Origin of the sequence: Zeaxanthinibacter sp. PT1 (assembly GCF_028464225.1) — a bacterium.
Taxonomy (GTDB): domain Bacteria; phylum Bacteroidota; class Bacteroidia; order Flavobacteriales; family Flavobacteriaceae; genus Zeaxanthinibacter.
On record NZ_JAQPCN010000001.1, the window covers coordinates 1,211,101 to 1,610,633 of the forward strand.

The 399,533-nt window shown below is 45.5% G+C and carries 345 protein-coding genes and 2 tRNA genes (1 of these 347 running past the window's edge); 177 read left to right on the plus strand and 170 right to left on the minus strand.

What is annotated here, in order from left to right; all coding sequences use genetic code 11:
- From PP178_RS05300 to PP178_RS05310, 3 genes are all read right to left on the minus strand, one after another.
- Nucleotides 1-967, minus strand: the 5' portion of a protein-coding gene (locus PP178_RS05300) for a class A beta-lactamase-related serine hydrolase (RefSeq protein ID WP_272593265.1). The gene continues 497 nt to the left of window position 1, outside the view; 967 of the gene's 1,464 nt are visible here — the first part of the coding sequence; the start codon lies at nucleotides 965-967; its stop codon lies beyond the left edge, outside the window.
- 90 nt (nucleotides 968-1,057) lie between these two features.
- Complete coding sequence (locus tag PP178_RS05305; RefSeq protein ID WP_272593266.1) at nucleotides 1,058-1,597, minus strand: helix-turn-helix domain-containing protein; 540 nt, start codon at nucleotides 1,595-1,597, stop codon at nucleotides 1,058-1,060.
- Between the two features lie 48 nt (nucleotides 1,598-1,645).
- Nucleotides 1,646-2,926 (minus strand): alkaline phosphatase family protein, encoded by a 1,281-nt coding sequence (locus tag PP178_RS05310; RefSeq protein WP_272593267.1) that lies wholly within the window; start codon nucleotides 2,924-2,926, stop codon nucleotides 1,646-1,648.
- A 249-nt stretch (nucleotides 2,927-3,175) separates the two neighbouring features.
- On the opposite strand from PP178_RS05310, the gene PP178_RS05315 reads away from it, so the two are divergent.
- Nucleotides 3,176-4,828: a tetratricopeptide repeat protein gene (locus tag PP178_RS05315; RefSeq protein ID WP_272593268.1), complete on the plus strand. Its 1,653-nt coding sequence runs from the start codon at nucleotides 3,176-3,178 to the stop codon at nucleotides 4,826-4,828.
- Nucleotides 4,829-4,863: 35 nt separating this feature from the next.
- Here PP178_RS05315 and PP178_RS05320 read toward each other — a convergent pair whose 3' ends face one another.
- The 3 genes from PP178_RS05320 to amrB form a co-directional block, all read right to left on the minus strand.
- Nucleotides 4,864-6,144 (minus strand): MFS transporter, encoded by a 1,281-nt coding sequence (locus PP178_RS05320; RefSeq protein ID WP_272593269.1) that lies wholly within the window; start codon nucleotides 6,142-6,144, stop codon nucleotides 4,864-4,866.
- Nucleotides 6,145-6,147: 3 nt separating this feature from the next.
- Nucleotides 6,148-9,294: a VPS10 domain-containing protein gene (locus PP178_RS05325; RefSeq protein WP_272593270.1), complete on the minus strand. Its 3,147-nt coding sequence runs from the start codon at nucleotides 9,292-9,294 to the stop codon at nucleotides 6,148-6,150.
- Nucleotides 9,295-9,556: 262 nt separating this feature from the next.
- Nucleotides 9,557-10,624, minus strand: coding sequence for an AmmeMemoRadiSam system protein B (gene amrB / locus PP178_RS05330; protein WP_272593271.1), 1,068 nt, complete (start codon nucleotides 10,622-10,624; stop codon nucleotides 9,557-9,559).
- Nucleotides 10,625-10,759: 135 nt separating this feature from the next.
- On the opposite strand from amrB, the gene PP178_RS05335 reads away from it, so the two are divergent.
- Together PP178_RS05335 and PP178_RS05340 are read left to right on the plus strand one after the other, a co-directional pair.
- Nucleotides 10,760-12,061, plus strand: coding sequence for a metal-dependent hydrolase family protein (locus PP178_RS05335; protein WP_272593272.1), 1,302 nt, complete (start codon nucleotides 10,760-10,762; stop codon nucleotides 12,059-12,061).
- A 160-nt stretch (nucleotides 12,062-12,221) separates the two neighbouring features.
- Complete coding sequence (locus PP178_RS05340) at nucleotides 12,222-12,740, plus strand: DUF4494 domain-containing protein (RefSeq protein WP_272593273.1); 519 nt, start codon at nucleotides 12,222-12,224, stop codon at nucleotides 12,738-12,740.
- 84 nt (nucleotides 12,741-12,824) lie between these two features.
- Here the strand turns inward: PP178_RS05340 and PP178_RS05345 are convergent, their stop codons facing one another.
- Together PP178_RS05345 and PP178_RS05350 are read right to left on the minus strand one after the other, a co-directional pair.
- Nucleotides 12,825-13,472: a DsbA family oxidoreductase gene (locus PP178_RS05345; RefSeq protein ID WP_272593274.1), complete on the minus strand. Its 648-nt coding sequence runs from the start codon at nucleotides 13,470-13,472 to the stop codon at nucleotides 12,825-12,827.
- Between the two features lie 111 nt (nucleotides 13,473-13,583).
- Nucleotides 13,584-15,584, minus strand: coding sequence for an amidohydrolase family protein (locus tag PP178_RS05350; protein ID WP_272593275.1), 2,001 nt, complete (start codon nucleotides 15,582-15,584; stop codon nucleotides 13,584-13,586).
- A 508-nt stretch (nucleotides 15,585-16,092) separates the two neighbouring features.
- On the opposite strand from PP178_RS05350, the gene PP178_RS05355 reads away from it, so the two are divergent.
- Together PP178_RS05355 and PP178_RS05360 are read left to right on the plus strand one after the other, a co-directional pair.
- Nucleotides 16,093-16,851, plus strand: coding sequence for an oxygenase MpaB family protein (locus PP178_RS05355; RefSeq protein ID WP_272593276.1), 759 nt, complete (start codon nucleotides 16,093-16,095; stop codon nucleotides 16,849-16,851).
- A 130-nt stretch (nucleotides 16,852-16,981) separates the two neighbouring features.
- A complete protein-coding gene (locus tag PP178_RS05360; protein WP_272593277.1) occupies nucleotides 16,982-17,518 on the plus strand; it encodes a hypothetical protein in 537 nt (178 codons plus the stop codon).
- On the opposite strand, the gene PP178_RS05365 is transcribed toward PP178_RS05360, so the two are convergent.
- A complete protein-coding gene (locus PP178_RS05365) occupies nucleotides 17,508-17,726 on the minus strand; it encodes a YgaP family membrane protein (RefSeq protein ID WP_272593278.1) in 219 nt (72 codons plus the stop codon). The genes PP178_RS05360 and PP178_RS05365 overlap by 11 nt on opposite strands.
- Nucleotides 17,727-17,850: 124 nt before the next feature.
- Between PP178_RS05365 and PP178_RS05370 the strand changes: the two genes are divergently transcribed.
- Together PP178_RS05370 and PP178_RS05375 are read left to right on the plus strand one after the other, a co-directional pair.
- Nucleotides 17,851-18,753 carry a histone deacetylase family protein gene (locus PP178_RS05370; protein WP_272593279.1) on the plus strand — a complete coding sequence of 301 codons (903 nt, stop codon included), beginning with the start codon at nucleotides 17,851-17,853 and terminating at the stop codon, nucleotides 18,751-18,753.
- A gap of 189 nt (nucleotides 18,754-18,942) precedes the next feature.
- On the plus strand, nucleotides 18,943-19,110 hold the full coding sequence (locus PP178_RS05375; RefSeq protein WP_272593280.1) for a lmo0937 family membrane protein: 168 nt from the start codon (nucleotides 18,943-18,945) through the stop codon (nucleotides 19,108-19,110).
- A gap of 219 nt (nucleotides 19,111-19,329) precedes the next feature.
- Here PP178_RS05375 and PP178_RS05380 read toward each other — a convergent pair whose 3' ends face one another.
- The 16 genes from PP178_RS05380 to PP178_RS05455 form a co-directional block, all read right to left on the minus strand.
- Complete coding sequence (locus PP178_RS05380; protein WP_272593281.1) at nucleotides 19,330-20,235, minus strand: TolB family protein; 906 nt, start codon at nucleotides 20,233-20,235, stop codon at nucleotides 19,330-19,332.
- A gap of 9 nt (nucleotides 20,236-20,244) precedes the next feature.
- On the minus strand, nucleotides 20,245-20,694 hold the full coding sequence (locus PP178_RS05385) for an SRPBCC family protein (protein ID WP_272593282.1): 450 nt from the start codon (nucleotides 20,692-20,694) through the stop codon (nucleotides 20,245-20,247).
- A 159-nt stretch (nucleotides 20,695-20,853) separates the two neighbouring features.
- A complete protein-coding gene (locus tag PP178_RS05390; protein ID WP_272593283.1) occupies nucleotides 20,854-21,825 on the minus strand; it encodes an ROK family protein in 972 nt (323 codons plus the stop codon).
- 151 nt (nucleotides 21,826-21,976) lie between these two features.
- The gene (locus PP178_RS05395) at nucleotides 21,977-22,225 is read right to left on the minus strand and encodes a hypothetical protein (protein ID WP_272593284.1); all 249 of its coding nucleotides are present in this window, start codon (nucleotides 22,223-22,225) and stop codon (nucleotides 21,977-21,979) included.
- 8 nt (nucleotides 22,226-22,233) lie between these two features.
- Nucleotides 22,234-22,620: a hypothetical protein gene (locus PP178_RS05400; protein ID WP_272593285.1), complete on the minus strand. Its 387-nt coding sequence runs from the start codon at nucleotides 22,618-22,620 to the stop codon at nucleotides 22,234-22,236.
- A gap of 177 nt (nucleotides 22,621-22,797) precedes the next feature.
- Complete coding sequence (locus tag PP178_RS05405) at nucleotides 22,798-23,361, minus strand: cupin domain-containing protein (RefSeq protein WP_272593286.1); 564 nt, start codon at nucleotides 23,359-23,361, stop codon at nucleotides 22,798-22,800.
- Nucleotides 23,362-23,426: 65 nt separating this feature from the next.
- Nucleotides 23,427-24,971 (minus strand): FAD-dependent oxidoreductase, encoded by a 1,545-nt coding sequence (locus PP178_RS05410; RefSeq protein WP_272593287.1) that lies wholly within the window; start codon nucleotides 24,969-24,971, stop codon nucleotides 23,427-23,429.
- Between the two features lie 2 nt (nucleotides 24,972-24,973).
- Complete coding sequence (locus PP178_RS05415; protein WP_272593288.1) at nucleotides 24,974-25,360, minus strand: hypothetical protein; 387 nt, start codon at nucleotides 25,358-25,360, stop codon at nucleotides 24,974-24,976.
- A 185-nt stretch (nucleotides 25,361-25,545) separates the two neighbouring features.
- Entirely contained in the window at nucleotides 25,546-26,844 is a 1,299-nt protein-coding gene (locus PP178_RS05420) for a hypothetical protein (RefSeq protein WP_272593289.1), read from the minus strand.
- Between the two features lie 24 nt (nucleotides 26,845-26,868).
- The gene (locus tag PP178_RS05425; RefSeq protein ID WP_272593290.1) at nucleotides 26,869-28,176 is read right to left on the minus strand and encodes a DUF2254 domain-containing protein; all 1,308 of its coding nucleotides are present in this window, start codon (nucleotides 28,174-28,176) and stop codon (nucleotides 26,869-26,871) included.
- A 98-nt stretch (nucleotides 28,177-28,274) separates the two neighbouring features.
- Nucleotides 28,275-29,060: a DUF3050 domain-containing protein gene (locus PP178_RS05430; RefSeq protein WP_272593291.1), complete on the minus strand. Its 786-nt coding sequence runs from the start codon at nucleotides 29,058-29,060 to the stop codon at nucleotides 28,275-28,277.
- 108 nt (nucleotides 29,061-29,168) lie between these two features.
- Nucleotides 29,169-30,011 carry a hypothetical protein gene (locus PP178_RS05435; protein ID WP_272593292.1) on the minus strand — a complete coding sequence of 281 codons (843 nt, stop codon included), beginning with the start codon at nucleotides 30,009-30,011 and terminating at the stop codon, nucleotides 29,169-29,171.
- 16 nt (nucleotides 30,012-30,027) lie between these two features.
- Nucleotides 30,028-30,810, minus strand: a complete 783-nt coding sequence (locus PP178_RS05440; protein ID WP_272593293.1) for a hypothetical protein — start codon at nucleotides 30,808-30,810, stop codon at nucleotides 30,028-30,030.
- Between the two features lie 124 nt (nucleotides 30,811-30,934).
- Complete coding sequence (locus PP178_RS05445) at nucleotides 30,935-31,420, minus strand: c-type cytochrome (protein ID WP_272593294.1); 486 nt, start codon at nucleotides 31,418-31,420, stop codon at nucleotides 30,935-30,937.
- A gap of 42 nt (nucleotides 31,421-31,462) precedes the next feature.
- Entirely contained in the window at nucleotides 31,463-32,425 is a 963-nt protein-coding gene (locus PP178_RS05450; protein ID WP_272593295.1) for a YheT family hydrolase, read from the minus strand.
- Between the two features lie 16 nt (nucleotides 32,426-32,441).
- The gene (locus PP178_RS05455) at nucleotides 32,442-33,419 is read right to left on the minus strand and encodes an NAD(P)H-dependent flavin oxidoreductase (protein ID WP_272593296.1); all 978 of its coding nucleotides are present in this window, start codon (nucleotides 33,417-33,419) and stop codon (nucleotides 32,442-32,444) included.
- 115 nt (nucleotides 33,420-33,534) lie between these two features.
- Between PP178_RS05455 and PP178_RS05460 the strand changes: the two genes are divergently transcribed.
- The gene (locus PP178_RS05460; RefSeq protein WP_272593297.1) at nucleotides 33,535-34,011 is read left to right on the plus strand and encodes an acyl-CoA thioesterase; all 477 of its coding nucleotides are present in this window, start codon (nucleotides 33,535-33,537) and stop codon (nucleotides 34,009-34,011) included.
- Here PP178_RS05460 and PP178_RS05465 read toward each other — a convergent pair.
- The 3 genes from PP178_RS05465 to PP178_RS05475 all read right to left on the minus strand — a co-directional run bounded on the left by PP178_RS05465 (nucleotide 33,995) and on the right by PP178_RS05475 (nucleotide 36,088).
- Nucleotides 33,995-34,888 carry a DMT family transporter gene (locus PP178_RS05465; RefSeq protein WP_272593298.1) on the minus strand — a complete coding sequence of 298 codons (894 nt, stop codon included), beginning with the start codon at nucleotides 34,886-34,888 and terminating at the stop codon, nucleotides 33,995-33,997. The two genes, PP178_RS05460 and PP178_RS05465, sit on opposite strands and share 17 nt — an antisense overlap.
- Nucleotides 34,885-35,238, minus strand: coding sequence for an arsenate reductase family protein (locus tag PP178_RS05470; RefSeq protein ID WP_272593299.1), 354 nt, complete (start codon nucleotides 35,236-35,238; stop codon nucleotides 34,885-34,887). Before PP178_RS05470 ends, PP178_RS05465 begins: the two co-directional genes overlap by 4 nt.
- Nucleotides 35,239-35,344: 106 nt before the next feature.
- Entirely contained in the window at nucleotides 35,345-36,088 is a 744-nt protein-coding gene (locus tag PP178_RS05475) for a DUF3298 and DUF4163 domain-containing protein (protein WP_272593300.1), read from the minus strand.
- Between the two features lie 94 nt (nucleotides 36,089-36,182).
- Between PP178_RS05475 and PP178_RS05480 the strand changes: the two genes are divergently transcribed.
- The 4 genes from PP178_RS05480 to PP178_RS05495 all read left to right on the plus strand — a co-directional run bounded on the left by PP178_RS05480 (nucleotide 36,183) and on the right by PP178_RS05495 (nucleotide 42,100).
- Nucleotides 36,183-37,337, plus strand: a complete 1,155-nt coding sequence (locus PP178_RS05480; protein WP_272593301.1) for a cystathionine gamma-synthase — start codon at nucleotides 36,183-36,185, stop codon at nucleotides 37,335-37,337.
- A 192-nt stretch (nucleotides 37,338-37,529) separates the two neighbouring features.
- Nucleotides 37,530-38,873, plus strand: a complete 1,344-nt coding sequence (gene gdhA / locus PP178_RS05485) for an NADP-specific glutamate dehydrogenase (RefSeq protein ID WP_272593302.1) — start codon at nucleotides 37,530-37,532, stop codon at nucleotides 38,871-38,873.
- Nucleotides 38,874-38,967: 94 nt separating this feature from the next.
- Entirely contained in the window at nucleotides 38,968-39,687 is a 720-nt protein-coding gene (gene recO, locus PP178_RS05490; protein WP_272593303.1) for a DNA repair protein RecO, read from the plus strand.
- On the plus strand, nucleotides 39,671-42,100 hold the full coding sequence (locus tag PP178_RS05495) for a TonB-dependent receptor plug domain-containing protein (protein WP_272593304.1): 2,430 nt from the start codon (nucleotides 39,671-39,673) through the stop codon (nucleotides 42,098-42,100). The genes recO and PP178_RS05495 overlap by 17 nt, the downstream gene beginning before the upstream one ends.
- A 12-nt stretch (nucleotides 42,101-42,112) precedes the next feature.
- On the opposite strand, the gene PP178_RS05500 is transcribed toward PP178_RS05495, so the two are convergent.
- Nucleotides 42,113-42,415, minus strand: coding sequence for a hypothetical protein (locus PP178_RS05500; RefSeq protein ID WP_272593305.1), 303 nt, complete (start codon nucleotides 42,413-42,415; stop codon nucleotides 42,113-42,115).
- Between the two features lie 228 nt (nucleotides 42,416-42,643).
- Between PP178_RS05500 and PP178_RS05505 the strand changes: the two genes are divergently transcribed.
- From PP178_RS05505 to PP178_RS05525, 5 genes are all read left to right on the plus strand, one after another.
- The gene (locus PP178_RS05505) at nucleotides 42,644-43,594 is read left to right on the plus strand and encodes a DUF4382 domain-containing protein (protein ID WP_272593306.1); all 951 of its coding nucleotides are present in this window, start codon (nucleotides 42,644-42,646) and stop codon (nucleotides 43,592-43,594) included.
- Between the two features lie 113 nt (nucleotides 43,595-43,707).
- Complete coding sequence (gene ileS / locus PP178_RS05510; RefSeq protein ID WP_272593307.1) at nucleotides 43,708-47,112, plus strand: isoleucine--tRNA ligase; 3,405 nt, start codon at nucleotides 43,708-43,710, stop codon at nucleotides 47,110-47,112.
- A gap of 3 nt (nucleotides 47,113-47,115) precedes the next feature.
- Nucleotides 47,116-47,499 carry a TraR/DksA family transcriptional regulator gene (locus PP178_RS05515; protein WP_272593308.1) on the plus strand — a complete coding sequence of 128 codons (384 nt, stop codon included), beginning with the start codon at nucleotides 47,116-47,118 and terminating at the stop codon, nucleotides 47,497-47,499.
- Between the two features lie 35 nt (nucleotides 47,500-47,534).
- The gene (locus PP178_RS05520; RefSeq protein ID WP_272593309.1) at nucleotides 47,535-48,155 is read left to right on the plus strand and encodes a DUF4097 family beta strand repeat-containing protein; all 621 of its coding nucleotides are present in this window, start codon (nucleotides 47,535-47,537) and stop codon (nucleotides 48,153-48,155) included.
- A gap of 32 nt (nucleotides 48,156-48,187) precedes the next feature.
- Nucleotides 48,188-48,823 (plus strand): lipoprotein signal peptidase, encoded by a 636-nt coding sequence (locus PP178_RS05525; protein WP_272593310.1) that lies wholly within the window; start codon nucleotides 48,188-48,190, stop codon nucleotides 48,821-48,823.
- Here PP178_RS05525 and PP178_RS05530 read toward each other — a convergent pair.
- A complete protein-coding gene (locus tag PP178_RS05530) occupies nucleotides 48,805-49,371 on the minus strand; it encodes a 5-formyltetrahydrofolate cyclo-ligase (protein WP_272593311.1) in 567 nt (188 codons plus the stop codon). The two genes, PP178_RS05525 and PP178_RS05530, sit on opposite strands and share 19 nt — an antisense overlap.
- A 418-nt stretch (nucleotides 49,372-49,789) precedes the next feature.
- Here PP178_RS05530 and uvrC point away from each other — a divergent pair, with 418 nt between their 5' ends.
- The 10 genes from uvrC to PP178_RS05580 all read left to right on the plus strand — a co-directional run bounded on the left by uvrC (nucleotide 49,790) and on the right by PP178_RS05580 (nucleotide 64,852).
- Nucleotides 49,790-51,577: an excinuclease ABC subunit UvrC gene (gene uvrC / locus PP178_RS05535; RefSeq protein ID WP_272593312.1), complete on the plus strand. Its 1,788-nt coding sequence runs from the start codon at nucleotides 49,790-49,792 to the stop codon at nucleotides 51,575-51,577.
- Nucleotides 51,578-51,586: 9 nt separating this feature from the next.
- Nucleotides 51,587-53,836, plus strand: coding sequence for a patatin-like phospholipase family protein (locus tag PP178_RS05540; protein WP_272593313.1), 2,250 nt, complete (start codon nucleotides 51,587-51,589; stop codon nucleotides 53,834-53,836).
- A gap of 230 nt (nucleotides 53,837-54,066) precedes the next feature.
- A complete protein-coding gene (hppD, locus tag PP178_RS05545; RefSeq protein ID WP_272593314.1) occupies nucleotides 54,067-55,209 on the plus strand; it encodes a 4-hydroxyphenylpyruvate dioxygenase in 1,143 nt (380 codons plus the stop codon).
- 354 nt (nucleotides 55,210-55,563) lie between these two features.
- On the plus strand, nucleotides 55,564-56,367 hold the full coding sequence (locus tag PP178_RS05550) for a DUF3108 domain-containing protein (protein ID WP_272593315.1): 804 nt from the start codon (nucleotides 55,564-55,566) through the stop codon (nucleotides 56,365-56,367).
- Between the two features lie 8 nt (nucleotides 56,368-56,375).
- Nucleotides 56,376-57,344, plus strand: coding sequence for a tryptophan 2,3-dioxygenase family protein (locus PP178_RS05555; RefSeq protein ID WP_272593316.1), 969 nt, complete (start codon nucleotides 56,376-56,378; stop codon nucleotides 57,342-57,344).
- 2 nt (nucleotides 57,345-57,346) lie between these two features.
- The gene (locus PP178_RS05560; protein WP_272593317.1) at nucleotides 57,347-58,624 is read left to right on the plus strand and encodes a peptidoglycan DD-metalloendopeptidase family protein; all 1,278 of its coding nucleotides are present in this window, start codon (nucleotides 57,347-57,349) and stop codon (nucleotides 58,622-58,624) included.
- A 4-nt stretch (nucleotides 58,625-58,628) separates the two neighbouring features.
- Nucleotides 58,629-60,266 (plus strand): glucose-6-phosphate isomerase, encoded by a 1,638-nt coding sequence (pgi, locus tag PP178_RS05565; RefSeq protein ID WP_272593318.1) that lies wholly within the window; start codon nucleotides 58,629-58,631, stop codon nucleotides 60,264-60,266.
- Between the two features lie 167 nt (nucleotides 60,267-60,433).
- The gene (locus tag PP178_RS05570; RefSeq protein WP_272593319.1) at nucleotides 60,434-63,679 is read left to right on the plus strand and encodes a TonB-dependent receptor; all 3,246 of its coding nucleotides are present in this window, start codon (nucleotides 60,434-60,436) and stop codon (nucleotides 63,677-63,679) included.
- Between the two features lie 90 nt (nucleotides 63,680-63,769).
- Nucleotides 63,770-64,207 carry a hypothetical protein gene (locus PP178_RS05575; RefSeq protein WP_272593320.1) on the plus strand — a complete coding sequence of 146 codons (438 nt, stop codon included), beginning with the start codon at nucleotides 63,770-63,772 and terminating at the stop codon, nucleotides 64,205-64,207.
- Between the two features lie 54 nt (nucleotides 64,208-64,261).
- Nucleotides 64,262-64,852: a 3-keto-disaccharide hydrolase gene (locus PP178_RS05580; protein ID WP_272593321.1), complete on the plus strand. Its 591-nt coding sequence runs from the start codon at nucleotides 64,262-64,264 to the stop codon at nucleotides 64,850-64,852.
- 2 nt (nucleotides 64,853-64,854) lie between these two features.
- Here PP178_RS05580 and PP178_RS05585 read toward each other — a convergent pair whose 3' ends face one another.
- Entirely contained in the window at nucleotides 64,855-65,901 is a 1,047-nt protein-coding gene (locus PP178_RS05585; protein ID WP_272593322.1) for an endonuclease/exonuclease/phosphatase family protein, read from the minus strand.
- Between the two features lie 140 nt (nucleotides 65,902-66,041).
- On the opposite strand from PP178_RS05585, the gene PP178_RS05590 reads away from it, so the two are divergent.
- Complete coding sequence (locus PP178_RS05590) at nucleotides 66,042-68,750, plus strand: TonB-dependent receptor (protein WP_272593323.1); 2,709 nt, start codon at nucleotides 66,042-66,044, stop codon at nucleotides 68,748-68,750.
- 36 nt (nucleotides 68,751-68,786) lie between these two features.
- Nucleotides 68,787-70,196: a DUF5689 domain-containing protein gene (locus PP178_RS05595; protein ID WP_272593324.1), complete on the plus strand. Its 1,410-nt coding sequence runs from the start codon at nucleotides 68,787-68,789 to the stop codon at nucleotides 70,194-70,196.
- Between the two features lie 2 nt (nucleotides 70,197-70,198).
- Here the strand turns inward: PP178_RS05595 and PP178_RS05600 are convergent, their stop codons facing one another.
- Nucleotides 70,199-70,606, minus strand: a complete 408-nt coding sequence (locus PP178_RS05600) for a response regulator (protein WP_272593325.1) — start codon at nucleotides 70,604-70,606, stop codon at nucleotides 70,199-70,201.
- 10 nt (nucleotides 70,607-70,616) lie between these two features.
- Nucleotides 70,617-72,818, minus strand: a complete 2,202-nt coding sequence (locus tag PP178_RS05605; protein ID WP_272593326.1) for a PAS domain-containing sensor histidine kinase — start codon at nucleotides 72,816-72,818, stop codon at nucleotides 70,617-70,619.
- Nucleotides 72,819-73,001: 183 nt separating this feature from the next.
- Between PP178_RS05605 and PP178_RS05610 the strand changes: the two genes are divergently transcribed.
- Nucleotides 73,002-73,541, plus strand: a complete 540-nt coding sequence (locus PP178_RS05610; protein ID WP_336298516.1) for an ankyrin repeat domain-containing protein — start codon at nucleotides 73,002-73,004, stop codon at nucleotides 73,539-73,541.
- 3 nt (nucleotides 73,542-73,544) lie between these two features.
- Nucleotides 73,545-74,321 carry an amidohydrolase gene (locus tag PP178_RS05615; RefSeq protein ID WP_272593327.1) on the plus strand — a complete coding sequence of 259 codons (777 nt, stop codon included), beginning with the start codon at nucleotides 73,545-73,547 and terminating at the stop codon, nucleotides 74,319-74,321.
- On the opposite strand, the gene PP178_RS05620 is transcribed toward PP178_RS05615, so the two are convergent.
- Together PP178_RS05620 and PP178_RS05625 are read right to left on the minus strand one after the other, a co-directional pair.
- Nucleotides 74,305-75,945 carry an Ig-like domain-containing protein gene (locus PP178_RS05620; RefSeq protein ID WP_336298517.1) on the minus strand — a complete coding sequence of 547 codons (1,641 nt, stop codon included), beginning with the start codon at nucleotides 75,943-75,945 and terminating at the stop codon, nucleotides 74,305-74,307. The genes PP178_RS05615 and PP178_RS05620 overlap by 17 nt on opposite strands.
- Nucleotides 75,946-75,974: 29 nt before the next feature.
- Nucleotides 75,975-76,523, minus strand: coding sequence for a ComF family protein (locus PP178_RS05625; RefSeq protein ID WP_272593328.1), 549 nt, complete (start codon nucleotides 76,521-76,523; stop codon nucleotides 75,975-75,977).
- 198 nt (nucleotides 76,524-76,721) lie between these two features.
- Here PP178_RS05625 and PP178_RS05630 point away from each other — a divergent pair, with 198 nt between their 5' ends.
- Nucleotides 76,722-77,618, plus strand: a complete 897-nt coding sequence (locus PP178_RS05630) for a hypothetical protein (RefSeq protein ID WP_272593329.1) — start codon at nucleotides 76,722-76,724, stop codon at nucleotides 77,616-77,618.
- A gap of 37 nt (nucleotides 77,619-77,655) precedes the next feature.
- Complete coding sequence (locus PP178_RS05635) at nucleotides 77,656-79,200, plus strand: glycine--tRNA ligase (protein ID WP_272593330.1); 1,545 nt, start codon at nucleotides 77,656-77,658, stop codon at nucleotides 79,198-79,200.
- A 1-nt stretch (nucleotide 79,201) separates the two neighbouring features.
- Here PP178_RS05635 and PP178_RS05640 read toward each other — a convergent pair whose 3' ends face one another.
- Together PP178_RS05640 and PP178_RS05645 are read right to left on the minus strand one after the other, a co-directional pair.
- Nucleotides 79,202-81,271 (minus strand): TonB-dependent receptor family protein, encoded by a 2,070-nt coding sequence (locus PP178_RS05640; RefSeq protein ID WP_272593331.1) that lies wholly within the window; start codon nucleotides 81,269-81,271, stop codon nucleotides 79,202-79,204.
- Nucleotides 81,271-81,789: a DUF3575 domain-containing protein gene (locus PP178_RS05645; protein ID WP_272593332.1), complete on the minus strand. Its 519-nt coding sequence runs from the start codon at nucleotides 81,787-81,789 to the stop codon at nucleotides 81,271-81,273. Before PP178_RS05645 ends, PP178_RS05640 begins: the two co-directional genes overlap by 1 nt.
- Nucleotides 81,790-81,944: 155 nt before the next feature.
- Between PP178_RS05645 and PP178_RS05650 the strand changes: the two genes are divergently transcribed.
- Nucleotides 81,945-82,709 (plus strand): exodeoxyribonuclease III, encoded by a 765-nt coding sequence (locus PP178_RS05650; protein ID WP_272593333.1) that lies wholly within the window; start codon nucleotides 81,945-81,947, stop codon nucleotides 82,707-82,709.
- 62 nt (nucleotides 82,710-82,771) lie between these two features.
- Nucleotides 82,772-83,812, plus strand: coding sequence for an NADP(H)-dependent aldo-keto reductase (locus tag PP178_RS05655; protein WP_272593334.1), 1,041 nt, complete (start codon nucleotides 82,772-82,774; stop codon nucleotides 83,810-83,812).
- Nucleotide 83,813: 1 nt separating this feature from the next.
- Here the strand turns inward: PP178_RS05655 and radA are convergent, their stop codons facing one another.
- From radA to panC, 5 genes are all read right to left on the minus strand, one after another.
- Nucleotides 83,814-85,172: a DNA repair protein RadA gene (gene radA / locus PP178_RS05660; RefSeq protein WP_272593335.1), complete on the minus strand. Its 1,359-nt coding sequence runs from the start codon at nucleotides 85,170-85,172 to the stop codon at nucleotides 83,814-83,816.
- A gap of 68 nt (nucleotides 85,173-85,240) precedes the next feature.
- Nucleotides 85,241-86,386 carry an alpha/beta hydrolase gene (locus PP178_RS05665; protein WP_272593336.1) on the minus strand — a complete coding sequence of 382 codons (1,146 nt, stop codon included), beginning with the start codon at nucleotides 86,384-86,386 and terminating at the stop codon, nucleotides 85,241-85,243.
- Nucleotides 86,387-86,399: 13 nt separating this feature from the next.
- A complete protein-coding gene (locus tag PP178_RS05670; RefSeq protein WP_272593337.1) occupies nucleotides 86,400-87,365 on the minus strand; it encodes a lysylphosphatidylglycerol synthase transmembrane domain-containing protein in 966 nt (321 codons plus the stop codon).
- A gap of 2 nt (nucleotides 87,366-87,367) precedes the next feature.
- Nucleotides 87,368-87,718 (minus strand): aspartate 1-decarboxylase, encoded by a 351-nt coding sequence (gene panD / locus PP178_RS05675; protein ID WP_272593338.1) that lies wholly within the window; start codon nucleotides 87,716-87,718, stop codon nucleotides 87,368-87,370.
- Between the two features lie 13 nt (nucleotides 87,719-87,731).
- A complete protein-coding gene (gene panC / locus PP178_RS05680) occupies nucleotides 87,732-88,580 on the minus strand; it encodes a pantoate--beta-alanine ligase (RefSeq protein ID WP_272593339.1) in 849 nt (282 codons plus the stop codon).
- A 103-nt stretch (nucleotides 88,581-88,683) separates the two neighbouring features.
- On the opposite strand from panC, the gene PP178_RS05685 reads away from it, so the two are divergent.
- From PP178_RS05685 to PP178_RS05770, 18 genes are all read left to right on the plus strand, one after another.
- Nucleotides 88,684-89,505 carry a glycogen/starch synthase gene (locus PP178_RS05685; RefSeq protein WP_272593340.1) on the plus strand — a complete coding sequence of 274 codons (822 nt, stop codon included), beginning with the start codon at nucleotides 88,684-88,686 and terminating at the stop codon, nucleotides 89,503-89,505.
- 116 nt (nucleotides 89,506-89,621) lie between these two features.
- Nucleotides 89,622-91,406 (plus strand): DUF4270 domain-containing protein, encoded by a 1,785-nt coding sequence (locus tag PP178_RS05690; protein ID WP_272593341.1) that lies wholly within the window; start codon nucleotides 89,622-89,624, stop codon nucleotides 91,404-91,406.
- A gap of 128 nt (nucleotides 91,407-91,534) precedes the next feature.
- Nucleotides 91,535-93,382: a glutamine--fructose-6-phosphate transaminase (isomerizing) gene (gene glmS / locus PP178_RS05695; protein ID WP_272593342.1), complete on the plus strand. Its 1,848-nt coding sequence runs from the start codon at nucleotides 91,535-91,537 to the stop codon at nucleotides 93,380-93,382.
- 266 nt (nucleotides 93,383-93,648) lie between these two features.
- Entirely contained in the window at nucleotides 93,649-96,408 is a 2,760-nt protein-coding gene (locus PP178_RS05700) for a TonB-dependent receptor (protein WP_272593343.1), read from the plus strand.
- Between the two features lie 175 nt (nucleotides 96,409-96,583).
- Nucleotides 96,584-98,092, plus strand: a complete 1,509-nt coding sequence (gene atpD, locus PP178_RS05705; RefSeq protein WP_272593344.1) for a F0F1 ATP synthase subunit beta — start codon at nucleotides 96,584-96,586, stop codon at nucleotides 98,090-98,092.
- A 105-nt stretch (nucleotides 98,093-98,197) separates the two neighbouring features.
- Nucleotides 98,198-98,476, plus strand: a complete 279-nt coding sequence (locus PP178_RS05710) for a F0F1 ATP synthase subunit epsilon (RefSeq protein ID WP_272593345.1) — start codon at nucleotides 98,198-98,200, stop codon at nucleotides 98,474-98,476.
- A 1,051-nt stretch (nucleotides 98,477-99,527) separates the two neighbouring features.
- Nucleotides 99,528-100,415 (plus strand): hypothetical protein, encoded by an 888-nt coding sequence (locus PP178_RS05715; protein WP_272593346.1) that lies wholly within the window; start codon nucleotides 99,528-99,530, stop codon nucleotides 100,413-100,415.
- Between the two features lie 323 nt (nucleotides 100,416-100,738).
- Nucleotides 100,739-101,110, plus strand: a complete 372-nt coding sequence (locus PP178_RS05720; RefSeq protein WP_272593347.1) for a DUF805 domain-containing protein — start codon at nucleotides 100,739-100,741, stop codon at nucleotides 101,108-101,110.
- A 155-nt stretch (nucleotides 101,111-101,265) separates the two neighbouring features.
- Nucleotides 101,266-101,997: a hypothetical protein gene (locus tag PP178_RS05725; protein WP_272593348.1), complete on the plus strand. Its 732-nt coding sequence runs from the start codon at nucleotides 101,266-101,268 to the stop codon at nucleotides 101,995-101,997.
- Nucleotides 101,998-102,103: 106 nt separating this feature from the next.
- Nucleotides 102,104-103,624, plus strand: coding sequence for a hypothetical protein (locus PP178_RS05730; protein WP_272593349.1), 1,521 nt, complete (start codon nucleotides 102,104-102,106; stop codon nucleotides 103,622-103,624).
- A gap of 90 nt (nucleotides 103,625-103,714) precedes the next feature.
- Complete coding sequence (locus PP178_RS05735; RefSeq protein WP_272593350.1) at nucleotides 103,715-104,878, plus strand: cyanophycinase; 1,164 nt, start codon at nucleotides 103,715-103,717, stop codon at nucleotides 104,876-104,878.
- An 88-nt stretch (nucleotides 104,879-104,966) separates the two neighbouring features.
- On the plus strand, nucleotides 104,967-105,542 hold the full coding sequence (locus tag PP178_RS05740) for a sugar O-acetyltransferase (protein WP_272593351.1): 576 nt from the start codon (nucleotides 104,967-104,969) through the stop codon (nucleotides 105,540-105,542).
- A gap of 47 nt (nucleotides 105,543-105,589) precedes the next feature.
- Nucleotides 105,590-106,369, plus strand: a complete 780-nt coding sequence (locus PP178_RS05745; protein ID WP_272593352.1) for a tetratricopeptide repeat protein — start codon at nucleotides 105,590-105,592, stop codon at nucleotides 106,367-106,369.
- Nucleotides 106,370-106,412: 43 nt separating this feature from the next.
- Nucleotides 106,413-107,234, plus strand: a complete 822-nt coding sequence (locus tag PP178_RS05750; protein ID WP_272593353.1) for a DUF5694 domain-containing protein — start codon at nucleotides 106,413-106,415, stop codon at nucleotides 107,232-107,234.
- Between the two features lie 601 nt (nucleotides 107,235-107,835).
- Nucleotides 107,836-108,717, plus strand: coding sequence for an alpha/beta fold hydrolase (locus PP178_RS05755; protein WP_272593354.1), 882 nt, complete (start codon nucleotides 107,836-107,838; stop codon nucleotides 108,715-108,717).
- A gap of 52 nt (nucleotides 108,718-108,769) precedes the next feature.
- On the plus strand, nucleotides 108,770-109,519 hold the full coding sequence (locus tag PP178_RS05760) for a hypothetical protein (protein WP_272593355.1): 750 nt from the start codon (nucleotides 108,770-108,772) through the stop codon (nucleotides 109,517-109,519).
- Between the two features lie 92 nt (nucleotides 109,520-109,611).
- Nucleotides 109,612-110,382, plus strand: a complete 771-nt coding sequence (locus PP178_RS05765) for a LytR/AlgR family response regulator transcription factor (protein WP_272593356.1) — start codon at nucleotides 109,612-109,614, stop codon at nucleotides 110,380-110,382.
- Nucleotides 110,383-110,466: 84 nt separating this feature from the next.
- The gene (locus PP178_RS05770) at nucleotides 110,467-111,093 is read left to right on the plus strand and encodes a dioxygenase family protein (RefSeq protein WP_272593357.1); all 627 of its coding nucleotides are present in this window, start codon (nucleotides 110,467-110,469) and stop codon (nucleotides 111,091-111,093) included.
- Nucleotides 111,094-112,128: 1,035 nt separating this feature from the next.
- Here the strand turns inward: PP178_RS05770 and PP178_RS05775 are convergent.
- Nucleotides 112,129-113,013 carry an EamA family transporter gene (locus PP178_RS05775; protein ID WP_272593358.1) on the minus strand — a complete coding sequence of 295 codons (885 nt, stop codon included), beginning with the start codon at nucleotides 113,011-113,013 and terminating at the stop codon, nucleotides 112,129-112,131.
- A 344-nt stretch (nucleotides 113,014-113,357) separates the two neighbouring features.
- Between PP178_RS05775 and PP178_RS05780 the strand changes: the two genes are divergently transcribed.
- The 3 genes from PP178_RS05780 to PP178_RS05790 all read left to right on the plus strand — a co-directional run bounded on the left by PP178_RS05780 (nucleotide 113,358) and on the right by PP178_RS05790 (nucleotide 115,278).
- Nucleotides 113,358-113,828: a GNAT family N-acetyltransferase gene (locus PP178_RS05780; RefSeq protein WP_272593359.1), complete on the plus strand. Its 471-nt coding sequence runs from the start codon at nucleotides 113,358-113,360 to the stop codon at nucleotides 113,826-113,828.
- 145 nt (nucleotides 113,829-113,973) lie between these two features.
- Entirely contained in the window at nucleotides 113,974-114,504 is a 531-nt protein-coding gene (locus PP178_RS05785) for a hypothetical protein (RefSeq protein ID WP_272593360.1), read from the plus strand.
- Nucleotides 114,505-114,699: 195 nt separating this feature from the next.
- Nucleotides 114,700-115,278 (plus strand): lipid-binding SYLF domain-containing protein, encoded by a 579-nt coding sequence (locus PP178_RS05790; RefSeq protein ID WP_272593361.1) that lies wholly within the window; start codon nucleotides 114,700-114,702, stop codon nucleotides 115,276-115,278.
- Between the two features lie 76 nt (nucleotides 115,279-115,354).
- Here PP178_RS05790 and PP178_RS05795 read toward each other — a convergent pair whose 3' ends face one another.
- The gene (locus PP178_RS05795) at nucleotides 115,355-115,876 is read right to left on the minus strand and encodes a 5' nucleotidase, NT5C type (RefSeq protein ID WP_272593362.1); all 522 of its coding nucleotides are present in this window, start codon (nucleotides 115,874-115,876) and stop codon (nucleotides 115,355-115,357) included.
- Between the two features lie 58 nt (nucleotides 115,877-115,934).
- Nucleotides 115,935-116,513: a GNAT family N-acetyltransferase gene (locus tag PP178_RS05800; RefSeq protein ID WP_272593363.1), complete on the minus strand. Its 579-nt coding sequence runs from the start codon at nucleotides 116,511-116,513 to the stop codon at nucleotides 115,935-115,937.
- Nucleotides 116,514-116,558: 45 nt separating this feature from the next.
- Here PP178_RS05800 and PP178_RS05805 point away from each other — a divergent pair, with 45 nt between their 5' ends.
- From PP178_RS05805 to bioD, 3 genes are read left to right on the plus strand one after another with little or no spacing between them, the layout of a single operon-like run.
- Nucleotides 116,559-117,749 carry an aminotransferase class I/II-fold pyridoxal phosphate-dependent enzyme gene (locus PP178_RS05805; protein WP_272593364.1) on the plus strand — a complete coding sequence of 397 codons (1,191 nt, stop codon included), beginning with the start codon at nucleotides 116,559-116,561 and terminating at the stop codon, nucleotides 117,747-117,749.
- Entirely contained in the window at nucleotides 117,742-118,128 is a 387-nt protein-coding gene (locus tag PP178_RS05810; protein ID WP_272593365.1) for a DUF2007 domain-containing protein, read from the plus strand. Before PP178_RS05805 ends, PP178_RS05810 begins: the two co-directional genes overlap by 8 nt.
- Nucleotides 118,128-118,745, plus strand: a complete 618-nt coding sequence (bioD, locus tag PP178_RS05815) for a dethiobiotin synthase (RefSeq protein ID WP_272593366.1) — start codon at nucleotides 118,128-118,130, stop codon at nucleotides 118,743-118,745. Before PP178_RS05810 ends, bioD begins: the two co-directional genes overlap by 1 nt.
- Nucleotide 118,746: 1 nt before the next feature.
- Here bioD and PP178_RS05820 read toward each other — a convergent pair whose 3' ends face one another.
- A complete protein-coding gene (locus PP178_RS05820) occupies nucleotides 118,747-120,231 on the minus strand; it encodes an ArnT family glycosyltransferase (protein ID WP_272593367.1) in 1,485 nt (494 codons plus the stop codon).
- A 68-nt stretch (nucleotides 120,232-120,299) separates the two neighbouring features.
- Here PP178_RS05820 and bioA point away from each other — a divergent pair, with 68 nt between their 5' ends.
- From bioA to PP178_RS05840, 4 genes are all read left to right on the plus strand, one after another.
- Entirely contained in the window at nucleotides 120,300-121,568 is a 1,269-nt protein-coding gene (gene bioA / locus PP178_RS05825) for an adenosylmethionine--8-amino-7-oxononanoate transaminase (protein ID WP_272593368.1), read from the plus strand.
- Complete coding sequence (locus PP178_RS05830) at nucleotides 121,568-122,740, plus strand: beta-ketoacyl synthase N-terminal-like domain-containing protein (protein ID WP_272593369.1); 1,173 nt, start codon at nucleotides 121,568-121,570, stop codon at nucleotides 122,738-122,740. The genes bioA and PP178_RS05830 overlap by 1 nt, the downstream gene beginning before the upstream one ends.
- A gap of 73 nt (nucleotides 122,741-122,813) precedes the next feature.
- A complete protein-coding gene (gene bioB, locus PP178_RS05835; protein ID WP_272593370.1) occupies nucleotides 122,814-123,905 on the plus strand; it encodes a biotin synthase BioB in 1,092 nt (363 codons plus the stop codon).
- A gap of 71 nt (nucleotides 123,906-123,976) precedes the next feature.
- Nucleotides 123,977-124,861: a cupin-like domain-containing protein gene (locus PP178_RS05840; RefSeq protein WP_272593371.1), complete on the plus strand. Its 885-nt coding sequence runs from the start codon at nucleotides 123,977-123,979 to the stop codon at nucleotides 124,859-124,861.
- On the opposite strand, the gene PP178_RS05845 is transcribed toward PP178_RS05840, so the two are convergent.
- The 4 genes from PP178_RS05845 to PP178_RS05860 all read right to left on the minus strand — a co-directional run bounded on the left by PP178_RS05845 (nucleotide 124,858) and on the right by PP178_RS05860 (nucleotide 129,917).
- Nucleotides 124,858-125,331, minus strand: coding sequence for a regulatory protein RecX (locus tag PP178_RS05845; protein WP_272593372.1), 474 nt, complete (start codon nucleotides 125,329-125,331; stop codon nucleotides 124,858-124,860). The two genes, PP178_RS05840 and PP178_RS05845, sit on opposite strands and share 4 nt — an antisense overlap.
- 24 nt (nucleotides 125,332-125,355) lie before the next feature.
- On the minus strand, nucleotides 125,356-127,740 hold the full coding sequence (locus tag PP178_RS05850; RefSeq protein ID WP_272593373.1) for an alpha-L-rhamnosidase-related protein: 2,385 nt from the start codon (nucleotides 127,738-127,740) through the stop codon (nucleotides 125,356-125,358).
- An 88-nt stretch (nucleotides 127,741-127,828) separates the two neighbouring features.
- Nucleotides 127,829-129,376: a ribonuclease E/G gene (locus PP178_RS05855; protein WP_272593374.1), complete on the minus strand. Its 1,548-nt coding sequence runs from the start codon at nucleotides 129,374-129,376 to the stop codon at nucleotides 127,829-127,831.
- A gap of 250 nt (nucleotides 129,377-129,626) precedes the next feature.
- Nucleotides 129,627-129,917, minus strand: a complete 291-nt coding sequence (locus PP178_RS05860) for an HU family DNA-binding protein (protein WP_133643168.1) — start codon at nucleotides 129,915-129,917, stop codon at nucleotides 129,627-129,629.
- A 124-nt stretch (nucleotides 129,918-130,041) separates the two neighbouring features.
- Here PP178_RS05860 and mutY point away from each other — a divergent pair, with 124 nt between their 5' ends.
- The 5 genes from mutY to PP178_RS05885 are packed head-to-tail and all read left to right on the plus strand — an operon-like array spanning nucleotide 130,042 to nucleotide 134,416.
- The gene (gene mutY, locus PP178_RS05865; RefSeq protein ID WP_272593375.1) at nucleotides 130,042-131,088 is read left to right on the plus strand and encodes an A/G-specific adenine glycosylase; all 1,047 of its coding nucleotides are present in this window, start codon (nucleotides 130,042-130,044) and stop codon (nucleotides 131,086-131,088) included.
- A 15-nt stretch (nucleotides 131,089-131,103) separates the two neighbouring features.
- Nucleotides 131,104-131,571, plus strand: a complete 468-nt coding sequence (locus tag PP178_RS05870) for a single-stranded DNA-binding protein (RefSeq protein WP_272593376.1) — start codon at nucleotides 131,104-131,106, stop codon at nucleotides 131,569-131,571.
- A gap of 24 nt (nucleotides 131,572-131,595) precedes the next feature.
- Nucleotides 131,596-132,927 carry a gliding motility-associated protein GldE gene (locus tag PP178_RS05875; RefSeq protein WP_272593377.1) on the plus strand — a complete coding sequence of 444 codons (1,332 nt, stop codon included), beginning with the start codon at nucleotides 131,596-131,598 and terminating at the stop codon, nucleotides 132,925-132,927.
- On the plus strand, nucleotides 132,914-133,474 hold the full coding sequence (gene gldD / locus PP178_RS05880; RefSeq protein ID WP_272593378.1) for a gliding motility lipoprotein GldD: 561 nt from the start codon (nucleotides 132,914-132,916) through the stop codon (nucleotides 133,472-133,474). The genes PP178_RS05875 and gldD overlap by 14 nt, the downstream gene beginning before the upstream one ends.
- Before the next feature lie 3 nt (nucleotides 133,475-133,477).
- Complete coding sequence (locus tag PP178_RS05885; RefSeq protein ID WP_272593379.1) at nucleotides 133,478-134,416, plus strand: pyridoxal-phosphate dependent enzyme; 939 nt, start codon at nucleotides 133,478-133,480, stop codon at nucleotides 134,414-134,416.
- A 1-nt stretch (nucleotide 134,417) separates the two neighbouring features.
- On the opposite strand, the gene PP178_RS05890 is transcribed toward PP178_RS05885, so the two are convergent.
- On the minus strand, nucleotides 134,418-134,852 hold the full coding sequence (locus PP178_RS05890) for a hypothetical protein (protein ID WP_272593380.1): 435 nt from the start codon (nucleotides 134,850-134,852) through the stop codon (nucleotides 134,418-134,420).
- 90 nt (nucleotides 134,853-134,942) lie between these two features.
- Between PP178_RS05890 and PP178_RS05895 the strand changes: the two genes are divergently transcribed.
- The 4 genes from PP178_RS05895 (at nucleotide 134,943) to rpmA (ending at nucleotide 137,401) form a co-directional block, all read left to right on the plus strand.
- On the plus strand, nucleotides 134,943-135,827 hold the full coding sequence (locus PP178_RS05895) for a DMT family transporter (protein ID WP_272593381.1): 885 nt from the start codon (nucleotides 134,943-134,945) through the stop codon (nucleotides 135,825-135,827).
- 165 nt (nucleotides 135,828-135,992) lie between these two features.
- On the plus strand, nucleotides 135,993-136,466 hold the full coding sequence (locus tag PP178_RS05900; RefSeq protein WP_272593382.1) for a DUF4199 domain-containing protein: 474 nt from the start codon (nucleotides 135,993-135,995) through the stop codon (nucleotides 136,464-136,466).
- Nucleotides 136,467-136,557: 91 nt separating this feature from the next.
- Entirely contained in the window at nucleotides 136,558-137,085 is a 528-nt protein-coding gene (gene rplU / locus PP178_RS05905; RefSeq protein WP_272593383.1) for a 50S ribosomal protein L21, read from the plus strand.
- A 55-nt stretch (nucleotides 137,086-137,140) separates the two neighbouring features.
- A complete protein-coding gene (gene rpmA / locus PP178_RS05910) occupies nucleotides 137,141-137,401 on the plus strand; it encodes a 50S ribosomal protein L27 (protein ID WP_272593384.1) in 261 nt (86 codons plus the stop codon).
- 253 nt (nucleotides 137,402-137,654) lie between these two features.
- On the opposite strand, the gene ahcY is transcribed toward rpmA, so the two are convergent.
- On the minus strand, nucleotides 137,655-138,971 hold the full coding sequence (gene ahcY, locus PP178_RS05915) for an adenosylhomocysteinase (protein ID WP_272593385.1): 1,317 nt from the start codon (nucleotides 138,969-138,971) through the stop codon (nucleotides 137,655-137,657).
- Nucleotides 138,972-139,056: 85 nt separating this feature from the next.
- Between ahcY and PP178_RS05920 the strand changes: the two genes are divergently transcribed.
- The 8 genes from PP178_RS05920 (at nucleotide 139,057) to PP178_RS05955 (ending at nucleotide 145,499) form a co-directional block, all read left to right on the plus strand.
- Nucleotides 139,057-139,692, plus strand: coding sequence for a 4'-phosphopantetheinyl transferase family protein (locus tag PP178_RS05920; RefSeq protein ID WP_272593386.1), 636 nt, complete (start codon nucleotides 139,057-139,059; stop codon nucleotides 139,690-139,692).
- A gap of 36 nt (nucleotides 139,693-139,728) precedes the next feature.
- Nucleotides 139,729-139,989, plus strand: a complete 261-nt coding sequence (locus PP178_RS05925) for a thiamine-binding protein (protein ID WP_272593387.1) — start codon at nucleotides 139,729-139,731, stop codon at nucleotides 139,987-139,989.
- Complete coding sequence (gene pnuC, locus PP178_RS05930) at nucleotides 139,973-140,611, plus strand: nicotinamide riboside transporter PnuC (protein WP_272593388.1); 639 nt, start codon at nucleotides 139,973-139,975, stop codon at nucleotides 140,609-140,611. Before PP178_RS05925 ends, pnuC begins: the two co-directional genes overlap by 17 nt.
- Nucleotides 140,566-141,129: an ATP-binding protein gene (locus PP178_RS05935; RefSeq protein ID WP_272593389.1), complete on the plus strand. Its 564-nt coding sequence runs from the start codon at nucleotides 140,566-140,568 to the stop codon at nucleotides 141,127-141,129. Before pnuC ends, PP178_RS05935 begins: the two co-directional genes overlap by 46 nt.
- Entirely contained in the window at nucleotides 141,126-142,667 is a 1,542-nt protein-coding gene (locus PP178_RS05940) for a DUF4301 family protein (RefSeq protein ID WP_272593390.1), read from the plus strand. Before PP178_RS05935 ends, PP178_RS05940 begins: the two co-directional genes overlap by 4 nt.
- A 225-nt stretch (nucleotides 142,668-142,892) precedes the next feature.
- Nucleotides 142,893-143,204, plus strand: a complete 312-nt coding sequence (locus tag PP178_RS05945; protein WP_272593391.1) for a hypothetical protein — start codon at nucleotides 142,893-142,895, stop codon at nucleotides 143,202-143,204.
- Between the two features lie 355 nt (nucleotides 143,205-143,559).
- Nucleotides 143,560-143,868 carry a hypothetical protein gene (locus PP178_RS05950; RefSeq protein ID WP_272593392.1) on the plus strand — a complete coding sequence of 103 codons (309 nt, stop codon included), beginning with the start codon at nucleotides 143,560-143,562 and terminating at the stop codon, nucleotides 143,866-143,868.
- Between the two features lie 281 nt (nucleotides 143,869-144,149).
- Nucleotides 144,150-145,499: a sigma-54-dependent transcriptional regulator gene (locus PP178_RS05955; RefSeq protein ID WP_272593393.1), complete on the plus strand. Its 1,350-nt coding sequence runs from the start codon at nucleotides 144,150-144,152 to the stop codon at nucleotides 145,497-145,499.
- On the opposite strand, the gene PP178_RS05960 is transcribed toward PP178_RS05955, so the two are convergent.
- Nucleotides 145,481-147,952 carry a hybrid sensor histidine kinase/response regulator gene (locus PP178_RS05960; RefSeq protein WP_272593394.1) on the minus strand — a complete coding sequence of 824 codons (2,472 nt, stop codon included), beginning with the start codon at nucleotides 147,950-147,952 and terminating at the stop codon, nucleotides 145,481-145,483. The genes PP178_RS05955 and PP178_RS05960 overlap by 19 nt on opposite strands.
- A 371-nt stretch (nucleotides 147,953-148,323) precedes the next feature.
- Between PP178_RS05960 and PP178_RS05965 the strand changes: the two genes are divergently transcribed.
- Complete coding sequence (locus PP178_RS05965; RefSeq protein WP_272593395.1) at nucleotides 148,324-150,495, plus strand: TonB-dependent receptor; 2,172 nt, start codon at nucleotides 148,324-148,326, stop codon at nucleotides 150,493-150,495.
- A gap of 81 nt (nucleotides 150,496-150,576) precedes the next feature.
- Entirely contained in the window at nucleotides 150,577-151,236 is a 660-nt protein-coding gene (locus PP178_RS05970; protein ID WP_272593396.1) for a hydrolase, read from the plus strand.
- 8 nt (nucleotides 151,237-151,244) lie between these two features.
- Here the strand turns inward: PP178_RS05970 and PP178_RS05975 are convergent, their stop codons facing one another.
- Entirely contained in the window at nucleotides 151,245-151,700 is a 456-nt protein-coding gene (locus tag PP178_RS05975) for a hypothetical protein (protein WP_272593397.1), read from the minus strand.
- Between the two features lie 249 nt (nucleotides 151,701-151,949).
- Here PP178_RS05975 and greA point away from each other — a divergent pair, with 249 nt between their 5' ends.
- Nucleotides 151,950-152,426, plus strand: coding sequence for a transcription elongation factor GreA (gene greA / locus PP178_RS05980; RefSeq protein WP_272593398.1), 477 nt, complete (start codon nucleotides 151,950-151,952; stop codon nucleotides 152,424-152,426).
- 108 nt (nucleotides 152,427-152,534) lie between these two features.
- A complete protein-coding gene (locus PP178_RS05985) occupies nucleotides 152,535-152,927 on the plus strand; it encodes an HIT family protein (protein ID WP_272593399.1) in 393 nt (130 codons plus the stop codon).
- Between the two features lie 4 nt (nucleotides 152,928-152,931).
- Here the strand turns inward: PP178_RS05985 and PP178_RS05990 are convergent, their stop codons facing one another.
- Together PP178_RS05990 and PP178_RS05995 are read right to left on the minus strand one after the other, a co-directional pair.
- Nucleotides 152,932-153,288: a hypothetical protein gene (locus PP178_RS05990; RefSeq protein WP_272593400.1), complete on the minus strand. Its 357-nt coding sequence runs from the start codon at nucleotides 153,286-153,288 to the stop codon at nucleotides 152,932-152,934.
- Nucleotides 153,285-154,439, minus strand: a complete 1,155-nt coding sequence (locus PP178_RS05995; protein WP_272593401.1) for a sensor histidine kinase — start codon at nucleotides 154,437-154,439, stop codon at nucleotides 153,285-153,287. The genes PP178_RS05990 and PP178_RS05995 overlap by 4 nt, the downstream gene beginning before the upstream one ends.
- 118 nt (nucleotides 154,440-154,557) lie before the next feature.
- Between PP178_RS05995 and PP178_RS06000 the strand changes: the two genes are divergently transcribed.
- From PP178_RS06000 to aat, 4 genes are all read left to right on the plus strand, one after another.
- Entirely contained in the window at nucleotides 154,558-155,433 is an 876-nt protein-coding gene (locus PP178_RS06000) for a flavin reductase family protein (RefSeq protein ID WP_272593624.1), read from the plus strand.
- A 3-nt stretch (nucleotides 155,434-155,436) separates the two neighbouring features.
- Nucleotides 155,437-155,814 carry a DUF3127 domain-containing protein gene (locus tag PP178_RS06005; protein WP_272593402.1) on the plus strand — a complete coding sequence of 126 codons (378 nt, stop codon included), beginning with the start codon at nucleotides 155,437-155,439 and terminating at the stop codon, nucleotides 155,812-155,814.
- Nucleotides 155,815-155,877: 63 nt separating this feature from the next.
- Nucleotides 155,878-157,254: a short-chain fatty acid transporter gene (locus tag PP178_RS06010; RefSeq protein WP_272593403.1), complete on the plus strand. Its 1,377-nt coding sequence runs from the start codon at nucleotides 155,878-155,880 to the stop codon at nucleotides 157,252-157,254.
- Nucleotides 157,255-157,280: 26 nt separating this feature from the next.
- Nucleotides 157,281-157,940 carry a leucyl/phenylalanyl-tRNA--protein transferase gene (aat, locus tag PP178_RS06015; RefSeq protein WP_336298519.1) on the plus strand — a complete coding sequence of 220 codons (660 nt, stop codon included), beginning with the start codon at nucleotides 157,281-157,283 and terminating at the stop codon, nucleotides 157,938-157,940.
- On the opposite strand, the gene PP178_RS06020 is transcribed toward aat, so the two are convergent.
- From PP178_RS06020 to PP178_RS06060, 9 genes are all read right to left on the minus strand, one after another.
- Entirely contained in the window at nucleotides 157,927-158,616 is a 690-nt protein-coding gene (locus tag PP178_RS06020) for a DUF2490 domain-containing protein (RefSeq protein WP_272593404.1), read from the minus strand. The two genes, aat and PP178_RS06020, sit on opposite strands and share 14 nt — an antisense overlap.
- Nucleotides 158,597-159,184, minus strand: a complete 588-nt coding sequence (locus PP178_RS06025; protein ID WP_272593405.1) for a hypothetical protein — start codon at nucleotides 159,182-159,184, stop codon at nucleotides 158,597-158,599. The genes PP178_RS06020 and PP178_RS06025 overlap by 20 nt, the downstream gene beginning before the upstream one ends.
- Nucleotides 159,171-159,734 (minus strand): DNA-3-methyladenine glycosylase I, encoded by a 564-nt coding sequence (locus tag PP178_RS06030; protein WP_272593406.1) that lies wholly within the window; start codon nucleotides 159,732-159,734, stop codon nucleotides 159,171-159,173. The genes PP178_RS06025 and PP178_RS06030 overlap by 14 nt, the downstream gene beginning before the upstream one ends.
- A 76-nt stretch (nucleotides 159,735-159,810) precedes the next feature.
- Nucleotides 159,811-160,161, minus strand: coding sequence for a hypothetical protein (locus tag PP178_RS06035; protein WP_272593407.1), 351 nt, complete (start codon nucleotides 160,159-160,161; stop codon nucleotides 159,811-159,813).
- Between the two features lie 101 nt (nucleotides 160,162-160,262).
- Complete coding sequence (locus PP178_RS06040) at nucleotides 160,263-160,991, minus strand: hypothetical protein (RefSeq protein WP_272593409.1); 729 nt, start codon at nucleotides 160,989-160,991, stop codon at nucleotides 160,263-160,265.
- 73 nt (nucleotides 160,992-161,064) lie between these two features.
- On the minus strand, nucleotides 161,065-161,778 hold the full coding sequence (gene truB, locus PP178_RS06045; protein WP_272593410.1) for a tRNA pseudouridine(55) synthase TruB: 714 nt from the start codon (nucleotides 161,776-161,778) through the stop codon (nucleotides 161,065-161,067).
- Nucleotides 161,779-161,791: 13 nt separating this feature from the next.
- The gene (locus PP178_RS06050) at nucleotides 161,792-162,586 is read right to left on the minus strand and encodes an undecaprenyl-diphosphate phosphatase (RefSeq protein WP_272593411.1); all 795 of its coding nucleotides are present in this window, start codon (nucleotides 162,584-162,586) and stop codon (nucleotides 161,792-161,794) included.
- Nucleotides 162,587-162,593: 7 nt separating this feature from the next.
- Complete coding sequence (locus PP178_RS06055) at nucleotides 162,594-162,857, minus strand: DUF3098 domain-containing protein (protein WP_272593412.1); 264 nt, start codon at nucleotides 162,855-162,857, stop codon at nucleotides 162,594-162,596.
- Between the two features lie 9 nt (nucleotides 162,858-162,866).
- Complete coding sequence (locus tag PP178_RS06060; RefSeq protein WP_272593413.1) at nucleotides 162,867-163,745, minus strand: cell division protein FtsX; 879 nt, start codon at nucleotides 163,743-163,745, stop codon at nucleotides 162,867-162,869.
- Between the two features lie 80 nt (nucleotides 163,746-163,825).
- Here PP178_RS06060 and PP178_RS06065 point away from each other — a divergent pair, with 80 nt between their 5' ends.
- From PP178_RS06065 to PP178_RS06075, 3 genes are all read left to right on the plus strand, one after another.
- Complete coding sequence (locus tag PP178_RS06065; RefSeq protein WP_272593626.1) at nucleotides 163,826-166,774, plus strand: leucine--tRNA ligase; 2,949 nt, start codon at nucleotides 163,826-163,828, stop codon at nucleotides 166,772-166,774.
- 264 nt (nucleotides 166,775-167,038) lie between these two features.
- On the plus strand, nucleotides 167,039-168,130 hold the full coding sequence (gene ald / locus PP178_RS06070; protein WP_272593414.1) for an alanine dehydrogenase: 1,092 nt from the start codon (nucleotides 167,039-167,041) through the stop codon (nucleotides 168,128-168,130).
- A gap of 145 nt (nucleotides 168,131-168,275) precedes the next feature.
- Nucleotides 168,276-168,971, plus strand: coding sequence for a zinc metallopeptidase (locus PP178_RS06075; RefSeq protein WP_272593415.1), 696 nt, complete (start codon nucleotides 168,276-168,278; stop codon nucleotides 168,969-168,971).
- A 42-nt stretch (nucleotides 168,972-169,013) separates the two neighbouring features.
- Here the strand turns inward: PP178_RS06075 and PP178_RS06080 are convergent, their stop codons facing one another.
- Together PP178_RS06080 and PP178_RS06085 are read right to left on the minus strand one after the other, a co-directional pair.
- Entirely contained in the window at nucleotides 169,014-169,484 is a 471-nt protein-coding gene (locus PP178_RS06080) for an Lrp/AsnC family transcriptional regulator (RefSeq protein ID WP_272593416.1), read from the minus strand.
- Nucleotides 169,485-169,532: 48 nt separating this feature from the next.
- Nucleotides 169,533-170,906, minus strand: coding sequence for a saccharopine dehydrogenase family protein (locus PP178_RS06085; RefSeq protein WP_272593417.1), 1,374 nt, complete (start codon nucleotides 170,904-170,906; stop codon nucleotides 169,533-169,535).
- A gap of 190 nt (nucleotides 170,907-171,096) precedes the next feature.
- On the opposite strand from PP178_RS06085, the gene PP178_RS06090 reads away from it, so the two are divergent.
- Nucleotides 171,097-171,483 (plus strand): DUF423 domain-containing protein, encoded by a 387-nt coding sequence (locus PP178_RS06090; protein ID WP_272593418.1) that lies wholly within the window; start codon nucleotides 171,097-171,099, stop codon nucleotides 171,481-171,483.
- A gap of 69 nt (nucleotides 171,484-171,552) precedes the next feature.
- Entirely contained in the window at nucleotides 171,553-173,169 is a 1,617-nt protein-coding gene (gene pckA, locus PP178_RS06095) for a phosphoenolpyruvate carboxykinase (ATP) (RefSeq protein ID WP_272593419.1), read from the plus strand.
- A 70-nt stretch (nucleotides 173,170-173,239) separates the two neighbouring features.
- Here the strand turns inward: pckA and PP178_RS06100 are convergent, their stop codons facing one another.
- From PP178_RS06100 to PP178_RS06110, 3 genes are read right to left on the minus strand one after another with little or no spacing between them, the layout of a single operon-like run.
- Nucleotides 173,240-173,986, minus strand: a complete 747-nt coding sequence (locus PP178_RS06100; RefSeq protein WP_272593420.1) for a uroporphyrinogen-III synthase — start codon at nucleotides 173,984-173,986, stop codon at nucleotides 173,240-173,242.
- A gap of 7 nt (nucleotides 173,987-173,993) precedes the next feature.
- Nucleotides 173,994-174,650 carry a DUF4271 domain-containing protein gene (locus PP178_RS06105; protein ID WP_272593421.1) on the minus strand — a complete coding sequence of 219 codons (657 nt, stop codon included), beginning with the start codon at nucleotides 174,648-174,650 and terminating at the stop codon, nucleotides 173,994-173,996.
- Nucleotides 174,638-176,311 (minus strand): ArnT family glycosyltransferase, encoded by a 1,674-nt coding sequence (locus PP178_RS06110; RefSeq protein WP_272593422.1) that lies wholly within the window; start codon nucleotides 176,309-176,311, stop codon nucleotides 174,638-174,640. The genes PP178_RS06105 and PP178_RS06110 overlap by 13 nt, the downstream gene beginning before the upstream one ends.
- Before the next feature lie 130 nt (nucleotides 176,312-176,441).
- Between PP178_RS06110 and PP178_RS06115 the strand changes: the two genes are divergently transcribed.
- From PP178_RS06115 to PP178_RS06125, 3 genes are read left to right on the plus strand one after another with little or no spacing between them, the layout of a single operon-like run.
- Complete coding sequence (locus tag PP178_RS06115) at nucleotides 176,442-177,170, plus strand: polyprenol monophosphomannose synthase (RefSeq protein WP_272593423.1); 729 nt, start codon at nucleotides 176,442-176,444, stop codon at nucleotides 177,168-177,170.
- 1 nt (nucleotide 177,171) lies between these two features.
- The gene (locus tag PP178_RS06120; RefSeq protein WP_272593424.1) at nucleotides 177,172-178,506 is read left to right on the plus strand and encodes a dihydroorotase; all 1,335 of its coding nucleotides are present in this window, start codon (nucleotides 177,172-177,174) and stop codon (nucleotides 178,504-178,506) included.
- Nucleotides 178,507-178,508: 2 nt separating this feature from the next.
- A complete protein-coding gene (locus PP178_RS06125) occupies nucleotides 178,509-178,919 on the plus strand; it encodes a DUF4296 domain-containing protein (protein ID WP_272593425.1) in 411 nt (136 codons plus the stop codon).
- Nucleotides 178,920-178,927: 8 nt separating this feature from the next.
- On the opposite strand, the gene PP178_RS06130 is transcribed toward PP178_RS06125, so the two are convergent.
- On the minus strand, nucleotides 178,928-179,929 hold the full coding sequence (locus PP178_RS06130; RefSeq protein ID WP_272593426.1) for an NAD-dependent epimerase/dehydratase family protein: 1,002 nt from the start codon (nucleotides 179,927-179,929) through the stop codon (nucleotides 178,928-178,930).
- A gap of 102 nt (nucleotides 179,930-180,031) precedes the next feature.
- Between PP178_RS06130 and tyrS the strand changes: the two genes are divergently transcribed.
- Nucleotides 180,032-181,327 carry a tyrosine--tRNA ligase gene (tyrS, locus tag PP178_RS06135; RefSeq protein WP_272593427.1) on the plus strand — a complete coding sequence of 432 codons (1,296 nt, stop codon included), beginning with the start codon at nucleotides 180,032-180,034 and terminating at the stop codon, nucleotides 181,325-181,327.
- Nucleotides 181,328-181,377: 50 nt separating this feature from the next.
- Nucleotides 181,378-182,040, plus strand: a complete 663-nt coding sequence (locus PP178_RS06140; RefSeq protein WP_272593428.1) for a hypothetical protein — start codon at nucleotides 181,378-181,380, stop codon at nucleotides 182,038-182,040.
- Here the strand turns inward: PP178_RS06140 and PP178_RS06145 are convergent.
- From PP178_RS06145 to PP178_RS06155, 3 genes are all read right to left on the minus strand, one after another.
- Nucleotides 182,035-183,012 (minus strand): acyl transferase, encoded by a 978-nt coding sequence (locus tag PP178_RS06145; RefSeq protein WP_272593429.1) that lies wholly within the window; start codon nucleotides 183,010-183,012, stop codon nucleotides 182,035-182,037. The genes PP178_RS06140 and PP178_RS06145 overlap by 6 nt on opposite strands.
- An 82-nt stretch (nucleotides 183,013-183,094) precedes the next feature.
- Nucleotides 183,095-183,418: a T9SS type A sorting domain-containing protein gene (locus PP178_RS06150; RefSeq protein ID WP_272593430.1), complete on the minus strand. Its 324-nt coding sequence runs from the start codon at nucleotides 183,416-183,418 to the stop codon at nucleotides 183,095-183,097.
- Nucleotides 183,419-183,603: 185 nt separating this feature from the next.
- Nucleotides 183,604-183,912: a T9SS type A sorting domain-containing protein gene (locus tag PP178_RS06155; protein WP_272593431.1), complete on the minus strand. Its 309-nt coding sequence runs from the start codon at nucleotides 183,910-183,912 to the stop codon at nucleotides 183,604-183,606.
- A gap of 314 nt (nucleotides 183,913-184,226) precedes the next feature.
- On the opposite strand from PP178_RS06155, the gene PP178_RS06160 reads away from it, so the two are divergent.
- The 10 genes from PP178_RS06160 (at nucleotide 184,227) to PP178_RS06205 (ending at nucleotide 192,959) form a co-directional block, all read left to right on the plus strand.
- The gene (locus PP178_RS06160; RefSeq protein WP_272593432.1) at nucleotides 184,227-184,913 is read left to right on the plus strand and encodes a response regulator transcription factor; all 687 of its coding nucleotides are present in this window, start codon (nucleotides 184,227-184,229) and stop codon (nucleotides 184,911-184,913) included.
- Nucleotides 184,913-186,001, plus strand: a complete 1,089-nt coding sequence (locus PP178_RS06165) for a sensor histidine kinase (protein WP_272593433.1) — start codon at nucleotides 184,913-184,915, stop codon at nucleotides 185,999-186,001. Before PP178_RS06160 ends, PP178_RS06165 begins: the two co-directional genes overlap by 1 nt.
- A 27-nt stretch (nucleotides 186,002-186,028) precedes the next feature.
- Nucleotides 186,029-186,700, plus strand: a complete 672-nt coding sequence (trmB, locus tag PP178_RS06170; protein ID WP_272593434.1) for a tRNA (guanosine(46)-N7)-methyltransferase TrmB — start codon at nucleotides 186,029-186,031, stop codon at nucleotides 186,698-186,700.
- Nucleotides 186,700-187,329: a LysE family transporter gene (locus PP178_RS06175; protein ID WP_272593435.1), complete on the plus strand. Its 630-nt coding sequence runs from the start codon at nucleotides 186,700-186,702 to the stop codon at nucleotides 187,327-187,329. The genes trmB and PP178_RS06175 overlap by 1 nt, the downstream gene beginning before the upstream one ends.
- A 7-nt stretch (nucleotides 187,330-187,336) precedes the next feature.
- The gene (locus PP178_RS06180; RefSeq protein WP_272593436.1) at nucleotides 187,337-187,690 is read left to right on the plus strand and encodes an MGMT family protein; all 354 of its coding nucleotides are present in this window, start codon (nucleotides 187,337-187,339) and stop codon (nucleotides 187,688-187,690) included.
- Between the two features lie 169 nt (nucleotides 187,691-187,859).
- The gene (locus PP178_RS06185; RefSeq protein WP_272593437.1) at nucleotides 187,860-188,999 is read left to right on the plus strand and encodes an Mrp/NBP35 family ATP-binding protein; all 1,140 of its coding nucleotides are present in this window, start codon (nucleotides 187,860-187,862) and stop codon (nucleotides 188,997-188,999) included.
- A gap of 2 nt (nucleotides 189,000-189,001) precedes the next feature.
- Complete coding sequence (locus PP178_RS06190; protein WP_272593438.1) at nucleotides 189,002-189,241, plus strand: NifU family protein; 240 nt, start codon at nucleotides 189,002-189,004, stop codon at nucleotides 189,239-189,241.
- A gap of 65 nt (nucleotides 189,242-189,306) precedes the next feature.
- Nucleotides 189,307-190,368, plus strand: a complete 1,062-nt coding sequence (locus PP178_RS06195; protein WP_272593439.1) for an NAD(P)/FAD-dependent oxidoreductase — start codon at nucleotides 189,307-189,309, stop codon at nucleotides 190,366-190,368.
- Nucleotides 190,369-190,395: 27 nt separating this feature from the next.
- The gene (locus PP178_RS06200; RefSeq protein WP_272593440.1) at nucleotides 190,396-190,725 is read left to right on the plus strand and encodes a 2Fe-2S iron-sulfur cluster-binding protein; all 330 of its coding nucleotides are present in this window, start codon (nucleotides 190,396-190,398) and stop codon (nucleotides 190,723-190,725) included.
- A 62-nt stretch (nucleotides 190,726-190,787) separates the two neighbouring features.
- Complete coding sequence (locus tag PP178_RS06205; protein WP_272593441.1) at nucleotides 190,788-192,959, plus strand: acylase; 2,172 nt, start codon at nucleotides 190,788-190,790, stop codon at nucleotides 192,957-192,959.
- On the opposite strand, the gene PP178_RS06210 is transcribed toward PP178_RS06205, so the two are convergent.
- The 3 genes from PP178_RS06210 to PP178_RS06220 all read right to left on the minus strand — a co-directional run bounded on the left by PP178_RS06210 (nucleotide 192,960) and on the right by PP178_RS06220 (nucleotide 196,078).
- Complete coding sequence (locus PP178_RS06210) at nucleotides 192,960-193,610, minus strand: hypothetical protein (protein WP_272593442.1); 651 nt, start codon at nucleotides 193,608-193,610, stop codon at nucleotides 192,960-192,962.
- 119 nt (nucleotides 193,611-193,729) lie between these two features.
- Nucleotides 193,730-194,872, minus strand: a complete 1,143-nt coding sequence (locus PP178_RS06215) for a D-TA family PLP-dependent enzyme (RefSeq protein ID WP_272593443.1) — start codon at nucleotides 194,870-194,872, stop codon at nucleotides 193,730-193,732.
- Nucleotides 194,873-194,977: 105 nt separating this feature from the next.
- Nucleotides 194,978-196,078, minus strand: coding sequence for an endonuclease/exonuclease/phosphatase family protein (locus PP178_RS06220; protein ID WP_272593444.1), 1,101 nt, complete (start codon nucleotides 196,076-196,078; stop codon nucleotides 194,978-194,980).
- A gap of 333 nt (nucleotides 196,079-196,411) precedes the next feature.
- Here PP178_RS06220 and PP178_RS06225 point away from each other — a divergent pair, with 333 nt between their 5' ends.
- Nucleotides 196,412-197,149 (plus strand): slipin family protein, encoded by a 738-nt coding sequence (locus PP178_RS06225; RefSeq protein ID WP_272593445.1) that lies wholly within the window; start codon nucleotides 196,412-196,414, stop codon nucleotides 197,147-197,149.
- Between the two features lie 69 nt (nucleotides 197,150-197,218).
- Here the strand turns inward: PP178_RS06225 and PP178_RS06230 are convergent, their stop codons facing one another.
- From PP178_RS06230 to PP178_RS06240, 3 genes are all read right to left on the minus strand, one after another.
- Nucleotides 197,219-201,025 (minus strand): metallophosphoesterase, encoded by a 3,807-nt coding sequence (locus PP178_RS06230; protein WP_272593446.1) that lies wholly within the window; start codon nucleotides 201,023-201,025, stop codon nucleotides 197,219-197,221.
- A gap of 77 nt (nucleotides 201,026-201,102) precedes the next feature.
- Nucleotides 201,103-201,282, minus strand: a complete 180-nt coding sequence (locus PP178_RS06235) for a hypothetical protein (RefSeq protein ID WP_272593447.1) — start codon at nucleotides 201,280-201,282, stop codon at nucleotides 201,103-201,105.
- Nucleotides 201,283-201,397: 115 nt separating this feature from the next.
- Nucleotides 201,398-202,063: a DUF2652 domain-containing protein gene (locus tag PP178_RS06240; protein ID WP_272593448.1), complete on the minus strand. Its 666-nt coding sequence runs from the start codon at nucleotides 202,061-202,063 to the stop codon at nucleotides 201,398-201,400.
- A 418-nt stretch (nucleotides 202,064-202,481) separates the two neighbouring features.
- Between PP178_RS06240 and PP178_RS06245 the strand changes: the two genes are divergently transcribed.
- The 7 genes from PP178_RS06245 (at nucleotide 202,482) to PP178_RS06275 (ending at nucleotide 206,551) form a co-directional block, all read left to right on the plus strand.
- Nucleotides 202,482-202,916, plus strand: a complete 435-nt coding sequence (locus PP178_RS06245) for a hemerythrin domain-containing protein (protein WP_272593449.1) — start codon at nucleotides 202,482-202,484, stop codon at nucleotides 202,914-202,916.
- A 188-nt stretch (nucleotides 202,917-203,104) separates the two neighbouring features.
- Complete coding sequence (locus PP178_RS06250; protein WP_272593450.1) at nucleotides 203,105-203,986, plus strand: mechanosensitive ion channel family protein; 882 nt, start codon at nucleotides 203,105-203,107, stop codon at nucleotides 203,984-203,986.
- A 242-nt stretch (nucleotides 203,987-204,228) separates the two neighbouring features.
- Nucleotides 204,229-204,528 (plus strand): hypothetical protein, encoded by a 300-nt coding sequence (locus PP178_RS06255; RefSeq protein WP_272593451.1) that lies wholly within the window; start codon nucleotides 204,229-204,231, stop codon nucleotides 204,526-204,528.
- Between the two features lie 68 nt (nucleotides 204,529-204,596).
- The gene (locus PP178_RS06260; protein ID WP_272593452.1) at nucleotides 204,597-205,046 is read left to right on the plus strand and encodes a ferritin-like domain-containing protein; all 450 of its coding nucleotides are present in this window, start codon (nucleotides 204,597-204,599) and stop codon (nucleotides 205,044-205,046) included.
- A gap of 161 nt (nucleotides 205,047-205,207) precedes the next feature.
- On the plus strand, nucleotides 205,208-205,912 hold the full coding sequence (locus tag PP178_RS06265) for an SOS response-associated peptidase (RefSeq protein ID WP_272593453.1): 705 nt from the start codon (nucleotides 205,208-205,210) through the stop codon (nucleotides 205,910-205,912).
- Between the two features lie 184 nt (nucleotides 205,913-206,096).
- Nucleotides 206,097-206,261, plus strand: a complete 165-nt coding sequence (locus tag PP178_RS06270) for a DUF1328 domain-containing protein (protein WP_272593454.1) — start codon at nucleotides 206,097-206,099, stop codon at nucleotides 206,259-206,261.
- A 47-nt stretch (nucleotides 206,262-206,308) separates the two neighbouring features.
- Nucleotides 206,309-206,551 (plus strand): hypothetical protein, encoded by a 243-nt coding sequence (locus tag PP178_RS06275; protein WP_272593455.1) that lies wholly within the window; start codon nucleotides 206,309-206,311, stop codon nucleotides 206,549-206,551.
- Between the two features lie 69 nt (nucleotides 206,552-206,620).
- On the opposite strand, the gene PP178_RS06280 is transcribed toward PP178_RS06275, so the two are convergent.
- Nucleotides 206,621-207,181 carry a hypothetical protein gene (locus PP178_RS06280; RefSeq protein WP_272593456.1) on the minus strand — a complete coding sequence of 187 codons (561 nt, stop codon included), beginning with the start codon at nucleotides 207,179-207,181 and terminating at the stop codon, nucleotides 206,621-206,623.
- Nucleotides 207,182-207,344: 163 nt separating this feature from the next.
- Nucleotides 207,345-208,238: a serine/threonine protein phosphatase gene (locus tag PP178_RS06285; RefSeq protein ID WP_272593627.1), complete on the minus strand. Its 894-nt coding sequence runs from the start codon at nucleotides 208,236-208,238 to the stop codon at nucleotides 207,345-207,347.
- Nucleotides 208,239-208,353: 115 nt separating this feature from the next.
- Here PP178_RS06285 and PP178_RS06290 point away from each other — a divergent pair, with 115 nt between their 5' ends.
- Nucleotides 208,354-210,726: a GAF domain-containing protein gene (locus tag PP178_RS06290; protein ID WP_272593457.1), complete on the plus strand. Its 2,373-nt coding sequence runs from the start codon at nucleotides 208,354-208,356 to the stop codon at nucleotides 210,724-210,726.
- Here the strand turns inward: PP178_RS06290 and PP178_RS06295 are convergent.
- The gene (locus tag PP178_RS06295) at nucleotides 210,716-211,927 is read right to left on the minus strand and encodes a Pycsar system effector family protein (RefSeq protein ID WP_272593458.1); all 1,212 of its coding nucleotides are present in this window, start codon (nucleotides 211,925-211,927) and stop codon (nucleotides 210,716-210,718) included. The two genes, PP178_RS06290 and PP178_RS06295, sit on opposite strands and share 11 nt — an antisense overlap.
- Before the next feature lie 57 nt (nucleotides 211,928-211,984).
- Between PP178_RS06295 and PP178_RS06300 the strand changes: the two genes are divergently transcribed.
- Nucleotides 211,985-215,701, plus strand: a complete 3,717-nt coding sequence (locus PP178_RS06300) for a metallophosphoesterase (RefSeq protein WP_272593459.1) — start codon at nucleotides 211,985-211,987, stop codon at nucleotides 215,699-215,701.
- Here PP178_RS06300 and PP178_RS06305 read toward each other — a convergent pair.
- From PP178_RS06305 to PP178_RS06330, 6 genes are read right to left on the minus strand one after another with little or no spacing between them, the layout of a single operon-like run.
- The gene (locus PP178_RS06305; RefSeq protein ID WP_272593460.1) at nucleotides 215,698-216,540 is read right to left on the minus strand and encodes a hypothetical protein; all 843 of its coding nucleotides are present in this window, start codon (nucleotides 216,538-216,540) and stop codon (nucleotides 215,698-215,700) included. The two genes, PP178_RS06300 and PP178_RS06305, sit on opposite strands and share 4 nt — an antisense overlap.
- Nucleotides 216,533-217,432: a GyrI-like domain-containing protein gene (locus PP178_RS06310; protein ID WP_272593461.1), complete on the minus strand. Its 900-nt coding sequence runs from the start codon at nucleotides 217,430-217,432 to the stop codon at nucleotides 216,533-216,535. Before PP178_RS06310 ends, PP178_RS06305 begins: the two co-directional genes overlap by 8 nt.
- Nucleotides 217,433-217,435: 3 nt before the next feature.
- Nucleotides 217,436-218,779 (minus strand): vanadium-dependent haloperoxidase, encoded by a 1,344-nt coding sequence (locus PP178_RS06315; protein WP_272593462.1) that lies wholly within the window; start codon nucleotides 218,777-218,779, stop codon nucleotides 217,436-217,438.
- On the minus strand, nucleotides 218,776-222,036 hold the full coding sequence (locus PP178_RS06320; RefSeq protein ID WP_272593463.1) for a VCBS repeat-containing protein: 3,261 nt from the start codon (nucleotides 222,034-222,036) through the stop codon (nucleotides 218,776-218,778). The genes PP178_RS06315 and PP178_RS06320 overlap by 4 nt, the downstream gene beginning before the upstream one ends.
- Nucleotides 222,029-225,391, minus strand: coding sequence for a VCBS repeat-containing protein (locus PP178_RS06325; RefSeq protein WP_272593464.1), 3,363 nt, complete (start codon nucleotides 225,389-225,391; stop codon nucleotides 222,029-222,031). Before PP178_RS06325 ends, PP178_RS06320 begins: the two co-directional genes overlap by 8 nt.
- A 6-nt stretch (nucleotides 225,392-225,397) precedes the next feature.
- Nucleotides 225,398-228,703, minus strand: a complete 3,306-nt coding sequence (locus PP178_RS06330) for a VCBS repeat-containing protein (protein WP_272593465.1) — start codon at nucleotides 228,701-228,703, stop codon at nucleotides 225,398-225,400.
- A gap of 185 nt (nucleotides 228,704-228,888) precedes the next feature.
- On the opposite strand from PP178_RS06330, the gene PP178_RS06335 reads away from it, so the two are divergent.
- On the plus strand, nucleotides 228,889-230,541 hold the full coding sequence (locus tag PP178_RS06335) for a solute:sodium symporter family transporter (RefSeq protein ID WP_272593466.1): 1,653 nt from the start codon (nucleotides 228,889-228,891) through the stop codon (nucleotides 230,539-230,541).
- A 59-nt stretch (nucleotides 230,542-230,600) separates the two neighbouring features.
- On the opposite strand, the gene xylA is transcribed toward PP178_RS06335, so the two are convergent.
- The 4 genes from xylA to PP178_RS06355 all read right to left on the minus strand — a co-directional run bounded on the left by xylA (nucleotide 230,601) and on the right by PP178_RS06355 (nucleotide 238,278).
- A complete protein-coding gene (gene xylA, locus PP178_RS06340) occupies nucleotides 230,601-231,926 on the minus strand; it encodes a xylose isomerase (protein ID WP_272593467.1) in 1,326 nt (441 codons plus the stop codon).
- Between the two features lie 6 nt (nucleotides 231,927-231,932).
- The gene (locus PP178_RS06345; RefSeq protein WP_272593468.1) at nucleotides 231,933-233,417 is read right to left on the minus strand and encodes a xylulokinase; all 1,485 of its coding nucleotides are present in this window, start codon (nucleotides 233,415-233,417) and stop codon (nucleotides 231,933-231,935) included.
- Nucleotides 233,418-233,541: 124 nt separating this feature from the next.
- Entirely contained in the window at nucleotides 233,542-235,164 is a 1,623-nt protein-coding gene (locus tag PP178_RS06350; protein WP_272593469.1) for a RagB/SusD family nutrient uptake outer membrane protein, read from the minus strand.
- A gap of 18 nt (nucleotides 235,165-235,182) precedes the next feature.
- Complete coding sequence (locus PP178_RS06355; protein ID WP_272593470.1) at nucleotides 235,183-238,278, minus strand: SusC/RagA family TonB-linked outer membrane protein; 3,096 nt, start codon at nucleotides 238,276-238,278, stop codon at nucleotides 235,183-235,185.
- 350 nt (nucleotides 238,279-238,628) lie between these two features.
- On the opposite strand from PP178_RS06355, the gene PP178_RS06360 reads away from it, so the two are divergent.
- Nucleotides 238,629-239,657 carry a LacI family DNA-binding transcriptional regulator gene (locus PP178_RS06360; protein WP_272593471.1) on the plus strand — a complete coding sequence of 343 codons (1,029 nt, stop codon included), beginning with the start codon at nucleotides 238,629-238,631 and terminating at the stop codon, nucleotides 239,655-239,657.
- 15 nt (nucleotides 239,658-239,672) lie between these two features.
- On the opposite strand, the gene PP178_RS06365 is transcribed toward PP178_RS06360, so the two are convergent.
- The 5 genes from PP178_RS06365 to PP178_RS06385 all read right to left on the minus strand — a co-directional run bounded on the left by PP178_RS06365 (nucleotide 239,673) and on the right by PP178_RS06385 (nucleotide 249,966).
- The gene (locus PP178_RS06365; protein ID WP_272593472.1) at nucleotides 239,673-240,365 is read right to left on the minus strand and encodes a hypothetical protein; all 693 of its coding nucleotides are present in this window, start codon (nucleotides 240,363-240,365) and stop codon (nucleotides 239,673-239,675) included.
- A complete protein-coding gene (locus PP178_RS06370; RefSeq protein WP_272593473.1) occupies nucleotides 240,362-243,703 on the minus strand; it encodes an alpha-amylase family glycosyl hydrolase in 3,342 nt (1,113 codons plus the stop codon). The genes PP178_RS06365 and PP178_RS06370 overlap by 4 nt, the downstream gene beginning before the upstream one ends.
- Before the next feature lie 92 nt (nucleotides 243,704-243,795).
- Nucleotides 243,796-245,373 (minus strand): SusE domain-containing protein, encoded by a 1,578-nt coding sequence (locus PP178_RS06375; RefSeq protein ID WP_272593474.1) that lies wholly within the window; start codon nucleotides 245,371-245,373, stop codon nucleotides 243,796-243,798.
- A 12-nt stretch (nucleotides 245,374-245,385) separates the two neighbouring features.
- Nucleotides 245,386-246,996 carry a RagB/SusD family nutrient uptake outer membrane protein gene (locus PP178_RS06380; RefSeq protein WP_272593475.1) on the minus strand — a complete coding sequence of 537 codons (1,611 nt, stop codon included), beginning with the start codon at nucleotides 246,994-246,996 and terminating at the stop codon, nucleotides 245,386-245,388.
- Between the two features lie 9 nt (nucleotides 246,997-247,005).
- Nucleotides 247,006-249,966: a SusC/RagA family TonB-linked outer membrane protein gene (locus PP178_RS06385; RefSeq protein WP_272593476.1), complete on the minus strand. Its 2,961-nt coding sequence runs from the start codon at nucleotides 249,964-249,966 to the stop codon at nucleotides 247,006-247,008.
- Between the two features lie 600 nt (nucleotides 249,967-250,566).
- On the opposite strand from PP178_RS06385, the gene pgmB reads away from it, so the two are divergent.
- The 4 genes from pgmB to PP178_RS06405 all read left to right on the plus strand — a co-directional run bounded on the left by pgmB (nucleotide 250,567) and on the right by PP178_RS06405 (nucleotide 257,329).
- A complete protein-coding gene (gene pgmB, locus PP178_RS06390; protein ID WP_272593477.1) occupies nucleotides 250,567-251,226 on the plus strand; it encodes a beta-phosphoglucomutase in 660 nt (219 codons plus the stop codon).
- Nucleotides 251,223-253,532, plus strand: coding sequence for a glycoside hydrolase family 65 protein (locus PP178_RS06395; protein WP_272593478.1), 2,310 nt, complete (start codon nucleotides 251,223-251,225; stop codon nucleotides 253,530-253,532). Before pgmB ends, PP178_RS06395 begins: the two co-directional genes overlap by 4 nt.
- Before the next feature lie 85 nt (nucleotides 253,533-253,617).
- Nucleotides 253,618-255,432 carry a glycoside hydrolase family 13 protein gene (locus PP178_RS06400; RefSeq protein WP_272593479.1) on the plus strand — a complete coding sequence of 605 codons (1,815 nt, stop codon included), beginning with the start codon at nucleotides 253,618-253,620 and terminating at the stop codon, nucleotides 255,430-255,432.
- 10 nt (nucleotides 255,433-255,442) lie between these two features.
- Nucleotides 255,443-257,329 (plus strand): alpha-amylase family protein, encoded by a 1,887-nt coding sequence (locus PP178_RS06405; protein WP_430974695.1) that lies wholly within the window; start codon nucleotides 255,443-255,445, stop codon nucleotides 257,327-257,329.
- A gap of 43 nt (nucleotides 257,330-257,372) precedes the next feature.
- Here PP178_RS06405 and PP178_RS06410 read toward each other — a convergent pair whose 3' ends face one another.
- On the minus strand, nucleotides 257,373-257,795 hold the full coding sequence (locus tag PP178_RS06410) for a hypothetical protein (RefSeq protein WP_272593480.1): 423 nt from the start codon (nucleotides 257,793-257,795) through the stop codon (nucleotides 257,373-257,375).
- Nucleotides 257,796-258,089: 294 nt separating this feature from the next.
- On the opposite strand from PP178_RS06410, the gene PP178_RS06415 reads away from it, so the two are divergent.
- Nucleotides 258,090-258,770: a glycerophosphodiester phosphodiesterase gene (locus PP178_RS06415; RefSeq protein WP_272593481.1), complete on the plus strand. Its 681-nt coding sequence runs from the start codon at nucleotides 258,090-258,092 to the stop codon at nucleotides 258,768-258,770.
- A complete protein-coding gene (locus tag PP178_RS06420) occupies nucleotides 258,770-260,020 on the plus strand; it encodes an NAD(P)/FAD-dependent oxidoreductase (protein WP_272593482.1) in 1,251 nt (416 codons plus the stop codon). Before PP178_RS06415 ends, PP178_RS06420 begins: the two co-directional genes overlap by 1 nt.
- A 4-nt stretch (nucleotides 260,021-260,024) precedes the next feature.
- Here the strand turns inward: PP178_RS06420 and PP178_RS06425 are convergent, their stop codons facing one another.
- On the minus strand, nucleotides 260,025-260,753 hold the full coding sequence (locus PP178_RS06425) for an MIP/aquaporin family protein (protein WP_272593483.1): 729 nt from the start codon (nucleotides 260,751-260,753) through the stop codon (nucleotides 260,025-260,027).
- On the opposite strand from PP178_RS06425, the gene PP178_RS06430 reads away from it, so the two are divergent.
- Nucleotides 260,744-261,427: a DUF1697 domain-containing protein gene (locus PP178_RS06430; RefSeq protein WP_272593484.1), complete on the plus strand. Its 684-nt coding sequence runs from the start codon at nucleotides 260,744-260,746 to the stop codon at nucleotides 261,425-261,427. The genes PP178_RS06425 and PP178_RS06430 overlap by 10 nt on opposite strands.
- A gap of 1 nt (nucleotide 261,428) precedes the next feature.
- On the opposite strand, the gene PP178_RS06435 is transcribed toward PP178_RS06430, so the two are convergent.
- Complete coding sequence (locus tag PP178_RS06435; protein ID WP_272593485.1) at nucleotides 261,429-261,902, minus strand: TspO/MBR family protein; 474 nt, start codon at nucleotides 261,900-261,902, stop codon at nucleotides 261,429-261,431.
- Between the two features lie 88 nt (nucleotides 261,903-261,990).
- Here PP178_RS06435 and PP178_RS06440 point away from each other — a divergent pair, with 88 nt between their 5' ends.
- Entirely contained in the window at nucleotides 261,991-263,073 is a 1,083-nt protein-coding gene (locus tag PP178_RS06440; protein WP_272593486.1) for a diphosphomevalonate/mevalonate 3,5-bisphosphate decarboxylase family protein, read from the plus strand.
- 17 nt (nucleotides 263,074-263,090) lie between these two features.
- Here PP178_RS06440 and PP178_RS06445 read toward each other — a convergent pair whose 3' ends face one another.
- Nucleotides 263,091-263,783 carry a hypothetical protein gene (locus tag PP178_RS06445; RefSeq protein WP_272593487.1) on the minus strand — a complete coding sequence of 231 codons (693 nt, stop codon included), beginning with the start codon at nucleotides 263,781-263,783 and terminating at the stop codon, nucleotides 263,091-263,093.
- A gap of 232 nt (nucleotides 263,784-264,015) precedes the next feature.
- On the opposite strand from PP178_RS06445, the gene PP178_RS06450 reads away from it, so the two are divergent.
- The 3 genes from PP178_RS06450 (at nucleotide 264,016) to PP178_RS06460 (ending at nucleotide 266,905) form a co-directional block, all read left to right on the plus strand.
- Nucleotides 264,016-264,954, plus strand: a complete 939-nt coding sequence (locus PP178_RS06450; RefSeq protein ID WP_272593488.1) for a mevalonate kinase family protein — start codon at nucleotides 264,016-264,018, stop codon at nucleotides 264,952-264,954.
- Between the two features lie 8 nt (nucleotides 264,955-264,962).
- Nucleotides 264,963-265,868, plus strand: a complete 906-nt coding sequence (locus PP178_RS06455; protein WP_272593489.1) for a geranylgeranylglycerol-phosphate geranylgeranyltransferase — start codon at nucleotides 264,963-264,965, stop codon at nucleotides 265,866-265,868.
- 92 nt (nucleotides 265,869-265,960) lie between these two features.
- Entirely contained in the window at nucleotides 265,961-266,905 is a 945-nt protein-coding gene (locus tag PP178_RS06460) for a pseudouridine synthase (protein WP_272593490.1), read from the plus strand.
- A 3-nt stretch (nucleotides 266,906-266,908) separates the two neighbouring features.
- Here the strand turns inward: PP178_RS06460 and PP178_RS06465 are convergent, their stop codons facing one another.
- The 15 genes from PP178_RS06465 to PP178_RS06535 form a co-directional block, all read right to left on the minus strand.
- Complete coding sequence (locus PP178_RS06465; protein ID WP_272593491.1) at nucleotides 266,909-267,340, minus strand: BLUF domain-containing protein; 432 nt, start codon at nucleotides 267,338-267,340, stop codon at nucleotides 266,909-266,911.
- Nucleotides 267,341-267,386: 46 nt separating this feature from the next.
- Nucleotides 267,387-268,664 carry an argininosuccinate lyase gene (gene argH / locus PP178_RS06470; protein ID WP_272593492.1) on the minus strand — a complete coding sequence of 426 codons (1,278 nt, stop codon included), beginning with the start codon at nucleotides 268,662-268,664 and terminating at the stop codon, nucleotides 267,387-267,389.
- Between the two features lie 24 nt (nucleotides 268,665-268,688).
- On the minus strand, nucleotides 268,689-269,765 hold the full coding sequence (locus PP178_RS06475) for a M20 family metallo-hydrolase (protein WP_272593493.1): 1,077 nt from the start codon (nucleotides 269,763-269,765) through the stop codon (nucleotides 268,689-268,691).
- The gene (argB, locus tag PP178_RS06480) at nucleotides 269,762-270,541 is read right to left on the minus strand and encodes an acetylglutamate kinase (protein WP_272593494.1); all 780 of its coding nucleotides are present in this window, start codon (nucleotides 270,539-270,541) and stop codon (nucleotides 269,762-269,764) included. Before argB ends, PP178_RS06475 begins: the two co-directional genes overlap by 4 nt.
- Nucleotides 270,538-271,479, minus strand: coding sequence for an acetylornithine carbamoyltransferase (locus PP178_RS06485; RefSeq protein WP_272593495.1), 942 nt, complete (start codon nucleotides 271,477-271,479; stop codon nucleotides 270,538-270,540). Before PP178_RS06485 ends, argB begins: the two co-directional genes overlap by 4 nt.
- 16 nt (nucleotides 271,480-271,495) lie before the next feature.
- Entirely contained in the window at nucleotides 271,496-272,653 is a 1,158-nt protein-coding gene (locus PP178_RS06490; protein WP_272593496.1) for an aspartate aminotransferase family protein, read from the minus strand.
- Between the two features lies 1 nt (nucleotide 272,654).
- Nucleotides 272,655-273,449, minus strand: coding sequence for a pyrroline-5-carboxylate reductase (gene proC / locus PP178_RS06495; protein WP_272593497.1), 795 nt, complete (start codon nucleotides 273,447-273,449; stop codon nucleotides 272,655-272,657).
- Nucleotides 273,450-273,475: 26 nt separating this feature from the next.
- On the minus strand, nucleotides 273,476-274,450 hold the full coding sequence (gene argC, locus PP178_RS06500) for an N-acetyl-gamma-glutamyl-phosphate reductase (RefSeq protein WP_272593498.1): 975 nt from the start codon (nucleotides 274,448-274,450) through the stop codon (nucleotides 273,476-273,478).
- Nucleotides 274,447-275,634: an argininosuccinate synthase gene (gene argG, locus PP178_RS06505; protein WP_272593499.1), complete on the minus strand. Its 1,188-nt coding sequence runs from the start codon at nucleotides 275,632-275,634 to the stop codon at nucleotides 274,447-274,449. Before argG ends, argC begins: the two co-directional genes overlap by 4 nt.
- On the minus strand, nucleotides 275,631-276,251 hold the full coding sequence (locus tag PP178_RS06510; protein WP_272593500.1) for a GNAT family N-acetyltransferase: 621 nt from the start codon (nucleotides 276,249-276,251) through the stop codon (nucleotides 275,631-275,633). The genes argG and PP178_RS06510 overlap by 4 nt, the downstream gene beginning before the upstream one ends.
- Before the next feature lie 236 nt (nucleotides 276,252-276,487).
- A complete protein-coding gene (gene mptB / locus PP178_RS06515) occupies nucleotides 276,488-277,825 on the minus strand; it encodes a polyprenol phosphomannose-dependent alpha 1,6 mannosyltransferase MptB (protein ID WP_272593501.1) in 1,338 nt (445 codons plus the stop codon).
- Between the two features lie 111 nt (nucleotides 277,826-277,936).
- Nucleotides 277,937-279,421, minus strand: a complete 1,485-nt coding sequence (locus PP178_RS06520; protein WP_272593502.1) for a cellulose synthase family protein — start codon at nucleotides 279,419-279,421, stop codon at nucleotides 277,937-277,939.
- A gap of 4 nt (nucleotides 279,422-279,425) precedes the next feature.
- Nucleotides 279,426-280,115: a glycosyltransferase family 2 protein gene (locus PP178_RS06525; RefSeq protein ID WP_272593503.1), complete on the minus strand. Its 690-nt coding sequence runs from the start codon at nucleotides 280,113-280,115 to the stop codon at nucleotides 279,426-279,428.
- Nucleotides 280,116-280,319: 204 nt separating this feature from the next.
- The gene (locus PP178_RS06530) at nucleotides 280,320-281,903 is read right to left on the minus strand and encodes a 4Fe-4S binding protein (RefSeq protein ID WP_272593504.1); all 1,584 of its coding nucleotides are present in this window, start codon (nucleotides 281,901-281,903) and stop codon (nucleotides 280,320-280,322) included.
- Between the two features lie 3 nt (nucleotides 281,904-281,906).
- Nucleotides 281,907-283,256: an NAD(P)/FAD-dependent oxidoreductase gene (locus PP178_RS06535; protein WP_272593505.1), complete on the minus strand. Its 1,350-nt coding sequence runs from the start codon at nucleotides 283,254-283,256 to the stop codon at nucleotides 281,907-281,909.
- Between the two features lie 110 nt (nucleotides 283,257-283,366).
- On the opposite strand from PP178_RS06535, the gene PP178_RS06540 reads away from it, so the two are divergent.
- Complete coding sequence (locus PP178_RS06540; protein WP_272593506.1) at nucleotides 283,367-284,368, plus strand: glycoside hydrolase family 113; 1,002 nt, start codon at nucleotides 283,367-283,369, stop codon at nucleotides 284,366-284,368.
- Nucleotides 284,369-284,443: 75 nt separating this feature from the next.
- Nucleotides 284,444-285,457 (plus strand): N-acetylmuramoyl-L-alanine amidase, encoded by a 1,014-nt coding sequence (locus tag PP178_RS06545; RefSeq protein ID WP_272593507.1) that lies wholly within the window; start codon nucleotides 284,444-284,446, stop codon nucleotides 285,455-285,457.
- 8 nt (nucleotides 285,458-285,465) lie between these two features.
- On the opposite strand, the gene PP178_RS06550 is transcribed toward PP178_RS06545, so the two are convergent.
- Genes PP178_RS06550 through PP178_RS06575 form a run of 6 tightly spaced genes read right to left on the minus strand, consistent with a single transcriptional unit; the run spans nucleotide 285,466 to nucleotide 289,824 of the window.
- Nucleotides 285,466-286,170 (minus strand): TIGR04283 family arsenosugar biosynthesis glycosyltransferase, encoded by a 705-nt coding sequence (locus tag PP178_RS06550; RefSeq protein ID WP_272593508.1) that lies wholly within the window; start codon nucleotides 286,168-286,170, stop codon nucleotides 285,466-285,468.
- Entirely contained in the window at nucleotides 286,157-286,903 is a 747-nt protein-coding gene (locus PP178_RS06555) for a DUF547 domain-containing protein (RefSeq protein WP_272593509.1), read from the minus strand. Before PP178_RS06555 ends, PP178_RS06550 begins: the two co-directional genes overlap by 14 nt.
- 20 nt (nucleotides 286,904-286,923) lie before the next feature.
- Nucleotides 286,924-287,889 carry an arsenosugar biosynthesis arsenite methyltransferase ArsM gene (gene arsM, locus PP178_RS06560; RefSeq protein ID WP_272593510.1) on the minus strand — a complete coding sequence of 322 codons (966 nt, stop codon included), beginning with the start codon at nucleotides 287,887-287,889 and terminating at the stop codon, nucleotides 286,924-286,926.
- Nucleotides 287,886-288,701 carry a purine-nucleoside phosphorylase gene (locus PP178_RS06565; RefSeq protein ID WP_272593511.1) on the minus strand — a complete coding sequence of 272 codons (816 nt, stop codon included), beginning with the start codon at nucleotides 288,699-288,701 and terminating at the stop codon, nucleotides 287,886-287,888. The genes arsM and PP178_RS06565 overlap by 4 nt, the downstream gene beginning before the upstream one ends.
- Entirely contained in the window at nucleotides 288,691-289,317 is a 627-nt protein-coding gene (locus PP178_RS06570; protein WP_272593512.1) for a TIGR04282 family arsenosugar biosynthesis glycosyltransferase, read from the minus strand. Before PP178_RS06570 ends, PP178_RS06565 begins: the two co-directional genes overlap by 11 nt.
- Nucleotides 289,318-289,332: 15 nt before the next feature.
- Nucleotides 289,333-289,824: a rhodanese-like domain-containing protein gene (locus tag PP178_RS06575; protein WP_272593513.1), complete on the minus strand. Its 492-nt coding sequence runs from the start codon at nucleotides 289,822-289,824 to the stop codon at nucleotides 289,333-289,335.
- A 121-nt stretch (nucleotides 289,825-289,945) separates the two neighbouring features.
- On the opposite strand from PP178_RS06575, the gene PP178_RS06580 reads away from it, so the two are divergent.
- Nucleotides 289,946-291,514: a glycoside hydrolase family 32 protein gene (locus tag PP178_RS06580; RefSeq protein WP_272593514.1), complete on the plus strand. Its 1,569-nt coding sequence runs from the start codon at nucleotides 289,946-289,948 to the stop codon at nucleotides 291,512-291,514.
- Between the two features lie 1,088 nt (nucleotides 291,515-292,602).
- Here the strand turns inward: PP178_RS06580 and PP178_RS06585 are convergent.
- Nucleotides 292,603-292,675, minus strand: a tRNA-Phe gene (locus PP178_RS06585).
- 136 nt (nucleotides 292,676-292,811) lie between these two features.
- On the opposite strand from PP178_RS06585, the gene PP178_RS06590 reads away from it, so the two are divergent.
- The 7 genes from PP178_RS06590 to PP178_RS06620 all read left to right on the plus strand — a co-directional run bounded on the left by PP178_RS06590 (nucleotide 292,812) and on the right by PP178_RS06620 (nucleotide 300,528).
- Nucleotides 292,812-293,540 carry a type III pantothenate kinase gene (locus PP178_RS06590; RefSeq protein WP_272593515.1) on the plus strand — a complete coding sequence of 243 codons (729 nt, stop codon included), beginning with the start codon at nucleotides 292,812-292,814 and terminating at the stop codon, nucleotides 293,538-293,540.
- On the plus strand, nucleotides 293,541-294,806 hold the full coding sequence (locus PP178_RS06595; protein WP_272593516.1) for a hypothetical protein: 1,266 nt from the start codon (nucleotides 293,541-293,543) through the stop codon (nucleotides 294,804-294,806). It abuts the gene before it with no gap.
- Nucleotides 294,807-294,846: 40 nt separating this feature from the next.
- Nucleotides 294,847-296,217, plus strand: a complete 1,371-nt coding sequence (locus PP178_RS06600; RefSeq protein WP_272593629.1) for a tetratricopeptide repeat protein — start codon at nucleotides 294,847-294,849, stop codon at nucleotides 296,215-296,217.
- A gap of 2 nt (nucleotides 296,218-296,219) precedes the next feature.
- Nucleotides 296,220-296,825, plus strand: a complete 606-nt coding sequence (lptC, locus tag PP178_RS06605; RefSeq protein WP_272593517.1) for an LPS export ABC transporter periplasmic protein LptC — start codon at nucleotides 296,220-296,222, stop codon at nucleotides 296,823-296,825.
- Nucleotides 296,822-297,022 carry a hypothetical protein gene (locus tag PP178_RS06610; protein WP_272593518.1) on the plus strand — a complete coding sequence of 67 codons (201 nt, stop codon included), beginning with the start codon at nucleotides 296,822-296,824 and terminating at the stop codon, nucleotides 297,020-297,022. The genes lptC and PP178_RS06610 overlap by 4 nt, the downstream gene beginning before the upstream one ends.
- A 5-nt stretch (nucleotides 297,023-297,027) precedes the next feature.
- Complete coding sequence (locus PP178_RS06615; RefSeq protein WP_272593519.1) at nucleotides 297,028-298,317, plus strand: hemolysin family protein; 1,290 nt, start codon at nucleotides 297,028-297,030, stop codon at nucleotides 298,315-298,317.
- 90 nt (nucleotides 298,318-298,407) lie between these two features.
- Nucleotides 298,408-300,528, plus strand: coding sequence for a peptidylprolyl isomerase (locus PP178_RS06620; RefSeq protein WP_272593520.1), 2,121 nt, complete (start codon nucleotides 298,408-298,410; stop codon nucleotides 300,526-300,528).
- A 49-nt stretch (nucleotides 300,529-300,577) separates the two neighbouring features.
- Here PP178_RS06620 and PP178_RS06625 read toward each other — a convergent pair whose 3' ends face one another.
- Nucleotides 300,578-301,495, minus strand: a complete 918-nt coding sequence (locus PP178_RS06625) for a GYDIA family GHMP kinase (protein ID WP_272593521.1) — start codon at nucleotides 301,493-301,495, stop codon at nucleotides 300,578-300,580.
- On the minus strand, nucleotides 301,495-302,808 hold the full coding sequence (locus PP178_RS06630; protein WP_272593522.1) for a hydroxymethylglutaryl-CoA reductase, degradative: 1,314 nt from the start codon (nucleotides 302,806-302,808) through the stop codon (nucleotides 301,495-301,497). The genes PP178_RS06625 and PP178_RS06630 overlap by 1 nt, the downstream gene beginning before the upstream one ends.
- Before the next feature lie 166 nt (nucleotides 302,809-302,974).
- Between PP178_RS06630 and PP178_RS06635 the strand changes: the two genes are divergently transcribed.
- The 3 genes from PP178_RS06635 to PP178_RS06645 all read left to right on the plus strand — a co-directional run bounded on the left by PP178_RS06635 (nucleotide 302,975) and on the right by PP178_RS06645 (nucleotide 308,596).
- Nucleotides 302,975-305,158, plus strand: a complete 2,184-nt coding sequence (locus PP178_RS06635) for a S9 family peptidase (RefSeq protein ID WP_272593523.1) — start codon at nucleotides 302,975-302,977, stop codon at nucleotides 305,156-305,158.
- A gap of 14 nt (nucleotides 305,159-305,172) precedes the next feature.
- Nucleotides 305,173-306,705 carry a peptide MFS transporter gene (locus PP178_RS06640; protein WP_272593524.1) on the plus strand — a complete coding sequence of 511 codons (1,533 nt, stop codon included), beginning with the start codon at nucleotides 305,173-305,175 and terminating at the stop codon, nucleotides 306,703-306,705.
- 127 nt (nucleotides 306,706-306,832) lie between these two features.
- On the plus strand, nucleotides 306,833-308,596 hold the full coding sequence (locus tag PP178_RS06645; protein ID WP_272593525.1) for a peptide MFS transporter: 1,764 nt from the start codon (nucleotides 306,833-306,835) through the stop codon (nucleotides 308,594-308,596).
- Between the two features lies 1 nt (nucleotide 308,597).
- Here the strand turns inward: PP178_RS06645 and PP178_RS06650 are convergent, their stop codons facing one another.
- From PP178_RS06650 to surE, 5 genes are all read right to left on the minus strand, one after another.
- Nucleotides 308,598-310,601 carry a ComEC/Rec2 family competence protein gene (locus tag PP178_RS06650; RefSeq protein ID WP_272593526.1) on the minus strand — a complete coding sequence of 668 codons (2,004 nt, stop codon included), beginning with the start codon at nucleotides 310,599-310,601 and terminating at the stop codon, nucleotides 308,598-308,600.
- The gene (locus PP178_RS06655) at nucleotides 310,601-311,164 is read right to left on the minus strand and encodes a C40 family peptidase (RefSeq protein WP_272593527.1); all 564 of its coding nucleotides are present in this window, start codon (nucleotides 311,162-311,164) and stop codon (nucleotides 310,601-310,603) included. The genes PP178_RS06650 and PP178_RS06655 overlap by 1 nt, the downstream gene beginning before the upstream one ends.
- Nucleotides 311,165-311,276: 112 nt before the next feature.
- Nucleotides 311,277-312,404 (minus strand): lipid-A-disaccharide synthase, encoded by a 1,128-nt coding sequence (gene lpxB, locus PP178_RS06660; protein WP_272593528.1) that lies wholly within the window; start codon nucleotides 312,402-312,404, stop codon nucleotides 311,277-311,279.
- A 1-nt stretch (nucleotide 312,405) separates the two neighbouring features.
- Nucleotides 312,406-312,690, minus strand: coding sequence for a hypothetical protein (locus PP178_RS06665; protein WP_272593529.1), 285 nt, complete (start codon nucleotides 312,688-312,690; stop codon nucleotides 312,406-312,408).
- Nucleotides 312,690-313,463: a 5'/3'-nucleotidase SurE gene (surE, locus tag PP178_RS06670; RefSeq protein WP_272593530.1), complete on the minus strand. Its 774-nt coding sequence runs from the start codon at nucleotides 313,461-313,463 to the stop codon at nucleotides 312,690-312,692. The genes PP178_RS06665 and surE overlap by 1 nt, the downstream gene beginning before the upstream one ends.
- Before the next feature lie 327 nt (nucleotides 313,464-313,790).
- Here surE and PP178_RS06675 point away from each other — a divergent pair, with 327 nt between their 5' ends.
- Nucleotides 313,791-315,905 (plus strand): carboxy terminal-processing peptidase, encoded by a 2,115-nt coding sequence (locus PP178_RS06675; RefSeq protein ID WP_272593531.1) that lies wholly within the window; start codon nucleotides 313,791-313,793, stop codon nucleotides 315,903-315,905.
- A 69-nt stretch (nucleotides 315,906-315,974) separates the two neighbouring features.
- On the opposite strand, the gene msrA is transcribed toward PP178_RS06675, so the two are convergent.
- Nucleotides 315,975-316,526, minus strand: coding sequence for a peptide-methionine (S)-S-oxide reductase MsrA (msrA, locus tag PP178_RS06680; RefSeq protein ID WP_272593532.1), 552 nt, complete (start codon nucleotides 316,524-316,526; stop codon nucleotides 315,975-315,977).
- On the minus strand, nucleotides 316,507-316,971 hold the full coding sequence (gene msrB, locus PP178_RS06685; RefSeq protein ID WP_272593533.1) for a peptide-methionine (R)-S-oxide reductase MsrB: 465 nt from the start codon (nucleotides 316,969-316,971) through the stop codon (nucleotides 316,507-316,509). Before msrB ends, msrA begins: the two co-directional genes overlap by 20 nt.
- A 146-nt stretch (nucleotides 316,972-317,117) precedes the next feature.
- On the opposite strand from msrB, the gene PP178_RS06690 reads away from it, so the two are divergent.
- Nucleotides 317,118-317,927 (plus strand): DNA/RNA non-specific endonuclease, encoded by an 810-nt coding sequence (locus PP178_RS06690; protein ID WP_272593534.1) that lies wholly within the window; start codon nucleotides 317,118-317,120, stop codon nucleotides 317,925-317,927.
- A gap of 1 nt (nucleotide 317,928) precedes the next feature.
- On the opposite strand, the gene rodA is transcribed toward PP178_RS06690, so the two are convergent.
- The 14 genes from rodA to miaB all read right to left on the minus strand — a co-directional run bounded on the left by rodA (nucleotide 317,929) and on the right by miaB (nucleotide 332,478).
- Nucleotides 317,929-319,212, minus strand: a complete 1,284-nt coding sequence (gene rodA / locus PP178_RS06695) for a rod shape-determining protein RodA (RefSeq protein WP_272593535.1) — start codon at nucleotides 319,210-319,212, stop codon at nucleotides 317,929-317,931.
- Complete coding sequence (gene mrdA / locus PP178_RS06700) at nucleotides 319,202-321,070, minus strand: penicillin-binding protein 2 (RefSeq protein WP_272593536.1); 1,869 nt, start codon at nucleotides 321,068-321,070, stop codon at nucleotides 319,202-319,204. Before mrdA ends, rodA begins: the two co-directional genes overlap by 11 nt.
- A 31-nt stretch (nucleotides 321,071-321,101) precedes the next feature.
- Nucleotides 321,102-321,590, minus strand: a complete 489-nt coding sequence (locus PP178_RS06705) for a rod shape-determining protein MreD (protein ID WP_430974696.1) — start codon at nucleotides 321,588-321,590, stop codon at nucleotides 321,102-321,104.
- Between the two features lie 10 nt (nucleotides 321,591-321,600).
- Nucleotides 321,601-322,419, minus strand: coding sequence for a rod shape-determining protein MreC (gene mreC / locus PP178_RS06710; protein ID WP_272593538.1), 819 nt, complete (start codon nucleotides 322,417-322,419; stop codon nucleotides 321,601-321,603).
- A 76-nt stretch (nucleotides 322,420-322,495) separates the two neighbouring features.
- Nucleotides 322,496-323,524: a rod shape-determining protein gene (locus PP178_RS06715; RefSeq protein WP_272593539.1), complete on the minus strand. Its 1,029-nt coding sequence runs from the start codon at nucleotides 323,522-323,524 to the stop codon at nucleotides 322,496-322,498.
- Between the two features lie 56 nt (nucleotides 323,525-323,580).
- Nucleotides 323,581-325,113 carry a bifunctional phosphoribosylaminoimidazolecarboxamide formyltransferase/IMP cyclohydrolase gene (gene purH, locus PP178_RS06720; RefSeq protein WP_272593540.1) on the minus strand — a complete coding sequence of 511 codons (1,533 nt, stop codon included), beginning with the start codon at nucleotides 325,111-325,113 and terminating at the stop codon, nucleotides 323,581-323,583.
- Nucleotides 325,114-325,205: 92 nt separating this feature from the next.
- Nucleotides 325,206-325,658, minus strand: a complete 453-nt coding sequence (locus PP178_RS06725; protein WP_272593541.1) for a GAF domain-containing protein — start codon at nucleotides 325,656-325,658, stop codon at nucleotides 325,206-325,208.
- Nucleotides 325,659-325,781: 123 nt separating this feature from the next.
- Nucleotides 325,782-327,410 carry a chaperonin GroEL gene (groL, locus tag PP178_RS06730; RefSeq protein WP_272593542.1) on the minus strand — a complete coding sequence of 543 codons (1,629 nt, stop codon included), beginning with the start codon at nucleotides 327,408-327,410 and terminating at the stop codon, nucleotides 325,782-325,784.
- Nucleotides 327,411-327,432: 22 nt separating this feature from the next.
- Entirely contained in the window at nucleotides 327,433-327,711 is a 279-nt protein-coding gene (locus PP178_RS06735) for a co-chaperone GroES (protein ID WP_133643331.1), read from the minus strand.
- Between the two features lie 147 nt (nucleotides 327,712-327,858).
- Nucleotides 327,859-328,215, minus strand: a complete 357-nt coding sequence (gene secG / locus PP178_RS06740; protein ID WP_272593543.1) for a preprotein translocase subunit SecG — start codon at nucleotides 328,213-328,215, stop codon at nucleotides 327,859-327,861.
- A 3-nt stretch (nucleotides 328,216-328,218) separates the two neighbouring features.
- Nucleotides 328,219-329,148, minus strand: coding sequence for a hypothetical protein (locus PP178_RS06745; RefSeq protein ID WP_272593544.1), 930 nt, complete (start codon nucleotides 329,146-329,148; stop codon nucleotides 328,219-328,221).
- Between the two features lie 8 nt (nucleotides 329,149-329,156).
- The gene (locus PP178_RS06750) at nucleotides 329,157-329,687 is read right to left on the minus strand and encodes an LptE family protein (RefSeq protein WP_272593545.1); all 531 of its coding nucleotides are present in this window, start codon (nucleotides 329,685-329,687) and stop codon (nucleotides 329,157-329,159) included.
- 27 nt (nucleotides 329,688-329,714) lie between these two features.
- Entirely contained in the window at nucleotides 329,715-330,977 is a 1,263-nt protein-coding gene (locus PP178_RS06755; RefSeq protein ID WP_272593546.1) for a sigma-54 interaction domain-containing protein, read from the minus strand.
- Between the two features lie 61 nt (nucleotides 330,978-331,038).
- Nucleotides 331,039-332,478, minus strand: coding sequence for a tRNA (N6-isopentenyl adenosine(37)-C2)-methylthiotransferase MiaB (gene miaB / locus PP178_RS06760; RefSeq protein WP_272593547.1), 1,440 nt, complete (start codon nucleotides 332,476-332,478; stop codon nucleotides 331,039-331,041).
- Between the two features lie 155 nt (nucleotides 332,479-332,633).
- On the opposite strand from miaB, the gene PP178_RS06765 reads away from it, so the two are divergent.
- The 8 genes from PP178_RS06765 (at nucleotide 332,634) to PP178_RS06800 (ending at nucleotide 343,591) form a co-directional block, all read left to right on the plus strand.
- Nucleotides 332,634-333,860 (plus strand): LVIVD repeat-containing protein, encoded by a 1,227-nt coding sequence (locus PP178_RS06765; RefSeq protein WP_272593548.1) that lies wholly within the window; start codon nucleotides 332,634-332,636, stop codon nucleotides 333,858-333,860.
- Nucleotides 333,861-333,981: 121 nt separating this feature from the next.
- Nucleotides 333,982-336,477 carry a type I DNA topoisomerase gene (topA, locus tag PP178_RS06770; RefSeq protein WP_272593549.1) on the plus strand — a complete coding sequence of 832 codons (2,496 nt, stop codon included), beginning with the start codon at nucleotides 333,982-333,984 and terminating at the stop codon, nucleotides 336,475-336,477.
- A 9-nt stretch (nucleotides 336,478-336,486) separates the two neighbouring features.
- Nucleotides 336,487-337,647 (plus strand): formimidoylglutamase, encoded by a 1,161-nt coding sequence (locus tag PP178_RS06775; protein WP_272593550.1) that lies wholly within the window; start codon nucleotides 336,487-336,489, stop codon nucleotides 337,645-337,647.
- 117 nt (nucleotides 337,648-337,764) lie between these two features.
- On the plus strand, nucleotides 337,765-339,120 hold the full coding sequence (porK, locus tag PP178_RS06780) for a type IX secretion system lipoprotein PorK/GldK (protein WP_272593551.1): 1,356 nt from the start codon (nucleotides 337,765-337,767) through the stop codon (nucleotides 339,118-339,120).
- A gap of 60 nt (nucleotides 339,121-339,180) precedes the next feature.
- Nucleotides 339,181-339,831: a type IX secretion system motor protein PorL/GldL gene (gene porL / locus PP178_RS06785; protein ID WP_272593552.1), complete on the plus strand. Its 651-nt coding sequence runs from the start codon at nucleotides 339,181-339,183 to the stop codon at nucleotides 339,829-339,831.
- Nucleotides 339,832-339,884: 53 nt separating this feature from the next.
- Nucleotides 339,885-341,453 carry a type IX secretion system motor protein PorM/GldM gene (porM, locus tag PP178_RS06790; RefSeq protein WP_272593553.1) on the plus strand — a complete coding sequence of 523 codons (1,569 nt, stop codon included), beginning with the start codon at nucleotides 339,885-339,887 and terminating at the stop codon, nucleotides 341,451-341,453.
- A gap of 20 nt (nucleotides 341,454-341,473) precedes the next feature.
- The gene (porN, locus tag PP178_RS06795; RefSeq protein ID WP_272593554.1) at nucleotides 341,474-342,376 is read left to right on the plus strand and encodes a type IX secretion system ring protein PorN/GldN; all 903 of its coding nucleotides are present in this window, start codon (nucleotides 341,474-341,476) and stop codon (nucleotides 342,374-342,376) included.
- 138 nt (nucleotides 342,377-342,514) lie between these two features.
- Complete coding sequence (locus tag PP178_RS06800) at nucleotides 342,515-343,591, plus strand: NAD(P)/FAD-dependent oxidoreductase (RefSeq protein WP_272593555.1); 1,077 nt, start codon at nucleotides 342,515-342,517, stop codon at nucleotides 343,589-343,591.
- Here the strand turns inward: PP178_RS06800 and PP178_RS06805 are convergent.
- The gene (locus PP178_RS06805; protein ID WP_272593556.1) at nucleotides 343,570-343,947 is read right to left on the minus strand and encodes a DUF983 domain-containing protein; all 378 of its coding nucleotides are present in this window, start codon (nucleotides 343,945-343,947) and stop codon (nucleotides 343,570-343,572) included. The genes PP178_RS06800 and PP178_RS06805 overlap by 22 nt on opposite strands.
- 64 nt (nucleotides 343,948-344,011) lie before the next feature.
- Between PP178_RS06805 and PP178_RS06810 the strand changes: the two genes are divergently transcribed.
- The 7 genes from PP178_RS06810 to PP178_RS06840 all read left to right on the plus strand — a co-directional run bounded on the left by PP178_RS06810 (nucleotide 344,012) and on the right by PP178_RS06840 (nucleotide 353,749).
- Entirely contained in the window at nucleotides 344,012-345,931 is a 1,920-nt protein-coding gene (locus PP178_RS06810; RefSeq protein WP_272593557.1) for an ABC-F family ATP-binding cassette domain-containing protein, read from the plus strand.
- A 173-nt stretch (nucleotides 345,932-346,104) separates the two neighbouring features.
- Nucleotides 346,105-346,989 carry a leucine-rich repeat domain-containing protein gene (locus PP178_RS06815; protein WP_272593558.1) on the plus strand — a complete coding sequence of 295 codons (885 nt, stop codon included), beginning with the start codon at nucleotides 346,105-346,107 and terminating at the stop codon, nucleotides 346,987-346,989.
- A gap of 153 nt (nucleotides 346,990-347,142) precedes the next feature.
- Nucleotides 347,143-348,267 carry an efflux RND transporter periplasmic adaptor subunit gene (locus PP178_RS06820; RefSeq protein WP_272593559.1) on the plus strand — a complete coding sequence of 375 codons (1,125 nt, stop codon included), beginning with the start codon at nucleotides 347,143-347,145 and terminating at the stop codon, nucleotides 348,265-348,267.
- Between the two features lie 16 nt (nucleotides 348,268-348,283).
- A complete protein-coding gene (locus tag PP178_RS06825) occupies nucleotides 348,284-351,559 on the plus strand; it encodes an efflux RND transporter permease subunit (RefSeq protein ID WP_272593560.1) in 3,276 nt (1,091 codons plus the stop codon).
- A gap of 13 nt (nucleotides 351,560-351,572) precedes the next feature.
- Nucleotides 351,573-352,922 carry a TolC family protein gene (locus PP178_RS06830; RefSeq protein ID WP_272593561.1) on the plus strand — a complete coding sequence of 450 codons (1,350 nt, stop codon included), beginning with the start codon at nucleotides 351,573-351,575 and terminating at the stop codon, nucleotides 352,920-352,922.
- A gap of 15 nt (nucleotides 352,923-352,937) precedes the next feature.
- The gene (locus PP178_RS06835; RefSeq protein ID WP_272593562.1) at nucleotides 352,938-353,117 is read left to right on the plus strand and encodes a CPXCG motif-containing cysteine-rich protein; all 180 of its coding nucleotides are present in this window, start codon (nucleotides 352,938-352,940) and stop codon (nucleotides 353,115-353,117) included.
- A 167-nt stretch (nucleotides 353,118-353,284) separates the two neighbouring features.
- Nucleotides 353,285-353,749, plus strand: coding sequence for a BLUF domain-containing protein (locus PP178_RS06840; protein WP_272593563.1), 465 nt, complete (start codon nucleotides 353,285-353,287; stop codon nucleotides 353,747-353,749).
- 55 nt (nucleotides 353,750-353,804) lie between these two features.
- On the opposite strand, the gene PP178_RS06845 is transcribed toward PP178_RS06840, so the two are convergent.
- The 6 genes from PP178_RS06845 to PP178_RS06870 all read right to left on the minus strand — a co-directional run bounded on the left by PP178_RS06845 (nucleotide 353,805) and on the right by PP178_RS06870 (nucleotide 362,311).
- Nucleotides 353,805-356,534: a M16 family metallopeptidase gene (locus PP178_RS06845; RefSeq protein ID WP_272593564.1), complete on the minus strand. Its 2,730-nt coding sequence runs from the start codon at nucleotides 356,532-356,534 to the stop codon at nucleotides 353,805-353,807.
- Nucleotides 356,535-356,855: 321 nt separating this feature from the next.
- Nucleotides 356,856-357,983, minus strand: coding sequence for a lactonase family protein (locus PP178_RS06850; RefSeq protein WP_272593565.1), 1,128 nt, complete (start codon nucleotides 357,981-357,983; stop codon nucleotides 356,856-356,858).
- Between the two features lie 113 nt (nucleotides 357,984-358,096).
- The gene (locus tag PP178_RS06855; RefSeq protein ID WP_272593566.1) at nucleotides 358,097-359,647 is read right to left on the minus strand and encodes an acyl-CoA carboxylase subunit beta; all 1,551 of its coding nucleotides are present in this window, start codon (nucleotides 359,645-359,647) and stop codon (nucleotides 358,097-358,099) included.
- Between the two features lie 21 nt (nucleotides 359,648-359,668).
- Complete coding sequence (gene accC / locus PP178_RS06860; protein WP_272593567.1) at nucleotides 359,669-361,141, minus strand: acetyl-CoA carboxylase biotin carboxylase subunit; 1,473 nt, start codon at nucleotides 361,139-361,141, stop codon at nucleotides 359,669-359,671.
- Between the two features lie 21 nt (nucleotides 361,142-361,162).
- Entirely contained in the window at nucleotides 361,163-361,642 is a 480-nt protein-coding gene (locus PP178_RS06865; RefSeq protein ID WP_272593568.1) for an acetyl-CoA carboxylase biotin carboxyl carrier protein subunit, read from the minus strand.
- Nucleotides 361,643-362,238: 596 nt separating this feature from the next.
- A tRNA-Met gene (locus PP178_RS06870) sits at nucleotides 362,239-362,311 on the minus strand.
- A gap of 127 nt (nucleotides 362,312-362,438) precedes the next feature.
- Here PP178_RS06870 and PP178_RS06875 point away from each other — a divergent pair.
- The 4 genes from PP178_RS06875 to der all read left to right on the plus strand — a co-directional run bounded on the left by PP178_RS06875 (nucleotide 362,439) and on the right by der (nucleotide 367,080).
- Nucleotides 362,439-363,821: an alanine/glycine:cation symporter family protein gene (locus PP178_RS06875; protein WP_272593630.1), complete on the plus strand. Its 1,383-nt coding sequence runs from the start codon at nucleotides 362,439-362,441 to the stop codon at nucleotides 363,819-363,821.
- Entirely contained in the window at nucleotides 363,793-364,680 is an 888-nt protein-coding gene (gene era / locus PP178_RS06880; protein ID WP_272593569.1) for a GTPase Era, read from the plus strand. Before PP178_RS06875 ends, era begins: the two co-directional genes overlap by 29 nt.
- A gap of 267 nt (nucleotides 364,681-364,947) precedes the next feature.
- Nucleotides 364,948-365,658 (plus strand): acetyltransferase, encoded by a 711-nt coding sequence (locus tag PP178_RS06885; protein WP_272593570.1) that lies wholly within the window; start codon nucleotides 364,948-364,950, stop codon nucleotides 365,656-365,658.
- Between the two features lie 120 nt (nucleotides 365,659-365,778).
- The gene (gene der / locus PP178_RS06890) at nucleotides 365,779-367,080 is read left to right on the plus strand and encodes a ribosome biogenesis GTPase Der (protein ID WP_272593571.1); all 1,302 of its coding nucleotides are present in this window, start codon (nucleotides 365,779-365,781) and stop codon (nucleotides 367,078-367,080) included.
- Between the two features lie 318 nt (nucleotides 367,081-367,398).
- Here the strand turns inward: der and PP178_RS06895 are convergent, their stop codons facing one another.
- The 5 genes from PP178_RS06895 to PP178_RS06915 are packed head-to-tail and all read right to left on the minus strand — an operon-like array spanning nucleotide 367,399 to nucleotide 370,537.
- A complete protein-coding gene (locus tag PP178_RS06895; RefSeq protein WP_272593572.1) occupies nucleotides 367,399-368,196 on the minus strand; it encodes a TPM domain-containing protein in 798 nt (265 codons plus the stop codon).
- A complete protein-coding gene (locus PP178_RS06900; RefSeq protein WP_272593573.1) occupies nucleotides 368,177-368,617 on the minus strand; it encodes a TPM domain-containing protein in 441 nt (146 codons plus the stop codon). Before PP178_RS06900 ends, PP178_RS06895 begins: the two co-directional genes overlap by 20 nt.
- 2 nt (nucleotides 368,618-368,619) lie before the next feature.
- Nucleotides 368,620-369,219: a LemA family protein gene (locus tag PP178_RS06905; protein WP_272593574.1), complete on the minus strand. Its 600-nt coding sequence runs from the start codon at nucleotides 369,217-369,219 to the stop codon at nucleotides 368,620-368,622.
- Between the two features lie 11 nt (nucleotides 369,220-369,230).
- Nucleotides 369,231-369,560 (minus strand): MerR family transcriptional regulator, encoded by a 330-nt coding sequence (locus PP178_RS06910; protein WP_272593575.1) that lies wholly within the window; start codon nucleotides 369,558-369,560, stop codon nucleotides 369,231-369,233.
- Complete coding sequence (locus tag PP178_RS06915) at nucleotides 369,560-370,537, minus strand: M23 family metallopeptidase (RefSeq protein ID WP_272593576.1); 978 nt, start codon at nucleotides 370,535-370,537, stop codon at nucleotides 369,560-369,562. Before PP178_RS06915 ends, PP178_RS06910 begins: the two co-directional genes overlap by 1 nt.
- A 103-nt stretch (nucleotides 370,538-370,640) precedes the next feature.
- On the opposite strand from PP178_RS06915, the gene alaS reads away from it, so the two are divergent.
- On the plus strand, nucleotides 370,641-373,256 hold the full coding sequence (gene alaS / locus PP178_RS06920) for an alanine--tRNA ligase (RefSeq protein WP_272593577.1): 2,616 nt from the start codon (nucleotides 370,641-370,643) through the stop codon (nucleotides 373,254-373,256).
- A 1-nt stretch (nucleotide 373,257) separates the two neighbouring features.
- Complete coding sequence (locus PP178_RS06925) at nucleotides 373,258-374,193, plus strand: GSCFA domain-containing protein (protein WP_272593578.1); 936 nt, start codon at nucleotides 373,258-373,260, stop codon at nucleotides 374,191-374,193.
- 4 nt (nucleotides 374,194-374,197) lie between these two features.
- Here PP178_RS06925 and PP178_RS06930 read toward each other — a convergent pair whose 3' ends face one another.
- The 3 genes from PP178_RS06930 to PP178_RS06940 all read right to left on the minus strand — a co-directional run bounded on the left by PP178_RS06930 (nucleotide 374,198) and on the right by PP178_RS06940 (nucleotide 376,813).
- Nucleotides 374,198-375,949, minus strand: a complete 1,752-nt coding sequence (locus PP178_RS06930) for an aromatic amino acid hydroxylase (RefSeq protein ID WP_272593579.1) — start codon at nucleotides 375,947-375,949, stop codon at nucleotides 374,198-374,200.
- 59 nt (nucleotides 375,950-376,008) lie between these two features.
- The gene (locus PP178_RS06935) at nucleotides 376,009-376,593 is read right to left on the minus strand and encodes a DUF4136 domain-containing protein (RefSeq protein ID WP_272593580.1); all 585 of its coding nucleotides are present in this window, start codon (nucleotides 376,591-376,593) and stop codon (nucleotides 376,009-376,011) included.
- 61 nt (nucleotides 376,594-376,654) lie between these two features.
- Complete coding sequence (locus PP178_RS06940; RefSeq protein ID WP_272593581.1) at nucleotides 376,655-376,813, minus strand: DUF5522 domain-containing protein; 159 nt, start codon at nucleotides 376,811-376,813, stop codon at nucleotides 376,655-376,657.
- A 179-nt stretch (nucleotides 376,814-376,992) separates the two neighbouring features.
- Between PP178_RS06940 and PP178_RS06945 the strand changes: the two genes are divergently transcribed.
- The 4 genes from PP178_RS06945 to hemL are packed head-to-tail and all read left to right on the plus strand — an operon-like array spanning nucleotide 376,993 to nucleotide 380,362.
- Nucleotides 376,993-377,316 carry a hypothetical protein gene (locus tag PP178_RS06945; protein ID WP_272593582.1) on the plus strand — a complete coding sequence of 108 codons (324 nt, stop codon included), beginning with the start codon at nucleotides 376,993-376,995 and terminating at the stop codon, nucleotides 377,314-377,316.
- A gap of 4 nt (nucleotides 377,317-377,320) precedes the next feature.
- A complete protein-coding gene (locus PP178_RS06950; protein ID WP_272593583.1) occupies nucleotides 377,321-378,244 on the plus strand; it encodes a 1-aminocyclopropane-1-carboxylate deaminase/D-cysteine desulfhydrase in 924 nt (307 codons plus the stop codon).
- Nucleotides 378,235-379,074 carry a glucosaminidase domain-containing protein gene (locus PP178_RS06955; protein WP_272593584.1) on the plus strand — a complete coding sequence of 280 codons (840 nt, stop codon included), beginning with the start codon at nucleotides 378,235-378,237 and terminating at the stop codon, nucleotides 379,072-379,074. Before PP178_RS06950 ends, PP178_RS06955 begins: the two co-directional genes overlap by 10 nt.
- A gap of 1 nt (nucleotide 379,075) precedes the next feature.
- Nucleotides 379,076-380,362, plus strand: coding sequence for a glutamate-1-semialdehyde 2,1-aminomutase (gene hemL, locus PP178_RS06960; RefSeq protein WP_272593585.1), 1,287 nt, complete (start codon nucleotides 379,076-379,078; stop codon nucleotides 380,360-380,362).
- Nucleotides 380,363-380,446: 84 nt separating this feature from the next.
- On the opposite strand, the gene PP178_RS06965 is transcribed toward hemL, so the two are convergent.
- Nucleotides 380,447-380,623 (minus strand): hypothetical protein, encoded by a 177-nt coding sequence (locus tag PP178_RS06965; protein WP_272593586.1) that lies wholly within the window; start codon nucleotides 380,621-380,623, stop codon nucleotides 380,447-380,449.
- Nucleotides 380,624-380,924: 301 nt separating this feature from the next.
- Between PP178_RS06965 and PP178_RS06970 the strand changes: the two genes are divergently transcribed.
- The gene (locus PP178_RS06970; RefSeq protein WP_272593587.1) at nucleotides 380,925-381,425 is read left to right on the plus strand and encodes a hypothetical protein; all 501 of its coding nucleotides are present in this window, start codon (nucleotides 380,925-380,927) and stop codon (nucleotides 381,423-381,425) included.
- Nucleotides 381,426-381,492: 67 nt separating this feature from the next.
- Here the strand turns inward: PP178_RS06970 and PP178_RS06975 are convergent, their stop codons facing one another.
- The 3 genes from PP178_RS06975 to lysS form a co-directional block, all read right to left on the minus strand.
- Entirely contained in the window at nucleotides 381,493-382,923 is a 1,431-nt protein-coding gene (locus PP178_RS06975; protein WP_272593588.1) for an SLC13 family permease, read from the minus strand.
- 58 nt (nucleotides 382,924-382,981) lie between these two features.
- Nucleotides 382,982-384,385: a PKD domain-containing protein gene (locus PP178_RS06980; RefSeq protein WP_272593589.1), complete on the minus strand. Its 1,404-nt coding sequence runs from the start codon at nucleotides 384,383-384,385 to the stop codon at nucleotides 382,982-382,984.
- A gap of 128 nt (nucleotides 384,386-384,513) precedes the next feature.
- Nucleotides 384,514-386,205 (minus strand): lysine--tRNA ligase, encoded by a 1,692-nt coding sequence (lysS, locus tag PP178_RS06985; RefSeq protein ID WP_272593590.1) that lies wholly within the window; start codon nucleotides 386,203-386,205, stop codon nucleotides 384,514-384,516.
- Nucleotides 386,206-386,378: 173 nt separating this feature from the next.
- Between lysS and PP178_RS06990 the strand changes: the two genes are divergently transcribed.
- The gene (locus tag PP178_RS06990; protein ID WP_133643408.1) at nucleotides 386,379-386,537 is read left to right on the plus strand and encodes a YqaE/Pmp3 family membrane protein; all 159 of its coding nucleotides are present in this window, start codon (nucleotides 386,379-386,381) and stop codon (nucleotides 386,535-386,537) included.
- A gap of 33 nt (nucleotides 386,538-386,570) precedes the next feature.
- On the plus strand, nucleotides 386,571-387,287 hold the full coding sequence (gene lipB, locus PP178_RS06995; protein ID WP_272593591.1) for a lipoyl(octanoyl) transferase LipB: 717 nt from the start codon (nucleotides 386,571-386,573) through the stop codon (nucleotides 387,285-387,287).
- Nucleotides 387,288-387,295: 8 nt separating this feature from the next.
- On the opposite strand, the gene PP178_RS07000 is transcribed toward lipB, so the two are convergent.
- The 4 genes from PP178_RS07000 to PP178_RS07015 all read right to left on the minus strand — a co-directional run bounded on the left by PP178_RS07000 (nucleotide 387,296) and on the right by PP178_RS07015 (nucleotide 392,485).
- Nucleotides 387,296-387,985: a TapB family protein gene (locus tag PP178_RS07000; RefSeq protein WP_272593592.1), complete on the minus strand. Its 690-nt coding sequence runs from the start codon at nucleotides 387,983-387,985 to the stop codon at nucleotides 387,296-387,298.
- A 12-nt stretch (nucleotides 387,986-387,997) separates the two neighbouring features.
- The gene (locus tag PP178_RS07005) at nucleotides 387,998-389,296 is read right to left on the minus strand and encodes an OmpA family protein (RefSeq protein WP_272593593.1); all 1,299 of its coding nucleotides are present in this window, start codon (nucleotides 389,294-389,296) and stop codon (nucleotides 387,998-388,000) included.
- 103 nt (nucleotides 389,297-389,399) lie between these two features.
- Nucleotides 389,400-391,856, minus strand: a complete 2,457-nt coding sequence (locus PP178_RS07010) for a hypothetical protein (RefSeq protein ID WP_272593594.1) — start codon at nucleotides 391,854-391,856, stop codon at nucleotides 389,400-389,402.
- A gap of 32 nt (nucleotides 391,857-391,888) precedes the next feature.
- Nucleotides 391,889-392,485: a ribonuclease HII gene (locus PP178_RS07015; protein WP_272593595.1), complete on the minus strand. Its 597-nt coding sequence runs from the start codon at nucleotides 392,483-392,485 to the stop codon at nucleotides 391,889-391,891.
- A gap of 181 nt (nucleotides 392,486-392,666) precedes the next feature.
- Between PP178_RS07015 and PP178_RS07020 the strand changes: the two genes are divergently transcribed.
- From PP178_RS07020 to PP178_RS07030, 3 genes are all read left to right on the plus strand, one after another.
- Entirely contained in the window at nucleotides 392,667-395,477 is a 2,811-nt protein-coding gene (locus PP178_RS07020) for a TonB-dependent receptor domain-containing protein (protein ID WP_272593596.1), read from the plus strand.
- Between the two features lie 13 nt (nucleotides 395,478-395,490).
- Entirely contained in the window at nucleotides 395,491-396,918 is a 1,428-nt protein-coding gene (locus PP178_RS07025) for a hypothetical protein (RefSeq protein WP_272593597.1), read from the plus strand.
- A gap of 104 nt (nucleotides 396,919-397,022) precedes the next feature.
- Nucleotides 397,023-399,011, plus strand: a complete 1,989-nt coding sequence (locus PP178_RS07030) for a putative porin (RefSeq protein WP_272593598.1) — start codon at nucleotides 397,023-397,025, stop codon at nucleotides 399,009-399,011.
- Nucleotides 399,012-399,533: the final 522 nt, after the last annotated feature.

A 399,533-nucleotide genomic window follows, 5' to 3' on the forward strand; every position in this document is an offset into this window, starting at 1 on the left:
GGTCTTCAATTGTTCGTCCCAATTTCTTCTCAATCGCTTTGCGCAGGTATTCGAACCCTTCACCGGAATACTGGTAGGCTGAACCCGGATCAAACTGGAAACCCAGTTTATTATTTTCCTGTAAGTATCGCCAATTGGGGAATCCCGTCTGGTGCGTTAATACTAATTTTGGAGTCAGCATTTTATATCGCTTATCTCCTTTTAAATCCGGATCAACCCAGTATTTATACAAAGGTTCATCCATTTCCAGAAGACCCAGTTCAATAAGTTTAAGGGCAGTCATTGCAACGACGGGCTTGGTTAGCGAAGCTACCTTGAAAATAGCATTTTGAGGTGCCGAACGCTCTCCATCCAGACTGCCGTATATTTCTGTACTGTGAAGCTTGCCATTCTTGATGATCGCCAGCCCCAGTGCCGGCACTTTATTTTCCCTTAATAGCCGATTGAAGTCTCTCGTTCTAATATCCTCGGGATCGGGTTCGCGGTGGTCATAACTGAGAACTTCTGCCAATTTCCATTTTTGGTTGTCAAACAGCCAGGTATGGGTAAATTTCGCAATACCGGTCCAACGGTCTTCCTTGCCTTGTTCCCGAATAAAAAAATTATGAATACCATGCTGAATGGCCCCATACAGCTGCCCCTTATCATATAGAGGGTAAACTTCCAGGCTTCCCGGGTCTACTTCTCGTATGGGCTTTACACCCTGGTTAGCACAAATATTGTTCTTAATATTCTCCAGGAATTGTTGACGGTCTTGCATACCGCCCTGGTCATGGTAAAAACGCAGGTCTTTGGTAATATTTTCCTCCAGGTAATCCAGATCGCATTGATTAAAACTTCGCTCAAAGTATATACTATCCTTGGCCTTAAGGGTAAGGTAGAGATTACTATGGGCATCTTCTTGTGCAATAATGGGGAATACTCCCAATAATAACGTTAAAACAAATAGCTTCAGTGGTTGAGACATAGAGTTCAATTTTGCCGCAAAGTTTTCAAATTTACCGATTCAGATCACCAGTTTATCCCCGCCAATAAGCCGTCAAAAACCTGACAATAGTTATAATAGACTGAAGTTTAGGCTGATATACAGTTTTCCATGCCTGTCCAGCTCTGCTGCATTTCTCAGTATAATAAATACGTTAGACAGGGCGAGAAACAGCATAACAGCTGGCATCCATACCCTGCCTAAGGAAAGCCATTTTCCAAGGAATGTTGAAGAGAGAAATAGGAATGCTGCTGCCAGTGCCCATAATATTTGTACGGTAATCAGCTGCCGGCTAAGCGCGTTGAAATCCTTTCTGATAAACAAGATCGAAAGTGGGAATAAAATGTTTAACGGGGGAAAAAATGCTACCGGCAGGGAAGACAGGTTTACAAGCTTCAAAAAGCCTATATTTAAAGAGGGTGCCCGGTCAGGTTTGGAAAGCAGGTAGGATGCTTCAATTTCTAACGCCTTCGCCAGTGCCTTAAGTGTGTGTCCCTTTGGCTGGGTGCCGGCTTCGACTCGTTGAATGGTGCGGACAGAAATCCCTGAGCTTTTACTCAGCTCTTCCTGGGTCATATTCCTGGCTTCACGGAATTTTAATAATTCAGACATGTCCGGTAAAAGAAGTATTGATTGATCCTTAAAAGTAAGATTTATCTTTTAGTTCAAAACCTTTTCTGTGGCGGATAAATCACCGTCAATATCTGCCGGGACTTCAATCCCGAGGATTTTACAGATGAGTGGGTAAATATGAATGTTCCTTATAGGGGGGATACTGTAACCACTTTTAAAAGCAGGGCCGTTCGCATAAAATATCCCGTGCATATCCTTCAGCTTGGGATCAAAGCCATGCAAACCGAAAACTTTTTGGGAAGATTGCTTGCGCTTTTCTATGGCCCGCTGGCTGCTGAAATAGAAGCCGGGATCCGGGATGACCTGCAGTGGTCCCCAATTTTCATTCCTCGGTACATATTCAAAATGAGGAGCCTGCTGGGTCCGGTATACCTTATAACCTGATTCCTGTGCTTTTAATTGCTCGTAAATTTCATCAACACTGTTTTTGCCTTTAGGATGTATGCTCACAATAGCTCCGTTACTAATGGCCCTGTATCGGCTGGTGTCCTGTACCATTTCTAATGGTAGCAGGTTATCCACCGTGGCAGTGAACATCCCATGATCTGAGACCAGGATTACATTTACGGGTAATCCCGAATTTTCTATTCCCCGGAATAGGTAACCCAGGTCTTCGTCAAGCTTTAATAAGGCGCGGGTTATGTTCTCTTCGTCTTCGGGGCCATATTCATGACCGGCATCATCCATGTCTGAGAAATACATGGTGATCAGGTGGGGTCTTTTCTTCTCGGGTAATTGCAACCATTTCAGCGCTTGCGATACGCGTTCTTCATTAGTGGTTTTACCGTCGTATTTAAAATAGTATGAAGGGTGCATCCCCTGGATATCGGCTTCTGTACCCACAAAAAAATAACTGGCAGTGACCATGCCTGCTTTGTCTGCCTGTACCCAGATCGGAATTCCCTTATAAAATGTCCCATCCTCTACCACCTCGCGATTGCCGACAGCGTAGACCTCTTCCTTATCATAATGGTAATAAAGGTTTCCCAGAAGTCCATGTTTGTCCGGGTACATTCCGGTGGCAATCGAATAATGATTAGGAAATGTTTTGGAAGGGAATGTCGGGATAAGTGACTCTGCCTTAACACCTTTCTCGATGAAGTTTACAAGCTGGGGAGGAGAGAATCTATCTACGTAATCCCAGCGGAAACCATCCAGGGAGATCAGGATTACATAGGGTTTATCTAAAACTGAATTATCATTCTTTTGAACAGCACCTCCCAGGGTTTTGCGACTACAGGAAGCCAGGGTGATAAGGCTGATTATAAGAAGCAGGACGAGAGCTTGATATTTTTTAAAAAGGTGCATGAGAAATAAATATTAAAGAAATCTGAGCCAAAGGTTTCAGATTATTAGCCGGAATTCTTTTTCGGGCGGGAAGTTAAACATTCTCCTAATTATGATGGCTGTTCCGAAGGATGAAAATTGACCGGGAACCAGTATTTGGAGTCAGTAATAATATGATATTCAGAACATTATTTTCATTCTCAACTGTAACATTTTGCCTGAAATAACATCTTATACCATGTAGACACTATACTTATAAACCATATCGTAATGAAACTTCTGACTTTCCTTTTCATTTTAGCTTTTTCATATCCAGTACAATCGCAGGTTACCCTGACAGCTCAACAATGGCAGGAAGATCTCAGCTTCCTGCAGGAAACAGTACACAAGGATTATGCATTTTTATTCAAGAAAACCACCGAGGAAGAATTTGACCGCTCGGTAGCCTCGCTCCATAAGGCAATCCCGGAAATGCAGGACCACGAAGTGGTGGTCGGATTGGCAAAGATTATAGCTATGTTCAAATACGGGCATACTGATATCAGCTTCCGGCAGGAACCCTACGATTTCCGGAACTTTCCTTTTAACCTTTACCAATTCCAGGATGGGATGTATATCCAAGGCACCCATAAGGAACATGCAGGAGCCCTGGGTGCCAAGGTCGTCGCTGTGGCAGGAATGCCGATAGATAAAGCCCTGGAAGCTATTTACCCAGTGGTGCCGGCAGAAAATGAACAATATTTTAAAGCCTTTGGTATTAACTACCTGCGTTTCCCGGAAGTTCTGCATGCGACGGGAATTACCCCGGAATTATCTGAAACCGTTACCCTGACCCTGGAGAAGAACGGCAAGACGTTTACTCATGAATTCAGGGCCATGCCAAAGGGAGAACGCCCGCCTGTAAATTACAGTTTGATACAACAGGATGGGGATTGGCTGGAAGCCCGTGATCAAACTGTTACCCCGCATTACCTGGGAGAGCTGGATAAGCATTATTATTATAAATATCTTCCCGATGAAAAAACGGTTTATGTTAGGCAGAGCTCAGTCTTTCATGATCCTGCAGAGGATATCCCTTCCTTTTATCAGCGGGTGTTCGACTTTATAGATAAAAACGAGGTTGATAAATTGGTGTTAGACGTACGCCTCAACGGGGGTGGAAATAATTTTAATAATAAGGAAGTGGTCACCGGGATCATCCGCTCTGAGAAGATCAACCAACCTGGGAAGTTTTTCGTGATCCTTGGCAGACGAACCTTCTCGGCCTGCCAGAACCTGGTGCTGGAACTGGACAATTATACCCATGCTATTTTCGTAGGCGAACCCACATCTGAGAATGTAAATTTCTACGGGGATAATAACAAAGTGACCCTTCCCAATAGAGGGATCCCGGTGTTCCTGTCCTGGGCATGGTGGCAGGATAAACCCCAATGGCAGAATGCACCCTGGCTTGCTCCCCATATCGCGGTAGAGATGAGTTTTAAGGAGTATAGTACAAACCAGGATCCTGTTCTGCAAACTGCTTTGAATTTTGATTCTGAGAACTTCATCATAGACCCGATGCAGTATATGACCGATTTATATAAAACCGGCCAGCAAGAGAGATTAATGACGGAAACCAAGCGGATGATGGCCGACTCCGCTTATAAATTTTTCGATTTTGAAGCCGAACTGAATAGTACAGGCTACAGGGTTTTGAATAGTGAAGATTACCAGGAGGCTATTGCCATCTTCGGATTTGTAACGCTTTTGTTCCCGGAATCTGCCAACGCCTGGGACAGCCTTGCGGAAGCGTACTGGAAATCCGGGGACAACGAGCAGGCGATTGCCCTGTATAATAAAGTACTGTCCATGGATCCGGATGGCCCTACCGGGAAGAATGCCCGCGAAAAATTAGCCGAGATCAGGCAGGGCACTCATTAAGCTGATGGCAGGGAAAACATGAGGCCATATTAAATTTATTTTTTATTGACGGCCTCTTCTTTTGTTGTTCGGTAAAGGCGAAAATAATACCAGGCAGCGATCCCGCCTATTAAGTAAAACAGTGCCATCATCAGGAATACGTCCTGGTGTCCCTCCAGCCCCGGCGAATTATCCAGTAAATAACCCATGGCCGGACCGGCAAAGATATCCGGGGTGTAGCCGATAAGGGAGATCATTCCCACGGCTGTACCTGTGAGTACCAGGGGAATCCGGCCTCTTTGCATGACGGCAAAATAGAGCGATCGGGCGGCATATACCCCCGCAGCAACAATAAGTATGGAAATAAAAAACAGGGCAGTGACTGAAGGTGTGATCAAACCCATCGCGAATAGAAGGGCTCCGATAAAAGCAACCACAAAACTCACAAGTAGCCAGTAAGTCGTCTGTGAACGATCTGCAAGGATCCCGATGATCACCCCGATCACGGGACGAACAAAAAGGAGGAAGGTTCCTACCTGGGCAGACTGTACCTGGTCATACAGCATCACGTCCTGGGCATATAGTGAGAAAACATCGGTGATCTTATAACCTACGTAGGCGCAGAGAATAATGACCATCAACAGCCAGACCGAGGGCAGGCGTAATACAGCACTTACCTGGGAGAGCTCGATCTTTTTAAGTACGATGGTCTCCTCAACCGTGGTATCCAGTTTCATAAAGATCCATACTAACAGGCCTACAATCACCACTATGCCAGAGCAAACCAGAATAACCTGCCTGAAAGCAGCCCTGCTTTCTGATATGCTTACTTCGGAAACTTCACCGCTAATGAAAAGGGAAAAGATGAGTACACCTAATGCCCCGAAGAGTGCACCCACCAGGCCACGACCGCCATCGAGAAAACCAAAGGCCTTCCCTTGTGAAGTTGTTCCTCCCCAGACCCGGGTGGCTTTGATCATAGGTGCCCAGAAAAGAAAAATTGTCGTGAATCCCCAATACCCATAAAGCAATTTCAGTACAGTGTAACTAGGGAAAGTAGCATACAGCAGGCCGCCCAGGGCTGTCATCCAGAGTGCCACCGCGATCAGTTTACGGGGGGGGTACTTGTCAGCTATCGGACCTCCGAAAAGATAGGAGACCAGTGCCACAATCCCGTATACAGAATAACACAGGCCGAGTTGCAGGTTATCTAATTCAAAGACCTGCAGTACCGTAGGTCTGAAGACCCGGGCCAGTACGAAGGGCAGAATAAAGACCGATTCCCCGGCGAGAATAAGTAATACAAGGTAATACCAAGGCGCTTTTCTATCGTCCATAGGCTAGTCTTCCAAAATAATGGCCGGTAATCCTAGTGAGTTGTAAAGTGCATTATAGGCTGCCATTTCGGTATTGACAATAACTTCTTTTTCCTTGTAAAATACCTTCCATTGAGCCAGCAGATCCTGCATCCTCTCTTTGGCTCCTGCGGTGACCTTCGGCTCGGCGGAATCCACGTATTCCCTTAAATTCATGAATTCAGCATTGAGGCGGTTATTAAAGTTAATCACATCCTGGAAGGTTTTCTGCTTGGGCTGTATGAGATTCTCTTCCCAGGTATTGATGCGCTCTACCAGCTCGTTTCCTTTGGCGATCAGGGAATCTGCTCCTTCCTTGTCTTTCAATAACTTCTCGTAGGACTGAAGCTGGGTCTTCACTGAACGCATCTGATTTACAGCCGTGTGCATTTCCTTAATGGTCTCCGCAATCCTGTCCAATAACTCCTGCTGTTCTTTATACTCCTCCGGACTTGCATCTATTTTAGGATTCGGCAACACCTTCACCTGGGTTTCGGCAGTTTCATCCCCCAGGGTCAGTCGTAATTCATAAGTTCCGGGCGCAACCCTGGAGCCGTCGTAATTGCCATAGACAAACACCTTATCCACTGCCGGTAGCGACGCTTTCCTGAAGTCCCAGCTAAAGCGATTGTAACCTTTCTTGACTGGCAGGATTTCCGGTTTAGAAGGTCCTCCCGGCCAGGATCTGAAATCCTCCTGTTTTTGGTTGCTGTAAGTCCTGATCACTTCCCCGTTTTGCAGTACTTCCAGTGTAAGTTCCAAGCTGTCGACCTTTTGATCCAGGTAATAATCTATAGTAACCCCCTGTTTGGGGTTCTGCCCGAGACCCGCTACCGGTTTATCCGTACTACCCCCAAAAAGTAGGTAGGTGTCTTTTGGTTGAATTACCTCAATTGACTTATTGGTAATTGGTGCGTTCTGAATAGCTCCGACATCGTCCAGTATCCAGAACGACCGCCCGGCCGTGGCCACAACCAGGTCGTTATCCTGGAAGGTCATGTCGTTGATAGGGACTACCGGGAGGTTCAGCTGGAAGGGCTGCCAATGGGCTCCGTCGTTAAAGGAGACATATAAACCGGTCTCTGTACCTGCGTAGAGAAGCCCCTGCTTCTTAGGATCTTCACGGACCACCCTGGCAAATCCATGTGGATTGTTTAGACCATTGACGATCTTGGTCCACGTCTGTCCATAGTCCATAGTCTTATAGATATAAGAGCCCAGGTCCATAAACTTGTAGCGCATTACTACTGCGTAAGCCGTGGCCGGATCATGGGGAGAAACTTCAATGCTATTAATAATGCCTTCCTGCAAACCCTGGGGTGTAGCATCCACCCAATTTTCACCTCCATCCCTGGTCAGGTGGATCAGTCCGTCATCTGAACCGGCCCAGAGCACACCTTTTTCATGGGGCGACTCTACCAGGTACATGATGGTGTTATAATTCTCTCCTCCCGCAGCTTCGTTGGTATAAGGTCCGCCACCGGGGCCTTGTTTGCTCTCTTCGTCCCGGGTCAGGTCCGGGCTCACCACGGTCCAGCTCTGCCCTTCGTCTGTGGATTTGAAGACCACGTTCCCGGCATGGTAGATAGTAGACCGATCATGGGGGGAAGTAATAATAGGCGCGTTCCAATTGTAACGGTATTTAAAATCGGCCGGTACATTACCTAAGGCCAATTCCGGGTATTCCTTGATAGATTTTCCTTCCCTCGAAGCTTTGACCCACTTCTCTATGATCCCCTGGTAGCATCCCCCGTAGATCACCTGGGGGTCGTCGGGGTCAAACGCCAGGTAGGCACTTTCACAACCGGCCACGGAATACCAGTCCTTCCAGTCGATCCCACCGTCATTGGTACGGCTTGCAATGGCTATGGCCGAATTATCCTGTTGTCCCCCATATACCATATAAGGCACCTGGTTGTCCGTGATCACCCTGTAGAACTGGGCAGTTGGCTGAATTTCCTGTGAGCTCCAGCTTTCTCCACCATTGTTTGAAACATTGGCTCCCCCGTCATTGGAGTTGATCATCTTTTGATTATTCTCAGGGTGTATCCAAAGGTCGTGGTTATCTCCATGGGGGGTAGATAACCCGGAAAAGGATTTGCCACCGTCTATGGATTTCATCACCGGTGCGTTTAATATATATACCCGGTTTTCGTCCTGTGGATCGGCAAAGATCTCCATGTAATACCAGGAACGGGCCACGTTCACCCGGTCTTTATTTACCTGCATCCATTTTTTACCGGCATCGTCAGAGCGGTAAACGCCGGCAGAATCCCCGGCCGCTTCAAGGACCGCATAAACCCGTTCCGGGTTGGCCCTGGAGACCGAGATCCCGGCTTTACCAAATTCTTTTGGCAACCCCTCCTTCATTTTCTCCCAGCTACTACCACCATCGGTTGATTTAAATAGTGCAGACATGGCTCCACCGGACTCCATGGTCCAGGGATAGCGTCGGTGCTGCCACATGGCAGCATAGAGTATTAGCGGGTTCTTCATATCCATAGACAAGGAGGAAGCCCCCGTGGTCTCGTCGATATACAATACCTTTTCCCAGCTTTTTCCCCCATCGGTAGAGCGGTAGATACCCCGATCCTTAGAAGGGCCGTACTGTGCTCCCTGCGCGGCGACAAATATAATGTCAGGGTTGTTCGGGTGGATGATCACATCCGAGATATGCCTGGTGTTATCCAAGCCCATATGTTTCCAGGTTTTACCTGCGTCGGTCGACTTATAGACCCCGTCGCCCATGGACGTCATTACTCCCCGGGCGGCGTGTTCCCCCATCCCGGCAATGACGATATTGGGATTGCTTTCAGATACGGCAATGTCTCCGACGGTTCCGGTTTTAAAGTATCCATCCGAAATATTTTTCCAGCTGATACCATCATCGGTCGTTTTCCAGATCCCACCGCCGGTTGTGCCCATATAATAGGTCATCGGCTGGCCGATCACCCCGCTACTGGCCACACTACGGCCGCCTCGGAAGGGTCCGATATTACGCCATTGCAAACCATGGAAGAGGCTGTCATGGACTATAGGTGGGGGTGGGGTATTGCGCGACTTTCGTCTTTGGGCCTGCAGAGAGCAGGGAATTATCATTAAAGCGATCAGCAGGAATTGGATGGTTCTCATAACAATAGTTCAGTGATAGGATGCCGTGAAGAGCAATTGGTCAGTTAATGAATAGGATCAGAAATATAGAAATTATTTACAGAATAATAGTACGAACCACGAGATCAGGCAGCAGGTATTATTTAAAGATCAGCGATGCAAGGAAATGCAGGAAGGAAACTTACCTTAAAACCGGGGAGGGGAGGGACTTGTCCCCAAACTTTCTCTGAATGCAAATATGCCCTGGTAACATTGAAATTTTATTGAGTGTGATTGTGCTTTTTCATTCATATTTGATAGCTGTATATGCGACCCAATGTCTGTTATTGGCTATGGCAGTAGTTTCCATTCCCAGGTCCTCAACTTCGATGAGCTCATGGTCAATACTGCTCTGGTATCCCAGGAAGTCGCCCTGAAGGCTTTCTCCGTACTGTAGCTCGTTAAGGCGATTGGCGAAAGCCAGCCCAAAAGGCACAGAATAGCGACCGCACCAAACCCACTTGTATTCCTTGTAATTCTCCGGCTGTACGGTGTATTCTGTAAATGTTTTAATTTTTTTATTACTCAGTTCTCCTGTCAGACATTTATCGATAATCTCCATATCTCTTTCCCTGGCTGAAGCCGTACCCAAAGAATCTGTTCCAAAAGGGGCCATGTTTTTGGAGTCTCCCCATTCCAGGTCTCCGTAATGCACAGCATCATTAGAAATCACGATAGCGACATCCTTCCCGAACTCCCATTGCTTATTTTCCATAACCTGGTTTACTGCTTCGGCCAGTTTACCGCTTATGCTGTCTATTCCCTCGTAATTGATATAGGGAACGAGGATAGGTATAATGTTAGCCCCAGGGTTTTTCCTGTGGATCCAAGGAACAATGGCCTCCAGGGAATGTTCTATCAGCTGCATACTATCGTGCACTATAAAATTGTCCTCGGACAGTTTTTTCATGATTTCCCGATTAGCCGGGGAGACCTGGATCTGCCCGTATGGAGTTTCCCAGTGCGTGTAGTTACCAAACACGATTTTATCCTGTAACCCAAAATTACGTGCCCTGTGTGCTACCCCGATCAGGATGATATTCGGGGCATTGATCCCGCGAAGCGCCTCGTAATAAAGCGGGCCTGCATAGCTGTAGTCGTCATGTGGGCTGATGGCTGCTTTCCATCGCAAATCATTTTCCAATTGGTTTACACCTATCCTTGTAAAGAGAGAATCCATCTGCCAGCTATGCCTGGCAAAGCCGTGGGCATTCTGACCCCTAACCAGGGCTGGGGTATCCTCGCTTGTGCTTTCTTGTTTACAACTAGTTCCGATAAGTAGAAAAAGTAATAGCAGCAGGGATATCCTCATGATCAAAAGGTTGTTGGTTATGAATCAAATGTACGAATCGGGGAGTTAACTATTTAAAATTTATGGAGAGGTCAGGTTCACGTCTTGTGCCTTATAATCTCTATCTTGCGTCGAATAAATTCGAAGAAGCCTTATATGAAGAAAAATATCTTTACGAGTCTCTACCTGTTTTTTTCTACTGTCTTATGCCTTTTTTCCCAAGAGAAGAATGTGTACTTAAAAGCAGGCTCTTTCTATGATAGTGAACAGAATAGTATTCTAAAGAATAAGGTAATACAGGTAAAAGGCAACAAGATTATCGGGATCGGGGGAGCAGGCCTTATCCCGGCAAATGCCGAAGTAATTGATCTTACTGAATACACCGTACTACCGGGCCTGATCGATGGGCACACCCATGTTCTTTTTGATCAAAGCCCCCAGGACGACTGGGCCAAGCATAGTATTGCAACTCTTACCCTTGAGAGTGAAGCTCTGAGAACATTGCGTGGGGCAAAGAGAGCAAGATCTTACCTGGATGTTGGTATTACCAGCATTAAGGATCTAGGGAATTCCGGGCTATTCCTGGATGTTGCTTTGCGGAATGCTATTAATGAGGGAACAGCCATAGGCCCAAGAGTATTTGCTGCCGGCCCCATTATGGCTGCCCAGGGCGGCCAGATTTATGGGGTTACCCACGGTCACCAGGATCTTGTAGATATTGAATACCGGGTCGTTAAAAGTCCTGGAGACGCTATAAATGCCGTACGGGAACATGTAAACCAAGGCACCGATCTGGTGAAGATCTGTGCGGACAACCTTCCTAATAGAACCAGAATGACACCCGAGGAGATAAAGGCTATCGTAAAAACAGCACATTCTTATGGACTGACAGTAACTGCACATTCTATCGGGAATGAATCTGCCTGGAATGCCGTACAGGCTGGCGTAGACGGGATAGAACATGGATTTAACCTGGCCGATTCTACACTTTCATTAATGGCAGAGAAAGAGGTTTTCCTGGTCCCGACAGAGAATAGCCGGCAGTATATGGATACATACTATGCATTGGAGGGAAGTAGTAAAGAAGAACTCAAGTGGCTGGATGGTTATATGGATAATATGAAAAACAGGTTAATGCGGGCCAGGAAGAAAGGGGTCATCATCGTAGCCGGTTCTGACAATTATACAGACATAGGCGTAACGCGCGGAACTTCTTCTAAAGACATGTTGCGCACTTACTTTGAAGCCGGGATGGAGCCCTTGGAGATATTACAAGCTGCTACTTATCACGCAGCTGCCAGTCTTGGTAAAGAAAAGATGATTGGTGTGCTTAAACCCGGAGCTATGGCCGATATCATTGCCGTAAAAGGAGATGTAAAACAGGATTTCGTCAATACTTTGAACAAGATTGTATTTGTAATGAAAGACGGGGAGGTATACCTAAGGACTACGGATTAATCGACATCTTTAGTGCCATTTATTGGTAGTAGGAAGAAGGTAGTTTTTCGGAGGTTCTGAAGATGAACAACATAGGAATTTGTGAATATCTCTTGCCCGGTTTAACAGTGCTCCTCTTTGCAAAAATCTATATTTGGCACCCCAAAAATAATATAGAGATATGAGCGTAACTTGGTATGAATGCAAGGTGAAATACAGGAAAACCCACGACACCGGAGAACAGAAAATGACAACAGAGACTTACCTGTTGGACGCTATCTCCTATACAGAGGCTGAGGCAAGGATCAACGAGGAAATGGCAGCCTATACCAGTGAGGAATTTTTAATAACGAATATTAAGGTGGCTAACTTCTCCGAAGTCCATCCCTACGAGAACTCGGATCGTTGGTTTAAGTCAAAGGTTTCACTGATCGCATACGACGAAGAAAGTGGAAAGGAGAAAAAATCAAATATCTACCTGCTGGTTCAGGCAAATGATGTAAAAGAAGCTTATGACAACACAATCACCGCGATGAAAGGCACCATGGGGGAATACAATGTTCCTTCTATTACGGAGTCGCCCATCATGGATGTGTTCCCTTATTTTACGGGTGAGGAAGAGCAGCTTGAGCGTTATAAGGTGATCGAGAAAACTGAATCTTCTGAGGAGGAAATCCCGGAAGAGAGTGAGGTCGCATAATATTTAAATGAAGAAAAAGCGATCCGGGATTGTTAACGGATCGCTTTTTTTATTCCCCGGCAATCGGGGTTAAGATTTTTGCCATTATTCCTGTTCCAGCAATTCGGTCAGAACTTGCTTGTAAACTTCTACAGGCTGTGCCCCGGTTAGAGCACTCTTGCGGTCAAACACCATAGTGGGTACCGAAGAAACCCCCAGGCTCTGCCAGTAGTTCTCCTGGGACGCAACCTTGTAACGCGCGTCATCATCATCTAGGCGTTTCATGGCCTCGTCTGCATTTAATCCTACTTCCTTTAAAGCCTTTTCAAGGACCTCCCGGTCAGAAACATCCTTTCGTTCGCTGAAATAGGATTCGATCAGACGCATGTTCAGTTCGGTCTGCTTACCTTGTTCGTTGGCATAATCCAGGAGCACATGCGCATCCCTGGTGTTCACAATTTTCATGTCCTCGAAATAATAAAAGTTGAATCCCAGTTCTTCCCCGAATTGCGAAAGGCGTTCCTGTGACTGTTTTTGATCTTCCGGGCTGGCGCCGTATTTTTTGGCGATATGCTCCCGGACATTTTCCCCTTCTTCCGGCATTAAAGGATTGAGCTCAAAAGGTTGCCATTCTAACTCGATTTTATCCTCTATGCCCAGTTCGGAGATGGCCTTTTCCAATCGTTTGTACCCGATGATACACCAGGGACATACAACGTCTGAAACCACATCTATTTTTATTTTATCTACCATTATGCTTATAGTTTAATTCCCATTAAGTTGCAGAGCAATTAAAGTATATTCAGCAGCTATCCTTGCCTAAAAGGAATATATTTCTGCCGCATTTAGCATTGACTTATGGAATTATTCTTGTTGTAACGAAGGAATTTCCAGCCCGGCTCCACGTGGCTTCATACCTAATTCCCTGTATATGTCATCGGGATTGTAGATAAGGCCATTTTTAATTACCATACTCACCTTCCTTATATCATCAAAGTTCTTTGTCGGGTCACCGTCTACCAGGAAGAGATCAGCTAGCTTTCCCTCTTCAATTGAACCTAATATTTGATCCATACCCATTGTACGGGCCGCATCTATAGTAGCAATTTTCAGTACATCATCAGGAGAAATTCCGGCCTCAACGTACAAAGATAGCTCCCCTATAAGGGCATCACCACCCCAGGCATCGCTTCCTGCCACCAACTGAACTCCTTGCCGGTGCAGGTGCTTAATGAGTACTAGTAGATTTTGTATGGCTTTATCTTTGGATAAGCGGGACAGGGGGTTCTGGGCCTCGTAAAAAAACAGCAGATCTGGCGGCAGACTATGGTGTAAATTTCTTGCGATGTTCGGCGGGTAATTGTCAATGACATCGGAGAGAAAAAAGGGCAGACCAGTTTCCATAATGAAGTAGGTGATAGAAGGATCTACAGCTATATCTTTTTCTTTTAAAATTGAGACCAGTTGATCTAATTTTTCTCTATCCTCAAAAATTTCAGAGAATACCTGGAACCAGACCTCATCTGTTTCGTAGTCTGGAATTTTATCCGATGTTGGATAAGCTAAAGACCAGGCCAGCCACCAGATATGCTGAATTTCTTTATACCCGGAATTAATAACTCCCGTAACTGTCATTTCATAGGGTAAATGGCCATTTATAAACATGTTGTTTTTCCTGGCCTCTTTCGTTACGGCCTCCACCAATTGCGGGGTCATATTATTATAGATTTTCACATGATGAATTCCTTTTCGTGCATACTCCCGGATGATCTCGGAGGCTTCTGACGGAGTGCTGACACGTACTCCTATTGTCCCAATACCCGTGCGATTAAAATTATCAATGTACAGGGAAGGAAGTATCCTGGGTCCTATAAATGTATTATTGTCAAAGTATCCCTTATTAAAGAACATTTCGTTCATATTACTGCCCATATCTCGTACCGTGGTAATCCCGCCGGCCAAATACAGTGGTGCGGAATTTCCATTACGGAACATTATCTGGGGGTCAAAAGGGTAGAACATATGCCCGTGCATCTCCCATAAGCCTGGAATAGCCATCTTCCCCCTGGCATCAATTTTCTGAACATTCTTTAATTCCGAAAAATCTGTATCAGGACCTACCTGGGTAATGGTATTACCCTGGATCACTATAGTTGACGATGGTAAAATCTCGCCGGATTTCGGATTAAATACCCGGGCGTTGGTAATAAGTATAGGCTGCTCGGGTACACGGGTTATTTTTTGAGACATCGTAGTTTTATACGATGCTTCTGCTTGTCGTAGTTTTTGCTTTAACTCTGGGAAAACTGTTTCCCAGCCCTTAAGGATGCTCCATTGGTCAGCAAATGTTTTGAGATCATTATCTAACCAAACGTATCCCGGCACTAGTTCATGCCCACAGATTCGAGATAGGGAAACGGTATTTTTTTGGTTTGATTTGGTAAGCTGGTGTTGCGATATCTTCTCAATTCTGGCTTTCCCCCTTGGAAGGAGAGGGATCACTGAATCGGGTTGTTTCAAAAGAGCCCGGGCCAATACACCGAGGTCATGAGCGGGGTAAATTGCAGAATAAAATGAAGGAGTATCTACGGAGAGATGATTTCGCTCCAGCAAAGTGATTACGAAAGCTGAATTATCTCCCTTCATTTCGAAACGTTCCAAATACTTAAAGTTATCCCGGATTTTGCCACGGATATCTAGAAAGATAGGAAGCTCATTCTCATTCAGTACAAGTTTCTCCGAACGTACAAAGGATCCTTTAAAATCTGCCTGGTAACCAATTGTATCTCCAGCTATATTCCAGGTTTTCCAAGTTCCCCACGGTACTTCGTCAAAGATCTGTGTATAATAAGTGGTGTCCGCCACAGATTGGGATGTAACGATGGCCGGGAATAAGAAAGAGACTAGGAGAGGGTATAGGGTAAAGGCTTTGGTTATTTTTTTCTGAGAAAAAAGATTACAACCAGAAACTAATTTAATAAGGGTTGATGAAAATATGTAGTCAGTAATCCGAATTTTGTCTAAAATGCAAGCCCCCATAGCAGTTTGATTATCAGGTTTGTACTTAGAGGGAGCTATGTCTAAAATAGAAAATATTTTTGATAAGGAGAATTAAATCCTAGGCGCAACCAGAATAGCAGTCCGGTGAAATAATAGGGTGATTATTCTAAAGATTCCGCTACGTCAACATATTTCTGCATGCTTTATGCAGTGTAAAGATTTATCTTGAACCTGGGGCGGGGTTTAGAGCCCCTGTGGTGAAAACCTATTTTATAACGAGACAGGTCTAATCATTCCTGGTACCCAAATGTCCCTTTGTAACTATGTACCTGTGTCCCTTTCTTCATGACACATTCAGTAACTTAGTAACACCATGCAGTACTTTGTCGAAAAAGATAGCATTGTCCGTGAGATCTGGGGCAAAAGCGACACCATCCTCTTCATTTTTGCCGGGGGTGCGGCCGAATTCGCCCTGAACAAGGCGGTGGACTGGCTCTACTATACCGGTAAACTACCTTCGGATCCCATTGGCAGGTTATTCTCTACCGTCAATTACGCGAAGCGCATCGTCTTTGCGCCTAGACAAGAGGCGGAAAAAGCCATTGCCACTATGGCCAAGATTCACGAGAACCTGGAATCCTCGCGAGGTTATAAAATTCCTTCCTGGGCATACCGGGATGTCTTATATATGCTGATCCATTACTCTATAGCATCCTACGAATTGCTGGAAAGGAAATTAAGTCTGGCGGAAAAGGAAGAAGTGTTCAACGTCTTTTACCGGGTGGGCAAAGGAATGGACCTTCAAGATCTTCCGGGTGGATACAGACAATGGCAGCCCGATCGTCAAACTCATCTACAGAATAACCTGGAAAGATCAGCTTTTACAAAGGATCTTTACCGGCAATATAAAAGGCAACTGGGACCATTCCGATATCGCTTGCTAATCGAAGCCCAGCTGTTGGTGGCTCCCGCGGAAGTAATAAAACTTTTGAAATTCAGGAAAACCTCCTTCCTCCTTCCGGCAGTACCACTGTATAAGTTATGCAGGAAATGTAAGTTAGACGGGCTGGTAAAAACGCTTCTCCTGCCGTCAGAATACAAAAAGCAGATAGCCGGGCTGGATATACAATAACACAGGGTTTATGCCATGCTTGTAAAACTTGGTCCGTTCGCACACCTTGTTTTTCTTAATGAAATGTTAAATACAATGAAAAAAATCCTATCTTGAGAAGTGAACACCTGTTCCTGTAAATTTATTGATAATGAAAAATTTATTTCTCTGTATTGTAATGTTATTCGGGCTGATCAGTATAAGTCAAAAAGCCCATGCACAAGTCACCTCTGTACAGGTGGTTGATAGCACCCAGGTAGAACCAAAATTGAAATTCGGATGTGGGTTTGGATTGAGTTTCATAGGAGGGACCAATATCAGCCTTTCTCCCAACCTCATCTACCTGCTGAGTGATAAAGTCAGTTTAGGAGCGGGTATACAAGGGAGTTACACCTCCATTAAAGATTTGCAGAAGACTACCACCATAGGGGGTAATGCGATTTTTCAGTACAATCCCGCTAAACGGTTTATGACATTATTAGAGTTGACACAACTGAATGTCTCCACTACAACCGAAGAGATCACCGGGGATATTAAGGACAGTTATTGGGATACAGCACTTTTCGTGGGAGCAGGACTGAATATCACACCTAAAATCTCCCTTGGTGCCAAGTATAACCTATTGTACAAAGAGGACGAAAGTGTTTATACGAGTCCGATAATTCCTTTTGTCAATATTACTTTTTAAAGACTGTTCTAAGTCTGAATGTGCTGATTCCCGTCGCTAAGTAAAACGGGCAGGATGCTGTCAGGCTGGTCCATGCGCATACCACTGCCAACGCCATGATCCAGATTCCTGTTAACCCGGAGATGACCTCTGTAAAGTAGAGGGAAGCTAAAATTCCCGTGATGATCATCCTGATGACCCGGTCTGTAGACGACATGTTTCTTCTCATTATTCCCATTTTTTCAAGACATATGTGATAAGGATAAATGTATGTTGACCCGAAGTGATATACAGTGACTTCAGTCATATTACATTCGAATTCTTCCACTGTAGAAGTCTTATCTTTGCAGGCGATGATCAGAATTTCCCACCACCCAATTTACGCACACCCACTTCCTGAAGGTCACCGCTTCCCTATGCTTAAATACGAGCTTTTACCGGAGCAGTTGTTGAGACAGGGAACCTGCAGCAAGGACCAGTTCTTTTCTCCGGAAATTATCGAGGAGGAACATGTGTTAAGGGCACATAAACCGGAGTACTACCGGGATCTCGCTACTCTGCAGCTAGACCCTAGGGCTGCGCGTAGGATAGGCTTTCCGTTGTCGGAAGCTCTGGTGAAACGGGAGCTGATGATTGCCCAGGGCACCTTACAGGGATGTCGCTATGCCATGGAATACGGTATCGCATTCAATATAGCAGGGGGTACGCACCATGCATTTTCTGACCGGGGCGAGGCATTCTGCCTGTTGAACGACCAGGCCATTGCAGCCCAATATCTTTTGCATTCAGGAAAAGCCAGCCAGATACTTATCGTAGATCTCGACGTGCACCAGGGAAACGGTACAGCTGAAATTTTCCGGGATAATCCTGCTGTATTTACCTTCTCTGTCCACGGCAAGTCTAACTACCCTTTTAAAAAAGAGGAGAGCGACCTTGATATTGCGTTACCAGATAATACCGATGATCGCACCTATCTTCAAATACTCAGAGAACACCTACCGCAATTATTTGACCGGATTAAGCCCGATTTTATATTCTATCTCTGCGGGGTAGATGTTCTGGCCGAAGATAAGTTGGGTAAGCTGGGACTGAGTTTAAAAGGAGCCCGGAAGCGCGATGAAATGGTTTTATCCCTTTGCCATTCGATGAAAGTCCCTGTACAATGCAGTATGGGAGGTGGTTACGCCCCGGATATCCGCACCATTGTTGATGCCCATGCGAATACATACCGGGTAGCAAGGGATATCTATGAATAGTACTCTGGCCACGATGGTATTGTTCAGAATTTAGGAGAATAGTGATCAGTCCTCCCCGGTCCCTGTCATAATCCAGGTTTCATAACCCATACCTTTGAAAAGACACCAATATTTTTTTGAGTTAAAAGTAATATTGATGCATTCGCTTTCTTTCGTACCTTTAGGTATCAACCTGTATATGAAACAATTATGAGAAACATTCTTTGGTTAGTCGCGGTGATCGCTATTGTAATTTGGCTTTTAGGATTTTTAGGGATAGTTCCGGGACTCGGGACAAGCAGCCTGATCCATATCCTGCTGGTCATTGCAGTGATCGCAATTTTGTATAATGTTATAAGTGGAAGAAAACCCTTATAGTGATTTTGTGGGTATCCAAGGTATTCACAGGAAACTCAAGTTGTACGCAACAATATAGAACTGGCCCCAGTTTTTTTGTTCCACATAATGCTGCTTAAAACCTTCTTACAAACCAGGTCTGTAATTCCTGTCTCCGCAATTCATTTACCATATAGTTCCGGTTAATGAAGCCATTAATACTACAAACCCAATATATAGTTACCCCACTTTTCCTTGTCTTCATTTCCAAACAGGACCGACATTCCTGCCCTGGGTATTCGTCAGTTGAATTCTTTCCCCATTTCCTGTATCAATCTTCCAGATATTATATATTCCATCTGCACCGGCCGTATACACGAGCCATTTGCCATCGGGGGACCAGTCTGGGGAATAACATTCAATGGTGTCATCCGTCAGGTTTTGAAGGTTACCGCCCTCTACATCCATGATATAAATATCCCACTGGTTGCCATTACTGCCGTAAAAGGCAATTTTTTTGCCATCCGGCGAGAATTTTGCACCGGAATCATACCCCTCTTTATGGGTCAGTCTTCGGGTGCTGCTACCATCCGCATTCATAATATGAATCTCCCCATTGCCTGCATGAGAAGTATCCGAACTGTCGCGAAGCTGCCGTGTAAAAAGGATATACTTACCGTCGGGGGACCAGGACGGACTTTCCTCGTAATACTCGTTTTTGGTCAGGGCTTTTACATTGGCGCCATCAGCATCCATAAGGTGTACATTCCTGCTGCCGGTTCCGCGGTCACTCATGAATACAATAGAGTTGCCATCCGGAGAAACAGCGGGGAGTACATCAGCTGCCGGGTGCTCCGTTAGCCGCTTTGGCGAGCTCCCATTTACAGGAACACTAAATATTTCAGGATTGCCTTCTCTTTTTGAATAGAAGTAGAGTGTTTTGCCATCCGCAGACCAGGAGGGACTGAAGTCGAGCGAATCATGCGGGGTCAGGTTAACTACGTTATTGCCATCGGCATCTATGAGGAAAATATCCGGGTTACCGTCCCTGTCCGATACAAAAGCGATTTCATGTTCTGACAGCTGGTTTTGTATGGTTTTCTTCTCTTGATCTTCTTTACAGGAAAGTAAGAGTAGAAATACAAGTGTGATCTTCAGTAACTCCATGCTTCTATTTCAGTTTGTCTTTTCGGAAGCAGATTCCGCATATTTCTTAAAATTATCAAGGATGGACTGCCAGCCGTTTCTTTGTATATCTTCCGGATGGGTGTTATCCATTTCGAAAGTCTCTTTTACCCTGGTCTCAGACCCCACGGACTGAAAATTAATGGTTACTTTGCGTCCGTCAGCAATCTGGTAAGAAATAATCTCCTTTGGTCTGATTTCGTCATAGGTCCCGGTATAATCAAAACCCATACTGCCATCCTTTGCTTCCATTCTCCAGTCCAGGGTCCCCCCGGGTCTTAAATCATTGACCGCGGAAGGACAATGCCACTCATCCGAGGCAAAATTCCAGCGGGTAATATGGTTTGGCTGGGTCCAGAATTGCCAGACCTTTGCAATCGGACACCTAATAGTGGTTGAGATGGTTATTTCTGTTCTGCCGGGAGTTGTATCAGCTTCCATATTTGAAATAGAAATCAATTGTTTACGTTCCTGAATTTAGGTGATTTACCGTTAATTATCAGATGTGTTGGAAAAAAATTGGAAGAGATAATAAGTAAGCAGTAGCGAAAATAGATTTACTTATTTCACTCGGTATACTCGCAGGCCATAGTTCCCGGTTCAGGAAAATTTCATGCTGTTAACTTCCAGCCAGGCCAGTGCGGCAGGACCTAATATGGCATCTGCCCGGGTAGCTTTGGAGAGCAGTATTTTGATCTTTCCCTTATAGGCATTAAACAGATGTCTTTCCATACTTTCAATCAGCGGATCTAACAGGATGTGCCCGGCCTTGCTCAGTCCACCCGAAATAATAAACGCCTCCGGATCCAGAAGGGCAACGGTATCGGCCATTTTACTTCCCAGTATTTCCCCGGTTCTTTTAAAAGCTGTCAGGGCAACCAGGTCTCCATCCAGTGCAGCGTCAGAAATATTTTCGCCGTTTAGTTCATCAAAGCTGAATGAACGCAATTCGGAATCGTAGTTCAATTCGGCCAAAAGTTCAAAAACAGTTCGCCTGATCCCGGTAACAGAGGCATAAGTTTCAAGGCAGCCCCGCAACCCGCAGTTGCACTGCCTGCCCCCGGGTTCAACATTTACATGCCCGATCTCCCCGGCCACACCGTGTTGACCAATGAGTAATTTTCCATCGATGATAATACCACTTCCAAGGCCGGTTCCCAAGGTAAGGGTGACAAAATTCTTCATCCCCACAGCAGATCCGAATAGCATTTCTCCAAGTGCTGCAGCATTGGCATCATTGGCGATAACTACCGGTAGCCGGAATGCCCGCTCAATTTCCGTAGCCAAAGGCGATACCTTTCCCCATCCCAGGTTAGGCGGATTTTCAATGTTCCCAGTCATGGGATTTGCATTTGGTGCTCCCGCCCCTACGAATACCAGTTGTTGTCCGGGGTGAAGTTTGTTCTGGAAGCCATTTACGACCTCTTTAAGACGGTCCATAAAATGGTCAAAAGGGAGTGAAGCCTCGGTAGGGTAGATCGTTCTATGCAGAATTTTACCATCCCGGGATACCACTCCTATTTTGGTCAGCGATCCGCCGATATCGATACCAAGAACAAGTTCTTTTGCCATACTACAAATCACGGGGATTCCCTTCAGAATTTCACTGATTGATGTCATATCATGGGAGCAGTAATGCGCGGCAGTATTTTCCGGGATGTACAGTTCTTAAGACCTGCCAGGTTATAAATTCTACAATAATCCAAGAGCGTATAGATGCGATCTAATCCAGGTATAATTCTTTGAAATACCGGAGATGGTTTCCCGGGATGATCATGATCCAGATCTCATGCCGGGATAGAATATTCTTAGCGACCAACCGTCTCCCGTCCAGGTAACTTTTATATGCGAGCAGATAAATAATGATTATGCCGGCAAGGAGGTCCGTGCTGATCTCGTAATAATTATATAACCAGTAGATCAGGGCCAGGGGCGCCAGTAAACATAAATAATATATAAAAACGTTTTTCATGATCCAGTTTAGCTGGGTTCCAGGTCGAGCTGCGCCAACACACATTCCAGTTCCTCCAGGGAATCTTTGTCTATGATCTGTGTATCTATGGTAAGCTGTGCCTTTTCTGTCATGAGGATATAGTCACCCGCAAATTTGCGGATACATTTAATATCAGATAGGAGGAGTTTCCGGGAGAAGAGCAGGTTCTTGTATAAATAGCCCTGCTTAATTGTGAGGTAGGCTTTTTTGCGGGAGTAATAATACTGTGAAAGCGAAATCAGGGCCAGCGATAGCCACAAATAGCCCAACAGCTGATCAAAACCATGCAGCATACGCCAACTGCCCAATAAAAGGAATAGAATCCCTAATAACAGGTAATTACGTAAATGCTTTTGTTTGTAACTGACTTTCATCACCAATAGATGCTTTTTCACAAAAAAATTGGTGGTAAGTTCTGGCCTGGAGAGAGGGGAGTGCTGTTAATATATAGATTATTTACGAAAAAATTATGCATTAAGACGATTTTTTTTCAACAACATCTTAACAGCACTGCTTTTGCCCTTGTTTAAACCTATTATGGGTATATACTTTTACCCTATCTCTAATGGAGGACCTACAACTTCCATTTCGTGATCCAGGAAAATCTTTGCGATCTCCTCTTTTCCTGGTTCGTGATCCAATCCAGAAAGGGTCAGAAAAAACTGTTCCATTTTTCCGGCCGGTTGAAAGATCACCGTCATCCTGCCTTTCCTGGATACCTGGGTCCAGGCGTGAGGAACATTCATCGGCAGAAAAATACTGTCTCCTTTCCCTAGGCGGAATTGCTTATCTCCGACACGAAAGGCGTAGTTTCCCTCCAGTATATAGAATACTTCATCCTGTTTATAATGCACATGCAAAGGGGTACCGAAACCGGGAGTGCGTGAGATCTGCTCAAAAATGCACATTCCTCCCAGGCTATCGCTGCCGGAGACTTTCATATCCATCAGGTTACGGTTGACTCCTTTTAAAGGGATGTGGCCATGACGACGTCCTTCCCCTGCTGCAACCGTAAATCCTTCACGGTCCTGTATAGAAGAACTGGAACTTGTAGTAAACAAGTAGGGTAAAAGCGGGATTGCCGCGCAGGATGCCAGGAATTGATCTCTAGTCATAGTTATAAGATTAAAGTGTAAATCGTATTTTAAGTGGTCGTATTCCAGGATGCTTACTATGGCAGCTAAACGGGCCTTTTCAGCAACGATTTCACCCGATCTGATAGGCGCAGGCTTAAAGCCGTTAAGGTGAGCGTAGGATTGGGGGCTCCTGAGGTCGGGAAGCATGCTGCTCCGGCAATATGCAGGTTAGGGATGCCGTGAACCTTACAATTTGCATCCACAACTCCTTTTTTAGGGTCGGTACTCATCCTGGTTGTACCCATATGATGCCATCCCCCATTAGTGGTGTCCGGAAAGGTACTGTCATTTTTATCTCTCAGGAATTCGCGTAGTTGAACCCTGCCGATCCCGCTAAGTCCTGCTTGTTGGCCGACCAACTCAGCAATACGTCTTACGCTGCTTTTGTCCAGCCCGGTCAGGGCCCAGTGAAGATTGGTCTTGGGAACCCCGAGAGCATCTTTTTCCCGGATCAGGCTTAACCTTGATACCGGGTTCGGGCTTTGTTCAATCCGGATATTCAGTTCAAACGCCCGTTCTATGGAACCTTTTTCTTTCTTCCCGGCCTGCAGGGCTTCATCCCAACTCCTGAACATATTGTCAATGCTTTTGCGTGGATCTTCATTCTGCCAAGTATCCATTCGTGCCTTGGTGTGTTTGCCAAACACCAATGGACGTAGCGATAAGGTGCCGTTTAGAATTCCTTCTTTTTCCTGTGTGGCTCCCGAAATGGCTAGCTCGGCGGCGGCTTTGGTTTCACCGTATTTCCAGGTATAAAGGTCTGTAGGGAAAGGGGCTGCCATCCAGAGATCGGCCACCGGTACTTCCAGATGCTCCATAAAGTAACGACCCACCATATCATGCTCGTTTCCCAGGCCCTGGGGGCGTTGGGTATCAGAGGCCAGTAAAAGCCTGGTGTTCTGAAGTGTTCCGCAAGCGAGAATATAATGCCTGGCCTTAACACGGTGTGTTTTACCGGCATGATTTTTTACCTGTATATGATCCACTTTGTCAGATCCTTCTCTTAAACGAATTGATGTGGCATTGGCATAAGTGAGCAATTCTATGTTCTTTGCATTTACCAGTTCATCCTTGTACAGCGGTCCGAACCTGGCCGTACTGAATTGCCACATTTTGTTCCAAACCACTTTATGGTCGAAGGGGAGGGGATTCAGGTTGGGTAATTCCTTCTTCCAGAATTCAAAGGCGTAATTATAGGGTCCCAGCTGCAGGGGTAGGTGAGCTTTTTCATAATAGGAGTCCAGGTCCTCCCTGCTGATCGGCCATCCACTGTGGGGAATCCAGCTACGTTCCATAAAATCTATGGGATCAAATGGGGAGCACATACCGGCCCAATGCCCCGTAGCTCCTCCAAAATAATGTAATCGCGTAGATCGCAACGGAAAATAGCGCTGTCCGCTTGTCGTCCCGGACATCAGGTCTTGCACCTGGTCGTCATACTCAAAGCCACCTCCTTCCAGGAGTATTACCTTATATGGACTGTCCTTCCAATCCAAGGCAATACTGATCCCTGCTGCGCCAGCGCCGACGATACAAATGTCACCTTGTACGAGGCTGTTGTTCTCCAGGAACCTGCTGTCGGTGTGCATCGCTATGGTATTGGATTATCTATGGAGAATAACGCACATTGACGTGCTTCGGTCACAGAGAGCATCCAGCCATCGATCAGTACGATCCTGTTCTCCCGGTAATCTTCCTGTACTTGCTGTTCCATGGCAAGAGCCAGTGCTTTCTCATCTTCCGGCTTATCACCGGTCAGTAATTTGAGAAGTTTTCTTTTGCGATCTTCATCCGGGTACAGCTCCCGGTAACACTTACCTATTTGCTGAATTTCCGGGCCATCCTCCCATATCCTGCACAATACAGTTGCCCTACCAAGAGAAGGGTCATAGGATGATCCTTTAAAATAGAACCAAGTTGGGACGGTCAGCGCCGCTACCCCCGCAGCACCTACCAGTAAAGCTTTTCTTCGATCCATAATGATGCTATTGCTGCCTTTCGGAACAAGACTGTTTAAGCTTGGATTACGGGGAGAACTTCTACTTGAGAAAATAAGAGGAAGGACTTTGCTAAAAATCCGCTATTACTTTCTTATAGGTTGATAATCACTATTAAAGATAATGAAATAAGTGTCTCCTTGCCTAAAAAAGATATGAGCAATACTCAGAAACAAGGGCTGGTATGATATGTTCTTTCTCCTTTAATGCTTTCTTGATCCATGGAGAATATTTGCTCTGCAGCTGTCGTTTGCAGTTGGTAATATGCGTGCCTCCAGTTATCCGTTGTGGCCAGGCGAAAAGTGCCGACGGGGTATCCATCATTAAAAATTTCATAGAAATGTTCCTCTAATGGCCGGTCTGCCTTTACTGTAATCTTCTCCTCTTTTTTTACCAAAATTTGTCTGGCAGTACTTCCTTTAAATTCCGCCCAGAGTGCGTTATCGTTTTCATCAAAGGCCAGCATCAGCACCTCTTCCGAGCTCTCACCTGCAATATAACAGAGGTAATAGGATGGTTTTGGTGACTGTTGCTCAAGGGATTCCATTTTGTGAAGACCAAAGTTATTATCCGGCCCCTGGTTGACATCGATAACTCTGAGGTAGATCATCAATTCCGAACCTTCTATTAACCCGTAGTAGATATAATTTTTGTTGTTATGCTTGCTGTCAATAGAAAAAACTGCCGCTTTTGGTATGCCCAGGTCTTTGTATTCTTCTTTTGGAATTAATTCCACGGCTGATCCTTCATTAATCCAGACCGGGTATTTCCAGGATTCCGAGATGAGAAAAATATCCTTCCTTGAATCTAAACTATCAGAATTTTCATTTGTGCTAACTATGAATGAGAAATCGTAATCGTTATCTACAGTGTCTTCCAGGGAGGCCAGTTCTACCCGCAGATCTTCCTGCAAGGCATCGGGGTCGGGGATGAGATCTGTTTCAAAATCAGTTTTCATCTGCCCGGGTTCGGGCTGTAATAAGGTGTCTGTCCGAACATAGGACTTCGGTGGTTGTTGAGATAAAACATATACCGTTTCTGTGGCGATATAAATTACACTTTCCCCTGATGGATCGTATTGAGGGTAATATTCAAAAATATGAACTTGCTCCAGGGCGTCTTTGTCCAGCAGGAAATATTGATTGTGTATTCCATACTCATGGCAGTTGGTAGAGTCGGTAACGATCCGGAGAGCATCTTTTCGGTATTCACGCAGCCTTGTAATGCAATCACCGGCCTCGGTACCCAGGGCCTGGGTAAGATCAAAAGAGGACAAGTCGTTTCCGAATGGGAACAGTGCTGGTAGTGGTTGCTTGGCAGGAGCAGCGTTGACTATTGGGATGGAATCAATCTTCTGGGTGCTTACTTCTTCTTCCGTGCCCGGGGTTTGCTTCTTGCAGTTGATACAGGTCAATATAAGGACCATGAGTAGTAAACCCGGGAGGTTTTTAGCTGAAGAAAACATATATATATCTGAAAGTTAGGTTCGCTATTTCTGCACTGCGAAATTGCTTCTTTCCATCAAATCCTGCAAGTCATTTTTTTCATCAAAATGTTTTTCTGCAGCTCGTATAACCATCCTGGCATGGTGTTTCACAGCCTTGCGCTGATCCTGGTCCTGGGCAAAATTGTGAATGGTTTGCAGGGCTTCCATTAGCCGGATCATTACCGAGGGACTACCGCCTGCAAACTGCCTAAGCTGGTTAAAGGCTGCGTTCAGCATCCCTTCAAAAGTCAGGGAGTCAGCCACCACTCGCAGCGCATTATCTTTGTCATAGCGATAAGGCGATGGAAACTGTACCCGGGTGAGGTAACAAAGGGTGCTGCAAAGATTATCAATACAGGCAATGGCGGTAAATGGGTCATTGATCCCCGGGGACAAGGCCCGGGCTGCGATCTCTACCATCTGGTGAATGGAGAATTCCGCATCTTGTTGGGTAGTGCGCGATTGCCCGTAAATAAAGGCATCATGAATTTTGACTAATTCCTCAGGCTTTCTAGTTGCCACCGCATAGGCCTCACCGATATTCTGATTTTCCACGATAAATGCACCCGGTCTTACTTTCAGAAATAAGAGGACGTCCAGTTCGCTAGCGGTTTCAGATACAAGATCCTCATCCACATATTGCAGGTAACCTCCTTTTTTTGCCAGTATTGCAGTCTTGTGCTGATACTTATATTTTAAAGCTTCGAGATCAGGGGAGGATTTCTCGTTGTCATCTCCGAGTTTATCAGGGAAGAGGGTTTTCATATTGCGCGACAGGGATGATGAAATATCGGCAATTACCTGGTCTGCCTGTATACTCATGGCGATATGATGGATGAAAACGATGAGTAAGATAATATTGGCTACAGTTGCCAGGATGGCTGCAAATACAGAGATGGTCGGGATAAAATCCAGGGTATCATTCTGGGATACGGAATTCAAAACCAGGAGACAGTACACATAGGTCGCTATATATGCCCCAAGGACAACCTGGTTAAGTCGATCATGCATGAAATTATTCAACAATCTTGGGCCAAATTGGGAGGAGGCAAGGGTCAATGCTACCAGCGTAATTGAAAATACAGTCCCCGCTACCCCAATCATGGCTCCGGAAATAGTAGACAGTACACTCCTGGCAGAATCTGCGCTGCCCGAGAAAACCAATTGCACCCACTCGCCGGGTTGATAGTTTAAAAGGTTATCCAGGTACAATAATCCAATGGCCATACCAATTGCCAATATGACGATAAGGATGGGAATGAACCAAAAGGTTGAAACCAGTTTTCCCCAAAGAAATTGCAGTTTATTCATAGCCGGCTAATTTTGGGACATTTTTTATTGAACTGGTCCCCAAGGACTACCTAAGGTATGCAATTCATCGGTTACCTCTTGTTGAATGAAGAGATATTTCAGGTGCTGACTATTGCCTTTTGCTGCTTTATGCGGTCTGCAATGGCATCCCATAGCCAAATTCTTTGCTGCAGTGCCTCCCGGGCAGTGCTGGCTGCTTCTACCCATTTTATTTCGTCATCTCCGCATAGTTCTGATACCATTTGAAGGGATAAAGGGCCGTGCTCGTCCCCGTCCAGCTCTATATGCCTGTCCAGGTAGTAACTCAGTTTGCTGTATCTCTCCGTCCCGCCATCTGCTCTTTTAAGGATCTCTACGAACATATCCGGGATCAGGTCTTCCCGTCCAAAGGTAAAGGCCGATGCGATAAGGTGAGCCTGATCGGTCTCAATAACACTGAAGGTGTAACGGACAAAATCGAGAACTTTAGGGTCTGTCTCTAAGCGATCTAAAGCATCATTTATTCCGTACCCTTTTTCGAGCAACTCTACCAGTAACTCAACCTGCGCAGTGTCAGCGCCAATTTGGTCCATGGCATCCAGGTACATTTCAAAATGACTTTTAGGTTCACCCAATTCGTTCATGTCACTTTCTTCTCCATGAACGATCTCGTTGATAAACCTGGCAAGGGCGGCATTTTTCTTCGGCAGCCAGGGCGTAGTTGTTGAGGTCAGCCTTATTTGAAGTGCTTTAAGCAGCGACATAAAATCCCATACCGCGTATACGTGCTGTTCCATAAATACACGAATATCCCCTACGTCTTCCAGTCGATCGTATAAAGGATGGGTTTTAAGGATTTCTCTGAGACCTTGCAGGTCTTGCTCTATTTTTTCAATGTAATGCATAGCAATGATTTTTTCCAGGAGAGCGGTTGAGCTTCCCGAGGAGATGCAAAAATACAACCCGTTGAAATTCTGAGGAACTGAATTTTGAAAATATGGAGTGCTTACTGCTTATTGAGCGCTGACCATAGCTCTAGCCGGTTCAGAGATGAGTTTCCTGGTGACGACGAAAACTCCCGGTTTTTGTAAATATGGAGTAGTGTAGTGAGATGCACACTCTGTATCGGGAAAACTTTGAAGATCCATGAGTACCAGGACTTTGCTGCTTACTCCCTGCCCATCTTTAACAGCGGGCAACCATCCACCTTGTAATCTGCCCAGGGCACTCAGGAACGCCGTCTTCATCCCTGCAAAAGGCACCTTGTCTGCTGTAATGGATTGTAATTGTCCATGTGGTCCTATCACCAGGCTGGCCTGGAATAGACCGCTGCAATTGGCTTCGCGAACCGATTTTTTTAAAGGGAATTCCTGCTGAAGTAATTGGGCGAAATCGGAAGGGTCACCCAGGTAAAGTGGCGGACTTTCTACTTCCTCTATCCGGTAGGTCTCCTCTTGTAAAACAGGTACACTCAAGGGAACACTGAGCAGGTTCACTGCTTTCATCAGGGTGCCGTCCTGGTAGTGAAAGGCCAGGATGATCTCTTTTTTCTGGTTGAAAAAGGACCAGCTTCTCTTGCTGTCGCTTGGATTGCTGCCCGAGCTACCTCCTCCCGGGAGAAATTCTGAGGGCGATACAGGGGTGCCTGCGAGGATGTTATTTTCTTCCAGGGGTAAAGATTCCCGGGAATCAGCGGATGCCTGCCCCAGTAAAGACTGGGTGACGAACATTGAAAAGGCAATAATTGCGATCCTGTACATAGGGGGAACTTTTATACGGGTATAATAATAACTCGTAAAATACGAAAGTTGTTGTGCTTTCGCATCAAATTGTGCCATAAAAGTGATTGCGCTCAAAATGCCTTGTATTGGGTCATAGGCCGGAACCAGTGCGCGTAGTCTTTACCGAATATTGCCTGGCCGAAGTGCCAAAATAAAAAACTCCGGCCTTATCCGGGATCTGTGGCGTTTCAGGTAGAGAACTATATTGACCGGTGCTCATGTAAAAGGTGTGTACCAGGAAAATTTTGGAGGTCACAGGTTTATTATCCAGTGTGGCAGGTATCCAATGCCCTTTCACCAATTTTAAGGCATTCACGAGTGCTTTGGCCACATGGACGGAGGCTGCCTGCTCTACTTTTACGACCCTGGAATTTCCCCGGGGATCTATGATCATAGAAAGTACAGTTAAGCCTTGTTGCCAATTCGAATTCATGAGGTTCTGCTCCTGTAAAATCCGGATCATCTCATCCTGTAGTTTCCCTTTATAACCTACGAAAACCGGGGCCCTGTCCACCTGTTGCAGGACAAATTCACTCTCATGCAGTATAGGAATGCTATCCCCTGGCGACCCTACCGGCCACGCGGGTTTGGAGGAGTTAGTATCATAATTAAAAGAGAGAAATTTCTTTCCATCTAAATCCATGAATTGCCATTCTCCCACGCGTCTTCCTTGGTCATGCTGGCCTATTACCAAAGTGTCTCCTGAAGAATCGTTTATTTTATAATACCAGCCATGTTGCTTTTTAGTTTCTTTATCCAACTGGTAGATGGTTTTGTGGAAGTTAGATCGTTCTTTCTTGGTTTTGAGTTTTTGAGCGTTTAGTGAAACAGCAGTAAACAAGCCCAGGGATAAGGTTAGGATAGAAAGCTTCATAAGGAATATTTTCTATAGCAATATAGGAATATTATTCTATCGTCTCTTCAACAAGGATTACGGTGACATAAAAAAGCCTGCAGTTATAGCTGCAGGCTTTAGTGAATTAAATCTTATATCTAAATCATAGGGTACGCAGGTATTCCGCGATAGCCCTGGTTTCATCACGAGTGAGATTCTGGTTAAGCATGATGGCGTTGTTGTACTCTTTCAGCAAGGCTTTGGCGATAGGATCTTCTTTCAGCATACCGTCAGGGTTCAGGATCATGTTCATCACCCACTCAGGGCTTCTTCTTTCGTATATGCCTGAAAGAGCAGGACCTATCATACGCTGATCGGCCATATGGCATGCGGTACAGATGGCGGTGTACTTGGCCTCACCCTGAGCGGCGAGCTCCATGTCTATCTCTTCGCCGAATTCGACCGATTCTACAGGACCAATCCCTTTATTGCTCATATCAACAGGGACCTCTACGGACTCGGTTGCTTTCTTTTCTGTTTTTTTGGTGCGGTTCATTTCAAAACCGTCCTTGGATTCCTCTTTTTTCTCCTTGTCTCCGCAGCTGATCATCACAGCTCCCAGGGCCAATACCATGGCTATTTTTTTCATTGTTCAATTATTTAGGTTCACTAAGATAATAAATACAGTTGTTCAGCTGAGATCTTCGAAGAAATTTATAGCCCTTTTTTCCGAATAGGTGATATTCTGTTCCCCGTAAAATCCTACATGCCCCCCATAGATTGGTGTTTCCAGGTATAAGCAGGAATTGAGGTCGGCAATTTCAAAAGGGTAACAGCTCTTGCCGAGGAAAGAATCGTCCCGGGCGTTGATGATCAGGCTGGGAATCTGGATTTGAGGTAAAAATTGCAATGCACTGCATTGATCATAGTAATCCAGTGCATCTTTAAACCCATGCGCCTTGCTGGTATACAGGTCGTCAAAATCTTTCAGAGTCCGAATCTTATTGAGAAGACCGTCAGGAAGTTTATCCGGAAAGTTCTTTTGTTTTTCCTTCAGCTTCTGAACCAGGTGTTTTCTGAACCTGCGCGCATAGAGGTAATTCTCTGTAGAGAGCAGTCGAGTCAGGGAATCGTGTAGATCGCAGGGAACAGAAACTCCGACAGCCCCTTTGACTTGGGGAGGAAGGCTGCGACCCTCACCCAGGTATTTCATGGCCATATTCCCTCCCAGGCTGAATCCTTTAAGATACAGCTCGCTGTATTTTTTATGCTCCAGGATATGCTGGACCACAGCGTGAAGGTCTTCGGTGGCACCGGAATGGTAAGAACGGAAAAGCCGGTTGGTCTCCCCGCTGCACCCTCTGAAATTCACTGCACAGGCGTCATAACCGGCCTCGTTAAAAGCTTTGGCGCTACCGGTGATATAGGGCCGCTGCCCGTTACCCTCCAGGCCGTGCAGTAATATCACAACCTTACCGGTGGGAGATTCGCTATAACTCCAATCAAGATCAATAAAATCACCGTCCCAGAGTTCTACCCTTTCACGCTGCTGTTCCAACCCATGTACTCGCCTGAAGAGGCCGTGGTAAATGGTGGAGAGATGACCGCTTTTAAAGTAGAAAGGGGGAGTGTATTTTGCGGGAAGAAGGGGCATCGGGATTGTCTTATTATTATTCTTTCGGGTAAGTGTTCAGTAAGGACGCCTGGTATTCAACCGCCTCCTTAAATTCACTTTTAAGTTGGTCTACAAGACTTTCTACTGGTAAGATATCGTCAATAGTGGCTACGCCCTGCCCGGCAGACCAGATGGTTTTCCAGGCCTTGGCTTCTGTATCCAATTCTTTACCAAAATCAATTTTACCGCCTTTTTTAAGGTCCTCTTCGGATAAGCCTGCTGCTTTAAGGCTGGGCGCTAGAAAATTTGCGTAAACCCCGGAAACTGCTGCGGTATATACCACATCGCTGGCCCCCGCATCTACGATCATTTCCCGGTATTCTTCTGGGGCATTGCTTTCGCTGGTATTGATAAAACGCGTACCCATATATGCGAGATCAGCTCCCATCTGCATGGCGGATGCTATATCACGGCCGGTACTGATACAGCCCGAAAGCAAAATGGTCTTTTTAAAGAACTGCCTGATCTCTGCCACCAGGGTCATCGGATTGATAGTACCCGCATGTCCTCCTGCACCTGCAGCGACCAGGATAAGACCGTCAACCCCGGCACCGGCAGCTTTTTCAGCATGCCGCTTTTTGATCACATCGTGGAATACGAGTCCGCCGTAACTGTGCACCGCATCTACCACCTGGGCAACCGCCCCCAGCGAAGTGATTACCAGGGGCACTTTGTGTTTAATACATAATTCAAGGTCTGCCTGTAAGCGGGGATTGCTCTGATGGACGATGAGGTTCACTCCGAAGGGGGCAGCTTTTTTCCCACTTTCCTTTTCATATTCGGCCAGAGCTGTTTTTATTTCGATCAACCACTCTTCAAAACCTTCACTGCTTCTTTGGTTCAGGGCGGGAAAAGTGCCGACAATTCCTTGTTTGCAGCAGGCGATGACCAATGCCGGGTTAGAGATCAAAAACATAGGGGCAGCCACTACCGGGAGGGATAGTTCTTGGAGAAAGTCGGGTTTGTCTTGCATGGGAATAGAGTTAAGGATAAAAATACGCTAATTTTTTAAGGCCAAAAACTGTGGCTCTCTCCAAAACTATGGTATTTTTGGAAATAGTATGCATGCATAATAAAAAACCTTTAATATGTACCTGAAAGAATTTGAAGTCCGCTGGAGCGATGTTGATGCCAACCGGCACCTGGCTAATTCGGCTTTCGTAAATTTTATGAGTCATACCCGTATGGGCTTTTTGATGGAAATGGGGTTTAATCATAAGACCATGGCAGAGCGGAGCCTGGGCCCCGTTGTGCTCTATGAACATATCTATTACTACAAAGAAGTGTTTCCGGGCAAACCCATCAGGGTATCCCTGGAAATAGCGGGGATGAGCGGAGATGGGATGTTCTTTGAGTTTCACCATAATTTTTATGATGAAAAGGGCAAACACCTGGCCCATGGTGAAATGATGGGTGCCTGGATCGACCTGAATAAAAGAAGCCTGACGGCTTTACCGGCAGACCTGTTGAAGACTTTCAACTCCCATGAAAAGTCCGGGCAATTCCGGACCCTTAGCAAGGAAGATACCCGGGCACATGGCAGGTATCCTAAAGATTTGGCTTAGGTCGTTTGCTCGCCAGGTAAACCCCTGTTAATACCAGGCCGGCCGCGAGGATTTTTAGGAGGCTAAGTTGGTCCTTGCCACTGGCTACAGCGTAAAGTATCCCGATAAGCGGCTGAACGTAAACAAAGGCGCTGACTGTACTGGCCTTGAGCTGGGTAAGCGCAAAAGCGTTGAACAGGTAGGTGCAGAAGGTAGTGCCAAGAACAACGAAGCCCAATCTCCAGGCCACCTCCCATGGGAGTGAGGTCCACTCTACAGCTGCGAATTGGTTCCATCCAAAAGGAAGGTTGATAAAGACAGCGATCAGGAATAACCATTTCATCAGGGTGAAAGGATGGTATTTCCCGATTAGTTTTTTTACAAGGATAAGGTAAAGGCCATAGAATGTTGCATTCAGTAAGAACAATAGGTTGCCAAGGGGAATATTGGGAGCATCCTGTCGTAGTTCGCCTCCGTACAGGACCAATATCAGGGCGCCTACCAGGCCTATCCCTATCCCCACTGCCCTTAGTTTATAAATCTTTTCCTGTATCAGGAATGCAGACAGGATCACTACGATGATTGGGGTGGTGGTCACCAGGACACTGCTGTTGATAGGGGTAGAGAGTTCCAGGCCTGAAAAGAAAGCGAGCATATTGATGACCATCCCGCAGATGGCACAGATCAGGACACGGCCCCAATCCCTTTTTTCGATACGTTCTTTCGGGGCCAGGAAGGATATTGCCCAGAAGAGCGCGGCGGCCCCGATCACCCTGAGGAGCACAAATCCCATAGGACGGATGTGTTCGGGCATAACTCCCTTAGCGATGGTATGGTTTACCCCATAGATGGCCGTTGCCCCGATCGCGGCCAGGATGGCCAGGGTACGGCGACTCAAGAGCCTAGAAATTCTTTGGCCTGGGCCACGGTTTTCTTACTGTTGCCTGCAAAAATTTGATCTTTGCCTACGATAACCGGTCTCTTCAAAAAAGTGTAATGCTCCAGTAATAATTTTTTATAATCCTCTTCCCCCAATTGCTGTTGATTAAGACCCCGTTCCTTATATAGCCTTGCACGTTTGTTGAACAGAGCTTCATAGCTCCCACTTAACGAATGCATAGTCTCCAGTTGTGCAGCGGAAACCGCTTCAGTCCTGATATCCTGCAAGGTAAACCCTGGAGTAGGTCCGATTTCACCGAGAATTCGTTTACAGGTATCGCAGCTGCTGAGATGGAAGATCGTCTTCATACGAGATTGATATTAATAAACTGCCTATTGGGCATAAAAGGCAAAACTAGGATATCTCCCGGAAAGAGGCTTTCGTAAAAAATACTTTTTTGAATATTGCCCCGGCTCAGGAACGGAATCTAGGTTTCAGAAAGTCGCGAACCTGGTCCATGGGCAGGGTAAGCGTAACACGGCCATCGGCATAAGAGGCCACCTCGTATTCGTTGTACAAGAGGGTGATTCCTTTTCCGGAAATCCCTATATTTTCCGGCAGGTAAAATGCGTCATCGGCAAACATAAAACCGGTGCTATTTATAGAGCTGCCCTCCGGAATCTTTTCCTGTTCACGGAAGCGCAGCTCGGCAAATTTTTTAAAGGCATCTTCATCCTGGAAAAGTTGTAGCGGCTCTAGCTCGACCCCGTTATCACGATCAAAATTCATCAATCGGGTCACCCTGTACCCGTGTGCACCCCCGGTAAACATATCTGCCTCTATACTTATACTGACCAGCTGGAGGTCCTGGTAGGTCACCTCGGCACTTATATCGGCCTTCCAGCCGGCCATTTCATCAGAGAATTTATCACGGATTTCCCTGTATTCAGTTTCAAAGACTTCAACGGCTTCATCCAAAGTTGCTGCCTGTCCTGATTCCCCGTTGGTCAGGATAGCGATGATCTCTTCGCGTAGTGCAGTGTTGATGGTTCCTGCGGTTTTCTCCTTTCCCATGGCCTCCGGAATAGCAATCATCACCTGGGGGCAATCCTTGCAGTTATCACCTTGATACTCTATAGGTTCAAAGAATAGAGGTTCTTCCTCTGAACAGGAAAGGAATAAGAAAAGCATACTGCTTATGAGAATAAAATACTTCATGGATCATGGGTTAAGATACCGGCGAAGCTACAAATTCATTTTGATTGGTTTCTAGGAAAGATAACGATACTTTTGTATTCCAAATTTAGGATATATGAGTGATAAAGACCTGAGATTTAACAGCAAGACTATACATGGAGGGCAATCTCCTGATAAGGCATATGGAGCAGTAATGCCACCCATCTACCAGACCTCTACATACGCACAGGACACCCCTGGCGGACACCAGGGATTTGAATATTCGCGCAGTGGCAACCCGACAAGAGCAGCCCTGGAAGCTTCCCTGGCAAGCATAGAAAATGGGAATTACGGTTTGGCTTTCGGGAGTGGCCTTGCAGCTATAGACGCCCTGATGAAGCTTATGAAACCGGGCGACGAGATCGTATCTACTAACGACCTGTACGGTGGAAGCTACCGATTGTTCAAGAAGATTTTTGAGGATTTTGGTTTGAAATTTCACTTCGTAGGCATGCAGGATATCGCTGCGGTGGAAGAGTGTATTAATAAAAATACACGCTTACTATGGGTAGAAACACCCACCAACCCTATGATGAATGTGATCGATATTGAAGCCATGGCCGCCCTGGCCAAAAGGCACGATCTGCTGCTGGCGGTTGATAATACTTTTGCCACACCTTATCTACAGCAACCGCTGGACCTGGGTGCTGATATCGTTATGCATTCGGCCACTAAATACCTGGGAGGGCATAGTGATGTGGTTGTCGGGGCCCTTGTCGTTAAGGATAAAGAACTTGCTGATAAACTTTACTTTATCCAGAATGCCAGCGGAGCAGTTTGCGGCCCTATGGATAGTTTCCTTACCCTCCGCGGAATCAAAACCCTGCACGTAAGGATGCAGCGTCACTGCGAGAACGGCAGGATCGTAGCCGAATATCTCAAGGCTCACCCGGCCATTGAAAAGGTATACTGGCCCGGCTTTGAAGATCACCCTAACCACGATGTTGCTGCCCGGCAGATGAAAGATTTTGGCGGGATGGTCTCTTTTGTACCCAAAGGAAGCTCCTATGATGCAGCCATAGCAATTGTAGAAAAATTAAAAGTATTTACCCTGGCCGAATCCCTGGGTGGAGTGGAAAGCCTTGCAGGTCACCCGGCCAGCATGACACATGCCAGTATCCCTAAGGAAGAGCGTGAAAAGAGCGGGGTTGTGGATTCCCTGATCCGCCTCAGTGTGGGAATTGAAGATGCTGCAGACCTTATCGCTGACCTGGAACAGGCCATCGTCTGATCCTCTACACTCTTGAAATTGTCATATTTTTAAAAAAATCAGCTGCAAAATATTTAAATAGCATAATTTAGCGCTGAAATTGCTATATATTGAATAATATTAAAAATATCCCTGTTTTTAGGAGGTTCTGTCCATAACAGAGCTGTGGTTTAAAACCGGGACAGAACCAATTACATTAATTAAGCATATAATATGGAAGCGAAAATCAAAGCTTTTATGGATGAGGTGACCAGCCGAAACGGGCATGAGCCGGAATTCATCCAGGCTGTACAGGAAGTAGCCGAGACGGTGATCCCTTACATTGCAGAACACGAAATTTACAACGGCAAGAACATCCTGCTCCGGATGGTAGAACCCGAGCGACTGATCTCTTTCAGGGTAGCATGGGTAGATGACAATGGAGAGATCCACGTGAACCGAGGTTACCGTATCCAGATGAACTCTGCTATCGGACCTTATAAAGGGGGATTGCGTTTTCATCCTTCGGTGAATGCGAGTATCCTGAAATTCCTTGCCTTTGAACAGGTATTCAAGAATAGCTTGACCACCCTGCCAATGGGTGGAGGAAAAGGGGGGTCAGATTTTGATCCCAAGGGAAAATCGGATGACGAGGTGATGCGTTTCTGTCATTCGTTCATGACCGAGCTCTGCCGCCATATTGGACCTAATACGGATGTTCCTGCAGGGGATATCGGTGTAGGTGCTCGGGAGATCGGTTTCCTTTTCGGAATGTATAAGAAAATAAGAAATGAATTTACCGGGGTGTTAACCGGGAAAGGACTTTCCTGGGGTGGATCCAAGATCCGCCCGGAAGCAACAGGATACGGTACCGTATACTTTGCTCAGAACATGCTGAAAACCCGTGGTGAAGATATCCAAGGAAAAGACGTCGTTATTTCCGGTTCCGGTAACGTTGCGCAGTTTGCGGCAGAGAAAGTGTTACAACTTGGGGGGAAAGTGCTTACCCTTTCCGATTCAGGGGGGTATATCCATGATGCAGATGGAATTGACGAGGATAAACTGGCGTATGTTATGGATCTCAAGAATAACAAACGCGGTAGGATCTCTGAATATGTGAATAAATACCCGAATGCGACCTTCCATAAAGGTGGTTCGCCCTGGGAGGTGAAATGCCATATTGCACTTCCATGTGCTACCCAGAACGAACTGGATGGGAATGATGCCAAGGCGTTGCTCGATAATGGCTGCGTTTGTGTAGCTGAAGGAGCTAATATGCCATCTACCCCGGAAGCCATCCATGCTTTCCACGAAGCCAGGATACTTTTTGCTCCTGGGAAGGCTTCTAACGCAGGGGGTGTAGCCACTTCCGGATTGGAAATGTCGCAGAATTCGCTTCGTATCAGCTGGACCCGTGAAGAAGTAGATGAGCGATTAAAAGGGATTATGAAAGACATCCATGATTCATGTACAGCTTACGGGAAAGAAGACGATGGATATTGTAACTACGTTAAGGGAGCAAACATTGCCGGTTTTGTTAAAGTAGCCGACGCCATGCTCGCTCAAGGAGTAATCTAATATAATTTTTGCTCAGAGAATGCTTAAGGCCGGGAATTCCCGGCCTTTTTTATGCATTGTGATTGTTTATATTTGCCATTCTCATACCCGGACTATGCAGGTTACCACCAGAGCTATTGTTCTATCTTCCCTGAAATACGGGGACAGCAGCTTGATCGTAAAGGCTTTTACGGAGTCTGACGGTTTAAAGACTTACCTGTTAAAAGGCGTATTGTCTTCCCGGAAGGCTAAGATCAAAGCAGCTTATTTTCAGCCCCTGATGCAGTTAGAGGTGGTAGCATACCATAAGAATAAGGGCACCCTTGAACACCTGAAAGAAGTGCATGTGGCCTACCCCTACGAGAGCCTGCACACCCGCATGGATAAAAGTGCGATCTGCCAGTTTCTAGCCGAGGTATTGGTGTATAGCCTGCAGGAGGAAGAAGAAAATACCGCACTATTTAATTATTTGCAGGCCTCCCTACAGTGGTTAGATACCCATGAACAAGCCGCAAATTTCCATTTATTGTTTATGGTCGAATTAAGTCGATACCTTGGGTTCTACCCGGATTCAGAAGGGGAAGACTACCCGTATTTTGATCTTGTAGAAGGACTCTTCCTGCCCGATGCGACTGGTAACCTCCTGTTGTCCGGGGATGATTTATTCCTATTTAAAGCCTTCTTAGGCATAAAATTTGATACTCTTTCAGAGATCAGACTAACAAAAACCCAACGAAAGGATCTGCTGCAAATCCTCTTACAGTATTTTGAGATACATTTGCACGGATTCCGAAAACCCAAGTCGCTTGCTATACTCAATGAAGTTTTCAGTTAAATCCCGTTATATACTCCTGTTAATTATTCTGCTGGTATGCTCTGGGGTCCGGTCCCAGGTGATCACTATCCTTGATGTGGATAGCAAGGAACCGGTGATGAACGTAGCTGTATTTAATGATGATCAATCCAAGACCGCTATTTCCGATATAGACGGCAGAGTCAACCTCCGAATTTTCTCAGGGCAGGAGCGAATTATTTTTAGACATATCGCTTACCAGACTAAAAAAAGCCTTAAATCGGTTATCCTGAGGCAAGGGAACCGGGTGTACCTGACTATGAATGCCGAACAACTGGATGAAGTGGTCATGTCTGTTTCTAAATGGGAGCAACAGAAAAGAGATGTCCCCCAAAGGATCGCTTCCGTAGATGCCCGTGCAATTGCCTTTTCGTCACCGCAGACCTCTGCAGACCTGCTGCAGCAAAGCGGGCAGGTGTTCGTTCAGAAAAGCCAGTTAGGAGGCGGAAGCCCTATGATCCGCGGATTTGCAACCAACCGCTTATTGCTGTCTGTTGACGGGGTTAGGATGAACAATGCTATATTCAGGGGAGGTAATATTCAGAACGTCATTTCCCTTGATCCCTTTACCATCAGTAATACTGAGGTGATCTTTGGCCCGGGCTCCGTGATCTACGGTAGTGATGCTATAGGCGGGGTTATGAATTTCTTTACTAAGAAACCACTTTTTGCCGTCGCTGACAGCCTGCAATTGCAAGGGGCGGCTCAATATCGTTTTTCATCGGCCAATAATGAGCAGACCGGTCACCTGGAACTCAATTTTGGCGGAAAAAAGTGGGCTGCACTCAGCAGTATCAGCTACAGCGATTTTGACGACCTGCGGATGGGCGCGCACGGACCGGATTCTTACCTCAGGGAAAAATACCAGGTCCGGGTAGATGGTCGTGATTACGTAGTGGCCAACCAGGATCCGCTTGTACAGGTGCCTTCGGGTTACGATCAATGGAGCCTGATGCAGAAATTTGCTTATAAACCTAATAATTACTGGCAGTACGATCTTGGGTTGCATTATTCGGAAACTTCGGATTACGCACGTTATGACCGGCTTGTTCGCCCATCGAGGGATGGGAAGGGTCTCAGGTCCGGGGATTGGTACTACGGTCCGCAGAAGTGGTTCATGGGAAATTTGCAGGCAACCCAGAAAGGACAGGGTGCTTTTTATGACGGGCTGAAAACAACCTTGGCATACCAGCGCTTTGAAGAAAGTCGCTTTGATCGCGATTTCCAGGATGCCATTCTCTACCGAAACTTGGAAAAGGTAGATGCACTCTCTGCGCAGTTAGATCTTGAAAATAAGAAAATCGGAGACCTCCGGCTGTATTACGGTGCAGAGTATGTCTATAATAAGGTAGGCTCAGCAGGAAGCCTTGAAAATATTGATAGTGGGGAGACTGAAAAAGGCCCCAGCCGATACCCGGATGGTTCAACCTGGCAGTCTGCAGCGGCTTACCTGAGTGGGGAATACCGTGCACGACCCAATCTTACGCTGATGTCAGGACTACGCTACAGCCACATCTGGTTGCACTCAGAATTTGACCGGAGCTTTTATGCATTCCCCTTCGAAGAGGCTAAACTGAGCAATGGCGCGGTAACCGGGAGCCTGGGACTGAGCTGGTTCCCGAAAGAGCACCTGCAATTAACTTTTAATACATCTACAGGATTCCGATCTCCTAATATTGATGACGTGGGGAAAGTATTTGATTCTGAGCCGGGCTCTGTAGTGGTACCCAACCCTGACCTTAAACCGGAATATGCTTATAACGTGGAAATGGGGGTCATGAAGAACTTTCACGATTTCCTGGTTCTTAAAGGAACGGTGTATTATACCTACCTGGATGATGCCCTGGTTCGCCGCGATTATTCTTTTGAAGGTCAGCGACAGATCGAATACAATGGCGAGCCCAGTAATGTACAGGCCATACAAAATGCGACAAATGCATATGTATATGGATTTGAGTTTGGTATGGAGGCATTCCTGACCGAGCAGTTCTCCCTGAAAAGTAACCTTACCATAACGGAGGGCACTGAAGAAGAGGAGGACGGCACGTCTTCTGCCTCAAGGCACGCTGCTCCTGCCTTCGGAGACCTGCACCTGCTCTACGAGGTACAGAAGATTAAAACAGACTTGTTTTTTAATTACAACGGGGAGATCGCATACGAAGACCTTTCAGTTTCGGAACGCGGGAAAGAATACCTGTATGCTTCCGATAGGGAAGGTAATCCATATTCACCCTCCTGGTATACACTTAACCTGCGTACCCAGTACCAGCTGAATGATGCGGTACGGGCCACCATGACCCTGGAAAATATTACCGACCAGCGTTACCGTTCTTATTCCTCGGGCATTGTTGCTCCGGGCAGGAATTTAATCCTATCACTGGGGTACTCCTTCTGACCTCAAACGAGATCAGTGATCGTCCTCGTGAATTTCCTCGTCAATTTCTTCTTCTATCTCTTCCTCGGCTTTTTTTGCAGCCTTTTTAGTTTTGTCCCAGGCTTTTTCCCCGGTTCTTTCCAGGTCTTCTCCGGCCTTTTCAGCCTCTCGTAAAGCCTTTTCCCCAGCTCTCTCCAGATCGTCACCGGCTTTTTCCATGTCTTTTCCTATTTCTTCGATGGCATCACCGGTTTCGCGTGCATTTTCTGAACAACTGTCACAGGATTGCAGGTAAATTAAAGGGAGTAACGAAAGGACAATTAATAATTTTTTCATGTTAGAGTTTTTAGTGATCCTTAGACGTCGTTAATCGACTGATATGCAACTGTATAGTTGCGTTTAAAGCGGTTAAAAACGCCGGAACGTCCGTAAATACGGTGTTAATGAGTTCTAAAAAAATAGTGCATTTCGTCGAAACTTTGGAGATTTTAACACTTTTTTAGAAGGGTAAAGTGGCAGATGGTTGTTGTATGGGTGAATGTCTAAAATTAAAAATTCACAACTATGAAGCATTATTTAAAACCTACAGCTTTGGTATTAGCATTAACATTTTTTGCGGTATCCTGTAGTAAAGACGAGAACGATGGTGGAGATGCAGGGGCGCAATCATACAACACCACTTATAAAATCACAGACGCTCCAATTGATAATGCCAACGTGGAGGCAGTATTTGTCACCATCACGGATGTAAAGGTAGACGGGCAATCCCTTGAGGGCTTTAGTGCTACTACTGTAGACCTGAAGGCCTTGGTAGACGGTCGTACGGAAACCTTGGGTAACCTTGACATGAAAGCAGGTACGTATTCCAATATTGAACTAGTACTGGACTATGAGCAGGATGTGAACGGGAATGCACCCGGATGTTATGTAGAAATGGCGGACGGAACCAAGGATGAACTGACAGCTGCTTCTAATTCTATCACGGTCAATGATGCTTACGAAGTTTTCGCCGGAGCGAAGAACGAGGTAGTATTGGATTTTGACCTTCGTAAGACGATCAAGGAAGAGCAGGGTACTATGAGTTCTGATTTTGAATTCGTTTCCATGTCAGAGATCAGCGCAGGAATCCGTACGGTGAATGCCGAAACAACCGGGATGATTAACGGTACGGTGAATGACAGCCAGAATACTTCGGACGAGATTATTGTCTACGCATATGAGAAGGGTACTTTTAATGCAGAAGCGGAAACTAAGGGAAGTGGTGAAAGTAAGGTTACCTTTGCTAATGCCGTTACCAGTAGTACCGTTAGCGGGCTTACCAACTCATACAGCCTGAATTTCCTTGAGGAAGGTGAGTATGAACTTGTATTTGTCTCGTACACAGAGAACCAGGGAAGTTTAGACTTTAATGCACTGCTGGAAGCTGAGTCTTCAACAGGACTTAACCTCGGTGGGATCAGCGTAACAGGAGCCCTGCAGGTCAGTGCTAACGTAACCATTACGGGAACCAAGTAGTCAATTATTTGAATTAGTTTATAATAAGCCCCGTTTATCGGGGCTTTTTTTGTATGCTATCTCCCGTGAATTGGGCAAATTTTCATTAATTTTGCAGACTTTAAATAGCGCTTATGACGAAATTTACGGAATATAAGAGTTTGGACCTACCCAAGGTAGCCGAGGACGTACAGTCTTTCTGGGAAGCGCAGCAGATATTTGAGAAAAGCATCAGCAGCAGGGAAGGAAAGGAGAGCTATGTCTTTTACGAAGGACCTCCTTCAGCAAATGGGAAACCAGGTATCCACCATGTAATGGCCAGGACTATCAAGGATATTTTTCCGCGCTATAAAACCATGAAGGGATTCCAGGTGAAGCGTAAGGCCGGGTGGGATACCCATGGTCTCCCCATAGAACTGGGAGTGGAAAAGGAGCTGGGTATTACCAAGGAGGATATTGGGACCAAAATTTCCGTAGAAGAGTACAATGACGCCTGCCGTAAGGCGGTGATGCGGTATACCGATGTGTGGAACGACCTCACTGAAAAGATCGGCTATTGGGTAGATATGGAAAATCCTTATGTGACCTACGAGCCCAAATACATGGAAACCGTTTGGTGGTTGCTGAAGCAGATCTATGACAAAGGACTTATTTACAAAGGTTATACTATACAGCCCTACTCTCCTAAAGCAGGTACAGGGCTTAGCTCTCACGAGCTGAACCAGCCGGGAACTTACCAGGAAGTCACGGATACAACCGTTATAGCGCAATTCAAGACGAAAAAAGAAAGCCTTCCCGCAGGTTTAAAGAAATATCAGGATGAAATTTATTTCCTGGCATGGACTACCACCCCATGGACCCTGCCATCAAACACCGCGTTGACCGTAGGTCCTAAGATAGAATACGCCTTGGTTCGTAGTTTTAACCAGTATACTTATGAGCCTATTCTGGTAATGGTAGCCAAGAACCTGGTGTCCCAGGTATTCTCAGGTAAATTTGAAGCTGTCACAGAAGAAGATACTTTTGATACTTTCACTTCGGACTCCAAGAAGGTCCCTTACCAAATTGTGGATTCATTCACGGGCTCAGAATTGGTAGGAATCCGGTACGAACAACTCTTACCTTACGCACTTCCTTACCAGGACGCGGAGAATGCATTCCGCGTGATCTCCGGTGATTTTGTTACCACCGAGGATGGTACCGGTATCGTACATACCTCGCCTACTTTCGGGGCAGACGATATGCTGGTAGCACAGAATGCCAATCCGCCTGTGCCGCCTTTACTGGTTAAGGACGAGAATGGTAATCCTGTTCCCCTTGTGGATCTGCAGGGTAAATTTCGCCCTGAACTACAAGAGCTCGCCGGGAAATACGTAAAGAACGAATATTACGATGAAGGCGAAGCCCCGGAACGCTCTGTAGACGTGGAGATAGCCATCAAACTCAAAGAAGAGAACAAAGCGTTTAAAGTAGAGAAATATGTGCATACCTACCCCAATTGCTGGCGTACGGATAAGCCAATTCTTTACTATCCGCTGGACTCCTGGTTTATCCAGGTTACTGAGGTTAAAGACCGCATGTGGCAGCTGAACCAAGAGATCAACTGGAAACCCAAAGCTACAGGTGAGGGCAGGTTTGGAAACTGGCTTGCCAATGCCAACGACTGGAACCTTTCGCGTTCGCGTTACTGGGGGATACCTCTGCCGATCTGGAGAACAGAAGACGGGAAGGAAGTAAAATGTATTGGCTCTGTAGCCGAATTAAAGGAGGAGATGGCCAAAGCCGTTTCAGCCGGGCTGATGGAAAAAGACATTTTTGAAGGGTTTGAACCCGGAAACATGGATGAAGCCAATTATGAAAAAATAGACCTGCATAAGAATATCGTAGACCAGGTTGTGCTCTTGTCCGATTCCGGAAAGCCTATGCGCCGTGAGAGTGACCTGATCGATGTTTGGTTTGACAGTGGTTCCATGCCCTACGCCCAGTGGCACTATCCTTTTGAAAATAGTGAACTTATTGATGAAGGCAAGACTTTCCCTGCAGATTTCATCGCGGAAGGTGTAGACCAGACCAGGGGTTGGTTTTATACGCTGCATGCAATTGCTACACTGGTATTCGACTCAGTCGCTTACAAGAACGTTGTCTCCAACGGCCTTGTGCTGGATAAGGAGGGTAAAAAGATGTCTAAACGACTGGGAAATGCAGTAGATCCTTTTGAGACCATGAAAGAGCATGGTCCTGACGCTACCCGCTGGTATATGATCTCTAACGCAAACCCATGGGATAACCTTAAGTTTGATGTAGATGGTATTGTTGAGGTGAAGCGTAAATTTTTCGGGACACTTTATAATACCTATGCTTTTTTTGCACTTTATGCCAACATAGATAGCTTTACTTATAAAGAGGCAGATATACCGCTGAACGAGAGACCGGAGATAGATCAATGGATCCTTTCCGAACTGCATACCCTGATCCGTGAGGTGGAAAATGCCTATGAATCGTACGAACCCACACGTGCTGCAAGGGCAATCTCGGATTACGTTCAGGAAAACCTGAGTAATTGGTATGTCAGGCTCAGCAGGAGACGATTCTGGAAAGGTGATTACCAGCAGGATAAAATTTCTGCCTACCAGACCTTATACACCTGTCTTAAGACCATAGCGCAATTAGGGGCACCGATAGCTCCCTTCTTTATGGACAGGCTCTATTCTGACCTGACAGCGGCTACGGTGAGCGACAGGGAAGAGAGTGTGCACCTGACCAATTTCCCGGTTTACCGGGAAGAGCTGGTGAACAAGTCGCTGGAAAGTAAAATGCAGAAGGCACAGCAGATCTCCTCGCTGGTACTGTCTATCAGGCAGAAAGAGAAGATTAAGGTGAGGCAGCCACTGCAGAAGATCATGATCCCTGTTTTGCACGAAACACAGCGACAGGAGATAGAGGCCGTGGCAGAACTGATAAAATCTGAGGTTAATGTAAAAGAAATCCAATTACTGGACGATGCTTCCGGGGTGTTGGTGAAAAGCATTAAGCCTAATTTTAAAGTGCTGGGCCCCAGGTTTGGTAAGGACATGAAAAAAATAGCCGCAGCCATTGCTGCTATGGGGCAGGAGGATATCCAGAAAATTGAGCAAATAGGCGAAATAAACCTAGGGATAGATAATAAAAGTGTTATCTTACAGTTAAATGAAGTTGAGATTACTTCCCAGGATATCGAGGGTTGGCTCGTAGCCAGCACCGGCTCAATTACCGTAGCTTTAGATATTACCATAGACGAAGACCTACGTAAGGAAGGGATCGCCCGGGAATTAGTCAATCGTATTCAGAACCTCCGAAAGGAGTCCGGCTACGAGGTGACAGATAAGATAGACGTGAAAATCCTGAAAGACGGATTCGTGGAAAAGGCAGTGGAGAGTAATATGCATTATATTAAATCTGAGACCCTGACCGCCGAATTGAACATGGAAGAAAAATTGGATCAAGGGACAGAGATTGCCTTTGATGAGGTTAACACAAAATTATATATCCAAAAACACTGAGTTATGGACAAGGATACAAAAGTGCGCTACAGTGATAAAGAACTCGAGGAGTTCAGAGTGCTAATAGAAGAAAAAATAGAAAAAGCAAAGAGTCACCTGGACCTGCTTCGCAGTTCCTACATGAACGATGGAAACAATGGTACAGACGATACCTCTCCTACCTTTAAGGCGTTTGAGGAGGGCTCGGAAACCATGAGCAAGGAAGCTAACACCCAATTGGCGATCAGGCAGGAAAAATTTATCAGGGACCTCAAGAACGCCTTGATGCGTATTGAGAACAAAACCTATGGTATCTGTAGGGTTACCGGAAAACTCATTAACCGGGAGCGCCTAAAATTGGTTCCGCACGCTACCTTGAGCATTGAAGCCAAGAACATGCAGAAATAAGTAAAGAACGTCCTTCGGGACGTTTTTTTTATGCTATGAATAGTCTGACCATCATCTTACTTAGCTTACTGTGCGGCCTTTTGCATGCACAGAAACAGGTGACAAAAACCTTGGAAGCTAAGGATATCTCTTACCTCCTGGTCGATGCACATCACAGTTACCGCGTAAAACTTACCACGGGCGATTCAGAATTGATCCGCGTTACCGCCCAAAGTGAAGGGGAATACCAGTCTGTCCTGGCCCTAAAGCTGGAAAGTGATGGGGCGACCGCTAAAGTGGCCGCCGGATTTCAGCCAAATTTCCGTTTTCCCAATGACAAACTCGGAGCCCATAAAGTAGTATCGGTTTCCCTGGAGATATCCCTGCCCCTGCGAAAAAATGTAAAGGTTTTTGGGAATAGCAGTAATGTCATTGCCAGTGGGCTATACCAAAACTTTGAAGTTGTACTGGCCGACGGCAGCTGTTCTTTAGAAGATATCCAGGGAACGATCCGCGTCCAGACCCAGCAAGGAGATATTGTACTTATCAATGCAACAGGAGAAGTGGATGCCGAAAGCAGTTATGGTAAAGTGGACCGGGAAATCATACCCCCTGGAGATAATCATTTTTTCCTGCGCACAATCTCGGGGCATATCAGCCTGTTTAAAAAAGAATAATCCCTATTTTAGCGGCAATTATACCACACTGAATGAACTTAAGGAAATCCCTGCTGCTTATAGCCATTGTGCTGCTGGTAGACCAGATCAGTAAAATTTATATCAAAACCAACTTCATCCTGGGTGAGTCTGTCACCGTTTTCAGCTGGTTCAAAATCCTGTTTATCGAGAACGAGGGGGCCGCATGGGGGACTAAACTCAGTGATATTTTACCCATTTCCGATAGTTCAGGGAAGTTGATCCTTACGGTATTCCGTCTCTTCGCGATCGTGGGTATCGGGTACTGGTTGTATGATATCATTCGGAAAGGTGCTTCGAGGACCTTGATCTTCGCAGTATCCCTGATCTTTGCCGGGGCCTTTGGAAATATAATCGATTCCTTATTCTACGGACTTATATTTAACGACAGCAGCAACCAGGTGGCCACGCTCTTCTCTTCTGAGCCTTATGGCGGACTTTTTTACGGCAAGGTTGTGGACATGCTTTATTTTCCCATCATCGATAGCCGCTGGCCGGAGTGGGTTCCGCTAGTCGGTGGACAGATCTTCAGGTTTTTTGAACCGGTCTTTAATATTGCAGATACAGCGATCAGTACCGGGGTTGGTATATTGATCGTATTCAATAAGAAGGCCTTCGGCACTTCTGAGGATCAGGAGGTAAAGTCATAGATCTTTTCAGGGGTAACACAGTAATCCAGGGGTATGTCCGTTTCTTCAATATCGGAAATGACAGGAATTGCCTCAAATAAGGAGAGCCCTATTTTTAAAGTGTCCGGTCTGCAAGCGGACAGGAAGATATCATAAAAGCCTTTTCCATACCCCACCCTGTGCCCTTTCTCATCAAAAGCCAATAGCGGGATAAATACCACGTCGATTTGCTCAACCGGAACCTGAAGTCCATTCAGGGGTTCAGGGATATTCCATTTGTTCTTAGCAATCCGCGTATTATCCGTAAGTAAGAGATGTTCTAATTGATTATTTGCTCCCATCCGTGGGATGACCACCTCTTTATCCCTGCCTTGTAACAAGGTGAGTATATATGAGGTGTCTATCTCTTTTTTCTCTGCGATCTGCAGGAAGAGATGGTAATATTCGTAGTCCCATATCGGGATTTTCAGCAATTGGTTAGCTAGCGAAAGACTGGCCTTATCCAGTACTTCGATATCCATGCTCATCCTGAGTTGGGTGTAATGATTCCTAAGCCCTTTTTTTAACATGAGAGGGAGGGAACGGGTGTAGAACGGGGAACTTATTTTAAGATGTTAATCTTTGGCCGCAACGGCAAAGTAAATTTTAAAGAACAGCATTAACATTAAATACATGCCCAGTGTTATTAAATAGTTATCCATAGATTAAGGTTTTTGACGATAGAAAAATAATGAAAAAATTCAATTCTACTCCATAAAGAGCACATTTTTATCGATAAACAACACATTTTTGGCTGACTTTTAACAGATGCAGCTCTTCAAAAGCTCCAAAAGGGTTGTAAATGCTGAGGCTGCAAACTTTGTCGCAGCGGTAACAGGAATGGATTTTTTTGTCCAAATCTGTCCATAATTTTGGGTTCTAAAACCGCTATTAAGGATATATAACTACATTCTTTGTAGTTATATTTGTAAGACACTACCGTATTGAATGCCCGAAATCCCGATTGATATCCAAGTGAGTACCCTGCCTAACGGTCCGGGGGTCTACCAATTCTATGACAAGGATGGTAAGATTCTCTATGTTGGTAAGGCAAAGAACCTTAAAAAACGGGTAGCATCATATTTTACCAAAACCCACGCCTACGGTAAGACCAAGGTAATGGTTCGGAAGATCGACACTATCAGGCATATTGTAGTGCCAACAGAATCCGATGCCCTCCTGCTTGAAAATAACCTGATCAAGAAATATCGTCCACGCTACAACGTATTGTTGAAGGACGATAAGTCGTACCCATGGATTTGCATTAAAAATGAAAGATTTCCAAGAGTCTTTCCAACCCGGAAGTTGATCCGGGACGGTTCCGAGTACTACGGGCCCTATACTAGTATGAAAACTGTAAAAACGCTGCTGGAACTTGTAAAAAGTGTATATCCACTGCGTACCTGTAATTATGATCTTTCGGAGGAAAAGATCCAGGCCGGGAAATACAAGGTCTGCCTCGAATACCACTTAGGGAATTGCCTGGGTCCTTGTGAGGGACTGCAGTCAGAGCAAGCCTACAACCAGCAGATAGAAGACATCCGCCAGATCCTGAAAGGAAATTTTAAGTTCGCCCTGCAATACCTTAAAAAAGAGATGAAGGCCAAGGCGGAGGCCATGGAGTTCGAGGCTGCCCAACGATTAAAAGACAAGATAGACGTGCTGGAGAATTACCAGGCAAAAAGTACTATCGTCAACCCCAGGATCACGAACGTGGATGTTTTTTCCATCGTTTCAGATGAAGCTTTTGCCTACGTCAATTTTCTGCAACTTGCCCATGGAGCTATCATCCGGTCACATACCATAGAGCTGAAGAAAAAATTGGATGAATCAGATGAAGAATTGCTGACCCTGGCCATTACGGAAATACGGCAGCGATTTGATTCAAACTCCCGCGAGATCTATGTGCCCTTTCCTGTAGAGGTAAGCCCGGACATAAAAGTAACAGTGCCTAAGCTGGGGGACAAGAAATTGATCCTGGATCTCTCCCAGCGAAATGCCCGGTATTTCAGGCAGGACCGCTTTAACCAGATTAAAATAATAGATCCGGACAGGCACACCAAGCGGATTATGGCGCAGATGAAGAAAGACCTGCGACTTTCCAAAGAGCCCAGGCACTTAGAATGCTTTGATAACTCAAATATACAGGGCACTAACCCGGTAGCTGCCTGCGTTGTGTTCCGGGATGGGAAGCCTTCTAAAAAAGAATACCGGCATTTTAAGATCAAGACCGTAACCGGGCCGGATGATTATGCCTCTATGGAGGAAGTGGTATTCAGAAGGTACAGGCGGATGCTGGACGAAGGAGAAGAGCTACCGCAACTTATTGTTATCGATGGGGGGAAGGGGCAACTTTCCGCTGCACTGAAAAGCCTGGAGATTTTAGGGCTCCGGGGCACCATCGCGATCATTGGTATCGCCAAACGACTGGAGGAGATCTATTTCCCGGATGACCCGGTTCCGCTTTACCTGGACAAGAAATCGGAAACCCTGAAGATCATACAGACAGCGAGAAACGAAGCCCACAGGTTTGGGATTAAGTTTCATCGTAACAAACGCAGTAAAACCGCAATTTCTTCCGAACTTGAGGCCATAGATGGGATAGGGGAAAAGACTGCCAGTGACCTGCTTAAAAATTTCAGGTCTGTAAAAAGGGTTAAAGAGGCTTCCTTTGAAGACCTGTCCAAGGCTATAGGAAAAGCTAAAGCCAGGATCGTTTATGATCGTTTTCATTAATTAATTTCTATGAGGTATTTTGTTCTTCTCGCGTTACTTTTTTTGACCACGGGTAGCATTGCACAGCAGGCTGTTAACCAAGCCCCGGTTAAGGTCGGTTTAGTGCTAAGCGGTGGCGGAGCCAAAGGGATTGCGCACATCGGGGCATTGAAGGTGATTGAAGAAGCGGGCGTGCATATAGATTATATTGGAGGGACAAGTATGGGAGCCATTGTCGGGGCGTTGTATGCCAGTGGATATTCTGCCTCTGAACTGGATTCTATTTTCAGGAGTACAGATTTTAATGACCTGATCCAGGACAACCTTCCCAGGAGCGCCAAAACCTTTTATGAGAAAGATGATGCAGAGCGCTACGCCCTGACCCTTCCGTTTACGAATTTCAGGATCAGCTTTCCCCCCGCGATCTCCAGCGGGCAGAGCATTTATAACGAATTGGTCCGCCTCTTATACCACGTAAAGGATGTGGACGATTTTAATCAACTTCCAATTCCGTTCTTTTGTATTGCGACCAACGTAGAGACCGGGGAGGAAGTATTGCTAGATAAAGGGTACCTGCCCGAGGCCATCATGGCCAGTGGAACTTTTCCCTCACTGTTTGAGCCTGCCGAAATTGACGGTCAGATCCTGATTGACGGTGGTGTGCTGAACAATTACCCTATAGACGAGGTAAAAGCCCTTGGAGCTAATTTTATTATCGGGGTAGATGTGCAGCATGGGCTCAGGGACAGGGAATCCCTGTTGTCTGCAACAGAGGTGTTATTGCAGATCAACAACTATCGCACCGTGGGTGCCATGACCCAGAAGTCTGCAGATACCGATATCTATATTAAGCCGGAAATCGATAAATTCTCGGTCATCGATTTTAACCTGAAAGAGACCATTGCTGAACGGGGGGAGGAAGCAACCCGGGTACATATGGACGCGCTAAAGGAGCTGGCTGCCCGACAGCAGGAGGCTCCTAAAGGATCAACACCGATACCTGCAGTGGATTCCCTGACTGTAAACCGCCTGATTATTACCGGGAATGATAATTATACCAGGGGATATGTAAAGGGGAAGCTTAGGTTCAGCCTGGGTGAACCCACCACCTTTGAAAAACTGCAACAAGGGATCAGCAACCTGGCAGCAACGACGAACTTCCAGACCATCAGGTATAAACTGATCTCTAATGGCCTGGCCCAGGACCTGATCATCAGCCTGAAGGAGGCACCCAATAAGACCTTTATAAGGATGTCTGCACATTACGATGACTTATATAAAAGTGCAGCACTGATCAACATCACCAGGAAAAGGTTTCTGTTCAATGATGATGTGGCCTCCCTGGACATTATCCTCGGGGATAACGTCCGCTATAATATGCAGTACTATATAGATAAGGGGTTTTACTGGAGTTTCGGCATCAATTCGCGTTTCAATGAATTTTCAAGGGAGATCAGTTCGGACCTGATCACTTCTAATTTCGAATTGCCGGGTGCAGAGTTGATCAACAACCTAAATATAGACGTTACCGATCTCACCAACCAGGCTTACATTCAGACCGTGTTGCAGGAAGAATTTGCTTTTAGCCTGGGAGTGGAACATAAATTCTTAAAATACTCTTCCCTGACCCTCAACCAACCCGCACAGGATTCGCTCCCGCCAACTTCGGCCAGGACAGTATTTGAGAAGAGTAATTATTTCAGCACATACGGTAAGCTTACCCTGGATACCTATAACGACTCCTACTTTCCCAGCCGGGGCTTATACTTTGACGGCGATTTTCACGTCTACCTGCTGTCTTCTGATTTCAATAATAATTTTAAAGAGTTCTCTATCGCCAAAGCACGGATGGGTATGGCCTTCCCAATTGTACCCAAACTTTCTGTCAATGTAGAGACCGAAGGTGGTTTTAAGCTGGGCACCTCTAATGTCACTGCGCTGGACTTTGTCCTGGGAGGTTACGGGGCGTCCTTCATTAACAATTTTGTGCCCTTTTTCGGCTATGACTACCTCAGTCTTCCGGGGAACAGCTATGTTAAGGCGTATATGCGACTGGATTACGAATTTGCCTCAAACAACCACTTGCTTTTCGCGGCCAATATGGCCAATGTGGAGGATGATATCTTCCGTACAGGGGAATGGTTCACCGCCCCCGATTACACCGGTTTTGCCATAGGCTACGGCTGGCAGTCTTTTATGGGCCCGGTGCAGGCATACTATGCCTGGTCGCCCGAACTGGGCGATGGGCGCGTATTGATCAGCGTGGGCTACTGGTTCTGAATTTCTGCAGCCGCGCCCCACCGGGCCGGCGCCTGTACTACAAGGTTTGAGAAGCAGCCCGGATACGCTGCTGTTTCATAGAATTTTACGATATTTGCAGCACAAGGAACGCCCTATGTTAGCTATGCGAACGGATATTTCTGCCCACCTCAGGGCAATGTGGTAATACGGATTGACTTCAATCCCGGTACAGTTCTTTATATTTTCTAATTACAATTCAGTAAATTATTATGGCAACACTAGATAAAACCTCTTTACAACTACCTAAAGAAAACCCGGAAGCAGAAGATTTCCTGCCACTCCTGGGAACGGACCACGTAGAATTATACGTGGGTAATGCAAAACAAGCTGCTCATTATTATATGTCGGCATGGGGATTTCAACCCTTGGCTTATTCAGGCCTGGAGACCGGTTCCAAGGACAGGGTCTCTTACGTCCTGCAGCAGGATAAGATCCGCTTAATCCTAACTTCTCCTATGCGACCTGGGGGAGAGATCAATAAGCATATCGACTCTCATGGGGATGGTGTAAAATCCATTGCATTATGGGTAGATGATGCTACGAAAAGCTACGAGGAAACCACCAAGCGCGGTGCCAAAAGTTACATGGAACCTAAAACCATTAAGGACGAACACGGAGAAGTCACCCTTTCCGGGATTCATACCTATGGTGAAACGGTCCACATTTTTGTAGAACGCTCCAAGTACGACGGGATCTTTATGCCCGGCTACAGGAAATGGGATCCGCATTACAAGCCTTCTGATGTAGGTCTTAAGTACATAGATCACATGGTGGGTAATGTCGGCTGGAACGAGATGAACAAATGGTGCGAATTCTATGCTAAGGTGATGGGCTTTGCACAACTGGTGTCCTTTGACGATAAAGATATCTCTACAGATTATACAGCCCTGATGAGTAAGGTGATGAGCAACGGGAACGGGCGTATAAAATTCCCGATCAATGAACCTGCTGAAGGGAAGAAGAAATCACAGATAGAGGAGTACATAGAATTCTATAACGGAGCCGGTGTGCAGCACATGGCTTTGGCAACAGATAACATCATACAAACGGTTGCTTCCCTGCGCGATCGCGGGGTGGAATTCCTGACCGTTCCTGCTACCTATTACGAGGATGTGCTGGACCGCGTTGGGGAGATCGATGAGAACCTGGAACCCCTCAGGGAATTAGGAATCCTTATCGACCGGGATGACGAAGGATACCTTCTGCAGATATTCACCAAACCCATCCTGGACAGGCCTACCATGTTTATCGAGATCATACAACGAAAAGGAGCCAAATCATTCGGGAAAGGAAACTTTAAGGCCCTGTTCGAGGCGATAGAGCGCGAGCAGGAATCAAGGGGCACATTATAAGAGCCGTTTTCCTGATAAAATGTGAATTTTGAAGCTGATACTATAAAGTATTGTTAACGGTGGAGTTAAAGTACGTTAAAAGGTTTTTCACTCCCTGATTACCGCCGTATTTTTGTGTCATGCAAGGGGTGGTTCCCTTGTTACTTTAAGTATTGGTTTTTCATAATTTAAAGTTTGGTTGGTTATTTAGGAAAAGCCCCGACGCTCGTCGGGGCTTTTTTTTGTCTCTTTTTACGCCCAGTCCGTGCGCGGTATCCCAGCAGCAGCACAATACTTTGGAACAAAATTTGTTTAAATAACCGAAAACGTATTCAAATGAGGCCCTATTTAGTACTTTTGAGGCAAATTAAGGCGATGAGAAAGTTTGCTTGGCTCTTACTGTTATTGCTCAGTGCATCAGCATATTCGCAATACCAGGAACCCTATGGTAAACCGGCACCGGAATCGGCCTTTAAGGTCGGTGAATGGCTGAAATTCCGTATTCATTACGGCTTCCTGAATGCCAGTTATGCTACGCTACACGTCAAAGAAGACAAGGTACAGGGTTCCCCTGTTTACCACGTGGTGGGTAAAGGCCGTACCACCGGATTCGCCAGTATATTCTTCAAGGTGGACGATACCTATGAAAGTTATTTTGACAAGAAAGATGGCAAGCCCTATAAGTTTGTCCGCAAAATAGACGAAGGTGGGTACACCAAGGATATTGAGATCAATTTTGACCACAGGGAAGATCAGGCGCTACTGAACGACAAGAAAAATAAGAAAAAGTTTAATTTTAACTTCCAGGAAAGCATCCACGACCTGATCTCGGCCTTCTACTACCTGCGTAACCATTATAATCCTGAAGACCTGGTGGTTGGCAAGTCTATAGAGCTGAACATGCTTTATGATGACGACGGTATTTTCAAATTCCGTTTGAAATACCTTGGAAAAGAAGTGCTGAAGACCAAATACGGTAAAGTAGAATGTCTTAAATTTCGGCCCTACGTACAGGCGGGAAGGGTGTTCAAAGAACAAGGAGATATCTCTCTTTGGGTATCCAATGATATGAACCGTATTCCTATCAGGATTAAAGCGGATATTGCTGTTGGTTCTATAAAGGCAGACCTGGACGGTTATAACGGTCTTAAGCACCAGTTTAAGATCATAATGGACTAAACCACTTTATGAAGGATAATGATAAGCTGCAATCGCAATTAGAAAAACTGGAAGAAAAGTTCAAGGATTCCGGCCAGGATATGAGTTCTTACCTGGACGGCCTGCTTTACCAAAGATATCTTACCTATTGGGATTACATCCACCTGGACACCCTGTTAAGCCTGCAGGTGCCCAGGACACATTTTCCAGATGAAGAGATCTTCATCATGTATCACCAGATCACCGAGCTTTATTTTAAATTGATACTGCACGAGCAGAAGCAGATCGTTGATGATAAGTCTCAGGACGTAGTTTTCTTTACGGAAAAGGTGAACCGCATCAACAGTTATTACAAGGCCCTTATCTCCTCTTTCAGTATAATGATCCGGGGAATGGAAAGGGAGCAGTTCCTGAAATACCGCATGGCCCTTTTACCGGCTAGTGGATTCCAGTCTGCCCAGTTCAGGATGATCGAGATTTACGCTACTCCATTAGAAAACCTGGTACATGCAGATACTCGTGAGCAGTATGGGCCGGAGAACAGTATTGAAGAGCTGTATGAGCAGATGTACTGGAAGCGTGGTGCAACTGACCTGTCAACCGGGGAAAAGACCCTGACCTTAAAACAATTTGAGTACCGCTACACCCCAAGATTCATCCGGATCGCCAATGAAGTAAAGGGTTGCACTATCTATGAAAAATATCAGCAGTTACCTGCTGATAGTAAGGATAATAAAGCGCTGAAAGAAGCGTTAAAGCTAATGGATGTGAATGCCAATGTGAACTGGAACCTGATGCATATAGGATCGGCCCATAGGTACCTGAGCAAAGGGGATGAGCAGATCGATGCGACGGGCGGAACCAACTGGAAGCAATACCTGCCTCCAAGCTTCCAGAAAATCGTTTTCTTTCCGGAGGTTCACACCAATGAAGAGTTAAATAATTGGGGAAAACAATGGGTAGACCATATCTTTAACCCCGAGAAAATAAAACACTAGGAATGCGAAAAATCTGGGGCACCTTCCTCTTACTGTCAATTCTCCTGGCTTCCTGTAAAGATCAGCAGGCCATCGATGAAACCGCCAGCGCGGATGTCGAGATCAAAAAAAACAAAGAACCAAAAATTGAAGAGCGGTTTGGGTTTAACCTGGCCGACTTTAACGTGGTTCGGGATACCATCCGTCGTGGTGATAGCTTCGGGGAACTGATGACGGCCAATAAGGTAGACTATCCTAAGATTTTCAAGATATCCACAGAATTTAAAGACACTATAGATGTAAGGCGTATCCGCGTTGGAAGGCCTTACCTGATCCTCAAATCCAAAGACAGCCTGGATGCCGCCCAGGTATTCATCTATCAGAATGATGTGATCAATTATACCGTGGTGGATTTCCGGGACAGCGTTTCTGCTTACAAGGGAAAACGAAAGGTGAAATACGTGCCCCGGGAAGCTTCCGGTATCATTACTTCGTCCCTTTCTGAAACCATCATGGAGCAGGGCATAGACTACAATGTCACTAATAACCTGGCCGACATTTATGCCTGGACGATCGACTTCTTCCATCTTCAGCGCGGCGATAAGTTCAAAGTGATCTATAAGGAAAAATACATCAACGATACTATTTATGCAGGAGCTACTCCCATTGAAGCGGCTTATTTTGAGCACAACGGGGAGCCTATCTACGCCTTTGCCTACGAATCCGATTCGCTTAAGAACGTAATAGATTATTATGACGACCAAGCGAATAACCTGAGAAGGACATTCCTTCGTGCACCTGTCAAGTTTAGCCGCATATCTTCTAAGTACAACCTGAAACGCCGGATTGCGTATTACGGCTATAAAGTTCGTCCTCATAAAGGAACCGACTTTGCAGCGGGGATCGGGACACCGATCATGGCTACGGCAGATGGGATCGTAACCGAATCTACCCGCAGGGGAGGCAATGGAAAATATGTAAAGATCCGCCACAACGGCACTTATAGCACACAGTACCTTCATATGAAGGCACAAAATGTAAAAAAGGGTGACTTTGTACGCCAGGGCGATGTGATTGGCTGGATCGGGATGACCGGGAATACCGGTGGACCCCATGTCTGTTATAGATTCTGGAAGAATGGAAGGCAGGTAGATCCACTACGTGAAAAACTCCCCGCGGCAGAGCCACTGCCCGAACCGTTGAGACCGGCGTATTATGAATTCATCAACCCTAAAAAGGTGCAGTTGGATTGCATGGAATACGACCAGTTCGCGACGGAAGATCTTTTAACAATGAAATGAGAACATGCCTTTAGAGAACATTAATCCTGAGACCACCAATGCCTGGAAAGGTCTGGAGAAACATTACCAGGACACGAAATCGCTGGAACTGAAGAACTTATTTAAAGATGATCCCAAGAGGGCTGAGAAATTCAGCATTCATTGGGGTTCTTTTTTGGTGGATATGTCTAAGCATCGCATCACCTCGGACACGCGCAAATTGTTATTGCAACTCGCCGATGAATGTGGTTTAAAAGAGGCAATCGATAAATATTATAAAGGTGACCCGATCAACCTAACCGAGGGAAGAGCTGTATTGCATACTGCACTGAGAGCAAAAAAATCAGAGCAGGTGATGGTAGATGGGCAGAACGTGGTACAGGAAGTTTACCAGGTTCGGGAGCAGATGAAAGCCTTCACCGAGGCTGTAATTTCCGGGGATAAAAAAGGTTATACCGGGAAAGCCATTACGGATATTGTGAACATCGGGATCGGTGGTTCAGACCTCGGCCCTGCCATGATCACCGAGGCGCTGCAGTTTTACAGCAATCACCTGAAGACACACTTCGTGAGTAACGTGGATGGCGACCATATCCACGAAACCCTTAAATTACTGAACCCGGAGACCACCTTATTTGTGATTGTTTCTAAAACCTTCACTACACAGGAGACCCTGAGCAATGCCACTACAGCTAAGAAATGGTTCCTGAAACATGCTAGCCAGGCAGATGTGGCCAGGCATTTCGCCGCTGTTTCTACCAATACCGAAAAGATAGATGAATTTGGAATTGCCGCGGAACATGTCTTCCCAATGTGGGATTGGGTAGGAGGACGATTCTCCCTGTGGAGTGCGGTAGGACTATCTGTTGCCCTGGCTGTAGGTTTTAAGAACTTTGAATACCTGCTGGAAGGAGCTCGCGAAATGGATGAACATTTCAGAACTGCGGATTTTGAAGAGAATATCCCGGTTATGCTGGCTATGATCAGTATCTGGTACAATAATTTTTATGGGGCCGAAACTGAAGCAATCATTCCGTACAGCCAATACCTGAACCGCTTGTCTGCATACCTGCAGCAAGGCATTATGGAAAGTAACGGGAAAAGTGTAGACCGCAATGGGAACAGGGTGAACTACGAAACCGGTACTATAATATGGGGGGAGCCGGGAACTAACTCCCAGCATGCCTTCTTCCAATTGATCCACCAGGGCACAAAACTGATTCCTGCAGATTTTATCGGCTTTAAGAAATCATTGCATGGAGACCAGGACCATCACCTGAAACTGATGGCAAATTTCTTTGCACAGACAGAAGCCCTGATGAATGGAAAAACTGCTGTGGAAGTTACCGCCGAACTGGAAAAACAAGGTATGTCTGCTGATGCACTTGCTTCACTGCGTCCTTTTAAAGTGTTTGAAGGGAATAAGCCTACGACTACTATCCTGATAGAGAAGCTTTCTCCGCGAAGCCTGGGATCCCTGGTTGCCATGTATGAGCATAAGATCTTTGTGCAAGGTGTGATCTGGAATATCTTCAGTTTTGATCAATGGGGGGTTGAGTTAGGAAAGCAGCTGGCCTCTACTATTCTCAGCGAATTAAAAGGCGAAGAATCTGGAAATCACGACAGTTCTACCAAGCAGCTCCTGGAGTTTTTTAAGAGATAATTAACAAATTTTCTATATCTTCGCCCTCGGAAAAAAGCTTCCCGGGAGCATATTTAGGGTTGATTCCGCGCGTTTTTTAACAACCGGATTTAACATTACCTTAATACTCGCCTCCTTAAAAAGGGAGATTTTTGCACCGCATATTTAAACACAAAAACACAATGCACATGAAACAATTGTACTTTGCAATCGCTGCTTTCCTTTGTATGGCAGTAGGTTTTGCACAGGGGGTTACAACTTCCTCTATCGGGGGAAAAGTAACAGACCAGACCGGGGAGCCTTTACTGGGTGCGACCATCGTTGCAGTTCACCAGCCATCTGGAACTACTTACGGTGCCGCCACCGATTTTGACGGCTTTTACCGGATCTCTAACATGAGAACCGGCGGACCCTACACTGTTACTATTTCTTATGTAGGTTTCAATGAGAATGTCAGCAGTGACGTTTACCTAAGCCTTGGTCAGACTGCCCGTATCAGCGCAGAGCTTTCCGAGTCTGCGACCGCACTGGATGAGGTTGTTTTGACAGGTGTTTCTAACTCGGTTTTCAGTTCAAATAAGACCGGTTCTGAGACCAACATCTCTCAGCGAGAGATTGCTACCATCCCTGCAGCTTCGCGTTCTATTGCGGATTTCGTTAGGTTAACTCCTCAGGCGCAGGTAACTGAAGGGAATGATGGATTCTCTGTCTCCCTTGCAGGTCAGAACAACCGTTACAACGCTATCTATATTGATGGAGCTGTTAACAATGATGTTTTCGGACTTGCCGGTTCTGGAACCAACGGAGGTCAGACAGGTGTTAACCCATTCTCTGTGGATGCAATCGAAACCTTCCAGGTGAACATCGCTCCTTTTGATGTACGCCAGTCAGGATTCTCCGGGGGATCGATCAACGCGATCACCAGGTCGGGATCTAACGAGTTTGAAGGATCTGCTTACTCTTTCTTCAGGAACGAGAGCTTGGTAGGTAAAACTCCACCTTCATTAGTAGGAGACGGGGAAGAGCGTAGCAAGGTTGCAGATTTTAAAGCCCTTACTTACGGGGTTCGTTTAGGTGGGCCGATCATCGAGGATAAATTATTCTTCTTCGTGAACTACGAGCGCCAGGATGACGAAACTCCACAGCCATTTAATTTCAGCAACTACGCTGGTCGTGCCAGCCGTGCTGAAGTAGATAACCTGGCTAACTTTTTGCAAACTACATACGGGTACAACCCGGGGATCTTTGATGCCAACACCAGGACACTTGTCAGTGATAAACTTACTGCCAAGATCGACTGGAACATCAACCAAGACCACAAATTATCTTTCCGTCATGGATACGTAAAGGGAGACAACCTTGAAGCACGTAGCTCTGGGAACAGGAATATTGGTTTTATCAATGGATCTGAGTCTTTCGTAACAACGACTAACTCTTCGGCCCTGGAGATCAGCTCTAGGTTTGGAAATAAATATGCGAACAACTTCGTAGCCAGTTATACTCGTGTAAGGGATGACCGTGATCCTCTTGGTCAGCCTTTCCCGACAGTAGACATTCAAGATGGTGGAGGAACTATATCTTTCGGATCCGAGCCTTTCTCAACAGCTAACTTGCTGAACCAGGATGTTTACACATTCACAAACAACTTTGATATTTATGCCGGTAGGCATACCGTCACCTTGGGTGCTAACATGGAATATGCGAAAATGCTGAACCTGTTCTTCGCATTCAACTATGGAGATTATACATTCGAAGACCAGTTTGACAATGATGGTAACCTGCTTTCTTCAGGGATCAACCAGTTCATTACAGGTCAGAACGCAGACGTTTACCAGCATGGTTACTCGCTTATCGGTAACGGTGTTACCGGGGACGAATCTGCCGGTTCTTCTCAGTTTGATACCTTCCAGGCCGGTTTCTATATCCAGGATGAGATCCAGGTAACAGATAACTTCAAGGCCACAATTGGTGCTCGTATTGATATTCCTTACTGGTCTGACGGACCTGTTAACGAAGATTTCAACAACAGGACTGTTGGCATCCTTGAGTCATTCGGGAAAGACCTGCAGGGCGCTCGTGTAGGACAGGGAATTGATCCGAACGTACACTTTGCACCAAGGTTAGGTTTCAACTGGAGCCTGAGAGGAGACCTTACTACGCAGATCCGTGGTGGTATCGGGGTATTTACTTCCCGTCTGCCATTGGTATGGCCAGGAGGTACTTACAACAATAACGGTAGTATTGGTGGTTTCATGTTCGAATTTAACCAGCCATTTGAGCCAAACGTAAACCAGCAGTTTGAAGATCCTGCTCCTGGAAGCGGAGGATTTGGTGGAAACATCGACCTGATCGCCAAGGATTTCAAATTACCACAGGTAGCGAAATTCAATATCGCCATCGACCAGGAACTTCCTATCTGGAACCTGATCGCTTCTGCTGACTTCCTGTACACTGATGTGATCCAGGATATCTACTACGAGAACCTGAACCTGAGAGGCCCAGCAGGGTTCTACGAAGGTGCCGATAACCGTCCATTCTACGATCGTAGGAATGAGATCGATGATACTTACCAGGGAATCTACCTGGCTTCTAACACAGGAGGAGGTAACTCTACTAACGTTTCCTTCACCCTTAGGAAGCCGTACCAGAACGGGTTCTCAGGACAGGCATCTTATACCTTCGGGGAGTCTAACAAGATCTTTGATGGTACTTCTTCACAGAACAGTTCTCAATGGAGGAACCAGATCACTGTAAATGGTAAAAACTCTAACCTTCCTGTAACCCGTTCAGACTTTGCTCTTGGAAACAGGATCACTGCTAACCTTAACTACGAGTTAACCTGGAATGAGAACGTAAGTACTACCATCGGTTTATTCTACGAAGGTGTACAGAGCGGACCATACAGCTTTACTTACCGTGAAGGACGTGATTTACTGAATGATGATTCCAGGGACAATGCACTGATCTACATCCCTGCAAGTGCAGACGAAATCACTTTCTCCGGAACTGCAGTTGAGCAAGCTGCTCAGTATGACAGGCTGGAGACTTTCATCAACAGCGTTGAGTACCTTCGTGAGAACAAAGGTGGTTATGCTGAAAGGAATGCATCTCGCGGACCATGGAGCCACGTTGTAGACCTTAAGGTTCTGCAGGACTTCACTGTAAACTGGGGAAATAAGGAGCACACGCTTCAGTTCTCTGCTGATATTTTCAACTTCACCAACCTGTTAAACAAGGATTGGGGTAAGCGTAAGTTCATCAGGAGCGAAGTATCACCTTTAACCACTGTTTCTACAGGAAGCACTCCAACATTTGCAATCAACGATGGTGTGATCAACGCAGACGGTACTCCGAACATGGAGGAACTGGACGACTTTGGTCTTCAGTCATCCAGGTGGCAGGCACAACTGGGTATCCGCTATATCTTTAACTAAGAGACCTTTAGTATATATAGAACCCCGGCAATCGCCGGGGTTTTTTTATGCTCAAAAATCATTACATTTAATTTTTCTAAACAACCGAACATGGAAATTATTCAGATAGTACACTCTTACCTGGCCTACGTGGTCCTGATCGTTTTATTCCTGGCCGTTGCCAATGCCATCACAGGGCTGGTCAGCAACCGAATGTTTACCCTGGAAAAGGATTATCGCATCAGCTTATTCGCTTTAATATTGTCTCACATCCAACTGCTGGTGGGGCTAATACTGTATTTTTTATCTCCGAATGGCCTGAGTGCTATACAGGAGTTTGGAATGGGAGGTTTAACTTCTGCGGCACGCCTGCTGGCAGTAGAGCATCCTTTTATCAATATCCTGGCGATTGTCCTGATCACTATCGGATGGTCCAGGCATAAGAAATTCCTTGATGGCAAGAAGAAATTCAAAAGCATCGGAATTTTCTACGGATTAGGATTGATCCTTATCCTTAGCCGGATTCCATGGAACCAATGGTTCAATTAATTGCAATCAACAAATTAAATACAATCAGCTTTTAAACTACAAAAACCTACTGCAATGAAATACTGCCTGAGTCTTATCGCGATATTTTGCTTCACCCTCTTAACAGCCCAAGAAGAACTTTTTAACGGTGAGGACCTGCAAGGCTGGACGGTCTACGGTACTGAGAAGTGGTATGTAGAAGATGGCTTATTGGTGTCTGAAAGCGGCCCGGATAAAGCCTATGGCTACCTTGCTACCGATAAACACTACAAGGATTTTGAACTTACGCTGGAATTCCTGCAGGAATCCAATGGGAACAGTGGGGTTTTTATCCGCTCTACGGTCGATGGAACTAAAGTCAGTGGCTGGCAGGTAGAGGTGGCCCCGAAAGGATTGCATACCGGTGGAGTCTACGAATCATACGGCCGTGGATGGCTTATCAAGCCCGATGCCGCTAAAGAAGAAGTGCTAAAGGAAGGAGAGTGGAATACACTCAGGATAAGGGTTATGGGAGACCAGCTTACTTCCTGGCTTAACGGCACGGAAATGGTATCGATAACGGACGAGAAGATCGGCCAGGGAAAAGGGAGTATCGCCCTGCAGATCCATGATGGTGGCGGCATTAAAGTAAAGTGGCGCAATATTAAAGTTGTGGTTCCGGAATAATTTCAATCTTCCTTGAACAATACCAGGTAGACGGGGAAATGATCACTGTATCCCCCGTTATACCTTCCCCCTGCATAGGTTCTGAAAGGATATCCCTTGTAGGGCCCTCGTGATAGACGCAGGTAATCAGGGCTGAAGATCCCCGCAGTCAGGTAGGTCCATTGGGTCCTCTGCCTTTCCAGGTAGGTGGTGCCTAGGTAGAACTGGTCAAAGAGGCTCCAGCGGTTCCTGTAGGCCAGGCTGCCCCCACCTTTCCTGAAGATCCGGATCATAGGGTTGAAAAGGGAGGTATTGCTTTTAGCCTCTCCTTTGGATTTCGCTTTTAATACCTTATACATGCTGTCATCATCCGGGTTGTCATTAAAGTCGCCCATACCGATGATCCCTGAATCCGGGTGTGATCTTCGGATCGAATCGATCATGCCGAGGTTGAGCCGTGCAGCTCTCAGCCGGTTTTCATTACTACGAGCCTTTCCCCCGCTGCGGGATGGCCAGTGGTTAACCAGGAAATGAACAGCCTCATCATCCAGCCAACCTCCTACGATCAATACATCCCTGGTGTAATCCCGCTCCCCGTCCAGGTTGTAGAGTAGTAAGCGCCTACTTTTAAAACTGACGGGGAAGAAAGAATCCTCCCGGTAAAGTAAGGCTACGTCTATACCGCGCTCGTCAGGACTGTTATAATGTATAATTCGGTATTGAATCTCTCTTAGTAAGGGGTGAGAAATAAGATCGTTAAGTACATCGTAGTTTTCCACTTCGCAAAGACCTATAATATCCGGTCCTTTTTTATCCAGTATGCTGCCTAGCCCGGAGATCACTTCAGCCAAGTGAGCTATCTTTAATTGGTAGCGCTCTAAGGTCCATTTGTCTTTTCCTGCCGGGGTCCGGTCCATATCCAGTATACTGGAATCGCGCCGGATGTCGAACAAATTTTCAACGTTGTAAAAGGCGATCAGCCTGTATTGTATTTCCCCTTCCCCGGTAAGTTCATCCTGGGGAATCCATGGTATCTGGCAGGCAAAAAGCAGGCTGATCAGAATTGACATACTACGCGATTAACACACTCCAATATATTTCCTCCCACTGCAAGTAAACTGCAGTGGGCCACATTAATTTGCCTGTTGTTAGGAACTACCAACGGCGTTGGTCATGGTTATGAAGAGTGATGATGGAGGTTTGCAGGCTTATGGCGATAATTGTTTTCTGGATCAATATCATAAGCAGCCAGGAATCTAGCGTGACCGGTGCGGTGTATGACCGGGAAAATGGACTTCCTTTAAATGAAGTCTATGTTACTGTTATTGGAGACAGCACAGGGGTTTATACGGGAGACTCGGGCCAATTTGAATTACATGTAGGGCGTCCCGGGTTCACCGAGATCAGTTTTAATAAAGAGGGATATGGCACCCATAAAACCCGGGTCTCGGTAGAAGGTAAACCGACACAAGTTGGAGATGTTTTTTTGTCTTATCTGGGATCACCCTGGGAAGTCTCCCTGCCGCTACAGGAGAATGAGTTGTATGATGAGGAAAGCGGTTGGGGAGACCGGGTGCTCCTGCAGGCCGGTAGGGATGTGTTTCTGAACCGGGCTGCATTTGATTTCGGGCAGGTGTATTTTAGGTTGCGAGGTTATGATTCTGCGGAGAATGAAGTCTTATTCAATGGATTCCCTGTGAATAGTCTGATGACCGGCCGGGCCGAGTGGAGCCTGTGGGGCGGTCTGAACGATGTAACCCGCAACCAGCATATATCTTATGGCTTACAGGCTTCCCCTGAAACCCCCGGGGGTATGCTGGGATCAAGTACTATCGTTACCGCTCCGTCTGATATGCGGATGGGTAGCAGGATCAGTAGCAGCCTGTCTAACCGGACCTATGCCGGAAGGCTTATGCTCACCCATGTAGGTGGAGATAGCGGGAAAGGACTCAGTTATGCATTATCAGCTTCCGGCCGCTGGGCCGGCAGGGGATATATTGCGGGCACTTCCTATGATGCCTACTCCATGTTTTCTTCCCTGGTCTATCAATGGACATACCACAGGTTGTTGCTCACCGCCTTGCTGGCCTATAACCAGAGAGGGAGATCAGCAGCTATAACTCCCGAGGTAATGAATTTAACCGGACGTGATTATAATCCCTATTGGGGCCTACAGGACGGTAAAATACGAAATGCCCGTATCCGCAAATTACGGGAGCCAATCTGCCAGATACAGCACGTTTATAAAAAGGGCCGATTTTATCTGCGATCAGGCCTGGCCTACCAGTGGGGAGAACGGTCTAACAGCCGCCTGGGATATTTTAACGCGCCCAACCCGGACCCTACCTATTACAGGAAGCTGCCATCTTTTTATTTAAACAGCCCGTCTGCACCGAACCTGATCAGTGCTTACCAGTCTGAAAGGGCATTTACTGCAGCACCACAATTCTCATGGGAATCACTTTATCTCGCTAATCAAAACCCTTTCTTACAAGGGAAGTCGGCATATCTGCTATCTGCTGATGTAGTCCGATCACAGCTATGGTCTGCCTATATCCGGGGAGAGTGGGATATCTCCGGTTTCAGACTTTCCTGGGGATGGCCCTGGCGGAAACTGCAGGCACGCCATGGTTCAGAATTGAGAGACCTTCTGGGGAGTGAATACCACCTGGATATGGATCCATTCTCCGCTACACTGAATGATATGGAGGGAAATGCTAGGAAGACTAAAGGAGACATTTTTGGCTATGATTACACCTTGCATATTCAGAAATCCCGGCCTTACCTGCAACTGCAATATCATAAGCCGGGTATATCTGCCTTTATTTCCGGTTCTTACGAATTGACGAGCTTGCAAAGAGAAGGTCATTTTCAGAATGAGAGGTACCCCGAAAATTCCGTTGGAAAAGGGGAAAGCATACGGTTTTCCGCAGTAGGGATCAAAGCAGGGGTGCGCTATGGAATAAATGGTAAACACTGGTTGGATGTCAATGCTGGCAGTTTTGAGAAAGCTCCATTGCCAATCAATACTTATATCAATCCAAGGGATCACCACCTTGCTGTTCCCGGACCGGTCGTGGAAAAGAACAGGGGTCTGGAAATCAACTACCACCTGCGAAGCCCCTCTTGGATAGGGCGGTTTACGGGCTATTACACTCGTTTCCGCAATCGCTCTGATGTCAATTTCTTCTACGCCGATACCGGCCTGGGATCTGATTTTATACAAGAGGTGGTCAGTGGGATAGACTATTTGCACAAAGGGCTGGAACTGGGGCTGGAACACGAGCTGGGTGCCGACCTTAGCATTTCTTTGGTGATGGCCCTGGGTGATTTTCGCTACAGCAGGGATCCGGAAGTCCGCCTCTATTTTGATAATAGCGGGGAGGAAGAAGAGCAGATCAATTCGGAAGGAACTGCCTACCTGGGATATGCCGACCTGGAACAATATTTCCGTTCTTCCGGCCCGCAGACAGCTGTCTCCCTTGGGTTTAATTACAGGCATCCCGATTATTGGTGGATCGCTGTCAATGCTGATTACCTCTCCGGGGCATATCCCTCTTTAAGCACCCTTGCCAGGACTCCTCAATTTTCCTTGGATCCCGAAACAGGAGTGCCCAACCCGGCGGCAGGAGATGCTGAGCTGAGGCGAATGCTTCGCCAGCAGTCTATCCCTTCGGTATACCTGCTCAATCTCACAGGGGGCCGCTCCTGGCGACTTAAGCAGTATTACCTGAGCTTTTTCCTCAGCCTTTCCAATTTGTTTGACAGTACGTATGCGACCGGGGGTTATGAACAGGGGCGAAATGCGAATTTCGGCCAGTGGCTGAAGGATCACAGGAGCGGCAGGCCATCGTTCGGAACTAAATTCTGGTATGGCCGTGGCCGGAGCTATTTCCTGAACCTGGCCATCAGTTTTTAAAGTAGATAAAATAGGAATAATCTAAATCGAAAAATCATGAAGAATATAATGTATTGCCTTGCGGGCATAGTAATATTGACTTTGACATCATCATGCATCAGGGATTTTTTATCGGACGAAATAGGCGGGGATTGTAAGGGACTTCCGGAAGTCAAACATAGTATTAAAGATGTATACGGCCTTTATGAAGGGAACACCCGGGAAATTACAGAAGACTGGACTATCGAGGGCTATGTGATCTCTTCCGACAAAGATGGTAACTTCTTCGGAAGCCTCCACTTCCAGGACCATCCTTCCAATCCCGCATACGGCTTGCAACTGGAAATCGATTTACCGGATTCTCACCTCTGGTATCCTCCCGGCTCCAAAATACTGGTTAAGCTTAAGGGATTATATCTTGGGAAACGTAAAGGAGTGCTGACCCTTGGTGGCGCTTTCCCAACCTTCGGAAACCTGTCTGTTGGCAGGCTCCCGGCAGCATTGGTGCCCGGGCATATTATAGCATCCTGTGATGACCTGGTGGATATTGTTCCTGTACCTACTGATGCTATTAACCTGCCCGGCAGATCCGCGAATACCCTGGTTTCCATTCCCGGGCTTCAATTGATTGAGCAGGAAGCCGGGCTGCCATTTGCAGAAAAAGATAAGGAGACGGAAAGGAATTTACAGGACTGTGATGATAACCGCCTGCTATTACAGAACAGCGGCTATGCCGATTTTGCCACAGCGATAATGCCCGGGGGGAGGGGATTGTTGACCGCGGTCTATGTGCCTGAAAACGGTAGGTCCATAGTCCGAGTTCGCGGTATGGATGATATGCTGTTTGAAGGAGAGCGTTGCCTTGACGGAAATATCCCCGACGATACAGAATCAGGAGACGATTCCAGCGAAGATAGTGAAGACCCTTCGCGAGACGGATCTGTATTGATCACGGAGCTGGCAGATCCCGATAATAACCCGGGCGCAAGATTCCTGGAATTATATAATGCAGGGGATCAGCCACTATCCCTGGATGGCTGGACCATCCGGAGGTATACCAATGCGAATACAGAAGCAGGTGCGATAACCGATCTCTCCGGAATGAGTATAGCTGCAGCTGGTTTCATACTGCTGTCACCGGACGCGGCAGAATTTCAGGCGATATACGGGATTACCCCAGACCTGGAGGTGGCCGCCAATAGTGCAGCAGATTCTAACGGGGATGATAATATAGAGCTGGTCAATGCAAATGGTTTGGTAGTCGATGTGTTTGGCAGGGTTGGAGAAGATGGTTCAGGTACTGATCACGAGTTTGAAGATGGCCGTGCGGTACGGATTCCTTCGGTTATAACAGCTAATCATGTTTACGACCCGGTGGAATGGGAAGTATACAATGATACCGGGGCCGCCGGCACTGTGCAGCAGCCCCAGCAGGCTCCGCAGGATTTTAACCCGGGAGTGCGGTAAGGTTAATAGTCGTGAAGCACCTCCATTACGGTCGACAAATCTTTTGGCGTTACCGGTTTCAGGATGTAGTTATGGACAATCTCGTAATCTTTGACACGTTCCAGGTCACGTGGATCAATTGAAGAACTGATGATATAGATGATGAGGTTATCCTTCTTGGGGTGATTGATGGTAATTAGCTGGTCCAGGAATTCCCAACCGTTCATAATCGGCATATTCAAATCGAGGAAGATCACCGAGGGGAAATTCTCATCAGATTCCACGATAGATGACAGCCCATCCAATGCCTGCTGCCCGTTCTGGTATACAAGAATTTCATCGCAGAAATTCACTTCCTTCATAATTCTTTTGGTGCCGTAGATGAAGATGGGATCATCATCGATTATACAACTTGTACGTATTTTTTTCACTTTAATTCTTTTAATAACCTTCGTTCAACGTAATAATAAAAGTGGTTCCTACGTCCACCTTGCTCTCTACCGAAATAGTACCGCTCATGGCCTCTATCTGGTTTTTGGTAATGAACAAGCCTATCCCTTTAGAGTCTTTGTGACTGTGGAAGGTCTTGTACATGCCAAAGATCTTGTTCCTGTGCCGGTCAAGGTCTATCCCCTGCCCGTTATCGCCAAAACGAATGATAATTCGTCCGTTGCGTTTAGCCGAGGTTATTGTGATCATTGGGGTGCGATCGGGGGAGCGGTACTTGATCGCGTTGGTAAAAAGATTTAGGATAATACTATCTAGGTATGCCGGAACTACGTTCACAAAGTGAGACCGGGCTATTTTGATGTGGCAGGAAGTATTGTTGGCTTTCAGCAAAGCATTTACATTCTTCTCCACGGCCAATACTGCACTCAGAAGGCTCACACTGGTCATTTTTTCCAGGGCACCTGTCTTCACCTGTACCACCTCGTTGAGGTGCTGAACGGTTTCATTCAGGCTTTCCGATGCATTTTTCATCATTTGAATGATGTTCTTCTGCTCAGAAGGGTCTGTTTCCCCGTCCAGGAAGGTAGTCAGCATAGACATATTTGTCGCATGAGATCTTAAGTTATGCGATACGATATGTGCAAAATTCAGGAGGCTGTCATTCTGGTCCTTGGTCACATTGACCAGGGTTTTGAGACGTTTTTCGGCGGCGATACGCGAGGAGATATCCATAATCTGGGAAATAAAATGGGTTAACTTCCCGTGGATGTCCTTTACTGCCGTAACCGTCAGTATCACATGGACTAAATGACCTTCTTTGTGGTAATAGCGCTTCTCTATCTGGTAGGAATCTCTTTTATCCTCAATTACTTCGTGTAAAAGGTCCAGGTCTTTGTTCAGGTCATCCGGGTGGGTGATATCCTGGAAGGTAAGTTTCATCAGTTCACTCCGGGAGTATCCTATACTTTTACAGAGACTGTCATTCACCTTTTTCCACCGTCCGTTGAGGCCAACCAGGGCCATCCCGACCGCTGATTGATCAAAGGTACCTGTAAAAGACTCTTCACTACGGGCAAGTTCTAGCTGAGCATTCTTTAATTCGGTGATGTCCCAGTTTGTGCCCACCATTTTTATTGCATTACCATGCTTATCACGCTGGGTTTCGGCCAGTGCCCGGATATAACGGATCTCCCCATTTGGCCAGACCACCCTGAATTCCGTATCAAAAGGTTTCTCACCAGAGATAGCCATTTCAATCTCTTGCCCCCCTCTTTCTTTATCTTCCGGGTGTACACCAGCCTGCCATGCTTCGTATACCCCGGTAAAATCTTCTTTTTTTATACCGTATAGCCGGTACATATTATCATCCCAGACAAGCTTGTTATTGACAATATCGTAATCCCAGATACCAACCTGGGCAGCTTGGGTGGCGATCTCCAGTCGATCAGAAATTATGGCGTGTTCTTCAGTAACCCTTTTCTGAGTATCGATATCCTGGAAAGTACCGTATATACGTACACACTTCCCATTGACCAATTCTGGCTGGCCTTTGGCCCGTACCCATTTCTCATTTCCTTTAGCAGTAATGATCCGGAGCTCTACATCCCAGGGCTTGCCGGTTTCTATGCCGCGGTTCACCAATTTGGTGATCTTCTCCCGGTCCTTACCTTCTTTGTAAAAGTTAATTCCGGTCTCAAGGTCGGGCTCAAAATCCTGTGGGACCTCGTGGATGTCCTTGGTAATCTTACTCCAGTGAATGCGATTGTTCACCAGGTCTACTTCCCAGCCACCGACATTGGCTACCTCTTGGGACATGCGAAGTAATTCTATCTCACGCTGGGCAGAGGTCAATGACTCCAGGACCAGCACCACACCCCCTACATCACCATCTGCATCTGACCAGGGGTTAATATTCCATTTTAACCAGTGACTACTGCCATCTTCCCTGATAAAGCGTTCTCCCTCGTTGACCTCGGACTTTTCTTCTTCCAGGCTTTTTTTCAAGGCATCGACAAGTTTCCCGGGGATATCCGGAATCAGCTCCTGTATGGATTTTCCTTCCGACTGCCCGTTGGTAATCCCATAATTTCGATTAAAAGAACCAGAATTTGCAAGGATCCGAAGATCCTTGTCCAGAGAAGCCATAGGGACAGGGGAATGCTTAATGAAGTTAAGCGTCTGAATATTTTCCAAAAGGGTCAGTGTTTGTGGTTATTAACTCCAACGCTAAGTTAATACATATAGTATAAGGTAGGGCTTTACCCACGGGATATTTGGTGGACTGTTAAATGTTTCTACACTCATTTCTCAACATAACACTGGAAAATTTTATACAGGATTAAAAATTTGCCTATAATTTCAGCAGACTGCAAAAGTGTGGAGAAAGAAGTTGGTGTAAGTAAACTTGTCAGGGAGGGTTCTTATATTTACAGGACGATAGCGATAGATATGGAACAATTTTTTAACGAGATTAGGCTGGGAAATAAAAATGCCGTGAGTACCATGTTGGCGAAGGAGCCGGGATTGGTGAATGCCAGGGATCAGCGTGGATCTACTCCACTCATCCTGGCGGCCTACTACAATCATTCCTCCATAGTTTCCGAACTGCTGGATTACAACGCCCCAATAGACGAAAAGGATGCAGCGGGGAATACAGCCCTGATGGGTGTCTGTTTTAAAGGCTTTGGGGATATTGCGAAGCAATTGATCGATGCCGGGGCCGATGTAAATGCGACCAATGCCATGGGAGGCAGTTGCCTCATCTTTGCCATTACCTTTAAGCATGTAGGTATTGCCAAATTACTTATAGAACACGGGGCAGATACCAAGGCAAAGGATGCCAGGGGGAATACAGCACTGGACCACGCCCGTATGCAGGAGGTGAAACCTTTGATAGAGCTTTTAGAAAACCACTGAAATATGCCATTGACCATGAAGATAGCCCTTGTTCAAACCCCTTTGACATGGGAAGATCCAACTGCCAACCGGAAAGCACTGGAAAGTATTATCCGCGGAGCTGCGGAGGATACAGACCTGTTGGTGCTGCCCGAAATGTTTACCACGGGGTTCACTATGACTCCCCAGCACATGGATAAGGAAGAAGGTCCTAAGACATTAGAGTGGATGCGAATATTGGCCAATGAGAAAGAGATGGCCATTTGCGGGAGTATTGTTTTCCAGGAAGGAGACCAGTATTACAATCGCCTTTGTTTTGTGAAGCCGGACGGATCTGTGGCGACCTACGATAAGAAGCACACCTTTACCCTGGCAGGTGAAGATAAGGTTTATACAGCGGGCACGGAACGACTGGTTTTAGAATATAAAGGCTTCAGGATATGCCCACTGGTCTGTTACGACCTGCGGTTTCCAGTTTGGAGCCGGAATACGGAAGACTATGACCTGCTTATTTACGTCGCCAACTGGCCTGCTCCCCGAACATCTGCCTGGGATATCCTCCTGAAGGCAAGGGCGGTGGAGAATATGGCATTTTGTGCCGGAGTGAACAGGATAGGAACAGATCATACCGGTCATGAATATTCCGGCCATACGGCTGTATATGACGCACTCGGATCTCCACTGGGCTATACTGAAAAAGAAACTGTGCTCTATGCTACATTAAAAAAAGAAGAGCTGGACGAGGTAAGAGGGAAATTAAAATTTCTGCAAGACCGGGATGCATTTACCCTCCTACCGTAAAAGTCTGTTCCAATTCCCAGTTGGCCCTGACCTCTATGACTTCGGGGTAGTAGATCACCCTTTCGGGCTGCCGTTTTTCAAGGTATCGGCCGGTATCCCATTCCCTGTTTTCATTAGTGTCAAAGATGAGTCGGACCAGGTATTTCCCGGGGTCAACATTATTAAATTCCAGTAGTTCCTGCTGCTGTATATAACGCTCTCGCATAACCTTGCCTTTCTCATCGGTCAGTTGTACGATCAACGGGAATGCCAGTGCCCCTTCCAGTCGCATCCTCAGGTTACCTAAATCAGCATACCCACCGGTGGAAAGCCTGTAAACCATACTGTCATTGGTCTGGCCAAAGAAATCCATCAGGCTGCGTTCCTCCAGGGTGATTTTATAGTCTGTATTAGCCTCCTTTTCAAAGGTGATATTCACCTTGTTTTCCACGGTATCCAGTACAGACTGGAAATCCAGCGGCAAAGAATCCTGGTAAACAACACTGATCTGCCTCCTGTCAACGGCGATAATAGGGGTATTGGCCCCTACAGAGAAGGTCTCTTCAAAGGGTAGCTTAGAACGGTGGCTGGGATTGAGCAACAAGGTGTCCGGACCCAGTTTCCTGGTCTTTACCGTAAAGGTGTCTATCTGCTCGGTATTCTGAAGCCGAACCCGGAACACCAGGGAATCTGCCTTAAAAGGGGTAAGCCAGAAATTGAGCGAATCCTTACCGGGTACTTTAGACACCATGGTCTTGACGCTATCGGGCAATTGGGTAAGAGGTTCTATAAAGACATCGGGATCCTGCCCCTGGTAGCCAAAAAGCACCCTGTTGGCCGCTGCAAGGCTAGGGGGGAGCATGCTGTAATCAGGAATCTCCCGGAACATATTCAGCAGGTACGTGGTGTCTGTGGGTAACTGTATGGTGTCTTCTACAAAGGCTATCTTATCGGTGTCCTGGTCAAAAGTATTATTCTTGGCCTCATCTTTAACACCCACGAGCACATATTTCCCTGCTTTCAGGTTCTTAAGGGTGAAGATGGTGGTACTGTCCAGCGTGTTGGTCATGTAATTCGGCGGGTCCTTATAGATAGTAGAATCCGTAAAAGAACTGTCCAGCTCGTAGAGCATCACGCTGACGAACTGGTCTGCCACATTATTAAAAGCATCCTTTACCACTCCTGAAAGGGCGAGAGAATCAATATAGTCGCCGGTAGAAAATACATAAGTGAGGAAAGGATTGGGATTGCCCTCGTTATTGTCTACTATACTTTGCCCAAAATTAATGGTGTAGGTGGTACTGTCGCGTAAGGTATCCTTCAGGATGATCTCGATAAACTTGCTGGCGCCTCCCTGTGGTTTTATCTCCGGTGTATATTTTAAGGGTGGGGATATGATCAGCTGGTTCTGCACATCCTGCAGTTTAATATACTCATCAAAGAAAAGCCTTATCCGGTTACCTTTAAAATTTACGCTCAGGTTCTCCGGTTCTGCCTTTATCATTACAGGGGCCTCTACATCTTTAGGCCCTCCTGTAGGGCTTCCACGTTTAGCACACTGAAGCAGGGCTGCGACGAGAAGCAGGGCAAAGGTGAGCATCAGGAATCTTCGGAGCAGGGCCATAAGTCTTTTCTGTGGAGGCAAAGAAACGATTAATTTACAGATTTATAAAATTAAGGAACTACTGCCATGGCGGCTATATAGACCTCTGTATCCCCTCCTTTTTTCAGGGCCTCGGAGCAGGCTTCAAGGGTTGCGCCGGTGGTGATTACATCATCTACAAGCAGTACTTTTTTACCGGCTAATTGCTCTCTGTCTACCACGGTATACAGATCTTGCTGACTCTGCCAGCGGAAGGAACGGTCTTTCCGGGTCTGGGTGCGGACATTAGCGGTTTTGACCAGGATTCCTGTACGGAATTCTGCTCCCAGTAGAGTGGCCATCGCCTCGCCAAACAGGTCTACCTGGTTGTATCCCCTTTTCCTTTGTTTCCGGGGGTGCAGGGGAACAGGAATAACGTAGTCCGGCCGGGCCGGCATACCGGCCTGCAGCAGCTCTGAACCGAACCATTCCCCCAGGAAGGTTCCTATTTGCTGTTGTTTCCGGTATTTCAGGTAATGGATAAGGTTTTTGACGATGCCTTCGTCGGAATAATAAAGAAAGGCGGCCGCTTTACTCACATCCGTTCGTCCGTAAAAAATGCGGTCTACAGGATTTTCCACGGCCAAATTGTACTCGGTAAGGGGTAATTGATTTCGACAAAGGGTGCACAAAAGGTGCTCTCCTCGATATAATCGAGCGTTACATCCAAAACACAAGGGGGGTAAAAGGACCTTGTTGATGTCATTTAGTATATTTGATAGCTTAAGAAAAATCAAATCTTAACGCAGATAACCAGCTGAAAACTTAGCCTCGATTGAATGGATTTTCAAGATACTAAATTCAATTACAAGATCATTATTGCCGCAATGGTCGCTGTGATCCTGGGCATCCTTATTGCCTTTTATTACAGCTACGCGCAATCCAAGGCCCAGATCAGCTACCTGGAGGATGAGCGGAACCTGCTGGTTAAGGATCTCACCATCATGAAATCTGAGGTAGATCGCTTGGCGGCGATGAACGAGGTGAACGAGATAGACCTGGAGGATTCCAGGTTCCGAGTAGAACAATTGCTCGATTCTGTAGGGCGACTCAATTTCACGGTGGGAAAGCTTAGGGAAGATCGCAGGCGTCTCAGGAAACTGGAAGCCATGTATGACAGCCTTAAACTCAAGAACAACTACCTGGAGTATAACAACAGCCTAATTACTGAAAAATACGAGGAGAGCCGGGAGATCCTGGAAGAATTGCGGAGCAAGAGCAGTGCCCTCTCTGCTGCCGAGACCTTATTAAGGCGCAAAAACAGGGAACTCAGCCGGGAGCTGAAGACCAAGAATTATCTGCAAATGCGATTTGCAGAAGGAAGTGGTTTCCGCCTGAGAAGTGAAAGACCCATCAAAACGACCAAAGCCTCTACCATTGAAAAACTTCGCGGTTGCGTAACCATTCTGGGGGAGCCCAATACGGAAAGCCAGCAACGCGTTGTTTACCTGCAATTCCTGGATCCACAGATGCAGGTGATCGAGGATAACGCCAGTACGGTTTCCGTCAGCGGGAATATCTACAGCAAAAGGGTAGAAGTGATGTACGAGGGTGATGAAATGATGATCTGTGACTTTATCACCGTCCCGGAATCTTCCTTGCAGGAAGGCACCTACACGCTCAACGTTTTCGAGGACGAAAAACTCCTTACTTCCTCCGAATTTCAATTGAAATAATTACCGCAGTTCTAGGCTAATATTCTATTTTTGCCGCATGGCAAAGCAAGAAGACAATTTCAAGAATGTTATATCCCACGCTAAGGAATACGGCTATGTATTTCAGTCCAGCGAGATCTATGACGGGCTTAGTGCCGTCTATGATTATGCGCAGAACGGCGTGGAACTGAAAAAGAATATCAGGGAATACTGGTGGAAGGCCATGGTGCAGATGAACGACAATATTGTCGGGCTGGATTCAGCCATCTTTATGCACCCGACCACCTGGAAAGCATCGGGGCACGTTGATGCCTTTAACGATCCCCTGATCGATAATAAAGATTCCAAGAAACGATACCGGGCCGATGTCCTCATCGAAGACCACGTCGCCAAGATCGAGGCTAAGATAGAAAAGGAAGTCAGTAAGGCAGCAAAACGCTTCGGGGACGACTTTGACCAGGAACAGTTTGAGGCGACTAACCCCAGGGTGCTGCGCTATAAGGAAGAGTCATCTGCCATTGTAAAGCGTATGGCCAGCTCACTCGAAAAAGAAGACCTGGCCGATGTGAAACAGCTGATTGAAGAGCTGGGCATTGCATGCCCGCTTTCCGGTTCTAAGAACTGGACAGATGTCAAGCAGTTTAACCTGATGTTCGGCACCAAGCTGGGTGCTTCTGCTGACAGCGCAATGGACCTTTACCTCCGGCCCGAGACCGCCCAGGGTATCTTTGTAAACTTCCTGAATGTTCAGAAGACAGGGAGGATGAAGATCCCATTCGGGATTGCACAAGTAGGAAAAGCATTCAGGAACGAGATCGTCGCTAGACAATTCATCTTCAGGATGCGCGAATTTGAGCAGATGGAAATGCAGTTCTTTATACAGCCGGGCACTCAGGCCGAATGGTACGAGACCTGGAAGGAGAAAAGGATGAAGTGGCATCTTTCACTGGGTATCGATGCAGAAAATTACAGGTTCCACGACCACGAGAAACTGGCCCATTACGCCGACGCTGCTGCGGATATAGAATTCAAATTTCCGTTCGGGATCAAAGAATTGGAAGGAATTCATTCACGGACCGATTTTGACCTGAGGCGCCACGAGGAATTCTCAGGAAAGAAGTTGCAGTATTTTGACCCGGAAACACAAGAGAATTACGTGCCTTACGTGATCGAAACCTCTATTGGCCTAGACCGGATGTTCCTGGCGGTTTTCTCTAATTCATTACAGGAAGAAACCCTGGAAAACGGGTCTACCCGTACGGTGCTGAAATTACCGGCGGTGCTCGCTCCTACCAAGGTAGCTGTGCTCCCTCTTGTGAAAAAAGATGGACTGCCCGAGCTGGCCAACCGGTTGCTGGAAGAGCTGCAGTGGGACTTTAACGTAACCTATGACGAGAAAGATGCAGTAGGTCGCCGATACCGCAGGCAGGATGCCGTGGGGACGCCTTTCTGTGTCACCGTGGATCACCAGTCCCTGGAAGACCAAACCGTAACCCTGCGTTACCGGGACAGCATGGAGCAGATTCGTATCCCGATGAGCGAAGTGGCTGCTAAGGTGGCTCAAGAAGTGGATATGAAGTATTGGCTTCAGAAAATGAAATAAGCTATAAGCGGTATTCCAGCCGCAGGCTGCTATAAAAGTTGAGGTTGTTCCCCGGGTAGAAATACCTGGGGGCATTACCTCCAAAGCCGACAGCGTTGATCAGTACCGATCGCGCATATCGGGTGTCTAATAGGTTGTCTATCCCGGCAGACAGGGCAAAACTCCATCGATCACCGATTTCCCTGCTATACCCCAATTTTGTATTGAGTAATTCAAAAGCTTCACTATCCAGCGTATTGGCGTCGGTCAGTGGAATAGCTCCTACATGTTCAATTCCCAGTGACCACCACAGCCCTGATTGGTGTTCCAGCCTCCAGCCGGCAGTATATCGGTGCCTGGGCACCCCGGTAAGGGGATTGCCGGAATAATCATTATCCCCATCCACGTAATCCACGAATTGGTGATCGCTGAAGGTATAGCTCAGGTAGGGAGTCCACCGTACCCCGGCCCATGGTTTCAGCAGCAGCTGCGCATCCAGTTCTATCCCCTGGTGCCTGGTTTCCCCGGCATTACGACCTATGAACTGGTCCTGTCCCACCCGTTGCGCCACCAGCAGGTTTTTAATATTCATCCGGTATACCGCCAGGTCTATCTTCAGCCCCGGGTTCCGGAAATACCAGCGGGTACCCAGTTCGTAATTCATCCCGGTCTCCTGGGAGATATCGGGGTTGATGACACCATCCGGGGTAAGGGTCTCCTCCAGGCTGGGATTGGAGTACCCCCTGCTGATGTTTGCATAGATATGCCGTGAGGGAGTAAAGCGATATTCCACGTCCAGGCTGGGAAGGAGCAACACATCAAAACTGCGTTGGGCACTGCGGTTCCCTGCGCCTTGCCTGAACTTATCCCTGAAATCGTAATAGGTTTTATTTACGGCTAGCCCGGCCCTTGCTTTAAAGCGATTTGTAAACGGCCATTCCAGGCTCCCGAAGGCATTGAATTGCCGGCGGAATTCCTGGTTGTCGCTCAGCCGGTCGCCCTGCAGGCTGCCCCGGCCATCGTTTTCTTCATAGCGGTTTTCAAAAGTGCCCCAACGATATTCATCCTTGTATAACTCGGCTCCAAGGGTATAAGGGGCAGTCTGGTCTCCCGTGGGAATTGTACCTTCAAAGATGCTGCGAAATCCATAGCCATGGGTATACTCGTCCAGGATATTAAAGGGCCTGGGTTCATAGTGGTCCAGGTAAGAGTAGAATACACTGGTGCTATTACTGAACCCTGGGGTGATCTGCTGGCGGAAATTCAGCCCGGCCAGGGTATAATTATTATCCTCGTACCCCCTGGCTTGTCTCCAGGTGAAAGCGGCTTCCCTGGGGCTTTCCCGGAAATCGGTCTCATTCAGTGAGCTGGGGATCTGGGCAAAATAATCGATATGATTGATCAGCAGCCCTAAGCTTGTACGCTCACTTAGAGTAAAGGTACTGTTCAGCAGCAGGGCATCCCTCTCAAAATCGTTATTATCCCGATATCCCTGAGTCTCCAGGTGACCGTAAGTGAGTTGAAGATCGAGATTCTCATCGGAAAGGGAAAGCCCCACATTGTTTTTAAAAAGGTTATAGGAACCCAGGGTAGTGGTGTTATATACCTTGTTTCCTTTAGCTCCTGTTTTTAAAAGGATAGCCCCTCCCAGGTTGGCACCATAAGCGCTTCCCTTTGGCCCTTTAACTACGGTGATATCGGCCAGGTTTTCCAGGTCGAATAATTCGATCGTAGAGAATCCTGTCCCGTTGGTCACCGGGATGTTGTTGAAATATAATCGCACTTTATCTGTCCCGAACGGGGTTCTTGCACCCACACCACGGATGGTGATCCTGTTGGTGTTCTGGGCGCCGGAAAGCAGGTATACCCCGGATACCCTGTTCATGGCAGAGGGCAGGTCTATCGGGCTCCTTGCCTCGAGGACTTCGGGCCCCAGCCTTTGTACATCTGTAATCCCAAGGGAAACAGGGCGGTCTATGGGATCGTAAAGGATCACTTCCTGCAAGTAGGTGACAGAATCCTGTTCTTTTTCCTGGGCGATTATCGGGGATAAGAATAGCGATATAAGTAAAAGGGGGAGTAATTTTATCATCAGAATCGTATTCCTATGGCCAGCCCGGCGCGGTACATAAAATCACTCTGGAATTCTTCCGGGTTCAGGTTTCGTCCAAAGCCCCCAAATACCTCCAGGGAAAATCGCTGGCTACGAGTGGTCCATTTATTGCCCATGCCCAGCCCCATGGCCAGGGTGCTGTAGTCGTTATTTCGGTTCCCCAGTTCCGTGGTCTCAATCTCGTCTTCCCCCGTAAAATACAGGCCGAAGGCTTCGGCGAAGAAGCCGGACCTGGGTTGGTAGCCAAAATAGGCCCTGAGGTTGGGGCCTATCCCAAAATTCCCGTTATAGTCGGTCGGGTCATCATCCAGGTAAATGGTCCCCCCCAGACTGACGTCATCACTCAGGTAATATTCATAAGAGGCCTCTACCGTCTTGGTGGCCAGGAACAAGCCGATATTGAACTTGACTTCGCTTTCCAGCTCCAGGTTGGGATACGCCTGCCCCTGTGCAAACCCAAAGAGCAACAGGAAAAATGGCAGCAACAATTTCTTCATACAGGATATTTCTAGGATCTGTGTAAAAATACGTATCTCAACCTTTACATGCCCAGCTTTATTTATAAGACCTCTCTATAGTGCATCAGAACTTAGAGGGGGATTTGTTGTACATGAGCGGCAAACATTGTTATTTTTGTGAAAAACACGAAGATTTGAAGATCGTTTCCTACAATGTAAACGGCATACGTGCCGCAATGAACAAAGGATTTATTGAATGGATGAAAACGGTGGATGCAGATGTGATCTGCTTGCAGGAGATCAAGGCCATGGAGGACCAGGTCACCACCCACCTGTTTGAAGAGGCGGGATACCCCTACCACTATTGGTACAGTGCCCAGAAGAAAGGCTACAGCGGGGTCGCCATTCTTTCCAAGGTGAAACCCGATCACGTGGAATACGGCACAGGGATCGACTACATGGATCACGAAGGACGCAACATCAGGGCTGATTTTGGCGATATCTCTGTAATGAGCCTTTACCTGCCATCGGGGACCAATATTGCCCGGCTGGATCACAAGCTGCAGTATATGGCCGACTTCCACGAATACGTAAACGAGCTCAGGAAAGATCGTCCCAACCTGGTCATCTGCGGGGATTACAATATTTGTCACCGGCCCATTGATATCCACGACCCGGTTCGGAACAAGAATGTTTCGGGATTCCTGCCTGTAGAACGCGAGTGGATTGGGAATTTTATCGACAGTGGATTCATAGACAGCTTCCGCTACTTTAATGATGAACCACACCAATATACCTGGTGGAGCTATCGCGCCAACGCCCGGGCGAACAATAAAGGCTGGCGACTGGATTACGGGATGGTAAGCGAACCCCTGGCAGACCGACTGAAACGATCGGTCATCCTCCCGGAGGCCAAGCATAGCGACCATTGCCCCATCTTACTGGAGATAGCGTCCTGAAAGTAGTGCATAGGGCACCTTTTTAAATCATTATAGCAGTAATTTCACCCATTTTTGAAGATATGATATACACTAAGCTCCCCCACACTGATATTGAGGTAAGTAAGATCTGCCTGGGCACCATGACCTGGGGAAAACAGAATACCGAGGCAGAGGCCTTTGAGCAGATGGACTATGCCCTGGACCAGGGGGTGAACTTTTTTGATACGGCAGAACTGTATCCCATCCCTGCTCATCCGGACCGCTATGCGCATACAGAAATCATTATCGGGAACTGGCTAAAGAAGACCGGGAACAGGGATAAAGTAGTGCTCGCTTCTAAGATCGCGGGGAGGTCTGCCCACACAAAATTTATCCGCGAAACCGGGTTTGACCGGGAATCGCTTACCGAAGCGGTAGAGGGGAGTCTTAAACGGCTACAGACGGACCACCTGGACCTTTACCAGCTGCACTGGCCGGAAAGATCTACCAATTATTTCGGGCAGCGGGGCTACGAACACGACCTGTCCGATCATTGGGAAGACAACATACACCAGGTTTTAGAAACCCTCAGGGACCTGATCGCGGAAGGAAAAATCGGGCAGGTAGGATTATCCAATGAAACCCCCTGGGGCGTTATGCGCTTCCTGGAAGAAGGGAAAGTGCATATCAATTTACCCCGGATGATCACCATACAAAATCCCTACAGCCTGCTGAACCGACTCTTTGAAGTGGGCTTATCCGAAATATCCATGCGGTCCAAGATAGGCCTGCTGGCCTATTCACCCCTGGGATTTGGAGTGCTCAGCGGTAAATATTTGGGAGGCAAACAGCCTGCCGATGCCCGCATCACCTTGTTCCCTAATTACAATCGCTATAGCGGGGATAACGCCGTGGAGGCGACCAGCCGCTACGCAGCGCTCGCAGCTGATCACGGTCTTAGCCCCACACAGATGGCCCTGGCCTTTGTGAACAGCCGGCCATTTGTAACCAGCAATATTATTGGCGCAACCAGTATGGTGCAATTAAAGGAAAATATCGGGAGTGCAGATGTGGAGCTGTCTGACGAAGTATTGAAAGGCATAGAAGAGATCCATAAGCAGATTCCTAACCCGGCACCTTAATTCAGAATAGTGCCTCTACGATCTGTTCTATCTTGGAGGCCAGCATGATCTTGATCTTGGTATTCTTCAGGGAGATGGTATTGTTCTTGGAGACATAAATGGTCGTAAACCCAAGCTTTTCGGCTTCCAGGATACGCTGCTCCACCCGTTGTACCGGCCTGATCTCCCCGGCCAGTCCTACCTCGGCAGCAAAGCAGATGCCCTTGTCTATGGCGGTATCATCATTGCTGGAAAGTATGGCTGCCACTACCGCAAGATCTATGGCAGGATCATCCACGGAAATACCCCCGGTAATATTCAGGAATACGTCTTTGGCGCCCAGCTTAAACCCGGCTCGCTTCTCCAGAACAGCCAGCAGCATATTTAATCGTTTAGCATTGTAACCGGTTGCCGAACGCTGGGGCGTACCGTAAACGGCCGTACTGACCAGGGCCTGTATCTCTATCATCAACGGCCGCATACCTTCTACCGTAGCTGCAACCGCGGTGCCGCTCAGGCCTTCGTCATTTTTAGATAGGAGGATCTCTGAGGGGTTGCTCACTTCCCTGAGGCCTTTACCCTGCATCTCGTAGATGCCCAGTTCTGCCGTGGACCCAAAGCGGTTTTTCAGGGCCCTTAAAATCCGGTATACATAATTGCGATCCCCTTCAAACTGCAGTACGGTATCTACCATATGCTCCAGGATCTTGGGGCCGGCCAGGGAGCCATCCTTAGTAATATGCCCGATCAGGATGACCGGGGTGTTGGTCTCCTTGGCAAACTTCATCAGTTCTGCCGTGCATTCCCGTATCTGGGAAATGCTGCCGGCGCCGGATTCGATATAATTGGAATGCAGGGTCTGAATGGAATCGATGACTACGATATCCGGGTCCAGTTTTTCCACGTGGCGGAAAATGTCCTGGGTACGGGTCTCGGTAAGGATGTAGCAACTGTCATTATCAGGCTGAATACGGTCTGCCCGCATCTTGATCTGTTTCTGGCTTTCTTCCCCGGAGACATAGAGGGTGGTGTAGGGTAGTTTCAGGGCGATCTGGAGTAATAGGGTACTTTTCCCGATGCCGGGTTCCCCGCCTAATAATACCAGCGAGCCCGGGACCAGTCCGCCTCCCAGTACGCGGTTGAACTCCTGGTCATAGGTGTTCATTCGCACTTCTCTCTCCGTGGAGATCTCTTTTACCTTCAGGGGTTTAACCCTGGCCCTGTCTTCACTGCCCGGTTGTTTCCAGTCGGCCTTCTCCGGGGCCTGGATCACCTCTTCCACTACGGTGTTCCATTCTTTACAGGCGCCGCACTGGCCGACCCATTTAGCGTATTGGGTGCCGCAATTCTGGCAGAAAAAGGCAGTTTTGGTCTTGGCCATCACAGGGTTTTAGGATGGCTAAAGATATTGTGGTTACTGCTAATAACAAAGTGCTGATGGAATATTGGTCAGAAGCCGAAATCGGCTTTCAGGGCGTCCATTTTTTCCAGGGCCATCTCCTTGGTCAGGAAATCGATCTCTTCCATCCCAAAAGCCTTTTCGTAGGTGCGCAGGGCTTTCTTAGGTTCCCCTTTCTGTTCGTAGTACTCCCCTTCCATATAAAAGCCCAGCATGGTTGTGGGGTAGGCCTTATGGCAGAGTTCGGCCAGATCTTTAAGCGACTCCAGGTCCTCTTTCTTCTTGCTCGCGGCGTAGATGGCCATAATGTCGTTCAGCTCTACCGGTTTGCGGAACCCGAACAGGTCTTCTATCATCTGGTATTTGTCATCCAGGTACTGGAAAACGGGAGCTTCAGAAGCCAGGATATTCTCCTTGTACTCTTTTCGCGAGATAGGCTTAAAGATGCTGAAGGTGCGGTCCCAGGCTTTCCCCAGCCCGTAACTGATCACGGAAAGTTCGTTGGCCTGCGGGTACTCGTCCAGGTAATAGGTGAAATTGTCTTTTTCTATGGCAGACAGGGCCCTGTCCAGTTGTAATATATTGTTCCGGGTTTCATCGCGGTTTCCGCCTACGATGAGGTGGTAAAAGATCTGCTGGTCAAGGGCGGCGACTCGTGTAGGAACCCGGTTTTCCATTTCCGGGGCTAGTAGGGGAGAAATGCTGATAAATGCATTAAAGAGGGAGCGGTCCTTGAATAGGTAATAGTTGCCAAAATTTGCGGTGATATCGTAACCGACAAAGATCTTAAAGGGTGCTACATTATAGGAGGTGGCCAGGTAGGGGATGATCTCCATCCCGAGGAATTCGAAAAAATTCTTGGATTTCTCGGTAGGTAGACCGCTATCCTCGTCAAAGGCACAATCTTCCCATCGCATTTCGTTCTTGGATTGATGGATACCCACCACTATAGATTGGGGCATTCCCTGGAACCTGCTGTAAAACTTAGAAATTGCTACGACCTGGTCAAAAAGGTATTCCGCATCGAGTACCACGACCAGGGGGTAGGTCTTTTCCGCGTCGTAATCTTCGGGGAAGTAATAACGAACATCCCTGCGTTCCTGCAGTTTAAAGGATTCAAAGATTTCCTGGGTGACTTGTGCAGAAAGGCCCAGGCTGCAGCTGAGGGCGATCAGCAGTAAAAAATATGATTTCATGATGTTGGGTTGGTTACCGGTTCCGGTTCAATAACGGTAATAGCAGAAAAGATATTGCACCAAAGACCACTACCATTAGGGTCTGTGCAATCCACATGATCCAGCCGAATGCGTCCCCCGAGACCGAGGAGATCCCGAAAATGGCAAGGGCCCCGCTTACCGCGATAGGATAGAGGCCAACACCCCCGTTCGTGGTGGTCATGGCAAAGGCTCCCGCAACAAAGGCCACCAGTAGCTCATCCAGTCCCAGGTTAATGGTTTCCGGAACAGTGTATTTGATCACCCAGAACATGGCGATATAGCAACCCCAGATAAAAAGGGTATGGGCAACGAAGAGGACTTTCTTTTCCATCCGGAAGATGCTCATCACCCCATCGAGCAGTCCTTTTACCAGGTTGCGGATTTTTAAGGCCAGTTTGGATTTGGACCTCCGCAAAAAAGCCAGGAATATAAACAGGCCCAGTACGCCGGCTCCGGCCAGTACCAGGGTGCCCACCAGGGTGAACCCGCGTCCTTCCAAATAACCCAGGATGATGTCTGTCTGCAGTACCAGGGCAATAACTATAATAAGGAGCAGCATCAGCAGGTCTATCACCCTTTCGGTGACAATAGTGCCGAATCCTTTCTGGAAGGGAACATTCTCATAGGTGGCCAGGGCGGTAGCCCGCAGTACTTCCCCGGACCTGGGGATACCCAGGTTGGCAAAGTAGGCCATCAGGATGATCAGGACGTTATTCGTAATACGTGGACTGTATCCAAGGGGTTGCAGCATATAGTTCCACCGGATGGCCCTGGAAATATGGCTCAGTATCCCGATGAGTATAGACATCCCTACCCAGAAGAGGTCGGCTTCCCTCACGTAATGTATGATCTGTTCGCGTTCTTCTGCCCCGGTCATCTGGTAAGAATACCACACCAAAAAAACTCCCAGGGCAATTGGGAGTATGGTCTTCAGGAGTTTTTTGAGCCTTGGGTTCAAAATCAGTCTAAACGATTGGTCTCTTCATTGGGAAAGACCAAGGAGGGATTGAATTTTTTTGCTTCTTCTATGTCCATCCGGGCATAGGTAATTAGGATGAGTACATCGCCCACGGCGACTTTACGGGCAGCTGCACCGTTCAGGGTAAGTTCTCCGGTACCGCGTGCACCGGGAATAGCGTAGGTTTCCAATCGCTCCCCGTTATTATTGTTCACGATCTGTACCTTCTCTCCCTGTATGATATTGGCGGCGTCCATCAGGTCTTCGTCAATCGTAATACTACCGATATAGTTGAGATCGGCCCCGGTAACTTTTACCCGGTGTATTTTAGATTTTACTACTTCTATTTGCATCGCACAAAGGTAATTAATTCAGCGCTATATTGTCTATCAACCGAACTCCGTCGGCATAGGCGGCAATAAAGGCCCTGTATTTAGTGTTCTCTTTTTTGTCTTTTGCAGGAGTCAGGGTATCCACGTCCGTGATCTGGATGTATTCCAGGTCTAAAAGGTTGTTACGGCGGAACTCCTCTTCTACCCATGCAGTTATATTAGGCGCACTTTCCGTGCCAAACTTACTTTTGGCAGCCTGCAGTATCTCGTAGATGAAAGAAGCCTCCTGCCTGCTGTGATCTGAGAGCCGGGTGTTCCTGCTGCTGAGCGCCAGGCCACTGGCTTCCCTGACAATTGGGCAGCCGATTACGCTTACCGGGATGTGCTCGTTCTGAGTGAGTTTCCTGATGATCTGCAGTTGTTGAAAGTCTTTTTCCCCAAAATAGGCCCTGTGGGGCTCTACGGTTCGGAACAGTGCTTCTACGATAGTGCCCACCCCGTTAAAGTGGCCGGGGCGAAAGGCGCCTTCCATTACTTTATCCAGGCCCTGGAAATCATATTTTTTGGATTCTAGCGCCTGCGGATAGATCTCGTCTATCTCCGGTGTAAAAACGAGCAGTTCTCCGGAGACCTCTTTGAGCAGGGAAAGATCTTTTTGCAGCGGCTTAGGATAATTGGCCAGGTCTTCGGCATTATTAAACTGGGTGGGATTCACAAAAATGCTCACCACTACGACCCCGTTTTCCTCCAAAGCCCTGGAAACCAATGCAAGATGTCCTTGGTGTAAGGCCCCCATAGTAGGTACCAAACCTATTGGTACGTTTTTTGTGCGGTATTGATCCAGATGATCACGTAGTTCAAATTTGGTTTTAAAAACCTGCATATTCCAAATTTAGAGCGTGCAAACTTACTATAATTAAAGCTATTCTACATAATTTTTGTAATTTTGCACCTACGTTTTCCTCCTTAAACAAAATACAGCTTTTATGAATGGTAAAAAGATATTGTTTGTATCTTCAGAATTAGTGCCCTATCTACCCGAGAACGAAGTTTCCTTAATGTCTTACGAAACGCCCAGGATGGTCAACAGCAACGGTGGCCAAATCCGTATTTTCATGCCTAGGTATGGGAATATCAACGAGCGCAGACATCAACTTCACGAGGTGATCCGGCTTTCCGGGATGAACCTGGTGATCAATGATATGGACATGCCTCTTATCATCAAGGTTGCTTCTATACCCAAGGAGCGGATTCAGGTATACTTTATTGATAACGAGGAATACTTTAAGAGGAAAGCGACATTTACCGATGAGAACGGAACCATGTTCCCGGATAACGACGAACGGGCGATCTTTTTTGCCAAAGGTGTCGTAGAAACGGTTAAGAAACTGAACTGGTCCCCTGATATCATCCATGTTCACGGATGGATGGCGTCATTGCTCCCGTTGTACCTGAAGAAATTATACGCGGACGAGCCACTGTTTGCAGACAGTAAGATCGTTACCTCGGTCTACGGTCGCAGCTTTGAAGGGGAACTGGATGAGAAGATGATGTCTAAAATTGCCTTTGACGGAATCCCGGAGGAAGCGATCTCTCTCCTTGAAAAACCCACCTATAATAATTTGTTAAAAGTCGCAGTAGATTCTTCTGATGCCGTTATTTTAGCCGCCGAAGAACTGCCCGAAGACTTGCAGCAGCACATTGATCAGCTCGATAAACCGGTGCTTCCCTATGTTTCCCTGCAGGAATTTGAAGAGGCTTATGCCGATTTCTACACCAATAAGGTGTTGAACGCGACCGTAAACTAGCGAATTGAAAAAATCATTCACATTATAATGTATCATGAAAAAGGACTGGCCTGTGGCCGGACCTTTTCATTTGAGCATACAGCAGAAAGCAATATCCAGTGAGTAGAACAGAACGAATGAACAGAATTATGCCGGGGAAGATTTTTGCAGCCTTAGCCATACTGACAGCGCTAACCTTCGTGGTGTCCTGTGATGAGGATCCTACCACCATCGGCGCCACGGTCACCGGCGGGCAACCATTTAATACAGATCGTGCTGTATACGACGTTTTTGCCTACAACAGGAATATCATCGCTGCCCAGACCAACAAGTTGCCCTTGTACCAGCTTGGCGTCTATAACGACCCGGTTTACGGGCAGACCCGTGCCAAGATTACCACCCAGGTTCAGCTTTCCAATGCAAACCCCATCTTTGGTTCGCAAAGCCAGGAAAACGAGTCTACCCCTGAAAATGAAACCGTAAAAGAGGTAATCCTTTATATGCCTTTCCTGCAGAATAATACAGGGGATGAGGACCGCGACGGTGTGCCGGATGTCTTTGATGCCGACCCTACTGATGCCAATAGTGACAGTGACGGGGATACGCTGACCGATATTGCTGAGACCAATAGTGGTACCGATCCACTGAACGAAGATACAGATGGTGATGGTATACGCGATGATGTGGATACCGAAACCATACGGAATAACTTTCCTAAAAGAGTAGACCTGGATTCCATTTACGGGAACCGGGACATTCCTTTTAACCTGAAAGTGACCCGCTCTACCTATTTCCTGAGAGACCTTGATCCCAATACCAATTTTCAGCAGGCCCAGCCTTATTACTCCAACCAGGACCTCACTTCTTTTGCAGGGGAAGTACTGTTTGACGGGCAGGTGACCATAACAGAAGAAGAGACAGTGATCTTTGAGGAAGATGATCCCGATACCGAGGAGGACGAATCTACCATCGTGGACGAACGTATTCAACCTGGGATCCGGGTTGCACTGGACCCAGCATTTTTCCAGCAGAACATCCTTGATAAGGAGGGAAGTTCCGAGTTGTTGAGCTCCAGTAATTTTAAAGAATTTTTCCGTGGCCTGCACTTTGAAGTAGAGCCCGGAACTGAAGAATTGTTGATGTTGTTAGATCTGACCAGTTCTAACATCACCATAGAATATGAATATGACAACGCATCGGATGAAGAAGATGATATGAACGAAAGCAGTTTCACCCTGAACTTCCTGACCGGTGGTGGTACAAGCCCTGTAAACGGGAATGCGTTGAATACCCTGATCAGCGATGCGTACCCCGCATCTATTTCTGATGACCTGGACAGCGGGAATAACGCCTCCCGGATCTACCTGAAAGGTGGGGCAGGGACCTATGCCAATATCAGGTTGTTTGATACGGACAACGGCGATGCGCTCATCAACCAGATCAAGGCCAACAACTGGATCATCAACGAGGCCAACCTGGTCTTTTATGTAGATCGTACCGCCATACCGGCCGGCGCCAACGAGCCGCCGCGACTTTATATTTTCAATGCGGAGACCAACGCTCCTTTATATGATGCCATCAACGATGTATCTACAGAAAATACCCCCCTGGGTGTACTGCAGACGCACGACGGTATCCTGGTAGAGGAAGATGACAAAGGCCTGAAATACACCATCAGGATCACCGAGCATATTAATAATATCGTAGTGCGCGATTCAGCGAATGCCATGCTTGGGTTAACCCTGACTTCGGACATCAGGCTGACTACCGTGAGAGATGTACTTTTACCGGGCGATACCATGGGAGAGATCCCGGAGATGTCTGTCATCAGTCCTTTGGGTACTGTGCTGTATGGCAGCGAAGTACCTGCTTCCGAAGAAAAGAAACTAAAACTCGAGATCTTCTACACAGAAACCAACTAGGTGAAATTGTGCTTTTTAAAGCATATCTGTGCGCGATTAACGTGATTTTAAGGTAGTAAGCACAATATCTGCTACCTTTGCGCGTATTAACTTCAAAGGAATACCACTAAAAGAAATAACAGAATCATATGTGTGGAATAGTAGGATATATAGGTCACAGGGATGCATATCCCATCATCATGAAAGGGCTTCAGCGCCTGGAGTATCGCGGCTATGACAGTGCCGGGATCGCACTGTACGACGGCACCGATATCAACCTTGCGAAAACTAAGGGAAAGGTCGAGGATCTGAAGAAAAAAGCTGAAAGTGACATTGCCTTAAAAGGCAGCCTGGGAATAGGTCATACACGTTGGGCGACCCATGGGGTTCCCAATGATGTGAACTCGCACCCACACTATTCCAATTCCGGGGACCTGGTGATCATCCATAACGGGATCATCGAGAACTACGAGTCTGTCAAGAAAGAATTAATAAAAAGGGGATACACCTTCAAGTCCGATACGGATACCGAAGTGTTGGTTAACCTTATAGAAGAAGTTAAGAAGAAAGAAGATGTCAAGCTTGGGAAAGCGGTGCAGATCGCGCTGAACCAGGTGGTAGGAGCCTATGCTATCGCCGTTTTTGACCGTAAGAAGCCGGATGAGATCGTCGTAGCTAAACTGGGTAGCCCATTGGCGATCGGGATAGGTGAGAACGAATTCTTTATCGCATCAGATGCTACGCCTTTTATCGAGTTCACGAACAAATCCGTTTACCTGGAAGACGAGGAGATGGCCATTGTTCGCCTTGGGAAAGAGATTAAGCTAAGGAAGATCAAGGATGATTCCATCGCTTACCCTATGGTACAGGAACTGCAGTTAAACCTCGAGGAAATAGAAAAAGGAGGTTACGACCACTTTATGCTGAAAGAGATCTACGAACAGCCCAGGGCGATCAAGGATACTTTTCGTGGTCGTTTGCGTACGGAGCAGGGCATCATTAAGATGGCCGGGGTAGACCAGAACATTGAGAAATTTTTGAATGCCAATCGCATCATCGTGGTGGCTTGCGGTACCTCCTGGCATGCCGGGCTGGTGGCCGAATATATTTTCGAGGACCTGGTAAGGATCCCGGTAGAGGTAGAGTACGCTTCGGAATTCCGTTACAGGAATCCTGTAATTACAGAGAAGGATGTGGTGATCGCCATTTCACAATCCGGGGAGACCGCAGATACTTTGGCTGCCATCAAGCTGGCCAAGGAAAAAGGCGCTTTCGTTTTCGGCGTATGTAACGTGGTAGGTTCATCCATTGCCCGTGAAACCCATGCCGGAGCTTATACCCATGCCGGTCCCGAGATCGGGGTGGCATCCACCAAAGCATTTACAACACAGATCACCGTACTGACCCTTCTGGCCCTGAAACTGGCCAAGCACAAGGGAATGTTCTCCGAGGACAAGTTCCACGAGTTCCTGACCGAGATGGAGAATATGCCTGCCAAGGTAGAAAAGGCCCTGCAGTCTAATGCCCTGGTTGAGATCATTGCGGATGTATATAAAGATTCAGAGAACTGCCTGTACCTGGGACGTGGATTCAACTTCCCCGTTGCCCTGGAAGGTGCTCTAAAATTAAAAGAGATCAGTTATATACACGCGGAAGGATACCCTGCTGCAGAGATGAAGCACGGACCTATCGCCCTGATCGATGAACATATGCCTGTAGTAGTTATTGCTATCAATAAAGGGCATTACGAGAAGGTAGTCAGTAACATACAGGAGATCAAATCCAGGAAAGGAAAGATCATCGCCGTGGTTACCGAAGGAGATGAGCAGGTGAGGGAACTGGCCGATCACGTGATCGAGGTGCCGGAGACCATGGAAAGCCTGAGCCCGCTGCTGACGACCATTCCACTGCAATTGCTTTCTTACCACATCGCGGTTATGCGCGGTTGTAATGTAGACCAGCCCCGTAACCTGGCCAAGTCGGTTACTGTGGAGTAGTAAGAAAGAAACATAGAATTTAAAGCCCCTGCATAGGGGCTTTTTTTATGCCGGGAAAAGACTTACTGTCCTGTTAAATGTGTTTTAGTAAGGTGCCCATCCTCATGAATCTGAAGGATTTGGCGGATTAAATATTAAATTCTCAGTGAAGCCCTTGTAGGAAAACGGAATTATTACTATGCGTGCATAATTTTTTTCAAATTCCTAAAGAGCGCTTAAAAAATTGTGTATCTTGGCATCGTTCGATCAATTAACAAACAATTAACATGACTCTGAAAAGACTTATTTTACTGGTTCCCTTGTTATTTCTTAGCCTTGGAGCCTTAGCGCAGACAGTAATTAAAGGTACTGTGACAGACGAAAGCGGGGAGCCGATCCCGGGAGCTAACGTGGTTATCGTAGGAAAAGCTATAGGAACAGTTACTGATTTTGACGGGAACTATGTCCTGGAAACCCAGGAAGAGCCACCATTTACTATTCGTGTAACGAGTATTGGGTACGCGGAATTTACCACACAGGTGACCTCGAGCAGTGAATCTATGGATATTACCCTTCCCGAGGCAAGCACCCAGCTGGATGAGATCGTGCTTTCAGCTTCGAGGAGCCCGGAAAGAGTATTTGAATCCCCGGTTTCTGTAGAGCGTTTTGGTTTAAAAGAGATCAAGACCACCTCTTCAGCATCCTTTTACGATGGGCTGGAGAATTTAAAAGGTGTAGACCTGAATAAGAACAGTTTAACCTTTACAAGTATTAACACCCGTGGTTTTGCCACTTTTGCCAACGTGCGATTCCTGCAGCTGGTAGACGGAATGGATAACACCGCTCCCGGGCTGAACTTTGTACTGGGTAACCTGGTGGGGATGTCAGAACTGGAAGTACAGAGCGTGGAGATCCTTCCCGGTGCATCTTCTGCACTTTATGGAGCAGGTGCATTTAACGGGATCCTCTTTATGAGGAGTAAGAATCCTTTTGATTACCAGGGTATCAGTGCTTATGGTAAAGCCGGACTTACTTCCCAGGATGCCGCAGGGGATAATACTTATTACGATATTGGAATCCGTGCTGCACATGCTTTCAGTGATAAACTTGCCGTTAAAGCCAACCTTTCTATCCTAAAAGGAGAAGACTGGTATGCCACGCGTACGGATGATGTAGGAAACCCCGGTTTCACTCGCGCTAACCCGGCATATAACGGTCTTAACGTATACGGTGATGAAGTAGGTACTACCCTGAACTTTGATCAATTGGCAGGACTACCTGATGGCACCCTTGGCGCGCAACGTGTCACCCGTACCGGCTACGAAGAACGAGACTTGGTAGACTATGGTGCGGAAAGTGTGAAGTCTGATTTCTCTGTCTACTACCGTCCTTTCGCCAATGATTTCGAGATCATCTACAACGGGCGCGTAGGTCGTGGTAATACTATTTACCAGGGGGCCAACCGTTTCGCTGTGCGAAATTTTAACCTGCAGCAGCATAAACTGGAGTTCCGTAATAACAACTTCTTCCTGAGGGGATATATTACTTCTGAAAATGCGGGAGATTCTTATGATACCCGTTTTGCAGCTATTAACCTGAACCGTCGATGGAAATCTGACCAACAATGGTTCCAGCAATATGCCCAGACGTATATCGGGGCGCGATTGGGTCTGGTACCCGGAGGGCCATATGACGAGAACACTGCCCACCAAATTGCACGTGGACAGGCAGATACCGGCCGATTGGTTCCGGGATCGGATGCCTTCCAAAACAACCTGAATTCAGTGATCGCTGATGGTGATCTTACACAGGGGGCTAAATTCATAGATAACACTAAGTTCCGTCACGTGGATGCGAATTACAACTTCTCGCACCTGATGGGAGAGATCGCCGAATTCCAGGTAGGTGGATCTTACCGTGAGTACGAACTGAACTCGCAGGGAACCATTTTTACGGATTTTGACGGACCGATCATCTACCATGAGCAGGGAGCTTATGCCCAGGTTCAGAAAAAATTGATGGACGAGCGTTTAAAATTCACAGGATCTGTACGATTTGATAAGAACGAATTCTTTGACGGCTTTTTCTCTCCGAGGTTATCCGTAGTCTATACCGCGGGGGACAACAGGAACCAGAATTTCAGATTCTCTGTACAGCAGGGTTTCCGTAACCCAACCACCCAGGACCTTTTTATCGGGCTGGATGCAGGGCAGGCGATCCTGGTAGGATCAGCTCCTGATAACCTGGACAGGGATGTGCGGACCTTCCCGCTTACCGCAGGTGGACAGGCGTTCACCGGGCAGGAAAGTGTACAGGTAGTAGGGCGTGCAGCTTACGAGAATGCATTCTCCGTAGCTTCAGTACAAGCAGGTGCTCCTGTGGCTATTGATACGGACCTTGTACAACCGGAAGAGGTAACCGCTTACGAAGTTGGATACCGTGCACAGTCGGGCAAATTTGCGCTGGACCTGAGTGCTTACTACAACCAGTATGACAACTTTATTTCTACCCAGTCTGTATTAGTACCTCTTTACGGGGAGGCAGGAGATAATACTGTTTCACTGCTGGCCTTGCAGAATGGAGATTTCAGGGCTTACCAGGTGTACACCAACTCCCTGGCAGACATCAAATCTTATGGTGGGTCTATAGGAGTAGATACCAAGATATTGGGCGACTTTGACCTGGGTGCAAGTTATACTTATGCCGATTTTGAATTTGACCAGTCTGCCAACCCGGACTTCAGGCCCGGCTTCAACACCGCTAAACACAAGTTCAAGGCATCCTTCGGGCATACCGAGCTGTTGCAGAACTTTGGTTTTAAAGTAAATTACCGCTGGACGGACTCTTACCTGTGGCAGTCGTCTTTCGCTGATGGCGTAATCGATGCCTACGGGGTCCTGGATGCACAGATCAATTATTCGGTTCCATCGATCAAGTCGATCTTTAAAGCGGGTGGTTCTAACATTACAGGGAATGAATATTTCTCAGCTACCGGTTCCGGGGCTATCGGATCCATCTATTACCTGAGCTGGACCATAAACCCTTAAGCATCAAAAATCAACACTATTTATAAGCACCCCGGCAGGGGTGCTTTTTTTATGCCCAAAAAAGGCGTTAAAACCATTCCTAATTAAAATGTAATCTACTATCTTTGCAGCCGGAAAAACAGCCCCATAGGCACTAAGCTTATGGTTTTTAAATACAATATTAAATACGTAAACAATGGCAAAAGTTACAGGTAAGGTTCTACAGATCATTGGGCCGGTGATAGACGTTGAGTTTCCATCCGGAGCCGACCTTCCAAAAATTTACGATTCGTTGGAGATCACTCGTGAGGACGGGAGCATCCTGGTACTGGAAGTGCAGTCGCACGTAGGTGAGAACACCGTTCGTACCATTTCTATGGATTCTACAGATGGTTTAAGCCGTGGTGTAGATGCTGTCGCTACCGGTAGCGCCATACAGATGCCCATCGGTGACGATGTATATGGTCGTCTGTTCAACGTGATTGGTGATCCTATCGATGGTCTTGGAGATCTGCCTAAGAGCGGGAAGGACGGACTACCGATCCACCGCGAGGCACCTAAGTTCGAGGACCTGACCACCTCTACCGAAGTATTGTTTACAGGGATCAAGGTTATTGACCTTATCGAGCCTTACGCCAAGGGGGGTAAGATCGGACTGTTCGGAGGAGCAGGGGTTGGTAAAACCGTATTGATCCAGGAATTGATCAACAACATCGCCAAAGGCCACGGTGGACTTTCAGTTTTCGCCGGGGTAGGAGAACGTACCCGTGAGGGGAACGACCTGCTGAGGGAGATGTTAGAATCCGGAATTATCAAGTACGGGGACGACTTTATGCACTCTATGGAGGCAGGAGGATGGGACCTGAGCAAGGTGGATAAGAAAGCCATGCGCGAGTCTAAGGCGACCTTCGTTTTCGGACAGATGAACGAACCACCGGGAGCCCGTGCAAGGGTAGCCCTTTCAGGACTGACCATCGCGGAATACTTCCGTGACGGGGCAGGAGAAGGACAAGGAAAAGACGTTCTTTTCTTCGTTGATAACATTTTCCGTTTCACCCAGGCAGGTTCCGAGGTATCGGCACTGCTAGGACGTATGCCTTCTGCGGTAGGTTACCAGCCAACCCTGGCCACAGAGATGGGGGCCATGCAGGAGCGTATTACTTCTACCAAGCGTGGATCCATTACTTCTGTACAGGCGGTTTACGTACCTGCGGATGACCTTACGGATCCGGCACCGGCAACTACCTTTGCCCACCTGGATGCCACTACAGTATTAAGTCGTAAGATCGCGGAGCTGGGTATCTACCCTGCGGTAGATCCACTGGATTCTACTTCACGTATTCTTACAGCTGAGATTCTAGGAAAAGAGCATTACGCTTGTGCGCAACGCGTAAAGGAGTTGCTGCAGCGTTATAAAGAATTACAGGACATCATCGCCATCCTTGGTATGGAAGAATTGTCTGAAGAGGATAAACTAGCCGTAGGACGCGCTCGTAGGGTACAGCGTTTCCTGTCACAGCCTTTCCACGTGGCAGAGCAGTTTACCGGTATCCCCGGAGTCCTTGTAGACATCAAGGAAACCATTAAAGGTTTCAACATGATCATGGACGGGGAACTGGATCACCTTCCGGAAGCAGCCTTCAACCTGAAAGGGACTATCGAGGAAGCTATAGAAGCCGGTGAGAAGATGTTGGCCGAAGTATAAAGAATGGTTTAAGGTTTGGGGTTTGAAGTTTGAAGAGAACTTAACCCCAAACTCCAGACCCTGCCCTGAGCGTAGTCGAAGGGCCTTAACTCCAAACTAAAAAGCATGCATTTAGAGATCGTATCACCGGAAGCGACCCTGTACAGCGGGGAAGTCACATCGGTTACCGTACCGGGCGTCGATGGAGAGTTCCAGATGCTGGACAACCACGCTGCCATCGTTTCTGTTTTGCAGGAAGGTGATGTTAAGATAGAAGGTAACATAATCCTGGCCGAGGGCGTCAAGAACCACTTTACTAAGAATGCAGACGGCAAGACCGTGTTGCACATTCAGAGTGGTACCGTTGAGATGAAGGACAACAAGGTCATCGTCCTCGCAGACTAAGCGATCACGGATTTATAATATTAGGAGACCGCGGCTGAGAAGCTGCGGTTTTTTTTTGGCCGCCTTGCAGGCGGGGTTACAGGGTTACAAAGGTACATAGGTACAGAGGTACAGTAAACTTGAGTAAGGGTATATCCTGGAGTAGCTCCTCCCTTTAGTTAAAGGGAGGTGGCGCCTGCGAAGCAGGTGACGGAGGGACATAGGTACAAAGGGACATGGTTACAGGGTTACAAGGTGACAAAAGTACATCGGGACATAGTACGGGGATATCTCAATTTGACCCATGTCGCGAACATCGAATTTACCTGCCATGGCAGGCTTAAAACTTCAAACTTCAAACGGCCCTTCAGGCCTCCCCTCACCCTACGTCTTCCTCTCGTTCACTACGTTCCCTCGTCGGAGACGGGAGGGAGAGGGGACGCCTTGCTACGGTCATCTCGAGCGGAGTCGAGAGGCTTTGTGAGTTGCTTTCGAATGGTTCTCGACTCCGCTCGAACTGACAGATCGTGTCTTAACTATGAAGAAAACGAAGGCCTCGAACTTCGAACATCGAACCTCGAACGGCCCTTCAGGGCCCTGCCCTCACCCTAACTCTTCGTCTTCCTCTCGCTCACTACGTTCCCTCGTCGGAGACGGGAGGGAGAGGGAGACGAATTACTTTCGTGATTACGCATGCAGCTCCTCCTTTTAGTTCAAGGGAGGTGGCGCCTGCGAAGCAGGTGACGGAGGGTTTGTTTGACCGCCTAATAGGCGGAGGGACATAGGTACAAAGTTACATAGGGACAGCGATAGCTAATTTGAGGCCTCGCCCCAAAACTCCGAACCCCAAACTTCAAACGGCCATAGGCCCACCCAAGTAAGAATTTTAACACACTGATTTCATCGTATTTTTATTCTGTTAACACAGGATTTGTAGAAATTTTCCTATATTCACCTTCGTTTCGTTAGGACTATGTCCATTTGCGACGACCAATGATTAAACAACCAGCCCGGTAGCCGGGCAATGCCCCCTGATGGCAAGGGCATCAACTGGCTACCTTTTTTGATAGTAATGAAACAGCACCTACTTTACTTCCTGTTGCTGCCGGGGGTTGCCCTCCTCGGTAGTTGCGGGTTGTCTAAGCACCCTGCATCCTATCAAAGAGACGGGGAAGAGGTACAACTACAACCGCTCTGCCAGGCGCAAGGACAAGAGCAAGAATTTTTTGACGGTGGTGCCCTGGCACTGGCCTTGGCCCCCAGGCTGGTCAACCTGGCCGCCTCCTCTCTCAAGACTTATTACGAAAAAGAAAGCGAGAAATACGTCGCCTCTTACGGGGCCACCTATGTGGGTGAGGATTTCTACGCGGACGATCTTAGTTTGAATGTTAGCTGTAAGGCACTGGAGCTCCGGCGTACTGTAAAGAACAGCGCCGGGGCCATTGTGCCTGCCGCAACCATCCGCTTACAATGGGTAAGCAACACAGAAGGAACTCTTTTGGCCCTGCTCCCGGAGTATCTCGAATTAGCTCAATCCAAAACCGCGCTCCGGGCCGGGGACCAGAATGCCGACCTGCAGATCAGCGTCAATCTCAACGGCTGGTGGCAGGATAAGAACGGGCTGGTAAAGAGCAAGACCCTGGGTGAAGCCGACTTGCAACTCCGGGATATCAGCCTTGGGGAAACCTACCGGCTTCATGGCAATCTGAACAACTCCTATTTAACCGATAGCAAAGGCAATAAAAGCAATTATAATATACAATCGGCCTGGATGGCCCCGGTCCCGGTATCCCGCGATCATAAGGGCGAACGCCTGCCCAATGCCCGCGGCAATTACAGCCTGGCCTTCACCGTCACCGAAACCGATGATTTTGGTAAACGACTGTCCCATAAGGGGCAGCAGCTCTATGATCATCGGGGGATACTGATGGAGGTGCTGGAGAGTGTGTTGGATGAATAATGATTACAGCCCGCCCGAACGTGCCAAAGGCATGGGCGGGGGTTACAAGGTTATAGGGTTACGGGCCGCCCGAACGGGCGGGGTACATAGGGACACAGTTACATAGGTACATTATAGAATTAATAAAACATTAGAATAATATACACCAACCAACATATTACAAATGATCAGCCACACCAAACCCTGCCCTGAAGCGCCCGCCCGTACCGGACGGCACGTTCGGGCGGGAAGTCGAAGGGCCCAAACCCCAAACCCCAAACACCAAACTCCAAACCCATGCCAACAAGTAACTGCCAACTGCGAACTGCAAACTGACCACGGATATGAACTGGTACCTTAAAGTCATCAGCCAATACACCGACTTCACCGGCCGTGCACGGCGGATGGAGTACTGGATGTTCGTTCTCTTTCATTTCATTTTTAGTGTTTTGGCGGTAGCTATAGACAACCTGCTGGGGATCACCTTCGGGGATATCCCCTATGGGTGGTTATTCCTGGCTTATGCCTTGTTCAGCCTGCTGCCCGGACTGGCGGTACAGGTGAGGCGACTGCACGACAGCGGCCGCAGTGGCTGGTGGATCCTTATCGGTTTTGTGCCCTTGGTGGGCGGGCTCGTATTGCTGGTGTTTTACCTGCTGGACAGCGAGGACGGGCCTAATGACTATGGCCCGAATCCCAAGGTCTTACGAATCTAGATTGAGTTAGTTAGTTGGCCCCCATAGCTCATTCAGTGGAGGTGTGGGGGTTTTTTGAAAGCACATTATGAAGGACAGCCGCGGGCAACCGGCGGATTAATTTTTAATATAAAACCATGTATATGTAGACAACTCAATTTTAAAACCCTGGGCTTATGGAAAAGTATAAAAGCCTTCACCTGTGGATGATCCTCCCCATGCTGCTGATGCAGCTGGGTATTTTTGAAGATTACTGGGGCGATTTTACGGACAACGCCTGGTCTGTACACGTCCATTACTGGACCGGCACTATTTGGTACCTCTATCTGATCCTGCAGCCCTATTACGCCACCCATGGCAGGCTGGCCTTACACCGCACCAATGGCATCATCGGTATGTTCCTGGCCGGGGGCGTCAGCATCACAGCCCTGAGCATGCTGAACCGGGATATCGTGAACACACAGCGTGCAGCGGCAGACCCGCTTGCCTTTGGCCCTTTTGAACCCTGGTTCTTTTACGGGGTAGCCGCCGTGGAGATTCCTATGATCCTGGCCTTTGGCTATGCCGTGATTTTGAGCATTATACAGCGCAAACGGCTGGAGGACCACGCCTGGTGGCTGATCTCCACCGTCTTTATCATCATGATGCCGGCCCTGGGCCGGGGCATACAGAACCTGTATGTTGGGTTGAATATAGCGGACTGGCCGGAGATTGATATAATGTGGCCCATATATATCACCCAGGCCATCATTATTGTGCTGGTCTTGCTGGCGGCCCGGAAGTACAAGAAGCTGAAACATCCCGCCACGGGCCTGGCGGTAGGAGTGAACATCTACACCTGCTTCCTGGAACCCCTGGGAAGATCGGAGGCGGTACAGGGGTTTTTGGTGATGATTTTGAGAGGGTGATAGCAGCCTAGGATACGTAAAGGAAGTATAAGGATTAGCCGGGATAGGGAAAGTATGAATATGATAACTATTAAGATTATAATGAGTTGGCAGTAATTCAAAATAGATGACGAATACAGATTTAAATAAAGTCTTAAAGTACATAGAGGAAAATATCAGAGTAACTGATCAAACATCTATAGAGTACTTAGATCCAAAAGGACATATTGAACGACTTGATAGCAAGCAAAATCAAATCATTTTTGGACGAAGAGGTTCTGGGAAATCTTTACTGTTAAAATCATTAAAGGAAAACAAACCTGAAATATTGTGCATTTCTATCAACCTTGAAGACTTTAAAGACATTAGTTTTCCCAATTCAATCATACAAGTTCTAAGAAGTATAATAAAACAACTAAAAGGTGAAATAAAGGGTAAGTACGGCTTTTTTAAGTCATTCAAAAAATGGAAGGAAACAAAGCGTATCATTAAAAAATATGACAGAATTCTATCCAAACTAGAAAAAAGATTGGTGCAACCCGATAATTTTGATGAATCCATTAGAGAAAAAACTGGTGCAAAAGTAACAGGAAAAGCTAAGTCTGGCTATGCCAGTACGTCTGCCTCATTAAGTGCAGAACAATCTGAGGAGAGGGAAACTTCAAAACAAATCAAAATTGATAAACTGAATATTCTAAAAAATGAACTACCTGATTTAAAGGAATTGGTGAATCAAACTTGTAATCTGATAGATAAAAATATTTTCCTAATACTTGATGACTTTTACTTTATACGAAAATCGGACCAGCCCTATTTTATTGACTTTTTTCATCGCCTCTGTAAGAATACAAATATGTTTTTGAAAGTTGCCACTATAAAACATAGGTCTTCTTTATATGTGCAAGGAGAATCTTATGTAGGAATGGAAATCGGCCACGATGCCCAGGCCTTAAACCTTGATTATAGTCTGGAGAGTTTTAATGCTCTAGTAAATTTTATGCGAGAATTACTTGAGCACGTTAATTCCAAAGTAGGTGTTAATATTGATTATAAAAATATACTGACTGATAACGCTTTTAGATTTTTATGCCTTGCTTCAGGAGGTGTCCCTCGAGACTTTTTCGCTTTATTCATTTCATTAGGTAATAAAATGATCAGTGGGGACAAATCAATAAGTAAGCCCAATGTAATTGATTGTAGTATTGAGAACTTGCCAAATAAGCTAGAAGCTTTCAAAACGGATACAGCTGATGAGAAGGAAGTTTTAGAACACTATTTACAGTTTATTCGTGATGAAATTATTTCAACCAAGAAGAACAACTCGTTCCTCGTGTCAAATTCTGAAATTCAGAAACACCCACAATTAAATCAAGCTATAAAAGAATTAGTGGATTTACGTCTCATCCACTTGGTGAATTCTAATACAAGTTCTGCACCAAGTGATGGACTGAGGTACTCGGCCTATATGGTTGATATTGGATTGTTCCCAAATGCAAATCCAAGAGATTTTAATCAGATCCTTCCCGATGAAAAAGATGAGAAAGGTAGAGATGATAAAATCAGGTCTGCTCCGAAGTTAGCCATTGTTAGATTCCAAGATTATATAGATAGCCTAAATATAAAATCAGAATTAGAATTAACTGAATAAACTACTGCCAACAATACCTATACGCAATGCCCTTCGGGACACTGCGTATAGCCAGACCGTTGCGCATTACTAACCAACAGCAATGAAATAATGAGAAAATTCCAAAAATTATTAACCTGTTTTGTTCTTACCATGTTAATGTTACCAGTAAACAATTTATTTGGACAAGATTCAAATAACTTGAAAGCTAACGAAACTATTGGCCCAGAAAAAGGTACATTAATTATTACTGGTGATGGTATTTATGGAATTTTCAAAGAAAAATTCTTAGAGCTAATTGGTGGAGCTGATGCACCAATAATTGTTATCCCGACAGCTGGTTCATCTGAAGGTCTAACTGCTGAATTTTTAGATAATTACAAACAAAGGTATATTAAATCTGGTTTTAATAATGTAACGGTAATACACACTAGAAATCCAGAAGAAGCAAATACAGAAGAATTTATTGAACCAATTAAAAATGCTAAAGGTGTAATATTCAGCGGAGGAAGACAATGGCGACATGCGGACTCTTATTTAAATACAAAGGCACATGATGAATTTATTAAGCTCTTAAATCGAGGTGGAGTTATCGCCGGAGGATCTGCTGGTGCCACGATTCAGGGTTCTTATCTCGCTAGAGGAGACTCAAAAGGAAATACAAAAATGATGGGAGACCATGAAGTTGGATTGAGTTTTATAAAAAATGTCGCGATTGACCAACACCTTTTAAAAAGAAACAGACAGTTTGATATGTTTGAAATTCTGGATAATAGACCTGAATTATTAGGAATAGGAATAGATGAAGGTACTGGAATAATTGTTCAAGGAGACAAATTTAAAGTTATAGGAAAAAGTTATGTAGTCATGTATGATGGCACACGTTGGTCAAAAGAAAGAGATACCATTTATGAATTACCAAAAGACAGTAGAGAATTTTACGTATTAAAAAATGGTGATGAATATAACTTAAAAACAAGATCTGTAATTACATATAGAAATAGAGAATATATTAATTTAACCGAAACTAACTTAAAAAATTACTGTGGTGAATATCAATTAACTGGAACAGAATTAAAATCTGAAATTTTGGTTAAGAATGGTTCTTTATTCAGTAAGGTGAATGATCAAACTTTCCCCCTACTTCCGGAGTCTGAAACTCGATTTTACATACCACATTCGGACTTTTACATAGACTTTATACTTGATTCCACAGGGAATATAATAAGAGCAATAGTTCCTGCTCAAAATGAAACTTGGGTGAAACTGAATTAAAAGCAGTCGGGCATCGGAACACCCGGACCATGGGGCGAACTATACCAAAGAAATCGTTTTGCAAACAAAACATACTGGACCAGAACGGATGACAGAAAAACAAAAAATGCTGGCCGGCCAGGCCTATGATTCGCGCGATCCCGAACTGCTGCAACTGTACCACCGGGCGCGAACTCTCTTGCAGCAGTACAACAGCCTGGAGTCTGCGATGACCGACCTCAGGGCAGGCATCCTGGAAGAACTTTTCGCGGAAAAAGGGAAAGGGGTGTGGATAGAAACCCCCTTCTTCTGTGACTACGGCAGCCTAGTTTCCATAGGGGAGAACACCTTTGTGAATGCCAACTGCATGTTCATGGATAACAACTATATCTATATTGGCAAGAACGGGCTTATCGGCCCCGGGGTGCAGATCTTAACCGCCCAACACCCCTTAAAAGCATCAGAGCGCATCGTTGCTGCCGAGGACGGCGGCACTCGTTACCTCACCTCTTCCCAGCCGGTCCATATTGGCGATAACGTATGGATTGGTGGTAACAGCGTGATCTGCCCGGGGGTGGGCATCGGGCATAACGTCACCATCGGCGCCGGCAGCGTGGTCACCAAAGATATCCCTGATAATGTACTGGCCTATGGCAATCCCTGCAAGGTGATCCGGGAGCTTTAATTTAACGGGAGATGTGCTATATTTAGTCCATCGCAACTATATCCCTGATGACCCTTAAAAAATTACTGCTTCTCAGCTTTCTTTTCACCTCTTTTATTCATGCCCAGGACGCTGATTCCCTGAACCTGCAATCCAAGGAACTCCTCTACCAGAAGAATTTTGACAAGGCCTTCCCGCTGCTGCAACAGGCGGCCGAGATGGGGCAGCCCGAAGCCCAGTACAACCTGGGGTATGCCTACCACCGGGGGATGGGTACCCGGATAGACCTGGAAGCGGCCAACAAATGGTACGGCAAATCTGCCGAGCAGGGCTATACCGATGCCCTCTATGCCATGATGATGGCCTACGGCAACGGGGACGGCCTGGAACAGGACCTGGAAAAGGCTTTTGAATATGCGCTCCGATGTGCAGACAAGGGGGACAGCACCTGCATGTGGAACGTGGCCAATTGTTATAAACAGGGCATGGGGACAGAGGCAGACCTGGAAAAGTTCCTGGAATGGAGCGTGCGCCTGGCGCAGCTGCCCAACCCGGACGACCTGCAGAAGAGCGGATATATCACCTCGGTGCGACTTACCCTAGCCTATATGTACCGCGATGGGCGGGATGTGGAAGCAGATCCCTACCGGGCCTACCTCTGGTTTTTGATCTATAACGAGTTTAAGCGCGACTTCTCTTACCTGCAACAGGAGCAGGTCGTGGCGGAGATACAGCAACTGGAAGAAAAACTGGATGTGACCCAGATGGAGTCGGCCCCCTCTGATGCCGAGGCCTTACTGGGCAGACCGCTCATGAACCTGGAAAAGCTGTACGAGGCAGAGCTGTAAACCACCTAACTTCAGAATACGAATACCAACCTTAAGCATAACCATGAATAAATTGTTGTTATCAGGCCTGCTGGCCCTGCTGATCTCCTGCCAGCAACCCACGGAAAAAAAGGAAGTAACAGTAGAAGCCCCGGCACGGGAGGGTATCCCGGTCCTGAACCTGGGCACTTTTCATATGGGCTATACCTCGGATGCCAATACGACCGAGTTTGATGAACATGATCAGAAGAAAAAGGAGGAAGTACACCGGATCGCGGCGAAGCTGGCCGAGTTCCGCCCTACGGTCATCCTGGTGGAAATGGAACCGGAGTACAACAACAGGCTGCAGCAGCAATACAGGGCTTACCTGGAAAACCCGGAGATGCATTTTGAACACCCGGACGAGATAGAATTGCTGGCCTATGAAGTGGGCCGCTTAAGCGGGGTGGAAAAGATCTTCGGCATAGACCACCAGATGGGGTATAACTACCCCGGGATCGATTCCCTGGCCAACGCCCTGGGTACAGCTGCATACAAAACCTATATGGATAATGCCGGTTACCGCGGGGAGCAGGATTATGATTCGGCTTCCACGCTGGACAAGCTGAGGATCATCAACCGGGACATCAACCTGGATTTCCTGATCACCGTGAATGCCGATATCCTCACCCATGTAGCCACCGAAGGCAACTTTGAAGGCGCAGATGAAGCCGCAAAGTTCTACCACCGCAACCTGAGGATGTTCTCGAATATCAACCAACTGCCCCTTGCTGCAGACGACCGGGTCTTTATGCTGATGGGGGCTGCCCACACGGCCTTCTTCCGGGATTTTATGAGCCGGAATCCAAGGTACCATATGGTGGATACGTATGGGTACCTGGATTAGTTCGAGGTTCGATGTTCGAAGTTCGAGACCTGTGGGTAAATATCGTCATCGCTGTCCCTTTGTCACTTTGTAACCCTGTCCCCCCGCCTGCAAGGCGGTCATTCAAACCCTCCGTCACCTGCTTCGCAGGCGCCACCTCCCTTTAACTAAAGGGAGGAGTTACCATCCTAATCACCTTACCAACGTACCCCCTCTCCCTCTCCGTCTCCGACGAGTGAACGGAGTGAGCGAGAGGAAGACGAAGGGTCGGGGTGAGGGCGGGGCCCTGAAGGGCCGTTCGAAGCCTGCCACGGGCAGGTAAATTCGATGTTCGAAGTTCGAAGTTCGAGACCTTCCATATATAAGTTCACGATCTGTCAGTTCGAGCGGAGTCGAGAACCGATTTAAGTAGTGGAATACCTTGCTCACGGCAGGCTCAGTCGAGAACCACTAATGGGCAGTCTCACAATGCCTCTCGACTCCGCTCGAGGTGACAGTAAGATGGCTATACCTATGTCCCTGTACCACAACAGAAAATTCAACCCTACCATCACAACCAAACCCAAACTTCCCTACCTTTAAACAAGCGGCCCCCACGTGCTAACGTAAAATTCTATCGGTTATGGGAAACAGCAGTCGTTTTTTCCTCAGCTTCTTATTGATCCTTTCTTCAGGGATCCTTGTATCACAGATAAAATCAGTTAAGGTCAATGGGGCCGAGCTGCATTATACTGACCAGGGTAAGGGGGAAACCGTACTTTTTGTACATGGCACCCAGGAAGATTATCGCGTGTTTTCGTTTTATACTGATTCCCTCGCCAAGGACTTCAGGGTGATCACCTATAGCAGGCGTTACAACTATCCCAATACCAATGCCTATACCAAGGGCGATGAATTTTCAGCACGTTCAGAAGCAAAAGACCTGGCCGACTTTGTAAAAGCTCTAGGACTAGGTCGTGTTCACCTTGTCGGGCATTCCTTTGGCGGCATCATAGCCATGCAGTTTGCCAGTGATCACCCGGAGATGCTCCGCAGCCTGGTCTTATCCGAGCCTGCCCTGGTAAGCTGGGTGCCCGGTATACCCGGATGCGAAGGGGAGGCAGATGCGGTTCAACAAGAATTGATCGAGGATACAAAGGCAGCTTTCGAAGCGGGGAATGATGAACAGGCCCTGGATGAACTGATCGAATTCTTCTGGGGAGCGGATTTTGAAGGGGAAATTCCGCCGGAAATCATACTGGCCCTGGAACAGAATCTACCCGAGGTAAAGGCTCTCGCTTACAGCGAGGATCCGTTCACGGTTCAATCCCCGGACAATTCAGGCTTTCCACTACTGATCCTGACCGCCGGGAATACCATGCCCATGCTGCGCTGTACCAATAAGAAACTGCTGGAAAAGTACGCCGAGGCGAAAAACCATCACCTGTTACATGCTACCCACGACCTCTGGGCCACGGAGGCGGAAGTATTATTACCCTTATTAGCAGGTTTCTGGAAAGGATAGTATTCCCTTGTCACATTGGAAAAAGTTGCCAGTCTTTTCAATAAAGACCATCATGAAATATTTAATACTTATCAGCTGTCTCTTCCTCCTCGGGTGTGGTTCTACCACCGAAAGCGAAGAGATGACTGCAGAAATACTCGTAGATCGATATACCGAGGCCATTGGCGGCAGGATGGCCATTGAGAGCGTGAGCAGCCTTGAATTCCGCGGACTCTATGTAGAGCCGGCTTACAATATTGTGATCCCGGCAGGGATACTGCAGAAACGACCATACTACAGGGTGGTAGGCGACCTGGGAACGGTAGGTTTTATGGAGGGCTATAATGGAACTGCTTGGGAATACCATGAAGGTAAAGGTTTAACCCTCAGCAAGGGTGAGGCCCGGGAGGCCATCCTGGTAGGCAGCCAGTTTGACCATCCCTTCCTGGACGCCGATAAGAAAGGAAACAAACTGGTGTACCGGGGACTGTCTGAAATTCACGGGCAACAGCTGCACGAACTGGAAGTGGAAATGGATGTAGCCGGGCAGGCTTACACCACCCTCTTTTACCTGCATCCCCACACCTACCTGCCTGTTGCCCAGCTAAAGTCCATGCCCATACATGCAGTTGGGGAAGAAGTACCCATACTGGTGTATTTCAGTGAATACCGCCCCGTGAATGGCTACCTGATACCTTTTACGGAAACCGAAAGGGACTCTCGCAGCGGAAAATTACTGAACGCAGTTTTCTGGGACGAGATCATCCCTAACCAGGAGATCCCCCTGGAGAAATTTGATCCGCCTGTGGAGCAGGGTACTTGATATGTTTCCCTTCCAATGTTGGATCGCGATCCTGGGCCTAAGGGTAATTCGCTGAAAATTACTAACTTGTAGTATACCCAAAACCCTCGACCATGCTAATAGATCTGCCAAATAAACCCTGGTTTCGTCGGTTATTTCTATTATTGGTCGGGCTAATAATGCTGGTTTTTACTAAGGACCTGCTCGGTGCAACTTTAGAAGGCTATTCATTTTATTGGTCGGAATCTCTCTTGTTCGGGTCTTTCTGGCTGCTTTTTATACCCTTGCTTTCCCTGAACGGTTGGGTGGTCTACTATAAGGAACCACCGCTATACGTGGTCTATACCTTTTTCTTCGCCTTATTGCATATACTATTATTCGCTTCGGCAGTCGCAATTTTGTCTTCCTTATTCCTGGACCACTCTTTTGGGATGGCAGACGTTTTGCGCAGAAACGGACCGGAAAACGGGGCCATCGCATTAGTGGTATATGGTTTGGGAAATTTTTTCTTTAAAAAGTACCGGGAAAAACGGTCCGGGACAGCAGATTCTTCCCCGGCGATATCCAGTATACGGGTCACCAAATCGGGTCGACATATTGTATTACCACCTTCATCTGTAATATGTGTACAATCAGATTCCCCTTATATCTCCATTAGCAGCACCCGGGGAACCTACCTGCACTCTTCCAGCCTGCAATCCTTTATGGAGTCTTATCCCTTGCAGCAATTTGTACGCATCCATAAGAGCTGTATCGTGAATACAGTATTCGTGGAGTCTTATGTATCCCGTGGTAACGGGGATTATGATATCACCCTGAAAGATGGTACAGAATTACGACTTAGCCGCAATTATGCCAAGGAATTTTTTAGAAGGATGAACTGAACTCGTTTCAGCCAGCCCTGTACTCCATTTAGCACATTTACCCGGAGATAAGAGGATATTTGATATAATTTTAAAGAAAAAACCATGGGTTCAATTATTAGGATTAAAGCATTCGGGTTCCTTTTCTTAGTAAGTTTTTTAGCATGTTGCGGACAGGACAGGGGAGGCATTTTAGGCGGACCCTGCGAGGGCTGCGAGGCGGTTCATGATTATGGTGACCGGGTACTCAGCCCGGTAGATACTCTTCCCTTATTTGGCCTTGAACCCAGGCTGAGGATCACAGGCACGGTATTTAAAAAAGACGGGAAGACTCCGGCTGAAGACGTTATTCTCTACATCTATCAAACGGACCGACAGGGTATATACCGGAAAATCGGGGAGGAAAAAGGCTGGGGACTCAGGCATGGTTCTATCCGCGGCTGGGTAAAGACGGGTGCAGACGGCAGATACACTTTTTACACCTTCAGGCCCGGGGCTTACCCGGACAGGGGAGAACCCGAGCACATCCACCTGACGATCAAAGAACCGGGGAAGAAGGAATACTACGTGGATGATTACACTTTTGAGGATGATATTTTATTGACCGAGGAGCGCAGGAAACGAATGCGCAACCGGGCAGGGTCCGGGATTGTGATGCCGACACGAAAAGAAGGCATATACGTTGTAGAGCGGGATCTCTTCCTGGGCATTAATATACCCAATTACGAATAAGCTTGATGTGCTCACGGGATGCGGTGCAGTGGTGAGGCGTGCAGAGGGGGATGGTCATCCCGCCCCGGTTCAAAGTTAACCTCCTTCACTGCAATAAACTTGCAGAATCAGAATGTCTTATTGGATTCCAGGTTTAAAGAGAAATCCTGAGACCAGGTCGGGGGGTACTAAACCCCGCCCCGGTTCTAAGTTAATCGAGATCACTGCAAGAAACATGCAGGGAAAACCGTTACACGCTGAAACCGTTGGGTGGATAATCTGCGAACCGCAAACCGAAAACCGCGAACACGAAAACATAGCTACAAATGCGTGACAAAGGTGACAAAGGTGACAAAAGGGACAAGGAAGCTTTACTATAATGATGAACCTCGAAATCAGTACAACATCCATAACCCTACTGCCCACTGCCTGCTGCTGACTGGAAACTGCCAACTGAAAACCGGGGTTCTAAACCCCACCCCGGTTATAAGTAAATGTTCTTCACTGCAGGAAGCTTGCAGGGTCAGAAAATAATTTTGTTACAGGGTTACAGCCCGCCCGAACGTGCCGTCCGGTACCTGCCCGGACTGGGTCCATTCAGGCGGGCGGGCGGGGGTTACAGGGTTACATAGGGACAATTCATCTCATATACGAACTGGTAAGGAGAATACTGCATGCTGCTAATTTCGAACTGCTGACTTTTCACCGGGGAGTTCTAAACCCTGCCCCGGTTACAAGTTAATTTTCTTCAATGCAGGAAACTTACAGGGGCGGAAGTTTTTCTGCAAATGCCGATGAAAAGCGGGCTGTGGTGAAAGTGGGATTCTAAATCCCACCCCGTATACAAGTCAATGGGTTTCATTGCAGAACGCTTGCAAGGACGGAAAGAAAATTCGGTTAGAATGGTACACTCCAACGGTGTTAAAAAGAGCTGAAAAGAAAATTGAGAAATGAAGCTTTGTGCTATTAATAAAACAATATTCCGCAAACCGCAAACCGCAAACCGCAAACCGCAAACCGCAAACCGCAAACCGCAAACCGCAAACCGCAAACCATCTATACCCTCACCTCTTGCAGCACTCTCCGGTTAGGCAGCAGCACCCCGGCCAGGATGATGCAGACACCTACCCATTGCCATCCGCTGACCGGTTCGGACAACAACAGCATAGAAAAGAGTACGGCTACAGGCAATTCTACCGCGCTGAGGATAGAAGTGAGCCCAACCCCTATGATGGGCACCCCGATAGCAAAGAAAAGCGGGGGGATGATGGTACCGAACAGGGCTAAAGGGATCCCGTAATAGAGCAGGCCTTCTGTTAAGGCCCCGTTCCAGAGAAATTCTGGCGTGTAGACCGAAAAAATGAGCAGGGTAGCCCCGGTCATCATCCATTTGCTTTTGGGTACTGCAGCCACATCGGTAGCTACTCGACCGTTGATCCAAATAAATGCACTATAGGAGATTGCCGCCAGGAAACCGTAGATGGTACCCCAGAAATTAAAACTTTCCGGCCTTACCCCTGCAACCAGGGCTGTACCGCCTAATAGTAATACCAATGCAACCAGTTTAATGCCTGAAGGAAACTCCCTGTTGGCGATGGCCTCGGCGAGTATACCGATCCAGGTGAACTGGAACAGTAGTAAGATCCCCAGGGAAGCGGGAATAAATTCGACCGCCTGGTAATAAAACATACTGGTGAGCCCGATGGGTAATCCCAGTAACATCAGCTTAACTACTTTTTTAACTTTTAATGGACGGCGTTCCGATTTCTTGCGGGCGGCACTTTGAGACAGGGAAACGATCCAGAAGAACAGCATCCCGATCACTGCCTGTACCCCGGTGACATCACTGACCGTATAGCCTGCACCATAAGCCAATTTAACGATTGGGGAAAGCACGCCGTAACTACAGGCTGCAATAAAGATCAGGATGATTCCGCGCATGGGTCAGATTTTTGTGGGCGCAAAGATACGGGAAATTGTTCGAGGTTCGAGGTTCGAAGTTCGAGGCCTGCCGCAGGCCCGTCCCCGGCACCTGCCTGACTAAGTCATTCATGGGGGCGGGCTGTAACCTTGTAACTTTGTAACCGAAAGCACTGCATGCTTTATGCAGTGGAAACACTTAACTTGAGCGTGGGGCGGGGATTTAAGCCCCCGGTCGACAAGTACCTATATTCACAAAACTTCATCAGCCTGAATCTAATCGGTCGTAATTACGGCGATCTGCTTGTCCGTATTTAGATAATCTCCCGGACTGTCTTAACTTGCACTTCCATATTCCTGAGCAGATGAATTTACAGATTGTCCACTACCAACCCGAGTACCGGCAGGCCTTCAGAGAGCTGAACGAAGCCTGGATCAAACAGTATTTTAAGATCGAAGAATCGGATCGCAAGGCCCTGGGTGATCCACAAGGGTATATCCTGTACCAAGGCGGTTTTATACTCGTAGCCCTGGAAGGGGAGGCCGTTGTCGGTGTTTGTGCGATGATCGCTATGCCTGGGAACCCCGGTACTTTTGAATTGGCCAAAATGGCGGTAGCTCCATCCACCCAAGGGAAGGGCGTGGGCTATAAACTGGGTATGGCCGTGATAGAAGAAGCGCGACAAAGGGGAGCTGAAAAAGTCTACTTGGAAAGTAACACCGTGCTGGTGCCGGCCATTGCGCTCTACCGAAAACTGGGATTTAAAGAAACCAAAGGCTATGCCTCTCCCTATGAGCGCTGCAATATCCAGATGGAAATCCGCTTGGAAGGGTAAAAGAAGAAGATTATTCTTGCAAACCCCAAACCGCAAACCCCAAACCCCAAACCCCAAACCCCAAATATTTTAAAATAGCTCCCGAAAGACATAGCCTACCAGGTTAAGCTGTTATCACCTAACTTAGTCATAAACCTATTTCCTTATGGCATCTAAATTTCTTCAGTTCACCGTCCTTATACTGGTCAGTTCCACGGCGATAATTTCCTGTAAGGCAGATGTGGAGGAGTTCTCCGAGCTGGAAAAATCTGAGATTCGGAAAGCCATAGGCAGGAAAGTCCAGGACGGGGTGATTGCCACCCGTGATAAAGACATTGATACCTACATGGCCCAATTGCCCGAAGATCTCCTTATCCATGATGAAGATGGAAAAGTGATTAGCAGGGAACAACAGCGCGAATACACACTGAGATCCTGGGAGATCATAGATACTACCTTATTTATAGCGGTATTAATAGACAGTATACGCTTTAGCGGAAGGGACAGTGTCATCGTTTATAATTCCCAGCGATGGGAGCGCCTAATGCTCCAACGGGATGGCCTTACCCTGGATACCATTCTAACCACACAACGTCATCGCGAAACCTGGAAAAAGAACAACAAAGGATGGTTTGGATATACCATCGAGGAGTTGGGAGGTGAGATTTTCATCAATGGTCAACCCTATTCTGAATAGGTTCAGCCGGTTGGGAAAGTTGGCCTCTAAAATCCTTTTCATGACCCTTTCGGGGGTTGATATTTCATTCCTCAATTCATGTAAGAAAATTAACACGAAACCTTCTCCATACCCACTAATAATTTGATCGATAGCGACGGATATTTTCTGTTTCAGAGATTAAGTTTGTGATTATTAACTCAAACCCAAATTGTCATGCAACAAATAAAGAACATTATTGTAATTATTGCCTTATTGATCGGCGCAATCGGGCTGGCACAGTCGGATAAGAATGCCGAATTAATGAAAGATGTTGAAAAAGCTAAGCAAACCTTATTGACTACCAGTCCCGATATCCAATCCTATTTTGATAACAGTGCGGGCTATGTCATATTCCCCAATGTCGGGAAAGGTGGATTTATCGTCGGAGGTGCTGCCGGTAATGGGATTGTCTTTGAGAACGGACAAGCTGTTGGGGTAGCCAATTTAAAGAAAGTCACCGTTGGATTACAAGCTGGTGGTGCAGCGATCATAGAAGCTATTTTCTTTGAAACCCAGGAAGACCTGGATAGTTTTAAAGAAGAGGATTTCGAATTTTCAGCCGGGGTCTCCGCCGTGGCTCTGAAAAGCGGGAAATCCTATTCGGCAAAGTATGATGAAGGTGTAAAAGTCTTTACCTATTCTAAAGCCGGACTTATGGCAGATGCCTCGGTAGGTGGTCAGCGTTTTGACTATCATGACCTCGGGGAAGCTGCTAAGGACGACGACGATGATGACGACGATTACAGGAAATAATTTCTATTTATCATACTCACCCGTCTTGATACAAGACTGGGAAAAGGCTGGTCGCATGGGTCCGGCCTTTTTCTTTTTATAGCAGTAAGCCTGCGATCTCCGTCCAGGTGTTCACCCTTTCATAATGATTTTCATTCACGTTATGCGGTGAAGTAAACAACATTCCGCGCCCTTTAAAATTTTTGAGGTTATAAGACCGATCGTCGATCAGTACATCCCCGTCCAATATGTGCTTATGTCCCAGTAATATCCTGTTCTGCCATGGTATAAAGGGGAAGTGTTCGTCCAGCCAGTCGCTTTTTTCCCTTAAACTGTTAGGGAACTGCATAGCCGCGGACGCGATATAGATTTCGTGCTTACGCTGTAATTCTTTAACGACCCTGATACTGTCTTCAATAGGTTTTAAGGGTCTGAAAAATCCTTCCTGCCGGGCATGGTCTTTTACACTTTGCTGTCTCGCCTCCGGGACACTCTGCCATACCTCGCGCCCCATACAATCTTCTTTGGTCAGGTTTTCACCAAATTCTTGATTGTATATTTCTATATGTGCGCCGTAAGTATCTGCCAATACTTCGTCCATGTCCAGGTATAAGATCATCTATCCAAATTTTTTGCAAAGATCGTAATATTTATGTGATTCCTGAAATGCCGCCTGTTCAGGACGATGATGCAGTAGGTAACCCGATAAGGTGCCAGGTTCGCCCGTCGGACTCGTATACTTCCATATCTGTAAAACCAACGGCATAATGCGCATTTAAGGATCGTTGGTTCCGGTCATCTACTTCGGTAATGATCCACTCAAAGTCGTTCTTCAGTGCCACCTGCATTCGATGGTAGAGTCCTCGGAAAATTCCTTTTTTTCGATAGTCCTTTGCAATACATACCTGCCCCATAACCATAAAGCGGGTACCTGGGGCCAGTAATCCCTTAACTCGTTTAAACATGGGTTGGATTAATGGTATTTCTTCGGAAAACGACGGGTGCATACTTAGCGCATATCCAATGACCCTGTCCCCGTCCAGTGCTACAATGTGGGGGCAGACCGCATTCATATGTGCCAGTAGCTCCAGGCTGTGTTTTAAGCTCACAAAGCCCTCTTCCGTGCGCATTTCTTCGGTCAGGACCTCGACCAGGTTTTCACGCTGTAACTCCAGGATCTGTTCTAACTGGTCCGCACTATGCGCCTGCCTGTAAATAATGCCCATTTTTCGCCTGTTTTGGGAGATAGTTTCCATTCTTCAAATTACTAATTAAATTCAGGATATGCTACCTTTGAGCTCATGGGAATTTTTCCAAAAAAATTAACCCGGAAATTAGCCGACCGGGAGGCATCAAATGCATTGAGATCCTTAGGGGAGAAAGAGGAAAAAACCGACTTCTATTCTAACGACTATCTCGGTTTTGCAAGGCACGCGGCTATACATACCTGGGCTTCCCAATTGGTTGCGGAAGCTAATACAACTCTGAATGGAGCGACTGGCTCCCGCCTGCTTTCCGGGAATCACAATCTGTACCTGCGCCTGGAAGAATACCTGGACCGGTATTACGGGCAGCCTTCCTTAATATTCAATTCGGGTTACGATGCCAATACCGGTTTCTTCTCATCAGTTCCGCAACGGGGAGACGTTGTTCTTTATGACGAATTAGCACATGCCAGTATCCGGGATGGTATCCGGATGGGCCTTGCTAAGAGCTATAAATTTGAACATAATGATCTGCAGGATCTGCGCTCACAAATTCTGATGGCCAGGAAGCGTTCTAATACTTTGGAAAATGGGGCAGTTAAAGAAGATCACGAGATCTATGTGGTCACTGAATCGGTGTTTTCCATGGATGGAGATAGTCCGGACCTGGAGGAAATGTCTAAATTGTGCAGTGAACTTAATTGCAGGCTGGTTGTTGATGAAGCTCATGCTATAGGGGTGTGCGGGGAAAATGCCCGGGGAACAGCCGGGGCAGGCAAAATGCAGAACGATGTTTTTGCGCGAATCCTCACCTTTGGTAAAGGCATGGGTGCCCACGGGGCAGCCGTAATCGGGCCGGCAGAGCTCAGGCTATTCCTGCTGAATTATGCGCGTAGTTTTATCTATACAACGGCATTACCTCCCCACTCTGTAGCCACTGTCCTGGCGTCCTACCATTTTATGGATAGCCCGGAGGGACAAAAAAAACAATGGGAACTTAAAGAAAACATTCGTTATTTTAGGGAACAGCTGCAGGATCTAAGTATTGCCGGGTTATTCATACCCAGTAATTCGGCCATCCACTGCTGCCTGCTCCCGGGAAATGACCGGGTCAAGGCTGTGGCTGCAGAATTGCAGCTGGGAGGATTTGATGTCAGACCTATACTGTCTCCTACAGTACCCGGGGGACAGGAGCGGCTGAGGTTCTGCCTCCACAGCTATAATACCTTTAAAGAAATTAAGGAAGTGCTGCGCAAGCTTGCGACTTCCATTGCAGATCATGAGTGATCGATTAATAACTATAGGAACATTTGAGTACGTGGCAGACGTACAGATCGTTAAAGCTAAGCTGGAGTACGAAGGCATACCTGTATTCCTTAAAGATGAGACCATCCTGGCAACAGATCCGCTGATCAGTGCAGCTATCGGCGGGGTGAAACTGCAGGTATATAGCTCGGACCGCGAAAGGGCACTGGAGATCTACGACGAGATTCGCAGCTATGCCAAGGATGAAGAGGGGAACCCGGTAACCTGTCCCAATTGTAAAGCTCAGCGATCTGAAGTCTATTACAGCCGGAAAAAAATACTTCACCGATTGTTTCCCTTCCTGGAACCCGTGAAATATCGATGCCTTAAATGCCAGATGATCACCAAACCAAACCCCTGATGAAACGCATATTTGTTACAGGAATTTCAACTGAAGTCGGTAAAACCGTGGCCGCTGCTATTATCACGGAGGCCCTTAAGGCTGATTACTGGAAGCCCATACAGGCAGGAGACCTGGACAGCTCAGACAGCCATCGTATTCGCTCCTTGGTTTCTAATCCAAAGACCGTGATCCATCCTAACGCCTACGCCCTGAAGTCTCCTATGAGTCCGCATGCGGCGGCAGCAAAAGACGGCTTGTATATAAACCTCGCAGATATATACGAACCCGAAACCGATAATACCTTGGTTATCGAAGGGGCAGGAGGCATACTAGTTCCCATTAACGATGAGGATACTATCCTGGACCTGATCAAACCGCATTACAACGTGGTGGTGGTATCCAGGCATTACCTGGGAAGTATCAATCATAGCCTGCTAACTCTCTACCAATTGCAACAGCGTGGATTCCGGCCGGCCATTATGTTCAGCGGAGCAGAACACCCCAGTACTGAAGAGATCATTCTGAAGAAGAGCGGCGCCACTTACCTGGGCCGTATTGATGAAGAGAGTGGTTTTGATAAAGATAAAATCAGCTTCTATGCAGATCGGTTCCGCCCGGCCCTCGAAGCTCTCTGAATCACTGGCGCTGAAGGATATCGGCCCCCTCTACACTACCTATGACCCGGTAATGTATATTGAGGAAAGTCTGCATATATTCATTTTCTTCCAATAGTTCCTTGTCAAAAATTGGCTTTCCTCTCCTTACGACAACGATTTGCGGTCTCAGGCTATCCATGACAAAACGCAGCTCTTCCATAGCGGTAGCCCTGGGGTTATTGTAATGCGGGAATAACTCTGCCCGGCATAGGTTGCTGGGATGGGTGGCCGATTTAGTCGGTGGTAGCTGTCCTGTCTGCCAATAGCCAATATGGTATTCTAAAAACAGGGTAGACTGCTCTGTCAGACCTTTTTCTTCAAGCCAGTTAGGTACACTTATGCCTTCCCCGTTAAAGAAGCTGCCCTTCTCTATTTTGTGTTTTATGATTGCGGTGTATTCCAGGTAGGACTCAACCGGCAGCAATAACAGTAATAATAGCAGCAATTTCCTGCCCCAACTCCCGGGGTTGGGAATGGAACGACTGATGACTACGGATAAAAGAACCAGGAACAGTGGGTGGAATTGTATAAGATAGTGCCCATTGATCCGTCCCACTTTCATAAATGAGAACAGTATGCCGATCAGGGAAATCACAAGGAGCAATGTCCCTTGTTGTTTTGCTTTGAGCCAGCCGTTCTTAAAACTGGGATATAAAAAGGTTCCCAAAATGATCAGGATTGGGAGGAAGGTGAGCAAGGATCTTTTTTTGTGCTCGGAATAAGCAAGGGGGGCCTTAAAAACCGAATCCCACCATAACGCTCCCTGCCCATCATGCCAGTAGGGTAGGTATGTGGTTATAATGATTAATATTATGCCCGAACCCAGTAGCATGCCTGAGCCTATGGCCCTTTTCCAGCCTGCACTACGCCAGCTGTCATAGGTGAAAAACAATCCAAGAAGGATCACTGCATAAGCGAGATTTAGTTTGGTCATTAATGCAATGCCGAGGCAGATACCGGAGAGCAATACGGTCCGGGGCCGGTAGCGCTGCATCAGCAGGAAGATCCCGGGCATAAAGAAAAGCATGCTCAGGTGTTCAGACATGACTCCCTGCAAGCTTCCGAAAAGACTGAGTAGGTATATCGTACCAATTCCGGCCCAGAGCCCGGTTTTAGTACCATTGAGTTGCCGGCCAATCCGGTAGCTGAAAAATGCGGTCCCGGCTACTGCCAGGACACCAAGGAGTCTTATGGCGATAAAACTCTTGCCGAAGATCCATATGACCGAAGCGAAGAAAAAGTAGACCAATGGGGGTTTCAGGTCCCAGAGTTCTGTATAAGGTAAATGACCCTCTACCCAGGACTGCGCCACCAGGATAAATGTACTTTCATCCCTGTCTATATAATCCCTGAAAAAGAAGGGTAGGCGAATAAAAAATGAAAGAAGGAAGAATATGATAAAAACTGATCCCTGACTGAGCCTCTGATAGTCAGGTTGAAGCCGCTCCAGCGCCTTTTTTAGCATGTGGTCACTATTTTTATTCCCATCTTTGCAAGATAGATAAAAAGACATTTACAGTGAATCCGGTCTCTTTGAAAAATATTTCGGAAAAGGATAAGAAGTTCGTGTGGCACCCGCTTACCCAACACAAGCGCAATCCGGAGATGCTCCCTATTGCCAGGGCAGAAGGTTGTTTGCTCTACGACATGGAAGGGAAGCCCTATATTGATGGGATCTCTTCCTGGTATACCAGCATGTATGGGCATTGTAACCCGCGCATTACCTCCAGGGTAGCCGAACAGATGACGACCCTGGACCAGGTGGTTTTCAGTGGCTTTACTCATGCCCCTGCTGTACAACTGGCCGAAGAATTATTGGAGGTCCTCCCTGGAAACCAGTCGAAGATCTTCTATTCGGACAATGGTTCCACCTCCGTGGAGATCGGCATCAAGATGGCATTACAGTACCATTTTAACCGGGGTGAGAAAAGACCGGTACTGCTGGCTTTTGAAGATGGTTTCCACGGTGATACTTTCGGTGCCATGTCCGTTTCCGGCCTTTCGGTGTACAACGGTCCTTTCGAAGATTTTTTCCTGAAAGTAGAACGGCTTCCGGTACCTACGGCAGAGAACCTGCAACAAATATTGGAGTGGTTAGAAAACCGCTTAAAAACCAAAGATATTGCTTGTTTTGTATACGAGCCCCTGGTGCAGGGTGCTGCGGCAATGAAAATGCATAAAGCAGAGCACTTGCAACCTCTTCTGGCCTTATTACAGCAAGAGGGAGTTGTGACTGTGGCGGATGAGGTGATGACCGGTTTCGGGAAGACAGGCAAATACTTTGCCTCTCTTTATATGGAGACCAAGCCCGATATTATATGCCTCTCCAAGGCACTGACGGCCGGACTCCTGCCCATGGCCGCAACCAGTTGTAGCCAGCAGATCTACGATGCCTTCTACAGTGACGAATTGGGAAAAGGATTCTTTCATGGTCACACCTATACTGCGAATCCATTGGCCTGCACTGCAGCCCTTGCTGCACTGCAGTTGCTGAGGTCTGGTGAGATTCAACGCGATATAGATCGCATTGTGAACAGTCATCGGAATTTTGCCTCGGAAATCGAATCCCATTCCAGGGTTGCCAACGTCCGGCAGTGTGGGGTGATACTGGCCCTGGACCTGGATGTCAGCATGGAGCGCTACGGCAATCTCAGGGACCGCTTGTATAAACATTTCATGGACCAAGGGGTATTCCTCCGGCCCCTGGGGAATACAATTTATATCCTGGCTCCATACGTAATCACGGTACAACAATTAACTACTGTCTACGACAGTATTAGAACTGCCCTGGACCTATTCTGATGAAACAACCCATATCTATTACGGCTATAGCATCGGTTTCACCCCTTGGACAGGAGCCCGGGGAGATCTGGGCCCGTTACCTGGAAGATAAAGCCCTCTTGGCCTTTGAATCGTACGGAAAGGAAAAAGCCTGGGTGGCACCCTTAACCCCTGGCGCTCGAAAAGCGGTAGACCAATTACGAGGGGAGTCGGCCTTCTACCGCTCCCTGGATGATAGTGTCCTGTACGCCCTGCTAGCCGGGAGAAGTGCCGCCGAGCGCGCCGGCTGGAAAAAGGGAAATGATTTTGGGATCAACGTTGGTTCATCCCGGGGGGCAACCAGCCTCTTTGAAAAGTACCATGCAGAATTCCTGCAGGATGGACAAAGCAGTACACAGGCATCACCGGCTACCACTTTAGGGAATATCTCTTCCTGGTTAGCACATGACCTGCAATCCCAAGGCCCGGATATATCACATTCTATTACCTGTTCTACGGCATTACACGCCCTACTCAATGGCGTGGCGTGGTTAGAGGCAGGGATGGCCGATAAGTTCCTGGTAGGAGGGAGCGAAGCATCCCTTACCCCCTTTACCCTGGCGCAAATGAGGGCCCTCAAAATATATTCTACCCTGGGAGAAGCAGAACCCTACCCTTGCAGGGCATTAGATCTCGATAAAAAAATGAATACCATGATACTGGGTGAAGCTGCAGCAATGGCTTGCCTGGAAAAGGGGGTCAGGCCAAATGCTCTCGCGCTGGTTTCAGGGATAGGTTACGCAACCGAGCCCCTGCAGCACAGTGTATCGCTCTCTACCGATGCACAATGTTTTCAGCGATCGATGAAGATGGCTGTCTCGGGCATAGATCCGTCACAGGTAGATGCGATCGTTATGCACGCCCCCGGAACACGCAAAGGAGATATGGCAGAACACAGCGCCATTTCCGCCGTTTTTGGTGAGCATAAGCCTGCACTTACTTCTAACAAATGGAAAGTGGGGCACACCTTTGGTGCCTCCGGTATGCTCAGTGTAGAACTGGCGGTGCTGATGTTGCAACATCAACACTGGATCCCGGTACCTTTTCTGCAAGAAAAGACCGGCCCGGGAAAATTAGAGCGTATCCTCGTAAATGCCGTCGGCTTTGGTGGCAACGCGGTGAGTATCCTTCTGCAGAGACCCGGCACTCCCTGATATCATGCAAATTGTTCCCTATTCTTGGAAAATGTAATCATTATAGGCTATTTTTGGCACATAAATTAGACGTATGAGTGCGGAAAGACACAATTGGACCAAAGAGGAGATACTTGAAATTTACAACCAACCAATGATGGATTTGCTGTTTCGCGCAGCCAATGTTCATCGCGAATTTCACGACCCTAATACGGTCCAGGTCTCTACCCTGCTCTCTATCAAAACCGGGGGATGCCCGGAAGATTGTGGCTACTGTCCGCAAGCTGCACGCTACCATACCGATATTGAAGGGAATGACCTGATGACGGTTCCCCATGTAAAAGCACAGGCCTTAAGGGCTAAAGCTTCGGGAAGTTCCCGGGTATGTATGGGTGCTGCCTGGAGGAATGTGAAGGACGGACCCGAGTTTGACCAGGTGCTGGAAATGGTTCGTACTATCAATAAATTGGATATGGAGGTTTGCTGTACCCTGGGGATGTTAACCGAAAACCAGGCACAACGCCTGGCTGAAGCAGGTTTATATGCCTATAATCATAACCTGGATACTTCTGAGGATTATTATAAAGACATTATATCTACAAGGGCTTTCGAAGATCGCCTTAAGACTATAGACAACGTCAGGAAGAGCAATGTAACCGTATGTAGCGGTGGAATTATCGGGATGGGCGAGAAACTGGAAGACAGGGCAGGGATGCTGGTAGCTTTAGCTACCCTGAACCCGCAGCCCGAATCTGTGCCGATCAATGCCCTGGTAGCAGTTGAAGGTACCCCCATGGAGGATATGGAGCCCGTACCGATCTGGGATATGATCCGCATGGTGGCTACGACCAGGATAGTGATGCCTAAGACCCAGGTAAGGCTCTCTGCAGGGAGAACTTCCATGAGTCGTGAAGGACAGGCACTTTGTTTCCTGGCCGGAGCCAACTCTATTTTTGCAGGGGATAAATTACTGACTACACCTAACCCGGATGTGAGCGAGGATATGGAAATGTTCAAACTCCTGGGGCTGAAACCACAACAGGCCTTTGTAAAAGCCCCGCAACCTAAGACCGTTGAACAGCAGGAATCGGTACTGCAACCCTTAGGAGAGAAGCCAAAATGGACACGTCCCGGGCACAAGATAGAACGCAACGAGGAGGCCAAGGCTAAAGCAAAGCGTTCTTAAGTTATCGTTAATTTACCGGTTCAGCTTCTCCGGCTTTTTTAACTTTGCGAGCTAAAGAAGCAGATTTCCTTTTGAACCTACAAGAGATACCCAAAGTAGCCTCTATTACCAAGGAGGCGTTTATCAAGGACTATTACAGGCCACAAAAGCCAGTGGTGCTGCAGGGCTTGGTATCGGACTGGCCGGCGTATCGCAAATGGGACCTGGAATACATTCGCAAGGTAGCAGGGGAGAAGGAGGTCCCTCTCTATGATAACCGTCCGGTGAGCCATAAAGATGGTTTTAACCAGGCGCATGCCAGGATGCGGATGGACCAATACATAGACCTGCTTAAAAAAGGTCCTACCCATTACAGAATATTCTTATGGAATTTACTGAAGGAAGTTCCGGAACTACAGCAAGACTTCAGCTACCCGGACCTGGGGCTGCCATTTCTTAAAAGTCTGCCCATGCTATTTTTTGGGGGGCAGGATGCTTATACCTTTATGCATTACGATATAGACCTGGGAAATATCTTCCATGTTCACTTTGAAGGAAAAAAAGAGTGTATTCTTTTCTCGCAGGCCGAAACGCCTTACCTGTATAAAGTGCCTCATTCCCTGATCACCCATGAGAGTATAGATTTCTCTGACCCGGACCTGGATCACTGGCCGGCCCTGAAACATGCCAATGGCCACCGGACCACACTGCAACACGGTGATGTGCTTTATATGCCCGAAGGATATTGGCATTACATGCGCTACCTGGACCCCGGATTTTCGATGAGCCTGAGGGCACTGCCACTACGGCCGAGGAATATGGGTAAAGCACTGTATAACGTGGTGTGGATGCGTTATTATGACGCGATGATGCGGAAGCTGAAAGGGGAAGAATGGATCCGGTGGAAGAACGAAGAGGCCATCCGGAGAACACATGAGCACCTGCAGCTCGTAGAGAAAAACGGCCAGCTGTACTAGTCGATCAATTCCTGTAGTTTTTCATAGACGAGATGGGTTTCCCAACCTCGGTATAACAGGTAGTCGGCCAGCTTCTTCTTACGCTTCAGCGGGTTTCTTTCCCTGATCTGTTCCAGTCTTTTCAGCGCCAGGGCATGCAGCCTTTCTTCATACCCCTCCTCGGTTTCCTTTAAGGCTTCACGGATAATGTATTCCGAGATTTCCCTTTGCTTGAGTTCCATCCGGATACGAACCCTTCCCCATGATTTCTGGTGGTACTTTCCCCTTGCGAAGGCTTTGGCAAAACGCTCTTCATTCAGGTAATTCTCCTGTATCAGGTGTCCTATGATCTGGTCTATGGCCTCGGGGATCATATTCATCTTAAGGAGTTTCTCCCGCACTTCCTTATGGCATCGCTCCTGGTAGGCGCAATAGCTTTCTATCTTGCTCCTGGCTTCGTCAAGGGTGTAAGTTGCACGTGAAAAATACATAGGCCACAAATTTAGCAAGACATTTCACGGGATTTTCCTTCTCAGGGTAACTTTTTGACTTTTACTCCTGTATAAAATCGAATCTGCAGAATCCGATGGTTCCGCAGTCCCCTCTGTAAGTTCAATAGCTCCGGGACCCGGGAGGCTTAACTCAATTGTCCACCCGGGATTTTCCTGGGTAACGGTCAGGGTTTCCAGGGAGTCTTTCCTGGTATAATATACTGAAATTGTATTATCTCCAATTGCCACATTCTGAAGGGATACATCGGACCATGTCTCAGGCATCCGGGGTGTCACCTTAACCAGTTTTTCATGGGCCCTGGGCCGGACGCCAAAGAATTGCTGAACGATCGGGATCGCAAAACTATAGATGTTCCATGCCTGGACGATCATCCCGTAATCCGGGGATACTTCGTACATGCTGCCGGGAAGGGCATAACTGAAGGTACGAGTCATTCGCTTCAGGTAGTCCAAAGCCTTCTCGGGGCGCCCGTAATTATTCTCGGCAATTGCCTGTACCCCTGTTGGTAAGGTCATAACGGCTCCTGTATAAGAAAAAACCTTACTCCCTTTAAAAGAACCGTGTTCTTTCCCTGCGCTTTCGTCACGGTCTATCCCTGTCACAAATACTCCATAAGGATTTACAAATTTTTCCGCAGTTTGCAGTGCCTGGATGGCTTTGAGAGAATCGGCTACCTTCATTTCCATTGGAGTGTTGACTACCCAGTTGTGATGTAGTACAAAAGGACGGGGTTTATCAGAGGGTGAGTTCCTGATTTTTTCTGCCGTGCGTTTCAATTCGTCAATTGCCCAGGGTTTGTTCAGGGTATCCGCCCTGATGATCGCATCTTTGATCAATCGCAAAGCCTGGTCATCTGTTCCAATAAAATCGGCATAAGATTTAAATTCTTCGGACCAGAATTCATTATTGATCTTGGTTTTTAGTTTTTCGGCCATATCACGGTAATATGCGGCAACCTTGGTGTCCCCCATTACGACCGCCATCTGTGCTGCGTCACCAAATGCCCTTTGGGTATAGACAGCTACATCTATCATTTCGCTGTCCATCCCGTGGATCTCCATCATCCCGAACCCATCGGGGAAAAGATTCTTATTTGTATCCTTCTCGTCCATCAGCCATGCCAGGCCTTTCTTTACAGTCGGGTAGTATTTCTCCAGGAATTCCCGGTCTCCGGTCCATAAAAAGGTTTCCCAGATAAGGGAGGCGAACTGTGGAGTTTCATTTATATTGCCGGGATTAAAGACCTTGCCATTGGTAGACATCTCGTGAATGATGCGCCCATTGCCATTCTGGGCCCCGGATACACTGTCCAGAAGGGAAATGGTTTGGAAGGCCGGATCCCACTGCCCGATAGCCATATATCCTTTCAGGGCATATTCACTGTCGACCCCGAACCACCAAGGGTAGTCGGGAATGCCCGCCGTGATACCTGTCCCGATTTCGGGTACGGTTCTTACCAGCCAATCCGAATTGTATTTCAGCCATTCAAAGGCCTGGGCAATTGAGGAATCGGGAATGTTTAGTTCAGATCGGGATGCAAGCTGCTGGTATCGCTTTTTCTTGGTAGTAACAAGAGAGACCACCTGATCCCGAAGTTCATTAAAGGTTTCCAGGGCTTGTTCTTTCCCATTGTACGACCCACTTATCACAAGGTTAAGTGTTTGTTCTTCCCCTGCTTTTACCTTAAGCGGGTACACTAACGCTGCAGCGGCGCCCTGCCCGGAATAATGGGTGTGGGTCTCGCGTAATTCCCTGGTTCTGCTCTCTGAGCCTACCACGCTGAACCAGGGATTCGCCTGGTCCTTGAATATCGCCAGATTCTCTTCAAATGTTACGATATCAAGACTGTCATGCATACCTGTTTCCTCACCCAGCCATGTGGGTCGAAGATCAGAAAAAGCAGTGAATTCAAAATCGAATTCCAGGTCTTTGTTTCCCGAATTTGAGAAGAGATACTGTATTATTATCCCTTGTTTTCCATCAGGGACTACCTGGAATCGTTGTATTTTCATCGGGATCCCTTGCGGATAGTATTCCAGGACATTTGCCATAGGGTAATTCACAAACCGATCTGCCTTCTCCAGCGAGAGAGAATCTCCCTGATGGATCAATCGGGCAGAAAATCCGTCCATTAATTTTACAGGGTGATTCCAGATTCCCCCCATTTCGCCTTTGATGTGCCATCCTATTTCCTGGAAACTTCCGTCCTGGTGTCCTACCATATAAACTCGATCGCCTGCAGTGACGTAAGGGGAAGTAATGTATTCTGGCCTACCTTCAATTGAGGGTAAGTCCTGCAGTATACCGCTCAGCTGAACCTTGTTCTTCTCCCCGGGTGAACATCCCAGGAACAGGAAAAGAAAAGTAAAGAAATACAGGGGTTTCATAGGTTGGTAAAACTTAAAAAATCAGGATTTAAGTTAGTGATTTTAAGGCAAAAAAAAAGCGACTCCCTTTGTGGGAATCGCTTTTTATTTAGTTAAGGGTCTGACCTTCTTTGTCTTTAAAACAATATTCGAGATACGTGTAGGCATCTCGTGGTTGGATCTTTATCCACTTCTTGTGTTCTAAAAACCATTTAGAACGTATAGAAGGGAAGCCCTTGGTCAGGTATGCTGCAATAAACGGATGGGTATTCAATGTGATGCTTTTGTCTTTCCCGTCGCCTTTCATGAGGCGCTCCAGGTCTACGTTGATCTTTTCTATCAGCACAATCGGTGCTTCTATTTCCTGGCCATTACCACTAGGGTTGGCTTCGGTGGTTTTGATCTTCATTTCCGGACGTACCCGTTGTCTTGTAATTTGTATCAGGCCAAACTTGCTTGGAGGCAAGATCTTGTGCTTGGCCCTGTCGTCTTTCATCTCGTTCCTGAGGTGATCGAACAGTTTTCGCCTGTGATCCGATTTTACCATATCGATAAAATCCACCACGATGATCCCGCCCATATCGCGAAGGCGCAATTGCCTTGCTATTTCAGTAGCGGCCAACAGGTTTACCTCAAAGGCAGTGTCCTCTTGGTTCTTGGCCTTATTAGAACGGTTTCCACTGTTTACATCAATTACGTGTAATGCTTCTGTGTGTTCTATGATCAGGTAAGCACCTTTGCTCATAGAGGCCGTTCGGCCGAAGGAAGTTTTGATCTGGCGATCTATTCCGAATTTTTCAAAAATCGGGACAGGTGACGAATACAGTTTTACAATAGACTCTTTTTCGGGCTCGATTTCCAGAACATAATCTTTGATCTGGTTATAAAGCGTTTCATCATCCACATGTATACCGGTAAAACTGTCGTTGAAAACATCTCTCAATATTGAGGAAGCACGATTCATTTCTACCAGGACTTTGGATGGGGTGGGCGCCTTATATAATTTCTTACACATTGCTGTCCATTTATCCAGCAAATTCTGAAGGTCCTTGTCCAACTCGGCGACTTTCTTGCCTTCTGCTACTGTTCTGATGATGACTCCAAATCCTTTAGGCTTAATACTCTTAATAAGCCTTTTAAGTCGGTCTTTCTCCTCTTTACTGCCGATCTTCTGGGATACAGAGACGCGGTCAGAAAAAGGGACCATTACCAGGTAGCGGCCGGCTATAGAAAGCTCGGAGCTGATCCTTGGTCCTTTGGTGGAAATGGGTTCTTTTACTATCTGAACCAGTAGTGATTGATTTGCTTTGATAACATCTTTAATGCTACCATTCTTATCAATATCTTTTTCGAATGGAAAATTCTTAAGGGAATAATCTTTAAGTTTTCCCGTACTGACAGCCTTCACAAATTTTAACATCGAGGCCAACTGTGGTCCCAGGTCATGATAGTGCAAAAAGGCATCTTTCTCATAGCCAACATTAACGAATGCTGCATTCAGACCGGTAACCGGCTTCCTGATCTTGGCGATCATGATGTCGCCCACGTTAAAATTGTTGGTGTCCTCTTCTTTGTGTAGTTCTGTTAGTTTTCCATCTTTCAGTAAGGCAAAATCGACGGCATTGGAATTGGATCTTACGACTAATTCTCTATTCACCTGAATCAATTTATATCCACCCCATACAGGGATGAATGGTTAAACAATATTTGTTGCAGGTTGTATTTAACCCGTCGAAATCCTTTTTGGAATTTCTATGTCAATGAACGTATAAAGCGAAAAAGTAGTTATGAAAACTACTTTTTCTTGTGTCGGTTGGCTCTTCTGCGTTTCTTACGCTTGTGAGTAGCCACCTTATGTCTCTTTCTTTTTTTACCACTCGGCATAGAGTTCTACTTTTAAAAGGTTATTATTTTACTTGAACGTTACTTTTTACTCCTTCTACAAAAACCTTTGCAGGTTTAAATGCCGGGATGTTATGGGCCGGGATCTTTATGGTAGTATTCTTGGAGATGTTCCTACCGGTCTTTTCAGCCCTGGTTTTGACGATAAAACTTCCAAATCCTCTAAGGTATACGTTGTCACCGTTTTCCAGTGAAGACTTAACCTCTTCCATAAACGTTTCTACCGTCGCCTGTACGTCTCCTTTTTCAATTCCCAGCTTTTCTGAGATTTTCGATACGATATCCGCTTTCGTCATTGTAAAAATTAATTTTCTATGTGTTTTTAAAGGGATGCAAATATATAAATTAAATTCGTTCTTTCGTCTTAACAAACTAATATTAAGTCCTTAAACCGTTACTTTTGTTCTTTATTTTCCAAGCATGCTATTTTCTTCCAAAATAATTGAATGGTACAGGGCTAATAAACGCGATTTACCATGGCGAAATACGCGGGACCCTTATAAAATATGGCTGTCAGAGATTATGCTACAACAGACCAGGGTGGTACAGGGACTACCGTATTACGAGCTGTTCCTGGAGCATTTTCCCACGGTAGACGACCTCGCGGATGCCAGCGAAAAAAAAGTGTTAAAGTTATGGCAAGGCCTGGGCTACTATTCGCGCGCCAGGAATCTGCATACCACTGCAAAGACCATTAGCCGGGATAACCATGGGAAATTCCCGGATACCTACCCGGAATTAAAAAAACTGAAAGGCGTCGGGGACTACACCGCCAGCGCAATTGCCTCCATTGCTTTTGATCGCCCGGAACCCGTGGTTGACGGAAATGTTTACCGGGTGCTGTCACGTTATTTCGGAGTCAGCCTGCCCGTAAACAGTACTGAAGGAATTAAATATTTTAAAGAGCTGGCCCGGGAAGTGATGGATCCCGAACGTGCCGCGGAATACAACCAGGCACTGATGGAATTTGGTGCGCTGCAATGTTCACCTCGAAATCCGGCTTGCGATACCTGTCCGTTAAATGCCTCCTGCATGGCCCTTGAAAAGAAGATGGTAGGGGAACTCCCCGTGAAGATTAAAAAGACCAAGGTGAGGAACAGGTATTTTAATTACCTGGTGCTGCTGGATGAAAAGGGGAAGACCAGGCTTCAGCAGCGCGATAAAAAAGGGATCTGGCAACAACTGTACGAATTTCCTCTGGTAGAATCTGAAGAAGTCCTGGAACAGGATTCCCTATATAATAAGGTAGAAGAAGTTTTTCCAGGCTATGATCTCTCTTCAGTTTCACTGGAAAATGAAGAGCCCATCGTCCATAAATTAAGTCACCAGCACCTCTATACCCGCTTCTGGCGTATTGATATCCCGGGCGAATTAGAACGTGGGATCCCCCTTGAAGAACTGGATGAATATCCTGTTCCCGTCCTTATCGCAGATTATATTAAAACTCTTAAAAATTCGTACTTTTGACCCAAGATTAATATTATGAGCGGAACATTGAATAAAGTGATGCTGATCGGGCATCTGGGAGATGAAGTAAAAATGCATTATTTTGAAGGAGGTAACTGCATTGGTAGGTTCCCGATCGCTACCAACGAATCCTATACCAACCGGCAGACAGGTGAAAAAGTCACCACTACGGAATGGCATAACATTGTTGTGCGTAACAAAGCCGCCGAAATATGTGAGAAATACCTGAGCAAAGGTGATAAGATCTATGTGGAAGGCAGGCTCAAAACACGCCAGTGGCAAGGTGAAGATGGGCAAACCAGGTATTCTACAGAGATACAGGTGCAGGATTTTACTTTCCTCACTCCAAAAGAAGGTGGAATGCCAAACCAGGGAGGTGGCTCCCAGGCTTCAGCTCCAAGCCAGCAAAAAAGTCAGCCGCAAAGACCGGCAGAGACCAGGCCCGCGCAGCAGGAAGAAGAAGAGGACGATCTGCCATTCTAGTAATGCAAACTAATATCACGACATTTGGATCCTGACCCCTTAAGTATTTTTCTAAGTGAATTTGCCGTAGAATCCGCCTTAATCGGCCGGGGAATTGTATTATTCGTACTCCTGGCCTGTTCTGCCATGATCTCGGGTGCAGAAGTGGCTTACTTTGGTCTGTCTGCTACTGATATCAATGATATTGCAGAGAAAAAAACCACCCGGGGGAATATCGTCGTTAAACTGCTTGACCGACCGAAAAAATTACTCGCTACCGTATTGATCGCCAACAACGCGATCAACATAGGGATCGTCCTGCTCTTTAATACCATTGGCGATTACATTTTTTCCGGGATCACCTATATGATCTTCGGGGTCGTTTCCCTGCGTTTTATCGTAGATGTGGTAGTGGCCACCTTTCTCATCCTTATGTTCGGTGAAATTTTACCAAAGATCTACGCCAACCGGAACAGGGTGAATTTCGCGCATTTTATGGCCTACCCTTTACGGGTGCTCGATTTTGTTTTCAGTCCCCTGAGCCTGCCCATGAGGTCCGGGACCATTTACTTGTACCGCAAATTGGGAAAGCAGAAATCTAACCTGAGTATTGATCATCTTTCCCAAGCACTTGAACTGACCTCTGAAGGGGACACCACCAAAGAAGAACAGCGAATCCTGGAAGGCATCGTTACCTTTGGGAACACCGACACCAAACAAGTGATGCGACCGAGGATCGACATTTTCGCCTTATCAGAATCGATGAAATTCCCCGAGGTCCTGGCAGAGATTAAAGCTCATGGGTATTCGCGAATCCCTGTTTTCTCTGAACACATGGATAACGTTATCGGGGTGCTTTACGTAAAAGACCTGCTGCCTTACCTGGAGAGAAAGACCTTTAACTGGCTCTCCCTGATCAGGGAGCCGTTCTTTGTGCCGGAAAATAAGAAACTCGATGATCTGCTGCTGGATTTCCAGACCAAAAAGAACCACCTGGCTGTTGTTGTCGATGAATACGGGGGCACATCCGGAATTGTAACCCTGGAAGATATTATAGAAGAGATCGTTGGCGATATCAGTGACGAATTTGATGACGAAGACCTGATCTTTTCCAAGCTGGATGAACACAATTACGTCTTTGATGGGAAAACTACCCTCAAAGAATTCTATAAAGTGGCCCGTATAGACCATGAAGATGAATTTGAGGCTCAGAAAGGAGAATCAGAGACTATCGCCGGATTTGTACTTGAAATTGCAGGCAGTTTCCCTAAGAGGGGTGAAACTGTTCAATTTAACGGCTACCAATTCGTGGTAGAGAGCCTGGACAGGAAACGACTCAAACAAATTAAAGTAACCATTCCCCATGCGACTACTTAAAAATACAAGCTTGCTTTTTATCGCTTTGGTGTTCCTGGGTTCCTGCGGGGAAGAATCACTCCCTAAACCTAGAGCTATGCTGAGGCTCAGCTACCCTGAAGCTGATCTGGCCACGTATAAGGACAGTTGCCCTTTTGGGTTTGATTATAACGAGAGGGCGACCCTGGAGTCGGCTAAAGGCTGTGCATTAAAATTGGATTACCCCGAGATGAACGGGGCTATCTATATCACGTATAAACCGGTTGAAGACAACCTGCAATCCTTATTGACCGATGCACAGAAGCTTTCTTATGAGCACGTGGTCAAGGCAGATAATATCCTGGAACAGCCTTTTGTAAACAGGGATGACCGAGTTTACGGGATGTTTTACGAGGTTAGGGGGAATGCAGCCTCACAGGCTCAGTTCTATGTGACGGATAGCACGGAACATTTTGTTACGGGCTCCCTGTACTTCTACGCCAAACCTAATTACGATTCTATTTACCCCGCAGCTGTTTACCTGCAGAAAGATATCAGGAAGATCATGGAAACCATGAAATGGAAATAAGTTATGGTCGGAGCTAAGGAACTTCTGGAATGTCATAAAGCTATTGCTCCCCACATTCACCGTACCCCGGTGCTCACTTCCCGCCTGTTAAACCACATGGTGGGAGCACAGTTATTCTTTAAATGCGAGAACTTCCAGCGGATGGGAGCCTTTAAAATGAGAGGTGCCATACAGGCCATCATGCAATTGCCGGAAGAGAAGCGCAATAGAGGGGTGGTAACCCATTCCTCGGGTAATTTTGCCCAGGCCCTTTCCCTCGCTGCACAAAGCCTTGGAGTAAAGGCTTATATCGTCATGCCGCGTACGGCAACTGCAGTTAAGAAAAGGGCGGTGATCGGCTATGGGGGAGAAGTGTTTGACTGCGACCCTAACCTGGAGGCGCGGGAAGCGCTTTCCAAAGAAATAGAGGAGAAGACAGGGGCTACTTTTATACACCCTTCCAACAATATGGATGTGATCCTGGGCAACAGCACTGCGGCCACAGAATTACTCCAGGATTACCCGGACCTGGATGTCATCCTCTGCCCGGTAGGTGGGGGTGGACTGGTAGCAGGAACCGCACTATCTGCACACTTCCTGGGAAAAGGCTGTAAAGTTATCGGGGCAGAGCCTATGCAGGCTGATGACGCTTACCGCTCATTCCACAGCGGGAAGATAGAGGGTAACAAATCTGCCGATACTGTAGCGGATGGTCTGCGGACCATGCTGGGGGATATTAATTTCCCGATTATACGGGAATACGTAAGTGCGATTGAAAGGGTAGAAGAGAGAGATATTATCTCCTCTATGCGCTTAATCTGGGAGCGACTCAAGATCACAGCCGAACCTTCATGTGCCGTGCCTTTTGCAGCTGCACTGCAATTAAGAGATGAACTCCGAGGAAAAAAAGTGGGAATCATTATTTCCGGGGGGAATGTAGACCTGGAAAACCTTCCATTCTAAATCATTCGATAGTATCTTTTTCCAATAATTCCCGTGCCCTGTTTATACTGGAATTAATCTGTTCCCGAACCTCCTTGATCTTTTCCTCTTCTTCAAGCAGCCATTCCTGTTTTTCCTCTGACAGTTCCTTGCCATTAATGATCTCGTCCGGATCAAATCGATCGCCAAAATTCTGCATCCATTCCATCATTCCACTGTAGGCCTCCTGCAGCTCTTCCATGGCTTCTTCATATTCCTGCCCCCTTTCCGTAGAATCGACCCTGGCTTTCATTTCTCCAACTAACTTACTGAGTTCCCCCATCCTCGGCATGGCTTCATCGTGAATTTCCATCACCTTTTGCATTCGCTGACCCTTTTCTTCGGATTTATCCTCCTCCTTACAGCCGGATAGGGATATGAACAGGACCAGGAAAAAGAATTGAATTGTTTTTAGCATTGGATTCGCTTTGGATTGTTAAAATTAATAAATAACAACACATATAATTCAACAAAAAGCCTGACTTTTATGCCCTTTTAAATTTCCCGAATGAGTGACGTAAACAGAAGATGGTTTTACCTGGTCGTATTATCGATTATATGGGGAACCTCTTATATCCTTATTAAGAAAGGCCTGCAGGGTTTTTCGCCTATACAGCTTGGTTCTGTCAGGATGGTGATTACCGCTGCCTTCCTTCTGCTGTTCGGGTATCGCTCTGTCCGGAAAATCAAAAAAAATGAATGGAAGTGGGTGGCCCTGTCGGGATTCGTCGGTAGTTTCTTCCCCGCCTTCCTGTTCGCCTTTGCAGAGACCGAGATAGACAGTAGTATTGCCTCTGTCCTGAATTCCCTGGTCCCCTTGTTTACCATTTTCGTCGGGTACATAGTGTTTAAAATTCCATTTTACAAGAACCAGGTGGTTGGAGTGATCATTGGGCTTGTCGGGGCTGCCATGCTTGTTGGTATCGGGGCTGATATCAACCCCGGGCAGAATTACTGGTATGCCGGCCTGGTCATCCTGGCAACCCTGTTTTACGCACTCAATGCCAATATCATCAAGAGTAAGCTTTCAGGGGTAAGTCCCATAGGGATTGCAGCCGGGAATTTTGCCGCGGTGCTTTTGCCTTCACTGGTCGTTCTTGCCTTTTCCGGGGCTTTTAGCGAAGAGGTAACCGGTGGAGAGTACTATTACAGTTCATTGGTATATGTCGTTATCCTGAGCGTGGTGGGTACCTGCTTTGCCAAAGTGATGTTCAATAAGCTGGTGCATATTTCATCACCTGTATTTTCAGTATCGGTCACCTACCTCATACCCATTGTGGGTGTCATTTGGGGACTCCTGGATGGCGAACGCTTTTCGCTCTGGCAGCTTGCCGCAGCAGCCATTATCCTGTTCGGAGTTTACCTGGTGAACAGGCGTAAAGTGAATCGCTGAGTGATCAGATTCCTGCTATAAACAAGAGTACCAGCCCGGTATGATTTAACTTTCCTTATACCACGGATTATAAATTAATCTTAAAAATAGAGGGCTTTAACCCTTGATTCTATGGTATATACTTTAACAATTATTATCTTAGATGTATAACTAACGTTCCCGTTTATGAAATTTTTCACATTGCCTATACGATTCGGAATCGCCACCAGTGGCTCCCTGATAGCATATTTCTTGATATTATCGCTCTTCGGGTTGCACACCAATGTTTTTTACAGCCTATTTAACGGGGTAATCACGGGCTTTGGGATCTACGAAGCGATAAAGTATATGCGAATACAGCAAGGGGATAAGTTCAACTATACCATGGGCTTTACAACGGGTATCATCACCGGTTTTATGGCCACCCTCGTATTTACAGTGTTTTTCGCAATTTACAGTACGGAAGTGGATACCAACTTCCTGCGCAATTTATCTGAGAAGTGGTTTAATGAATTGGAATTTGAGGGCATTGTCTTTTTTACGGTGGCCATCATGGGGTTCGCGACCAGCTTGGTCCTGACCTTATCTTTTATGCAACTTTTTAAATCCTCCAGGAACCTGGGTAAAAATTCGGCTGAATTTCCTAAAAAGTCCTTGTGAATTTGCAATTTAGGCGTATATTTGCACCCGCCTTTGGGATACCTCCCGTGTTCCGTACCAGGCAATTAAGAAACAAATTAATACACAAGCTATGTACGCAATTGTAGAGATAGCAGGGCAGCAATTCAAAGTTGCAAAAGACCAGAAAGTGTATGTACACCGTCTGAAAGAAGAGGAAGGTAACAAAGTTACTTTCGACAATGTACTTCTTTTAGAAGATGGTAGTGACATCACGATCGGCGCCCCGGCTATAGACGGAGCTTCAGTTGAAGCCAAAGTCATTAAGCACCTAAAAGGTGACAAGGTAATCGTCTTCAAGAAGAAAAGACGTAAGGGGTATCGTAAAAAGAATGGCCACCGTCAGTACCTGACAGAGTTGGTTATTTCTGATATCGTCGCTAAAGGTTCTAAGAAAAAAGAAGCTCCTAAAGCAAAAGCTGAGCCTAAGAAAGAAGAGACTGCTGCTAAAGCTGCTCCTAAGGCTAAAAAGGAAGAAACTTCTCAAGACCTGAGCAAGAACACGGTAGCTGAGCTAAGAGAAATGGCTAAAGCTAAAGGCGTAGAAGGTTACTCTTCTATGAAGAAAGCTGAGTTGATCGAAGCGATCGAGAAAAAATAAAAGTACAACCTGCGCATTGGGTCTGATCCCGGGACGCGCATTAAAATAAATTATCATGGCACATAAAAAAGGTGTTGGTAGTTCCAAGAACGGTAGAGAATCAGAATCGAAACGATTAGGCGTTAAGATTTTTGGTGGTCAAGCTGCTATGGCGGGGAATATCCTTGTTAGGCAACGTGGTACTAAACACAATCCCGGTGACAACGTATACGCCGGTAAAGATCATACTTTACATGCCAGAGTAGATGGTATCGTAAAATTCGATAAGAAAGCCGGAGGTAAATCCTACGTTTCTATCGAGCCGTTTGAAGCATAAGACCTTCAATCTGGTTACAGAATAAAGAACCCGGTATATACCGGGTTTTTTTGTGCCCGTAAATTAAGCTTTTAGTATGTTAAGCTTAATTTTAAATTAACCTCTAAAGTGTTAATTCCCACGACCTTTAAGCTGTTCAGATTAAATTTTGAGCTAGCTTAGTGTAGTACCGGCCCCTGTGCCGGTTTTTTGGGCATAAAAAAATCCCTGTAACCGAAAGATTACAGGGATCGTAGTTTAAAGCTCTCAGGAATTAGTACCTGTAGTAGTCCGGTTTAAAGGGCCCCTTTACAGTTACCCCGATATACTCGGCTTGCTCTTCGTTCAGTTCGGTCAGTTCTGCTCCCAGCCTTGAAAGATGTAAGGCCGCAACCTTTTCATCAAGGTGTTTTGGCAGCATATAAACCTTATTTTCGTATTTATCTGTGTGTTTCCACAGCTCGATCTGTGCCAGGGTCTGGTTGGTAAATGAATTACTCATCACAAAACTTGGGTGGCCTGTTGCGCAACCTAAGTTTACCAATCTTCCCTCTGCCAGTACTATGATATTCTTACCGTCTAAGGTATACATATCTACCTGTGGCTTGATCTCATCCTTAGTATCCCCAAAGTTGCCATTCAGCCAGGCCATATCAATCTCATTATCAAAGTGGCCGATGTTACATACAATAGCTTTATCGCGCATAGCCCTGAAATGCTCTTCGCGGATAATATCTTTGTTTCCGGTAGCTGTGCAGATGATGTCTGCATTTCCGACAACTGTCTCCAGTTTCTTTACTTCAAACCCGTCCATGGCAGCCTGTAGCGCACAGATAGGATCTATCTCGGTCACCGTAACAATTGCTCCGGCACCGCGGAAAGAAGCCGCTGTACCTTTACCTACATCCCCGTAACCCGCAACGACTACACGTTTCCCGGCTAGCATGGTATCAGTGGCCCTGCGGATTGCATCTACTGCACTCTCCCTGCAACCATATTTATTGTCAAACTTTGACTTGGTCACAGAGTCGTTCACGTTAATGGCCGGCATAGGCAGTGTTCCTTTCTTCATTCGCTCGTAAAGCCTGTGAACACCAGTTGTAGTTTCCTCGGAAAGTCCCTTGATCCCCGCTCCCAGTTCAGGATATTCATCCAGAACCATGTTAGTCAGGTCGCCCCCGTCATCAAGGATCATATTAAGTGGCTGCCTCTCTTCCCCAAAGAACAGGGTTTGCTCAATGCACCAGTTAAACTCCTCCTCGTTCATCCCTTTCCAGGCATATACAGGTATCCCGGCTGCTGCTATAGCTGCTGCCGCATGGTCTTGTGTAGAGAAAATATTGCAAGAACTCCAGGTAACCTCTGCGCCAAGGGCAACGAGGGTCTCGATAAGTACCGCGGTCTGTATGGTCATATGAAGACAACCGGCAATACGAGCCCCTTTCAGTGGCTGTGATTCCCCGTATTCTTCTCTTAATGACATTAACCCGGGCATTTCAGCCTCGGCCAAAGTGATTTCTTTCCGGCCCCAGTCTGCAAGGGCAATATCTTTTACCTTATAGGGTACATAAGGAACAGTTTTGGTACTCATATCCTTTTTTATTTTTACTTTCGTTAAAGAGCCATTTTCGTGCTGAAACAGCGAAAACAAAGGTAATAATAAGTTAAGTAATCTTATGCCTCTTTACAAAACTATAACAGTAACTGAGCACATTACAGTATACATCTGGAAGATCACAGAATCGGAGGAGGAGCTTGCAAAAGGTATACAGCTGACATCCGAATGTAAGGCCCGGATGGATGGGATGAAATCAGAATTACACCGCAGGGGTTTTCTGAGCATACGGCACCTGATGGCTAAAGCAGGATATGAGGATAAAGACCTGTATTACGACGAAGGGGGTAAACCTCACCTGAAAGATGGTAACCATATCAGCATAAGCCATTCTCATCAGTTCACCACTATCATTATCAGCAAGGACCGGGAAGTAGGTATCGATATTGAAATGCAGCGCGAGAAGATCCTCAGGATCGCTAATAAATTCACCCCACTGGAAGAATACCGGACCCTGGCAAATTCCGAGGCTTTGATCCGTAAGCTTACCATCGTATGGGGCGCTAAAGAATCGCTCTATAAGATCTATGCCAAACAGGGGCTCAGCTTTCTCCACCACGTAGACGTAAAAGATTTCTCCTTTGATGACAGCCGAACCACGGCAGAGATACTCTACCATGGGGATACCTCTGAATACCGGATTTCCTTCCTGGAATTTGAAGGGTTTACCTGTGTCTATGCCATTAAGAATCCCTGAATCACACATAACCTAAAGAATACTGAATAAAGCACTATGAATATATCCGTAGAACTTACCCTTACTCCTTTACAGGACGAATACGAACCAGCCATCATTAACTTTATTAAGAAACTCCGCGAATCCGGGCTTACCGTGCTGGAGAATCCCCTCAGCACCCAGGTTTACGGGGAATATGATAAGGTTATGGCGGTACTGCAGCAAGAAGTCAAAATCGCTTTTGATGCAGTGGAAAGAGGGTTACTCTACATGAAGATCGTCAAATCTGACCGAAGTGATTATGAGCCTCATTTCTGATTGGATCTTTGCGCAATATGAAGGCGTAGATACCTACCTCGTAATCCTGGAAATGATAGGGGTACTTTTCGGATTTCTCAGTGTTTGGTATGCTAAGCGAGAGAATATCCTTGTATTCCCGACCGGCATCATCAGCACTGCGATCTTCGTTTACATCCTGGCCATCTTTGGTTTGATCGGTGATATGCTGATCAATGCCTATTATTTTAGCATGAGCATCATCGGCTGGTATAACTGGACCAGGAAAGTAGATGAAACTCACTATATCCCCATAACTACCGCTACCTCTAAAGAAAAAAAATGGTCTGTCTTACTTTTTATTGGGGCTGTTTTGTTCGTGACGGTGGTCTATTTCCTGCTCGATCGTTTTAATACCTGGACCGCATACGTGGATACTCTGACTACGGCGATATTCTTCGTCGGGATGTGGCTGATGGCAAAGAAGAAACTGGAGAACTGGGTCTACTGGATCATCGGGGACCTGATCTCTGTCCCCCTCTACTGGTATAAAGGCCTTATCTTTACTTCCCTACAGTATTTTCTGTTCACCCTGATTGCAATCTTTGGTTACCTAGCATGGAAGAAAGACTTAAACAAAAGCCCTCAGACCTTATTAAGATAGTGCTGTTCGGACCGGAATCGACCGGGAAGACTACCCTGGCCAAGCAGTTGGCTGATCATTATAAGGAACCCTGGGTTCCGGAATACGCCAGGGAGTACCTGCAGGAGAAATGGGAGAGGGAACAAAAAACCTGCGAACCCCATGACCTGATCCCGATTGCCATCGGACAGATGCGCCTGGAAAATACTCTGGCAGAGCAGGCAGACCGTTTGCTGATCTGTGATACAGACCTCTTGGAAACCAAGGTATATTCAGAAGCTTACTACTTGGGAAGTTGCGATCCCTTGCTCGAAAAATATGCGCTGGAAAACGACTACAAGCTATATTTTCTGACCGGGATAGATGTGCCCTGGGAGAAGGACGATCTGCGTGACAAGCCGAATGAAAGAGAGCAAATGTTTGATTATTTCAGGTCAACCCTTGAAAAATATAATCGTAATTTCGTTACTTTAATAGGAGATGAAACGTCCCGTTTACAGGCCGCAATCGCCCATATAGATAAATTATTAGCAGCATGACGACATTCACAGAAAAAGATCAGAAACAATTTAAAGCAAGGGGAATTTCTGAAAAGAAGGTCCGTGAGCAAATAGATATGTTTAAGGCCGGGATTCCCTTTGTGGAACTGGAAAAGGCTGCAGTGGTCAATGATGGTATCCTTAAGCTTAGCGAGGCAGAAGAAAGTGAATACGTTCAGTATTTCGAGAAGAATAAAAAAGGGAAAGAGCTGCTGAAATTTGTCCCGGCATCAGGGGCCGCCTCCCGTATGTTTAAGTCATTGTTCAATTTTCTTTCAGATTATGATCCTCATGAAGAAACCCTGGATGATTATTTTGAACGCACCGGTGATAAGGCGATGAAAAGATTTGTAGATGGGATCACTGATTTTCCATTTTACACCATGATCAGGAATCGGATAAAAGGAAAAGTAAATTCTAAGGACGAAGAGGTCTTTCTTTTCGTGGCAGAGATGCTTGAAGAAGATAAACTGAACTATGGATTTTATCCAAAAGGACTATTGCCCTTTCATAATTACAGGGATTATTTGGCCACTCCCTTCGAGGAGCATCTGAAAGAAGGAGCTGCCTACGCCAGCCAGGATAATAGCGCCAGCCTGCATTTTACGATATCCGAACAACACGGAGAGTTGTTCAATAATGAATTCAGCGCGGTAAAGGACAGGCTGTCCGGTCAGACTCAGACCTCTTTCAACGTAAGCTACTCCTACCAGAAACCATCTACTGATACCATTGCCGTAACCATGGAGAATGAGCCCTTCAGGGAGGAAGATGGCAGTATTCTGTTCAGGCCGGGCGGGCATGGAGCGCTGATAGAGAATCTCGATGAACAGGAAGCAGATCTCATCTTTATTAAGAACATAGATAATGTAGTGGTCCCGGAACATGTAGGCGAGGTTATCCGCTCTAAGAAGCTCCTGGCGGGGCTGTTGTTACAAGTACAGGAAAAGGCTTTTAAATATGCAGCAATGCTACAGGAAGAAGAACTGCATGGAGAGCAATTGCAGGAGATCAGGGAATTCCTGGAAAAGAAGCTGAATGTCAGGTTTACCGATAAGTTCCAGGGATACAGCGCTGCACAACAAATAGAGATCCTTAGAGATAAGATCAATCGCCCTATCCGGGTTTGTGGAATGGTGAAGAATGAAGGGGAACCGGGGGGAGGACCATTCTGGATCAGGGATGGTCATAACAATGTATCGCTACAGATCATCGAGTCTGCCCAGGTAGACACAAAAAACGATAAGCAGCATTCCATCTTCAGGGATGCGACCCACTTTAACCCTGTAGACCTGGTCTGCTCTGTTAAAAATCACAGGGGGGAGAAATTTCACCTTCCTAATTACGTGAACTCACAATTGGCTTTTATCACGCAGAAGACCAAAGAAGGCCAGAAGCTTAAAGCATTGGAACTACCCGGTTTATGGAATGGAGCCATGGCATTTTGGAACACCATCTTTGTCGAGGTGGCCCTGGAGACATTTAACCCGGTAAAAACGGTGAACGACCTTTTAAAACCTGCCCACCAGGTGCGCTAAGCCAGTCAGGTATCTTATAAGCATCAGGAAAGTGTGTAAGTATTACACACTTTTCTTGTGTTTTACCCAATGGTAAACGATAAGCCTTATTGCCTCATGTGTCGTAACTGCCTGTAAATCAGTCAATAAACTATATTTTCAATGTCGAGATCTTACTGGCACTATATTTTCGTATGTATCAGTGATTACAAAACAAACATTAATTTAATTTTAAAAACAGAACACATGAAAAAGATATTATTTATGACCGTATTGTCTCTGGGAAGTTTAACAGCTTTCGCCCAGGAGACTGAAGCAGAAATCAATGTTGATACTGAAGTTGCTGCTACTGCAGAAGTTCAGGACGACTTTTCAGCGATCGAATTAAGTGAAGTACCGGCTGCAATTTCCGAGGCTTTAACTAGGGATTTCCCAAACGCTGAAATTGATAACGCCTTCGTAAATGAAGAAGAGCAGTACAAATTGCAGGTGACTCTTGAAGATGGGAGTACCTCAGAACTGTATGCAGATAGTGAAGGTAACTGGCTAGACATGTAATACCGGCTTCATAGCGAAGCGCAAAAGATTATATTGATTAGTTAGTAGAGCCCCGGGTAATCCGGGGTTTTTCTTTTTATGGTATGTCGGTCTCCTCTAGTGATATCCCGATAACTGGCCTTTTCCTTTTATGATTATGCCGCTTCTCCCCCCCCCTTTTTTAATGTGTAATAATTACACACTTTGTGCACTGGGATCACACAATTACACGTGGTTACAAAAACAAGGAATTACGTAATTGACTGTAAAACAGATAGTTAAGCTAAAGCAGGGCGCTGATTTCATTTTGGTATTATTATAGCATTAGGTATAGGGAATTCAATTAATAATGAAGTTTAATCTTAAAACACACAATATGAAAAAGCTAATGTTTGCAGCAGTATTATCACTAGGTAGTTTAACCGCATTTGCACAGCAGGATGCCCAATCCGTTCAAGGAGAAGGAACTGAAGTAGTAGCAACTGCTCAGGATAATTATTCTGAAATCGCCGTGGAAGAAGTTCCTCAGGCAGTAGCGGATGCAGTAGAGAAAAACTACCCAACTGCGACTATCGATAAAGCATACAAGAATGAGGAAAACCAGTTTAAACTGGAAGTATCTCTGCAAGACGGTACCACTGGTACTTTGTATGCTGACGAACAAGGTAACTGGCTAGAGCAGTAGAAATAACTCTGGTTTGATTTAAAACCGAGTTATTTGTTTTGTATCAAGTTGGTTTGGTTAGAAAGGGGCTCGGTGAATCGGCCCCTTTCTTTCTACTGTGCTACGGCACCCCAATTATCTTACCAGGGCAGTAAAGACTGCCTGGCCTAGTAACCCCGGGACATTCTCCCGGGGTTACTTTTTTATGTTCATAGCTATAGCGCACATCTTTTACGATAAATCACCCTTCTGGCCATCTAATCGGTAGTACATTTGCGTACATAGGTATACAGAACCTTGCCATGCCAAAAATTCTTATCATTGAAGACGACGCTGCATTTTGCCAGATGCTACAACGCTTCCTGGGCAGGCATGACCATGAAGTGATCATAACTTTTAACGCGCCCGAGGCCAAAGAAGCTCTGAAGAAAGAGGTTTTTGACCTGGTGGTCACAGACCTCAGGCTACCCGATTTTGACGGGATACGAATGTTGAGCCATATCAAGGAAACTGCTCCCTCAACCCAAGTAATTGTGATGACAGGATACGCAGAGGTGGGAACGGCTGTATCTGCAATGAAAAAAGGCGCTTACGATTATATCTCTAAACCTTTTACCCCTGAAGAAATGCTGATGGTGATCTCTAATGCACTACAGGCAGGCCAGAAAGCAGAAGTAAAAAAACAAGCTCCCCGAACCGTAGAAAAGCAGTCTACCGGGGAGACTCCGGGTGTCATTAAGGGAGTGAGCGAACCTTCCCGTAAACTTTTAGAATACATTAAGTTGGTAGGGCCTACTAATATGTCGGTTTTAATTACAGGCGAGAGCGGTACCGGTAAAGAAGTCACTGCCAAGGCCATCCATGATCACAGTCCGCGAAAGGAAGAGAACTTTATTGCGGTTGATTGCGGGGCTATTGCAAAAGAATTGGCGACCAGCGAATTCTTTGGTCACCTTAAAGGTAGTTTTACGGGTGCCGTTGAAGATAAAATAGGTCACTTTGAAGCCGCGAACAAAGGAACTCTTTTCCTGGACGAGGTGGGTAACCTCTCCTACGAGCACCAGATACAGTTGCTGAGAACACTACAGGAACGTAAAATTAAACGGGTTGGCGGTACCAAGGAGATCGATGTGAATGTCCGCATCATTGCGGCTACCAATGAAGACTTGCGGCAGGCCGTAGCAAAAGGAAATTTCCGGGAAGATCTCTACCATAGGCTGAACGAATTTTCCATTGCCATTCCTTCTCTCTCTGAACGCTATGAAGACCTTCTGCTCTTCGCCGATGCCTTCCTGCGCCAGGCCAATGACGCCCTGGATAAGGAAGTACTGGGGTTTTCAGACGAGGTTATAGAGGCATTTCAACGTTATCACTGGCCGGGAAACTTACGAGAATTGCGAAATGTGATCAAACGTGCCGTTTTACTGACCAATACCGATGAGGTGGCGGTGGAGTCCTTGCCGCAGGAAGTACTGATGGCCAAGAACGATGTGGCGGGCATAGATGATTTTTCAAAAGCTGATTTTGAGAAGGAACGCATCGTCAATGCTTTAAAGAAGACTAACTTCAACAAGACAAAGGCGGCAAAATTATTACAGGTGACCCGTAAGACTTTGTACAATAAGATCAACCATTATAACCTGGATCTCTGAGCCAATTGTTCTTCCATATAGACCAGGACCTCCTCGATTTTGCCGGTAATTCGTTTTAACTCCTCAGGCGGAATTTCCGATATATCCTTATAGAAGCCCGGTTGTTCTAATTTTTCCAAACCTGGAATTACATCAACTATCCTAAGTTGACGAAACATTGGGAGCATCCGGTGAGCCGTATCGCGCACAAGGGACAATTTTTCTTCTTTGTAGGCCCGGTATAAAAGATCTAAGTTACTACGGCTGTCCCGGACAAAAGTGATGAGTACATCATCGATTACCTCCTGGTTATCCCCGAGAAATGATTGCAACAGGTCTAACTGGTAATATGGAGATTGCGATTTTTTAGCTTCAGCTTTGTTCACGGTATCCGCGGTATTCAGATCAAGTTTTAAAAGTTTGTCCAGTACCTGCAGTAACTGGTCTTTGGAAAATGGTTTTTGAAGTACCGCAGAAAATCCCTGCTGTAGATAATGCCCCTCTTCCAGGTCTCTTCTCCCTGTCATCGCAATGACCGGCTGACCCCTGAAGTGAGCAAAACTCTCTTCTTTAAGCGATGCCAGGACTTCAAACCCGTCTGTGCCCGGCATCTGTATATCGGTGAGTACGGCCCTGTACTTAAGCTCATCGCCCTCGGGGATCTCTTTAAAATCATTATAGATCAGGGCTTTTATATTGAGTTGCAGGCAAAGCTCTTTCAATAGCTTTAACATGGAAAGATCATCGTCGACGATCAGTAGTCCAAAGTTCTCGGAAACAGTCTTCTTTTCCGCTGCGTCCCGTTGTTCCACCTTTTTTTGTGTAAGCTCCAGGGGGAGTTGCAGGTAAAATGAACTGCCTTTGCCTAATTCACTTTTCAGTGATAACGATCCTCCGAGTAATCCTGCTAATTTTTTAGAAATGGTCAGGCCCAGCCCGTAGCCCCCGTATTTTTTCTCGGTCTTTTCCTCGGCCTGGGTAAATTCGCGAAAGATCAGGTCTTGTTTAGACTTTTCTATCCCTATCCCTGTGTCGGTAACTTCTATCAATACCTGCAGATGATTGCTTTTTTGTTGTTTTACCGTGGCTTTTACCTTAATCTCCCCTTGCTCGGTAAATTTAAAAGCATTACCCAAAAGATTGGTAATGATCTGCCTGATCCGGAACGGGTCTCCAAGAACCGGCGAATCAAGGGGAGTATCTACGCTGACCTGCAGCTCAACACCTTGTTTCTCCTTGTAAACTGCTCGCAGGTTGTCTGCTGTTTCATGGATTAAATTGGCCAGGATAAACGGTACTTTCTCCAGGTGAATTTTGCCGGCCTCCAGTCGCGAAAAATCCAACAGGTCATTGACCAGTTGCTCTACATAAAGAGAAGCCGACTTAATCTGGGCCAGGTGTTTTTTTTGTTTTCGGTCCAGGCTGGAATGCTCCATCAATTCGGAATAGCCGCTGATAGTGTTGAGAGGCGTGCGAAGATCGTGGCTTACGGTAGCGATCAGTTGTTCCCGGCTTTTCAGGATAGATTCCGAGTATTTCTTTTCTTTTTCAAGCTTTTGCCGATAGGTGTGTACCCTCCAGAAATCCCGGTAGATCAGGAAGGTGAAAATAGCGACAATGACCAACCCCATCATGGCGGCAATTCCCGCTACCCGCATACTCCTCCTGAACAAGGTTTGCTTATTCTGGTTGTCGTTAATAGAATTGATCAGTATTTCCTGTTCAATGGCCGCGATAATACTCCTTAATTGTTGGGAGAGTTCCAGGTCATTGCTGACAATCTCTTTTTCCTTGTCGGCCAGTGATTTCTGGCTTAACGATTCCTTCTTTTTTGCCTGGGTCAGTAGTTGCCGTGAAATCTGCAGGATCGAATCTAATTTGCGACTGTCTATCTGGTCTCCTTCTTCCGGGATGTTTTCATTGAGATATTTGGCCATATCCCTGATCACCTGCTGGGCTTTGGGAGATAGTTGATCGATGTTCGGGGCCAGAGCCTCGGGGGTAATTCTACCCAGGGAAGCCTCTAAAGAATTGAACTGTTGTAGTGCACTGTCAAAAGAATTATCGGCCCTGTTCTTTTCCTTTAACCGGCTTAACTCGTTGCTGTTGGCCACCTTTAAGCGTAAAAGGGCCTGTACACTGTCTAAAAGCTGGTGTTGAAAATCGTTATGGGTTAGGATCTTCAGGGAATCAATTTCCACGTAGATAGAATCGATATTCTGTTTATAAATATCAAAATTTTCCCGTGTTTTGGTTTGTAAGGCGAGCCTGGAAAAGCTTTCAGCCTCGTATAACCTGGTGAGCAGGGAGCTGGTTCTTAATAGTTTATTATCGCTTTTATCTGTGGATTCTGCCGAAAAATAGGTGCGCACCTCCGCGTAAAGGAGGTAGCCCACCACAAGGGCCAGCACGGCCAGCACCAGGTAGCTGATGATGATTTTGAAAGTGACCCGGTTATTGGATGAGTTTCCCATTCTTAATTAAATCTCTCCTAAGTAAATACGGGGATAGAGGGCTAATTGATGTCCTCTATCCAATTTATTTTTTAAAATTTTCTATGAATACCTGGGTAGGGCATGTATCTTTGCGGCATCTCAAAGGGGTGCGAACTCCGGAAGTGCACTAAGCATTAAAGGATAAGCTGAGATCATACCCAATGAACCTGCGCGGGTAATGCCGCGAAGGGATGGCCAAAATCACAGGCCCGGCATGCCGGCTGGGATCGAAGCCCGAGATGGCTTGCCAAATGGCAACATCTTTCCGAAAGGGTGGCGGTAGAACCGCACTTTAATCTGTAACCAAAATAGAATAATGCCCCTTTTATTCGTCTAAAACAATAGCACGAATGAAAAGAGTGTGGATGATGATGGTCTTTATGACCATCGCACAAGGAACTTATTCCCAGCAAAAGCAAAAGGATTCCTTAGAAAGTGTAGAGATCGTACTGGACGAAGTACTCGTTTCTGCCATCAGGGTGACCAAGGAAACTCCGGTTACTTTTTCAAACCTCGATAAAAAGGCAATAGAGCCGCGTAACCTGGGGCAGGATATACCCATACTGATGAATTACCTGCCTGCAGTGGTTACAACCTCCGATGCAGGAGCCGGGATAGGGTACACGGGTATCCGCGTCCGGGGAAGCGATGCTACACGGGTAAATGTCACCATTAATGGAATTCCCTACAACGACTCGGAGTCCCAGGGAACTTTTTGGGTTAACATGCCCGATTTTGCTAGTTCCGTAGAAAACCTGCAGTTACAAAGAGGAGTGGGGACCTCGACCAACGGATCCGGAGCTTTCGGGGCCAGCCTGAACCTTTTGACCGATGCTGTTTCACGGGAAGCTTACGCCCAGTTATCTTCCTCTGTAGGGAGCTTTAATACCTTGAAGAATACCTTTAAGTTCAGTACCGGCTTATTAAATGATCACCTGGAAGTATCCGGGAGACTGTCGCGGATCAATTCTGACGGTTATATAGACCGCGCAAGGGCAGACCTGGATTCTTATTTTTTGCAAGCCGCATACCTGGATGAGAATACCCTGATTAAAGGGTTACTCTTTGGAGGACATGAGATCACCTACCAGTCCTGGTTTGGCATAGATGCCCAGACCCTGGAAACTGACAGGACCTTTAATCCTGCAGGGGCCTATACGGATGATAACGGGCAGCTGAGGTTCTATGAGAACGAGGTGGATAATTATAAACAGGACCATGCACAACTGCACTGGAACGAAACCCTTTCTCCTAACTGGCGGACCAACCTTTCGCTTCACTTCACCCGTGGAAGAGGGTATTTTGAACAGTTCAGGGAAGATGATGACCTGGCTACATATGGTATAGCACCAGCGACGATTGATGGGGAAGAAATCATGACCACAGACCTGATCAGGAGACGCTGGCTGGACAATGATTTCTACGGTGCATTGTTTTCGGCAGAATACCAACAAGAAGGTTTTGATCTTATTCTTGGTAGTGGGTATCATATCTACGAAGGGCTGCATTATGGCGAAGTGATCTGGGCAGAATACGCGGGTAGTACAGAATACCAGGATCGCTATTATGACGATAATTCCCGTAAAACAGATTTTAACTTCTTTGCCAAAGCCACCTATGAGTTTGATGAACATTGGAGCGTATACGGGGACCTGCAATACCGCGGTGTGACCTACGAGGCTAATGGTGAGGATACCGGCCTGGTCGACGATACTTTTAATTTCTTTAATCCCAAGCTGGGTCTTACCTACGACCTCAATGCCAACAATAATTTTTATTTCTCATACGCCCGTGCCAACAGGGAGCCCAACAGGAATGATTATGAAAATGGCAACCCAAGACCGGAGCAATTGGACGACCTAGAACTGGGGTGGAGATTTGTTAGCCCCTCCCTGACCCTGAATACAAATCTGTATTATATGCAATACAAGGATCAATTGGTGCTCACCGGAGAGCTGAATGATGTAGGCGCACCATTGCGTGCAAATGTAGGGGATAGTTATCGTTCAGGACTGGAGATCGATGCCAGTTTGCAATTGGCAGATAACTTACTGTGGCGGCCCAACCTGGCCCTGAGCATCAACAGGAATAAGGACTTTGTTTTCCAGAGAGATGGACAGTTACAAGAGCTTGGAGACACAAAGATTGCCTACTCTCCGGGGGTAGTCGCCGGGAGTGTGCTCACCTATATGCCCGGTGAAAATTTCCGGGCTTCCGTACTCGCTAAATATGTCGGGAAACAGTATATGGGCAACATAGATTCCGAGGCTTCCGTGTTAGATGCCTATGGAACTGTTGATCTGAACATTCAGTATACCTTTAATTTTGATAGCGTTTTGAAGAAACTGGTGTTAAGCGGCTTGGTCAATAATATTTTTGATGCCCAGTATGTCTCCAACGGATATTTCTTCACCTACGATGATGATTTCTCCAATCCGGGGACGATTACAACCATAGAAGGTGTCGGTTTCTATCCACAGGCAGGGATTAACTTCTTGCTGGGGGCTACGGTGCAATTCTGATTTTTACTAGTAATGTAAAGAACCGCTTCCGGACATAGCTGCCGGGGGCGGTTTTTTCGTATATGGAAGTAAACGGCAGTCATGAAAAATGCACCTTCTTTTGGTAGTAAATTGCGAAATAATATTGTCATGGTGCCGGAATGTATCTCGCAGTCATCGGGGATACTGGTGTTCGGCCAGGTCCTGAAATCCTTCATATTCTCTACGGATGTGGCGATCATCAGGAATACCAATGCCAATGCCATCATTGCTGTATATCCTTTTACACCACAGCCGACCATCTCACAAGCCCTGATACTGGCGGCTGATAAACCTATATTCTGTGGAGTAGGCGGGGGAGTAACCACCGGGGAGAGATCCCTGGCGCTTGCCCAGCATGCCGAATTCCAGGGGGCTCTTGGAGTGGTGCTTAACAAACCCACGCCAAATAAACTTATTGAAAAATTAAAAGATACCATTGATATACCGGTAACTGTCACCGTAGTCTCCCTGAAGGATGATATTCGTGGACGGATCGCAGCAGGAGTGGATATTCTCAATGTTTCAGGAGCAGAGCATACGCCCGAGATCATCAGAAAGATCAGGGATATAGCGCCGGAGATCAGTATCATTGCCACGGGTGGAAAAACCGAAGATAGTATTATGAAAGCCATAGAAGCCGGGGCCAATGCCATTTCCTACACCCCTCCGAGCACCGGTACCCTCTTCCGGGAGATCATGGAGCGCTACAGGACAGAATAAGCCTAGGTTCAATTAGAAATCAGGATAACATCCCCGCTCCGGGTAGCGCGATACTCCAGCATATCGTAATAGCGGTTTCCGTCGTCCGGCCTGCTGAGCAACTGCCCGGTGAATAAGCTGTACTGGAAGTCATCACAATCACATGTAACCACCTGCCCGTCTTGTTGCAGGGTAGAGCAGTCGTTTGGGGAATGATTGGGACAGGAAGCTTCAAAAGCCCGATAGGTGCTAAAACCTGTATTAGTGACATATACGCCTTTGATACCTACGCCCTGGGTGTTGATAAATACAGAATTGCCATCATTATTCAGGGCGCTGTATAAGGGCAGGTTGGTGTTCAGGTCAAACCGAAAACCAACCTCGGGCAAGAAGGGATTTCGGTTGGTGCCATCACTGGAACAGGATAATGAAAGCAATAATAAAAGGGCTGATAGACAGCCGGATATGTGCGATAACGATTTCATAGTTGTGGCACAAAAGTGAGCAAAATTTATGTATATTTGCGTTAAATCCTCTTGAAAAAAGGGGATTTTCCTATTAGGGTACCTAGGTATCAACTTCCAATCCGCAAGCGTTGAGGTACTTGCCCAAATTAAAGGTGTCCTGGTGTGGAGACCGTCTTTTTGCCGGTCAGTAGTACGACATCCAATTATACGTTGAAACAGGGTGATCATGGGGGTTTCGAATAAGGGATTCCCGAAAATGAATTAGTTATGAGTAATGTTTCTTATTATACCGCAGAAGGCTTACAGAAGCTGAAAGATGAACTTAATCACCTAAGGGATGTAGAAAGGCCAAAGGCCTCGCAGGCCATTGCTGAGGCTAGGGACAAAGGTGACCTTTCCGAGAATGCAGAATACGATGCCGCCAAGGAAGCCCAGGGGTTGTTAGAGCTGAAGATAGCCAAGCTGGAAGAAGTAGTTGCTAATGCCAGGTTAATCGATGAATCCCAGTTAGACACCTCTAAAGTGCTGGTATTGTCTACGGTAAAATTGAAGAACCAGCAGAACGGGATGGAACTCAACTATACCCTGGTATCCGAAAGTGAAGCAGACCTGAAGGCCGGAAAGATATCCGTGACCTCGCCAATCGGTAAAGGGTTACTGGGTAAGCGCGTGGGAGAGGTAGCCGAGATCCAAGTGCCTAATGGTACCTTAAAATTTGATATCCTCGAGATTAGCAGGAAATAATCTTTTCCTGAAATTTGTTATATCATCCTTTGTTGTTTTCAGCAAAGGATTTTTTATTTTAGATGGTCTAACCAGGCCCATGATCAGAGGCCAGAAATCGATAATGCAATGCCCAGCCTGTTTACAAAGATCATCAATGGTGAGATCCCCTGCTATAAGATAGCAGAAGACGAAAATTACTTCGCGTTTCTAGATATCAATCCCAATGCCGAAGGCCACACCCTCTGTGTACCGAAAAAGGAGGTGGATAAGATCATGGATATGGACGAAGAGGCTTATATGGGTTTAATGGCATTCTCCAGGAAAATAGGAAAGGCCCTGGAAAAAGCTATTAGTTGCAAACGGGTTGGTATGGCAGTAATCGGCCTGGAAGTTCCCCACGTACACGTGCATCTTATTCCCTTACAAAGTATGCAGAATGCCACTTTTCAACATAAAGTTTCCTTAGAGCAGGACCAATTTGAAGCCATAGCCCAAAAGATCAGGGAAGCCCTGGGCTAGGACTCTAAGCCGGGAAACCGCCCTGGATAAACATGTAGGTGCCTGCGCCGACAAGGACGATAAGCAATAATACGAGTGCATAGAATAGGAAGGTGAAACGGATAGAAGATCGGTTAGGAGTAACCAGCTTCCTGTAGTATTCAAAGGTACGATCTATATCCTGGGTCCATTGTACCGGGTAGATTACGGATCCGCATTTTTTGCATTGTATCTCGTGGCTGAGATTCTTGGTTGTGCGGTGAAATAGTTTGCCATAACTCTCCTTCTGGTAAAATGTTAGCCGAAGGTCCTGTGCAAAACATTCAGGACAATTATTGGTCAGGTCGGCTTCTTTTATTACGATCAGTTTTTCCTTCATCATGATGAGCCTAAAGTTTTTAAGGAGATCTGCATTACAGTGCCTTCCTTGCTCGAGGTGAGCACCTTGATCTTTCCTTGGTGGTATTCTTCAACGATACGCTTGACCAGCGAGAGTCCGAGGCCCCATCCGCGCTTCTTGGACGTAAAACCGGGAGTGAAGATAGAACTGTAATCTCCTTTCGCAATACCGTGACCGGTATCGGAGACCAGGATTTGGACAAATTTGCCTTCTGGGATAATTTCAATAGAGATATGACCTTTTCCCTTCATGGCATCAATCCCATTCTTCACCAAATTCTCTATGGTCCAGTGGTACAAAGAACGGTTCAAAAGTACGGGAAAATTTTCGACTTTAGAATGAAATGAAAAATGGATAAGCTTGGAACTTCGCATTTTCAGGTAGTCAAAGGCCTGTCTTGTTTCTTCTACTACATCAGCCCGTTCTAGCTTAGGAAGACTACCAATTTTAGAAAAACGTTCGGTGATGGTTTGCAGCCTGCTGATATCCTTATCGATCTCCCTGGTGATCTCCGGGTTGATATTCTCTGCCCTCAGCAATTCGTTCCAGCCGAGAAGGGAGGTGAGGGGTGTACCGATCTGGTGAGCCGTTTCTTTGGCCATCCCGGCCCATAGTTTATTCTGTTCCGATGCTTTATTGGTCCTGAAAAAGAAAAAGATAACCGCTCCGAAGAGGAAAATGATCAGCAGTAAAGCAATTGGGTAATACTTCAGCTTATTCAGCACTTCAGAATTGCCATAATACAGCGTAGCAAGGTGTTCTCCTTTATAATTAATAGAAATAGGGGTGTTCTCCTGTTGAAATTGCTCTATCCGTTCCTGGACCAAAACTGGGTCCGCAACGGCATCCTCCCCCATATTATTGGTCTTTATAGATCCATCTTGGTTCACCAGGATCATAGGGGTGGCGGTGTTGTTCTGGAATATTTTTACGTGCAGGTTCCCCAGGTCCCTGTCTTCAGAAGATTGTAGTAATTCGGATTGGGCGGTAGCCCATATTTCCATTTTGTAGCGTTCTTCCTCCTTGAATTTCTTAAAGAAGCTGTTCGTGTTCCATAGAATAAGGCTTACGATCACGAATGATGCGATCAGCAAAAAAATATTTGAAGTTTTCCTGGGTCGGCTGAATTTCATCAGGGCTGTTCTTTGCGAATTTAAAGATAATCCAAATTGGGGGACCGGGACGGTTTTCGTCTGCCAATCCGGTTTTAAATAGCCTACAAATTACGTACATTTGCCACCTATGCAAGAGATGATTACTATTACCCCCGGAGAAGTTGCAACCCCCAAATTACATGGGTATCTGCTCGGGGCAGTAGGGCCCAGGCCTATAGCGTTTGCAAGTACGATAGACAACGAGGGAAGACCTAACCTCTCTCCTTTCAGTTTTTTTAATGTCTTCAGCGCTAACCCGCCTGTCATGATCTTTTCACCAGCCCGTAGGGTACGTGATAATACGACAAAACACACCCTGGAAAATGTTCTGAAAACTAAGGAAGTGGTCATCAATATTGTGAACTACGATATGGTGCAACAGATGTCGCTCTCCAGTACGGAATACCCGGAAGGGGAGAACGAATTTGTAAAAGCTGGATTGACCATGCTCCCCTCAGATTTAGTAAAACCTTTCCGAGTTGCGGAGTCGCCCGTGCAATTCGAATGTCGCGTCACTAAGGTGGAAGCATTAGGGGAAGAAGGCGGTGCTGGTAACCTCATTTTTTCGGAGGTAGTTAAGATGCATGTGCACAAGTCTGTCCTGGATGAGAACGGAAGCATAGATCAGCATAAAATAGACCAGGTGGCCCGGATGGGGGGGAGCTGGTATAGCCGTGCTAATCAAGGGATGTTCGAGGTTCCCAAACCCTTGTCTACCCTGGGAATAGGGATAGACGCCATCCCGGAAAAGATTCGGAACAGTAAATTATTAACTGGGAACGATCTCGGGAAACTGGGAAATGTGGAAGAATTACCCGCGGAAGAAGAAGTGATAGCATTTGTTGCGGAAAAAGAAGAACTCAAGGAAATCATCCGTGCCGGTGATGACGAAAAAAGGTTCAGAATGGCACAAGAATATTTAAATAATAATGACATGCTTTCTGCCTGGAAAGTACTGTTGGCAAACAATTAGAAGATGGAATTAGAAGGAACGATCAAATTAATCGGGGAAACCAAAACTTTTGGAAATAACGGTTTTCGTAAGCGCGAAGTAGTAGTGACTACCGATGAACAGTACCCCCAGACCATTATGGTCGAATTTGTACAAGACAAGACAGACCTGCTTAACAACTTTAAGCCGGGGCAGCCTGTAAAGATCAGTATTAACCTCAGGGGTCGTGAATGGACTAACCCACAGGGCGAGGTAAAATACTTTAACTCCATCCAGGGTTGGCGGATAGAAGGCGTACAAGCCGATGCAGCTGGCGGAAGTATCCCACCTGTGCCACCTATGGAAGCCTTTGAACCGGCAGACGACCTGAACGAAGAAGATCACGATGATCTTCCGTTCTAAGTTAAAATACATGGAGATGGTCCGGCCTTATCCAATGGTTATAGCCGGATCTCTCACTATTATATGAAGCTTACCAGGGGCATAGAAACGGTTTTCAGGAGGTACTTGCCTTCCCCTTTTACCATAGCCGTACTACTGACCCTTTTTACTATACTGCTTGCCTGGATCACTACAGATGCGCCGGAATCGGGGTCGCACTTGGGATCTATACTTTCACATTGGGAATCCGGTATATGGAATAACGGTTTGCTGGTATTCGCATACCAGATGATGCTTATCCTGGTGCTTGGCCATGTCCTTGTGCTGAGCAAGCCGGTAGCCAGACTCATTCACAAGATCACGGGCTTAGTTAGCAGCCCTGCAAGCGCAGCTATACTGGTGGCCCTGCCCACTATGCTGATCTCTTTTTTTAATTGGGGACTGGGACTCATTTTTGGTGCTCTCCTCGCCCGGAAAGTAGGTCAGTATGCACAAGAAGAAGGTATACCGATCAACTACCCGCTGGTAGGCGCTTGTGGATACCTGGGATTAATGGTCTGGCACGGGGGGATTAGTGGTTCTGCCCCCATTAAAGCCTCGGAGGAAGGCCATATTAATGAACTGATGCAGCTATCCGGTAACCAGGAATTACTGTCTGTGCTCCCGGGAAGCATCCCTACCTCCCTGACCGTGTTCAGCCCGGCTAACCTGCTGATCTTCGCAACGGTTGTGGTCGCAATTTCGGGTATGGCATTTTACCTGGGACGAAGTACGCATACCGCCAAAACAGCTTTGCCGGCACTCTCTATGGAGCAGGAGCAGGAAACAAAAGCAATGGGATCGGAAAAACTGGACCGTTCCCCCTGGCTTGCCGCTGTTTTTGGCTTGCTTATCCTCGCTGTCTTCTGCCTGCAGTACACTTCATTCCTCTCAGCGCTGAATATAACCCCTAACATGCTCAATTTCTTTATGCTGGGACTGGCTTTGTTACTTCATGGAAGCCTGGCAAAGTTTGGGAAGGCGGTGGAATCGGCAATAGGTGACACCGCCGGGATATTGATACAGTTTCCTTTGTATTTTGGAATTATGGGTATTATGGCCGGAAGTGGGATGATCGGTGATATATCGGATTTCTTTGCTTCTGTAGCCAATAGTACGACCCTTCCAGTGCTGACTTTTTTCAGTGCCGGACTCGTCAATATTTTTGTTCCCAGTGGAGGCGGGCAATGGGCAGTACAGGGCCCGCTGGTCCTGGAATCGGCCTGGCAGCTCGGGGTTCCCTTACCCAAAGCAATCATGGCACTGGCCTATGGGGACCAGGTAACCAATATGTTGCAACCCTTCTGGGCCTTGCCTTTACTGGCCATTACCAGGCTCAAGGCTAGTCAGATCCTTCCTTATACTTTGATCTTCATGATACTTGGCTCTGTTATCTACCTTACGGGCTTACTGCTATTTTAGCCTAAATTTGTACAAAAGCTATTTTCGTGAACCATTCACCAAATTCCATAGCCTTCCTGACTGAAGCCTTGGTTTTTCCGCCCGTTGAGAAAGCGAATTCCGAAGGCCTCCTGGCCGTTGGGGGAGACCTGTCTGCAGACCGCTTATTGCTGGCCTATCGCAATGGGATATTCCCTTGGTTCAACGAAGATTCCCTGATCCTGTGGTGGAGTCCTGATCCCAGGATGGTACTGTTCCCCGGGGAATTAAAAATTTCCAAGAGCCTGAAGCGCACGCTGAAGAAGAATCTCTACACCGTGAGCCGTAACCGGAGTTTTGCCGATATTATTCAACAATGTGCAGCGGTCCCCAGGCCCGGCCAAGGCGGTACCTGGATCACTTCCGGTATGCAGGAGGCGTATATCGAATTACATCAGAGGGGTATTGCGGTGTCTTACGAAGTGTGGAAGGAAAAAGAGCTTGTAGGCGGACTTTATGGTTTGCAGCTCGGTAAGGTGTTCTGTGGTGAGAGTATGTTCAGTACAGCGAGTGATGCTTCTAAAGTAGCTTTGGTGCAACTGGTCAGGGATTGCCGGGAAAACGGCATTGAGCTAATAGATTGCCAGGTGTACACCAGTCATCTTGAGAGCCTGGGGGCAAGAGAAATCCCCAGGGAAGAATATTTAAAATACCTCAAAAGGAAATAGACAAGGAGTTATTAATAAATATGAGGTGTTGGGCGCGCTGTGTATAATCATCCAACCTGTATTCCAGTCCTGTTTCAAAATTAAGTCCTTTCTCCAGGTGCCACCCTAGTATGATCTCCAGTCGCTGTTCGTATTCCGGATCAAGTGATTTTCCGAGACTCAGTAAGCTTTCCGTGTTTAAGACCAGGTAGGTTTCTCCGGCATTTAGTATTTCGCCCTGCAGAGGTGCGTCCAGGGCCAGGCGGTAACGCATACGATGTACAGTATACGGATTTTGTATTCGCTGTTCTAACCGGAAACGATGTCCCAGCCGGTAACGCCTGTAAGTCCGAGTGATATTATATTGCTCGGTTACTCTTAGTTCATTGTTTTCATCCGGCTCAAAGGATTCGCGCCATCGGTACATAACACCTAAGGCAAGGCTTTGGTTACCTCGGATACTGAAGCCGGAAAAATGCCCTAATTCTAATTGTCTTGTTCGGAATGTAAGCCTGTTGTCATCATAAGTATAAAGTCGTGTAGCTAATGCAAAATTATGCGAGTATCCCTTCCCCAGGTCGTAATTGACCTCCACTTCGGGTTCCCAGAATCCCCGGAGATTTTCTTGGGCCTTGGAGGTAATCATACCGCAAAGAAGTAAGATCAGCAGCAGGCCATTAGTAAATGATGTGGGCATATGAAGCAGGGATTGAGGTTCTTATAGAGATAAAATTTCCCGAGGCATCAAAAAGAATTTCATATTCGTTGTAAGTCCTTTCTTGTTTCGCAGAGATGACCATTTCATAATTCAGCTCCGGGATCAGTAGGTTCTGAAAAGCATTCCTGATGGTTTTTTGAGGTGTGCTGCCTGGAAGGAGTGGGTACTGCTGTTGTATCTTCTTTATTCTGAATTTCGTGAAATTGTCTTTAAAATACCGCTGCATGGTCTCCCAGGAATCCCCGGGTATATCCACTTCTTTTACCAGTATCTCGATGTCCTCTAATTGACCATCCTCACTGAATTCAACACTATAAAACATCCTGCCTTTTTTAAACTTCAGTTCATAACTAACCTTAGTACTATCCTGTTCCCGGTAATATCGCAGGCGTTTAACATCTGTTAATTGCGGCGCGATCAACTCCAGTGCATTTTCAGGAAACAGGGAGGGCTTAATACGTCTTTCGGATTCGCGCTTGTACTGTGAATTGCCACTGTAAGAGAACAACAGTAAGAGCAGGAGACATAAAATTCTAAACTTGGTCATAACGGAAACAATCTACCTGGTGATCATTGACCATACCGGTGGCCTGCATATGGGCATAGACTACGGTTGGTCCTACAAATTTAAATCCCTTCTTTTTAAGGTCCTTACTAAGCGCTTCAGATAAGGCGGTTGTGGCCGGGGCATCCTTATGATGGGCCAGGGCATTTTTTATAGGCCTATGGTCCACATAACTCCAGATGTAATCACAGAAGCTGCCATGCTCTTGCTGCACTTTGATAAATGCCTGTGCATTAGAAACAGTAGCATTGATCTTAAGCCGGTTCCTGATAATCCCCGGGTCCTCCATCAAAGCTTCGATCTTTGATGGGCCGTAAGCCGCAATTTTGTGATAATCAAAATTGTCAAAAGCCTTCCGGAAATTCTCGCGCTTCTTCAGAATAGTAATCCAGCTAAGTCCTGCCTGGAAGGTTTCCAGAATGAGAAATTCGAACATAGTGGAGTCGTCCCGTACCGGTACTCCCCATTCCCGGTCGTGATATTCTTCATACAGCGCATCTCCTTCGCACCAGCCGCAGCGTTTTAATTCCATGCCTAAATTTAATTACTTCGGATGGAATAAAAAACGCTATGACGCTGGTGAACGAGATTTAAAACAAAGCTTTCTCCTAACGGTTCAATTCTCCGGATTGAAGGGCTCTGTCCACATGGGCGGTTACTTCCCTGTAATGCCTGAAATACTGTTTCCGGTTTACCGGCTGTAGGGTAGCAACCTGGTGTCCCTCTTTATCGGTACTCACATCCGCTACTACTACGCGTATCCCGGCCAGGCTTTTATAATCCGGAAGTATTCCCTGCTTGATCAGGAAATTCGGCCTTGGAAAATCCAGGTGGTTAAACTGGTTGCCTTCGGGCTGCTGAATGGTAAATTCGTCTCCTACATTCACTGACGTATCCTGGGCTTGAAGTGCGAAAACACCGGTGAGGAGCATTGATAGAAGTATAATTCCTTTTTTCATCTTTAATATAATTTTGGTTCCATATAATTTACGGAAAATCAGGCAAATTACTGGTTACAAAAATAAGAAATATGACAGAAAAAAATAGTGGTAAGTTACTGCTACTTGCTCTGGAAGATGTAAGTGATGGTGCCTATCTGGGAGGATTTGGAATCCGGGTTGAAACGGGCACGTAAGGCGTAAGTGATGGCGTTGTCTACGAGACAGCCATTACTGGTATTAGAACTTTTAGCGTTATAGTCGGCCGCAGTCACATAGCCATTGCTGTCAACATCGATATTGATCACCACTGTTCCTCCTTCTATGCAGGTATAGATGGGGGGTGGTAACCTGTAACTGGTACGATCTACCAGGGAAAAGGAAACAGAGGTGCGTCTCTTTGCAAGATTATTGGTGTATTCTTTTTTCTGGGCATCTTTTTCCCCAAGTTGTTGCAGGCGTTCCTCGCGCTTCCTGGCCAGCTCTTTTAGGCCATCAGAAAAATTAGAATCGGGTTCATTATATTCACCTTCTTCGCCTTCCTCGGATAATTCTGTCCGTTCTTCAAGCAGCTCTTCTAGCGTTTTTAGTGGTTCCGGGTTACCCATGCTGGGTTTAGCAGTCTCGTTAAAAGCCATATGGGATTCAATGGGGTCTGACTGCTCCATTTCCTCCATTTGCTGCTCCTCTTCTTCCAGCATTTTTTCAAGGTCCTCATCAGCCAGGCTCATTTCTATCACATATTCCTCTTCCTGCTCAGCGCCGAGATGGATATTGAAAAGTGTCAATATCAGTATTCCCAGCGTAAGTGCGGTAATGATAAAAGCAAGCTGTGGTCGATTCAGGTGCATAAACCTATAACCTTTTTTTTTACAAAATATTATATTTTGCTGACGCTCGGAGCTTTACAAGGAGGGGTGGTAATCAGTTATTCGATGCTTCTGGGAGCAGTAATTCCCTGAATTCCTCGGGGGTCAACGCATTATTTACGTTAAATTCCCCTATTTTGGTTCTCCGCAGCCGGGATAAATACCCGCCGGAGCCCAAATATTGTCCAAAATCATGGGCCAGTGACCTGATATAAGTGCCTTTGCTGCAGACAACCCTGAAATCTACTTCCGGTAAATTGATTTTCGTTATCTCGAAAGTATTTATAGTGATCAGGCGTTTTTTGATCTCCACTTCTTTTCCCTCGCGAGCAAATTCATACAGCCGTTTACCATCTTTTTTCAGGGCGGAAAAGACCGGTGGCTTCTGTGCTATTTCCCCGGTAAAGTGGGCTGTGGCCTTCTCAATAGCTTCTCCAGTGATGTGATCTATGGGATATTCCTGGTCTACTTCGGTTTCCAGGTCATATGAGGGCGTGGTCCCGCCCAGGGTGATCGTACCGGTATACTCCTTGACTTGCCCCTGTAGTCCCTCTATTTTCTTCGTGGCCTTACCGGTGCAGATGATCAGCAGGCCGGTAGCCAGGGGATCCAGGGTGCCGGCATGACCTACTTTTATCTTTTTAAGCTGGAACTTACGCCTGATAGCCCATTTTACAGCATTCACGGCCTGGAATGAAGACCATCCCAAGGGTTTATCAATAAGCAAAATCTGTCCGTCCAGGAAAGTTTCTTTAGAGTCAGGGTTCATGTGGTTCTTTTTTTTAGGTGAGCAGGCCGTACCCGAGGGCCAGGCTTCCTACGATAAGGCAATACACGGCAAAGTAAGTCAGCTTACTGTTGCGGACCAGCCTGATCATCCAGGTACAAGCGATCATCCCGGAAATGAAGGCAGCCAGGAAACCTGCCGCCATGACCATGGATTGTCCTCCCTGGTAAGTGAGTTCCCCGCTGAAAAGATCTTTGGCTATTTTACCGAAGATCAGCGGGACTACCATAAGGAATGAAAATCTTGCAGCCCTGGTCTTGTCAATGCCCAATAAAACGGAGGTAGAGATGGTGGCTCCACTCCTGGAGACACCGGGAAGCATGGCGATTGCCTGCGATATCCCGATCACCAGGGAATTTCGGAAACTAACCGGTTTACCGGTGTCTTTCGCCCTGTCGGCCAGGTACAGAAGTAATGCGGTAACCCAGAGCATGAATCCTACCAGGACAATATTGCCCCCGAATAGAGCTTCTAACTGGGTTTCAAAAACCAGCCCGATAAATACGGCGGGAATCATGGAGATGATAATTTTCAGGGAGAACTGCGTCTGCTCATTCCAACGGAACTGTAACAGGCCGTGGATGATCTCCCAGACATCTTTACGGAATACCACCAGGGTGCTTAGGGCTGTGGCAAAATGTACAACCACGGTAAACAGCAGGCTGTCTTCCGGGACTGAGTTATCTCCCAGTAAGGCTTTCCCGATTTCGAGATGACCGCTTGAAGAAACGGGCAAAAATTCGGTGAGACCCTGGATAATCCCAAGGATGATAGCATCTATTAGTTCCAATTACTACTTATTTTTTGTGAGGATTAAGAAGAATGGCATAGATTTCTATACCCAGGCCTATGAGAACAAGTGTCGGGGCCAGGCGAATCCTGACAAAGCTGTAAATTTCCGGGTTAAAAACATTGGGGTCATCACTTCCGCCTCCACTCATGAGAATGTAGCCCAGTGCAATACATGCGATGCCGGCAAACATAAAGATGTAGTTTTTCTTTTGGAAGATAAATTCCCTTTTTGGGTTTTTTTCAGCCGTTTTCTTGTTTGTCTTACTCATGCTGCAAATTTAATAATATAAATCATCTGTCCTCAGGTTTAAGAAACGCTGAGTGGCAAAATATGTGCTCAAAAAAGAGATCAGTATCCCAAGGGTGAAGACCCCGATAAATAAGCTGCCAAGCAAAACCTCGTCCTTTAAAAGTCCTAACTCGGGGAAATTAAGGTCCAGGTAATACAGGCAGGCTCCCAGGGTAATCAAGGCTAATACAGCACCCAGCATTCCCAGGCGCAGGTTGGTCCATATAAATGGTTTTCTAATAAACATCTTTGTAGCGCCTACCATCTGCATGGTTTTAATGATAAACCTCTTGGAGTAAATAGAGAGCCTGATAGAGCTGTTGATCAGCAATACGGCAATACCTGTAAAGAGGGCACTGGCCACCAGGATCCAGAAGCTTATCCGCTGTACATTTTCGGTGAGCAGGGCGATCAAAGGCTGGTCATAACTCACCTCTTCCACAAAGTCTTTCTCCCCAAGATCTGCAGCTATTTCTTCAATTTGAACCGTGCTGACAAAATCTGCCTTCAGGGTGATATCTACCGAATTTTTTAAAGGGTTTTCCCCCAGGAATTCCATAAAATCTTCACCGATTTCTTCACTATAAGCCGCCGCGGCTTCTTCTTTGGAAACATAAGTTGCCGTGCGGGTGTAGTCTGCCAGGGCGAGGCTTTTCTGCAATTGCTCCACCTCTACCTCCTTGGTATTGTCCTTTAAAAAGACAGAGATCGTGATCTGTTCCTTAAAATGATCTGCGAGTTTCTTGGTATTCAATACCAGGATACCCAATGCTCCCAGCAAAAAAAGGACAAGCCCGATGCTGAGTACTACAGAAAAGTAGGAGGATATTAATTTTCGTTTCTGGTAACGTTCAAAAGCTTTGCTCATGGGACATATGAATGCCGTAAAAATAGGAAAGTAAATTGAATAAACTTATTTTTGCGCCTCACAGAACGGAAATAGAAGACATGAGTTATACGTTTAGGGAAATTGAAGATAAATGGCAAGAATACTGGGCTGAAAACCAGACTTTTAAGGCGGACGAATCCCGTGATAAACCTAAATTTTATGTGCTCGATATGTTTCCCTATCCATCAGGGGCCGGGCTGCACGTGGGTCACCCGCTCGGATATATTGCCAGCGACATCTACGCGCGCTATAAACGTCATAAAGGATTCAATGTTCTTCACCCTATGGGCTACGATTCCTTCGGTCTTCCTGCAGAACAATATGCCATACAGACCGGGCAGCACCCGGCCCTGACCACTGAGGCCAATATTAAACGCTATCGCGAGCAGCTGGATAAGCTTGGATTCTCTTTTGATTGGAGCAGGGAGGTGCGCACTTCTGATCACAAATATTATAAATGGACGCAGTGGGTCTTCATACAGCTCTTTAACTCCTGGTATGACCAGGAAGCTGATAAGGCGAGACCCATCGAGGAGCTGATCCGGCATTTTGAAAAATACGGGAATACAACTGTTAATGCGGCCTGTGATGAAGATACCCCTGCAATAGATGCTCAAAGCTGGAATGCCATGTCCCAAAAGGAACAGCAACAATTTTTACTGAAATACCGGCTTACTTACCTGGCCGATACGGAAGTGAACTGGTGTCCTGCCCTGGGAACCGTCCTGGCTAATGACGAGGTTATCAATGGCCTTAGTGAACGAGGAGGGCATCCCGTTATGCGTAAGAAAATGACCCAATGGAGTATGCGTATCACCGCATATGCTCAAAGACTCCTGGATGGTTTGCAAAAAATAGATTGGCCCCAACCCTTAAAGGATGCACAGACCAACTGGATCGGGAGGTCTGTAGGTGCCGCGGTGACCTTTTACACGCAGCCCGAAACCGGGACGGGAGAATCCTATCCCATCGAGGTTTTTACAACCCGGCCCGATACTATCTTTGGTGTTAGCTTTATGACGCTTGCCCCGGAACACGAACTGGTGGATAAGATCACAACCCCGGCACAACGCGAAGAAGTTAAAGCATATGTAGCCGCTGCTTCCAAGCGATCTGAAAGAGAGCGGATGGCAGATGTGAAACGCATAACCGGTGTCTTTACCGGTGCCTACGCCATACATCCATTCTCTAAGGAGCCTGTTCCTATCTGGATTGGCGACTATGTCCTGGCGGGTTATGGTACTGGTGCCGTAATGTCCGTACCATGCGGTGACCAACGTGATTACGATTTTGCTAAGGAATTTAATATCCCTATCTTAAATATCTTCCGCGATGTGGATATTTCTGAAGAAGCTCATGCTGATAAGGAGAATACCGTTATCGATAATTCTGATTTCCTCAACGGGCTCAGTTATAAGGAGGCGAGTAAGAAAGCAATTGCAGCACTGGAGGAAATGGGCCAGGGACAGGGCAAGGTGAATTACAGGCTTCGCGATGCCGTATTCAGCAGGCAGCGTTACTGGGGAGAACCCTTCCCGGTGTACTACAAAGATGGGTTGCCTTATATGTTGGGTGAGAAGCACCTGCCGTTACGCCTGCCCGAAGTTGAAAAATACCTGCCGACAGAAACAGGGGAACCACCCCTGGGTAATGCCACGGACTGGGCCTGGAATGAAGAAAAGGCAGAAGTGGTGAGCAATGAGGAGATAGATCATAAGTCTGTATTTCCGCTGGAGCTCAATACCATGCCCGGTTGGGCCGGAAGCTCACAGTACTTTAACCGCTATATGGATCCTCATAACGAGGAAGAGATCTTCTCCCAGGAGGCCATTAATTACTGGAAAGATGTGGACCTCTATATCGGGGGGATGGAACATGCGACGGGGCACTTGCTGTATTCCCGTTTCTGGCAGAAATTCATGTATGACCTTGGACTTGTTCCCCAGGATGAATTTGCGCGTAAGCTCATAAACCAGGGAATGATCCTTGGAACCAGTGCGTTTGTCTGCCGGTGGAATATGCCCGGGGCCAAAGTGCCTGTGATCGTCAGTGCCGGGGTGGTCGAAAATATTAAAAAAGACGACCTCAGTCTTAAAAAGATTTCTGGAAAAATACAGGATCTGCTGGGTCCGATGATCGTAGATGCTGATGATGATGCGGCTGAAGAACCTCATTTTACACCACTACATGCAGATGTGTCCCTGGTGAATTCCTCGGATGAACTGGACATAGAAGGATTCAAAGCATGGAGGCCGGAATTTAACGAGGCGATCTTTGTCAAGGAAGACGACGGTGTGTTTAAAGTTACGCGGGAGGTTGAAAAAATGTCCAAGTCTAAATACAACGTGGTGAATCCCGATGCCATTTGCGAAGAGTACGGGGCGGATTCTCTAAGGATGTACGAAATGTTCCTCGGTCCATTGGAACAGGCAAAACCGTGGAATACTGCCGGGATTTCCGGGGTACATGGATTCCTTAAGAAACTATGGAGGCTCTACCACAGTGGCCCGGAAGACAGTTTTAATATCAGTGATGAACCGGCTTCTGCAGAAGCATTAAAAAGCCTGCATAAGACGATTAAGAAAGTGGAGGAGGATATAGAGAATTTTTCTTTTAATACCACTGTCTCTACATTTATGATCTGTGTTAATGAACTCAGCTCACAGAAGTGCAATGCACGCGAGATCCTTGAACCGCTGGCTGTTCTGATCTCCCCTTATGCGCCGCACATTGCAGAGGAGCTTTGGGAGAAATTAGGACATGCTGAGTCTATCGCTACGACGGCTTTCCCTGTTTTTGAGGAAAAATACCTTGTAGAGCAGAACAAGGAATACCCTATCTCTTTTAACGGGAAGATGAGGTTTACCATGCAATTGCCACTGGATATGGACCGGAAAGAAATTGAAGCGGCGGTCATGGCAAATGAGAAAACTAAAGCCCAGTTAGATGGTAAAACTCCAAAGAAAGTAATCGTGGTACCGGGTAAGATTGTCAATATCGTAGCCTGATCCAACAGGAAAATAGGATAACCTCAGAACCCCGGACTTGTTCCGGGGTTTTTTATGCGCCAGGTTTAAATAGAATTTTAATATACCCCTGTAAAAACATGGTTAAACTGAAATAACTGCATAATTTTATCATACATACCCCTTGAAAATACGTTTAAATATTAAAATAAATAGATAAATTGTCACCTAACCCCTGTATTTTGTCGATTTTATTTTTCTCTTATAGCAGATTGTTGGATTTTAGTTGTATCAAAACTGAACGATATGAAAATAGGGGTGCCAAAAGAAATTAAGAATAACGAGAGCCGTGTCGGGATGACCCCGGCAGGCGTCTTGGAATTGGTCAGGGAAGGCCATGAAGTGAGTATTCAGTCCGGTGCAGGTGATGGCAGCGGATTTTTTGATGATGACTACAGGAAAGCGGGAGCCCGGATCGTAGAGACTTTAGACGAGGTTTATGGCCTCAATGATATGATCGTCAAGGTAAAAGAGCCATTGCCCCAGGAATATCCACTGATCAGGAAAGAACAGCTGGTTTTCACTTATTTTCATTTTGCATCCGATCAAAGCTTAACCCGGGCCATGATAGATAGTGGAGCTGTCTGTATCGCCTATGAAACCGTCGAAGACGGGGAAGGGAACCTGCCTTTACTGACGCCCATGTCCGAAGTTGCGGGACGGATGGCTATTCAGCAGGGTGCGCGATACCTGGAAAAACCAGTTAAAGGACGTGGTGTACTTCTCGGTGGTGTGCCCGGGGTCGCTCCTGGTAAGGTCCTTGTACTGGGAGCAGGTACCGTTGGAATACAAGCGGCAAAAATGGCAGCAGGTCTGGGAGCGCATGTCACCATACTGGATGTGAATATGAAGCGGCTGCGTTACGTGAATGATGTAATGCCCAGCCACGTGGTGACCGAGTTCTCCAATGAATATAACATCAGGAAACTTATCAAGACCCACGACCTCATCATCGGGGGAGTTTTATTAAAAGGAGCCAAAGCTCCTAACCTGATCACACGCGACATGCTGAAGGAAATGAGGCCGGGAACCGTAATGGTGGACGTGGCTGTAGACCAGGGGGGCTGCATGGAGACCACCCACCCGACAACTCATGAAGACCCGGTTTATATCATTGATGATGTGGTCCACTACGCCGTTGCAAATATGCCCGGGGCAGTGCCTCATACTTCAACCGTTGCCCTGACCAATGTAACCCTCCCCTATATCATCCGGATTGCATCTAAAGGCTGGGAGCAGGCCTGCCTGGAAGATGATGGCCTGCGAAAGGGATTGAATATCGTCAGTGGGAAGGTATTGTATAAAGAAATTACTGAGGCCTTTGCCGCCGCTGTCTGATGATATCTACGTACATTTTGTCAGTTTGTTTCCACTGACATTTTATTTGGCGAGATTTTTGCTAATGGATTTATAGAAGGCCAGGAGATCATGGTATTGAAATCCGGATTCTTCGTACCTTTAAACAGATAAATTCTATAGCAATATGATGATGTATTATATACTGATCGGAGCCATCGCCTTAGTGAGCTGGCTGGTCAGCAACAAGTTAAAAAGTAAATTCAAGCATTATTCTAAAGTGCATTTGCGCAACGGGATGAGTGGTGCAGAGATCGCGGAGAAAATGTTGTCCGATCACGGGATTCGCGATGTTAAAGTAATCTCTACCCCGGGAAGACTTACAGATCACTATAACCCTAAGAACAAGACCGTAAACCTGAGTGAAAGCGTATACAACCAGCGCAATGCGGCTGCGGCGGCTGTAGCTGCCCACGAATGTGGTCACGCCGTACAGCACGCACAGGCCTACGAGTGGCTTACCATGCGCTCCAAATTGGTACCCGTGGTGAGTGTAACTTCCGGGCTTTCTATGTGGGTCGTTTTCGGGGGTCTTATGCTCGGAGCTGCTGCAGGGGTAGGTTTTGGATTCTATATTGCCGTTGCAGGTTTAATTATGATGGGTCTGGCTACACTTTTCAGCTTCATCACCCTACCGGTAGAATACGATGCCAGTAACAGGGCATTGGCCTGGTTACAAAATAAGAATATAGTTACCCAGGAGGAATATAAGGGATCTGAGGATGCGCTTAAATGGGCGGCCAGAACCTACCTCGTCGCGGCCATCGGTGCCCTGGCTTCTTTAGTGTACTGGGGACTGCAGGTGTTTGGAGGCAGGGATTAATTTTCGCCCCTAACTAAAAGTAATTTAATGAAAGACCGGCGATCAGATACTGATTTGCCGGTCTATTTGTTGGTTCAGGGAAATAAAGGTTTCGGTTCTTGAAACACCTTCTATCTGCTGAATATCCTTGTTTAAAACATGCATCAGGTGTTCATTATCCTTACAAAGTACTTTGATAAGGATAGACCAATCGCCGGTGGTGTAATGACACTCAAGAACCTCGGGAATCTTCTCTAATGCTTTAACAGCCATAGGGTTGCTCATGGCCTTGTCCAGGAAAATACCGATATAGGCCATGGTCGTATACCCTAACACTTTAGGATTGATCACGAATTTAGATCCGGCGATAAGACCGGATTTCTCCAGTTTCCTAAGTCTTTGATGGATGGCCGCCCCAGAAATCCCGATTTGCCTGGCGATTTCCAGTATGGGTTTCCTCGCATCTTCCATGAGGTACCTTAAGATCTTCTTGTCAATACCATCAATTTTCACCGAATTATCATCGTTTTTCATGCGAAACTTCCTGTTTGTCGGTAAATATACTATAAATACTTACACTCCTTAACCTGCAACAGAGTCGGGATTGTATCCTAAGTATGGTATTTTATATTCTTTAAAGACCACTCCGTGTTGTTGTAATTCTGAGAGAATCGGTCCGTAAACTTCCTTTTTAATGGGGATCTGTACGCCGGGAGTTACGATGACCTTATCCAGAATCAGAAGGGTGGCAATAGCTACGGGCAGTCCCACGGTCTTAGCCATGGCAGTATGTCTCCGGTTCTCACCAGTGACGACCATGTTCGAATCTATTTGTTCTTTTTTGCCGTTGAGTTCGTAACCAAACTTGTGGTACATAACAATCATGTCTTTGTCATCATCACCAAGGGTCCAGCTATCCTCGAGGATTACTTGAAGCATTTGAGCAGGGCTGGCGTTCTTGAGACCAATCTTTTTATTCTTATCAAAAAGGTTGAGTTCCACGAGCTTGTTCCACATTATATCATCCTGGTCTATCTTGAGGTAATGACGCAGTTTAAGCTCAACACTATCTGTAGGGGAGTAAGGAAGAAAAAGGTTGGTGAATTCCCTGTAGGTCATGTCTTCAGAATTTTCCACCTTATAAGTATCATCTGTCATCCCCAGCTGAACAAACATGTTCCAGGCCTTAGAGAAACCTACCCTGCGCATGGTACCCCTGTACAAGGTGAGAACATCTTGCAGGCCATAGGCCTCCCGGTATTTTAAGGAATCACGGTTGGCATAGGCCTCGAATTTACCGTAACCTTCGATTTCCATGAATTCGGTACGTCTGAATAATTTGTGATAAGGAATGTATTTGTAAGTGCCTTCCTGGTAGAATTTAGCGGCTCCTCCCTGCCCGGCCAGTACAACATTCCTGGGGTTCCAGGTAAACTTGTAATTCCATAGGTTGGTGTCGCTTTCCGGTGCTACCAATCCCCCGGTAAATGATTCGAACAGCAACATTCTACCGCCCTTTGCGCGAATACCGTCTATCACTTGCATTGCACTCATATGGTCTATGCCGGGATCCAGCCCTATTTCATTCATAAAAACAAGACCTTTAGCCTTTACCTGCTCATCCAGTTCCTGCAAGGCATCACTTACGTAAGATGCGGTAACCAGGTGTTTGTCATAGGTCAGGCAGTCCTTAGCGATGTTGATATGCAGATGGGCCGGTAACATGGAAACTACGATATCGGCATCTTTAACAGCCTTCTGGCGCTCTTCTTCTTTAAATATGTCTAAGGTGATTACGGTGCAGCTGGAGTTTGATCGGAATTCCTGTGGTATTTGATCCGGGTTAAGATCACCTATAGTGATGTGAAGTTCTTTTTCTTCAGCTTTGTCAATAAAATAGTCAAGTAGGTGGGAGGTACTCTTTCCGGCTCCGACAACGAGAATATTACGAGGCATATAAATGGTTTTTTTATTTTAAGCGGTTGTGATTTTCAGTTTTCCGCATTGATTATCTGGAGTGGCTGACAGAACTGCTGCAAGGGCATTGGTAGTGTAAACCACGCGATTCAATTCTTTTTTCGTTTAAAACGAACCCTGACGAAGGTATCAAATTGTTACATTTGCCTAAAATTGGCTTGTTAAAGTTATGAACAAAACAATTCTTCTGACCGGTATCGGGTTCGCATTTTTGGCTGTGATTTTAGGAGCTTTCGGCTCTCACGGACTCAGGGAACTGGTCAATGCCCAATCGATGTCTGCATACAAGACGGGCGTGGAGTACCAAATGTACCACGCCTTATTATTGATTATTCTCGGGGGTACAGATTTCCTCGAAGAAGGAGCTAAGAAGGCCGTGTTCTATTTTATGACCTTCGGAATCCTATTTTTTTCTTTCTCGCTTTATACCCTTGCGATTGCCAATGCCCTGGATTGGGACCTGGGGGTATTTGGAATTATTACACCTATTGGCGGAAGTTTATTAATTGTAGGATGGTTTTTACTGGCTATCCGGGTATTTAGGCGGTTGGCCTAAACATTGAGTTTTATCATTATGATTACATTATATTATTGCTAATTTTGCACAACTAAAAACAAGTTAGGTATGAGCACATCCAACCCGACGACGAAATCGATTTCGTTAAAGGAATACGGAATTAAAAGTGAAAATGTACATTATCAGCTTTCCCCCTTAGAACTGCATGACGTCACCCTTAAAAAAGGGATGGGTCGGGAAGCCGATTCCGGAGCACTCGCGGTAAATACCGGCGAGTTTACCGGGAGATCACCTAAAGACAGGTTTATCGTAAAGGACGAGATCACCGAAGACAAGGTGTGGTGGGGAGATATCAATATCCCGTTCAGCACTGAAAAATTCGATGCACTCTACGAGAAAGTAGTCCAATATCTCGATGAGAAAGAGTTATTTGTAAGAGACTGTATTGCTTGTGCCGACGACGACTACCGCCTGGACATCCGCGTGATTAACGAATACCCCTGGTCTAATCTTTTTGCCTATAATATGTTCCTCAGGCCATCAGGTGAGCAGTTAAAGAACTTTGACCCGGAATGGACCGTGATCAATGCACCTGGTTTCAAAGCCGATGCAGAGATCGACGGAACTAGGCAGCACAATTTTGCCATCCTCAATTTTACGAGAAAGATTGCTTTGATCGGTGGTACCGGGTATACGGGTGAGATCAAAAAAGGTATTTTCTCTGCCTTGAACTTTATCCTGCCGGTATACAAGAACACCTTGCCTATGCATTGTTCTGCCAATGTTGGAAAAGAAGGGGACACAGCTATTTTCTTTGGACTTTCAGGTACAGGGAAAACCACGCTCTCTACAGATCCTACGCGCAGGCTGATCGGGGATGATGAGCATGGATGGACAGAAGATAACAGGGTCTTCAATTTTGAAGGAGGCTGTTATGCCAAAGTGATTAATCTTTCTGAAGAAAGTGAGCCGGAAATTTACGGAGCCATAAAAAAAGGCGCGATCCTGGAGAACGTGATCATGGATGGCGATGGGAAAGTGGATTATTCCGATATATCAATAACCCAGAATACCAGGGTGAGTTACCCTATTTACCATATAGACAACATCATGGAACCGTCTATCGGGGATAATGTGAAGAACATCTTCTTCCTAACCGCCGATGCTTTCGGGGTACTGCCCCCTATATCTAAACTGACCCCAAGCCAGGCCGCTTACCATTTCATGTCCGGTTATACGGCCAAAGTAGCTGGTACGGAAGCCGGAGTTGTGGAGCCTGTTCCTTCATTCTCCGCTTGTTTCGGAGCTCCTTTTATGCCGTTACACCCGGCGAAATACGCTGAGATGTTGAGTAGAAAAATGCAGGAATCCGGCGTAAATGTCTGGTTGGTAAATACAGGCTGGACCGGAGGTCCTTACGGTGTGGGTACCAGGATGAAACTTAAATATACAAGGGCAATGATACATGCGGCCCTGAGTGGGGATTTGGGCTTGTATACTTACGATACATACCATATCCACTCTGTATTCGGGGTAGCGCAGCCTAGACAATGTCCCGGGGTGCCTACAGAAGTACTATCGCCCAGGACTACCTGGAACAACGATGAAGAGTATTATAAGACCGCATTTAAGCTGTCTAATGCCTTCAGGGAAAACTTTAAGAAGTACGAAGCAGGTGCCAGTGAGGAGATTCGCAGGGGTGGACCGCAGCGTTATGCGTTCTAAACCAGCAAAGATCTGAAATGCAAAAGCCTCCCTAGGGAGGCTTTTTTATTACTGTAGAGTGTAAATCTTATTATTTCTTATTTACGCTGGTGATGTACTTTTGCAACGCCATGGTCATGGACGGAGTTTCAGGGGTAGGTGCCTGTATATCTATCCTCAGGCCTGCACCCGTGGCAGCTTGCACCGTAGAGTTCCCGAAGACAGCGATCCTCGTGTCGTTCTGTTCAAAATCCGGGAAGTTCTGCAACAGGGATTCAATTCCTGAAGGGCTGAAGAACACCAGGATGTCATAATACACATTCCTGAGGTCAGACAGGTCGCTGATCACGGTTTTGTAAAAGATACCTCTTTTCCAGTTTAACTTAAGTTCATTCAGGGTTTCCGGCACAATAGGCTTAAGGACATCTGAAGAAGGAAGCAGGTAAGATTCGTCCTTGTATTTCTTTAATAAAGGAACCAATTCCGCAAAAGTCCGCTTTCCTACATAGATCTTACGCTTACGGTAAACCACGTATTTCTGCAGGTAGTATGCAACAGCCTCAGATTGACAGAAATACTTCATAGTATCCGGCACCTTGAAGCGCATTTCTTCCGCGATCCTGAAGAAGTGGTCGACTGAGTTCCTGCTGGTCAGGATTATGGCCGAAAAATTATGAAGGTCGATTTTCTGTTGCCGGACATTCTTGGCATCAACGCCTTCCACGTGGATAAAAGGCCTGAAATCTACTTTTACCTTTTCTTTTTCGATCAGTCGTAAATAAGGCGAATTCTCCATTTTAGGCTCCGGCTGCGAAACCAAAATTGTTTTTACCTTCATATGAGCATCATTTGGTTAGAGCGTTCACAAATATCACGATTGGTGCAATTTCGAGTGCGCAAAGGTACAAAATAAAATAGAAAAACTTCGTGGTAATTTCTTTTTGATAGTTTTTAAGAATGGTGACCCAACCTACTAGATTCACGGCGATAACAAGGAATACTGTAATATAGATCACAAGCCTGGAATCCTTAAAAATATACACCAGGCAGATGTTGGCCAGGAATACGATAATACTGCTGTAAAATAGATAGGAAAGTTTCTTAAAGATCAGCTCGGAGACCAGTTTAGTATTGTTGAAGAAAAATCCGTTGGCCAGTTGTAAAAATAATTTGATCAGCGAGAAGGTCAGCAATAGCCCAAATATCACGATATAGAGAAAAGGAAATATTTCTTCGGCAGGGTCTTGCCAAAGTGGCCTGCAAAGGTAAATGAAGAGGGAGTAATTAAGTAACTGGAAAATTCCGAATAGGATATTGAAGCCATTAAACAGCCTGTCTTTTTTATTGTACATAAAGATGTACTTGTTGTTAAAAGGCAGTATGATAAAATTCAGGAACCTGGCATAAGACACCTGCTTTGCGACCACGGCAAAGAATAGGCTGGCAAAGATCACTACAGTGATCCAGTCCGTTGATACCATTGACCTGCTTATGGGTTCCATGATTCGTATTTTATATTCTCCCCGTTGATAGCCCAATATAAATTGTTTTCGGAGATGGTGATCTTAAAATAGCCGGGATCCTCTATTGGGGACTCAGGCATATTGAAATAAAAAGAAGTAGTATCCTTTCCTTTCAGTAGTAATTCTTCTTCTTCCACCGGCCGGACAGGAAGAGGCTGTATCTGCTGAACCTGTTTATAGTGATTTAGAAAGGTGATCCCGAACTTTAATGAATCGATGGGGATGGATTGGGGATAGGGGTTATAAACCTTCAGTTCGGCCTGCCCGTCTCCTGCAATCCCGGCGTCCTCCACCGTGGTACCCAGCCTCCTGAACGATTGGAAATCTTCCATGAATTTCCCGTAAAGGGTACGTCCCTTCGCGGTCTGGTATTTTATGTCACCTTTTTTATACGTTTTGGCGATGTACAGTATTTTTTCACCTCGAACTCGCTCTTCAGAACCATCGATAGTATATTGGTTCTGCCGATATTGTATGTTATTCAGGGAGAAAGACGGGATACCGGAGTAAAATTCATACATAGGTGCTTCCCGGTAAGAGTTTTCGAAGACTACCGGGGTTTCCCCGATCTGGGATCTGATAGCCGACACCCATTCCCGGTTGCCATGGGTCTCAAAGGTGATAGGGAACAGGGGGGCATACATCAGTCCTACCCGGAGAATACATATTATCACCAGGTTAGCTATCCCCATCCGCATGATCCATTTCCTGTCCTGGGAGGAAATCAACATGTGGTTATAGACCAGCACAACCATTGGGATGCAGATTACGATGATCCACTGGGTCTGCACCCTCCGTTGAAAACTGGAGATAAAAAAGAAGATCAGAACCCCGTAAACCAGGAATAATAAGGCTTTGTGGAACAGGTCCTTAGACCTGGATTTGAACAGCGATCTATATATCCATGGGAAGGTGAGCCCGAACAGGGCTACCAGGTTGATAAAATAACCCAGGGTGAAATCATTGAAATCATAAGCGCGGTTGGGTCTTTCAAACAGGTGGTATTTGAGGGAAACAAAATTGTTCTCATAAAGCCAGAAGAAATGCGGGCTATAGCACACTAAGGCTACGATCACGGCCATCCATGCCTTGCCACTTCTCAACAACTTCAGGTTAGACAGCAACACAAAACCAATGACCAATACCGCGTGATACTTGCTGTACATCAGGGCTGCCATGACTATCCCAAGCCCCAGGGCTAGTAGCAAGGACTCTTTTGTTAGGAATTTCTTGTAGAGCCATAGGAATAAGGCGGTGAAGAACAGAAGGGGGGTATCCGGTAATGTGAAAAAACCGTAGGCATTCAGCAGGGTCATGGAGGTGACAAGGACAAAGAAATGCCAGACATATTGCTGTTTTTTCACCGTATCCACCATCAGCCAAAGCAGGTAGAGAGTTGCTGCAGAGAGGATGCAGCTGACAAACCTAACCCCCAGTTCACCATCGAAGAAGAAGTTGCTGATTTTTATCATCAGAGCCACCATGGGAGGATGATCAAAATAACCCCAGGCGAGATCCTGGGCGTAATACCAATAATAGGCTTCGTCAAATAACAATTGAGTGAAATGGCTCTGGACCATGTTCAATGCAAACAGCAGGCCTAGCAGCCATAGTAATAGGGTAGGTGATTTAGGTTTCATCCGCACTTCAGATTGGCGTCAAAATTACAATTTATTGATTGGAACAGCTTGTTTAAAGAAACGATAAAATCAGCGGGGTATTTCTTTGACGCTATTTTAAGTACTATTTTTACCCAAATTATGCGAGTGCATGGCCGACTGCTTAGTGATCATCCCGACCTATAACGAAATTGAAAATATAGAGGCTATAATCAACGCTGTCTTTGAACTGGATAAGGGATTCCATGTGCTGATAGTGGACGATAACTCCCCTGACGGAACTTCTGAAAAGGTCCGGGACATGCAGCTGCAGTTCCCGGAAATCTTACATCTGGAGGTGCGTAAAGAGAAATCCGGACTTGGAACAGCCTACATTCATGGTTTTAAATGGGCACTTGCCAGGTCTTACCAATACATTTTTGAAATGGACGCCGATTTCTCTCACCGGCCTTCAGATCTTCCAAGACTTCTGCGATCCTGTAAGAATGGTGCAGACCTTGCCATCGGTTCGCGTTACACCAAAGGGGTAAACGTAGTCAACTGGCCCTTGTACAGGGTATTGTTATCTTATGGGGCTTCCTTCTATGTGAAGTTGATCACGGGAATGCGAGTACACGATCCCACGGCAGGTTTCATCTGCTACAGACGAAAGGTTCTCGAAACTATAGACCTCGACGCTGTAAAATTCATTGGGTATGCCTTCCAGATCGAGATGAAATACCGTGCTTACCTGAAAAAATTCGTCATAGATGAGGTTTCCATTATTTTCACGGATCGGGAAAAAGGGAAGTCTAAAATGAGTTCTTCCATTATCTGGGAAGCAGTTTTCGGGGTTATTAGTATGAAGCTGCGTAGCCTGTTTAATCGCAATGGTTTTTAATATGAAAAAGATCTTACTAAAGAATGCCTTAATCATTAATGAAGGAAAACGAAGGGAGGCCGACCTGTTGATTGATGGGAGGGAGATCACCCGTATCGGGAAAGACCTCAGTGACCCCCAGGCAGAAGTGATCGATATTAAAGGTAAATACCTGCTACCGGGGATCATCGATGACCAGGTACACTTCAGGGAACCGGGATTAACCCATAAAGGAGATATTGCCACGGAAAGCAGGGCCGCAGTTGCCGGGGGGATCACCACCTATATGGAGCAGCCCAATACGCAGCCCCAGACCACCACCATAGATCTCCTTGAAAAAAAGTTTGGTCTTGCCCAAGGTCGTTCTTACGCTAATTACTCCTTTCTTTTCGGGGGTACTAATGATAATCTTGAAGAACTGAAGAAACTGGATAGAAATGCCTGTTCCGGGGTTAAACTGTTTTTAGGGTCATCTACCGGTAATATGTTGGTGGATGACAAAGAGGTCATCGAAAAGATATTCCGCAATACAGAAATGGTAATCTCGGCACATTGTGAGGACGAAGATACCATCAGGAGAAACCTGGAAATTTACAAGGAAAAGTACGGCGATGATATTCCGATCAAATATCACCCTGTCATACGAAGCGAGGAGGCCTGTTTCCTCTCGTCCTCACAAGCTATTTCCCTGGCGAAGAAAACGGGCGCCAGGCTGCACGTTTTCCACCTTTCAACTGGGAAGGAAACCGACTTATTCCGCAACGATATCCCGCTAAAGGAGAAGAAGATTACGGCAGAGGTCTGCATTCATCACCTGTGGTTTTCAGATGCGGATTACGATAGTAAAGGAACGTTGATAAAATGGAACCCGGCGGTAAAAACCTCGAGGGACCGCGAACAGCTATGGGACGCACTCTTGGATGACAGGATAGACGTAGTAGCCACCGACCATGCTCCTCATACCTTTGAAGAGAAGGATAACCCTTATATCAATGCGCCATCCGGGGGTCCATTGGTGCAGCATGCCTTGCCGGCTATGATTCAAAAATCCAAAGAGGGTAAGATCAGTCTTGAGCAGGTCGTTCAAAAAATGTGTCATAACCCGGCCATTCTGTTCCAGGTAGAGAAAAGAGGGTATATACGGGAAGGTTATTATGCAGACCTGGTTGTGGTAGACCCGGAAAAATCCTGGCAGGTCGGATCCGGGAATATCTATTATAAATGCGGCTGGTCTCCTTTTGAGGGAGTTACTTTTGACGCATCGGTGACTCATACCTTTGTCAATGGGAAGCTGGTGTATAAAGAAGGGCGTTTTTCTGATATCAGACCCGGTGAGCGATTAACATTTAACCGATGATCATGAACAGTAGGCTTGTATATATATTCCTTTTATTCTTGTTCGTTGCTTGCGGTGAAGAAGTAATCGAACAACCGGAAAACCTGATTCCGAAAGAAAAAATGACAGAGATGCTGTATGAGCTGGCGATCCTTAACGCGGCCAACGGAACCAACCCGGCATTGCTGGAAGAAAGGGGTGTGGAAACCATGTCTTACCTGTATAAAAAGTACGATGTTGACAGTGCCCAGTTCGTAAACAGCGATATTTATTACGCTTCAAAACCGCTGCAGTACGAAAGTATGTATGAAGATATCGAAGCCCGGATCAAGGCAGTCAAAAAACAATTGGAAGACGAGCGAAAACGGAAAACGGATAGTATTAAGAAGGCTGCTGAAGACAGGGAAAGTCCTGTTGATAAAAAAAAGGACTAATTACATTCCTATTCCTGCAAGTACTGCTTTGCGGAGAATTGAATGGATGAAGTTATCGGCTCATAAGTATAATCAAGTTTTTCTTTTACCTTACTAGTATCAAAAATAACCTGGCTTCTTAAAGAGGCTACCCGGTCCCTGGTCAATTTTCGACTGGATCCCGTAAGTCTTGCCCGTAACCAATCCAGTCTCCAGGCGATCTCCAGTACCCAAAGCGGAATTTTTTTTGTTGGCGGAGCTACGCTCAGGGCGCTGCTTAACATTTTTAGAAGTTCCTTATAAGTCATATTCTGGTTGACCAGGATGTACCTTTGGTTACGCTCGTTTTGCTGCATAAGACTCATCATGATTTTGACAACATCGTTCACCCCTATGACCCCGGTACCCCCGGGTGGATAGAATGCCCGCCCTTTAGCGGCAATATCAAAAAGCTTTCCGCTGCTTCGCTCCCAGGAACCTGGTCCTATGATCAGGCCGGGGTTAACAATCACAACAGCCATCCCTTCCTGCGAACCTCTCCAGACTTCCATTTCCGCCCCGTGCTTGGTGAGGGCATATACGTTGTTCACAGGGGTGAGTAGTTCATCTTCTTCTGTCGCTACTTCATTGTTTACAGGACGGCCAATAGTAGCGATAGAACTTACGTAACACATTTCCTTAACCCCGGACGCCAGGCAAACGTTGACGAGGTTGGCCGTCCCCGTAATATTTGCCCGGCGAAGTGCACGGTAATCCCCCGGGTCAAAAGAGACCAGGGCTGCGCAATGATAAACGGTTTCTATTCCCTGCAGGGCATTTTCCAGGGAAGGGATGTCTAGTAAGTCTCCTTTTATCCACTGCAATTTTTGCTGTAATTCCCGGGGGGAATGACCATAATACTCCCAGGTCTTATATACCTGCTTCTGCCCTGCCTCATCTCGGTAGAGCGCACGGACTGCCATTCCCTTGTTGAGAAGATGTAAGAGGAGGTGAGCGCCTACCAATCCTGTTCCGCCGGTCACAAAAATCATGGCTCAAATGTACTTAATTCGTGTCGATATCTCCACCTAATGGGGAATCCGGCACAGGATTTCTTTTATATTTGCAGCAACCTTTTAAAAAGATAAGATAGCATGGTTTCTAACTTTGTGGAAGAACTGAAATGGCGGGGAATGCTTCACGACGTAATGCCCGGAACAGAAGAACACCTTTTAAGCGGGATGCAGTCTGCCTACCTGGGGATAGATCCAACAGCAGATTCTTTACACATCGGTCATATGGTAGGTGTTATGATGCTGAGACATTTCCAGTTGGCGGGGCACAAGCCTTTTGCTCTTATCGGCGGAGCTACGGGAATGATCGGGGATCCTTCCGGCAAGTCTGAAGAGAGAAATTTACTGGATGAAACCACCTTGCGGATGAACCAGGAAGCGCTGAAAGAACAACTTTCAAGATTCCTGGATTTTGATAGCGCTACAGATAATTCCGCAGTCATGGTGAACAACTATGACTGGATGAAAGATTTCACTTTTCTCGATTTTATCCGTGACGTAGGCAAGCACATCACAGTGAACTACATGATGTCTAAAGATTCTGTCAAGAAAAGACTTTCCTCGGATGCTAAAGAAGGAATGTCTTTTACAGAGTTCACGTATCAATTGGTCCAGGGATATGATTTCCTGCACCTGTATAAAAACCACAATTGCACCCTGCAGATGGGAGGGAGTGATCAGTGGGGTAATATCACCACCGGTACCGAAATGATTCGGAGGATTGAAGGTGGAAAGGGATACGCCCTAACCTGTCCCCTGATCACCAAGGCAGACGGGACCAAATTCGGGAAGACCGAGCAGGGAAATGTATGGCTCGATGCACACAGGACCTCTCCCTATGCCTTCTATCAGTATTGGCTGAATACCTCCGATGAGGATGCTGAAAAGTATATCAAGATATTTACCTTCCTTTCCCGGGAAGAGATTGAAACGCTGATTAAGGAACACCAGGAAGCTCCTCACCAGAGAAACTTGCAACGAAGGCTGGCCGAAGAAGTTACCGTAATGGTGCATTCGCAGGATGACCTGGACAAGGCCATCGCTGCCAGTAATATCCTGTTTGGGAAATCTACTTCGGAAGAGTTGAAGGAGCTTGACGAAAACACCTTTTTGGAGGTGTTTGAGGGCGTACCCCAAGCGGTGGTAAGCCGTACGGAAATTGAGGAAGGCCTGGATATAATTGCGGCCCTGGCCGCCAAAACCGGATTTCTCAGTTCTAATGGAGAGGCGCGGAGAGAACTGAAACAGAATTCTATTGCCGTGAATAAAGAAAAGGTCAAAGAGGGTTACAACATCAGTGGTACAGACCTGATCAATGAAAAATACGTGCTGCTGCAACGAGGGAAAAAAAATTACATGGTTCTGGTGGTCGAATAAATTTTCGGCCCTGTCACTCCCGGGTGGCAAAAGCTTACTATCTTAGATAAATGGAGGTTTACAAACATGAGGTAGTCAGCGGGATCAATGAGATGTACGGTGAACTGTTGCGTTCCTGGAAATCATTTGATTCCATAGCAGCTCACCTTGAGGCCTTGTCTTTGCGACTGTGGGAAGAAGTGAGCCAGGGAAATCCCCTGGCTTTGCAAGAAGTGCGGAACTATCATTGGAGCCATCTTGGGCAAGCTGTAGAAGTTTTGAAGAATGCCGGATTGACCGAGGCCGACTGTAAGCAGACCATAGCTAATGAATACGGTTATCGCCGATGGTCAGAAGTGAAACATGTCCGCTACCCTTACCATGTTAATTTTGAGAATTCTGTCGAACTACTGCTACAGGGTGATGAAGCGGGATTACGAGAATTATTGAGCGGAGACCCTGCTTTGATCAACCAGAAATCTCAATACGGGCACAGGGCAACCCTGCTTCATTACGCCGTGAGCAACGGGGTAGAGCTATGGCGGCAGTCTGTTCCCCTGAACCTGCCCCGATTGGTGGAATTTTTGTTGGATAACGGTGCAAATCCGCGGGCCAAAATGAAGGTCTATAATGGTGAGTATACAGCCTCCGAATTACTCATGTCCAGTGAACACCCCCGGGCGGCCGGGGTACTCTCGGATCTCCGTGATACTTTTAACAAAGCTGTTTTATAATACCATCAGGTTACAACCCCTGATGTCCGAATGGTCAAACCGGCCAAGGACTTCAAAACTCCCGTCCTGGTATATTTTCCCCAAATCCTGCGTGGCTATAAAACTGCAGGAATCAACATTGGCCAGGTCTGTTATATTAAGTCCCCCGGAACGTCCATCAGCCTGCCAGCTCAGCGGATCTTCCGGATCCCTGGCGGCAACCCTCATCCATGGGGGGCAGTTAAATCTACCTTCTCCTTTAGAATAGGCCTGTGAAAGCAATTCGGTCATCCCGTATTCCGAATGGATACGCTCTGTTCCGAATCCCTTCTTTAACAAGCGGTGCAGTTCTTCCCTGACGAGTTCCTTGCGCCTTCCTTTCATCCCGCCGGTCTCCATAACCATGGTGTGTTCTAATTGCATGGGGTGTTCTTCAATAAAGTCGAGCAGGGCAAAAGAGACCCCGATTAGCAGTGTTGGGATCTTTCGTTCTTCCAGTGACAGTATGCGCTGCTCCAGAGCGTCTAATTCGTTGAGGTAAAAACCGCTTTCGGGATACCGGCTTCCGGCGATCATGTCAGCGACCATATATACCAGGGACGAACCGCTTCTCTCCAGGTAAGACGGTAATAAGGCAAGGACACAATAGTCGTTCACATCGCCATAAAACAGTCTGAAAGCTTCCCTGAAACTCTGCTCATAGACAGCCAGGCGCAGCACCTTATGTCTACTGGTCAAAGCCCCGGTAGTTCCGCTACTCGTAAACACGGCCTCGGCCTTCCCGCTGCCGCTAAAAACCTCTGCCGACTTAAAAAATTCAATGGGCAGGTATGGAATTTGTCCCGGTTCGGAAACCTTGGACGGACTCCTGTCCAGCAGATCGCAGAACTGCCGATATATCTTGTTCTCTCGGTGCTGGTAGCGAAAGATTTCCATTGCGGCAGCATCGAATTCTTCGGAATTGGATATGCTGAAAATGGTCCGGGTATCCATAGTTGATTTTGAGAGAAGCAAAAATAGGAAAATAAAAAGCCCCACTTAATGGTGGGGCACGGTCAATATTTCTGGAATCTCTTTATTTAACGACAAGCTTACGAGACATGGTCTTTTCATTTTCCCGTAGCTGCAATACATATACACCGGGAACGAGTCTGGAGATATTTAATGTCCCCGTTGCAATTCTTTCTCGAAGAATTATTTTGCCAAATACATCAAATACAGTTACCTGTTTATTATCGTAATTCCCACTGTTGATATAAACTACATCATCAAAGGCAGGGTTGGGGTAAATACTAAACTCTGTTGAGTCCTTTTCCAGGTTCTTGTCCATGACACTGCGTTGCTGTGCAGAGACAGACCATGTGCATACCAATAGGAGGATAAAGTAGATTGTTTTCATGCTTGATTGATTTGGGGCTCAATAACAAAGTAAAGATAGGATACGCGTTTCGGAGAGGTCTCAAATTGTTGTGAACCCTAACTTTTTGTATGTCAACGGCTAAGGTAGTTTCCGTTCGTCGAAGAAATTGGTATTTGAACGAGAAGTCTTACAAGCTTGTAAGTGGTGATAAATGAGGAGAGTAGCTATTTAATCACCAGTTTCCTTGTGGCTATTTTGTCTCCTTCCCGCACCCTTAATACGTATACGCCGGAATTTAATTCAGAAAGGCTCAGTTCCTTGCCCAGGATAGTAGTCTCCAGGACCTGGGTTCCGAGGACATCATAGATGAGAATCTTTTTGGGCGCGTTAAGGCTGGTATTGATAAAGACCTTCCCCTCCGTGGCCGGATTGGGATACAATCGGAAGCCCGGAATATCGGCTTGGTTACCGGCATCCTGCCCGTAACTGAAAGCGACAAATAAGAAGAAAACTAGTAGGTAAAGGTGCTTCATACACTAAGGTCTACAAATAGTGTACCACAAAGATATAATTTTTAGGGTGTTAGCGAGAGCGAAGATGAATTATATCCGATTTTTTATGAACCGGAAAAAACTGTACTCCTACCCTTGTTGAAGAATCGTAGTGTTTATTCCTTAAGTTAGTCGTATTGTCTTGTTTCATTGGGCTCACAGCCTGTTTTCATGAACAGGGAATGAAGGAGTATAAAATTCTGAGCGTGACTTTATTAACAATAAGACAATGCAGGATTTTTTATACTTTTTAGTATTATATTTACTTTTGAGCATTAAAACCTCGCGCAAACCCCATGAAAAAACAGGATATAAAGATTCTTCTTGTAGACGATGAACCGGACATTTTAGAGATTTTATCATACAATCTGTCTGCAGAGGGATACCAGGTGTTCACTGCTGAAGACGGGGCGGAGGGTGTTGAAAAGGCTAAAAAGAAAAAACCCCACCTGATCATCCTGGATGTGATGATGCCGGAAATGGACGGAATAGAAGCTTGTGAACGCATCAGGAAGACTACAGGCCTGGAAAATACGATCATCACATTCCTGACGGCCAGGGGAGAAGACTATTCGCAAGTAGCCGGGTTTGAAGCCGGTGCTGACGATTATATTACCAAGCCGATTAAACCCAAAGTATTGGTGAGTAAGGTGAAAGCCTTGTTACGAAGACTTAAGGAAGACAATACTGAAAAAGAAGATATCCTGGAAGTTGGTAAACTGGTGATCAACCGCGAAGAGTACAAGGTCGTCAATAGAGGGGAAGAGATCATCTTACCTCGTAAGGAATTTGAATTGCTGGCCCTGCTGGCTTCCAAACCGGATAAAGTTTTTAAACGGGAGGCGATATTAGATAAGGTTTGGGGGCAGGAAGTGGTTGTTGGAGGTCGAACTATTGATGTTCATATCCGAAAACTCCGGGAAAAGATCGGGGATGACCACTTTAAAACCGTTAAGGGTGTAGGTTACAAGTTTGTTCTCTGATGGCCATCCGCTTAAAGAAATCGTATAGATTTGCCTTCCGTTCCTCCCTGCTGATCACCCTAATTTCTACCCTTATACTCCTTTCATTTATCTGGGTATTTGATCTGCTGCAGTATTGGAGCTTTCTCCTGCTCTACGCGACGCTTACTTTTCTGGTCTGTATGATCGTTCTGCAGATCCGGGTCCAGAAGTTTATTTATAAGCGAATTAAGAAGATCTACGATGATGTCACCCTCCTGGAGTCCTCTAACCTGGCGGCGGGTCCGATCACTACAGATATGCGAACCCTTACAGAAGAAATTGAGAAGTTTGCGAGGGACAAGAAAATTGAAATTGATACCCTTAAAATCAGGGAGGCTTACAGGAGGGATTTCCTGGGAAATGTCTCACACGAATTAAAAACACCACTTTTTACCGTGCAAGGATATATCCTTACCTTATTGGATGGAGCTATAGAAGATAAGCAGGTCAGGAAGAAATACCTGCAACGTGCAAATAAAGGTGTAGAGCGACTGATCTATATTGTAAAGGACTTGGATCTTATCACCAAATTAGAAATAGGGGACCTCAACCTGAAATACACAGTTTTTGATATTATAGAGCTGATCCAGAGTGTTTTTGACCTGCTGGAGATCAAAGCTTCAAAGAAAGGAATCGCCTTAACGTTTGATATGGAATACGAGAAACCAATCTGGGTTCACGCAGACCAGGAGAAGATCAGGCAGGTGCTGACCAACCTGGTTGTAAATTCCCTGAAATACGGTCACAAAGGCGGTACTACGGAGGTAAGTGTGGAGAACCTTATCAAGAACAAGGTAATCGTCAGGGTGACTGATAACGGGGAAGGTATGAGCAAGGAGCATATCCCCAGGATCTTTGAGCGGTTTTACCGTGTAGACCGGAGCGGAAGCCGCAAAGAGGGAGGGTCGGGACTTGGTCTGTCTATCGTGAAACATATCATAGAGGCCCATGGGGAAAAGATTTATGTAGAAAGTGTTCCGGGTGTGGGATCCGAATTTTCATTTACACTGGAGAAAGACAAAAACCCATCCGAGGCTGGCAAGGCGGTTTCCAAAGAATTATCTTAGTTTTGCCACCAAATATCCAGGTAGATAGTGGGAAGTAAAAATAAACTTAAACGTTTCAGGGAGAATGAAACTTTCGGGAACGTCATACAGCCAAGCCGTGAAGAAGTGGTATCCGGTAATTTTTCTTTTAAAGGAAAATGGGCAGAACACTTTGGTAATGAGAACCCCATAGTTCTGGAATTGGGTTGCGGTAAGGGTGAATACAGCGTTGGCCTGGCACGGAAATACCCCGAGAAGAATTTTATAGGGATAGATATTAAAGGGGCTCGTTTCTGGAGGGGTGCAAAGACAGCACTGGAAGAGAATATTTCCAATGTGGCCTTCCTGCGCTCACAGATAGAGCTGATCACCGATCTTTTCGCTGAAGCTGAGGTTTCAGAGATCTGGCTTACTTTTCCGGATCCGCAAATTAAATTCAAACGAACCAAGCACAGGCTGACCAACCAGGCATTCCTGGAAAAATATAAACAGGTTTTAAGTAAGGAAGGTTGTGTTCACCTGAAGACCGACAGCGAATTCCTTCATGGATACACCCTTGGCCTGCTTCAAGGCAAGGGGCACGAGATTTGTTATGCCAACCACGATGTATACAAGAATGAGGGAAGTCCGGAAGAGGTGCTCGGTATCCAGACATTTTATGAAAATCAGTACCTTGAGGCTGGTAAGGCAATTACATATATAAGGTTCAAGGTAAAATAATGACACACCTCTTAATACTGTTCTTCGTCACATTTTCTGCTGCATTTATGGCAACCGTGCCACCGGGCCTTTTGAATATGAATGCCGCGAAGACCAGTGTTAAAAAGGGTAAGATGAACGGGATTATCTTTAGTCTTGGAGTGAGTACCGTGGTAATGATACAGGCCTACATTGCCGTTCTGATCTCTAAATTTCTATACAGGAACCCTGAAGTTATAGATCTGCTCCTGAAAATGGCGATCCTTGTGTTTGCATTTTTTGCCATTTATTTTTTCCTTCTCGCAAAACGAGAAAAACAGGTCCCGATGAAAAGGGTGAAGGTCAGTAAAAAGAACAGTTTTTTTAAAGGGATGCTACTGGCGGCCCTGAACCTGCTGACTATCCCTTATTACAGTGGTTTGAATGCCATGTGGAATGCCTCGGGATGGATTAAGTTTAAAGTATGGGATATCACGGTATTTATCCTGGCTGCCGGCAGTGGGACATTTACAGTGCTGTACTTATATACTTTTTATTTTAATAAGCTGGAAGCAAAGACGCATCGTTTTTCCCGGAATTCTAACTACATTTTATCTGCCCTTATGCTCGTACTACTGGTCATTACAGTGATCCGAATTTTTTATACCTGAGAATAAGATGGCGGGCAAACAACACTTCTATGAAAAAGTTTACGAGCTGGCCAAACAGATCCCTTATGGAAGGGTGACTTCGTATGGCGCTATTGCGCGATGCCTGGGAGCGGGCAGGAGTGCCCGCATGGTGGGTTATGCGATGAATGCCTCGCATAATATGCCGGAAATCCCGGCACACCGGGTTGTGAACAGGAACGGCCTACTCTCCGGGAGACACCATTTTGACGGAACAAACCTGATGCAACAATTACTGGAAAGCGAAGGCGTAGAAGTTAAAGATCACCAGGTGGTCCATTTTGATGAACTTTTCTGGGATCCGGCTTCAGAGCTCCCGGACGATGCAATCCCGACCCATTGATAGACTCTTATGGTCATAGATTAGTTCTATCGCTTTTCACCCTTCAGACTTCTTAATTACAGCCCTATACTGTATCTTTGTTGTTTAGAATCATTATATATAAATAGTAAAGTTCCGGCCGGTTGATAAGGGCAGGACGGATCGGTAAACATAAAATATCAAGAGATTAATGAAGTTGGATAAACAAGCGATACTGAAAGCATTAGAGACCATTACGGTTCCCGGGGAGGGACAGGACATGGTGAGCAGTGGTGCTGTAAAGAATATTCAGGTATTCGGAGACGAGGTGATAGTAGATGTAACGATCAAGAATCCGAGCCTGCAGGCCAAGAAGAAGACAGAAGTAGAGATTCTGAAAGCCATCCATCGCGAAGTATATGAAAAGGCTAAGATTACGGTGAATCTCAAGGTAGATGCCCCTGCTAAACCTAAGGCAGCTTCTATAAAAGGTAAACCCATCCCGGGAATACAGAATATTATTGCAGTGGCCTCCGGAAAAGGTGGTGTAGGTAAATCTACAGTTACCGCTAATCTTGCCGTTACCCTGGCTAAAATGGGTTTCAAGGTTGGATTACTGGATGCAGATATATATGGTCCTTCTATGCCCATCATGTTTGACGTAGTCGGGGAAAAACCAAGGGCGACCAATGCAGACGGAAAATCTAAGATGTTACCTGTAGAGAGTTACGGTGTAAAACTTCTTTCCATCGGTTTCTTTACAGAACCCGACCAGGCCGTAATCTGGAGAGGACCTATGGCGGCAAAAGCACTGAACCAGATGATTTTTGATGCCGCCTGGGGCGAGCTCGATTTCTTGTTGGTAGATCTACCTCCGGGTACAGGTGATATCCACCTGAGTATCATGCAGGCTATGCCGATTACAGGTGCCGTGGTGGTTAGTACGCCTCAGCAAGTTGCATTGGCAGATGCCAGGAAAGGGGTAGCCATGTTTAAGCAAGAAGCGATCAGCGTTCCTGTATTGGGAATTGTTGAGAACATGTCCTATTTTACCCCGGAAGAGCTCCCGGCCAATAAGTACTATATTTTTGGGCAGGAGGGAGCCAAGAACCTCGCAGAAGATATCGGCGTGCCTTTCCTTGGAGAGGTGCCCTTAGTACAGGGAATACGCGAAGCGGGAGATGTCGGTAGGCCGGCAGCTTTGCAAACCGCGACTCCTACGGAGCAGGCCTTTGAGGAATTGACCAAAAACGTCGTCAGGGAAGTGGTAAAGAGAAACGATGCCCTGCCCCCGACAGAAGCGATAAAAATTACTACAATGGCCGGTTGTGCAGCCGTAAAAAAGAAATAATAATGACTTCAGAGGAATTAAGAACCAAAGTGGAAAATGCTCTTGATGAGATAAGGCCCTTCCTGCAGAGTGACGGGGGGGATATCTCGTTAGTTTCTATCGATAACGACACTCAGGTGAAGGTTCGGCTGGAAGGTGCGTGTGTCGGGTGTTCTGTAAACCAGATGACCTTAAAGAGCGGGGTAGAAATGACCATTAAGAAGCATGCGCCACAGATAGAGCAGGTAATTAATGTGAATTAAAACAATTGCAGAACTGCTTTTGGGGAGCCTGTGCTTCCTCTCCTCTTTTTTAAGCCACTCTTTTCATGATTAAAACAGATATATTAATAATAGGTGCCGGACCAACTGGATTGTTCGCAGTTTTTGAAGCCGGGTTACTGCAGTTGCGTTGCCACCTTATCGATGCCCTGGCACAACCCGGCGGGCAATGTGCCGAAATTTATCCCAAGAAGCCCATTTATGATATCCCGGGATTCCCGGAAGTTCTGGCTGGTGACCTGGTGAAGAACCTGATGCAACAGATTGCACCCTTTCAACCCGGATTTACCTTGGGCGAACGGGCCCAGACAATAGAGAAGCAAGAAGACGGAACCTTTATTGTAACCACGAATAAAGGGACTAAACACCATGCCCCTGTAGTTGCCATCGCCGGTGGTTTGGGAAGCTTTGAACCCCGGAAACCCTTATTGAAGGACCTTCCTAAATTTGAAGACAAAGGTGTTGCCTATATGATCAAGGACCCGGAAGTATACCGGGATCAAAAAGTGGTCATTGCCGGTGGAGGAGATTCTGCCCTGGACTGGACCATCTTCCTGGCCGATGTGGCATCCGAAGTTACATTGGTTCACCGGAGGAACGAATTCCGTGGGGCGCTGGACTCGGTTGCGAAAGTACAGGAATTAAAGGACCAGGGTAAAGTAAGGCTTATCACTCCTTCGGAAGTAGTAAGATTAACTGGGGAAGACCATTTAGATGGGGTTGTGATCAACAGAACTTCAGACCCGGCGTCTGATATCCACTTAGAAACTGATCATTTTATACCGCTGTTTGGGCTGAGTCCAAAGCTCGGGCCCATTGCCGACTGGGGCCTGGAAATTGAAAAAAACGCCATCAAGGTAGATAACACCCTGGATTACCAGACGAATGTTCCCGGGATCTACGCAATTGGCGATGTGAATACCTATCCCGGGAAACTGAAACTCATCTTATGTGGCTTCCATGAAGCCACCTTGATGGTGCAAAGTGCTTACCAGCGTATTCACCCGGACAAAAGGTACGTTATGAAATACACCACCGTGGGCGGAATCAATGGTTTTGACGGTTCAAAAAAAGAAGCACCGAAAGCTGTGGTAAAGAGTATCGATTAAACCGCGTTATAAATTAGAGAAGCTCACATGTCTGACATAAAGATTAAGATTACGGACCGGGAAGGGGTACTGCATGTTGTAGATGCACCAACAGATATGAACATGAACCTGATGGAGCTGGTACGTTCTTACGAACTGGCACCCGAAGGTACCATTGGGGTCTGTGGGGGAATGGCCATGTGTGCATCCTGCCAGTGTTATATCCGTTCTGATCACCATCTCCCGGAAAAATCGGACGATGAAGAGGCTATGTTGGCCGAAGCTTTTTACGTAGAAGCAGACAGCCGCCTTGGCTGCCAGATACACCTGGAACCCTCCCTGGACGGACTGGAGGTGACCCTGGCACCTGAAAGTTGAAAGGGGCATAGAACTGTAGGCGAGTTTTCGTAGTTTTAGCAAACTATTGAAATACCGGCCTTATGAGAATCCTCTTTTTCTTCCTTTTTATCTCCTTTTTATCCTGTAAAACTGAACAGCGATCTCCCGAAGTGGAACGCTGGGAAGAGCACGCAGCGAATACCACCATCATCCGGGATAATTTTGGCATACCTCATATTTACGGTAAAACTGATGCAGATGCCGTTTTTGGATTGCTCTATGCCCAGTGTGAAGATGATTTTAACCGGGTAGAACAGAATTATATCTGGGCAACCGGTAGGCTCGCCGAAGTTGAAGGTGAGGAAGCCTTGTACAGTGATCTCCGGGCACGGATGTTTATGAGCAAGGAAGAGGCCATTGAATATTACGAGAACAGTCCCGACTGGTTAAAAGAGCTTTGCGAGGCCTTTGCCGATGGGATCAACTATTACTTACACACTCATCCCGAAGTAAAGCCAAAGCTGCTTACCAAATTTGAACCCTGGATGCCAATGTATTTCAGTGAGGGCTCAATCGGCGGGGATATTGAGCGTATCAGCACTGAAAAAATTAAAGCCTTTTATGAAAAAACAGGGGAGTTACCCGTTGTACCCGAATCGGAATTGACCACTTTCGAGGAACCGGGTGGATCCAATGGTATTGCTATCTCCGGTGATCTCACCCAATCTGGTAATCCCATGTTGCTCATTAATCCACACACCTCATTTTATTTCCGGGGAGAGGTACATGCGGTAAGCGAAGAAGGTCTTAACGCCTATGGGGCTGTTACCTGGGGGCAATTCTTTATCTATCAAGGCTTTAATGAGCGCACCGGCTGGATGCACACCTCTACCTATACCGATGTTATGGATGAGTTCGTGGAAACCATTATAGAAAAAGGCGGTAAGCAGTATTACCGCTACGGGGAAGAGCTACGAGCCGTTGAAAGTTCAACGGTGAGCTTGCAGTACAAGGAGGGGGATAGCCTGCGTTCCCGTACATTCCCCGTTTACAGGACACACCACGGGCCTATTACCCACCTGCAGGATGGAAGAGCCGTGGCTTCTGCCATGATGTGGGACCCCGTAAAAGCCTTGGAACAATCCTATATCCGGACCAAGAAAAATGGGTATGAAGGTTTCCGGGAAATGATGGACATCCGTACCAATTCTTCCAATAATACGGTATATGCTGATGCCGAAGGAAACATTGCTTATTTTCATGGGAATTTTATCCCTGTAAGGGACGAAAGCTTTGATTATGAGAACCCTGTAGATGGCAGTAACCCGGCGACGGACTGGCAAGGCCTGCATACGGTGGATGAGAACATCCTGATCCTAAACCCGGCTAATGGCTGGATTCAGAACTGTAACTCGACTCCCTATACCGCCGCATTAGATAACAGCCCTAAGCGAGAAGATTACCCGGGATATATGTCTAAAGACCGGGAGAATTTCAGGGGGGTACATGCCATACGCTTGCTGACCGATAGAAAAGGATACACCATAGACAGCCTCATTAAACTGGCCCATGACCCGGTCCTGCCGGCTTTTGAAGCACTTATCCCGGGACTCGTTTCGGCCTATGATGCTGCCCCGGAACAAGGGAGCACTATGGCAGCAGCTATAGATACACTCCGTTCATGGGATTACAAGACGTCTGAAAACTCGGTCGCGATGACCCTTGCTCACTTCTATGGTACCCGTTATGGCGCTGAAGGTAATAGGCCTGAAGGGCTGAGTGACATGGAGCTGATGGAGTATTTTGGAACCTCCTCTCCACGATCGGAACGACTGCAGATATTCCGATTGGTTCTCGAACAATTACAGGATGACTTTGGAAGCTGGAGCATACCCTGGGGCGAAGTTAACCGCTACCAGAGGCTCAATGGGGATATCAGGCAGCCCTTTGACGATAACAAGCCGAGTATACCGATCGGGTTCGCATCCGGGCGATGGGGAGCACTGGCAGCCTACGGCGCACGCTACCATAACAATACCAAGAAGATCTACGGAACCCGGGGAAATAGTTTTGCAGCGGTGGTAGAATTTGGCCCAAAGGTGATAGCCAAAAGCATCCTGGCCGGCGGGCAGAGCGGGGATCCGGCATCTCCTCACTTTGATGACCAGGCACAACCATATGCAGATATAGAGTGGAAAGAAGTCGCTTACTATAAAGAAGATGTATTGCATCGGGCAGAAGAAAGCTATCATCCCGGCCAGCGAAGGAAATAATTACTCGGCTTCCTGTACGATAATGAGGGAAGCTTTGGAGCCGGTGGATAACAGCCACTTATTGGAATAAATAAGCTGTCCTTTTTCGTCGTACACATTCACTTGTGCGGTATTAGGCCCCGAAGATCCCTGGTTAAGGGCTTCAAAGTCTAAGCGGTTAAAACCCCGGTCCAGGGTGATATTAGTACCTTTAAAACTACCATCCAGCAAAATATTGGGTTCTACCACATGATCGTTGGCGTAGATCTTTACCCGGTCTCCGTCTACGTATTCGTGGTCCCTGCAAACGATCCCGACATATTTAGCTTTAGTGGTTATATCCCCCAGGTACATGTCCCCGAAATGTTTACCCGATGAGCCTTTTTCAGTATTGCCCACTTTGGGGTCGATCTTCAGATCAAAGCCGGCTTGTTTCAATTCTCGCTGTGGGAGCATCTGTACATTCCTTTCAGAAAGAGCATCATTGAGATTTACCGGGTTGGGGTCTTCCAGGATAGAGGGCATATTTAATGCATTGCTTTTATCCGGATTCTTATTCATATCCAGTTTTTCTCCCGCTTCAATCTTCAGCGGTTGGGACTGAGGAAGATCGGTCTGGGAATAAACACCTAGAGCACAGAAGCCAAACAATAAAAAAGCAAACAACCTCATAGCAGGGCCAATAATTTAGGGTAAAGTTAGCAAATACCGCGCCACGCCTGTTTAAACGGCTTGTTAAATTCGACGAACGTGATAATTGTATAGCTGCAATCTGTTGAAAGTGAGTTAGATCAGCTTCTGTGCCGGCCTTTAAACCTGATTTTTTCCTGCCATTCATGATCCCGGGCCGCAACTCGCCATTCGGCTATGACCTCGCCCTGTTCTACGACTTTCAGTTTGGGATATTTAGCAACGGTAGGGCAGATATGCATGGGAATCGCATAGATTATATCGCCTATAGCCAACCCCTTGCCCTTCTTTAGCTTAATGACCAAGTGCTCTTCACTCTGTGAGAGCTGCTCAGCATCTTCCTGTCCTAATAGCTTAGCCCTGGGGAATGACATTTCCGGAGCTATGGACTTGTGGCCCAGGTCCAGGCAGTAAAGTCCCTCGGCAGGCTTACTTAGTACCCGGGTCAAAAGCACGGCGGCCGGGAGGAAGTTAAGATCCGGGAATGAACTTGCATAACGCTCATCCCATAAAAGTGTAGTACCCGGGCTGCATTCCACGTCCTTTCTTTTGCAGTGTACAGGAAAGGTAGGTGATCCCCCTGCGATGATAACGGGCCTGTCCATGCCGGATTTTACCAGGGCATTGCACAGGTCAGTAACTTTTTCGAAGGCCTGGTTACAGGCTTTCTCCTGCCTCTTGGGATCAGAGAACCTCAGGTGCCCGTCATAGACATGCAGCCCCAATATGTTTAATCCTTCCTGTTTATGAATAAAGCGGTACAGGTCTTCAGCTTTTTCACCCGGCGCAATTCCGGTACGGTTCATCCCCACGTTCAGGTCCAGGTAAACATTAACGATATGTTCATCAGCCTCTGCTGCCTTGGCCAGGGCAATAGCCGTTTCTTTATGATCCAGCAAGGTTGAAAAAGTGGTTCCGGGGTATCTCCAGCAAAGCTCCAGGTACCTGTTAATATTGGGACCGACAAGCTGCATGGCCACCAACACATCCTTTACCTTACAGCGTCCGAGTAATTCCGCTTCCGCAAGTGTAGCACATTTAAACTTCTCTACTCCTGCTTCCTGCTGCATCCGGATGATCTCTGCCGTTTTGTGCGTTTTTATATGAGGTCTCAGTCGGGAGGTTTCGCCCACCATTTCGCACATCATTTTGATGTTGTGGGCAATCCGTTCAGGATAGACCAGGAGGGAAGGAGAATAACAGTTTTCCGGTTCGTTTAGTTGGTACCAGGGAAGTGAAGTCATGCTGCAGGAATTAGTTGAGTTAACGCTGCCGGTTCCCGGCCTGCCGTGACAGAAGACCAGTTACCTTCTACTTCAAAAATAACATAATGTATTTAAACCGCTTGTCTAGAACTCCAGGTCTAGTTCCTGTTCTTTGATCCTTCTTTCAAGTTCAGCTTCTTTGATCATCCTATTCGCCTCATCCAGGGCTTCGGCCGTAGCTTTTGGTGGCGTTTGAACATCTGCCCCTGATGGTTCGTAATGTAGTTCCACGTATACAGGGAAATGATCCGAACCAATTTTTTTGCCTCTCTCCATGTGCAGGTACCTGTAGTCTGGTGATACGAAAATATGATCCAGGGGCCAGCGCATGATAGGATTCTTAGCGTTATAAGTATTGTACAAGCCACGCCCTTTACGGATATCTAAAAGCCCACTTACCTCTTCAAATAATTCGGTAGTACGCGACCAGGCAACATCGTTAAAATCACCGAGGACGATCACCGGTAACTGAGAGCTCCGGGATAGCTTTGCAATGATCATCATTTCCGCATCCCTGGCTGTTGAAGTAGGGTTTTCCTGTGGCATCGGAGGGGTGGGGTGGATGCAGTACAGTTGAAGTTTGTCCCGTGAAGGTAATACCACTTGTGCATGTATTGAAGGTATACTATCGTGAACTAGATACTTTACCTTTTCCTTCCTAAGGGGTAATTTTGAATACAAGAGCATCCCATAGGTATTGTCTTTTGGCACTTCAACAGCATGTGGATACTTTGCATTCACCACCTCAGAAATGTTTTTCATCCATTCGTTATTGGTCTCTGTCAACAACAGTATATCGGCATCGTAATTCTCGATTGAACGAATCAGCGAAGCGTAGTCCTCGTTATCCTGCAACACGTTTGCAGTAAATATTTTAAACGAGGTTTTTCCCATTGGTTTTTCACTGTCCAATACCTCCAGGGAAGCCAGGGGTGTATACGGCTGTATCTTCACGCCTTGGTAGATAAAGCATCCAAGAAGTATGATTATAAAAGCGTAATCGCTTTTAGATCTTATATCAAAACGAATAAAATACGCCAGTAGAGCTGTAAGGGTGAGTAATGTGAGCTGTAAGTGGGTGAAATCAAACATTCGTATCCACCAATAATCTACAGCAACTATAGGTATGATGGTAAGGAGCACGGCGATGGCTCCGAAGACCTGTAAGAAGATCTTAAGTTTCATAGTGGTTCGGTTTTTTTAAATATAGTACTAAGTCAACTTACTAACAGACGTAATGAATTTAATTTTCATCGATAAACATTGAAAATGACCATAATAACTATACGAGTTGACCGTAAGGCTGCATTTTAAGTCCTGCTCACATTTATGGAATTTTGCTAAGCTTTTTTGCAGGGTCTGTCTAAATAAAGTAACTTTAATAAGCTGTCATCCAGTTTTTTATAAGTCATAAGCCTGGATTCTGCCCTCGCTACCTATACCAAGCAGGAACACATCTGAGAATTCCCCTATTTATATTTCACGTACCGGGTACTCCCGGGAATAATTGCTATAGTTATGAATCCTCCAATGTTCTTTCTGATCCTGATCCTTTTATTCCTCCTCGGAGGGATACGTGTTATTTTTGAATATAAAAGAGCTTTAAAATTCAGGTTTGGTAAGTATATCAAGACTTTACAGCCTGGTTTCCGCTGGATAATTCCCCTGGTAGAGACCATACAGGTGGTTGATATCCGAGTGATCACGATCAATATCATCTCCCAGGAAGTAATGACAGAGGATAATGTGCCTTGTAGTATAGACGGGGTGGTCTTTTTCAAAATAACCGATCCGGAAAAGGCAGTACTGGAAGTAGAGGAATTCAAGTTTGCCATCAGCCAGTTATCCCAGGCGGCATTACGGGATGTCTGTGGTAAGGTGGAACTGGATACTATCCTCTCCAAAAGGGAGGAGATGGGGCATAATATAAAACAGATAGTGATCTTGGCGACCAGTTCCTGGGGGATAGAAATCATAGATGTTAAGATCAAGGATATACAGCTCCCTGAAAATATGAAACGAATGATGGCCAACCAGGCCGAAGCTGAACGTTCCAGGAGGGCGAGGATCATCCTGGCGGAAGCGGAACAACAAGCGGCGGGGAAGCTGCTTGAAGCCGGTAAACTTATAGATCAATCCCCATCTGCCATCAAATTACGTTTATACCAGACCTTATCCAATATTGCGGCAGAGAAGAATTCGACCATATTGTTTCCATTCCCGGAAGAAGTATTGCCAAGGAATAAGAAGGATTGACTTAGAGGTCTCCTATAACAGAAATAAAAAAGGCCCGCACATCGGGCCTTTATTCTTGTTAGTGGCGGATCAGAAATCAAAACCAAGTCCTACCTGTATTAAATTGCCTTCATCCGAATTAAAGAAACCTCCCTGTACCGTCAGGAAATTATAGCCACTCAACCAGATCCCGATTCCCTGGGAAGTGTGCCATTCTGAAGAATTCTGTTCAGGGGTCCATACCCTGCCGTAATCAAATCCCCCGTAGAAGCCGGCATTAATTGGTGCCACAGGTGTCATCGTCTTCAGCACCCTGAACCTGAGATCCGAGGATTGATAGAAATAGGTCTTTCCTGAAAATCGCTGGTCCCTGTAACCTCTTAGCCCGTTGTCTCCGCCTATAGATGGAGCATGGTAAAAAAAGTAATCTTCCCCGAAGTTAGTCTTTACCTCTGCCTTGGAAGCGAGAACAATTCCGCCGGAGGGGATCAGTTGGTGTGCAAAACCCAGGTCAAAAGCTACGTAACCAAACTTAACATCACCGAGATCAGTATTCCATTTATATCCCCCTGTGAGCCCAAAACTGAGTGCCTTAGATGGAAAGTCCGGTGCATTCTTATTTTCATAACTCAGGCTGGTCTCGGCTCCCACGTAATACTGGTCATCAAAGACGGTTTCACCAAGGTTGTCCGGGGTAAAAAGCCGGTTCTCCATTTCCTGGACTTTGTACGATTCAAAGAGCCCGCGGATCTTGAGAGAATGGTAAGAAATACCGGCACTGGCCTTGGTAACCTGCATCCTGGACCTGTAATAATCACGCCCAAAGTTGTCCTCGTTATTCACTGTTTCATTCCCGATCCCGAAGAAATTAGTCGTGAAACGGTTATTGGTATGGTAGGCTTGAAGTTCAAAATTCCATGAAGGAAATATATTTGCCCAGATTCCCTGGTAAGAGAGTTCTAATGCCCGGAAGGCAAAATAATAGTTGGCAGACAAGCTGTGCTGTTGCCTGAAAGGGTTCCCGTTAAAACCATTATCAGTAAATGTATTCCTGGCCCCGATGAAGAATCCATCATCTGTCCGGAAGCCCAGGTTGGGGGCAAGGACATTAAAATTAGGTTCAAAATATCTCCAGTGGAAGGTGTTGGTCTCGTAGAGATCTGAGAACTGTTTATCCGGAGTCTCTTCGGTGAAAACCGTTTCTTCGTCTTTCCAGTCGTAAACCTTGAGCTCATCATCGTTGGTTATACGGAAGCTATCTTTTCCATATCCCCCAATCAGACGGATCATTATTTTGGCCTTCCCGGCCCCGGCAACTTCAAATTCATCATCATCTGAAAGTCCGTAAATCCATATTTCCTTAGTGATTTCCGGGTCAAAGGTTCGGTCGTACATAACCTCATTCTTCTCATCGCTTAATAGCCTTTGGATAAGAATCCGGGTGCTGCCATCCTCGTTTCTCGTGATGGTAAATTTATCGTCCTTCTCTGTCCCCTTCAGGGCTACCATCCGGTCCAGGTATTCGCTGTACTGCCGGGCATATTTTGGAAGCTGCTTCAACCTTGTTTGCAGGTCTGCCGCGATACGCTTTGCAGTGGAGTCCTGTACCTCCTGGGGCAGGCGATCAAATGCGTTGGCGATTATCTCAGGGCTGAGGTGTTCTTGTATATAGCGTGCTTCTTCCTCCCAGACTTCAGCCGGGAATTGATTTAAAACGGCACGATCTAGCCTGTTGCCACCCATATTGAGCCATTTTACCGATTTAATATCAGGTCCGTAAGATTGGAACCTCCTGCTCGCAGGGACAAACATCTGTACGAGGTCCATCCCTACACCATCAAAACGTGGGAATGCATTATCCCTGTCCCTTGGAATGGGGATAAATACCTTATTGTCATCATCTTTCTCGTATTCTATCCATCTCCACTGGTCCTGGTGCCTGTCCCAGTCACCAATGAGCATATCAAAAATCCTGGCCCGGATAAAATCGCGTTGATCTATTGAATAAGATTCGTCCTCCTTAATCTTTTCCAGCATGTCCGTGGTACTTTCGAACTCTTTTACTTCACCCCGCTCATCTATAGCACGCCTGTAGCCCTTATTATTAACCTGTTCTTCTGAAGGGCGGGGCTCGATAAAATACATCTCTCCCCCGAATTCTTCGTTCAGTTCTCCCAGTGCTTCTTGTTTGGGAATGTAATAGAGGTAAGGATCAGAATGGTTAACATCTACAGCACGAGCCAGTGGATTTATGACCAGCTGCATGTAGGGGTGAGCCGTTGTAAAGAAATCATTGATAAACTCCTCAACGACAGTGCCCTCGTAATTATTCCCGGTGTAGGCTATACCCTTAACCTTGAATTTCAGGAACTTCAGGGCGTTTTTCCGAAGGGAGCGCATAGAATACTCTTTCCCGTCTTTATCTTCCAGGCGGATGGAATAAGATTGGTGTCCCCCACCAGTCTTTGTAACTTCCAGTCCTCCGTAAAGCGTGTCTAACATGGCTATGGGTGCTGTAACCGATTCGCCAAAATAATCCCGGTAGCGTTCGCCCCACAGGAAACGGTAAAAACCAGGTTTATTGAGGTCATTGGGATCAGTCCATACTGAACTTGTTACGCTATCACCTCTGGTCTCCGGGAACTGTTCCATTAAATTCTTTTCAGGGAAAGGGGGTAGAATAGAAATCGGTGCTAAGCGATCCTCTTCGGTAATGAATGTTACTTTAGAAGACCCGTCTTTAAAATATTCCAATTTGGCAAATCCTTTCTCCCCATAGGTGAATTTACCCTCGTAAGGCAGGGATCCTCCATAAGTGTTAATACGGTCCTCAGATCTTTTGGTTGCGGCCTTTTTGGCTACCGAACCAACGATTAGCTGGTGGAGACCTCCTCCTTCAAGATATTGTAAGCTCTCCTCGTGGCCTGAAACCAAAGTGATACGGTCCGAATCCTGTGCAAGAGCACTGACGAGAACCCTCAGGTATCCATAGCGCATGGAAGAAAGTCGGTCGGGGTTAAAGCCGGAAAGATCGTCTATCCCTTCCTTGATGGTTCCCAGGACGGGTAGTGGTAAGAGGTGATCTTTTACCGTGGTTTTTCCGGCGAACTTGCCATTGCTGAATACCGGGTGATGCATCACGATCAGGATATTCTTATCCTGGGCATCCCCGATCTTATCCTCTAATTCTTCAATAAACCTGCGACGCGTGTTGATGTCTGTACATTTCCTGTTTATACCGCTGATACGGGACCAATTAGTGATAAACCATTTAGAATCCACCAGGATGAGCTCCAGGTTGTCATTCACGGAAAAATTTTCGATGGCACAACCGTTGTTCGGTTCTACCTGTATATTACTGAGATCTAATTCCTTGATGTAATCCTCGGCTTTCTCCATTTTATCGGCGTCATAACTTTTCCATTCGTTATTCCCCGGGAGAAAGATGGTGTTACCTTTAAAGCCCTTAGCTAATTTTATTTCACGTTCTAGCAGGGCTTTGTTGGTCTCCCATTGTTCCGAATTCTCGGTAATGTTATCCCCCGTAAAGACCAAAGTGCTTTTTGGTCCCGCTTCAGCCAAGGTTTTCTGTAACTGTTTTAATAAGGGTGATTCCGAGTTAAGAGGCACTTCACCCATTCCACCCACGAAATAGAAAGTGTGTTCCGGATCTTGCTTGTCCTGCTCCGAAGAACGAAGATCATTTGCTTTCTGTACATCAAATGTGGCGCATCCTGCAATCAATAAGGAACATATAAGAAGGAAGCTAAGGGAAAATCTCAATCCTTTTATTCTTGCCCCTGCATATATTCCTTGATCACTCTTAGCAGGGTAATCTTCCACTAAACGGACGGAGTTTTGGGCGTTCTGTACTTTTCTTCTGTGAGAAATATGCATAATGGGGTATGGTTTCTAGTATTAGGTACTATAAGTAAGCTAGGTAGGTCCGGAATCTGCAGGTAAGAGAGGGGATGCTATGGAGTTTCCAGGAATACCCCGGAGACGTAAAGTCCTATGAGTAATAAAACAAGGAAGGCAGCCACAATAATCACAGCGATCTTAGTAATAGAATTTTTCTGGAAAATGTATTTCCGGGTCTGGGTAGCCTCTTCTTTAACAAATTCGGTATTCTCTTCACCTTGTTTCTTAGACATGTTGCATCGGATTTGGACAACGAACTTACAATTCGATTAAAATATGGCTTAGCCTTAAAGAGAAAAATGTTAACTCTTTATGGTGCATGGCTGTGGTAACTAAGCTTTAGGGAGTTCAGTGAGATAAGGGAATAAATGAAAAGTCGATAGTACCCATATGAGGATCCTCAATATGGTCTTTCTCCCATTGAACCCAATCCAGGGACATCTTTTCTCGCTCTCCTTTATACTGGTCCATTAGATCTTCAGACAGTAATATATACTCGTCCAGCTCAATATCATTCTTTAAAAGTAGATGAGCGGTAATAACATCCTCACCAATGAGTTTAATCCGCTTGCCAACGGGAACCTGGCCAACCTCCTTACCAAAGTGAAGGATCATCTTAAGGCCTAACATGGAGGTGATCTTATCTGCTTCCGGAGATGCACTGTAACGCGCTTTTAGTTTATGCAGCTGCTTGTGGAATTCTGTCTGGAATTTCTTGCACTGAGAAACTAAAGTTTCAAGCTTAGGAAGCTCTCCCGTCTTGTAAAATAGAACGGCATCTCCCTCTATCTCGGATATTTCAAGACCGATCTCGTTAGAATACACAATCTTGTTGAGCAGGGAGGGGATGACTTTGGAGCTCAATTTGAAATCAGTTTCACTCATAAAGCGCGTAAAACCGGTTATGTCCGGTATACATATAAGGGTTTGTGCGGCTTCTTTGGGGACGTTTTCAGAAGTTGATTTTTTTTCCTTTACCTGCTCGGCCTGGGCCTGATTTGTCTTTTTATCCATGGTTGTGCTGCATTGCGTCATTATTATGGGTGACTCAATTGAATATACGCAAAGTAAATACAGATTGTTTTACGCTCCACTGTTCTTTTAAACTGGTTTCACTGAAAAATGGACTCTATCAGAAATCGAAGGGTAACGAAAAGACTAACAGGGTGTTATGTTTTTTGTCAACAAACTAATTACGTTAAACAGTTGCGCGATTAAGCACATAATTTCCGAAATATGGTTGTTTCTTTGATACAGATCATTGAAAGCAATATTCCTGCAAGTTTTAATACAACAACAGGATTTAAAATATAAATAAGATTAAATGTTCTTCTGTTATCCATGTTCGATAACAAGTTTGGTTGGTTGTTTGCAAATGGTTCTGGCTATCTTCTAAGTCCAGGACCATTTTTTTTTAAATACTTTGATACTTATGAATATATTTGAAGCCCTTCGTGAAGACCATGACGTGCAGCGCGACCTGGTAAAAAGATTAATTGAAACATCCGGTGACCAGGATGCGCGGGATCAGCTGTTTATAGCCTTACGTTCAGAATTGGAATCTCATGCAGAAGCGGAAGAACGACATTTCTATGTTCCCTTGATCGAGAGTGACCTTACACAGGAAAAGGCGAGGCACAGCATTGCAGAGCACCACGAGATTGATGAACTTATCGAGGAACTGGAAAATACGGAATACAGTTCTCCCGGATGGCTGGTAACAGCCAAGAAATTGCAGGAGAAAGTAGAACATCACCTGAGCGAAGAAGAACACGAAGTTTTTCAAATGGCCGGGAAAGTATTAACTTCCAAGCAGAAAGAAGACCTGGCCAAATCTTACCAAAAATACATGTCTGATAGCCGTTAGTATTTCTAATAGCGAGAACCACCTACTTTAGGGAGCGCAATGGCGCTCCTGACCCATCTTGTGCTATTGGCAAGAAACCAGAGTTATATAACTCGATCAGCCCTGAGTTTCAATCGGATCAATTTATATGATTCGGTTTAGTTATTCCTGGCTCGGATTAAATTAATGCTAACTAAATACAACACAAAATGTTTAAACTTTCAGATGCATGGAATAAAATGCTCGAGAAAATTGAATCATGGATAGATGCCCTGGTTCTTGGATTGCCCAATTTTATCATGGCCGTCCTGGTGTTTATCATCGTCTTTATCCTGTCCAAATATATCAGTAGCGGAGCCCGTAAACTACTGGACCGCAGTAAGCTTCAGGATTCCATGAAGCATCTTATATCCAGGATCGTTGCGATCGTCATTATAATTTTTGGTCTCTTCCTGGTACTGGGGATTCTCAATTTAAGTAAGGCGCTTAACACTATTCTCGCCGGTGCAGGAGTTGTTGGTCTGGCTGTTGGTCTTGCCTTACAGGGCGCTTTATCAAATACTTATTCGGGAATAATCCTGTCTTACGTCAAGTATGTTAAATTCGGTGATTGGATTGAAAGTAATGGTTATGCCGGGGAAGTAGTAGAGATAGATCTGCGTTCGGTAACCTTGAAACAGCCGGATAATAATATGGTCTATATTCCCAATAAACTTGTGGTAGAGAATCCGATTAAAAACTTTTCCACAACTTCACAATCCAGGGTCATCCTGCATTGTGGTGTAGGTTATGACAGTGATCTCAGTTTTGTTCGGGAATTGGTCCAAAAAACAATATCTAAGCAGTTTGATGGAGTGGAAGAGGATGATGTGATCTTCCTCTATAACGAATTTGGTGACAGTTCTATCAACTTTGAGACCAGGTTCTGGATAGATTCTACAAAGGCCCTGGACATCCACAAAGCTCGGACAGAGGCCATGATAGCTATAAAATCAGCCTTTGATAAAGAAGGAATAGATATACCATTCCCTATTCGTACACTCGATTTTCCTGACAGTGTAACGATCAGCAGGAAAGATAACGAGAGCTGATAAATAGGCTTGTAAAATTTATAAACCGGGTGGGATCTTCAAGATAAATGTTGATTTTACCCGGTTTTTTAATGCACAATCACCTGGAAGATCACGCGATTAAATATCTAATTTCTAAAACCTTAGGAGCTGTTCTAGGAAATTGGCAGAACGAACCCTGATCCTCCTAAAGCATCAAATTTTTAAATGATTGGATTAAGCTCTGATGGATTATGTAGGTAATTTTATAAAAAAATAAGATAATGATTATCTATATAATATTAGGAATTGCATTGGCTCTGGCCGGGCTTTTGATATTTGCCCTGGGAGCATTCCACGATACATCAGGTGAAGACACTTTGAATTACAATGAGCAGGAGATACTAAAACCTGTTTTTGAGGACGAGTACATGGAGATTCCCCTGGAGCAGGTAGTAATTGCAGATAGCTCGGACGCTTCGCTCAAGGCACTGTCAGAAAAGATCAGGAGCTTTAAGCAGCGCAATGCATTTTATCGCAACTCAGAATTCAGATTTATGGATGGGTCTGATAACAAGTACTAATATACCATCCATGATGCTAAACGGTGTGCATCTGAGAAATCACCGTATATAATTGATATTAATACACTATGAATACATACACAGATAAAGTAGGTTCCAAGCTGAACGACTTGCTGGAAAAGACCTACGACGCAGAGAAGGGATTTAAGAAAGCAGCTGAAAACACCAATCATGAAGGTTTAAAGGCATATTTTGAACAGAAAGCCGGAGAGCGCTACAATTTTGGACATGAGTTAAAGTCTGAATTAAAGCAATACGGACAAGAAGTGGATAAAGGAGATAGCTTTACCAGTAAAGCTCACAGGGCCTGGATGGATGTAAAAGCCATGTTTTCTTCTGATAACGAGGAGTCTATGCTAGAAGAAGCCATCAGGGGAGAGAAGGCAGCAGTTTCTGAATATGATGAAGTACTTGCTGAGACCGACCTGCCGCCAAGTACACAAACACTGCTGGCAAGACAACAACAAAAGATCAAAACCGGTCTGGATACCATTAAACGTCTGGAAGATTTGAGCTAATCAAAGATTCCCCCATTATTTAGTTCAAAAGATCCCACATTCGTGGGATCTTTTTTTATAGTGACATCCCTGGGATGACTTCGGATGATTCTTTTGAAATGTGTTATTAATTGCTGTCTTTGAATCACCCTTATCATCTTTAAAATAAGTACTTAGGCCATATGTATTACCGCTTATCAAATACAGCCCACAGGTCACAAATAGAGCAAGAACTTGGAATACCTTTTAAGTTCCCACAGATCTATAAACCCCAGGCCTTACTGAACGGTTTGGAAGAGACCACCCTTCCTGTGATCACTATGGATGACCCAAGCTGGATCAATTACTCGATCTGGGGGATATTACCCGAAGATTACCTGGAAGACTGGGAATTCTTCCAGAACATCTATAATACCCTCAATCTTGGGAAAGAATCGCTGGATTCTAACCTATGGTACTCCGCTGCGATAGAGAGAAGAAGGTGTATGGTGGTGACCACGGGATTTTTTACCACCTACCTGCATAAGGGTGATATCTATCCTTATTATGTGCATGCCCCGGACTATAAACCGTTCTGTATCGGTGGAGTATACAATCAATTGGAGGATGGTTTCATCACATGCGCCCTGATCATTGTTCAGCCCGATGAGCTCGTTTCGCAGATTCAAACTGTGGACCGCGGAATGCCGTTGATCATTGGGGAAGAGATGCGCAAAACCTGGTTAGATCCCAAAGCGCCCTCAGAGAATATCGTGGAGATGATCCGGGACCCGGGAGGGTACAGGTTGAATGCTCACCCCATCGCCAAAGAATTCTACAAGAATAATATCAGTTATAATTCCATGTTAGACCCTGTACTGTATAAGGGGATACCGCACCTGCTGTAAGACCGTGTCAGCGCTTCTAAGTTGCTGGCAATGAGTTGTTTAGCAATTTTCTCATAAGAACCCCTTTAATGCGTTAAATATTGCGGTTTTAACGTTAAGAGCTCCTTAAGAAATGAATTATTTTTATGGTACATAATCGGGGCACCCCCGATAAGACCTAATATTAACTACAAAAATTAAACATATGTTACGTTGGACCGTCATTTTCGTGATCCTTGCAATTGTCGCAGCCGTTTTTGGTTTCGGTGGCATCGCATCAGGAGCCGCGAGTATAGCAAAAGTTTTATTCTTTATTTTCCTGGTACTTTTTGTACTCTCACTGATTTTCGGCAGGAAAAAGATTCTGTAATAAACCAATTCAAATAATAATTTTTAATCTCTAAAAATCAATTTAAAATGAAAAAATTAGTATATATCGTATCATTCATGTTCACCTTTATGGTAGTTCTCTCTTCTTGCAGGGATACCAACTCCGGTGAGAAAGTGGAAGATGGTATGGAGCAAGTAGGTGAAGGCATCGAAGAAGGTGCTGAAGAAGTAGGTAGAGATATCGAAGAAGGAGCTGAAGACATGGAAAATGAAATCGATGAAGAAATTCATGAAGAAACCCATGACGATGACCATACTGATGACAACTAGTAGAAAATTCCCCCACAAATAAAAGCCGCAAGGCTTAATAAAAAGCCATCCATCGGATGGCTTTTTTATTTATTGGTCCTTCATTTCTTCTTCCAGCTCCTCCTGTTCCTCATCATCCATCAATGGATGGTCTTCCTGGCCCAGTCCAACAATTTTAATCATACTTACAACGGTATTATAAAGCATCACCACCACAACGATCAGGGCTGCACTCATTATACTGGTCATGGCGAGAGAGGCATAATAAACTATGGTGAACCAATGGGTGGGAACATTCTCTGATTCCGTAATAGGCAGGTTAAAAAGCAGAAAGGTACTCAGGGCACCAATCAGGACCCAGGTATCAAACTTGGCAATCTGCATAATATGTTGGTAGTGTTCTTTTTTTAACCGGTTCTCCGCCCCGGAACTCAAGCTAAGTACTGTTAAAAGCAAAGCAAGTATGGTGGCCGAGGCCAGTACGATGGTATTACACAAAGTGTTGATTCCGGAAACCGAATGCTTTATTAAAGTTTTAGCTTCGTATCCACTCAATTCTCCCAGCATAAAGTTTCCCGCTCCTAAAATCGCCATGGCGATCAAAGCCCCTGTAATTGCTCTTTTGGTCGATGGGTTAAAGTTGATTTTCATACTAAAGGTTCTATTAACAGGGCTTCATAATGTAGTTTTCCCTGTTAGGGTTAATTACTCTTAAATTAAAAAGAAGGTAAGTAAATGGCCACTAAAGGTAGTTCGCTAAGCCTCTGATTTTTAACTGTACCGTTAATACGGGTATTTTTAAAATAGCATACGGTCAAAGCTTGTACGACTCCAGGGGCACGGGCCCCTCCAGTAAGACACGTGCAACTTTTAAAGTACCATCCTCGGTGGTGTCTATATGCCATTTGATCAGGGAGATGGCGCCTTCTTCAATCTCCAACCCAGTTATACTCCTGGGGTGCACACAACTGCCGTCATTAAAAAGAGGGATATCTCCGGGCAAAGGGAATCTTGGGCGATGCGTATGCCCAACCACGGTAATCTTCAGCTCATGCTGCAGTATCCATTTTTTGATCCTTCGCTCTACTTTGATCAGGTTCTTGTAATTCTTAGCCGGGCTGGTAGGATCTGCTATACCCCATACTTGTAAGGGTTTCCACAGCACGCGAACAAGGAAGCGACCCAGGCGCCAAAAAGTGTAATTCCACCAATCTGCCTGGTGACCGTGGGTTAAAAAAAGCTCCTGTCCCGTTTCGGTATATCTCAGGACAAGCCCTTCGTAGTAACTAATTCCCTTAAACAAATCTTTGTCTGTTTCATCGATAGGTTCGTAATAACTACCGAGGTGCTTATCGACATATTCCTGGTCCTTATAAACCATATCGTGATTTCCCCATATCATGAATAACCGGTGTCGTAGATGGAATTCGCGTAGTAATTTGTACACATTCTTGTGGGCTTCAAAAATGGATTCAAAATGCACATTTTCCCAGAGCTCATCCCCGTCCCCGAGTTCGCAATAGGTAAATCCATGCTGATAATAGTACTGCAGTGCATGGTAATAAATGTTCCGGTTATTGGCGAAATCGTCGGCGAAGCTATTATCACCGCGATGGCAATCACTGAAGAGGATGAACTTATCCGTCTTGTCAAAGGTTAATGTTTGGGCATTTTTATACGCCCTGGTCAGCCTGCTTTGGGAAGACATAATCTGCTTTTGCATAAATATCCGAAAAATTGAACCATGGACGGCTAAAGTTCGTAAAACAATAAATTGAGCGTACTTTTGTAACTTTAAGACTAGAATTCAGATAATTAATCCAATGGATCTCAATCAAGAAAATGACATGCCTATGCAGTTCCTGATCAGCTTTGATATGCTGTTGAGGAAATACGAGGCAATGGCAGAAGGGGATGATCCTTTGCTTGCCCGGCGGGCAAAAGAAGTACTCAAGGCCCAGGAGCCATACCCGGTTTTAAGGGAAGGTTTTATAGATCCTGAAATCCTGGAAAAGCACAAAGACGTGATTCAGGTCATCTTAAAAGATTCCTTTAGCGAGATGCTCTCTGATAATGAAATCAAAATAGCTTCCCTGCCTTATTATAATATCATGTTCAATGCTTCGCGAAGATTCCAGAAGATCCTGGATAATGCCGGGCCGGACTTTGAACTGAAGATCCACAACCAGGAGGAGAAGGAAGCTTATATTATGTCCTGTACCGTAATCCTTAATTTTTACTACGGATTTAAACTGGACTTCAGCAGGCCATTATATTACCAAATTCCGGACGCTAACGGGGTAATCCGCACTTACAGGATTTTGTATAATGCCGATTTCCTGGAGATCAGTCCGACAGGAAAAACCAAAGAGCTGACCCAGTCAGACGTTGACCAGTTGTTAGAGCAGCCTGATAACCTGGCATTGTGGAAAGATAAAATACCGCCAAACAGCTTTATTACCAAGGGGTTTGTCATAGCCAATATGTTTGATGTCACCACGGAACACTCTATTTCGGATATTAAAACAGAGCTGATTGCAAACAACAAACGCGGGAGCGATACTTTTATAGCACATCTTGAGGATATTTTCCAGTCTTTTTTCAAATTGAAGAACCTGAAAGTTGGCTTCGTAACCTTTGACAGTAAGAAAAGCAGGTTCGAGAAGGTGTATGGTAAAGGGATATATAGTTTTTTACTCCAAGATCGTGAATATGCCCCGTGTAATAAGGTACTTTGTCCCCATTCTTATGAGCAATTGATTAGTGACAGTAAATATTTTGTCATAACAGATGTAGACCGGCATAATGAACAATCAGGGGGGATGTCTCCCTATCAGGAATTAAAAGAGCAAGGGTTTAAAAGTGCGATCCTTGCACCTATCGCACCCCGGAACGAATTATTGGGCATATTGGAAATTGTATCCACCGAAAAAGGCGTGCTGAACGGGGTGAATGCCACAAAACTTTCCGATGTAATGCCTTACCTGGAAGCAGCTGTGCTGCGATCAAAGCTGGAACAGGAAAACCTGATCGACGCCATAATTCAGCACGAGTGTACCACAGTTCATCCGGCGGTTGTTTGGAAATTCCAGGAGGAAGCCAAAAAATTTATTGTCGACGAGCTGCAGGACCGCCAACCCCAGTTTAATGAGATCGTCTTTAAGGATGTATACCCCTTATTCGGACAGACAGATATCCGTGAATCTTCCAGGGCCAGGAATATAGCTATACAGAGAGACCTGATGATTCAGCTCTCGGAGGTAAATATAGTGCTGAAGGCAGCGTTTGAAAAATATAACCTACCCATATACGAGGAATTGATGTTCCGGGTGAACAACCATATGGAGGATATCCACGAGGTTTTAAATACCAACAGTGAGCAATCCATTTTTGATTTTGTCCAGGAAGAGATCAACCCTGTATTTGAACATCTGAAGAAAACGGATAAGGAAGCCCTGGACCAGATTAAAAGATACGAGGCCAATATTGATTCAGGTACTGCGTCTTATTACGATCACAGGAGAAATTACGATGAAACCGTAATGAGCATCAATAAAAAGCTCGCCGGGATCATTGACCGAAGACAGGTACAGGCACAAGAGATGTTCCCTCATTATTTTGAGCGATACAAAACAGACGGGGTAGAGCACAATATGTATATCGGCCAATCCATAGCGGAAACCCGGGAGTTTGAGCCTCTGTACCTAAATAATTTACGCCTCTGGCAATTACAGGTGATGTGCGAAATGGAAAATGCCTATTACAACCTGAAGCCAAAACTACCGGTGAAGCTGGATGTGGCGTCACTGATCCTGGTCTATAATTCTGCCTTATCCATTCGCTTCCGGATGGATGAGAAACACTTTGACGTGGACGGCACTTACAATGCCCGTTACGAAGTGATCAAAAAGCGGATAGACAAGTCCTTTATCAAGGGGACGGAAGAGAGGCTCACACAGACCGGTAAACTCTGCATCATCTATTCCCAGAAAAAAGATGAATTAGAATACCTGAGGTACATCAAGTTCCTGAAATCCAAAGGATACTTTACCGATAATATCGAGATCCTGGAATTGGAAGGGCTGCAGGGTGTTTCGGGACTCAAGGCTATCCGCGCAGAGATTCTCTACCAGACCGGAGAAAGCCAGACTAAGACCTATACCTACCAGGATCTTGTCGATGAAATTAAGGGTTAGGCTGCGGTAGATCTATCACCTGCTCAGGTCCATAAAACTTAAGTGCTACAAAGAAGGCGATTACAGAGAGGATCATCCCTATCATAAAAATGGTATACGTAAGCCTCAGTAATTTATACTTGCGATTTAGAACTACACCGAGGAAATATAAATCCTTGGTCAGGGAAGAATATACGTATTTCTGATCCTTGATCAGTTCCTGTATAGCCCATTCGTAATCCGGTAGTTTCATCTTGTGGAAATTTCCGAAGAACAGGAGGTTTACCTTTTTCTTGTCCACATCTTCCTTAGTGAATTCACCACTGGTTACATTAGGGCGCGTTGCTAATATAGACAAGATCATAGACGCTACACTAAACAAGATGAATATGGCCGTTGGGTAAATCAGGTAATCATTTTGTGGCGTGTCCAGTTTAGGGATCAGGTTGGCCAGTACCAGGGAAATAATAATGGCGTTTACAGAGAGCAAAATATTAGCTTTCGTATCTGCAATATCACTGAGTTTCAGGTGGTTTCTCATGGTGACCCTGAACATGGTCTGTATTCCTCGTTCCGGGCTCGCATTCTTGAATTTGGCCTTCAGCTGTTCTTTTTTGGCCATTTTTTTACGCTTCTTCTTGGCCTTTACCAGCTTACGGAGGTTCTTATCTTTTCGCTCCTGCCAGTTTTCCTTAGCGTAATCCGTATAAAACCTGTGTTCTGTACGGAACATCTTTATATTTTCATCACGCCACTCGCTCGCGTTAAAATCGGCTATTCCCAATAACGAAAGTTCTTCCCTCAGCAACTCGGAAACCTCCAGGTAGTTTTTCTTTCCTATATGTGAAGAGTCAGCATCTCTCAGAATCTCTTCATGCAGGTTGCTGGGTTCGTATATTCTTTTCGTCGCCCGGATCAATTCACACACCTTGTCCGTGTCTTCTTTTGGAAAATCTTTTTCCTCAAGGAATTCCCTGGCTATTTCACAACTACTTTCTTCATGTTCCTCCGGACCTTTGGTATATCCTGTGTCATGAAACCATGCCGCAAGCGTTATTACATCACTTTCTTTACCTTTTATGTCATAATGATCCAGCATTTCTTTAGTATTTTTAACCACGCGCTGTGTATGACGTAAGTTGTGATACAGGAATTTAGGATCTAACTGATCGGTAAGATATTCCACTACAAAATCTTCAGCTTCTTTAATTAGGTTCGACATAGTGTTCGATTATTATGTTATCCAAAGTACAAATTTTCAATTTTTAATTGAATCCTTATGAAGAAACATTTAGCCCTAATATTGGTATTTCTGATGCTCACGGGTTGCGCTACCTATGAAGCTAAGTATGCTGACGAGAAAACGGCTAAAGATGTCAAGACTACCAAAGAACTTTCTCACACTTTTTACCTCATCGGTGATGCCGGGCTTTCCACCATGGGAGGTATGAACCCGGCGCTTAAAATCTTTAAAGAAAAGGTTCAAAAAGCCGATACCAACAGTACTGCTATATTCCTTGGGGATAACATCTATCCTGCAGGCTTACCGGACCCTAAAGATTCCACCGTTGCCTTCCTGAGGGCCAAGAACCACCTGGATGCACAACTGGAAACCGTAAGGGACTTTAAAGGCAGGGTAATCTTTATACCCGGGAACCACGACTGGTATACGGAAGGCCTGATAGGTCTGAAAAGGCAGGAGGTGTACGTAGAGAAACATATTAACCGTAAAGATGCCTTTATACCAGAAAATGGATGCCCCTTAGAACTGGTTGAAGTGAACGAGGATATTGTTGTGATCGCTCTGGATACAGAGTGGTACCTGACCAACTGGGATTACCGTCCTTCAATAAATGATGATTGCGAGATTAAAAGCCGTGAGAAATTTATGCAGGAACTGGAAAGCCTGATCAAAAAAAATGCCGGCAAAACCATTGTGATTGCACAACATCATCCAATTTTCAGTTATGGCCCTCATGGCGGACAATTCACTTTTAAACAGCAATTTTATCCCACTTCCTCATCGCCGGTACCCATGCCGATCCTGGGTTCATTCGTCAACCTGTTTAGAAAGACTGCGGGGGCTTCCGTAGAAGACATGCAGAATAAACGATATCGAGAACTGAGGAATCGCATTTTTACATTAGCTCAGTTTGCAGAGAAAGTGGTCATTGCTTCCGGGCACGAACATGCTTTACAATATATCGTTGAAAATAATGTCCCCCAGATCGTCAGCGGTTCGGGGGCTAAAAAAGGGGCTACCAACCTTTTAAACGGAAGTAAGTTTACAACAGGTCGTATGGGATATGCTACTTTGGAAGTATATACTGACGGATCATCCCGCGTTCGTTTTTTCGGGGTGAAAGAGGAGGATAAGGACGAAGAGGAATTCTTGTTTACAACAGGAGTGTTCCAGCGCGATACCACGGTCAATGAATATCAATTCCCTGACAGTTTCCCTGAAAAGGTGACTACCTCTATCTATACAGAGGATGAGGTAGACCGCTCAGCGTTTTTTAAGTTGATATGGGGGGAGCGTTACAGGAAATATTATGGGACAAAGGTGACGGTACCCACCGTAGATATCGATACTCTTTTCGGGGGGTTAGAACCTGTGAGGAAGGGTGGTGGAAACCAATCTAAGTCACTCCGTCTCAGGCATGCCAGTGGCAAAGAGTACGTTATGCGTGCGATGAAGAAATCTGCAGAGCGCTACCTGCAGGCTATGGCCTTCAAGGATCAGTACATTATTGGGGAATTCGAGGAAACCTATACCGAAGGATTGCTGGAAGACTTTTATACCGGTGCTCACCCGTACGCCCCATTCACCGTGCCGGTCATGTCTGAAGCCATCGGGATTTACCATACCAATCCAGAGTTGTATTACGTGCCTAAACAGCCAGCCCTCGGCGATTTTAACGGGGACTTCGGGGACGAACTATATATGATAGAAGAACATGTTTCTGAAGGACATAATGAATTGGAAAGTTTTGGGCGGGCCAAAGAAATTAAAAGCACATACGACTTCCTATCAAAGCTGCGATCTGACGAGAAGTACCACGTTGATAGAGATATGTATATCAGGGCCAGGCTTTTTGATATGGTGATCGGCGACTGGGACCGGCACCAGGACCAATGGCGTTGGGCAGAATTTGAATATAAAGGTAAAGACAGCGTGGTTTACCAGCCCATACCCCGGGACAGGGACCAGGTGTATTCTATCATGGGTGACGGATTGCTCATGAGTATTACCACAAAGATTATTCCACCCCTTAAACTCATGGAAGGTTTCCGTGATAATATCAGGAACGTGAGAACTTTTAATTCCAATCCTTATTCCCTGGATATGGCATTATTAAATGGTACGGAACTGGACCAATGGATGCGACAGGTCTCTCTGCTCAGGGAAAAACTGACCCCCGAAGTCATAGACAGGTCTTTTGAAGCATTTCCGGAAGAGGTCCATGATGAGACCGTACAGAAAATAAAAGAAATTCTGCTGTCCCGGCTCTCTAAACTGGGGCAAATTGCCCAGGATTACTACAAGGTACTCAACAGGGCTCCGGTGATTATCGGGACAGATAAGGACGATTGGTTTGAGATCACCGGGATAGAGGACCATAAGACCCGGATCCGTGCATTCAGGATCATCAAGGGAGAAAAAAAGAAGATGTTTTACGACAAGGTATTCGACTCCCGCTTAACTAGGGAAGTGTGGATCTATGGTTTGGATGACGATGATTACTTTGAAGCCAGGGGCGAGTCCGATAACCGTATAGATATCAAGATCGTAGGAGGTAATGGTACAGATATCTATGATGTTCAGAACAGTTCAGGAATCACAGTCTATGATTACGAGACCAAAGAGTATACCTTTAAAAACGTTAAGGGAGTTAAGGTGGTGCTAACAGATGACTATGAGACCAACACCTATGAACCCCTAAAATTAAATACTTCTTTTAACCAGCTTATACCTACCATTGGATTTAACCCCGATGACGGTGTAAGGGTAGGAGTTAATAATACCTATAGTCATTATGGGATTCGCCAGAACCCGTTCACGAACAGGCATGAGATCAATGCTGCATTCTATTTTGCTACCAGTGGGTTCGACTTTAAATATACAGGTGAGTTTGCCAACGCTTTCGGCAATTGGAATTTCGCCATCAATGGTCACTTCACCAGCCCTAATTACAGCGTTAATTTCTTTGGTTTAGGAAATGGAACGGACAATCCTGAAGACCAGTTAGGTATGGATTATAACAGGGTAAGGTTACGCACCATTTCCCTTGCGCCTGCCTTGGTATGGCGAGGTCCACTAGGAGCAAGCCTGGATGTGAGGCTCTTTTACGAGGATATTAAAGTAGATAATACTACAGACCGCTTTGTGAATCAATTCTACGTGGAAAACGGGGGAGAAGTGGGTAAAAGTTTCCTGGGAACTTCGGCACAATACCATTATGAGAACGTAGACAGTGATGCTTTCCCTACCCTGGGAATGATGTCTGACCTCGAGGTTGGTTTCCGTGCTAATGCGGACGATCTGGGAACTAACTACGGTTATGTGATTCCCAGTCTTGCCCTGGACCACCGCTTAATGGCCGATGGTACCCTGGTGGTCGCCGCCAAGTGGAAGGCTCATTTTAATATCGGCAACGGATATGAATTCTACCAGGGTGCCAGTCTCGGTGGATCGGACGGGTTAAGAGGTTTTCGTAACCAACGCTTTATAGGGAAGACAGCCTATTTCCAGAATACCGATTTACGACTGCGCCTACGGAGAATGAAAACAGGGATCCTACCCGTTTCGCTTGGCCTGTTCGGCGGTTTTGACTACGGGAGAGTGTGGTACCCGGGAAGCACTGCTGGGAAATGGCACAACTCTTACGGGGGTGGGATATTCGCCAACGGTGCTGATGTATTTACAGGAAGGATCTCGTTATTCTACGGGGGCGAAGGACCCCGGGTATCCTTTGGTATAGGGTTCGGGTTTTAAGGCAAAGTGAATTCATACAGGTTGCCCCCGGAGCCTGCTCTTTCTTCATCGGCCAATAGCAAGGTCTTTGCATCCTTAAAGCAAAGGGATTCTAATTGAGTGCTGGCTCCAAGATCAATAGTTTCCATATTCGCAGATGAGAAGGTATCCCCGCTAAAGTCGCTGAGTATCCATAATTTACCATAACCGAGCAGCACCAGTTTGCTGCCATCCGGTGAAAGACTGGCTGCAGTAACCACACAGACCCTGCGATCTTCACACAGGGTAAGTTCACCCACAAGTTCTGCAGTATACCTGCCGGGAACTGAAGGGATTTTATATATATATGTTTTCCTGTCAAAAGGCCGTAGCCGGTTTTTGGTAAACAGGTACAGGTGATTCTCTGCATAAAACAATGCTTCGCTGTCGTGGGTATAGTCCTCTGACAGGGTGTGGTCCCACGGATACCTGAACTTGATGGTTTCGGCCGGGATCTTATCCCCTTTTTCTTCAGACGGATCCGGTAATTTATAGATTTTGAACTCCTCCCGGTCCATGCCGTTATTTCCTGTATCCGCGATGTACAGGTTGCCGGAATCATCCCTTGTAAGGTCTTCCCAATCCTCGTTATCTACATTGGTAACCTCAAAATTCTTGACCAACTCCCCTTTAAAGTTTACCCGGTATAAATTATCCGCATTGCCGTGATCTTCAACCAACCAGATTGCATCTTCTCCGGCAGTAACAATCCCTGAACATTCGTCCAGTTTACCCGGAAGCCCGGTTATGATTTTTAATTGCCCGTAGTTAGAACAACTGGTCAGCAGGGCAAGGATGATATAGGTACTTATTCTAATCATTAGTTGTCTTTATCGGTAAATAGATCTCGGCTGTCCATTCCAGTTCGTTACCACCCATATTTGGGTTGTTGTGAAATATCTCTACCGGCAAGCCAGTTGTTTCTATTCCATTTTTCCTGGCATAGTTCAGCAATGCATACCACGCACGGTCAGAGGTAAGGTAGTTGCCGTTATATACCGCCCTGATCGCTTTGATCCTTGGCCTTTCTCTATAGTGTATTTCCTGGTGCAAGGGGAGGGAATCCGTTTTGATAATCGGATAACAGAAATTAAAACTAATACTGTCTTTTATCCTGTTCCATTCCAGCAATTGCACATAGGGCCTGCCATTCAAGGGTACTGAATCGGCGGCCAGGACATCGCTGAGCAAAGGGTAGTTGTGCATCATCCCAAAAGCTTTCCCGATCTGCGTGGTCCTCAACTGGGTACAGGCACTATAAGTGGCAGGTATTTCTGCCGGGCCGGTGATCCTGATCCTGAACTTATCCAAATGATCGTTGAGATATGTTGCAAAGTCAGTGATACGTTGCCGGGTATCTTTTTCAAATGCGGTATCAGAAAACAGTATAGCTGCCCTGTCCTTAAAGTTACTGTCTTTCCCGGTAACAAATACCTGGACTGATGAAGTAGTGTCCGATTCTGGAGATATTTTCCAGTGATATTCGTGCTGTGAATCCCCGGCAGGAATTAACTGGACGATCTCTAAAAAGTCCCGTTGAGCCTTAATCTCGGCATTTTCCTGGGTACTGTTCCAGGTTTTTAGGGTCTGGTTTATGGTTCCCGCATTGCCGCGGGTTTCAAAGCGCACAAGGTAATCAAATGGTTTCATGAACAGGTACCACCCAAGGGCAAGCAGAACAACAACCAAGAAGATAAGACCCAGTCTTTTCATAGATTATTGCCCGGCTAATTTTGCATCATCTACCTTCATATTCAATTTCTCAATAACATAGCGGCCAAGATCTCTTCCTTGTTCCACCCCTATCTCTACAGCAGCCCGGTAGTGGATCCCACCATACATCCTGCTGATCGCGGCTTCGTCAGCGGCTTCGTTAAAGGAATCAAATGAGCGTACCGGTAGGCCGTACTCTAATTCGGTGTCATCATCAAAAGCGAAATTATCGCCAAAAATATCGGTGAGCACTGTCGCTGCCGCCCCGGAAACAACGCTGTGTCCACTAGGGTATTCCGGGAAGGGCGGAGTTTGTAAAATAGGCTTCCAGGCATCGTCAATATGCTGGTTGATCAGCGTTTCCGGGCGGATGAGGTTACTCCTGTATTTCTCGTCCCAACAACTGATAAAAGCATCAGCAATAGCCATAGAGGTCTTGGTGTAGGCAAAGAGGGTGTCGTCAAAATCCATCCCTGCTTTCCGGGTAGCTATCTTGGTGATCCCGATCCAGTGTGCTCCGGGGGTGATCTTTTTAGTTGCGAACATCAGGTGACCTCGTGTTACCGAAACGTAGGGGTTACAGTCCCAGAATTTAGCGATCTGCACTTCTTCCGTTTCGTCCCCGTTTTCGGTAATCTTCTCACTAATATCGTATACCTCCTTTAATTCTTTAAAGAACTGGCTGTCTTCCTCCATGGAATAATCCGGTGGTGGAGGAGGAGTGAACTGCTGGGCCGAATCTATCACGAAAGGCCTGATCTTATTCCAATGCGGCTCTATACCGTCCATGTATGAAGGTGGAGTAGGTTGCCATCTGCCTGGTTCCTCGGTGTCTACCGTGAATTTGGGCATAGTTCGCGTTTGTTTATAATTGTCCTTATCCATCCAGGAAGCAATGTGATCAGCAACCTCTAAGCCGTAAGACTTACTCGCCTCGAATTCTGTTTCGTTGAGAGCGCTCCATTTGCCATAAAGGCTGTCTTGGTATTTCTCCATGCGATCTTCGGAAAATATCAGTTTTTTACTGAGCTCCATATGCGCAATCAATGCTGCGAGTTCAGGATTCACAGTGTTCTCACCATCAGGGGCGGGGATAGGAGTTAAACCTTCTAATTGCCCGGCGAGCGATTTGTACCCGGGGTTCCCTAGAGCGATGATCTCGTAAGCAGCAATATTGGGATACGCAAAAATCCTGCTCGCCACGGGAGGGGAGAAGATATCGTGTATCATGATATCGGTGACATGATCGATAGATCCGTGGAGGTCATCCGGTGAAATCTCGATCGGTTTTTTCTCGGCGCATGCGATGCACAGTCCTAATGCCAGGAAGTAAATAATCTTTTTCATTTTCCTTTGCTCGTGTTTGGTAATTTATAGACCTGGGCCCTTTCGTTATTAAGGGTTACCAGGAGGTAAGTCTGTCCTTGTAAAGTAATGAGGTTAAGATGCCTGACCGATTTCTGCTCAAAGTCAAGTCCCAGGTTGCTTCCCAAAATTACATCATTTTTACTTTTTATCATAGCCCCGGGAAAAGAGCCCAGTCTGCCGTGGAAAGGCTTTAGGCCAAAATAATTACCCCCGGCCAGTACCTCCTCCTGCCCGTCGCCGTCAAAGTCTGCTTTAAGCATGGCCAGGACAGGTGCGAGTTGCAGCTCATTCTGCAAGGGTACAAAACGGAAACGTCCCCCGCTGTTCTCCAGGTAGCCTGTTCTCAGTTCTTCTACCTCCAGAATCTCAGCCTTTTCGAGCATAGAACCCTCTAATACCTGTTCTATGGTTTTACCGGCAAATGAGCGATACGAATTAAATTTCTTGCGAAGGCTGACCAATTGCCCGGAAAGTTCGGGTAGGCCATCCAAGGGATAGTACGCACCGTTCTTATAGGTAGCCAGAATAGTTTCTGTACTTCCGTTGTCATCCAGGTCGCCGTAATACATGCGCATCGGGTGTTCGATATTAGCGGTAAACTTGCTGTTAAGGCCCCAGTTGCCCAAAAGGTAATCTGTATCGCCGTCCATATCTATATCAAAAGGCTGAATACTCTGCCACAATCCTGTCGGCGCATCTTTTAAAGGAAACTCTTCCTCGAGGACACCCTTTTTATTCCTGAAGAACCTAGGGGTCATCCATTCCCCTACAAGGACCAGGTCTATGGTACCATCTCCGTCATAATCATCCCATATCGCGTCATTGACCATTCCTGCCAATCGCAGGGCGTCATTCTTTACAATACTGAATAGACCGTTGTCATTCCTGAGTAAGTGCGAATGTGGAATACGGCCAAAGTCGGCCGATACCGCGTTACTTCCCCGGAATACATCCAGGTCTCCATCCCCGTCAAAATCGAATGGTGCTAAGACCGAAGTATTGCCGTAAATTTCGGGGAATACGGCTGGGGTATACGTACTGTCTTGTTGGTAATAATGATCCAGTAAAGGCTCCATGCGATTATAAAAATCACCGCCACCGGTGCCTATAAGCAGGTCATTCTTCCCGTCTGTATCAAAATCAGCAATAAGGGCAGAAACATCCTCTGCGATAGAGTCAGCAGCAACCTTTGGTAAAGGATAAGGATTGTAGATGCTATTGCTATTTCTAAAGATCTGTACCGGGAAATACTTAGATCCCCCGAATAAAATATCATCCTTACCATCTCCGTCCAGATCCCCTACAGCTGTAGCGGGTCCGCGGTCAGAGACCATATAAGGGATTAGTTTCTGCCTGTTAAAATCCAGGTATTTGTCTTCCTCGTGAATGAACTCTATTCCCAGGTTGTCATCAACCATTTGAAAGAGGGTGTCCCGCAAAGGCTTAAGACTGCTGTAATCAAAAGTTGCGAAGTTTGACGGACTCAACTCCAGTGTTTGGTTAAGGGCCACTTTTTGTAGTAGCTGCGTAGACTTATCCGGCCAGATGACCCGAAGGGAATCAAGCATGTCTATATCTCCAAATCCAAAATGCAGCAGAGGCTCACTGGAAGACTGGAAACCCCTGGCCGTATAGAGTTCCTTATACTGAAGCTTTCCTTGGGAATAGGCGAAGACCTTTGTGCCGATCCCAAAACGGTTTGATCCGGCTAAGCGGAATTTAAGTTTCAAGTAATTCGCCCTGTCGTTGGTCTGGTTGATATAGAGACTTACAGGGCTGTTAATATTGTTGACCACAAGGTCCAGGTCCCCATCATTATCCAGGTCCCCTACTGCTGTAGCACCGGAAATTAAGGTGTCATTGACAATCCAATCCGATGACATATCCTTGAACTCCAGGCCATCAATACCCTTAAAAATATAGTTATGGACCCTGCCGGAAGGCATCATGTCCAATGCTTGCTGGTCTACCAATTTGGTATTGTTCATTTTGTTTCGCATCTGGTCGCTTGATGCAAAATTGATAAAATCAAGATCGTTCGGGCGCTTGGGAATTCCGTTAGCGATAAAGATATCCTGAGATCCATCCTGGTCAAAATCACCAAACAAACTACTCCAGCTCCAGTCCGTTGCAGCTACTCCGCTCAGCAGTGCAGTTTCCCTGAATTTTCCATTCGGATCATTGATATGGAGCATGTTCCTCGTGAACTGGTAATGATACCCATAACGTTCTGTTCTTAGTTTCTGGGTCTGAATATTATCATCTCCCTCAGATGATTTTAATACTTTTTCATCTTCGGGGAGCATGTCAAGGGAAAGCAGGTCGGGCCAGCCATCGTGGTTGATATCGGCCACATCATTGCCCATTGAAAAGCGTGTTGTATAGCCAAAATGATCCCGCAAGCTTTCGGTAAAAGTGCCGTTACCATTATTGAGGTAATAATAATCATCTTCGTGAAAATCATTCCCGACGTATATATCGGGGTAACCGTCCTGGTTAAAATCGGCAACAGCTACCCCTAGTCCATAGCCATTGATACCCCCATAGATACCGGCTTTTTCGCTTACATCGGTAAAGCTACCACCATCATTCCGCAATAGTTTATCACCCGTCTGGTAATTGCGAGTATAGCGAAGATCTGCGCTGCCAAAAGACTCCTGGGTGTGCACTGCATGGTTCAGCAGGTAGATGTCCAGGTCACCGTCCAGGTCATAATCTAAAAATGCAGCTCCGGAGCTATAGGTGTCAAAATCCAGTCCATATTGACCCGCACTCTCTGTAAAGGTCAGGTCCCCGTTATTGATATAGAGTTCGTTGTAACCATCAAACCCATTAATACCCACCACGGCACATACGTAGATATCCAGGAGTCCGTCCCCGTTAACGTCTCCCATGACTGCCCCTGTATTCCAGCTACTATTTCCGTCAACCCCGGCAGTAGCTGTTATATCTTTGAATTTCAAATTTCCCTGGTTGAGATAAAGTCTGTTTTTCACCTGGTTCCCCGAAAGATAGATGTCTGTTAATCCATCGTTGTTGATGTCCCCTAAAGCCACACCTCCACCATTGTAGAAGTAGAGGTAATCCAAGATATTCAGGTCATCGGTCTCCGTCAGTTGGTTTGTAAAATCCAGGCCCGTTTCGTTCTTGTCCGGGTTGATAAACAGGGATCCTCCTTTATCCTTACATCCCGAGAATACGACTATCAGAATTATGAAATAGAACAGCTTATTCATCCAGGGCATAGATTTTAGGTTCCTTGTCGTTAATTGCGACGATCAGGTAAGTTCGCCCCATAGAATCCTTAAATGCTTTTAAGTGTTTGATCTCTTCACGGACAAAAAAGCCACTCTTTTCGTAATCCTGCCATTTAAAATCAAGATTTTCTCCCCCGAGCAATACAGAACCGTAATTAGCATCCAGCCTGGAGTATTGAGGTTTAAACTCAAAATTGTTTCCCCCGAGTAAAATATCTGTATAGCCATCCTTATTAAGGTCGGTACAGGCAATTCCGCATACACAGGATAATTGTACCCTGGGAGGTAACTTTTTGAGGGTGAAGTTCCCCTTGCCTTCATTGATGGCAATCACGGATTCGGAGATTACGGCCTTTTTTACGATCGAATTACTGATCACTTCACCGGGGAACAATTCTTCTATGGTCCTTTTGGCATAATCCGAGGCCTTAAGATTCTGTTTCTTCAGGGCGACCATCTGGTTGGTGAGTTCCTTCTTCTGGTGCAGAGGGTAATCTGCTCCATCCTGAGTTTGGGTTACAATTTGCTCAATTGTACCATTATTATCGAAATCATTTACCCACATTTTCATCGGTTGCCCCGGTTCCGGTTTATAATGGAGATTTCCTCCCTGGTTCCCAAGGATCAGGTCCATATCTCCATCCTTGTCCAGGTCTTGGGCCTCAACTACGTTCCACCAGCCGCCAAGACTATCCAGGCTGGATTTTGCCTTAGACAGGCGCCTCCCATTATTCCTGAATATCAGCGGGCTTCCCCAATCTGAAACGGTGACAAGATCTTTCTTCCCATCCCCGTCCATATCGGCCCAGGTAGCAGAAGTAATCATACCGGCATCTTTCAGGTCGTACGCCAGACGCTCTGTGGCATCAGAAAAATTCCCCTGTCCGTCATTCTCGAGGAAAAGATGGTCCGGGTTAACTCCGTAAGTACCCACTACAGATCTGGAACCGAGAAACACATCCACATCTCCGTCCTCGTCAAAGTCATAAGGCTCAAGGGTTGAGATATTTTTAAATGTTGATGGTAATAGTTTTTCCGAAGCAGTGAAGCTTCCTTTACCGTTGTTAAGGTAGAGCCTTGGCCTGTAAGATTGTGCATCTCCGACCTGGTTGCCACCTGTTCCTACCATAAGATCAAGATCGTTATCACCATCCACATCAAAAAGTGCCGCTGCCACGTCTTCCATGGCTGAATCTGCTTCAAATGCAGGCTGGCGACTAACATTCAGTTTACCATTGCCCATGTGCTTGTAAATGACTCCCGGCTGACCTTTTGCGCCTCCGAGGAAGATATCTTCGTTCCCATCGCCGTCAATGTCCCCAACTGCCAGGGCGGGTCCTTCCTGGGATAGTAATTTGTAGATAAGCCCTTCATAATCAAAATCGTTATAATTATTCTCCTTATGAGCCATGAGACCAGGATTGTCAAGTTCACGGATAAGGGGTTTACCTCTATTTATTTTTTGCGGGCTATAGGTTTCTTTTGCATCTGCATAGTTAAAATGGAGCAATTGATCAGCTTTAATATCAAATATGGCTTCCGTCCTGTCATCAGGCCAGATCACACGCAGGGAATCGATCACTTCTGTTTTTCCCAGGCCAATGGTCATCTTATAATCCATGGAAGACTGGAATCCCCTGGAAGGGATAAGTTCCTGTAGATAAATTTTATCTCCCATGTACAGCATGACCGAAGTGCCTACTCCAAATGGATTTTGTTCAGGACCTTTGAATTGTAATTGCATGAAATGGTTCCCGGTCATTTCACGACTGTTGTTCCTATATACAAAGGCAGTCATATTCACGTTATTAACCACAAGGTCCAGGTCACCATCATTATCCAGGTCCCCGTAGGCAGCACCGTTAGACAGGCTGGGTAATTCAAAGCCCCAATCTTTATTCGCATTGGAAAAAGTGATATCCCCGTTATTGCGAAAGGCATAATTGGCTTGTGGTTTTACCGGCATCTTATTAATAATGGAATCTATAGACTCTTTACGTCCTGTGAGCGCCATTTTCTGTATGATCTCGTTGGCAAAGAAGTCGACAAAATCAAGATCTGTCAGGTCGTGGTTAATACCATTTGTCACATAGATATCCCGTAACCCGTCATTGTCCATGTCAAATAATAACCCCGCCCAGCTCCAGTCCGTGGCATCGACACCGCTGAAATAGGCTACTTCAGAAAAGGACCCATTACCATTATTTAGTTGCAGGGTATTCTGTATATATTGTTGGTAGAAATCTTTACTCTGTTTCAGTTTAAAGACATTATAACCTTCAAACTCCATCACAGATTTTACCCGTTCATCCGGTTCTGGGAGCATATCGGTAATAAAGATCTCGGCATGACCGTCATTGTTGATATCGGCCATGTCTATCCCCATGGCAGATAAAGATAGGTGAGAGGTCCAGTCCTTGATCTCTTCCTTAAAAGTGCCGTCCTTCTGGTTGATATACAGGTAGTCTCGTTCGTAAAAATCATTAGATACATAGATGTCGGGGTACAGGTCTTTATTGATATCTGTCACCATTACGCCCAGTCCAAACCCAATAAGGCTGCCATAGATTCCGGCCGACTCGCTCACATCTACGAATTTGCCGTTATCATTGCGGAGCAGCATATCCCCAACCCCTTTAAAAATATCGGGCACCCCTTCCCAGTCCTGAGCCCGAACTCCTCTCTGTTCCGCATAGCCAAGACTGCTTACCGGGATATTACTGTTATTAAGGATGTAGGCATCCAGGTCGCCATCCTTGTCATAATCAAAGAATGAAGCATGAGTAGAAAAACCTGTCTTTGCGAGGTTGTATGCTTCAGCCTGTTCTGAAAAGGTGAGATCCCCGTTATTGATATAAAGATCGTTGTCGTGGTTGTTGCCTTCCATGTTCCCGGCGTTACTCACATAAATGTCTAACAAGCCATCAGCATTGATATCGACCATGACCACCCCGGTAGACCATGGTTTATTTCCTTCTACCCCGGCTGCTGCGGAAATATCTTCGAATTGCAAATTCCCCTTGTTAAGGTAAAGGCGATTGGGTTCCATATTTCCGGTCAGGTAAATATCAGCAAGTCCGTCATTATTGATATCGCCTATCGCCACGCCGCCACCGTTGTAAAAGTTGCGGTATTTAAAAATATTGAAATTCTTCTGGTTCTCTACTTTGTTCACAAAGTCGATCCCCGTCTGTTCAGGGGTAAGCAGATCAAAAAGAGTAGGGTCGGCATTTTTCGCTTCCTCCGTTTGTTTCTGATCCTCTGTACAAGCTGTAAGGCCAAGAATTGTAAATAGTAAAGCGGCCTGCAGCAGGTTCAAACGTTTTAATCTCATATAGTCTTAATTCTGGTCGGTGGTCAAGAATACCGGGTGATGGTTGTTGAGCCCGGCAATGTAATGAGGTTTCTTCCCAATTCTTATTTTCAGGAGCTGCCGTACAGGTCCGGAGAGACCTGGGACTGCCTGCTGATAGGTAAAGAAACCACCCTTTTTATTATTGAGCAAAATTAAGCCATGCAGGGCATCCATCCTACCCAATTGGGTGCTAATTTCCAGTGTATTACCTCCTAATAGGATATCTGCGGCACCGTCTTCATTAAAATCATCTATCAGCAGATCCTGCACCGTGGAAGTTTGGGCTTGCCTGGGTAAGTCCTGTATAACAAAGGTATTGTCCCCATTATTTATGAAAACAGAACTCTTTAATACATTCACTTCCTTTTTTATAGCCTGCGACAGCTTATCTCTCGAAAAAATTTCATCTATACTCGCCCTGGCAAAATCTGAGTAAGAAAGAAATTTTTTGTTAAGGTATGGTAATTGCTTAACGAGTTCATCTTTAGAGGCTAAGGTCGTTTCTATGTCCTTGTAGTAATAGGTCATTACAGGTTCTGCCGATCCATTCTGATCAAAATCTGCCCGGTATAACCGCAATGGCTGTTCTACAGATGCAGTAAGCCTGCTGTTCTCTCCCCAATTGCCGGCAATTAAATCCATATCTCCATCCCCATCCAGATCTACGGCTTCAATGGTATTCCATAGACCCGAAGTGTTTTGCAGGCCATTATTTTCTTGCAATCGCAACGATGTACCGTTATTCATCAATATGCTGACAGGCATCCAATGGCCGGCTGCAATCAGGTCTTCATACCCATTCCCATCTAAATCTATCCAAATCACCTCCTTAACATTTCCCAGGAGTTTTATTGCTCCATAGGCCTTGTTGTTTAGTAACGTGAAATTACCATTACCGTCGTTGGTGAATAGGTGTTGAACGGGAGTCTCGCCATATTTTCCGGGTACCTGGTCAGATGTTATCAATACATCCGGGTCTCCATCTCCATCCAGATCAGTAGCTGAGATCGAGGAGGCATTCACCTCTATACCTGCAAATTGATTTTCCCTGTATTGAAAATTTCCATTGATGTTCAGGTAAAAACGAGGAGTCAGGGCTACACCATTTTTAAACTCATTACCCCCGGAGGCGATCAGGAGGTCCGGAAACCCATCGTTGTTCGCATCAAAGAACAGGGCAGCAGTATCTTCGTTTAACTTCACTTTCTCAAAATGAGGAATCAGTGCTTTTTCGAAACTACCGCCAGGACCTTGTATAAAAAGAGCCGAAGGTTGATTTTTTGCACCACAAATGAACAGGTCTTCCAGGCCGTCTTGGTCCACATCTGCTTTGGCTATTGCCGGTCCTTCGTGGCTGCCGGCCAACGGGGCTAGTGGTTCCCGGTTAAAATCCAGGGTCGAATTTTCCAGGTGCGTAAATTCAATAGGCGATGATGCCCTGAAAAGAATATCGTCGGTACCGCTGTTTCCATTACCGTAGTAATCACCGCCGGCCTTCGAGTAATCTGCTGTGTAATTTTGATCCGCCAATGTGCCTGATATTGATTCAAAATTTCCATCGGCCCAGATAACAATGAGGGAATCCGGGCTAGCTGCGGTACCCAGTCCAAAGTGAAGTTGATTCGGGACTGCCGATAAATATCCGCGGCTGCTGTAATGTTCCGCAACCTGCAATTTTCCCTGGGAATATACATGAACCTTGGCTCCTACGCCCTTGCGATTGCCTTCCGGCCCGTTTAGTTCAACCGTGATGAAGTGGTGGTTTAATAATTTATCTCCATTATTCCTGAGAAGGAAAGCAGGGGCATCTACATTATTGACGACCAGGTCCAGGTCTCCATCGTTATCCAGGTCTGCATAACTGCTCCCGTTGCTAAAAGAGGGCAGCGCATTTACCCATGCGTCACTTTCATCTGTGAAATGTAAAGAATCCCTATTTTCAAAAAAGTAATTGGACACTTTCTTTTCAGGTATTTCTTCGATGAACTCCATTTCTTCAGCACTCATTCCTTTCATTAACCGCTTTTGGATATTCTCATTGGCGATAAAGTTGATAAAATCCATATCATTGGTAGCGCCTTTGATACCATTAGATATAAATATATCTCTATCCCCGTCGTTGTCGTAATCTGCCGCGAGAGGTGCCCAGGACCAGTCAGTAGCAGAAATACCTGAGAGATGGCCCACTTCGCTAAACCGGTCGTCGCCGAGGTTCAGCTGAAGTGTGTTCTGCATATACTGGGGGCGGTAACCATTTTTAAGGTAGAGTTCATAAGTAGGGTATGCGTATTCTGCTCCTGATGTTTTATAGGTTTCCAGGTCTCCCGGAAGCATATCCAGGGAAATGATCTCCGGTAGGCCATCATTATTCAGGTCAGCTATGTCATTACCCATAGAAAAGTGACTGCTATGGCCTATGTGTGCGTCACTTTCCGAAATGATCTCTTTAAAAGTGCCATCCCCCCGGTTGATGTAGAAGTAGTCGTTTTCAAAGAAATCGTTCCCAACGTAAATATCTGGGTAACCGTCGTTATTGGTATCGCTGATGGCGAGCCCAAGGCCGTACCCGATCTTCCCGGAAAAGATGCCGGAATCCTGAGATACATCCGTGAATTTTCCATTATCGTTTCGGTATAAACGGTCCCCGGATGCTGTGTCAGGGACCACCCGCTGAGCACCGCGACCATAATTCCTGTTAGGGTGCACAGAGTGGTTCAGCAAGAACATGTCCAGATCATTATCGAGATCATAATCAAAAAAAGCGGCCTGGGTAGAAAAGCCTGAAAAGTCCAGTCCATAAGAGGCAGCCTCTTCTTTAAAACGGGGGATTCCCTCTTCATCTATACCTTGATTGATATATAAAAGATTATGTCCCTTTAAGCCAAGGTAATTAGCCACTTTGGAGATGTACAAGTCCTGGAGTCCATCGTCATTGATGTCAACATGGGTCACCCCAGTGGTCCAACCTGTGGAATTTTCAATGCCGGCAGCGGCCGTCACTTCTTTAAAAGTAAAATTTCCGGTGTTGATAAACAGTGCGTCAGGCCCTTGATTGGCAGTGAGATAGATATCTGCTAAGCCATCCTTGTTAAAATCGGTTATGGCAACACCGGCACCGTTGTAGTAGTATAGATAGGTCAGAATATTGAGTTCGGGAGTAGCTGATAATCGATTCTCAAAAAGTAACCCGCTTTGTGAAGGATCGATCAGGGTGAAAAGTTTTACCTTTTCTTCCTTACAACTACTGAAGAACAGGCTCATTAATATAATCAGCCGGAAGTACTTTGCCATGCCTGTAAAAGTGTATTGGCAATATATATAATCTTGTAGTAAGAGTAAAAAGATTAGGGTTAATGTTATAAGTATGCGGGAAGCTTGTTTCTTTTTATTGACTCAAGTGAATTATAGGGGCTTACAAGACAAAGTTTGCGAAGAAACTAATATATTTAACCTTCTAACTAACCAATTTAAACGATATGATCGGGATAATCTCATTCGTCGGCTTTACCTTATTGGTGGCCATAATCGCCTACTACGCCACAAGGAAAACCGATGAAAGTTCCTCTGACGGCTATTTCCTTGGAGGGAGAAGCTTGACAGCCGGAGTTATTGCAGGATCTCTATTATTGACCAACCTATCCACGGAACAGATCGTGGGTTTGAACGGAAATGCCTATTCAGAAGGAATCCTGGTGATGGCCTGGGAGACCCTGGCAGCTATTGCAATAGTTGTTACGGCGGTATTCCTCTTGCCACGGTATCTTAAAAGTGGATTAACCACGGTACCCCAATTCCTGAGAGATCGCTATGACGTAAGTACTAAAACTCTTACTTCTGTACTTTTCCTCACCGGTTACGTGGTAGTATTACTCCCAATCATCCTGTATTCCGGATCACTGGCGATCAGTACCATGTTTGATGTACCCACACTTTTAGGGGTTTCCAGTAAAGCTGCACTCGTAATCTGCGTATGGGGTATAGGAATCATCGGGTCAATTTATGCTGTATTTGGAGGGTTGAAAGCCGTTGCGGTTTCGGATAGTATTAACGCGATAGGATTACTGATCGGGGGATTACTGATCCCAGTTTTTGGACTTGTAGCGATAGGAGATGGTAATTTATTCCAGGGGCTGGATGTGTTATACGACAGTAACCCGGAGAAATTTGATTCGATTGGCGGGCCAACGGCCTCAGTACCTTTTGCCACCATATTTACAGGGATGATGCTGGTACAGTTATTTTACTGGGGTACCAACCAGCAAATTATTCAGCGTGCTCTCGGTGCCAAAAATCTTAAGGAAGGCCAGAAAGGCTTGCTGTTGGCAGCCTTTATAAAGGTATTAGGACCCATCATCGTAGTATTACCCGGGATAATTGCCTGGCACATGTTCGAGGGCCAGTTACCAAAAGCAGACCAGGCTTACCCTGCCCTGGTGAACGCTGTACTCCCGACCTACCTGGTAGGATTCTTCGCAGCAGTATTATTCGGAGCTATCCTGAGTTCTTTTAACAGTGTATTAAACAGTTCGGTAACCTTGTTTGGGATTGATATTTACAAACAACATATCAACCAGGATGCTACGGAAAGCACCGTAGTAAAGTACGGTAAGATCTTTGGGATCATCCTCGCGTTTGCCGCCATGTTCATTGCGCCGCTGATCGCGAATGCAGAAAGCCTTTTTGAATACCTGCAGGAAGTCAATGGAATTTACAGTATTCCAATCCTTACCATTATTGTTGTAGGTTACCTTACAAAACGAGTCCCGGCCATTGCTGCCAAGATCGGAATCTTATCCGGATCATTTTTGTATATCCTTAGCCAGTTTATCTTACAGCCCTATTTTGTGGATAATGCAATGGCTGAAGCTAAGGCGGCGGGGATAACCGATGCCGCTGAGCTGGCGCAGGTAGAAGCCGCTGCTTACCCTCATTTCCTCCATGTTATGGCCATATTATTCGTGCTAAACGTTGTACTAATGCTGGTTATTGGTAAAATCTGGCCTCGAAAAGAGGATTACTTACAGGAGTATACCAAGCAAGTGGATATTCAGCCGTACCGATATGTGAAAGCCGTCGGCTTAGGGATCGTTATCCTTGTCGTAGGTATCTATATCTATTTTGCGAATTAAGAAACATCTTCACTTAATCTAACACTTTAAAACCCGCTACTCCGCGGGTTTTTTTATGGTCAGAGGTAGCGATTAACAAGGTTTTCATACAGTTCCTGCTTACCACTGGTCAACGGAACTTCCCCGGTATTCTTTGCGATCTGGGAAAGCTGTTGCAGATTCAGCTGCCCATTTTTAAATTGTAAGCCTTCAGCTGAATCAAATGAGCTGTAGCGAGCGGCACGAAGCCTTGTATAGTCTGATGATTCCAAGATGTCTGCGGCGCTCAGCAGGGCCCTGGCAAATATATCCACACCACCGATATGGGCGTGGAAGAGATCCTCGGGGTCCGTTGAATTACGACGCAGCTTGGCGTCAAAATTAATCCCTCCACCTTTGAGTCCGCCGGCCTGCAGGAAGGATAACATCACCTGGGTTAGTTCGTACAAGTTGTTTGGAAATTGGTCAGTATCCCAACCGTTCTGGTAATCGCCACGGTTTGCATCAATACTACCTAGTAAGCCGTGCATTGCAGCCACTTCCATTTCGTGTTGCATACTGTGGTTGGCCAGGGTTGCATGGTTTACCTCCAGGTTTAGTTTAAAATCGTCTGCAAGATCGTAGTGCTTCAGGAAGCCGACTACCGTGGCTGCGTCAAAATCGTATTGATGTTTCATCGGTTCCATGGGCTTAGGCTCGATAAAGAAATTCCCTTTAAACCCCTGGCTACGGGCATAGTCCCTGGCCATCCCCAGGAAACGTCCTAAATGATCTAACTCTAATTTCATGTTGGTGTTCAGCAGGGACATATAACCTTCTCTTCCGCCCCAGAAAACATAATTCTCCCCACCGAGTTCCATAGTCGTATCCAGGGCCATTTTCACTTGTGCCCCGGCCCTTGCAACAACTTTGAAATCAGGGCTGGTAGCTGCCCCGTTCATGTAACGGGGATGGGAGAAAAGATTGGCGGTTCCCCACAAGACCTTAATACCTGTTTGCTGTTGTTTTTCTTTGATATAATCCGTGATCTGCATTAATCGCTTTTCCGATGCGGATAGGGAATCGGCCTCCTGTACAAGGTCAAAATCGTGAAAACAGAAATAGTCGAACCCTATTTTACTGATAAATTCGAAAGCCGCATCCGCTTTTGCTTTGGCGGCGTCGATAGGATCTGCCGGGTTATCCCAGGGATGTGTAATAGTGCCGGGACCAAAGGGATCAGCCCCGGTTCCACAGAAGCTGTGCCAGTAGGCCACTGCAAATTTCAGATGTTCTCGCATACTTTTCCCCCGGACTATCCTGCCTGGTTCATAGTAGCGGTAGGCTAAAGAGTTGTCCGATCCAGGACCTTCAAATTCTATCTTGCTTATTCCCGGGAAATATTCCCGATGATCGTGTATGTTCATTATTGATTAGTTTAAGTTGGCATCGAGCATAAGTGCCCATTGGGAGTACGCCTTGTTTAATATTTCTTGCTGCGGCTTAACGGGTTCATAGGTGTGAATGTGGGTGGGAGCGAACTTGTCTTTCTTAAAAACATCCCAATCCTTTTGATGCACCACACAGGCACGTGCAGCTCCTACAGCCCCGGTGGTATCATAGAGATGTATCTCTTTTTGTAACAAGCTGGCCAGGGTAGTGGAGAATATAGTAGATCGGAACAAATTGTCATTCCCGGTTCTTAATAAGTTGGCATCTGCACCTTCGGCTTGCAGTAATTTCATCCCATAAGCAAAGGCAAATGCAATTCCCTCCAGGGTGGCCCTGCAGAGATGACGTTGATCGTGCCTGTTAAGATCGATATTGGACAGGGAAGTTCCCGGGTTGCGATTCTGAAGCATGCGCTCCGCACCGTTACCAAAAGGGAGTACGATAAGTCCTTCAGATCCTGCCGGTACCTGCCCTGCCCATTCGTCCATTTGCTTATAAGAGGAGGCGTTCAGAATATTCTTCAGCCATCGGTATTGTATTCCCGTGCCGTTAATGCAAAGTAGTTTCCCAATCCTGTTCTTTATCGCAGTATGGTTAACATGGGCAAAACTGTTGATGCCGGAATTCAATAGGGCTTCGCACTTATCGGTAACTCCATAAAGTACACCGGAGGTGCCGCCGGTACAGGCTATTTCACCTGGCTCCAATACATCCAGACTCAGAGCATTATTGGGTTGGTCCCCCGCCCTGTATAATATTGGAGTGCCCGCGGCCAATCCGGTATTCAGGGAGGCGTTGGCTGAGACTGTGCCTTGTAGGGAGAAGGTGGGAAGAATATCCGGAATATGTACTGTACTGAGTTCGTATTCTTCTAACAAGCGTTCTGCAGGTTCATTTTCTTTAAAGTCCCAGGCAACTGCTTCAGAGAGCCCGGGGACGGTGGTTGTGATTTCTCCGCTTAACCGGAAGGCTACATAATCTCCCGGTAACATCCATTTGTAGAGCTGGTCATATAGACCGGGTTCATGTTCCTTAACCCAGCGTAACCGGGAAAGGGTGAAGTTGCCCGGACTGTTCAGCAGGTGAGTTTGGCAATAGGATTCGCCAAGGGTTTTCAAGGCATTGTCTCCTATATCGACAGCACGACTGTCGCACCAGATGATAGCGGGCCTGAGGACGGCTCCAGCTCTATCTACCAAGACGAGCCCGTGCATTTGATACGCTATACCGATCCCGATGATCTGTTCGGGCCTGAGGGTGCTTTCCTTCAGCAGGATCTTGGTTGCATTACATACATATTGGTACCACTGTTCAGGATCCTGTTCTGCCCATCCTTTCTCTGGAATCCGGATTAGCATTTCCACTGAAGGAACCTGCACCAAATTGATCTTCTCTCCTGTTTCGGCATGCACCAGCGCCGCTTTAATACTAGAGCTGCCGATGTCATACCCAATATAATAGTTCAATGATTGTGCTTTTAGTCGTATTAAGGTAACTAAAATCCAAGGAGCAGCCAATGCTTAATTCAGCGGGAGGTATAAAAAAACTCCGGGCGTGGACCCGGAGTTTTATAAACACTTAAATCAAATATTAGTAGCCTGGGTTCTGAACCAAATTAGGATTAGAAAGCAAGGCATTAACCGGGATCGGATACAGGTTTTTGGTTTCGTCGCCAACAGCTGCAGCATCTTTAAATTCCCAGTCCCTTGTGAATTGTCCGAAACGGATCATATCATTCCTTCTCCAGAATTCTTCATAAAGTTCTCGTCCTCTTTCCTCCAGGAGATCAGCTTCGCTGACAGATCCCAGTGGAGTAGCACCCCTGAGTACTCTTAACTCGTTCACTAATGCAGTTGCATCACCACTGGCTCCACGAAGAATCGCTTCGGCTTTCATCAGGTGAGCATCCGAGTAACGGAAAATAATCAGGTGAGGCGTAAATCCACCATGACGAGGATTGTACTTGATAACACGGATACCGGTGTTTTCACCGTTTCCAACTAACCCTGGCAGTGATTTAGTAAATGTAAGGTCACCCCCTGGGCGTGTTTTCAATTTAGAACCGTTATAGTCATACTGTTGTCCTAAAAGGAATCCATATCCTACGTTAGAGCCGTCGATAAACCCGTCATCGTTACCGTCAACACCGCCAACTACATTATCATCAATACCGTCATCATTGGTATCGACAAATACGGTACCACTCTGTGGTACGCCACCTCTACGCTCTTCCTGGGCTCCACCCTCAACATTAGTGTCAGATGGACCTTCGTACATATCGTAGAATTCAGCCAGGGTAGTAAACCCGTTCCAACCACCACCAGTGATTTCCGGGGCCATGTTGTAATGGAGTGTATTCCAGATACGGTTACCTACAGCTGCAGGTCTCCACCAGATAGTCTCAGAATCAGCAGTTTCCGTAAAGATGTCGAAAAAGCCTTCTTGTAAGTCAAATCCAGCACCATTTATCTCATCAACAAGGGAAACGACCTGGTTCATGTCTCCGGTGTCAGGTGATCCTCCCGTATAAACATGTTTGTTCAGTAACACCTTAGCTAACATATACTGAGCTGCAGCTTTACTGGCGCGTTGGGTCCCTTCCAGATTGTTGGCATTCACCACGGGTAGCCCAGCTATCGCTTCAGTAAGATCATTGATAACAAAATCTGCAGCTTCGGCCCTGGTAAGTACTTTAGGACTAATTTCTGGTCCTTCGTCCACTTCCCTGAAGGGAACCTGTCCGAATAGGTCCATTACTACCCACATACTGAATCCGCGGATGAATTTAGCATTGGCCACTTGTTCTGCTGTAGCGTTAGATCGGGAGTCGATTACTTCCGAGGCGCGAAATACATTCTGGTTAAACTGGTTCCATGTATTCAGGATGTACTGGTGTGACGGAGACCAGGTATGGGAATGTAAGGTTCTCCATATCCCGTTATCTCCCCAGTCTGTTCCCCTTGTAGGTACCAACAGTTCATCTGTGGATACCTCTGTAAGGGCAAAAAGGTTAGCCTGGTCGCCGAACTGGCCATTCATATCATTATAGAGCTGGTCTACCGAGCTCCCCGGGTCATTTACCCCGTCAAAACCACCTGTAGAAGTCTCGGGAAAGATTGAGTCGCTTTCCGAAATTTCGAGGTCTGTACATGAGAGGACAAATGCCGAAGACAAGGTCACCAACATAAGTTTCTTTAATTGTTCTCTTTTCATGATCATCAATTTTTTTGTTTAGAAAGTTGCGTTTAGTCCAAAAGTAACCGTTCTGGGCCTAGGGAAAGCAGTGTAGTCAATACCCGCTGTTGGAAGACCGTTCAACAGGTCTCCGGAACCGGGGTTAACACTAACTTCTGGATCCAAACCGCTGTAATCGGTAATGAGGAATAGGTTCTGCCCGGTTAATGAAAGCCTTAGGCTTTGGAACAGACCGTCTCCTGTTAGAGGCACGTTGTACGCAAGGGTTGCGTTCTGAAGCCTTACAAAATCTCCTTTTTCAAGGAAACGAGTAGATACTTCAGCCGCTGCATTTCCTGCTTCCCCACTGTCAAGTACATCATAGGTCACGTTACGTGCGTTATTGATAGCACCCGCGGTAAAGAAAGCATTTGCCGTGTTGTTATACACAGAGAATCCGAACTGACCTGCAAGGTAAGCTGAGAAATCCCAGTTGCCTACGGATACACTGGTAGATAGACCAGCAGTTACATCCGGTAAGGCATCCTCACCTACAAAGGTCTGAACGTCCCCGATAGGCTGACCATTGGAATCAAATCCTTGAAATTCTCTCAGGTAATATGAGAAAAGGGGATAACCACCGGCAAGAATCTGTGCGAAGGCCAGGGAAAGTCCCTGTCCACGGATAGTTCCTGCGGGGATCTGTCCTCCGAAATCCTGTAATTCATTATCGTTATAAGCGATGTTAAAGGAAGTGTTCCAGTTCACATCTACGGATTGGATGATATCGTAACTGATATCGAATTCAACCCCCTGGTTGATCACCATGGCATCCAGGTTCTGGAAGAACCTTGGCTGAGGTGATGGCTGAGCAGCCTCGATATTCAGCAATAGATCGGTAGTTTCTTTACGATATACGTTTATACTACCACTAAGCCTGTCATTCACAAAGCCGTAATCCAGACCGATGTTGTAATCCAGCGTTTCTTCCCACTTAAGGTCAGGGTTCGCGAAGGTTACCGGGGTAAGGCCGGGAGCATCTACGTTTCCGTTGTCCTGGATACCAAATCCTGCATAACGCTCACGACGAATAAATCCGCCATAACCAAGACCTTCCTGGTTACCGGTGATACCGGCACCTAATCTCAGTTTAAGTGTACTGAAGGTATCGCCCATGAAATCCTCTTCGCTGATCTTCCAGGCAAAAGCACCGGAAGGGAAGTATCCATACTGGTTGTTTCCACCAAACCTTGAAGAACCATCAGCCCTGATCGTGGCTGTAAAGAGGTACTTGTCTGCAATGGTATAGTTCACCCTGGCGAAGAACGACTGTAATTCGTCGGTTACATCAAAGGTATCAGCTGCCAATGATCGAACTCCCAGTGCTCCGGGAGGGGCTATCTGGTCAGAAGCAGGAGAAGGGAATAACCTGTTTACAAATATTTGTGAGCCTCTGGAATCAAACCCGAATTGCTGGTAAGACCCGTCAATATTATTCCTGATAAGGTCTACGGTTTTTACGAGGTCGTCGCCCATAACATTCAGGTCAGTACTTCCGAACCCAAATCCTTCCGTATTAAATCCGTTTCTTCCAAATTCCTGGTAAGAGTAACCTACCAATGCATCAATGTTGGAGTTAGAGAATTCTTTCTTAAAATTAAGCGTTCCTTCTAATAATTTGTTTTCCACATCGATGACGTTGTACGACCCACGACCATTTCCAAACACGGTACGGTCAAGGTTCCTTGCTTTTGCGGATGCTACCGCAACTGTAGTACCCTCAGACCTGTCATAACCGGTACTTACTTTCGCAGTCAATTCCGGTGTTAACTTGTATTCTGCTGAGAAATTCAACAGCGCACGGTCAGTAGTTGTAAGGTTCTGAGTATACCTTAACATGGTGGCCGGACTTAACTGTCCGCCGGAATTGAAATCCGGATTTGTCGGCCAAGTTGGATTTGCCGAGTAAGCAGCACCTAAAAGGTCACCACGGAATCCTGCACTACCACTTAAGGGCGCTGCCTGGTCGTTCACACGAGAACCAGTTGCCTGTAGGTTTAAGGTAAGGTTGTCATCGAGGAATCGCTGGATCACGTTAAGCCTTGCTGTAATACGTTCCAGGTCTGATTTTTCGATTACACCAAACTGTTTTCCGTATCCGAAAGTTGCCCGGACAGATCCACTGTTGTGAGTATTGGAATAAGAAAGGTTCTGGTTCTGTGAAGCTACCGTACGGGTAACAAAGTCTTGCCAATCCGTTCTTGCACCAAAGTTTTGTGCATTCCTGTCTCCCCCGAATTGCTCAACGGCATCAAGGAAATCATTTGGAGACAATAAGTTGTAGCGTTCTGCAGGTTTGGAGATACTAAGGCTGGAACTGAATTCGAACAGTCCACCTACTGCTCCCTTACCACTCTTGGTAGTTATGATCACAACCCCGTTAGCACCCCTGGAACCGTAAATAGCGGTTGCAGAAGCATCTTTAAGGACACTGATACTTTCAATATCTGCCGGGTTAAGGAAGTTAAGCGGGTTCCTGGAGGTCGAGGTTCCTACCCCGATGTTACCACCTGATGGAGATGTATCATCTCCGGCCAATGGCACTCCGTCTACCACGAAAAGTGGGTTGTTGTTAGATCTTACCGAGTTAGTTCCCCTGATTCGAAGCTGAACTCCGGCTCCCGGTTCACCACTGGTCTGGGTAATCTGTACCCCTGCGGTCTTACCTTGGATAAGTTCTTCAGGAGAAGCGATAACCCCTTTGTTAAAGTCTTCCGAGGTTACTGCTGCCACCGCACCGGTTGCATCTTTAACCGTGGTAGTACCGTAACCGATGATCACCACTTCGTCTAATGCCTCGGCATCTTCTTCCAGGGTAACATCAATGGTAGACCTCCCATTTACGGGAACTTCTTGTGTCTTGTAGCCAATATAGCTTACCACGAGGATAGCATTGGCATCTACGTTGTTCAAGGTATAATTACCATCGAAGTCCGTTTGTGTCCCCGTAGTAGTACCCTGAACCACCACACTGGCACCTGGTAACGGGCCACTGGCATCCGTTACAGTACCTGACACCTCTTGAGCCTCCATCAGGCCAAAGCTTAACAAAGCCCCGACCAAAAGAAAGCATTTTAGTAGTGTAATCTTCATAAATTGTTGATTTTGAGTTTAGTTAATTCATTCCTAGAGTTAAACTTATGTAAAAAAAGTGTTAAAAAGCTGTGTTTTTCGAATTGATAAAGCACGAAATCGGTTTCGTGTTAATAACTTTTAAAATTTATTAACCCCGCAAATATTCTCTGATATAATTGAGTATTTGGTTTTTTTGATGTGTGATTGTTTACGAGCTGCTATCAAATATAGCACTTTTTTGATTGCCTTAAGATTATCTTAATGGGCAAATCATTCGTCCATTTACTTTGATACTGTTAAAATTAGTATTTCTTTTAAGCTTGATATTTATACCTTTCAGCATCATATTCTAAATACTTCTCTTACCTGTGAAACGAAAAATTACACTTAAACACATTGCCAGGGAATTGGATGTTTCCATTTCTACCGTGTCCAAAGCGCTTAAGAATAGCGAAGAGATAAGCCGGGAAACCAAGGAGAAGATCCAGGCATTTGCTAAGCTTTATAATTATAAGCCTAACAATATCGCGATAAGCCTGAAGAATAAGAAAACTAAGAATATCGGGGTGATCATCCCCGATATTGTTCATCATTTTTTTACCACTGTTTTCCGGGGGATCGAGAAATATGCTAATGATAAAGGGTACAATGTGATCGTCTGTGTTTCCGATGAATCATTTGATAAGGAAGTGATCAATATGGAAATGCTGGCCAATGGGAGCATAGATGGTTTTATCATGGCACTCTCCGCCGAAACTCAGTTAAAGAACGACTTTAACCATCTTAAGCAAGTGACAGACCAGGGAATTCCCCTGGTATTGTTTGACAGGGTAACTGATGAGGTTAATTGTGATAAGGTAGTCATCGATGACCAGGCGGCTGCGCATATGGCAGTCAGTAAAATGATCGCGGATGGCAGGAAGCGTATTGCCTTGGTCACCACGGAGAATTACCTTAATGTCAGCAGTAAAAGAGAGGATGGGTATAAGCAAGCTTTGCAAGAGCACAACATCCCTGTCAGGGAAGAACTGATCTTACGCTTACCCTACCAATATGAGGATGAGAAATTAAGCGAAGTCTTCTTTGCCACCCAGGAAGTCGATGCTGTACTTTGTGTGAACGAGATCTTTGCCATAAGGACCATCCGCTTTCTACAGGATAACCAGTTGCAAGTACCGACAGATGTTTCCGTAATTGGCTTTACCGATGGCATACTTTCAAGACTTTCTAATCCTACCTTGAGTTCCGTAGCCCAGCACGGGGAAGAAATGGGAACTATTGCGGCCAAAATGCTGATCGATAAAGTGGAAAGTGATGTGGAAGAAGGGGATGAGCAATACCATACAGAAGTAGTCGAGGCTACGCTGATCGAGCGGGAATCCACCCGATCATCATAACCCAAATTGTAAATACTATCTGACCCTGAATTGGAATACTTGTGATGCAGCGGTGTTCCCTGCTAAGTCCTTAGTAATAACCCTCCAGTAATATATTTGTCCGCTATTGACGTTTACTGACGTTGAGGTTTCCGCAGTAGTTGCTATGTCCGCTGTAGGAGGGTTCATGGTATCCAATAATACCTGGTATTCAGCAATGTCATCATCGATGTCAGTCGTGGACCAAGAAAGCGTTACGCTTCCCGGGTCTACGGCCGAACCGGAAGAAGGGGAGATCACATCAGCAGGAAAAGGAGCATGATGCGCGGTAGCCTGCCCTGCATTGTAAAACTTCCAGACAGGGCTTTCTGCTGTCTCTGAGGAAGCGGTAGCTTTAGAGATCACTTTCCAGGAATAAGGTGTGCCGCGAAGAATGGCGATGTCTAATTCGGTCTCGGAAGTGTTTGCCGTCTGTTCGCTGCCTGTTTCCAGATTAGAGATGACCAGCTGGTAACTATCCGTGTTTTCGGAGGCGTTCCACTGGAATAAGACCCGGCTTTCCGTATCGGAGATAATACTTCCTTCCTGGCATTCTGTATTGTCTTCAGGGAATATTAGACTCGCTGCACCCGGAGGTACAACCGGCTCAGGTTTAGGTTCACTGCTATCCCCACCACTGCTGCAGGAAACGAGTAATACCGTGCAAATGCAATTGAAAAGCTTTTTCATATTTTGAGAAGTTTATGGAATTTTTGACCATCTTTTGTCGTAATGCCTACAAGGTAGGTCCCTTCGGCCAGGCCTGAGATATCCAGGGATATGGATGGAGACGCGGGCTGGACCGTGGTGCTTAGTTGAATCCTCCCACCCAGGTCGTAAACGTCTATCATCACTTTTTCTCCGACCAGGGATTCCTGCAGCTCCACGTTCAGTTGCTGGGCGCTCACCGGGTTAGGGTACAGGGGCGAACTACTCAGGTAAATGGTCTCGTCATAAACTCCTTGACAATCCTTATCGGTAGAAACGCTCAGTTCATTGGCTCCCCGGTCTAAGGGAAGTTCAAAATAGCTAGCTGTGGTGGTATATTGCCTGCCATTGAGGATGATCTCATAAGTGCTACCTCCTTTAAGCTGCAGGGAAACAAATTTACTGCTGTTATTTACCTTGGAACTAACCGATAGGTCTTCGGGTTCGGTGATCTCCAGTTGATAGCATTGTTCATAACCACTCTCTGCATCCACAGTTATGCAAAGGGTATATTGGGCGGCAGACAAAGCAGTAAATACGGTCTGTTCCGTAAATCCCTGTACAAGTGTCGATGGGCCTGTTAAAGTAGCGGTATAAGCCAGGGATTGCTGGGCATTGATCGTAATGCTCCCGTTATCACTGTTCCTGCAGGTTTCGCTGGCCGTCTCTATGGTAAAGTTCCCTGCAGGCAGGTTAAAGACTACGCAGCCATTTACATCTACCGAAGATCCTAAAGGAGTCCCGGGGCAGCTGTCAAAGCTATTTTCTACCCCGTCATGATCATCATCCGGGATGTTCTCATCCGGGAATAGTGCCGTAGGATTATTTCCGAAAATCCGGAATTCACCCGGTTGCAGGCTGATGGATTGATTACTATCCGTGACTATAAATTTACGGTTGCCATTTAAAAACTCGTACCAAACCCCTGTTTCCTGGAATTCCGGATTTATTTGCTTTTCCTGCACCCCGAAGTTTCCAATGATTGTCACATATTTAATCTCGTCAGCGGTGGCAGAATCAAGGGCCAGGTGGATTTTTTTCAGTCCGTCTGTACTCCCCAGGTCCAGCTCAAAATCAGAGGTTTCAAAAATCGGTTCATTGATCCTGAGTTCTATGAGGTCGGCCCAGGTATCATATATGGATTTACGTGCAGGATCGTCTGCGTATTCCCAACGGATGGGTTTATTGCCGACACGACCGTTAAAATCTATAGATACTTCATAACCCAGCTCTCCGAATTGCCAGATCATCTTAGGCCCCGGCACCGTAAAAAAGAAGGCCCCGGCAGTTTCCATGCGTTCAAGTGCTGTGGGCAGATCTTTAACGGAGTAATTAGCAGGCCCCGTATTCCCGAACTGCAGGTTCTTATACATCAGACGCTCCTCGTCATGGCTCTCCATATAAGAGATTGCAGATGGTCTTAGAAAACCTTTCTGGAGATGCGATACTCCTGAGAAGTCAGACTTACCGTTCTCGTGGTAGCCCAGGGTGGCTTCGTTATAAGGCTCCGTCTGTTTATTCCATAACAAGATACCTTTCCCTTCATCTTTCCGGTATTCTGCCCATTGGATCTCTTCCTGTATTCCTCCCAGGTGTTCAAAGATCACGTAGAAGTCAGGGTCAGAAGCCCATTGGGTATCTGCATAGCCCTGTAAAACATCTACACGGTCTTGTTGCAGGTTGTTGGTACAGTTCTGGTCTGATGCTGAACAGTTCTGGGTAAACCCTTTCGTAAGATCCCATCGCATCCCATCTAGCCTGAATTCTTCGATCCAGTATTCTACGGTCTGGTTCACGTAATCCCGGGTAGCCTGGCTCTGGTGGTTGAAATCATTGAACACGCTGTAGGAATGTGTCGCTGTTGGGTTAAAGAAGGGGTTATCCGTACTGGCCTGTCCACCGGTACCTCCGTTATCGGTATTCCACATTCGGTAGTAGGGATGTTGTCCCGAAGCGTGGTTATAGACTACGTCAATGATTACGGCCATACCCCTTGCGTGCGCTTCATCCACCAATTGCTTAAGGGCATCTGCAGTTCCGTAATACTTATCCAGTGCCATGTGAAAAGCGGGGTTATACCCCCAGCTTTCATTCCCGTCAAATTCATTTACCGGCATCAATTCGATGGCGTTGACACCTAACTCTTGTAAGTAATCCAACCTGGCCCTTACAGCATCAAAGCTATGCAGGGCATCAAAATCACGTATCAATAATTCATAGATGACCAGGTCTGTCTTTTTAGGTTTTTCAAAGTTAGTAACCTGCCAGTTGTAAGGAGTGTCCCCGGTCCGTAGTACGGTGATTGCATGGGATTGCCCGGTGGGGTATGCGGGTAAATCAGGATAGGTGGTTTGGTCGATAAATGCGTCGTTTCCGTACCCATCCAAAACGAGGGTAGAGTAGGGATCTGCGACATTGATATCGTATTCTACGAGGTATTGAAATAAATGGTTAAACTGGGGGGTAAGGCCTGAGAGTTCTAACCAGAATTGGTCTGTAGCAGGGTCTTTCTTCATCAGGTAATCGCTGTTGACCAGCCAGTTGTTAAAATCGCCGATTACATGTACAAATTCTTTCCCCGGGGCGTAGAACACCAGGGTAGCTTTGGTAGGATCGGCTTCATCCCGATTTATACCATTCTTCAATCCGGCAGGAAGTGCTTCTTCCGTAACCGTGGGTGCGATTGCTGCGGTAAATACTTCTTCCAGGTTCTCGGAGCCGTTGGTTGCCACTAGCCGGAAGTTGGTGGTCTGGTTCACCACCTGGCTGTACGAATAAGTGTCAGTAGCGGATGCCGTATGGATAAGTACATCATCTGCATACAGGCTCCAATCCGATACTTCGGAGGTCGTAGCCTCAATGGTAAAGTTATTGCCGGCTGTAACAATGGTTAAGTCTTTAGACGGGCTTGTCAGCCCCATCTGGTACCCACCCACATCATAAAGGTAGTCTGTTGTCTTATTGCTGCCATCTTTTGATTTAACGAGCAGCCCGATTTCGGTAATGCCGGTCGCTCCGTAGAAGGTCGTTGGGGTAAATACATAGGAGTAGGTTCCATCACCGTTATCCGTGAATTTTGCAGCCTCATCAGAATTAGACCAGCTACCATTCGAGGGAGCATCTGCTCCGTTAGAATCCGGATTGTACCAAGCCCAGAGATAAAGATCAGGAGTGCCCCATTCGGAAACCGGATCAAAATCTGAAACAGTAACCGTTATCTCTGTATTTTCTGAAAAGACCGGCGGGTCCAGAGTGATGGTCTGGGCTACCGTAGTCAGTAAACCGGACAAAAAGAGAATTAGAAAACCGTGTATTTTCATAGTTGAGTGTATTGAAACAAAAGGGCCGTTTAAAACGGCCCTTGAGCAATATAGGAATGAATTAAACACAATCTTGAGTTCTTGCGAACATCTTAATAAAGAGATATAACTTTATTAACAGTATCTACAGTTAGGATATAAGTGCCATCTGCACCGACGAAGGCAAAATTACTGTCTCCGTCTCCTGCGTTCTCAAAATTGGCATCTATAGTATATCCTTCACCTTCAAAATAGGGGAAATTTAAACCAGAACCCCAATCACCTTCTACGGTGAAGAACCTGAAATTATTTGCGTCGGCAGTACTTTGGAAGGTTACATTCGCAGAGTAAATACCGTTGCCAGAGCAGCTCACCTGAACAGGTGTATCCCAACTCCAGCCAGCATCAGGAGCACCTGCTCCTACAATCCATAGCTGGTCGTATTCACAACTCGGTGATCCTAAACTGATCACTTTGTTAACGGTATCTACTGTTAAGGTATAGGAGCCGGAAACACCAATAAAAGCAAAGTTACTATCACCGTCACCGGCATTTACAAAATTACTATCAATCGTATATCCTGCATCTGCGAAGTATGGGTAATTCTGGCCTGATCCCCAATCACCTTCCGTTGTAAAGAATCGGAAATTATTATCCGCTCCACCGTTATTTTGTAAGGTAACATTGGCAGAATAGGTCCCTTCACCTGTGCAACTAACTTGTACTGGCGAATCCCATCCCCAGCCCGCTGCAGGGGCACCAGCACCAACAATCCATAATTGGTCCAGGTCGCAATTTGGGTCACTTACAGGAGGAGCAAGAGTAATCGTCAGGTTTTTTGTGTCAATGGTCAGGTTATATGTGCCAGTAGTACCGACAAAGGCGAAATTACTGTCCCCATCCATGGCATTTTCAAAGTTATTGTCAATGGTGTAGCCAGCATCCGCAAAATAAGGGTAATTCTGACCAGATCCCCAGTCACCTTCTGTGGTGAAGAATCTGAAATTATTGGCATCTACAGTACTTTGGAAAGATACATTAGCAGAGTAAACCCCATCTCCTGTACAAGGTACTTGTACCGGGGTATCCCAACCCCAGCCGGCATCAGGTGCACCGGCACCAACAATCCACAGCTGATCAAGCTCACAATTGGCATTATTGCCTTCTGCTTGTTTTTCTACCATAGTAATTGTCATCGACATTAACTCGGAAACAGATTTAACCTCATTGGTAGCTCCATCGCTTCCTACAAAAGCCTTAACACGGAAGTAGACTGTTCCGGTATTATTGGGTTCTCCTTCCTCATTCGTAGTTGCAGGATCGGAATCAAGTCCTAAAGTTTCAGCAAGTTGAATCAGTGTATTGACAAGGATCGCGTGATTGGTTTCACTCAATGTTCCTGAATCGTAGTCCACAGTACTGAAATCAGCACTAACTGAACCTTCGACCGTATAGCTCACCGTTGTTGGAGCTCCAAAATCCGGTTTGTTCCAAACAAATCGCTCGGCAATGTTATTTTTCGTTTCGGCAGACAAAAGGTAGTTAGCTGATGCCGTATTCTCAAAGCTAATCGCTTCACTGGGTTCCTGTGCGGTAAAGATGAGATAATCCTCCTTGTCACAGGCAACCATACCGAAGGCCAATACAAAGACCCCCATGAATATTTTCAGATAATTGGTAAATGCTTTCATAATTGTTCAGTATTAGTATCCTTCGTTTTGAGTTAGATTGGTGTTGATAAGTAGTACGTTTTCAGGTAATGGGAAAACCTTGCGGAAACTCTCCACCGCTTTTCCATTCTGAGCCCCACCTTTAAAAGGCCAGAGATATGAGCCGGTTGTAAAAAGATTATAACGGATCAGGTCTGTCCGTCTCAGGCCTTCCCAGTGCAGTTCCCTGGAACGCTCTGCCAGTACAAATTCCGGGTCTATGTCAACTGAGGTAATAACCGGTGCACCGGCCCTTGCTCTAAGTTCGTTAACCAGGGAAGTGGCTTTAGAGATATCTCCACCGGCACCTCGGGCTACTGCTTCCGCATAGTTAAGGTAAACCTCTGCCAGCCTGATCAGTGGGAGATCTGTATCGACAAAATCTCCTGACTTATCACTTCCTTGTTCGCCATTCACATTTACATTCTTGAATTTACCAAGGGCATATCCATCCTCGAAAGTGTTAGCGATAGTTTCAATTTCATAATTCTGACCTTCTGTAAAGAATTGGGCTCTTGCATCGTTCCATGCCACCGGATGATTATTTCCATCCCTTTCTGTAACGGCGTAGTCAAACTGGTCTACAAAAGCCTTGGTGGTGCGGTATCCAAACCAACCCCCGTTAACGCCGAAGAGTACAGGATCCATATCCCCACCTAGAGGGGCATGGGTTAGGAAGGTTGTTCCTCCAAAAGTTTGCTGGTTGATCCCGTCAAAGGTGAGGACAAACAGGAACTCATTCTGAGCTCCATTTGTATCGTTATCCGCCAGGAACAATTCATCATAAGCTGATCCATTGCCGTTCCCGTCGTTGGTGTTGATACTGTAGCTACTGTTAATCACCTTATCTGCATTGGTGATCACATCTGCATAGCGGTTCTGTCCTACGAATTCTTCTGCATTCAGGTACAGTCTTGAGAGTAATGCCCAGGCGGCAGCCTGGTCTACCCGACCATATTCGTTAGCACCGGGTGCTTTTAGGTCGGCTTCAATAGCTTGTAACTCACTTTCTACAAAGGCAAAGATCTCATCCCTGTTGCTTTGCTCCGGAAGCTCCGTGGTAATCTCGGTCACCAAAGGCACATTTGCAAAAAGGTCCATCAGGTTATAATAAGCATAGGCCCTGATAAAACGCGCTTCGGCAATAAAAGAGGCTACCTCCGGGTCATCGGATAATACCTCTGCATTTGAAATAAAGGAGTTTGAGAAAGAAACTACCTGAGACAAGCGAAAATACATGGCTGTCGTAAAGTCGTTCCCTGCTCCCCAGCTCATCGCGTGCAGGTTAGGTAAACCCGGGTCTCCCCAGCCAACCACCGCGTGATCTGTGGTGAGTTCATTTAAGTTGAACAGCATCCTTGAGAATTGTGAGAATCCCTCATCAACCCCGCTAATGTCTGCTTGCCCTGCCGGACCTTGTTGACCGGTCAATGCAAGACCTGCATAAAGTTTAGCCAGGGCGCCTTTTGCCTCCTGGGAATTTTTATAAACGTCTACTTCCGTAAAAAGGTCCGGATCTATAGGCGTCTGGTCCAGATCGCTGGTACAGGCACTGATGCCGATAAGCAGCAAAAGGCCTCCCATTAATATTGTATACTTTTTCATGGCTATTTGTTAAAAGTTGATATCTAATCCGATGGTCAAGACCCTCGGCCTGGGATAAAAATTATTGTCGATTCCACCCGTGATTTCCGGGTCGAGCCCGTTGTAATTGGTCACTACCAGCAGGTTCTGACCAGATGCGTAGAAACGCAAAGGGTTGCCAAAAAATCCTTCCGTGAGGGTGTATCCTAAAGTTACATTATCGAGCCTGAAAAAGGAAGCATTCTCGATAAAGTAGTCGCTTAAAAGGTTGGTTTCGGTAAACTGCTGGAACTCGGTTCTCAGGTAATCTGCCGGGATATTCCTCAGGATATCATTAGAAAACACCCCGTTCAGTGCGGTTGTACTGGCTACGTTGTTGTAGTTGTAGTTCCCGATACTGGCACGAGATACGGCGGAGAAGTCCCAGTTCTTATAAGATAAGTTGGTGCTTAGCCCCATGAGAATATCCGCATAGGGATTCTTGTACAGGTAGCGATCCTCAGAGTTGATCTGCCCATCGTCATTCAGGTCTGCATAAGCACCTTCTATGGGCTTGCCATTCACATCGTAGATCTGCTTATAAACGAAATACGAAAAAGGAGCAGCTCCTACCTGGTGGCGTTGTACCGTGTTACCAACACCGCCTGATATCCCACCCACATCCTGAGTGTCTGGTAAACGAGTGATCTCGTTGTCGTTTACGGAGATATTGTAATTAATGCTCCATTCCAGGTCCTCGGTGCGCACAGGTACCAGGTTGAGTTCTACCTCAACACCCCGGTTCTCCATATCGCCGATATTAGCACTGATGGTATTTCCGAAGTTGGTAAATGGATCAACTACGGTTGTGGCAATCAGGTCTTCAGTCGTTTTGATATAGGCGTTCACAGAACCGGATACCCTGCTTTCTAGAACAGAGAAGTCGATTCCGGCGTTTAAGGTGTTACCTACTTCCCAACGGAGATCTTCGTTGATCGGTTCGGGTCTGAAAGTTCTGAAAAACGAATCCCCGAACTGGTACTGGGCACTTGGTGTACTGATTACGTACCTGGTCAGGAAATTGTAATCTCCTAATCCGTTAACATTACCAACCTCACCATAGCCAATACGAAGTTTTAATTGGTCAAAGGGACCATTGGCCAGGAAGCTTTCATTATGGATGTTCCAGGCTAATGCTGCAGATGGGAAATATCCCCATCGGTCATTAGGGTTTAATTTGGAGGAAGCATCCGCTCTTAAGGTAGCTGTAACCAGGTACCTGCCGTCAAAATCATAATTAAGTCGCCCGAAATATGAAAGTAATACGTTACGCGACTTGTCAATGAAAGTCTCGTCCAGGGATGCTTCATCATTTAGAGAACCATCGGCATTGAGGATGCGTTCCACGTTGTTGGAAAAATTATCAAACTCGAATCGCTGGTACGAATAACCTCCGGTTACGTCCAGGTTGTGCTTATCAAATTCTCTTTTATAATTAAGGTAGGCGTCAAACAGGTAGTTCTTGGCTTCCTGTGTGTATCGCTCAGTCCTGCCGTCATAACCGGTTGCCGATGTAGGAAAATTATTGGGGATGGTCTTTCCGCCTTCACTTTTAGAAAGGTCGTAACCTCCGTTTACTGTAGCAGTTAAACCGGTTACCCAATGTAACTCGTAATCGGCCTTTAAATTTCCGACAAAACGATCTACTGTAGCCTGGTCATCGATAAGATCCAGGATGGCCACCGGGTTAGTCGGCGCCAGGTTCAGCTGACTAGTTCCTGCAGCGTTCAGCCAGGAGTAATAGCCAAAGTCGGTACCATTATCATCGGTAAATGCGAAGAAAGGTGAATTCTGATCGTATACGGGTTTGGTAGGGTCAAATGAAACAGCTGATCCGATAGCCCCCCTGTCTGCAAAAGTGTTCTCGGTGCGTGCAACCCTTGCATTTACCTCAAATTTCAGGTGGTCATCAAGTAGTCGTGGAGTCAGGTTTACAGATGCGGTAAGACGATTAAAATTATCACCGCTAAGAATACCATCCTGGTCAGAATATCCCAAAGAGGCTCTAAGTGGAACTCCGAATGCAGCACCTACAGCGCTTAAGGAATGATCAGAACCGAATGCGGTCCTGTAAATCAGGTCCTGCCAATCAGTGGAGGCAGTACCCAGGCGGTCTATGAAATCCTGGTTACCGGTATCCCTGACCAGTTTCCTGAACTGGGAGGGATTCAGTACATCTACGGTATTTACCGGTTCGTACACTGAAGTATTACTTCTCAGGTTAAATGAGAATTCCCCGGCTTTACCTTTCTTGGTTGTGATCAGAACCACCCCATTGGCAGCCCTGGATCCATAGATCGATGTGGCCGAGGCATCTTTTAATACGCTGATCGCCTCAATATCATTTGGGTTGATCAGGTTTAGCGGGTTCCGACTTCCACCTACGCCGCCATCATTCAAGGGTACACCGTCCACGACGAAAAGGGGATTTGAATTCAGGTTAAGGGATCCAATACCCCTGACCAGGAAGTTAGAACCTTCACCCGGAGCACCCCCGCCGTTCACGATAGAAACACCGGCTATCTTCCCTTGTATTAATTGCTGTGGAGATGAAACTTGCCCTTTGTTAAAATCCTTAGACGTTACAAGGTTTACGGCTCCGGTAAGATCTTCTTTTCGGACAGACCCATAACCAATCACTACTACTTCGTCCAGCTGCTCCGTATCTTCCTGTAAAGTGACATCCAGGTTGGGGCCGGTTACTGTTACTTCTTTGGATTTGAATGCGATATAGGAGAATTGTAGAATATCCCCGGTACTGGCATTAATGGAATAATTTCCATCAAAATCTGTGGTGGTCCCGGTTGTTGTACCCTTAATAACGATACTAACTCCGGGCAGCGGTTCCCCCGAACTGCCATCGGTAACCGTACCACTGACATTCACCTGTGCCAGCATTAATGCAGGGACAAGGAATAACAGCAGTGACAGATACTGCTTGATGTTTTTCATAAAATTGAGTTTAGATTGCTTAATTTGAGCTTAGCGGGGCGTAAAATATGTAAAATTAATGTTAAATCTAGGCTTATTGCCCTATTGCATTCAACTCAAACGTTTTCGTGTTGATAAAATATATTTAGCTAAACCGGGGCGATTTTTATGAATACTACAAATATGATGGTCCGATTCAGGAAAATTTCGCAGATATGAAAATTTTAACATAATTTTTGATGTGCATCACCGGTGTTAAGGAAAAGTTAATTCCTGAAATCCTGTCTTTACACTGTCTACCGAAGTTGAAGCCCTAATTTCCCAACCCCTTATTCCGTTCAAAGAACTCCGGAATCAAATGTTCCTATTTGGACTGAAAACGTTTGCGAAGCCTGCAACAACAGAGGTTCAACGGACCGGGATCGCTTGTACTTAAAATTAATTTCTATTTTTGGCGCAGTCCGAACTCCAGCTAATTTCTTGTCAGCAGGGGTGTATGACCAGAGTGTAGATGCAGAAGTATATCCCGCTATGTAACCGCTTATTCCGGTTTCGGGCATTGAACGAAAGCCCGAAAGGTGGGTTTAAATTGGTATTGGTCAGCGGAAATAAATAAAAAAAATGGAAAAAATTGGATTTATATTTGACCTGGACGGTGTTATTGTAGATACTGCCGGTTATCATTACCTCGCTTGGAAAAACCTGGCAGATGAACTGGGTATCCCTTTTGATGAAGAAGCGAATGAAGCTTTTAAAGGAGTCAGCCGTAAACGCTGCTTACAACAACTGTTGTCTATGGGGGATATGAGTGTGTCCGAACAACAGTTTGAAGCCTGGCTGATCTCTAAAAATGAAGACTATTTGTCGTATATTGAAGGCATGGATTCTTCAGAGATCCTTCCCGGGGTCATGAAAGTCCTGGATTACCTCAAAGAGCGAAAGATACCTATGGCTTTAGGCTCTGCCAGCAAAAATGCCAGGGCTATCCTGGCCAAAGTAGGTCTTACAGATTATTTTGATACGGTGGTAGATGGTAAAGCTGTTACCAAGGCAAAGCCTGATCCGGAGGTATTCCTGATCGCGGCAAAGGAACTGGGGGCCGAAGCACGGTCTTGCGTGGTTTTTGAAGATGCCCTTGCGGGCATAGAAGCTGCTAATACTGCAGGAATGACCAGTGTTGGTATAGGTCATCCTGATATCCTGACGGAAGCCGACTATAATTTTAAGGATTTTACAGAAATCGAATTAGCATTTATAAAAGAATTAATACAGAAGTTATGAATCAAGATTACATCATTGCAGATGCATGGTCCATTATAGAAGAGGGATTTGACAAGGAAAGAGTAAAATCTTCCGAAAGTCTGTTCAGTATGGGGAACGGTGCCATGGGGCAACGTGCCAATTTTGAGGAGAATTACAGTGGCCCAACTTTCCAGGGAAGTTATATAGGCGGAGTTTATTACCCCGATAAGACTCGCGTTGGTTGGTGGAAGAACGGTTATCCGGAATATTTTGCAAAGGTGATCAATGCTCCGAGCTGGATCGGGATCCAGGTATTTGTCAACGATGAGGAATTAGATCTGAACAGCTGTACTTCTGTAGATAATTACAAGAGGGAACTTAATATGAAGGAAGGTTGGCATAGACGAAGCTTTGAAGCTACTATGGCTAATAAGACAAAGATTTCTGTTAGGGCTACGCGTTTCCTGAGTATGGACCTGGACGAAGTAGGAGCAATCAAGTACGAACTTACCCCGCTTAGCGGTGATGCCAATATTAAATTTATTCCCTACCTGGATAGCGGTATCACCAACGAGGATACTAACTGGGATGACAAATTCTGGAATACGACCGAAGTACTTTCGGAAGCTCCGCAGGCCTTTATCAAGGCTCATACCATGAAAACGAATTTTGATACCTGCACTTTTATGGAGTGCAGTCTTGAGTATGATGGAAAGTCAGTTAGCCAGGAACCGGAGGAAAAAACCGAAGAAAAATGGGTGGGCCATACCTATACCCAACAAGCGGAGAAAGGTAAAACAACAGTGCTGTATAAGTTTGGTGGATATACCGTATCCCGAAATCACAAGCCGGGGGAATTGGTGTCTGCAGCAAAATCCGTGTTAAAACAAGCGAAGGCAGCCGGCTTTGAAGCGATGTTGGAACAGCAGAAGGAAGCTTGGGCATCGATATGGGAGATGAGTGATATCACCATTGAAGGCGATGTAAAGGCGCAACAGGGGATACGCTTTAATATATTCCACCTTAACCAAACTTATACCGGGAAGGATTCCAGGTTAAACATCGGGCCTAAAGGATTTACCGGCGAGAAATACGGGGGAAGTACCTATTGGGATACCGAAGCCTATGGCCTTCCTTTCTATATGTCTACCAAAGATCAACTGGTAGCGAGAAAACTGCTGAAGTACCGTTATAATCACTTGCAGAAAGCGATAGAAAACGCAGCTAAACTCGGATTTAACAACGGCGCTGCGCTATACCCCATGGTGACTATGAACGGGGAGGAATGTCATAACGAATGGGAGATCACCTTTGAAGAAATCCACAGGAATGGCGCGATCGCATATGCAATTTATAACTATTATCGTTATACCGGGGATTACAGCTACATCCCGGAAATGGGCCTAGAAGTCCTTATCGGGATAGCGAGGTTCTGGCACCAGCGTGCGAGCTATTCGGAGCAGAAAAAGAAATATGTTATCCTTGGCGTAACGGGGCCGAACGAATATGAGAATAACGTCAACAATAACTGGTATACCAATTATATCGCAAAGTGGTGTATCAACTACACCCTGGAACAGTTGCAGAAGGTAAAAGACGGTTATTCTGATGATTACGAAAGGATCACGGGTAAAACCAAGCTGACTTCAGCAGAAACTGACAAATGGAAAAAGGTTGCAGACCATATGTACTTTCCCTATTCCGAAGAAAAAGGAATTTACCTGCAGCAGGACGGGTTCCTGGATAAGGAATTAATCACCGTGGCAGACCTGGATAAGAAACAGCGACCAATTAATCAGAAGTGGAGCTGGGACCGTATCCTGCGTTCGCCTTATATTAAGCAGGCAGACGTTTTACAGGGCTTCTATTTCTTTGAAGATCATTTCAGCGAGGAGGAATTAGAAAAGCATTTCGACTTCTATGAACCATTTACCGTTCACGAGTCTTCTTTATCCCCATGTGTTCATAGTATACAGGCGGCGAAACTGGACCGAATGGAACAGGCTTATGCTTTTTACCTCAGGACATCGAGGTTAGACCTGGACGATTACAACAAAGAAGTTGAGGAAGGGCTGCATATTACTTCTATGGCCGGAACCTGGATGAGTATCGTTGAAGGGTTTGGGGGCATGCGGATCAGGAATGATAAATTATCTTTTGCCCCGAAGATTCCCGAACAGTGGAAATCGTATTCCTTTAAGATCAATTTCAGGGACAGGATTTTAAAAGTTCATGTGGATAAGGATAAAACGGTATTCACCCTAGACGCAAAAGAGGAAATGTCTTTACGCCTTAATGGGCAGAAAGTAGTGCTTCAACCGGGTACCGCAACGGAAGTTCAATAGGCGAATAAATAAAGCTTATATGGAGCAAGGTTCAATTTTGTCTCGTAAATGCAGCATTAGTTATGTTTTATTTCTATTGGTTGTAATGTCAGCAAGTGCTCAGGAAATTCGTGTTGAGCCTCCCAATTGGTGGGTGGGATTTAAGGACAGTGAGTTGCAATTGATGCTGCATGGCCCTGATGTCGGTAGTTTTGATGCTGTGATAGAGGGTTCAGATGTGACCCTTATCAAAGCGCAGGCAGCTGATAGTCCTAACTACCTTTTCCTCGATCTTAACATTGGTCCGGGGGCCAGGGCAGGGAAGATTGATATCGTCCTGAAGAAGGGTAAGGAAGAAATCCGGCTGCCTTACCTGTTAAATGAGAGGGTAAAACCTGCCGAAGATTATGTAGGCTTTGATAGTAGTGATGTTATTTACCTGATTACCCCTGACCGATTTGCTAATGGGGATCCTTCCAATGACAAGGTTAAAGGTCTTAAGGAAACTAAGGTGGACCGCAAGAATGACTACGGCAGGCACGGTGGTGATATACGCGGCATTATCAATCACTTGGATTATATAGATGAAATGGGTTTTACTGCGATCTGGTCTAGTCCATTGCTTATCAATGATATGCCCAATGCTTCATACCACGGTTATGCAATGACAGATTTTTACCTTGTAGATCCACGTTTTGGAACATTACAGGAGTACAAAGAACTTGCAGAAAAGTCTTCGGAGCGGGGCATAAAACTCATCATGGACCAGGTGGCTAACCATATCGGGGTGGAACACTGGTGGATGAAAGACCTCCCTTTCAAAGACTGGATCCACTACCAGGAGGGTTTTGAGAATGGGGAAAAAATCCCGGTGACCAATCACCGGAGGACAGTTAACCAGGATCCTTACGCCGCTAAGGCAGATGTAAAACTCATGGACAATGGTTGGTTTGTCACATCCATGCCCGATCTGAACCAGGATAATCCTTTTATGGCCACCTATCTAATCCAGAACAGCTTGTGGTGGATAGAAACTCTGGGCCTGGGTGGTATCAGACAGGATACTTACCCCTACCCGGATAAGGAATTTATGTCTGAATGGGCCGGCAGGATCATGACAGAGTATCCCAATTTTAATATAGTTGGAGAAGAGTGGAGTTATAATCCGCTATTGGTGGGATATTGGCAATCCGGGTCATCGGCCTCCGGGGATTACGAATCTAATCTGAAAACTACGATGGACTTCCCCTTGCAGCAAACCCTTGTTAATGCCTTAAAACAAGAGGAAAGCTGGGATAAAGGATTTAATACCCTTTACGAGGGACTAGCCAATGATTTCTACTACCACGATCCAAAATCAATAATGATCTTTGGGGATAATCATGACATGGACCGTTTGTACACACAGCTGGATGAAGACGCTGTTCTCACAAAAATGGCCCTGGCCTATATATTAACAGTGCCTAGAATACCCCAGCTGTATTACGGGACAGAAATACTCATGGAGAACAGCGCGAAGCCGGGCGATCATGGCCTAATCAGGACCGATTTTCCGGGTGGATGGAAAGGAGATAAAGTAAATGCCTTTAACGGGCAAGGATTGAGTGATGAACAAAAGGATATGCAGCAAACCCTAAAGAAGTTATTGAACTTCAGGAAGGGAAACCAAGTGCTGCACCAGGGTGAAACCAGGCACTTTGCACCCGAAGATGCTGTATATACACTTTTCCGGACCATTGGTGATCAGGCAGTAGTCCTGTTCCTGAATAAAAATGATTCGGCGGTAAAAATTCCACTGCAACGATACTCTGAAATGGGATTGAAGGGGAAGAAGGCAAAAGATGTGATCAGTGGGGAGGAGTTCATTTGGAATGATGTGCTTCAACTCGACGAAAAAGGATTCTTATTACTCACTTTATAATTCGCTGCTTTTGTACAAAACATTTGTAAGTTTATTAGTATTCCTGACGGTATTGTTCGCTTCCTGCCGCCCGGAAAATCGGAAAGAGGAAGCTAAAGGGATCAGTGCTACTATGGAGAAGGAACATAAAATTGTCATTTACCAGGTTTTTACCCGTTTATTCGGAAATACCAATACCACCAATAAACCTTGGGGAACACTGGAGGAGAACGGGGTAGGAAAGTTCAGTGATTTCACTGAAAAAGCACTTGCAGAGATCGTAGACCTGGGGGTAACCCATATTTGGTATACCGGGGTACCTCATCATGCCTTAGTAACAGATTACAGTGAACATGGGATCTCATCTGATGATCCTGATGTAGTTAAAGGTAGGGCCGGTTCACCATATGCGGTGAAGGATTATTACAACGTTAACCCGGACCTGGCCGAAGATCCCGCTAACCGCCTTCAGGAATTCAAAGATCTTATCGGTCGTACTCATGACGCTGGATTAAAATTGTTAATTGATATTGTGCCCAATCACGTGGCCAGGTTTTACGAGGGGAAAAGTACACCTGAGGGCTCACAGCCTTTTGGGGCAAATGATGATACCTCAGTAGCTTACAGCAGGGATAACAATTTTTATTATTTACCGGGACAGGAATTCCAGGTGCCAGACGGACGAGGGAGCTATAGACCCCTTGGCGGTGAAAAGCACCCTGCAGCGGATGGAAAATTCCGGGAGGTTCCTGCAAAGTGGACCGGCAACGGGGCCCGGAAACCAAAACCTGACCTGGACGACTGGTATGAGACCGTAAAAATCAATTACGGGGTCAGGCCTGATGGTGGTATCGAGTTTGATACTCTCCCGGAGGGATACGAGCACAAGGATCACCGGGAGCATTACCAGTACTGGGAAGGAAAAGATGTACCTTCTTCATGGATAAAATTCAGAGACATTGCTCTTTACTGGCTGGATATGGGCGTTGATGGCTTCCGTTTTGATATGGCAGAGATGGTTCCGGTCGCCTTTTGGAGTTATTTGAACTCGCACATAAAGCACAAGAATCCAGAGGCTGTACTTTTGGCTGAAGTGTATAATCCGGGACTCTACAGGGATTATATTCATAAGGGAAAAATGGACTATCTCTACGATAAGGTAGAATTCTATGACAGCCTTAAGCATATTATGCAGGGACATGGATGGACGGATCATATGCCGGTGGTGGTGGATGGGCTTAAAGATATTGAGCATCATATGCTTCATTTCCTGGAGAACCATGACGAGCAGAGGATTGCCAGTCCGGACTTTGCCGGAGATGCCCAGATCGGTCGACCGGCAATGGTGGTTTCGGCAACCATGACCACTTCGCCTACCATGGTATATTTTGGCCAGGAGGTTGGAGAACCTGCGCGTGAACATGCCGGTTTTGGAAGACCTACCAGAACTTCGATCTTTGATTATATAGGGGTTCCGGCTCACCAGCGGTGGATGAATGATGGAAAGTTTGACGGGGGCCAGCTAAGCCAGGAGGAAAAGAAACTCAGGGACTTCTATAAGCGATTATTGAATTTCACCATCCAGAGTAAAGCGTTGATGGGAGCTTACAGGGATATTCATTACTATAACCGTGACAACACGGAGAATTATAATTACAGGGTGCTGTCTTACGTAAGGTACAAGGATGATGAGAAGCTGATCATAACTACTAATTTTGATACTGCTACTACCCATCGTTTTAACCTGAAGCTACCCCCGGAGCTTGTTCAGGAATGGGGGTTGGAAGAGGGTAATCTAAAATTATCAGAACAGCTGTATGGCGAAATGCAAAAAACATTGAGGGTTAAGGATGGTAAAGCAGATGTGGACATTATCCTGAAACCCCTCGAATCCTTTATATTTAAGGTCGGGGAATAAAAAAACCCGGTGTTTACCGGGTTCTCTAGGTGTATTACGATTTTTAAGCTGCTTTAGGTGCTGTTTTCTGGTATACCAGGCCAATAACGGCGCCAACAATTCCATAGAAGACAATATTGATGATCGCTTCTACAATGGTGCCTGTCATGTCCATGATCTCCGTTGTTGCAAACCACAATAATCCCAGGCCAAACCCGGTAAAAACTCCGATCCACGCTCCAAATTTGAAGCCGCTACCCGCACTGGGAGCTGCGTGGGCATAGGTGCCGTAGATAGTGCTTAAGGCAAAGGCCGCGATAAGATTGGCCAAGGCGATTAATCCTATGTTCATAGGGTCTTTCGAAACATCGGCAAGCGTGTGTTCCGCATAGAAATCAACGGTGGCAAATCCCCAGATAAGGTAACCCAATAAAAAGGTAACCAGGAAACCGGCCAGAGTGGCCAGTAAATTCTGCTTAGAGAACATAATAATTGGTTTAGTTGGTTAATAATAAATTAAATGTATGAAAATAAATTTAACATATTCTCACTCAGAATCAATATTATTAAGAATATCATAATCTTAAACAAAAAAATGCTACTTATATTGATCGTAGAGAATTCATTTGCATATTGTATTTTTGACCCTGCCGGGTTACTATTACACCTGTTATACGGACTAATACAATAGCGCATGTTTACACGCAAATTTGCAAGGAATTTCCCTTTTAAGATTTTACTGATTTCCCTACTTTTTTTAAACTGCAACACCAAAGATCCCATGATGATCATAGGACATAGAGGTGCCATGGGGCACGAAACCGAGAATTCACTGGCTTCTATTGAGAAAGCTATGGAACTTGGAGTGGATATGATCGAAATAGATGTTTTCAGGATTAAAAGCGGTGAGATCATGGTATTTCATGATGACAGGCTTGAACGCCTGACCAACGGAGCAGGAGATATAGAATCTTATTATTTCGTTGAGCTCAGACGTCTTGACGTGGAAGGAGGTCATAAGATACCTATGCTGCAGGAAGTCTTAAGGACAATAGATCATAAGACGAAATTGAACATAGAATTAAAGGGCACCAATACGGCCGGACGGGTTAATTTTATCATGGAGAACTATATCGAGAAGCAGGGCTGGAAGCTCGAGGATTTCCTGATCTCCAGTTTTCGATGGGATGAATTAAGAGAAATGCGCAAGAACAATCCTGATGTAGACATTGCCGTGCTTACAGATGGGGATCCTGAGAAAGCTATTGAAGTAGCCAGGGAACTTAACGCAGTGGCTATAAATCCTCACTATAAAAAGTTAAAGGACACCAATGTAAAAGCTATTCACGATGCTGGATTTAAAGTTCTTACCTGGACGGTGAATGAGCCTGAAGAGATTGACCGGATGAGAGAACTTGGGGTGGATGGTATCTTTACCGATTTCCCGGAAAGGGCTCGCTGATGTATGATGTAATTGTCATCGGTGGGGGTGCGGCTGGTTTTTATGGTGCGATCCATGCGGCTCGACAACGACCCGAATTCCGTGTGCTAATCCTGGAACGCAGTAAACAGGTTCTTAGTAAGGTGCGCATATCCGGGGGTGGCCGTTGTAATGTTACCCATGCACAATATGATCCTAAGGCATTAGTAAGACATTACCCGAGGGGGAATAAAGAGTTATTAGGTCCTTTCTATGGGCATTCATGTGGTGAAACACAAGCCTTTTTTGAGGAGCTTGGGGTAGCCCTGAAAACGGAAGAAGACGGTAGGATGTTCCCGGTAACGGATTCTTCACAAACGATCATAGATTGCCTGATGGGCGAAGTGAGCAGGCTGGGGATAGAGCTCCACCGGAGCGCAGGGGTGCAGCATATTGAGCGATCAGCTATTAAAAACAATGAGGATTCAGGGTATTGGGCAGTAAGGACCAGTGATCAAACCTATATGGCGAAAAATATCCTCGTAGCAACTGGAAGCAGTCCTAAAATGTGGGAATTACTCCAGGGGTTAGGTCACCGGATTATTCCTCCCGTTCCATCTCTCTTTACATTCAATATCAAAGATCCCCGGATAGAGGGGATTCCCGGTATCAGCACCCAGGCCATAGTAAAAGTGGTTACTGCCAATAATATTCCTAAAGGTTCCGGACTTGAGGCCGAGGGGCCTCTCCTGATTACTCATTGGGGGTTAAGTGGACCGGCTATCCTCAAATTGTCAGCTTGGGGAGCAAGAATATTACATGAACTCGATTACCATTTTAAGATCGAGGTAAATTGGTTGCCCGGTCATTCACCTGCAAGCCTGGAAAAGTTATTGCTGGATCAGAAAGCGGTTAGCCCGAGGAAAGGCATTCAAAAATTGAATCCCATCGATATACCCAAGCGCCTATGGTCGCGCCTGGTAGCAGGTGCGGGAATAGGCCCAACTCTTAACTGGGCTGAACTCAGTAAACAACAGCTGCAAGATCTAAGTGGACAAATACTGCGAAGTGAATTTGATGTAAGGGGAAAAAGTACTTTTAAGGAGGAATTCGTTACCGCCGGAGGTGTAGATCTTAAGGAGATCAATTTTCAGCGTTATGAAAGTAAAATACATCCCGGGCTTTATCTGGCAGGAGAGGTTATCAACGTGGATGCAGTTACAGGGGGCTATAATTTTCAAAACGCCTGGACCGGTGCGTACCTTGCTGCCATGGCTATATCCGAAACCTGAAGACTTAAGTGATCAGCAGCGCTAATACCGCAGCCAGGGTGCCGCCAATTATAGGTCCGATCACCGGTATCCATGAATAACTCCAGTCACTCGTCCCTTTATCCTTGATGGGTAAAAGTGCATGCATGATCCGTGGACCCAGGTCACGCGCCGGATTAATAGCATAGCCGGTAGTACCCCCAAGAGAGAGGCCTATACCCCATACGGTAAAGGCTACAGGGATGGCTCCTAAGGAACCAAGTCCTATCAGGGTGTCTGTAGAGGTTATGGTAGCATCCGTAAAAAACAACACCGCGAATATCAGTACAAAAGTGCCTACAACTTCACTAAGTAAATTGTATTTGGTGTTCCTGATGGCCGGGATGGTTGAGAAAACCCCCAATTTAGTGGATTTGTCTTCTGTGATTTCAAAATGATTTCTATGCATCAACCATACAAGTCCACTACCGGCCATGGCGCCAAATAGCTGGGCCAGAATGTATAGGGGAACATCCATCCAGGGAAAGAGACCAGCTACAGCAAGTCCAACAGTTACAGCCGGGTTAAGGTGAGCGCCACTGTGTGGTGCAGCAACCACAACACCAATGTATACGGCAAAGGCCCAAGCTGTAGTGATGACGATCCAACCTGAGTTCTGTCCTTTGGTACCTTCAAGGATGACATTGGCAACAACCCCACACCCTAAAAGTATCAGCAGGAAAGTCCCCATAAATTCGGCAAGTAATGGATGCATTCAGATTTGGTATTAGTTGGTTAATGGTAGATCTTAAATGTAGCAGAATTTTTGATTACTTCATAATACGCAGCATGGATGAGGACATTAATTATTATATTAACTCCCCAGAGAACATCCTTATGCCCAATTATGTCGCCTTGCTGAGAGCGGTAAACGTCAGCGGAAAGAACAGGTTAAAAATGAAAGAGCTCGCTGCAAATATGGCCGTAATGGGAGCGCAAGGGGTGCAAACCTATATTCAGAGTGGTAACCTGGTCTTCAGGCATAAATCTTCCGATGTACAGGAATTAAAGTTGGCCATGGAACAGTTGATCCTGGATAAACACCAAGTAAGCACAGTGGTAATGATATTTACTGCTGAGAAGTTTTGTAAAATTTCAACATCAAATCCTTACCTTAATAATCAGGAGATAGACGAAAAACAGCTGGGAGTGGTCTTTCTAGAGGAAAGGCCCGATTCCGGGGCTATAGAGCTACTTAAGCGTTCAGATTTTGAAAATGAATCCTTTGAAATTCACGATACCCATATTTACCTGCATTGCAGGAGGGGGTTCGGTCGTGCCGTAGTAACCAACAATTTCCTCGAAAAGCGCCTGGGAGTGAAAGCGACCACACGAAATGCCAGGACTGTCAGAACGTTATCGGGCTTTGTGAGGGCAGAACCGGGTTAACTTAGTTCAGCATCCAGATGCGGTAATTAAGAACAGTAGCAAAGCATACCCAGAGGAAGTAAGGGACCAGGAGTAATGCGGCTGTTTTACTTACTACTTTGAACCATTTATAGGTAAGCGCGATGAAAACCAGAAGCAGCAAAATGACGATAAGCCCACCCAGTGGGTTCATAAAACCAAAGAAGACTATACTCCAAAGCCCGTTGAGAAGAAGTTGAAATATAAAATGATAGAGAGCCGTTTTCACCCAAAGGTGGTGGAAACCTTTAGACCAGACCATACCGGCTGAAATGCCCATTAAAATATAAAGAATCGTCCAAACAGGGCCAAACACATAGTTGGGAGGATTAAAAGAAGGTTTGTTCAGTCCTGCAAACCAGTCGCCCACAGATGATTGCGTAGCGTAACCCGAAAGAAATCCAATCAGCAAGCAGACACTTACCGAGACAAGAATATATATCAATTTTTTCTTCATAGATTTTGCCGGATCTTCCGAACTAAATTAGGAAATATATTTAATTAGATAGAGACGAAAATATTGCATGCATTATATTTGTCGGGGTATGAAGGAAAATGATTTCACAGGGAAACTCCCTAATCATGAATTGCCGGGGGGCTCCTTTAATTGGAAGGCTCCAAGTAACATAGCATTAGTAAAATACTGGGGGAAGCGTCCACCGCAGATACCGGCAAATCCCTCGGTCAGTTTTACCCTGGATCATTGTGCAACTCGCACTAGTCTGCACTTTGTGCCCATGGAATCCACTTCCGGGGAATTCCATTTTACAATATCATTGGATGGAAAATCCAGTGATAGTTTTCGTCCCAAAATTCAGACTTTTTTAGAACGGATAGAACCTTACCTCCCTTTCATCAGGCAGTATTCTTACCGTATAGAAACCAGTAATTCTTTCCCACATAGTAGTGGTATTGCCAGTTCGGCCAGTGGTATGGCTGCTTTGTCTCTTTGCTTTCTTTCTATGGAAAGAGCCCTTTTTCCTGCTATGGATGAAGACTATTTTAGGAAGAAAGCCTCATTTCTCTCCAGGCTGGGGTCGGGTAGTGCCAGCCGTAGTACGGAAGGTCCCCTGATGCAATGGGGATACCATACAGCCATACCCGGAAGTTCTGATCTTTACGCCGTAAACTATCCATTCCCTGTACACGATATATTTAAAAATTTTCAGGATACTATATTATTGGTTGACAAGGGTAAAAAACAGGTAAGCAGTACTGTAGGACACGAGTTGATGCATCATCACCCTTTTGCTGAAAATCGTTTCAGGCAGGCAGCTGAGAACCTGGTAAAATTGGAGCCTGTTTTTAGAGAAGGCAATCTGGAACAGTTTATCAACATAGTAGAATCTGAGGCGCTCAGCCTACATGCTATGATGATGACCAGTAGCCCTTATTTTATGCTGATGAAACCTAATACCCTGGAAATCCTGAATAGGATCTGGGCGTATAGACAAGATACTGGTAGTCCTGTTTGCTTTACCCTGGATGCAGGAGCTAACGTACACTTACTGTATCCTGGAAATATTGAAGAGGAGGTTAAAAAATGGATCGAATCTGAACTGGCGCGGTTCTGCGAGGGCGGCCAATATATCCATGACCGCGTAGGGCTGGGAGCCCAGCCATTTTAAATTGATGGTTGCGGTAATTACTTGAAATTCACCTTCAGGTTGGTGGCAGATGTATACTGCACAATATAGGTAAGCAGGGCGTATAAGAATGTTGTCATACCTGTCATTTCAAGGAATTCTTCAATGGTGTAGTAGATGGCATAGGTGTAGTTTTGTTCACCCATCAATTGACTTTGTTTACCTCCAAGCATTTCCATTCCCAGGGAACCGGAAAGAAACAGGATACCTGACAAGAGGAACAAGAATTGAATCTTACGGGGCAGGCGATACATAAATGGAAGCAGGACTATCCCGAGGATAACGAGGAGGATGCTATACGGAATAATCCAGGCGTAGTACAGGTAACCGGATAAGTCGAAATTCTCACGCATTAATGGGATTAACCTTTCGTGGATGGAGGCTGTCTCATCCATGGCCAAAAATAGAAATACCCCAGAGAGGATCAGCCAGGATTTCCTGCTTTTACTCTCTTTTTCCAGGCTGTTATAGATGTAAAATAAGACTGCAGAACACAATAAGATCAAAAGGGTTGAAAATAAGGTGGGAATATTAGCTTCGGTATTAAAGTCGAATAATTCACCTAAGGACAGAATAACCCTATTCTCTGAATTCAGTTTGGAAACAATGGAGAATAAATTACCGATTGAAAGTAAAATGGTAAACCCCAGCAAGTACTTTAGGATGTTGTATGGGGATAGATTTACAGACATGGAAGGTTAAGATTGGTAGCATAAATAACGTAATTATGTGCAAAATCTTATCAATAAATCGATGAACTGGATTTTCAATATGATAAACAACTCAAGGGCAATGACTTAGGTGTGCCTGATTTGTCCTCAGTTTTTTGAAAACTTTAGGACTACTTTGTTCCGGATTTGGCCTAATTCGTTGTACGAAGCATATTTAGTCGTATTTTTGTAAAGTAATATGACCAGTTCTACCATGAAAGGACCCCTGTTTTACTCAAAGATCCTGCTCTTCGGAGAGTATGGGATCATTAAGGATTCTAAAGGTTTATCCATACCCTATAATTTCTTTAAGGGGGCACTAAAGACGGATGAAAACCTTTCTGAAGCAGCTAAGAAATCCAATGACAGTTTAAAGAATTTTGCGAAATACCTGGAAAACCTTCAGCAGGAAGAATCCGACCTGGTAAGGTTTGATATGGATTCCCTCAGAACTGATATCGCCGGCGGGATGTATTTTGACAGCTCTATCCCACAGGGATATGGCATAGGTAGTAGTGGCGCACTGGTAGCTGCTATTTATGATAAGTACGCCTTGGATAAGATTACGGTTCTAGAGAATCTTACCAGGGAGAAACTGGTACAGCTAAAAACCATATTCGGAAAGATGGAATCTTTCTTCCACGGGAAATCCTCAGGGCTTGACCCTTTGAACAGTTACCTGAGCTTACCCATATTGATCAACTCGCAAGACAATATAGAATCTACCAGTATCCCTTCTCAGAATCCTGAAGGAAAGGGAGCTGTATTCCTTTTAGATAGTGGGATCACGGGCGAAACCGCACCAATGGTCCAGATCTTTATGGAGAAGATGAAACAGGATGGTTTCCGAACTGTTTTAAAAGAACAATTCATTAAACACACAGACGCCTGTGTTGAAGATTTTATAAGTGGAAATGTCAAGAGCCTTTTCGGCAATTTGAAACAACTTTCCCGGGTAGTCCTGAACCACTTTACGCCTATGATCCCGGAAGAGTTTCACACCTTGTGGAAAGAGGGCATAGAGTCTAATGCTTATTACCTGAAATTATGTGGCTCCGGGGGAGGCGGTTATATTCTTGGATTTACCGAGGACCTTGAAAAAGCGAAAGCTGCACTTAAAGGGCATCGCCTGGAAGTGGTTTACAACTTCTAAGGAGCGCCATGCTTAGCAGAAAGAACAAACTACTGCTATTAAAAGCATTAAGCCTTTTCTCTATCGTCAGGGGGTATAACATCCTGATGATCGCACTGGCCCAATACTTAGCATCTATTTATATCCTGGCACCGTTTCTTCCTGTGAAACAGGTTATTTTTGACGGTCAATTATTTGCAATTGTCGCTGCTTCTGCGCTGGTGATCGCAGCTGGGTATATCATCAATAGTTTCTACGATTCTGAAAAAGACCTGATCAACAAACCCAGGAAAAGTATGCTGGACCGCCTGGTGTCCCAGCGGACGAAATTAAGCGCTTATTTCGTACTCAACTTTATCTCGGTGTTCCTTGCCAGTTACGTGTCGTTCAGAGCCGTAGTATTCTTTTCAGTGTATATTTTCGGGATTTGGCTCTACTCGCATAAACTAAAGCGTCTGCCGTTTATCGGAAACTTTATATCCGCTATGCTCGCCATAGCACCCTTCTTTGCCGTATTTGTATATTATAAGAATTTTGACAGCGTCATTTTTGTGCATGCACTTTTCCTTTTTCTTTTGATCCTGGCCCGAGAAATGATCAAGGATATAGAAAATATTTCCGGCGATATGGCCCAGAATTACCGTACGGTACCCATTATTTACGGGATGCGATTCTCTAAAATATGTATCAGTATTCTAATCCTGGTCACCTTACTGCCTGCCTTATTACTGATCACCAGGTTCGAGGTAGGCTTAATGTATCTCTATTTCATGGCCAGCGTGGTTTTTTTGATCATTTTCCTGTTATTTCTTTGGAAGTCCGTGACCAAAAAACATTTTATCTACCTGCATAACATCCTGAAATTTATAATCGTTTTGGGGGTATTCAGCATCTTGCTTATCGATGTAGACCTCGTCCTTAGCAGGTTCTTCTGATTATCCCTGGTTTTTGTTAATACAGCAATTAATTTATCCTCGCTATATATTGCAGACAGCCCTATTTTCCTACCTTTGCCAAAATATTGTTTATGAGCAGTTCAGAATCAAATTCAGGTCGAAAACCAGCTTCTAAAGGGAAGGGAAAATTCGGCGATAATAAATCAAAGCGAAGGGAAGCACCCGGTGGAAAGTCCGGGAGCAAATCCAAGAAAAGCTTTGGAGAAAGATCGGCTGCTGGAAAAGGAGGGGAGAGGCCATACCGGAAACCAGGGCAAAGGCCGACGGCTTCCAAAAAATCGGCTCCAAAACAAAGTAAGGATCCCAGCCTTATCCGTCTGAATCGCTATATCGCTAATGCAGGGATTTGTTCCCGCCGTGAAGCGGATACCTATATCGCTTCCGGAAATGTAACGGTGAACGGGGAAACCATTTCTGAAATGGGCTACAAAGTGAAGCCCGGAGACGAGGTGCGCTTTGACGGGAGGTTACTTAACCGGGAGAAGAAAGAATACGTCTTGTTGAATAAGCCTAAGAATTTTATCACTACTACCAGTGATGAAAAAGGAAGACGGACCGTAATGGAGCTGATTTCTAATGCTTCAAAAGCCCGACTCTTACCTGTAGGCAGGTTAGACAGGAATACAACGGGACTTTTGCTTTTCACCAATGATGGTGATCTGACAAAAAAACTTACCCACCCTAAGCACGAAGTTCGCAAGATTTATCACGTAGAACTCAATAAGAACCTTACTGCAGCAGATCTAAGAAAAATTCAGGAAGGCCTGACCCTTGAAGATGGACCTATAGAGGTTGATGATGTTTCTTATGTGCAAAATGCTCCGAAAAAAGAAGTAGGAATTCAGATTCACAGTGGGAGGAACAGGATTGTCAGGAGGATTTTTGAACACCTGGGGTACGATGTTGTAAAGTTAGACAGGGTTGTTTTTGCAGGTCTTACGAAGAAGGACTTGCCCAGGGGACATTGGAGGAACCTGACAGAGCAGGAATTGATCAACCTGAAAAATATAAATTAAATCTTAGGCTACACTGCTGTTTAAGAGACTGCCAACATTCTTCCAGAATTGTCGGGAGACTATGGTGGTATCATAATTGGGCTTGGGGTTTAAGTAGAAATTCTGCAAGGCCAGTCGCACGTAATAGAGCTGTGCATTTTCCCCGTATACATTTTCAAAGGCCATATCCCATTGATCAAATTCTCTGTGTTCGGTTGCACCGTAAGATAATAACTGGATTTTTGTATGCCTGGGGTCTTTGGTGATCTTATCATATAAGTTCAGGACCTGTAACTGGGGACCTTCTAAATACTGTATGAATTCACCGTTGTGATATAAAAGACAACCCGTAATGCCATGGTTAGAGTTGTAAGCCCTCGCTCTTTCCAAAAGCACATCAATATCCCTGAAGTTGAATAAGGGGGTCGCAACTGATTTATATACAAGGGAATACATATCTCAATGTACACCCAATTGTATATAAATTTTAGCTCTATTAAATTTAAACTTGTTCCATTTTCTTCCAAATCTCGTCCAGGCATAAATTCCCCAAACTTCCTTCATGAGTATGCGCAGCAGTTTTCAGGGGTTTGAACTCGCCTCGTTGGATGGCCTCACCCATCTGTTTGTAGGCATCCCGAAAAGGAACCCCTTTTAGCACTTGTTCATTCAGGGTGTCCACACTGAAGAGGTAGTCGTACCGAGAATCATCCAATATGGTGGGGTTCACCTGGATGGACTTAAGACTGAAATGCATCATTTCCAGGCAGGATTTCATTTCCTGCAGGGCAGGGAGAAGGATCTCTTTAAGTAATTGCAGATCCCTGTGGTAACCGGACGGGAGATTGGTGGTCAGTAGAGCGATCTGGTTAGGGACAGATTGCAGTTTGTTGCATTTGGCCCTGATCAGCTCAAATACATCGGGATTCTTTTTATGGGGCATTATGCTGCTCCCGGTGGTCAATTCATCAGGAAAGGAGATGAAATTAAAATTCTGACTGAGGTAGAGACAGATATCCATAGCCAGCTTAGCTATAGTACTTGCCAGCATGGCCATGGCTTCCGAGCTTGCTCTTTCTACTTTACCCCTGCCCATCTGTGCGGCAACAACATTGTATTTAAGGGTAGAAAATCCAAGTTCTTGTGTGGTAAAACTCCGGTCTATAGGAAATGAACTTCCATATCCCGCAGCACTTCCCAGCGGATTCTGGTCCACTACCCTGAAAGCGGCTTTCAAAAAATACATATCGTCTACCAGGCATTCGGCGTAGGCGGAAAACCAAAGTCCGAAAGAGGAGGGCATGGCCACCTGTAGGTGGGTATAACCGGGAAGCATGGTGTTTTTGTGCTCTTCTGCCAGGGACATCAGTAAATTAAACAGGTCATTAGTATCCTGCATCATGTGTTGCAGTTCATCCTTCAGGAACAATTGCATGGCGACGAGAACCTGGTCGTTCCTGGAGCGGGCTGTATGAATTTTTTTGCCGATATCTCCAAGCGCCTCGGTCAGCATGAACTCAATTTTGGAATGCATATCTTCAAAGTCATTCTCAATTTTAAAATCACCTGCGGCTATTATCCTGTCAATATTTTCCAGTTCTTCCACCAGTGCGCCTACTTCTTCATTTTTAAGCATCCCGATCTTCCCGAGCATCCTGGCATGTGCTATTGAAGCGATTACATCGTAATGTGCGAGTTGTTCATCCAGGGAACGGTCGTTACCTACGGTGAACAGGTCAATTTTTTTGTCAGTACTGATACCTTTGTCCCAAAGTTTCATAAGGCTCTATTTTATTATGGTCAATTAATTACGGAGCAGGAAGCCCTCGAGTATCTTTATATATAAATCTATTCCCTCTTCGATCTCTGAGATATAAATAAATTCATTCGCCGAATGTGACCGGGTACTATCTCCAGGACCCAATTTTAAGGACTGGCAGGATAGTGTAGCCTGGTCAGACAAGGTGGGTGATCCATAGGTGGTCCGGCCCTGGCCTATCCCGGAAAGGACTAAGGGATGATCTTTACTTATGGATGATGAATTAAGGCGTAACGACCTTGGTTTCATCAGGCAGGGTGCTTCTTCGCTTAGTATTTTGGCAATCTCCTTGTTGCTATAACAATCGTTTACCCGGACATCCACTACCAAATGAACCTTGGCAGGTACTACATTATGCTGGCTGCCCGCATTAAGCTGGGTCACTGTCATTTTAACAGGCCCCAGAACAGGTGAGACTTCTTTAAAGGTGTAATCCCTGAACCATTTTAAGGTATCTATGCAATTATAAATAGCATTATCATTATTTGGATGAGCGGCATGGGAAGGTGTACCCGTTACCTCGGCATCAAAGACAACCAGCCCTTTTTCTGCTATTGCCAGTTGCATTAAGGTAGGTTCCCCCACGATGGCGACATCTACAGGAGGTAATATTTTCAACATGCTATTGAGGCCGTCCGGTCCTGAACTCTCTTCCTCTGCAGAGGCCACTATAATGATGTTATGGGTCATTCCCTGGGTATCATAGAAGAATGCGAAAGTGGAGAGCAAGGACACTAATGCGCCCCCGGCATCATTACTGCCCAGGCCATATAATCTTCCATTTTCAATTTCAGCTTTATATGGGTCCCTGGTGTATGCTTCATTGGGATGCACAGTATCATGGTGCGAATTAAGTAATAAGGTAGGCTTGGAATCGTCATAATGTTTATTAAAAGCATAGACATTGTTTTTAACCCTTTTAGAAGGGATACGCCTAAGACGGAACCACCGCTCAATGGCATCGGCGGTTTGATCCTCTTCTGAAGAGAACGATTGGATAGAGATCAGTTCCTTTAACAGGTCCAGGGCAGTTTCCTTTAAGCTCAGTGTAGATTCTTTCATAGCTGGATGGTTGTAAAGTTGTCAGCTTTCTTTTGCAGCATGCCTTTGTCCCCGATACAGACTCGAGAAACGTCCTTGTACAGGGCATGGAAACAATTGTCCATTTTTGGAAGCATTCCGTCCGCAATAACCCCTTCTGCTTTTAACTTAAGGTAAGCAGCTTCATCTATGTGTTTTATGACAGAATTGTCGTCAGCGACGTCTGCCAGTACACCTTTTTTCTCAAAGCAGTAATACAATGTGGTCTGGTACTGGGAACTGAGTCCAATTGCCAGTTCCGAAGCAATAGTATCTGCATTGGTATTGAGCAATTGGCCTTTCCCGTCATGGGTCAGCGCACAGAATACAGGAACCAGGTCTGCTTTTAGCAGTTTATCAACAATCCTGTAATTCACTTTTGTCACATCCCCTGCCCAGCCATAGTCTATATCTTTCACCGGTCTTTTGACGGCGAGAATACTATTTGCATCCGCACCACTCATCCCTATGGCATTACACTGTAATGCCTGCAGGTGTGCCACCACATTCTTGTTCAGCAAGCCTGCGTAAACCATAACCACGACGTCCAGGCTGTCATTATCGGTAATCCGTCGTCCTTGGTGCAATTTCGGACTTAGACCTAAGCGTGCTTCAATCTGTGAGGCTCGTTTCCCACCACCATGAACCAGAACTTTTGGATTGGGTAAAGCCGCAAACAATGATAGGAACTCGGATAGCTCTTCCGGTGATTCAATAATATTACCTCCTATTTTTACAATGGACAGTTGGGGTTTCATAAGTGCTGTAATAGTTTTTTAAGTACAATCTGGGCAGCGTAGGTCCTGTTGTTGGCCTGTTGTATGACTAATGAACTTTGGCTGTTGAGTACGGCATCTTCTACCACCATGTTTCTTCGAACCGGAAGGCAGTGCATAAAACGTGCTTTTCCCAGTTTTTCCATGGTGATCATCCAATCCTTATCCTGGCTCAGCACTTGCCCGTAATGTTCAAAGCTGCTCCAGTTTTTTGCGTAGATAAAGTCGGCTCCTGCTAAAGCTTTGGACTGGTCATGTTCTACAGTGATACCCTCGCGTATTCCCGGGTCAAGGTCATATCCAGGGGGGTTTGTAATGATGAATTCGGCTCCCTGTTGTTTTTTCATCATTTCGATAAAGGAATTTGCAACTGCATGGGGGAGAGGTCTCGGGTGAGGTGCCCATGACAGCACTATTTTTGGGCGCTTAAGCGTGTTGTTCTCCGCTAAGGTAATAGCATCGGCCAAGGCCTGCAATGGATGACCGACCGAACTTTCCAGGTTAACAACCGGGATGCCGGAAAATTTGGCAAAGGCAGTAATGATCTGCTCAGCCTGGTCAAGCTTCCTGTCTTTTAATTCTGCAAATGCGCGAATTCCTACTATATCGCAATACTGGGCAATTACTTGTGCTGCTTCCCTTACGTGCTCAGCCGAGCCCTGGTCCATAACGCTTCCGTCTTCGTATTCGAGAACCCATCCCTCACTTCCAAAATTCATCACGATAACCTCCATCCCGAGGTGTAGTGCCGCTTTCTGTGTGCTGAGACGTGTACGCAGGCTATTATTAAAAAAGAGAAGGCAGAGCACCTTATTTTTTCCTAAGGATTGATCCCTGTAAGGATCTTTCTTCAGATCCCTGGCTTCTGAGACCCATTCTGGTAGCGATCGGATTTGCTGTAAGGAAAGAAAATATTTCATCGGGTATAATTCAGTTTTACTGACCTTTTAACCGGTCTTCTTCAATATAGTTCAATTCTGTTCGTAAAGCCTCGAAGAAGCGGTCTATAGCCTCTTTATCTATATTCAGTGCAGGCAGGATGCGAAGAACCTTTCTATTACTGGCGCCTCCTGTAAAAATGTGCTGCCTGTAAATGAGATTTTTCCTGAGTTGTGCGACTTCAAAATCAAATTCGAGCCCCAACATCAGCCCCTTACCCTTAACCGATTTCAGGAAGGATAATCCCTCTGACTTTATCCTGAAATACTTTTCCATGAGCCCGGCATGCCTGATCAATTGCTCTTCTTCTATAACTTCCAGGACAGCCAGCGTGGCAGCACATGCCAGGTGATTACCTCCAAATGTAGTACCCAACATGCCGTGAACCGCCTGTATTTCCGGGGCTACTAAGATCCCTCCCACCGGAAAACCATTCCCCATTCCCTTCGCGATGCTGATGATATCAGGCCTTATTCCAAAATGCTGGAAACTGAAGAATTTTCCACTTCTACCAAAACCAGACTGTACCTCGTCCGCTATTAGAATTACCCCGTTCTCTTTGCACAGGCGGGCTATTTCTGTATAGAATTCAGGAGAGGGTTCATCCAGCCCTCCCACACCCTGAATGGCTTCAATGATCACGGCACAGATATCGTCTCCTTCTAAGGCAGTTTTAAAAGCGGCTATGTCATCAAAGGGAACAAAGCTAACTTGTTGCTGGGCATTGATCGGGGCGTGGATCTTGTGGTTGTCCGTAGCAGCTACCGCTGCAGAGGTTCTACCGTGAAAACTATTCCTGAAAGCGATTACTCTGGCTTTAGCAGTGGTAAAGGATGCTAACTTTAAAGCATTTTCGTTGGCTTCTGCACCTGAATTACACATAAAGAGTTTATAATCCTCGCAACCCGAAATCCGTCCCAGTTCCCTGGCGAGTTGCTGCTGTAGCGGGTTAATGATCGAGTTGCTATAAAACCCGATCTTATCCAATTGTTCTCTAATCCTCTTCACATAGTGCGGGTGAGAGTGACCAATAGAGATAACCGCATGTCCCCCATAGAGATCCAGGTATTCTTTGCCCTCTGCATCTGTTACGGTAGACCCACTGGCTTTTACCGGGGTCACGTCGTATAAGGGGTATACATCAAATAATTCCATCTTATCCTTTTTTGATCTGGTTGATCTTTTCGTGAGAAGCTATAATTCCCCTGATCAAGGAGGAACTTAAGCCCTGGTGCTCCATTTCGTTCAGCCCTTCTATGGTACAACCCATTGGGGTGGTTACCTTATCGATTTCCTGCTCCGGGTGATTCCCGGTGTCAATCAGAAGGCTTGCCGCCCCGTGGCAGGTATGCATGGCCAGTTCCTGGGCTTCCTTGGCATCAAATCCCAACTGTATGGCTCCTTGTGTTGTTGCCCTGATCAGGCGCATCCAAAAGGCTATTCCACTGGCACAGATGACGGTGGCTGCCTGCATCCTGTTTTCGGGAATTTCCATGGAATGCCCCATCCTGTTGAAAATAGCTTTGGCTAAATCTATTCGTTTTTTCCCTGCCTCGTTAGTACATAGACAGGTCATGGATTCACCAACGGAGATTGCAGTGTTCGGCATGCTCCGGATAATATACCTGGATTTCCCTACAATGGTTTCCATGGCTTCTATACTAAAACCGGTAATCGTACTAATAAGAACGTGCTTTTCGGTGAGCAGATCCTTGGATTCTTCCAGGATAGCAGCAAAATGACGGGGTTGCACTGCAAAGATGAGAATGTCAGATTTACTGACCGCCTCCCGGTTATCCGAGGTGATGGTCACATTGCCGTATTTCTCAAAAGACCGGATTTCTTCCAGGTTTCTTTTGGTAAGGTACATACTGGTAGCCCCGTTGCTGTGGAGTATGCCCTTGGCAATGGATATTCCGAGGTTACCTGTACCTATTATGGCTATTTTCATGGTTTATCATTTATGGTTGATTATCATTAGAACACCCCGGCTTTTAATTGCAGACCTGTTCCTTCCTCGATACCAAACATCAGGTTCATATTCTGAACGGCTTGCCCGGACGCTCCTTTTAATAAGTTATCGATGACAGAAGTGATCAATAAAAGTCCTTGGTGCTTGTGAAGGTGAACATGGCAATGGTTGGTATTGACCACTTGTTTAAGGTCTACTGGTTGATCAGAGACATGAGTGAATGCTGCATCCTTGTAGAACGCTTTAAAAAGAGCTGTTGCTGTTTCCAGGCTATCGTCATATTTCAAATAAGCGGTGGCAAAAATACCCCTGCTAAAATTTCCTCGCATCGGTAAAAAATGAATCGCGGGAATACTGCCTTGCAGCGCTTGCAGGCTTTCGCTGATCTCATCCATATGCTGATGGGTGAAAGGCTTATACCAAGAGATATTATTATTTCTCCAGCTAAAATGTGTTGTGGCAGAAGTGGCTACCCCGGCACCGGTACTTCCTGTCATAGCATTTACATGGACATCATTATTGAGCGAATTGTCATGAGCCAAAGGAAGCAAGGCCAACTGTATTGCTGTGGCGAAACACCCGGGATTAGCAATGTGATCCGCATGTTTGATTTTATCTTTATTCAGTTCAGGCAATCCATAAACAAAGTCACGTCCATTAAGGGATGCATCCGCGGACAGCCTGAAGTCATTGCTGAGATCGATTACTTTGGTTCGTTCTGAAAAACTATTAGACTTTAGGAAGGTGGTAGAATTACCGTGGCCCAGGCAAAGAAATACTACATCCACGTCAGGATCTATATCCCCGGAGAAAACCATATCAAAATTTCCTAGGAGATCCGGGTGAGTATCAGAAATTCTTTTCCCCGCTCGAGTAGTGCTGTATACAAATGAAATTTCCGTAATCGGATGTGCCAAAAGGATCCTGATCAGTTCGCCACCGGTGTATCCCGATCCGCCTATAATACCTGCTTTGATCATGATTGTTGATTTACGTGATTTGCGATCTTCCCCTGGTTAGATAATATTTTTATAAATCCTTTGGCATCTGCAGCGGTCCATGCTTTATTCATTTCACCGTACTGCCCGAAGGAAGCATTCATGAGATCGTGTTTGGAAGTAATCCCGTTTAGCTCAAATCGATAAGGGTGAAGGCTGACGGATACGGTCCCCGAAACGTGTTTCTGAGTGTCCTGCAGGAATGCTTCAATGTTCCTCATAACTTCATCCAGGTAATTTCCTTCATGAAGCAGCATGCCATAAAAATTGGCCAGTTGCTCTTTCTGAAATTGCTGCCATTTGCTCAGGGTATGTTTTTCTAACAAGTGATGAGCTTTAATAATGATTAGTGGTGCCGCTGCTTCAAAACCTACCCTGCCTTTAATACCTATGATAGTGTCCCCGACATGAATATCCCGGCCAATGGCGAAGGCTGAAGCAATCTTCTCCAACTTCATGATGTTTTTTACCGGGTCTCCTGTTTCCCCGTTTAATGCAGTCAACTCTCCATATTTAAAGGTAAGGGTAATATCTTGCGACGCTGATGCTGTAAGTTGACTGGGGTAAGCGTTCGAGGGGAGTGGTTTCTCCGAAGTAAGGGTTTCTGCACCTCCTACAGAGGTGCCCCAAAGTCCCTTGTTGACAGAATACTTGGATTTTTCCCAGGAGGCATCCATCCCGTGAGCTTTAAGATAACTGATCTCCTCTTCCCTGGATAATCTTAAATCCCGGATTGGGGTTATGATCTCGATATCCGGGGCCATGATCTGGAAAATCATATCAAATCGCACCTGGTCATTCCCTGCGCCAGTACTGCCGTGTGCAATAGCATCGGCTCCGATAGATTTTGCATAATTCACGATTTCTACAGCCTGGACTATACGTTCTGCACTAACCGATAAAGGATATGTATTATTCCTGAGGACATTTCCGAATACCAGGTATTTTACCACCTTCTCGTAAAAAGACTGTAGGGCGTCTATACACTGGTAATCCTTGGCTCCCAGTTGCAATGCCTTCTTTTGTATGTCTTCAATTTCCTCATCTCCAAAACCGCCGGTATTCACAGTTACGGCATGGACCTCGTAGCCTTGGTCTTCTGAAAGGTATTTAGCGCAGTAAGATGTATCCAGTCCGCCACTATATGCCAATACTAATTTTTTCATGATTCTTTTTTTTTGAGAAACAACTGTTCCTTGATGCTTTTTAATCTTTTAAATGCTTTACTGTTTACTTCCTTCTTCGGGGGAGTTGTCTTTTGCAGGGCAGGATCATATAACATACCTGTACAGAGACACATCTTCTGTTCTGTCCTCGTGAGAATATCGAAGTTCTTGCAGGTCTGGCATCCTTTCCAGAATTCGGGGTCATCGGTAAGTTCGGAAAATGTCACGGGTTTATAACCCAGCTCGTAGTTCATTTTCATTACGGCGAGCCCCGTAGTAATACCAAAAATTTTTGCATCCGGGAATTTGGTCCGGGACAACTCAAAGATGGCTTTCTTGATCTTTTTGGCAAGCCCCTGATTCCTGAAGTCGGGATGTACAATTAAGCCGGAATTGGCTACAAATTTCTGGTGCCCCCAAACTTCGATATAACAGAAGCCGGCAAAAGTATCCCCATCCAATGCTATTATGGCGTTGCCGTTGACGAGCCTCTTCACGATATATTCCGGACTGCGTTTTGCAATCCCGGTACCTCTTACCTTGGCCGATTCCGAGATGGTATCTGCGATGACCTGGGCATACTTGATATGTGATTCGTTAGCAATAACAATTTTCATTGCCAAAAATGGGTTGAAAAAATTAAAAGAAAGAAGTTTGTTGATTTTGCGGAAATGGACTCACCTATTTCCAAAGAAGAAGCGCACCCTTACGGGCGGCGTGTGCGCACAAAGCGGGTTACCGGGAAAGAGCTCCCGGAAATCAAAAAGTTATATGCTTTATTGTTCATTGAAATCAAAAGTACAAATTAAATTGAATTGACCTCGTAATCCGCTCAATTTTTGGGGATTAGGATTTATCCTCGTCTCTTTCTGAATAATTCATAGCTCATCATTCCTAAAACTGCTAAATACTCAATCGAGATGGCCAGCATATTTTCTTTGAAATCCGGATTTGCGTAAGCGGTATAACTTAGGATGGCTACCGCAGACCAAACGATAGGGAATCGGTAGGGAGTAAAAATACTGAGTAATAAAGGCACTATAAGATACCATGGGTGAACAACAGGGGCTAACAGATAATAGATAACCATTACCCATAACATAGAGTTGATGAGGTGGGGGAGGGACGAATCTCTCTTGTAAAATGTATAGAAGATCACCAAAGCTACAGTCAGGTACGGAATAAGGTTACCATACCATTGGATCAATTCCCAGGGTTTTGCATCAAATTGTATGGCAATCTGTTTCAAGGCATTGTAAATGCCCGCATTGAATTCGAAATTTGAGAACCACAGCCGGATAGTATCCAGATAATTGGGGAGGAATTCGGGTGTGTAAAAATAAAGGAAGCTCAAGACCACAACTCCTGTAACACCAAGGTAGAACAAGATGCTTTTGCGTAGGCCCAATGCTGTAAAGTAAAGCGGTAAGAGCATCATCGGAATCAGCTTAACGACCACCGAGGCGCCATAAAGTAGGGAAGCGAGGGCAGTACGGCCTACAATCAGCAAATACAAAGCCGCTACCATGAAAAAGAGCATAACTCCTTCAAAATGCAGGTTCCCTGTTAATTCCAGGATTACCAGGGGGTTCAGGAAGTACCAAAATATAAGGTGGGCAGACCTGTTCATTTTTTTGAGCAGTAGACGTCCCAGGTATATGATCCCTATATCGGCCATGATGATAAAACATCTTAGGGTAAGTATTCCTCCTAATATACTTTTCCCTCCAATAAGTGCGGCGATTGTGAAAAATAGCTGGTTCAAGGGTGGATAATTGCTAAAATTTCCCGCGCTGAGATCCCCCATAGCAGTATGAAGAGCGGCGAAATAAGGATCGGTGCCCAGTTGAGTGATCAGGTCGTCAGGTTTATTCAGGTAAGGGTTTAAACCATCCAGGACCAAGTGGCCGTCCCACAGGAACCTGTAGAAATCCTGGGAAAGGTTGGGCACCGCGAATAGCAGTGCCAGGCGGAAAAGGATTCCGCTTACCAATAAGAACCTGTAGTTCCATTTTTCAAACTGTATCAGTTTAAAACAAAAGAAAAAAAGTGCAGCATAAAGGCAAAAAAAGCGGATGGTATCTTCCCGTTCCAGGGCGTATCCTGCCACCCAATAAAACAGCAGGCCGGATAAAACCATGAGCAGGGGGAACCTATGAAGATTCCAGTAAGAAACAGCCCTGCCAAGCATATAAATAAAGGTTAGTTGGTTTAGTGGGTACCGAAAATATTAAAAATATAATTATTTACTATAGCAGTGGCAGTGAAGAAATAAAAAGGCCCCTTAGTGGGGCCTTAGAATCTATGCTTTGGAGGTAAGTGACTTAAAGAATACAAAGCCAAAACCTAGGAATAACATGAAGTGGAAGGGGAACAGCCCGAAATCATTAAGCGGGATAGCGCTGTACATTCCGAAAAGGAAGTAAATCATTAAACCGAATTCCAGGATCATGTTTGGCGATAGCTTGGTGGTCAGGTATTTGTTTCCTTTCCAAGTATCGGTTAAATTGTTGATGTTGAACTTTGGGGTTCTTACAAACTCACTCCTTTTACCCATATGCCCTTCCAGAACAGCTACGGTATTGTGCAGAGAAAAACCTAATGCCACCGAGAAGAAAGTGAAAAAGAGTTTTATATAATCCACAAAATTATCAAAACTACTTCCCTGTATACTCTTATACGTAAACCAATAGCAAATAAAGAGAATAATAGTACTGACGATAAAAAAGCTGGTTACTTCAAAAATCCAGCCCAGGTGACCATACATATTTTTAATGTACAGCATGGGAATACTTAATAGAGCCACTAGAAATACGCAAAGGAACATGGAGCTGTTCAATAAATGCATCACTCCGTGGAACTTGGTTTTAAAAGGGATATTCTTGGCCTTGATAACACTCCAGACAGTCTTTTTAAAGTTTTCTGCGCCTCCTTTATTCCAGCGAAATTGCTGAGAACGAGCAGCACTAATGACCACGGGAAGTTCAGCAGGAGTTTCAACGTCTTCCAGGTATTTGAATTTCCAATTCTTCAACTGAGCACGGTAGCTCAGATCCAGGTCTTCTGTCAGGGTATCTCCTTCCCAGTTTCCTGCGTCCAGGATACACTCTTTTCTCCAGATACCTGCAGTACCGTTAAAATTGATAAAGTGACCTTTAGCATTTCTTCCTACCTGTTCCAGGGTAAAGTGGGCATCCAATGCAAATGCCTGTATCCTGGTCAGGGTAGAATAGTCCCTGTTGATGTGGCCCCAGCGTGTTTGTACTACACCGATCTCAGCATCTTTGAAATAGATAACCGTCTTCTTAAGCCAGTCCGAGGAGGGAAGAAAATCTGCATCAAAAATGGCGATAAAGTCACCTTTGGCGATCTTTAAACCTTCTTTCAGAGCACCTGCTTTAAAGCCAGACCGATTCTCCCTGCGTATGTGCTGGATATCAAGACCGGTTTCTTGTAGTGCTTTTATGCGCGCTGCTGTATCATGTACAGAATCGTCCGTGGAATCATCCAGTACCTGGATTTCCAGTTTGTTGGTAGGATATTCTATTTTAGCAATGTTCTCTAATAACCGTTCTACGACGTACTCTTCGTTATAGATGGGTAGCTGAATGGTAACAAAAGGAATTTCTTTGGGATCCAAAAGATTAAATTTCGGAGCAAAGGCATTTACTTTTTTGTTGCCCAGGTAATTGACCAGCAGGTTCAACTGAGCCAGGCTGTAAAAGAAAATTAACAACAATGCAATACTGTAGATTGCGATGATGATGTAAGTGATTGTTAGTCCCATTTATTTATTTAAAACTGTATTTAAATATCCAACCAAGGATTTTAACGCCTGCAAATATAGTACCTTTTACGGTACCGGACACCTTGGATATGCCAATTCTTTTCCTGTAACCCACTGGTACTTCGATATATGCCAGTTTATGTTTCAGTGCTTTCAGTTGCATTTCAACAGTCCATCCATAGGTCTTATCTTCCATGTTCAACAACATTAATTTGTCGTATCTAATGGCCCTGAAAGGCCCCAGGTCTGTGTACTTTGCTCCAAAAAATAATTTCATCAAGAACGTTGCCAGCCAGTTTCCAAACAACTGTTGCGGAGTCATGGATCCGGGTTCTCGTTTCTCTTTTACGCGTGCACCAATTACCATATCATAAGCTCCTTTTTCAATCGGCATAACCAACTTGTGCAACTCTTCAGGGTAATCAGAATAATCGGCGTCCATAAATACGATAATATCGGGTGGTTTGGATTGGCCGCTTATATAATTAATTCCTTTTAGGCAGGCATAACCATAGCCTTGCCTGTCTTCGGTCAACACTGTTGCGCCCGCTGCCTTAGCCCTGGCTGCAGTGTTATCTGTAGAAGCATTGCTGACAACGATCACTTCGGATACCCTTGTGGGAATTTCCGCCAGTACTTTTGTAATGGAATCTTCTTCGTTAAAAGCTGGAATTACGACCTTAATGTCTGGCATAGCAGGGGATTCTGAACAGCTTTTCTCATTTGTGAAAAGCGAGGAGTTCGCATTGGTGATTCTGTTGGAAAACGGTGGTGCAGTAAATTCAGAGAACTTGGTTTTTCAAATTTGATTGGCGTGTCAAAAGTAGTATTATCTCCAGAACTTAAGGCTTTCAGTTAAAAATTATTTGTAAAACGCAAGTGGTTGAAAAGTAAAAGGTTACTTCCTGTTCACCAGGTCCATGAGGTCTACATCATTCCCCAGTAGTACTTCTGTGCTGTTAATCCTACCTTCTAAAGGACCATTTTCAAGCTTGAGTACACCTCGTGGGCAGACGGCAGAACATATACCGCAGCCCACACAGCTAGAACGCACTATATTTTCGCCTTTTTGAGCGTATGCCCTCACATCTATACCCATTTCACAATAGGTAGAGCAATTTCCACAGGAAATACATTGACCGCCATTGGTAGTGATCCGGAACCTGGAGAACAGCCGTTGTTGGAATCCAAGTATGGCTGCCATTGGGCAACCAAACCTGCACCATACCCTATTGCCGAAAATCGGATAGAAACCCGTCCCGATAACCCCGGAGAAAATACTGCCTATCAGGAAGCCGTAAGTCTTTCGTAAGGTGCCGGAAGAAAAAAGGAACACCTGGTTATTACCGCTGAAGTAATGAAGGCCTACCAGTGCTATAATGATCACGAAATATCCTATGGCGCCGTATTGTGCATCCTTTTTTAACTGGTTTCTCCTGAAGATCATTGCCCATGCAAATACCAGGGTCAGCAGCAAGGCCACACCGATGAGGAAAACATCTCGAGTCAACCAGTATTTACTGCTGTCATCACCGAGGTAAGAGTAAATAACGGCTGTGGTCATCAACGTAACAAATACCACGACACTGTGAACAACCCATCTCTCTATCTTCCAGGCGACCATACGTTTATCGCTGAGATGACGGAATGGGTCACCTGCAGTTTCTGCCAGCCCACCGCATCCGCAAACCCAGGAACAGTACCAGCGCTTACCATACTTGAATGTCAGGATGGGGGTGATCACAAAAATAGACAACACCCCGAATATCAACATTGCAACACCAATGTTGCCTGCATCTATAAAGGCGTTTACGCGATATTGTTCAAAGTTGTAATAGTTAAGGGGCCAGATGTTCTTCAGGTCGTAATAAGGAAGGTCTCCATTTAAGCGGGCCATAAATTCCGGGATGAGAAAAGCAAATCCCGTCTGATAAAACATAACGCTGTACGTGCGTAGGATCTCGTAACGATTATGCCTGTATTTCAGTATGAACTTAATACCAAAAGCCAGGATAGCCACGGTATAGAGAGTGCCGTAAACGAACCATTGGCTGGCCGGGTTTCCACTAAGTAGTCGGCTGAGGGGGTCAAAAAGTGCTATTACCCCGGTATTGTCCTGTCCTTGCCGTAATCCCAGGTATTGAGGATAGAAATATAGTATGATATAGAATCCTGTGAGTACGATTCCCAACATCCAGGCCCAAAGCCCCCTGCCTGAAATCGACTTAAACCATACACCATCGTTCTTTATCCCGGCCTGGCTATGTGCATATGCCTGCTGCGAAAACCAAATGATCCCAATACTAATTGCCATTAAGGATATGGTTAACCATAGCGTTTTATTCGGGAAATTGACATTGAATATGGCCAGCAGCATAATGAGTAAGCCGGAAAGGCCAAGTGCGGTGGCTAATTTTTGGGCTGTGTTCAATGCTTTTGGGGGGTGCCCGGCAAGCGACATACTTTGCTCTGTGGTCTCCATAAATTATTTGGTGTTAAAGAATATCCGGTGCCAGTTCTTTTTAGCCGGTTTTAATTGAGTATCAAATTCGGCGTTATAGGCAGAGATTATATCCCTTTCATAATGATCGTAAAATTCCGGGTCAAAATTCGCGTCTTTAAGGAATTTCATGATATAAGCCAAGTCCCTTTTTTCTGTTAGCCATCGATCAATTACCTGGTGTCTCAGACGTATGCCAAATGTGTTTATGCCTAAGAATTCCCTTGTATCTTTATGGTAAGCGATGGTGATACACTTGTCGTCATCAGGGTGTATCCAATGAAAATGATTTTCATACGCCTTCCGCTTCCGCTCGGAAAATACCCAACCATAAGTCTGGTATTCTATGTCAAAGAATTTGGCGCTATTAAACCAGTGGCCCGGATTATATTTGGTTCTATTTCCGCAGATGGTTTGTGCTACCACTTCCCCCATCATCCTGCCGGTATACCAGACCGCCTCTACGGCTGGCCGGTTGCCAATAGGCTCTCGCTGTTGCGCGCAATCGCCAATGGCATAAACACCGGGTATCCCTGTTTCCAGGTAACGGTTCACTAAAATTCCCCTATCGGTATGAATGGGGCTGTCTTGCAGGAAACTAATGTTAGGTCTCACCCCGGTCGTAACCCCCACGAGTTTACAGGGTATTTCTTCTCCTTCTTCGGTTAAAACAGCACGGACATTACCATTCTCATCTCCCAGTATTTCTTTTAAGTTGGTATTATGGCGAAGATCTACATGGTGTGACTGAATATGCCTGCTGATCATCCTTGCCTCCCCTTGGGGAAGAACACCGTTCCAGAAAGCACCTTCTCTCACCAGGAAGGTGACTTCAATGTCCCTGGTCCTGAGCATTTCGGCTAATTCCACCCCTATCAAACCACCACCAACTATTACGGCTCTTGGACATTCGTTTTTGGTAGGAGCATGTTCTTCTAATTCTTCGAGGTCTTGTTTACTAACTAGTCCTTGCACGCCTTTGAGGTCAAGGCCGGGCCAGCCAAAGGTGTTGGTTACCGAGCCAGTGGCCAGGATGAGGGTGTCGTAAGTGAAATCACTTCCGTCAGATAGCTTAAGGGATTTGGAGTCGGGTAATACATCGGTAACCCGGGCCCTTAAAAGTTCAAAATTGTTCTTTTCCCAAAAACATGGTTCGTAAGGCTCAATGTCTTTCCAGCGCATATGTCCCATGTAAACATACATCAGTGCGGTTCGGGAAAAGAAGAAATCTGCTTCATCAGAGATAATAGTGATTCTCTTATTGGAAAGTTTACGGATATGCCGGGCTGCGGTAATACCGGAAATCCCATTCCCGATGATGACTATGTGCTCCATTTGATCAGGTTGCTTACAAGGGTTAAGTCGACTCTAAAGATAAAACTTAACAATCAATACGGAGGGGATGTGGATTTATACTTTATTTTTATTAAGAATATCTGGTAGGCATGAAGAAAATTATAGTCATTTTTCTTTGTTTGTTGCAATGGCAATGTGGGAGCAAGGTGGTTAAAAAAATGAACGGGGTAAGTTTTGTGGCCACGCGTGAAAAGGCCGTTCAGGAAAACGTAGAACTACTTAAAGAACTACATGCTACCCATGCCGCGATAATGCCCTTTGGTTTTATAAGGGAGCTCAATTCTCCGGATATCATATATAATACGGAACGTCAATGGTATGGGGAAACCAAGGAAGGGGTACTGCAATACATAAGGCTGTTGCACAAAAACCGAATCAAGGTGATGCTAAAGCCCCAGATCTGGATCTGGAGAGGAGAATTTACGGGCAATATGAAGATGACATCAGAAGAAGATTGGCAGCGCCTGGAAAAATCCTACGAGGATTTTATTCTTACCTATGCCTCGGTGGCGGAAGAAAGTGGAGTTGAAATTTTCTGTGTCGGTACGGAATTGGAGCAATTCGTGCAGAACAGACCGGGGTTTTGGGATCAACTGATCATCAAAATTAGGGATATCTATAAAGGAAAACTTACCTATGCGGCGAACTGGGATGAGTACGGCAGGGTACCGTTTTGGTCATCCCTGGATTATATAGGGGTAGATGCCTATTTTCCATTATCTGAAAAGAAGACTCCCAGTACTGAAGAGTTGCGACGTGGATGGCAACCCTGGAAAGAAAAGTTACGAGCTTTGTCCCTTGAGCACCGTAAGAAGGTGCTCTTTACAGAATTTGGTTACCGGAGTATGGATTACACCGCGCATAAACCCTGGTTGGTTGACCGTACCGAGGAGGGGGTGAACTTACAGGCACAGGTGAATGCTAAAAACGCGATTTTTGAAGAATTCTGGAGGGAAGACTGGTTTGCCGGGGGGTTTGTCTGGAAGTGGTTTCCTGGACACGAAAATGCAGGAGGCAGTTCTGATAACCGTTTTACACCCCAGAATAAACCGGCAGAGGCCGTTATACGCTCTTATTACAAAGCATATTAAGCTGAATTATATAAAGTGGTCCTTACTTGGATTTAAATCCCAAATTTGATAATCTTTGTAGTAAAATCACCTTTAGTGAAAATCAATTATTTTTTTGTATTAGTGTTCCTTGCCGTCTGCAGTAGTGGTACCGCGCAGGACAGCTTACTTGTCGTTACCGCAGAACGGGGAGACGGAGTTTATTCCCTGTTACGTAAACAAGGGATGGATCCCGCCAGGTATTATGATATTTTCCTGGAAATGAACCAGGTCAACCTCAGGGATGGACAAGAACTTTATGCCGGTAGAAAATATCGTATCCCATATATTCCGGAGAGTGTTACGGAAGCGGAGACTGAAGAGCGATTAGGTAATGGCACCGAATACCCAATCTTTGGAAGCAAATGGGCCTATGTAAGCCCGGTGAGTGAAAAACTCAAGGGTGCAGTTTATTACCTGATCTCTGGTCATGGGGGGCCGGATCCCGGGGCTATAGAGGAGTACAATGGTAAGACGATCGCAGAGGATGAATATGCCTACGATGTAACACTACGCCTGGCCAGGGAATTATTATCGCATGGAGCAAATGTGTATATCATAGTTCGCGATGCTGATGATGGGATAAGGGATGAGCGTACCCTGGAAATTGATAACGATGAGGTTGTTTATCCTAATGAGCAGATCCCTCTCAACCAGTTAGAACGGCTTCGCCAACGTGTGGATGCCGTAAATAAATTGTACTACCAGAATATGGGAAGTTACCAGAGATTGATAGTTACCCACGTGGATAGCCGCAGCAGAGGTCAGAATATCGATGTGTTCTTCTATCACCATGAAAAGAGTAAAAACGGGAAGCGATTGGCCGAAAGCATCCATGATACCTTTTATAATAAATACCGGCAATACCAGCCCAACAGGGATTATGAAGGAACTTTCTCTGACCGTAGCAGTTTATACCTTGTCAAAAACACCCTGCCGGCCATGGCTTATATAGAAATTGGAAACCTGAGGAATAAAAGGGATCAGCAGCGGATATTGGACCCGGACAACAGGCAGGCGCTGGCCAAGTGGATTTCAGAAGGTGCTATCCTGGATTACAGTAAGAGATAGGCAGTAGCTTAGGAAGCTATTTTCCTGTTGTAATAGGAATATAATTGCTCCGGCCCGGCGCCCAGGAAATTTTTGAGGTGTATGATGCCAAAGTGGTATTGTAACTTAAATATGCCCAGATCCCTGTACTTCCTGGCAGAAGTGACTACATGATCCGCTATAATAGTAAAGCGCGTAAATCGATACAGCCTGCCAATCAATTCACTGTCTTCGTAAATCCTGTATTTTTGGTTAAAGCCTCCGCATTTTTCAAAAAGGTGCCTGTCAATGAATAATGATTGGTCTCCGCCACGACAGAGCCTGATATTGATTCGGCTACACCAGGCAAAAAAACGTAGCAGCGGATGCGAGTGATCAAATCGCATCCTGAAGCATCCCGCTAGTCTATCGGGGTTCATAGCGCTCATGATCTTCTGGTCAAAATCTTTAGGTGGGAGAGTATCTGCGTGCAAAAAATACAAGATACCTCCTAAAGAAGCACGTGCGCCAGTATTCATTTGTGCTGCCCTGCCCTTTGGGGCGGTTATCACCTTTGCACCTAAACTATGAGCTACTTTGGCTGTTGCATCTGTACTGCCTCCATCAACAACGATGATTTCCAAATTAAGATTCCCGCTACTGGCCTCGTTCAGATGACAAAGTAAGGCTGGGATAACTTCACTTTCGTTCAGAACCGGTATAATTATACTGATATCTGGTTTAGTTGGAGTCATTCAGTTTCCAGTTATAATCTTTATAACTTACCGTGGCCTTGTCATTAATCTCAACCTTGCTGTAACGATTGAGGTAGTCTATCAAAGAGCCATTATTGGTGAAGTCTTCTTTATACCAATCAAATATCCTGGATATATTAAGCTTTTCAGACTGGATGCTATTGTATTGTGAATCCCGGATAAAAGACAAGGTGGCTTCCTGTAATTGTTTTTCCATGGTTCCCGGGCGAAAAGCATCTCGCGCCAAGGCAGGACAGGACAATGATGCGCAATTAATGGCAAAATGAATCCTCGGCTCATCCATCTTTCGTAATACCTCGTTTTCAATGTGAGCTAGGGAAACTTTTTTGTCGCCTATGGATATCCATTTTCTATTCCACGGGTCCCTGAGATCTTTGATGCTCTTCAAAGGATAGTTGTCCAGAATAAGTTTAACGGTCGCTGCGTTGTACAAGTTGATATAATAGGAGAGTTTCTCTTCCTGTGTTGATTCATCCAAGGGAGCATTTTCAGCAAGAACTTTTAAATAGGTGTCTAAAACAGCTATTTCCTTTTTCATCCCTGCATAATTGACGTTCCCTTCGGCATTTACATAATTATTCAGTAAATACTGCCATGACATGTGCAGGTCGTCCTCTTGTTCCGTTTCATTAGCTTTCAGCACTGAGAATGGATTCAAAACGGGATTAGCACTCATCGCTATAAATAGGAAAAGGGAAATAATTAAGTTCATAATAATTCTTTTCTACTTGATTAGCAGCATCCGCCCCCATCATAATGCCAGGTGCTCTCGCTGACGTGGATCTGTGGATTAGCTTTAGCCAGGGCAGCGGCGGTTTTATCGCATACCGCGATTGGTTGGTTTTGCATCAGTACATGACCCAGCCCGTCGTCAAAATATTCCTCATCCCCGTAGTAGATGGCTGTTTTACCGGTAAAGATACACGGCCCGTCAGCAGGCATGGGATCTTTGATAGCGGCAATCTCTATAGATTCTATATGGATCAGGTTGTCGGTAGGGTAGTGGTTGGGAGACAGAACCCTGTACGATTTTCTAGCGCGGATCTCAATGGTTCCGAACCCGGCATCCGTCAATACTTTTACATAATCCGCAATAGGAATACTACCGCTTAAGCAAAGTGCCCGAAGCCTATCGTCATTCCGCAGTTCATCAGACATCTGCTGTTCACAGGTGGGGTCGCTCATAACGAGGCGGCCATGAGGCTTTAACACCCGGTACATTTCTGAGACTGCTTTTTTAAGGTCTTCGAGTTTAAAAATATTAAAAAGGCAATTTTGAGCAGCCACATCGATACTTTCATCTGCAACTGGTAAATTCAGCGCATCCCCTTTTACCAAGTTTACAAAATCGCTGCTGAACCAATCATTTTCCTCTTCAGCAATCTTAAAATTCTTACGGGAAGCTTCCAGCATTTCGTCTACAACATCAACCCCAGTGACCCCGCCGGCCTGGCGAGAGAAATAAGAGAATTGCAGGAGTTCCATACCGCCTCCAACTCCGACGTATAAAACTTTTGGATTGTTTACGAGATCCTGTGCAGAGACCGTGCTTCCACAACCGTAATTCATTTCTTGCATGATCTTAGGGATAGAAAGACCCGGAAATTGCCAAACAGGGTTAGTGGTGCAACACAATCCCACATCCGGGGTCTGAGCTGCAGCCTTGTACAGTTCATTGGTAGCGTTCAAATAGCTCATATACTCTTGATTAGTTCATTAAACAATTTTATCATTTTTGGTTCGGTCTTGCTTGCAATAGCCAGGATCTCCTCTATATTAATAGGTTCAAGGTTCTCGGGATCACATTCATCAGTTAAAACAGACACTGCTACTACAGGTAGTCGTAAATGATTGGCAACAATTACTTCCGGTACTGTACTCATTCCTACGGCATCAGCACCGATGATCTTCAACATTCTGTATTCTGCCCTGGTTTCGAGCTGTGGCCCCATGACAGAGGCGTAAACTCCCTTTCTCAGGCTGATGCCTTCCTCCCGGGCAATCTTTTCAATATGCTTACGCATTTCCGGGTCATAGGGTTCACTCATATCCACAAAACGGTCCCCGAATTCCGCAACATTTTTAAAAGCCAGAGGAGACCCTCCCTGCAGGTTGATATGATCTTCGATGAGCATGATATCTCCCTTCTTGAAATCTAAGTTGACTGCCCCGGCTGCATTTGAGATAAAGAGTTTTTTAATGCCAAGCAGGTGCATTACCCGGATGGGGTAAGTAACGTCCAGTACATCGTAACCTTCGTACATGTGGAAGCGTCCCTGCATTACAACTACCTTCTTGCCTTCAAGGGTACCATAAATAAGTTTTCCACTATGAAATTCAACGGTCGCCAAGGGGAAAAACGGGATATGGTTGTAGTGGGCCACAACCTGGTCTTTTATAGAATCTACCAGCTGACCTAAACCGGTTCCGAGAACTATGCCTATTTCAGGCTTGTCAAACCCCCTGTCGCGCAGATAGGCGGCTGATTCTTCCAATTGTTTATGCGTCATTTTTTATATGTTTTAAAAAGGGTTGAAATGCCGGGACTTCTGCGATGTCATCGTATACGTCCACATCATTTCTCACCTCCAATTTAGTGATGTCTAAACTTTTCAAATCACGGCAAGTTGCTTCAAGTACGGAGTCGGTACCCCAGTCCTTATTTTTGAAAACTGCAGGCTGTATTTTATTCATGCCCAACAAGTAATATCCACCATCCTTAGCCGGGCCTATTACAGCCTCTGAATTCTTAAGTAACTCAAAAGCATTCATTATATCTTTAGAGCTGAGGTCATAGAGATCACTCCCAATAATGGCAATATGTTTATATCCTGCTTTGAAGCCAGCTCTGAAGGCGTTTTCCATACGCTCTCCGAGATCGTTACCCATTTGCAGTTTCTTTTTAAAATAATCGGTATCCCAGTGATCATCAGGGTTAATGGCTTCAGAATAACACACCCATTTAGTCAGGGAAAGATCCCTGGTGACATTCTCCGTGTGCTGCAACAAAAATTTATAAATATTCAATGCTGCTTCATCGCCTATAGTGGCGGCGAGGCGAGTTTTGCACTTACCCAATTCCGGGTTCCTGGTAAAAATGAGCAACAGGCTTCTATCTTCAATCAATTAGTTTAATTTTTATCATTCATACACTTTTACTCCCTTGACGAGCAGGTGATCCCAGAATTTACTGAAGGCATGTACCTTATCTGTCGGGTTGCCATTTGGATCTAAAACCGGGTACCCGGCATTTTTCCAGCCAAAAATACCACCGTATAAATTTTTTACATTGGTGTACCCTGCTTTTTTGAGCTCTTCCCCGATTTTTTCAGATCGGACACCTACCGAACAGTAGACTACAATTTCGGTGTTTTTGTTCGGAATTGTATTACGGACTGTTTCCGGTTCAAATTCCTTATAGCCGATCCAGATAGCGCCAGGCAGATGACTTACCATAAATTCCTCCATTTCACGCGCATCGAGTCGAACTGCATGCTCATCTTCTGCCAATTCCTCTATTTTAATATAGGGAACACTGCCGGAATTATAACGCTCTAAAGTTTTTTCGATGGTCTTCTGTCCTTGGCAAGAAGAGATCAGGAAAAGAATGAGTAAAAATCTTATGATATGCATAGTATAAAGCGATAAAGGCCTTAAGCAAAGATACTGTTTTGCGGACTGTTCCCCGGCAGGCTGCACCTTAAGAAAATGATAAAATAATTAAGTATTTTTAGGGAAATATAGCGAGAAAGATATGAGAAAATCCTTAACCATTACCATACTTACTTTCGTTGTATTGGTTGTCAGTTTTATATCATGCAAAGAAGAAAGCAAATCGGGGCTTGGGGAAGACGCCATTATTGTGGATACCCTGGTGTACCGTGAACAATATCGGCCTCAATACCACTATACTCCTCCTGCCAAATGGATGAATGATCCTAACGGGTTGGTATTTGAAAATGGGACTTACCATCTCTTCTACCAGTATTACCCCGAAGACATTGTTTGGGGGCCAATGCACTGGGGTCATGCTATTAGTAGTGACTTGCTGCATTGGGAGCATAAATCCATCGCCTTGTATCCGGATACCCTGGGATATATTTTTTCGGGCAGTGCTGTTTATGATGAAAAGAATACCTCTGCTTTGGCTCCCCCTGGAGAATCTCCTTTAGTGGCAATTTTTACCTATCACGATCCTGAAGGAGAACAGGCCGGAACATCTGATTTTCAAACCCAGGGAATTGCCTATAGCATGGACCGGGGGGCGAACTGGTCTAAGTATGAAGGAAATCCTGTTTTGGATAATGAACAGGCGATTAGGGATTTTAGGGACCCAAAGGTTTTTTGGTACGATGAGGGGCAATATTGGATCATGGCCTTAGTAGCCGGTGATCGGGCTCAATTTTACCGTTCGGAAAATCTGACGCAGTGGGACTTTATGAGCGAGTTCGGAAAAGATAGTGGTGCCCATGGAGGCGTTTGGGAATGTCCCGATTTATTTCCATTAGAGGTTGATGGAGAAGAACGATGGGTGCTGATTATAAGTATTAATCCCGGGGCGCCAAATAACGGAAGTGGCACCCAGTATTTTATAGGTGATTTTGACGGGACAACATTTACTGCCGATCATGATGATATTCGGTGGCTGGATTGGGGGACGGATAATTATGCGGGGGTAACCTATAATCATGTACCTGGTGGAGACCGCATCTTTATAGGATGGATGAGTAATTGGGATTATGCCCGTGAGACACCAACCGAGGTTTGGAGAAGTGCGATGACCTTACCGCGAAATCTAAGCCTTGAAAAAATTAAAGATACTGTTCGTTTGTTGAATTACCCTATTGAGGAGTTGGATAAGATTATTAAAAAAGGTGAATTGGAGAGTGTATCTATTCCGTCCGAAGATAAAATTGTGCGTGAATCTGATTTTCTAGGGCAATCTGAAATAATTTTCCGGACCGAGGGCCGTAACTTCTCCGTAATCCTGGAGAATGGAGAAGGTGAGACTGTGGATTTAAAGATGGATGGGGGTTCTGGAATCTTCAGTTTGGACCGGTCAGAGTCTGGACAGACGGCATTCAAAGAAGGTTTTGGTGCCATTCAGCAAATGCCGATACATGGATTGCCAAACGAATCGGTTGAAGTCAGGATATTGGTTGATCGATCTTCTATAGAGATATTCATTAACAAAGGCCAATATGTGATGACGGCCCAGGTATTTCCTAATGAAGCTTATAACTTGTTATATGTTATGAATAATGATAATGAGCCATTGCAGTTGGATGGATTTGGCATAAGTGCCGTTGAGCGAGTTTGGTGATCTGGGGCTCAATAACAACTAACATTTAGAGCAAGTAGGGTGGCCGAATTAGCTCGAAACGATATTTGGACTAAAGCTGAAAACAATTTATCCTTTTGGGGAAAGCCTCCTCCCATGCCAAAAAGATAACGGGTACTGCTGCAGGAAACAAGCAGGGGAAAACCGGGTTTTTAGGCATGAAAAATTCCAATCGAAGCATTAAGGAGGTCTGTCAGGTTCTTTTTGACACTTCAGGATTCAAGGTAATTGCTGTTGTTGAGTGCCGGTCTACCATTTAGGGGAAAGCCCCCTCCCCATGCCAAAAAGATAACGGGTACTGCTGCAGGAAACAAGCAGGGGAAAACCGGGTTTTTAGGCAGGAAAAATTCCAATCGAAGTATTAAGGAGGTCTGTCAGGTTCTTTTTGACACTTCAGGATTCAAGGTAATGGCTGTTGTTGAGTGCCGGTCTACCATTTAGGGGAAAGCCCCCTCCCCATGCCAAAAAGATAACGGGTACTGCTGCAGGAAACAAGCAGTGGAAAAATCACTTTTAGAGCGCCCGACTGTAAAGAAAAACAGACCACATAGAGGTGAGTTCTGTTCGGAGTTCTTGATTTACATACCAGGAGATACCTCGCTGCGCTCGGTGTTCCTTGGGATTCAGCTGTAAAAAAGGCAGAAATATCTTTGCGTTGTCAGTGCCTGGAGTTTTAATTGAATCCTAATCCAGGATATACCTCGCTACGCTCGGTGTTCCTTGGGATTCAGCTGTAAAAATGCAGAAATATCTTTGCGTTGTCAGTGCCTGGAGTTTTAATTTAATCCTAATCCAGGAGATACCTCGCTACGCTCGGTGTTCCTTAGGATTCAGCTGTAAAAATGCAGAAATATCTTTGCGTTGTCAGTGCCTGGAGTTTTAATTGAATCCTAATCCAGGAGATACCTCGCTACGCTCGGTGTTCCTTTAAGTTCCCCTTCTGTAAATACAAAACCCTCCTGCCTGCGGCAGTTGCTTTTTTCGTTTTTCACTCGCTTAGAAAAGCGAGCTTTTCACGCTCCTGGAAAACGAAAAAACCCACTCCTGTGGAGTGGGTTTTGTGAGTAATGTGGTACCTCCAGGAATCGAACCAGGGACACACGGATTTTCAGTCCGTTGCTCTACCAACTGAGCTAAGGTACCAATACGTCAATTTTCTACTTGCGAAACTAAAAGTATATCGCTTTAAGAGGGGGCAAATATACTTTCAAATTTAGGAACTACAAACAAAAAAAGAAAAAAATGGATTTCGTTTTTATCATTTTACAATCTTTGTAATATGAATCTGATTGTCGATGCCGGGAATACCCAGGTGAAACTTGCTGTATATGACCGTAATGCCATGGTAGACTACCGGACTACGGGGATGGAAAATTTTGCTTCGGAGATAAAAAATGTCTTCAAACAATTCCCGAATATCCGCTATGCCATGGTTTCTTCCGTGACCTGCCTTGACAAGACAGCAATGAATGTTCTCTGCATTTTCTGCAAGGTATTCGTTTTAGATCACTCCTTTAAAATGCCGTTCAAAAATTCTTATGCTTCACCAACTACCCTGGGGGTGGACCGGATGGCCTTAGCAACAGCTGCATTTTATCACAATCCCAACGGGAATACCCTGGTTATTGATGCTGGAACGTGTATTACCTATGACATTGTGAACGATTACGGGGAGTACCTGGGTGGTGCTATATCACCAGGGCTTCGGATGCGTTATAAAGCATTGAATCAACAGACCGCTAAATTGCCGCTGTTAGAACCTGTAGATATGGTTGGCTTTATCGGAAACACAACGGACAGCTGCATACATAGTGGCGTGGTGAACGGGATGTGCCATGAGATCGATGGGATCATCACGCAATACCGGGAAAGATTTTCATATTTAACAGTTATTTTAACAGGGGGTGATGGGCAATTTTTGTCTAAACGATTAAAAAATACCATATTTGCGCATTCTAAATTCCTGCTCGAGGGCTTGAATTATCTACTGGAATACAACAAACGTTAAATGGTAAAAAAAATAGTAACTGCAATACTGTGCTTTGCATTGTACGGGGTATGTGCACAGGACGGAACAGTATCACCTTACTCTTACTTCGGGATTGGAGACCTCAGGTCTCCGGCTACAGTAGATAATCAGATGATGGGAAGACTCGGTATGTATACGGATAGTATACATGTCAATTTCCAGAACCCGGCTGCCTACGGGAAACTGAGGAGAACCACCTATACCGCGGGTCTGTCTCATACCGAGATGCGTATTAAAAGCTTCACCGATGAAGAATCTACTTCTGTAACTAACCTGGATTACATCGCTATCGGTATTCCCCTGGGTCCTAAATGGGGCGCCGGTTTTGGCTTGCAGCCATACTCTTCCGTGGGCTATAACTTGATAGGGAATAGCATTAATGGAAATGGTGCGGAAGTTACCAACCGGTTTTCCGGTGAAGGTGGTTTAAACAAGGTGTATTTCTCCCTTGGGCACGAACTGTTGAAAAACCTGCATATTGGAGCCACTGTGAATTTCAATTTTGGTAAAATTGAAGATCGCCGTGAACAAACGGTAGAAGATGTGCAATTTGGAACGCTCGATCTGCGGGAGTCCAGGGTGAACGGCTACGATTTTAATTATGGGGCTACCTATAGTCCGAAGATTACAGATAAGCTAACCCTATTCTCTTCACTGCGCATTAATACCCAGGCTAACCTGGTTTCGGAGAATGATCAACGTATTGGTTCTTTTTCCGCAACAACGGGTAGAGAGATAGAAATTATAGACGTGGACCTGGCATCCCGCGGACTTGAAAGAACCGAGATAAAAGTGCCAACAGCTACAACATTGGGCCTAGGGGTAGGTGAAGATCTGCATTGGTTTGTCGGTGCAGAATACACCTTGCAACCCATGAGTGACTTCAGGAACGAATTTGTTCAGTTAGAAGAAGCTGTCTACCAGGATGCCTCAAGTTTTTCGCTGGGAGGATTCTATATTCCTGATTACACGTCCTTTAACAATGTATTCAATCGCATTACCTACCGCGCCGGTCTTAGGATGAATAACAGTGGTCTGCATATCCGGGATAAGGAGATCAAGGACTTTGGCATAACTTTTGGTCTTGGTATACCGCTGGGCTTCCAGTTTTCTAATCTGAACCTCGGTTTCGAAGTAGGTAGGAGAGGGACAACGGTAGCTGACCTGATCGAAGAAACATATTTTAAAGTCAATGTAGGATTGTCTCTCAGCGACAGATGGTTCCGAAAAAGACAAATAGATTGACAAAAATTTACTATTTTAACCACATTAAATGAAGACTAAGATGAAAAAGGATTTTTACGCAATGATGATTGCGGTTTTTGGGCTTGTGACCTTTGGTTTTTCACAGGCGCAGAACCCGGAGTGTATGACTAATCTCTCCATTTATGCCGAGCATGCCAAGGTGAAGAACTACGATGCGGCTTACACTCCCTGGAAAATGGTTTACGACAACTGTCCTGCCATAAATAAAGCTAACTTTTCCCTGGGGGAGAAAATATTAATGCACAAGATTGATAATAGCAGCGGTGCCGAAAAAGATGGTTACATCAAGGACCTAATGGCCTTGTACGATGCTAGCCTTGAATATTTCCCTGCGAAATACAGTAAGGCAGGAGTTGCTATAGATAAGGCGATTGTTCAGTACGATAATAAAATGGCCTCTGATGAAGAACTTCACAGTATGCTCGATAAGGCATTTAAAGAGGACAGGGATAATTTTAAAAATCCTAAGGCTCTGTACCTGTACTTTTCCAGCCTGGTAGATCTTCACGCTGCAGGTAAAAAAGAACTGCAGGATGTGTTTGATGCATATGATGATGTGACCGAGAAATTGGAAGAAGAGAACCAGAAACTGACAGACCAGATCACTAAGTTGCTTCCAAAAGAAGACGCCGGAACTTTAACCAGGCGTGAGAAGTCTCAACTTAGGGTGGCTACTAATAACTCCGAGACCTATGGTAAAATTGCCAACAGTATCGATTCTAAATTAGGTGGCCTGGCAGATTGTGATAACCTGATCCCATTATACGAGAAGAACTTTGAAGCCAAAAAAGACGATGTCAGCTGGGTGAAGAGAGCTGTGGGTAGAATGTTCAGCAAAGAGTGTACAGACGATCCGCTTTTCCGTAAACTTTTTGAAGCTCAGTTAGCACTGGAACCTTCTGCAAGCGCATACTTGTATGGTGGTACACTGAAGCAGAAAGCGGGTGATAACAAAGGAGCTTTGGAAGATTTCCGTAAAGCGGTTGAATTAGAAACTAACGCGAATAAGAAATCAAATATTCTGTATAAGATTGCAACCATCGTTAGGAGAACCAGCAAGTCTGAAGCACGCAACTTTGCGCAACAGGCAATCGATGCTAACCCATCTAACGGTAGGGCTTACCTCCTGATCGCTAATTTGTACGCTAGCAGTGCTAACGACTGTGGTAGTACGCCGTTTGAAAAGAGGGCTATCTATTGGAAAGCTGCAGATATGGCCAACCGTGCATCAAGGGTAGATCCAGCTCTGAGCAGCACCGCAAACCAGTCAGCTGCCAGTTACAATGCAAAAGCACCTTCTAAAACAGACATCTTTAATTCCGGTATGGCCGGTAAGACTGTTAGTTTTAGCTGTTGGGTAGGAGGTAGCGTAAAAGTGCCTAACCTATAAGAATGCGATTAGCGCTTACAAATAATTTTAAGTTCATTGCCACAGTCTTCACTGTGGCAATACTTTTTATATCCTGTCAGGACACTTACAGGCGGGTTGGAGAAGAAGCCGGTGAGGAAGTTTATCCGCAAGGTGTAGCCAGGGATTTTACCCTTATTTATACAGAGACGAAAGAACCGTTAGAAGGCGAGGATCTCGGGAACTCAAGGGTAATCGCTATCCTGGAGAGCCCTGTAAGCAAAGACTTTGATAACCTCGCCTTTCCCTATAGGACCTTCCCGGAAGGTTTGCAGGTAGAATTCTTTGATGAGGAGAATAACAAAAGTGTGATCAATGCCGATTACGCGATAATATACTCGGCTACGGACCTTATCGATCTCAGGGGGAACGTAGTTATAGAAACCCATGACGGTAAAAAGCTCGAGGCTCCACAATTGTTCTGGGACCGGGACAATGAGTGGATCTTCACCCAGGAGAAGTTTCGTTACACCAACCCTGAAGATGGAACCGTGATGGACGGAGAGGGAATGGATTTTGACAGGGATTTTCAATATTTTAATGCACATAGAACCTATGGTCTGATGACCATAAAAGAAAACCAATCATGATAAAGATTCTTAGGTACACAGAGTATCTCTACCTGGCTGTGGCAATTGTATCGATTTACAAAATCTTCAGCCTCTGGAATGTTGACCGGGATGGTACATATATTTTCATTTTCTTTGCGGTGGTATCCGTAGCTATGTTTTTGTTCCGCCGCAACTACCGTAAGAAATTTGAAAACAGACAGCAGGATAAGTCCTGATCATTTTGGAAACACAAATTATTATCATTGTTATTTCATTGCTCCTCTCGGCCTTCTTTTCCGGGATGGAGATCGCTTTTATTTCCTCTAACAAGATTCATATAGAGATAGAAAAGAAGCAAGAAGGTTTTTTGGCTAAGGTGCTGGCAAAACTCACTTATAAGCCTTCTAAATTCATCGCCACCATGCTCATCGGGAATAATATAGCCCTGGTGATCTACGGTCTGTTTATGGGCGAATTGCTCATGACCTGGTTTAATGGTATGTTGCCGCATGCTGGCGGCTTCCTTAGGTTGATTCTGACTGATTTCAGCCTGGTGACCCAGACCATTATATCTACGGTGATCATCTTGGTAACAGCAGAGTTTTTACCTAAGGTATTATTCCAGATCTATGCTAATTCACTTCTAAAAGCCCTGGCAGCCCCGGCTTACTTCTTCTATTTTTTCTTCTCCTTGATTTCGGATTTTGTGATCCGTGTGTCCGACTTCATCCTGAAGGCGATCTTTAAAACTGATGGAGATGATGTGCAGCTGGCATTCAGTAAAATAGAATTGGGGGATTATATTACGGAACAGATGGAAACCGTGGAAGAAGCAGATGAGGTCGATTCTGAGATACAGATCTTCCAGAATGCACTGGAGTTTTCTGCTGTTAAGGCACGTGAGGTAATGGTCCCCAGGACAGAGATAACGGCGGTCGAATTACATGAGACCCCTAAAAACCTGGCTAAACTCTTTAGTGAAACGGGTTATTCAAAGATCCTGGTCTTTAAGGACACAATTGATAATATCATTGGGTACGTGCACTCATACGAATTGTTCAAAAAGCCCAAAACCATCAAAACTATTCTTCTCCCAGTTGAATACGTGCCCGAAACCATGCTAATACAGGAAATACTGAACGTATTGACCAAGAAGAGGAAAAGTATGGCTGTAGTGTTAGATGAATACGGGGGTACATCTGGGGTGATGACCGTTGAAGATATTGTAGAGGAGCTCTTCGGGGAAATTGAAGATGAACACGATTCTACCGATCTGCATGAAGAACAGTTGTCTGATGTCCATTACAAATTCGCAGCACGCCTGGAAATTGATTACATCAATGAGAATTATAAGTTAGAGCTCCCTGAAAGCGAAGAGTACGAAACTCTTGGGGGCCTTATCGTGAATGAGACCGGGGAAATACCGGAGCAGGACAGCCAGATCAGGATTGCAAATTTTATGTTTACCGTCCTGGAATCTTCTAATCACAAAATAGATCTTGTATCCGTAGAAGTGCTGGATAAGGATTAGAGTTCTCGGCTGTAGAATCCACTGTTTTAGTGCTTTTATTATTTGATGGAAAGTGGTATTTTCGCCAACTGATTTTAAACCCACCAAAAAATGGCAATATTAGAAAACATTAGAAAACGGACTACCGTCCTGATCCTGATTATCGGACTTGCACTATTTGCATTCGTGATCTCAGGAATTTTCACCAGTGACGGATTTTCCGACGGAAAGGTCGGGTCTACCGTAGCTGAGGTCAATGGGGAAGAGATTCCGATCGAAACTTTTCGTAACCAGGTAGAGCGACTGTCCAGAAGGGTGGGGCCAAATACCACGAGTATGCAGCTTGTAAACAGTGTATGGAACCAATTATTGAGGACGACCATCCTGGAACAACAGATCGAAGACCTTGGTATTGCCATTGAAAAAGACCAGATCATTAATTTAATCAGGTCAAACCCTGCTTTTGTGCAAAATCCGCAATTCCAGGATGAGAACGGTAACTTTGATGAGCGTCGATTCCGTGAATTCATCGCCGAACTTAAAGCTACTGCGCCTGCTCAGTACGAGCAGTGGTTGCAGGATGAAGATGCCATCGTACAGGCTGCTAAAGAACAAATGTACCTGAACCTGGTTAGAGCCGGGATAGGCGCCACCCTGAAAGAAGGGGAGTTGGATTACCAGCTTTCCAACAATAAGGTGGATATTAAATATGTAAGAGTGCCTTACTCTTCCATTCCGGACAGTAGCGTAACAGTTTCTAAAAAAGAGATTCAAACCTACATCAAAGAAAACAAGGAGTCTTTTAAACAGGAAAAAGCCAGAGATATACAGTTCGTATACTTCCAGGAGCTACCTTCTGCTGAAGACGAAAAATCTATTGAAGACGATATAACGGCCTTATTGAAAGATAGGGTTGAATATATAGAAAGTGAAGACACTACGGACACTATCCGCGGGTTTGTCAATACGACAGATTACGATGCTTTCCTTGATAGGAATTCCGATTCTAAATTTGATACTATTTATAAAGCCAAAAAAGACTTGCCTCAGCAATTCGCTGATAGCATATTTAACCTTGGCGTAGGTGAGATTTTTGGTCCATATAAAGACAATGGCGCCCTCAAGGTTACCAAGATGGTCGATAAAAAAGCTAATGGTAGCGTTAAGGCAAGCCATATTCTTATTGCCTACGAAGGTGCCCGGAGAGCAAATCCTAATGTGCAAAGGACTAAAGAGGAGGCTGAAGCTAAGGCAGAAGAGCTATTGGCAGAGGCAAAGAAGCAAGGAACAGTATTCGCAGAGTTAGCACGTGACAATTCGGACGGACCCTCTGCTCCGCAGGGAGGAGACCTGGGGTATTTCCAGGAAGGAGTAATGACTCCTAAATTCAATGATTTTGCTTTTGACAATTCTGTGGGTACCATCGGATTGGTTGAAACTGAGTTTGGTTACCACATTGTAAAAGTAGATGACAAGCAGGATGTTGTTCAAGTAGCAACCCTGAGCAGGGCTATCGAAGCTTCTGAAGAAACGATCAATACTTTGTTCACCGATGCCACCAAATTTGAAATGGCAGCAACTTCCGGTGATAAGCCTATGACCGAGCTGAGTAACGAAAGTGGTTACCTTTTACGCCCGGTAAATAAGATCAAAGCCATGGACGAAAACCTTCCCGGGCTTGGAGCGCAAAGATCCGTAGTTCAATGGGCGTTTAACCCGGATACAGAAGTAGGGGATATCAAGCGATTTAATATTAACAATGGCTACGCTGTGGTACAGCTTACTGAGAAGTACAAAGAAGGAACCATGACTGTAGAGGATGCTTCTGCAACGGTATTGCCTATACTCAGGAAAAAGAAGAAGGCTGAGATGATCAAAGAAGCTAACCAAGGTAAGACCATGGAGGCGATAGCATCTGCTAACAACAGTACTATCTCCACCGCTTCTGCCCTAACAGTTAAGTCCCCCACCATTCCCGGAGCAGGTCGCGAGCCGATGGTAGTGGGAACTGCATTCTCTATGGAGCAGGGAGCTACTTCTGGCTTGATCTCTGGAGAGACCGGTGTATTTATGATCCAGGTGACCAATAAAACGGAAGCGCCTAAATTGGATAACTATATTACATATGCAAGGAGTTTGCAGGCGAACAACGCCAACCGTGTGAATGTAGATGTCTACAATGCGCTTAAGGATAAAGCAGAAATTGAAGACAACCGCGCTTCATTCTATTAATAATACAAGGTTTGAAACAAAAAAAGGCCCCGTTAATCGGGGCCTTTTTTTATAAGATCATTTCACGATAAGGAACAATGGTTTGGTAACCCTTGGTGCGGAAGTATTCAGGAGTGTCCGGACCACCGGTAGCCAACACGAAATCTCCGCCCCAGGCACCGAGACTTTTGAGGCTTCCGGGAAAATCAGGGAATAGTTTCTCCTTAACCATGGGTAACCTAATTGCCTTAGAGATGAGCTGCTCATGCTTTTCAAGATAAGAGGCAAATTCATCCAATTGTGTGGCTCCAATTAACGCATGGGTTATCTGGTTTAATTCCTTGACCAGGGTTGTTTTGTTAGCGGTACTTTCCCGGTATATTCTAATACCTTCCCGACTGTTTTGTTTCTGGTTCAGGTGAACAAAATAGAGCGATTCAGAGAAGGACGGATCAAATTCCACCGTTTCTATATTAGGCTTATTCTCTGTTAATTGATACAGAAGAGGCAAATGCTGTCGTGCGCAGGCAATGTCATAACCACTGCCACCAAAACTTTCAGCAAGTAAAAGATACGGGTCCGTATCGGTCCATTGGGCAATATTATTGACCAAAGTGGAGGAGGAGCCCAGTCCCCAGTCTCGAGGAAAACCCAGGTGGCAAACCACTTTAAATCCTGTCTCGCTGGCAAAGAATTCAGGCTGCTGTTGTTCCGCCGTTTTAAGGAGCTTTAATAAGGTGGAGTATGATTCGGAGGTTGCTTCTTCGACATTATTCTCAGGAGCCTCTAGGGGCAGCGGGATAGCTGTTTTAAACCAGGTATTGTCCTCAATGTCGCGACTTTCCCACTGTATAATTCTTTCTTTTATTCTTTCCACTTCCATGCTCTGTCCAAAACGGGTGGGGAGCGCAAGACTGAGAGCGCCATCCAATACCGCGTATTCACCGGTGATCAGTAATTTCCCATGGCTGTAGAATGTTTTTTTCATCAAGCGGTACGTAGTTTCTCTAAGGCTGCTGCAACAGCCCTATGCGTGACCTGCTGGTCGCGAAACAACTGTACAATAGCTGTCTTTTCCGGGGTGCTGGCTTGTAACTGGTTCAGAATGTTAAGAAGGTGCATCTTCATATGGCCCTGTTGTATGCCCGTGGTGACCAGGGACCGCAGTGCTGCGAAATTTTGGGCGAGACCGGCTACCGCAGCAATTTGCATTAATTGCCTGGCCGATGGATTCTGCAGGATATCGAGAGACAGGCGAACCATCGGGTGTAAGCCCGTAAGGCCTCCCACAGTACCCAGCGCAAGGGGTATCTCTATCCAGAATTTAAATATACCGTTTTCTATCGCTGCGTGTGTCAGGCTGGTATACCTGCCGTCTTTAGAGGCGTAAGCATGTATTCCTGCCTCTACCGCCCGGAAGTCATTGCCTGTGGCCAGTACCACGCTGTCTATGCCGTTCATAATACCTTTATTATGAGTCACAGCCCTGAATGGCTCCGCTTTGGCAATGGCAACGGCCTGTACCATTTTCTCTGCGAATTGTACGGGAGAGATATCGTCGTGTTCATCCAATTCTTCTATCTTACACGATACCTCGGCCCGTACCGTGCATCCCGGAACATAGTTGGAAAGTATGCTCATGACTACTTCCATACATTCATCCATAATCCCGGGATCGTCCTTTGCTTCCCTTTCTAAGGTCTGGGCAAACTGCTCGAGGCAGGAATTAATGAAATTTGCCCCCATGGCATCGGCAGTTTCAAAGGTGCAGTGTAATTGGAAGTAATCGGACAGTTCCGAACGCTTATCCACTAATTCGATCTTCTTAACGCCACCACCGCGCTTTTCCATCTTCGCTGTAAGATCTGCTACGTCACTTCTCATCACAGGAATAATTCTCTTAACAAAGGTGGCCAGTTGTTCGGCGTCTCCGCTATAGGTGAAATGAACCTGCCCTATCTTCTCCGTGCCGAGGACTTCGGCTGTAAAACCTCCCCTGTTTAACCAGAATTTTGCCGCTTTACTAGCGGCGGCGACCACAGAACTTTCTTCGATGGCCATAGGGATGGCATAGATTCTTCCATTGATCAGGAAATTAGGGGCAATACCAAGGGGTAGGTAGTAATTGCTGATCGTGTTCTCTATAAATTCATCGTGCAATTGCTGCACCTCTGCATCTTGGTTCCAGTAGCGTTTAAGGATCTTTTTCGTTTCCTCGGAATTGTCTGTAAATCGTTCAGCTATCCAATTGATCTTTTCTTCTTTGGATAACTTGGAAAATCCTTCTATAGGGGGGGTCATGCCATTTGCTTTAATGCATTCAAAGATACGGATAAAGTGTAAAATTTTCAGGAGAGGATTCCCTGTCACTGCTCACGAGCTTCCTTATCATATTTAGAGTTTAAAGTTATTTTATTCGTGAAAATATTAGTAAACTTGGGGGTTTTTAATCAATTTTTGATAATTCATGAAAATAGTTCCCCTTTTTTGTTTTTTGGGTCTTTCGTTAATGCAGCTGGCCATAGGCCAGGAAAAGCAGATAAGCCTCGAAGAGATCTACGACGGCACCTTCAGTACGGAGGGGCTTGAGGTTCTCCGATCTATGGATAATGGCAAACAGTATAGTGTACTTAATTTTGACCGATCTGATCGCAAAAGCACTATAGACTTGTACGATTACGATACCCAGGAAAAGGTGGAAACATTGGTGAACTCAGCCGATTTTAAAGACATCCCTTTCTTTACCTCTTATGAGTTCAGTGATGATGAATCTAAAGTAATACTCGCAACAGAGATAGAACCTATTTTCAGGCATTCCAGGATTGGGATCTATTATGTATACGACGTAGAAAGTAAAGAACTGACAAGGATCTCGGACCAAAAGATACGGGAACCCTCCCTTTCTCCTGACGGCTCTAACGTTGCTTATGTATATGAAAACAATATGTATATACTGGACCTTGAAACTTCAGAAACTATACAGCTGACCACGGATGGGAAAATCAACAGCGTAATCAACGGAGTGACCGATTGGGTATATGAAGAAGAATTTGCGTTCGTAAAAGCCTTTGAATGGAATTCTGACGGCAGTAAGATCGCCTTCCTTCGCTTTGATGAATCCGAAGTGCCTGAATTTTCCATGGATGTTATTGGACAGGAACTCTACCCTTCACAACACCGTTTTAAATACCCGAAAGCAGGAGAGGATAATGCTGTGGTTTCCTTGAATATATACGATAGAAAAAAAAGGGAAACCTCTATGGCGGACCTCGGTAACCCTTACTACATCCCGAGGATCAAATGGAGGAACCACCCACAGCACCTGAGCGTACAGACCCTGAACCGCCACCAGAACGAATTGGTCCTCTACGACGTTAACGCTAAAAACATGGAGACTTCTGTTCTTCTCAGGGAGAAGGACGATGCTTATGTGGATATTCACGATAACCTCACTTTCCTCGCTGATGACAGTTTTATCTGGACCAGTGAACGCGACGGGTATAATCATATTTATCTCTACGACGAGGATGGAGAACTTATGAACCAGATCACAAAAGGTTCATGGGAGGTGACAAACTACTATGGCTACGATCAAAATGAAGATAGGGTTTATTACCAGTCTACAGAGAATGGTTCTATTAATCGGGATGTATACGCCATTAGTAGCGGTGGTGAAGATAAGATGCGATTAACCAAACAGGAGGGGACCAATCACGCCGACTTCAGTGCAGATTTCACCTATTTCATTAACACCTTTTCCAATGCCGAAACTCCCCCGGTCTATACACTTCATATGTCCAGGGAAGGCGAGCTGGTTAAAGTACTTGAGGATAATGGAGCCTTGAAGAATTTATTAAAGGATTACCAGTTGAGCCCTAAAGAATTCTCTACCATCAATATCAACGGGAACGAGCTGAACATGTGGATGGTGAAACCCTTGGATTTGGACCCGGATAAAAAATACCCCCTATTACTTTTTCAATACAGTGGTCCCGGATCACAGCAGGTGGCTAACCGCTGGATGGGGACTAATGATTACTGGCACCAGCTTTTGGCTGAAAAAGGGATTGTCGTTGCCTGTGTAGACGGTCGCGGTACAGGGTTAAAAGGACGTGATTTTAAAAAGGTGACTTACCAGGAACTTGGGAAGTACGAGGTAGAAGACCAGATATCTGCAGCAAAAGTACTTAGTGAACTACCTTATATAGACGATGCACGTACGGGTATATGGGGCTGGAGTTACGGTGGTTTTATGTCGACCAACTGCCTGCTGAAAGGGAACGATACTTTTGAGATGGCTGTCGCGGTAGCCCCTGTGACCAGCTGGCGATTTTACGACACCATCTATACAGAACGATATATGCGTACTCCTCAGGAAAATGCGTCCGGCTACGATGAGAATTCGCCCCTGAATTACCCTGAACTACTTCAAGGTGATTACCTGTTGGTCCATGGGTCTGGTGATGACAACGTTCATGTTCAGAATACCATGAGGATGATCGAAGCCCTTGTACAGGCCAATAAGCAATTTGACTGGGCTATTTACCCGGACCGGAATCACGGTATCTACGGGGGGAATACACGCTTGCACCTGTATACCATGATGACCGATTTTATGATTGAAAATTTACTGAAAACCGATAACCAATAAATAGTTAACTGATCATGGATACTAAAACCGAATTCATGGAAGAACAGCAAATGTTCGGCCATCCGAAAGGACTCTTTTATCTTTTCTTCGCTGAGCTCTGGGAGCGATTTAGTTTTTACGGAATGCGTGCCCTGCTGACGCTTTACATGGTAAACGTGATCTTTGAAGCCTTAGTTGCCAGGGATTATGCCGCGGCAGCCGTTTACTCGTCCTATGGTTCACTTGTGTACGCATCAACTGTGATCGGTGGGAGGATTTCCGACACCATCCTCGGGATGCGGAAATCAATCTTTCTCGGTGGTGTCCTGATGGCCTTGGGACACTTTGTATTAGCCATTGAAAATAATATGGCCTTCTACCTGGCCCTTGCACTGATCGTTGTGGGCAATGGTTTCTTTAAGCCTAATATTTCAACCTTTGTGGGAGCCCTGTACAAGGATGGTGATCCAAGGAAAGATTCAGGGTTCGTGATCTTCTATATGGGAATCAATATTGGTGGATTCGCCGCCCCGCTGCTTTGCGGTTGGTTGGGGAGTGAATATGGCTGGCATTACGGATTTGGACTTGCAGGGATAGGAATGCTAACTGGTCTTATTTTCTTCTGGAATGGGATTAGGAAAAACGTGTTCGGGGATAAGGGAATGCCTCCCAGTGAGGCCGTCCTGGAAAAAAAGGTTGTAGGAGTTAAACAAAAAGTGCTGGTGCCGGTTCTCGCCTGTGCCGCAGCCCCGGTGATCGCTTTTCTGCTATCGTCCTATCGTCCGCTGGGTGCGGAAGGAAGCTTCTTTGAGGACCAGAATATCGTAAACGTGATCTTTAAGCTGGTAGGAGTAACCATACTGTTATACCTGGGTTATATTATGTTTAAAGCCACCCTTGATGAACGTAAGAAACTCTTCATGGCTGTGTTGATTACATTTTTCATGACTATTTTCTGGGGGTTCCATGAGCTTTCGGGAAGTGTGATTACACTCTTCGCCGAACGTAATGTAAACCTGAGTATTGTGGATGCGGCGCAGACGAATGCGCTTAATTCCATGTATATCATAATTCTCTCCATACCGATCTCACTATTGTTCACCTATCTCTCAAAGAAGAAACTGAACCCGAGAACTCCATATAAATTCGGGATGGGTCTTGCATTTGCAGGGATCAGCTTTTACATCCTGGCCTTGAGTGGTGGAAGTGCCGACGAAAACGGGATGGTTCCTTTCAGCTATCTGTTGATTATGTATTTCCTTATCTCGGTAGGAGAATTATTTATGTCTCCGGTTGGTCTTTCAAAGATTACGGATCTTTCGCCTAAACGGATCGTGGCTTTTATGATGGGAGTTTGGTTCCTGTCTTCAGCTTTTGCCTTCCAGGTGGTTGGTTTTATAGGTAAGCAACTGGCGGTAGAGAGTACTGATGCCAATGTGGGTGGTTTTGAATCACTGGATATCTACATCAATGGATTTGAGTTGATCGCACAATATGCCCTAGGAGCCGCTGTTATTGTTTTGGTAACTGCACCGCTGATGAAAAGGCTGATGGGAGACGTTCACTAGGTAAATACTTAAACCGTACCTCGAGTTATTCGCTGCTCATGGCATTCCGGATCTAATTTTAAGGTAGTATTGTGCCGACATAGACGGAACTTTATTATTTTGGTAGCAACCAATTAGAGCCAACCAGATGAATACTGATATCGAGAATTTATTTAAAGATAAAGTGCTCGGCCACCCGGCCGGGCTTTTTGTATTGTTCTTTACCGAAATGTGGGAACGTTTTTCCTTTTATGGAATGCGAGTGCTGTTAGTACTATTTCTCACTGCCCCGGTGATTGGTGATAATCCCGGATGGGAATGGCCAAGAGAACATGCGCTAGCCTTAATAGGTACCTATGCTTCCCTGCTATACCTGACCCCGATTCTCGGTGGCTATATAGCCGATAAATTGATCGGGTACAAAAAAGCGATTATCATCGGCTGTTTTATTATGACCCTGGGGCATGCCTGTATGGCTATAGAAACGGTTTGGTCCCTGTATATTGGATTAGCATTCCTTATTATCGGTACCGGGTTTTTTAAGCCCAATATTACCTCGGTAATTTCTGAAATGTATCGTGGGAAGGAATCCAAGAAAGACGGGGCATATACAATATTTTACATGGGGGTCAATGCAGGGGCATTCTTCGGGATGATGCTCTGTGGTTACCTGGCAGAGAATTACGGTTGGTCCTGGGGATTCGGACTCGCAGGTATCTTCATGTTTCTCGGGATGCTTCAATTCTGGCTTGCCAGTCCGCTTTTCGGCAGGATAGGAGAAAAGCCTATGAAAACATCTGAAGTCCTTGGGGAGACCTCCGATACTCAACCCGATCCTGATGAAGAAAAACGGAATCCTTTTACACCCTTGGACTACCTGTTGATCATACTATCATCTCTTGGGGGGCTGTTATATCTTTTCAATGATCCGATCTCCAAAATTGAAGGCATTAATTTCCTGAACTTTGAATTGTTCGGAATGGAGGGGTCTAATGCAACGGTCCTGCTATCATTAATATTATTCTTAATTCTTATCGTAAGCCGCACTCTGCGCTATACCCCGGTAATCCGGAATCGTATTTTTGCCGTTGCCATATTCGGGCTTTTTACGGTCATCTTTTTTGCCACATTTGAGCAAAACTTGGGGACAATGACCATTTTTGCAAGAGATTATACCAACCGTACCCTGACGGGATCCGCTTCCCTGGTCTTTAAAATAGTGGACGCTCTTTTAACTACCGTTCCCATGATGATCATCACCTGGGTACTGTACCTCTTGTTCAAGAAAACTTATTCCAGGATACCCTGGTCTAACTGGGCGCTGGGAATCGCTTTTGCAGGGATATGGGGACTACTTATATTCAGATTGTACGATAAGTTTGCACAGGAGGGGAACGAAGTAGAGGCTAGTTGGTTTGCCATTCTGAACTCTTTCTTCATTATTACATTGGCTCCCCTGTTCTCCAGGTGGTGGGAAAGTAAATACAACCCCAGTGCCGCGCATAAATACGGTATCGGGCTCATATTGCAGGGCCTAGGTTTCGGGGTATTGGTTTTCGGTACTCTTAGCATACCACAGGGAGCGGCAACCGCATCAGTTAGTATGATCTACCTTATTCTTTCCTATCTTCTGATCACCTCCGGGGAACTATGTGTCTCACCCGTCGGATTGTCCTACCTGAGTAAATTGGTACCTCCGCGAATGATCGGGTTCATGTTTGGAATCTGGTATTTGGCCATCGCCATCGGTCAGAAATTGGCAGGAACCTTAGGAGGAATGATAGACCAGATCACTGCCGAATACTCGCTTAGCAGCTTCTTCCTGATCTTTACGGTCTTATGTATCGGGATTGGCTTTATCTCTATAATTCTAAACAAGCCATTGAAACGAATGATGCATGGAATCAGGTAAATTAATCCCCGGGGTCTAATAACAGGGCCCCGTCTGCACCAGTGTAGTGGAAGGGGATACCTCGATCCTGGCAACTCTTACGCCAGCGATCCACGTAGCTGTGATAATTACTGCCATCCGCGATGATCATTTGGGGGTTGTTATAATCTATAAAACGATCCAGGTGTAAGCCGGGGGAGTTTGTAAACAGCACCCACCTGGGATTAGGGGTGAGCTGATCTGCAGGAGTGTTTTTACCCACGATCACAAGATCAGCTCCTCGATACTCATAGAAATTTTCCAGGGATCGGTGTTGTTGCCTCCTGATATTTTCTCCGATCCGGAAGGCTCGTGTAGATTGTGCAGGGTTATCATCATTAGTGTATACGGTCATGCTTTGCCCTGCCTGGTGCAATAACTGTGTTTTACCATTTTGATGCATGACCCACAGGCTTTCTCTCTGTGATGTTTTCAGAAGGATGAACATGGAATAGAGCTGTAAGATCAGGAGTACTATACAGCCGCTAAGGATCCTTCGCAGTGAAGGTTTTTCTAAACACCATAAGAAACTAATCACCAGGCAGGCGCTTATGATCAGCATTGGCAAGTCAAAACTGATCTCGCTGAAAATAAAATCCTGCTGATCGGAGATCCAGTAAACCAGCTGGTTTTGCGTATTTATTATGGAGTGATAGAGGGCTGCGAGAAATTTCGGTAAACTTCCAACAGCGGCCCATATGGTGATAAAGATGCCCCCACCGAGAATAATTCCAAGGAATGGGATGATGAAAAGGTTACTTATAAAGAAAAGTCCGGGGAACTGGTGGAAGTAATAAAGACTTAAAGGAAGTACGCCTAGCTGTGCCGTGAAACTTACAACGGTAAGCTGCCAGGCTCTTCTGAGTATAAAATTTTTGGGTGACCAAAGCCTGCAGATCCTGGGATAACCCCATAATATGCAGAGTACAGCTGCATAACTCAACTGGAAACCGACCTGGAATAAAAGCCCGGGATTGATGAGCAACAGTATAAAGAACATGGAAAGGGCTAGGATATTAAAACTATTACTGGGCCTGTTAAGGTAGAGGGCGTAGGCGACAAAAGAGAACATGGCCACCGCCCGCAGAACGGAAGGTGTAAAGCCGGCAATCAAGGCATAAGACCATAGGATAGTTACCAGCAATATTAATTTGAAGACGGCACCTCTCGGTGATCGGTCCAGGAATCCCAAAAGGAAATGAAAGATGTAAAGAAGAATGCCAACGTGCAATCCTGATACGGCCAGTATGTGTATTGCCCCGGCATTTTTATAGGCGGTGTAAGTGTCCTCTTCAATATCAATTCGATCACCAAAGAGTAGCGCCTGTATTATGGCCAGCTCCTGTCCTTTAAAGCCTGAAGAGTGGAGAGAATCTGTCAGCATTTTCCTGAATGATGACGCAATCCCCGGAATGGTAGTCCTATAGGAAGTCGTAATTCTATAACTTCCGGGAGCCGGTCTCAAGCGGGAATAAACCCCTAATTCCTGCATATAGGTTTTGTAATTGAACTGGCGGGGATTTAAAGGGGGTCTGATGGCTTCCATCTCTGCCATTGCTATAAGCTCCTGGTCAATTAGCAAAGGTTGCTGAGAGGAGTCCGCAGCCAGGTTAAGGAGAACCTGCCCTTTACTGCTCCTACCATTAATATGAAGAATGTCCGCTAGGTATTGATCCGTATATGCAGTCGATTTCAGGACCTTCCTGATCTTTAAATGCCATTGATGGGTGCCTTGAGGCCATGGGGAAGGTTTTTCTCTTGAAAGTTTAATGCTGAGAACACCCAGGAGTATAACCGTCAGAGCAACCACTATTTCATAAGTATACTTCCGGCGATCTCTTTGATTGTAATGCATGCCCAGGTAACTAAGACCGCTTAATACCAATAATAGAATAATCCAAGTTTGGATATTTACATAGTGGGAGAGGGCTATACCAAATGCCAGGCAGAAGGTGAGCTGAATCGGTATGAACCGAAGCGCGGTCATCAGAGGATACGGGCCGCCTTGACAAAGGCGTAATTCCAATATCCTTCTTTGAGAGAGGAAACTATGACCCCGCGTGAGGTCGTTGAATGGATGAACTTAATATCATCCCCGTCTACATCGACAACCAATCCTACATGGTTGATCTTATGATTTCTTCGGCCGGTGGTAAAAAAAAGAAGGTCACCCTTGTCTACCTGTTCTACCCTTATACGTTTTCCTTCTTCGGCCATCTGGTGAGATACTCTCGGGAGCGGCACATTGTGTTCTCCGAAGGCCACATAAAGCAATCCTGAGCAGTCCATACCGCTTTGGGTCGTTCCGCCGTATTTGTATTTTACCCCGGAATAATTGAGCGCAGTGCTAATGATCCTGTCGGCCTTTTTGTTGGAATCGGGAATTGCAATATCTGCCGCATCCTTAGTATTGGTGAGATCGGGCTTTTCTGTGACCGGACTCGCAGAAACACTGACTTTTCGCTCTTCAGAATAGGAAGTGCTTCTCTTTACTCCGCCACAGCTGGCGAGTATCAACAACAGGATAAGGGAGGTAATTCTGCGGTCCATCCAAGGAAACTTAAGTGCTCTTGGTTCTCAAAATTAAGGAAAAATTTCTATGTCGGTACTTTCCTACGTCAAATTTACCCGCTGTGAAATAAGGAAATAAGGAATAACCTGACTATTTCCGGGCATTATTTAAGCCGGAAATAATAAGCTGGGCTGCTTTTTTGCTGGCACCACGCCCTCCCAGTTTTTGTCGCAATTCCTCGTAAGCACTAAGCTGTTCCTGGCGTTCGGGCCCTCCTAATATCTTGGCGAGTTCCTGGCCGAGTTTTTCTTTGGTCAAGTCTCCTTGTATTAGTTCTTTGACCACTTCCTTTCCCATAATCAGGTTCACCAGGGAGATATAATCCAGGGTAATAATCCTTTTGGCGATCTGGTAAGAGATCCAGTTGCCCTTGTAGCATACAACCTGCGGCACTTTCAAAAGAGCGGTTTCCAGCGTGGCGGTACCACTGGTCACCAGTGCGGCATGGGAGATGCTCAAAAGGTCATAGGTCTTATTTTTTACAAAACTAACATTGTGCTGTCTGACGAAAGTCTGGTAAAAGGAATCTTCCAGGCTTGGGGCACCGGCGATGACAAACTGGTAATCGTTCATCTCCGCGGCCACGGAAAGCATAACATCCAAGGTTTTCTGTACCTCCTGCACCCTGCTCCCCGGTAAGAGGGCTATAACAGGTTTATCGGGGAGAAGATGATGTTCTTGTTTAAAGGTATCTGCGGATACTGCGGGAGAATTGGCAATGGCATCGATGAGAGGATGTCCCACAAAATGCACGGGGAATTGATGTTTCTTCTCGTAAAAGTCTTTTTCAAAAGGTAGGATGACGAACATCGCATCTATGTCTCTCTTGATTTTATTGATCCTGCTTTCCCTTGAAGCCCATATTTGTGGGGAAATGTAATAATTGGTTCTGTAACCCTGTTCCTTCGCCCATTTCGCGATCCGCAGGTTAAAGCCGGAGAAGTCTATAAAAATGATGACATCCGGATTAAATCGTTCTATATCCTCCTTGCAAAATGAAATGTTTCGGAAAATGCTCCTTAAGTTGGCGATCACCTCAAAGAAACCCATGAAAGCCATGGATTTATAATGCCTGGCAAGTGTGCCACCGGCTTTCTGCATTAGATCTCCTCCCCAGCATCGCAGCTGTGCATTGGGATCCTGAACCCGTAGTTCGCGGATGAGGTTAGAGCCGTGAAGATCGCCGGATGCTTCCCCGGCTATGATATAATATTTCATTTTAGGTGATCTTGAAATAAAGGATGACCAATGCTGTTAGCACGGTGGCCATAAGCACACCCTTGGCACGGTTATCCCTTCTTATCCTTAAGAACCCGAAAAAAGCGAGCAGGTTCAGAATAGCACCTAGTGCTAAAAGGCTGCCCACATGTTCCTGTTCTACTGCAGCATGCCAGGTATCTGCGATGCTCAGATCCGAGAAGAGGAGAATATATAATAAGGTTCCGATGGTGTTGGCGATCAGGCCCACGAGGAACCCGGTAAGAATGTCTTTTTTACTGTTCATTATAAATTCCAATTATTAATATCCTGAATGGCGTGGTGTGCAGTAAGGTCAAATTGGGTCGGTACTACGGAGATATATCCCTGGGATAGTGCCCATTCGTCTGTATCCTCGCCTTTATCTAGTAGTTCAAATTCGCCGGTCAACCAATAGTAATCCTTACCCATGGGATTGGTACGCTTGTCAAATTTTTCCTTCCAATTGGCCCGGGCCTGCCTGCAGATCTTTATGCCTTTTAATGCTGACTTTTCTAAGGGAGGAATGTTTACATTGAGCACCACTCCTTTAGGAATGCCATGTTCTATGGCTTCCTTTACGATCCTGATGATATGATCTTTTGCGGGTTCAAAATCTGCCTCCCAGGAATAGTCGCACAGGGAAAATCCTATGGCCGGAACTCCTTCAATCCCAGCTTCAATGGCTGCACTCATGGTGCCGGAATATATCACATTGATACTGCTGTTAGACCCATGGTTAATCCCACTTACACAAATATCAGGTTTCCGGTCCAGTAATTCTTGCAAGGCTAATTTGACGCAATCTGCCGGCGTTCCGCTGCAACTGTATTCCAGAGGAGCGTTATCTTCCAGGTCTATACTCACTTTCTTAGAGTAAAGAGTGCTGTCCAGCGTAATGGCGTGTCCCATTCCGGATTGTGGGCTATCTGGTGCTACGACAATAACATCACCAATCGCTCTCATATAAGAAATCAGGGCACGTAAGCCCGGGGCTGTGATCCCATCATCGTTGGTAACCAGGATAAGAGGTTTTTGCATTTGGCATACTTTATGGGGTAAAAATACGTTTTAAACTGGGAAATGCCGAATGGATATGCCTGGCAATTGCGGACATTGGTGCCACTGAAGAAATGTCAGTTGATAACAGGCCGATTCAACCTTATTTTGCCGCTTAGCTGTCAAAGGGATATCGCCGGAACACGCCCAAATACGGCGTTTAACATAAAATTAATTCTTAAACTGCTTAAACTGGCATGGAATTTTCAGTATCTTAGGGAATTGAAATTTATTTCATAGGTTTAAGTTTCCCCTGCAGTCTTCAATTTAGTTTACAAGGGGTTTTGACCGATTAAAAAAGAATATTCGATGAAAAGGAATTTGACGCTTGGATTTCTGGTGATATTGATCGCCGTTGCCTCCTGTAGTTTTACCAATAAATCTTTTGAGACCAATGATAAGGATAAGCTCCTGTTAGATCTGATTACTTATGTCCTGGAACGTGGTCACTACGAGCCCAAAAACATCAATGATGATTTTTCCGTCAACGTATTCGAAGATTTTATCAATGTAATAGATCCTACAAAGAGGTATTTCCTCCAGGAAGATATTGCGGATTTTGAACAGTATAAATTCCAGATCGACGACCAGATCAAGAATACCGATATCACTTTTTTTGAAATCGTCTATGATCGCCTGATGAAACGAATGGAGGAGGCGAAAGGTATCTACAAGGAGGTGCTTTCGGAACCTTTTGATTACAACAGCGATGAATCTATCGATATCAATTATGAAAACCAGGATTTTGCCAGCTCTAAAGCCGAATTGAAAGAACGTTGGAGGAAGCAGCTGAAACTGAATACCATCGGCACCTATGATTCCAAACTGAATAGCAGTACAGAGGAAGAAGATGCAGAGAAACTTTCTGAAGAGCAAATTGAAAAAGAAGCCAGGGAAGCTACCCTTACTACCCTGGACGAGTTCTTTGATTTTGTAGACGACCTGGAACGAAAAGACTGGTTTGTACAATATATCAATACCATTGTAGATGAGTTTGACCCGCATACCTATTATTTTGCCCCTGAGGATAAAGACAAGTTTGACATCAGTATGTCAGGGAAGTTTGAGGGGATAGGAGCCAGGCTTCAGAAAAAAGCCGAGGGTGCCAAGATCGTCGAAATCATTTCAGGCGGACCGGTTTGGAGAAACCAACAATTAGAAGTTGGGGATGAGATACTGAAAGTAGGCCAAGATGGTCAGCCACCCGTGAATATCGTCGGAATGAGGTTAGACGATGCCATTAAACTGATTAAGGGACCAAAAGGTACTGTAGTAGACCTTACGGTCAGAAAAGTTGATGGGTCCATCGAGGAAGTCTCTATAACCCGGGATGTCGTAGAACTGGAAGAATCTTACGCCAAATCGGCAACAGTAATAAAAGACAACCAGAAGTTTGGACTGATAAATCTTCCGAAGTTTTATGTGGACTTTGAAGATTATGGAGAACGCAACGCCGCTACCGATGTAGCTAAGGAAGTAGAAAGGTTGAAAGCTGACGGGGTAGAAGGATTAATACTGGACCTCAGGGATAATGGCGGAGGATCCTTAAAGACCGTAGTGGATATGGCCGGACTCTTCATTAAAGACGGGCCTATCGTACAGGTGCGTTCTTCGGGTAAAGACAAAGATATATACGAGGATAAGGATGAACGTATTCAGTGGGACGGTCCTCTGGTGATCCTGGTGAACGAATTATCGGCATCGGCTTCTGAGATTCTCGCGGCTGCGATGCAGGATTATAAACGAGCCGTAGTCATCGGTAGCCAGCAGACTTTTGGTAAAGGCACCGTACAGAATGTGATTCCCCTGGAAAACATAGTTCGCTCTAACGAACACGGTGACCTGGGAGCAATTAAGTTAACCACACAGAAGTTTTACCGAATTAACGGGGGATCTACCCAGCTCAAAGGAGTAGAAAGTGATGTGGTGGTTCCTGACAGGTACAGCTATATCGATCTTGGGGAGCGCGATCAGAATAACCCCTTAGCCTGGGATAAGATTTCCCCTGCAGATTACCAACCCTGGGATGGTTACATAGATTATGAGGCCACCATAGAGAACAGTACAAAGCGGATGGCGCAGAACCCGCAGATAAAGCTTATTGAAGAAAACGCCAAATGGCTGAAAGAGCAGCAAGACCAAACAGTCGTTGCCCTTAATTACGAGGCTTACAAAAAGGAGATGGAAGCGGATAAGAAACGATCTAAGTACTTTAAGTCGATCAGCGACTATGATTCTAAGCTGACCTTCAGTTCTCTTCAATACGAACAAGAACTGTTTACAGAGGATTCCGTACTCAGGGAAAAACGTGACCGTTGGCACCAGAACCTGGCAAAGGATGTATACGTAGAAGAAGCAGTTAACGTCTTGCGAGACCTGCAGATCAACAACATTAAGCACGGGAAGCTTGCCAGCAAGGACTGAAAAGCCCCGTTTATACCATAAGAAAACCCCGGTTATCGCCGGGGTTTTTTGTTGCTGTCAATGATAACTTTAACTGACCTTGTTCTTGAGAAGTCCCGAATGCACTTGTCTGAGTTTAGCCAATTTGGGATTGATTACATAGGTACAATAGGGCTGCCGTGGGTGTGACCTGTAGAAATTCTGGTGTTCCGGCTCTGCTTTGTAAAAGGTGTCCAGAGGGGATATTTCGGTAACTATGGGTTCGTCATAGGCATCTGCTAAATCGGCTATTACGGCTTCTGCGTCCTTTTTCTGCTCTTCATCATGGTAGAAGATCACAGATCGGTATTGTGTGCCTACATCGGCGCCCTGCCGATTCAGCGTAGTAGGATCATGTGTGGTCATGAAGACTGCTACGATATCACGGTAGGATATTACTTCCGGATCATAGCTCAACTGTATTACCTCTGCATGTCCTGTTCTCCCTGAGCAAATTTCACGGTAGGTGGGATATCCAGGAACATTGCCTCCGGAATACCCGGACACTACATCCAGAATCCCTTCAACTTCCTGGAATACGGCTTCTGTACACCAGAAGCACCCTGCTCCCATGGTGGCAAGTTTATGACTCATAGGCTTCATTCTTTTTTATAAGTTCCAGGGACTCCGAATTGATGCAGTATCTTAAACCACTGGGTTCAGGGCCATCCGGGAAAACGTGTCCCTGGTGTGCATCGCAGGTGTTGCATTGTACCTCTACCCTGATCATACCATATGAGGTATCCCTGATATATTTGATCGCGTTCTTTTTAATCGGCTGTGTAAAACTGGGCCAGCCGCTTTTTGATTCAAACTTAATGGTCGAGTCAAAGAGGGGGGTGTGGCAACCGGCACAGGCATATTTCCCTGCCTCATGGCTACTGCAAAATGCTCCACTGTGTGGAGCTTCTGTCCCTTTTTGCCGCATTATCCTGTATTGTGAAGGGCTCAATTGAGCCTTCCATTCTTCTTCTGTCTTTTCAACGCGTCGGTCGGGTACGGGATTTCCTTTAACCGAATAATGAATTACATCTTCCCAGGTAATCATAGTTTTTTAATTTATCGGGTTGAATTACGCCCTGAAAATGGGAATAATACCCGGTTTATGTCGTAGTTTTTCAGGATAACTTACAACTATTCAATATCAATGACTGTTGTAATTCCCTTAAATTTACACCTAAAAATAGAGAGAACTTGAAACGTGATCGTCTTATTTACAGTATTGTTTTGATCCTTTGTGTTATTGGGTTCTGGCTTTTTGATAACTTTTATACCCCCGCGGTCTACTCTGACGAGCATACAGTTGAAGCAGTCGAGGTTTTTCCTGAATATTATCTGCCCGGGCCCGGTGGGGGTGAGCTCGTAGTACATTCACATTATATGCTTTCATATAACGAAACCCATGAACAAGCTGAATGGGTGGCTTATAGCTTGCACAAAGATCACCTTACATACCAGGATAGGGATCGACCGTATTTTGAAGAAGACCCGTTCGTCAGAACGAAGTCTGCTGATTGGCGGAATTATAAAGGATCGGGCTACGATCGTGGACACCTCTGCCCTGCAGGGGATCGCAGGTTTTCAGAACAAGCTTATAACGAAACCTTCTACACCAGCAATATAAGTCCGCAGGACCGTGAATTCAATGCCGGGTTATGGAACCGTCTGGAGCAACAGGTTAGGCGATGGTCAAAGGAGAAGGGCAGCCTGTACATTATTACGGGTGGTGTATTAGAGCGAGGTCTACCGGGAATAGGTGATGAGGATGTTTCCGTGCCCAGGTACTTTTATAAGCTAGTGATCACAGGGCAAGAGCATAAACCAAAAGTTTTAGCATTTCTAATGCCTAACCGGGAAAGCGATCGGCCATTACGCCACTTCCTGGTGCCCATTGACAGCATAGAGGAAATGACCGGAATAAATTTTTTGGGGCAATTGCCCGAAAGCCTGCAAGATCAGCTGGAGGCAGTTGTAAATGCTGATGACTGGGAGCTCCGGAACTGATCTAAGACCATTCGTTCAGACGGTTGGCATCCAGGCGGAGAAAGATAAATAACAATACCGTGAACCCGAGTAATCCTGAGCCGCCATAACTAAAAAATGGCAAAGGAATCCCAATAGTAGGGAGGATCCCGATCACCATACCAATGTTGATGAAATAATGGATGAGCAAGATGGAAATTACCCCGTAGCCGTACATTCGGCTGAATTGGTTCTTCTGTCGTTCAGACAGGTAAACCAAGCGTAACAACATTAAGGTAAATAGGATCACCACGGTGGCTGTGCCAAGAAATCCCCATTCCTCTCCCACAGTACTAAAGATATAATCCGTGTGCTGCTCGGGGACAAAGTCTCCTTTAGTCCTTGTGCCTTCGAGGAATCCTTTTCCAAAGAATCCTCCGGATTCAATGGCCTTTTCAGACTGGTAAGTATTGTACCCGATGGTCTTCTTAATCTCGGCGAGTTTTACAGGGTCCTTTTCCAAGCGAAGCCAAAGACTGAAGCGATCCCTGTGCCGCTGCTCAAATACGTTATTGAACACCAGGTCTACCGAGAGTGAGAACCCGATGGCTATGATGAAAAAAACGAAAAGTGGTATTAAAGGGATTTTCAGTTTCTTTCGCTTAAACAGGAATACAATCCCGATCAGGAGAGAGATCCCTATGGCGACCCAGGTGGTTCCGAACATCAGGGTGAAAATAAAAAGTAGCACGGCCAGTAGTGCTATACCCAGGTGATAAAGCGGGAGTCCCTCCCGGAACATGACGAATACCAGTGAAAAAAACACCAGGGCACTACCGGGGTCAGGTTGTGGGATTACCAGGAAAGCCGGGATAAGAATAATGAGGAAGGCGTATAACTGATCTTTCCAGCGTTTAATATCGGTCTGTATGTCACTGAGGTATTTAGCCAGGGCTAGGGCTGTAGCCATCTTGGCAAATTCCGAAGGCTGCAGGTTAAATACTCCGAGGTCATACCATGAAGTGGCTCCGGCAATGGTTTTTCCAAAGACGAAAAGGCCCAATAACAATACCATGGAGATGATATAGAAGATACTTGCAAATCGTTCATAGCTGTTGGCTTCAAGAGCCAGTATAACGATAATCGCAGCAAAGGACACCACAATATACAGCATCTGTTTCCCGTATAACTGTCCAAGATCAAAAATAGAGGGGTTGTTTTCCGTGAATGTACTGGAGTAGATATTCAACCAGCCAATACCGACAAGCAATATATAGAATAGAACGGTGAGCCAATCGATTCGTTTTAATATGCTTTTACCAGACATATTCATTGATCTTGAATTCCTCCCCACTCAGAGGTTTGGCGTATTCGTGTTCTAAGGTCTTTTCCAGCATCCTTTTCTCCAGGTCTTTCCTCGTGATTTCCCCCTTAATATATTTCTCGATCAGAAGAGAGGCAATGTGCCCGGCGTACCGTGATCCGTAATAGCCATTTTCAATGTAAACGGCTATAGCGATCTGGGGATTATTTACAGGGGCAAAAGCGACAAATACCGAGTGATCGGTTAGCTGTGTCCTCACCCCATCTATCTTGGTGAAATTTTCAACAGTGCCGGTCTTCCCGGCGATTTCTATCCCCGGAATTTGCAGCCATCTGGCAGTACCTTTGGTATAAACATCGGCCATACCCTGGATCACCGGGTCAAAATGTTGAGGGGAAATGGTCGTTTTCTTTTTCTCGGTAAATTCGGGAATGCTGATATCCTTGCCCCCGATCTGCTTAATCACGTGTGGAGTATAATAAAATCCCCTGTTCGCAATCGCAGCGGTCATATTTGCTAGTTGTATAGGGGTCGCGGCGATCTCACCTTGTCCGATCGAATTGGATATAATATAGCTCGATGACCAGCGGTTGTCCCCGTATACCCTGTCATAATATTCTTTACCGGGAATCCTTCCTTTTCGTCCCGTGGGTAGATCATAACCGAGGTAATCCCCCAATCCAAAACTTTTCATGTGCTTTTCCCAGACATCCATTCCCTTGTCCGTGGTCTCGAACTTATCGTAGATTTTTCGGAAGGTGCCTGCGAAATAAGCGTTACAGGAATTATAGATTCCACTGTTCATGGTGCGCATACCGCCTCCGCAATGGCACCCCCTTAGTGTTCTGCCAACATAGAAACCGTTGTAACACCGGATAGTGGTGGAAGGGGAGATCACCCCTTCTTCTAATGCGACCAGGGCATTAAGCGTTTTAAATGGCGATCCGGGGGAGGGTTCTGCCAGGATTGAACGATCCCAGGTGGGCTTGGAGATCGAATCGTAATGTAGCTTACTGTAATTCTTGGATCGCTGTCGGCCCACTAAGAGCGAAGGATCATAGGTTGGACCGGATATCATAGCCAGGATCTCACCGGTTGCTGGTTCAATGGCGACTATGCCTCCTCGTTTCCCATGCATGAGCTGTTCCCCGTATTCCTGAAGGTCCTTGTCCAGGGTAACCCTGATTTCCTGTCCTTGCTGGGGTAGGGTATCCAGGGCACCATCCTTATAGGGGCCTATATCCCGGTTAAACCTGTCTTTCTGTATATATTTAACACCTTTCCTGCCGCGAAGAACTTCCTCGTATTGCTTTTCAATCCCTGTACGCCCGGTAAGTTCACCCTGTACGTAATAAGGATTCCGGGCAAGGTCACCCTCATTCACTTCACTGATATATCCCAAGACGTTTGCTCCGCTGTTAGTGGTGTAATACCGCAGGGACCGTTTCTGTATATAGAAACCTTGGTATTTACGCATCTTTTCCTGTAGACGGGCGTAGTCTTCCTTGGAGAGTTGGTGTACCAATACAGAAGGCAACCTGGGAGAATATACCCTCGCTTTTTTTAATTTTGATTTAAAATCCTCTTTTTCAATCCCCAATAATCCACAGAATTCGAGGGTGTCCAGGGGTTTCACTTCCCTGGGAATAACCATTACGTCATAGGCCGGTTGGTTCGCGACCAGTAAGGCCCCGTCCCTGTCATAAATGTATCCCCTCTCCGGATAGTCATAGATCGCCTTTATCGCAGGGTCTTCGAGCACCTGGTTAGGAGAGAAGCTGAATATCTGCAAATAGGACAATCGCCCTATAAAGACGATGCCTACAATAATAATAATGGAGGATAGCAGGATTTTTTTCATCACTCGTTTTAGACTTCCGGAAAATTAAGGGCTATTCTTTTCGTACACTGAACAGGGTCCTGAATAACAGGCAAACGACCAGTGTAGCCGCCCCGGTAAATACCACCTTTTTCAAAATTAACAGCAAATTAGAGAAACTAAAAATTTCCAATGTAAAGAATAACAGGTGGTGTGTTATTATCAATAACGCCAAAAATGTGATTTGTTGTATCCGGGTAGTGTTACTTAGCTTAAAGGATTGAAATTCAAAGTTTACACCGAAAACAAATCGCATAATTGCAGGTCTGAGGTAGGCAATGGTCACAGATGAAGCCGCATGAAGGGCCATGGTGTCGGAAAAAATATCAATGATAAGCCCTAAGAGAAAACTGATGCTTATAAAAGCAGAGCGGTTCTCCTTGATCGGGTACCAGTACAAGAACAGGATATAGACCATAGGATTGATGAAGCCGAAAAAATTGAGTTTGTTGAACACCAAAACCTGGGCCGCGACCAGCAGCAAAAACCGAAGGGCGTTCATCAAGTAGGAATTACTGCTCATCGTCTATCTTTGCTTCAAGTTCGCGAATCTCCGGACCATCGGTATTCAGGATCACATAAACATTCCTCAGGTTCGTCATATCATTAAACAGAGCAACATCAATGCTGTAAAAGCTCTTGGATTGGTTAAGATCAAATTTTTGAATTGTACCGATAGGGATATCCTCGGGGAAAATGCTGGACATGGCTCCGGTCACGATGGTATCACCTATAGTGAGGTTCACCAGTCTGGGAATATCTTCTAACTGTACTACATTATAATTTTTCCCATCCCAGGTCAGGGAACCAAAATAAGAGGTGTTCTTAATCTTAGCGTTGATCGTAGACTTGGCGTTGAGGATACTCTGTACCGTTGCAAAGTTGGCCGTGGTGTGTTCTACGATTCCCAGGACCCCTTCAGGGGAGATTACACCCATATCCTGTTTAAGGCCGGCTTTGGAACCTTTGTTCAGGGTTAAATAGTTATTGGGTAAGGCGTAACTGTTCTTAATGATCTGGGCAGTCGTAATAGTGTACTTAAGCTGGGAGGTATCCTGTAATATTGTATCGATGTCCGGATGATTGGCTAGCGCTCTACGCAATCGTTGGTTTTCCTCCAGGAGCTTCTGGTTCTCTGAGCTGAGATTGAAATAGCTGCTGATATTGCTCGATTTTTCATAGATAGATCCCGTGATATAGTTCGCAGAGTTGAATACCCTGGATCGGTGATAAGATCGGGATTGAACTGTAAATGAAATAGCGAGAATCATGAAGAACAAATACAGCAAGGTAGTCTTGTAGCGTACAATAAAATTGATGATCTGCTGCATGTACTAGTCCTGTTGTGGTGACGGATTTCCGGGGTATTATTTATGACTCCCGGCTCGGTCTATGTATTTCTTCAGATTACTTGATAAGGATGCTTTTATAGCGCTCCAGGTTTTTCAAGGCGATCCCCGTACCACGGACTACTGCACGTAGTGGGTCTTCTGCAATGTAAACCGGGAGGTCTGTCTTCTGGGATAGGCGCCTGTCCAGTCCCCGCAACATGGATCCGCCACCTGCCAGGTATATTCCCGTGTTGTAAATATCTGCCGCTAGTTCCGGGGGTGTCTGGGACAGGGTCTCCATAACAGCATCTTCTACCCGTAATATAGATTTGTCCAGGGCTTTCGCGATCTCACGAAAAGAAATTTGGACCTGCTTGGGTTTCCCGGTAAGTAAGTCTCGTCCCTGTACAGACATATCGTCCGGGGGTGATTGCAGATCCTCCGTAGCAGAACCGATCTGGATTTTAATATTCTCAGCTGTACTTTCCCCCACGTATAAATTGTGCTGGGTACGCATATAATAGATGATATCGTTGGTGAAGACATCACCGGCGATCTTAACCGACTTGTCACAAACAATACCTCCAAGAGCAATGACTGCAATTTCGGTAGTTCCCCCACCGATATCTACAATCATATTTCCTTTAGGTTGCATAATATCTAACCCTATCCCTATGGCGGCAGCCATAGGCTCGTGGATCAGGTATACTTCCTTTCCGTTCACTCTTTCTGCAGATTCTTTTACCGCACGCATCTCCACTTCGGTAATCCCGGAGGGAATACAAATCACCATCCTCAAAGCAGGAGGAAACCATTTCTTCTTTAAAGCCGGAATGTTTTTGATGAACATATTGATCATCTTTTCAGATGCATCAAAATCGGCAATCACACCATCCTTCAGTGGCCTGATGGTCTTAATGTTTTCATGGGTTTTACCCTGCATCATGTTGGCTTCCTTACCAACGGCAATAATTTTCCCGCTGATGCGATCGCGGGCAACAATAGAAGGGCTGTCCACAACAACCTTATCGGCATGTATGATCAGGGTGTTAGCCGTTCCGAGGTCTATGGCTATTTCCTCAGTTAAGAAATCGAAAAATCCCATTATAAATTAAGTTTGGTTTCAGTTCACGGGGTGCAATATCGTCAAATGTAATGAAATTAATGTTTAAAATGACGTGTGCCTGTCATTACCATAGCAACACTATTTTCATTGCAATAATCGATGCTCAGCTGGTCTTTTATAGAGCCACCCGGTTGTATAACGCTACTAATACCACTTTTATGCGCAATCTCCACACAATCAGGGAATGGGAAGAATGCATCACTGGCCATGGCAGCACCCTGCAAGTCAAAATCGAACGATTTTGCTTTATGAATCGCCTGGTTCAATGCATCTACCCTGGAAGTCTGCCCGGTTCCACTGGCGCACAGTTGTTTGTTCTTAGCCAGGACTATGGTGTTAGACTTGGTATGCTTACAGATGCGCGATGCAAACAACAGGTCTTCAATTTCCTGCTCACTAGGTTTCTTGTCCGTGGCGTAGTTGAGATCGGAGAGCTGGTCAGTCTTCGCATCCTTATCCTGTACCAGTATTCCGTTGAGGCAACTCCTGAAAATGGTCCCCGGTAATTCTACCTGGTTCTGTACCAGTAGGATTCGGTTTTTCTTTCCTTTGAGAATTTCAATAGCCTTATCCGAAAAAGAAGGGGCGATCACCACCTCGCAGAATAAAGAATGTATGAGTTCTGCCGTATGTTCGTCCAGCTCGGTATTAGCGATCAAAATACCGCCAAAAGCCGATACCGGGTCTCCTGACAGTGCATCCTTGTATGCCTGGGCCAGGGTAGGGCGTGTAGCTACTCCGCAGGCATTGTTATGTTTCAGAATGGCGAAGGTAGGATCATCACCGCGGAATTCATTCATCAACTGCACAGCGGCATCAACATCTAACAAGTTGTTATAGGACAATTCCTTACCGTGTAGTTTGGTAAACATGGCATCAAAGTCTCCGTAAAAGAATCCTTTTTGATGCGGGTTCTCACCGTAGCGCAATACCTGGCCTTTGTCTTCGCTGATCTTCAGGGCTGTCTCATCCCCATCTTTGTTGAAGTAATTGAAAATTGCGGTATCATAATGTGAAGATACCTTAAAGGCTCGGGTCGCAAACTTTTTACGGTCCTCCATGGAGGTTTCCCCGTCTTTTTCGTTTAGGAGCTCAAGGAAATCCTGGTAATCTTCCATGGATGACAGGCAAACTACATCCTTGAAATTCTTCGCGGCCGCCCTGATAAGGGAAATTCCGCCAATGTCTATCTTTTCGATAATATCTTGTTCAGAAGCTCCGCTTGCCACGGTCTTCTCAAACGGGTAAAGATCTACGATTACGATATCGATCTGTGGAATCTCGAATTCCTGGAGCTGGGCTACGTCACTTTCGTTATCCTGTCGATTTAAAATACCCCCAAACACTTTTGGATGCAGCGTCTTTACGCGTCCCCCGAGAATAGAAGGATAACTGGTTACATCTTCTACAGCCGTCACCGGGATCCCAAGGTCCTTGATAAATTTTTCTGTACCCCCTGTAGAGTAGAGTTGTACGCCGAGAGCGTTGAGTTTTTTGACAATTGGTTCCAGCCCTTCTTTGTGAAAAACGGAGATCAGTGCGGATTTGGCCTTTTTTATAGTGCTCATTTTTATCTGCTTAGCGTTAGATGTTCAGGCAGACAAAAGTACTTTATTTATATAAAAAGGGGAGCTTCCTTTATCAACAAAACACGAAAGTTTTAAAGAATATTGGATACTTCCTTATTTATAAATTCCAGGAAACGCTCATCCTCGTCCGTGAAAGGATCCGGTACGTTAGAGTCTATATCTATTTGACCAATGTTCTTTCCATCGAGGAAGAGAGGTACCACGATTTCGGATTTTACAGTAAGGCTACAGGCGATGTAATTATCCTGGGCACTCACATCGGGCACTACGAAATTCTGGTTGCTTACAGCGACTTGTCCACAAATGCCTTTTCCGAACGGGATCACTGTATGGTCCGTAGGGGTTCCGGCATAGGCTCCCAGTTTTAACTGTTCCTTTTCTCCGTCCCTGAAATAGAAGCCTACCCAGTCGTAATGAGGGACAGTCTCCTTGAGAAGATCGCAGATGGCTTGCATGCGTTCTTCGGCCGATTTTTCTTCCTGTGATATAATGCCTTTAATGGCGGGGCGCAATGCGTTGAACATGGCTTCTTTTTTTGCAAAATTAGTTAATAAAGTGGCTCTGGCCACCAAGGATTTAAAAACAAAAAACCGTCCCGGGCTATCCCAAGGACGGTTTTTGAACCATTGCCGTATGGGCGGTTGATCTTACATCATTCCGGGCATACCTCCACCCATCGGTGGGGCTGGTGGGTTATCCTCTTTAATGTCTGTCAGGGCGCATTCTGTGGTCAGAATCATTCCGGATACAGAAGCAGCATTTTCCAGCGCGATACGGGTTACTTTCTTAGGATCGATGATCCCGGCCTTCATCATGTCTACATACTTCTCAGACTTGGCGTCATAACCGTAATCGTTCTTGCCTTCGTATACTTTTGCGACCACTACAGAGCCTTCTCCTCCGGCGTTTTCAACGATAGTTCTCAGCGGAGCTTCGATGGCTCGAGCTACGATCTGGATACCTGTTTCTTCATCGGCATTCTCCGGCTTTACCTTAGAGAGAGAAGCTTTAGCCCTGATCAAGGCAACGCCTCCACCAGATACGATACCTTCTTCAACAGCCGCCCTGGTAGCGTGCAATGCATCGTCTACCCGGTCTTTCTTTTCCTTCATCTCAACTTCAGAAGCTGCACCTACATAAAGTACGGCTACACCACCGGCCAGTTTAGCCAGGCGTTCCTGCAGTTTTTCTTTATCGTAATCAGAAGTAGTCGTTTCTATCTGAGCTTTGATCTGGTTTACACGAGTCTTAATGTCTTTCGCATTACCTGATCCGTTTACGATCGTAGTGTTGTCTTTATCAATGGTTACTTTTTCACAAGTACCCAACATGTCTATAGTAGCATTCTCCAGGGAGAAACCACGCTCTTCAGCGATCACTGTACCTCCGGTTAGGATAGCGATATCTTCTAACATTGCTTTCCTGCGGTCTCCAAAGCCCGGGGCTTTAACGGCAGCGATCTTAAGTGATCCGCGCAGCTTGTTAACCACCAGTGTAGCCAAGGCTTCACCGTCAACATCTTCTGCGATGATAAGTAGTGGCTTTCCTGACTGGGCAACTGGCTCCAATACGGGAAGCAAGTCCTTCATAGTAGAAATCTTCTTGTCAAAAAGAAGGATATATGGATTGTCCAGTTCTGCGACCATCTTTTCAGAGTCGGTCACGAAGTATGGAGACAGGTAACCGCGGTCAAACTGCATACCTTCCACTACATCCACATAGGTGTCTGTACCTTTTGCTTCTTCAACAGTGATCACTCCTTCTTTTCCAACTTTTCCGAAAGCTTCAGCGATCAGTTCCCCAATAGTTTCATCATTGTTAGAAGAGATAGAAGCTACCTGCTTGATCTTTTCAGAAGAATCACCAACTTTCTTAGTCTGCTTAGCCAGGTCTGCTACGATGGCCTCAACAGCTTTGTCAATACCGCGTTTCAGGTCCATTGGATTGGCTCCTGCGGCAACGTTCTTAAGTCCTTCTTTTACGATAGCCTGTGCAAGAACAGTAGCAGTAGTGGTACCGTCACCTGCAAGATCGTTGGTTTTGGAAGCAACTTCCTTCACCATCTGGGCACCCATATTTTCCAGGGCGTCCTTTAATTCAATTTCTTTCGCTACGGTAACCCCGTCTTTAGTTACAGAAGGAGAGCCAAAGGATTTGCTGATAATTACATTACGACCTTTTGGTCCTAAGGTAACTTTTACGGCATTTGCCAGTGCGTCAACTCCTCGTCTGAGGCCATCGCGTGCTTCGATGTCAAATGTTATATCTTTTGCCATTTGTATATAGTTGATTTTAAGTTTATATAATTGCTAAAATGTCACTCTCGCGCATCATCAGGTAATCAGTACCATCAAGTTTTAACTCGGTACCGGAATATTTTCCATAGAGCACTTTGTCTCCCACTTTGACAGTGACTTGTTCATCCTTGGTACCTGGGCCAACGGCCACTACTTTCCCCTGTTGTGGTTTTTCTTTAGCCGTGTCGGGAATATACAGACCCGAAGCAGTTTTTGTCTCTGCTGCCATAGGCTCAATAAGAACCCTATCAGCCAATGGTTTGATGTTTACTTTAGCCATCTTATTTTAGTTTTTAATATTTAGTTTAAAATTCCGTTTTCAATAGGCAGAAATTGTGCCACTGCCGAAAAACTGACAATATGTGAAACAAAAAATGCCAGCTTGTCATTGTGCTGGCATTTATTTGTACTTTATAACTTTAAGCGTTTACTGCTGATCTGGATCGGCAGGAGTTTGCTGAGTTTCCGGGAGTGTTTCCGGTACTTCTTCAGGAATAGTTGTTTCAATGTCATCTCCCTGCAGTAATCGTGAATCCGATTCACCGAAGTTTTCTTTAAGGGCTACATTGGATAAAAGGATCAAAACGATCAATAAGGTTGCCAATGTCCAGGTGCTCTTGTCTAAAAAGTCCCCGGTTTTCTTAACGCCACCAACTACCTGGCTGCCTCCACCTCCGAATGAAGATGATAATCCGCCGCCTTTAGGGTTTTGTACCATGACCACGAGAACAAGCAAAAAGCATACTACGATGATCAGCACCAGGAAAATAGAAAATGTACTCATTTCTTAATTGTCTTTTTGTAATTTTTTCACCGCTTTTATGCGGTCCGCAAAGAAACTACTTTTTTCCGGATATTTCAAACTTAAAATCTTATACGCCTGGATGGCATTTTTATACTTCCCCTGCTCCAGGTATACTTTGGCTAGCGTCTCTGTCATAAGCTCCGTTTTATCGAGCTTCGTCGATGCTTTGATGTCTACTTTGGGCTGAGATTCCTGTTGCCTGTCTATCTTCGGATTGTTCTTTATAAACTTATCTATCAATTCAAACTTCTCCTCTTTAGTGAGTGTTTCTTCTTCAGAGATAGTATCAGTGGTGTTTTCTATAACTTCTTCTTCTTCTTCTTCTTCCGCAGTAGGTGTTTCTTTTTTCAGGGAGGTGAGCTGCAGCCACTCTCCAAAGGAATATTTCTCTTTCTTGGTAAACGGAATAGGCTGTCCCAATTGCAGCTCTTCCGCAGCTTTCTTTTTTGCTTCTTCAAGAGATTTGTCAACTTCCGGATCTAAGGATTTAAATAAGGAAGGATCCAGGATATTATCCGCATCCTTAATGGAGCGGGGAAGGGGTTCATCTGTAGAAGCTTCAATCATTTCCTGGGTAGTACCCGGTTCTGCTAATACCTCTTCAGCGTCTACCTCTTTTTCGACCAGCGGTAATTTTTTACCCGATATGGTATCCGCAATGGTATTCTGCAGGAAATCTTTTGAGGTGATCAGGTCAAACAACACATCCCGGTCAGCCGTGTAGGCAGCAGTGATCTTAAGGGCGTTGTTGTACTTAAAACTGTTCAGGTTCCGTAAGCCTTTCAAATGTACGGCCCGGGCTGCCTGGAAATAGGGGTATTCCTCCAATACATCTTCCAGTTGCTTGGTCTGAACCGGCGAGACCAGGCTTTCAGGGTTTTGTAATAAATATGTGAAGTCGGATACGTTCATATCATTTTTTACCAATCGGCCAGGGCTGCCTGGAAAATGTCCTGGTTTATTCGTTCAAATATTACCTGGTGCGCTTCATCTCTTACCGCAGACAACTGCGATGCTGCATCGTAATCATAGAAATGGGAGAACCTGCGTTCAAAGTCGGCATCTTCTTTAGTATTGTTGAAGAAGCGGACATTTACACTTATAGACAGCCGGTTCTGTGCAGCAGTCTGCTGGGCAGTCGCACTCATGGGGGTAACGCGGTATTCTACAATCTCACCTTCAAACAACAGGTCCCCGTTGGCTGATACCAGGTCCAGGCTGGTCTGGTTCAGGATAAGATCCTGCAGGGCCAGGGTAAACTCGCGGTCCAGCCCCGGATCAAAAGTAGATCCCGGTGATTGGGACGCATAGTTCTGGAAATAATTTACTTGGAAGGTCTGGGCAGTTCCTACATCCCCGCCTGTAAAATTATAAGCCCCACAACCGAATATACTTAAAGTGCAGGTGAAAAGTAAAAATCTTATAAATCTATTCTTCAATATTGTTGGCATGGGCGGTCTTATACTGTTATTAACAGATCAGAGATCGTACTGTTTAATCTTGCGGTAAAGAGTCCGCTCAGAGATTCCTAGTTCAGAAGCTGCTGCCTTGCGTTTACCGCGGTTCCGTTCCAGGGATTTCTTGATGAGCTCAATCTCTTTTTCCTGTAAAGATAGGGTTTCTTCTTCTTCAATTTCTTCGGCAAAATGATACTTGTCCTCCAGGCTTGGTTCTGCCGGCCGCTCTCTTCTCAAAGGTGCAGAAGGCAAAACTTCCAAGGCAGTACTCTCTTCTTCAACAGCCTCGTCAGCATCTCCGTAAATCTTGCGGATCAGGTTCTGATTCTCCTCCTGTACCTTGTCAGAGTCGTTGTTCTTGAGCAGTTCCAGGGTAAGCTTTTTAAGGTCGTTGAGGTCGCCCTTCATATCAAATAGCACCTTGTAGAGTATTTCTCTCTCGTTGCTGAAATCTCCTTCTTTGGATTTAGGGCCTACCACAGCCGGCAGGTTAGAATCGCCTGCGTTGGGGAGGTAACTATTCAGACAGGAAAGACTTATCTCTCTGCTCTCTTCCAGTACAGAAATCTGTTCCGCAACGTTGCGCAACTGCCTGATGTTTCCCGGCCAGCGATATTTCAGCAGTAATTGTACCGCGTCATCCTCCAGTCTTATCGTAGGCATCTTGTATTTCTGAGCGAAGTCTGATGCAAATTTCCGGAAGAGCAGGTGTATGTCTGCCTGTCGTTGTCGTAGCGGGGGTATGTTTATTTCCACAGTACTGAGCCTGTAATAAAGATCTTCCCTGAATTTACCTTTTTTTATCGCTTCCAGCATATTGATATTGGTAGCCGCAACAATACGCACATTTGTTTTCTGTACCTGTGAAGACCCTACTTTCAGGAACTCACCGTTTTCCAGGACCCTTAATAAACGAACCTGTGTAGTTAGCGGCAGTTCGCCTACCTCGTCCAGGAAGATGGTGCCGCCGTCAGCCACTTCAAAATAACCATTCCTGGTTTGAGTAGCTCCTGTGAATGCCCCTTTTTCGTGTCCAAAAAGTTCACTGTCTATAGTGCCTTCAGGAATGGCGCCACAGTTGACCGCGATATACTTTGCATGTTTCCTGTGTGACAAGGAGTGGATGATCTTGGGAATGGACTCTTTACCCACGCCGCTTTCCCCGGTGACCAGCACCGATATGTCTGTAGGGGCCACCTGAATAGCTTTTTCCAGGGCACGATTCAGCTTTACATCGTTCCCGATGATCTCAAATCGTTGTTTGATGGCCTGTATAGATTCCATATCTCTTTTACTTATGTAATTGACCCCAGTAGGACTGTGACAGGGATCCGAATAATTTAAACTAAGAGGATAGTCCTACCGCTGTACCCAAGAGGGTGGCGGAAGTGCAGTCCTGAATCTCCACCATGACAAAATCCCCCACTTGGTAGGATTCCTTGGGGAAGACAACAACAGTATTCTGTGAATTGCGGCCCATCCAGTGTTCGTCGGATTTTTTGGAAACCCCTTCTATCAGTACTTCTTCGGTCTTTCCAAGGTGCTGGCGTGTACGGTAATGACTGTGGTTTAATTGCAGTTCAATAACCTCTTGCAGCCTCCTTTTTTTGATGGCCTCCGGGATGTCATCCTCCAATTTCCTGGCGGCCATGGTACCCGGTCTTTCCGAGTAGGCGAACATAAAGCCGAAATCGTATTTCACATATTCCATGAGGCTGAGGGTGTCCCGGTGATCTTCTTCGGTCTCAGTTGGGAAGCCGGTGATCATATCCATACTGATCGCACAATCCGGGATCAGTTTCCGGATGTTATCGATCATCGTAAAATACTCCTCCCTCGTATGTTGCCTGTTCATGGCTTTAAGGATACGATTACTACCGCTCTGAACTGGTAAGTGTATATAGTTGCATATGTTCTTGTAGCGCGCCATGGTCTCTATGACATCCATGGTCATGTCCTGAGGGTTAGAGGTGGAAAAACGAATGCGCATACCCGGCTGGGCTTCTGCAACAAGTTGCAGGAGGCTGGCAAAATTTACAGCGGTAGCTTTCTGCATTTCGGTGGCACGATCAAAGTCTTTTTTAAGACCACCGCCGTACCAGAGGTAACTGTCTACATTCTGTCCTAGTAGGGTGATCTCCTTGAACCCCTGTTCCCATAATTCGTTTACCTCTTTGAGAATGGATTGGGGATCCCTGCTCCTTTCCCGCCCCCTGGTGAATGGGACAACGCAGAAAGTACACATATTATCGCAGCCCCGGGTGATCGATACAAATGCTGTTACACCATTGGTGTTGAGGCGAACCGGGGCCACATCACCATAGGTCTCTTCTTTAGACAGTATAACATTTACGGCGTTACGGCCCTCGTCTATTTCGGCGATCAGGTTGGGCAGATCCTTATATGCATCCGGGCCAACAACCATATCGACAATCTTTTCCTCTTCAAGGAATTTACTCTTAAGGCGTTCTGCCATACAGCCAAGGACGCCTACCTTCATATGGGGTCTCCCTTTTTTTACCGCGTTAAATTTCTCCAACCGCTTCCTGACCGTGGTCTCTGCTTTTTCTCGTATAGAGCAGGTGTTGACCAGGACAAGATCAGCGTCTTCCAGGTTAGTGGTGGTGTCAAAACCTTCCTTAGAGAGGATGGAAGCGACAATTTCACTATCCGAGAAATTCATCTGGCAGCCATAACTTTCAATGTAAAGTTTACGGGAGTTGCCTTCCTTCTTGTCCAGGACTAATGTACTGCCCTGTTGCGATTCGTTAATTTCTTTCTCCATTACAACCGTAGATCTTCGTAAATTTCTTTGCGATGGCAAAGATAGGATTAAATCCCTGTTTATGACAATATGACAGTCAATATATTTAGGTTTTTCGCGCAACAAAGCAGGCCATATTGCATCTGTCCGAATACAAACCAAATTTTAAATAACCGATGAAAACAAAACTGATACCTCTTTTTATCGCTGCCCTTTTTATACTAATGTCTTGCAACGACAGTGAAGGGGAATACCGTGATTTCCTTGTCGCTAAGCCGGTGACCATGAGCCTGGACGAATTTAATGCCAGTGTTACGGTGATGCCTCCAAAATCCCTGGAACAGTCCGGAAAGATCTACGCCTATCAAAATTTCATATTTGTCAATGAGAAATTTAAAGGGATTCATGTGATCGATAATACGGTGCCTGAACAGCCGCAAAAGATTGGATTTATCAATATTCCGGGTAACGTTGATATTTCGGTTAAGGGGGATTTCCTGTATGCCGATAGTGTTAATGACCTGCTGGTCCTCGATATTTCACAAATGGCAGACATTACCTTGGTGAAAAGGTTGGAAAATGTGCTGAATGATAATGTGATCTGGCCTGCCGACGCCGAAATTTTCGAATATGACCAATACGACCCCAGTACCGAAGTGTTACTGGGATGGGAAGTGGTGACAGAGACAAGACTAGTGGAGGACTATAATGATAACGTGGTTTTTATGGCAGAGGCCGCTGCGGATGTAGCCACAGGACAGGGCGGGTCCCTGGCCCGGTTTAAGATCGTGGATGATTTCTTATACGCCGTGGATTCTCACTACATTAATATCTTTAACATAAGTGACCTGGATAACCCCCGGGACCTTGAGGATGTATTTGCCGGTTTCGATATCGAAACCATCTTTCATTACGAGGACAAACTGTTCCTGGGCAGTATGCGAGGCATGTATATTTACGATATTTCCAGTCCGTCAAGCCCAGTTGCAGTTTCAGAATTCCAGCATGGTACAGCCTGTGACCCTGTGGTGGTACAAGGTAATTATGCCTATGTTACCCTGAGAGGTGGAAATGGCTGTGGTGCTACGGAAAGCGGGCTTTTTATTGTAGACCTGGCCGATATCTCTCAGCCTACTTTGGCAGTTTCATATCCTATGGACCAGCCATACGGCCTCGGCGTAAGGGACAATGCTATTTATGTCTGCGATGGAGCATCAGGTTTAAAGGTATATGATCAATCGGATATTATGAACCTGGAGCAGGTACAGCATTTTTCTGATCAGACTGCTTTTGACGTGATCCCTTTGGAAGATAAATTACTGATGGTGGGTGAGGGTGTGGTGCACCAGTATGTCTACGAGGGACTGCAAATTAGATGGATCAGCAGCACGGACCTCCGCTAAGAATACCCGCCTGAATATTCTGACACCTGTGAATCCGCAGGTGTTTTTTTGTGACCGAGAAAAATGGACGGGACCGGAAATCAAAAAATTCCCATACTTTTGTGACTTCAAAAACCTCTGAATGGCAAAGAATTTAGTAATAGTAGAGTCGCCCGCTAAGGCAAAAACCATCGAAAAGTTCCTGGGTAAGGATTTTAAGGTTACCTCCAGTTTTGGACATATTGCAGACCTTCCTACCAAAGAACTAGGCGTGGATGTGGAGAAAGACTTTACTCCTAAATATATAGTAGATAAGGAAAAGAAGGCGCTGGTTAAGAACCTTAAGGAATTAGCATCTAAAGCAGAACTGATCTGGCTTGCCAGTGATGAAGACCGGGAAGGAGAAGCCATTTCATGGCATCTGGCAGAAACTTTAAAGCTTGATAAAGATAAGACCCGGAGGATTGTTTTTAATTCCATTACCAAGAATGCCATACAGAAGGCTATAGAAAATCCGCGGGATATTAATTATGACCTGGTAAATGCTCAACAGGCCAGGCGTGTTTTGGACAGGCTTGTGGGGTATGAATTGTCTCCTGTGCTATGGAAGAAAATAAAACCCGGCCTTTCTGCAGGAAGGGTACAATCTGTTGCCGTGCGCCTGATCGTAGAACGGGAACGGGATATTGAAGGATTTACACCGGTAGCATCTTTCCGGGTTGCTGCAGAATTCACTACCGCTAAGGGCGAGGTGTTTACGGCAAAGCTGAATACTACTTTTGAAAGTAAGGAAGAAGCTGAAGAATTCCTGAAAAAGAATATAGGGTCTGAATATAAGATTGACAGCCTGGATACCAAACCGGCCAAAAAATCACCTGCGGCACCTTTTACAACCTCCACCTTACAACAGGAAGCTGCAAGGAAATTATACTTTTCTGTTTCCAGGACCATGCAGGTGGCACAACGCTTGTATGAAGCCGGGCATATTACTTATATGAGAACCGATAGTGTTAACCTTTCCGGGGAGGCCATAGAATCTGCCAAGGAAGCGATTATTGAAAACTACGGGGAAAAATACAGCAAGGTCAGGAACTACAAAGGGAAATCTAAAGGAGCCCAGGAAGCTCATGAAGCGATCCGACCGACCGACATGAAGAACCAATCACCTAACCTGGACAGGGACCAATCTAAATTGTACGAACTGATCTGGATGCGAACCCTTGCTTCCCAGATGAGTGATGCACAGTTAGAGCGGACCAATGTGAAGATCGCCAGTGATAAACACGAGCAGCTTTTCACTGCAAACGGGGAGGTGATCAAATTTGATGGTTTTCTTAAAGTATACCTGGAGGGTAAGGATGAAGAAGACCTGGCCGAAGAGCAGGAAGGAATGCTGCCGGCAATGAAATTAGGAGAAGCTCTTAATAATAATCATATAACAGCCACCCAGCGATTCACCAGGGCTCCTTACCGTTATACAGAGGCGTCTCTTGTAAAGAAACTGGAAGAGCTCGGTATAGGAAGACCGTCTACCTATGCACCGACGATATCAACTATCCAGAACAGGGGATATGTTGAAAAGGGGAGTATAGACGGTACAGAGCGTAAATATGTACAGCTAGAACTGAGATCAGAAGAACTGAAATCAAAAACCCTGACCGAAACAGTAGGATCTGATAAAGGAAAACTAGTTCCTACAGATATAGGTATTGTAGTAAATGATTTCCTTGTCAGTCATTTCTCGGGTATCCTGGACTATAATTTTACGGCTAAGGTTGAAAAAGATTTTGATGAAATCGCCGCCGGTGAGGAAGACTGGCAGAAGGTGATGAAGAACTTCTATAAGGATTTTCACCCCAAGGTACAGGATGTAGAAGAAAACGCCGAACGTGCCAGCGGGGAGCGTGTGTTGGGTACCGATCCTAAATCCGGAAGGCAAGTTTCTGTAAGGTTGGGCCGGTTTGGCCCTATGGTACAGATAGGTACCGTAGAAGAGGAAGAGAAACCTCAATTTGCCAGCCTGTTACCGCACCAGTCCATTACGACCCTCACTTTTGAAGAGGCCATGGAGCTTTTTAAGCTTCCGAGAAGCCTGGGTGAATACAAAGGAGAGGAAGTGGAAGCTAATGTCGGGAGGTATGGTCCTTACGTGAGGTACGGAAAGAAATTTGTATCACTGGGAAAAGATGAAAGTGCGTTTGATGTAGATTTTGACCGGGCTATTGAACTCATTAAAGAAAAGGAAAAGGCCGATGCGCCTATCGCCTCCTATGAAGATAAGGAAGTTACTAAGGGTAAGGGGAGATTTGGTCCTTTTATCAAGTGGGATGGGATGTTCATCAACGTAAATAAAAAGTACGATTTTGACAACCTTTCGCAGGAAGATATCGAGGAGCTGATTGAGGCTAAGAAGAAGAAGGAAGCCGAAAAGGTGGTCGTAGATTGGTCCGAGGAAAATATTCGTATAGAAAAGGCCAGGTGGGGCCGGCATAATATCATCCAGGGTAAGATCAAGGTAGAACTTACCAAGGATGTGGATCCTACCAAAATGACGCTGGAAGAGGCCAAGGAGTTATTGGAAAAGAAAAAACCCAAGAAAAAAGCCGCTAAAAAAACATCTAAAAAAACAAAAGGTTAGTCCTGCAATATGGCGTTTGATTTCCTCATCCCGGTAAGTGACAAAGTTCTGGCTCATTGCGAGTTGTTGCCTCCCCAGGCTCTTGGAAAGAACATCAATAAACATACCACTCGTCATGGTTTACCCGTGCTCGCTAATGTGTCTTTTGCGATTCTCGGGGTAAATGAATCCCGGAATGCCTTTGAAAAAAAACCGGAAGCCCTGGATATTTCCCAGATCCGCCTGCAGCTGTACCAGCTTATGATGGGAAACTGGAATGCTTCTATCGTAGACCTGGGCGACCTTAACGAAGGCGAAACGGTAGAGGACACTTATTTCGTGGTTAAAGAAATCGTAGCCGGTTTGCTGGAAGAGGATATCATTCCAATTGTGATCGGGGCTACCCAGGATATTACTTACCCTACCTATAGGGCTTTTGACGGGATAAGGAACATGGTCAACCTGGTTTCTGTAGATAGCCGGTTCGACTTTGGTGCTGACGAGGAGCTCATCTCTTCTAATTCGTATATGAGTAAGATCATCACGGATAAACCTAATAACCTATTCAATTTCTCTAACCTGGGCTACCAGAGTTATTTTAACAGCCAGGAAGAGATAGACCTGATGGAAAAACTCTTCTTTGACGCCTATCGTTTAGGAGAGATCACTTCGGATATAAGCCTGGCAGAGCCGGTGCTTCGTAATGCCAACATTCTCAGCCTGGATGCACGGGCGATCATGGCCAGTGACCTGGGAACCACTTCCCCTAACTTTTCCCCCAATGGCTTTAATGGACGCGAGATCTGCGCCATTGCACGCTATGCGGGAATAAGCGATAATCTTTCGGTCTTCGGCATATACGAATGCGAGAATAATATACAATCCTTCCAATTGGTGGCCCAGATCATCTGGTATTTTATGGAAGGCTTTAATTACCGAATAAAAGAAACTCCAAGTGCACGGAACAATGACTTCACTAAGTTCAATGTGCCAACCGAGACAGATCAACTGGTCTTTTACAAAAGCCATCTTACCGAAAGATGGTGGGTAGAAGTACCATCTCTGTTTACTTCGGATACTAAAACCAATTCACCTGCGTTATTACCCTGCACCGAACAGGACTATCTGGATGCTTGCGACCAGAATATCCCTGAAAGGTGGTTCAAAGCCTACAAGAAGGGCTTTAACTAAATGATCATTATTTTTTTGTGGCGCACCATTTTACACAATAAATCGCATAAAATGCAGTTTTAGTGAATAATGCATTTCGTTACTGTGAATTGTCTTAATCGAAATTTAACCTAGAGTATGAAGAAGCTATTGTTAATCCCTATAGCGTTTGTTTTTTTGTTATCCAGCTGCGGGTCCAAGTCCAAAGGCGAGCTGGTTGGGGTACAGGGGAAAAAGTGGCACCCGGAAAAGCCCTATGGAATGGAATTGATTCCCCGTGGTGCTTTTATCATGGGTAAGCAGGACGAAGATGTAGCCAAGGTCTACAACGCGCCGACCAAGACCGTTACCGTTCGATCCTTTTACATGGATGATACCGAGATCACCAACAGTGAATACAGGCAGTTCGTAGAATGGGTTAAAGACTCAATCGTACGAAGCAGGCTTGCAATTCTTGCTGATGAATTAGGTCTTACCCCGGAAGATGGTGGTATCGGGGAGTATTCATTTAAATCTGCCGACACGACCAAGATGTCTGTCTACGAGCGTTATATGCTGGACAATTATGCGGGGCTGGGTGAAACCGGTTATGAAGGATACGCTCTTAATAGAGATGAGGAGCTTATCTGGGACACCAGTGATTACCCGGACGAATACTATACCGAGGTTATGGACTCCATGTACATTCCTGAAGAGGAGTCGTACAATGGACAACGCATGATCGATGTAAAGAAATTAAAGTATAAATATACCTGGATGGATATCCAGGAAGCTGCAAGAGCGAGGGAACAAGGGCGTAAGCCTTTTATCAAGCAGGAGGAGATAGAGATTTACCCGGATACCACGGTTTGGATCAGGGATTTTGAATACTCCTATAACGAGCCCATGCACAATGACTATTTCTGGCACGATGCTTATAGTGATTACCCTGTAGTAGGAGTATCCTGGCAACAAGCTAAAGCTTTCTGTAACTGGAGAACTAAATTTAAGAACGATGACCAGAAAAGTCGCGGGAAACAATTCGTGAACCAGTTCCGTCTGCCAACTGAAGCAGAATGGGAATACGCAGCAAGGGGTGGAATAGAAGGAGGAACATACCCTTGGGGTGGACCTTATGTGATCAGTGATACCGGTTGTTTCATGGCCAACTTTAAGCCGCAACGAGGCGATTATGCCGCTGATGCTGCCCTGTACACTGTGGAGGCGAAGTCTTACGAGCCTAATGATTTTAACTTGTACAACATGGCCGGTAACGTAGCAGAATGGACTAACTCTAGCTACTACCCGGGATCATACGAGTACGCATCGACCATGAACCCTAATGCTGAGGATGGAAAGAATACCCGCAAAGTGATCCGTGGAGGGTCCTGGAAAGACGTGGCTTATTTCCTGCAGGTGAGTACCAGGGATTATGAATACAAGGATTCCGCAAGAAGTTATATCGGATTCCGAACTGTACAGGATTATATGGGAGAAGAGGATTCTACCCAGTAAACCTGTAAATCAACCAAGTAACCAAATACTTATTATAACCTAATTTTTTAAATCAACATTATGGCACAGTCAAAGTCAACTAAGAAATTATTCAACATGGCCTACGGCCTTGGAGCGTCGGTGGTGATCATCGGTGCCTTATTTAAGATCCTTCACTGGGAGTTTGGTCCCCTGACAGGAGGATTACTGCTCGCGATCGGTCTGATCACGGAAGCCCTTATCTTCGCCATCAGTGCATTTGAGCCTGTAGACGATGAGTATGATTGGTCCCTGGTATACCCGGAACTTTCCGGTGGAGCTGCCTCAGGTAGGGCCAATGAAGCCCAGGAAGCCCAAATGGCCGAAGGAATGTTATCGCGCAAACTGGATGAATTGCTGAAAGAAGCAAATATCGATGCAGAGCTGTTTGACAGCCTAGGTAACAGTATCCGCAATTTTGAAGGTGCTGCCAAAGGAATTGCTCCTACAGCCGATGCCATTGAGCATACTAAAAAATACTCTAGCGAGCTCTCTACAGCCGCAGAGCAGATGGAATCCCTGAACAGCCTGTATAAGGTTCAGTTAGAGAGTGCTAGTCGTCAAGCTTCTATCAATGAAGAAGTGGTACAGAACGCTGGTGCATTAAAAGAGCAAATGGAGTCGCTGGCATCTAACCTGTCTTCGCTGAATGGCGTTTACGGAGGTATGCTGACCGCCATGAACAGAAACTAATTAGTTTTTTCTTTTAACCCAAATCAATTAATCAACAAAACTAATTAGAAAACATGGCAGGAGGAAAAGCAACACCACGTCAGAAGATGATCAACCTTATGTACTTGATCTTCATCGCAATGCTGGCGTTAAATATGAGTAAAGAAGTACTCGCCGCTTTCGGTCTTATGAACGAAAAGATGGAGGCTTCTAACGTAAAGACCTCGGAAACCAACACGGCTTTCCTGGGGAATTTAGAGACAAAAGCAGCCGAAAACGAGGAGAAATACGGACCCTTGTACCAGGATGCAATCAAGATCAAGCAATTATCCGAGTCTTACTACAACTACCTGGAAGACATCAAGACTAACATGATGGAAGGGATAGAAGATCCTAAGGATTACGTGGTAATGGACAAGTCGGACTACCTTGACCAGAAATTCTTCCAGGGAGATAACCTGGCCCCGGAAGGGAAAGAATTTATGAAGCGGTTGAACGACTACCGCGACCAGGTGGTATCTATTTTGCCTGATGAAATGGGCGAAGTTAAATCGCTGGTTAAGGCAAAGTTTGAAACCGGTGATGCTAACGGCAAAGTAGAACGTCGTGACGGTGTCAAAGTAGATTGGATCAACTATCACTATGAAGGCTTCCCTATGGTAGCTTCCCTGACTAAGTTGACCGCATTACAGGCTGACATCCGTGAAACTGAGCAAACAGCCCTGAAAGCAATGTTGCAAGGGCAGTTGACTGCTGAGGTTTCAATGACCAATTATTCAACCCTGTTGCAGCAAGAAAAGTCTGCTTTTTACTCGGGCGAGAAATTTGAAGGAAGTATTGTTCTTGGACGGACTGACAACTCTACTAAGCCCGACAGGGCAGAGCTTACCCTGGATGGCAGGAAACTGCAGGAAGGTAAGGACTTCGTTTACGAAGGCGGAGGAGTCAAAATGCTAGTGAGTGCCGGTAATCCTGGTGATCACAAGATTGAAGGAAAGCTGATATTTAAGCAGGATGGAAAAGAAGTTGAGGTACCCGTATCATCAACCTTTGCCACCATCAGCAAGCCTAATGCAGCTGTGATTGCTGCAGATAAGATGAACGTGGTCTATCGCGGGGTTGCAAACCCTATGACCATCTCTATCCCCGGTGTCCCTGACAACAGGGTGAGTGCGTCGGCTCCTGGTTTATCAAAGAGAAGTGGAAGCCAGTACGTAATGAACCCGGGTACGGGAAGAACTGTGACAATCGTTGCTTCAGGTGTTTTGCCCGATGGGCAGAAGATCAATACGCCTGCAGAATTCAGGATCAAGGATATCCCAAGACCATCCGGTTCTATCAGGGGTGAATCCGGAAGTGTCACCATGCCTAGAAACAACCTGGAGATCTCTACGGTTGGGGCTATGCTAGAAGATTTTGACTTTGACCTTAACCTTGCGGTTAGTGGGTTTAAGTTTAAAGTTCCGGGGCAGCCTACGGTAATCGTTAACGGAAATAAACTGGACGACAGGGCTAAATCTGCCTTGAAACGTGCCGGACGTGGCGATGCAGTTCAGATCTTTGATATTGAGGCCTACATCACAAATAATAAGACCTACAAATTGAAGAAAGTGTCTCCCGTAATCGTGGAGCTCTCAAACTAAGAATAGTTAAATTAAAGTATATGAATTGGAAGAATGTTTTATTGGTAGGAGCAGTGGCTCTTCTCCCGATCTCAATCTCAGCACAGGCAAACATCCTGAATGCCAAGAAGCCGGAAGAGATCGGTAAGAAAACCGAAGCTCAGATTGCAGCCGATAATGATACCCCACTACAATATGGTTATGTGGACGACAGGGATATTCTCTGGTCCAAAACCATCTGGGAGGTCATTGACCTTGATGAGCGGGTAAATTTCCCCTTGTATTATCCTCTGGACACCATCAACATTGGGTCAGACAGGCGATCGCTCTACGATGTGCTGATAAAGCATATCAAAACCGGGGAGCTTACAGATGTGTATGTAGACTCCTATTTTACGGAAAAACGTAAGTTCAGTGACCTGGAAGCTACCTTGAAAAAGGTAGATACCACAGACCTGGGATACGAGCAGATCAATGCCGGGGAGCAGTTATCGCCGGAATACATTAACAGGAGAGAACTCACTGCTGCAGACATCGAGGAATACAGGATCAAAGGGATCTGGTATTTTGACAAGAGGCAGGGAGAACTGAAATACCGTCTGCTGGGGATTGCCCCGGTAGCACCTGACGTGAACTTCATAGACGATGAGTCTATGGCTCCGGAAGATGCTTTGGTAGAGCTGTTCTGGGTTTGGTTCCCGAGTGCCAGGGAGATCCTGCATAAAGCAAAGGTTTTTAACCAGCGAAACTCGGCTCAGCCTATCTCTTTTGACATGCTGCTTAATGCGCGTAGGTTTAACGGGGTCATCTATAAAGAAGACAACGTTCACGGAGATCGTGAGATTGATCAGTACATCGCAGAAAATGCCTTGTTCCAGTTGCTAGAGTCCCAGCGTATCAACGAAGCGATCAGGGATCGCGAACAGGATATGTGGGCCTACTAATTAGGTTATAAATGTAGAATATTCCAATTCGTAATAGATAAGAACCCCGGCAAAGCCGGGGTTTTTTTATTTGTGGTCTGGGCCTCTTTATTCTTCTCAATACTATGCACTGCTCCCGGCTTTAACTAAATTTGCCGTATGATCGATTATATAGTCGTTGGATTGGGCCTGGCCGGTATCACTTTCTGTGAAACCCTTGCTAGGCATGGGAGGAGTTTCGCAGTGGTGGATGACGATTCTCAGCAAGCGTCCAAGGTTGCCGGGGGGCTGTATAACCCGGTGGTGTTAAAGCGATTTAACCCGGTGTGGATGGCGGGTGAGCAGTTAGAATTCGCACTTCCTTTTTACAAGGAACTGGAGGATAAATTAGCTGTTAAATTGTTGTACCCATCCCGTATCAAAAGACGCTTTGCTACCATAGATGAGCAGAACCAGTGGTTTGAAGCTAGTGATCATCCGCGTCTTAAAAATGTGCTGCTCCAGCAATTGCAGGCCAATACCAATCCTAAAATTGCTGCACCTTACGGTTTTGGAATTGTACAACAGAGCGGGCGGTTAGATACTTCTCTTTTAATTGCGAGATATGCTGAGTTGCTGAGAAAACAAGGCCAACTAATTAGAGAATCATTCTTCTTTGATGAATTGCAGATTCTCGCGGAAGGTGTTCAGTACAAGCAACTAAAAGCCAGGCGAATCGTCTTCGCCACCGGGTTCGGGCTTGTGCAAAATCCGTATTTCAATTACCTGCCCATTCAAGGGTCTAAAGGAGAATATGTAAGGATTTATTGCCCGGATCTGCAGGAAACAGAGATACTTAAAGGTGCTTTTTTTGTGCTGCCGGAAGGAAACGATGAATACCTTGTCGGAGCTACCTATTCTTGGAATGACTTAGAGAATACACCCACAGCAAAAGCTAGGCAGGAGTTGATAGAGAAACTGGACAGGATACTGAACTGTGACTACAAGCTAATTGGCCAGCAGGCAGGAATTCGCCCTACTGTTACAGACCGAAAACCGCTGGTAGGCAGGCATCCTGTACATAATGACCTGTATGTACTGAACGGCTTTGGCTCCAGGGGAGTCATGATCGGTCCCTGGGCAGCTGATTTATTGTATAGGAATATTGAGGCAGGAGACCCTTTACCGGCAGAAATAGACCTGTCCAGGTTTAAAAAGAAATACTTCGAGGCCGGTCAGGCAAGGCGAGGATCGTAATGGATAAACAGGTTGATCCAGATATTCCTGGAAAGACGGATGATCACCGGCATAAAAACTACCAAGGTGATGAAAATAGCTATAAAAGTTTGTACCAGGGAAGCATTCAGAATCAAGAAAGCGATCACGAATGCCGCCACACCAAAGGCGATACCTACCCCATAACTCACGTACATGGCTCCGTAAAAAAAGGACGGTTCTATCTTATAGCGCGTGCCACAATGGGAGCAACGCTCGTTCATTTTAAAAAGGGTGCCCGGGTTATACGGATTCTTTACCTCGTACATGCTTTCATGATGACATTTGGGACAACTTCCTGTTAAAATGCTGTATAGTTTGTTTCCTTTTTTTAACATTTGCAAAAATTTACACAAAGGTAAACATTAACAGTGTTTTACCTATAACAAAGTTTACAATTGCATGCTCAACGTTCATAATTTATCAGTTGCCTTCGGTGGAGAATACCTCTTTGAAGAAATAGCCTTCCGGTTAAACCCGGGGGACCGTGTCGGGCTGATCGGGAAGAACGGGGCAGGTAAGTCAACTTTATTAAAACTCCTCGCCAAGGACCAGGCACCTGATTCCGGTACATTGGCCACAGACAAGGATGTTCGTATTGGTTTCTTAAGGCAGGATATTGATTTTGAGGCCGGGCGTACCGTTCTGGAAGAAGCACACCAGGCTTTTTACGAGATCAAGGAAGTAGAGGGGAAGTTAGAGCACATCAACCAGCAATTGGCAGAGCGTACGGATTACGAAAGTGACTCCTACAACCAGCTGATCATCGATCTGAACGACCTCACCCATCGATTCGAAATCCTGGGAGGGTATAATTACGAAGGTGATACAGAAAAGATCCTGCGGGGGCTTGGCTTTACCCGCGAGGATTTCAGCAAACAGACCGATACATTTTCAGGGGGATGGCGGATGCGATTAGAGTTAGCTAAGCTTCTGTTACAGAAACACGATATTCTTTTACTGGATGAGCCTACTAACCACCTGGACATTGAATCCATTCTGTGGTTAGAACAATTCCTGAAATCATTCCCGGGGGCAGTGGTCATCGTTTCTCACGATAAGATGTTCCTCGATAATGTTACCAACCGAACTATCGAGATTTCCCTGGGCCGGATTTACGATTATAATAAGCCTTATTCAGAGTTCCTGTTACTTCGTGACGAAGTTAGAGAACAACAACTGAATGCACAGAAAAACCAGGAAAAGGAAATACAACAGGCCGAGCGTTTGATAGAGAAATTCCGTGCCAAGTCGTCCAAAGCGTCTATGGCCCAGTCCCTGATCAAGAAACTGGATAAGATGGACCGTATCGAGGTTGATGGTACGGATAATGCCGTTATGAATCTTCGTTTCCCGGTTTCCGTAAACCCGGGGAAAGTGGTAGCTGAAATTGAAGGTTTATCCAAAAGCTATGGTAGTAAAACCGTGCTGAAGAATATTGACCTCCTCATTGAAAGGAATAGTAAAACAGCTTTTGTTGGACAGAACGGACAAGGAAAGTCTACCCTGGCCAAGATCATGGTGGGGGAACTGGAGTACGAAGGAAAGATGAAGCTGGGGCATAATGTGCAAATCGGTTATTTTGCCCAGAACCAGGCCGAATATCTGGACGGTAATAAAACCGTTCTGGATACGATGATCGATGCGGCCAATGAGAAGAACAGGAGTAAAGTCCGCGATATCCTCGGGGCCTTTCTCTTCCGGGGTGAGGAAGTAGAAAAATATGTCAAGGTCTTATCCGGAGGTGAAAGGAACAGGCTTGCATTAGCCAAGTTGCTGTTACAACCCTTTAATGTGCTGGTGATGGATGAGCCTACCAACCACCTTGATATTGCATCGAAGAGTGTATTAAAAGAAGCATTGCAACATTTTGAAGGCACCCTTATCCTGGTGTCCCACGACCGGGATTTTCTTCAGGGGCTCACCAATAAAGTATATGAGTTTAAGAATCATAAGATCAAGGAATACCTGGGGGATATCAACTTCTACCTAGAAGAGCGTAAGGCCGAAGACTTCAGGGCTATTGAGAAAAAGGACCCGGTTAAAGAAAAGCAAAAAGAAAAACCGGCTGCAGCTGCTGATCATGAACAGCAGAAAAAAGAACGTTCGCTGAATAATCAATTGAGCGGGGTGGAGAGTAAGATCGCAGCCTTAGAAAAGGAAATTGCCGAAATAGATCAAGAATTGCTGATAAATTACGATGAGACCATAGCCCGCCCTGATTTCTTCGAGAAGTATCAATCCAAGAAAAAAACAGTTGAAAAGCTGATGAAGGAATGGGAAAAAATTACCTTAGATCTCGAAAAACTCACGTCTGCCTAGCAAAAACCAGGGGGCTTAAACGCGTTTCACCACAGAAAAGCCTGTCTTCACAACAAAGTTGAACCGTTCAACGACAAAAAGTATTATCTCCGGGACGAAGTGCGTATTTTTGTTTGTAGGGTAATTCCTAATTGAAATAGCAGTAAGCATATTTTCTCTAATCTCAAATCGTCATGATTAAAAAGATAGTACTCTTATTAGTATTCCTGGTAGGCGCAGGTCAACTGACTTCTGCCAAAGTTTCTCGTGCTGAAAAGAAAGCACTGATCGATTTGTATGAAAGTACAAATGGATTGCATTGGGTAAAGAAATGGGACCTGGACAAGGACATCGAGGAATGGTACGGCGTCAGTGTTGAAGATAACCACGTAGTTGGCATCAACTTGTTCCGGAATAACCTTATGGGGCCACTGCCGGAAAGTATCTCTTCATTAAAATACCTCAAGGTGCTGAACCTTGCATTCAACCATATAACCGGGGAGATTCCACAGAATATAGTAGCCCTGGAAAACCTGGAAGTGCTGAAACTTGAAATGAACCGAATTAAAGGAGAAATTCCTTCAGAGATCGGTCGTTTAAAAAATCTACAGGAATTGACCGCTTTTAATAATTTTATTGAGGGAAGAATTCCACAGAGTATCGGGGAGATTTCCCAGTTGAGAACACTGAACCTCTCTAGTAATATGCTCAGGGGAGAAATACCTTCTTCTATAGGCAAGCTCGCCAATCTGGAAAGGTTAGGCTTGTTTGAAAATACCCTATTTGGTGAGATTCCGGCAGAGATGGGACAACTCTCTATGTTAAAAGAGTTAGTGCTTTCCAATAACGGGCTTGGAGGATCGATCCCAGCGGAATTCGGACAATTGGCGAGCCTGGAGATCCTGCAACTGCAGAATAATTCTTTTAATTCCTTTGAAGGCTTAGATCAGATGAACCAAAACCAGTTCCTGGTTTTTGATTACGACAAAAAAGATGATAAACTCGAGTTTAAGGATGTGGACTTCTCAAGGACGAGAATGGCCGATACTAAGTTCGAAGATGATGAGATAGACGAGTAAAACCTTTTATTATAGTTCTGTTACTGAAAAAGACACCCTGGGGTGTCTTTTTTATTTGTGCTTGAGAAGATGAATTCATTTAAGATTTATTTAACTAAAGTCCCTTAAACTATTGGATAGTTTTACCGTCTAACCGGTAAGTGAATCAGCCTGATGAATACTAGAAAAATATTGCTTTCCATTCTTGGAGGTGTAGTAATTTTGCTATCCTTCTACCTTGCCAACTCTATCATTAAAAGTAAGACCACTCCGCGCCCCACCCCTGAAAAAGTGGTCAAAACGGTTTTCACCGATACGGTGGTCAATGGTATTGTACCCATAGTAGTGCCTGCCAATGGAAACTTGGTAGCAAAGAGACGAGTTGAACTATTTTCTGAAGTGCAGGGGATCTTCAGGCCGGGGAGTAAATTATACCGCCCCGGGCAGACCTACCGGGCCGGAGAAACCATGATCCGCATAGACGCACAGGAATACCGGGCCAGTGTGCAATCCGCTAAAAGCAACCTGTACAACCTGATCACCTCAATTATGCCCGATTTAAGGCTGGATTATCCCGAGATCTCCGGGAAGTGGCAGGAATATCTGAATAATTTTGATATGGAACGGCCGACCCCTGAACTGCCGGAGCTAAGTACGGAAAAAGAAAAATACTTCATCAGTGGGCGAGGGATACTGACAAACTATTACAATGTGAAGAACATGGAGCAAAGACTTGGCAAGTACAGCATTCAAGCTCCTTTCGCAGGTGTACTTACCGAAGCCCCGGTTACGGAGGGAACTTTGATCAGGGCAGGACAGAAGTTGGGCGAATTCATTAATACCGGGACTTACGAACTGGAGGTTGCCATCAGCAAAACTTTTAGCGATTTACTAAGGGTTGGGGAGGAGGTAAACCTCAGTAATTTGGACGGAAGCGAGACCTATAAAGGTAAAGTATCCCGGATCAATGCACGAGTAGAACAGGGGTCACAGACCATTACCGCTTTTATTGAAGTGAATGACTCGCAACTCAGGGAAGGAATGTACCTGGAAGCACTCCTGGACGCAAGGAATGAAGAGGATGCCATCGAGATAGACCGATCGCTCTTGCTGGAGAATGACCGTATATTTATCGTCAGGGATTCCATCCTGGATTACATAGATGTGGATCCAATTTATTTTACGGATAAGAAAGTGGTTTTAAAGGATGTTCCAAACGGTACAACCATCATTTCCAAACCGGTTGTTGGCGCCTATGCTGGTATGCTGGTAAAGGTTTACGAAGAGAAGCAGGAGTAGCAATAAGCGCAACAACATGAGATCAATCTTATCCTATTTTATCAAATACCATGTCGCGGTGGACGTTTTTATTATCGCGTTCTTCATTTTTGGTATTTACGGGGCCATGTCCCTCAAGTCATCCTTCTTTCCTTTAACGGATTCCAGGAATATACAGATCGCGGTAACCTATCCGGGAGCCTCACCTCAGGAAGTTGAGGAGGGAATCGTTCTGAAGATTGAAGATAACCTGAAAGGTCTTGAAGGTATAGAACGTGTCACCTCTACCTCGCGCGAGAACAGTGGATCCATTGACGTGGAAATTGAAAAGGGGAGGGATGTTGATTTTATGTTACTCGAGGTCAAGAACGCTGTAGACAGGGTTCCTTCCTTTCCTACCGGGATGGAACCACTGGTCGTTTCTAAAAGGGAAGCGATTCGGCAGACCATTAGTTTTGCCATAAGCGGTGACAATGTTCCGCTAGCTACCTTAAAACAAATTGGGCGGCAGGTAGAAAATGACCTGAGGGCCATTGAGGGAATTTCCCAGATTGGAATTTCCGGCTACCCCCAGGAAGAGATAGAAATCGCCCTGAACGAGAATAACCTGCTGGCTTACAATATGACCTTCTCGGAGGTAGCCCAGGCAGTGGCCAATGCCAACATTTTAGTTACCGGTGGAAATATTAAGACATCTACCGAAGAATACCTCATCCGTGCCAATAACCGTTCTTATTATGGGGATGAATTATCTAACCTAGTGGTCAGGGCGGATGCATCGGGAAGAACAGTTCGCCTAAAAGACGTGGCGGTGATCCGGGACAGGTTTTCCGAGACTCCCAATGCTTCATTTTTCAACGGGAATCTCTCTGTCAATATTACGATCACCAGCACCAACACCGAAGACCTTATATCCGCAGCGGAGAAGGTGAAAGAATACATAGGGGATTTTAACCAGAAATACAACAATGTACAGTTAAGTGTCCTGAGTGATCAGTCTAAGACCTTGAACCAAAGAACACAATTACTGACGGAGAATGCGGTCATGGGAATGATACTCGTACTGATCTTCCTTTCGCTTTTCCTCAATACAAGGCTTGCGTTCTGGGTGGCTTTTGGCCTGCCCATATCCTTTTTAGGGATGTTTATTTTTGCACCGCTATTTGATGTGACCATCAATGTACTGTCCCTCTTTGGGATGATCATCGTGATCGGTATCCTGGTCGATGACGGTATTGTTATCGCTGAAAACATATACCAGCATTACGAACGGGGTAAAAAACCGATACAGGCTGCTATAGACGGAACTATGGAAGTAATCCCTCCCATCGTTTCGGCCATTATTACCACCATACTGGCATTTTCAATTTTCTTTTTCCTTGAAGGGCGTATAGGTGAATTCTTCGGAGAGGTTTCGGTAATCGTTATTCTTACTTTAGCTGTATCCCTGGTGGAGGCCCTGATTATATTACCGGCACACCTTGCGCATTCTAAGGCTTTGCAAAAGCAGTCAGATAAACCTAAAAAAGGCTTAGCTAAAATATTCGCGAAACTAAGAGGAATTAACCGCGCAGGGGATAATATGATGGCCTGGATGCGGGATAAGATTTACAGCCCGGTCCTGGCCTTCACCATAAATCATAAGATCCTGACTTTTTCTTTATTTTTTATGGCATTTGCCCTGACCATTGGATCTATAGGGGGAGGTGTTGTCCGTACGGCATTTTTTCCACAAATCGCCAGTGACAGGGTGTCGGTAGAATTGACAATGCCCAATGGGACCAATGAAGCAGTAACTGATTCGATCATTACTTACATCGAGGAAAAAGCAAACATCGTTAATAGGGAGCTTACTGAGAAATATCTTTCAGGTACCGGGAAAGAGTTGTTTGAAAATACGATACGGAACCTGGGTCCGGGATCATCCAACGCAAGCCTTGTCATTAACCTGTTACCGGGAGAAGAGCGTCCGGACCAGATACGATCGGATATGGTAACCAATCGCCTGAGAGAGCTTGTGGGGCCGGTAACCGGGGTTGAAAGCCTGATTTTTGGTTCCGGAGGGAATTTTGGCGGAAGTCCCGTATCTGTTTCGCTATTGGGAAATAATATAGAAGAATTGAAAGCTGCCAAGGTAGAATTAAAGTCAGCACTTGAAAATAATGCCCTGCTAAAGGACGTAGCCGATAATGACCCTGCCGGGATTAAAGAAATCCGTTTAGAATTAAAGGAAAACGCTTACCTGCTTGGACTGGACCTCAGGAGTGTGATGAACCAGGTACGGGCCGGTTTCTTCGGGACGCAAGCACAGCGATTTCAGCGTGGACAGGATGAAATCCGGGTATGGGTTCGGTATGACCGTGCAAACCGCTCATCTATTAAAGATCTCGACGAGATGCGTATCGTAACACCCTCCGGGGATCGGATTCCACTAAAAGAGATTGCCGTATACGAAATTGCCAGGGGCGAAGTGGCGATCAACCACCTTGATGGGCGCCGGGAGGTGCAGATCACCGCGGATATTAAGGATAGTGAAACCACTAGCGGTACCGACATCATGGCTTGGGTTAAGGAAGATATCATGCCGGATATTACTTCTAAATATCCAACAGTAAGTCCGTCTTATGAAGGGCAGAACCGTGAAGCAGGGAAGACTATAGACTCATTGCAGACCGCAGGTTTTACGGTCTTAATGCTGATTTACATCGTGATAGCTTTTACGTTCCGCAGTTTTAGCCAGCCACTGTTATTGCTATTGCTTGTTCCTTTCAGCCTGACGGCTGTAGCATGGGGGCACTGGTTACATGGATTCCCTATCAATATATTATCCCTCCTTGGGATCATTGCTTTGATAGGAATCATGGTAAACGATGGCTTGGTATTGATCAGTAAGTTCAATACTAACCTTAGAAAGGGCATGAAATTTGACGACGCCATCTTTGAGGCAGGGAAATCAAGGTTCAGGGCAATCTTCCTGACTTCAATAACAACAATAGCGGGTCTTGCACCTTTATTGCTGGAAAAGAGCAGGCAGGCACAATTCCTGAAACCTATGGCGATTTCCATCGCATATGGAATCGGTTTTGCCACCGTGCTCACCTTATTGCTGCTGCCCTTGTTCCTGGCTTTCAGTAACCGTTACAAGGTAACCGTTAAATGGTTGAGAACAGGCGATGACATTTCGCGGGAAGAGGTAGAAAGGGCTATTAAAGAGCAAAGGGAGGAAGAGCACCTCAATGGACAAATGGATAATACAAATAAAGGGATGGAAGAGGACCTGTCTGAGAACAGGCTGAAACATTCTGAAAATTAGTAATGGAATGCGGATGAAGGAAAGTTTTACCTCGGTACTGTTTTTGATCACAGGGCTGTGCCTGTTACAGGCACAATCCCCACTGCTGACTAAAGAGGAAGCTGTGGCGCAAGCCCTGGAAAAAAACTTCGGGATCGAGGTTGCGCGGAACCAGGTGGCTATTGCGGATAACAATCAGAGCATTCTTAATTCGGGCTATCTACCCACATTGAGCGCTGTTGCTGGAGCTAATTATAGCAGGGACGACTCCAACATCGAATTTCCGGGTCAGGTGGACGATAACGGGAATCCCAGGGCTGACCTGGAAATCAACCAGGCGGAAGCACAACGCTATAATTCGGCACTCCAGCTCAATTACACCCTCTTTGACGGACTTGGGCGACTGTATAATTACAAGAGTTTAAAAGAAGAGTATGAACTCACGACACTTCAGGCCCGGGAAACTATAGAAAATACGATGCTCGAATTATTCAGCGTGTATTACGAGATCGCCAGGTTAAGTGAGAACGAAAAAGTATTGGAAGAAGCCCTCAGAATTTCGCAGGATCGGACCAAAAGAGCTGAATACGCTTTTGAGTTTGGGCAAAACACCAAGCTGAATATCCTGAACGCAGAAGTAGATGTTACCAATGACAGCATAAACTTGCTGAACACCAGGCAGCAACTTAAGAACGCCAAACGAGATTTAAACCTGGTCCTGAACAGGGAACTCGACAAGGCATTTGTCGTAGATACTCTTATCCAGTTCACATCTCCATTGGTATTACAGGATTACATAGACAGGGCTGCGGAGAACAACGTATCGGTTTTGCAGGTAGAGCGGAACCTTGCCATCAATGCCTACGATATCAAAATCAGTAAATCCGGGTATTTACCAAGGGTGGGACTGACAGGTTCTTACGGGTGGAACCTGAACCAGAGTGCTGCCTCCGCTTTTTTCCCCGGTACCAATAACACCAATAAAAATTTGTCCCTTGGGGCCAGCTTAAGCTGGAATCTCTTTGACGGTGGAAATACGGCGGTTCGCATCAAGAATGCTAAAATAGCCTATGACAACCAGGAAATCCTGAAGAAACAAGTAATGTTAGAGGTTGACAGGGATATTAAAAATGCCCTCGATATCTATAAAAATCGCTTAAATATTTACAGGATACAGGAGAAGAACGTAGTTACGAATAAGAATAATTTTGAGCGCTCCAGGGAGCAATTCCAATTGGGAAGGATCACTTCTATCGAGTTCAGGCAAGCCCAGATCAACCTTCTGAATGCCCAGACCAATAAGAACCTGGCAAAGTACGATGCAAAGCTAGCCGAGTTGCAGTTATTGCAGCTTACGGGGCAGTTGCTCAATGTGCCACTCTGATAAAATTGAAGAACTATGTTAGAACATTTTTTTCAATGCCCGTATTGCTGGGAAACTATTTCAATGTTGTTTGATCCCTCTACAGCGCAGCAACAATACATTGAGGATTGCGAGGTGTGCTGTAACCCCATAGAAGTGGATGTCAGCTTCAGTGGGGATGATCTCGTATCCCTGCAGGCTAATGCCTTACCCTGATAAGCTTTCTTTTGAGTGGATTCACATGCATAAATAAGTCATTTAATCAAAATGCAATGGGATACCACTGAAAATTGGCCCATATATTATTTATCTTACCTGTGAACTAGAAACTCCTGATAATTCTTTTTAAATAAATGGAGTGCTTTTAAATTTAATGACGGGTGATGCATGCAGTGATCTATATTTCTAAAGCCGAACCTTCTTTTTCCAAAGAAAAAATTAAGGAGATGTTGCTCAGGTCCAAATCCTATAACCAGGAGCATGAAATCACGGGTTGTATCGTATACCACAAGCAACAGTTTATACAGCTGATTGAAGGTTCAGAAAACGATGTCCGCGAGCTTTACAAGAATATTAAGCAAGACAACAGGCACGATAAAGTTACTACGCTCTACGATAATCCATGTGGAAGTCGTCTGTTCCCCAATTGGTCCATGGCCTTTTACGAGTTTGATGAAGAAGACAGCGCTGTACACACCAGGTTGCAGCTAGATCAGATTTTGGATCAGGCCACTGTTGCTGAGAATAACAGGGACGCCTTCGGGGTATTGGAGGGTAGCGCCGAAAGACTTTTAGCTCAAGATAAACACGATCTTTTCAATACCGTTCGCCGCCTTTTCGGCAAATAATACCTAAAACAAAAAAAACCCGGGGTAAACCCGGGTTTTTAATAAAACTCTTAATCTATTCGGTGCCTTCTTTTTTAAAGTCACCGGCATTGACCACGGTCCACTCGGTAAATGGTTTAATGTACTTTTTAATGGCTGCATTTACATCTTTGACCGTCAGGGAAGTCACTTTATCTTCAATGGATTTATGAAATTCCATATCCCGGTCATAATAAATATTATTATTGACTAAGGAAGCTAATTCGTTGTCCTTGGCCCTGGAAACAGTTCTGCCCTGCACCCAGCCATTTATCGCATCTTTAAGTTCCTCTTCAGTAATCCCGTCTGTAATAAATCGCGCTATTTCCTCTTTGAAACCTAATTGCACCTTGTCGTAATTAGCAGGTGCATAGATGGCATAAATGAACATGCGCGAATTGGAATCATCCTTATCCGAATCGGCCTGGAATCCTGCCCCGGCCCCATAACTGACCCCGTCTTTCTGTCGCAACCTGTCTGCGATGCGCGAATTCAGGAAACCACCGCCAAGAATGGTGCTGGCTATAGTTAAAGCAGCGTAATCCTCATGGTACTCACTGATGTTTATACTCTGCCCTCCAAAAGTCATCGCGTTTTGTTTGTCGGGGGTTTGTATGTCCTCATGTACCGGCTTATTAGCCTGGAAAGGATTCTTGATCTCCGAATAGGGATGATCACTTTCAAAGCCGGTAAAAGCTTCTTGCATCATTCGCTTTAATTGGTCGACATCCTGGTCACCAATACTCACCAAAATAGATTTACCAAGTCCGTAGAATTCGTCGTGAAACTTTCTGATATCCTCTACAGTCACAGCTTTAATCGCAGCCTCCTGCTCTTCAATCGTCATCGTATAATTAGGATGACCTTTGGGATAGGTGTTGTTGATCTCCCCCAGACGCTGGGAAGCCAGGAATTGTGGCTCGGTTTTATTATTCTCCAGGCTTGCCAGGCGTTCGGTTTTTATTTTTTCTAGTTCAGAGGGTTCAAAAGCCGGATTTTTAATCATATCTATCATCAGCTTAACCACCTCCTGGAGGTTTTCTTCCGTACTTTCTATGGAGGCGTATGTATTCCCGTTCCTGGCATACAGGTTTACCGAACTCTTTAGTCTGCTCAACTCGTCCTCGATCTCCTGCCGTGTCATGCTGGTAGTTCCTTTGTTCAACATAGCTGCTGTAAAGGAAGGAATCATTCCCTTATTCGATAGCGATTTCACGTCTCCGTTCCGGATACTGAAATTGAAGGTGACTGTAGCACCCCTGTTACTCTTTTCAATGAAACCATACTTTATTCCATTGTCCATTTCACCACGCACTAGTCGCTCTTCAATTTTATCATAGGCAACATCAAAGGCTTCACCTGTACCTTTGCTTTCTTTCCCTTTGTACCCGGATACCAATGAATCCAGGTTAGCAACGTGCGGAATAGCGACTCTTTCCGGGTCTTTTGTAGGATAAAAGCGGCCGATGGTACGGTTAGATGGAATGAGGTATTTAGAAGCAGCCTTATTAACTTCCTCTAAGGTCATCGCTTCTACCCTGTCCCTGTGTATAAAGGCAAGCCTGAAGTCGCCTGCGCCAATGAATTCACTCATGTAGGTGCCCAGCCTGGCGGAATTCCTGAGGATCTGGTCGAAGTCTTTCATCAGGTTGGCTTTCGCTCGATCCAGTTCTTCCTGTGTCACAGGATTCTCCCTAACCTGATCCAACACCGAAGTCAATATGGATTGGACTTCATCGGCATCTTTATCCGAAGGTACATCGACATTGATATACAGGAAGCCGGGTTCTTTTGTAAAAGGGGAAAATGACCAGAGTGAGGACGCTTTCTGGGTTTCTATCAACGCTTTATACAGCCTTCCCGATGGTTCATCGGTAAGAACCTGCTCTACGATGGCCATTGCTGCATAATCAGGGTCCGAGCCCGAGGGCGTATGGTAAAGTGATGAGACCAACTGCAGGTCTCCAACCCGGCTGAGGGCTACTAGTTTTTCACCGTCCTGTGCCGGTTCTTCTGTGTAAGAATCACGGATCGGGCTATCGGGTTTAGGTATATTTCCAAATTTATCTTCTACCAGTTCCAGCGTCTTTTCTTCATCAAACTTTCCCGTAATCATGAGGACCGCATTGTCTGGCCTGTAGAATTTTTTATAGAATGCCTTTAGGTTGTCTATCGGCACGCGCTCAATATCGGAGCGGTTACCGATTGTACTATTACCGTAGTTGTGCCAAAGAAAAGCCGCATTGATGACTTTCTCCAAGAGAACTCCGGTAGGGTTGTTCTCCCCGGATTCAAATTCGTTGCGGACTACGGAGAACTCTGAGTCGAGGTCTTTTTTAGCGATAAAGGAATTTACCATTCGGTCTGCTTCCAGGTCCAGAGCCCATTCCAGGTTCTCGTCCGTCGCATTGAAAGTTTCGTAATAATTGGTCCTGTCATACCAGGTGGTACCATTGGCGCGTGCACCGTGGGAAGTGAGTTCTTTTGGAATATCTGGACGATTAGGGGTTCCTTTGAACACCATGTGTTCGAGCAGGTGTGCCATTCCTTTTTCTCCATAACCCTCATGTCGTGAACCCACCAGGTAGGTGATATTCACGGTTATGGTTTGGGCCGAGTTGTCAGGGAACAGCAATACTTTTAAGCCATTGTCGAGCTCGTATTGCGTAATACCTTCCACGGAGGCGGTCTTTTTCATTTGGGCATAGCCCGTGACCCCGGCGATCAAAAATGCCAGGAGGATCAGTGTGTAATTAATTGTTTTCATGTTGATTGCTTGTGATGAGAACTTAAAAATAGCGATTTATTTCAGTGATATAATACCCTTTAGAGGGTATATATACAGTTGAAGTATAAAGAATAATAGTAGTTTGATCAATGAAGTAAAGGATACCGCCGTCAGTGAGTAAATTTATTGATAAAATTATAGGGTAGTAGTCAAATAAAAACAAGGCAGAAATGTCACGGCGATATTCGGGGGATAAACCCCTCCTCCCCAAGGACAATTTAATACAGGGGACTGCAGAAAGCTTGCATTAACTAGAAAAAAATCAAAGAGGCTGATCTGCAATCGATTTTGATCGAACACTCAAAACAATAGGCAAACCGGACTCGGCACAGTGGCCTTGTCTGTAAACTCCAAAGTTCCTTTGCTTGGGTTTCGCTTAAAAGAAACGATGCTGTTAGAATTCTGGTTAGCGACCAGTAAAAAATCTTCACCCGGTGACAGCGTGAAATTTCTTGGCCAGTTGCCTTGGGTATGCTGGTGGTCGAGAAGGTACAATTGGCCGGTGGTTTGGTCAACCTGGTAGATCACAATACTGTTATGGCCACGGTTAGATCCATAGAGAAATTTACCATCGGACGAGATCCTGATATCTGCGCAGTAGTTCTCGCCTTCAAATTCCCCGGGCAGGGTACTGACGGTTTCACGGATATGGTACTCTTGATCTCCGGTTTGTTCCAGGCGCGTGATGGTCGAATTAAGTTCGTTGATCACATATAGCCATTGCTGATCAGGGTGGATTGCCAAGTGCCTGGGGCCAGATCCTGCTGGAAGGGTGATTTTACCCGTAAGATTTAATTTTGTTTGTTCCTCGGGTTTATTTTTGTCGTATAGCCAAAGCTGATCTGTGCCCAGGTCTACTCCAATTACCTGGTTTCTTTTCTCATGAAACCAAGCCGAATGAGCATGAGGACCTTCCTGCCGTGGATCAGGACCGCTGCCTTGATGTTGAGATACGTCTGCAGGGCCTTCTAACTTACCATCCTTTTTTATTTTAAGGAGGGCTATAGTTCCGCTGAGGTAATTGGATACCAGGAGTTGTCCCTGATCGTCTAGGGCAATATGGCAGGGTGCATCCCCGCCGGAACTTCTCCTGGAAAGGAATTGCAGTGAGTCTTTTACAATGGCAAAAGATGCCACTGTGCCTCCATTGTTTTTTTGATCACTGTTTTCATTAACGGCGAGTAAATATTTACCATCAGCAGTTTTGGCCAGGAAGGAAGGGTTCTCTTCCCTGGCCACTAATCCAAGTGATTTAACCTTTCCGTTATGATCCAGGGCAAAGCGATAGATGCCCTCACTGTTTAAATCCGTGTAAGTACCCACATAGAATTCTTCTAGTTGAGGTGGAGTAGGTAATTGAAAGGCGCTGGCTGAAGTCCCCATAAGAATTAATAATAAAGTGGTTAGGATGCGGATGTGAACAAACATAAGTAAGGTCTTTTCTTTGTGAAAATTCTAATCTGTGATCATCGGTTTTGCCAAATTTTTAATTTTCAGAGATCTGGAAATTCAAACTTTGACTTTTCCCAATAGGCGACCTTTTAGAGGGGAATATTGCCATGTTTTTTCTTTGGTAAGCTTACCGCTTTATGTTCCAGCATAGCAAATGACTTGATCAATTTTCCCCTGGTGTCTTTTGGGAGAATTACCTCGTCAATAAACCCTCTTTCTGCTGCACTGTATGGGTTTGCAAACATCTTGGCATACTCCGTTTCTTTCTCGAGTAATTTGGCCTCCGGATCTTCGGCTTTAGCGATCTCCTTCCTGAAAATGATCTCACTGGCACCTTTGGCCCCCATTACCGCGATCTCTGCACCGGGCCAGGCGTAGTTCATATCGGCCCCGATATGCTTAGAATTCATTACATCATAGGCACCCCCGTAGGCTTTACGGGTAATTACTGTGACCTTGGGCACAGTAGCTTCACTCAGGGCATAAAGAAGTTTTGCCCCGTTGGTGATGATACCGTTCCATTCCTGGTCTGTTCCGGGTAAAAATCCGGGTACATCCACGAGAACAAGCAGGGGAATATTAAAGCAATCACAGAAGCGGGTAAACCGTGCAGCCTTCTTAGAGCTGTCCACATCGAGGACCCCGGCCAGGCTCATGGGTTGGTTGGCAACGATCCCTATGCTCTTACCGGCGAGGCGGGCAAAGCCCACCACGATATTCTCTGCATAGTCTTTATGGATTTCAAAGAAGCTTTCTTCATCGATAATGCCATTGATCACATTTCTCATGTCATACGGCTGGTTGGCATTACCCGGAACAATTGTTTCCAGGACTTCACGGGATTCATCGCTGAGGTTATATGCAATATCTGCAGGCTTATCTTCACAATTCTGTGGCATGTAGCTCAGCATAGTTTTGATCTGTTCAATGCACTGCAGGTCATTCGCCGCGGTCAGATGGGTTACTCCTGATTTGGTGGCATGGGTGGAGGCGCCTCCTAATTCTTCCGAAGTCACGTTTTCATTGGTTACCGTTTTTACCACGTTCGGGCCTGTTACAAACATATAACTGGAATGTTCAACCATCAGCGTAAAGTCTGTCATAGCAGGAGAATAAACTGCTCCTCCGGCACAAGGCCCCATGATAGCGGAAATCTGAGGGATTACTCCGGACGCCATGACGTTCCTGTGGAAGATATCGGCATATCCCCCTAAGGACCTGACACCCTCCTGTATGCGTGCTCCCCCGCTATCATTCAGCCCAATAACCGGGACCCCGATTTTCATAGCCATGTCCATGACCTTACAGATCTTTTCAGCATGGGTTTCAGAGAGTGCACCACCAAAAACCGTGAAATCCTGTGCAAAGACGCAAACTTGCCTTCCGTGGATGGTGCCATATCCCGTTACGACCCCATCCCCATAGATCATTTGTTTATCCATGCCAAAATCCTTCGTTCGGTGAGTAACTAAGGCTCCGACTTCTTCGAAAGATCCTTCATCCAGTAAAAAATGGATGCGCTCCCGTGCCGTTAATTTTCCCTTCTCATGTTGTTTGTCAATTCGGGCTTGTCCACCGCCCAGTCGGGATTGGGCTAATTTTTCTTCAAGTATTTGTTTTTTGTCCTTTGTATCGGCCATTTGAGTTGGAGTGTTTTTTGTTTAATTCCTGTTCAATTTCCAGTTAGATTCCAATTTAGCGGGAATTCTGACCGCCTTCCGATCTTCCAAAAGCAATTTAAGACCGACGAGGGCAGCGATCCTTCCCTCCTCTGAAAATTGATCCATGAGCTTCTCGGGGGAATAAAAATTCTTGACAAAATGAGTGTCAAAGTTTCCGGAAGTAAAGGCAGGATGTTCGCAGACAAATTTTCCGAATGGAAGGGTAGTAGCGACACCTTCAACCTTGTATTGGTCGATGGCTTCTACCATCTTCTGAATGGCTTCCTCCCTGTTCTTGCCATAAGTGATCAGTTTGGATAACATGGGATCATAATGGATTGGGACTTCCATTCCCTCTTCAAAACCATCGTCCACGCGTATTCCAATACCCTCTGGTTGCTTGTAGACCTCGAGGGTTCCAATACTAGGCATAAAATTGTCCAGGGGATCTTCTGCATACACTCTTAATTCCAGTGCATGACCATCAATGCGCAGATCCTCCTGTTTAAATTGCAGTTTCTCTCCCTTAGCAATCCTGATCTGTTGTTCCACCAGGTCTATTCCTGTAACCAGTTCGGTCACCGGGTGTTCTACCTGCAGCCTTGTATTCATTTCGAGAAAATAAAAACTCTGTTGTTCATCCAATAGGAATTCGACAGTTCCGGCACCTATATAGTCACAGGCTTTGGCGACGTTTATGGCGGCCTGGCCCATTGCAGAACGTATCTCAGGAGTTAGTACGGATGAGGGAGCTTCTTCCACTACTTTCTGGTGCCTGCGTTGGATGCTGCATTCCCGTTCAAAAAGGTGCAGGGTATTTCCATGGGTATCGGCCAGTACCTGTATCTCGATATGCCTGGGGGAACCGACGTATTTTTCGATGAAAACCGAGCCGTCCCCGAAAGCCGCTTTGGCTTCGCTTATTGCCCTATCCATCTGCTCGGGCAGTTCCTTCATGTTCTCTACGATCCGCATGCCCTTTCCTCCACCACCGGCGGCGGCCTTGATCAGGATGGGAAAGCCAATGTCTTCTGCGATTTTCTGTGCCAGTTTCACATCGGTGATGGCCTCTTCGATCCCCGGCACCATGGGGATATCGTATGCACGGACGGCATCCTTGGCGGCCAATTTGTTTCCCATCACTTTTATAGCATGGGGCTCCGGACCAATAAAGGTAATCCCGTGGTCTTTTACCAATTGGGAAAACTTGGCATTCTCACTGAGAAAACCGTATCCCGGGTGTATGGCTTCTGCTCCTGTTTCCTCAGTGGCTTTGATGATCTTCTGCATATCCAGGTAGGATTCTGAAGAAGGAGCTTTGCCGAGTAGAACAGCTTCATCAGCAAATTTAACATGGGGGGACAGGCGGTCTGCCTCAGAATATACTGCAACGGTTTTAATACCCATTTTACGGGCCGTTTTCATGATGCGCAGTGCTATCTCTCCACGGTTGGCAATTAATATTTTTTTCATGTCAGATTTTTAAATAAAACGCTACTCCATTTCGATGACCAGCTGTCCTTTTTCAACTGCTTCATCTTTTTTAACCGGGATTGATTTTACAACTCCGTCTCCTTGTGAAACGATGATATTTTCCATTTTCATAGCTGATAGGACTAAGAGGGGAGTACCCTCTGTAATCTCTTGCCCTTCTTTCACCATCACATCCAGTATAAGTCCGGGCATAGGTGCGTTTATGAAATTCACTTTTTGGGATGCCACTGCAAGCAATCCCATCTCTTTGACCCGCTGATCGTACTCGTCTTCAATGCTAAGCTCGTACGTTGTGCCGTTTACTGCGATTTTGAGTGTTTTGTTGGGATAATCGGCGTGAATTAGCTCAATCCGGTATGCTTTCTGTTCCTTCAGCAAGTGGTAGGTTGAAGGGCCTGTTTTTATAATATCAAGGGTTTCAGCATCTTGAGCGTCTGCGGTGTGCTGTTGTTCCCCGACGGTTATCCTATAATTGGTCATAGTTGAGGGTTATAATGCGAATGTGATAGAGTTTAAAGATATAGAATGAAGTCCGTCTTATCAAGCCGGGATACGCTTATACGGTGCTAATTGTTTTTGCGAACACAAGTTAAAATGTTTTGCGGCAATTTTTATGTATTAATATAGGCGGTGTAATGGTAGGGTGATTAACTGAGTTTGCTTGAAGTTGAGTGGTGTTACAGCATATTTAAATGGCTCTACCATGAAATGTAACAGCTTTACGGGGCATGTCACTGTCTAACCTTAGAGCAGAGAAATAAAAAGGTTTAAACCCTGGCCTGAATTTTTTCCTTCGTTTCACTACGGAAAGGGCCTTTTGGGGTGGTTAATTAAGAAAGTCGCACAACACTAAAGCGGATAATTAAAAATCTGGATTTCCAAACTTCGAACTTCGAACACCCTGGCCTGGATTCTTTCCTTCGTTTCACTACGGAAAGGGCCTTTTGGGGTAGCTGATTAAGAAAACCAGCACTGCGCTGCAGTGCGGTTTATTTTATGGCCTTACTTCGCTCAAACAAGTTTGGCTCATTTAGGCCATAAAAAAAACCAGCTTCAAATGAAGCTGGTTTTCTTAGTAGCGGGGACTGGACTCGAACCAGCGACCTTCGGGTTATGAGCCCGACGAGCTACCTACTGCTCTACCCCGCGTTGTGGACTGCAAATATACAATGGTTTTTTAGACTAATCAAAGCATCTTGCAAGAAATATTTCTGATGTTGCCACCACGCTGAAAATGATCAAAATCCATACCTTCGGTGCCTACCAAACTATTATCATGGAACTGATCAATAACTTTCTTTCGGGCCTGATTCCTTACGCGGAATGGGTCATGCTTTTCCTGGTCATCGGGGGCGGTTTATTTCTCGTTTTGTACTCCAGGGCAATGCCTTATCGATACTTTAGGCATGCCATCGGGATCACTGCGGGGAAATACGACGATCCCAATGACCCGGGAGAGGTAAGTCATTACCAGGCATTATCCTCGGCAGTTGCCGCTACTGTGGGGTTAGGAAATATTTCCGGGGTAGCTATAGCCATTTATATGGGAGGTCCGGGAGTGATCTTCTGGATATGGATCACTGCCCTGGTAGGGATGTGTATTAAATTCTATTCCTGTAGCCTGGCCATAATGTACCGTGACCAGGATAGCGAAGGGGCACTACAGGGCGGCCCTATGTATTATATCACTAAAGGTATTGGCCCCAAGGCAAGGCCATTGGCGGTATTCTTCTGTGTCGCGGGTCTCGTTGGATTCCTGGGGGTGTTCACTGTAAACCAGTTTACCCAAACCTTTATGAGCGTGGTAGAACCGGATAGCACTATCTATGCTATGGGCGAGTTTAACTGGAAACTTACTGTCGGGATTGTACTATCAATAATAACGTCTTTCGTCATTTTCGGGGGCTTAAAGAAAATTGTGAAAGTAGCTACTGCTATCGTACCTTTTATGGTGCTGCTCTATTTTGCAGCGGTCTTCATTGTAATGGTACTTAATGCAGGAGAAATTATACCTTCTCTTGAACTGATCGTCTCTGAAGCCTTTAATTTTAAAACCATGGTTGCCGGTGGTTTTTGGGGGATGGTGATCCTGGGGGTGCGGCGCGCGGTTTTTTCTAATGAAGCAGGATTGGGAAGTGCTCCCATGTATCATGGACAATCAAGGACCAAAGAGCCTATACAGGAAGGCCTTGTAGCTATGCTTGGTCCATTCATCGATACCATAGTCGTTTGTACCTTGACTGCAGTCGTGATTATCCTGAGCGGTGCTTACCTGGAGGCGGAAAGTAATGGCATTTTAATGACCCTTATTGCTTTTGAGAAAACTCTTTTTGGATATGGTGATATTCTATTAATGCTAATAGTTGCTGCTTTTGCGCTCTCAACTTTGTTCACGTATTCTTATTATGGTACTAAATGCCTTTCTTTCCTTACCAACGCAAAGATCGGCAAGTATTTTAACGTATATTATGTAGCGACCATTACCTTTGCAGCCGTTGCGTCGGTCAACCTGGTAATTAACCTGATCGACCTCGCTTATGCATTGATGTGTATACCCAATATGATCGCAGTACTATACTTGGCGCCGAGAGTGAACAAGGAAATGAACAGGTATTTTAAAAATTTAAAAGATGGCAGAGCACAAAGCAGGATTCGTTAATATTATTGGAAACCCTAATGTGGGTAAATCCACATTGATGAATGCTTTCGTCGGTGAAAAGCTTTCAATAATTACTTCAAAGGCCCAGACCACTCGTCATCGAATTCTCGGAATTGTCAACGGGGATGATTTCCAGATGATACTTTCTGATACTCCGGGGATCATAAAGCCAGCTTATGAATTGCAGGCTTCCATGATGGATTTTGTGAAAAGTGCTTTCGAGGATGCCGATGTACTTTTGTATATCGTTGAGATCGGTGAGCAGTCTCTAAAGGATGAACATTTCTTTGAAAAACTAAAGAATACTGATATTCCTATACTGTTACTGATCAATAAGATCGATAAGAGTAACCAGGAGACCCTGGAAGCCCAGGTAGAGCACTGGAAGGAACAATTACCCAACGCTGAGATCTACCCGATCTCCGCCCTGAGAGGATTTAATGTTCCGGAAGTATTTAATCGTATTATTGAATTACTACCGGAAGCTCCGGCATATTATCCGAAAGACCAGTTAACAGACAAGCCGGAACGATTCTTTGTCAACGAGACCATCCGTGAAAAAATCCTAAAACAATACAAAAAGGAAATTCCCTATGCTGTAGAGATTGAAACGGAAGAATTCCTGGAGGAAGAAGATATCATCCGTATCCGCTCAGTAATCATGGTAGAACGCGATTCGCAGAAAGGGATAATTATTGGCCACAAAGGAAATGCCTTAAAAGGGGTGGGTATCGATGCGCGTAAAGACCTGGAAAAATTCTTCGATAAACAGGTGCATATTGAACTCTACGTTAAAGTCAATAAGAACTGGAGGAGTAACCCTCGGCAGTTAAGAAGGTTTGGTTATAATAAGAATTAACTTAATTTTCCACTAATATCTATATTCGTTTAGTACGTATAAGATCACGGCGTTCTGATAGATTAGGCCATTGTATTTTAATTAAACGTTTATATAACCTTGTAGTGTTTATCCTAATCAGGGACTCCTATTTCTCGCCATTAGAGATACGTTTTGTTCTTATAAAGCGCTTCAATTTTCACTCATTTTACGGGGAATGATATACATTTGATTAATTCGATAAAGTGTGTATTTTATCGATGAATGGTTTTAAATCCCCCCGAATCCATGAAAAATGTTGTCATCTTTGGAGCTTCTGGTCACGGAAGTGTCGTGTTGGATTGTATTGAGCAACAAGGTAAATACAATGTAGTCGGATTTGTGGATTCCTTTAAGAAAGAAGGCCGCAAATTTAATGGCTACGAAATATTGGGGTCAGAGCGTGATCTTCCCTATCTGAAGGACCGTTACAATATAAAAGGGGGTATTGTAGCGATTGGTGATAACTGGACCCGTAAAATCATGGTCGATAAAATTCTTTCTGTTGTATCCGATTTTAATTTTATCAATGTCGTCCATCCCAGGACAATTATAGGAAGAAGTGTTTGCATTGGACAGGGGACAGTCATAATGCCCGGCACCACGGTGAATGCCAATTCCATAATAGGGGACTTCTGTATTTTAAACACGAACTCTTCCTTAGATCATGATGGTTTAATGAAAGATTACTCCAGCCTGGCTCCAATGGTGTGTACTGGTGGAAATTTAGAGCTCGGTCAATTTTCGGTAATCGGGCTGGGTACTAATGTGATTGAAAGTATTATAATTGGAGATCATACCGTAATTGGTGCAGGTTCACTACTAGTTAATAATATACCGGGTTACGTGGTAGCCTATGGATCCCCGGCAAAAATTATTAGAAACAGAACAGTCGGGGAACCTTATCTGGCTGGAAGTAAAATAAGAAAATCTTCGCCCCTTTTTTTTAATAATTATTAATTATCATTTGTCTTTTTCGTTGGTTTCCAGGACTTAATTTATTCTTATCTCTCTTTAATAGGGATGATTCTCATTTTTTTCTCCTTCTTTAATACTACCTTTGCAGCCTAATTGAATAATATGGGTGCTATTGTTGCCATTGTAGGACGACCAAATGTAGGGAAGTCAACTTTCTTTAACCGGATGTTACAACGCAGGGAGGCTATCGTTGACGCTACCAGCGGAGTGACCCGTGATCGCCACTATGGAAAAAGTGACTGGAACGGTAAAGAATTTTCACTGATCGATACCGGGGGTTATGTTGTAGGTAGCGACGACGTGTTTGAAGAAGCGATTGATCAACAGGTTAACCTTGCTATAGACGAGGCAGATGCCATATTATTTATGGTGGATGTTGAAACCGGTGTGACCGGAATGGATGAGGAAGTGGCCAAATTACTTCGAAAAGTGGATAAGCCTATTTTCTTGGTAATCAATAAAGTGGATAACGCCCAGAGGAATGAAGATGCTGTTGAATTTTATTCTCTCGGGCTAGGGGAATACTATACAATTTCCAGCATTAATGGTAGTGGAACCGGTGAATTACTGGATGCACTGGTCAAAGTTCTTCCCGAAGGAGAACTTCCAGCGGATGATCTTCCCAGGTTTGCTGTCGTAGGGCGCCCAAATGCAGGGAAGTCCTCATTTGTCAATGCGCTGATAGGAGAGGAGCGGAACATTGTAACGGACATAGCAGGAACAACCCGAGACAGTATAGATACGAAATACAACCAATTCGGGTTCGATTTCTACCTGGTGGATACGGCCGGAATCAGGCGTAAAGCTAAGGTCAGGGAAGACCTGGAGTTTTATTCGGTTATGAGAGCGGTTCGCTCCATAGAATACAGTGATGTATGCTTATTGTTACTGGACGCTACCAGGGGCTTTGACGGACAGGTGGAAAACATCTTCTGGTTGGCTCAAAGAAATAATAAGGGTATCGTGATCTTGGTCAATAAATGGGACCTGGTCGATAAGGACACGCATTCCGTAAAGGAGTATACCCGCATGATAAAACAACGAATAGAGCCTTTTACAGATGTGCCCATTCTTTTTATTTCAGCCCTAACCAAACAGCGGTTATACAAAGCGATGGAAACTGCAGTTGAAGTCTTCCAAAACAGGAGCAAGCGGATTCCTACTCGTAAGTTGAATGACACCATGCTGCCGATCATTGAGCGTACTCCACCGCCAGCATACAAGGGCAAGTATGTGAAAATTAAATTCTGTACACAATTACCAACTCCTTACCCGCAATTCGCATTCTTTTGTAACCTTCCCCAGTATGTAAGGGATCCTTATAAACGATTCTTGGAGAATAAGCTGAGAGAGCAATTTGACTTCAAGGGTGTGCCCATAACCATTTTCATGAGAAAGAAATAGGAGCAAGGGATAGCTTTGGCCACATTCACTTTTCTTAATTCACGTTACAACAGAAGTGTAAGCCGGAGTATGTATTCTAGCTAAGTTACCGGTGTGGAACTATGTAGCGCTTTTCTGGATGGGGACAAGCCCCCTCCCCGGCCATAAGATCGTCATGTTCACTGCAGGAATCAAGCAGAGTAAAAAAGTATTTTCTGGCAATTTATATTAGTCCAGGCTCTCACCGATGGGGACAAGCCCCCTCCCCGGCAATAATATCATTCATAACGCTGCAGAAATCAAGCAGGGAGAATTTATTCTTTGTGCAATTAAAGAATTCTACCAGCCTCCCGAAGCTCCTCCGCCACCAAATCCACCGCCGCCGAAGCCTCCTCCGAAACCACCACCAAAACCTCCGCCACTGCCAAAGCCTCTGCCTGAACCACCGCGATATTCTCCGCGGCCCATATTACTCAGGATAATCATATCCCAGATATCTGGTCCACGCCTTCGTCCCCCGGAGCCGCCACCACCGCGTTTATTACGGTTGGCTAGAATAATGATGATGATGATAAAGATGATAAAAGGCAGGATAGCACCAAGTGGAAAACCGTTTTTGCGACCTTCACGCTGAGGTTCTCCCTGGAATTCGCCCTGAAGGGCCGAAAAAATGGCATCTGCACCCCGGTCTAAACCGGAATAGTAGTCTCCCTGCTTAAAACGGGGAATAATCACCTGTTCGATAATGCGTTTGGATAAGGCGTCAGTGATTCGTCCTTCGGTGCCATAGCCGGTATTAATGGCAATACGCCGATCGTCCCTGGCGAGTAATACCAGGATACCGTTATCTTCATCCGCCTGGCCAATGCCCCATTCCTGGCCCCATTGGGCGCCCAGGTAGTTTATGTTTTCCCCTTGCGTACTGCTGATGATAACGATCACAATCTGGGTAGAAGTGGTGTCAGAATACCGGATCAGCTTTTGTTCTAATACCTTTTCCTGGCTTTCCGGCAACAGGTCTACATAATCATAGACGCTGGTTTCTAAGGCCGGTTTCTCCGGGATTTCAAACTGTCCCTGTACATGGTTCAGGGAAAGTAGGAATAAGAAGAGTAAACTAGCCTTTAGATACTTCATTAGTAAGTTCGTTGCGATTATCAGGATCATAAGGGAAATGAGCCTTCAGTTCTTGCCCAGCATTCAGGATGCCTGCCACGAGGCCGTCCCGGAATGCTCCTTTTTTAAAGTGTTGTTGTATAATATCCCTTGTGCTTTCCCAGAAATCCTCGGGTACCATCTGGTCTATACCTTTATCCCCAAGAATAACAAATTTATGATCGGCCACGGCTACGTATATAAGCACTCCGTTCCTTTCCCGGGTGTTGTCCATTTTAAGGCTGTGAAAGATTTCCTTGGCACGTTCAAAATGGTCCTGATCCGTGTGAGGTTCCAGGTGCACGCGAATTTCTCCCGAAGTTTTCTGTTCTGCCTGCAATATGGCCTGCACAATCGCTTGTTCCTCCTCGGGTGACAGGAATTCCTCTACCTCGTCGTGCATGTTTACTCGAATTCAAATTCTACATCCGGGGCGTTCTCCGATCCTGGGTCTGCCTGGTACCTACTCATTTTCTCAAAATCAAATACACCGGCAAGTATGGAATTAGGGAATTTCCTGATATGAATGTTATAGGTATTCACTTCTTCATTGTAGCGATCACGAGCTACATTAATACGGTTCTCTGTACCTTCTAACTGAGCCTGGAGTTCCAAGAAATTCTGGTTAGCTTTAAGTTCCGGGTAGCGCTCCACTGTTACTAACAAGCGCGAAAGCGCTGAAGAAAGCCCGGTCTGTGCCTGTTGAAAAGCGGCCATATTTTCCGGGGTAAGATTATCGGCGTTGATGTTGGTAGAAGTAGCTTTGGCACGTGCTTCTATAACATCAGTAAGAGTTCCTCTTTCAAAATCGGCTGCGCCCTGTACAGTTTTAACGAGGTTGCCGATAAGGTCATTCCTCCGTTGGTACGAACTTTCTACGTTAGACCATTTGGTCTTAGCATTCTCTTCGTACTTAACCGCTGTGTTATTGAATCCTACTGCCCATTGATATAAGCCTATTGCGATCACCGCAATAATAATTACAGGAATAATCCATTTTTTCATGTTAGCTGTATTTAAAGTTGGTTTTTGATCTTCTCCAGTTCTGCCTTGATCCGTTCCAGTTTCTGGATAATCTCAAAGTTGGATAGTGTTTTTTTTCGTTCTTCTTTTAAGTGAGTTTTGGCACCCTCGAGGGTGAAGCCGCGCTCTTTGACCAAGTGGTAAATCAATTGTAAATTTTTGATGTCCTGGGGGGTGAATTTCCGATTACCCTTGGCGTTTTTTTTGGGTTTAAGCACATCAAACTCCTTTTCCCAGAATCGGATCAGGGAGGTGTTTACATCAAAGGCCTTTGCTACTTCGCCTATGCCGTAATATCGTTTTTCAGGCAGTTCTATGTGCATTAATCCAGGGATTGATTTTCTTGGTTGGCAAATTTCAGCATATTCTCAAACTCTTCGGCGGTCAAACTGCCATAATAGAAATTGATCGGGTTAATGCGCTCTTCGTCTTTCCATACTTCGTAATGTAAATGGGGTGCTTCTGACCTCCCTGTACTACCGACAAAGCCTATAAGATCTCCTCGTTTTACACGCTGCCATTTTTTAACATTGTAGCGGCTAAGATGCCCATAGAGCGTCATATATCCATAACCATGATCTATCCGGATATGTTTACCATAGCCCGAGGAATTGTTATCAGCCCTGATTACCTTTCCATCCCCGGAGGCATAGATAGGAGTTCCTTTAGGTGCTGTAAAATCCATCCCCCAGTGCATCTTCCTGGCCTTGGTAAATGGGTCTGATCGCCATCCGTATCCTGAGGCCATGCGAGTAAGTTCTTCATTGTTTATGGGTTGGATGGCAGGAATGGCTGCCAGCAGTTTCTCTTTTTCTGCAGCAAGTTTTGTTACTTCGTCCAATGATCTGGATTGTATGGCCATCTGTTTCTGGATGATATCCACACGCTTAGCCGTGGCAATGATCATTTCCGAATTATTGAATCCCTCGAGGGATTTGTACCGGTTCACCCCTCCAAAACCTGCTCGGCGTTGTTCCGGGGGGATGGGGTTTGCTTCAAAATATAATCGGTAAATATTATTATCCCTGTCTTCGATGTTGGCGAGTACCTGCTCCATCTGTTCCAGCTTCTTGTTGATAAGTTCAAACTGTAATTCGTAATTCTTCACCTCCCTGGCCAATGAAAGCTCACGGGGAGTGTTAAACAAATTAGTGTTGAGCAGAATCATCAATCCAAAGAATCCGAAGATCGCAGAAGCGAGGATAAACAGGAATATATTCCGGTATTTTCTGGATTTTTTGGGTTCTATCTTCCGATACGAAAGAGTATCCGGATCGTAATAATATTTTACCTTAGACATGTATGGATTTTATCCTATTTTTGTGCCTCTGTTGGGTGCGTTTAACAAATATAAAAATTGTTTCGCACAAAGCGCTAAAATTAGTAAAACCTTGCCTTTTTATATGAATTCCAAGGATATCCGTTCTACCTTTTTAAATTTTTTTCAGGATAAAAAACACAAGATCGTGCCCTCGGCCCCAATGGTTATGAAGGACGATCCCACGCTGATGTTCACCAATGCCGGGATGAACCAATTTAAAGAGTTTTTTCTTGGGATAAATACACCTGCTAACAGCAGGGTGACGGATACACAGAAGTGCCTCAGGGTGAGTGGTAAACACAACGATCTGGAAGAGGTTGGTAAAGATACCTATCACCATACGATGTTCGAGATGCTCGGGAACTGGAGTTTTGGTGATTACTTTAAGAAAGAAGCTATAGAGTGGGCCTGGGAATTACTTACAGAAGTTTACGCTATAGACAAGGATCGCCTGTATATTTCGGTTTTTGAAGGCAGTGGAGATGCGGATCAGCTATCCCTGGACCAGGAGGCTTATGAGCTTTGGAAAAATATTGTGCCCGAAGATCGTATCCTGATGGGGGATAAGAAGGACAATTTTTGGGAAATGGGCGACCAGGGTCCTTGTGGCCCTTGCTCAGAAATCCATGTAGACCTTCGCTCTTCAGAAGAGCGGAAGAAGGTGTCCGGGGCCTCATTGGTTAACCAGGACCATCCATTGGTAGTGGAAATATGGAACCTGGTGTTCATTCAATACAACAGGAAAGCGGATGGAAAGCTGGAACCACTTCCCGAGAAACATGTGGATACGGGGATGGGCTTTGAACGCCTGTGCATGGTATTGCAAGGGAAGCAATCTAATTACGATACAGACGTATTTATGCCCCTTATTCGAGAAATTGAAACCATCACCAATTCTGAATACCAGGAGAAAGAGGATGTTGATATTGCTATCCGGGTTATTGCAGATCATATCAGGGCAGTAGCCTTTGCCATAGCGGACGGTCAACTTCCCAGTAATACTGGTGCGGGTTATGTAATACGCAGGATACTTAGGAGGGCTATACGGTATGGATTTACCTACTTAGGTACAAGTACACCCTTTATGTATAAACTCGTTAAAGTTCTTTCGGACCAGATGGGAGAAGCATACCCGGAACTTAAGAGTCAAAAGCAATTAATAGAGAACGTTGTCCAGGAAGAAGAGCAGGCGTTTTTACGCACCTTAGAACAGGGTTTAGTACTCCTGGATAGTATGATCTCGGGTATGGAGGGTAAGATGCTGGACGGCCGTAAAGCTTTTGAGTTATACGATACTTTCGGATTTCCGATTGATCTGACAGCCTTGATCCTAGAAGAAAAAGGATATCAGTTAGATGTTTCCGGTTTTGAAGCTGCGATGAAGGAGCAGAAGAATCGGTCTAAAAAAGCCTCCGAAGTTTCTACCGGGGACTGGACCACCCTACTAAGTGATAAGGAGCAGGAATTTGTGGGCTATGACACCCTGGAATCCAACGTGAAATTGGTGAAATATCGTAAGGTGGTTTCCAAGAAAGAAGGGGAGCAATACCAGCTGGTATTCAATCTTACGCCATTTTATCCTGAAGGTGGTGGGCAGGTAGGTGACAAGGGTTACTTAGAACTCCCCAATGGCGATGTGATTTATATCCTTGACACCAAACGAGAAAATAACGAGATCGTCCATTTCGCTGAATCTCTTCCCGGAGATACCTCTGCCATATTAAAGGCCGTGGTTGACAAGAATCAAAGAAAACGAACAGCCCGGAACCACAGCGCTACGCACCTGTTACACCAGGCTTTAAGAGACATATTGGGAACTCATGTGGAACAAAAAGGTTCTGCCGTTCATTCAAAATACCTGAGATTTGATTTTTCACATTACAGCAAATTAAGCGAGGAGGAGATTCGGCAGATAGAACAATTTGTCAATGCCAGGATATCCGAACAACTGCCCCTGAAAGAGGAGCGAAGTATCCCTATGGATAAGGCTCTTGAAGAAGGAGCCATAGCATTATTCGGCGAAAAATACGGGGATTCTGTACGGACAGTCCGTTTTGGACAGTCGATCGAATTATGTGGTGGAACTCACGTGGCCAATACCGGAGACATCTGGCATTTTAAAATCACTTCGGAGGGAGCAATAGCTGCAGGTATAAGACGTATTGAAGCTATCACCTCTGATGCGGTTAAATCGTATTACCAGGAGAATAACGAAACACTGTCAGAGATAAAGAACATGCTCAAAGGCCCTAAGGATGCTATTAAAGCTGTGGCATCTCTCCAGGAGGAGAACAGCCAGCTTAAAAAACAGATCAGCGAGCTGCTAAAAGATAAGGCCAAGAACTTAAAGTCCGAATTGATAAGTGAACTGGAGGATCACAATGGAATTCGTTTCCTTGCCCAGAAAGTAGATCTGGATGCAGGGGGGATTAAGGATCTTTCTTTTGAAATCGGAAGTAAAGAAAGTAACCTTTTCCTCTTACTGGCTTCTGATCAGGGAGGGAAAGCAATTCTTTCATGCTATATATCTAAATCTCTGGTTGAGGAAAAAGGACTTAATGCCGGGACCATTGTTCGTGAATTGGGCAAGTATATCCAAGGAGGGGGTGGCGGACAGCCGTTCTTTGCGACTGCAGGCGGGAAAAACCCCGGGGGAATAGAAGAAGCCCTTAAGGCGGCTAAGCAGTATATCAACTGATATGGAACTTCTGACCATGGTGCCGATAAGTAGTTCGGGCAATCCGATCGATTACCGATCCAGGGTGCTTGTACTGGGTTCCTGTTTCGCGGAACATATGGGTAGTAAACTTGAATACTTCCAATTCCGGAACCTGCGTAATCCATTTGGTATCATTTACCAGCCCCAGGCGATTTATGAACTGGTAAGAAGGTCCCTGGAACGGGATTATTTCACCGGAGAAGAACTCTTTAAACTCAATGAGCGATGGCATTGCTTTGCGGTGCATTCAGACCTCAGCAACCCGGATAAGGAAGCACTTTTGCAAAACCTGAACCAAGGCCTGGACGACACGGCATCCTATCTCCAAAAAGCCACCCATATCTTGATCACGTTGGGTACTTCATGGGTCTATAGGTACAAAAGAACTGGGAAGCTAGTCGCCAATTGCCATAAGGTGCCCCAACGCGAATTTCAAAAAGAACTGCTAACCCAGGCGGTAATCACAGGCTACCTGGATCAATTAAGTCAATTGTTGCGAAAAAGAAATTCCCGCATTCATCTCACCTTCACCGTCTCACCGGTAAGGCACCTCAGGGACGGTTTTGTTGAGAACCAACGAAGTAAAGCCCAGTTGATATCGTCAGTGCACCAGCTGAAAGGGGTTTCGTATTTCCCTTCTTACGAATTGATGATGGATGAATTGAGGGACTATCGGTTTTACACGGCAGACATGGTGCATCCTAACGAAATCGCTATTAATTATATATGGGAGCGCTTCAGGGTGAGCTCAATAGCGGCAGACGCCTATCCAATTATGGAGCAGGTAATGGCTATCAGGAAGGGTATGGCCCATCGGCCGTTCAATCCTGATTCACAGACCCATCGTGCTTTCCTTTCCTCCCTGGAACAGAAAATCATGGTTCTCAGGGACTCGTACCCGTTCATGAAATTTTAGGCATTTACCGGACCAGGGACTGGTCTACCAATGCTAAACCGTCATCGATCAGGTGACCGAGATTGGGATTTTCTTCTTTTACCTTGTTGAGATGAGCTGCTATTTCTTCAGCAAACTCCTGGTTATTACTTTCAACGGCAAGCTCGTAAAGTTCAACGGAGAGTAACCAATCTTTTGGATAGTGCGAAACCAGTTCCTTGAATACCTTGTTCCTGGAAACCGTCGTGTTAATTCCTTCCCGGAAATGACGTATCTGCTCGTACAGTGATGCGAGCTTTTTACGTTCAGGGGACCGATTATCTTTGGGCGGAGTCTGGGAGATTTCGTGGGTGATCAGATCAAAACTTTGCAGATCTGCAGGCCCATTGTAGGCTGATACAATTCTCTCACCTACAGCCATACTGTATAGGTTCTCATTGGAGGCGAAGATCACTTTCTCTTCATGGTTGACTTTGCAATTACGGAAGGTGATCAGGATAATTTCTCCTTTAAGGTTCCTGGTGCCGGTGACTATTTCACCTTCTATGGTAACACCACCTTCAAATTCCAATTTTACGGTTTCTCCTTCGTAAATATTGTAGGCCTTGAGGTCTACAGGACTCATATCTTCTATCGGGAGATTAATTCCTTTTAATTTTCCTATAGGCGTACCGAATCCGGAGCTGTGGTGGCGTGTGCTGTGGCCTACCAATTCCCTGTCTCTGAATGCTAATGCTGCAGGCCCAACTGCTTGCACATAAACCGGGTTACCTTCATGAGCGATGACTTCTTTAAATACTCCTGAAATCTGCAAACCTGTATTGAGCTCCACCGTGCCTAAAGCTTCGGAATGGATTAATTTTCGGACAGCTTCTAATCCTCCTTTTCTCAGCGCCATGGTATTCGCAAATTCTTCCAGTACCTGGCTGAGGTAGGCAAAGTCCGGAGTGACAAATAATTGCGGTTGTGGTTTAGTGATATCAAAGGATGTCTGTGCTGCCTCGATGGAATACGGTATTTTTTTTACTTTCTCAGTCATACACCAGGCGCTCTCGCCTATGGAAGAGAGCAATCCCGCCCCGTAGATCTTGGGGTCATCTATACTGCCGATCAGGCCGTATTCTACTGTCCACCAGTGCAGGTTACGGATAAGGGCCATTTCACTGGGTTCCCCCATGTTTTCCTGTAAGTATTCTATGTGCTTTTCGGCCTTCTCTATCTCATCTTCGGGAGTGTCTTCGGCTTCTTTAATGATTGATAAGTGCCGTACCGCTTCGTAAAGCTCATAGTCCCTTGCGCTGGATATGGCCTTACTGCCAATTTCACCAAAACGCCTCAGGTATTCGGAATACTCCGGGTTTGCAATAATGGGGGCATGCCCGGCTCCCTCATGGATAATGTCCGGGGCAGGGGTGTATTCTATGTGGTTAAGTTGTCTTATGTCTGAGGCAATCACCAGTACATTGTAAGCCTGGAATTCCATAAACGCTGATGGAGGTATAAAGCCATCTACGGCAACAGCGGCCCAACCGATCTCCTTTAGAATACGGTTCATCCCATACATGTTGGGTATATGATCTATACTGATCCCGGTTTTCTTCAGGCCGTCCAGGTAAGAGGAATGAGCAACCTTGCTCAGGTAGTCCACGTTTTTACGCATCACATATCGCCATACTGCCTGGTCTACGGCCGTATAGGAATCGTAATGTTGTGGCTTTATATATTGCTTTAAATGCTTGGGTAACTTGTCCAGAATAGGATTACTCTCGTACGACATTCGTTCAAAATTTTCTCTTGTAAAGATACAAAAAACCGCCCGAAAGGGGCGGTGAATTTTTAATTGGCAGCAACAGTATTTGGAGGATATTCTGATAGTATCTCACTGACAAATTCCTTAATCCTCGCTTCTTTCTTTTCAATATTGCCTGAATAGTTCAAAGAGCCTATACCGCGACCTTGCCATACGAGTTCTTTGGTCCTGGCATCGATCAGGTCTATAAATAATGAGCCTTCGGTTCGCGTAGAGACGTTGTAGCCTCCGTACCCGGGCCAGCCATAGAAACCGTAAGGATTCCAGGCACCCCAGCCCCAACCCCAGCCCCAGCCCCATCCAAGGCCAAACCTGTTGTTGTAAACGTCTACTCTTTCTTTCTCCCTGGTAAAGATACTTACCAGGATATCCGGTTCCTGTGATTTAATGAATCCCCTGGCGTTCATTTCCGATTCAATGGCTCTCAGGATGCGCTTTTTGTCAAGATCAGAGATCTCTGCCTGGTCTATGCCTGTCTTATAGAAGGCATAGCTTTTGTAGGTGTTAAAATCGGCCTTGGTATCATAATCAGTGGCTACACGAACAGAAACACAGGCGCTGACTACCAGCAATAGCAGTACCGGAAGTCCAATTAGTTTAATTTTTTTCATAGTATTTTTTTTAAAGAACGTATTGTTAAAAAGTCACAAATACCATGCCGAAAACCTAATTTTAGTAGCTGTTCGTTTTCGCGTCATAGCCATAAGGACAGTGCCTGCAGCCGCTTTCACAACAATAACCTCTCTTTAGCAGATACTGTGCTGTGAAAACCCTGTATCCTTCTTTGGTAAGGTAGTAATCTCCTTCCTCGGCAGGGATGGATTTCTTCATGGGGATATGTTTTAAGATACAAAATTACGGAATTATCAATTGAAAGATGTTTGTGCCCATATGTAGTGATTGTAAGTCAGAATTAACGATTTAACGTTAAATCTTGCTCCAAAACATGGATTTGCAGCTAGTTTGGCATTATACCTGTAACTTTATATAACCTAAAAAGGAAGTATTTCATGATCGTGGTATTCAGACCAATCTTTCTCAAGAATTATGTAGGCCTGTCCCTATGGCCGCTGATCATACTCAAGGCTGATGCCTTACGAGCAGATTCGGTACTCATTAACCATGAAAAGATCCATTTGAGGCAGCAACGCGAATTACTGATTATCCCTTTTTACCTTTTTTACTTCACCGAGTGGTTAATTCGTTTGCTGTATTATCGCAATGCCTACAATGCTTATAAAAATCTGAGCTTTGAAAAGGAGGCGTACCATAATGAAACGAACCTGGACTATCTGAAAACTCGGAAACCCTTTACATTTATTAAATATCTTTGAGGCGATGGGCCTTAGCTTTCCTATTATAGTGACTACACAGAGTGTTGAACTTTCGGTATTGGAAGACGCAGACGTCGTCTTGGATATCCGGCGGGAAGATCTTATTCACCCGCTGATTTCGGGAAATAAATACCGCAAGCTGAAATATAACCTTATTGAGGCCAAGGAAAGGGGAGTGACTACTTTACTGACTTTTGGCGGCGCCTATTCTAACCATATTGCTGCCACTGCATGTGTGGGTCGTGAATATGATTTCAGGACCATTGGAATTATCAGGGGAGAAGAACTGTCTGTAAAAACAGATCAGAACCCAACACTTACACTTGCTGCTAAAAATGGCATGGCCCTGGAATTTATCAGCCGTGAAAAGTACAGGCAGAAGAACAGCCCGGAATTCCTGCAGGCCATGGAGCAGCGCTATGGTGATTTTTATTTGCTGCCGGAAGGTGGAACCAATAGTCTCGCGGTTAGAGGCTGTGAGGAAATATTAAGTTCGGAGGATGAACATTACGGGTATATCTGCAGCAGTGCCGGAACCGGGGGAACCCTTGCCGGGCTGATAAATGCATCGTTTAAACATCAGCAGGTCATTGGTTTTCCCGCTCTGAAGGGTTCTTTTTTAAATAAAGATATTTGTAACTTTGCCCGGAACCCAAATTGGTGCCTGGAAGAAGATTACCACTTTGGCGGGTATGCCAAAATAAATAAAGAGCTCATCCATTTTATTAACGACTTCAGGGAACAAACCGGAATTCCGCTTGATCCTGTTTATACCGGGAAAATGATGTATGGAATCCTGGACAAGGTCAGCAAGGGGGATTTCCCCAGGGGGAGTAAGATATTGGCCATACATACCGGGGGCTTACAGGGAATTGCAGGAATGAATGAAAAACTGATGAAAAAGAATCTGCCTACACTATGTCTATAAGATCATTAGTGCTTGTGATGGTTTTACTTGTCTTCTTGTCCAGTTGTGGTTCCAAGAAGCGTACCACCTACAAAAAACCCGAACGTACTGTTACGGAGCAAGCCAGCATTAAAAATCCTTCGGTCGAAGAAAAGAGTGATTACCCTATGCCAGTGGACGATGGCAAATTTGTTTCAATCGCTATAACTGATATCCAGGATTATATCAAAACCTTTTCCGAGATCGCTCAATTTGAGATGAAAGCCTATGGTATTCCGGCTAGTATCACCTTAGCGCAGGGTATACTGGAGAGTGGATACGGACAGGGCGAACTCACCCGTAAAACCAATAATCATTTTGGGATTAAGTGCCATACAGGGTGGAATGGCGCCTATGAATCACATGACGATGATGAGAAAGGGGAATGTTTCAGGAAATACAACCACCCGATGTATTCCTTCAGGGATCACAGTATTTTTTTATCTACCAGGGCCAGGTATGCCTCCTTATTTGACTTGCGAAGAGATGATTACAAAGGTTGGGCTCACGGTCTTCGCGCAGCGGGATACGCTACAGACCGGCGTTATCCTCAAAAGCTGATCGACTTCATAGAGCGATACCAATTATATAAATACGACCAGGAAGTATTACAGGATGGTTACAGTGTGAAGAGAGAACCTAAGGCGGTTTTTTATTCCCGTCACACCGTACAAAAAGGAGATACTCTATACTCCCTATCGAGGAAATATTTTATATCTGTTCCAGATCTTATGGAGCTTAATAACCTGAAGGATCACAAGCTGGCGATAGGCCAGGTTCTAAAGATCCGCTCAGAACATAGCAGACAATAATATGAGATATCAACGAAGCAGCGCCCTTTTTAAAGAGGCGCAGCAATATATACCCGGCGGAGTCAATTCGCCCGTAAGAGCATTCAAGGCAGTGGGAGGGAACCCGGTCTTTGTAAAAGAAGCCAAAGGCGCTTATTTCTATGATGAAGATGGTAATAAGTATATAGACTTCATCGCTTCCTGGGGCCCACTTATATTTGGCCATGCCTACCAGCCTGTACTCGATGCACTTATCGAGAGTGCAAAAAAAGGAACATCCTTCGGGATGCCCACAGAATTGGAGACCCGGATCGCTAAACTGGCGGTTTCCATGGTTCCCGGGATAGACAAGATACGTTTTGTGAATAGTGGGACGGAGGCTTGTATGAGTGCCGTACGCCTAGCACGGGGTTTTACCAAGAAGGAGAAAATTATAAAATTTGCCGGTTGCTACCATGGCCATGCCGATGCATTTCTGATCCAGGCAGGTAGTGGAGCGGTTACATTTGGTAGCCCGAACAGTCCGGGGGTAACCAAAGGAACTGCGAAAGATACGCTGCTGGCCTCTTATAACGACCTATCACAAGTAGAAGAGTTGGTTAAAGCCAATCAAGGTGAGATTGCAGCCATTATCCTGGAGCCGGTAGCCGGAAACATGGGGTGCATCCCCCCTAAAGAGGGTTTTATAAGTGGACTCCGTTCACTTTGTGACAAAGAAGGAATACTGCTTATTTTTGATGAAGTGATGACAGGGTTCCGCCTGGCAAAAGGAGGTGCCCAGGAAGTGCTGGGGACACTAGCCGATATCGTGACCTTTGGCAAAGTCATCGGTGGCGGACTCCCAGTAGGTGCTTTTGCTGCCAGGGCAGAAATCATGGATCACCTGGCGCCAAGCGGACCCGTGTACCAGGCCGGTACACTCAGTGGTAATCCATTGGCGATGAGTGCAGGATTTGCCATGCTGAAGGCTTTAAATGAAAACCCGGCAGTATTTACAAGCCTTGAGGATAAGGCAACGTATCTACAGGAGGGAATGAAGCCCATACTGGATAAAAAAGGGGTTCCGTACCGGATCAACCGTTTTGGTTCTATGATTTCACTGCATTTTTCTGAACAAGAGGTGATCGATTTTGCCAGTGCAGCGGCATGTGATCACGATCTGTTCAATAAATATTTCCACGGAATGCTGAACAGGGGGGTATACCTTCCTCCCAGTGCATTTGAAAGTTATTTTCTCAATGATGCCATTAGCATGGATGACTTGGACCATGTTCTTACGGCATTCGCTGAGACTATAGACAGTTTATAGTTTTTATTCCAGGAATACTTATAACAACAAGGGCGCGGAATAACCGCGCCCTTGTCTTTCAGAACCAAATTTAAGTTCCTTAAATCATTGTACAAATTCCAGTTGGACCACTGCTTCAGGTGTGAGTTCTTCGGCCTCAGCATTTTTTACAGCATCTGCAATGACATCTTCCCGAGTAGGTTCAGGTTCTGTCAGTTCGTAGATGCCAATGGCTGCCAGGAAACAAACAAAGTAGAGCAGGCTTTTGATTTTGTAGGACATAATTTGGGGTTTTAATACAACTAAGATAGGGTCTTGAAATACACAGACCGGCAGTATGTTGTGAACCCACTGCATTTTGCTGTTAACTATCTAAAAGTTGTGGTAAAAGTTAAACAACCTTCGTTCACACCGGAAACAGCCTGCATTTCATCGGTGAAATTCACGATTTAAAGCTGTGTTGGTCTCCTTACTTCCTGATACTAGTCGACTTATGTTGTTAAACTAAACCTAAAATTGTAACAATCCGGTTCGTTACTAGTCTATTTAAGTATAAAACCATTCATCATTAAACAATCAAAAAATGAACCTCATCCTATTATTTAGTGGCCTTTTACTGCTGGGCAGTAATTCCACACCGCACGACCCAATCAACAACACATCTGAATCCGATGTGGAAATAGTAACTACCTCTTTCCTAATCACACACCAGGCCCTCGTGGAAACGTGGAGGGAAAACGAGAACCCATGGGGGCTGGAAAGGGGACTTTCAGTAGCAGAATATCGCGAACCTGATCTTAGCGAGATCATTTTTATCGAGGAGGAAGAAGATATTGATCTGGGCTTTGATACCAGTCTGTACCTGCCCGAAAATTTTGATCCTTACAGTGCACCTGCAGATCCAATGAGTGTATCTTTTATTGAGGATGAAGAGCAAGACCTGGATCCTGAAATCGATACCAGCTTATTCCTGCCAGTAGGCTTCGATCCTTATGCGCCGTATAGCGAACCGATCAGAATCACAGTCAGGGGGATAAAGTGTGCCACTGGTAAAATATCCAACACAACGGTTTCATCCTTTTAGGAAAGAAACAGCCCCAAATGTTATGATCTTGAATTAGCGGACCTCCCTTCGGGGAGGTTTTTTCATTTTAGAACATCAATGGAATCACCCATTCAAAAAGCATTACCAGGAGCACAACGGCAATAAGGTTAAGAATAATACCAACCCGTGCCATTTGGTGCACCTGTATATACCCGCTGGCAAAAACAATGGCGTTGGGTGGGGTAGCCATAGGAAGCATAAATGCACAGCTACTCGCAATAGTGACCGGAATTAAGAGGTGAAGCATTGGTATATTTAAGCCTATAGCTATACCCGCAACAACAGGTGCTAATACCGCTACCAAAGCTACATTGCTCATCAGCTCTGTCATAAAAAGCATCAGGAAGATCAACATGGCCGCGGTAACCAGAATACTGACATTGCTAGTCGCAATGGCTGCTGATACCATATCGACGATCCCGCTTACAGACATGCCGTTGGCAAGAGCCAATCCTCCTCCGAACAAGATCAGGATCCCCCAAGCCAACTTCTCGGTATCCTGCCAACCCAGTATAAAATCTCCTTTTTTATAATTAAAGGGAATAGCAAACAGCGAGATAGCGCCCATCATGCTGATCAAAGTATCTGAAAGTTCGAGCCATGGGAAAATCCCGTTGATAACGGTACGGAAAATCCAGAGGAATACGGTAAGCCCGAAAATGCTCAACACCATTTTTTCTTTACCAGTAGTGGGGCCGAGTTTTTCTAACTCGTCCTGTATCACTTCATGGGAAGCGTCAAATTTCAGTTGCTTGTTAGGAAACATCCATTTAACAAGGACCAGGTAACAGATGGTTAGCAATACTATAGAAAACGGCAGTCCGAGAGTCATCCATTTTAAGAAAGAGATCTGGATATTATATTCATTTTCTAAAAGGCCGATCAAGACAGAGTTAGGAGGTGTGCCGATAACCGTGGCAATACCACCGGCGTTAGCCGAAAAGGCAATTCCGAGCATAACACTTAATGCAAAATTCTGATCGTCTTTTGTAAACCCATCGGCATCATTAATCAATAATTTTATCACCGATAAAGCAATCGGTAACATGACCACTGTACTGGCGGTGTTGCTGATCCACATGCTTAGGGCAGCAGTCGCGATCATAAAACCGAGAACCACCCTGTTTGGGGTTGTTCCTGTGATCCTGATGATGTTTAAGGCGATCCGTTTATGCAGATTCACCTTTTCCAGAGCCAGAGCTAGTACAAACCCACCAAAGAAAAGGAAGATGATAGGGCTACCGTAGTTAGCGCCAACTTCGCCTATAGGCATTATCTTCAGTAGGGGAAAAAGAAATAGTGGTAAAAGGGCTGTGACGGAGATTGAAACTGACTCTGTTATCCACCAGGTGATCATCCACAGAGCTACGGCTATCACCCGGTCCCCGGAATCAGAAACCAGGTCAAAGGGTAGCATCAGGATCAGGAAGAAAAGAGCAGGCCCCAACAGGAGACCTATTTTTTTGCTGAGGGCCATAATTAAAGTTTGGTCCTAAACTAGTTTTTTTCCCTTAGTAAATAAAATAATAATTAGGCTACCATGGTTCCCATGCCACCGTATTCAGGTCGTGATCAAGGGCTCCGTAAAGAAGTTGATCACCCTCCGGGCTGGCATATTTTGCAACTAAATACAGTTTACCTTCTTTTTCGATAAAAGAAGGTACTTGTTTGCCGGGATACTGAAGGGATATAAGTTGATCACCCTGGGCGTTAAATTTTCGCAAGAACCGATCACTGGAAATGATGAATGTATCCCTTAAACTGACCAGTCCCTGGTTGTTGAGGGTATTCTCGTAAAAATGTGATCTGATGATATTACCAGAGCTATCTGTAACCAATAGTTCCCCCAGACCATAGAGCACGTAATTTCCGTTGGATAAACGGGCCATATCAAATGCGCCGTTCAGATCTGCAGTGGAAATAATCTTCTCGGTAAGCATAGAATTATCATAGATTTTATAGCTGATTAATTCTAAAGCCTCATCCAGGAATATTAGTGTGGGGCTATAATCGGCGATAAAGGGCTTGCTGTCATTCTTTATAAAACTCCCGCCAAATGCCACGTAACCGTTTTCTGTCTTGATCAAATTCCCGATATGTGAATCATTCTCGCCGACCTGGTGCAGAATCCGCTTAAATGAATCTCCCATAGCATTCCGCATGTCAATAGCGGCTTTATTTAATGCGCCATCTTTAATTGAACCATAGAATAAGAGGTTGCCGTTATCAGCAAGGTAACCATAGCTTACCTGGTCGGCAGAATTCAGCTGACCAGACAGGTTCCAATCAGCATCGTAATTAACTTCCCGGGATCCATAAAAACCGTTCAAGGTTCTTGAAAAATGAAATCCACGAACACCGCCCTGGAGAAACCAGCTAAAGGCATTATTCCCTTCGTAAGTTTGATCTCCGAGGTAATGTGCATCCTCCATCATAGAGGAACCCAGGGAGTGATAATAGAATTTATTTCCTTCTAATCCCCCTTCGTCTTTAAGGACTGTTATAGCATATAAACTTCCGGTATGGCTATCTAACCCAAAATCTATAGGATTAGCAGTATACCCTTGCGGAACCTCTGGATAAACGAAATTAGGACCAACAACCTGTATAGTGGTGCTGAAGGTATCCGAAGTATTCCCTTCCCCTGAAACCGTAAGACTCAGTTCGTAGCTCCCGGCTTCTTCGTAAAATATAGTGGGTTGATTTTCGGTGCTAGTCATCCCATTTCCAAAATCATACAGGTAGGACTGTGCACCCTCTGAGCAATTCGTAATAGTCAAGGAGGCTCCGGCCATAATGCTGTTCTGAGAAAGCTGGAAGCAGGCGCGAAGCTCGGTTTCCCCCAACAAAGGTGGCTCCGGAGACAATTCCGTCTCTTTGTCCATGCTGCAGGAGTACAATAGTACAACCGTTGCCATTAGCAATGAGTAGCGTTTCATAAGGGTAGCAGATTTGGGATCTATTACTCTAAAACGCTAAATGGAACGATTATATTTAAAATTTTCGACAAGCGGTAATCCGGGCGCCTATAAATTCACCCAAACTTAAAAAATGCCTATGCCGGGTATCAGGACTGCAGGCTGACCACAAGCTCATCTTCCTCCTTGGAAACCTTGGTGAGCCCGTGCTTATTCAGGCCTTTGAGGCCTTTATCCCAAGCCTTGTTGCTGAGCCCGGCCTTTTCTTTTAGTGCCTCCAGTGACATCTTTCCTTCCGATTTTAATATATCCAGGATTACTTTTTCATTATCACTGAGCTGCAGTGGTTTTTTCTCCGGGCGCATTTGCGGGAAGAATAATACTTCCTGTATGGATGAATTATTGGTCAGCAGCATCACAAGCCTGTCTATCCCGATTCCTATCCCGGAGGTAGGTGGCATCCCATATTCCAGGGCTCGCAGAAAATCCTGGTCGATGAACATGGCCTCATCATCTCCTTTTTCGGATAATTTAAGCTGTTCTTCAAATCTTTTTCGCTGATCGATGGGATCATTCAACTCTGAGTACGCATTAGCGAGCTCCTTACCATTTACCATCAATTCAAAACGCTCGGTTAGCGCAGGGTTGTCCCTGTGTTCCTTGGTGAGCGGACTCATCTCCTTGGGGTAATCTGTTATAAAGGTGGGTTGTATGTAATGTTTTTCGCAATGCTCCCCGAATATTTCATCGATGAGTTTCCCGATACCCATACTGTCATCTGCTTCTACATCCAGCTTTTTAGCAACTTCGCGAAGTTCAGATTCATTTAAACCTGCTACATCGTATCCTGTGTGCTGCCTGATCGCTTCAAGGATAGGTACCCTAGGGTAAGGAGCTTTAAACTCGATCTCCTTATTCCCTACAGTAATTTTGGTGCCTCCCGTGGCATCGACAGCAACTTTTTCTAATAATTGTTCCGTGGTTTCCATCATCCACAGGTAATCCTTGTAGGCCACATACAGTTCCATTACCGTAAATTCCGGGTTGTGGGTCCTGTCCATTCCTTCATTTCGGAAATCCTTGGAGAATTCGTAGACGCCGTCAAACCCTCCAACGATCAGTCTTTTCAGGTATAATTCGTTCGCTATCCTGAGGTATAATGGGATGTTGAGTGCGTTGTGATGGGTAAGGAATGGCCTGGCCGCGGCGCCCCCTGGGATGGGTTGCAAGATTGGTGTCTCCACTTCCAGGTATCCTCTCTGGTTAAAGAAATCACGGATACTGTTGGTTATCTTGGTCCTTTTTATAAAAGTGTCCTTGACGGATGGATTAACCGCAAGGTCTACATAGCGCTGGCGATATCGTTGTTCCGGATCATTGAATTTATCGTAGGTATTACCTTCCGCATCCTTTTTAGGAAGGGGTAGGGGACGAAGGGCTTTACTGAGTAAAGTAAATCCCTTGACGAGGATGGTTTTTTCTCCAACCTGGGTCGTGAATAACTCACCCTCCACCCCGATGATATCACCAATGTCTAATAGTTTCTTGTATACGTCATTGTACAGGGTTTTATCATCTCCGGTACAAATCTCATCGCGGTTAAAGTAAACCTGTATCCGACCGGTACTGTCCTGTAATTCGGCGAAGGAGGCTTTACCCTGTATACGCCTGGACATCAGCCTGCCCGCAACTGTTACGTGTTTGCCTTCTTCGTAGTTTTTCCGGATACTTTCAGACGTATGGTCTACCGGGTATAATGCAGCAGGGTATGGGTTGATCCCGGCCTCCCGCAATTTGGATAATTTCTCCCTTCTAATAACTTCTTGTTCGGACAGTTGCATAAGCGCGAATTAAGTCTGCAAATATAGCGACTTAGCCCAAATCTTTCAATGCCGGGCAGTCGAATGTTCGTTGAAGTGGATAAAGTTTGAAATTGGGGTGTAACAAAAGCCATATTTAATCGTCATACAGTTGTCATCAATCAATCCCTCCCGGGATAATCAAATCAAAATTTATGAGTTTTTGGCGCGTTCTTCTCGCTATTCTATTTCCTCCCCTTTCTGTAATTGGCAGGGGTTGCGGTTCTATCCTAATCGTATTTCTTCTCACCCTGTGTGGCTGGGTTCCAGGTGTGATCGCGGCCCTGGTCATCCTGAATAATCCCAACGGATAGTCGTACCTTTGCACTATCTGAAGAGTATTTAGTATGAACAAGCGGATAACCGTTGAGGAATTAGGACTTAAAGACTATAAGGAAACCTGGGATTACCAGGAAGAGTTGTTTCAAAAGATCGTTGATCTCAAGATTGCGAATAGGAGAAACAATACCGAAGTATCTACACCCAATTATTTTCTTTTCGTAGAACATCCGCACGTGTTTACACTGGGAAAGAGCGGAGATATGTCCAATCTCCTGGTCGATGAACAGCAGTTAAAGGAGCACAACGCTAAATTCTATAAAATCAACCGGGGTGGAGATATAACCTATCACGGCCCGGGTCAGATCGTTGGTTATCCCATCCTGGATCTCGACAACTTCTTTACGGATATACATAAATACCTGCGTTTTCTCGAGGAAATGGTGATCAGGACATTAACGGATTATGGCCTTAAGGCGACCAGGTCTGAAGGTGAAACCGGAGTCTGGCTGGATGTTGGAACTCCCTTTGCCCGAAAAATCTGCGCTATGGGGGTGAGAGCGAGCCGATGGGTTACTATGCATGGATTTGCCCTGAATGTAAATGCAAACCTTGGGTATTTTGACCTTATGATTCCCTGTGGTATAAAGGATAAGGCAGTAACTTCCCTGAATGCAGAGCTCGGACGGGCAGAAATACCCATGGAGGAAGTGAAGGAAAAATTACTTTTCCATTTTAAAGCATTATTTGAAGCGGAATTAGAGCGGGATGCTGCGGCAACCTGATCGGTTTATTATTTCGAAAAGGCCGTCAATTCCATCTTCCCGATAGCATTCCCTTTTTTATTATAACTCTCCTGTTTGATCACCCCGATTCCTTCAGCCAGCCAGGTTCGTGATGGAAATGTCTGCTTGCCCATCATCATTTTGGTGCTGGTCTCGCTATAGATCACGAAACAATCAAAAGTGCCGGCCGGAGTGGTAACAGTTTCTTTTTTCTCCACTTTACGGTTAATGGTCTCCACATTCATGTTCATATTCATAGCTCCCATGCTCATCTTCATGTTAAGGTTGGCATCATTGAGTGACTGGCCAACGGCAAGGTTGTTGGGCAGCTCCAGGTCAGTGCCGCTTAGCTCTACGTCCATTTCCTTGAATTGTTCTATCATCTGTTGATTCATCAGCGATTTAAAATCGATATGCACTACATTATCCTTACATCGTACCTCGTATTCTGACTGCATTACTTCTTCCCCATCCGGGTCCTTCAGGGACATTTGCATGACTGCCGTGGTGCCGTCCGAGTTATTTTCTGAGCTGATCACTTCATAGGTTATAGTTCCGTCGGGTTTGTCCTTCTTATCGTAATTGGTATATTCTAAGGAAGTTCCTTCCTGAAGTGGATAATACTTACTGCAATCTTGTCCAATAATACTAGAGAAGCATAACAGTAATAATATGAATAAAGCAGTTTTTGTTTTCATGATCTTAAGAGATTAGGTTTTTATGAATTCAACTCGGCGATTCTTAGATTTTCCTTCAGTAGTAGTGTTATCGGCAATCGGTTCTTTTTCACCCTTACCTTCTGTAGTCAGCCTTCCGGCGTCAATGTTATAAATAGTTACCAGGGCATCCCTGACCGATGCTGCGCGATCTGCCGAGAGCTGCAAATTGGTTTCATCTGATCCATCAGCATCTGTATGTCCAACGATAAGTAACTTCATATCGTTTTCCTGTTGTAACACCTGGGAGATTTGTCGTATGATACCCATGGATTGTGGTTTGATCTCTGCGGAACCGGAATCAAAAATGATCCCGTTGGTGGACACCGATCCATCAGCTATTAATTTTTTACGTAGGTCCAGGCCGCCTTCGGCTACCTTGAGGTTCTTGATAAATAGCCGCTCTTTCCCGTCCTTAAAATGGAGTAGTTCAAACTTCAACGTTGAGGGCCTGTTTTCCAACGAAATCATCCTGGGGATATCTACATACTTGGACTCGTCAACCCAAAGTCTAAAACGCTGTTGATTTACAGCTATAGAGACGTGGGGCTGGGCAATGACTTTGTTCCGGATATCCGCCTGTATGTTGTTGTTGATGTCTGCATGATTCCTGACATGGAAACCTACAGGGTGATATTGACAGAATGGAATATCTACTGTAATATCCTTTCCATTTTTAAAACCGGGAGTATTGGATAGAATGACCCGAAATTTTGCCGAGGAACTGGTCTGCCTATCAAGCCCTGTCGCCAAGACATCAAATTCGATTGTATATTCATCAGGGAGTGCGGGAACATCCGGAATATAATAGGTGTTGTACCCCGGGATCATTGAAAACCATTTCTCGTTATTTTGGTTTATACTTACAACCTCTCCGCCCCCGTTCGTATTCCATTTGGAAGGGAAGTCTCCTATAAAATCATTACCGAAGTCATCGTAAAAGATGGGCTGGTCTCCCGGGACGTAATCAAATTTACTATAAACTTGAATGGTCTCCGGCGTGCTGCCGCTCTCAGGTAGCTTATTTTGATCGTTTCCCGAGGGAGCAATGATTTCCGGATTTCCGGGTTCAGGTCCTGTGGGGGTGGTTTTAGAGCCCGGTTCAAGGATACTGTCAAGGGCAGCATCCGTTTTCTTTTCTGTTTCGCGCTCAACGCGTCTTTCGATTGTTCTTTCGGCAGCTCGTTCTGCTTTTTTGCCTAATTTTTTAAGCAATTGGGCCTCCAGCCGGGGGACACATAGAAACACCATTAGCAGAAGCGCCAGTACGGGGTATTGGCTTCTGATTTTCATGGTACGTCATTTTAATGCCTATTAAAGATAGCTAAAAACACTGATTCTTACTATATTATTGTGTGGTTTGCGGTCCTTGCCTGATAACCGGAAACCACTAACCTTATTGCTGGCTGTAGATTACAATATCAGAATCTCCTTCAATGGTGACCAAATCCGGTTTTCCATCTGTATTCCAGTCGGCCAAATCTGCCACTGAGCTTCCATATACCGGGTAACCGGGTAGATGGTTTCCTTTATTATCTAAAAGAAAAACCTGCCGGGATTGCAGATCTGTGACCGTGATTAATACCTTTTTACCCAGTGTATGTATTAGGGGTCTTGAATATACCCCGTAATCCAGTGAAACTTGGCGGTTGCCTATCGCTATAAGATTTTCATTGGTGTAGGTAAGGATATTACCTTCTGCCGCCCACCCGTGATCAGCAGCTAAGTTCAATTGGCGTTCCGTGATTTTTCCCCTTGAATCAATCAGGATCATGTTCCCGTCTTTTTCGGTTATGGCGAATTTACCCGTGTACTCAAATACTTCGTTGTCCGAAAAATCCAGTTTCCTATTGACCGGGATCCTGGTTTTGCCTACCCGGCTGAGTATTTCCAGCTGGCCGTTCTCCAGCAGGAAGACCAGGTAATCCCTGCCCGAAATCCTGAAGTGTTTAGGTGCTTTTAAAATTGGGCTGGGCGCTGCAGTGTATTTAAATCCTTTTACGATCTTCCCTTTTGAGTTATACATCTTTACTGTTTCACCCTGGGTCACCACCAACCTGTAGTCGCGATTCTTGTTATAGTCAAAGACGGCCAGTGGATTCAGATTACCCCCGGCATAAGTGAAAGTGAAAGGAGCCACTTCTTTACCGTTCCTATCCAGGATTAGGAATTGCTGGTCTGTGGTAAAAGCTAGTTGTAGTCTTCCGTTTTTGTAAAGATCCACCTGGTGGATCTTTCCCTGTATCGGGCCGTCGAGTTGCTTTGTCCAGCGTACACCGCTCTGAGGGTCGATCAGGTAAAGCCGATAATTTTCGTCCTGAACCACAACTTCTTTTTTGCCGTTGAGGTGGTTGGTTACAAATTGAGGATCCGTTATGCCTTTGGATTGTAAACTGAATTTGGTCTTATTCCAATTCTTGTCGCGATTACCTTCAGCTTGTTCTTCTTGTGCGAGCAGGGTGGTGTGAAAATAATTGTCCTCTGCAATGAGTTGTAATGCAAATATGTAATCACTTAACCCGGCGCTATGAAATATAACTGGGGTGGGTATACTTAGACCATCTTCTGCTATGCGCTCTAAACCCTTTTGGGATGCAATGAGCATCATATTACTTTCATCGGCGAGCGAGGTCTGTACTACTTTATAGCCAGGGTTATGAGCAAAGGTAGATTTACGGCTGTATGAAGCGATGATATCCTGTATGGTTTCACTATCCTGGCCAAAAATGAATGTGTCCTCCAGTACAGTGTAAAAACGGGGACTAAAATTGGTGATAAATGGATTGAAAGTATTGGCCAGTATATCGTTCTCACGCAATTCAAAAATCTCGCTTCCCTGTATATTGTTAGTTGTGATGCTGTAGGTGGCTAATAATTCGTTGAGGTTCTCTGCACCATAGGTGTGCAACATAACAGCTTTGGAGCTCTCAAAATATACGATTCCTAATTCTTCCACGGCCTGGAATCCTCCTGTGATTTTGAGGGTGTCTCGTAATGCGTTAAGATTGTTATCCAGGATCTTTTTATGCTGAAAAGCAAAACTGACCATGGCAAGGATATTATCTGGGGCTATAGCGGGAGTTTTGGAAGGGAGCGTGCCGGTGTCGCGTAGCAGGGATGCTAGGCTGCTGCTAGAATCGCTAATTATGCCGACCCCGTTTAAGCGTAAACTTGTTAGTGATATCTCCGTGTCAAGGGCTAGCCAATCTGATAGTAGTGGAAGCTGTGTTTCACCTGTCGAAACAGGGCTATAAGAGACAAAGGGATTCTTGCGGGTCAATTTCAGGAAGATATTAGAGCTCTTTTTCAGATTCGCGGTTTCGTACAGTGTTTTCAGGATCTGATCTGTTTCGGTATGCGCTGCGCTAACATTGTCTTTTAACAGGGCCAGGGAGTTACTCATTTTAAATATTCCCCGGTCCCGGGTAGTGAAGAAAAGGAGATCCTCTATCTCGTATTTTATAAAATCATGACCGGCAGATGTGATGGTTTCAATGCTTTTGTTTTTTGCTGATGAGGTGAGAATACTGTCGGGTGCTTGTCTTGACAGGTACAGGTAGGCCAATGAATCCTCATGGCTTCCCGATAATGCCAGTAATTGCTCTCCTTTTGATGCGTTTAATGAAATTCCGCTGAGCAAACCAGCGACCTTCTTAGTCAATTTTTCTTTTATGGCCGATTGAACCAGTTCGCTGGAATTTAGTTCGGAGATAAGATTTTCCCTATCGTTTATTTTTATAAGCACCGAAGATTCTGAGGGTATGTGTGCTAATATATCTTCGGAAGAAATTCGCTCCTGGGTACACCCGATGCTAAAAATAATGAGAAGGAAAGTGAAAATTCTACGCGACATTAAGGGCTGGAGGTTTTTATAAAACTACAATATTACAACTCAAATTTTAGTTGTCTTGGCAATAACTGGAAACTCTTCCGGTGGTATGGAGAGATGCCGTACTTTTTGATCGCTTCACGATGCTCTGCCGTAGGGTATCCTTTATTTTTTATCCAATTATACATGGGGTACTCCTCGTGAATTTGTTCCATATAGGCGTCCCGATAAGTTTTGGCAAGGACAGAGGCAGCCGCAATGCTGAGATATTTGCCGTCTCCTTTTATTACACATTCATATGGGATAGTACCGAAGGGTTTAAACCGGTTGCCATCGACGAGGATTTTCTGCGGATTTTGTTTAAGGACGGAAAGCGCATCGTGCATGGCCTGGATAGAGGCGTTTAAAATGTTTATCTCATCGATACATTCTGGCTGAAGATGAGCCACTCCGAAAGTCACTGCATTTTCCTCGATCAGTGGCCTGATCAGGTTGCGCTTGCGGACACTTAATTGTTTGGAGTCGTTAAGTTCCTCATATACAGTTTCCCCATCCAGGATTACAGCGGCTGCGGTAACCGGTCCGGCCAGGCAACCCCGTCCTGCTTCGTCGGTTCCTGCGATTATTAAAGAAGGGTTAAATCGTGTTAGCATGCGGCCGCAAAATATGAAGAAAAGGTTAATTGTGTTAATGTTTCAGCGCCGGATTTGGAAATGTTGGAAATGCGGAAATGTTCCACGAATTGTGTTAAAAATCTAGCATTATTAGAGAAACCTTGCAAATTATATAAAAGAGTAAGATATTCGCCGACTGATAATCCAAAAACCTAATTAAATGAGATTAAAACTATGTAGTATATTAACACTGTTCGCGGTGTTATGTACGGGCCTGTCTTTCGGGCAGGACAAGACCATTACTGGTACCGTGGTTGACCAATCCGGAATGCCACTTCCAGGAGTGAACATTCTGGTGGAAGGTACAACGAACGGTACCCAATCAGACTTTGATGGGAACTATTCCATCCAGGCAAGCGAAGGTCAATTTCTTTCGTTTACTTACATCGGGCAACGTAACGTAAGACGTAAAGTCGGAGCGTCTAACACTATCGATGTAACAATGCAAGAAGATGCCCAGGCTCTTGAAGAGGTAATTGTTACCGGGCAAGGATCGGGTATCGCAAAAAGGAAACTTTCTACTACGGTTGACGTACTTAGGGAAGAAGACATCGATAAATTGCCGGCCAACCAGATCGACCAATTACTTCAGTCTACTACTCCTAGTGCACAGATCAGATTGAGTTCTGGTCAGCCGGGAACAACTTCCATCATTCGTACAAGGGGACCAATTTCTGCGGCCTCTTCTGCCACTCCGGTAATTATTGTAGATGGTGTGCGAGTAGATAACCTGAACTCTAACCCTGCTACGGGTATCGGTACTGGAGGTGCAAACACTTCAGCTCTTGCCGATATTCCAACAGAATCTATTGAGAGAATAGAATACATTAAAGGTGGTGCTGCAACGACATTATACGGTGCGGATGCTGCAAATGGTGTTATCCAGATTATCACGAAAAAAGGTAAAGATGGTAAGGCAACAGTTTTCTTTGAAAACAGGTTGGGTATCATTAAAGCGACTGACGATTTCTTAAAGTACGAGAGAACTGGTGAAGCTATTTTTGAGCCAGGTTTTTCTCAGGAATACCGAATCGGGATCAACGGTGGTAATGAAAAATTCACTTACAACTTTGGTGGTAGTCTTTACGCTGATGACGGATTTAACGACCTGAACAAGCAGATCAAAAGAAGTTTTACTTTTGGTTTAGGTGCACAGGTTACAGATAAATTAAAGTACCAGGGATCTTTCTCTTATGTCGGGTTTGATTCTAACCTGGATTTTAATGCCAACACAAGTTTCTCTCGTTTCTCTGCTTTTGAAGGCGGTGGACGTGGAAACCTTGATGAACTTAGCGAAGCTGACTGGCAAGTTGAAAAAGACAGAGCTCAGCTAATTGGGGAGTTGGTGGATATCCGAAGGGTAAACAACCGTTTCACTGCTTCCAATAAATTCATCTACACCTTTAGTGATAGCTTCGAAGCTAACGGAACTATTGGTATAGATTACCGTACTTCTATGGACGAAGAGAATGATACCAACGCATTGTTGATCGCTCTTGGTTCTGAGCCGGAAGGAACTACTGACCAGGCGAGCATTGCACGTGCTTTAAGAAATAACTTTACGGTCACTACAGACCTTAACGTTACGCATAGGGCATATACGGACAATTTCTCTTTCGTCTCTATTTTAGGAGCACAATTCTTCCGTACTGCTGATCGCCAGAACAGGTTAGATGGTTCAGGTGGGGTAGATGGTACTACTTCGGTAAACTTTTTCCCTACAAAGAGTGCTTCTGACTTTGTATTAGAAAACGCTAACTACGGGCTTTATTTCCTTGAGAACATTGGCTTCTACAACGTGGCTTTCCTTGAACTGGGAGGTCGTCTGGATGCCAACACTTCTGCTGGTAAGGACACTGAAGCGTTATTCCTGCCTAAGATCGGGGTAACTTATAATGTTTCTGATCACGAATTTTACCGTGACAGTGGAATCTATGATATCGTATCTAGCATTAAATTAAGAGCTAACTACGGTGAAGCTACTAACTTTGCTCAGCCATTCTCTCAAGACAGGACTTTTGCTCTTGAGTCGTTCTTAGGTGCTCCGGCTTTCCGTTTTGATCAGCCTGGTAACCCAGACCTGATTTCGGAAACTGTGAAAACTACAGAATTTGGTGCAGAGCTTGGATTCCTGAACAACAGGTTGAACTTCTCTGGTACTTATTATAAGGCCATTACCGAAGATGCATTATTTACGCCAACTCAGCCGCCATCTTCAGGTCTGATTCCTCAGATCCAGAACATCGGTGAGATCGAGAACTCTGGTTGGGAATTTGCACTTAGTTCAAGAATTATTGATACTGAGAAGCACCAGTTACAAGCTACTGTATCTTACAACACCAACGAAAACGTCGTGACCAGCACCGGTGGTGCAGCTCCTTTCGTAGTGGGTGGATTCACCGTGATCGGATCATGGGTTGAAGAAGGTCAGAGCCTTGGATACCTAAGAGGAACAGCTGCTGTTCTTCAGGATGATGGTTCTTATGCATTTGAGCCAAATACTGCGCTGGGTAAAACTTTCGCTCCTAACTTTGGATCAATGACTCTGAACTACACTTGGGGTAAATTCAACCTTTTCGCCTCTGCTGATTACCAGTTTGGTGGTAAAGCGGTTGACTTAAGTTTCTTATTACGTCACCTGAGAGGGGTTGATGATACCGGGATTCCTGAAGAGTTAATCGGTACTACCTCTCCATTTAACTATGTGAACTTCTTCACTTTTGACAGTGATTTCTTGAAAGTGAGAAACATAGGAGCTTCTTACAGGTTCGGAGATATGCTTAAGCCTTTTTCTGATGTAACCCTTGGGTTCTCTGTAACAAATCCATTTAACTGGACAGCCGGTAACTTTGATCCTGAAACTACGGGTTCTGGTATTGGGGCGCAGAATGGATTTAGCTCTGGTGGATTCGCCTATGGTACTGAGTCTGTGCCAAGGGTATTCATGAGTTCACTGAAATTTCAATTTTAATACGTAAGGCAACATGAAAAAAATTCAATTATATATAAGTGCTGTACTCTTATCTACTATGGTAGGATGTACAGGAGATTTTAAAGAGGTGGTCGACTTCACAGACGTGCAGAACCCTAACCTCTCTGAGACATCAGTGGTTGGACAGCCCAACTCTGCAGTGATTTGGTCAGCAGGTATCGAGAGAGAAATTTCAAGAACCTTCAACGAGATTCTTATCCTGGCAGAGCTTGGTTCTGACAACTATGTAAACACTCAGACTTTCTTTAGCCAGTTTCTCGATGGTCTGGATATCCGTACTACGGATCCGGATATCAGGGATACGCAGAACGAGATCGCTCGTGTAGCAAAAATGGCTGAATTTGGATTGGAGACCGTAGGTCCTAACGATCCTAACTACGGACCTGAGCAAGAAGCAGAATTCAACTACTATCTTGGAATGTCAAGGATGTTGGCTGCTATGTACTTTTCAGCACTGCCACAGGAAACTGTAGGTGTACCAGCTAGTTCTGAGGAAAACTATAATTCAGCTATCGCTTCTTTCCAGGCAGCTGTTGCTATCAGTGCTAAGCCGGAATATCATTTGGCTATCGCAAGATGTAACTACTACCTTGGGAACAAATCCGCAGCTGTTTCTGCAGCGAATGCTGCCTTGGCTCTGAGTGATGATTTCACCAGGGAGGCACAGTATGATCAGCAAGAAGGACCGGTGAATGTCATGGATAACGCACTGTATCAAAGGGCGACTTTCGATGATTTCCAGCCATTGCCTAGCCTTGACTTCTTAGATCCGAAATATTCTTTCGTTTCTGCGTCACGTGATGCTTCGGTTCATTACCTGAAGGCTGAGGAGGCTTACCTGATCCTTGCTGAGGCTAACCTTTCTGATGGAAATGTAGCTGCTGCACAGGCTAACCTTAACGACCTGCTGGACCTCGTTGCTACGAGAGAAGTACGTCTTATCGATGACCGTGCTGAGCAGCGTAGCGAAGTGGATCCAGGAGGAAGACCAGATAACTCAGGAGTTGTGGTAAATGGTCGTTCAGGACTTGTTCTGGACAGGCAAGATGATCTTGTGCCTGTTCCTTCAATTTCAGGAACTTCTCTGACGACAGATGATATCGCTGCCTTCTCCAATAACGATGAGTCACTTTCTAAGCTTTACAGGACTCGTCAGGAGATCTTTATTGCTGAGGGAATCCGTTTTGTAGACATGGGTGTAAAACTTGTGATCAACGAGAATGAAATTCTCCAGAATGAAAATGTAAATGAAGGTGATTTTGGAACGGTTGCAGTAATTCCGTCTTTTATTGTATCTGTAATCCCTGATTTGGATGCATTTTCATACGATGCAGAAGCAGGAATCGTTGACACAGTTATCGATCTTAACGATATACTTGCAGCAAACAAGACTTCTGAAGCTGTTGTTCCTTTCTACTAGTAGATAGGTTTCAATAATATCTTAAAACCCTCGCTTCGGCGGGGGTTTTTTGTTGGTACAGGTTCTGCTGGGTTTTACTAACTTTGAGGCCGTAATTACCCATTATGAGATACCTGATCTTAATCCTGCTTATCATCAGCTGCACCGGCCTCAGCGCCCAGGAAGATTCCCTGCCTCCAACACCTGTTGCGGACAGCCTTAGAGCTGCCCCCGAAAAATTACTGCCTAAAAAAAGACGGGATACGGTAGCCGCCAGGGAAATCAGTATTAAGGATTATAAGATTATCTCTTATGCCAGGGATACCACTTACCTGGATACGACCCTGACCATTAATAAGGAATACAAATACAATTACCTTCGCCGCGATGATTTTGAGTTGATGCCATTTGCTAACGTGGGTCAGCCTTATAACGCACTGGGGCGCGATTTTATAGGGGTAGAACGGTACCCGGGAATGGGTGCTAGTACCAAGCACTTTAATTACATGGAAATAGATGATATCAATTATTACCATGTGCCGACTCCTATGACCGAGTTGTTCTTTAAGACGACCTTTGAGCAGGGGCAGCTTCTGGATGCCTTACTAACATTGAATACTTCTCCCCGGTTTAATGTGTCCATTGCTTATAAAGGTTTCCGTTCCCTTGGTAAATACCAGCTGAACCAGGCGGAATCAGGAAACTTTAGAACTACAGCCAGTTATATCAGTAAGAATGGTCGCTATTGGTTAAGGGGGCACATTGCGGCCCAGGATATAGAAACGGAGGAGAATGGCGGATTGCTGAATGCGGAACTGCAGTTTGAATCCCAGGATCCGGAATTCACGGACCGTTCCAGGATTGATGTGGTGCTTACTGATGCCGATGGCAAACTTGTCGGGAAACGATATTTTCTTCAGCACCAATATACACTACTTGGGAAAGCCTCCCCGCTGGATCCGCAGCGCACCACTACACTGGGACTGCGTCATCAGTTTGCATACGAGACCAAGTACTACCAGTTCCTGCAAACCAGTCAGAACGATTATTTCGGTGAGGTATTCCTGGACCCCATTAACGATAAGACCTATTACAAAACAATGTTCAACAGGGTAGGAGCTGTTTTTACTAACCCGGTATTGGGTAGCCTTGAGGGTTATTCGGGAGTCTACAATTATAACTACTATTTTAATAACCTGCTCATTACTGAAGAGGGGCAGGTAGATAACCAGTTGAAGGGAGAAGAGATCAGCCTGGGTGCTGCGTACCAGAAGAATATCGGTGGATTTGACCTGGACGCTGACTTTGCTTATACGGTTTCAGGGGAGCTGACCGATTACCAGTTCAGTGGGCAGGCAGGGTATAATTTCAATGAACAGACGGGTCTTAAAGCCACACTGACGTCAAGTTCGCGCATGCCCGACCTGAATTTCCTGTTGTACCAATCAGATTACCAGAATTACAACTGGCAGAATACCACTGTATTTGATACCCAGAAACTGAACAGTCTCCGGGTGGAGTTCAGCTCTTCCTGGTTTGGGGAGCTCAGTGGGGAGATCACCAATATCGATAATTACACCTATTTTGCTTCCACCGCTACTGCAGAGCAGATAGCAGAAGGGCAGGAGAATGCATTCGTTAAGCCATTTCAGGCGCCGGATGCGGTGAATTACCTGAAACTTGGGATCCGTAAAGAGTTTCGTCTGGGGAAATGGGCTTTGAACAATACTGTTATGTACCAAAATGTCTCCAACGGGGGTGAGTATCTCAATGTTCCAGAACTGGTGACACGGAATTCCCTGTATTTCTCCAGCCATATTTTTCAAAAAGCTATGTTCTTGCAGACGGGGGTTACCTTCAAGTATTTTACACCCTACTATATGAATGCTTATAATCCTTTGCTGAGTGAGTTTTATATTCAGGACAGGGAGGAATTGGGTGGGTATCCGCTGCTCGACTTCTTCATCAACGCCAAAGTGCGGCAGACCAGGATCTATTTGAAGGCCGAACATTTCAATTCCTCCTTCGGGGAGAGCAACTTTTATTCGGCCCCTGCATATCCTTATCGGGATTTTGTAATACGTTTCGGATTGGTCTGGAATTTCTTTTCCTAAGCTTCCGGCATAAGACTACATTATATTCCAACTACCGGATACAGCCATTTACTTGTAGTAAAATGTTAAAATGGAAAATAATAAATCCGTTAAAGCGCTGTGTTGCAGAAGACTTTGTGAGGCGGTAAAAAAAAGTTCGCCCAAGATGGGCAAAAAGAGTTGCGGGATTAAAAAACGGTTGTATATTTGCAGCCGCTAAAGACAACAGCATAGTTGTTAAGCAGAGGCCTGAAGAGGCTGAGTTCTTTGAGATTTTACTGGAGCCAAAACAAGAAAAATAAAATTTTCATAAAAAGTTTGGCGGAGAGAAAAACGGTTGTATATTTGCACCCGCTTTGAGAGACAGTAAGTGCTCTAGGGCAGAAGAAAAGTAAACAAGTTCATTGACATATTGGTAGACAAAAAGCGTTTTATTACTTATGTAATAGAATCGAAAAATTAACAGAAAATCATTTTGAGACCATTGGGGCTATAAAGGGATGAGGGGAAACTCTTGTTGACTTATGGTCGCGAACATTATTT

Bases quoted from the DNA above. Each gene is read 5' to 3' on its own strand.
- argC (WP_272593498.1), bottom strand. From the start codon at position 274,450: ATGATCAAAGCAGGTATTATAGGCGGATCGGGATACACCGGTGGCGAA.
- PP178_RS06885 (WP_272593570.1), top strand. From the start codon at position 364,948: ATGAAAAATGTTGTCATCTTTGGAGCTTCTGGTCACGGAAGTGTCGTG.
- PP178_RS06160 (WP_272593432.1), top strand. From the start codon at position 184,227: ATGAAAAAACAGGATATAAAGATTCTTCTTGTAGACGATGAACCGGAC.
- lptC (WP_272593517.1), top strand. From the start codon at position 296,220: ATGCGATTAGCGCTTACAAATAATTTTAAGTTCATTGCCACAGTCTTC.
- PP178_RS05760 (WP_272593355.1), top strand. From the start codon at position 108,770: ATGAAATATTTAATACTTATCAGCTGTCTCTTCCTCCTCGGGTGTGGT.
- PP178_RS07025 (WP_272593597.1), top strand. From the start codon at position 395,491: ATGAAAAAAATTCAATTATATATAAGTGCTGTACTCTTATCTACTATG.
- PP178_RS06455 (WP_272593489.1), top strand. From the start codon at position 264,963: ATGCTTAGCAGAAAGAACAAACTACTGCTATTAAAAGCATTAAGCCTT.
- PP178_RS06490 (WP_272593496.1), bottom strand. From the start codon at position 272,653: ATGGAATTATTTGATGTATACCCCTTATACGACGTGACCCCGGTAAAA.
- PP178_RS06815 (WP_272593558.1), top strand. From the start codon at position 346,105: ATGATTAAAAAGATAGTACTCTTATTAGTATTCCTGGTAGGCGCAGGT.
- PP178_RS06805 (WP_272593556.1), bottom strand. From the start codon at position 343,947: ATGTTAAAAAAAGGAAACAAACTATACAGCATTTTAACAGGAAGTTGT.
- PP178_RS06355 (WP_272593470.1), bottom strand. From the start codon at position 238,278: ATGAAGATTACACTACTAAAATGCTTTCTTTTGGTCGGGGCTTTGTTA.
- PP178_RS05740 (WP_272593351.1), top strand. From the start codon at position 104,967: ATGACAGAAAAACAAAAAATGCTGGCCGGCCAGGCCTATGATTCGCGC.
- argH (WP_272593492.1), bottom strand. From the start codon at position 268,664: ATGAAACTTTGGGACAAAGGTATCAGTACTGACAAAAAAATTGACCTG.
- PP178_RS06130 (WP_272593426.1), bottom strand. From the start codon at position 179,929: ATGATTTTTGTGACCGGCGGAACAGGATTGGTAGGCGCTCACCTCCTC.
- PP178_RS06460 (WP_272593490.1), top strand. From the start codon at position 265,961: ATGAGCAGTTCAGAATCAAATTCAGGTCGAAAACCAGCTTCTAAAGGG.
- PP178_RS06750 (WP_272593545.1), bottom strand. From the start codon at position 329,687: ATGCCAACAATATTGAAGAATAGATTTATAAGATTTTTACTTTTCACC.
- PP178_RS06840 (WP_272593563.1), top strand. From the start codon at position 353,285: ATGCATGCAGTGATCTATATTTCTAAAGCCGAACCTTCTTTTTCCAAA.
- PP178_RS05960 (WP_272593394.1), bottom strand. From the start codon at position 147,952: ATGGGAAACTCATCCAATAACCGGGTCACTTTCAAAATCATCATCAGC.
- PP178_RS06895 (WP_272593572.1), bottom strand. From the start codon at position 368,196: ATGAAGTATCTAAAGGCTAGTTTACTCTTCTTATTCCTACTTTCCCTG.
- bioB (WP_272593370.1), top strand. From the start codon at position 122,814: ATGAGTGCGGAAAGACACAATTGGACCAAAGAGGAGATACTTGAAATT.
- PP178_RS06630 (WP_272593522.1), bottom strand. From the start codon at position 302,808: ATGACCCCCCCTATAGAAGGATTTTCCAAGTTATCCAAAGAAGAAAAG.
- bioD (WP_272593366.1), top strand. From the start codon at position 118,128: ATGAAACGCATATTTGTTACAGGAATTTCAACTGAAGTCGGTAAAACC.
- PP178_RS07010 (WP_272593594.1), bottom strand. From the start codon at position 391,856: ATGTCGCGTAGAATTTTCACTTTCCTTCTCATTATTTTTAGCATCGGG.
- PP178_RS06425 (WP_272593483.1), bottom strand. From the start codon at position 260,753: ATGCATCCATTACTTGCCGAATTTATGGGGACTTTCCTGCTGATACTT.
- PP178_RS06865 (WP_272593568.1), bottom strand. From the start codon at position 361,642: ATGACCAATTATAGGATAACCGTCGGGGAACAACAGCACACCGCAGAC.
- PP178_RS05420 (WP_272593289.1), bottom strand. From the start codon at position 26,844: ATGTTTTCTTCAGCTAAAAACCTCCCGGGTTTACTACTCATGGTCCTT.
- PP178_RS07005 (WP_272593593.1), bottom strand. From the start codon at position 389,296: ATGAAAATCAGAAGCCAATACCCCGTACTGGCGCTTCTGCTAATGGTG.
- PP178_RS06930 (WP_272593579.1), bottom strand. From the start codon at position 375,949: ATGTCGTACGAGAGTAATCCTATTCTGGACAAGTTACCCAAGCATTTA.
- panD (WP_272593338.1), bottom strand. From the start codon at position 87,718: ATGCAAATAGAAGTAGTAAAATCTAAAATACACCGGGTAAAAGTTACC.
- PP178_RS05900 (WP_272593382.1), top strand. From the start codon at position 135,993: ATGAAATTTTTCACATTGCCTATACGATTCGGAATCGCCACCAGTGGC.
- PP178_RS06955 (WP_272593584.1), top strand. From the start codon at position 378,235: ATGTCTATAAGATCATTAGTGCTTGTGATGGTTTTACTTGTCTTCTTG.
- PP178_RS05580 (WP_272593321.1), top strand. From the start codon at position 64,262: ATGAAATACTGCCTGAGTCTTATCGCGATATTTTGCTTCACCCTCTTA.
- PP178_RS06105 (WP_272593421.1), bottom strand. From the start codon at position 174,650: ATGGAACCCATAAGCAGGTCAATGGTATCAACGGACTGGATCACTGTA.
- PP178_RS06450 (WP_272593488.1), top strand. From the start codon at position 264,016: ATGAAAGGACCCCTGTTTTACTCAAAGATCCTGCTCTTCGGAGAGTAT.
- PP178_RS05430 (WP_272593291.1), bottom strand. From the start codon at position 29,060: ATGCATTACATTGAAAAAATAGAGCAAGACCTGCAAGGTCTCAGAGAA.
- PP178_RS06925 (WP_272593578.1), top strand. From the start codon at position 373,258: ATGGAACTTCTGACCATGGTGCCGATAAGTAGTTCGGGCAATCCGATC.
- mrdA (WP_272593536.1), bottom strand. From the start codon at position 321,070: ATGAAAAAAATCCTGCTATCCTCCATTATTATTATTGTAGGCATCGTC.
- PP178_RS06220 (WP_272593444.1), bottom strand. From the start codon at position 196,078: ATGAAACTTAAGATCTTCTTACAGGTCTTCGGAGCCATCGCCGTGCTC.
- PP178_RS06555 (WP_272593509.1), bottom strand. From the start codon at position 286,903: ATGAACTTAATTATTTCCCTTTTCCTATTTATAGCGATGAGTGCTAAT.
- mreC (WP_272593538.1), bottom strand. From the start codon at position 322,419: ATGCAGCAGATCATCAATTTTATTGTACGCTACAAGACTACCTTGCTG.
- PP178_RS05385 (WP_272593282.1), bottom strand. From the start codon at position 20,694: ATGGAAGCTGATACAACTCCCGGCAGAACAGAAATAACCATCTCAACC.
- PP178_RS05870 (WP_272593376.1), top strand. From the start codon at position 131,104: ATGAGCGGAACATTGAATAAAGTGATGCTGATCGGGCATCTGGGAGAT.
- PP178_RS06590 (WP_272593515.1), top strand. From the start codon at position 292,812: ATGAATCTGATTGTCGATGCCGGGAATACCCAGGTGAAACTTGCTGTA.
- PP178_RS05570 (WP_272593319.1), top strand. From the start codon at position 60,434: ATGAAACAATTGTACTTTGCAATCGCTGCTTTCCTTTGTATGGCAGTA.
- PP178_RS05365 (WP_272593278.1), bottom strand. From the start codon at position 17,726: ATGAGAAGAAACATGTCGTCTACAGACCGGGTCATCAGGATGATCATC.
- PP178_RS06310 (WP_272593461.1), bottom strand. From the start codon at position 217,432: ATGAAAAGACTGGGTCTTATCTTCTTGGTTGTTGTTCTGCTTGCCCTT.
- pnuC (WP_272593388.1), top strand. From the start codon at position 139,973: ATGAGCCTCATTTCTGATTGGATCTTTGCGCAATATGAAGGCGTAGAT.
- lipB (WP_272593591.1), top strand. From the start codon at position 386,571: ATGAACAAGCGGATAACCGTTGAGGAATTAGGACTTAAAGACTATAAG.
- PP178_RS06285 (WP_272593627.1), bottom strand. From the start codon at position 208,238: ATGTCTTCCCAAAGCAGGCTGACCAGGGCGTATAAAAATGCCCAAACA.
- PP178_RS05335 (WP_272593272.1), top strand. From the start codon at position 10,760: ATGAAGAAAAATATCTTTACGAGTCTCTACCTGTTTTTTTCTACTGTC.
- PP178_RS06970 (WP_272593587.1), top strand. From the start codon at position 380,925: ATGAACCTCATCCTATTATTTAGTGGCCTTTTACTGCTGGGCAGTAAT.
- PP178_RS06025 (WP_272593405.1), bottom strand. From the start codon at position 159,184: ATGACCAAGTTTAGAATTTTATGTCTCCTGCTCTTACTGTTGTTCTCT.
- PP178_RS06380 (WP_272593475.1), bottom strand. From the start codon at position 246,996: ATGAAAAAGTATACAATATTAATGGGAGGCCTTTTGCTGCTTATCGGC.
- PP178_RS05345 (WP_272593274.1), bottom strand. From the start codon at position 13,472: ATGGTAGATAAAATAAAAATAGATGTGGTTTCAGACGTTGTATGTCCC.
- PP178_RS06250 (WP_272593450.1), top strand. From the start codon at position 203,105: ATGTTTAAACTTTCAGATGCATGGAATAAAATGCTCGAGAAAATTGAA.
- PP178_RS06140 (WP_272593428.1), top strand. From the start codon at position 181,378: ATGGAGGTTTACAAACATGAGGTAGTCAGCGGGATCAATGAGATGTAC.
- PP178_RS05540 (WP_272593313.1), top strand. From the start codon at position 51,587: ATGAGGTATTTTGTTCTTCTCGCGTTACTTTTTTTGACCACGGGTAGC.
- PP178_RS05940 (WP_272593390.1), top strand. From the start codon at position 141,126: ATGACGACATTCACAGAAAAAGATCAGAAACAATTTAAAGCAAGGGGA.
- PP178_RS05410 (WP_272593287.1), bottom strand. From the start codon at position 24,971: ATGCACACCGACAGCAGGTTCCTGGAGAACAACAGCCTCGTACAAGGT.
- PP178_RS05800 (WP_272593363.1), bottom strand. From the start codon at position 116,513: ATGGAAACTATCTCCCAAAACAGGCGAAAAATGGGCATTATTTACAGG.
- PP178_RS06465 (WP_272593491.1), bottom strand. From the start codon at position 267,340: ATGTATTCCCTTGTATATAAATCAGTTGCGACCCCCTTATTCAACTTC.
- PP178_RS06975 (WP_272593588.1), bottom strand. From the start codon at position 382,923: ATGGCCCTCAGCAAAAAAATAGGTCTCCTGTTGGGGCCTGCTCTTTTC.
- PP178_RS06550 (WP_272593508.1), bottom strand. From the start codon at position 286,170: ATGACTCCAACTAAACCAGATATCAGTATAATTATACCGGTTCTGAAC.
- glmS (WP_272593342.1), top strand. From the start codon at position 91,535: ATGTGTGGAATAGTAGGATATATAGGTCACAGGGATGCATATCCCATC.
- PP178_RS05575 (WP_272593320.1), top strand. From the start codon at position 63,770: ATGGAAATTATTCAGATAGTACACTCTTACCTGGCCTACGTGGTCCTG.
- greA (WP_272593398.1), top strand. From the start codon at position 151,950: ATGAGTAATGTTTCTTATTATACCGCAGAAGGCTTACAGAAGCTGAAA.
- PP178_RS06040 (WP_272593409.1), bottom strand. From the start codon at position 160,991: ATGCACCTGAATCGACCACAGCTTGCTTTTATCATTACCGCACTTACG.
- PP178_RS06300 (WP_272593459.1), top strand. From the start codon at position 211,985: ATGAAGAAACATTTAGCCCTAATATTGGTATTTCTGATGCTCACGGGT.
- PP178_RS05590 (WP_272593323.1), top strand. From the start codon at position 66,042: ATGGCGATAATTGTTTTCTGGATCAATATCATAAGCAGCCAGGAATCT.
- PP178_RS06365 (WP_272593472.1), bottom strand. From the start codon at position 240,365: ATGAAAAAGCTTTTCAATTGCATTTGCACGGTATTACTCGTTTCCTGC.
- xylA (WP_272593467.1), bottom strand. From the start codon at position 231,926: ATGAACATACACGATCATCGGGAATATTTCCCGGGAATAAGCAAGATA.
- uvrC (WP_272593312.1), top strand. From the start codon at position 49,790: ATGCCCGAAATCCCGATTGATATCCAAGTGAGTACCCTGCCTAACGGT.
- PP178_RS06305 (WP_272593460.1), bottom strand. From the start codon at position 216,540: ATGATTAGAATAAGTACCTATATCATCCTTGCCCTGCTGACCAGTTGT.
- PP178_RS06150 (WP_272593430.1), bottom strand. From the start codon at position 183,418: ATGAAAACAATCTACTTTATCCTCCTATTGGTATGCACATGGTCTGTC.
- PP178_RS05595 (WP_272593324.1), top strand. From the start codon at position 68,787: ATGAAGAATATAATGTATTGCCTTGCGGGCATAGTAATATTGACTTTG.
- PP178_RS05495 (WP_272593304.1), top strand. From the start codon at position 39,671: ATGAAGTTTTCAGTTAAATCCCGTTATATACTCCTGTTAATTATTCTG.
- PP178_RS06210 (WP_272593442.1), bottom strand. From the start codon at position 193,610: ATGAGGTTGTTTGCTTTTTTATTGTTTGGCTTCTGTGCTCTAGGTGTT.
- PP178_RS07015 (WP_272593595.1), bottom strand. From the start codon at position 392,485: ATGCTAACACGATTTAACCCTTCTTTAATAATCGCAGGAACCGACGAA.
- PP178_RS05975 (WP_272593397.1), bottom strand. From the start codon at position 151,700: ATGAAATCGTTATCGCACATATCCGGCTGTCTATCAGCCCTTTTATTA.
- PP178_RS05720 (WP_272593347.1), top strand. From the start codon at position 100,739: ATGAACTGGTACCTTAAAGTCATCAGCCAATACACCGACTTCACCGGC.
- PP178_RS05700 (WP_272593343.1), top strand. From the start codon at position 93,649: ATGACTCTGAAAAGACTTATTTTACTGGTTCCCTTGTTATTTCTTAGC.
- PP178_RS06725 (WP_272593541.1), bottom strand. From the start codon at position 325,658: ATGTTCAACGCATTGCGCCCCGCCATTAAAGGCATTATATCACAGGAA.
- PP178_RS05550 (WP_272593315.1), top strand. From the start codon at position 55,564: ATGAGAAAGTTTGCTTGGCTCTTACTGTTATTGCTCAGTGCATCAGCA.
- PP178_RS05885 (WP_272593379.1), top strand. From the start codon at position 133,478: ATGGTCGGAGCTAAGGAACTTCTGGAATGTCATAAAGCTATTGCTCCC.
- PP178_RS05480 (WP_272593301.1), top strand. From the start codon at position 36,183: ATGAGTGATAAAGACCTGAGATTTAACAGCAAGACTATACATGGAGGG.
- PP178_RS06755 (WP_272593546.1), bottom strand. From the start codon at position 330,977: ATGGAATCTATACAGGCCATCAAACAACGATTTGAGATCATCGGGAAC.
- PP178_RS06765 (WP_272593548.1), top strand. From the start codon at position 332,634: ATGAAAACAAAACTGATACCTCTTTTTATCGCTGCCCTTTTTATACTA.
- PP178_RS06640 (WP_272593524.1), top strand. From the start codon at position 305,173: ATGGATACTAAAACCGAATTCATGGAAGAACAGCAAATGTTCGGCCAT.
- tyrS (WP_272593427.1), top strand. From the start codon at position 180,032: ATGGTTTCTAACTTTGTGGAAGAACTGAAATGGCGGGGAATGCTTCAC.
- PP178_RS05710 (WP_272593345.1), top strand. From the start codon at position 98,198: ATGCATTTAGAGATCGTATCACCGGAAGCGACCCTGTACAGCGGGGAA.
- PP178_RS05785 (WP_272593360.1), top strand. From the start codon at position 113,974: ATGGCATCTAAATTTCTTCAGTTCACCGTCCTTATACTGGTCAGTTCC.
- PP178_RS06055 (WP_272593412.1), bottom strand. From the start codon at position 162,857: ATGAGTAAGACAAACAAGAAAACGGCTGAAAAAAACCCAAAAAGGGAA.
- PP178_RS06850 (WP_272593565.1), bottom strand. From the start codon at position 357,983: ATGTTTGTTCACATCCGCATCCTAACCACTTTATTATTAATTCTTATG.
- PP178_RS05750 (WP_272593353.1), top strand. From the start codon at position 106,413: ATGAATAAATTGTTGTTATCAGGCCTGCTGGCCCTGCTGATCTCCTGC.
- PP178_RS05730 (WP_272593349.1), top strand. From the start codon at position 102,104: ATGACGAATACAGATTTAAATAAAGTCTTAAAGTACATAGAGGAAAAT.
- PP178_RS06940 (WP_272593581.1), bottom strand. From the start codon at position 376,813: ATGAAGAAATCCATCCCTGCCGAGGAAGGAGATTACTACCTTACCAAA.
- PP178_RS06645 (WP_272593525.1), top strand. From the start codon at position 306,833: ATGAATACTGATATCGAGAATTTATTTAAAGATAAAGTGCTCGGCCAC.
- PP178_RS06020 (WP_272593404.1), bottom strand. From the start codon at position 158,616: ATGCCCACATCATTTACTAATGGCCTGCTGCTGATCTTACTTCTTTGC.
- PP178_RS06065 (WP_272593626.1), top strand. From the start codon at position 163,826: ATGAGTTATACGTTTAGGGAAATTGAAGATAAATGGCAAGAATACTGG.
- alaS (WP_272593577.1), top strand. From the start codon at position 370,641: ATGAATTCCAAGGATATCCGTTCTACCTTTTTAAATTTTTTTCAGGAT.
- PP178_RS05965 (WP_272593395.1), top strand. From the start codon at position 148,324: ATGAAAAGAGTGTGGATGATGATGGTCTTTATGACCATCGCACAAGGA.
- PP178_RS05470 (WP_272593299.1), bottom strand. From the start codon at position 35,238: ATGAAGACGATCTTCCATCTCAGCAGCTGCGATACCTGTAAACGAATT.
- PP178_RS06075 (WP_272593415.1), top strand. From the start codon at position 168,276: ATGATGATGTATTATATACTGATCGGAGCCATCGCCTTAGTGAGCTGG.
- pgi (WP_272593318.1), top strand. From the start codon at position 58,629: ATGCCTTTAGAGAACATTAATCCTGAGACCACCAATGCCTGGAAAGGT.
- PP178_RS06525 (WP_272593503.1), bottom strand. From the start codon at position 280,115: ATGCCAGACATTAAGGTCGTAATTCCAGCTTTTAACGAAGAAGATTCC.
- PP178_RS06215 (WP_272593443.1), bottom strand. From the start codon at position 194,872: ATGACTTCACTTCCCTGGTACCAACTAAACGAACCGGAAAACTGTTAT.
- PP178_RS06155 (WP_272593431.1), bottom strand. From the start codon at position 183,912: ATGAAGCACCTTTACCTACTAGTTTTCTTCTTATTTGTCGCTTTCAGT.
- PP178_RS05935 (WP_272593389.1), top strand. From the start codon at position 140,566: ATGGAAGAAAGACTTAAACAAAAGCCCTCAGACCTTATTAAGATAGTG.
- argB (WP_272593494.1), bottom strand. From the start codon at position 270,541: ATGAAACCCCAACTGTCCATTGTAAAAATAGGAGGTAATATTATTGAA.
- PP178_RS06835 (WP_272593562.1), top strand. From the start codon at position 352,938: ATGTTAGAACATTTTTTTCAATGCCCGTATTGCTGGGAAACTATTTCA.
- PP178_RS06810 (WP_272593557.1), top strand. From the start codon at position 344,012: ATGCTCAACGTTCATAATTTATCAGTTGCCTTCGGTGGAGAATACCTC.
- PP178_RS06475 (WP_272593493.1), bottom strand. From the start codon at position 269,765: ATGAAAGAATCTACACTGAGCTTAAAGGAAACTGCCCTGGACCTGTTA.
- PP178_RS06875 (WP_272593630.1), top strand. From the start codon at position 362,439: ATGGAACTGATCAATAACTTTCTTTCGGGCCTGATTCCTTACGCGGAA.
- PP178_RS06900 (WP_272593573.1), bottom strand. From the start codon at position 368,617: ATGCACGACGAGGTAGAGGAATTCCTGTCACCCGAGGAGGAACAAGCG.
- PP178_RS06675 (WP_272593531.1), top strand. From the start codon at position 313,791: ATGAAAAGGAATTTGACGCTTGGATTTCTGGTGATATTGATCGCCGTT.
- PP178_RS06235 (WP_272593447.1), bottom strand. From the start codon at position 201,282: ATGTCTAAGAAACAAGGTGAAGAGAATACCGAATTTGTTAAAGAAGAG.
- PP178_RS05355 (WP_272593276.1), top strand. From the start codon at position 16,093: ATGCAGTACTTTGTCGAAAAAGATAGCATTGTCCGTGAGATCTGGGGC.
- PP178_RS06715 (WP_272593539.1), bottom strand. From the start codon at position 323,524: ATGGGATTTTTCGATTTCTTAACTGAGGAAATAGCCATAGACCTCGGA.
- PP178_RS06400 (WP_272593479.1), top strand. From the start codon at position 253,618: ATGTCAGCAAGTGCTCAGGAAATTCGTGTTGAGCCTCCCAATTGGTGG.
- PP178_RS06575 (WP_272593513.1), bottom strand. From the start codon at position 289,824: ATGCATATCATAAGATTTTTACTCATTCTTTTCCTGATCTCTTCTTGC.
- PP178_RS06120 (WP_272593424.1), top strand. From the start codon at position 177,172: ATGAAAAAGATCTTACTAAAGAATGCCTTAATCATTAATGAAGGAAAA.
- PP178_RS06255 (WP_272593451.1), top strand. From the start codon at position 204,229: ATGATTATCTATATAATATTAGGAATTGCATTGGCTCTGGCCGGGCTT.
- PP178_RS05555 (WP_272593316.1), top strand. From the start codon at position 56,376: ATGAAGGATAATGATAAGCTGCAATCGCAATTAGAAAAACTGGAAGAA.
- porM (WP_272593553.1), top strand. From the start codon at position 339,885: ATGGCAGGAGGAAAAGCAACACCACGTCAGAAGATGATCAACCTTATG.
- PP178_RS06290 (WP_272593457.1), top strand. From the start codon at position 208,354: ATGGATCTCAATCAAGAAAATGACATGCCTATGCAGTTCCTGATCAGC.
- PP178_RS05685 (WP_272593340.1), top strand. From the start codon at position 88,684: ATGAATGGTAAAAAGATATTGTTTGTATCTTCAGAATTAGTGCCCTAT.
- porK (WP_272593551.1), top strand. From the start codon at position 337,765: ATGAAGAAGCTATTGTTAATCCCTATAGCGTTTGTTTTTTTGTTATCC.
- rpmA (WP_272593384.1), top strand. From the start codon at position 137,141: ATGGCACATAAAAAAGGTGTTGGTAGTTCCAAGAACGGTAGAGAATCA.
- PP178_RS05320 (WP_272593269.1), bottom strand. From the start codon at position 6,144: ATGGACGATAGAAAAGCGCCTTGGTATTACCTTGTATTACTTATTCTC.
- PP178_RS05370 (WP_272593279.1), top strand. From the start codon at position 17,851: ATGATCAGAATTTCCCACCACCCAATTTACGCACACCCACTTCCTGAA.
- PP178_RS06275 (WP_272593455.1), top strand. From the start codon at position 206,309: ATGAAAAAATTAGTATATATCGTATCATTCATGTTCACCTTTATGGTA.
- PP178_RS06175 (WP_272593435.1), top strand. From the start codon at position 186,700: ATGACACACCTCTTAATACTGTTCTTCGTCACATTTTCTGCTGCATTT.
- rplU (WP_272593383.1), top strand. From the start codon at position 136,558: ATGTACGCAATTGTAGAGATAGCAGGGCAGCAATTCAAAGTTGCAAAA.
- ileS (WP_272593307.1), top strand. From the start codon at position 43,708: ATGACGAAATTTACGGAATATAAGAGTTTGGACCTACCCAAGGTAGCC.
- lysS (WP_272593590.1), bottom strand. From the start codon at position 386,205: ATGCAACTGTCCGAACAAGAAGTTATTAGAAGGGAGAAATTATCCAAA.
- pckA (WP_272593419.1), top strand. From the start codon at position 171,553: ATGAGCACATCCAACCCGACGACGAAATCGATTTCGTTAAAGGAATAC.
- PP178_RS06205 (WP_272593441.1), top strand. From the start codon at position 190,788: ATGAGAATCCTCTTTTTCTTCCTTTTTATCTCCTTTTTATCCTGTAAA.
- PP178_RS06830 (WP_272593561.1), top strand. From the start codon at position 351,573: ATGAAGGAAAGTTTTACCTCGGTACTGTTTTTGATCACAGGGCTGTGC.
- accC (WP_272593567.1), bottom strand. From the start codon at position 361,141: ATGAAAAAAATATTAATTGCCAACCGTGGAGAGATAGCACTGCGCATC.
- miaB (WP_272593547.1), bottom strand. From the start codon at position 332,478: ATGGAGAAAGAAATTAACGAATCGCAACAGGGCAGTACATTAGTCCTG.
- PP178_RS05995 (WP_272593401.1), bottom strand. From the start codon at position 154,439: ATGAAATTCAGCCGACCCAGGAAAACTTCAAATATTTTTTTGCTGATC.
- PP178_RS06165 (WP_272593433.1), top strand. From the start codon at position 184,913: ATGGCCATCCGCTTAAAGAAATCGTATAGATTTGCCTTCCGTTCCTCC.
- PP178_RS05475 (WP_272593300.1), bottom strand. From the start codon at position 36,088: ATGAAGTATTTTATTCTCATAAGCAGTATGCTTTTCTTATTCCTTTCC.
- PP178_RS07000 (WP_272593592.1), bottom strand. From the start codon at position 387,985: ATGAAAACAAAAACTGCTTTATTCATATTATTACTGTTATGCTTCTCT.
- PP178_RS06325 (WP_272593464.1), bottom strand. From the start codon at position 225,391: ATGAGATTAAAACGTTTGAACCTGCTGCAGGCCGCTTTACTATTTACA.
- PP178_RS05790 (WP_272593361.1), top strand. From the start codon at position 114,700: ATGCAACAAATAAAGAACATTATTGTAATTATTGCCTTATTGATCGGC.
- amrB (WP_272593271.1), bottom strand. From the start codon at position 10,624: ATGAGGATATCCCTGCTGCTATTACTTTTTCTACTTATCGGAACTAGT.
- PP178_RS05445 (WP_272593294.1), bottom strand. From the start codon at position 31,420: ATGAAAAAAATAGCCATGGTATTGGCCCTGGGAGCTGTGATGATCAGC.
- PP178_RS06200 (WP_272593440.1), top strand. From the start codon at position 190,396: ATGTCTGACATAAAGATTAAGATTACGGACCGGGAAGGGGTACTGCAT.
- groL (WP_272593542.1), bottom strand. From the start codon at position 327,410: ATGGCAAAAGATATAACATTTGACATCGAAGCACGCGATGGCCTCAGA.
- hppD (WP_272593314.1), top strand. From the start codon at position 54,067: ATGGCAACACTAGATAAAACCTCTTTACAACTACCTAAAGAAAACCCG.
- PP178_RS05315 (WP_272593268.1), top strand. From the start codon at position 3,176: ATGAAACTTCTGACTTTCCTTTTCATTTTAGCTTTTTCATATCCAGTA.
- PP178_RS06610 (WP_272593518.1), top strand. From the start codon at position 296,822: ATGATAAAGATTCTTAGGTACACAGAGTATCTCTACCTGGCTGTGGCA.
- PP178_RS05585 (WP_272593322.1), bottom strand. From the start codon at position 65,901: ATGTCAATTCTGATCAGCCTGCTTTTTGCCTGCCAGATACCATGGATT.
- PP178_RS05690 (WP_272593341.1), top strand. From the start codon at position 89,622: ATGAACAGAATTATGCCGGGGAAGATTTTTGCAGCCTTAGCCATACTG.
- PP178_RS05390 (WP_272593283.1), bottom strand. From the start codon at position 21,825: ATGGCAAAAGAACTTGTTCTTGGTATCGATATCGGCGGATCGCTGACC.
- PP178_RS05325 (WP_272593270.1), bottom strand. From the start codon at position 9,294: ATGAGAACCATCCAATTCCTGCTGATCGCTTTAATGATAATTCCCTGC.
- PP178_RS05780 (WP_272593359.1), top strand. From the start codon at position 113,358: ATGAATTTACAGATTGTCCACTACCAACCCGAGTACCGGCAGGCCTTC.
- PP178_RS05845 (WP_272593372.1), bottom strand. From the start codon at position 125,331: ATGTATTTTTCACGTGCAACTTACACCCTTGACGAAGCCAGGAGCAAG.
- gldD (WP_272593378.1), top strand. From the start codon at position 132,914: ATGCGACTACTTAAAAATACAAGCTTGCTTTTTATCGCTTTGGTGTTC.
- PP178_RS05440 (WP_272593293.1), bottom strand. From the start codon at position 30,810: ATGAAGCTTTCTATCCTAACCTTATCCCTGGGCTTGTTTACTGCTGTT.
- PP178_RS06000 (WP_272593624.1), top strand. From the start codon at position 154,558: ATGATTACTATTACCCCCGGAGAAGTTGCAACCCCCAAATTACATGGG.
- PP178_RS05990 (WP_272593400.1), bottom strand. From the start codon at position 153,288: ATGATGAAGGAAAAACTGATCGTAATAAAAGAAGCCGACCTGACCAAT.
- PP178_RS05460 (WP_272593297.1), top strand. From the start codon at position 33,535: ATGTACCTGAAAGAATTTGAAGTCCGCTGGAGCGATGTTGATGCCAAC.
- PP178_RS06260 (WP_272593452.1), top strand. From the start codon at position 204,597: ATGAATACATACACAGATAAAGTAGGTTCCAAGCTGAACGACTTGCTG.
- PP178_RS05770 (WP_272593357.1), top strand. From the start codon at position 110,467: ATGGGTTCAATTATTAGGATTAAAGCATTCGGGTTCCTTTTCTTAGTA.
- panC (WP_272593339.1), bottom strand. From the start codon at position 88,580: ATGCAGGTTTTTAAAACCAAATTTGAACTACGTGATCATCTGGATCAA.
- PP178_RS05505 (WP_272593306.1), top strand. From the start codon at position 42,644: ATGAAGCATTATTTAAAACCTACAGCTTTGGTATTAGCATTAACATTT.
- PP178_RS06410 (WP_272593480.1), bottom strand. From the start codon at position 257,795: ATGTTCTCTAAGCAGAATTTACTGGCCACTCTGGCCGGTTTCCTGGTT.
- PP178_RS06085 (WP_272593417.1), bottom strand. From the start codon at position 170,906: ATGCCTCGTAATATTCTCGTTGTCGGAGCCGGAAAGAGTACCTCCCAC.
- PP178_RS06010 (WP_272593403.1), top strand. From the start codon at position 155,878: ATGAAGCTTACCAGGGGCATAGAAACGGTTTTCAGGAGGTACTTGCCT.
- PP178_RS05520 (WP_272593309.1), top strand. From the start codon at position 47,535: ATGAATAGTCTGACCATCATCTTACTTAGCTTACTGTGCGGCCTTTTG.
- PP178_RS05415 (WP_272593288.1), bottom strand. From the start codon at position 25,360: ATGGATCGAAGAAAAGCTTTACTGGTAGGTGCTGCGGGGGTAGCGGCG.
- PP178_RS06625 (WP_272593521.1), bottom strand. From the start codon at position 301,495: ATGAAAAAAACATTCTACAGCCATGGGAAATTACTGATCACCGGTGAA.
- PP178_RS06195 (WP_272593439.1), top strand. From the start codon at position 189,307: ATGATTAAAACAGATATATTAATAATAGGTGCCGGACCAACTGGATTG.
- PP178_RS05920 (WP_272593386.1), top strand. From the start codon at position 139,057: ATGCCTCTTTACAAAACTATAACAGTAACTGAGCACATTACAGTATAC.
- PP178_RS06635 (WP_272593523.1), top strand. From the start codon at position 302,975: ATGAAAATAGTTCCCCTTTTTTGTTTTTTGGGTCTTTCGTTAATGCAG.
- PP178_RS06350 (WP_272593469.1), bottom strand. From the start codon at position 235,164: ATGAAAAGAGAACAATTAAAGAAACTTATGTTGGTGACCTTGTCTTCG.
- PP178_RS05830 (WP_272593369.1), top strand. From the start codon at position 121,568: ATGAAACAACCCATATCTATTACGGCTATAGCATCGGTTTCACCCCTT.
- lpxB (WP_272593528.1), bottom strand. From the start codon at position 312,404: ATGAAATATTATATCATAGCCGGGGAAGCATCCGGCGATCTTCACGGC.
- PP178_RS06090 (WP_272593418.1), top strand. From the start codon at position 171,097: ATGAACAAAACAATTCTTCTGACCGGTATCGGGTTCGCATTTTTGGCT.
- PP178_RS06035 (WP_272593407.1), bottom strand. From the start codon at position 160,161: ATGAAAAAAGGAATTATACTTCTATCAATGCTCCTCACCGGTGTTTTC.
- PP178_RS06540 (WP_272593506.1), top strand. From the start codon at position 283,367: ATGAAGAAAATTATAGTCATTTTTCTTTGTTTGTTGCAATGGCAATGT.
- PP178_RS05455 (WP_272593296.1), bottom strand. From the start codon at position 33,419: ATGCAAGACAAACCCGACTTTCTCCAAGAACTATCCCTCCCGGTAGTG.
- PP178_RS06330 (WP_272593465.1), bottom strand. From the start codon at position 228,703: ATGGCAAAGTACTTCCGGCTGATTATATTAATGAGCCTGTTCTTCAGT.
- porN (WP_272593554.1), top strand. From the start codon at position 341,474: ATGAATTGGAAGAATGTTTTATTGGTAGGAGCAGTGGCTCTTCTCCCG.
- PP178_RS06535 (WP_272593505.1), bottom strand. From the start codon at position 283,256: ATGGAGCACATAGTCATCATCGGGAATGGGATTTCCGGTATTACCGCA.
- PP178_RS06270 (WP_272593454.1), top strand. From the start codon at position 206,097: ATGTTACGTTGGACCGTCATTTTCGTGATCCTTGCAATTGTCGCAGCC.
- PP178_RS06060 (WP_272593413.1), bottom strand. From the start codon at position 163,745: ATGAGCAAAGCTTTTGAACGTTACCAGAAACGAAAATTAATATCCTCC.
- PP178_RS06005 (WP_272593402.1), top strand. From the start codon at position 155,437: ATGGAATTAGAAGGAACGATCAAATTAATCGGGGAAACCAAAACTTTT.
- secG (WP_272593543.1), bottom strand. From the start codon at position 328,215: ATGAGTACATTTTCTATTTTCCTGGTGCTGATCATCGTAGTATGCTTT.
- PP178_RS06485 (WP_272593495.1), bottom strand. From the start codon at position 271,479: ATGAAATATTTTCTTTCCTTACAGCAAATCCGATCGCTACCAGAATGG.
- PP178_RS05360 (WP_272593277.1), top strand. From the start codon at position 16,982: ATGAAAAATTTATTTCTCTGTATTGTAATGTTATTCGGGCTGATCAGT.
- era (WP_272593569.1), top strand. From the start codon at position 363,793: ATGGCAGAGCACAAAGCAGGATTCGTTAATATTATTGGAAACCCTAAT.
- PP178_RS05725 (WP_272593348.1), top strand. From the start codon at position 101,266: ATGGAAAAGTATAAAAGCCTTCACCTGTGGATGATCCTCCCCATGCTG.
- PP178_RS06935 (WP_272593580.1), bottom strand. From the start codon at position 376,593: ATGAAAAAAATTAAACTAATTGGACTTCCGGTACTGCTATTGCTGGTA.
- atpD (WP_272593344.1), top strand. From the start codon at position 96,584: ATGGCAAAAGTTACAGGTAAGGTTCTACAGATCATTGGGCCGGTGATA.
- PP178_RS06510 (WP_272593500.1), bottom strand. From the start codon at position 276,251: ATGAAAATTGTTATTGCTAACGAATCACATATCAAGTATGCCCAGGTC.
- PP178_RS05985 (WP_272593399.1), top strand. From the start codon at position 152,535: ATGCCCAGCCTGTTTACAAAGATCATCAATGGTGAGATCCCCTGCTAT.
- hemL (WP_272593585.1), top strand. From the start codon at position 379,076: ATGAGATATCAACGAAGCAGCGCCCTTTTTAAAGAGGCGCAGCAATAT.
- mptB (WP_272593501.1), bottom strand. From the start codon at position 277,825: ATGCTTGGCAGGGCTGTTTCTTACTGGAATCTTCATAGGTTCCCCCTG.
- der (WP_272593571.1), top strand. From the start codon at position 365,779: ATGGGTGCTATTGTTGCCATTGTAGGACGACCAAATGTAGGGAAGTCA.
- PP178_RS06580 (WP_272593514.1), top strand. From the start codon at position 289,946: ATGAGAAAATCCTTAACCATTACCATACTTACTTTCGTTGTATTGGTT.
- PP178_RS06950 (WP_272593583.1), top strand. From the start codon at position 377,321: ATGGGCCTTAGCTTTCCTATTATAGTGACTACACAGAGTGTTGAACTT.
- PP178_RS06745 (WP_272593544.1), bottom strand. From the start codon at position 329,148: ATGAACGTATCCGACTTCACATATTTATTACAAAACCCTGAAAGCCTG.
- PP178_RS05950 (WP_272593392.1), top strand. From the start codon at position 143,560: ATGAAAAAGCTAATGTTTGCAGCAGTATTATCACTAGGTAGTTTAACC.
- PP178_RS05405 (WP_272593286.1), bottom strand. From the start codon at position 23,361: ATGACTAGAGATCAATTCCTGGCATCCTGCGCGGCAATCCCGCTTTTA.
- PP178_RS05820 (WP_272593367.1), bottom strand. From the start codon at position 120,231: ATGCTAAAAAAGGCGCTGGAGCGGCTTCAACCTGACTATCAGAGGCTC.
- PP178_RS06565 (WP_272593511.1), bottom strand. From the start codon at position 288,701: ATGACGCATAAACAATTGGAAGAATCAGCCGCCTATCTGCGCGACAGG.
- truB (WP_272593410.1), bottom strand. From the start codon at position 161,778: ATGAACCCTGACTCTAAAGAAACTTTCCTGGACGGACAGATTTTGCTT.
- PP178_RS05715 (WP_272593346.1), top strand. From the start codon at position 99,528: ATGAAACAGCACCTACTTTACTTCCTGTTGCTGCCGGGGGTTGCCCTC.
- PP178_RS05310 (WP_272593267.1), bottom strand. From the start codon at position 2,926: ATGCACCTTTTTAAAAAATATCAAGCTCTCGTCCTGCTTCTTATAATC.
- PP178_RS05450 (WP_272593295.1), bottom strand. From the start codon at position 32,425: ATGCCCCTTCTTCCCGCAAAATACACTCCCCCTTTCTACTTTAAAAGC.
- PP178_RS06595 (WP_272593516.1), top strand. From the start codon at position 293,541: ATGGTAAAAAAAATAGTAACTGCAATACTGTGCTTTGCATTGTACGGG.
- PP178_RS05340 (WP_272593273.1), top strand. From the start codon at position 12,222: ATGAGCGTAACTTGGTATGAATGCAAGGTGAAATACAGGAAAACCCAC.
- PP178_RS06265 (WP_272593453.1), top strand. From the start codon at position 205,208: ATGTATTACCGCTTATCAAATACAGCCCACAGGTCACAAATAGAGCAA.
- PP178_RS05895 (WP_272593381.1), top strand. From the start codon at position 134,943: ATGAGTGACGTAAACAGAAGATGGTTTTACCTGGTCGTATTATCGATT.
- PP178_RS05500 (WP_272593305.1), bottom strand. From the start codon at position 42,415: ATGAAAAAATTATTAATTGTCCTTTCGTTACTCCCTTTAATTTACCTG.
- PP178_RS05955 (WP_272593393.1), top strand. From the start codon at position 144,150: ATGCCAAAAATTCTTATCATTGAAGACGACGCTGCATTTTGCCAGATG.
- PP178_RS05945 (WP_272593391.1), top strand. From the start codon at position 142,893: ATGAAAAAGATATTATTTATGACCGTATTGTCTCTGGGAAGTTTAACA.
- PP178_RS06080 (WP_272593416.1), bottom strand. From the start codon at position 169,484: ATGAAAAACGATGATAATTCGGTGAAAATTGATGGTATTGACAAGAAG.
- PP178_RS07020 (WP_272593596.1), top strand. From the start codon at position 392,667: ATGAGATTAAAACTATGTAGTATATTAACACTGTTCGCGGTGTTATGT.
- PP178_RS06435 (WP_272593485.1), bottom strand. From the start codon at position 261,902: ATGAAGAAAAAATTGATATATATTCTTGTCTCGGTAAGTGTCTGCTTG.
- PP178_RS06315 (WP_272593462.1), bottom strand. From the start codon at position 218,779: ATGAAAAAGATTATTTACTTCCTGGCATTAGGACTGTGCATCGCATGC.
- PP178_RS06110 (WP_272593422.1), bottom strand. From the start codon at position 176,311: ATGAAACCTAAATCACCTACCCTATTACTATGGCTGCTAGGCCTGCTG.
- PP178_RS06650 (WP_272593526.1), bottom strand. From the start codon at position 310,601: ATGACCGCGCTTCGGTTCATACCGATTCAGCTCACCTTCTGCCTGGCA.
- PP178_RS06225 (WP_272593445.1), top strand. From the start codon at position 196,412: ATGAATCCTCCAATGTTCTTTCTGATCCTGATCCTTTTATTCCTCCTC.
- recO (WP_272593303.1), top strand. From the start codon at position 38,968: ATGCAGGTTACCACCAGAGCTATTGTTCTATCTTCCCTGAAATACGGG.
- PP178_RS06990 (WP_133643408.1), top strand. From the start codon at position 386,379: ATGAGTTTTTGGCGCGTTCTTCTCGCTATTCTATTTCCTCCCCTTTCT.
- PP178_RS05810 (WP_272593365.1), top strand. From the start codon at position 117,742: ATGAGTGATCGATTAATAACTATAGGAACATTTGAGTACGTGGCAGAC.
- gdhA (WP_272593302.1), top strand. From the start codon at position 37,530: ATGGAAGCGAAAATCAAAGCTTTTATGGATGAGGTGACCAGCCGAAAC.
- topA (WP_272593549.1), top strand. From the start codon at position 333,982: ATGGCAAAGAATTTAGTAATAGTAGAGTCGCCCGCTAAGGCAAAAACC.
- radA (WP_272593335.1), bottom strand. From the start codon at position 85,172: ATGGCCAAGACCAAAACTGCCTTTTTCTGCCAGAATTGCGGCACCCAA.
- PP178_RS06655 (WP_272593527.1), bottom strand. From the start codon at position 311,164: ATGGACCGCAGAATTACCTCCCTTATCCTGTTGTTGATACTCGCCAGC.
- PP178_RS06800 (WP_272593555.1), top strand. From the start codon at position 342,515: ATGATCGATTATATAGTCGTTGGATTGGGCCTGGCCGGTATCACTTTC.
- PP178_RS06825 (WP_272593560.1), top strand. From the start codon at position 348,284: ATGAGATCAATCTTATCCTATTTTATCAAATACCATGTCGCGGTGGAC.
- PP178_RS06735 (WP_133643331.1), bottom strand. From the start codon at position 327,711: ATGGCTAAAGTAAACATCAAACCATTGGCTGATAGGGTTCTTATTGAG.
- PP178_RS06530 (WP_272593504.1), bottom strand. From the start codon at position 281,903: ATGGAGACCACAGAGCAAAGTATGTCGCTTGCCGGGCACCCCCCAAAA.
- PP178_RS06980 (WP_272593589.1), bottom strand. From the start codon at position 384,385: ATGAAACGCTACTCATTGCTAATGGCAACGGTTGTACTATTGTACTCC.
- PP178_RS05515 (WP_272593308.1), top strand. From the start codon at position 47,116: ATGGACAAGGATACAAAAGTGCGCTACAGTGATAAAGAACTCGAGGAG.
- PP178_RS05655 (WP_272593334.1), top strand. From the start codon at position 82,772: ATGATATACACTAAGCTCCCCCACACTGATATTGAGGTAAGTAAGATC.
- msrA (WP_272593532.1), bottom strand. From the start codon at position 316,526: ATGAAGCCTATGAGTCATAAACTTGCCACCATGGGAGCAGGGTGCTTC.
- PP178_RS06845 (WP_272593564.1), bottom strand. From the start codon at position 356,534: ATGAAAACAATTAATTACACACTGATCCTCCTGGCATTTTTGATCGCC.
- PP178_RS05860 (WP_133643168.1), bottom strand. From the start codon at position 129,917: ATGACGAAAGCGGATATCGTATCGAAAATCTCAGAAAAGCTGGGAATT.
- PP178_RS06775 (WP_272593550.1), top strand. From the start codon at position 336,487: ATGGCGTTTGATTTCCTCATCCCGGTAAGTGACAAAGTTCTGGCTCAT.
- PP178_RS05395 (WP_272593284.1), bottom strand. From the start codon at position 22,225: ATGAAAAACGTTTTTATATATTATTTATGTTTACTGGCGCCCCTGGCC.
- PP178_RS05850 (WP_272593373.1), bottom strand. From the start codon at position 127,740: ATGAAACCCCTGTATTTCTTTACTTTTCTTTTCCTGTTCCTGGGATGT.
- PP178_RS05665 (WP_272593336.1), bottom strand. From the start codon at position 86,386: ATGAAATCATATTTTTTACTGCTGATCGCCCTCAGCTGCAGCCTGGGC.
- PP178_RS06520 (WP_272593502.1), bottom strand. From the start codon at position 279,421: ATGGGACTAACAATCACTTACATCATCATCGCAATCTACAGTATTGCA.
- PP178_RS05400 (WP_272593285.1), bottom strand. From the start codon at position 22,620: ATGAAAGTCAGTTACAAACAAAAGCATTTACGTAATTACCTGTTATTA.
- PP178_RS05925 (WP_272593387.1), top strand. From the start codon at position 139,729: ATGAATATATCCGTAGAACTTACCCTTACTCCTTTACAGGACGAATAC.
- PP178_RS05635 (WP_272593330.1), top strand. From the start codon at position 77,656: ATGGCAAAGCAAGAAGACAATTTCAAGAATGTTATATCCCACGCTAAG.
- PP178_RS05560 (WP_272593317.1), top strand. From the start codon at position 57,347: ATGCGAAAAATCTGGGGCACCTTCCTCTTACTGTCAATTCTCCTGGCT.
- PP178_RS06115 (WP_272593423.1), top strand. From the start codon at position 176,442: ATGGCCGACTGCTTAGTGATCATCCCGACCTATAACGAAATTGAAAAT.
- PP178_RS05425 (WP_272593290.1), bottom strand. From the start codon at position 28,176: ATGAATAAACTGCAATTTCTTTGGGGAAAACTGGTTTCAACCTTTTGG.
- PP178_RS05525 (WP_272593310.1), top strand. From the start codon at position 48,188: ATGAACTTAAGGAAATCCCTGCTGCTTATAGCCATTGTGCTGCTGGTA.
- PP178_RS06185 (WP_272593437.1), top strand. From the start codon at position 187,860: ATGAAGTTGGATAAACAAGCGATACTGAAAGCATTAGAGACCATTACG.
- surE (WP_272593530.1), bottom strand. From the start codon at position 313,463: ATGCAAAAACCTCTTATCCTGGTTACCAACGATGATGGGATCACAGCC.
- msrB (WP_272593533.1), bottom strand. From the start codon at position 316,971: ATGATTACCTGGGAAGATGTAATTCATTATTCGGTTAAAGGAAATCCC.
- pgmB (WP_272593477.1), top strand. From the start codon at position 250,567: ATGGAAAAAATTGGATTTATATTTGACCTGGACGGTGTTATTGTAGAT.
- purH (WP_272593540.1), bottom strand. From the start codon at position 325,113: ATGAGCACTATAAAAAAGGCCAAATCCGCACTGATCTCCGTTTTTCAC.
- PP178_RS06100 (WP_272593420.1), bottom strand. From the start codon at position 173,986: ATGAAGGTAAAAACAATTTTGGTTTCGCAGCCGGAGCCTAAAATGGAG.
- PP178_RS05380 (WP_272593281.1), bottom strand. From the start codon at position 20,235: ATGGAGTTACTGAAGATCACACTTGTATTTCTACTCTTACTTTCCTGT.
- arsM (WP_272593510.1), bottom strand. From the start codon at position 287,889: ATGAGCTATTTGAACGCTACCAATGAACTGTACAAGGCTGCAGCTCAG.
- PP178_RS06190 (WP_272593438.1), top strand. From the start codon at position 189,002: ATGACTTCAGAGGAATTAAGAACCAAAGTGGAAAATGCTCTTGATGAG.
- PP178_RS05630 (WP_272593329.1), top strand. From the start codon at position 76,722: ATGGATTTTCAAGATACTAAATTCAATTACAAGATCATTATTGCCGCA.
- PP178_RS06415 (WP_272593481.1), top strand. From the start codon at position 258,090: ATGATGATCATAGGACATAGAGGTGCCATGGGGCACGAAACCGAGAAT.
- PP178_RS05735 (WP_272593350.1), top strand. From the start codon at position 103,715: ATGAGAAAATTCCAAAAATTATTAACCTGTTTTGTTCTTACCATGTTA.
- PP178_RS05755 (WP_272593354.1), top strand. From the start codon at position 107,836: ATGGGAAACAGCAGTCGTTTTTTCCTCAGCTTCTTATTGATCCTTTCT.
- PP178_RS06320 (WP_272593463.1), bottom strand. From the start codon at position 222,036: ATGAATAAGCTGTTCTATTTCATAATTCTGATAGTCGTATTCTCGGGA.
- PP178_RS06245 (WP_272593449.1), top strand. From the start codon at position 202,482: ATGAATATATTTGAAGCCCTTCGTGAAGACCATGACGTGCAGCGCGAC.
- ahcY (WP_272593385.1), bottom strand. From the start codon at position 138,971: ATGAGTACCAAAACTGTTCCTTATGTACCCTATAAGGTAAAAGATATT.
- PP178_RS05375 (WP_272593280.1), top strand. From the start codon at position 18,943: ATGAGAAACATTCTTTGGTTAGTCGCGGTGATCGCTATTGTAATTTGG.
- argG (WP_272593499.1), bottom strand. From the start codon at position 275,634: ATGAAAAAATTAGTATTGGCATATAGTGGCGGACTGGATACATCTTAC.
- PP178_RS06385 (WP_272593476.1), bottom strand. From the start codon at position 249,966: ATGAAAAACATCAAGCAGTATCTGTCACTGCTGTTATTCCTTGTCCCT.
- PP178_RS05970 (WP_272593396.1), top strand. From the start codon at position 150,577: ATGAAAAATGCACCTTCTTTTGGTAGTAAATTGCGAAATAATATTGTC.
- PP178_RS06180 (WP_272593436.1), top strand. From the start codon at position 187,337: ATGGCGGGCAAACAACACTTCTATGAAAAAGTTTACGAGCTGGCCAAA.
- PP178_RS06600 (WP_272593629.1), top strand. From the start codon at position 294,847: ATGAAAAAGGATTTTTACGCAATGATGATTGCGGTTTTTGGGCTTGTG.
- PP178_RS05615 (WP_272593327.1), top strand. From the start codon at position 73,545: ATGCCATTGACCATGAAGATAGCCCTTGTTCAAACCCCTTTGACATGG.
- PP178_RS06820 (WP_272593559.1), top strand. From the start codon at position 347,143: ATGAATACTAGAAAAATATTGCTTTCCATTCTTGGAGGTGTAGTAATT.
- PP178_RS06445 (WP_272593487.1), bottom strand. From the start codon at position 263,783: ATGTCTGTAAATCTATCCCCATACAACATCCTAAAGTACTTGCTGGGG.
- PP178_RS06945 (WP_272593582.1), top strand. From the start codon at position 376,993: ATGATCGTGGTATTCAGACCAATCTTTCTCAAGAATTATGTAGGCCTG.
- PP178_RS06375 (WP_272593474.1), bottom strand. From the start codon at position 245,373: ATGAAAGCATTTACCAATTATCTGAAAATATTCATGGGGGTCTTTGTA.
- PP178_RS06855 (WP_272593566.1), bottom strand. From the start codon at position 359,647: ATGGCCGATACAAAGGACAAAAAACAAATACTTGAAGAAAAATTAGCC.
- PP178_RS06395 (WP_272593478.1), top strand. From the start codon at position 251,223: ATGAATCAAGATTACATCATTGCAGATGCATGGTCCATTATAGAAGAG.
- PP178_RS06335 (WP_272593466.1), top strand. From the start codon at position 228,889: ATGATCGGGATAATCTCATTCGTCGGCTTTACCTTATTGGTGGCCATA.
- PP178_RS07030 (WP_272593598.1), top strand. From the start codon at position 397,023: ATGAGATACCTGATCTTAATCCTGCTTATCATCAGCTGCACCGGCCTC.
- PP178_RS06440 (WP_272593486.1), top strand. From the start codon at position 261,991: ATGAAGGAAAATGATTTCACAGGGAAACTCCCTAATCATGAATTGCCG.
- PP178_RS06295 (WP_272593458.1), bottom strand. From the start codon at position 211,927: ATGTCGAACCTAATTAAAGAAGCTGAAGATTTTGTAGTGGAATATCTT.
- ald (WP_272593414.1), top strand. From the start codon at position 167,039: ATGAAAATAGGGGTGCCAAAAGAAATTAAGAATAACGAGAGCCGTGTC.
- PP178_RS06280 (WP_272593456.1), bottom strand. From the start codon at position 207,181: ATGAAAATCAACTTTAACCCATCGACCAAAAGAGCAATTACAGGGGCT.
- PP178_RS06030 (WP_272593406.1), bottom strand. From the start codon at position 159,734: ATGGAATTAAAACGCTGCGGCTGGTGCGAAGGAGATGCGCTGTATGAA.
- PP178_RS06705 (WP_430974696.1), bottom strand. From the start codon at position 321,590: ATGAACGCCCTTCGGTTTTTGCTGCTGGTCGCGGCCCAGGTTTTGGTG.
- PP178_RS05640 (WP_272593331.1), bottom strand. From the start codon at position 81,271: ATGATAAAATTACTCCCCCTTTTACTTATATCGCTATTCTTATCCCCG.
- PP178_RS06965 (WP_272593586.1), bottom strand. From the start codon at position 380,623: ATGTCCTACAAAATCAAAAGCCTGCTCTACTTTGTTTGTTTCCTGGCA.
- PP178_RS06430 (WP_272593484.1), top strand. From the start codon at position 260,744: ATGGATGCATTCAGATTTGGTATTAGTTGGTTAATGGTAGATCTTAAA.
- PP178_RS05765 (WP_272593356.1), top strand. From the start codon at position 109,612: ATGCTAATAGATCTGCCAAATAAACCCTGGTTTCGTCGGTTATTTCTA.
- PP178_RS05775 (WP_272593358.1), bottom strand. From the start codon at position 113,013: ATGCGCGGAATCATCCTGATCTTTATTGCAGCCTGTAGTTACGGCGTG.
- PP178_RS06910 (WP_272593575.1), bottom strand. From the start codon at position 369,560: ATGCACATAGAACTGCCTGAAAAACGATATTACGGCATAGGCGAAGTA.
- PP178_RS06420 (WP_272593482.1), top strand. From the start codon at position 258,770: ATGTATGATGTAATTGTCATCGGTGGGGGTGCGGCTGGTTTTTATGGT.
- PP178_RS05305 (WP_272593266.1), bottom strand. From the start codon at position 1,597: ATGTCTGAATTATTAAAATTCCGTGAAGCCAGGAATATGACCCAGGAA.
- rodA (WP_272593535.1), bottom strand. From the start codon at position 319,212: ATGTCTGGTAAAAGCATATTAAAACGAATCGATTGGCTCACCGTTCTA.
- PP178_RS06620 (WP_272593520.1), top strand. From the start codon at position 298,408: ATGGCAATATTAGAAAACATTAGAAAACGGACTACCGTCCTGATCCTG.
- mutY (WP_272593375.1), top strand. From the start codon at position 130,042: ATGCTATTTTCTTCCAAAATAATTGAATGGTACAGGGCTAATAAACGC.
- PP178_RS06915 (WP_272593576.1), bottom strand. From the start codon at position 370,537: ATGTCTAAGGTAAAATATTATTACGATCCGGATACTCTTTCGTATCGG.
- PP178_RS05645 (WP_272593332.1), bottom strand. From the start codon at position 81,789: ATGAAGAAATTGTTGCTGCCATTTTTCCTGTTGCTCTTTGGGTTTGCA.
- PP178_RS05890 (WP_272593380.1), bottom strand. From the start codon at position 134,852: ATGCTAAAAACAATTCAATTCTTTTTCCTGGTCCTGTTCATATCCCTA.
- PP178_RS06240 (WP_272593448.1), bottom strand. From the start codon at position 202,063: ATGGATAAAAAGACAAATCAGGCCCAGGCCGAGCAGGTAAAGGAAAAA.
- PP178_RS06905 (WP_272593574.1), bottom strand. From the start codon at position 369,219: ATGAAAAAATGGATTATTCCTGTAATTATTATTGCGGTGATCGCAATA.
- PP178_RS06665 (WP_272593529.1), bottom strand. From the start codon at position 312,690: ATGAACAGTAAAAAAGACATTCTTACCGGGTTCCTCGTGGGCCTGATC.
- PP178_RS06370 (WP_272593473.1), bottom strand. From the start codon at position 243,703: ATGAAAATACACGGTTTTCTAATTCTCTTTTTGTCCGGTTTACTGACT.
- PP178_RS05795 (WP_272593362.1), bottom strand. From the start codon at position 115,876: ATGATCTTATACCTGGACATGGACGAAGTATTGGCAGATACTTACGGC.
- PP178_RS06145 (WP_272593429.1), bottom strand. From the start codon at position 183,012: ATGGATACCCGGACCATTTTCAGCATATCCAATTCCGAAGAATTCGAT.
- porL (WP_272593552.1), top strand. From the start codon at position 339,181: ATGGCACAGTCAAAGTCAACTAAGAAATTATTCAACATGGCCTACGGC.
- PP178_RS06125 (WP_272593425.1), top strand. From the start codon at position 178,509: ATGAACAGTAGGCTTGTATATATATTCCTTTTATTCTTGTTCGTTGCT.
- PP178_RS05530 (WP_272593311.1), bottom strand. From the start codon at position 49,371: ATGTTAAAAAAAGGGCTTAGGAATCATTACACCCAACTCAGGATGAGC.
- PP178_RS05745 (WP_272593352.1), top strand. From the start codon at position 105,590: ATGACCCTTAAAAAATTACTGCTTCTCAGCTTTCTTTTCACCTCTTTT.
- proC (WP_272593497.1), bottom strand. From the start codon at position 273,449: ATGAAAATAGCCATAATAGGTACAGGTAACCTCGGAATATCCATTGCC.
- PP178_RS06230 (WP_272593446.1), bottom strand. From the start codon at position 201,025: ATGCATATTTCTCACAGAAGAAAAGTACAGAACGCCCAAAACTCCGTC.
- PP178_RS05805 (WP_272593364.1), top strand. From the start codon at position 116,559: ATGGGAATTTTTCCAAAAAAATTAACCCGGAAATTAGCCGACCGGGAG.